Origin of the sequence: Mucilaginibacter sp. AK015, from assembly GCF_014200785.1 — a bacterium.
In the GTDB taxonomy this organism is placed as follows: Bacteria; Bacteroidota; Bacteroidia; order Sphingobacteriales; family Sphingobacteriaceae; genus Mucilaginibacter.
In genome coordinates this window covers 57,672-519,044 of sequence record NZ_JACHCV010000001.1, presented here as the reverse complement: position 1 = coordinate 519,044, position 461,373 = coordinate 57,672, and the positions used below count along the sequence as shown (strand labels likewise).

The 461,373-nt window shown below is 44.7% G+C and carries 378 protein-coding genes, 3 tRNA genes, 1 other RNA gene and 1 riboswitch (2 of these 383 running past the window's edge); of the genes, 178 read left to right on the top strand and 204 right to left on the bottom strand.

Annotation, left to right across the window (positions count from 1 at the left end; genetic code table 11):
- Positions 1-1,097 carry the 5' portion of a polyphosphate kinase 1 gene (ppk1, locus tag HDC91_RS02170; RefSeq protein WP_183548056.1) on the bottom strand. 955 nt of this gene lie to the left of the window's left edge, so 1,097 of the gene's 2,052 nt are visible here — the first part of the coding sequence; it begins with the start codon at positions 1,095-1,097; its stop codon lies beyond the left edge, outside the window.
- A 151-nt stretch (positions 1,098-1,248) separates the two neighbouring features.
- On the opposite strand from ppk1, the gene HDC91_RS02165 reads away from it, so the two are divergent.
- Positions 1,249-1,740: a YajQ family cyclic di-GMP-binding protein gene (locus HDC91_RS02165; RefSeq protein ID WP_162432440.1), complete on the top strand. Its 492-nt coding sequence runs from the start codon at positions 1,249-1,251 to the stop codon at positions 1,738-1,740.
- Between the two features lie 12 nt (positions 1,741-1,752).
- Positions 1,753-2,199 (top strand): DinB family protein, encoded by a 447-nt coding sequence (locus HDC91_RS02160; protein WP_183548054.1) that lies wholly within the window; start codon positions 1,753-1,755, stop codon positions 2,197-2,199.
- A 110-nt stretch (positions 2,200-2,309) separates the two neighbouring features.
- Here the strand turns inward: HDC91_RS02160 and HDC91_RS02155 are convergent, their stop codons facing one another.
- On the bottom strand, positions 2,310-2,747 hold the full coding sequence (locus HDC91_RS02155; protein ID WP_183548052.1) for an Hsp20/alpha crystallin family protein: 438 nt from the start codon (positions 2,745-2,747) through the stop codon (positions 2,310-2,312).
- 135 nt (positions 2,748-2,882) lie between these two features.
- On the opposite strand from HDC91_RS02155, the gene HDC91_RS02150 reads away from it, so the two are divergent.
- Positions 2,883-3,329, top strand: a complete 447-nt coding sequence (locus HDC91_RS02150) for a thioesterase family protein (RefSeq protein ID WP_183548050.1) — start codon at positions 2,883-2,885, stop codon at positions 3,327-3,329.
- An 82-nt stretch (positions 3,330-3,411) separates the two neighbouring features.
- Here HDC91_RS02150 and HDC91_RS02145 read toward each other — a convergent pair whose 3' ends face one another.
- Together HDC91_RS02145 and folB are read right to left on the bottom strand one after the other, a co-directional pair.
- Positions 3,412-4,812 carry an FAD-binding oxidoreductase gene (locus tag HDC91_RS02145; RefSeq protein ID WP_183548048.1) on the bottom strand — a complete coding sequence of 467 codons (1,401 nt, stop codon included), beginning with the start codon at positions 4,810-4,812 and terminating at the stop codon, positions 3,412-3,414.
- A gap of 7 nt (positions 4,813-4,819) precedes the next feature.
- Entirely contained in the window at positions 4,820-5,176 is a 357-nt protein-coding gene (gene folB, locus HDC91_RS02140; RefSeq protein WP_183548046.1) for a dihydroneopterin aldolase, read from the bottom strand.
- A gap of 368 nt (positions 5,177-5,544) precedes the next feature.
- On the opposite strand from folB, the gene HDC91_RS02135 reads away from it, so the two are divergent.
- On the top strand, positions 5,545-6,726 hold the full coding sequence (locus tag HDC91_RS02135; RefSeq protein WP_183548044.1) for an acyl-CoA dehydrogenase family protein: 1,182 nt from the start codon (positions 5,545-5,547) through the stop codon (positions 6,724-6,726).
- Positions 6,727-6,811: 85 nt separating this feature from the next.
- Positions 6,812-8,944, top strand: a complete 2,133-nt coding sequence (locus tag HDC91_RS02130; protein WP_183548042.1) for a HAMP domain-containing sensor histidine kinase — start codon at positions 6,812-6,814, stop codon at positions 8,942-8,944.
- Here HDC91_RS02130 and HDC91_RS02125 read toward each other — a convergent pair.
- Entirely contained in the window at positions 8,912-10,270 is a 1,359-nt protein-coding gene (locus HDC91_RS02125) for a GH1 family beta-glucosidase (RefSeq protein ID WP_255476639.1), read from the bottom strand. The two genes, HDC91_RS02130 and HDC91_RS02125, sit on opposite strands and share 33 nt — an antisense overlap.
- A gap of 355 nt (positions 10,271-10,625) precedes the next feature.
- Between HDC91_RS02125 and HDC91_RS02120 the strand changes: the two genes are divergently transcribed.
- The 6 genes from HDC91_RS02120 to HDC91_RS02095 all read left to right on the top strand — a co-directional run bounded on the left by HDC91_RS02120 (position 10,626) and on the right by HDC91_RS02095 (position 14,634).
- Positions 10,626-11,099, top strand: a complete 474-nt coding sequence (locus HDC91_RS02120) for a DinB family protein (protein ID WP_183548040.1) — start codon at positions 10,626-10,628, stop codon at positions 11,097-11,099.
- Position 11,100: 1 nt separating this feature from the next.
- Positions 11,101-11,511 (top strand): hypothetical protein, encoded by a 411-nt coding sequence (locus HDC91_RS02115; protein WP_183548038.1) that lies wholly within the window; start codon positions 11,101-11,103, stop codon positions 11,509-11,511.
- A complete protein-coding gene (locus HDC91_RS02110; protein WP_183548036.1) occupies positions 11,508-12,161 on the top strand; it encodes an SCO family protein in 654 nt (217 codons plus the stop codon). The genes HDC91_RS02115 and HDC91_RS02110 overlap by 4 nt, the downstream gene beginning before the upstream one ends.
- Positions 12,161-12,583 carry a cytochrome c gene (locus tag HDC91_RS02105; protein WP_183548034.1) on the top strand — a complete coding sequence of 141 codons (423 nt, stop codon included), beginning with the start codon at positions 12,161-12,163 and terminating at the stop codon, positions 12,581-12,583. Before HDC91_RS02110 ends, HDC91_RS02105 begins: the two co-directional genes overlap by 1 nt.
- 68 nt (positions 12,584-12,651) lie before the next feature.
- An RNA gene (gene rnpB, locus HDC91_RS02100) (RNase P RNA component class A) lies at positions 12,652-13,040 on the top strand.
- A gap of 217 nt (positions 13,041-13,257) precedes the next feature.
- Complete coding sequence (locus HDC91_RS02095) at positions 13,258-14,634, top strand: sigma-54 dependent transcriptional regulator (RefSeq protein ID WP_183548032.1); 1,377 nt, start codon at positions 13,258-13,260, stop codon at positions 14,632-14,634.
- Positions 14,635-14,758: 124 nt separating this feature from the next.
- On the opposite strand, the gene HDC91_RS02090 is transcribed toward HDC91_RS02095, so the two are convergent.
- Positions 14,759-15,178, bottom strand: coding sequence for a BLUF domain-containing protein (locus HDC91_RS02090; protein ID WP_183548030.1), 420 nt, complete (start codon positions 15,176-15,178; stop codon positions 14,759-14,761).
- A 130-nt stretch (positions 15,179-15,308) separates the two neighbouring features.
- Between HDC91_RS02090 and HDC91_RS02085 the strand changes: the two genes are divergently transcribed.
- Both HDC91_RS02085 and HDC91_RS02080 read left to right on the top strand, forming a co-directional pair.
- Entirely contained in the window at positions 15,309-16,598 is a 1,290-nt protein-coding gene (locus HDC91_RS02085) for a DUF5690 family protein (protein ID WP_183548028.1), read from the top strand.
- 44 nt (positions 16,599-16,642) lie between these two features.
- A complete protein-coding gene (locus HDC91_RS02080; protein ID WP_183548026.1) occupies positions 16,643-17,944 on the top strand; it encodes a DEAD/DEAH box helicase in 1,302 nt (433 codons plus the stop codon).
- Positions 17,945-18,052: 108 nt separating this feature from the next.
- On the opposite strand, the gene HDC91_RS02075 is transcribed toward HDC91_RS02080, so the two are convergent.
- On the bottom strand, positions 18,053-18,577 hold the full coding sequence (locus HDC91_RS02075) for a DinB family protein (protein WP_183548024.1): 525 nt from the start codon (positions 18,575-18,577) through the stop codon (positions 18,053-18,055).
- Positions 18,578-18,702: 125 nt separating this feature from the next.
- Between HDC91_RS02075 and HDC91_RS02070 the strand changes: the two genes are divergently transcribed.
- The 3 genes from HDC91_RS02070 to HDC91_RS02060 all read left to right on the top strand — a co-directional run bounded on the left by HDC91_RS02070 (position 18,703) and on the right by HDC91_RS02060 (position 23,179).
- Positions 18,703-20,325, top strand: a complete 1,623-nt coding sequence (locus HDC91_RS02070; protein ID WP_183548023.1) for a hypothetical protein — start codon at positions 18,703-18,705, stop codon at positions 20,323-20,325.
- A gap of 80 nt (positions 20,326-20,405) precedes the next feature.
- Positions 20,406-22,193, top strand: a complete 1,788-nt coding sequence (lepA, locus tag HDC91_RS02065) for a translation elongation factor 4 (protein ID WP_183548021.1) — start codon at positions 20,406-20,408, stop codon at positions 22,191-22,193.
- 101 nt (positions 22,194-22,294) lie between these two features.
- Positions 22,295-23,179 (top strand): bifunctional 5,10-methylenetetrahydrofolate dehydrogenase/5,10-methenyltetrahydrofolate cyclohydrolase, encoded by an 885-nt coding sequence (locus HDC91_RS02060; RefSeq protein ID WP_183548019.1) that lies wholly within the window; start codon positions 22,295-22,297, stop codon positions 23,177-23,179.
- A 137-nt stretch (positions 23,180-23,316) separates the two neighbouring features.
- Here HDC91_RS02060 and HDC91_RS02055 read toward each other — a convergent pair whose 3' ends face one another.
- Together HDC91_RS02055 and HDC91_RS02050 are read right to left on the bottom strand one after the other, a co-directional pair.
- The gene (locus HDC91_RS02055; protein WP_183548017.1) at positions 23,317-23,559 is read right to left on the bottom strand and encodes a DUF3820 family protein; all 243 of its coding nucleotides are present in this window, start codon (positions 23,557-23,559) and stop codon (positions 23,317-23,319) included.
- 25 nt (positions 23,560-23,584) lie between these two features.
- The gene (locus HDC91_RS02050; RefSeq protein WP_183548015.1) at positions 23,585-24,511 is read right to left on the bottom strand and encodes an MBL fold metallo-hydrolase; all 927 of its coding nucleotides are present in this window, start codon (positions 24,509-24,511) and stop codon (positions 23,585-23,587) included.
- 201 nt (positions 24,512-24,712) lie between these two features.
- On the opposite strand from HDC91_RS02050, the gene HDC91_RS02045 reads away from it, so the two are divergent.
- Both HDC91_RS02045 and HDC91_RS02040 read left to right on the top strand, forming a co-directional pair.
- Entirely contained in the window at positions 24,713-24,937 is a 225-nt protein-coding gene (locus HDC91_RS02045; protein ID WP_162432462.1) for a hypothetical protein, read from the top strand.
- 12 nt (positions 24,938-24,949) lie between these two features.
- A complete protein-coding gene (locus tag HDC91_RS02040; RefSeq protein ID WP_183548013.1) occupies positions 24,950-25,900 on the top strand; it encodes an aldo/keto reductase in 951 nt (316 codons plus the stop codon).
- 78 nt (positions 25,901-25,978) lie between these two features.
- Here the strand turns inward: HDC91_RS02040 and HDC91_RS02035 are convergent, their stop codons facing one another.
- Positions 25,979-26,776, bottom strand: a complete 798-nt coding sequence (locus HDC91_RS02035) for a hypothetical protein (protein WP_183548011.1) — start codon at positions 26,774-26,776, stop codon at positions 25,979-25,981.
- A gap of 230 nt (positions 26,777-27,006) precedes the next feature.
- On the opposite strand from HDC91_RS02035, the gene HDC91_RS02030 reads away from it, so the two are divergent.
- The gene (locus tag HDC91_RS02030; RefSeq protein ID WP_183548009.1) at positions 27,007-28,317 is read left to right on the top strand and encodes a sorbosone dehydrogenase family protein; all 1,311 of its coding nucleotides are present in this window, start codon (positions 27,007-27,009) and stop codon (positions 28,315-28,317) included.
- Between the two features lie 46 nt (positions 28,318-28,363).
- Here the strand turns inward: HDC91_RS02030 and HDC91_RS02025 are convergent, their stop codons facing one another.
- From HDC91_RS02025 to HDC91_RS02005, 5 genes are all read right to left on the bottom strand, one after another.
- Positions 28,364-28,885 (bottom strand): hypothetical protein, encoded by a 522-nt coding sequence (locus HDC91_RS02025; protein WP_183548007.1) that lies wholly within the window; start codon positions 28,883-28,885, stop codon positions 28,364-28,366.
- Positions 28,886-29,144: 259 nt separating this feature from the next.
- A complete protein-coding gene (locus HDC91_RS02020) occupies positions 29,145-29,393 on the bottom strand; it encodes a hypothetical protein (protein ID WP_183548005.1) in 249 nt (82 codons plus the stop codon).
- A 35-nt stretch (positions 29,394-29,428) separates the two neighbouring features.
- Positions 29,429-30,178: an ABC transporter ATP-binding protein gene (locus HDC91_RS02015; RefSeq protein ID WP_183548003.1), complete on the bottom strand. Its 750-nt coding sequence runs from the start codon at positions 30,176-30,178 to the stop codon at positions 29,429-29,431.
- The gene (locus HDC91_RS02010; protein WP_183548001.1) at positions 30,175-31,041 is read right to left on the bottom strand and encodes an ABC transporter permease; all 867 of its coding nucleotides are present in this window, start codon (positions 31,039-31,041) and stop codon (positions 30,175-30,177) included. The genes HDC91_RS02015 and HDC91_RS02010 overlap by 4 nt, the downstream gene beginning before the upstream one ends.
- Positions 31,041-32,009, bottom strand: a complete 969-nt coding sequence (locus HDC91_RS02005) for an ABC transporter substrate-binding protein (protein WP_183547999.1) — start codon at positions 32,007-32,009, stop codon at positions 31,041-31,043. The genes HDC91_RS02010 and HDC91_RS02005 overlap by 1 nt, the downstream gene beginning before the upstream one ends.
- Positions 32,010-32,381: 372 nt before the next feature.
- Here HDC91_RS02005 and HDC91_RS02000 point away from each other — a divergent pair, with 372 nt between their 5' ends.
- From HDC91_RS02000 to HDC91_RS01985, 4 genes are all read left to right on the top strand, one after another.
- Positions 32,382-33,527: a methionine aminotransferase gene (locus HDC91_RS02000; protein ID WP_183547998.1), complete on the top strand. Its 1,146-nt coding sequence runs from the start codon at positions 32,382-32,384 to the stop codon at positions 33,525-33,527.
- Positions 33,528-33,586: 59 nt separating this feature from the next.
- The gene (locus HDC91_RS01995) at positions 33,587-34,366 is read left to right on the top strand and encodes an amidohydrolase (protein WP_183547996.1); all 780 of its coding nucleotides are present in this window, start codon (positions 33,587-33,589) and stop codon (positions 34,364-34,366) included.
- Between the two features lie 197 nt (positions 34,367-34,563).
- Positions 34,564-37,599 carry a GH92 family glycosyl hydrolase gene (locus tag HDC91_RS01990; protein WP_183547994.1) on the top strand — a complete coding sequence of 1,012 codons (3,036 nt, stop codon included), beginning with the start codon at positions 34,564-34,566 and terminating at the stop codon, positions 37,597-37,599.
- Position 37,600: 1 nt separating this feature from the next.
- Positions 37,601-37,939, top strand: coding sequence for a TfoX/Sxy family protein (locus HDC91_RS01985; RefSeq protein ID WP_183547992.1), 339 nt, complete (start codon positions 37,601-37,603; stop codon positions 37,937-37,939).
- Positions 37,940-37,967: 28 nt separating this feature from the next.
- Here the strand turns inward: HDC91_RS01985 and HDC91_RS01980 are convergent, their stop codons facing one another.
- A complete protein-coding gene (locus tag HDC91_RS01980) occupies positions 37,968-38,810 on the bottom strand; it encodes a phytanoyl-CoA dioxygenase family protein (protein ID WP_183547990.1) in 843 nt (280 codons plus the stop codon).
- 94 nt (positions 38,811-38,904) lie between these two features.
- On the opposite strand from HDC91_RS01980, the gene HDC91_RS01975 reads away from it, so the two are divergent.
- A complete protein-coding gene (locus HDC91_RS01975) occupies positions 38,905-39,465 on the top strand; it encodes a helix-turn-helix domain-containing protein (protein ID WP_370576783.1) in 561 nt (186 codons plus the stop codon).
- A gap of 79 nt (positions 39,466-39,544) precedes the next feature.
- Entirely contained in the window at positions 39,545-40,279 is a 735-nt protein-coding gene (locus HDC91_RS01970; protein ID WP_183547988.1) for a heavy-metal-associated domain-containing protein, read from the top strand.
- On the opposite strand, the gene HDC91_RS01965 is transcribed toward HDC91_RS01970, so the two are convergent.
- The 7 genes from HDC91_RS01965 to HDC91_RS01935 form a co-directional block, all read right to left on the bottom strand.
- On the bottom strand, positions 40,276-41,574 hold the full coding sequence (locus HDC91_RS01965; RefSeq protein ID WP_183547986.1) for a PAS domain-containing sensor histidine kinase: 1,299 nt from the start codon (positions 41,572-41,574) through the stop codon (positions 40,276-40,278). The genes HDC91_RS01970 and HDC91_RS01965 overlap by 4 nt on opposite strands.
- Positions 41,558-42,931: a sigma-54 dependent transcriptional regulator gene (locus HDC91_RS01960; RefSeq protein ID WP_183547984.1), complete on the bottom strand. Its 1,374-nt coding sequence runs from the start codon at positions 42,929-42,931 to the stop codon at positions 41,558-41,560. Before HDC91_RS01960 ends, HDC91_RS01965 begins: the two co-directional genes overlap by 17 nt.
- 18 nt (positions 42,932-42,949) lie before the next feature.
- On the bottom strand, positions 42,950-44,131 hold the full coding sequence (locus HDC91_RS01955) for an ABC transporter permease (protein WP_183547982.1): 1,182 nt from the start codon (positions 44,129-44,131) through the stop codon (positions 42,950-42,952).
- Between the two features lie 29 nt (positions 44,132-44,160).
- On the bottom strand, positions 44,161-45,390 hold the full coding sequence (locus tag HDC91_RS01950) for an ABC transporter permease (RefSeq protein ID WP_183547981.1): 1,230 nt from the start codon (positions 45,388-45,390) through the stop codon (positions 44,161-44,163).
- Between the two features lie 24 nt (positions 45,391-45,414).
- Positions 45,415-46,080, bottom strand: a complete 666-nt coding sequence (locus HDC91_RS01945; RefSeq protein WP_183547980.1) for an ABC transporter ATP-binding protein — start codon at positions 46,078-46,080, stop codon at positions 45,415-45,417.
- A gap of 231 nt (positions 46,081-46,311) precedes the next feature.
- On the bottom strand, positions 46,312-47,769 hold the full coding sequence (locus HDC91_RS01940) for a TolC family protein (protein ID WP_183547979.1): 1,458 nt from the start codon (positions 47,767-47,769) through the stop codon (positions 46,312-46,314).
- Between the two features lie 4 nt (positions 47,770-47,773).
- The gene (locus HDC91_RS01935; protein ID WP_183547978.1) at positions 47,774-49,021 is read right to left on the bottom strand and encodes an efflux RND transporter periplasmic adaptor subunit; all 1,248 of its coding nucleotides are present in this window, start codon (positions 49,019-49,021) and stop codon (positions 47,774-47,776) included.
- A 247-nt stretch (positions 49,022-49,268) separates the two neighbouring features.
- Between HDC91_RS01935 and lepB the strand changes: the two genes are divergently transcribed.
- The 4 genes from lepB to HDC91_RS01920 all read left to right on the top strand — a co-directional run bounded on the left by lepB (position 49,269) and on the right by HDC91_RS01920 (position 51,396).
- On the top strand, positions 49,269-50,369 hold the full coding sequence (gene lepB / locus HDC91_RS01930; RefSeq protein ID WP_183547977.1) for a signal peptidase I: 1,101 nt from the start codon (positions 49,269-49,271) through the stop codon (positions 50,367-50,369).
- A 49-nt stretch (positions 50,370-50,418) separates the two neighbouring features.
- Positions 50,419-50,628, top strand: coding sequence for a DUF2683 family protein (locus HDC91_RS01925; RefSeq protein ID WP_183547976.1), 210 nt, complete (start codon positions 50,419-50,421; stop codon positions 50,626-50,628).
- Entirely contained in the window at positions 50,625-50,918 is a 294-nt protein-coding gene (locus HDC91_RS20125) for a type II toxin-antitoxin system RelE/ParE family toxin (RefSeq protein WP_370576782.1), read from the top strand. Before HDC91_RS01925 ends, HDC91_RS20125 begins: the two co-directional genes overlap by 4 nt.
- Positions 50,919-51,066: 148 nt before the next feature.
- Positions 51,067-51,396 (top strand): hypothetical protein, encoded by a 330-nt coding sequence (locus HDC91_RS01920; protein WP_183547974.1) that lies wholly within the window; start codon positions 51,067-51,069, stop codon positions 51,394-51,396.
- A gap of 45 nt (positions 51,397-51,441) precedes the next feature.
- Here the strand turns inward: HDC91_RS01920 and HDC91_RS01915 are convergent, their stop codons facing one another.
- On the bottom strand, positions 51,442-52,476 hold the full coding sequence (locus HDC91_RS01915) for a glycosyltransferase family 2 protein (protein WP_183550848.1): 1,035 nt from the start codon (positions 52,474-52,476) through the stop codon (positions 51,442-51,444).
- Positions 52,476-53,360 carry a lysophospholipid acyltransferase family protein gene (locus HDC91_RS01910; RefSeq protein ID WP_183547972.1) on the bottom strand — a complete coding sequence of 295 codons (885 nt, stop codon included), beginning with the start codon at positions 53,358-53,360 and terminating at the stop codon, positions 52,476-52,478. Before HDC91_RS01910 ends, HDC91_RS01915 begins: the two co-directional genes overlap by 1 nt.
- 35 nt (positions 53,361-53,395) lie before the next feature.
- On the opposite strand from HDC91_RS01910, the gene HDC91_RS01905 reads away from it, so the two are divergent.
- Entirely contained in the window at positions 53,396-54,007 is a 612-nt protein-coding gene (locus HDC91_RS01905) for a WbqC family protein (protein ID WP_183547971.1), read from the top strand.
- Positions 54,007-55,131, top strand: a complete 1,125-nt coding sequence (gene corA / locus HDC91_RS01900) for a magnesium/cobalt transporter CorA (RefSeq protein ID WP_183547969.1) — start codon at positions 54,007-54,009, stop codon at positions 55,129-55,131. The genes HDC91_RS01905 and corA overlap by 1 nt, the downstream gene beginning before the upstream one ends.
- Positions 55,132-55,166: 35 nt before the next feature.
- Here corA and HDC91_RS01895 read toward each other — a convergent pair whose 3' ends face one another.
- Positions 55,167-56,288 carry an acyltransferase gene (locus HDC91_RS01895; RefSeq protein WP_183547967.1) on the bottom strand — a complete coding sequence of 374 codons (1,122 nt, stop codon included), beginning with the start codon at positions 56,286-56,288 and terminating at the stop codon, positions 55,167-55,169.
- A 194-nt stretch (positions 56,289-56,482) separates the two neighbouring features.
- Entirely contained in the window at positions 56,483-56,722 is a 240-nt protein-coding gene (locus HDC91_RS01890; RefSeq protein WP_183547965.1) for a hypothetical protein, read from the bottom strand.
- 130 nt (positions 56,723-56,852) lie between these two features.
- Here HDC91_RS01890 and HDC91_RS01885 point away from each other — a divergent pair, with 130 nt between their 5' ends.
- The 8 genes from HDC91_RS01885 to HDC91_RS01850 all read left to right on the top strand — a co-directional run bounded on the left by HDC91_RS01885 (position 56,853) and on the right by HDC91_RS01850 (position 63,403).
- A complete protein-coding gene (locus tag HDC91_RS01885; RefSeq protein ID WP_183547963.1) occupies positions 56,853-57,506 on the top strand; it encodes a GNAT family N-acetyltransferase in 654 nt (217 codons plus the stop codon).
- Between the two features lie 84 nt (positions 57,507-57,590).
- On the top strand, positions 57,591-58,787 hold the full coding sequence (argG, locus tag HDC91_RS01880) for an argininosuccinate synthase (RefSeq protein WP_183547961.1): 1,197 nt from the start codon (positions 57,591-57,593) through the stop codon (positions 58,785-58,787).
- A gap of 2 nt (positions 58,788-58,789) precedes the next feature.
- Entirely contained in the window at positions 58,790-59,140 is a 351-nt protein-coding gene (locus tag HDC91_RS01875; protein WP_183547959.1) for a cupin domain-containing protein, read from the top strand.
- Positions 59,121-60,116: an N-acetyl-gamma-glutamyl-phosphate reductase gene (gene argC, locus HDC91_RS01870; protein ID WP_183547957.1), complete on the top strand. Its 996-nt coding sequence runs from the start codon at positions 59,121-59,123 to the stop codon at positions 60,114-60,116. Before HDC91_RS01875 ends, argC begins: the two co-directional genes overlap by 20 nt.
- Positions 60,117-60,151: 35 nt before the next feature.
- Positions 60,152-60,505 (top strand): four helix bundle protein, encoded by a 354-nt coding sequence (locus tag HDC91_RS01865; protein WP_183547955.1) that lies wholly within the window; start codon positions 60,152-60,154, stop codon positions 60,503-60,505.
- Positions 60,506-60,551: 46 nt separating this feature from the next.
- Positions 60,552-61,682: an aspartate aminotransferase family protein gene (locus HDC91_RS01860; RefSeq protein WP_183547953.1), complete on the top strand. Its 1,131-nt coding sequence runs from the start codon at positions 60,552-60,554 to the stop codon at positions 61,680-61,682.
- 69 nt (positions 61,683-61,751) lie between these two features.
- Positions 61,752-62,720 carry an acetylornithine carbamoyltransferase gene (locus tag HDC91_RS01855; RefSeq protein ID WP_183547951.1) on the top strand — a complete coding sequence of 323 codons (969 nt, stop codon included), beginning with the start codon at positions 61,752-61,754 and terminating at the stop codon, positions 62,718-62,720.
- A 65-nt stretch (positions 62,721-62,785) separates the two neighbouring features.
- Positions 62,786-63,403, top strand: coding sequence for an FMN-binding negative transcriptional regulator (locus HDC91_RS01850; RefSeq protein WP_183547949.1), 618 nt, complete (start codon positions 62,786-62,788; stop codon positions 63,401-63,403).
- Here the strand turns inward: HDC91_RS01850 and HDC91_RS01845 are convergent.
- Both HDC91_RS01845 and HDC91_RS01840 read right to left on the bottom strand, forming a co-directional pair.
- Positions 63,393-64,643: a sodium:proton antiporter gene (locus tag HDC91_RS01845; RefSeq protein ID WP_183547948.1), complete on the bottom strand. Its 1,251-nt coding sequence runs from the start codon at positions 64,641-64,643 to the stop codon at positions 63,393-63,395. The two genes, HDC91_RS01850 and HDC91_RS01845, sit on opposite strands and share 11 nt — an antisense overlap.
- Before the next feature lie 32 nt (positions 64,644-64,675).
- On the bottom strand, positions 64,676-65,974 hold the full coding sequence (locus HDC91_RS01840; protein ID WP_183547946.1) for an NAD(P)/FAD-dependent oxidoreductase: 1,299 nt from the start codon (positions 65,972-65,974) through the stop codon (positions 64,676-64,678).
- A 219-nt stretch (positions 65,975-66,193) separates the two neighbouring features.
- Between HDC91_RS01840 and argB the strand changes: the two genes are divergently transcribed.
- Genes argB through HDC91_RS01825 form a run of 3 tightly spaced genes read left to right on the top strand, consistent with a single transcriptional unit; the run spans position 66,194 to position 68,596 of the window.
- Complete coding sequence (gene argB / locus HDC91_RS01835; RefSeq protein WP_183547944.1) at positions 66,194-66,985, top strand: acetylglutamate kinase; 792 nt, start codon at positions 66,194-66,196, stop codon at positions 66,983-66,985.
- A gap of 5 nt (positions 66,986-66,990) precedes the next feature.
- Positions 66,991-67,806 carry a pyrroline-5-carboxylate reductase gene (proC, locus tag HDC91_RS01830; RefSeq protein ID WP_183547942.1) on the top strand — a complete coding sequence of 272 codons (816 nt, stop codon included), beginning with the start codon at positions 66,991-66,993 and terminating at the stop codon, positions 67,804-67,806.
- 25 nt (positions 67,807-67,831) lie between these two features.
- The gene (locus HDC91_RS01825; protein WP_183547940.1) at positions 67,832-68,596 is read left to right on the top strand and encodes a GDSL-type esterase/lipase family protein; all 765 of its coding nucleotides are present in this window, start codon (positions 67,832-67,834) and stop codon (positions 68,594-68,596) included.
- On the opposite strand, the gene HDC91_RS01820 is transcribed toward HDC91_RS01825, so the two are convergent.
- The gene (locus HDC91_RS01820; RefSeq protein ID WP_183547938.1) at positions 68,593-68,796 is read right to left on the bottom strand and encodes a hypothetical protein; all 204 of its coding nucleotides are present in this window, start codon (positions 68,794-68,796) and stop codon (positions 68,593-68,595) included. The two genes, HDC91_RS01825 and HDC91_RS01820, sit on opposite strands and share 4 nt — an antisense overlap.
- A gap of 339 nt (positions 68,797-69,135) precedes the next feature.
- Between HDC91_RS01820 and HDC91_RS19910 the strand changes: the two genes are divergently transcribed.
- Together HDC91_RS19910 and HDC91_RS01815 are read left to right on the top strand one after the other, a co-directional pair.
- Positions 69,136-69,261 carry a hypothetical protein gene (locus tag HDC91_RS19910; protein ID WP_255456699.1) on the top strand — a complete coding sequence of 42 codons (126 nt, stop codon included), beginning with the start codon at positions 69,136-69,138 and terminating at the stop codon, positions 69,259-69,261.
- A gap of 6 nt (positions 69,262-69,267) precedes the next feature.
- Positions 69,268-69,588 carry a hypothetical protein gene (locus tag HDC91_RS01815; RefSeq protein WP_183547936.1) on the top strand — a complete coding sequence of 107 codons (321 nt, stop codon included), beginning with the start codon at positions 69,268-69,270 and terminating at the stop codon, positions 69,586-69,588.
- Between the two features lie 80 nt (positions 69,589-69,668).
- Here HDC91_RS01815 and HDC91_RS01810 read toward each other — a convergent pair whose 3' ends face one another.
- The gene (locus HDC91_RS01810) at positions 69,669-71,039 is read right to left on the bottom strand and encodes a PhoH family protein (RefSeq protein ID WP_255476636.1); all 1,371 of its coding nucleotides are present in this window, start codon (positions 71,037-71,039) and stop codon (positions 69,669-69,671) included.
- Between the two features lie 183 nt (positions 71,040-71,222).
- Between HDC91_RS01810 and HDC91_RS01805 the strand changes: the two genes are divergently transcribed.
- Positions 71,223-71,825 carry a dihydrofolate reductase family protein gene (locus HDC91_RS01805; protein WP_183547934.1) on the top strand — a complete coding sequence of 201 codons (603 nt, stop codon included), beginning with the start codon at positions 71,223-71,225 and terminating at the stop codon, positions 71,823-71,825.
- Between the two features lie 868 nt (positions 71,826-72,693).
- On the opposite strand, the gene HDC91_RS01800 is transcribed toward HDC91_RS01805, so the two are convergent.
- Together HDC91_RS01800 and HDC91_RS01795 are read right to left on the bottom strand one after the other, a co-directional pair.
- Positions 72,694-73,452, bottom strand: a complete 759-nt coding sequence (locus tag HDC91_RS01800) for a TIGR03915 family putative DNA repair protein (RefSeq protein WP_183547932.1) — start codon at positions 73,450-73,452, stop codon at positions 72,694-72,696.
- A 4-nt stretch (positions 73,453-73,456) separates the two neighbouring features.
- Positions 73,457-74,713, bottom strand: coding sequence for a putative DNA modification/repair radical SAM protein (locus HDC91_RS01795; RefSeq protein ID WP_183547930.1), 1,257 nt, complete (start codon positions 74,711-74,713; stop codon positions 73,457-73,459).
- A 119-nt stretch (positions 74,714-74,832) separates the two neighbouring features.
- On the opposite strand from HDC91_RS01795, the gene HDC91_RS01790 reads away from it, so the two are divergent.
- Complete coding sequence (locus HDC91_RS01790; protein ID WP_183547928.1) at positions 74,833-75,111, top strand: UBP-type zinc finger domain-containing protein; 279 nt, start codon at positions 74,833-74,835, stop codon at positions 75,109-75,111.
- Here the strand turns inward: HDC91_RS01790 and HDC91_RS01785 are convergent.
- The 4 genes from HDC91_RS01785 to HDC91_RS01770 all read right to left on the bottom strand — a co-directional run bounded on the left by HDC91_RS01785 (position 75,105) and on the right by HDC91_RS01770 (position 79,594).
- A complete protein-coding gene (locus HDC91_RS01785) occupies positions 75,105-75,788 on the bottom strand; it encodes an NAD-dependent deacylase (RefSeq protein WP_183547926.1) in 684 nt (227 codons plus the stop codon). The two genes, HDC91_RS01790 and HDC91_RS01785, sit on opposite strands and share 7 nt — an antisense overlap.
- Positions 75,789-75,881: 93 nt before the next feature.
- A complete protein-coding gene (locus tag HDC91_RS01780; protein ID WP_183547924.1) occupies positions 75,882-76,457 on the bottom strand; it encodes a DUF6580 family putative transport protein in 576 nt (191 codons plus the stop codon).
- Positions 76,458-76,507: 50 nt separating this feature from the next.
- The gene (locus tag HDC91_RS01775) at positions 76,508-77,566 is read right to left on the bottom strand and encodes a YncE family protein (protein ID WP_183547922.1); all 1,059 of its coding nucleotides are present in this window, start codon (positions 77,564-77,566) and stop codon (positions 76,508-76,510) included.
- A gap of 9 nt (positions 77,567-77,575) precedes the next feature.
- A complete protein-coding gene (locus tag HDC91_RS01770) occupies positions 77,576-79,594 on the bottom strand; it encodes a TonB-dependent receptor (RefSeq protein WP_183547920.1) in 2,019 nt (672 codons plus the stop codon).
- A 98-nt stretch (positions 79,595-79,692) separates the two neighbouring features.
- A riboswitch (cobalamin riboswitch) is annotated at positions 79,693-79,895 on the bottom strand.
- A gap of 111 nt (positions 79,896-80,006) precedes the next feature.
- On the opposite strand from HDC91_RS01770, the gene HDC91_RS01765 reads away from it, so the two are divergent.
- Positions 80,007-80,891: an SRPBCC family protein gene (locus tag HDC91_RS01765; protein WP_183547918.1), complete on the top strand. Its 885-nt coding sequence runs from the start codon at positions 80,007-80,009 to the stop codon at positions 80,889-80,891.
- A gap of 147 nt (positions 80,892-81,038) precedes the next feature.
- Here the strand turns inward: HDC91_RS01765 and recQ are convergent, their stop codons facing one another.
- Positions 81,039-83,231, bottom strand: coding sequence for a DNA helicase RecQ (recQ, locus tag HDC91_RS01760; protein ID WP_183550842.1), 2,193 nt, complete (start codon positions 83,229-83,231; stop codon positions 81,039-81,041).
- 240 nt (positions 83,232-83,471) lie between these two features.
- On the opposite strand from recQ, the gene HDC91_RS01755 reads away from it, so the two are divergent.
- A complete protein-coding gene (locus tag HDC91_RS01755; RefSeq protein ID WP_162432517.1) occupies positions 83,472-84,557 on the top strand; it encodes a mannose-1-phosphate guanylyltransferase in 1,086 nt (361 codons plus the stop codon).
- A 95-nt stretch (positions 84,558-84,652) separates the two neighbouring features.
- Here the strand turns inward: HDC91_RS01755 and rlmB are convergent, their stop codons facing one another.
- Positions 84,653-85,426, bottom strand: a complete 774-nt coding sequence (rlmB, locus tag HDC91_RS01750) for a 23S rRNA (guanosine(2251)-2'-O)-methyltransferase RlmB (RefSeq protein ID WP_255476635.1) — start codon at positions 85,424-85,426, stop codon at positions 84,653-84,655.
- Positions 85,427-85,708: 282 nt separating this feature from the next.
- Here rlmB and dnaB point away from each other — a divergent pair, with 282 nt between their 5' ends.
- The gene (dnaB, locus tag HDC91_RS01745) at positions 85,709-87,268 is read left to right on the top strand and encodes a replicative DNA helicase (protein ID WP_162432518.1); all 1,560 of its coding nucleotides are present in this window, start codon (positions 85,709-85,711) and stop codon (positions 87,266-87,268) included.
- A 43-nt stretch (positions 87,269-87,311) separates the two neighbouring features.
- On the opposite strand, the gene HDC91_RS01740 is transcribed toward dnaB, so the two are convergent.
- The gene (locus HDC91_RS01740; RefSeq protein ID WP_183547916.1) at positions 87,312-87,653 is read right to left on the bottom strand and encodes a tetratricopeptide repeat protein; all 342 of its coding nucleotides are present in this window, start codon (positions 87,651-87,653) and stop codon (positions 87,312-87,314) included.
- A 76-nt stretch (positions 87,654-87,729) separates the two neighbouring features.
- On the opposite strand from HDC91_RS01740, the gene HDC91_RS01735 reads away from it, so the two are divergent.
- Genes HDC91_RS01735 through HDC91_RS01725 form a run of 3 tightly spaced genes read left to right on the top strand, consistent with a single transcriptional unit; the run spans position 87,730 to position 90,103 of the window.
- Positions 87,730-88,470 (top strand): electron transfer flavoprotein subunit beta/FixA family protein, encoded by a 741-nt coding sequence (locus HDC91_RS01735; RefSeq protein WP_183547914.1) that lies wholly within the window; start codon positions 87,730-87,732, stop codon positions 88,468-88,470.
- Between the two features lie 28 nt (positions 88,471-88,498).
- Positions 88,499-89,476, top strand: coding sequence for an electron transfer flavoprotein subunit alpha/FixB family protein (locus tag HDC91_RS01730; protein WP_183547912.1), 978 nt, complete (start codon positions 88,499-88,501; stop codon positions 89,474-89,476).
- A gap of 27 nt (positions 89,477-89,503) precedes the next feature.
- Positions 89,504-90,103, top strand: a complete 600-nt coding sequence (locus HDC91_RS01725) for a bifunctional nuclease family protein (protein WP_183547910.1) — start codon at positions 89,504-89,506, stop codon at positions 90,101-90,103.
- A 57-nt stretch (positions 90,104-90,160) separates the two neighbouring features.
- Here HDC91_RS01725 and HDC91_RS01720 read toward each other — a convergent pair whose 3' ends face one another.
- Positions 90,161-90,757 (bottom strand): porin family protein, encoded by a 597-nt coding sequence (locus HDC91_RS01720; protein WP_183547908.1) that lies wholly within the window; start codon positions 90,755-90,757, stop codon positions 90,161-90,163.
- 158 nt (positions 90,758-90,915) lie between these two features.
- Between HDC91_RS01720 and HDC91_RS01715 the strand changes: the two genes are divergently transcribed.
- Positions 90,916-92,175, top strand: coding sequence for a nucleoside permease (locus HDC91_RS01715; protein ID WP_183547906.1), 1,260 nt, complete (start codon positions 90,916-90,918; stop codon positions 92,173-92,175).
- A gap of 2 nt (positions 92,176-92,177) precedes the next feature.
- On the top strand, positions 92,178-93,257 hold the full coding sequence (locus HDC91_RS01710) for a DUF3667 domain-containing protein (protein WP_183547904.1): 1,080 nt from the start codon (positions 92,178-92,180) through the stop codon (positions 93,255-93,257).
- Between the two features lie 69 nt (positions 93,258-93,326).
- Here HDC91_RS01710 and HDC91_RS01705 read toward each other — a convergent pair whose 3' ends face one another.
- The 11 genes from HDC91_RS01705 to trpD all read right to left on the bottom strand — a co-directional run bounded on the left by HDC91_RS01705 (position 93,327) and on the right by trpD (position 111,814).
- Positions 93,327-93,929, bottom strand: coding sequence for a porin family protein (locus HDC91_RS01705; protein ID WP_183547902.1), 603 nt, complete (start codon positions 93,927-93,929; stop codon positions 93,327-93,329).
- A 113-nt stretch (positions 93,930-94,042) separates the two neighbouring features.
- Positions 94,043-95,380: a TolC family protein gene (locus tag HDC91_RS01700; protein WP_162432527.1), complete on the bottom strand. Its 1,338-nt coding sequence runs from the start codon at positions 95,378-95,380 to the stop codon at positions 94,043-94,045.
- Between the two features lie 13 nt (positions 95,381-95,393).
- Entirely contained in the window at positions 95,394-96,071 is a 678-nt protein-coding gene (locus tag HDC91_RS01695; protein WP_162432528.1) for an ABC transporter ATP-binding protein, read from the bottom strand.
- 291 nt (positions 96,072-96,362) lie between these two features.
- Positions 96,363-98,777 (bottom strand): ABC transporter permease, encoded by a 2,415-nt coding sequence (locus tag HDC91_RS01690; RefSeq protein ID WP_183547900.1) that lies wholly within the window; start codon positions 98,775-98,777, stop codon positions 96,363-96,365.
- Positions 98,778-98,846: 69 nt separating this feature from the next.
- Positions 98,847-101,300, bottom strand: a complete 2,454-nt coding sequence (locus HDC91_RS01685) for an ABC transporter permease (protein ID WP_183547898.1) — start codon at positions 101,298-101,300, stop codon at positions 98,847-98,849.
- Between the two features lie 117 nt (positions 101,301-101,417).
- A complete protein-coding gene (locus tag HDC91_RS01680; protein WP_183547896.1) occupies positions 101,418-103,814 on the bottom strand; it encodes an ABC transporter permease in 2,397 nt (798 codons plus the stop codon).
- 62 nt (positions 103,815-103,876) lie between these two features.
- Entirely contained in the window at positions 103,877-106,291 is a 2,415-nt protein-coding gene (locus HDC91_RS01675; RefSeq protein WP_183547894.1) for an ABC transporter permease, read from the bottom strand.
- A 108-nt stretch (positions 106,292-106,399) separates the two neighbouring features.
- Positions 106,400-108,802, bottom strand: a complete 2,403-nt coding sequence (locus HDC91_RS01670; RefSeq protein WP_183547892.1) for an ABC transporter permease — start codon at positions 108,800-108,802, stop codon at positions 106,400-106,402.
- A 214-nt stretch (positions 108,803-109,016) separates the two neighbouring features.
- Positions 109,017-110,198, bottom strand: a complete 1,182-nt coding sequence (gene trpB / locus HDC91_RS01665; protein WP_183547889.1) for a tryptophan synthase subunit beta — start codon at positions 110,196-110,198, stop codon at positions 109,017-109,019.
- Positions 110,182-110,823, bottom strand: coding sequence for a phosphoribosylanthranilate isomerase (locus HDC91_RS01660; protein WP_183547887.1), 642 nt, complete (start codon positions 110,821-110,823; stop codon positions 110,182-110,184). Before HDC91_RS01660 ends, trpB begins: the two co-directional genes overlap by 17 nt.
- A gap of 1 nt (position 110,824) precedes the next feature.
- On the bottom strand, positions 110,825-111,814 hold the full coding sequence (gene trpD / locus HDC91_RS01655) for an anthranilate phosphoribosyltransferase (protein WP_183547885.1): 990 nt from the start codon (positions 111,812-111,814) through the stop codon (positions 110,825-110,827).
- A gap of 278 nt (positions 111,815-112,092) precedes the next feature.
- Here trpD and HDC91_RS01650 point away from each other — a divergent pair, with 278 nt between their 5' ends.
- Positions 112,093-113,037, top strand: coding sequence for an ion channel (locus HDC91_RS01650; RefSeq protein WP_183547884.1), 945 nt, complete (start codon positions 112,093-112,095; stop codon positions 113,035-113,037).
- Positions 113,038-113,171: 134 nt separating this feature from the next.
- Here HDC91_RS01650 and HDC91_RS01645 read toward each other — a convergent pair whose 3' ends face one another.
- From HDC91_RS01645 to HDC91_RS01570, 16 genes are all read right to left on the bottom strand, one after another.
- The gene (locus HDC91_RS01645; RefSeq protein ID WP_183547882.1) at positions 113,172-113,987 is read right to left on the bottom strand and encodes an SDR family oxidoreductase; all 816 of its coding nucleotides are present in this window, start codon (positions 113,985-113,987) and stop codon (positions 113,172-113,174) included.
- Positions 113,971-114,810 (bottom strand): glycosyltransferase family 2 protein, encoded by an 840-nt coding sequence (locus HDC91_RS01640; RefSeq protein WP_183547880.1) that lies wholly within the window; start codon positions 114,808-114,810, stop codon positions 113,971-113,973. The genes HDC91_RS01645 and HDC91_RS01640 overlap by 17 nt, the downstream gene beginning before the upstream one ends.
- 6 nt (positions 114,811-114,816) lie before the next feature.
- Complete coding sequence (recR, locus tag HDC91_RS01635) at positions 114,817-115,431, bottom strand: recombination mediator RecR (RefSeq protein ID WP_183547878.1); 615 nt, start codon at positions 115,429-115,431, stop codon at positions 114,817-114,819.
- Between the two features lie 120 nt (positions 115,432-115,551).
- A complete protein-coding gene (locus HDC91_RS01630) occupies positions 115,552-117,918 on the bottom strand; it encodes an ABC transporter permease (RefSeq protein ID WP_183547876.1) in 2,367 nt (788 codons plus the stop codon).
- A gap of 206 nt (positions 117,919-118,124) precedes the next feature.
- Positions 118,125-120,548, bottom strand: coding sequence for an ABC transporter permease (locus tag HDC91_RS01625; protein ID WP_183547874.1), 2,424 nt, complete (start codon positions 120,546-120,548; stop codon positions 118,125-118,127).
- Positions 120,549-120,690: 142 nt separating this feature from the next.
- The gene (locus tag HDC91_RS01620) at positions 120,691-123,096 is read right to left on the bottom strand and encodes an ABC transporter permease (protein ID WP_183547872.1); all 2,406 of its coding nucleotides are present in this window, start codon (positions 123,094-123,096) and stop codon (positions 120,691-120,693) included.
- A gap of 130 nt (positions 123,097-123,226) precedes the next feature.
- On the bottom strand, positions 123,227-125,596 hold the full coding sequence (locus tag HDC91_RS01615) for an ABC transporter permease (protein ID WP_183547871.1): 2,370 nt from the start codon (positions 125,594-125,596) through the stop codon (positions 123,227-123,229).
- 24 nt (positions 125,597-125,620) lie between these two features.
- Positions 125,621-126,649 carry a DUF4097 family beta strand repeat-containing protein gene (locus HDC91_RS01610; protein ID WP_183547870.1) on the bottom strand — a complete coding sequence of 343 codons (1,029 nt, stop codon included), beginning with the start codon at positions 126,647-126,649 and terminating at the stop codon, positions 125,621-125,623.
- A 103-nt stretch (positions 126,650-126,752) separates the two neighbouring features.
- Entirely contained in the window at positions 126,753-129,152 is a 2,400-nt protein-coding gene (locus HDC91_RS01605; RefSeq protein ID WP_183547869.1) for an ABC transporter permease, read from the bottom strand.
- Between the two features lie 220 nt (positions 129,153-129,372).
- Positions 129,373-131,778 carry an ABC transporter permease gene (locus HDC91_RS01600; RefSeq protein WP_183547868.1) on the bottom strand — a complete coding sequence of 802 codons (2,406 nt, stop codon included), beginning with the start codon at positions 131,776-131,778 and terminating at the stop codon, positions 129,373-129,375.
- An 87-nt stretch (positions 131,779-131,865) separates the two neighbouring features.
- On the bottom strand, positions 131,866-134,220 hold the full coding sequence (locus HDC91_RS01595; RefSeq protein ID WP_183547867.1) for an ABC transporter permease: 2,355 nt from the start codon (positions 134,218-134,220) through the stop codon (positions 131,866-131,868).
- A 122-nt stretch (positions 134,221-134,342) separates the two neighbouring features.
- Positions 134,343-136,733, bottom strand: a complete 2,391-nt coding sequence (locus HDC91_RS01590) for an ABC transporter permease (RefSeq protein ID WP_183547866.1) — start codon at positions 136,731-136,733, stop codon at positions 134,343-134,345.
- 100 nt (positions 136,734-136,833) lie between these two features.
- Positions 136,834-139,209 carry an ABC transporter permease gene (locus tag HDC91_RS01585; RefSeq protein WP_183547865.1) on the bottom strand — a complete coding sequence of 792 codons (2,376 nt, stop codon included), beginning with the start codon at positions 139,207-139,209 and terminating at the stop codon, positions 136,834-136,836.
- A 111-nt stretch (positions 139,210-139,320) separates the two neighbouring features.
- Entirely contained in the window at positions 139,321-141,678 is a 2,358-nt protein-coding gene (locus HDC91_RS01580; RefSeq protein WP_183547863.1) for an ABC transporter permease, read from the bottom strand.
- 142 nt (positions 141,679-141,820) lie between these two features.
- A complete protein-coding gene (locus HDC91_RS01575) occupies positions 141,821-142,498 on the bottom strand; it encodes an ABC transporter ATP-binding protein (protein WP_162432554.1) in 678 nt (225 codons plus the stop codon).
- Positions 142,499-142,631: 133 nt separating this feature from the next.
- Positions 142,632-143,885 carry an efflux RND transporter periplasmic adaptor subunit gene (locus HDC91_RS01570; protein ID WP_162432555.1) on the bottom strand — a complete coding sequence of 418 codons (1,254 nt, stop codon included), beginning with the start codon at positions 143,883-143,885 and terminating at the stop codon, positions 142,632-142,634.
- A gap of 301 nt (positions 143,886-144,186) precedes the next feature.
- On the opposite strand from HDC91_RS01570, the gene HDC91_RS01565 reads away from it, so the two are divergent.
- The 7 genes from HDC91_RS01565 to HDC91_RS01535 all read left to right on the top strand — a co-directional run bounded on the left by HDC91_RS01565 (position 144,187) and on the right by HDC91_RS01535 (position 151,718).
- The gene (locus HDC91_RS01565; RefSeq protein WP_183547861.1) at positions 144,187-145,545 is read left to right on the top strand and encodes a sigma-54 dependent transcriptional regulator; all 1,359 of its coding nucleotides are present in this window, start codon (positions 144,187-144,189) and stop codon (positions 145,543-145,545) included.
- Entirely contained in the window at positions 145,535-146,890 is a 1,356-nt protein-coding gene (locus tag HDC91_RS01560) for a PAS domain-containing sensor histidine kinase (RefSeq protein ID WP_183547859.1), read from the top strand. Before HDC91_RS01565 ends, HDC91_RS01560 begins: the two co-directional genes overlap by 11 nt.
- A gap of 122 nt (positions 146,891-147,012) precedes the next feature.
- A complete protein-coding gene (locus HDC91_RS01555; RefSeq protein WP_183547857.1) occupies positions 147,013-147,546 on the top strand; it encodes an NADPH-dependent FMN reductase in 534 nt (177 codons plus the stop codon).
- A gap of 208 nt (positions 147,547-147,754) precedes the next feature.
- Complete coding sequence (locus HDC91_RS01550; RefSeq protein WP_183547856.1) at positions 147,755-148,369, top strand: thioredoxin family protein; 615 nt, start codon at positions 147,755-147,757, stop codon at positions 148,367-148,369.
- Positions 148,370-148,758: 389 nt separating this feature from the next.
- The gene (gene htpG / locus HDC91_RS01545; RefSeq protein ID WP_183547855.1) at positions 148,759-150,642 is read left to right on the top strand and encodes a molecular chaperone HtpG; all 1,884 of its coding nucleotides are present in this window, start codon (positions 148,759-148,761) and stop codon (positions 150,640-150,642) included.
- A gap of 299 nt (positions 150,643-150,941) precedes the next feature.
- Positions 150,942-151,445, top strand: coding sequence for a DUF4251 domain-containing protein (locus HDC91_RS01540; RefSeq protein ID WP_183547854.1), 504 nt, complete (start codon positions 150,942-150,944; stop codon positions 151,443-151,445).
- Positions 151,446-151,451: 6 nt separating this feature from the next.
- Positions 151,452-151,718 (top strand): hypothetical protein, encoded by a 267-nt coding sequence (locus HDC91_RS01535; protein ID WP_183547853.1) that lies wholly within the window; start codon positions 151,452-151,454, stop codon positions 151,716-151,718.
- A gap of 49 nt (positions 151,719-151,767) precedes the next feature.
- Here the strand turns inward: HDC91_RS01535 and HDC91_RS01530 are convergent, their stop codons facing one another.
- Positions 151,768-152,697, bottom strand: a complete 930-nt coding sequence (locus HDC91_RS01530) for a sugar phosphate isomerase/epimerase (protein WP_183547852.1) — start codon at positions 152,695-152,697, stop codon at positions 151,768-151,770.
- A 394-nt stretch (positions 152,698-153,091) separates the two neighbouring features.
- On the opposite strand from HDC91_RS01530, the gene HDC91_RS01525 reads away from it, so the two are divergent.
- Complete coding sequence (locus HDC91_RS01525) at positions 153,092-153,460, top strand: hypothetical protein (protein ID WP_183547851.1); 369 nt, start codon at positions 153,092-153,094, stop codon at positions 153,458-153,460.
- Positions 153,461-153,462: 2 nt separating this feature from the next.
- Here HDC91_RS01525 and HDC91_RS01520 read toward each other — a convergent pair whose 3' ends face one another.
- From HDC91_RS01520 to HDC91_RS01470, 11 genes are all read right to left on the bottom strand, one after another.
- Positions 153,463-156,057 (bottom strand): glucosidase, encoded by a 2,595-nt coding sequence (locus HDC91_RS01520; RefSeq protein WP_183547850.1) that lies wholly within the window; start codon positions 156,055-156,057, stop codon positions 153,463-153,465.
- Positions 156,058-156,069: 12 nt separating this feature from the next.
- The gene (locus HDC91_RS01515; RefSeq protein ID WP_183547849.1) at positions 156,070-157,140 is read right to left on the bottom strand and encodes a dipeptidase; all 1,071 of its coding nucleotides are present in this window, start codon (positions 157,138-157,140) and stop codon (positions 156,070-156,072) included.
- 31 nt (positions 157,141-157,171) lie between these two features.
- On the bottom strand, positions 157,172-158,284 hold the full coding sequence (locus HDC91_RS01510) for a D-TA family PLP-dependent enzyme (protein ID WP_183547847.1): 1,113 nt from the start codon (positions 158,282-158,284) through the stop codon (positions 157,172-157,174).
- Between the two features lie 4 nt (positions 158,285-158,288).
- On the bottom strand, positions 158,289-158,753 hold the full coding sequence (locus tag HDC91_RS01505; protein WP_183547845.1) for a RidA family protein: 465 nt from the start codon (positions 158,751-158,753) through the stop codon (positions 158,289-158,291).
- A gap of 94 nt (positions 158,754-158,847) precedes the next feature.
- Entirely contained in the window at positions 158,848-159,948 is a 1,101-nt protein-coding gene (locus HDC91_RS01500; protein WP_221262083.1) for a hypothetical protein, read from the bottom strand.
- Between the two features lie 86 nt (positions 159,949-160,034).
- Entirely contained in the window at positions 160,035-160,829 is a 795-nt protein-coding gene (locus tag HDC91_RS01495; RefSeq protein ID WP_183547844.1) for a hypothetical protein, read from the bottom strand.
- Positions 160,830-160,840: 11 nt separating this feature from the next.
- Positions 160,841-162,391 carry a phosphatase PAP2 family protein gene (locus HDC91_RS01490; protein WP_183547843.1) on the bottom strand — a complete coding sequence of 517 codons (1,551 nt, stop codon included), beginning with the start codon at positions 162,389-162,391 and terminating at the stop codon, positions 160,841-160,843.
- A gap of 8 nt (positions 162,392-162,399) precedes the next feature.
- Positions 162,400-163,239 (bottom strand): hypothetical protein, encoded by an 840-nt coding sequence (locus tag HDC91_RS01485; protein ID WP_183547842.1) that lies wholly within the window; start codon positions 163,237-163,239, stop codon positions 162,400-162,402.
- Positions 163,240-163,525: 286 nt separating this feature from the next.
- Positions 163,526-164,080, bottom strand: coding sequence for a hypothetical protein (locus tag HDC91_RS01480; RefSeq protein ID WP_183547841.1), 555 nt, complete (start codon positions 164,078-164,080; stop codon positions 163,526-163,528).
- A 104-nt stretch (positions 164,081-164,184) separates the two neighbouring features.
- Positions 164,185-165,309 (bottom strand): glycoside hydrolase family 130 protein, encoded by a 1,125-nt coding sequence (locus HDC91_RS01475; protein WP_183547840.1) that lies wholly within the window; start codon positions 165,307-165,309, stop codon positions 164,185-164,187.
- A 3-nt stretch (positions 165,310-165,312) separates the two neighbouring features.
- Positions 165,313-166,002 (bottom strand): bifunctional 2-polyprenyl-6-hydroxyphenol methylase/3-demethylubiquinol 3-O-methyltransferase UbiG, encoded by a 690-nt coding sequence (locus HDC91_RS01470; protein ID WP_183547839.1) that lies wholly within the window; start codon positions 166,000-166,002, stop codon positions 165,313-165,315.
- Positions 166,003-166,157: 155 nt separating this feature from the next.
- Here HDC91_RS01470 and HDC91_RS01465 point away from each other — a divergent pair, with 155 nt between their 5' ends.
- The 5 genes from HDC91_RS01465 to HDC91_RS01445 all read left to right on the top strand — a co-directional run bounded on the left by HDC91_RS01465 (position 166,158) and on the right by HDC91_RS01445 (position 170,487).
- Positions 166,158-166,592: a LexA family transcriptional regulator gene (locus HDC91_RS01465; protein WP_183547838.1), complete on the top strand. Its 435-nt coding sequence runs from the start codon at positions 166,158-166,160 to the stop codon at positions 166,590-166,592.
- Positions 166,576-167,829: a Y-family DNA polymerase gene (locus HDC91_RS20120; protein ID WP_183547836.1), complete on the top strand. Its 1,254-nt coding sequence runs from the start codon at positions 166,576-166,578 to the stop codon at positions 167,827-167,829. The genes HDC91_RS01465 and HDC91_RS20120 overlap by 17 nt, the downstream gene beginning before the upstream one ends.
- Before the next feature lie 59 nt (positions 167,830-167,888).
- Positions 167,889-168,506 (top strand): SOS response-associated peptidase, encoded by a 618-nt coding sequence (locus tag HDC91_RS01455; protein WP_183547834.1) that lies wholly within the window; start codon positions 167,889-167,891, stop codon positions 168,504-168,506.
- Positions 168,507-168,584: 78 nt separating this feature from the next.
- A complete protein-coding gene (locus tag HDC91_RS01450) occupies positions 168,585-169,424 on the top strand; it encodes an MBL fold metallo-hydrolase (protein WP_183547832.1) in 840 nt (279 codons plus the stop codon).
- 202 nt (positions 169,425-169,626) lie between these two features.
- Complete coding sequence (locus tag HDC91_RS01445) at positions 169,627-170,487, top strand: RNA polymerase sigma factor RpoD/SigA (protein ID WP_129875191.1); 861 nt, start codon at positions 169,627-169,629, stop codon at positions 170,485-170,487.
- Positions 170,488-170,642: 155 nt separating this feature from the next.
- On the opposite strand, the gene HDC91_RS01440 is transcribed toward HDC91_RS01445, so the two are convergent.
- The 5 genes from HDC91_RS01440 to HDC91_RS01420 all read right to left on the bottom strand — a co-directional run bounded on the left by HDC91_RS01440 (position 170,643) and on the right by HDC91_RS01420 (position 174,784).
- Positions 170,643-171,107 carry an N-acetyltransferase gene (locus tag HDC91_RS01440; protein ID WP_183547830.1) on the bottom strand — a complete coding sequence of 155 codons (465 nt, stop codon included), beginning with the start codon at positions 171,105-171,107 and terminating at the stop codon, positions 170,643-170,645.
- A gap of 127 nt (positions 171,108-171,234) precedes the next feature.
- Entirely contained in the window at positions 171,235-171,684 is a 450-nt protein-coding gene (locus tag HDC91_RS01435; RefSeq protein ID WP_183547828.1) for a DUF305 domain-containing protein, read from the bottom strand.
- Between the two features lie 169 nt (positions 171,685-171,853).
- Positions 171,854-171,927, bottom strand: a tRNA-Pro gene (locus HDC91_RS01430).
- Between the two features lie 377 nt (positions 171,928-172,304).
- Positions 172,305-173,033, bottom strand: coding sequence for a ThuA domain-containing protein (locus tag HDC91_RS01425; RefSeq protein WP_183547826.1), 729 nt, complete (start codon positions 173,031-173,033; stop codon positions 172,305-172,307).
- A gap of 41 nt (positions 173,034-173,074) precedes the next feature.
- On the bottom strand, positions 173,075-174,784 hold the full coding sequence (locus tag HDC91_RS01420; protein ID WP_183547824.1) for a GMC oxidoreductase: 1,710 nt from the start codon (positions 174,782-174,784) through the stop codon (positions 173,075-173,077).
- Between the two features lie 140 nt (positions 174,785-174,924).
- On the opposite strand from HDC91_RS01420, the gene HDC91_RS01415 reads away from it, so the two are divergent.
- The 11 genes from HDC91_RS01415 to HDC91_RS01365 all read left to right on the top strand — a co-directional run bounded on the left by HDC91_RS01415 (position 174,925) and on the right by HDC91_RS01365 (position 187,647).
- On the top strand, positions 174,925-175,767 hold the full coding sequence (locus HDC91_RS01415; protein WP_183547822.1) for an MOSC domain-containing protein: 843 nt from the start codon (positions 174,925-174,927) through the stop codon (positions 175,765-175,767).
- Positions 175,768-175,993: 226 nt separating this feature from the next.
- On the top strand, positions 175,994-178,327 hold the full coding sequence (locus HDC91_RS01410; RefSeq protein ID WP_183547820.1) for a penicillin-binding protein 1A: 2,334 nt from the start codon (positions 175,994-175,996) through the stop codon (positions 178,325-178,327).
- A 64-nt stretch (positions 178,328-178,391) separates the two neighbouring features.
- A complete protein-coding gene (locus tag HDC91_RS01405; protein WP_183547818.1) occupies positions 178,392-181,583 on the top strand; it encodes a basic secretory protein-like protein in 3,192 nt (1,063 codons plus the stop codon).
- Positions 181,584-181,738: 155 nt separating this feature from the next.
- Positions 181,739-182,227, top strand: a complete 489-nt coding sequence (gene msrB, locus HDC91_RS01400) for a peptide-methionine (R)-S-oxide reductase MsrB (RefSeq protein WP_183547816.1) — start codon at positions 181,739-181,741, stop codon at positions 182,225-182,227.
- Positions 182,228-182,662: 435 nt separating this feature from the next.
- Positions 182,663-183,442: a LexA family transcriptional regulator gene (locus tag HDC91_RS01395; protein WP_183547814.1), complete on the top strand. Its 780-nt coding sequence runs from the start codon at positions 182,663-182,665 to the stop codon at positions 183,440-183,442.
- Between the two features lie 95 nt (positions 183,443-183,537).
- Positions 183,538-183,885: a Spy/CpxP family protein refolding chaperone gene (locus tag HDC91_RS01390; RefSeq protein WP_183547812.1), complete on the top strand. Its 348-nt coding sequence runs from the start codon at positions 183,538-183,540 to the stop codon at positions 183,883-183,885.
- Between the two features lie 71 nt (positions 183,886-183,956).
- Positions 183,957-185,087 (top strand): 8-amino-7-oxononanoate synthase, encoded by a 1,131-nt coding sequence (locus HDC91_RS01385; protein WP_183547810.1) that lies wholly within the window; start codon positions 183,957-183,959, stop codon positions 185,085-185,087.
- On the top strand, positions 185,077-185,691 hold the full coding sequence (gene bioD, locus HDC91_RS01380) for a dethiobiotin synthase (RefSeq protein WP_183547808.1): 615 nt from the start codon (positions 185,077-185,079) through the stop codon (positions 185,689-185,691). The genes HDC91_RS01385 and bioD overlap by 11 nt, the downstream gene beginning before the upstream one ends.
- A gap of 47 nt (positions 185,692-185,738) precedes the next feature.
- Positions 185,739-186,638 carry a 3-hydroxybutyryl-CoA dehydrogenase gene (locus HDC91_RS01375; protein ID WP_183547806.1) on the top strand — a complete coding sequence of 300 codons (900 nt, stop codon included), beginning with the start codon at positions 185,739-185,741 and terminating at the stop codon, positions 186,636-186,638.
- Between the two features lie 142 nt (positions 186,639-186,780).
- A complete protein-coding gene (locus HDC91_RS01370; protein WP_183547804.1) occupies positions 186,781-187,218 on the top strand; it encodes an SRPBCC domain-containing protein in 438 nt (145 codons plus the stop codon).
- Positions 187,219-187,350: 132 nt separating this feature from the next.
- A complete protein-coding gene (locus HDC91_RS01365; RefSeq protein ID WP_183547802.1) occupies positions 187,351-187,647 on the top strand; it encodes a hypothetical protein in 297 nt (98 codons plus the stop codon).
- A gap of 108 nt (positions 187,648-187,755) precedes the next feature.
- On the opposite strand, the gene argS is transcribed toward HDC91_RS01365, so the two are convergent.
- Positions 187,756-189,525, bottom strand: coding sequence for an arginine--tRNA ligase (argS, locus tag HDC91_RS01360; protein ID WP_183547800.1), 1,770 nt, complete (start codon positions 189,523-189,525; stop codon positions 187,756-187,758).
- Positions 189,526-189,805: 280 nt separating this feature from the next.
- Here argS and HDC91_RS01355 point away from each other — a divergent pair, with 280 nt between their 5' ends.
- The 9 genes from HDC91_RS01355 to HDC91_RS01315 all read left to right on the top strand — a co-directional run bounded on the left by HDC91_RS01355 (position 189,806) and on the right by HDC91_RS01315 (position 201,864).
- A complete protein-coding gene (locus HDC91_RS01355; protein ID WP_183547798.1) occupies positions 189,806-191,251 on the top strand; it encodes an arginine deiminase family protein in 1,446 nt (481 codons plus the stop codon).
- Between the two features lie 56 nt (positions 191,252-191,307).
- Positions 191,308-192,255: a citrulline utilization hydrolase CtlX gene (ctlX, locus tag HDC91_RS01350; RefSeq protein ID WP_255476631.1), complete on the top strand. Its 948-nt coding sequence runs from the start codon at positions 191,308-191,310 to the stop codon at positions 192,253-192,255.
- Positions 192,256-192,463: 208 nt separating this feature from the next.
- Positions 192,464-193,858 (top strand): arginine decarboxylase, encoded by a 1,395-nt coding sequence (locus tag HDC91_RS01345; protein ID WP_162432613.1) that lies wholly within the window; start codon positions 192,464-192,466, stop codon positions 193,856-193,858.
- 556 nt (positions 193,859-194,414) lie between these two features.
- Entirely contained in the window at positions 194,415-196,508 is a 2,094-nt protein-coding gene (locus tag HDC91_RS01340; protein WP_183547795.1) for a HEPN domain-containing protein, read from the top strand.
- Complete coding sequence (gene cobA, locus HDC91_RS01335) at positions 196,505-197,293, top strand: uroporphyrinogen-III C-methyltransferase (RefSeq protein WP_183547794.1); 789 nt, start codon at positions 196,505-196,507, stop codon at positions 197,291-197,293. Before HDC91_RS01340 ends, cobA begins: the two co-directional genes overlap by 4 nt.
- Positions 197,271-198,782: a TSUP family transporter gene (locus HDC91_RS01330; RefSeq protein ID WP_183547792.1), complete on the top strand. Its 1,512-nt coding sequence runs from the start codon at positions 197,271-197,273 to the stop codon at positions 198,780-198,782. Before cobA ends, HDC91_RS01330 begins: the two co-directional genes overlap by 23 nt.
- Complete coding sequence (locus HDC91_RS01325) at positions 198,779-199,492, top strand: phosphoadenylyl-sulfate reductase (RefSeq protein WP_183547789.1); 714 nt, start codon at positions 198,779-198,781, stop codon at positions 199,490-199,492. The genes HDC91_RS01330 and HDC91_RS01325 overlap by 4 nt, the downstream gene beginning before the upstream one ends.
- A 94-nt stretch (positions 199,493-199,586) precedes the next feature.
- The gene (cysD, locus tag HDC91_RS01320; protein ID WP_183547787.1) at positions 199,587-200,492 is read left to right on the top strand and encodes a sulfate adenylyltransferase subunit CysD; all 906 of its coding nucleotides are present in this window, start codon (positions 199,587-199,589) and stop codon (positions 200,490-200,492) included.
- A 121-nt stretch (positions 200,493-200,613) separates the two neighbouring features.
- Positions 200,614-201,864: a sulfate adenylyltransferase subunit 1 gene (locus tag HDC91_RS01315; RefSeq protein WP_183547786.1), complete on the top strand. Its 1,251-nt coding sequence runs from the start codon at positions 200,614-200,616 to the stop codon at positions 201,862-201,864.
- Positions 201,865-202,031: 167 nt separating this feature from the next.
- Here the strand turns inward: HDC91_RS01315 and HDC91_RS01310 are convergent, their stop codons facing one another.
- On the bottom strand, positions 202,032-202,370 hold the full coding sequence (locus HDC91_RS01310; RefSeq protein ID WP_183547784.1) for a zinc ribbon domain-containing protein YjdM: 339 nt from the start codon (positions 202,368-202,370) through the stop codon (positions 202,032-202,034).
- Between the two features lie 254 nt (positions 202,371-202,624).
- Positions 202,625-205,576, bottom strand: coding sequence for a TonB-dependent receptor (locus HDC91_RS01305; RefSeq protein ID WP_183547782.1), 2,952 nt, complete (start codon positions 205,574-205,576; stop codon positions 202,625-202,627).
- 351 nt (positions 205,577-205,927) lie between these two features.
- On the opposite strand from HDC91_RS01305, the gene proB reads away from it, so the two are divergent.
- The 3 genes from proB to HDC91_RS01290 all read left to right on the top strand — a co-directional run bounded on the left by proB (position 205,928) and on the right by HDC91_RS01290 (position 209,097).
- Positions 205,928-207,007 (top strand): glutamate 5-kinase, encoded by a 1,080-nt coding sequence (proB, locus tag HDC91_RS01300; RefSeq protein ID WP_183547779.1) that lies wholly within the window; start codon positions 205,928-205,930, stop codon positions 207,005-207,007.
- Position 207,008: 1 nt separating this feature from the next.
- Positions 207,009-208,256 (top strand): glutamate-5-semialdehyde dehydrogenase, encoded by a 1,248-nt coding sequence (locus HDC91_RS01295; RefSeq protein WP_183547777.1) that lies wholly within the window; start codon positions 207,009-207,011, stop codon positions 208,254-208,256.
- A gap of 61 nt (positions 208,257-208,317) precedes the next feature.
- Positions 208,318-209,097 (top strand): DUF2231 domain-containing protein, encoded by a 780-nt coding sequence (locus HDC91_RS01290; RefSeq protein ID WP_183547776.1) that lies wholly within the window; start codon positions 208,318-208,320, stop codon positions 209,095-209,097.
- Between the two features lie 146 nt (positions 209,098-209,243).
- Here the strand turns inward: HDC91_RS01290 and HDC91_RS01285 are convergent, their stop codons facing one another.
- Complete coding sequence (locus tag HDC91_RS01285; RefSeq protein WP_183547775.1) at positions 209,244-209,702, bottom strand: hypothetical protein; 459 nt, start codon at positions 209,700-209,702, stop codon at positions 209,244-209,246.
- A 218-nt stretch (positions 209,703-209,920) separates the two neighbouring features.
- On the opposite strand from HDC91_RS01285, the gene mnmA reads away from it, so the two are divergent.
- The 3 genes from mnmA (at position 209,921) to HDC91_RS01270 (ending at position 214,151) form a co-directional block, all read left to right on the top strand.
- Positions 209,921-211,009: a tRNA 2-thiouridine(34) synthase MnmA gene (mnmA, locus tag HDC91_RS01280; protein ID WP_183547774.1), complete on the top strand. Its 1,089-nt coding sequence runs from the start codon at positions 209,921-209,923 to the stop codon at positions 211,007-211,009.
- Between the two features lie 226 nt (positions 211,010-211,235).
- On the top strand, positions 211,236-213,635 hold the full coding sequence (topA, locus tag HDC91_RS01275) for a type I DNA topoisomerase (protein WP_183547773.1): 2,400 nt from the start codon (positions 211,236-211,238) through the stop codon (positions 213,633-213,635).
- 111 nt (positions 213,636-213,746) lie between these two features.
- Complete coding sequence (locus HDC91_RS01270) at positions 213,747-214,151, top strand: hypothetical protein (protein WP_162432628.1); 405 nt, start codon at positions 213,747-213,749, stop codon at positions 214,149-214,151.
- Here the strand turns inward: HDC91_RS01270 and HDC91_RS01265 are convergent.
- Positions 214,148-215,641: a gluconokinase gene (locus HDC91_RS01265; protein WP_183547772.1), complete on the bottom strand. Its 1,494-nt coding sequence runs from the start codon at positions 215,639-215,641 to the stop codon at positions 214,148-214,150. The genes HDC91_RS01270 and HDC91_RS01265 overlap by 4 nt on opposite strands.
- Before the next feature lie 296 nt (positions 215,642-215,937).
- On the opposite strand from HDC91_RS01265, the gene HDC91_RS01260 reads away from it, so the two are divergent.
- From HDC91_RS01260 to HDC91_RS01215, 10 genes are all read left to right on the top strand, one after another.
- The gene (locus tag HDC91_RS01260; RefSeq protein WP_162432630.1) at positions 215,938-216,327 is read left to right on the top strand and encodes a response regulator; all 390 of its coding nucleotides are present in this window, start codon (positions 215,938-215,940) and stop codon (positions 216,325-216,327) included.
- Positions 216,305-217,399 (top strand): sugar transferase, encoded by a 1,095-nt coding sequence (locus tag HDC91_RS01255; protein WP_183547770.1) that lies wholly within the window; start codon positions 216,305-216,307, stop codon positions 217,397-217,399. Before HDC91_RS01260 ends, HDC91_RS01255 begins: the two co-directional genes overlap by 23 nt.
- A 4-nt stretch (positions 217,400-217,403) precedes the next feature.
- The gene (locus HDC91_RS01250; RefSeq protein ID WP_162432632.1) at positions 217,404-218,087 is read left to right on the top strand and encodes a TolC family protein; all 684 of its coding nucleotides are present in this window, start codon (positions 217,404-217,406) and stop codon (positions 218,085-218,087) included.
- 3 nt (positions 218,088-218,090) lie between these two features.
- Positions 218,091-220,241 carry an exopolysaccharide transport family protein gene (locus tag HDC91_RS01245; RefSeq protein WP_183547768.1) on the top strand — a complete coding sequence of 717 codons (2,151 nt, stop codon included), beginning with the start codon at positions 218,091-218,093 and terminating at the stop codon, positions 220,239-220,241.
- 45 nt (positions 220,242-220,286) lie between these two features.
- The gene (locus tag HDC91_RS01240; protein WP_183547765.1) at positions 220,287-220,424 is read left to right on the top strand and encodes a hypothetical protein; all 138 of its coding nucleotides are present in this window, start codon (positions 220,287-220,289) and stop codon (positions 220,422-220,424) included.
- A gap of 11 nt (positions 220,425-220,435) precedes the next feature.
- Complete coding sequence (locus HDC91_RS01235; protein WP_183547762.1) at positions 220,436-221,941, top strand: O-antigen ligase; 1,506 nt, start codon at positions 220,436-220,438, stop codon at positions 221,939-221,941.
- Positions 221,942-221,955: 14 nt separating this feature from the next.
- Complete coding sequence (locus HDC91_RS20085; protein WP_183547760.1) at positions 221,956-222,570, top strand: DapH/DapD/GlmU-related protein; 615 nt, start codon at positions 221,956-221,958, stop codon at positions 222,568-222,570.
- Between the two features lie 13 nt (positions 222,571-222,583).
- Entirely contained in the window at positions 222,584-223,930 is a 1,347-nt protein-coding gene (locus HDC91_RS01225; RefSeq protein ID WP_183547757.1) for a lipopolysaccharide biosynthesis protein, read from the top strand.
- An 11-nt stretch (positions 223,931-223,941) separates the two neighbouring features.
- Positions 223,942-225,129, top strand: a complete 1,188-nt coding sequence (locus tag HDC91_RS01220) for a glycosyltransferase family 2 protein (protein ID WP_183547754.1) — start codon at positions 223,942-223,944, stop codon at positions 225,127-225,129.
- A 98-nt stretch (positions 225,130-225,227) separates the two neighbouring features.
- Positions 225,228-227,870, top strand: coding sequence for an amino acid adenylation domain-containing protein (locus tag HDC91_RS01215; protein WP_183547751.1), 2,643 nt, complete (start codon positions 225,228-225,230; stop codon positions 227,868-227,870).
- Positions 227,871-228,219: 349 nt separating this feature from the next.
- Here the strand turns inward: HDC91_RS01215 and HDC91_RS01210 are convergent, their stop codons facing one another.
- Positions 228,220-228,612, bottom strand: a complete 393-nt coding sequence (locus tag HDC91_RS01210; protein ID WP_183547748.1) for a VOC family protein — start codon at positions 228,610-228,612, stop codon at positions 228,220-228,222.
- Positions 228,613-228,737: 125 nt separating this feature from the next.
- On the opposite strand from HDC91_RS01210, the gene HDC91_RS01205 reads away from it, so the two are divergent.
- Positions 228,738-234,347 carry an alpha-2-macroglobulin gene (locus tag HDC91_RS01205; RefSeq protein WP_183547745.1) on the top strand — a complete coding sequence of 1,870 codons (5,610 nt, stop codon included), beginning with the start codon at positions 228,738-228,740 and terminating at the stop codon, positions 234,345-234,347.
- Positions 234,348-234,375: 28 nt separating this feature from the next.
- Here HDC91_RS01205 and HDC91_RS01200 read toward each other — a convergent pair whose 3' ends face one another.
- The 5 genes from HDC91_RS01200 to HDC91_RS01180 all read right to left on the bottom strand — a co-directional run bounded on the left by HDC91_RS01200 (position 234,376) and on the right by HDC91_RS01180 (position 240,022).
- Positions 234,376-234,780: a VOC family protein gene (locus HDC91_RS01200; RefSeq protein ID WP_183547742.1), complete on the bottom strand. Its 405-nt coding sequence runs from the start codon at positions 234,778-234,780 to the stop codon at positions 234,376-234,378.
- The gene (gene purL, locus HDC91_RS01195) at positions 234,780-237,008 is read right to left on the bottom strand and encodes a phosphoribosylformylglycinamidine synthase subunit PurL (protein ID WP_183547739.1); all 2,229 of its coding nucleotides are present in this window, start codon (positions 237,006-237,008) and stop codon (positions 234,780-234,782) included. Before purL ends, HDC91_RS01200 begins: the two co-directional genes overlap by 1 nt.
- A 319-nt stretch (positions 237,009-237,327) precedes the next feature.
- The gene (locus tag HDC91_RS01190; RefSeq protein WP_183547736.1) at positions 237,328-238,155 is read right to left on the bottom strand and encodes an energy transducer TonB; all 828 of its coding nucleotides are present in this window, start codon (positions 238,153-238,155) and stop codon (positions 237,328-237,330) included.
- Between the two features lie 173 nt (positions 238,156-238,328).
- On the bottom strand, positions 238,329-238,910 hold the full coding sequence (locus HDC91_RS01185; RefSeq protein ID WP_183547733.1) for a DUF4468 domain-containing protein: 582 nt from the start codon (positions 238,908-238,910) through the stop codon (positions 238,329-238,331).
- A gap of 71 nt (positions 238,911-238,981) precedes the next feature.
- Complete coding sequence (locus HDC91_RS01180; RefSeq protein ID WP_183547731.1) at positions 238,982-240,022, bottom strand: outer membrane beta-barrel protein; 1,041 nt, start codon at positions 240,020-240,022, stop codon at positions 238,982-238,984.
- Between the two features lie 573 nt (positions 240,023-240,595).
- Between HDC91_RS01180 and HDC91_RS01175 the strand changes: the two genes are divergently transcribed.
- Positions 240,596-242,770 carry a glutamine synthetase III gene (locus HDC91_RS01175; protein WP_162432646.1) on the top strand — a complete coding sequence of 725 codons (2,175 nt, stop codon included), beginning with the start codon at positions 240,596-240,598 and terminating at the stop codon, positions 242,768-242,770.
- Positions 242,771-242,803: 33 nt separating this feature from the next.
- On the opposite strand, the gene HDC91_RS01170 is transcribed toward HDC91_RS01175, so the two are convergent.
- The gene (locus HDC91_RS01170) at positions 242,804-244,222 is read right to left on the bottom strand and encodes a chloride channel protein (protein WP_183547728.1); all 1,419 of its coding nucleotides are present in this window, start codon (positions 244,220-244,222) and stop codon (positions 242,804-242,806) included.
- Positions 244,223-244,335: 113 nt separating this feature from the next.
- On the opposite strand from HDC91_RS01170, the gene HDC91_RS01165 reads away from it, so the two are divergent.
- The gene (locus HDC91_RS01165; protein ID WP_183547725.1) at positions 244,336-245,517 is read left to right on the top strand and encodes an AIR synthase related protein; all 1,182 of its coding nucleotides are present in this window, start codon (positions 244,336-244,338) and stop codon (positions 245,515-245,517) included.
- Positions 245,518-245,586: 69 nt separating this feature from the next.
- On the opposite strand, the gene HDC91_RS01160 is transcribed toward HDC91_RS01165, so the two are convergent.
- Positions 245,587-248,871, bottom strand: coding sequence for a carboxypeptidase regulatory-like domain-containing protein (locus HDC91_RS01160; protein WP_183547722.1), 3,285 nt, complete (start codon positions 248,869-248,871; stop codon positions 245,587-245,589).
- Between the two features lie 332 nt (positions 248,872-249,203).
- Between HDC91_RS01160 and lpdA the strand changes: the two genes are divergently transcribed.
- Positions 249,204-250,592 (top strand): dihydrolipoyl dehydrogenase, encoded by a 1,389-nt coding sequence (gene lpdA / locus HDC91_RS01155; protein ID WP_183547719.1) that lies wholly within the window; start codon positions 249,204-249,206, stop codon positions 250,590-250,592.
- Positions 250,593-250,647: 55 nt separating this feature from the next.
- On the opposite strand, the gene HDC91_RS01150 is transcribed toward lpdA, so the two are convergent.
- Positions 250,648-252,285, bottom strand: a complete 1,638-nt coding sequence (locus tag HDC91_RS01150) for a carboxylesterase/lipase family protein (RefSeq protein WP_183547716.1) — start codon at positions 252,283-252,285, stop codon at positions 250,648-250,650.
- A gap of 118 nt (positions 252,286-252,403) precedes the next feature.
- On the opposite strand from HDC91_RS01150, the gene HDC91_RS01145 reads away from it, so the two are divergent.
- Together HDC91_RS01145 and HDC91_RS01140 are read left to right on the top strand one after the other, a co-directional pair.
- Positions 252,404-252,688, top strand: coding sequence for a SelT/SelW/SelH family protein (locus HDC91_RS01145; RefSeq protein ID WP_183547714.1), 285 nt, complete (start codon positions 252,404-252,406; stop codon positions 252,686-252,688).
- A 63-nt stretch (positions 252,689-252,751) separates the two neighbouring features.
- The gene (locus HDC91_RS01140; protein WP_162432653.1) at positions 252,752-253,189 is read left to right on the top strand and encodes an Rrf2 family transcriptional regulator; all 438 of its coding nucleotides are present in this window, start codon (positions 252,752-252,754) and stop codon (positions 253,187-253,189) included.
- A 135-nt stretch (positions 253,190-253,324) separates the two neighbouring features.
- Here the strand turns inward: HDC91_RS01140 and HDC91_RS01135 are convergent, their stop codons facing one another.
- Entirely contained in the window at positions 253,325-254,836 is a 1,512-nt protein-coding gene (locus tag HDC91_RS01135; RefSeq protein WP_183547711.1) for a lipopolysaccharide assembly protein LapB, read from the bottom strand.
- Between the two features lie 166 nt (positions 254,837-255,002).
- On the opposite strand from HDC91_RS01135, the gene HDC91_RS01130 reads away from it, so the two are divergent.
- Entirely contained in the window at positions 255,003-255,239 is a 237-nt protein-coding gene (locus HDC91_RS01130; RefSeq protein ID WP_183547708.1) for a hypothetical protein, read from the top strand.
- Positions 255,240-255,282: 43 nt separating this feature from the next.
- Here HDC91_RS01130 and HDC91_RS01125 read toward each other — a convergent pair whose 3' ends face one another.
- Positions 255,283-256,002, bottom strand: coding sequence for an RluA family pseudouridine synthase (locus HDC91_RS01125; protein ID WP_183547706.1), 720 nt, complete (start codon positions 256,000-256,002; stop codon positions 255,283-255,285).
- A 148-nt stretch (positions 256,003-256,150) separates the two neighbouring features.
- Here HDC91_RS01125 and HDC91_RS01120 point away from each other — a divergent pair, with 148 nt between their 5' ends.
- Entirely contained in the window at positions 256,151-256,708 is a 558-nt protein-coding gene (locus tag HDC91_RS01120) for a YtxH domain-containing protein (protein WP_183547703.1), read from the top strand.
- A gap of 41 nt (positions 256,709-256,749) precedes the next feature.
- On the opposite strand, the gene HDC91_RS01115 is transcribed toward HDC91_RS01120, so the two are convergent.
- The 3 genes from HDC91_RS01115 to gatB form a co-directional block, all read right to left on the bottom strand.
- Entirely contained in the window at positions 256,750-257,436 is a 687-nt protein-coding gene (locus tag HDC91_RS01115) for a response regulator transcription factor (RefSeq protein ID WP_162432658.1), read from the bottom strand.
- 103 nt (positions 257,437-257,539) lie between these two features.
- Entirely contained in the window at positions 257,540-258,655 is a 1,116-nt protein-coding gene (locus HDC91_RS01110; RefSeq protein WP_183547700.1) for a TlpA disulfide reductase family protein, read from the bottom strand.
- A 1-nt stretch (position 258,656) separates the two neighbouring features.
- On the bottom strand, positions 258,657-260,126 hold the full coding sequence (gatB, locus tag HDC91_RS01105) for an Asp-tRNA(Asn)/Glu-tRNA(Gln) amidotransferase subunit GatB (protein ID WP_183547697.1): 1,470 nt from the start codon (positions 260,124-260,126) through the stop codon (positions 258,657-258,659).
- A 302-nt stretch (positions 260,127-260,428) separates the two neighbouring features.
- Between gatB and HDC91_RS01100 the strand changes: the two genes are divergently transcribed.
- Positions 260,429-261,055, top strand: a complete 627-nt coding sequence (locus tag HDC91_RS01100; RefSeq protein ID WP_183547694.1) for a hypothetical protein — start codon at positions 260,429-260,431, stop codon at positions 261,053-261,055.
- 69 nt (positions 261,056-261,124) lie between these two features.
- Here HDC91_RS01100 and alaS read toward each other — a convergent pair whose 3' ends face one another.
- The gene (gene alaS / locus HDC91_RS01095) at positions 261,125-263,818 is read right to left on the bottom strand and encodes an alanine--tRNA ligase (RefSeq protein ID WP_183547691.1); all 2,694 of its coding nucleotides are present in this window, start codon (positions 263,816-263,818) and stop codon (positions 261,125-261,127) included.
- A 137-nt stretch (positions 263,819-263,955) separates the two neighbouring features.
- On the opposite strand from alaS, the gene HDC91_RS01090 reads away from it, so the two are divergent.
- The 3 genes from HDC91_RS01090 (at position 263,956) to HDC91_RS01080 (ending at position 267,151) form a co-directional block, all read left to right on the top strand.
- A complete protein-coding gene (locus tag HDC91_RS01090) occupies positions 263,956-264,291 on the top strand; it encodes a MerR family transcriptional regulator (RefSeq protein ID WP_162432663.1) in 336 nt (111 codons plus the stop codon).
- 59 nt (positions 264,292-264,350) lie between these two features.
- Positions 264,351-266,435, top strand: a complete 2,085-nt coding sequence (locus HDC91_RS01085) for a ComEC/Rec2 family competence protein (RefSeq protein WP_183547688.1) — start codon at positions 264,351-264,353, stop codon at positions 266,433-266,435.
- Between the two features lie 68 nt (positions 266,436-266,503).
- A complete protein-coding gene (locus HDC91_RS01080; protein ID WP_183547685.1) occupies positions 266,504-267,151 on the top strand; it encodes a DUF4412 domain-containing protein in 648 nt (215 codons plus the stop codon).
- A 46-nt stretch (positions 267,152-267,197) separates the two neighbouring features.
- Here HDC91_RS01080 and HDC91_RS01075 read toward each other — a convergent pair whose 3' ends face one another.
- The 4 genes from HDC91_RS01075 to HDC91_RS01060 are packed head-to-tail and all read right to left on the bottom strand — an operon-like array spanning position 267,198 to position 270,480.
- The gene (locus tag HDC91_RS01075) at positions 267,198-267,803 is read right to left on the bottom strand and encodes a hypothetical protein (protein ID WP_183547682.1); all 606 of its coding nucleotides are present in this window, start codon (positions 267,801-267,803) and stop codon (positions 267,198-267,200) included.
- A 1-nt stretch (position 267,804) separates the two neighbouring features.
- A complete protein-coding gene (gene bioA / locus HDC91_RS01070; RefSeq protein WP_183547680.1) occupies positions 267,805-269,070 on the bottom strand; it encodes an adenosylmethionine--8-amino-7-oxononanoate transaminase in 1,266 nt (421 codons plus the stop codon).
- Positions 269,067-269,513 carry an NUDIX domain-containing protein gene (locus HDC91_RS01065; protein WP_183547677.1) on the bottom strand — a complete coding sequence of 149 codons (447 nt, stop codon included), beginning with the start codon at positions 269,511-269,513 and terminating at the stop codon, positions 269,067-269,069. Before HDC91_RS01065 ends, bioA begins: the two co-directional genes overlap by 4 nt.
- On the bottom strand, positions 269,506-270,480 hold the full coding sequence (locus tag HDC91_RS01060) for a cation diffusion facilitator family transporter (protein WP_183547674.1): 975 nt from the start codon (positions 270,478-270,480) through the stop codon (positions 269,506-269,508). The genes HDC91_RS01065 and HDC91_RS01060 overlap by 8 nt, the downstream gene beginning before the upstream one ends.
- A 178-nt stretch (positions 270,481-270,658) precedes the next feature.
- Here HDC91_RS01060 and HDC91_RS01055 point away from each other — a divergent pair, with 178 nt between their 5' ends.
- Positions 270,659-271,852 carry a pyridoxal phosphate-dependent aminotransferase gene (locus HDC91_RS01055; protein ID WP_183547671.1) on the top strand — a complete coding sequence of 398 codons (1,194 nt, stop codon included), beginning with the start codon at positions 270,659-270,661 and terminating at the stop codon, positions 271,850-271,852.
- A 129-nt stretch (positions 271,853-271,981) separates the two neighbouring features.
- On the opposite strand, the gene HDC91_RS01050 is transcribed toward HDC91_RS01055, so the two are convergent.
- The 4 genes from HDC91_RS01050 to HDC91_RS01035 all read right to left on the bottom strand — a co-directional run bounded on the left by HDC91_RS01050 (position 271,982) and on the right by HDC91_RS01035 (position 278,681).
- Positions 271,982-272,536 carry a hypothetical protein gene (locus HDC91_RS01050; RefSeq protein WP_183547668.1) on the bottom strand — a complete coding sequence of 185 codons (555 nt, stop codon included), beginning with the start codon at positions 272,534-272,536 and terminating at the stop codon, positions 271,982-271,984.
- Between the two features lie 342 nt (positions 272,537-272,878).
- A complete protein-coding gene (locus HDC91_RS01045; RefSeq protein WP_183547666.1) occupies positions 272,879-276,058 on the bottom strand; it encodes an efflux RND transporter permease subunit in 3,180 nt (1,059 codons plus the stop codon).
- A gap of 68 nt (positions 276,059-276,126) precedes the next feature.
- Positions 276,127-277,254 carry an efflux RND transporter periplasmic adaptor subunit gene (locus HDC91_RS01040; protein ID WP_183547663.1) on the bottom strand — a complete coding sequence of 376 codons (1,128 nt, stop codon included), beginning with the start codon at positions 277,252-277,254 and terminating at the stop codon, positions 276,127-276,129.
- Between the two features lie 62 nt (positions 277,255-277,316).
- The gene (locus tag HDC91_RS01035; protein ID WP_183547661.1) at positions 277,317-278,681 is read right to left on the bottom strand and encodes a TolC family protein; all 1,365 of its coding nucleotides are present in this window, start codon (positions 278,679-278,681) and stop codon (positions 277,317-277,319) included.
- Between the two features lie 340 nt (positions 278,682-279,021).
- On the opposite strand from HDC91_RS01035, the gene HDC91_RS01030 reads away from it, so the two are divergent.
- From HDC91_RS01030 to HDC91_RS00980, 11 genes are all read left to right on the top strand, one after another.
- Positions 279,022-280,233 carry a pyridoxal phosphate-dependent aminotransferase family protein gene (locus HDC91_RS01030; protein WP_183547658.1) on the top strand — a complete coding sequence of 404 codons (1,212 nt, stop codon included), beginning with the start codon at positions 279,022-279,024 and terminating at the stop codon, positions 280,231-280,233.
- A 61-nt stretch (positions 280,234-280,294) separates the two neighbouring features.
- A complete protein-coding gene (locus HDC91_RS01025) occupies positions 280,295-281,413 on the top strand; it encodes a hypothetical protein (RefSeq protein ID WP_183547654.1) in 1,119 nt (372 codons plus the stop codon).
- Between the two features lie 223 nt (positions 281,414-281,636).
- Positions 281,637-282,959 carry an inositol-3-phosphate synthase gene (locus HDC91_RS01020; RefSeq protein ID WP_183547651.1) on the top strand — a complete coding sequence of 441 codons (1,323 nt, stop codon included), beginning with the start codon at positions 281,637-281,639 and terminating at the stop codon, positions 282,957-282,959.
- A gap of 281 nt (positions 282,960-283,240) precedes the next feature.
- Positions 283,241-283,615: a GtrA family protein gene (locus HDC91_RS01015; protein WP_162432677.1), complete on the top strand. Its 375-nt coding sequence runs from the start codon at positions 283,241-283,243 to the stop codon at positions 283,613-283,615.
- 13 nt (positions 283,616-283,628) lie between these two features.
- Positions 283,629-286,175 carry a DUF5686 and carboxypeptidase-like regulatory domain-containing protein gene (locus tag HDC91_RS01010; protein ID WP_183547648.1) on the top strand — a complete coding sequence of 849 codons (2,547 nt, stop codon included), beginning with the start codon at positions 283,629-283,631 and terminating at the stop codon, positions 286,173-286,175.
- Positions 286,176-286,206: 31 nt separating this feature from the next.
- Positions 286,207-286,920 carry a CDP-alcohol phosphatidyltransferase family protein gene (locus HDC91_RS01005; protein ID WP_162432679.1) on the top strand — a complete coding sequence of 238 codons (714 nt, stop codon included), beginning with the start codon at positions 286,207-286,209 and terminating at the stop codon, positions 286,918-286,920.
- Positions 286,917-287,510, top strand: a complete 594-nt coding sequence (locus HDC91_RS01000) for a DUF4833 domain-containing protein (RefSeq protein WP_183547645.1) — start codon at positions 286,917-286,919, stop codon at positions 287,508-287,510. The genes HDC91_RS01005 and HDC91_RS01000 overlap by 4 nt, the downstream gene beginning before the upstream one ends.
- A gap of 5 nt (positions 287,511-287,515) precedes the next feature.
- Positions 287,516-288,142 (top strand): sterol desaturase family protein, encoded by a 627-nt coding sequence (locus HDC91_RS00995; protein ID WP_183547642.1) that lies wholly within the window; start codon positions 287,516-287,518, stop codon positions 288,140-288,142.
- Positions 288,135-289,073, top strand: coding sequence for a phosphatase PAP2 family protein (locus tag HDC91_RS00990; protein ID WP_162432682.1), 939 nt, complete (start codon positions 288,135-288,137; stop codon positions 289,071-289,073). The genes HDC91_RS00995 and HDC91_RS00990 overlap by 8 nt, the downstream gene beginning before the upstream one ends.
- Positions 289,074-289,302: 229 nt before the next feature.
- Positions 289,303-290,088, top strand: a complete 786-nt coding sequence (locus HDC91_RS00985) for a hypothetical protein (protein WP_183547639.1) — start codon at positions 289,303-289,305, stop codon at positions 290,086-290,088.
- Positions 290,089-290,171: 83 nt separating this feature from the next.
- Positions 290,172-290,735 (top strand): CAP domain-containing protein, encoded by a 564-nt coding sequence (locus HDC91_RS00980; protein ID WP_183547636.1) that lies wholly within the window; start codon positions 290,172-290,174, stop codon positions 290,733-290,735.
- A gap of 78 nt (positions 290,736-290,813) precedes the next feature.
- On the opposite strand, the gene HDC91_RS00975 is transcribed toward HDC91_RS00980, so the two are convergent.
- The 3 genes from HDC91_RS00975 to HDC91_RS00965 all read right to left on the bottom strand — a co-directional run bounded on the left by HDC91_RS00975 (position 290,814) and on the right by HDC91_RS00965 (position 292,807).
- Complete coding sequence (locus tag HDC91_RS00975) at positions 290,814-291,056, bottom strand: DUF1456 family protein (RefSeq protein WP_183547633.1); 243 nt, start codon at positions 291,054-291,056, stop codon at positions 290,814-290,816.
- A 23-nt stretch (positions 291,057-291,079) separates the two neighbouring features.
- The gene (locus HDC91_RS00970) at positions 291,080-291,766 is read right to left on the bottom strand and encodes a pseudouridine synthase (RefSeq protein ID WP_183547630.1); all 687 of its coding nucleotides are present in this window, start codon (positions 291,764-291,766) and stop codon (positions 291,080-291,082) included.
- A gap of 207 nt (positions 291,767-291,973) precedes the next feature.
- A complete protein-coding gene (locus tag HDC91_RS00965; protein WP_183547627.1) occupies positions 291,974-292,807 on the bottom strand; it encodes an MBL fold metallo-hydrolase in 834 nt (277 codons plus the stop codon).
- A gap of 173 nt (positions 292,808-292,980) precedes the next feature.
- Between HDC91_RS00965 and HDC91_RS00960 the strand changes: the two genes are divergently transcribed.
- The gene (locus HDC91_RS00960) at positions 292,981-294,123 is read left to right on the top strand and encodes a putative sensor domain DACNV-containing protein (RefSeq protein ID WP_183547624.1); all 1,143 of its coding nucleotides are present in this window, start codon (positions 292,981-292,983) and stop codon (positions 294,121-294,123) included.
- On the opposite strand, the gene HDC91_RS00955 is transcribed toward HDC91_RS00960, so the two are convergent.
- Together HDC91_RS00955 and fabF are read right to left on the bottom strand one after the other, a co-directional pair.
- Positions 294,124-294,408: a GNAT family N-acetyltransferase gene (locus tag HDC91_RS00955; protein ID WP_183547621.1), complete on the bottom strand. Its 285-nt coding sequence runs from the start codon at positions 294,406-294,408 to the stop codon at positions 294,124-294,126.
- A 29-nt stretch (positions 294,409-294,437) separates the two neighbouring features.
- Complete coding sequence (gene fabF / locus HDC91_RS00950) at positions 294,438-295,676, bottom strand: beta-ketoacyl-ACP synthase II (RefSeq protein ID WP_183547618.1); 1,239 nt, start codon at positions 295,674-295,676, stop codon at positions 294,438-294,440.
- Between the two features lie 178 nt (positions 295,677-295,854).
- Here fabF and HDC91_RS00945 point away from each other — a divergent pair, with 178 nt between their 5' ends.
- Together HDC91_RS00945 and HDC91_RS00940 are read left to right on the top strand one after the other, a co-directional pair.
- Positions 295,855-296,109, top strand: a complete 255-nt coding sequence (locus HDC91_RS00945) for a hypothetical protein (RefSeq protein ID WP_183547616.1) — start codon at positions 295,855-295,857, stop codon at positions 296,107-296,109.
- Positions 296,110-296,147: 38 nt separating this feature from the next.
- Positions 296,148-296,951: an NIPSNAP family protein gene (locus HDC91_RS00940; protein ID WP_183547613.1), complete on the top strand. Its 804-nt coding sequence runs from the start codon at positions 296,148-296,150 to the stop codon at positions 296,949-296,951.
- A gap of 5 nt (positions 296,952-296,956) precedes the next feature.
- Here HDC91_RS00940 and HDC91_RS00935 read toward each other — a convergent pair whose 3' ends face one another.
- The 5 genes from HDC91_RS00935 to HDC91_RS00915 all read right to left on the bottom strand — a co-directional run bounded on the left by HDC91_RS00935 (position 296,957) and on the right by HDC91_RS00915 (position 305,014).
- Entirely contained in the window at positions 296,957-297,640 is a 684-nt protein-coding gene (locus tag HDC91_RS00935; protein WP_183547611.1) for a GNAT family N-acetyltransferase, read from the bottom strand.
- A 106-nt stretch (positions 297,641-297,746) separates the two neighbouring features.
- Positions 297,747-298,634: a hypothetical protein gene (locus HDC91_RS00930; RefSeq protein ID WP_183547609.1), complete on the bottom strand. Its 888-nt coding sequence runs from the start codon at positions 298,632-298,634 to the stop codon at positions 297,747-297,749.
- A 140-nt stretch (positions 298,635-298,774) separates the two neighbouring features.
- Positions 298,775-300,646, bottom strand: coding sequence for a RagB/SusD family nutrient uptake outer membrane protein (locus tag HDC91_RS00925; RefSeq protein WP_162432695.1), 1,872 nt, complete (start codon positions 300,644-300,646; stop codon positions 298,775-298,777).
- Positions 300,647-300,665: 19 nt separating this feature from the next.
- Positions 300,666-303,815, bottom strand: a complete 3,150-nt coding sequence (locus HDC91_RS00920) for a SusC/RagA family TonB-linked outer membrane protein (protein WP_183547607.1) — start codon at positions 303,813-303,815, stop codon at positions 300,666-300,668.
- Positions 303,816-304,687: 872 nt separating this feature from the next.
- Positions 304,688-305,014 (bottom strand): RNA-binding protein, encoded by a 327-nt coding sequence (locus tag HDC91_RS00915; RefSeq protein ID WP_183547604.1) that lies wholly within the window; start codon positions 305,012-305,014, stop codon positions 304,688-304,690.
- A 270-nt stretch (positions 305,015-305,284) separates the two neighbouring features.
- Here HDC91_RS00915 and HDC91_RS00910 point away from each other — a divergent pair, with 270 nt between their 5' ends.
- Positions 305,285-306,199, top strand: coding sequence for a DUF1080 domain-containing protein (locus tag HDC91_RS00910; protein ID WP_183547601.1), 915 nt, complete (start codon positions 305,285-305,287; stop codon positions 306,197-306,199).
- On the opposite strand, the gene HDC91_RS00905 is transcribed toward HDC91_RS00910, so the two are convergent.
- Positions 306,200-307,480 (bottom strand): hypothetical protein, encoded by a 1,281-nt coding sequence (locus HDC91_RS00905; RefSeq protein WP_183547598.1) that lies wholly within the window; start codon positions 307,478-307,480, stop codon positions 306,200-306,202.
- Between the two features lie 164 nt (positions 307,481-307,644).
- Between HDC91_RS00905 and HDC91_RS00900 the strand changes: the two genes are divergently transcribed.
- The 4 genes from HDC91_RS00900 to HDC91_RS00885 all read left to right on the top strand — a co-directional run bounded on the left by HDC91_RS00900 (position 307,645) and on the right by HDC91_RS00885 (position 311,587).
- The gene (locus HDC91_RS00900; protein ID WP_183547595.1) at positions 307,645-308,664 is read left to right on the top strand and encodes a sensor histidine kinase; all 1,020 of its coding nucleotides are present in this window, start codon (positions 307,645-307,647) and stop codon (positions 308,662-308,664) included.
- Positions 308,664-309,368, top strand: a complete 705-nt coding sequence (locus HDC91_RS00895) for a LytTR family DNA-binding domain-containing protein (RefSeq protein WP_183547592.1) — start codon at positions 308,664-308,666, stop codon at positions 309,366-309,368. Before HDC91_RS00900 ends, HDC91_RS00895 begins: the two co-directional genes overlap by 1 nt.
- Positions 309,369-309,484: 116 nt before the next feature.
- Positions 309,485-310,177, top strand: a complete 693-nt coding sequence (locus tag HDC91_RS00890) for an adenylate/guanylate cyclase domain-containing protein (RefSeq protein WP_183547588.1) — start codon at positions 309,485-309,487, stop codon at positions 310,175-310,177.
- A 138-nt stretch (positions 310,178-310,315) separates the two neighbouring features.
- The gene (locus HDC91_RS00885) at positions 310,316-311,587 is read left to right on the top strand and encodes a hypothetical protein (protein WP_183547585.1); all 1,272 of its coding nucleotides are present in this window, start codon (positions 310,316-310,318) and stop codon (positions 311,585-311,587) included.
- A 3-nt stretch (positions 311,588-311,590) separates the two neighbouring features.
- Here the strand turns inward: HDC91_RS00885 and HDC91_RS00880 are convergent, their stop codons facing one another.
- On the bottom strand, positions 311,591-312,100 hold the full coding sequence (locus tag HDC91_RS00880) for a hypothetical protein (protein WP_183547582.1): 510 nt from the start codon (positions 312,098-312,100) through the stop codon (positions 311,591-311,593).
- Positions 312,101-312,111: 11 nt separating this feature from the next.
- Positions 312,112-313,260, bottom strand: coding sequence for a hypothetical protein (locus HDC91_RS00875; RefSeq protein WP_183547579.1), 1,149 nt, complete (start codon positions 313,258-313,260; stop codon positions 312,112-312,114).
- 278 nt (positions 313,261-313,538) lie between these two features.
- On the opposite strand from HDC91_RS00875, the gene HDC91_RS00870 reads away from it, so the two are divergent.
- Positions 313,539-315,959: an ABC transporter permease gene (locus tag HDC91_RS00870; protein WP_183547576.1), complete on the top strand. Its 2,421-nt coding sequence runs from the start codon at positions 313,539-313,541 to the stop codon at positions 315,957-315,959.
- A gap of 29 nt (positions 315,960-315,988) precedes the next feature.
- Here HDC91_RS00870 and mnmE read toward each other — a convergent pair whose 3' ends face one another.
- Complete coding sequence (mnmE, locus tag HDC91_RS00865; RefSeq protein ID WP_183547573.1) at positions 315,989-317,353, bottom strand: tRNA uridine-5-carboxymethylaminomethyl(34) synthesis GTPase MnmE; 1,365 nt, start codon at positions 317,351-317,353, stop codon at positions 315,989-315,991.
- 169 nt (positions 317,354-317,522) lie between these two features.
- Between mnmE and HDC91_RS00860 the strand changes: the two genes are divergently transcribed.
- A complete protein-coding gene (locus HDC91_RS00860) occupies positions 317,523-318,581 on the top strand; it encodes a nucleoid-associated protein (protein WP_183547571.1) in 1,059 nt (352 codons plus the stop codon).
- A gap of 19 nt (positions 318,582-318,600) precedes the next feature.
- On the top strand, positions 318,601-319,461 hold the full coding sequence (locus HDC91_RS00855) for a GIY-YIG nuclease family protein (RefSeq protein WP_183547569.1): 861 nt from the start codon (positions 318,601-318,603) through the stop codon (positions 319,459-319,461).
- Here the strand turns inward: HDC91_RS00855 and HDC91_RS00850 are convergent.
- The 5 genes from HDC91_RS00850 to proS form a co-directional block, all read right to left on the bottom strand.
- Entirely contained in the window at positions 319,458-319,826 is a 369-nt protein-coding gene (locus tag HDC91_RS00850) for a DUF5655 domain-containing protein (protein ID WP_183547566.1), read from the bottom strand. The genes HDC91_RS00855 and HDC91_RS00850 overlap by 4 nt on opposite strands.
- A 172-nt stretch (positions 319,827-319,998) precedes the next feature.
- Complete coding sequence (locus HDC91_RS00845; protein ID WP_183547563.1) at positions 319,999-320,853, bottom strand: TIGR02757 family protein; 855 nt, start codon at positions 320,851-320,853, stop codon at positions 319,999-320,001.
- 120 nt (positions 320,854-320,973) lie between these two features.
- Positions 320,974-322,179 carry a cystathionine gamma-synthase gene (locus HDC91_RS00840; RefSeq protein WP_255476624.1) on the bottom strand — a complete coding sequence of 402 codons (1,206 nt, stop codon included), beginning with the start codon at positions 322,177-322,179 and terminating at the stop codon, positions 320,974-320,976.
- Between the two features lie 24 nt (positions 322,180-322,203).
- On the bottom strand, positions 322,204-322,572 hold the full coding sequence (locus HDC91_RS00835) for a four helix bundle protein (protein ID WP_183547557.1): 369 nt from the start codon (positions 322,570-322,572) through the stop codon (positions 322,204-322,206).
- An 85-nt stretch (positions 322,573-322,657) separates the two neighbouring features.
- Positions 322,658-324,130, bottom strand: a complete 1,473-nt coding sequence (proS, locus tag HDC91_RS00830) for a proline--tRNA ligase (RefSeq protein ID WP_183547554.1) — start codon at positions 324,128-324,130, stop codon at positions 322,658-322,660.
- A gap of 109 nt (positions 324,131-324,239) precedes the next feature.
- Here proS and HDC91_RS00825 point away from each other — a divergent pair, with 109 nt between their 5' ends.
- Positions 324,240-325,127 carry a hypothetical protein gene (locus HDC91_RS00825; RefSeq protein WP_183547551.1) on the top strand — a complete coding sequence of 296 codons (888 nt, stop codon included), beginning with the start codon at positions 324,240-324,242 and terminating at the stop codon, positions 325,125-325,127.
- 20 nt (positions 325,128-325,147) lie between these two features.
- The gene (locus tag HDC91_RS00820; RefSeq protein WP_183547548.1) at positions 325,148-326,626 is read left to right on the top strand and encodes a hypothetical protein; all 1,479 of its coding nucleotides are present in this window, start codon (positions 325,148-325,150) and stop codon (positions 326,624-326,626) included.
- A gap of 121 nt (positions 326,627-326,747) precedes the next feature.
- On the opposite strand, the gene HDC91_RS00815 is transcribed toward HDC91_RS00820, so the two are convergent.
- A complete protein-coding gene (locus HDC91_RS00815) occupies positions 326,748-327,227 on the bottom strand; it encodes a Dps family protein (protein WP_162432716.1) in 480 nt (159 codons plus the stop codon).
- Between the two features lie 100 nt (positions 327,228-327,327).
- On the opposite strand from HDC91_RS00815, the gene HDC91_RS00810 reads away from it, so the two are divergent.
- The 3 genes from HDC91_RS00810 to HDC91_RS00800 are packed head-to-tail and all read left to right on the top strand — an operon-like array spanning position 327,328 to position 329,692.
- On the top strand, positions 327,328-328,083 hold the full coding sequence (locus tag HDC91_RS00810) for a DUF4905 domain-containing protein (RefSeq protein WP_183547546.1): 756 nt from the start codon (positions 327,328-327,330) through the stop codon (positions 328,081-328,083).
- A 21-nt stretch (positions 328,084-328,104) separates the two neighbouring features.
- Complete coding sequence (locus HDC91_RS00805) at positions 328,105-329,064, top strand: LysM peptidoglycan-binding domain-containing protein (protein WP_183547543.1); 960 nt, start codon at positions 328,105-328,107, stop codon at positions 329,062-329,064.
- Entirely contained in the window at positions 329,057-329,692 is a 636-nt protein-coding gene (locus HDC91_RS00800) for a uridine kinase (protein WP_183547540.1), read from the top strand. Before HDC91_RS00805 ends, HDC91_RS00800 begins: the two co-directional genes overlap by 8 nt.
- Before the next feature lie 76 nt (positions 329,693-329,768).
- Here HDC91_RS00800 and HDC91_RS00795 read toward each other — a convergent pair whose 3' ends face one another.
- From HDC91_RS00795 to rpsO, 3 genes are all read right to left on the bottom strand, one after another.
- Positions 329,769-330,038, bottom strand: coding sequence for a hypothetical protein (locus HDC91_RS00795; RefSeq protein WP_162432720.1), 270 nt, complete (start codon positions 330,036-330,038; stop codon positions 329,769-329,771).
- 152 nt (positions 330,039-330,190) lie between these two features.
- A complete protein-coding gene (gene pnp, locus HDC91_RS00790; RefSeq protein WP_183547537.1) occupies positions 330,191-332,332 on the bottom strand; it encodes a polyribonucleotide nucleotidyltransferase in 2,142 nt (713 codons plus the stop codon).
- Between the two features lie 130 nt (positions 332,333-332,462).
- Positions 332,463-332,741 (bottom strand): 30S ribosomal protein S15, encoded by a 279-nt coding sequence (rpsO, locus tag HDC91_RS00785; protein ID WP_162432722.1) that lies wholly within the window; start codon positions 332,739-332,741, stop codon positions 332,463-332,465.
- A gap of 275 nt (positions 332,742-333,016) precedes the next feature.
- Here rpsO and HDC91_RS00780 point away from each other — a divergent pair, with 275 nt between their 5' ends.
- The gene (locus HDC91_RS00780; protein ID WP_183547534.1) at positions 333,017-334,441 is read left to right on the top strand and encodes an MATE family efflux transporter; all 1,425 of its coding nucleotides are present in this window, start codon (positions 333,017-333,019) and stop codon (positions 334,439-334,441) included.
- A 167-nt stretch (positions 334,442-334,608) separates the two neighbouring features.
- The gene (locus HDC91_RS00775) at positions 334,609-335,019 is read left to right on the top strand and encodes a thioesterase family protein (RefSeq protein ID WP_183547531.1); all 411 of its coding nucleotides are present in this window, start codon (positions 334,609-334,611) and stop codon (positions 335,017-335,019) included.
- Positions 335,020-335,042: 23 nt separating this feature from the next.
- Here the strand turns inward: HDC91_RS00775 and HDC91_RS00770 are convergent, their stop codons facing one another.
- Together HDC91_RS00770 and HDC91_RS00765 are read right to left on the bottom strand one after the other, a co-directional pair.
- Positions 335,043-335,495: a YciI family protein gene (locus HDC91_RS00770; protein WP_183547528.1), complete on the bottom strand. Its 453-nt coding sequence runs from the start codon at positions 335,493-335,495 to the stop codon at positions 335,043-335,045.
- A gap of 64 nt (positions 335,496-335,559) precedes the next feature.
- The gene (locus HDC91_RS00765) at positions 335,560-336,999 is read right to left on the bottom strand and encodes a DUF3943 domain-containing protein (RefSeq protein ID WP_183547525.1); all 1,440 of its coding nucleotides are present in this window, start codon (positions 336,997-336,999) and stop codon (positions 335,560-335,562) included.
- 248 nt (positions 337,000-337,247) lie between these two features.
- Here HDC91_RS00765 and HDC91_RS00760 point away from each other — a divergent pair, with 248 nt between their 5' ends.
- The 3 genes from HDC91_RS00760 (at position 337,248) to HDC91_RS00750 (ending at position 340,499) form a co-directional block, all read left to right on the top strand.
- The gene (locus HDC91_RS00760) at positions 337,248-339,065 is read left to right on the top strand and encodes an ATP-binding protein (RefSeq protein WP_183547522.1); all 1,818 of its coding nucleotides are present in this window, start codon (positions 337,248-337,250) and stop codon (positions 339,063-339,065) included.
- Between the two features lie 257 nt (positions 339,066-339,322).
- The gene (locus HDC91_RS00755) at positions 339,323-339,772 is read left to right on the top strand and encodes a KTSC domain-containing protein (protein WP_183547519.1); all 450 of its coding nucleotides are present in this window, start codon (positions 339,323-339,325) and stop codon (positions 339,770-339,772) included.
- Between the two features lie 76 nt (positions 339,773-339,848).
- A complete protein-coding gene (locus HDC91_RS00750; RefSeq protein WP_183547516.1) occupies positions 339,849-340,499 on the top strand; it encodes an START domain-containing protein in 651 nt (216 codons plus the stop codon).
- Positions 340,500-340,578: 79 nt separating this feature from the next.
- Here the strand turns inward: HDC91_RS00750 and HDC91_RS00745 are convergent, their stop codons facing one another.
- Positions 340,579-343,437, bottom strand: coding sequence for a pitrilysin family protein (locus HDC91_RS00745; protein WP_183547513.1), 2,859 nt, complete (start codon positions 343,435-343,437; stop codon positions 340,579-340,581).
- Between the two features lie 329 nt (positions 343,438-343,766).
- Between HDC91_RS00745 and HDC91_RS00740 the strand changes: the two genes are divergently transcribed.
- A complete protein-coding gene (locus HDC91_RS00740; protein WP_183547510.1) occupies positions 343,767-344,186 on the top strand; it encodes a hypothetical protein in 420 nt (139 codons plus the stop codon).
- A gap of 122 nt (positions 344,187-344,308) precedes the next feature.
- Here the strand turns inward: HDC91_RS00740 and HDC91_RS00735 are convergent, their stop codons facing one another.
- The 5 genes from HDC91_RS00735 to HDC91_RS00715 form a co-directional block, all read right to left on the bottom strand.
- Entirely contained in the window at positions 344,309-345,352 is a 1,044-nt protein-coding gene (locus tag HDC91_RS00735; protein ID WP_183547507.1) for an NAD(P)-dependent alcohol dehydrogenase, read from the bottom strand.
- An 89-nt stretch (positions 345,353-345,441) separates the two neighbouring features.
- Positions 345,442-346,077, bottom strand: a complete 636-nt coding sequence (locus tag HDC91_RS19885) for an MgtC/SapB family protein (protein WP_183547504.1) — start codon at positions 346,075-346,077, stop codon at positions 345,442-345,444.
- A gap of 53 nt (positions 346,078-346,130) precedes the next feature.
- Positions 346,131-346,985, bottom strand: a complete 855-nt coding sequence (locus tag HDC91_RS00725; protein ID WP_183547501.1) for an SDR family NAD(P)-dependent oxidoreductase — start codon at positions 346,983-346,985, stop codon at positions 346,131-346,133.
- A gap of 64 nt (positions 346,986-347,049) precedes the next feature.
- Positions 347,050-347,952, bottom strand: a complete 903-nt coding sequence (locus HDC91_RS00720; protein WP_183547498.1) for an AraC family transcriptional regulator — start codon at positions 347,950-347,952, stop codon at positions 347,050-347,052.
- 91 nt (positions 347,953-348,043) lie between these two features.
- A complete protein-coding gene (locus HDC91_RS00715) occupies positions 348,044-349,027 on the bottom strand; it encodes a D-alanine--D-alanine ligase (protein ID WP_183547496.1) in 984 nt (327 codons plus the stop codon).
- A 179-nt stretch (positions 349,028-349,206) separates the two neighbouring features.
- On the opposite strand from HDC91_RS00715, the gene HDC91_RS00710 reads away from it, so the two are divergent.
- The 7 genes from HDC91_RS00710 (at position 349,207) to HDC91_RS00680 (ending at position 354,234) form a co-directional block, all read left to right on the top strand.
- The gene (locus HDC91_RS00710) at positions 349,207-349,500 is read left to right on the top strand and encodes a hypothetical protein (RefSeq protein ID WP_183547494.1); all 294 of its coding nucleotides are present in this window, start codon (positions 349,207-349,209) and stop codon (positions 349,498-349,500) included.
- 1,026 nt (positions 349,501-350,526) lie between these two features.
- Entirely contained in the window at positions 350,527-351,324 is a 798-nt protein-coding gene (locus tag HDC91_RS00705) for a PASTA domain-containing protein (RefSeq protein ID WP_162432740.1), read from the top strand.
- Positions 351,308-351,619 (top strand): rhodanese-like domain-containing protein, encoded by a 312-nt coding sequence (locus tag HDC91_RS00700; protein ID WP_183547492.1) that lies wholly within the window; start codon positions 351,308-351,310, stop codon positions 351,617-351,619. Before HDC91_RS00705 ends, HDC91_RS00700 begins: the two co-directional genes overlap by 17 nt.
- 21 nt (positions 351,620-351,640) lie before the next feature.
- Positions 351,641-352,660, top strand: coding sequence for an endolytic transglycosylase MltG (gene mltG / locus HDC91_RS00695; protein ID WP_183547490.1), 1,020 nt, complete (start codon positions 351,641-351,643; stop codon positions 352,658-352,660).
- Positions 352,660-353,067, top strand: coding sequence for a thioesterase family protein (locus tag HDC91_RS00690; protein ID WP_162432743.1), 408 nt, complete (start codon positions 352,660-352,662; stop codon positions 353,065-353,067). Before mltG ends, HDC91_RS00690 begins: the two co-directional genes overlap by 1 nt.
- Positions 353,068-353,078: 11 nt before the next feature.
- Complete coding sequence (locus HDC91_RS00685; RefSeq protein ID WP_183547488.1) at positions 353,079-354,059, top strand: YihY/virulence factor BrkB family protein; 981 nt, start codon at positions 353,079-353,081, stop codon at positions 354,057-354,059.
- Positions 354,060-354,146: 87 nt separating this feature from the next.
- Positions 354,147-354,234, top strand: a tRNA-Ser gene (locus HDC91_RS00680).
- 231 nt (positions 354,235-354,465) lie between these two features.
- Here the strand turns inward: HDC91_RS00680 and HDC91_RS00675 are convergent.
- Positions 354,466-356,817, bottom strand: coding sequence for an alpha-L-rhamnosidase C-terminal domain-containing protein (locus HDC91_RS00675; protein WP_183547486.1), 2,352 nt, complete (start codon positions 356,815-356,817; stop codon positions 354,466-354,468).
- A 96-nt stretch (positions 356,818-356,913) separates the two neighbouring features.
- Here HDC91_RS00675 and HDC91_RS00670 point away from each other — a divergent pair, with 96 nt between their 5' ends.
- Complete coding sequence (locus HDC91_RS00670; RefSeq protein WP_183547483.1) at positions 356,914-359,577, top strand: glycoside hydrolase family 2 TIM barrel-domain containing protein; 2,664 nt, start codon at positions 356,914-356,916, stop codon at positions 359,575-359,577.
- 8 nt (positions 359,578-359,585) lie between these two features.
- Here HDC91_RS00670 and HDC91_RS00665 read toward each other — a convergent pair whose 3' ends face one another.
- From HDC91_RS00665 to HDC91_RS00585, 17 genes are all read right to left on the bottom strand, one after another.
- Entirely contained in the window at positions 359,586-360,626 is a 1,041-nt protein-coding gene (locus tag HDC91_RS00665) for a LacI family DNA-binding transcriptional regulator (protein WP_370576781.1), read from the bottom strand.
- Positions 360,627-360,744: 118 nt separating this feature from the next.
- Positions 360,745-361,968, bottom strand: coding sequence for a sugar MFS transporter (locus HDC91_RS00660; protein WP_183547480.1), 1,224 nt, complete (start codon positions 361,966-361,968; stop codon positions 360,745-360,747).
- A gap of 85 nt (positions 361,969-362,053) precedes the next feature.
- On the bottom strand, positions 362,054-364,336 hold the full coding sequence (locus tag HDC91_RS00655) for a GH92 family glycosyl hydrolase (RefSeq protein WP_183547477.1): 2,283 nt from the start codon (positions 364,334-364,336) through the stop codon (positions 362,054-362,056).
- 96 nt (positions 364,337-364,432) lie between these two features.
- A complete protein-coding gene (locus tag HDC91_RS00650; RefSeq protein WP_183547474.1) occupies positions 364,433-365,095 on the bottom strand; it encodes an SGNH/GDSL hydrolase family protein in 663 nt (220 codons plus the stop codon).
- Positions 365,096-365,176: 81 nt separating this feature from the next.
- On the bottom strand, positions 365,177-366,355 hold the full coding sequence (locus tag HDC91_RS00645) for a DUF4185 domain-containing protein (protein ID WP_183547471.1): 1,179 nt from the start codon (positions 366,353-366,355) through the stop codon (positions 365,177-365,179).
- 26 nt (positions 366,356-366,381) lie between these two features.
- Entirely contained in the window at positions 366,382-367,548 is a 1,167-nt protein-coding gene (locus HDC91_RS00640; protein ID WP_183547467.1) for a prolipoprotein diacylglyceryl transferase, read from the bottom strand.
- 119 nt (positions 367,549-367,667) lie between these two features.
- The gene (locus HDC91_RS00635) at positions 367,668-370,787 is read right to left on the bottom strand and encodes a TonB-dependent receptor (RefSeq protein WP_183547464.1); all 3,120 of its coding nucleotides are present in this window, start codon (positions 370,785-370,787) and stop codon (positions 367,668-367,670) included.
- 40 nt (positions 370,788-370,827) lie between these two features.
- Positions 370,828-372,534, bottom strand: coding sequence for a RagB/SusD family nutrient uptake outer membrane protein (locus tag HDC91_RS00630; RefSeq protein WP_183547461.1), 1,707 nt, complete (start codon positions 372,532-372,534; stop codon positions 370,828-370,830).
- A 27-nt stretch (positions 372,535-372,561) separates the two neighbouring features.
- Positions 372,562-375,537 carry a SusC/RagA family TonB-linked outer membrane protein gene (locus HDC91_RS00625; RefSeq protein WP_370576803.1) on the bottom strand — a complete coding sequence of 992 codons (2,976 nt, stop codon included), beginning with the start codon at positions 375,535-375,537 and terminating at the stop codon, positions 372,562-372,564.
- 213 nt (positions 375,538-375,750) lie between these two features.
- Positions 375,751-376,752, bottom strand: coding sequence for a DUF4961 domain-containing protein (locus tag HDC91_RS00620; protein WP_183547455.1), 1,002 nt, complete (start codon positions 376,750-376,752; stop codon positions 375,751-375,753).
- 22 nt (positions 376,753-376,774) lie between these two features.
- A complete protein-coding gene (locus HDC91_RS00615) occupies positions 376,775-377,212 on the bottom strand; it encodes a DUF5004 domain-containing protein (protein ID WP_183547453.1) in 438 nt (145 codons plus the stop codon).
- Positions 377,213-377,229: 17 nt separating this feature from the next.
- Positions 377,230-378,981, bottom strand: coding sequence for a RagB/SusD family nutrient uptake outer membrane protein (locus tag HDC91_RS00610; protein ID WP_183547450.1), 1,752 nt, complete (start codon positions 378,979-378,981; stop codon positions 377,230-377,232).
- A 284-nt stretch (positions 378,982-379,265) separates the two neighbouring features.
- Positions 379,266-380,093, bottom strand: coding sequence for an alpha/beta hydrolase family protein (locus tag HDC91_RS00605; RefSeq protein ID WP_183547447.1), 828 nt, complete (start codon positions 380,091-380,093; stop codon positions 379,266-379,268).
- A 14-nt stretch (positions 380,094-380,107) separates the two neighbouring features.
- Entirely contained in the window at positions 380,108-381,493 is a 1,386-nt protein-coding gene (locus HDC91_RS00600; protein ID WP_183547444.1) for an SGNH/GDSL hydrolase family protein, read from the bottom strand.
- 5 nt (positions 381,494-381,498) lie between these two features.
- On the bottom strand, positions 381,499-383,823 hold the full coding sequence (locus tag HDC91_RS00595; RefSeq protein ID WP_183547441.1) for a GH92 family glycosyl hydrolase: 2,325 nt from the start codon (positions 383,821-383,823) through the stop codon (positions 381,499-381,501).
- 155 nt (positions 383,824-383,978) lie between these two features.
- The gene (locus tag HDC91_RS00590) at positions 383,979-386,546 is read right to left on the bottom strand and encodes a glycoside hydrolase family 38 C-terminal domain-containing protein (RefSeq protein ID WP_183547438.1); all 2,568 of its coding nucleotides are present in this window, start codon (positions 386,544-386,546) and stop codon (positions 383,979-383,981) included.
- 5 nt (positions 386,547-386,551) lie between these two features.
- Positions 386,552-387,940: an SGNH/GDSL hydrolase family protein gene (locus tag HDC91_RS00585; protein ID WP_183547435.1), complete on the bottom strand. Its 1,389-nt coding sequence runs from the start codon at positions 387,938-387,940 to the stop codon at positions 386,552-386,554.
- A gap of 302 nt (positions 387,941-388,242) precedes the next feature.
- Here HDC91_RS00585 and HDC91_RS00580 point away from each other — a divergent pair, with 302 nt between their 5' ends.
- Together HDC91_RS00580 and HDC91_RS00575 are read left to right on the top strand one after the other, a co-directional pair.
- Complete coding sequence (locus tag HDC91_RS00580) at positions 388,243-389,763, top strand: family 43 glycosylhydrolase (protein ID WP_255476622.1); 1,521 nt, start codon at positions 388,243-388,245, stop codon at positions 389,761-389,763.
- A 253-nt stretch (positions 389,764-390,016) separates the two neighbouring features.
- Entirely contained in the window at positions 390,017-391,042 is a 1,026-nt protein-coding gene (locus tag HDC91_RS00575; protein ID WP_183547429.1) for a GntR family transcriptional regulator, read from the top strand.
- A gap of 71 nt (positions 391,043-391,113) precedes the next feature.
- Here HDC91_RS00575 and HDC91_RS00570 read toward each other — a convergent pair whose 3' ends face one another.
- A complete protein-coding gene (locus HDC91_RS00570; RefSeq protein WP_183547426.1) occupies positions 391,114-394,377 on the bottom strand; it encodes a glycosyl hydrolase in 3,264 nt (1,087 codons plus the stop codon).
- Positions 394,378-394,574: 197 nt separating this feature from the next.
- Between HDC91_RS00570 and rhaT the strand changes: the two genes are divergently transcribed.
- From rhaT to HDC91_RS00545, 5 genes are all read left to right on the top strand, one after another.
- Positions 394,575-395,657 carry an L-rhamnose/proton symporter RhaT gene (rhaT, locus tag HDC91_RS00565; RefSeq protein WP_183547423.1) on the top strand — a complete coding sequence of 361 codons (1,083 nt, stop codon included), beginning with the start codon at positions 394,575-394,577 and terminating at the stop codon, positions 395,655-395,657.
- A gap of 48 nt (positions 395,658-395,705) precedes the next feature.
- Positions 395,706-397,823 carry a bifunctional aldolase/short-chain dehydrogenase gene (locus tag HDC91_RS00560; protein WP_183547420.1) on the top strand — a complete coding sequence of 706 codons (2,118 nt, stop codon included), beginning with the start codon at positions 395,706-395,708 and terminating at the stop codon, positions 397,821-397,823.
- A gap of 69 nt (positions 397,824-397,892) precedes the next feature.
- Entirely contained in the window at positions 397,893-399,167 is a 1,275-nt protein-coding gene (locus HDC91_RS00555) for a TIM barrel protein (RefSeq protein WP_183547418.1), read from the top strand.
- A gap of 10 nt (positions 399,168-399,177) precedes the next feature.
- Complete coding sequence (locus tag HDC91_RS00550; RefSeq protein ID WP_183547415.1) at positions 399,178-400,560, top strand: FGGY-family carbohydrate kinase; 1,383 nt, start codon at positions 399,178-399,180, stop codon at positions 400,558-400,560.
- 58 nt (positions 400,561-400,618) lie between these two features.
- Positions 400,619-403,294, top strand: a complete 2,676-nt coding sequence (locus tag HDC91_RS00545; RefSeq protein WP_183547412.1) for a glycoside hydrolase family 78 protein — start codon at positions 400,619-400,621, stop codon at positions 403,292-403,294.
- Between the two features lie 306 nt (positions 403,295-403,600).
- Here HDC91_RS00545 and HDC91_RS00540 read toward each other — a convergent pair whose 3' ends face one another.
- The gene (locus HDC91_RS00540) at positions 403,601-404,494 is read right to left on the bottom strand and encodes a cation diffusion facilitator family transporter (protein WP_183547409.1); all 894 of its coding nucleotides are present in this window, start codon (positions 404,492-404,494) and stop codon (positions 403,601-403,603) included.
- Positions 404,495-404,679: 185 nt separating this feature from the next.
- On the opposite strand from HDC91_RS00540, the gene HDC91_RS00535 reads away from it, so the two are divergent.
- Positions 404,680-404,769: transfer RNA gene (locus tag HDC91_RS00535), tRNA-Ser, on the top strand.
- Between the two features lie 56 nt (positions 404,770-404,825).
- On the opposite strand, the gene HDC91_RS00530 is transcribed toward HDC91_RS00535, so the two are convergent.
- The 6 genes from HDC91_RS00530 to HDC91_RS00505 form a co-directional block, all read right to left on the bottom strand.
- Complete coding sequence (locus HDC91_RS00530) at positions 404,826-405,359, bottom strand: DUF4199 domain-containing protein (RefSeq protein ID WP_183547406.1); 534 nt, start codon at positions 405,357-405,359, stop codon at positions 404,826-404,828.
- 100 nt (positions 405,360-405,459) lie between these two features.
- Positions 405,460-405,927 carry a response regulator transcription factor gene (locus tag HDC91_RS00525; RefSeq protein WP_183547403.1) on the bottom strand — a complete coding sequence of 156 codons (468 nt, stop codon included), beginning with the start codon at positions 405,925-405,927 and terminating at the stop codon, positions 405,460-405,462.
- Positions 405,928-406,040: 113 nt separating this feature from the next.
- A complete protein-coding gene (gene ssb / locus HDC91_RS00520; protein ID WP_183547400.1) occupies positions 406,041-406,421 on the bottom strand; it encodes a single-stranded DNA-binding protein in 381 nt (126 codons plus the stop codon).
- Positions 406,422-406,441: 20 nt separating this feature from the next.
- The gene (locus tag HDC91_RS00515; RefSeq protein WP_183547397.1) at positions 406,442-406,837 is read right to left on the bottom strand and encodes a response regulator; all 396 of its coding nucleotides are present in this window, start codon (positions 406,835-406,837) and stop codon (positions 406,442-406,444) included.
- A 4-nt stretch (positions 406,838-406,841) separates the two neighbouring features.
- Positions 406,842-407,105: a hypothetical protein gene (locus HDC91_RS00510; protein WP_183547394.1), complete on the bottom strand. Its 264-nt coding sequence runs from the start codon at positions 407,103-407,105 to the stop codon at positions 406,842-406,844.
- Between the two features lie 136 nt (positions 407,106-407,241).
- Positions 407,242-407,892: a response regulator transcription factor gene (locus HDC91_RS00505; RefSeq protein WP_183547391.1), complete on the bottom strand. Its 651-nt coding sequence runs from the start codon at positions 407,890-407,892 to the stop codon at positions 407,242-407,244.
- 425 nt (positions 407,893-408,317) lie between these two features.
- Between HDC91_RS00505 and HDC91_RS00500 the strand changes: the two genes are divergently transcribed.
- Positions 408,318-408,980, top strand: a complete 663-nt coding sequence (locus tag HDC91_RS00500; protein WP_183547388.1) for a DUF6766 family protein — start codon at positions 408,318-408,320, stop codon at positions 408,978-408,980.
- A gap of 5 nt (positions 408,981-408,985) precedes the next feature.
- Here the strand turns inward: HDC91_RS00500 and HDC91_RS00495 are convergent, their stop codons facing one another.
- Positions 408,986-410,215, bottom strand: a complete 1,230-nt coding sequence (locus HDC91_RS00495; protein ID WP_183547385.1) for a DUF1015 family protein — start codon at positions 410,213-410,215, stop codon at positions 408,986-408,988.
- Between the two features lie 573 nt (positions 410,216-410,788).
- Here HDC91_RS00495 and HDC91_RS00490 point away from each other — a divergent pair.
- The gene (locus HDC91_RS00490; RefSeq protein ID WP_183547382.1) at positions 410,789-411,922 is read left to right on the top strand and encodes a hypothetical protein; all 1,134 of its coding nucleotides are present in this window, start codon (positions 410,789-410,791) and stop codon (positions 411,920-411,922) included.
- A 12-nt stretch (positions 411,923-411,934) separates the two neighbouring features.
- Here the strand turns inward: HDC91_RS00490 and HDC91_RS00485 are convergent, their stop codons facing one another.
- The 8 genes from HDC91_RS00485 to HDC91_RS00450 form a co-directional block, all read right to left on the bottom strand.
- Entirely contained in the window at positions 411,935-412,720 is a 786-nt protein-coding gene (locus HDC91_RS00485) for a ThuA domain-containing protein (RefSeq protein WP_183547379.1), read from the bottom strand.
- 143 nt (positions 412,721-412,863) lie between these two features.
- Positions 412,864-414,261, bottom strand: coding sequence for a serine/threonine-protein kinase (locus tag HDC91_RS00480; protein WP_183547376.1), 1,398 nt, complete (start codon positions 414,259-414,261; stop codon positions 412,864-412,866).
- Positions 414,254-415,045, bottom strand: a complete 792-nt coding sequence (locus tag HDC91_RS00475) for an FHA domain-containing protein (protein WP_183547373.1) — start codon at positions 415,043-415,045, stop codon at positions 414,254-414,256. The genes HDC91_RS00480 and HDC91_RS00475 overlap by 8 nt, the downstream gene beginning before the upstream one ends.
- A gap of 63 nt (positions 415,046-415,108) precedes the next feature.
- Positions 415,109-419,179, bottom strand: a complete 4,071-nt coding sequence (locus HDC91_RS00470) for an FtsW/RodA/SpoVE family cell cycle protein (RefSeq protein WP_183547371.1) — start codon at positions 419,177-419,179, stop codon at positions 415,109-415,111.
- A complete protein-coding gene (locus HDC91_RS00465) occupies positions 419,166-420,629 on the bottom strand; it encodes a PP2C family serine/threonine-protein phosphatase (RefSeq protein WP_183547368.1) in 1,464 nt (487 codons plus the stop codon). The genes HDC91_RS00470 and HDC91_RS00465 overlap by 14 nt, the downstream gene beginning before the upstream one ends.
- A gap of 97 nt (positions 420,630-420,726) precedes the next feature.
- Positions 420,727-421,671, bottom strand: coding sequence for a hypothetical protein (locus tag HDC91_RS00460; protein ID WP_183547364.1), 945 nt, complete (start codon positions 421,669-421,671; stop codon positions 420,727-420,729).
- A gap of 66 nt (positions 421,672-421,737) precedes the next feature.
- Entirely contained in the window at positions 421,738-423,144 is a 1,407-nt protein-coding gene (locus HDC91_RS00455; protein WP_183547361.1) for a serine/threonine-protein kinase, read from the bottom strand.
- A gap of 150 nt (positions 423,145-423,294) precedes the next feature.
- Complete coding sequence (locus tag HDC91_RS00450; RefSeq protein ID WP_183547358.1) at positions 423,295-424,323, bottom strand: LLM class flavin-dependent oxidoreductase; 1,029 nt, start codon at positions 424,321-424,323, stop codon at positions 423,295-423,297.
- Between the two features lie 393 nt (positions 424,324-424,716).
- Between HDC91_RS00450 and HDC91_RS00445 the strand changes: the two genes are divergently transcribed.
- Complete coding sequence (locus tag HDC91_RS00445) at positions 424,717-426,174, top strand: YitT family protein (RefSeq protein WP_183547356.1); 1,458 nt, start codon at positions 424,717-424,719, stop codon at positions 426,172-426,174.
- Between the two features lie 77 nt (positions 426,175-426,251).
- Here the strand turns inward: HDC91_RS00445 and HDC91_RS00440 are convergent, their stop codons facing one another.
- From HDC91_RS00440 to HDC91_RS00360, 17 genes are all read right to left on the bottom strand, one after another.
- Positions 426,252-427,298, bottom strand: a complete 1,047-nt coding sequence (locus tag HDC91_RS00440) for an adenylate/guanylate cyclase domain-containing protein (protein WP_183547353.1) — start codon at positions 427,296-427,298, stop codon at positions 426,252-426,254.
- 51 nt (positions 427,299-427,349) lie between these two features.
- Positions 427,350-427,724 carry a response regulator gene (locus HDC91_RS00435; protein WP_183547350.1) on the bottom strand — a complete coding sequence of 125 codons (375 nt, stop codon included), beginning with the start codon at positions 427,722-427,724 and terminating at the stop codon, positions 427,350-427,352.
- Positions 427,725-427,792: 68 nt separating this feature from the next.
- Positions 427,793-429,121: a sensor histidine kinase gene (locus HDC91_RS00430; protein WP_183547347.1), complete on the bottom strand. Its 1,329-nt coding sequence runs from the start codon at positions 429,119-429,121 to the stop codon at positions 427,793-427,795.
- A gap of 66 nt (positions 429,122-429,187) precedes the next feature.
- Complete coding sequence (locus tag HDC91_RS00425; RefSeq protein WP_183547344.1) at positions 429,188-429,634, bottom strand: phosphatidylglycerophosphatase A; 447 nt, start codon at positions 429,632-429,634, stop codon at positions 429,188-429,190.
- A gap of 51 nt (positions 429,635-429,685) precedes the next feature.
- Positions 429,686-430,507 (bottom strand): DUF475 domain-containing protein, encoded by an 822-nt coding sequence (locus tag HDC91_RS00420; RefSeq protein ID WP_183547341.1) that lies wholly within the window; start codon positions 430,505-430,507, stop codon positions 429,686-429,688.
- A gap of 13 nt (positions 430,508-430,520) precedes the next feature.
- Complete coding sequence (locus tag HDC91_RS00415) at positions 430,521-431,483, bottom strand: hypothetical protein (RefSeq protein ID WP_183547338.1); 963 nt, start codon at positions 431,481-431,483, stop codon at positions 430,521-430,523.
- 7 nt (positions 431,484-431,490) lie between these two features.
- Positions 431,491-432,630 (bottom strand): toxic anion resistance protein, encoded by a 1,140-nt coding sequence (locus HDC91_RS00410; RefSeq protein WP_183547335.1) that lies wholly within the window; start codon positions 432,628-432,630, stop codon positions 431,491-431,493.
- 117 nt (positions 432,631-432,747) lie between these two features.
- Positions 432,748-433,362 (bottom strand): TerD family protein, encoded by a 615-nt coding sequence (locus tag HDC91_RS00405; protein WP_183547333.1) that lies wholly within the window; start codon positions 433,360-433,362, stop codon positions 432,748-432,750.
- A 97-nt stretch (positions 433,363-433,459) separates the two neighbouring features.
- Entirely contained in the window at positions 433,460-434,014 is a 555-nt protein-coding gene (locus HDC91_RS00400) for a TerD family protein (protein ID WP_183547331.1), read from the bottom strand.
- Complete coding sequence (locus HDC91_RS00395) at positions 434,004-434,852, bottom strand: phosphoribosyltransferase family protein (RefSeq protein WP_183547327.1); 849 nt, start codon at positions 434,850-434,852, stop codon at positions 434,004-434,006. Before HDC91_RS00395 ends, HDC91_RS00400 begins: the two co-directional genes overlap by 11 nt.
- Positions 434,852-435,550 carry an HAD family hydrolase gene (locus HDC91_RS00390; protein WP_183547324.1) on the bottom strand — a complete coding sequence of 233 codons (699 nt, stop codon included), beginning with the start codon at positions 435,548-435,550 and terminating at the stop codon, positions 434,852-434,854. The genes HDC91_RS00395 and HDC91_RS00390 overlap by 1 nt, the downstream gene beginning before the upstream one ends.
- 106 nt (positions 435,551-435,656) lie before the next feature.
- Positions 435,657-436,475 carry an N-acetylmuramoyl-L-alanine amidase gene (locus HDC91_RS00385; RefSeq protein WP_183547321.1) on the bottom strand — a complete coding sequence of 273 codons (819 nt, stop codon included), beginning with the start codon at positions 436,473-436,475 and terminating at the stop codon, positions 435,657-435,659.
- 154 nt (positions 436,476-436,629) lie between these two features.
- A complete protein-coding gene (locus tag HDC91_RS00380; protein WP_183547318.1) occupies positions 436,630-437,949 on the bottom strand; it encodes a TIGR00341 family protein in 1,320 nt (439 codons plus the stop codon).
- Between the two features lie 2 nt (positions 437,950-437,951).
- Positions 437,952-439,199 (bottom strand): sodium:proton antiporter, encoded by a 1,248-nt coding sequence (locus HDC91_RS00375; protein WP_183547315.1) that lies wholly within the window; start codon positions 439,197-439,199, stop codon positions 437,952-437,954.
- Positions 439,200-439,261: 62 nt separating this feature from the next.
- Complete coding sequence (locus HDC91_RS00370) at positions 439,262-439,714, bottom strand: Fur family transcriptional regulator (protein ID WP_162432810.1); 453 nt, start codon at positions 439,712-439,714, stop codon at positions 439,262-439,264.
- A 25-nt stretch (positions 439,715-439,739) separates the two neighbouring features.
- A complete protein-coding gene (locus HDC91_RS00365; RefSeq protein ID WP_183547313.1) occupies positions 439,740-440,180 on the bottom strand; it encodes a MerC domain-containing protein in 441 nt (146 codons plus the stop codon).
- Positions 440,181-440,244: 64 nt separating this feature from the next.
- Positions 440,245-440,718 (bottom strand): inorganic diphosphatase, encoded by a 474-nt coding sequence (locus tag HDC91_RS00360; protein WP_183547310.1) that lies wholly within the window; start codon positions 440,716-440,718, stop codon positions 440,245-440,247.
- Between the two features lie 179 nt (positions 440,719-440,897).
- Here HDC91_RS00360 and HDC91_RS00355 point away from each other — a divergent pair, with 179 nt between their 5' ends.
- The 8 genes from HDC91_RS00355 to HDC91_RS00320 all read left to right on the top strand — a co-directional run bounded on the left by HDC91_RS00355 (position 440,898) and on the right by HDC91_RS00320 (position 450,203).
- On the top strand, positions 440,898-441,584 hold the full coding sequence (locus HDC91_RS00355; RefSeq protein ID WP_183547307.1) for a GDSL-type esterase/lipase family protein: 687 nt from the start codon (positions 440,898-440,900) through the stop codon (positions 441,582-441,584).
- Positions 441,585-441,588: 4 nt separating this feature from the next.
- Positions 441,589-443,820: a glycoside hydrolase family 3 N-terminal domain-containing protein gene (locus tag HDC91_RS00350; protein ID WP_183547304.1), complete on the top strand. Its 2,232-nt coding sequence runs from the start codon at positions 441,589-441,591 to the stop codon at positions 443,818-443,820.
- Positions 443,821-443,835: 15 nt separating this feature from the next.
- Positions 443,836-444,927 carry a Gfo/Idh/MocA family protein gene (locus HDC91_RS00345; RefSeq protein ID WP_183547301.1) on the top strand — a complete coding sequence of 364 codons (1,092 nt, stop codon included), beginning with the start codon at positions 443,836-443,838 and terminating at the stop codon, positions 444,925-444,927.
- A 1-nt stretch (position 444,928) separates the two neighbouring features.
- Positions 444,929-445,660, top strand: a complete 732-nt coding sequence (locus HDC91_RS00340; RefSeq protein ID WP_183547298.1) for a glucosamine-6-phosphate deaminase — start codon at positions 444,929-444,931, stop codon at positions 445,658-445,660.
- Positions 445,661-445,664: 4 nt separating this feature from the next.
- A complete protein-coding gene (locus tag HDC91_RS00335; RefSeq protein WP_183547295.1) occupies positions 445,665-446,762 on the top strand; it encodes a PfkB family carbohydrate kinase in 1,098 nt (365 codons plus the stop codon).
- A gap of 345 nt (positions 446,763-447,107) precedes the next feature.
- Complete coding sequence (locus HDC91_RS00330; RefSeq protein ID WP_183550827.1) at positions 447,108-448,835, top strand: GMC oxidoreductase; 1,728 nt, start codon at positions 447,108-447,110, stop codon at positions 448,833-448,835.
- A 17-nt stretch (positions 448,836-448,852) separates the two neighbouring features.
- A complete protein-coding gene (locus HDC91_RS00325) occupies positions 448,853-449,602 on the top strand; it encodes a DUF1080 domain-containing protein (RefSeq protein ID WP_183547292.1) in 750 nt (249 codons plus the stop codon).
- Between the two features lie 208 nt (positions 449,603-449,810).
- Positions 449,811-450,203, top strand: a complete 393-nt coding sequence (locus HDC91_RS00320) for a group III truncated hemoglobin (RefSeq protein WP_183547289.1) — start codon at positions 449,811-449,813, stop codon at positions 450,201-450,203.
- A gap of 182 nt (positions 450,204-450,385) precedes the next feature.
- Here HDC91_RS00320 and HDC91_RS00315 read toward each other — a convergent pair whose 3' ends face one another.
- Together HDC91_RS00315 and HDC91_RS00310 are read right to left on the bottom strand one after the other, a co-directional pair.
- Positions 450,386-450,775 (bottom strand): hypothetical protein, encoded by a 390-nt coding sequence (locus tag HDC91_RS00315; protein ID WP_221262082.1) that lies wholly within the window; start codon positions 450,773-450,775, stop codon positions 450,386-450,388.
- Between the two features lie 39 nt (positions 450,776-450,814).
- The gene (locus HDC91_RS00310) at positions 450,815-451,621 is read right to left on the bottom strand and encodes an SDR family oxidoreductase (RefSeq protein WP_183547286.1); all 807 of its coding nucleotides are present in this window, start codon (positions 451,619-451,621) and stop codon (positions 450,815-450,817) included.
- A 57-nt stretch (positions 451,622-451,678) separates the two neighbouring features.
- Between HDC91_RS00310 and HDC91_RS00305 the strand changes: the two genes are divergently transcribed.
- Positions 451,679-452,326 carry a YceH family protein gene (locus tag HDC91_RS00305; protein WP_183547283.1) on the top strand — a complete coding sequence of 216 codons (648 nt, stop codon included), beginning with the start codon at positions 451,679-451,681 and terminating at the stop codon, positions 452,324-452,326.
- Here HDC91_RS00305 and HDC91_RS00300 read toward each other — a convergent pair.
- From HDC91_RS00300 to HDC91_RS00275, 6 genes are all read right to left on the bottom strand, one after another.
- Positions 452,319-452,918 carry a TMEM175 family protein gene (locus HDC91_RS00300; protein WP_183547280.1) on the bottom strand — a complete coding sequence of 200 codons (600 nt, stop codon included), beginning with the start codon at positions 452,916-452,918 and terminating at the stop codon, positions 452,319-452,321. The two genes, HDC91_RS00305 and HDC91_RS00300, sit on opposite strands and share 8 nt — an antisense overlap.
- A 34-nt stretch (positions 452,919-452,952) precedes the next feature.
- A complete protein-coding gene (locus tag HDC91_RS00295; protein ID WP_183547276.1) occupies positions 452,953-454,161 on the bottom strand; it encodes a glycoside hydrolase family 88 protein in 1,209 nt (402 codons plus the stop codon).
- Positions 454,162-454,183: 22 nt separating this feature from the next.
- Positions 454,184-455,632: an NAD(P)/FAD-dependent oxidoreductase gene (locus HDC91_RS00290; RefSeq protein WP_183547273.1), complete on the bottom strand. Its 1,449-nt coding sequence runs from the start codon at positions 455,630-455,632 to the stop codon at positions 454,184-454,186.
- Positions 455,633-455,641: 9 nt separating this feature from the next.
- Positions 455,642-456,427, bottom strand: coding sequence for an NIPSNAP family protein (locus HDC91_RS00285; RefSeq protein WP_183547270.1), 786 nt, complete (start codon positions 456,425-456,427; stop codon positions 455,642-455,644).
- Positions 456,428-456,482: 55 nt separating this feature from the next.
- The gene (locus HDC91_RS00280; protein ID WP_183547267.1) at positions 456,483-460,637 is read right to left on the bottom strand and encodes a hybrid sensor histidine kinase/response regulator; all 4,155 of its coding nucleotides are present in this window, start codon (positions 460,635-460,637) and stop codon (positions 456,483-456,485) included.
- Between the two features lie 152 nt (positions 460,638-460,789).
- A protein-coding gene (locus HDC91_RS00275) for a DUF1080 domain-containing protein (protein WP_162432828.1) crosses the window boundary here: on the bottom strand, positions 460,790-461,373 show its 3' portion. The gene runs 184 nt beyond the window's last position; the window shows 584 of its 768 coding nt (coding positions 185-768); the start codon falls outside the window, past its right edge — the gene reads right to left on this strand; the stop codon is at positions 460,790-460,792.

Here is a 461,373-nt window from a genome sequence, read left to right as displayed (position 1 = left end):
TTTATTTCTTTAACCCGTGGGTCTATCGCGGCCTCGCGTAAAAAGTGAATGATATAATCAAAAGATTGGTAAGGCGTACTGATCAGAAAATCCTTTTTAGCTATCGTCCCCATTAAGCTTTTGCCAAACGAAAGACCGGCAACAGGCAAGGGCATGTTCTTTTTATATTCCAGATCGGGCCGGCCCACGTTAGGGAACGATATAAAATTTTTAAAGCTATGGTACCTGTTGCCGGGAATTAAGCTACCCCGCGATACCTTCATTTTTTTAACCAGGTAGCTTATCATTTCGAGCGGCATTTCGCTATCATATAATAAACGCATTGGCTTGCCTTTGCGGCGTTTTTGCAGGCTTTTTGCAAGCGCGTCAACAAACTTTACGCTCACCTCTTTATCCAGATCAAGTTCCGCGTCGCGCGTTAGCTGCAGCGAATAAGCTTCTATCGAATCGTGATCGAAAATGAAGAAGATATCTTCCAGACAGTACCTGATGATATCGTCAAGCAGGATGATAAATTTCAGGTCATTTGTTTCGGGCAATACCAAAAATCGCGAAAGATTATCGGGAAATTCGATAAGCGCGTAACGTGATTTTTTATTTTTAGTAAGTTTTACAAAAAAGTAGATCGCCCGGTCGCGCAGTTCGGGCAGCGGCAGTGCGTCATCAAGCATAATGGGCACCAGGGTAGATAGCAGCCGCTCCCTGAAGAAACTTTTAACAAACTCACCCCGAGTTACGTTAAGTTGCTTATCATTCAGGATGAATATCTTTTCTTCGGCCAGTTGCTTAACAATGATGTTCTCGTACAGGTTATGAAACTTCTTTTCCTGTTTTACAACAATGGTTTTTATCTGGCTAAGTATCTTTTTAGGATTGTAACCTAAAATTTCTTTGGCTTTTTCGTTCAGGTTGGCCAGCCGGCTAAGCGTAGCTACACGAACGCGGTAAAATTCGTCGAGGTTTGAGGAAAATATGGCCATGAATTTTATTCTTTCAATAAGGGGCACGGTTGGGTCGGCGGCTTCCTGTAAAACCCTGTCGTTAAAGTACAACCAGCTTATCTCCCTGTTTATTAAAGGAATATTTTTAGTATCCATATAGCTATAGTGGCAAAACTGCTTATTTATTTGTTAAGTTAATATTAACTTATTGCCATTTTAAGATGTTTTAAATATTAAATTTAATATTGCGCTATATACGGGGTAACAAAAGTTACCTTAGCTTTGCATTAACCACAAAAACTACATTATGCCTTCATTTGATATCGTAAGCAAGATAGACGGCCAAACGCTCGACAATGCTATCAACACTGCAAAAAAAGAAATTTTGAACCGTTACGATTTTAACGGGTCTAAAAGCTCCATCGATCTTGATAAAAAAACGAACGAGGTTACCATTGTTACCGAAAACGAAATGCGGCTTAAAGCTATTACCGATGCTATTATCAGCCGCATGGTAAAGCAAGGCCTTGACCCCAAGGCCCTTGATTTTGGCAAGGAGGAATACGCATCGGGCAATATGATACGTAAGGAAATTAAAATAAAAGAGGGCCTTGATAAAGAAGCCGCTAAAAAGGTGGTAAAAAAAATTAAGGATAGCGGTATGAAGGTGGAAGCGTCTATAATGAACGACCAGGTGCGTGTTACCGCCAAAAAAATAGACGACCTGCAGGCGGTTATCAGCCTTTGCCGTACTCAGGACTTTGGCCAGCCACTACAGTATATTAATATGCGCAATTAAGGTAAACCGTATATGATTACAGATACGCTTAGAAAACTTATCATCCGCGATCTTGAAACTTTAAAACTTGAGATACAAGCTTACCAAAACGAAGAAAAGCTTTGGTATATCGAAAAAGGCATACTTAATTCGACGGGCAACCTTTGTTTACATTTGGTTGGCAACCTTAATACCTATTTTGGCGCCGATTTTGGCAAATCAGGCTATATACGAAACCGTCCTGATGAATTTTCGCTTAAAAATATTCCACGCGCAGAATTGGTAGATAAAATAGACCAGGCGATTGTTATGATCGGAAATACTTTAAATGCCATAACTGAAGAACAACTGTCCGAAATCTCAACAGCAGGGAATTTTTCAACAGATGTTACGAACGAATACTTCTTTGTTCACCTTGCCACGCATTTAAGTTACCATTTGGGCCAGGTGAATTATCACCGCCGGCTGCTGGATAATTAGTTGTTTTTCTGAGGTTATAGAGCACAAAAGGCCGCTTCCAACTATAGAAGCGGCCTTTTTAACTAAACCAACTTATGAAAACACTTTTATTTTTTCTTCCAGCTATAAACTTATTTTACAGCTATTTCTCTTGATTGAAATTTAGCTTCTTCACGTTTTGCTACGGTTAACGTTAAGATACCATCGGTGTAATCCGCTTCAATTTTTGAGTGGTCAACACTATCAGGTAAGGTAAATGATCTTACAAAAGAGTTGTAGCTATACTCGCGTTTGCTGTATTTTTTTGTATCGGCAGTTTCGCCTGTTTTCTTTTCGGCGGCAACTGTCAAAATATTTTTGTCCAGGTTTATTTTAAAGTCTTCTTTCTTTAAGCCGGGTACAGCCAATTCAATATGAAACTCGTTATCGTTTTCGGCAATGTTTACGGCGGGTATACGGGCAACCAATTTATCACCGATGAACGAATCATTCAGTAACGAATCGAAAACATCGTTAAAAAAAGGATGAGCGTTGTTTTTAAGGCCGTTGTTAAATTTTACTAATGTCATGGTTTTATATCTCCTTTAAATTTTGTTTTTGTTAATTTGCATAAAGATGGTCAACTGTTGTACCAACAGATCGAATCCTAATTTTGCAAGACAAAATGTCGGCAATATCATTTTCTTACAGACAAATTGTCGCTAATGGCTGAAAAACTATCCGATTATAAATACAAAACAGATATCGCTATCCGCTTTTCGGATATCGATGCGCGCGGGCACGTCAACAACGCGGTGTATTTAACTTATTTTGAAATAGGCCGGTTTAATTATTGGCGCGACGTTGCCAGGTGGGACTTAAAGGATATCGGCATTGTTATCGGCCGGTCGGAAATAAATTACTTAAAGCCCGTTACCATTGATGATACGCTTGTTTGTTACGTGCGGGTAACCCGCATAGGCAACAGCAGTTTTGATATTATGCACCTGTTAGTTAAAACAAATGATAAAGGCAGCGAGATTTGCACCACCTGCAAAACGGTGTGCATAAGTTATGATTATGCTAATAACAGATCTATCCCTATCCCCAGAGAGGGCCGTAGTAACATGATCAATTATGACGAGCCGGGATTGATTTTGAATACGAATTAGTCGCCCTGTTATCAAATAGCAAAAGTTCTGTCTGACAAATGCTTATCGGCGATGCTTCACGCCCCGCGGCAGATCATTTATTTTAATTAAATATCTTTCCCGGGTTTAATATCCCATTAGGATCAAACACCTGTTTAATACCCCTCCATATGGCGAAATGCAGTGGCGTATATTTAAGGTGCATAAAATTCTTTTGCACCAGCCCGATGCCGTGCTCGCCGGATAAAGTCCCGCCTAAACCCACGGTAAGTTCAAATATTTCGGTGATCCCGTCTTTTAACTTGTTGTTCCAATCATCATCGCTCATGCCGGCTTTAATAATATTTACATGGAGGTTGCCATCGCCGGCATGGCCGTAACAAACCGATTCAAAGCCGTATTTGCTGCCTATTTCTTTGATACCCTTTATTAGCTGCGGCAACGCAGCGCGTGGCACCACGGTATCTTCCTCCTTGTAAATCGAGTTGGATTTCACCGACACGGCCATCGTTCGCCTGATGCGCCAAAGCTCCTCCTTCTGTGCCGATGTGTCTGCAAAAAGCACATCCTGGCAATTGTGCTGCTCCAAAACCTGGTTTATCTTTTCGCAATCAGCAAATATCACGTCCTGGTTGCTGCCATCCGCCTCAATGAGTAGAAACGCCCCTATCCCATCCTTCAGGTCGAAAGCAATGCCATCATGCTCTATTACCCATTCAATACCCTTACGCTCCATAAATTCCAGGCCCGATGGTACCACCCCTGCCGTGAATATGGCGGATACCGCCGCGCACGCGTCCTCGTTGGTAGGAAATGACGCCAGCATCAGCGCGTCCATAGTTGGCCGGGGTATCAGCTTGGTTACAATTTTGGTAACAATACCCAAAGTACCTTCGCTGCCTATCAGCAATTGTGTTAGGTTATACCCCGACGCATATTTCAGGGTATTGGCTCCTGTCCATATCACCTCGCCGGTGGGCAATACTACTTCCAGGTTCAGCACATACTCGCGTATCGTACCATATTTTACAACGCGCGGCCCGCCGCTGCAATTAGCTACGTTTCCACCAATATAACAGCTGCCCTTACTAGCCGGGTCAACCGGGTAAAGCAGGCCTTTCTCGGCAACGGCATTCATAAATATTTCAGTAATTACACCCGGTTCTACAGTGGCCTGCAGGTTTTGCTCGTCTATATCCAATATACGGTTAAAGCGCTCAGTAGAAATCAGTACGCCCCCATTTATAGGTAAAGCGCCTCCGGCCAAACCCGTTCCGGCACCACGCGGCGTAACCGGGATCAGGTTTGTATTACAAAGCTTCATCAGTGCAGAAACCTGCGCCGTTGTTTGCGGCTTCACCACCACTTCGGGGTAGTAAACCAGATCTTCTGTTTCGTCGTGGCTATAATTTTCAATGTCGGCGGTCGATGTCAGGACAGCATCTGCGCCAACTATGTTTTTAAGTTGTATAAGTATATCCCCGGTAATTTTATTATAGGTCATGATGACTTTACTTTTGGTAGCTGAGCGTAATAACTGATTGTTTGATAGGGCCGGTAAAAGGCGGGTTCTGCTTTTTAATGGTCACCTCGGCCATTGTTATAAAAGTAAACTCCGTTTTAACCCGGTTAAGTATGGCCTGGGCAACAGTTTCTATAACTTTGCGGGTTTCCTTCATTTCCTGGTCAATTATCGCATATAATACCTCGTAATTTACCGTATTGCTCAGGTTGTCTTGCGCTACATCAATATCGGCCATAAAGCCAACCTGCACATCTACCAAAAACTGTGTGCCTGTCAGTTGCTCTTCGCGGTAAAAACCATGGTAAGCGTAAAATTCGGCACCCTCTAACGCTACTTTTATCATGTTTCAAAAGTAAGGGAATATTTGAAGGTTTAAAATTGACCGCAGGCTATTTTACTCACTCCGACTACGCTGCGCTGGTCGGCTCTCTCTGCTGCGCAAAGAGGGTAAAGTAGCCATCTTATTTTTCACCTTCTTTACACAGCAGAGATGGTCGCGCGCTGTATTACTCAGTGTGAGTTTTATCAACCAGCCGATTATTTACTCTCTCAGTCAAGATTATTAAAAAAAGTTTCACCACAAAAATCGGCTTTAAACCGTTTAAACCTATTTTTTGACATAAAGTGCCTTGCGGTATTCAAAAACAACGATTTGGGCTTCGTTTAACTGGCATTTAATGCTCTATATTTGACCAACCAATTTATAACGATATGGCTAAGACCGACCTTTACGAAGCACCGGATTACTATCTTTTAGACGAACTTTTAAGCGAAGAACATAAACTGATTCGTGCCAGCGTGCGCGATTGGGTAAAGAAAGAAATAAGCCCGGTTATTGAGGATTATGCCCAAAGGGCCGAATTCCCCAGGCACCTTTTAAAAGGCCTGGCCGAAATAGGCGCTTTTGGTCCAACCATCCCGGTGGAGTATGGCGGCGCGGGGCTTGATTATATGGCCTATGGCATTATTATGCAGGAAATTGAGCGTGGCGATTCGGGTATACGCTCAACTGCCTCGGTTCAGGGATCGCTGGTAATGTACCCTATTTTTGCTTATGGCAGCGAAGAACAAAAACATAAATACCTGCCTAAACTTGCTGCCGGCGAACTAATGGGCTGCTTTGGGTTGACCGAGCCTGATCATGGATCGAACCCGGGCGGAATGGTTACCAATATAAAGGATGCCGGCGACCATTACGTGCTTAACGGCGCTAAAATGTGGATCTCCAACTCGCCCTTTGCAGACATTGCCATTGTTTGGGCTAAGGACGAAAGCGGCAAGATACGCGGGCTGATAGTTGAGCGCGGCATGGAGGGTTTTTCGACCCCCGAAACCCATAACAAATGGTCGTTACGCGCGTCGGCAACCGGCGAATTGGTTTTTGACAACGTAAAGGTGCCTAAAGAGAATATATTGCCGAACGTATCGGGATTAAAGGGTCCGCTGGGTTGCCTTAACCAGGCGCGCTATGGCATAGCCTGGGGGGCGTTAGGCGCTGCGATGGATTGCTATGATACTGCCCTGCGTTATGCAAAAGAGCGTGTGCAGTTTGGCCGACCTATAGGCGGGTTTCAGCTTCAACAAAAAAAAATTGCTGAAATGATAACCGAAATAACAAAGGGACAATTGTTGGTTTGGCGCCTGGCTACCCTTAAAAATGAAGGCCGGGCTACAGCGGCGCAAATATCTATGGCAAAACGCAACAGTGTTGAAGTAGCCATAACTATAGCGCGAGAGGCCCGCCAGATGCTGGGCGGAATGGGTATCACCGGCGAATATCCTATAATGCGACATATGATGAACCTTGAGTCGGTAATTACGTATGAGGGTACACATGACATTCACCTGTTAATCACTGGGATGGATGTAACCGGCGAAAATGCTTTTAAGTAACACTTACAGAAAAAAAATATACGGTAAGTAGCAAAGAAGTACTTCGTGCTTATTATATTTGTTGTACCTGTTAATACTTACCGCGTTGATTAGTTTTAAAGACCATTTTGCCCAAACTTTGACAAGGCACCTTTGGCTTTATGCTTTTCTGTTCATTCTTTTTTCGTGCGAAAAAAAGAATACCGATAACGGCAACTACTCCGACGAATATTTGGCTATACAGGCCCAGGCCGATAAAATATGGGCACAAAATGACGCGGACCGTAGCCTGCATTTTATGGATTCGGCATTCCATCGTTTACCAAATCCTACTATTAACGATAGATTTAGATATTACGCATTTAATTACATCCATTACCAAAAACTAAAAAACGATTACAATAAAGGACTGGTATATGCCGATAGCATGCTGGCAATGGCTAACAGGAGTGTTAACCCCAAACAGTACTCTATGAATTATGCTGAAGCCAACTTTGCCCGCGGCGATGCGTTTTTTGAGTTAAAGCAATATACTGATGCCTATCAGTCATATTATCAGGGGTACCTTACGGGTAAAAATTATGTAAACCTGCGCGCCCTTGCGGATTACACCTATCGTATGGGTATGATCATGTATAAAAAAGGCCATTATAAGCTTGCCGCCAATTACTTTAAAGATAGCTATAAAACCGCCGGAGCCGAAGCGGGCAGCAAGCCTGATTTTGTAAGCTTTTACCGCAGACAGGAACTTTTAGACAATATAGGGTTGAGCTATAAACATAATAACGAAAACGACAGCGCTATTATTTATTTTAACAAGGCCCTTAAACTGATCAACGACAACGCTAAATACTTCCCCGACCGCAAGCTTCACCTGGATATGGCACGGGGTGTAGTGTTTGGTAACAAAGCCGAAACTTATGTACAAAAGGGCCTGAACAACGAAGCTATAGACCTGCTTAAAAAAAGCATAGCTATAAACCTTCAAAAAGGCTATGATAACCGCGATGCCCAACTGTCAGAGGTAAAGCTGGGCCAATTATACCTTAACACCAACCAAACCGATCTGCTATATAACTTGCTGCAAAACTTGCACAACCAGTTAGATTCGGTTAAGAACCCCGATGCCCAGGCCGATTATCATCGGTTATTAGGCAATTACTACGTTAAAAAGAATAACCTTAAAGATGCTATTCAGCATATCCAGCGGTACAATGTGCTAAAAGACTCGATCGCCCAAAGGGCCAGTTTGCTGATGGAAACCGATGTGAACCAGCAATTAGCCAATTATGAAAAACAGCACGAAATTGAAGCGTTAAGTAACGATAATAAACTACAGGTTATTTATTTGTATGTAACCATATTTTTTGCGGCGATGGCGCTGGTGATCATCTTACTTGTGTATCGCAACTGGAAACGCTCTAAAAAAGATGTTCAAACTGTACATATACTTAATGGCCAGATAAACCAGCAAAATGCTATTTTAGAAAAAGCGCTTGCCGAACTGGAAAAAAGCAGCCAGGAAAAAGACCGTATTTTACGCACCGTAGCGCATGACCTGCGCAACCCTATCGGAGGCATAGCGTCATTAACATCAATGATGGCCGATGATGAATACACCGAAGAACAAAAAGAATTGATAAACCTGGTCAAAGAAACATCTATCAACTCGCTTGAATTAATAAACGAGATACTGGAAGCTACCAATATGGCCTCGGTTGAGCTAAACCTGCAAAACGTTGAGATTAATTCGCTGGTTAGCAACAGTGTAGAGTTATTGAGGTTTAAGGCTGCAGAAAAAGGACAAACCATTTTGCTGGAAACCATGGAAAAGCAGCAGGACCTTTACATAAGCAGGGAGAAAATATGGCGGGTTATCAGCAACCTTATCAGCAATGCCATTAAATTTAGTCCAACCGGCGGCACCATCCATGTAAAGGTTGCAGAGCATAGCGGTAAAATTATAATAGCGGTTAAAGATAATGGTATTGGCATACCAGATAAACTTAAAGATCAGGTTTTCAACATGTTCACCAGCGCACAAAGGCCTGGCACTTCGGGCGAAAAGTCATTTGGCCTGGGCCTTTCGATATGCCGGCAGATCATGGAAAAACATAACGGCAAAATATGGTTTGAGAGTAATGCCAATGTAGGCACAACCTTTTTTATCAGCCTGCGGGTTACGCCAATTAACGCCCCCGCAAACCTACCCCAGCAATTGAGCGAACCAACGGCCTGATGCTTTGATAATACGCCGTTGCGTTTCAAAATCAACGTGTACAAGTCCAAAACGGGGGTGGTAGCCTTCGGCCCACTCAAAGTTGTCGGTCAATGTCCACACAAAGTATCCATATACCTTACATCCTTCCTGCTTTGCTTTCAAAACCTGCTGTAAGTGAGTTTGCAAATACTTTGTCCGCTTAGGGTCGTCTACCCTGCCATCCACAACAGCATCCGGGAAAGCTGCGCCATTTTCGGTTACAATGATTTTTTTTATCTGCGGATAAGCGTCAAACTTTTTTAGCATGTGGTAAATTGCGGGCGGGTGCACCTCCCATTTCATATCGGTTAGCTCAACATTGCGCTTTTCGGCCTTTACCAGGCTGGCACCTATATAGGGCGTAAAAAAGGAATACTTAACAATTTCGCGAGTGTAATTCTGTATACCAATAAAATCAAAATCAAAGCGCATATCGGCGGCATCGCCAGGTTGTATATATTTATCAATTCCTTTTAACGCGGAAATTTCTTCTGTAGGATAACCCAGGCCCAAAATTGGCTCTATGAAAAGGCGGTTTATTAAAACATCAGCACGTTTGGCTGCATCAATATGCCGGGGTTTATCGGCATAGGGCTCGATATGCGAGCAGGAAAACGTGTTGCCGATGTGGGCGCCTGGGCATATCTTTCGCAAAGCCCTTGCACCCGCAACTATACTTAAAACCACATGATGAACTGCCGGCAAAAAATTACGCAACCCACGCCTGCCGGGGGCGTGTATACCTAAAAAATAACCGGCGCCGGTAAATACGGCGGGCTCGTTCATAACCATCCAGTTTTTTACACGGTCGCCAAAGTTTTTAGCGCATATTTCGGCGAAGTTGCTAAACCACCCTACTATATCGCGGTTTGTCCAGCCGCCTTTGTCTTCAAGGGCCTGCGGCAGGTCCCAATGGTAAATGGTTATCCAGGGTTCAACACCCTGCGTAAGGCAATAATTAATTACGTTGTTGTAATAATCTATCCCCGCCTGGTTAACCTCTCCGGTACCATTTGGCAAAATACGGCTCCAACTGATAGAAAAACGAAAATTAGGGATGTTAAGCGTTTTAACCAGGTCGATATCCTCGGTATATCGATTATAAAAATCGCAGGCGATAGTTGGGTTATGGCCATTTAAGACACGGCCCCTTTTGCGGGTAAAAGTGTCCCATATCGAAGGGCCTTTTCCATCGGCATCGCACGATCCTTCTATCTGCAGGGCAGCTGTGGATACCCCCCAGGCAAAATCATCGCCAAAAAGTTGTTTAGTGAGTACTATATCCGGATTAACTACGTCCATCATTTTGAGCTGATACAACGCCCAAAATGTGCATTATTATTGTATAAAGAAAGCATTACAATAAAAAACTTAATGCATAAAAGACGAACGCATGCTTTTTAAAAACATCCATTCGCGCAGGTCGCTTATTATGGCGGCCAGTTTTTTGATGATATTCATGGGTGTTTGGTTAATGTTTATTCAAATATAGCGCGGGTGTGTTTAGTTATAATAATTGCGAGGTTATGTAATTGTTAACATTGCCCGGGTTTTTAAGTTTGTGCCTTTACAATGTAAATTTTTCCAATCGCCTGCACATTTGCGCTATATAGCGCAAATGTATTATGAAATAAATGCAGTATGCGTATTTTTACTGCCGATGAAAAGCTATTTTATCCGCCTGCTTAACTACGACCATGTTGCCAGCAGCAAAATAAGCCACCTGATATTGCAAAGCGGCCAAACCGGCAAGCCTTTACAACTGATGGCCCACATGCTTGCGGCGCAGCAAATCTGGCTTAAGCGTTGCAAAGGGTTGCCCGCTCCCGGAGGGCCGTTGTGGCCTGCTTGGGCTGCCAGCGAGCTTGGGGCTATCATCGATGAAAACCATACGGAGTGGATAAGCTATCTGGAAACATTGCAACCACCGGATTTTGATGCCGTTGTTACCTATCAAAATTTAAAAGGTATAACCTACCATGATAAATTGAGTGATATATTGGCACATTTAATAAACCATGGCACCCACCACAGGGCGCAGGCCGGTGTATATCTTAAATTGGCCGGTGCCGATTTACCGGTAACCGATTATATTTTTTACGCGCGTGATTTAAATCAAACACCATCATCATAAAATGAAAAAAATTATTGCCGCTTTATGCGTAAGCTTTGTGCTGTTTAGCTGCACAGATAAAAAGAAACAGGAAACAGACCTGTTTAACGAAGTAATAAAAGTGCACGACCGGGTGATGGAAAAGGAAAACCTGATCATGATCAACAAAATGCAGCTTGATACTTTGATAAAGGCGAATATATCGGCACCGGTAACGGATAGCGCAAAACTCCACATCACCGAATTGGATAGTGCCGATTCACGCATGGAAAACTGGATGCACAGTTTCGACGCGGAAAATAAAGGTAAAAGCCATGACGAGATAATGACCTACCTTACCGCCGAAAAGAAAAAAATTGATGCTATTGACAGTAATTTCAACATTGTTGTGGCAAATGCAAGTAAGTTTATCAAACAAAATAAAACCAAATGAAAAAAATAGCTGCGGCGCTATTGGTAGCCATTGCCTTAGCCGGTTGTAAATTTAACGATGCGGGTAAACCCAAGTTGCCGATATTGGGCAACCGCGATGCAGTAAGCAAAACCGTTAATGGTAAACAGGTTACAGATACCATATACCACACCATTCCCGACTTTAAATTTGTGAACCAGTACGGAGATACCATAACACAAAACAGTCTTAAAGGGGACATTTACGTGGCCGACTTTTTTTTCACTACCTGCCCTTCTATATGCCCTATTATGCATCGCAATATGCTAAAGGTATATAGTGGATTTAAGAACGTGCCTGACTTTAAGATCATATCCCACACCATCGACCCTAAACACGACACCGTTGCCGTTCTGAAAAAATATGCCGATAAATTGGGTATCAGCGGCAACAACTGGTGGCTGCTTCAGGGCGATAAAGATAAAACCTACAATATATCGCAGGATTACCTGGTTAAACGCCCCGGCCCCGACGCTAAACAAATTTTTGTGCACGATGGCTACTTTGTACTTGTAGATAAACAAAAGCGTATCCGCGGCATGTACGATGGCACCAGCGAAAAGGAAGTAAGCGCGATGATAGCCGACATCAAGACGTTGCGCGCAGAGGTTAACACCGAGATAGCCCAATAATGAAATTAAAGGTAATTGTGTTTATATCCCTTATAATTGGCGTAATAACTGCGTCGTGCCAAAGCGAGGCCGAACTGGATTTTAAGCGGTACTATACCGGCGGCGCTTTAATTTATAAAGAAAAATGCCAGAATTGCCACGGTGCCAACGGCGAAGGGCTGTCAAACCTGATACCGCCCCTTACTGATACCGCTTACCTGAAAAAGAATAAACCTCAACTGGGTTGTTTTGTAAAATATGGCATAAAAGAAACCATTTTAACCGTGAACGGCAGGGCTTATGAAGGTGCTATGCCTGCCAATATTGATATGCCATCTATAGACATCGCCAAAGTGCTCACTTTTATGGGTAACTCGTTCGGCAACAAAATGGGTACTATTACCGGCGAGGATGTCGATGCCGGTTTGTCAGCATGCAAATAGTTGATAGTTTATAGTCAAGCTACGATAAACTATTATCTGTCAACTCCCGGGAAATACTTACCTTTATGCCCGCAAAACGTTCTATCGCTTCAGGCTTGTACTGAAGAGGAAAGTCCGGGCAACGCAGAGCATCCTGCTTCCTAACAGGAAGGCGCCCGCAGCGGGCGACAGCCAGTGCCACAGAGAATATACCGCTCATATCCCGATAGCTATCGGGGCATGAGTAAGGGTGAAAACGTGAGGTAAGAGCTCACGGCTTTTCCGGGCGACCGGAATTGCGGTAAACCTCAGGAGTTGAAAAACCAAATAGGTTCTGAAAGCGGTGCTGCTCGCATCCGTGTCCTTCGGGATCGTCAGAATGGGTAGGTTGATAGATCCTGCCGGCAACGGCAGGACCAGATTAATGATAGAAGCTCTTACAAGAGTACAAAACCCGGCTTACAGATTTGCTGCTGTGAAAACCCCCGTAAAGGGGGTTTTTTGTTAATAAAAACACGCGAAAAAGTGCGAAGCGATCTGCGAGGGATAATAATGCATGGCCGGTTGTTTATTGGTCTTGGTATTTAATTCTTACCGCCGCTACGACGTGGCAGTGAAAAAAGTGTGCGTAATACTATACAATTTTATATATTAGCCGCTCAAACATTCTACCCTTTTTTCAGTTTAAGAAACACATGGCAAAAATTTTAATAATTGATGACGAGCGGGCAATACGCAACACCCTGCGTGAGATATTAGAGTATGAAGATTACATTGTTGAAGATGTTGACAACGGTGTAGACGGCCTTGAACTTATAGGTAAAAACGACTACGACCTGGTGCTATGCGATATTAAAATGAACCGCATGGATGGTATGGAGGTGCTTACCGAAGGCCTTGCCCTAAGGCCCGACCTGCCGTTCATCATGATCTCCGGACACGGTACGGTTGAAACCGCTGTTGAGGCCAGCAAAAAAGGCGCGTTCGATTTTATATCCAAACCGCCTGATCTAAACCGCCTGCTGATAACCGTTCGTAACGCCCTTGACAGGGGAAGCCTGGTTGTTGAAGCCAAGGTACTGAAGCGTAAAGTTTCAAAGGTGCGCCCTATATTAGGGGAATCGCAGGCTATTGTTAAGATCAAGGAAACTATCGACCGCGTGGGGCCCACCGACGCCCGGGTATTGATTACCGGGGCCAATGGCAGCGGTAAAGAGCTTGTAGCACGCTGGCTGCACGAAAAGTCAAACCGGTCAAACGGCCCTATCATCGAGGTTAACTGCGCGGCGATTCCATCAGAGTTGATCGAAAGTGAACTTTTTGGGCACGAAAAGGGATCGTTCACCTCTGCCATAAAACAACGTATCGGTAAGTTTGAAAGTGCCAATGGCGGCACACTTTTCCTGGATGAGATCGGCGACATGAGCCAGTCGGCACAGGCTAAAGTTTTGCGCGCCCTGCAGGAAAGCAAAATTACCCGTGTAGGCGGCGAAAAGGAAATTGACGTGGATGTTCGGGTAGTTGCTGCAACCAATAAAGATCTGCTAAAAGAGATTGAGGCGGGTAATTTCCGTATGGACTTATACCATCGTCTGAGCGTTATCCTGATACATGTACCGCCGCTTATAGAGCGCCGTGATGATATTGGTTTGCTTACGCAAAGCTTTTTAGAAGAGATATGCAGCGAATACGGCATGCCGCCTAAAAAGATATCAGATGCCGCTGTTGAGGCACTTAAGGCACTGCCGTGGACGGGTAATATCCGCGAGCTGCGTAATATGGTTGAGCGTTTAATAATACTGAGCGATAAGATCATTACCGATAGTGATGTTAAAGCCTTTGCAAATCCATCCGCACCAGCAGTAGCTACTGCCACCGCAGCCGCGCCGCAAACAGATTTTGACCAGTTTACCAATTTCCAGGAATATAAAGATTATGCCGAACGCGAATACATCAAATTCAAGTTGGAAAAAAACAACTGGAACGTTTCTAAAACCGCCGACGATATTGACATCCAGCGAAGCCACTTATACAGTAAGATAGAGAAATTCGGTTTAAAAAGAGGCGAATAAAAAACTGTGCAGATACAGTACATCGTATCTTTTTAACCAAGATAAATATGATGCCTTCCTGAATGTCAGGGAGGCATTTTTATATGATAAGTGGTCAGGTTAAAACCACACCGTTATGGCAGCTTTATTCTACATTAAGCCGGTTATTTTCAATAAAGTTTTTGATAGCGGCCACCACGCTGCTGTTGCGCTTGTTTAAATCAAGATCGGCAACGGATCTTAAGTATCCGAGTAACTTTTCAGCTTTGGTAATATCCGTTACCGCGAAACCCATAAGCCATTCAGAAAAGTTCTTTTCGGCAATGGGCTCATCAATCAGCTTAATAATATTGGTATGGCGTTGGTCGGCCTGTATCCTGGCGTACAGCGCGTCAATCACGCTATCCTTTCCCTCAATAACTTGTATGAAATTTCCATCAGCATACAGTAAAACACCCGAAATACCAACTGCCGCATTATGCTGCCTGGAATTATGTAAAATATCAAACAGTTGATTTTCGTGCATTAATTTAACGGCTGTACTTAAATAAACAATATTTTTCATCAATTGGGTAAAATGCTGTTTTATAAAATTATTTAGCAAAACTGCGCACAATTCAAATATTAAGCAAATAATTATGCCCAAGGGTTTTCAGGTAAGTAAAAATGATTTATTTTAACCGATAAACTTAATCATGTTTTTAAAACCCGCCAAAATCAACGGTTCTCCATTGCAGGTAAACATTTATGCAGCAATAACGGTATTCTTGGCCTATACCATGATATTCGGGTTTCGTAAATCATTTACAGTGGCCACATTTGATGGTATAACGGTGGCCGGCTACAGTTACAAAACCCTGTTGGTGATCAGTCAGCTGCTGGGTTATATGCTGGCCAAATTTTTTGGTGTAAAGTACATTGCCGAACTAAAACGCAGCGGCCGTGGTGCAGTCATTATGCTGCTTACGGGCATTGCCTGGTTTAGCTGGTTATTTTTTGCATGGGTGCCGGTACCTTATAATATTGTGTTTTTATTTATCAATGGCTTTCCGCTTGGAATGCTGTGGGGAGTGGTTTTTTCTTATATAGAGGGCAGGCGCGGTACCGATTTTATTGGCGCTGCACTGGCTGTAAGTTTTATTTTCGCTTCGGGGTTTGTGCGGTCGGTTGGTGGCTGGCTAATGCTGGCGTTTAATATCACTGAATTTTGGGTGCCTTTTTTCACGGGCCTTGTGTTTGCGACGCCCCTGCTGTTGTTTATTTACCTGATGGAAAAGATCCCTGATCCGGACGCAAGCGACATCACCCACCGAATGGAACGAACCCCCATGAGCAAGGCACAACGGAAAAACTTCGTCCGTGCCTTTTTACCCGGTTTAACGGCTTGCATAGTCATCTATACATTTGCCACCATTTTCAGAGATATCCGCGATAACTTCGGTGCGGAAATGTGGAAAGAAATTGGATTTTTTAATCAGCCGGCAATATTTTCTAAAACAGAAACACCTATTACACTGGTGATACTGGCGCTTATTGGCAGCATGGTGATGATCAGGAACAGCTACCGCGCGTTGATTACCGCGCATATATTTATCGCCTTGGGTTTTTTAATAGCGGGCACCTCCACCCTTATATTTATAAATGGCGCCCTTGCACCCATCTGGTGGATGACCACCGTAGGCCTGGGCCTTTACATGGTTTATATCCCCTTTAACGCTGTTTTTTTTGAAAGGCTTATCGCTACATTCAGGTACGCGGGCAATGTAGGTTTCCTGATTTACCTTGCCGATTCATTTGGCTATATCGGCAGTGTGGGCGTATTGTTCTCAAAAGAAGTATTTAGCGTAAAACTTAATTGGGTTACCTTTTTCAGCAACAGCGTGGTAGCACTATCGGCAGCCGGCTTATTGCTTACCTTGTTTTCTGCGTGGTATTTTGCACGTAAATATCATAAACGGGACATCGCCACTCCCATTGATAATTAAGTACCGCCTTTAGCCTATCTTTGTCTCTTCTTCATCCATACCGCATGATACAGCAAGCCCTCCGCAATCTTAAAATAAGTAATCTTAACCCTATGCAGGAGGCTGCCATTAATGCTGCAGAAAAAGGCGATGTGGTGCTGCTTGCGCCTACCGGTTCGGGCAAAACGCTGGGCTTTTTAATGCCGTTGCTAAACCGGCTAAATGCTGATATTCCAACTGTACAGGTAATGATAATGGTTCCTTCGCGTGAACTTGCCTTGCAGATAGAACAGCTTTTTCGCGGAATGGGCAGCGGCTTTAAGATAAGTTGTTTTTACGGCGGGCACCCGCTTAAAACAGAGTTGAATAGTCTTACGCAGCCACCTTCTGTGATTGTTGGTACACCGGGCCGGATCGCGCATCACATCCGTCGCCAAACCTTTGAGACCGCGGCAATTACAACGTTGATACTGGACGAATTTGACAAGGCGTTAGAGTTTGGTTTTCAGGCAGACATGGCATACATTATCGGCGAGTTACCCATGATAAAAAAACGCATACTTACATCGGCCACAGCAATGGACGAGATACCGTCGTTCGCCGGTGTTAATAACCCGATCAGGCTGAATTACCTGGTCAATGCGGTAACTACTTCAACCCTTAAACAAAAGGTAGTGATATGCGAACCTGCCGACAGGCTCGACGCGCTCTTTGCTCTTATATGCAAAATAGCTGATAAACCAACTTTGATATTTTGCAACCACCGCGAGGCGGTTGACCGCATCAGCGACTTGCTTTACGATAGGGGCCTGCCGCACGATATTTTTCACGGCGGCATGGAGCAGGATGACCGCGAGCGGGCGCTGTTAAAATTCAGGAATGGCAGTCACCATGTATTAATCACCACCGACCTGGCATCTCGCGGGCTGGATATCCCCGAAATAGAGCATGTGGTACATTACCAATTGCCTCATAACCAAGAGGCATTTACGCATCGTAATGGCCGCACGGCGCGGATGCATGCTACCGGTACTTCGTATTTATTGCTTGCCCCCGGCGAAAAACCCGCTTATCTGGATGAAATGCCCGAAGAGGAGGCTTTACCGGTTAAAACAACACTTCCCCCGCTTTCGCCATGGGCCACGGTTTACGTCGCCGCAGGTAAAAAAGATAAAATTAACAAAGTAGATATTGTAGGCCTGCTGCTAAAAAAAGGTGAGCTAGCTAAGGAGGACCTCGGCTTGATCGAAGTGCTGGATCATTCTTCGTACGCAGCCGTTAAGCGAAATCTGATAGAACGGACTGTCGCGTTAGTAAAGAACGAAAAGATAAAAGGCCGCAAGATCAGGATAGATATTTCGAGATAGGAAGCCCCTTGCGATCGTGTGAGTAAATAGCTGAAGGATGGTAAACAATGCGATAAAAAAAATGCCATCCCCGTAAGCAGGATGGCATTTTCAATTAAAGTTCTTTTTTTAAAAAAGCATCTCGGGCGGTGGGGTTACACCTTTTAAGCGCAGGTAAATAGTTGCCTGCCCGCGGTGGTGCGTTTGGTGCTCAAACGCCTTAGCCAATAATACACCACGGGTTGCTTTTCTGGTACCCATGGCAATTTCTTCCTGAAATTGTGCATCAGTCATACCCTGTAAGGTGCTGATGGCAAAATCATAGCTGTCCATTACAGCTTTTGTGGTCGCCTCCTTGGTTTGCGCTACCGTTTTTTCAACCGATACCCCTTTACCCATTGGGCTCTCTTTTCCGCTTGCGGTGGCAATAAAAAAGTAGTTGGCATCCGCTAAGTGTAAAAATTGCTGGGCAAATGTGCGCACTTCGGGTGTTGCTTTAAAACTGAAGCCGTCGGCAGGCATAGCATCAAGATAGGCTTTGGTATAAGCTTTAGCGCGCGTCCACTCGGCAACGGTTTGGTCTTTGGTGATCTGTGCAAAAGCCGAACTCCCGGCCATGATCAATAAGGCAATAACAAATGATAATTTTTTCATAATAAGGTTATTTAAAAGAGTACTAAAGGTAGTGGTTTGCTTTAAATAATCCCCTTTAAAACAATTATTATAATTACAGTTACAAAGCAGATATATTTGAACAAAAGCTTAAGTGCTGATACTGAATGAAGACACGTATATTGTTTGGCACCGTATTGGCAGCAATGCTTGGATTTTCGCGTTGCGATGTACAAAGTAATAAACAAACGGTTAAAGATACTGTCGCAATTATCAATTCGCAAAAACCCAACGGTATCGATAGCAACAAAACTCCCCTTAAAAATATGTTCGGGGTGAATGGCTATGAATGGAATTTTTTGGAAAATCCGGCCGCTCCCAACGACCGAAGCCATATTTATGAGGCAAACATGGCGCTCATTAAAAGCTTCAGCGCCGTAAGGCACTATCTTAACTGGAACAAACTGGAAAACACCCCGGGTAATTATACCTATAACCCCACCAATAATGGCAGCTGGTACTACGATGTAATTTACAGTCGCTGCAAGCAGGAGGGCATAATGGTTTTGGCCGACATCAAAAACCTGCCTGTTTGGATGATGAACACCTACCCTGCCGATGAACGCGACGACGAGAATGTACCTGCAAATTATGGGGGTGACCGTTCGCTGCCTGCATCGTATGTTGTACAAGCGCGTACCGCTTTTCAGTTTGCTGCACGGTACGGTTCAAATGCCAACGTAAACCCTTCGCTGGTAAAGGTTGACAATCGGGCCCGTTGGACCAACGACGCTGTAAACAATGTTAAAATTGGCCTGGGACTTATAAAATATATAGAATGCGGCAACGAGCCTGACCGCTGGTGGAAAGGCGATAAAGCAACCCAAACCCCCGAGGAGTATGCGGCCAATATGTCGGCCTTTTACGACGGGCATAAAGGTACGCTGGGCAATAACGCCGGGGTAAAAACAGCTGACCCGAATATGATCGTAGTAATGGGCGGGCTGGCTACCGCCGATGTTAGCTACGTGCAGCGGATGATAAAATGGTGCAAAGTTAATCGCGGCCTTAAAGCAGACGGTAGCATAAACCTATGTTTCGATGTTATCAATTACCACCTTTATGCAAACGACGGCGATATTTTTACCCATCAGCGCGCATCCACTGGTGTTGCGCCCGAGCTTACCATTTCGGGAAAGGTAGCAGATGATTTTGTAAGATTGGCAAACGGGCTAAAGAATAAACCAGAGGTTTGGGTAACCGAAACAGGCTACGATATAAATCAGCAAAGTTATCAGCACGCGCCACCAATAGGTAATAAAAGCCCATTGATAACCCAGGCTGACTGGGTTCTGCGTTCATCGTTAATGTATGCCCGCCATGGTATTAAACGACTGTTCTTTTACCAGTTGTTTGATGCCACACCCAATGATCCTGAGCAATATGCTACATCCGGTCTGGCCGAAGGTACAAAACGCCGCCCCGCTGCCGATTATATAGTGCAAACAACAACGTTGATGGGAAATTATATTTATAAAGGCACCATTAATGCCGACCCGCTGGTAGACAAATATCAACAGGGTAATAACATAATATATGTGCTTACCGTGCCTGAGCAGAAAGGGCGTACCGCTGATTATATTTTAGACCTTGGCAATGCTAAACACGCCACAATTTATACCCTTAAACCCGGCGCCGATACCATGCACAGCAATCGCGTGAGCACGGTAAAGGGCAAGGTAACTGTTAAAGCTACCGAAACGCCGGTTTTTGTGCAGGCGGCCCCGTAAGTAAACTTGTTTAGTATCCTTATACCTAATTGATAAGTAGATACCAATTTATCCGCTTAAAAAGTTATTTTTGCGCTTGAATGAAGCACATACGTAATTTTTGTATCATAGCACACATTGACCACGGCAAAAGCACCCTTGCCGATAGGTTATTAGAATATACCAATACCATTACCCAGCGCGAAAGTCAGGCGCAATTGCTTGACGATATGGACCTGGAGCGCGAACGCGGCATTACCATTAAAAGCCACGCTATACAAATGGATTATGAGTTGGACGGGCAAAAGTATATCCTGAACCTGATAGACACCCCCGGTCACGTCGACTTTTCGTACGAGGTATCGCGCTCAATAGCAGCCTGCGAGGGTGCATTGCTTATTGTGGATGCCGCACAGGGCATACAGGCGCAAACTATATCCAACCTGTACCTGGCGTTAGAGAATGACCTGGAAATTATCCCGGTACTCAACAAAATGGACCTGCCTGGTGCCATGCCCGAAGAAGTTAAAGACCAGATTGTTGACCTGATAGGCTGCAAACGTGAAGAGATTTTAGCTGCATCGGGCAAAACGGGCTTGGGCGTGCATGATATTTTGCGCGCCATTGTAGAGCGTGTACCCGCCCCTGTCGGCGATCCCGCCGCACCGCTGCAGGCATTAATATTCGACTCGGTATTTAATTCTTTCCGCGGCATCATCGCTTATTTTAAAGTGGTTAACGGCGAGATCAAAAAAGGCGACAAGGTAAAATTTGTAGCTACCGAAAAGGAATACATCGCCGATGAAGTGGGTACGCTAAAGCTTAAACAATTACCAAAAGATGTTATAAAGACCGGCGATGTGGGTTACATCATTTCTGGTATAAAAGAAGCGCGTGAAGTAAAGGTTGGCGACACCATCACCACTATCGACCGCCCTTGCGAGCAGGGCATACAAGGCTTTGAAGAGGTAAAGCCGATGGTGTTTGCAGGCATCTACCCGGTTGATACCGAGGATTACGAAGAGCTGCGCGAATCAATGGCAAAGTTGCAGCTAAACGACGCATCACTGGTATTTGAACCGGAATCATCTGCAGCGTTAGGCTTCGGCTTTCGCTGCGGTTTCCTGGGAATGCTGCACATGGAGATCATTCAGGAGCGTTTGGAGCGCGAGTTTAACATGACGGTGATCACCACCGTGCCAAACGTATCATACATAGCGCACGATACCAAAGGCAAGGAACTGCTGGTGAACAACCCCTCGGACCTGCCCGATCCAAGCAAGATCGATTTTGTAGAGGAGCCCTTTATTAAAGCTACTATTATTACAAAGTCCGACTTCGTAGGCCCGGTAATGTCACTTTGTATACAAAAGCGGGGTATGATCGTCAATCAATCGTACCTTACCTCCGACCGTGTGGAACTGGTTTTTGAAATGCCGATGGGCGAGATCGTATTCGATTTTTATGATAAGCTGAAAACCATTTCAAAAGGTTATGCCTCGTTTGATTATCACCAGATAGGCTATCGCCAGAGCGACCTGGTAAAGCTGGATATACGCTTAAATGCCGAACCTGTGGATGCGCTTTCATCCCTTATCCACCGCAGTAATTCTTACGATTTTGGCAAAAAGATCTGCGAAAAACTGAAAGAGCTTTTACCACGCCAGCAATTCGAGATCATTATACAAGCATCTATCGGCGCCAAGATCATTGCCCGCGAAACGGTTAAGGCAATGCGTAAGGATGTTACCGCCAAATGTTATGGTGGTGATATATCGCGTAAGCGTAAACTATTAGAGAAACAAAAAGCCGGTAAAAAACGCATGCGCCAGGTGGGTAACGTGGAGATACCGCAGAGTGCGTTTATGGCGGTATTGAAGTTAGATTAAGCCGCCCAGCCCCTAAAGGGGGAGCTTTTGAAAAGCATTCGGGATTGGGTATTATATAAACATACAAACTATTGTTCCCCCTTCAGGGGGTTAGGGGTCATATGAAGTTACTCGACGGAAAATACGTATCAGAAAACTTAAAGGTAGAAATAGCTGATGAAGCAGCTAAAATACTGGAGCGCACGGGCCGTAAACCGCACCTTGTCGCTGTATTGGTTGGCCATGATGGCGGCAGCGAAACTTACGTTGCCAGCAAGATGAAGAATTGCGAAAAAGTGGGCTTTAAATCAACGCTGGTGCGTTATGAGGATGATGTTACCGAGGAAGAATTGCTTGCTAAGGTAGCCGAATTAAACGCTGATAAAGATATCGATGGTATTATCGTTCAGCTTCCCCTGCCTAAACACATCGATCCTGAAAAAGTAACCGAACGAATTGATTACCGTAAGGATGTGGATGGTTTTCACCCGGTAAACCTGGGCCGTATGCAGCGCAACCTGCCGTCGTTTATACCTGCAACCCCTTACGGAATTACGCTGATGCTTAAGGAATACGGTATTGATACTGTGGGAAAGCATTGTGTAGTGGTGGGTCGCAGCAATATTGTGGGTTCGCCCATGAGTATACTGATGGCACGTAACACAACGCCAGGTAACTGCACAGTTACCATTTGCCACAGCCGCACACCGGATATAAAAAAATTCACACTTGACGCCGATATCCTCATTGTAGCCATTGGCAAGAAGAACTTTATTACCGCTGATATGGTTAAGGATGGCGTTGTAGTGGTTGACGTGGGCATGAACCGGGAAACCTCGACCCTAACCAAATCGGGCTTTAAACTGTACGGAGATGTGGATTTTGAAGGCGTTGCCCCTAAAGCCTCATGGATAACCCCTGTGCCCGGCGGCGTGGGCTTGATGACCATTATCGGTTTACTGAAAAACACGCTGGCTTCGGCTAATAAAGAGGTTTACCAGCAGTAAATGTTTAAATTGCTTTCCCGGGAGAATTAAGCAGTGGTTGAACGGAGATTATTATGCTCCTACCCTCACTTCTTAAGCCGTGACTTCACCAGCCGCTCCTTAACAGGCCTAAATTGAATAAATGCTATAGGCCATCCCTATCTACGGCCACCGTACCGCTGTTTTATCTGCCATAGTATCTGGTCTACACCGTTGGTTTTTATCTCAAAAACAGTGCTCAGCATCATGCCCAGCTTACCCGGCGGGAAGCCCTTTTTGTACAGCCACTCCAGGTAACTGATAGGCATATCACAAAGCAGGGTATTTTTATACTTGCCGAAGGGCATGCGGGTGTTTACAATGTCAATTAATATCTGCGGGTCGGGCACTATATTTTCCACACGGTAAAGTTAGGATAATATATGCTTACCCCCACACCTTTGCCGCTTTACGCACCAGTAAAAAACCAAGTATGGTAGCCGCGGCGGCAACGGCCGCATTACGTTTTAAAGTACCCGTATAAGGTGGTATGTAACGTACGCCATTTTCGTCGGCTACGGCGCCATGCCCAACGTACCGGCCACTTTGCGGCACTGCAATACTTTCAAAACGGTTAGCCAGGAGGTTTAAGCCGGCAGATAGTTCTTTACCGCGCATTACGCCGCCGTGGCCGGTTGCCGCGATACGGGGCTGCAGGGCGGCCAGCTTCCGTACAGATTTTGCCGCCGCTATCCAATCGGTGGTAAAATACTTTGGCGGGCCGCTTACCTTTTTATGATAAGTTAGTACCGATAGGGCTGATTCTGCCTCGGTAGTGGTAAACGCGTCGCCGGCTATCAGGGTGGTGTTCAACGGGAAAAATAGCGAGATATGCCCCGGCGTGTGCCCGGGCGTATGTATCACCTTCCATTCGGGCAACTCGGGGATGCCGTCGTACAGGTCAATTTCGCGAATGTTGCGACTAATGTTCAGTGGTTTTGTACGCCATATCCACGACATTAACGACATCAGCCCCCCGCCTACTTCCGGGTCGGCCGGCGGGTATGCCGATCTCCCTGTTAAATAAGGCAGCTCCATGTGATGGGCATATACCGGCACATCCCAATATTTTAATAACTCAGACAGCGCGCCGGTATGATCGGGGTGGCCGTGAGTGAGTATTATGGCGGCTGGCTTTGTACCCGGTCCAAACAAAGCTTCGGCCATAGCAATTATCTTGCTGGCAGCGCCCTTAATGCCGGCGTCAACCAAAACCCATCCCCTGGCGGCGCCACGCCTGTTGGCTATCATAAAAACGTTTACTAAATAAATGCGCATCCCCCATACACCTTGTGCTACCTGGAAATATTTCATATTATAGTTATTTTAATACTAATTGTTTATTATATCAACAGTTAGGCAATACCAATAGTTTCAGTTATTCATTAAATAAAAAAGCGTGGCTGCGGGGCTATACCCTTGCAATTCCTTCACGCAAATGGTCGGTGATCTATAATTAAAACCTGTCCAAACACAAAGCGTAAAGCAGTGTTAAAAATATAAACAGCTTACATTATGGAACAACAATTTGAAGCGGTGCTTACCGGTTCTGACACCCCTGTTAACGGGATAGTTACACAAATTAATAATGGTATATACCAATTTAACGCTCTTGACGGAAGCCTGCAGCTTACCATTGCCCGCAACGAACATGGCAACTGGGAACGCATAGGAGGATCGGAACCATTCTTTTCGGGATGGGTGGACGAACTGGCGGAGCAGGTAAAAGGTTCTTTATAATTACTTAAGGATATGGAAAAGCGTGAATTAGGAGGGTCGGGCATACAGGTAGCGCCTTTTTGTTTTGGCGGAAATGTATTTGGATGGACAGTTGACCAAAAGGTCTCTTTCTCTTTGCTTGATGCCTTTATTGATGCCGGTTTCGACTTTGTTGATACGGCAGACGTTTACTCAAAATGGGTGCCGGGGAATACCGGCGGCGAATCTGAAGTCATCATTGGCAACTGGCTAAAACAGGGTGGCAAGCGTGATAAAATAATCCTGGCCACGAAGGTGGGTAAACCAATGGGCGATGGAAAAAAAGGCCTGTCGAAAAATTACATTACCCGTGCCGTAGAAGATTCATTGAGGCGGTTGCAAACAGATTATATCGACCTTTATCAATCTCACGAGGATGACCCGGGCACACCACTGGCCGAAACGATGGCGACTTTTGATAACCTCATAAAGCAAGGAAAAGTACGAACAATCGGCGCATCAAATTACGGTGCAGACAGGTTTCGCGAGGCTTTACAGGTAAGCAAGGATAACGGTTTGGCCCGTTACGAGACCTTACAGCCCGAGTATAATTTATACGACCGGGAGGACTACGAGCGGCAATACGAATCGTTATGCAGGGAAAATACCGTTGGCGTAATCACCTACTACTCGCTGGCCAGCGGTTTCCTTACAGGAAAGTATCGCTCAGAAGATGATCTGAGTAAAAGCAAACGCGGCGCTGGTGTAAAAAAATACCTTGATGGCCGTGGTTATAAAATTTTAGCAGCTTTAGATAAAGTAGCAGAAGAATACAATACCACGCCTGCAAGCGTTGCGTTGGCCTGGGTTATGGCAAGGCCGGGGATAACTGCCCCTATTGCAAGCGCCACCAGTATACAGCAACTGAACGACCTGGCTAAAGCAGCCCGGCTTGATCTGGGCGCCGAGGCTATTGAACTGTTAACCACGGCGAGCAGTTACTGATAACATGCCGGGGTATAACAAACAAAAAGCCATCCACAAGTTACCGGGATGGCTTTTATATATATTGAGGCGGTTATTTTAAAACCTGGTTTGGCGATGGCCCTGGCCAAAACCGCCTTTGCTTGATGCAAATTTGAAATTATCATTACCGCCGCGGCTGTCTCTGTCGCGGTCGTGGTTACCGTTTCTGGTCGGCTGTTGCTGATCCCTGCCCCAACTGCCACGTCCGCCACCATTATTGCGATCAGGTTGCGATGGCTGGTTATAGCCTCCCTGGCCACCGGGATTTCGATTGGGCTGGCTAAATCCGCCTTGCGGCCTGTCGTTACGGTTGTTATTTCTATTCCAGTCGTTACGCTCATTATGCCTGTTCCAATCGTTACGGTTGTTATCCCTGTTCCAGTCATTACGGTTGTTATCGTATCTTCTGCCTGCGTAATTGTTATTATCCCTGTTATCCCTGCGGTTCCAGCTCCAATTGCCGCGGTCGTAGTTACCACCCCATTTACTGCGGTATTGCTCGTGGCGCATGTATGGCCTGCGCGCCCTTATTTCATATCGCCGGGCGGTACGCCAGTCATAATTACGGTAAGCGCCGGGTAAATAGGCTGCAGATATCCACCTGCCGCCATCCTGGTAGTAGTAGCAATGCCTTGGCACACTGTAATACGCCTCTACTTCGGGCAGGTAGTAATAATCGTCGCTATCGTCAAACTCATCGGTATCATACACCATAACGGGTTGGGGCGGCGGGGCCGGTACATACACCCGGCGTACGGGGATATTCAATCCGATATGCACCGAAATTTGTGCCTGGGCGCTGTTGTAAAATAAGCCCCCAAATAATATTGCTGATAGTAAAACTGACTTTTTCATATCCTTAAAATTTATACCTCTATGACGGCAGGGGTAACCGATAGTTTAACAGGGAATGTTATAATATTATTGACGTAGCTTAAAGGGATGGTTACATGTTTACTTAATAATGCGCTGTAACGATATTTCTACAAAACAGATTGCCGCATACGTTGTATACTAAAATAGTTAATAACCATATTCGGGCAATTGCCCATACCTTTAAACACCTACTGTTAACACTTATACTAATGAAAAACATATCATTTAAATTTGTACTTACAGCCGCGCTGACTGGCACTGTATTGTTTAATGCTTGTACCGACAATAGCTCGAAAACGCAATCAGACAGTGCTGCACCCGCAGCAGATACTGCAGCTACCACATCAGCCGGTTTAACGCTCCCTTCGGGGTTTAACGCAACAATACTTGCTGAAAACCTTGGCGGTACACGCCACATTGCGGTATCGCCCCAGGGCGATATTTTTGTAAAGCTTGGCAAGCCTAAAAATGGTAAGGGGATTTTAATGCTGCATGAAAATAATGGTAAAGCGGAAGTAAAAACAAGCTTCGGCGACTTTGAAGGTACCGGCATTTACATAAAAAATGGTTACTTGTATGCCTCATCAAACGAAGATGTATACCGTTATAAATTAAACGATAAAAACCAGGTTGCTGAAGGCGCTAAGCCCGAAACCGTTGTTAAAGGCCTTTTAAACCGCGGCGAGCACGAGGCGAAAGCCATTTTGCTGGACGATGCCGGTAATCTGTATGTTAACATCGGCGCTTACTCTAACTCGTGCCAGGTTAAAGACCGTGAGAAAGGCTCGATGGGCCAGCCGGGCTGCCCTATACTTGATTCGGCCGGCGGTATATGGCAGTTTAAAGCCGACAGATTGAACCAGACCTATAAAGATGGTGTACGCTACGCTACAGGCTTGCGTAATGTGGTTGGAATGGACTGGAACAAACAGAATAACCAGCTTTTTGTAATGCAGCATGGCCGTGACGCGTTGCACGATATCTTCCCAGCTATGTTTACTACTAAACAATCGGCCGATTTACCTGCCGAATGTATGTATGCCATTAACAAAGGTGATAACGCGGGATGGCCTTATATTTACTATGATCAAAACCAAAAGAAAAAGATATTAGCGCCGGAGTATGGCGGCGATGGTAAAAAAGACGGCGACCCTAATAACAAATACATAAACCCCGCTGCCGCATACCCTGCTCACCTTGCGCCCGACGGTTTGTTGTTTTATACCGGCAGCCAATTTCCTGAAAGGTACAAGAACGGCGCTTTCATAGCCTTCCACGGTTCGTGGAATCGCGCGCCTGAGCCGCAAGCGGGTTACTATGTAGTTTTTCAGCCGTTTAAAAATGGCAAGCCTGATGGAAAATGGGAAGTATTTGCCGACGGCTTTTCAGGGTCGGCTGAGAACACTGCTAAAGGTAATGCAGAACGCCGCCCCTGCGGTTTGGCACAAGGCCCGGATGGTTCTATCTATGTAACCGATGACTCTAAGGGCACGATTTATAAGATCAGCTACAAAAAATAGCGGATCATTATAGCATAACAGAGGCCTCTATGCGAGGCCTTTGTTATTATCCGGTGAGCGTATATTGGTAGGCAATACCCTGCCGCATTTTTAGTTTAACGCGGCCTATGCTCTCCTCGGTGCTTTCGAGCTGCTCTTTTGTGGTCGCTTCCATATAAGCCTGGTGATACGACTTCAAAGCTTTATCCCAGTCTTTGTTTTTTTCTGCATATAAACCCAGCAGTTCATGGATATCTGACGGGTTAACACCCGGCGTACGCAATGCGGCTAACGCAATATGTTTCACGTGTTTGTCCATCTTTAAAAATACAACCAGGCTCAGGTAGTGGCAATAATTATCAGAAAACGCAGGGTCAATTTCCATGCAGGTTTTAAAGTGGTAACCTGCGGTTTGATAGTCCTTTAAGTCGTAATAATATATTTTACCGATCTGGAAATGCGCACGCGCATAAAACGGATCGTTAGCGATCAGCTCGTTAAGTAAATTCAAGGCTTTGGGTGTCTCTCCGTACGACAGCTCTTCCACAGCCTGTAAATATTTCTCTTCAATAGTATAATATGTGTCCATAAAATTCAAATAAGTAGCCTATAGGCATTCGCCTTAGGTGTTTGTTCAGTAAAAATAAATTGTTGTTGTCCTGTGTTACCAGGTATACTAAGAGAAGAGTTGGATCCTTGATGCAAAGCTCTTCTGCAGCATGCCAAAGGGCCGCTTAGGGGTGTTGCAGGTTGAGTTGTTTAATAGCATCGTTTTTATTATTTGTGGCGAAAGTACTAATATTGAGAGAAATATCAAAATCGCGCAAGCGCAAAAGCTTCCAGCTTAATTAGGCTGCTATTGCTTGGTTACCCTTACCCTTTTCTATCAGGTAATTGTTCATCAGTTCGTTTTCTGAAATTATGACACTGAAATCGTCAAAGCGTACGCCATCTTCGTAGGCATACAGGGTGTAGCCGCGTTTGTTGCCATCATACTGGCCCAACTCGTATACTTCGTCGTAGTTTTTAGATTTTATTTTCGCGCCGCTTACTAACTGGTAAGCGTCAAATATATTTTCAAATGTTGTGTTCTTCATAGTATAAATGGCAATGCAATTACTTTGCCATTTATTTATCCAAACCAATCGTATAACTCATTTTGCTTTAAATTTTGCTTATCGGCACCTGCTACGTCCTTTAAAATCATCCCCTCGCCCATTTGTATAATACGCGACCCGTAGCTGCCCGCGTCCTTTAAATTATGCGTAACCAGTATGGCAGTAAGCCGGTATTCTTTGATCAGGTTATCAGCTATCCGCAGCACATTTTCCGCAGATCGCGGATCAAGCGCGGCGGTAGGTTCATCAAGCAACAATATCTTGCAGGTATCCATTACGCTCATCAATAAAGTAAGTGCCTGCCGTTGCCCGCCTGATAACGTGCCAATGGGCTGTTCTATTTTATTTTCGAGCCCCATGCCCAGCGTGGCAATTTTATCGCGCACCAAGGTTTTAAACTGTTCATTTTTACCTATCGATAAACGTTTTGGCTGCGTGCGCAGTGCAGCCAAACGAAAGTTATCTATAATGCTAAGGTCGGCGGCAGTACCTGTTAGCGGGTTTTGAAAAATACGGGCTATCCACTTACTGCGCTTATATTCGGGCAGGCGGGTAACATTTTGACCATCAATGGTAATTGTTCCGCTATCCGGCAGGATATTACCTGCTAACAGGTTTAGCAACGTTGTTTTGCCCGAACCATTTGCCCCCACTATCACCACAAATTCTCCGGCGTTGATATCAAGGTCAATGTTTTTTACCGCTGTTACCTGGTTAGGTTTGCCGGTGTTAAATGTTTTACGAACGTTGCTTAACTGTATCATATCCGCCTCCCCGTTAAACGCGGTAAGCCCACTATCAACAACACAAATACGGCGGTGACAAGTTTAAGCAAGTTGGCATCTACCCCAATCTCAAGTGTAAACGCCAGCACAAACTGAAATATCACCGCGCCTGCCATCACTAATACAAGGCTAAGCCATACCGATGTTGTTTGCAGCCAGTTGATAACAGTTTCCGCAATAATAACCGAACCTAACCCTAATATTACAATGCCTATACCCATATTGATATCCGCAAAGCCCTGCAGCTGAACCACCAGGTAACCGCTTAAAGCTGTAAGGGCATTTGCAAGCGCCAACCCGGTAATTTTCATACGGTCGGTATTAACACCAAGGGCGCGTATCATGGGTTCGCTGCTGCCTGTGGCACGCATGGCAATGCCGAAATCTGTTTTTAACAGCCAACCCATCAGCAGGGCCACTATCAAAACAAATCCTGTTAAAATAAAGAGTGAATTTTGATTGACATCGGTAACCAACTTTACCGCCGAAAATACGGTTGGCAGGCTTAGCAAAGGTAAATTTGAGCGGCCAAGTATGGTTAGGTTAACAGAGTAAAGCGCATACATCACCAAAATACCAGCAAGCAGGGCGTTTATTTTTAGCTTGGTATGAATAATGCCTGTAGCCGCACCAGCTAATGCCCCGGCCAAAAGCACAGCGGGCAAAATAATATAACCCGGTTGGTTATGCGTAAGCATAGCCCCTGTTACCACCCCGCCAAGTGTATAGCTGCCATCGGTGGTAATATCCGGGATGTTAAATATCTTCATGGAAATATAAATACCGAACGCAATGCCGGCGAAACACAGCCCCTGTAATAAAGCGGTTAAGTAAAAATCCATTATTTTACGGCTTCAAAATCAGCGGGAATATTAATGTTATATTTTTTGGCGGCAGCCGGGTTATACACACGTTTTCTTATTTTGACCATCTCTAATTTCAGTCCATCAGTGCTATGTTTTTTTAAATACTGCGCGGCCTGTACGCCCGATTGATACCCCCATTGGTAAATATCGGCGCCAAAAGCAGCTACCGCGCCGCGCTGCACCAAACCTGCCTCGCTCGTAAATATGGGAACGTTATGCTCGTTGCAGCTTTTAAGAATGGTTTCAAACGCCGCGAATACGGTGTTATCGGGATTGGCAAAAAAAGCGTCTATATTCTTATTTAACAGTGATTGCGTTACCAGCAGCGCATCTGCAGACGAATTTAACGGCAGCGCGATGATCTTTACCTTAAGTTTGGCCGCAAGGCCCTGTATACGCTGCAGAGCATCGGTTGATTGCGGCTCCGACTGATTATAGATCATGCCTATGGTTAACTGTGTGCCTTTGGGCTTTAGCAGTTTTGGAATAATAGCGAACGAAGTATCAATATAATTCAGCTCTTCCATAGTGCCGAACAGGTTTGCCGGTGCTTTTCCGTCGGCTATCACCTTCATTCTCTCCGGCGTTGGCGACACCATCTGGAAGATAGGTATGGTTTTGGTTTTTTGTATGGCAGCAACGGTTGATAGGGTGGTTGATGTTGCCAGGAGGTCTACCCTTTCGGCTATAAAATAATTTACTATCTGGGTAAGCGTTGGTATGCTTCCCTGCGCGTTGCGGTATTCAATTTTTACGTTCTTTTTATCTTCGCTGAAACCGTTTTGCTTTAAAGCATCAATAAAACCATTTTTTGCCTGCGATATGGTGGCATCCTCAAAAGCATCAATAAAACCCACAACCGGCACATTGTTTTTGTTGGATGATGAGCAGGAAGCTATTACAACAACTGCTACAAATAAGGACAGGCCACGCAGAAATTTCATGCTACTAAGTTATGTAATCAACACAAAAAAGAAAAACGATAAGTAGTAACGTCGTCTTGAGCAGATTAAATAAATATGGCATTCACCATCTACATGGCGAAAACCTTTAACGGAGTACAGCCCCCTGCGTAACGAATACAATTACGAAACCAGGGATAAGGATAAAACCATCAGCTACATCAGCCTTTTACCGGTGGAATACTTTAAGCTAACCCGCACAGATCTGAAGATAAAAACAAGGATAATAACCTGGTTATTGGGCGGTAGCGTCCCAATAAATGCCGACGCCTTTGGAAAATTAATTAAGTACAAACTAATTCATTTTATAAACAATTAGTCCTTGCAGCCTTTTTTGGTTAATTTAGCCCCTGCATGATACCCGTTATTTCTAAACTACCCCAAACCGGCACCAACATATTTACTACCATGTCGGCCCTGGCTGCCGAGTACGGCGCTATAAATCTATCGCAGGGTTTCCCTGATTATTCCTGTTCACCGCAATTAATAGAACTGGTACACAAAGCCATGGACGACGGGCATAACCAGTATGCCCCAATGGCCGGCGTTATGGCCCTGCGCGAGCAGGTCGCCGTGAAAACCGAAAAGCTTTATGGTGCGCAATATAACCCCGATACCGAGATAACCATAACCGCCGGCGGTACCCAGGCCGTATTTACGGCTATTAGCGCGCTAATACACCCTAATGATGAGGTGATCATGTTTGAGCCGGCATACGATTGTTATGCGCCCGCTATTAAATTGATGGGTGGCGTTGTGAAGTCCCTTGAGCTTGAACCGCCCGATTATCGCATTGCCTGGGATATGGTGAAACGACTGGTGAGCAATAAAACAAAAATGATCATCCTGAATTCGCCGCATAACCCAACCGCTACTATTTTAAGCCGCGAGGATATTGACGAATTAAGCGCTTTGGTTAAGAACCAGGATATACTGATCTTAAGCGACGAGGTTTACGAGCACCTGGTGTTTGACGGGCAGGAGCATCATAGTATGGCCCGGTACGCCGAGTTGCAACAACGAAGCCTTATTGTGGCATCGTTCGGGAAAACATTTCATGCAACAGGCTGGAAAGTGGGTTATTGCCTTGCCCCGGCTTACCTGATGCAGGAATTTAGAAAAATACATCAGTTTTTGGTGTTCAGCGTAAACACGCCGTTGCAATATGCCATTGCCGAATATATAAAGGATGAGAACACTTATCTTGACCTGCCGGGCTTTTTTCAGCAAAAGCGCGATCACTTTCGCCGCGGATTGGAGCAAAGTCGTTTTCAGTTGCTGCCTTGTTCAGGATCGTACTTCCAATCGGTAACTTATGACGCCATTACCGACGAAAAGGATACCGATTTTGCTATTCGTTTAACAAAAGAGATTGGCGTGGCGGCCATACCTGTGTCGGCATTTTACCGAAAAGGGCTCGACAGGCATGTTTTACGATTTTGTTTCGCTAAAAGGCAAGAAACACTTGATAAAGCCGTTGATAGATTGATAAAGGTTTAACCTTATAGAAATATTTACGTATAAATTTATTTGCCTGCACGTTAAAACGCACGTTATATATGGATAATCTGAAAATTACGGTATACCAGGGGTATTTGTTTTGGGAAAACACCGATAAAAACCTGCAAAATATTTCGTTGCGATTATCCAACATACGCGAAAAGACAAATCTTATCATCCTGCCTGAAATGTTCAATACCGGCTTTACCATGAATGCCGACACGTTGGGCGAACCTATGGGTGGCAAAACCATGCAATGGATGCAGAAGACGGCGCAAAAGTTTGATTGCGTAGTTACAGGCAGCCTTATCATCAAAGAAGACGGGAATTTTTATAACCGCTTGCTTTGGGTGCGCCCCGACGGCACTTACGAGCAATATGATAAGCGCCACCTTTTTGCTTTAGGTAAAGAACATACCGTTTATACGCCGGGCAGCAAAAAATTAATAGTTGAACTGAACGGCTGGAAGATATGTCCGATGATATGTTACGACCTGCGTTTCCCGGTGTGGCTGCGCAATGTTGATGAAGAGTACGACCTGCTGCTAATAGTAGCCAACTGGCCCGAAAAACGCGCCCTGCATTGGCGCACGCTTATCCCTGCCCGCGCTGTTGAGAACCAGGCCTATGTGATAGGCGTGAACCGCGTAGGCCACGATGGCAACGAGGTGTACCATTCCGGCGACTCAACCTGTATAGACCCGAACGGTAATGTGGTTTACTACAAACGCGATGAAGAAGACGTATACACCTTTACTATCATTGGTGACGAGGTGAAAAAAGCCCGCCGCGCCCTGCCTTTTTTAAAGGATGCGGAGAGGTTTACAATAAAGGATTAGGCCATCTTTCGTATCCGCGTCATTGCGAGTTACGAAGCAATCTCTTTAGGACCGTTTTATATCTTCCATAAAGAGATTGCCTTGTAGCTTTGCTACGCGTAATGACGGCTGGTGACCATGCCTCGGAGTTAATCAATCTCCCCTTTCCTTCCTCAATAAATCTTGCTATTTTGCGTTAGCTAAAAAATGTTTTGTAAATGAGATCGATCGTTCGTGGTGTTGTTATTGTACTGTGCGTGTTTGTGGCTTTTAATGCATCGGCACAAAAGAAAAAGAAGGATGTTACCCAGTTTGTCGACCCTTTTATCGGCACCGGTGGGCACGGTCATACTTATCCCGGGGCGGTTGCCCCTTTTGGGATGGTACAGTTAAGTCCTGATACCCGTTTGGAAGGCTGGGACAGCGTTTCCGGATACCATTATACCGACAGCCTGGTTTACGGTTTTTCGCACACGCACCTAAGCGGTACCGGTATAGCCGACTTGTGTGATGTATTATTTATGCCGACCACCGGCCAACCACAGCTAAAAAACACTGACTACCGCTCGGGCTTTAAAAAAAAGAACGAGGACGCTTCCCCGGGCTACTACGCTACCAAACTTGATAAATACAATATAGATGTTGAGCTAACCGCCACAACCCGCGTAGGTGTTCATAAATATGATTATAACGGCGCCCCGAACGGTAATATCATCATCGACCTGCAACACCGCGACGAGGTGCTCGATTCGTGGATAGAGGTTGTTAACGACCACGAGATACGGGGTTTCCGCCGATCAAAATCATGGGCTACCGACCAGCACCTGTACTTTTACGCCAAGTTCTCCAAGCCATTTAAAACCTATGGTATAGCGCTGAACGATCAGGTGCAGCAGGGCCAGAACAAGGTGCTAGGCAAAAACATAAAAATGTACATCACCTTTGACGATCCGGGTACGGTTATTTCAAAGGTTGGCATCTCGTCAGTAAGCGCTGAGGGTGCATTGAAAAATCTCGATACTGAAATGCCCGATTTCGACTTTAAAAAGGTATTAAAGGCGACAAAATTCGCCTGGAACGAGGAACTTTCAAAAATACAGGTTGAAGGGGGTGCGCCACCCCTCGCGCAGCAAAAACAGGCTAATTCCATATATAATCCTTACGGTTATCGCGTTCCTGTGCCTAAAAAGAAACAGATGGAAGTGCCTGATATGGGTAAGTTAAAGCAGATCATGTTTTATACTGCACTGTACCATTGCATGGTTGCGCCAAGTATTTACAACGATGTGGATGGGCAGTATCGCGGGCTGGATCAAAAGATCCACACCGCAAACGGGTTCAACTACTATACAGCATTTTCGTTGTGGGATACCTACCGCGCCGAAAACCCGCTGCTAAACCTGATTGACCGAAAACGTACTTCCGACTTTATAAAAACCTTTTTAGCGGTTTATGAACAAGGCGGGTTGCTGCCTATCTGGCCCCTGGCAACTACCGAAACCTATTGCATGGTGGGCAACCACTCTATACCGGTTATTGTAGACGCCTATGCAAAGGGCATACGCGATTTTAACGCCGAAGAAGCCTTTACCGCCATGAAAGCCGCTGTAAACCGCAACCAGTTTGGGCTGGATAACTACCGCGAAACGGGCGCTGTAAACGCCGATGTGGAGCACGAGTCGGTTTCTAAAACGCTGGATTATGCTTTTGACGACTGGTGTATAGCCCAGATGGCCAAAATGCTGAACAAACCGCAGGATTACGCCGAATACATAAAACGCGCGCAATACTGGAAAAACGTGCATAATAACCAAAACGGTTTTATGCAGGCCAGGGATAACGGCGGCTGGTACACACCATTCGAACCCACCGAGATCAATAACAATTACACCGAGGGTAACGCGTGGCAATACAGCTTTTTAGTACCGCAGGATCTTGAGGGGTTAATAAAAAGCCTGGGCGGTAAGGCTGGTTTTGAAACTAAACTGGACGAGTTGTTCAGCACCAACGCTCCTTTAAGCGGTCGCCAGCAGGATGATGTGACCGGTTTAGTTGGCCAGTACGCCCACGGTAACGAGCCAAGCCACCATATTGCGTACCTATATAACTTTACCGATGCCCCGGATAAAACGCAGTATTATGTAAACAAAATATTGCGCGAACAGTACAGCGCCAAACCCGACGGATTATCCGGCAATGAGGATTGCGGACAAATGTCGGCGTGGTATGTAATGAGTTCGCTGGGGATATATAATATTGCCCCCGGGCAGCAGCAATACCAGATAGGTACACCGCAGTTCGAGAAAATGGTTATCAATCTGGAGAATGGCAAGAAATTTACCATCAGCAACCCGGGTGCTACGGTTGGTCGAGGTAATTTTTATGTACAAGGCATGAACCTTAATAAAAAGCCGTACAACAAGTTGTACATCAACTACGAAGATGTTGAAAAAGGCGGTGATTTTGAGGTGTTTACAGGCAGGCTTGCCAATAAACTGTTTATGCAGGAACTGGAGAAACCAACCTCGAAAATAACGGATGACCTGATCGTGCCTAACCCATATATCATATCGGGTACGAAAACTTTTAAACAGTCTATTACAGTTGAAATAGCCTGCGCAGACAGCCTCGCTAAGATCTATTATACGCTGGATGGTACCACCCCGACCGAAAACTCCACCCCATACACCAAACCTATCGCAATAATGGTTAATACTACTGTTAAGGCGATAGCTGTTAAAGACGGCAAAAGCAGTTTTGTAGACAAGGCAGAGTTCACCAAAATACGCGGCGACATCAAGCTTACGCTGATCAATAAATACCTGCCGAACTATTCCGCGCAGGGCGATGAAACCCTGATAAACGGCATACATGGCACTGCTAACTGGCGCTTAGGCAACTGGCAGGGTTACCAGAATAAAGACCTGGAAGCTATTATCGATATGGGCCAGGTAAAACCGGTTAAGCAGGTAAGCATCGGTACCTTACAGGACGCACGGTCGTGGATAATTTTCCCGCCAAAAGTTGAGTACTGGATATCTGACGATGGCAAAAACTACAAGCTTGCCGCAACCGTAAATACTAAGGTTGACGTAAAAGACCTTACCGTGCAAACCCAGGAATTTACCGCGCAGATAAACAAAAAAGCAAGGTATATAAAACTGATAGCCAAGCAGTACGGAGCTTTACCTGAATGGCACGAAAGCAAAGGCAGCCCATCATATATCTTTGCAGACGAGATAACGGTAGAGTAATATGGGCTATGATGAAAAGCAAGCAAACCGGGTTCGCCAAGCCTTAATAGATGCTGGCGACGTAACTGAAAAGCACATGTTTGGCGGCTTGTGTTTTATGGTTGATGATAAGATGTGCATCTGCGTACGCAACGCCAACCTGCTGTGCCGGGTAGGCCCGGATGAATTTGAAACAGCCTTAGAAAAACCAGGCGCAAGTACCATGAAGATGGGCGCCCGGACTATGAAAGGTTACGTGTATGTTGAGGAAGAATTTTTGCGAAAAAGTGGAGATTTCGACTACTGGATAAATGCTTCGCTGAGATATAATAAAGTAGCGAAAAAACTTAAAAAAATTTGACTTTTTTCCGGGTTTTTCTGGCGAAATTTTACTTTTCCCAGCCGGTTTCTTTAAGCGCCGGATCATTCTCTTTTGCCAGGAAATCGTTATTGGAAAGTGAACCGGCCTCCCACTCCAAAATGGCTTCGTCGGGCACAATATCTACGGGTGTTTTCCACGAGGTGGAGGTTTCGTTGTAAGCAAGGTTCGACTGCCGTGAATAACAGGAAATTACTGACCAGCGAGGCCCGTCAGATAAGTTTGCTTCTGACCGGTGCAAAAGGTTACTATGGAACAGCAGCGCATCGCCGGGTTGCAGTTCGCAATATACCAGTGGCATGGTTTGCAGGGCGTTGTTTACCATCACCATATCGGCCCCTACCTGCTCACCGGCAAAACCGTGGTTTACCCGCCCTAACTTGTGCGACCCTTTTATTACCTGCAGGCAGCCATTCTCTTTATTTGCTTTGGTAAGCGCTACCATAACGCTCATCAACTGGTCGGGAAACATAAACTGGTTCTTGTACCAGTAGCCATAATCCTGGTGCCACTCCCAGGCCCCGCCTACCCTCGGCTCCTTCTGCATCAGCTTTGAATGGAAATGGCAAACCGGTGCATCGCCATCCAGCAGCTGGTTAACGGGTGTTATCATCTTTTGGCTGCGGGTTAAATAGCCAAACACATCATTACCGGGTGTAAACCATAGCGATAAGCGGGTTTTTTTGCCGCTCTGGTCGTTCAGGTCGAGCGCATTCTTGCGCATGGCATCGTCATTTAGGGCGGTGCTGTACAGCTTTTCGACCTCGGCAGCCGAACAAAAGTCCTTCACTATGAGGTAGCCATCGCGGTGATAATCGCTTATTTGCTGCGCGGATAACGGTTTATTTGCCATAATTTGTATTAACTGGTCAGGTAAATTTAAGCAAGTATTTGTCAAATTACCATACCGCATTAGGGGGCAATTGCTAAATAACTAAATTAGCGCGGTGAAACTCTACATCAAAAATATGGTGTGCAGCCGTTGCAAAATGGTAGTGAAGGCCGAACTTGAAAAAGCCGGTCTGCACCCTGTATCGGTAGAATTGGGCGAAGTAGACCTAAGCGACGAGCCGGATAAAACAGCTGTAGCGCATTTGAATGATAACCTGAAGTTACTGGGTTTCGAGATCATAGACGATCGCAAAAGCCGGATCATAGCGCAAATAAAAAACGCGATAGTTACCCTGATCCACCATACTGATGAATTTTTGAACCTGAATTTGTCTGAATATCTCTCCACGCAGTTAAACTACGATTACGGATACCTCAGCAACCTGTTCTCGGAAGTGGAAGGTACCACTATCGAGAAATACTTTATCGCCCAAAAAATTGAGAAGGTTAAAGAGCTGATGATGTACGACGAACTCACCTTATCGCAAATTGCAAACCAGCTTGGTTATAGCAGCGTGGCTTATCTCTCTTCTCAATTTAAAAAACAAACCGGCCTTACGCCTACGTTTTACCGCGCTTTAAAAGAAAATAAGCGCCGCAACATCGAAGACCTGTAAATGTTATAAGTCTTTCCAGTAATTATGTAACGTCTCCGCGCAGCCCTGTTGGTACCTTTGTGTTATAAATTTAAATATCATGACACATACGTATAATATAACCGGCATGACCTGCACAGGTTGCCAGGCAAAAGTACAATCATTGTTATCAGGCGTTCCGGAAGTAACCGGGGTGAATATCAACCTGGCAGAAGGCAAAGCCGACATTAGCATGAGCCGGCATGTAGATACGCAAACCCTGCAAGCGGCACTGGCACCATACCCTAAATATACCCTAACGGAAGCGCAGCACCATGCCCCTGTACCGTCATTTAGTTTGGATGATGAGGACAAGCGTTCGTTTTGGGAAACTTATAAGCCTGTACTGCTCATATTCGGCTATATATCGCTGCTTTCGGTGTTGGTTTCAGCTACTTTTGGCATTGGCTGGATGGCAGGCATGCGCATATTTATGAGCGGTTTCTTCCTGGTGTTCTCATTCTTTAAAATGCTTGATATCGCCGGTTTCGCGGAGAGTTATGCCATGTACGATCTTGTAGCAAAAAAGATAAGGGCATGGGGCTACATCTATGTATTTATCGAACTGGCATTGGGTGTAGCCTACGCTATAAACTTTAACCCACTTATTACCAACATTATAACACTCGTAGTAATGAGCGTAAGTATAATTGGTGTGCTGCAAAGCGTACTAAACAAACGCAAGATAAAATGTGCCTGCCTGGGCGCGGTTTTTAACCTTCCTATGAGCACCGTTACCATTATTGAAGACGCTTTAATGATAGCCATGAGTGCGGTTATGCTTGCAATGCTTTAAAAATGGATGGTAAAATCAGTGTGGCCTTCAGCGATGGTCTTCAGCGAAAATTTGAAGCCGTGATTAAGCATTATCTCGCGCACCAAGGTTAACCCTATGCCCTGCCCATCTCTTTTGGTGCTGTAAAATGGCGTAAAAAGCTGCGTGCTTTGCTCGTTGCTGATGCCCTTCCCTGTATCGGTTATGGTTAGTTTACGGCCGCGGGCATCAACCGTAAAAGTTACAACGCCATCATTTTCAATAGCTTCGATAGCGTTTTTTACGATATTGATCAGCGCTTGTTCCATCTGTTGCACATCGGCCATAATTATAAGCGGTTGTTCAGTGGGATGGTATACCAACGATATCTGCCGTTCATGCGCCTTTATCTGCATCAGCTCTATAACCGAGTTTAGCAGGTGGTTCAGGTCGGTTTGTTTTTTATTAGCATCCGGCAGCTTCACCAGGTCGGCGAAGTTTCGCATAAAGTGGTTAAGGTTCTGGTTTCTGTCAAAAGCAACCTGCAAAGCGTTGTTCAGCTGGCTGTCGGGTTCGTGCTGCCATAATTCACCGCTTTTTAATGCCGACTGGATAATAGAATTAACCGGGCCAATGGTATTGTTTACCTCGTGCGCCATCATGCGTATCACCTTGCCATAAGTATTCTTCTCTGCGGCCAGTATTTCGGCGGTGAGTTCTTCCATCATTATAAAATTTCGCTGAAAGCCCCTGTCTATAAAGTGCGATTTTTGAAGTTTATAAGTGGTTACGCCGCTTAGCTTTGCAGTTATGGTTTCGCCGGCTTTAAGCAGCTTTGCCTGTTTAAACAGCGGGTGCTGCAGCTCATTGATGTTATTGCCTATAAGCTCTTTTTCATCAAGCCCCAATATTGCCAGCGCCTTTGGGTTTAACTGTTGTATACGCTCGTCGTGATCCAGAATGATGATACCGGTTGGCGACGTATAGATAAGCTTCTCCAGGAAAAAGTGCTGTTCTTCCTGTTGTGTTCGCTCGGTTCTTAATTCGTCTATCATTTGGTTATATACGTTTATCAGCTGGTCTACTTCGTGCTTGCCCGTAGGTAAAAATTTCACATTAAAATCGCGGTCCTTCAGTGCCTCTATGCCCTGCAACAGCATTTTTATAGGGCGTATCAGCTGTCCATATAAATTAACAGCTATTACTAAGGATACAATTATAAATACCTCGGATATGATAAAGAAAACCCTGTCCTTGTCAAAAATGTAAAAGGTAAGCCCCAGCGTTAGCAGGTGTAATATGGTAACAAACAGGATGTACTTAGTCCTCAGCTTCATCGTAAGGTATCTCAAACTTATCTAACCGGCGGTACAACGCGCTGCGGGTAAGGCCCAGGGCCGTAGCTGCCTTAGCCACCTTATTTTTATGATAAAGCATAGCTTTTTTTATCATCTCAATTTCCATTTCTTCTAACGTAATGGTACCTACGGCCGGTACCCTTGCATCGCCTTTTTTGGCGGGCGCTTGTTCCAGTTGCGATCTAAAATCATCAATATCCAGTTCGTTGCCCTTACTTACCAGGATAGAGCGCTCTACCAGGTTCTTTAACTGGCGTATGTTACCGGGCAAAGGCAGCTGCTGCAGCCACTTCATGGCGCTTTTTGATACCGTTAGCGCAGGGCGGTTGTATATCTGTTTAAGATTGTTAATAAAAAAGTTAACCAGCAGCGGTATATCTCCCGGTCGTTCGCGCAGCGATGGCAGTGTAATAGTGATCAGGTTTATGCGGTACAGCAGGTCCTCGCGGAAACCGCCGCTGCTCACCATTTGGTTCAGGTTTTTATTGGTGGCGCAAACTACCCTTACATCAACTGTTTTGGTGCGACTGCTGCCCAATACCTCGTATGTCCTATCCTGCAATACGCGCAGTAATTTTACCTGGCTGCCCGCATCCAGATCGCCTATTTCGTCTAAAAAAATAGTGCCCTTGTTAGCCAGTTCAAAACGGCCAACCCTGTCAAAGCGGGCGTCGGTAAAGGCACCGCGTATATGGCCAAACATTTCGCTCTCGAAAAGTGAGGTGGAAATACCCCCCAGGTTAACCTTAATAAAAGGCTTATTGGCGCGCAGGCTGTTTTGGTGCACCGCTTCGGCAATCAGCTCCTTACCCGTACCGCTTTCGCCCATTATCAATATGGAGGCGTCAGTACCGGCAACACGGCCAATGGTTTCCAATATCTGCAGCATCCGCGGGTCTTCACCAATAATGTGCTGAAAGTTATATTCTTTATCCAGCTGTTTGCGGGTACGGCTCACCTCCGTTTTATCCTGCAGGTCTATCAGCGTTTTTACCGATTGCAGCAGGTGGCCGTTATCCCAGGGTTTATTTATAAAATCGTTGGCGCCCAGTTTCATGCCCTGTACGGCCAGGGCTATGCTGCCCCAGCCGGTAATTAATATAACGGGTATTGCCGGTTCTGTCTTTTTGATCTGCGCCAGCAAAGCCATACCCTCCTCGCCTGATGTGCTGATCGAAAAGTTAAGGTCGAGGATGATCAGCTCGGGCTTGTGATCACTAACCAACCTTAACGCTTCGGCGGGTGTTTCGGCACCAGCTACTTCATACTTCTGGCTTTTCAGCAGCAGCAGCAGCGAGGTGCGTACAGCAATGTCATCATCAATAACCAGGATCATATGGTCAAATCTAAAATATTATTCTTCATGTAAAGCAACTGCCGGTAAAATTGCCGAAGCTTGTTTGCCGGGGTATAACGAGCATATTAAAACCAGCAGATAAATAAATATTACAGCTAAAAGCATTGCCACCAGGTAAACGCTTGCAGGCAAGTCAAATACATTTAGTAACGGGAACTGTACCGCGAAGAATGCCCCGATGATAAGGGATAGCGTTGCCAGTATTATCGCCTCGCTTACCAGCTGGGCCGAAACCGAACTGCCGGGCGCACCAACAGCTCTGCGCAGCCCGATCTCGCCGCGGCGTTTATTAATATTATACCATAACACCCCAAAAATACCCAAAGCCACATTAATGATGAGGAACGCCGCTACGATAGAGAGTATGATAAGCGGCACCAGCGTAAACTTGTTGTAGGCTACCAGTTTATTATCCAGGTGCTCTATCTCGATGTTTGATTTTTTTAACCGGCCGGCCATCAACTTATACAGTTTTCCTTCAAAGGCCGCATCAGCCTGCGGGGCAACCTTTACCAGTATCTTACCCATCCACTTGTAAGCGGCTGTATCCTGCAAATTATAAAGACCATAGGTTGGCGACTGGTAATCGCCGTCGGTTTTAATATCGTCTATCACGCCGATGATCTTTCTTTTGTCTTCGGCTTTATCGCCAAACGTTTTGCCAACAGCCTCGGCTTTGCCAAAAATCTTTTCTTTGAGCATTTTATTGATAACAAGTATCTTGGTGTTAGATACCCTGTCGGCCTTATTATACCAACGGCCTGCAAGCATTTTAGCGCCCATTACATCCAGGTAATTTTCGTCCATAAAAAAATTGTTAACGTTATGTACCTCAATGCCATTGCTGGTTAAGCCGGTGCTCATGTGGTTATTGGAGAACGGAATATTTGAGCTGGCGTAACCGGCATCAACCACCAGCGGCATCGATTTTATATCGCGCAGCAGGTTTTGATACACCATAGTTACCGAATCGGGGTTGTTGGTTTCCAGCGTGTGGTTGTAGCTAATGGCCCAAACATGGTTATAATTAAAACCCATTGGCTTAGCATAGTTATTGTACGAGTTAAGCGCAAAGCTAAACACCGCGAATATGACAAGGAACGATAGCAGGATCTCGACAATAAGCAGCGAGTTTTGCTTCTTTTTGTTCCAGATCATTTTAAATAAATGCTTAAACATAATATTGTTGATTTAAGGTTGATAAATTTTTAGGCCTTTAAAGCCGTAACTACATTTAGTTTTGACATGCGCCAGGCGGGATAAACGCCAGAGAGCAAACCAAAAATGATACAAGTAAGTATGGTGTAGCCCAGCACCGTAAGGTTTAAACTTAGGTTAAGGTTGGCTATAAGCCTTGCATCATTAATGAAATACATAACCGCTACGGATAACACCACCCCTATCATCCCACCTAAAAAAGTAAGGATCAGATTTTCGACAAGAAACTGGTACACTAATGTTTTGGACGACGCCCCAAAGGCCTTGCGCACTCCAATTTCTGACGACCGCTCCATGATACGGGTAATGTTAACATTCACCAGGTTTAAGGTAGGCAGCAGCATAATAAACAGCGCAAACAGGGTTATGGCTGTTATTGCATAAACCATACCTGATCGGGTTTCGTTGCCGGTGCGCACGTAGCCCTCTACGTATGAATCCGCGTGACTATAAACATGATCCCACTCTTTACCCGGGCTTTTTAATTTTGCAACAATGCCATCATATTCTTTTTTCATTTTAGATACATCGCCTGAGTTTTTTGCCAGTACTATGGCGGAGTAATTGCCCAGATAACCTTTATCAGCATCAAGCCTGGTCTTAGATGTGGTGATAGGCAGGAATATATCTGCATACAGCAGATATGATGTTATTGGCAGGCTTTTTACCACTCCACAAACCCGGTACTTGATATCATCGGCTTCGATATATTTGCCAACCGCAGGGGTGTCATCATCACCGAAATACTCCTTCTTCATATCCTCAGATATAACAGTAACGCGTTCGGCATTATCTTCCTGCTGCTTGCTGAAGGGCTTACCCTCTATGAAATCAAAATCGAGCACTTCCCAAAAAGCAGCGTTGGCATATTTATAGTTGATTACGATCTTACGGTTATTTACGTAAGTATTGGTAGAACCAAACCCCGATGAAATGGCCACCTTTACAGGTGTTTTCATTTTACTAATGTAATGGTCGATGTAATAATAGCTTAACCCGCTCGAGTTCATTGATTCTTTTCCGCGTAGCTCCATCCTGCTGATATACAGTGAGCGGTCGCGTTTTTTATCGGGGTAATTATCGTTCACCACCTTATCAATAAAGGCGGTCATAACCATCAAAATGGTTATGGTAAAGCTAATGCCGAACAGGCTCAGAAAAGTAAAGAACTTTCTGCGCATTAATACCGCAATGGCTATTTTAAAGTAATTTTTTAACATGATCTTTTTGTTTAGGCTGATAAATTATTGAACCTGCGAGCCATCAAACAACCTTACCAAACGGTGTGTTTTTTGGGCCATATTCTCGTCGTGGGTAACCATTACTATGGTGGTGCCTTCGTTGCGGTTAAGCTGTAACAGGATATCCATTATCTCGTTTCCCATGGCGCTGTCCAGGTTACCGGTAGGCTCATCGGCCAGTATAATTTCAGGCCGGCCCACAATGGCGCGGGCTATGGCCACACGCTGGCGCTGCCCGCCCGATAACTGTTTGGGGAAATGCTTTAAGCGGTTACTTAGCCCTACTTTTTCTAACGCTTCGGTAGCCAGCTGCCTGCGCTCTTTAGCGGTGGTATCGCGATACAATAAAGGCAGTTCTACGTTGTCTATCACTTGCAGGTCGCCTATCAGGTGGTAGCTCTGGAATATAAAGCCCAGCTTTTGGTTGCGAAACTTAGCCAGCTGTTTGTCTTTAAGATTATCAGTGGTTTGGTCGGCTATGTTAATGCTGCCTTTTGAGGGCATATCCAATAAGCCCATAATGTTCAGCAAAGTACTTTTGCCGCAGCCCGAAGGGCCCATTATAGATAAAAATTCGCCTTTTGCAACATCGAGGTTTATGCCGTTAAGGGCCAGTGTTTCAATAGTATCTGTACGATATACTTTTTGAATGTTTTGTAGTTTTATCATGTGAGTTAAGTTATAATGTTTTTGTTAATATTTATTGGTTAATCGGCCTCACCCTGCCCTCTCCTTTGGAGAGGGGTTGGGGTGAGGCTATTCATAGGTTATTTTTTACTTTTTTAATTCTTGAGTTTACTCACCCCGACTGCGCTTCGCTGGTCGACCCTCTCTGCTGCGCAAAGAGGGTGAAGAACTTGCGCGGCGGTTAGGGTTGGTGGTGAGTAATTTTTACGCATTTTATTTATAGGTTATTTTCTGATTTTTCTCAAAGTCGTAAAGGGACAGATAGCGCAACTGGTAGTAAGCGCCCCAAAAGTCGCGCAGGGCGGCCACGTAGTCGCGTTTGGCGCGGTCATTCTCTTCAAAGGCTATGCTCAGGTCGGTTATGCTCAGGTCGCCCAAAACATATCTTTCGCGGGCTATCTGGTATTTTTCCGAGGCAATACTATCTGCCTGGGCGGTAAACACCAGCTGGTCCTTCATCATGTTAAACAGTGTTACCTGCGTTACTATCTGTTGCTTAAAGGTCTGCTTATCCTGCTCAACCGCGTATTCGGTGAACTGCTCGTTGGCCTGTGCCGTTTTCACCCGCGATTTTGAGCGCCCCCAGTCCATTACCGGTATCGAGAACTTAAGCTCGAGCAGCTGCTGGTTTTGGGGCGATTTATAAACATCAAATACATTTTGAGCGCTGTTTGAAAAGCCCAGGTTTGCGGTAAGTGTGGCAACCAGCCCGCTTTGCCCTTTGGCTTTGGCCACATCGCGTTTTGCCTCGGCCAGCCGGCGCACAAAGGCAATAGCATCTGACCGGTTAGCGAAGGCTTCTGTTAAAACCTTATCTGCCGATACATTCATATTAATGGATGAGCCGGGTATTTCGAGCGCTATTTTATCGTCGCCCTCTACCCCTGTGTAACTACGCAGGTTCAAAGTGGCAATTTCCATATCGCGCTTGGCGGTACCAACTGCCTTCTGAGCATTAAGCTGCTCCAGTTGCAGTTGCAGTATCTCGTTCTTTGATACCTTGCCCAGGTCAAACTTCAGTTTGGCTATCTTCAATATCTTTTGGGTGTTGGTGTAGTTGGTTTCGGCTATCTGCAGGTTAACCTGGGCCAGCAGCAGGTCAAAAAAGTACCCGCTAACGGTGTAGGCTATCTGTTCCTGCGATTCGATATACGCCTGCTTACTTTCGTTATACTTAAGGGGCTCTATTTTTTTATCCCACTTTAATGAGTTGAACTGAAACAGCGGCTGGCTGTACCCTATGGCATAAGGTACACCGTTGTACAACACGTTATCCCTGTCAAAATCGTAAAAGCGCTGCATTTGGGTGGTGCCGTAAACGGTACCGCCGGTAGCGGTAATGGTTTGGCTAAAATCAAGCTGTAAGGATGAGTTATCGTTATGTATCGGCTGGAACAGGATGCTGCCATTTGGCTGCAGTACCTGGGTATAAGTTTTACTGTAGCCCGGTAAAGTGCCCGAAAGCGATAGCTGAGGCTGATAGTTCGACCTAAAGGTACGCCATTGCCAGTACTTGGTTTCGCGCACGGTAACGGCCTGCTTGGCCGCTATCGAATTCTTTTTAGCCAGTTCTACCACCTGCTGCAGGCTTAGCCGCAGGGTATCAGCACCGCTGCTGCAAAAAGCAGTGGTGCTAAAGCAAATAAATATGATGAAGTATAGGTATTTCATTGTATTAGTTATTGATAGTGAGCTCGTTTGAGTTTTTAAAACTGCTCATGTCTGATGTTATCACCACATCGCCGGGTTTTACGCCGTCCTTTATCTCTACGAAATCAAAGTTGGTAAGCCCGATGTGTACCCTTCGTTTGACAGCCTTGTTGCCGCTTATCACAAATATGTCCTGCACCTCGGGGCCTTTAAATGCCGGTCCATTTGCCACACGCATGGTGTTCGTATGCATATCCGTAACCAGGAACACATCCACTTTCATATTGGGGCGCAGCTGTTTGCTGTTGCGCTCGTCAAGCTGTACATCAAAGCTTACAATACCATTTTGCACCGATGGATATACATTAGCTACATGCCCTTTTAGCTGTGTTTCGTTTATGCGGATGACAACCGGCATGCCGTTACGCAGCTGGTCCATATAGTTATCAGAGATATTGCCGTTTACCTTAAAGCTTCTCAGATCTGCTATGCGTGCCAGCGATTCGCCCGGGGCAATGGTAGCACCAATGTTTTTATTTACCCAGGTAACAACCCCGCTGCGTGTAGCAATAATATTGGCAAGGTTAAGCTTACGCTGAAGTTCGCGCAGGTCGTTTTCCTGAATGGCAAGGGCTATCTCCGCTTCCTTTATTTCGATCTGCATGGTTTGCTGCTTGCTTTTTATTTCGTTCTCCAGCTGTTTCTTTTCCAGTTGCGCAACTTTCAGGTTAAGCTCGGCTTGCTCAATGCCCTCGCGGGTGCCGCCGCCTGCTTTAAAAAGGCGCTTGGCATTCTCAACTGCATCGGCCAGGTTGCTTATGCGTAGTTGTTTGATGTCGTTATTAGAGCGGATATCATAGAAGCTTTTGTTAAGGTCCAGCTTTAGCTTGCTTATCTCATTCCGTTTGCTTTGCAGTTGAAAGTTCAGTTTCTCAAACTCAGTTTGCGAGGCCGATTTATCAAGCGTGAGGATAGATTGCCCGGCTTTAACCTTGTTGCCGGCATCCATCAGTACTTTTTTTATGGATGCGTTTATAGGGCTGGTTAATATCTCTTCAAACTCGGGTAATACTTCGCCGGTGGCATTAAGGGTGTTTTCAACGCTACCTTTTTCCACCACGGCTGTGTTTATTTCAGACTTGCTTATTGTCGATCTTAATGTAGTGCGCAAAAGCCAAATACCTGCAACAAGCGCTAATACCGTAATGCTTATGATAACAATAGCCTTCTTTTTTTTGCGTGCGGTTACTTCCTGTTCAATTACCGTGTCCATTTTTAATTATGATAATGTTTACACAGGGTTTGCAAGAGGTGTACCAATATTAAATTATTGATATACAACTATTTATAAAATTGACACGATGATTTTTTGTTCGATATCGGACAAACCTTTTCAGTAACGGGCAAGGCGTATGCCGGGGTTAAACGATAAGATCTCGGGGCTAAATAATTGCTTGTAACAAATCGGCAACAACGCGGTCTAATATCAACGCATCGTTATACTAATAAATCCCAATCACATGAACTGGAAATTTTTCTCGCGCAGGAAGCAAGCAGCCAACAAACCCAAGAAAAGCAAAACCCGCGAGTGGGTTGATGCCATACTTTTCGCGCTGATCGCATCTACCATTATCAGGGGGTTGCTGTTTTCGGCTTACGCGATACCTTCAGCATCTATGGAAGGCAGCCTGCTAACCGGCGATTACCTGTTTGTAAGTAAGATAGCTTATGGCGCGCGCATGCCAATGACGCCAATATCCATTCCTTTCCTGGAATCGACCATATTGGGCGGAAAAGTTAAAACCTATTTTGAAGGGGTTCAATTGCCTTACTTCCGTTTACCAGGTTTAGGCGAAGTGAAAAAGGGCGATGCGGTTGTATTTAACTATCCTGACGAAACTGTTGAGCGCCCGGTTGATATGCGTGCCCACTTCATCAAGCGCTGCGTAGGCACCCCTGGCGATATTATTACCATTGTTAATACACAGGTTTATGCCAACGGAAAATTAGTACCTAATGCACCTAAAAGTCAAAAATCGTATATTGTAACCACTACCGGCACCGACCTCAATCCGCAAATGATACAAAACCTGAAAATCGACGTGCGTTACCAGTACAGCCCCACCACTTACGAAATGATCATCCCGCCGGATAGTTTCAACGAGTTTAAAGGCTTTTCAAACATCATATCGGTAAAAGAGGTTATCGAACCAAAGGGAGAATACAGTCCGCAGATATTTCCGCATAACGAAAAATTCAAATGGAATGAGGATAACTTTGGCCCGCTGCTTATACCAAAAAGGGGCACTACCATCCCGCTTAACGATTCGACCATGGCACTTTATGGCCGCTCGATAGAAAAATACGAGCACAATAAAGTAACACGCGATGGTACCGCCGTAATGATAAACGGCAAGAAAGCAGATAGCTACACTTTTAAAATGAACTACTACTGGATGATGGGCGATAACCGCCATAACTCTGAAGACTCACGCTTTTGGGGTTTTGTACCCGAAGATCATATTGTTGGTAAAGCCATGATCACCTGGATGAGCCTTGATAGTACCCAAACCTCCTTTAACAAGGTACGCTGGAACAGGGTGTTAAGAGCGATACATTGAGGCTTAGTTTTTATGTAGTTTATAATCCGGACGATTTGTATATTTGGATATGGAAAGCATCGTTATACATCCGGAAAATTCCCATCAGATGAAGGCGGTCAAAGCCGTCTTAAAGGCGTTAAAGGTGCCGTTCGAAAATCAGCCTGCCACGCTTCCTTTGCATATTAGCGATAGTATAGCCAAAAGCATGAAACAATATGATGAAGGGCAAACAATATCGATAGAGAACTTTGCCGCGAAGCATTTTTCAAAGAAATGAACCTTGAAATAAGGTTTACGTCGGAAGCTGAAGACACATATGAAGCGCTCGTATCTCAATTAAAAGGTAGGTGGGGCGATAGATTTGTGGCCAAATTAGAATCCAGGATCACAGAAAGCCTCAACATAATTTCATCTTCACCATACCTATATCCTGTAATAGACGAAACAAATGATATCAGAAGGTGTAATCTTCATAAAAACTGCTCAATGCTATATAGGGTTAATGATCATGATATATTGATAGTTTGTTTTTGGGATAATCGCCAAGAGCCATTATTTATGCCGTGATTAGTTTCCATCTTACTGCACATAACCGGACACTTACTGTAATAAAATCGCGCGGGATTTATTTAAGCGATATTATTTAAATACCTGAAATACAATTATTTATAACCATGGCATTTTGTTTGAGGTAAATTTATACAACAACAAGGTTATGAATAAACACAACCCATATATCATCAGGCGCACCATTTCGCAGGAACGGTTTGAAGTGCTTTGGAAAAAACGGCGGGACGGTGAGGCAACCCTGAGAGACCTTACCGAAATGGATGAGATTATTAACCGTGACCCATCAGTGCGCCAATTCGTTTTAGAGGAGATGGAAAACGATACGTTCATGACAGATAATAACGACCCATCCGAAATGTCGCAACCAAAATCAGTTAAGCCGGTTAATGGTTTTATTAACAGGATAAAAGCTTTTTTTAATCGTGCGTTTAACAGCTTTGCTACTGCCCGCCTTGTATCAACGGCTACTTACTGATCAAATACAAGTGGCGTGTTCTACGGGATTGCTAAATTTTGCCCGCTAATGCAGCTGCTCTTTTTTCAGATCGGTAAATTTGGTTTTTTTGCCAACAAAAAAATCCCATACCAAACTGCGCGAATAAGCACCTGTAAGCGGCACTCTGCCGCTTTTCACGTGCGGCCTTTTACCCTCTACTTTGCTGAATAGCTTTCTTACAAAGTTTTGGTGCGCACGGCTTATGGCCCATGCATCTTTACGTTTACCTTCCATCAGGAAGCGGATAAGCGCAAGCAGATCCATCCAAAAGCGCAGGCCAATAATCCAAAGCGCCCTCCAGAACGGAAGGTTATTTTTTAACAGCAGCAGGTTGTTACGAAAGTTGAGGTAAGTTTTAAACGGGTTTTCGGTGTTAAGCGTGCCGCCGCCCACATGGTATACCTGCGATTGCGGGCAGTACATCACTTTATAGCCCATATTTTTTAAGCGCCAGCAAAGATCTATCTCTTCCATATGCGCAAAAAAGGTTTCATCAAAACCACCAGCCTGGTCCCAACAACGTTTTTTGATGAACATTGCCGCACCCGATGCCCAAAAGATCTCGCCGGGCTGCTCGTACTGGCCTTTATCTTCCTCTATCTCGTAAAATATCCGGCCCCGGCAAAAAGGGTATCCAAATTTATCAATAAAGCCACCGGCAGCGCCCGCGTGCTCAAAAAAATTCTTTTGATGGAACGACCTTATTTTAGGCGCGGCAGCAGCTATCTTTTCATCGCTCTCCATTAGCTCAATAACCGGCTGTATCCAGTTTGGTTCAACCTCAACGTCCGAGTTTAGCAAAATATAGTAGTCCGCATCAACCTGTGCCAGCACACGGTTGTAACCACCTGTAAAGCCGTAGTTCTGTTTGTTTTCGATAATGCGTACCGAGGGATACCTTGCCCGCAAAAACTCGAGCGAATCGTCGGTCGATCCGTTATCACCAACCACAATATCCAGGTTGGGATAAGCAGAAGCTAATACCGAGGGCAAAAAATCGCGAAGGTACTTTACGCCATTCCAGTTTAGTATCACTATGGCCACTTTGGGCATATTCATCATTTTTTCAAATCCTCCGGCGTAAATTTCCACCTTCTGTGGCTCCACAGCCAATATTGCGGTTTTTCCTGTATCAGTTTTTCAAGGTACCGTACATGGGCCTCTGTTATTTCGTGCTCTGCAGCTTGTTTGGGCTCGTCTATCAATGGCACCAGCGTATAGGTATAATACCCCCGGCTTACCCTATCTATCCTGTAAAATATAACGGCGGCATCAATCAGTTTGGCCAGCTTTTCTATCCCCAAAAATACAGCGGTCGGTTGGTTTAAAAACCGCGTAAAATAATTTATTTCGTGCATGTTGGGCGTTTGGTCGCTTACCAGTACGCTAAAGGTGAGCTGGTTTTTCAAAGCTACCATGGTGCGCAGGGTTTGTCGCATGGCAACCAGCATGGCACCAAAACGTGCCCTCACCCTGTTAAACATCGCATCGAACACCTCGTTTGTTAAAGGCTTGTAAACAATAATGCGTTTTTCGGTAGTTAACAAGCCAAAGGCAAGCGCCGCCATCTCCCAGTTGCAGTAGTGCCCGGCCGCGGCTATAATGCTTTTATGTCGCTTAAAATAATGCTCAACAAGCTCGGGATTGGTGGGTTTCATCCGCTTACGTAACGACCGCTCTGAAACGGTTATCATTTTAATGGTCTCTACTATCAGGTCGGCCATGTAACGATAATATCTGCGCTCTATTTTAAGCCGCTCCGCTTCGCTTCTTTCCGGGAAAGAATTTGCCAGGTTTACCTTTACCACCTGCCTGCGATAACCTATTATGTAGTACAATACCAGGAAGATAACATCGGCAACAACGTATAAAAACCAAAACGGCAGTAACGATACCAGGTACAAAAAAAATATACCCGCATTTAAAGCCGCTTTTCTTAACATTTTTACCAATTTTGCCACAAACATAAAAAATATATATGATTGAGAACGGTGCTGTTTTACCTATGTTTTACCTGCCCCCGGTTGAATATTTTACAAAGCTGATAGCTTTTACACCGGATGTTGTGTTTGAACGGGAAGAGCATTTTCCAAAACAAACTTACCGTAACCGGGCAATTATATACTCGCCGGATGGGCGGCAGGCGCTTACCGTGCCCGTTGTTAAAGGTTCGAAGAATCACACAAAAATAAAGGACGTAAAGATAAGCTACGATTTTAGGTGGCAGCGCGCACACTGGATGAGCCTGCAGGCTTGTTATCGGCGATCGGCTTATTTTGAATATTACGAAGATGATTTTGCACCATTCTATGAAAAGCAAACTACTTTTTTAATAGATTATAACCGCGAGCTGCTTGAGTTATTGCTGCGGTTATTAAAAATAAAACTGGAAATAAAGTTCACGGAGAGTTATGAACCCGCCTATCCTAACCTTACGGACATGCGCGCCATTTTAAACGGTAAAAATGAGTTGGATATTGAACAAAAGGCTTACTTCCAGGTTTTTGAAGAGCGACATGGGTTTTTGAAAAACCTGAGCATCATCGACCTTTTATTCAACCAAGGCCCGCAGGCTTTAAACTATTTGTAATGGCAAGCTACACCAGGCGCGTACGCTATAAAAACCGCAAACGAAATGTAAATGTTGGCGCACGCCCGGGCAGTATCATTATACCTGACGATGCCCTTCCGCCGCAGATAGCCATGTACTCTTTTAACGAGGGCGACCTGCAGATAAGTAAGGGCAGCGATATAAAAACCATTACCCAACAAATAGCAAAATGCAGCGACCACACCCATTGGATAAAGATTAACGGCCTTGGCGATGCCAGGCTGATGGAAGACATTGGCACATTGCTGGGCATAAATCAGCTGGTTTTAGAGGATATTGTGAACACCCACCAGCGCCCCAAGTTTGATGAGTACGACGGGTATGTGTTTGGCACCAGCCGCATTATTTATTTTAATAAGGATAATGAGCTGGTTAACTGCCAGTTTAGCGGCATTGTTAAAGATAATATAGTAATAAGCTTTGAAGAAAGCCACCTGGATTACTTTGAAGTGGTAACCACGCGTTTAAAGGCCGGCAAAGGCACTATCCGCACGGGCGGGCCCGGGTATATTTTTTACGCCTTAACAGATACCATCCTTGATAATTATTTTGTTATCCTATCGCAAATTGGCGATATGATAGATCAAACTGAAGATAAGTTATACCAAAGTGCCGATAAAAGCATCATGTTTGACGCGCAGCAGCTGAAGCGTACGCTTATTATTATACGCCGCGCCTGCTGGCCCGAACGTGATAAGATAAACGACATGATACGCAGCGAAAGCCCCGAGATAACCAAAGAAACCAAACTATACCTGCGCGACGCCTATGATCATTGCATACAAGCCATGGACATGGTTGAGAGTTATAAGGAAGTTACCAGCAGTATTATTGACCTGTACCTGAGTATGGTGAGCAACCGCATGAACGAGATCATGAAAGTGTTGACCATTATATCAGTGATATTTATACCATTAACCTTTATTGCAGGTGTTTATGGTATGAATTTTAGTCGCGAAGATACCCATGGACATGTGATAAAAGATAATATGCCCGAGTTGTACGTACAGCACGGCTATGTTTACGCGCTTATAGGTATGTTTTTGATAGGCGCTATACAGGTGTTCATATTCTGGCGTAAGGGCTGGTTCAATAAACTCTAATATCGGATGTTCGATTTCGGATTTTATTGCATAGGTTACGATCTAACAACCCTGCTCAGAAAACGTTTTTTCAGCTTTTCCCTTACCGGTTCGTCATATAATTTAAGTGCCGCGTAAGCCAGCAGTATAAAAAAGATAAATAAACTGCAAGCAACGGCTATAATGGTTGATGGCGCAGGTTTCTGTTTAATGATCCAGAAGGTATAAACATAAATGAACGGGTAATGAGTAATGTATATCGGGTATGATATGTCACCGGAAAACTTACAAAGTTTAGCCCAGCGCCCGCTGATGTGCCCGCCTGCGCCTGCTGATATCAATAGCGGGAATACCAGGATGATGATACCGGCCTCGTAAAAGCCGTTCCAGCTGTACCAGGGGAAAAAGAACAGCGCTATCAGTAGAAGCGAGCATACAGTATACGCCATTGGGATGCGTATAAGCTTGCCGGTACGGAACAATAGCAGCCCCGCAAAGAACGGAAACATCATGCGCACCGGCGCTACCCAAATATTTGGATAGCCCTCTGCCCCGGGCCCGTAAAACCAGTTGGCTATAAAAGCTGATTTTATTTTGGCAAAACCCCAGCCGGTACCCAAGTCGCCGTGGTCAACGGCTACTACGGTTAATACAATGCCACTTAAGATAACAACTACCCACAACACCTTTTTAGTCATGCTGCGACCAAATAAGGCGTATATGATATTCGCAATATATTCCTGCAGCAAACTCCAGCAAGGCCCGTCCAACGGGTGGGTTTCGCTCCAGCCGCGTACATCAATTGGCGTGGGCAGCATGGTAAAGCCTATCAACATGGCGATTACCAGTTTCCAAACATCAAACTGCAGATTATCCTTAAACGGATCGAACCAAAAAACAACGGCGCCTATAATAGTGCCCAAAATAACCAGCGGGTGCAGGCGAACAAGGCGGATCTTCAGGAACTGTTTAATGGTCATGCCCTTTGCCCAACGATCGTCGTAAGCATAACCCACCACAAAACCTGATAGCATGTAAAAGAAATCTACCGCCAGGTACCCGTGGTGCATGGGGTGTTTAGATAAATCTGGAAAGTAGGCTTCGAACAAATGGAATATTACTACTAACAAGGCGGCGGTGCCACGTAATCCGTCTAAAATTGGGTAGTGCGGTTTCATTATAAGGCTTATCGGTTTTTGAGATATAAGGCTTTTAAAGGTAACGGATGGCGTTGAATTGTGCAAATAACCGGCAAATGTTAAATAAGGTAATTTTATTGCAGATATGGTAAAATCACGGCGTTTTATGAGGGGGAAATTAAAAAGATCAAATAATTTACCGCTTTAATTGTCAATCTGAATTTTGCTACCTGTTATGCTAATATTTCCGGATTGTAATGTTTTACGTATGCACGGAAATTATAACAGTTTTTTCTTGCATAAATAAAATTTAATGCAATAATTTGCACAAAATTAAAAAGTACATATACTTTATTGAAAATGATTAAACAAAACATAAACAGAACGGAAATCAGCGCTTTTTTTGCGCCGGTTGCCGCTGCTTTAGTTTCTTTTGTTTTGTTGTTCCCTCCCAGCCGACGAAGGGTGTTCATCCCACGGGTTTGAATTAGGTTTTGATCTCCACCCGAATGAAGGGGTTTCTTTTAAACTTCTTTAAACAATGTCCCTCTAATAATTATGGCTATACAACGCCAATAATTTAACGGTAATTTTTCTACTATAATGACCATACAAGATTTTGACATAACCGTAGCAACTGCACAACACGCAGACTTTGCCCCTATAATATGCGACGAAATGGCGGAGTCGGCAAAGGCGCGTGGTACGGGTATTGCACAGCGGTCGCCCGAGTATGTAGCCAACAAAATGCTGGAAGGAAAAGCAGTTATAGCGCTGCATAAAGATGGCACCTGGGCAGGATTTTGCTACATTGAGACCTGGAGCCACGGCGATTTTGTTGCAAACTCGGGCCTTATTGTAAACCCTAACTATCGTAAAGCAGGTTTGGCCAAAGCTATCAAGCACAAAATATTTGAATTATCGCGCAGCAAATATCCAAAAGCAAAACTTTTTGGCTTAACTACCGGCTTGGCCGTGATGAAAATAAACTCTGAGATAGGTTACGAACCAGTCACTTATTCAGAACTTACACAGGACGAGGAGTTTTGGAAAGGCTGCCGCAGCTGCGTTAATTACGATATTTTGATGAGCAAAGACCGCAAGAACTGTATGTGCACGGCCATGCTTTTCGACCCGGAAGCCATCCAAAAACAGTACGAGGAAAAGATGAAGAAAATAACGCACAAGGCAACATTGCTTGAGCGGATAGAAGCAGCGTTTAAGAAGCGGTTGGAGAAATTCGTAGTTTTTAATTAACATAATTGTAGAGACACGATACTTCGCGTCTTCAAGGAATAATATATCAAGACGCGAAGTATCGCGTCTCTACGAGAAGAAAAAATGGATAAGAAAAAAGTAGTACTGGCATACAGCGGTGGATTAGACACCTCGTTTTGCTGCATTTATTTAACACGCGACCTGGGTTACGAGGTTCACTCGGTAATTGTAAATACGGGCGGTTTTAGTGATGAAGAGCTTAAGGGCGTTGAAGAACGCGCTTACCAGATGGGTGTAACATCGCACCACGTGGTAGACGAGACTAAAAACTTTTACGATACCTGCGTACGCTTTTTAATATATGGGAATGTATTAAAAAACAATACCTACCCCCTTTCGGTAAGCGCCGAACGGGTTAGTCAGGCCACTGCCATTGCCAATTACGCCAAAGAGATTGGTGCCGAATTTGTTGCCCATGGCAGCACGGGTGCCGGTAACGACCAGGTACGTTTTGATATGATATTTAACATCCTGGTGCCCGATGTACAGATCATTACCCCTATCCGCGATTTAAAACTCAGCCGCGAAGAAGAAATTGAGTACCTTAAAAAGAACGGTGTTGAAATGAACTTTGAAAAAGCAAAGTACTCTATCAACAAAGGTATATGGGGAACATCGGTTGGTGGTAAAGAAACCCTTACTTCAAACCTGGGCTTACCTGAGGAGGCATGGCCGACGCAAGTTACCGAGTCGCAAGTCAGAAGCCTGGAGTTAGTTTTTGAGCAGGGCGAACTGGTTGGCATTGATAACGAAAAGTACGATCATCCAACCAAAGCCATACAAGCGTTGCAAGCTATTGCGCAACCATACGGTATTGGCCGCGATATACATGTGGGCGATACAATTATCGGCATTAAAGGCCGTGTAGGTTTTGAAGCTGCCGCGCCAATGGTGATCATTAAAGCGCATCATACCTTAGAAAAACACGTGTTAACCAAATGGCAGCTGTCGTGGAAAGACCAGCTATCTGCTTTTTACGGCAATTGGCTGCACGAGGGGCAGTTTCATGACCCCATCATGCGTAATATCGAGGCTTTTTTAACAGACACGCAGAAGAACGTAAGCGGCAAGGTGTTTGTCGAACTACATCCGTACCGTTTCCAGGTGATTGGTATCGAATCAGCGCACGACCTGATGAGCAACAAGTTTGGCAGCTACGGCGAGATGAATAATTCGTGGAGCGGCGAGGATGTAAAAGGTTTCAGCAAAATATTTGGTAACCAGGTAATGATCTACCATAAAGTAAACGGTCAGGATTAATTATGGAGAACCCCATATTTTCGCGGAGCGAATGCCTAAGTACCTATAAGTGGGGCGATGATTGCTATGGATGGAATTATGTTGACACCGATGCGTTATCTATAAAACAGGAACTGATGCCGCCCGATACCGCGGAGGCTTTACACTACCACGAAAAAGCCTCACAATTCTTTTTTATATTAAAAGGCAGGGCTACTTTTACAATTGATGGTGTTATAAGCGTTTTAAAGCCTGAACAAGGTATCGAAATTAAGCCCGGCCAACAGCACTTTATCAGCAATAAAGAAAGCAGCGATCTGGAATTCATCTTATACTCATCACCATCTACAAAAAATGACAGAATCAACCTTTAAAATAAAAGCAGGTATTGTTGGGGGCGCGGGTTATACCGGCGGCGAAATGCTGCGGATACTGATCAACCACCCCGATGTAGAGATTGTATTTGTACACAGCAAAAGCAACGCCGGAAACCACGTTTACGACGTGCATACCGATTTGTTTGGCGATACCGACCTTAAGTTTGCGGCCGAACTGGCTTTTAACATCGATGTGTTGTTCCTGTGCGTGGGCCACGGTGATGCACGTAAGTTTTTAGAGGCGAACGAGATACCGGATCATATTAAAGTAATTGACCTTAGTCAGGATTTCAGGTTAAGTCAAAATTCTAAATTCAACAATAAAAACTTTATTTACGGCCTGCCCGAGTTAAACCGCGAAGCCATAAAAGCTGCAGATAACATTGCCAACCCGGGTTGTTTTGCAACATGTCTGCAATTGGGTTTGTTGCCAATGGCAGCCAATGAATTGTTGACCAACGAGGTGCATATAACCGCAACCACGGGCTCTACAGGCGCCGGGCAAAGCCTTTCGCCTACCTCCCATTTTACGTGGCGTAATGATAACTTGTCGGTTTACAAGGTATTTAACCACCAGCATTTAAACGAGATTGGCCAATCGTTAAAGCAATTACAAGGCAGCTTTAACAAGGCTATTAACTTTGTGCCTTATCGTGGAGGCTTCACCCGTGGTATCATCGCTTCTATGTACACTGAAAGTGAATTAAGCGAAGCAGACGCACTAAAGCTTTACCATGACTATTATGCCGGCCATCCGTTTACGCATGTAACCAGTAAGGATATCGACCTAAAACAAATTGTAAATACCAATAAATGTTTTTTACAGGTTAAGAAATACGACAATAAGATATTTATTATCAGCATAATGGATAATTTACTTAAAGGCGCGAGCGGACAAGCAGTGCAGAACATGAACCTCATGTTCGGACTGGACGAACGCGCAGGATTACGACTTAAGGCGACCGGTTTTTAATAGAGTTGAAGGTTGAAAGTGTAAAGTTTTAAGAAATGCAGGATTACAGAGAGTTGATAGTTTGGCAAAAGTCACATGCTTTTGTACTTAGTATTTATAGCTCTTTGCTTACTTTTCCAAAAGACGAAGTATTCAATTTAATAAGCCAGCTTAAAAGAGCATCAACTTCTATTCCTACAAATATTGCAGAAGGAACAGGCAGATTTACCCAAAAGGATTTTGCCAGCTATCTACAGGTCGCCTTAGGATCATCTCATGAAGTGGAATATTTGATTTTATTATCAAAAGATCTGGGTTTTTTGAATCCCGAGCTTTACCAACTCCATGCGCAACATATCAATGAGATTAAAGCGATGTTGATCTCGTTAATTAAAAAAGTAAGGGCCTAAATGTGGTTTCTCACTTTCTACTTTTAACTTTTTACTTTTAACTGTTATGAAATTATTCGACGTATATCCAATCAATCCAATCAATATAGTTAAGGGCGCAGGCAGCCTTGTTTATGACGATAAGGGTACCGAGTACCTTGACCTTTATGGCGGGCACGCCGTTATATCAATCGGCCATACTCACCCGCATTACGTAAAACGTATAGAAGACCAACTTCACCAGATAGGTTTTTACTCTAACTCTGTCGAGATCCCGTTACAAAAACAACTGGCCGAAAAAATGGGTCACGTATCCGGGAAGGAAGATTATCAGCTGTTCCTGTGCAACTCAGGTGCCGAAGCCAACGAGAACGCCCTGAAGCTGGCATCGTTTTACAATGGCGGGAAAAAGATCATCGCTTTTAAAAAAGCTTTTCATGGTCGTACATCGTTAGCGGTTGCTGCAACAGATAACCCCAAAATTGTTGCCCCGGTCAATGAAACGGATAATATAATATTCCTGCCCTGGAATGACGAAGCAGCCCTTGAACAGGCGTTTAAGGATAATGAAGTATCGTCGGTGATCATTGAAAGCATACAGGGTGTTGGCGGCATACAGATTGCAGCATTGAGCTTTTTACAAAAAATACGCTCGCTTTGCGATCAAAACAACGCTGTTTTTATTGCCGATGAGGTGCAGTGCGGTTATGCGCGTACAGGCAGGTTTTACGCGGCAGACCACGCCGGCGTAAATGCCGATATTTATACCATGGCAAAAGGTATGGGCAATGGCTTCCCTATAGGGGGGATAAGCATTTCGCCAAAAATAAAACCTGCTTATGGTATGCTGGGCACTACGTTTGGCGGCAATCACCTGGCCTGCGCCGCTGGCTTAGCCGTACTGGAAATAATCGAGCGTGATAACCTAATGCAAAATGCTGCCGAAGTGGGTGGCTACCTGATAGAAGAATTGAAAAAATTTGATAAAGTTAAAGAGGTACGCGGTAAAGGCCTGATAATAGGTATCGATTTGCCCGAAGAATTGGGTAATGTAAAAAAAGACCTGCTGTTTAAGCACCATATCTTTACCGGCGAAGCAAAACCAAACGTAGTAAGGTTGCTGCCTGCGCTGAATTTAACTAAGTCACATGCCGACAGGTTTCTGGAAGCATTTACAACAACATTAAAAAATTCTTAATCACAAATATTGCTTTTTAAGCCCCTTTCCTTTGGTGAGGGACTTAGGGTGAAGCTAAACAGGTAAATAATGAAACTTTTCTCTTCGGTAAATGATGTGAAAGATGTACCGGCGCTGGTTGCCGAGGCATTGCAATTGAAACAAAACCCATATGCGCACCAGCATTTAGGTAAAAATAAAACCTTGAGCCTTGTTTTCCTGAACCCAAGCCTGCGTACCCGCATGAGCACCCAAAAGGCCGGCGTGAATCTGGGCATGAATGTAATTGTGTTGAATATAGACAAAGAAGGCTGGGCGCTTGAACTGCGCGATAACGTGATCATGAACGGCACCACTGTTGAGCACATCCGCGAGGCTGCCGGGGTTATGGGCGAGTATTCGGATATCATAGGGGTACGCTCGTTCCCGGGGTTAAAAGACCGTGAAGAAGACTATAGCGAAACTATTTTCAATAAATTTGTAGAGTTTTGCAAAGTGCCTGTGATAAGCCTGGAATCCGCTACCCGTCACCCCTTGCAAAGTCTGGCCGACCTGATAACTATTGAAGAACTAAAAACAAAAACACGCCCCAAGGTAGTATTAATCTGGGCGCCGCATATAAAGGCCCTGCCGCAGGCCGTACCAAACTCTTTTGCAGAATGGATGTGCAAGGCCGATGTAGATTTTACCATCGCCCACCCGGCCGGATACGAGCTTTGTACGGATTTTACCAATGGCGCAACCATCACCCATAACCAGGATGAGGCGATACAGGACGCGGATTTTATCTATGTAAAAAACTGGTCGGCTTACGAACCTTATGGTGCCGTAACCGGCGGCAATGAGAACTGGATGCTAAGCAACGCCAAACTGGACCAGATGGCCCCCAATGCCCAAATAATGCACTGCTTACCTGTAAGGCGCGACCTGGAACTATCTTCCGAAATATTGGATGGGCCAAAGTCTGTTGTGATACATGAAGCGGGTAATCGTGTTTGGGCGGCGCAGGCTGTGTTGAAGCAGATGTTGGAAACGATGGTTGTAAATTTTAAATCCTAAACGCTAAATTCTAAATATCTATTCGAAATCTTACGTTGCGCTTCTAATCCCTTGACGCTATCACCATGTACGTACCAAAGCATTTTCAACTATCTGATCAACAAGAAGCTATTAGCTTTATGCAGCAATATAGCTTTGCTACGATAGTTACGATGATGAACGGTATACCCGAGGCCACTCACTTGCCGTTTTTGGTAGAGCAGCGGGGAGAACATGTGGTTTTGGTTTCACACTTCGCCAGGGCTAACCCACAGTCGCGGGCGGTTTTCAATGAAAAATCGCTGGTAATATTCACAGAGCCCCATGCGTACATTTCGCCATCCAACTACGAAAAGGAACTGAGCGTACCAACCTGGAATTACCTGGCGGTGCATGCTTATGGCAAGGCAACTCTGATAGATGATGAGGCACAGGTGGCGCAATTACTCGAAAAGATGATAGGCTTCTACGAGGCCGGTTACCGTGCGCAATGGGACAAATTGCCAGAAGATTATAAGTTGAAAATGATGAATGGCATTACGGCTTTTGAGATAGTTGTTGAAGACCTGCAAGGTAAAAAGAAGTTGAGCCAAAACCGCACCGAAACAGAGCGACAAAACATTATAGACAGTTTAAGCGTATCGCCTAACAAAAATGAAACTGATATAGTGGCGTTTATGCAGGGGCAAGGGCTTAGTCTTTAGCGTGGCTTTTATAAGTGGCGTTTATTACTTTATTTAACGTAAGCCCCTGCACTATGATAGAGAATATAACGATAAAATAAGTGCCGGCCAGTATAAAATGCCGGTAGTTGGAGGCGGGAAGCGATAGCGCCAACGCTATGGATATTCCTCCGCGCAGCCCGGCCCAAGTAAGTATATTAATACTGCCGTAATTTACATTAAGGGTTCGGCGCAAAAAGGTAAGCGGCAGCATGATACTGCTCCATCGGGCCACCAAAATCACTATAATACCAATCGCTCCCGAAAGCCAATAGTGCTGCAAAAATGGGAAGTTGATCATCTGCAGGCCTATCATCACAAAAAGCATCGTATTCAGCATTTCATCAATCAGCGTCCAGAACTTTTCAAGCGCCTGGTGCGAGTGGTCGTTATTATCTACATTGATAGAGCGGCCACCTGCGAACAACCCCGCTGTAACAACCGAAAGCGGGATGGAGAGATGCAGGTAAGTGGCTATGAGCGAGTTGGTCATTACCAGGGCAAGGGACACCAGCACAATGGTCTGAAAATCGTTTATCGATTTCATTAGCCGGTGGGCCAAAAAGCCGGTTATAGCCCCCAAGGCAATTCCGCCGAAAACCTCCTGTATAAATAATACTATTGCTTTCGAAAAATCGATACTATCGGTGCCCGATTGGGTTATCTCCAGCAAACTGATAAAAAGTACCAGGCCAATACCGTCATTGAATAGCGATTCGCCTGAAATGATGGTTTCAAGGCTGTTAGGTAGCTTAGATCCGGTCACAATAGCGCTGACGGCCACAGGGTCGGTCGGCGAGATAAGGGCGCCGAACAAAAGGCAGTAGATATATGGTATTTTTATATCCAGCAAGCCGGTAACCCAGTAAAGTAAACTGCCAAATACGATGGTAGATAGGATAACGCCAAGGGTACTCAACAAAAACACCGGACGCATCTCTTTTTTCAAACGCCTGGTGTTAAGGTTAAAAGCACTGGCAAAGAGCAGGAAGCCCAACATAATATTGAGCACCATGGTAGAAAAATTGATATTTGTAGCCAGGATGGTAAGATATTTGGCGCTATTAGGATCTAACTTATCAACCACAATGGTGACCACAGAACCGAGTATCGCCAGCGTCATAATGCCGATGGTTCCGGGAAGCTTTAACCAGCGGGCGTTTATATATGAATAAAGCGCGCTAACAATTACAAGAAGCGCGATAATTAAAAATAAGTGCATTTTTTTTGCTAATAATTTAACTTCACCGTCAGCTACCTCGCTACCGGATCGGTCATCATCGTATCTGTTCTAAAATAATGTATAATAAGGCGGTTATCACTGTTTCGGGTAAAATAATTAACGGCCCAGTTAAAAAACACAATAGCCTTATTACTAAACCCCGCCAATGATATTAAATGCACGAACATCCACAACAACCATGCAAAGAAACCCTGGAAACGTAATTTGTGCAAATCGGCCACAGCCATATTACGCCCAAGGGTGGCCATAGTTCCCAGATCTTTATACACAAAGGGCTTGGTGGGCTTACCCTGTATCAGGCTGGTAAGGTTTTTTGCCAAATGCCTTCCCTGCTGCAAGGCCACCTGCGCCACACCAGGGAAGCCCAGCGGGTTGGCTTCGGTAACAACGGCCGATACATCACCTATGGCAAACACGTTTGTAAATCCCTTTACCCGGTTTATTTCGTCGGTTAAAATCCGCCTGCCTTTCATTACCGCCGCGTCGGGCATCCCATCGGGTACTTCGCCCCTAACGCCTGCCGCCCAAAATACATTGCGGGAGTTGATGGTGGTACCGTCGTCTATTTTCAGTATGGTGCCGTTGTAGCTTTCAACGTGCACGCTGTTGTAAATAGTGATGTCCATATCGGTTAAAAATTTTTTGGCCTTAGCTGATGCCTGCGGTGACATAGCCGCCAATAGTTCGGCTTTACCTTCCACCAAAAACACTTTCATATCGGCATCGCAAAGCCCGGGGTAATCTCTGCATAAAATAAATCGACGCAGTTCGGATATGGCGCCTGCCAGTTCAACTCCTGTTGGCCCCCCGCCTACTATCACAAATGTGAGCAATGCGTCGCGCTCGGCTTTATCAGCCGTTACCAGTGCTTTTTCCAGGTTCTGTAATAACAAGCTGCGGATGTTCAGCGCTTCGGCAATATTTTTCATGGGCATGGTATTGCGTTCGAGTTCCTTATTCCCGAAAAAATTGGTGTTGGCACCCGTGGCTATCACCAGGTAATCATAACTTATATCGCCTATATTGGCCGTAATGGTGTTGCTTTCGGTATTGATATTTTGTACCTCAGCCAGGTGAAAAGTAAAATTCTTTTGCCTGCTGAATATCCTTCTGATCGGGAAACCTATCGAGTCGCCTTCTATGGCACCGGTAGCTACCTGGTATAGCAGCGGCTGAAAAGTATGATAATTATGTTTATCCAGCAGTAAAACCTCTACCGGTGCGTTTTTTAATTTTTTTGCCAGTTGTACCCCGCCAAAGCCACCGCCAATAATAACTACGCGGGGCCGCGCGTTCCTTTTTGCATCCATATGATATATAACCGGCTGCGAGTTAAGGTGTAAACAACCGCTGATGTTATCCCTTTAACAGGTTAAGGATATATGTGTTTTAACAATGAATATTTTTGTGTTAATGTAAAGCGGGTGTGGCTGCATTTTGGAAGCAAAAAAAACTCTGCATCGGTGGTTAAAATCCACATCATCAATAAAAATAGCTATAATTGCCATCGAACTTATATATAATCTAACATGCAAGCCCTGCACATCATTAAAATAGGCGGTAACGTTATTGATAACTCCGAGAACCTGCACCGTTTCCTGAAGGACTTTACGGCGCTTGAGGGTTACAAGATATTGGTGCATGGCGGCGGAAAGGTGGCTACTCAGGTATCTGAAAGTATGGGTATCGAAGCAAAGCTGATTGATGGCAGACGCATAACCGATATTGATACACTGCGTATTGTCACTATGGTTTACGGCGGATTGATCAATAAAAACATTGTGGCCCAATTGCAGCGCTATGGAAGTAATGCCATTGGCCTTACCGGGGCAGACGGCGATCTGATCCGTGCTAAAAAACGCACGGTTAAAACTATCGATTACGGTTTTGCAGGCGATCTTTTCGAACGTTCGGTTAAAGCTGACAGCATTGCAAAGCTGCTTGAAGGCGGCTTTATCCCCGTATTTTGCGCGCTGACACACGATGGTGAAGGCCAGCTGTTAAACACCAATGCCGATACCATAGCCTCTGCGCTGGCAGTAGCTATGTCAGGATCATATGAAACCACGCTTGTTTATTGCTTCGAGAAAAAAGGTGTATTACAGGATATTAACGATGAGGATTCGCTGATAAGGGACATTGACCCGGAACGGTACGATAAACTAAAGACAGAACAAATCATTCACAGCGGTATGCTCCCCAAAATGGATAATGCTTTTACGGCCATTAGCTGCGGCGTTAAGGCGGTTATAATCGGACACTCGGATGATTTGGGACAATTAAAAAATAAAGCGGGCTTTGGTACCCGCTTAAGTAAGTAAGAATAATGGAAACACAGCAACATATAGCCATTTTAGGCAGTGGTAATATTGGCCTTGCATTGGCAAAAGGATTAGTTAAGGCAGGTATTTTTACCCCGCAGCAAATTACCCTTACCCGCCGTAACGTAGCGGCACTGGCCGGCCTGGCAGCCGAGGGTTATAATGTTACGGCCAATAACGCCGAGGCGGTTACTAAAGCGGATATCGTGGTATTGGCAATTTTGCCCCAGCAATTAAACAAATTGCTTGATGAGATAAAGCCTGCCGCCAGCCAAAGTAAGCATTTGCTGATATCGGTGGTATCGGGTGTGAGTTGCCATGACATTCGCAGCCAGCTCAGTTTAGATGTGCAGGTGATCCGCGCCATGCCGAACACGGCCATAGCTATTGGCCACAGCATGACGTGTATTGCTACCGATAATGCGTCGGCGGCTAACATCAGCCTGGTTTTGTCGTTATTTGATACAGTGGGCGTAAGCATCCAGATAAATGAAGAACTGATGACATCAGCAACGGCGTTGTGCGCATGTGGTATCGCATTTTTTTTGCGATCTATCCGCGCGGCATCACAAGGCGGCACCGAAATAGGCTTCCACGCGCACGACGCCCTTAAAATGGCGGCCCAAACGGCCAAAGGGGCCGCGGACCTGCTATTGCAGCTGGCATCGCATCCCGAGCAGGAAATTGATAAGGTGACATCGCCTAAAGGCTGTACTATTGCGGGCCTTAACGAAATGGAACACAACGGATTTAGCTCGGCCATGATAAAAGGAATAAAACTGTCGGCAGAGAAAGCCGGCGCACTTTATAAAAGCGAATAAATAAACATCACACCAACAAATGCATATGAAGTCAGGCAGTATTTTAAAAAGCGTATTTTTAATTGGGGCTTTTTTACTTTGTGCGTTTAAACTTTTGCCACCCCAAAAGGCAAACATCGTATTTATTGGCGATAGCATAACCTTTGGCTCAAACACCGCCGAACTGCAGCCATCTGTATATGCTTTGGATTACCTGGTGAAAAAAAAGGGCCTCATGGTAACGCAAAGCAACCAGGGTGTGAGCGGACATACTACACTTGATTTTTTGCCCGGGGAGCAGGATTTTGATAATACCATTAAGGCTGCCGATGTATTTTACAGAGATACGGAAGCGCAGCTGATATTTTCAATAATGCTCGGGACTAACGACAGTGCCATGCAAGGTACCCACGGGGCGCCGGTATCGCCTGTACAATACGCTGCCAACCTTAAAACTACTGCCGATAGCTTGTTAAAACGTTACCCCAGCAGCAAGATCGTTCTTAATAATCCAATTTATTACAGCCCCAATACTTATAATGGTGCCATGTACCTGCAAGAAGGGCTGGACAGGCTGCAAAGCTATTTCCCGCAAATTGCCGCTTTAGTTAAGGGATATGCTGTTACCAATCCCAACCATGTATACACAGGTTACACTAGCGGGTTTGTTGACTTCAGGAAAAACTATCAATTTACCTTACAGCCTGAGCAGGGTAAGCAAGGGACTTTTTACCTGCACCCCAATAAATCAGGGGCAGGTTACCTGGGTAAAAAATGGGGCGAGGCTATTTACCACGCTTTAACAAATTAATCTTCGGAAGTATCCTTTTTAACGGTTGGCGGGGTTGAAACTATTTCGCCAAACTCGTTTACGTAGGCCATCATATCCTCCAGGCCGCCGCCGGCCGAGTTTTCCTGGCGTTCTTGTTTGCGTAATGCCTTTTCTTCTTTTTTCTTTTGCTTGTTTTTTTCAAGCTGTTTCTTCATAAATGTTGCTTGTGATTTAGCCATATATTATCGGGAATTAGTGAATAAAAAAAGCATCCGCTTTAAAAGCGGATGCTTTGTAGGTGTACAATATAGTCATTTTATACGGATTTGCGTTAAATTAATTTAACTAAACGGGCAGTGGGCTGTAAATCAGCATTAAAGTATATCTTACGCTACCGCTTTAAAAGCTTATTTAAAATGCAAAACCTGCCGCTATTTAAAAAATAAAGGTTAGCTTTAAGAAATTCCTTCTCAACGCAAGCAATTTCAATACAGGCATTGCCAATAAGTAATACGGCGCATCAGCTAAGCTGATGGTTGCCGGCAATAATTCTATTATAATACATTAAAATAAACACCATGAGCAAAGACAGAAAAACGGTTAAAGAAACCAAAAAAGCCCCCGCAGTAAACGGGACCAAAAAGCAATCAGCATATCAATCAGGAAAAGGTTCGACTTCTTCCGATCTGTCAAGCAAAAAATAAAGGATTATGAGCGAACAAACGATAGACATCCAAACTAAATTATACTTGTACGATCTTGCTAACCTTGCTAAAGAGCATGGTTTTAAAGCCGATGATAACTGGGAGTTTAGTATGGCAAACAATGCCGAAAGGATAAGTATACAAAAGAACTACTTCCCTACTAACGTAACCAAAATTCTACCCGAAATATTACTGCAGGTATTAAACTCCGTTAGGACGGCGCTTAAGCAATCACTCGCCGTTAACGACGCGCCGGATGCCCGAAGCATTATTGCTGATGAATTGAATTACCTGGTTGCATTTAACCCTAAACGACCAAGGACGTAACAGGTTAACATCTTGTCAGGCTGAACATCGTGGAGTATTTATCGCCGGGTAGTTCCTTAGCTCCGCTCAGGATGACAAATTTACAACAGTTCAGTGGCTAAATTGGCCAGTTCGCTCCTTTCACCCTTTTGCAGGGTGATATGGGCGTAAAGCGGATGCCCTTTGGCCTTATCAATAAGATACGACAGACCGTTGCTTTCAGCATCGAGGTATGGTGTATCTATCTGGTAAATATCGCCGGTAAATACAAATTTACTGTTTTCCCCGGCCCGCGATATAATGGTTTTTACCTCATGGGGCGTAAGGTTTTGGGCCTCGTCTACAATAAAAAATATTTTGCTTAAGGTACGGCCGCGTATAAACGCCAGCGGCGTTATTGATATCTTGTCGTTTGCCACCAGTTCATCAAGTTTGGCCTGCATCTTCTCATCCTCGGCAAACTGATCTTTAATAAACTTCAGGTTATCCCATATGGGGGCCATGTATGGGTCTATTTTTGATTTAACATCCCCCGGCAAAAAGCCAATATCCTTATTACTAAGCGGTATTATGGGGCGTGTTACAAATATCTGGCGATAGTGCTTGCGCTGCTCTAAAGCGCTGGCCAATGCAAGCAGCGTTTTACCGGTACCGGCGTTACCTTGTATGGTAACCAGCTTTATATCGGGGTGCAGCAGCGCGTGTATGGCAAAGGCCTGTTCAATATTGCGCGGATGAATATTTAGGACCGGCTGTTCTGTCACTCTTTCCAGTTGCCCGTTTTGACTATTGAAAAATCCCGACGCCGAACCGTTTTTACTGTTTAGTATGTAAAACCGGTTGCCTGCATCAACAGGAATACCCAGGCTATCGGCCGGCAGGCTGTCATTTTTGCTAAGCTTGCCAAGCAACTTGTCGGTCACCTTATCCAGAGTGGTTTTGCCGGTATAAAGTTCTTCCAGATTTTTAACCTTGCCTGTTTCATAATCTTCAGCATACAGGTTTAGCGCCTTCGCCTTTAAACGCAAACAAATATCTTTAGACACCAGTATAACCTTTTTATCCGGATTTTCGAACTGAAGCCCCAGTGCGGCATTTAGTATGCGGTGATCTATCTTATCCGATCCAAAAACAACTTCTGCGTTAGCGCTGGTATTAGTGGCATCCATAATAACCTTAAAAGATCCTTTGCCTTTACCGTGCAGCGGCACCCATTGGTTAATAAGCCTGCTCTTAGACAGGTCGTCCATGAGCCTGATAAAGCTGCGCGCCTCAAAATTGCGGGTATCGTTACCGCTCTTCATGTTGTCAAGCTCTTCCAGTACCTGTATGGGTATGGCTACGTCATGTTCATGAAAATTTTCAAAGGCGTTGTGGTCATATAGTATAACCGAGGTATCCAGTACAAATATTTTCTTCTTCCCGTCGGGCTTGTCTGTAGCGTCGTTGTTCATTAATGCTAAATTAGGCATTTTGATTGGGGAGCGGCTGCAGTTGTTGAAAATGTTTTATTATCGGCAATGAAGCTGTAAACCATACTTCAACTGGGTTGCCTAAAGGATAGTCGTAAAGTACCCTTATATTGGCGTGTTTGCACCGCATGCATATAACCTGCTCCCCTTAACTTTGACGTATATTAACTAATTTAATAAAATATGAGAAAGATAAAGATCTTAGCACATATCTCGCTGGACGGCGTGGTACAAGCACCCGGCGGCCGCGAGGATAACAGTGATTTTGCGCACAGCGGATGGTCTATGCGGTATTCCAATAAGGCAACGGGCGAAGGCATTGTTGCGGCCCATGGCAGTAAGTACGACCTGCTGCTTGGCCGCCGCACTTATGATGTTTTTGCGAATTACTGGCCTAAGGCCCCGAGCGGCGCCATTGCTGATGGTTTTAATGCAGCCAAAAAGTACGTCGCCACTCATAGGCCCGATAGCCTTGATTGGGGCCCGGTTGAAGATTTGGGAACAGATGTTGTTGCAGGCATCAGGGCATTGCGTGCACAGGACGGCCCCGATCTTATTGTTTGGGGAAGTGTGACGGTGACATCGTTATTGTTTGCGCACGGGATGGTTGACGAGGTAGTGTTATTTGTTTATCCGGTTTTACTGGGGAGCGGTAAACGCTTTTTCACAGACAGTGCCGAAGCATGGAAACTTGAGCTTGTAAACAGTACAGCCGGTTCATCTGGCGTAGTTACCAATATTTATAAATACGCAGGGGCTTTACAGATCGAAAACGCTGCCCGTTAAATTTCGAAGCGGCCATAACTTAATCGAAAATGCCTTAAAATAGGAAAACGGAAGCCTCTTCTTTCGAAATGACCTCCGTTTTTCCCGACCCCATGAATAGCCGTGGCTATCATGAAGCATCAAGTTTTGTGTAAATTAACCGACCTGATCTCCTCTTTGTATAATGCGAACGCCGATGTCTCTTTATTCGCTGTGAATGCCGATGTTTCAATTGTTGACACGTATGCAAACTTTGTCTGACTCCTTGCGGATGGTGACGCTTCCAAATTCGTTCCGCATGTGTCCTTCGTTACTCTCGCGAGTGCGGATGGGTCATGGCTTCTGCGAATATTGATGTTGTCACTTCTCCCGAGGGGAAGTCGACTCCGTTGTTATTCGTGCAACGCTGATACTTCTTTATTCCGTTGAATGCCGATGTCTCTTTGTTACGCTACGCCGATTGCTTCAAGGTCATTATTTTGTTTGCCGCCCTCCGTAGAATCTTGCAAAACCCATAATACCTCATTAATCATCTGCCAGACAAATTGCTTTCGCAATTTAATCCTTTACATGATTCAGGCACTTCCCTTATCTTTAGTTCGCCCGAGGGTCCACCCGATTAAGTTTCTGTATTCCTGTAAGGCTGTCAAAGTACGTCGTTCTTGATGATTACAATATAGGAACATAAAGTATCATTTGTCAAGGCCTTTTTTTATTTTCTTTTTAACATGTTATTAACATAAAACAGCTGGTTATCCACATTACAGAAGCCGTGATATATAAGCGCTTTAAACCTTTTGGCCGGGTTTATAAACAACGCGGTTACTAACAATAAACTAAAAATAGGTACACATACTGCCACATATAAAACGCGCGCATCGACCAGATTTCAAATTTTTTCTGTTAAATGCTTCCAATATCTTTTAGGGATATGGCGCACATGAAGCCTGGTGTTTTTTCGTGACGGAATATTTACGCTGGTGAAATAGTTCTTCCACAAGTGCTGATAAATGGTCTCCTCCTCCGTAAATGCGGCTATAATATTGGCGGCTTTGCCAATGTTTGCAAAGTCAAGTGAAATATATTGGGTATCGTGCAGGTCGTAATAGATGCCGTATTTACGCTTCAGGTCATAAATTATCCATTTTTGATCAGCGTAGCGGCCTTTAAAATGGCGAATAAGCAAAGGCAACACATTAAAATCCGGTTCGATTGCGGCGTAAAAAATATCGTCCTTTAATTTCTGGAAACGCACAAAGGCCTCCATCCTGTGTTTTTCGCGCCTAACCATGCGTACCATTTCTGATACGCGCAGCACAAAACGGTTGCCATAGTCCTCTTCAATGTTTTGCGCCGAATCAAAAGCATACCTGATGTATCCCACCAGGTTATTATCCTCCCCTTCCATTTCGGCTAAATGAGCGGCGTACAACCTTTGTATGCCCATTGCTGACACCCTTTGTGTCAGGCCTTTTAAAACGCGGTTAGCGCGTATCTCATCCGTTGTTACCTGCAACTTATTTTCAAACAAAGCAGCAGTATCCGGTTGATTGCGTTGCAGGTTTACGCGGTCGAGCCGGCGATCGTAAATTTCGAATACAACGGTAAGAAGCCCTTCAAAAGTGCCATCGTAAATAAGTGTGGTCATGGTTTTAAAACAAGTTTAATTGTACCTGTGTATTCTTTAAAAATTTGCTTTGCGATGTCGCCAGTATAAACTGCTTAATGCTACTACCTGTAAGGTCGCGCCGTTCAAATTGGCTGCTGTTGCAAGTGATAAAAAATTTTGCCCGGTTAAGGGCCACGCCTATTTTTTTTAGCTGATCCCAATTAAGCCTGCCAAACCTGCGGGCAGCCACAATTTTTTGTGCCGATTGCAAGCCTATGCCGGGTACGCGCAATATCATTTGCAGGTCGGCTTTGTTAATATCGATTGGGAATACCTGCATATTTCGGATAGCCCAGCTTAGTTTAGGGTCGATATCCAAATCAAGATGCGGCTGGCTGTCGTTCACAATCTCGTTCACCTTAAAGCCGTAAAAGCGCATCAGCCAATCCGCCTGGTACAGGCGATTCTCGCGCACCATTGGCACTGTGGTGTTTAAGGCAGGCAGGCGGCTATCGGCCAGCACCGGTACATATCCCGAATAATAAACCCGCTTTAAATTAAAGTTCTTATAAAAATAGTTAGCCGATTGCAGCACCTGGCTATCGTTCTCTGGGGTTGCGCCAATAATAACCTGCGTGCTTTGGCCTGCCGGCGCAAATATGGGTGCTTTTTTGAAGAGCTTTTTTTCTTCAGTGCGCTGGATAATGGCACTTTTAAGATATCCCATAGGCTTGATCATATCCGCTTGATTTTTATCAGGCGCTAATAATTTCAATCCTGCTTCGGTGGGCATTTCCAGGTTAACGCTCAATCGGTCGGCATACAAGCCCGCTTCATTCATCAGTTCGTCGCTGGCACCCGGGATAGATTTGAGGTGAATATAGCCGTTAAAATTATGCTCGGTACGTAATTTTTTGGCCACCCGTACAAGCCGCTCCATGGTAAAATCAGCATCCTTGAAAATGCCCGAGCTGAGGAATAAACCTTCGATATAATTACGACGGTAAAAGTTAATGGTAAGGTCTACCACCTCCTGCACTGTAAAGGCCGCCCGTTGAATATCGTTGCTTTTGCGCGATACACAATAAGCGCAATCAAATATGCAATGGTTAGTTAATAGTATCTTTAATAACGACACGCACCTGCCATCCTCGGTGTAGGAGTGGCATATGCCGTTACTGGCATTGCCAAGGCCTTTGTTCTCGTTCTTACGCTTACTTCCGCTACTGGCGCAAGATACATCATACTTAGCTGCATCAGCCAAAATATTCAACTTCTCTGTTATCCTGTCTACATTCATACCGTCTCAAAAATACTAATATTATTAGCAATTTTTATAGCTAATATCAGAACTGTTAAGATGTTTTAGGAATACATGGTATTTTTAACGGGCTTCCTTATCTTTATACAAAAACAACTATGCCAGATTTAGATGCGGGATTTTGCAGTCACTTGCAAGCCATTAAAGAAGTTAAACTGAACGACAACCAAGTTTGCGAAGAATGCATAAAACAAGGCACCGAATGGTTCCATTTGCGCACCTGTCAAACTTGCGGGGTCACTTTGTGTTGCGATCAATCTGATGAACAGCACATGACCAAACATTACCACGCTACGCATCACCCGGTAATAGCGTCGGCTCAGCCCGGCGAACGCTGGCTATGGTGTTATCCCGACGAGCAATTTGCAGATTATTGAGCAAGTAGCTCATCTACCAGTTTAGGTACCCCTATTGTAGCTTTGTAAGGCATTTCAATGATGCTTCTGTTACTAGCAGTAGGTATGTTTGGATCAATGATGTATTTTTTTACCTCTCTGGGCACATAATTGATCAATCCAGCGGCAGGATAAACGGCCAGCGAAGTACCGATCAAAATAAACAGGTCGGCCTGGCTGCAAATTTGCGCCGCGGTTTCTATCATGGGCACCGCTTCGCCAAACCATACCACATGTGCGCGCAGCTGCGATCCTAATTCGCACTTCTCGCCCATTTTTATCTCCCAGCCATTAATTGGGTAAGTAAGACTCGCCTTGACGCTCGACTGCGACCGCGTAATGATGCCATGCAGGTGCACTACATTGGTTGAGCCGCCCCGCTCGTGCAGGTCGTCGATGTTTTGGGTGATGATGGTCACCTCGTATTTATCTTCAAGTTTGGTCAGCGCGTAATGAGCGGCATTAGGCTTAGCCTCCAGGACCGATTTGCGGCGCTGATTATAAAAATCCTGCACCATTTCGGGATTGCGCTGCCAGGCTTCGGGTGTGGCTACATCTTCAATATTATATCCTTCCCACAAGCCGTCGGTATCCCTGAAGGTTTTTAGGCCACTTTCAGCGCTTATCCCCGCGCCGGTAAGCACTACTATTTTTTTCATAATTTTAAGATTCGAGGAAAAGCATCACATTTTCGCCTCACAAAAAAAGCGGTTAACCCTGGCTAACCGCTTTTTTTGTGTATTTTATTTAATTTATAAAGCCAGTTGCCTTTGTGTTTGCAGCGAGGTATACTTTCTTTTAGCCAGTTCAAATCCGCCAAACAGGATGGCGCCGTATAAGGCATCGGCTATAAGCATGTTTGTTTCAAACGGGTAAATAGCCGCGGTTAACGATTGGCCATAGCCTGCAAGCGTATGCGGATAAAAAGTTCCGTATAAAAATGGAAGATCCATAATTAGCCAGTGTATCATTACCGACACTACCGATGCTGCTGCAACGCTTACTATATTCACCTTTTTTATAAAGGTGCCAACCAATACCATTAGCATAAAGCAACCGTACACCCATAACGAGCTGCCGGTAAACACAATCAACTTATACGTGTAAATATAATTTACAAAAATATCGCTCACAAAAAGCGATAGCATTGGTATAAGGTAAGCCTTCCACTTATCATTAAAATAGGCACCTGCAAACAGTGCTATGGCACCCACCGGGGTAAAATTACTAAGCAGGGGCACCTGTGTGTTTACAAGGCGCATTGCAGTTGCAGCAAGTATTATTAGTATAAGTACGCTATTGCGGGTGTTGATCTTGTGTAATGACATGGTTTTAATTAAAGTTCAAATTTATTGATAATACACTGCAATTTAAAATGCTATTTATTAACCAAAACTATTTTACCGGGGCTTATGCCGGTTTCAATGGTGTATTCTTTTTTGCCGGTCTTGTCAAACGCCGTTACAGATCCGTTTGACGAATAATCTTTGGCGTCGGCAATAAACACTTCGCCGGTAATGCTGTCAATCGTAATAGCATATGGCGAAGTAATAGTTACATCGCCGGTTATAAAGTTTGCACGCTCGGGCTGCTGGGTTTTGGCGTTGTACATTGCTATCTTATTATCAGCTGTGGGATAATAAACATAATCGCCGGTGGCAGCAATGGGCAGGTTATATCCAAGGGTTAGGTCACTTTGCGACGTAACGGCATCAGTAGTTGTATTTATAATAGTGATACCGGCCGATACATCGTTATAGTTACCTGCAGATAGCACATATACGTTGCCGTAAGTATCAGCAGCGATGGTGATTGGGTTAACCGTTACCGTTATCTTTTTGGTTTCGCTTAAAGTGGCAAGGTCAATTACCGACACTGTTTTATCCAGGTCGGGATAATCTAAGCCACCCGAATTGGCTACATATAATTTACCATTTGATACCGCCATTTGCTCGGGATTTCGGCCAACTTTTATGGTTTTAACTATCGCAAGCGAGGCAGTATCGATCACTGATACTGTACCATTGTAAGATGTTACAAAGGCATTGCTTTTGTAAAAAACCACGCTGCGTGGTTGTGTAATACTGATCTTTTTGATCAGCTTAACCGTTTTTGCTTCGGCTACATCTACCAGGTCTGAATTGTTTACCACAATGAACATTTTTGAGCCATAGATCCCCAGGTCATTACCGGTATCGCCTAATTTTTCGGTATTGGCGGCGGTAAAAATGTCCGGCGTAAGCTTTTTAGCGGCGTAATCATAATAAGTAAGCGTACTGTTATTGTGGCCAATGCCGCCCTGGTTTAAAATGTACAGCCCGGCCCTTTCGGCATCGGGCTTATCAGGGGTAGGTTGTACCTTATCTTTACTGCACGATGTAAGTAAAGTGGCAAAAGCAAGCGAAATAAACAGGTACTTTGGTTTAAAGTGTTTCATGTGATGATGTTATATAGTTATTTGAAATGTAATTCGTACAGAGCGGCCGGGCATAGGGTAACTTTGCACCACCATATAGCCTTTGTTGAACAGATTATTAACCTCCGCGGATACCACCAAAGGCAGACCTTTGCAAGCGCCTTTATAAACCAACGTCGCATCACTTACCGTATATTTTGGCAGGCGATCGTCGTCATTGTTATTATTGTTGTAGTATCGTGGGGAAAGTTGTTGTTGATTATAATAAACCCCCATCGGCCCGGTGGTTACGCCGATATTAAATGCAAAGGTGTTTTTTGGGATATAAGGCAACTGATTAAGGTAAATAGAGGATGTTGGATCGGTTAGGTTTCGTGCCTGCTGATGCGAGTAGTTAGCTGATAGCACAATGTTATACCCCGCCCCTAACATGGCCTGTGTCTTTAGGCCGGCGTCCAGCCCTTTTATGTCAACTTTACCAAAATTTTCTACTGAGCCGTTGTATAAATTAGGTGTATATACAATCTTGTTTTTTACGTTGTTATAGTAAGCATCCGTAGTAAGACTGACGTATTGAAAAAAGCCGTTAAGGTTTCTGCTATACGTGAAGCCAAGGTTATACTGGTTGGTAAACTCTGGTTTAAGTTTAGTATTAGTAATGAAATTATAATACAATTCGTTGAAAGTTGGCGCCCGGAAAATATACTTATAAAAGCCCCTTACCTGGAAGCCCTGGTCATCAAACGGTTTTATGGTAGCCATTATCGTTGGCGAAAATATATTGCGATGCGGAATGGTAGTGCCCGTAGCAACCGACTCCGAGATATCTGTATTAAGCAGGCTTGCTTGCAATATGGTTTTTCCCAGCACCAGTGTGCTTGCCAACACATTTAACAACGCAAACCGTGTTGGGTAGCGAAACCCCGGCAAATTAGCGCTCATATTATTTACAGAAATATCTGTTGCGTAGGAAACGTCCCAATTTGGTAGAAGGTGATAAGACAACGCCGCCGACTGGTAGTATTCATGCTGCTTAAACTGCTGATCCAGAAAACCGGCAGAACTCGGAAACTGGGGGTTAAAATAATGCAGGTAATTTTGGGAAAACTTGCTGTTAATTAGCAAATGGATACCCTGGCTAAACACATGTTCGTAACCGGTTTGCAAAAATAGGTCTTTGTTCCATAAGCGCTGGCCTGCCGGCGGTGGTTTGTTGATAATAACAGGGCCGGGAAGCCCTCTATCCGAATTATAATAGTTAGCATGAAGGTTAAACTTACTGCTGTCGTTTTTCGTCCAATAAAGCGCGCCATCAACCTGTTGGGCATTAATGGCCGAACCTAACCGTGTTTGCTTGCTTTTAAGCAGTCCGTCGTCGTTGATGTAAGTATAGCGACCATTAGCCTTTTGCAAATAGCCATTTACAATAAACGACCAGCTATTGCTTAAACGCTGCTGCCATTGTACATAAGGGTTAAACAAACCGAACGAACCGGTTTTAACTCCTGCGGTTATAAGGTATGGTTTATCAGTATTTAACCGAGGCTTAATAGTTGTGATGGAAAGGATACTGGCGGATGCAAATGACCGTGCAGGCTGCAGAATATTGGGAGGCTGCCCGTTATATAAGGCTATGTACTGTATATTGTTAAGATTGAGCCTGCCCAGGTCGACCTGCCCGTTCTCCGCATCATTAATTTGCACGCCATCGTACAATACTGCTAAATGGTTGGCACCTAAACCCCGTACCGAGACCGTTTTGAGACCGCCTACCCCACCATAGTCCTTAATATTGACACCCGCAAAATTGCGTATGGCATCTGCAACGTTGGCGGCGCTATACCGGGTAAAATCTGCCGCGGTTACCTGTTGTGATGGGGTTATGGTTTGGATATAGGGGGCCTTTGCAGATGATATCAAGACCTCTTTTAGTTTTTTGCTTGTGTCCTGCTGTGCAATTACCTTAAAAGTTGGCAAAAGAAGTATCCATACAAAGCACACGTATTTAACGCGTTTATAAGTAAAAATGCAGGATAATTTTTTTTTCATGTTGCAAGCAAAAAACTTACAGCATACAGGAACTACACAGAATGAAAAACGCTGGTATAAAAGAGCATCCACACTCAAGCTTCAATCCCCGAAAGCTGTGAATAATATAATGCTGAGGCAGGTATTCTGACTTACTCCCCTTTGCCTGCCTTCCCACCCGCAACTAACGGACAGTGACATTTTTGATGGGCATTGGTTAACAGAGCTTACAGCTGCGGGACAGTTGCGGATTTACACCGTATTCCCTTTTAATTCTCCCGGGAACGTTCTCCCGGCAGAAACCTAAAGCATGGCAAATGTACTATTACAATTGTTAAACCGAAAGATTAATATTGGCGGCGGTTAAATTAATTTCAATAAAAGAAAACCTGCTGTTTATTAGCGTGTTTAACAGGTATAGAATAATTATATTATGACAACATCAACATTAGAAAATAGATGGCGTGCTACTTCTGCCTCAGAGGCGCGCAACAGCTCATTAAGCACCAATTTATCGCAAACAGAACGCACCCTGTCAATTGCAGGTGGTTTAAAACTGGCTCTTTCGGGCTTTAAAGGTTTATTTAAAAGCCCGTTCTCCAGTATCATTAAAATAGGTGCGGGCGGCTACCTGCTCACCCGGGGGGTTACCGGCCATTGCGAACTCTACTCGCGTATGGGCCGCAACACTACCGAGCCTGTTAACGTTAATATCCGTTCGTCTTACCTTATTAACAAACCACGACAAGAGGTATACGATTTTTGGCGTAAACTGGACAACCTGCCGCTGTTTATGAAACATCTGGAAAGTGTTGAGCAGATAGACGACAAGCGGTCGCACTGGGTGTTAAAGCTGCCCACAGGCGTTGCTAAAGTGAGCTGGGATGCCGAAATTGTAAATGATGAGCCGGGTTATGCTATTGGTTGGAGCTCGCTGCCCGGTTCGCTGATAGATAATGCAGGTAAAGTACGTTTTCAGGACAGCCCGGATGGCGAAGGCACTTTAATAGACATCGTTATATCTTACCGACCGCCGGCAGGTGGCTTTGGAGGCAGTATCGCACATATATTAAACCCTGTATTTAAAAACATGGTTGATAATGATGTACGCAACTTTAAACAATATATGGACATTGATGGAGGCGAAGCTTCGTCATCGGCATATGAAGAACCTGTTGCTATAGTAATTGAAGAAACTGTAGTTGAGCGTACATCATCAGAAGATACAGTTGCTGATGACCAGTCATCCCGTTATCAATCTCATTTAGAACCCATAGAAGAGAGGCCATCTCCGGGTAATGAACACCAGGCGATGTAAGCAACGCTTGTTATTTACAGGTATCGCTGTACAGTTAAATCACAGTTTTATGGTTACCAACTTTAGCAACTTAAATAAATAACATCAGGATAATAAAAGAGCCCCGAATTCGGGGCTCTTTTATTATCCTGGTATGGATAGATATAATTAGTTACCTACTTCTGACAAGAATTTAATGCGCATTAACTGAACTTCCTCACGGGTATAGTCGTCTGAGCCAAGTTCGGCTAAAGCGGTATCGATAGAATCAACTTCAGCCGATTTAAAGTAATCGTAAACTTCTTCCTGCTTATCCTCATCAATCATTTCATCAATGTAATAGTTAAGGTTTAGCTTAGTGCCCGAGTTAACTATAGTTTCCACTTCTTTCAGGATATCTTCATACGTAAGCCCTTTTGAAGCAGCTATATCATCAAGGTTTAAATGCCTGTCTATGTTCTGAATAATGAATACTTTTAACGCCGATTTATTTGCGGCGCTTTTTATGACCATATCTACCGGGCGGTCAATATCATTGTCCTCAACATATTTGCTGATCAGATCTACAAACGGAGCACCGAATTTGAGCGCCTTACCCGCCCCTACGCCTGATATTTGTTTCAGTTCCTCGGTATTTACCGGGTAGTGGGTGCACATTTCCTCTAACGACGGGTCCTGGAAAATGACAAACGGAGGCAGCCCTTTTTGTTTAGCCAGTTTTTTACGCAGGTCCTTAAGCATTTGCAGCAATTGGGTATCTAAAGCCCCCCCGCCTTGTTTTGGCCCTTCGTCAGTATCGTCATCATCAGTTGGTCCCATTTCCCGGTTCAGCAGAAAACGGATACTGTAAGGATTGTCAATAAATGCGTTACCAGTTTTTGTTAAGTGCAATACGCCGTATTGGTCGATGTCTTTATAGAGGAAATTATTTAGCAATGCCTGGCGCATCAGGGAGTTCCAAAGGTTTTCGCCCTGCTCAATACCCGACCCAAAATAATCCAGTTTATCGTGTTTATAGTTTTTTACCTGCGCATCATCCTTACCCATTAATATATTGATAATGTGGCAATCATCAAACTTTTCGCCTATCAGCCTGATCAGGCTTAGCACCCTGTGCAGGTGTTCTTCGCCATCAAAATGCACTTTAGGGCCGCAGCAATTATCGCACATATTGTTGCAGCCTGCTTCGTTAAAGTTCTCGCCAAAGTAATGCAATAATTGTTTACGGCGGCAAACAGACGATTCGGCGTAGTCAATAACCTCCTTCAATATCTGGGTACCTATCTCGCGCTCGGCTACAGGTTTATCCTTCATAAACTTCTGCAGCTTATCAATATCCTTACCCGAGTAAAACGCAACGCAAACCCCTTCGCCCCCATCACGGCCGGCGCGTCCGGTTTCCTGGTAATAGCCCTCCATGCTTTTCGGCATATCGTGGTGTATAACATACCTTACATCGGGCTTGTCTATACCCATGCCAAAAGCTATAGTGGCTACAATTACATCAACGTCTTCCATCAGGAATTTGTCCTGTGTATCGGCGCGCACTTTCGGGTCTAAACCGGCATGGTAAGGCAAAGCCTTTACACCGTTAAGATTAAGTGCTTCTGCAACTTCTTCAACCTTTTTACGACTAAGGCAGTATATAATACCCGATTTGCCCTGGTTTTGCTTAACAAACTTTACAATCTCCTTTATAGCGTTACGTTTGGCCCTAACCTCATAAAAAAGATTACTGCGGTTAAACGACGATTTAAAAACAGTGGCATTGTTCATTTGCAGGTTCTTTTGAATATCCTGCTGTACCTTCGGCGTAGCGGTAGCGGTAAGGGCTATAATGGGTATATCATCGCCTATGTTACTTATTACCTGGCGTATTTTGCGATATTCGGGCCTAAAATCATGCCCCCATTCAGAAATACAGTGCGCTTCGTCAACCGCAACGAACGACACCTGATTTAATCTTAAAAAATCAACGTTTTCCTGTTTCGTCAATGATTCGGGCGCTACGTACAGCAGTTTGGTTTTCCCGCTTAATACATCGTCCTTAACCTTTAATATATCTGCTTTGGTGAGTGATGAATTCAAAAAATGGGCTATGCTGTCTGAGCCGCCAAAAGCCCTTAACTGGTCTACCTGATTTTTCATTAAAGCAATAAGCGGGGATATCACAATCGCTGTGCCTTCGCTCATTAATGCCGGTAACTGGTAACACATTGATTTACCTCCGCCTGTAGGCATTATCACAAAAGTATCGTTACCGGCTAAAATATTAGTTATGATCGCTTCTTGTTCACCCTTAAAGTTATCAAACCCGAAAAAATTTTGCAGGTTATCAAAAAGCGACTTTTTAGTCTCTATCATTATTTACTTGTACGTTTGGAATTATGGTTCAAAATAACAAAAATTTATAAATAAACGGTTGGTTTTGTTAAAAATTTTATACTAAAATGATTATTTGATTAAAAACAATTTGTTTATTTATCGCTTTTACAAATGGTAAAATTTGTACTGAAATATTTAGTTTTATCGCGTAATGAATTTACAAATTAATGCACATATTTAGCATTGATTTGCCAAATTAAAATCTACAATTATACAATGAATAAAAACTATTATGCCATTATAATGGCTGGCGGTATCGGCAGTCGTTTTTGGCCTATCAGCAGAACATCGCACCCAAAGCAATTTATAGATATACTGGGTACCGGCAAAACGCTTATACAAAACACTTACGAGCGTTTTTTGAAGGTATGCCCCAAAGAAAACATTTACGTTGTTACTAACGAAAACTATACCAGCCTGGTAAAAAAGCAATTACCAGATATGGCCGACCAGCAAATATTAACCGAGCCGGTTATGCGCAATACGGCGCCATGCGTTGCATACGGTTGTTTTAAGATAGAAAGCTTGAACCCCGATGCTGCTATTGTTGTGGCCCCATCAGACCATCTGATACTTGACGAGGCTGCATTTATTGATACGATACAAAAATCGTTAGAAACCGCATCTCAAAACGACTGTTTGATAACCCTGGGCATTAAGCCTTCGAGACCGGATACCGGTTACGGCTATATACAGTATACCGATCAAATACTGAACGATGATTTTCATAAGGTGAAAACCTTTACCGAAAAGCCCACTGTTGATATTGCCAAAACCTTTATTCAAAGCGGCGATTTCTTATGGAACGCGGGAATATTTGTATGGTCGGCAAAAGCCATCGTCGATTCGTTTAACAGCCACCTGCCCGAAATGCATGAGATATTTGCCGAGGCGCGCTCGGTTTATAACACTGATGAAGAGAAGGAGTTTGTACACAAGGTATATCAACGGTGCATAAACATATCCATCGACTACGGTATTATGGAAAAGGCACCTAATGTTTACGTGCTGCCGTCTGAGTTTGGCTGGAGCGACCTGGGCACCTGGGCATCTATATACCAGCTGGCCGAGAAGGATTATGTAGGCAATGCCGTAATACCATCAGAAAAGGTTATTATGTATGACAGCAGCAATTGTATGGTAAATGTACCCGGCGAAAAGCTGGTAATACTACAAGGCCTGCACGATTACATCGTGGTAGAATCTAATAACACCCTGCTTATTTGTCCCCGCGACCAGGAGCAAAATGTCAAACAAATAGTTGCTGATGTGAAGAACAAGTTCGGGACAAAATATATTTAATAAAAGACGTTAGAGTCAAGATATAAGAATTAAGACAAGACATAAGAAAGCCCGGCTATACGTTAGCCGGGCTTTCTTATGTCTTGATTCTTGCATCATGATTCTATAAGGCCGCGCTGCCTTATCGCCTCATACAATATTACAGCTGTAGATACCGAAACATTAAGCGATTCGATCTCGCCAAACATGGGTATCTTAGCAAGATGATCGCTTATACGAATGATGTCGTTACGAATACCGTCTTCTTCTGATCCCATTATAATTGCTGTTGGCGCGGTATAATCAGGCTTGTAGATATAATCGTTTGTTTTTTCGGTGCAGCAAACCAGTTGTAATCCCGATTCCTGCAAAAATTTTACGGTTTGCATAAAGTTATCATGGCGGCATACGGGGATCTTGTATAGCGCACCAGCAGATGTTTTAATAGCGTCCGGGTTTATCTGTGCTGAGCCCTTTGCCGGGATAACTATGGCATGTACACCAGCGCACTCGGCCGTACGTGCAATAGCGCCCATATTGCGCACGTCGGTAATGCTATCCAGCACCAATATCAGGGGCACTTCACCCCTTTCAAATATATCGGGTATTATATTCTCTATTTTTTGATAAATAATAGGCGATATAAAGGCGATAACACCCTGGTGGTTTTTCATGGTGATGCGGTTCAGCTTTTCAACCGGTACCTGCTGACCTGTTACCTGGTATTCGTTCATCACCTCTTTAAGCTCATTGAGCAACCCGCCGCCCAGGCCGCGCTGCAGGTACAAAGCTTCTATTTCCTTGCCTGCCAATATCGCCTCAATCACCGCCCGAATTCCGAAAACCATCTGGTTGCCTTCGCGCGGCGGAGGTTTAGAATTATATGCCATTTTATTAAAATTATTTTCGCCAAAAGTACCTAAATTAACTCATTTAACAGTTATTGAACTTACCCGCTTAACAGTATTGTTGATAATACTTAACAATAGCAGAGACTTATAAACATCAATAGTAATCAGGTACTTATGTCGTTATTAACACGTTATAAACACTTAGTGTTAATTATTAGCGTTAAAATTTATAGTGCTGATAATGTTTTTATTATGTGGAAAACTTTGTTGTTAGCGATTTAAAAACAGCTATGAACATTTTTTATATATTTTTGTTTCATCATGACATTTGAGAACGATACTCCTAATTATAAGCCCAATTCAACCGATAGAAGAAGCAGGATAACCAACCCTACACCATATGCCGGCTTGGGCAAATTGCCACCCCAGGCAGTTGACCTTGAAGAGGCTGTTTTAGGAGCCCTGATGCTCGAAAAAGATGCCCTTTCATCCGTAATTGATGTACTAAAACCCGAGGTATTTTATAAGGATAATCACCAGAAAATATTTAACGCCATCCGCATCCTGTTCGAAAAAACATCGCCGGTAGATATCCTTACTGTTACAGCGCAGCTGCGCCAGCAGGGCGAACTGGAAATGATTGGCGGCGCGTATTACATTACCGAGTTGACTAACCGCGTAGCATCGGCAGCTAACATTGAGTATCACTCACGTATCATCATCCAGAAATTTATACAACGTGAGCTGATCAGGATATCTACTGAGGTGATCAATACCGCTTATGAAGATACCAGCGATGTATTAGACCTTTTAGATAAAGCTGAGAAGAACCTTTTTGAGATCGCGCAGAACAACCTTCGCCGGGACTCGCGCAAGATGGACGACCTGATGCACGAAGCTTTAAAGGATATTGAGGCGCTTAAAGACAAAAAAGACGGCTTAACCGGTGTTGCATCGGGTTTTACAGACCTGGATAGGATGACCTCTGGCTGGCAACGGTCTGACCTGGTTATTATAGCTGCCCGCCCGGCGATGGGTAAAACCGCCTTTGTATTAAGCTGCGCCCGCAACGCCGCGGTTGATTTTGACAAGCCCGTAGTGGTGTTCTCGCTCGAGATGTCATCCGTTCAGTTGGTTAACCGCCTAATATCCGGCGAAACCGAAATTGAACAGGAGAAGATTAGAAAAGGCACACTGGAAGAATGGGAATGGCAGCAGATCCACTCCAAAATTGGTCGCCTGGAGGCAGCGCCTTTGATCATTGATGATACCCCTTCACTAAATATATTTGAGTTTCGTGCCAAGTGCCGCCGTTTAAAATCGCAGCATGATATCCAACTGATCATTATCGATTACCTGCAGCTGATGCAGGGCAAGGCCGACGGCAAAGGCGGCAACCGCGAGCAGGAAATTGGTAGTATTTCGCGTGCGCTCAAAACCGTAGCCAAGGAACTGAATGTGCCGGTAATTGCGCTGTCGCAGTTAAGCCGTGCGGTAGAGAACAGGCCGGGTGGCTCAAAAAGGCCCATGCTGTCAGACTTGCGTGAATCCGGCTCTATTGAGCAGGATGCGGATATGGTGCTTTTTCTTTATCGTCCTGAATACTACGGGTTAGATGTGGATGAGGATAATAACCCTACACAAGGTGTTGGCGAGGTTATCATAGCCAAGCACCGTAACGGCGAAACAGGCCGTGTGCGATTAAAATTTGTGGGTAAATATGTTAAATTCACCGATCTTGACCAGGGTATGGATAGTTTTCCGCCGGCAGGTAACGCTTTTGCAGGTTTAAACCCGTCAACAGATTTTGATAGTAAACCAAGCAATTTCATTATCCGTCCATCAAGAATGGATGATATGGAGGATGAGCCCCCGTTTTAAATGACCTTAGAGCCGTGACGCTTGATCCTTGTATCTTGGCTTCTTAATAATCTTCATCATCTTCCTCAAAACCCATAGCCGAACGGTAAACAGCCTGCAATTCTGAGAACGCATGCATATCCCGTTTGGCTTTTGTTATTTCCATCCCTTTCTCGTAAGTGCTAATGGCGTCGTCTTTTCGGTTAAGGGCTTCATATAATTTACCCAGATGGTAATAAGTGCCTGTATAATTTGGGTGATTGTTTACCAGGTCTTCGTAATATCCCAGGGCGTTTCTGGTATCGTTAAGTCGCAGATATTCAGTTGCCAGCGCATATTTTAAAAATTCGTCTTCGGGTTCGTTCTGTATAAATGCCAACAGCTTTTCTAATCTGCTTATCTCCATTTTAAACTCTCTGTTTTTTAAACTAAATTTGCAGCACCCTAATTACCAATACCTGTAAATATATAAACCAATTATAATGAGTAAAATACTGGTATGTATCAGCAATGTTCCGGATACCACTACAAAAATAACCTTTACAGATAACAACACCCAATTTAATACAAACGGGGTTCAGTTTATCCTTAACCCATATGACGAAATAGCGCTTGCCCGCGCAATTGAATTAACTGATGGCGGCAAAGGCAGCGTAACTGTAATTAATGTTGGCGAAGCAAACACCGAAGCTACCATACGTAAGGCACTGGCTATTGGCGCTGCTGACGCGGTACGTATAAATGCCAAACCGCAGGATGCCTGGTACGTTGCATATCAAATTGCAGAGTATGTTAAAGCAAACCCCTTTGACTTGATACTTACCGGCCGCGAATCTATTGATTACAATGGCTCCAAAGTTGCCGGTATGCTGGGCGAATTGCTCGACATCCCTTCTGTATCTATCATCAAAAAGCTGGACGCAACCGACAGCGAAGCAACCGTTGAGCGCGAAATTGAAGGCGGAAAAGAAGTACTTACAATTCCCTTCCCCTTTGTGGCGGGTTGCGCCGAAGGTGTTGCCGAACCTAAAATACCAAACATGCGTGGTATAATGGGCGCACGTACCAAACCATTAACTGTTGTTGAAGCTGTTGAGGTACAAACGCTATCGCAGATTATCAGTTACGAAACGCCCGCGCCGCGCGGCCAGGTTAATTTGGTTCCGGCAGATGACCCGGCAAAACTGGTTGACTTGCTGCACACACAAGCAAGGGTTATATAATTTAGGTTTTAACGATCAATATTCAAATATGTCAGTTTTAATATACGCGGAAAATGCAGCCGGAAAGTTCAAGAAATCAACTTTCGAAGCGGTATCATACGCCAAAGCAATTGCTGCTCAAAATAACACCAACCTTATAGCCATTTCAATTGGTGATGTTGCTAACGAGGAATTAGCCGCCCTAGGCAAATACGGCGCCGAAAAAGTTTTAAACGTATCTAATGAGAAATTAAAGAATTTTATAAACCAGGCCTATGCCTCGGTTATTGCCGAAGCAGCAAAAACTAATGGTGCTGATATCGTAGTGTTATCAAATTCCTTCAGCGGGCGTGGCCTTGCTCCTCGCCTGGGCGTTAAACTGCAAGCCGGCGTAGCCGATGGCGCGGTTGCACTGCCCGAACAGAACGGCGGAAAATTCACCGTTAAAAAAACGGCGTTCTCGGGCAAGGCGTTTGCCACCGTCGAGTTAACATCGGCTAACAAGGTTATAGCGCTTACCCCAAATTCATATAAAGTTGTTGAAGGTGGTTCTGCAGCACCGGTGGAAGATTTCAATGCAGAAGCAAAGGCATCCGACTTTAAGGAAATGATCAAAGACATCGTACGGTCGACAGATAAGGTATCGCTGCCTGATGCAGAGATAGTAGTATCGGCCGGTCGTGGTATGAAAGGCCCCGAAAATTGGGGTATGATAGAAGAACTGGCCAACCTGTTGGGAGCAGCTACCGCCTGCTCTAAACCTGTATCAGACGCCGGCTGGCGCCCGCACGAAGAGCACGTTGGGCAAACCGGTATCGCTGTTAGCCCAAATTTGTATATTGCTATAGGTATTTCGGGCGCTATACAACATCTTGCAGGTATAAGTTCGTCAAAAGTTATCGTTGTTATCAACAAAGATGCCGAGGCGCCGTTCTTTAAGGTAGCTGATTATGGCATTGTTGGCGACGCCTTTGAGGTATTACCAAAATTAATTGCCGCTGTTAAGGAATATAAAGCATCAGCTTAAAAAGAAATCGCTGTGATGGGTAACGACATGAAAAAGATCAAGCTGGATATTGTAGGGTTATCTTACAGTCAAACACAGTCAGGCGCTTATGCTTTGGTTCTGGGCGAAGTAAGCGGCCGACGCAGGCTGCCAATCATTATTGGCAGCTTTGAGGCGCAAGCTATTGCAATAGAGATAGAAAAGATGACACCCAGCCGGCCATTAACGCACGATTTGTTCAAGAGCCTTGGCCAGGCGTTCAATATCACCGTTCAGGAAATTATAATTTATAACCTGGTTGATGGTATCTTTTATTCAAAGCTTATTTGTAGCGACGGAAAAAAAACGATAGAGATAGACGCCCGTACATCTGATGCCATTGCGATATCCGTAAGGTTTGAATGTCCTATTTATACTTATGAGTTTATTCTTTCAACAGCAGGTATAGTTATCGAAGGTAACGATTTTGTTTACCTGGAGAACATAAATGAAACTCCTGAAGAAAAAACTCATACTTCAGCAACAGGCACTTATACGTCGTTGAGCGACGATGAACTAAAAACCCGCCTGCAGCAAGCACTGGCCGAAGAGGCTTATGAAAAGGCAGCTAAGATACGCGATGAACTAAATAAGCGTAAATCATCGTAAAAGGTACAAACAAAAAGAGCGGGTAAATTACCCGCTCTTTTTGTTTGATATATCAGCTTAAAAGTTTACACCAATATTAATAGCCGATACGCTATTCCTTAGCGTAGAGCCAGTGTTATTTTTCGCAATATCGTTAATCCCTGCCTGGCCATTAAGCTCTATAAACAATTTAGCTTTCTCTGCAAGCGGGAACTTAACACCAATACCCAGGTCGGCACCAAAATCGGTAGAGTTGAAAATTGGTTTCAAATCTGTACCACCTGCGGTTTCTGTTGCGTTAAGCAGAATGCCAACATACGGGCCAAAGTTTAAATACCAGTTTTTGGTACCGCCAAAGTGCCAGTTAGCCATTACGGGGATGGTGATGTAGTTAACCTGGTAATTTGTTGTAAAATTGTTGAGGTAACCATTGTTCCAGCCTTTTTGATCGTAACTTACCTTCGCTTTAAAGCTCCATGTTTCAGAAAAGTAATGATCGGCAGATACCCCAAGGTTAAAGCCAATGCGGGGGTCATCATTGTTAACACCGCTGGCCGACACATTGGCTATGTTTAAGCCTACGTTTAAACCTAATTCGGTTTTGCCTTTTGATTGAGAGAACGCTGCCGTAGATGCAGCCAGAATAATAAGTACTGAAGTAAAAAATTTGTTCATAAATTGTGATTAAAGTTGGCGCGAAGATAATTAATTTATCAAACCGTTTACTATATACCCCGTTGTTAAACGTTGCTTTTATAGCTTTCTCATATCGCTTAATTTCGCTATTTTCCGCCTTTATTTTCAAAACTATTAATTGTTTAAACCAGTGCTGTATGAATATTAAGTTACGCTTAATACTGATGAATTTTATGCAATTTTTTATATGGGGAGCGTGGCTGCTAACCATTGGTGCATACTGGTTTCAAAACAAAAATTGGTCGGGCGCGCAGTTTGGGGCCATCTTTTCAACTATGGGCATAGCTTCTATTTTTATGCCAACCCTTACCGGTATCCTGTCAGACAGGTTCATCAACGCCGAAAAACTTTATGGAATAATGCACTTGCTGGGGGCTGCAACACTGTGCGCGCTACCAATGGTAACCAACCCGGCAACTTTTTTTTGGGTAATGCTGTTAAATATGGCTTTTTATATGCCTACCTTATCATTATCTATCACTGTAGCTTACTCTGCCTTAAAAAGCCAAAAGATAGATGTAGTGAAAGCTTACCCGCCTATACGCACATGGGGCACGGTGGGCTTTATCGCTGCATTATGGGCTGTAAGTTTAACAGACAACGAAACGTCCGCCAATCAATTTTACATAGCGGCCGCAGTTGCCGCTACCTTGGGTATTTATTCGTTTACATTGCCTAAATGTTTACCCATGTTAAAAAAGGCAGCAACCAGGTCGTTTGCAAACAGCTTCGGTTTAAATGCGTTCGCATTGTTCAAATCGTCAAGGTTTGCCATTTTCTTTGCGTTCTCGTTGTTATTGGGCGCTGCCTTGCAGCTAACAAATGCTTACGGCGATACCTACCTGCATGATTTTAAAAATGTAGCGGCTTATAAAGATACTATTGCGGTTAAAGTGCCTGCAATCATCATGTCGATATCGCAGATATCCGAAACATTATTCATCCTGGCTATACCGTTCTTTCTGCGTAAATTTGGTATAAAGTACGTTATGCTGTTCAGCATGATAGCCTGGGTGCTGCGGTTCGGCCTTTTTGCGTTTGGCAACCCTGCCGATGGTTTATGGATGATCATCCTATCGTGCATTGTGTACGGTATGGCGTTCGATTTCTTTAATATCTCAGGTTCGTTGTTTGTAGAAACGCAGGCTGCACCCGAGATCCGCGGAAGCGCGCAAGGCTTGTTTATGATGATGGTTAACGGTTTTGGCGCCTTCTTCGGCAGCAATATCAGCGGTTGGCTTATTGATAAATATTTTATACTGGCCAATGGCCAAAAAGACTGGCATGGCATCTGGCTAAGCTTTGCCGGTTATGCTTTAGCTATTGCCATAATTTTTCCGTTTGTGTTTAAATATAAGCACAATGCGGCCCTTAAACATGCTATAGAAAACGCCTGACGATGAAAAAGCACTACCGGCAGGGAAATGACTGCCTTAACTGCGGTACCAACTTACAAGGTAAATTTTGCCATAACTGCGGGCAGGAAAACCTGGAAATGAAAGAAAGTTTTGGGCATATGATAACTCATGCGGTGAGTGATTACTTTCATTTTGACGACCAGTTTTTTCACACGCTTAATCCATTATTGTTTAAACCCGGCAAACTCACTAACGAATACCTGGCCGGCCGCAGGGCGCAATACCTGCACCCCGTTAAAATGTACATTTTTATAAGTCTGGTATTTTTTTTATTCTTCTTTCAGAACAAAAAACATAACATTTTAACTGTAAGAGACAGTAAACAAAGCGAGTCTGTACTTTCTGACAGTTTAAAAAAGGCGGTGAAAAAAGACATTAACAATGACAAGCACCTGACCCCGCAGCAAAAGGACGCCATTTCTGAAAAACTGACGACAAAAAACGATAGCTCAGATAATGCTGCCGCGAAAAAAATTAAAAAGAAATCAGACGGTGACGGCAATTTTACGGTATTTGGAAGCAACGCTAATGAAAAGACTTATGAGGAGTATCTGGCTAATCAAAGTAAGCTTGCCCCGGGCGAACGAGATAACTTTATAGAGCGCTATTTTATCAAAAAAAGCTACGACTGGAAAAACCAGGGAAAGAATGCGACTGAAATTTTTATCGAGGGGTTTAAACACAATATCCCTAAAATGATGTTCCTGCTGTTGCCGTTATTTGCTTTAATACTGAAAATAGCTTTTTGGAAAAATCGAAAACTATATGTAGAACATTTGATCTATTCCATCCATCTGCACTGCTTTTTATTCCTGTTTCTTACTGTCGTATTGATCATTAGCATGATATTACCTGCCAGTTGGGATACCGTGATGGATTGGGTAGGAATTGCGGCTTATATCATAATACTTTGGTACGTGTACCGGTCTTTCAGAACCGTTTACAACCGCAGCAGATGGCGCACGGTAAGCAAACTGATAGGCGTTTCATTAATGTATTTGTTTGTGTTTTGCATGTGCTCTTTGATCCTGGTAGGAATCACCGCTCTAACATCGATATAAACCGGCTACTATAAAAAAGGCTTGCGCAAAATATCTGTACAAGCCTTTTTTGAAATCAATTAGATGATATTATAAAAACGCGTAGCCTAAGCTCAGGTTAAATAGGCTTACACGGGTTTTGTAATTAGTAGAGCCGTCGAAATAATTTTGCTTGGTTAAGCCAGCTTCATAACGCAGGTCTATAGATATCTTCCTGATATCAATACCTGCACCTGCTGTTATAGCAAAGTTAGAGCTTTTGTAATCAAACCTGGCGGCGTTGCCAACAGCGGATCCAAAGTTATTGTCCTTGTTTATAGCGAACGACAATAGCGGTCCGGCGTAAAACCTGCCGCCCAAACCAAATGCGCCAATTTTGCCGCCCAAAAGTAAAGGCACATCAATGCTGGTAAATTTTGCATTACGGGCGGGGCCGTTGCTGTTATTGATATCTACATTTTTGCTGGTTATATAAAGTTCGGGCTGAAAGTTAAAGCCTAACGCACCAAACCTTGCCCATAGCCCACCGAGGTAGCCGGCGCGATTCTCGCTGCTGAATGTACTGCCCGAATTTGACAGGCTTGATAGGTTTACACCGCCTTTTATACCAACCTGCACTTTTGGCAATATTTGCGCGTTTGATATTGTTGTAACAGCTAAAGCTATCCCAAGGGTAAGTATTAATTTTTTCATGGTTTTTGTTGATTTTATTAGTTAACAGGATAAATATACGTTTTGTTTGAAAATGAAATATCCGGCTACTGTTAAGCAGACCGGATATTTTAACCGTGATATATAATTAGGCGTTATAATGATAGGCGACCCTGGTAGTAATCTAATATTTTGTTGTAAATGTAACAGTCGTAACGGGCGTTGATCAGGTTCAGGTTGGCCCTGTCGAGGTAGTTTTTGGCTAATACATAATCAACAGACGTTAATACACCCGCGTTAAAGCGTATCTCGGCAATCCTGAACGATTCGGCGTAAGCTTTAACCTGTTCTTGCAGCGCCTTGTATCTTTCAAGGGCGTTACTCATATTCAAATAAGCCTGCTCAACGTCCTGACGCAACTTTATCTTGGTATTTTCCTCAACATACTTGTAGTTCTGTAAGTCAATTTTTGCCAACGTTACCTTATTGCGATTTTGAAAATAGTTTAAGATGGGTATCCGTACGCTTACACCAAACTGGTTATAAAAGTTGTTTTTGAACTGGTCGCCGTACGGGATGGCCACATCATTTATTTTGGCAGCGCTCGAATAATTAGTATTCAATCCTCCAAATAATGATATTGTTGGATACAAAGCCCCTTTGGCAGCGGCAACACCTTTTTCGGCGCTTTGGCGCCTTAATGTTGCTGCTTTTACGTAAGCCAGCTGCGCTAAAGCTGTTTGGTAAATCTCGTCGGATGTGCCGTTTTGTCTTAATATTTCCGCCCCGGTTAACTTTTCAAATTTAATATCGGGTCGGTATGGTATGTTTAGTATCTGTAACAAGTTTAGTTTTGATGTTTGGAGCACAGCTTTGGCATTTACGTAAGTTACCTGGTTATCGGCGTATGTACCTTTCAGATCATAAAAGTCATTGGGCTGTTTATTCGCACCCTGCTTTTCTAAAATGTCCAATCTGTCAAGTTGTTTTTTGGAAACCTCTACCTGGTTTTGTACCTGGGCAAGCGCCTCGGTATTATTAAGCACTTGCAAATAAGCGGTTATGGTATTAATGGTTATCGCATCTTTTGCTTGCTGCAGGTCCATCTCTCCTGCCTTGTACGCAAGCGACGTTTGTTTTATCCTGTTTAAATTTTGCAATCCGCTAAACAAGGTTAAGTCGGCATTGGCACTGTAACTCGCAAATTTTGTAGATGCATTAACATAAGTATAATCAACCTGGTTAAGGCTGCGGCCATTACTAATACCATGATCAACCTGCGCGCTAATTGCCGGCAGCAGGTTTTCCTTAGCCTGGTTCTTATCAACTTTTGCAACTTGTAGCTGCAGTTCACTTTTCTTTACATCAAGGTTGTTTTTTACAGCTATATCAATGCATTGCTGCAGGGTTAGTACGCTATCAACCGCCTGACTGTGTGCCAGTGCCGGTGCTATTGTAATTAAGCTAAAAAGTAAAAATTTAAAGTATCGCATTTTGTGTTATAGTTCAGAATTTTTTCGAAGATTCTACCCTTCCATCCAACAGGTTGATAATACGCGTGCCATATTCGGCGTTTTTTTCGGAGTGGGTTACCTGGATGATGGTAACGCCATCCTCTTTGTTCAGCTTACTGAATAGTTCCATAATTTCCTCACCCTGTTTAGAGTTAAGGTTACCTGTAGGCTCATCCGCTAATAATAATTTGGGTTTGGCAATAAGTGCGCGGGCTATACCAACAAGCTGCTGTTGCCCGCCTGATAGCTGCGCCGGGAAAAGGTCCTTTTTACCGACGATATTAAAACGATCCAACATATCGGCTACCATAGCTTTACGCTCTGATCCTTTTACATCCTGATATATCAAAGGGGTTTCGATGTTCTCATATACTGTAAGCTCATCTATCAGATGATAAGCCTGGAAAACAAACCCGATGTATTGTTTATACAGGGCCGAGCGTTGGCGCTCTTTAAGCTGGTGCACCGCCTGATCTACAAAGTAGTGATAACCATCTGTTGGCTCGTCAAGCATTCCTATTATATTCAGCAGGGTTGACTTGCCCGAACCCGAAGGACCCATAATGGATACAAACTCGCCTTCGTCAACATCCAGACTGATGTCGTTTATAACGAAGTTTTTGTTGCCGCCTACCTGGTAATACTTTGAAATATGCTGGAGTGATAACATTTTTTATAATTTTGTTTAATGAATTATTGAGTTATTTATTGCAATTTCTTAAACTGATTTTGGTATTGACGTATCAATAACATACCAAAGTTATAAATACTTTATTTTCAGCTAATTATATTACAACTTAAAAACTAATACTGTACGCTTCTGTACAGCCTGCGTTCGGTTATGATACAGTTGGTTTTAAAGGTTAGTGGCAGGAGATTAGAGATTAGGTATCCCACATACAAATAGAGGTCAGGCTTTTCAGCCTAACCTCTAATCTCTAATCGTTGATCTCTAATTGATCTATTCGCTCCTCAAACTTTTCACCGGGTTTGAAAGCGCCGCTTTTACAGATTGATAGCTTACTGTTAAAAAAGCTATGAGCGCCGCCATGCCGCCCGCAAGCGCGAATATCCACCATTGTATGCTTACACGGAAGGCGAAATCTTGTAACCAAGTATGCATAGCGTACCAGGCCAATGGCGATGATATAACGATGGCTATAAGTACCAGTTTTATAAAATCGAAGGATATCAGGCCAACTATGCCGGCCACGCTGGCCCCTAAAACTTTGCGGATACCTATTTCTTTTACACGCTGGCGGGTCGAGAACACCGCCAGGCCGAATAAGCCCAGGCAGGATATAAAAATGGTAACAATGGTAAAGGCTGTTAATATCGAACCTGTACGCTGATCGCTTTTATATAACTCTTCAAATTCCTGGTCAAGAAAATGATATTCAAAGGGTTTGTTAGGATAAAAGTTTTTCCATTTGGTTTGTATAGCGGCAATGGTGTTGGCCATATTTTTTCCCGATGTTTTGATAAGCAGCTTACCAAACCACTCATACTCCGGAAATAGCGCTATAGGCGTTATTTCCTGGTGAAGCGACGTAAAATTAAAATCCTTCGCTACGGCTTTTATTTCGCCCATGCGCCCGTTCATCCCAATCTTTTTACCTACAGCTTCGGCAGGTTTCCAGCCCAGTGCTTTTACCGCTGTTTCGTTTAAAATAAAGCTGTAATGGCGCTTTTCGTAATTTTTATCTAACACCTGCTGTTCGTCTCCAAGGTCAAGGTCGTTTCCAGCAACCAATTTTATACCTAAGGTTTTTACAAAGTTCCTTTCGATGGGTATTGCGGTAACCGATAAACTAAAATCGGCGGGCTTACCGTCCGCGCTGTTAATAGAATACCCGCCGCGGACATTCACAGGCGAATCGTAACTGGCGGTAGAAGCCAAAATGCCGCTTTGCTGTTTCAGCTCATTCTTAAATGCTTCGATGTCATTAAACGATATTCCGCCTATATCAAGTACCATTACCTGGTCGCGGTTTATACCGGTGTTTAGATTTTGCATGTACCGTAACTGATTGCTTGCAATTAATGTACTGATGATAAAGAACACCGATACCACAAACTGAAACACTACCAACGACTTGCGCAGCATGTTGCCGCCCGATTGAGTGGACGAATTTCCTTTAAGCGTAACGATAGGTTTAAAAGCCGACAGATATAACGACGGGTAGGTACCGGCCATAAAGGTAACTACTACAAACAACACGACCAAAGCACCAATTAACCAGGAAGTATTCCATGTTTCGATGCTTAATTGCTGGCCGGTAAATACGCTAAACGCAGGCAGGCAAACCATAAGGAGCAGCATACCCACGGCTAACGAAAAAAGCGTGATTATACCGGCTTCAATGATAAACTGGGTAAACAGCTGCCCACGCACAGCGCCCATAACCTTGCGTACCCCGATTTCGCGACCTCGTTCCGCGGAGCGGGCGGTTACCAGGTTAAGGAAGTTTACGCAGGCTAACAACAGCAACACTACTGCCACAACGCCTAAAATGTAAATGTATTTGATGTCTCCGGGTACCTCTAAGCTGTAAAGCGCTTTAGATTTTAAGTGTATACTGGTAAGTGGTTCTAAAGTATAAGTAGTTGTAACGCCGGGCCTGTTTTGTTCCTTTAAGACATTCGCGATATATGCGTCCATCTTTTTTTCTAAAGCTTTGAGATCGGTACCTGGCTTTAATAGCAGATATGAGTAATTACTAGCAGCATTCCACTTTAAATTTTTTGTTCCCGGGTCAAGCGCCGAATTCGCTATCAGGTCGAACTTGATCTGCGAATAAGCAGGCACATCTTGTATAACACCGGTTACCATAAGGTTATTATTGTCATCAACCTTTAGTATTTTACCCATAGGATTTTCAGTGCCAAAATATTTTTTTGCTGTCGACTCGGTTATAATAACTGATGATGGGTCTGATAGTGCCTTAAGCGCACTGCCTTGCAGAAATTTGAACGTAAAGATCTTAAAGAACGATTCATCCGCCAAAAGCATATTTTTCTCAGCAAAAAGCTTATCGCCGTACTTCACCGTTACGGGTCTCTGTCCTGATAAATTAAACACCCGCACCCCATCCTCTATTTCAGAGAACTGCTGCTTGTAAACGGGCACAACCGCCGTTTGTGTAACAGCTAAGTATCGTGCCTCTTTATCATCCGGCGATTTATAGCTGTAAGCTACACGCGCTATCCTATCGGCATTAACGTTGAACCTATCGTACCTTAACTCGTTGATCAGATAGGTAGTTAATAACAGGAAACAACAGATACCCACTGCCAGCCCCGCCATGCTGATGAGCGATGTGGTTTTGTTTTGCAGCAGGTTACGCCATGCGGTTTTTAAATAATTCTTTATCATGATATGGAAATTCTAAAACTCTAAATTCTAAATACTGATTAAACCGGTTAACTCAATATTCGCTATAAACTATTCGCTGCGTAAGCTTTTTACCGGGTTTGCCAGAGCAGCTTTTAGCGCTTGCGACCCTATTGTAATAAGACCAATTATGACAGCGATCGTTGCAGTATATGCAAATATCGTCCAGTCGATGTCTTTACGATAGGCAAATTCCTGAAGCCATTTGTTCATTATCCACCATGCAATTGGGGATGCGATAATAACGGAAACAATTATCAGCTTTAAAAAATCAACGGATAATAAAGAAACAATTGTTTTTACGCTTGCGCCTAATACCTTGCGCACGCCAATTTCTTTGGTGCGCTGCTCGGCACTAAAGGCAGCTAAACCAAACAGCCCAAGGCACGATATCAGGATAGCCACAACAGTAAAATAGCCTACTATACCCGCCAATCTGGTATCGGCCTGATAATTTTTTTGAAAGTCGTCATCAAGAAAGGTATAATCAAACGGATCGTTAGGATCATATTTTTTCCAGCTGGCCTCAATGGTTTTTAACATGTTGCTCATGTTACCTGGCTTGGCATGTATCACCATATAATTATAGCCGCCGGTATTCAGGAAAAAGCCATAAGGCGTTACAGGCAGGTGCAGGTCTTCGTAATGAAAATCTTTAACCACGCCCACAATGGTAAACGCGGTTGTGTTCCCCTGAAAATTGTTCATCACCTTTCTATTAACCGCATCCTTAACATCTGTAAAGCCAAATTCTTTAGCGGCCTTTTCGTTAATAATGATGCTATTAGCAGTATCCGAACCAAACTCCGCTGAGAAAAGTCGCCCTGCAACCGGTTTGATATCCAGCGTTTGTAAAAAATTATTATCTACATAGTTTAAACGTGTGCGCCTTCCTTCGGCAGTGGTTTTTCCCTCGGGGTATAAAAGGTTATCACTTGGATTAAAAACACCCGGGTAGTACGCCGATGCACCGATAGATGCTACCTGGGTGTTTTGCTGTAAGTCGGCCTTAAGGGCGGTGTAAGCAGCTTTAGCGGCTGAAGTGCGTAAAGGCAACACTATTTGCTGATCTTTTGCAAAGCCAAGGTCCGCACTGCGCATGTAACTCATTTGCCTTGCAATAACAACCGATGCCACAATAAGCACCACCGAAATAATAAACTGGAAAACAACCAGTCCTTTTCGCACAGCCACAACGGCAAGAGAGTTGGTTAGCTTGCCTTTTAACACCTTTACCGGGTTAAACGACGACAGGTAAAATGCCGGGTAACTTCCCGCAAGCACGCCTGTAATAAGCGCCATCAATAGAAATTCCAGAAACAATGTGCTGTCTTTACTAAAAGATAATGTAATGTGCTTATCAGCTAAATTATTGAAGAAAGGCAGCAATATTAAGGTAATAGCAATGGCAAATATAAACGCTATCAAGGTCATTAAAACCGATTCGCCCAGGAACTGACGGATCAGCGTAGATTTTTCGGCACCCAAAACCTTCCGTACCCCCACCTCTGATGATCGTTTGGATGAGCGGGCGGTAGAAAGGTTCATGAAGTTGATACAAGCGATGATAAGCGTGAACACGGCTATTGAAAACAGCACGTACAAATAGGTTTTGCTTGCAGGCGGAGTTACATTACTTTCAACCTCGCTGCTCAAATGTATATCATGCAGCGAGATTAGGGATTGTACCTTTTGAAAGCCCATAGCCTTTAGATCTTTGCCCGCGTACTTATCAATAAAGGCTGGCAGTTTGGCCTCAAGGCTGGCAGCATCCGTGCCAGGCCTTAGCAACAGGTATGTATAAAACATATTGTTACTGGCAAAATCATTCCCATTCCGTTTTATAAATCCTTCCATAGCACCACCATTTATCGACAGGAAGAAATTGGCGTTTATGTGCGATGGAACCTTACCCTCGTCGAACACACCGGTTATGGTATAATCCTGTTCGCCGTTAGTGTTGCTGTTAACATGGATAACTTTGCCAAGCGCGGGTTGATCAGCGAAAAGCTTCCGGGCAAGTGTTTTTGAGAGCACAATAGTACGTGGGTTGGTCAAGGCGTTAGCAGGGCTGCCCTCAATAAAGTTATAAGTGAATATTTTGAAAAACGACTGATCGGCAAGGAAACCATTTTGTTCGAGCAAAGATTTACGCTCACCGCTTGCAGGGTTATACTGCAAAATGGTTTTGTCGTCAATAAAAAGCTTTAGCAAGCGCGCAGATTCCAGTACTTCGGGGTACTCCTGCTTTAAAGCGCCCGCCATTGGCGCTGGCGTATTTGGCATTTTCATTCGCTTGTTGCCATTTTGCACAAAAGCGGTTACCACCTGGTAAATATTGGGCCCATTTGTATGTTGGGTATCGTAACTGGTTTCGTATTTAAGATACAGTGCTATCAGCATACAACATGCCAGCCCTACCGATAAACCAAATATGTTGATGAACGAGAAGAACTTGTTCTTCATCATGTTACGCCACCCTATTTTAAAATAATTTTTGATCATGATTGATAAACTTAATTTCTAATCTTAAACTTTACGCCTTAATTTTTGACAACAGTTAAATAAAGCAGGTTACATCTCGCCGCGCCGATGCTCTCTTCTCTGATTAACCAATCCCTATTACTCGCTCCTCAAACTTTTCACCGGGTTGGCTATCGCAGCTTTGATGGATTGAAAACTAATGGTTGCCAAAGCGATAAATACCGATACCAACGCAACAAATACAAACGTTCCCCAGGTTACATTGATACGATAGGCAAAATCCTGCAACCAGCGGTTCATTACGTACCATGCCAGCGGCCAGGCTATCAGGTTTGATATTAGTACGAGTTTTATAAAATGACCCGACAGCAACATCACAATGTTTTGCACCGATGCGCCTAAAACTTTGCGTACGCCTATCTCTTTAATCCGTTTTTCGGCAGAGAATGATGCAAGCCCGAACAAGCCAAGGCACGATATCAGGATGGCCAAACCGGCAAGTATGCCCACTATTTTGCTCACCTGGTCGTCTGCACGGTAAACCTCTGCAAAGTGGTCGTCTAAAAATTGGTATTCAAACGGATAACCCGGTATCAGGCTCTCCCAGGTAGATTTGATATACGCTATAGCCTCTTTTGATTTCCCCGGCTTTATTTTTACCGAAACCGTGCTGAAGCCCCATTCATCCTGATTTACAATAAACAGGTTTTCAACCTTATAGTGCATCGAGTTAAAGTTGAAATTTTTAGCTATACCGGTTATAACCCCAAGCGAATCGTAACCGAACCGCTGACCGATCAACGATTCTTCTGTAGCCTTTGGATGATCTTTCAAAAGCTCTTTGGCCATCGCCTCGTTTATGATATACTCGCGGCCGTTTGCTGACTTTTCGGGAGAGAAATTCTTCCCTAACGCCATTTTAATATTGTACACCTTCAGGTAATCATCATCAACTACAAGCTGTGTAGCAGCCATTTCCCGCGCAGGCGAATTGTTATACTTAAAAGTAACGCCCGATTGGTCTAAGTGGCTGCCCAACTGATCCTGAGATGCGGTAACGCCCGTAACCAAGGTATTGCTTAACAGCGCCTGTTTAAAGACCTGGTACTTTTGCCCCGAGATCCTGTCGAGCGGAATGGTAACCACCTGCTCGCGGGTAAAACCAGGATCTTTTTGCTGCATAAACCTTAACTGTTTTACCACGAAAGCGGTAGCGATCATCAAAAATACGGCGCTTGTAAACTGGCCGATAACCAGCACATTGCGCAGCGTGCCTTTATTTTTGCCGGTATTTACTGATCCCTTTAAAACCTTTACAGGTTGAAAAGACGACAGGAACAATGCCGGGTAAATGCCCGAGATAATACCAACCATTATAGTGCTCAGCAAAATAACCAGCAGGAACGAAGGTTTGCTGAATACCGGCAGCGTTATATCCCGCAGGCTCAGGTGATTTACATACGGCAGAGCCAGTTCTACCAAAATAATGGCCAGCACCAATGCCAGTAACGAAAGCAATATGGTTTCGCTTAAAAATTGCAGGGCCAGCTGCAGCCGGTGCGCGCCAATTGATTTGCGGATACCTACTTCTTTAGCCCTATCTGCCGAACGGGCGGTAGATAAGTTCATGAAGTTGATACACGCTATAATGAGCACAATGAAAGCTATAATAGCAAACAGGTTGGTTGATTTTTGGTCGAATTTTTGGAAGTTCAGGTAATCCAGGCCTATATCCGCAGCTTTAGAATGTACATCTTTCAACGGCAGGTAAAACAACTCGTAATATTTCCAGCCCTCGCCGTTCATGTGTTTTTTTAAGAAGGCAGGCATTTTTGCTTCAAAGGCCCTCAGATCAGTGCCGGGTGTAACTTTAAGATAGGTGTTTAGCCAGTTGCCGCCCCACCTGTCCATCCATTTTTGTTGAATGCCTGGTAACGAATACAAAGCATCAAATTGCAGCTGCGAGTTTTTGGGGCAGTTTTCCATAACGGCAGTTACCGTAAACTTTACCGTATCGCCACCATAATGATTTATAACTTTACCTATCGGGTCTTCCTTACCGAATAACTTTTCGGCGGTTTCCTGTGTAAGGGCTATGCTGTTGGGTTTTTCGATAGCATCTTTTGCGTTACCCTTTATAACCTTAAAATTGAAGATATCCAGAAAGGCCGAGTCGACCGCGAAAACCTGTGGCAAAAACACCCTCGTTTCGCCATTGGTCATCTGGTACTTGCGGTCCCATTTTACGCGAGTGTAGCTTTTTACTTCAGGGAATTCCGCTTTAAGCGCGGGCGCCATCGGAAACATGGATAAGCCTACCTTTTGCGATGCCGCCATCCCCGGGAACTTCTGCACCTCGTTTAACCTGATGATGTTATCGCCATGAAAGTTGTCGAAACTTCTCTCGTACGATACAAACAACAGGATAACTATGCACGCGGCCATTCCAATGGCAAGGCCAACAGTGTTAATAGTTGATGAAACCTTGTTTTTCCAAAGGTTGCGCCAGGCGATCTTAAAATAATTTTTTATCATGATGGTTTAAATTCCAAACGCTAAATGCTAATTATTCACCTCTCTGTACTCACCATTCCACCTTACTCGCTTTTCAAACTTTTTACGGGGTTTACCAGGGCGGCCTTTATAGCCTTGTACCCTACTGTTACCCATGCAATAATGATGGATAAGGCAATAGCCATGGCAAATATGCCCGCACCCGGATGTATTCGATACGTAAAGCCTTGCAGCCATTGCTGCATAAAATACCATGCAACGGGCGCCGAAATAACGAATGATATTAAAATGAGTATGGTAAACTCCCTGGAGAACAGGTATACGATATTTGCTACCGATGCACCCAACGTTTTACGGATGCCTACCTCTTTGGTGCGTTGTACCGCCATAAACGATACCATGCCATACAAGCCCAGGCAGGATATGAAAATGGCTATCCCCGCAAAAATCTTGTAGAGCTGTGACAGCTGACTTTCCTTTCTGTAAAAATTCTCTATTTTCTGATCAAGAAATTTGTGTTCATAGATATTTTCGGGGAATGTTTTTGTCCACAGTTTTTCTATGATGGCGAGTGTGGGCTGCATATTCGTTGGCGAAAGCTTAATGTTTGCTATGCCGTACTGGCCTGTCCAGGCCCCCATAACTACCGGTGGTATCTGTTCCCGTAATGATGTTACGTTGAAATCTTTTACCACGCCAACAATTTTTTGGGTTAAATTTTTATCCCCCCAAATGTTTATGGTTTTGCCAATGGCATCCTTAGGGTTGGTTACGCCAAGGTTCTTTAGAAGAGTCTCGTTAACTACATAGGCGTTTACCGTATCGCTTTGGCTGTACGGGCCGCCGGCAACAAACTTAAGGTTGTACAGTTTAAAATAATCGGCATCGGCCCATTTTAAGTTTACCCTAAATTCGGTTTCTGTGGCGGCATTGTCGTATGTAATAGGTGTGCCCCAATTGGTGTTATCAGACGGGCTGGTAAAGCTATAGCTAAAGCTTTTAACATTTGGTTGTTGTAGTATCTCGTTCCGCAAGGCGGCCATTCTCAGGCGGCTAATGCTGTCGCCGGGCAGGCTTACTGTTACTACCGCGTCTTTATCGAAACCCAAGGGCGAGTTTTTAAAATGGTTTAACTGGCTAATGATGACTAAAGTACCTATTACAAGCACTTGTGCTATGCCAAACTGCACTACCACAAGCGCGCGCCTAAGGGTAATGCCATTGCTCCTTACACCGGTTATTTTGTTTTTTAAGGCGGCTATGGGGTTAAAGCCCGATAGTACCATTGATGGATAAACCCCGGAAAGTAACGTAACCGCAATAAGTACCGCCACTAAAAATGAAATGATAACCGGGTCGTTAACAAAACCGGCGCTTAATCCTATCTCGAGCAGGCCGTTCAAGGCAGGCAAAGCAGCTTCGCTTAACGCTATGGCAAGCAACACAGAAAACAAGGTAATGATGAAAGTTTCGCTTAAAAATTGTAATATGAGCTGTCTGCGCTTGCTTCCCAAGACTTTCCTTATACCTACTTCTTTCGATCGGTTAACGGCCTGTGCTGTGGCCAGGTTAATAAAGTTAACGCAGGCTATCACCAGTAAAAACACCCCGATAAGGCTTAATGTCCTGATCATATCCTTGCTAAATACCTGGCCGTTGAATAGCCCTGTACGGGTATCAAAATGCATCTCGGTTAAAGGCTGTAATAAAAACGCTTCGCGTTTTGCTTCGTCAGGGCGGTGTTTTTTTATAAACGGTACCAGTTGTTTGTTAAACTGCGCTTCGCTAACGTTAGCGGGCAGCACAACAAAACAATTATGCGATCCAAAATTACTGCCCCAATCCTCCAGGTTGTTCTTATAGTCGGTTTGTTTAATGGTTGCGTACGATATAGCTATATTAACAGGCAAATCGGTATTTACAGGCAAGTCCTGCAGTATCCCCGTAACTTTAAGGTCTATCTTATTTTCATAAGTGATGGTTTTACCCATCGCGTTTTCCCAATTACCAAAAAATTTCCTGGCCATGCGTTGGGTAAGGACGACAGTGTTGGGCTCGGTTAACGCTGTTTTTTTGTTTCCGGTAACCCAGGTAAAATCAAACACGTTAAAAAATTCGGCGTCGGTAATATAAAGATCGTCCTCTTTAAACCTTTTTATCTGTCCGGCGGCATCTTTAACACTTAGTTGCTTGCCGTCATCATTAATAACCGATGTCACCAGCGGCAATTGTGGAAAATCGATCCGGAGGTCCTTTTCTATGGGGAAAGGCAAACCAGACCTAAACTTAACACCTTCGGACGATGTGCGCTTATTCAACACCCGGTAAATACGGTCCTTTTTAGTGTGATAGGTATCAAAGCCGGTTTCAAAATGTATCACTAAAAATATAAGCAAACAGGCAGCTATGCCAATGGCCAGGCCTGTAATGTTTATAATAGTATAGCTTTTGTTACGAAGCAAACTGCGCCAGGCGGTCTTAAAATAATTTTTGATCATAATTGTTGAAATTCGAAATCGTATACGCTAAATCCTAAATTCTAAACGCTAAATCCTAAACCCTAATTCAGGCTATCACTTCTACTGCTAACTACTCACCACTCACCATTATTCGCTTCGTAAGCTCTTAACCGGGTTTACCATAGCTGCCCTTAATGCTTTGTAACCAACAGTTAACCATGCTATAGCTATTGACGAAACAATAGCCAGCACAAATACGCCGGCCGTAAGCGGTATGCGGTAAGCAAAGTTTTGTAACCAGCCCGACATGATATACCATGCCAATGGCATAGCTATTAAGAATGCTACAGAAATTAGTATCATAAATTCTTTGGAGAACAGCAACACGATATTGAATACCGAAGCCCCTAATACTTTGCGTACACCTACTTCTTTGGTGCGTTGTACTGCCATAAAGGATACCAGGCCATATAAGCCAAGGCATGAAATAAATATGGCTATAGCCGCAAATATTTTGTAAACCAAAGCCAGTTGGTTTTCCTGCCTGTAAAACTGCGCTATATTCTCATCAAGGAAATAACCATTATAGGCATATTCAGGGTAAGTTTTTTCCCAAAGCTGCTGTATGTCCTTAACAGTTTTGCTTAAGTTTTTTGTCTGGATCTTGACCGCCACCTGCGACCAATTTGATTTTGCAGAGGTGATAAAAGTTGGTTTAACAGCGTCGCGTAACGAGTTGGTTTTAAAATCTTTCACAACGCCGGTTATAGGCATCCAGCGGCCGCTGCCTATTTTTATGGTTTTACCTATTGCCTCTTCTGCATTACGGATGCCTAATTTGTGCACCAGCGTTTCGTTAACTACTGCCTGGCGGGCCGTGTCGCTTTCGTCATAGCCTTTACCCGCAGCAAACTTCAGTCCGAACGTTTTGAAATAATCCGCATCGGCGAATTTTAAAAAAACGGTAAACGATACATCTTTTGGAGAGCCGTCAAAGTAAAAATTTGATCCCCAGTTATTTTCGGATGATGGCGCATCCGAGGCGAAACTCGTAGCCTTTACATTGGGGTTTTGCAGTATTTGCTGTTTAAATGAATTTACTTTGCTTAGGCTAACGCTATCGGTATAGCCTGGGATAACCAATACGGCGTTTTTATTAAAGCCAAGGTCGGCTTCGTTTACAAAGTTCATTTGGTTTACCGCTACAATGGTCCCGATGATAAGTAACTGGGCAATGGCAAACTGGGCTACCACCAGGGCGCGGCGTAAGGGTATGCCGCCAATTGATGCAGCGGTTATTTTATTTTTTAATGCAGCCACGGGTTTAAAGCCCGAGATTACCAACGCCGGATAAATACCCGATAGCACTATTACTGCCAGCATGGTACATACCAAAAATATAGCCGTATCTGTATTTATCAGACCAATATCATCAGGTACGCTTGAGATATTTTTAAGATAGGGTAAAGCTATTTTTGCTATAACCACTGCCAATATCACCGAAAATGCAATAACCAGCGTAGTTTCGCCAATTACCTGCGCCACCAGTTGTTTGCGCGTGCTACCCAAGACCTTACGGATGCCAACCTCTTTTGAGCGCCCAACCGATTGCGCTGTTGAAAGGTTGATGAAGTTGATAGACGCCATTAGGATGATCAAAATAGCGATAAAGGTTAGCGTACTGATGGTTGCCTTACTGGTAGAATGGTCGCCAAGTGTATTGCCTATCAGCGTATCAAAGTGCATTTCGGCAAGTGGCTGCGCCAGATGCGTACGCGCAGCACGTTTATCAGTCAGGTTCTTTTTGGTGAAGCCCACCAGCTGCGCCTCGAATTTTTGGCGGCTTAGGTTTCGGGGTAGTTGTAAAAATATCTGGTGATTACTGCTGATAGATCCCCAGTCGTTATTGTAGCTGTATGTTTTACCGCTTTGTTTCCAGGTGATGTACGATACCATTATTTTTAAGGGTATATCGCTGTTACTTGGCGCATCTTCAACTATACCGGCAACCCGTAAGGTTAAGGTGTTATCCATTTTAATGGTTTTACCCATTGCCGTATTCCAATCGCCGAAATATTTTGTGGCAATAGCTTTGGTAATAACAACCATATTGGGCTGCGAAAGCACTTCTTTAGAACCGTTGAGCCACCTGGTTTGAAAAATATCGAAGAACTGCGGTTCCATAAAGAAAACCCCGATAGGCTCAATAAACTTCTTATCGTCCGTGCCGGATACGGTCATCTGGCTCCCGTAGCTTGATGTTAAAGCGGCAAATTTTACCTGCGGAAAATCAATCCTTAAGGCATCAAGCGCCGGCACAGATACGCCCGGGTTATAGTTTATGCCATCTTCAGCCGTTTGTTTGGTAACCAGGTGGTAGATGTCATCAAAGTTTTTATTGAATTTATTAAAGCTAAGTTCAAATTTGAGGATAACAAATATGAGCAGACAGGCGCCAATGCCTACGCTTAAGCCCGAAATGTTGATTATAGAGTGCGCCTTATGACGGACGATATTCCTCCAGGCAATTTTGAAGTAATTTTTTAACATAATTATGGCAATATGTTTTATAACAGTTAAAACATATACCAAATTAGTAAGTATCTAATAACCAGATTATTATAAAGATATACAAGCGTACTATATGTACGTAAGCGTAACAGTACCTGTTCGGTTATGATACAGTCTGACAAGTTAAAAGTCGAAAGTCTTAGTCCAAAGTATAAATAGCGACTTTAGACTAAGGCTTTCGACTATAGACTTTTTAAAACCCAAAATGCCTGATATAAGTATCCAGGTCCTTATCCCCCCTGCCCGACAGGCATATTACCACGGTATCGTTTTTTTGGAAGGTCATTTTTTCGAGATAAGCAAGCGCGTGCGCAGTTTCAATAGCCGGAATAATGCCCTCCATTTGCGAGCATAACAGGCCGGCATTCAGGGCTTCGTCATCGGTGATGCTTACATATTTGGCGCGGTTTATTTTGTACAGGTGCGCGTGCTGGGGGCCTATGCCCGGGTAATCCAGCCCGGCAGATATCGAATAAGGTTCTTCTACCTGCCCGTCGGCCGTTTGCATCAATATGGTGCGGCTGCCGTGTAATACGCCTTCTTTTCCCAAAAATGTGGTTGCAGCCGAGTGTCCGCTGTTAACCCCTTTGCCTGCTGCCTCAACCGCCACCAGTTTTACATCTTCGTCGTCTAAAAAATGATAGAACATGCCCATGGCATTACTGCCGCCGCCCACACAAGCCAGGGCGTATTGAGGCAATTCGCTGCCGGTTTGATCCAATAGCTGTTTTTTTGTTTCGGCAGAAATTACCGACTGGAACCTTGCCACCATATCAGGGTATGGATACGGCCCTACTACCGAACCGATAATGTAGTGGGTATCAACCGGGTTCCCTATCCAATCGCGCAGGGCCTCGTTGGTGGCATCCTTCAACGTTTTGCTACCCGACGTTGCAGGTACTACCCTGGCGCCCAGCATTTTCATACGTGCCACATTCGGGGCCTGGCGCTCCATGTCAATCTCGCCCATGTAAACAATGCATTCAATACCTTTCAGGGCGCAAACCGTAGCCGTTGCTACCCCGTGCTGACCGGCGCCTGTTTCGGCGATGATGCGCTTTTTGCCCAAACGCTGTGCAAGCAATATCTGCCCTATGGCATTGTTTATTTTGTGCGAACCGGTGTGGTTCAGGTCTTCGCGCTTAAAAAAAACGTTGGCCCCATATTTCTCAGAATATCTTTTAGCATGATACAACGGGGATGGCCTGCCCACATAGTCTTTTAACAACTGGTCAAACTCTGCGATAAAGCCGGGGTCGCTTATTATTTTGATGTATTCCTGCCTTAACTCTTCAACATTAGGATACAGCATTTCGGGGATATATGCACCGCCAAAATCCCCGTAATAGCCTTGTTCGTTAACTCCGTACTTCATTGTTGTTAAATGTATTTATCGTAGTAAATGCTTGTGTTAGTTTATTTATATCTTTTAATGCTGGCGATACCTCGAATTTGCTGTTCAGGTCTACCCCATAAAATGCGGGGTGTTTTATCTGCTTTACTTCTTCCAGGTTGTCTAAACTTAATCCTCCCGATAAAAGGAAAGGCACATCCAGTGTATATTTATCGAGAATAGTCCAGTCAAACGTTTCCCCCGAACCGCCATACGCAACCGTTTTGGTATCGAACAGGAAATAATTCACATTGTTCTGATATGCCCTTAATTGTGTAAAGTCAAAATTTTCGTCTACACCAAATGCTTTTATCACCTCTACCTCGTGTTTAAACATCCCGCAAAATTCCGGGCTTTCACTGCCGTGGAGCTGTATAGCGTCGAACTTATACTTATATATCAATTTACTGATGCTGTCTGCATCCTCATTTACAAAGACGCCAACTTTAGCAATATCTGTAGAAATATTTACCAGTTCATCATCCTCCATTGCGCCAATAAAACGCGCCGACCTATCATAGCAAATAAAGCCCATATAATCAGGCCTTATACCGGCAACAGCCTTAATGTTATCACTATCCCTTAATCCGCAAACTTTAATTTTCATTTTAATTAGCTATTAACGCTTTAAAGCTGCCCAGTGCTTTTTTGCTTATCAGCGATTCTTCGGCTTCGTAAAAGCAATCGGCAAAGCTTTTTTGCGGATGAATGGTTTTAATTGCCATAGCGGCGTTGCTTAAAACCACGCTGGCGTGGGCAATCGTAGCGTCATCATTCAATACCTTCATAAATATATCCGCTGAATCGCTTACCGTATGCCCGCCGGTTATTTCATCTTCGTTTAGTTTGCCAAAACCAAGGCTTTCAATGCTATTTATTTTCTCGCCTTCGGCCGAAAATGTTTTGAAATCGCAGGTGAGCGATATTTCATCATAACCGTCCAGCGCGTTCAGTATGGTATATTTTACCTCTGACTTTTGATACAGGTAAGCATATACCCTTGCCAGTTCAAGGTTAAACACCCCCACCATTTGGTTTTGCGGCTTAGCAGGGTTTACCAACGGGCCAAGCATATTAAAAAATGTTTTTACGCCAAGCTCGCGGCGTATTGGCGCCACGGTTTTCATGGCCGGATGAAACATGGGCGCGTGCAGAAAGCAGATATTAGCCTTATCGATGCTGCGTTTCAATGCATCGGTGTTGTTGGTGAACACGTAACCCAGGTGCTCCATTACGTTTGACGATCCGCAGCCCGAAGAAACGCCATAATTGCCGTGCTTGGCAACCTTATATCCTGCACCGGCTACCACAAATGATGCAAGTGTTGATATATTAAAAGTATCCTTACCATCACCACCGGTGCCGCAAAGGTCTATCAGTTCGCCGGTTTGCAGGTCAACCGGCAGGCAAAGTTCCAGCATTGCATCGCGGAAACCCTCCAGCTCGTTAACCGTAATGCTGCGCATGCAATACGCCGTCATAAAAGCGGCCATTTGCGAGTTATTGTATTTACCCAGCGCTATATTCATCAAAATTTCTTTCGACTGTTCGCGGGTAAATGTCTTATGTTCAAAAAGGTGGTTAAGTATCTGTTTCATAATAGGCCATAAAAAAAGGGTCGCCGTATTGGCAACCCTTCTGTATATTTATCAAAAACAAAAAATGAGGCTGCCTTACGAATTCTCGTTAAGCCACCACCAATTGTTGTTTAATATCTGCACTTTCATATTGTTAAGGCAAATATGGAAATTGTTTTCGCCAAAAGCAAGCATAATAATATTTTTACGCAGCAATTAGTGAATATTGAATTATCGGTTACAATCCAAAATATCAGGCTGTTCATAAATCAATAAGCCAGTCTAATCACTAAATAACCATGGCTATACGCAAACAACATATCAACCCCGAGAACGATCTTGGCTTCGGACCTCAGCCGGTGATCAAAAACCAGCCGCTTATTAATAAAGATGGTTCCGTAAATGTAAAGCGCAGGGGCTTATCGAGGTTTAATACTGCGGATACCTATCACACGCTCATTAAGATGAGCTGGGCAAGGTTTTGGGTAGTGGTACTCAGCGGATATTTGATCGCTAACCTGTTTTTTGCATCTATTTATGTATTGATAGGGATGGATAGCCTGGATGGCGCATCAGCGCATAACCAGATGAGCCATATGCTTGACGCATTCTTTTTTTCGGCGCAAACCATATCTACGGTGGGTTATGGGCATATCAGCCCGCGCGGCGTGATAGCCAACAGCGTGGCCGCCTTCGAGTCGATGATTGGTTTGCTGGCCTTTGCGCTGGCTACCGGCTTGCTTTACGGGCGTTTTTCAAAACCATCAGCAAAAATAGTTTACAGCGAAAATATGGTGGTTGCCCCATACGGCGACAATGGCCGGGGATTGATGTTCAGGTTGGCCAATATCCGTAAAAACGTGCTGATAGATCTGGATATACAGGTCATTTTCTCGTATAACGAAGTTGTTGACGGCAAACCCATACGCCGTTTTTTCCCTTTAGAACTTGAGCGTAAATATGTGAGCCTGCTTACCCTCAACTGGACCATTGTGCATCCGCTTGATGCCAACAGCCCGCTGATTGATATGATATATGAGGATCTGGAAACTTACCAGGCGAGCTTTTCGGTATTGCTGAAAGCGTTTGATGATACTTTTTCGCAAACGGTGCATTCGCGTACATCCTACATAGCGCAGGATATGGTTTGGAACGCCAAATTTGTGCCTATGTTTACCCGCGATGAAGATGGCAGGATAGAACTGGATATGGGTAAAATAAGTGAATTTGATATGGTTGAATAACATTGTCATTTCGAACGAGCATCGCGAAGAGAATTTTTACAGGCGATAAAAATTGCAATTAAAGCTGGGCGTAGAAGATTTCCGTCGCTCCACCGCGCTAAGCCGACCTCGTGCTCCCTCGAAATGACAGTTGGCTATTTTAACAACGCGTTCTTCTCCCTCGCGAAAATTTTGAACACCTGCTTATCTAAAAAGGCAGGCCAAAATTTGCTCAGGAAAACGGTTAGCTTGCCTTGTAAGGTCATGATCAAAGTACGGTCGCGATTCTCTACACCGTCGGCTATTATTCGGGCGACCTCTTCAGCGGTCATCATTTTAGCTTCTTCTAATGTGCTTTCGCCCTGTTGTACACCATTTTTATCAAGGGCAGTGTTGCGGATATTTGACGAGGTAAAGCCGGGGCATGCCAGCATAATATGTACGCCCGTCCTCAAATTTTCAACTCTCAAGGCATCCATGAAACCATTTAAAGCAAATTTTGAAGCCGAGTAACCCGAGCGTCCGGGTAAGCCTTTATAGCCGGCTATCGACGATACGCCTACAATGCTGCCTTTAGTTGCCGTAATAGCCGGCAGGGCGTATTTGGTGCAATACACGGCACCCCAAAAATTAACGTCCATTACGGTTTTTAAAACGGCCAGGTCTACATCGTTAAATAGCGCTCGCATGGATATGCCCGCGTTGTTAACCAGCACATCTATTTTTCCAAAAGTAAATTGAGCCTGTTTAATAAGTGCAGCGCACTCCTCCTCCACAGTTACATCGCATTGTACGGCAATGGCCTTAATGGCATAATCTGTTTGCAGCGTTTGGGCTATATGGCAAAGGGTAACATACTGGCGGGAAGCTAATACCAGATTGGCGCCGCGCCGGGCAAACTCTATGGCAAGGGCTTTGCCTATACCCGAAGACGCGCCTGTGATGATTACAACCTTATCTTTCAATTTCATATTTCGGTGCGAACATCTGCGGGATAGCCGGAATTTTTATTTCGGGCATGTGGAGCAAATATTTGGCAGCGAATATAATCATAGCACCATAAAAATGCCTGATATAGCTCCAGGTAAATTTAGAGCGTAACCTGGTATTAAAGCTGAGTATGTAGGTTTTGGGGAAATAATAATTTTTGTACCCCGCCAGGCGGATACGGAATGAAAGATCGATATCATGACCAAACTTTACAAACCGCTCGTCAAAGTCGCCAACATGGTTCACTACCGACCGGCGCAACAACATAAATGCACCATTTATCACGTCAACTTCCGTAGTTGCAAACTCCTCATCTTCTACCCAATCATCATCGTTTTTATACAAGCGCGATTTTGGGAAGTGTTTGGCCAGGCCAGTTAATTTCAGCAAACCACCCCAGGCACGCGAAAACCCGGTTCTGGATTCGGAAATAAATTTGCCGCGCGGACTTAACATACGCACACCTACACCACCCGCATCGTTATGGGCGTCCATAAACTTAAGCACGTGCTCTACGGTTTTTTTGCCGCTAATAGTATCCGCATTGACCAGTAAAACATACTCGCCCTTGGCTTCTTCAATCCCCTGGTTACGGGCTTTTGCCACGCCGGCATGATGCTGATTAACAATTAATTTGGCGTGGGGAAACTCATTACCAAGCATCGCCACCGACTTGTCTGCAGATGCATCGTCAACCACAATCAGCTCATAATCAATATCACGGCAAGCTCTATTTAAAGTAAATAATGCTTGCCTTAATTTGTTGCACATATTGTGATTAACAACTATAACAGAAAGTTTCATAAGCTATCAGGATAATGAATTCTCGTACGGTACACGGGTTACGATAGATCGTCCTAACGTAATCTCGTCCACGTACTCTAATTCACCTCCAAAAGCTATGCCACGGGCAATAGTTGAGATATTTATTTCAAAAAGCTTTAAGCGTTTATGCAGGTAGAAAATGGTGGTATCGCCTTCCATGGTTGCGCTAAGGGCAAAAATAACTTCTTTCACTTCGCCGCCCTTTAGCCGCTCTACCAGGGTATCCACCTCCAGGTCGGCGGGGCCAATGCCATCCATAGGCGATATTAAGCCGCCCAAAACATGGTAAACACCATTATACTGGCTGGTATTTTCAATAGCCATTACATCGCGGGTGTCTTCTACCACGCATATCAGGCTATGGTCGCGTTTGTATGACGAACATATCTCGCATACCTGCTGGTCGGATATGTTATGACAGGTTTGGCAAAACTGTATCTCGTTGCGTAATTTACTGATGGCGGTGCTGAATTTTTGCACTTCTTCCTTATCGCGGTTAAGCAAATGCAATACTAACCGCAATGCGGTTTTTTGACCGACGCCCGGCAGCTTCGCAAATTCGGCAACAGCATCCTCCAGCAATTTAGATGAAAAATTCATTAGGCGAATTTACGGATTTTTGTAGGAATTTGTTATGCTGAACCGTAGTGAAGCATTTGATTGAACAACTTAGGCATTTGTATGTACCCTGCTGTCCGTGGGAGGTTCCGTCGTTAATATCTATTCGCTTCGCAGGCTTTTCACCGGATTAACTAATGCCGCTTTAATGGCTTGCCAACTTACGGCAACCAGGCATAAAGCAATACTTAAAAACAGCGTTGCCGCAAATACCCAGATAGTGACATTGGTATGGTAAGTATATGTGTTTAGCCAGCGGTTTACATTATACCAGCTTATTGCCGCTCCAATTACAAAAGATATCAATACCAATTTAATAAACTCCTGCGAGAGTTTTAGCCAAAGCCCGGCAGTTCCTGCACCCAGTATTTTCCGGATGCTTATTTCTTTCCCCCGCCGTTCGGCCGAGAACGATGCCAGGCCAAACAGGCCGAGACCCGATATAATGATGGCCAGACAGGTAAAGATTACCGCCATTGCCCCCAACTGCTGCTCGGTTTTAAATTTCTGATTAAAGCTTTCGTCTGTAAATGTATAATCGAACGGGTAAGTTGGGTTGTATTTTTTATAGATATCCTGCAAAAGTTGTATGTTTTTTGAAACGGAGTTGGATGGGTTTAACCGCATGCCGATATTCCCGACCCAGCCTTTGGTAAACCCTATTATAGTGGGCCGTACAGCATCGTACGGCGAGCCCCAAACAAAGTTTTTTGCTACGCCGATAATTGTACGCCCGGCATTCATCCACGTAATTTTTTGCCCCACGGGGTCTTTCAGTTTCATTAGTTTTACCGCGGCCTCATTTAAGATAACCGCTGTTGAATCGGAAAGCCTGTCAGTAGCAAAATCGCGGCCTTCAATAATCTTTATCTGGTAAGTGTTCAACATATGATAGGTAACAGCTATGCAATCTATCGGCGTCTTTTCCTCCCCCGGTAGCTGGCCCGGCCATCTGTTTTGCCATGTGGCGCTGGTTATTTTGGTAATAGGCTCTGATATGCTGGCAGCGTCGGTAATGGCGCCTGCACTGAGAGCCTCCTGCCTGAAACTATCAAACTTATCGAACATAGCGCCATCTGCAGGCAATTCAATAAGGCCGTTGCGGTTATAACCAATGGGTAGCTCTTTTATATAGTTGATTTGCCTGTGAACAAAAAAACTGAATACCACCAGGCATATGGCAAATGTAAATTGTATAATAACCAACACCTGGCGCGGCCTTACGGTTGTTTCTGTACTAAAAAACCGGCCTTTTAATACCCTAACCGGGTTAAAAGATGAAAGAAAGAGCGCCGGATAGCTACCAGCAAACAGGCCGGTAACCGCCGTCGCCGTTAGTGCTGTTAACCATACCCATACATTGCCATACGGGATATTTAACATGATACCGGTTAAATCAGCAAACACAGGGGTTAAAACCAATATCAATATTAATGATAGGATAAACGCTGCAAATGCCAGTAACAGGGATTCGCCCATAAACTGTTTGATAAGCGCTGTACGCCTGGCGCCTATTGCCTTACGAATCCCTACCTCCCTGGCCCGCTTTTCGGACCGGGCGGTAGATAAGTTCATGAAATTTATACAGGCGATAACCAGTATACCTATGGCCAGAAACAGGAACAAACGTAAATAGCTGATACGACCGCCCACGTTAACACCATTTTTAAAATCGCCGTGTAAATGCAATTGGGTAAATGGGTACATAAATAGCTTAACCTCTTTATCGGGCGGGAAATACCTGCCGATAAGGTCTTTTATCTTTATGTTAACAGCTGCAGCTGATGCATTAGGTTTTAGAAGAACATAAGTGGCGTATCCATAATTATCCCAATTTTCGCCTTTTAACCATGGCTGCTGCGACAGGAACGCATCCCATGAAATAATAGCCTTAAAAGTGAAGCTCGAATTTCCTGGGTTATCTTTGATTATCGCGCTAACCTTCATCGGAAACTGGTTATTGTATTTTACAGTCTGGCCCAGCGGGTTCGTGTTTCCAAATATTGCTTTAGCGGCCGACTCGGTAAGTATCACAGACGAAACATCAGACAAGGCGCTGCGTTTGTTCCCTTGCATAAAGTCAAAGCTGAACATATTCAGTATACCCGCATCCATAGCCACCGCATTAAATTTTAACCCTTTACTATTGTAGGCTATCAAAACGTTTTTGGGCTCGTTTATGCGGCCTGCGTTTGCTATCTCGGGAATGTCTTTCTTTAATGCACCGGCAAGTAATTGTGGTGTGAACCACTTGGTGCGTATCTCGCCGTTAGTTGGCTGGTTTTTAAAAACCTGGTACAGCCTATCGCCGTTTACGTGAAATTTATCAAAGCTGTATTCGTTGTATACATAAACCAGCAGCATAAAGCTTACCGCCATACCAATAGCCAACCCGCCAATATTTATCAATGATGATATTTTGTTTCGGGCAAGGTTTCTCCAGGCTATTTTCAGGTAGTTTTTTATCATAGATCAGGTTACGCGGTTTACTTCTACAATATCAGCACTGTAGATGTTAAATTATAATTTTTAACATCTATTAACTAAACAAAAATAGCGATGGATTTACCTATCGCTATTTTTGTGTAAAGACAAAGATTTTTGTCAATTTTATAAAGTTTACAACCCAAAATTCGCCCCAACTACTCACCCCTCACTATTCACCTCCCACTAATTTACTCGCTTTTTAAGCTTTTTACGGGGTTAGCCACAGCTGCTTTTATCGACTGGAAGCTAATGGTTATGAACGCTATACCCATTGCCCCTGCGCCGGCAGACGCTATTATCCACCATTTAATGCCATCGCGATAAGCAAAGCCCTGCAGCCAGTACCGGCCAGCCAGCCAGGCCAGCGGCGAGGCCAGTAAAATGGCTATAATAACCAGCTTGATAAAATCTTTTGAAAGCATAGCTACAATGACAGATACATTTGCGCCCAATACTTTGCGTATGCCAATTTCTTTAGTGCGCTGTTCGGCAGCGTAAGCTGCAAGACCAAATAAACCGAGGCAGGCAATAATGATGGCCATGCTGGTAAAAGCCACAAAAATACCGCCCATCCGTTGCTCGGTACGATAACTCCTTTCAAAGTCCTCGTCCATAAAGGTGTAATTTAACTGTTGGTTTAGCGAAACTGAGCGCCATTTTTCCTTTACCTGCGCTATAAGAGCGGTTGTGTTTGTCGCTTTTAAGCGTAGGGCAAGGCTTCCACGGTTCTCGTTCAGAAAGAATACCACCGGCGTTATATTTTCGCGAAGCGAATTAAAGTTAAAATCCTTAACCACGCCTACTATACGGAATACCTTAAATTTTTGCGCCATATTGTCTAACGAGTAATACAACTCTTTGTTAATTGGGTTTTTAACCCCAAGGCGCTTTGCTGCGGCTTCGTTTATCACCAACGAGGACGAATCGGCCTTAAATGCTTTTGAAAAGTTACGGCCCTGTACCACTTTCATACCCATCGTACCTATATAATCTTCGTCAATATCCCATACCTGGGTTGATAAGGCAGTTTTGGTATCCCTGGTTGCGTCCTGGAAAAAAGTGCTGCTATTGCGCCATCCGCTGGTGGGTACGTAGCCTGTCATGGTGGTGCTTACCACACCGGGTAATTGGCTAAGTTCTTCCTTTAATACCTTGGCCTGGTTGCCTAATACATCAACATTATTAATAACCATTACCTGATCGCGGTTAAAGCCCAGGTCTTTGTTTTGTATAAATTTAAGCTGATGATAGATTACCAGGGTGCCGATGATGAGGAAAATGGATATAGAAAATTGGAAAACCACTAAAAAACTGCGCAGGAAACCACCTTTGAAACCGCCGGATAGCTTACCCTTTAATACATCAACCGGCTGAAATGCCGACAGGAAAAAGGCCGGGTATGACCCTGCAAGACAGCCAATTACTAACGTGGTAACCAGCAGCGCCGGTAACAGCCAAGCCAGAGTAGTTGCCGTAAATGCAAGCTGTTTGTCGGCCATTTGGTTAAAGTAGGGTAACAGCAGCCATGCGCCTACTATAGCTACCACAGTAGCTATAAAGGTTACTATAACAGATTCTGAAAGGAACTGCGCGATAAGATATTTGCGCGGCGACCCCAATACTTTGCGTACGCCAACCTCGCGCGCCCGGTTTGATGAGCGCGCGGTGCTCAGGTTCATGAAATTTACGCAGGCTATCAGCAATATAAATATGGCGATAGCCGAAAATATATAAACGTATTGTATGTTCCCGTTTCCGCGCAATTCAGCTACGCGGTTTGATGTCAGGTGGATATCCCGCAATGGTGTTAAACTTACCCGAAAATAATTACCGCCTTTTTCAAGCTGCTCATAACTCATGTGTACAGCGGCTTGCAATTGTCCGCCAACATATTTGCTTACCATAGCCGGGAATTTGGCACTAAGGCGGTTAACATCCGACCCTTTTTTTAGCAAGATATAGGTATTAAAATTATTACTTAACCAGGCATCCTCTTTACTTTCGGGCAGGTCTGTCATACAGATAAAGAAATCGGCTGTAAAGTGCGATTGCTTGGGCATATCTTTTATAACGCCTGTTACTTTGTAAAATAAGCTATCGTTCAATGTTAACGATTTACCAACCGCATCGTCGGTGTTAAAATACTTTTTGGCGGTAGTTTCGTTGATCACCACGCTCCTGGGGTTTTTTAGCGCCGTATTTGGGTCGCCGTGCAGCATGGGCAAAGTAAACACATCAAATAATTGCGGGTCGGCATATAAAACGTTAGGCTCCTGAACGTTTTCGTCGCCTTTACGCACTTTAAAACCGCCGCGATCCCGGAACCTTACTGTTTGCTCTACCTCGGGGAAATCGCTTAAAAAAGTATGCGCCAGCGGTGCGGGTACAACGGCATAACTGTTGGTGTTGCCGCCAAACTTAATATCGTTGTTTACGCGGTATATGCGGTCGGCCTTCGTATTAAAAGCGTCGTATCCTACCTCGTCTACCACATAAAATACTATAAGCATGCACACGCATAAGCCCAAGGCAAGGCCCAACACATTGATAATGGTAAATCCTTTGTTCTTTTTAAGGCTTCTGAAAGCTGTTTTAATGTAGTTTTTAAACATATTTTTAAAATTCTAACCTCTAAATCCTAAACGTTAAATCCTAATCGTCCCCGCCCCTTTTTTATTTTGGGGTTTAGAAGTTAGCGTTTAGGATTTATTGTTTACCGTTCACAACTTTATGACTACATGTAAACAGAAAAGGTTACTCGTTTCGAAGACTTTTTACGGGGTTGGCCAACGCTGCTTTTATGGTTTGAAAGCTAACCGTTATAAATGCTACGCCAAGGGCCATTGCCCCTGCTGCCGCAAACACCCACCATTGTATTTCAACCCGGTAGGCAAACTCCTGCAGCCACTTGTGCATGGCAAACCATGTAAAGGGCACCGCGATAACAATTGACAGAGCCACCAACTTTAAAAATTGCGCCGATAACATCCCGGTGATAGTGCCCGAAGAAGCGCCAAGCACCTTGCGTATGCCTATTTCTTTAACGCGCTGCCGTATGCTGAACGCCGACAAGCCAAACAAGCCAAGACTTGCGATAATTACGGCCAGTATCGCAAACGAGGTAAATATTTTGCCGGTACGAACCTCGGCTACGTATAACTGGGCGTACTGATCGTCCAGAAAAGTATAGCTAAAAGGGCTATCGGCATGGTAGTCATCCCACTGGGCTTTAATACTGGCAATTAAACCACTCATGTCAGCGGTATTAACCTTTAATATCACCGAACCATTACTGTAGCCGTAAAGCATCATTAAAGGCGCTATTTTTTCTTTAGCCGACGAATAATGAAAATCCTTTACCACGCCAATGATCGTAAACTCGCGCTGGCCCGAGCGTACAATGGTTTTGCCTATTGGGTCGGCGTTGCCGATGCCGAGTTCTTTTACGGCCGTTTGGTTAACAATAACACCCGATGAATCGCCGGGCGAAGACGCAGAAAAGTTACGCCCAAGCGCCATTTTCATACCCATTGTTGCCAGATAGTTCTCGTCGATATGGTAAATACTGGTATGTATCTCGCTGTGCGCAGCGTTGGTGTTTGAAGATTTAAGGTATATCTGCGTTCCATCGCCCGACCGGGTGGGCAGATCGCCTGATATAGTAGCATTCGCCACCTGCTTATTTTGCATCAGCTGATTTTTGAAGGGCACCAGGTTATTCTTTAAGGTATAGGTATCGTTTATTACCAATATCTGGTTTTTATCGTAACCCAGCTTTTGATTTTGCATAAAATGCAACTGCTGGTACACTATAAAGGTTGCTATTATAAACGCCGTTGAAATACCAAACTGAAATACAATTAAACCGCTGCGCAACACACTGCGGCTGTTTTGGCTATTGCTGTTGCCCTTTAATACGCTGAGGATCCTGAATGATGAAATAAAGAAGGCTGGGTAAACACCCGCGGCGATGCCAACCAGCAGGGCAACTAACAATTCGATAACCACGGCTTTGTAACCCAGGTAAAATTGCATGGTGATGTTTTTGCCGGCCACATCATTAAAATAAGGCAATAAAAAGTAAACAAGCACCAGGGCAAAAACCATCGCGAGTGTGGTGAGCAACACCGACTCGGTCAGGAACTGCGTTACAAGGTTGTTTTTTAAAGAGCCGAGCACCTTACGTATGCCCACTTCTTTTGAACGCCTTGCAGATGCTGCTGTGGACAGGTTGGTGAAATTTATACACGCCAGCAGTAATATAAATATGGCCAGCGCGCCAAATATGTAAACATAATTGATATCGCCGTTTGCCTCGCGCTCAAATTTAGTATGCGAGTGCAGGTGTATATCCGTTAACGGCTGTAAACTAAAGATGAATGTATTTACCGATTTTTGAGCTTCGGCCAGGCTTACACCCATATCATGCTGAATTTCGGGCACCACATATTTTGCTACCAATTGCGGAAACTGCGCCTCCAGCTTTTTAGGGTCGGCATGCTTATCCAGCAGCAGGTACGTGTAAAACCCTAAGTTGCTCCAGGTTTGGTGCCATGCCTTTGTATCAAGGCTCATAAATGCGTCTGCATGGAAGTGCGAGTTATCCGGCACCTTATTGATAATGCCGGTAATTTTTTGCGGCTGGTTACCAACTATCAGTGTTTTACCAAGCGCAGCCTCTTCGCCGAAATACTTTTTAGCAAGATCCTTTGTAACCACAATACTGCCGGGCTCAACCAAAGCGGTCCTGCTGTCGCCCTCTATAACCGGGATGGAAAACAACTGCAGGAAGTTTGAATCGGCACGTACGATGTTTGTTTCTTTAAACTGTTTGTCCTGGTATTTAACGAATATGGGCTGCATACCCCCCAACCGGGTTGAAGCTTTAATTTCGGGGAACGCGTTTTTCATGCCCTCGCCTACGGCAACGTCAACAACCGGGTAAACATCGGTTCCGCCGTTGCCAATGGTCGACAGGTTTACCCTGTAAAGCTGTTTTGCATTTTCCGAGTAAGTATCGTAAGTAAGTTCCTGGTACAGGTAACCGCTGATAAGCATACAGCAAGCAAGCCCTATGGCCAGGCCAAACGTATTGATGAACGAGAACACCTTGTTTTTACTAAGACTGCGCCAGGCAATTGTTAAATAATTTTTTATCATAATCGTGGGAATGCTAAATCCTAAGCTCTAAATACTAAACTCTAAATCCTAAATCCTAAACGCTAATTTTAAAATGTAAACTATAAATCGTGACGGTTATGACTGATCTCCAGTCACTAACATCCAACGCTTACTCCGACCTCAAACTCTTAACAGGGTTGGCCAGCGCGGCTTTAATGGCCTGGTAGCTTACCGTTGCTATTGCGATAATAACCGTTAATAAACCGGCTAATGCCAACATCCACCAACTTAGGTCAATGCGGTATTCAAACTTTTGCAGCCATTTGTTCAACAGCCAAATTGAAAATGGTATAGCCAGCAGAATAGCAATACCCACGAGTTTTAAGAAGTCTTTTGAAAGCAGGGTGGTAAGGTTTAATACCGTTGCGCCTAATACTTTGCGCACCCCAATCTCTTTAACACGCTGCTCGGCCGCGTAAGCTGCCAGGCCAAATAAGCCAAGGCAAGATATAATGATGGCCAGGCCGCCAAACAAGTTTGACAAGGTAGCCAGCAGCTTCTCATTCTGAAATTTCTTCTCAAAATCGCTGTCGACAAATTTGATGGTTGGCGGATACGCCGGGTTTAGTGATTTAAGTGCTTTATTTATGGTTTCAATATTGGCGCTGACACTTTTAGTTTGATTTAAGCGCAAATCAATGGTAGCACCGTTATTACCGCCATACTGTGTTAACATGGGGCGGGTTTTTTCGTAAGGCGAACCCCAAACAAAATCCTTATATACACCAACAATGGTAAGCTCGGTATCGCCCCATTTTATAAGGGTTCCAACCGGGTTTTTTAATTTCATCACCTTAGCTGCCGATTCGTTTACCAGCACGGTTTTGCCTGCAGTATCGGCCTGGTTAGCAGACGAGAACTCGCGCCCGTCCAGCAATTTAACCCCTGCGGTTTTAATAAAATCGTTACCGGCCCTAAATACATCAAACAAAACGGTCTCATCATCCCGTTTGCCGGGCCAGCTTACCCCCCACGTATTGTTGCCATTTTCGGTGATGCTTTGCGAAAACACCGAGGCGTTGGTAACCGCGCCGGAACTTTTGAGTTGGTTTATAAGCACCTCTACATTTTTTTGCAAATCACCCTCGATAGGTATCTCCACCAGGTTATTCTTATCAAACCCGGCCGACTTTTCCTGCACAAATTTTATCTGCCGGTAAATGCAAATGGTAGCGGTTATTAAAAATACCGCGAAACCAAACTGCACAACTACCAGTACTTTACGTACCGGCAGTGCCGAAGTGCCACCTTTAAATATTCCTTTCAATACTTTAATAGGCTCGAAAGATGAGAGGTAAAAAGCCGGATAGCTGCCGGCAAGTACCCCGGTTAATAACCCAATGCCCAAAATGGCCACCCATGTTACCCAACTGGTGTAGGGCAGTGCTAACTGGATACCCAATAAATTGTTGAAATAGGGCAGCGAAACAATTACTATACCCATAGCTACCGCCGTGGATAACATTGACAGGATAACCGACTCGATAATGAACTGACTGACAAGCGATGACCTGTTTGAGCCTATAGCCTTGCGGATGCCTACCTCTTTAGCGCGTTCTTCTGACCGGGCGGTGCTCAGGTTCATAAAGTTTACGCAGGCAACCAGTAAAATACATATAGCCAGGGTGATGAAAAGTTTTATTTGATCGATCATGCCTCCTACAGACTTTCCTTCCACAAATTCCGAATACAGGTGCAGCCTGCTGAACGGGTAAAGGAACAACTGGTTCTTGTTACCATCGTTATGCCGCTCTACCATGTTTTTCATGATACTGTTGGCACGCGTTAGCGACGAGGGATCTTTAAGTTGCACCACCGTACGCGCAAAATTGCTTCCCCAGCCGGAGTCTTTTGCCCACGGATTTGAATCTTCGAACATCACCCAGGGTAAAACAAATTCGAACTGAAACGTGGCGTTTACCGGTACATCATCAATAACACCGGTAACTTTTAAAGGTAGCTGGTTATTACGCTTTACAACCTTGTTCATCGGGTCTTCGTCGCCAAAAAGCGTCCTGGCGAGCTTTTGGGTAATAACGATAGAATTTGGCGATTTTAGAGCATTTGCCGCCGAGCCTTTTATAAAATGATATGAAAAAATATCAAAGAAGCCATCATCTGCAAACAAGCCCGATTTTTTAAAACTATTGTTTTTATAAGTAAGCAAGCCTTCGGCGGTGTAGTTTATTGTCCTTACCGCGCGCACAGCATCCGGCACTTCGGTTTTAATAGTTGCTGCTGCAAGGCGTGGCGTGGCCGCAAACGTGTATATTTTGCCATCGCCGGGCTGATTATTTTCAACAAGGTATATGTTATCGATATTATTAAACTGCTTATCATAATTTAAGTGATAGGAAACGTAAAGCAGTAAAAGCAGGCAGCTTGCCATGCCTAATGCCAACCCGCCCGCGTTAATTAACGAAAAGCCCTTATGCTTGACGATATTACGCCAGGCAATTTTGAAATAATTTTTTATCATATACCTTGTTGTTATTAAAGATGATTATCTGGACGATACGTTTACGTGGCCATCGCCGCGTACCTCAACCAGCGACCCACCGCCATTTAGCTTACCGGTTACCCGCTCTTTTTCTTTGTGGCCTTCAAATTTGCCGTTAATGTTAAAATTCACATCATCGCCTCTCAGGTCTACATCTACGCCCTGGTTTGCCGGTAGTTGCAGGTCTACATGCCCCGAGTTAGCGTCAATTTTTACATAATTGCCCACGCGCAGCATTTGCACATGCATGCTGCCGGCGCTTGTTGAGGCATCAACACTGCCGGCCATCGCCATCAGGTTTACACTCCCGCCGGATGTGCCCGTTATCAGTTCGCCATCAATGTTATTGCCTTTTACGCTGCCGCCGCTGGTGGTGGCCTTAACAGTGCCTTTAAGATTTGTTAAGTTTAGCGAACCGCCGCTGGTTTCTAAACGTATTTTGCCGCTGCAGTTATCGGCGGTAACGCTGCCCCCGCTGGTTTCCAGATCAATATCCGGCTTGCAGTTTGAAACGTGAATACTGCCCCCACTGGTCTCGCCCTTTATAATACCCGTTAAACCATTGGCGTGGATACTGCCGCCGCTGGTCTCGAAATTTTGGCTACCGGTTAAATTATCCAAATGCAGGCTGCCGCCGCTGGTATTTAAGTTGGTAGTAGTTTGTTTGTTAACATATATTTTAAAGCCAATGCTTAACGCCCGTCTCCAGTTCATGTTATTGCGGCGGCTTTTAGCCGTGGCGTGGAGCTCGCCGTTTTGGATATCTATATTAAGGATATAGTCCTCCTCAAGGCGCTTTTTTATTTCGTCTTTGGTTAACTTTTGATTGTTATTACCCACCACATACACATCAATATGCGGCTGCTCGGTACCTGCGCCGCTTACCGCTATACTACCGCCGCTGGTGTTTACAAAAACGGCTTTGATACCGTCATTTGCCAGCGAACGTGTGTAATAAGGCACCTTGTCGTCCTGCGCGGAAGCAAAGAGAACCGGCGATGCCATTAAAAATAAAAGGAAATACTTTTTCATAATTATTTGAGTTTACAATAAGACTATTTTTTAATGTTATAGGTTGCATGCTTTTTATTTTAGTTCATGGCAGAGCTGCAATTACCATGAACAATACCATCATCTATTCGCTTCGCAAGCTCTTTACCGGGTTTGTTAATGCCGCCTTTATTGATTGCACACTTACGGTAGCAAGTGCTATAAGCGCCGCACCGCCGCCCGCGAGCAAAAACACCCACCAGTTGATGTCAATTTTATAGGCAAAATCCTGCAGCCATTTGTCCATAGCAAACCAGGCTATGGGGCTTGCAATGATTATAGCGATAAGTACCAGTTTCATCAGATCGGTTGACAGCAGGCTTACAATATTGGTAATGCTTGCGCCTAACACTTTACGGATGCCAATTTCCTTCACCCGTTGCTCGGCGGTAAAGGTTACCAGGCCAAACAAGCCTAAGCAAGCTATACTTATTGCCAGTATAGTAAATATCAACAGGATATTGCCCTGTTTTTGCTCGGTTTGGTATTGTGCTGCAAAGTTCTGGTCAAGAAAATGGAATTCGGGCTTATTCTCGATATCAAATTCGCTGTAAACTTTAGTGATGTAATCAAGCGATGCCTGGGTGTTACCCTTGCCAATACGCACATATAAATTGTCTTTATCCTTAGCTTCCGAAGGGAGGTACAAAACCATCGGGCTTATCTTATGCTGTAACGAATAAGTGTTAAAATCTTTCACCACACCAACAATGGTTTGCGTTATAACCTTGCCGTCACTATCAACTCCTGTACGTACCCGCCGGCCAACAGCATCTTTCCAGCCCAACTCTTTAACAAGCGTTTCGTTTACAATAATGGCATCTTTAGCGTCGCTGCTAACATCCTTCGAAAAATTGCGCCCGCCCGCCATTTTTATCTGCAGCGTAGGGATAAAATCTTCATCTATCTGCAGGCTTTGCACTATTTTAGATTCGGGTGTGGCCTTGCCGTCAGGCCCAAGGTTAAAATCACCGCCGCCTATATTGTTGTTCCCTATCGGGTTGCCCGCTATGCCAACAGCTTCAATAGCCGAGTTTAACAGCAGCTGTTGTTTAATAGCATCAATTTTCGAACGCACCTCGCGGTTGTTGATGTGGAAAGTAAGCGTTTGTGCTTTATTGAAACCCAGGTCTCGTTTTTGAAAATAGTTTAGCTGCTGATAAATGATAAAAGAGCCGGCTATCATTACAATGGTAATAACAAACTGAAACACCACCAGCGATTTCCTGAAAAGAATGGTTGAATGCTGGTTGCCCAACTGGCCCTTCATGGCGGGTATGGTTTTAAAACCCGACAGGAATAATGCAGGATAAATGCCGCTTAAAATGCCTGCTATAAGGCAAAAGCTTATAAACGCGGCAATGGTTTTGGCGGTGCCGAATTGTAGCAGCACCAGGCTTTTACCCGATAGTTGGTTAAAGTACGGCAAGGTGAACTGAATGACGATGGCCGCCAAAACCGTTGAGATAAAAGTTAGCAGGATGCATTCTGCGAAGAACATGATCATCAATTGCTTCCTGCCAGACCCTATTACCTTGCGTACACCAATTTCTTTAACACGTATGGACGAGCGCGCGGTGGTAAGATTTACGTAATTTATTATGGCAATAAAAAGTATCAGCAAGGCAGTAATACTAAAAACATACACATAGGTGATGTTGCCGTTCGAGCCGATCTCGTAACTAAGAGCAGAGTGCAGATGGATGTTAGTAAGGGGCTGCAGTTCCATCGTAAATTTCATTGCCCCCATATCCTTTTTGAGATACTTGTTAAAGAAAGTACCTCCCGCCGCTTCTATCTGTTTGTAGCTATCATGATCTTTAAGCAGTACGTAAGTGTAGATGCTTACGTTTCCCCATTGGCTATCATCTGATTTATAATCGGCAGGGAACGCGCGCAACGCTTTAAAAGAAAAGTGTGAGTTTACAGGCACATCCGCAATTACGCCGGTAACGGTTGCAGGCTGGTCGCCAAGTATTATGGTTTTATTTACTGCCAGTGCGGCATCACGAAAAATACTTTCGGCAAGTGTTTTGGTAAGTACAATAGATTGTGGTTTGGCAAGCGCGTCTTTGGCATCACCATACAAAAATTGATAACTGAATATGTTGAAGATGCTGTTATCCGTAAACAGCATGCTTCCCTCTTCCAATGCTTTATCACCATATTTGATCTTGCTGCCGCCTTCCGGATCTATCCGGCAGGCATCAACTACCTGCGGAAACGCTGATTTTAAAGTGGGTGCATAAGGGGGCGAGGTAATTGCGAGGTCGAATTTGCCGCCGTTCCACAGGCCGTGCTGTGCAACACGGAAAATACGATCGGCTTTGGTATTGTACCTGTCATAACTTAATTCATCAGCAACATACAAGCTAATAAGCCAAAAGGCCGCTATGCCCATTGCTAAACCAAAAATGTTTATGAAGGAGAAAGCCTTATGTTTTTGCAGGTTTCTCCACCCTATTTTTAAATAGTTACTGATCATGGTAAAGTTATTTGATTATGGTAAGTTAAAAAAAATGCCAAACAATCAAAAAACTGATAATCAGCAAGTTACATTTCTTTTACATTTGCCGATACGTTCGCAAGCGTAACAGTATATGTTCGGTTACGATACAGTTTCGGTTAGTGAATCAAGATGCAGGAAATCAAGAAACAAGACCGAATCAATTGTGTCCTGTCTCTTGCTTCTTGATCTCCTACTTCTACTCCGAACGTAAACTCTTAACAGGGTTGGCCACAGCCGCTTTTATAGCCTGGAAGCTTACGGTTATAAAGGCTATAAGTACCGAAATTATACCAGCGAGTATAAATACCCACCATTGCATATCAATACGGTAAGCAAAATTTTGCAGCCACTTACCCATCAGCCACCAGGCTAAAGGTGATGCTATAAGCAGGGCTACTACTACCAGCACAATAAAATCAATTGATAAGAGCGATACAATGCCCGGTACGCTTGCGCCGAGGACCTTGCGTATGCCTATTTCTTTACCACGCTGCTCGGCAGTAAAGGCTGCCAGGCCAAATAAGCCAAGGCACGATATGATAATGGCCACTATGGCAAATACCGACATCAGACCTGATGATTTGGCATCGTTGCGATACATTTTATCGAATTCCTGGTCAACAAACCGGTATGAGAAAGGCTCGCCGGGGAAGTTTTCCTTCCAAATAGCCTCTACCGCCTTTATAGCATCACCTTGTTTATGCGCTGCCACTTTTATCTGGAAGCTACTGCAATACTCATCAGTATTTTTCATCACCAGAGGCGTTATTTTTTCGTGAAAGCTGCGGAAGTTAAAATCCTTAACAATCCCTATTACGCGCCCTGTATCGCCCTGCGCGGTAAAACGCTGCCCAATATATGGTTTATGCAGGTTAAATTCGCGGGCGGCGGTTTCATTGAGTATAACATTGTGCTTATCTTCAGTACCCGGCAAAAACCACCTGCCCATCGTCATTTTAAGATTAACCACTTTAGTGTAATCGCGATCAACGCCAACAAAAGTAATAGGAGGCACAAAATCCTTCGGACGGCCATCCCAATCGTTACTATCGCCGGATGATGAGCCATCATTATTCAGCACCGATTGCACGTCGGTAAGCGAGGCTGCTTCGATGGATGATTGTGATAACAGCTTTTGTTTTATGGTAGACATTAACGCTGCCCCTTGCTTCGCATCATATTTTTTAAGCAGTTTGTAGGAAACATTAAACGACATCACCTGCTCGCGGTTATAACCCGGATTTTGGTTGCGGATGAATGCTAATTGCCGGTATATAGTTATTACGCCAACAATCAAAAATATCGAAAAAGTAAACTGTACCACAACCAGCCCTTTACGCAGCGAAGTATCTTTTAAACGTAATATGCTGGCTCCCCTAAACGTATTTAAAGGTTTAAAAGATGATAACAGTAGCGCGGGATAAATGCTGTTTAAAACAATGGTGGCAAGCAAAGTTATCAGCAGCGTGCCCCATAAATACCTTGAATCTGCCGTAAGGGTAAAATTGCGTTCGGTGAAGCTGTTAAACGCGGGTAAACATGCAGCTACAATAACAATGGTTAAAACCAGCGCCATCAGGCTTACCAATGCCGATTCGGCTACAAACTGCATAAAAAGCTGTGATCGCCCGGCGCCAACTATCTTTTTAATACTCACCTCTTTTGCTCTTAAGCTCGCCCGTGCTGTGGTTAAGTTAACGTAGTTAATACAGGCTATCAGCAGTAACAGCACCCCAAGCACAATAAATATTACTACCACCTTTTTATCGCCGTGTATAATGCTCGAATTTTGCAGGTCGTTCTCAAAATGTATTTCGCTAAGCGGAGTTAAACCTATCTCCAGATTTTTTTGCTTGCGGTTTTCTTCGAGTATGCTTTTTATTTTCGAGGTAACCTTTTTAATGTTTGTGCCGGGGCGTAATTTCAGGAAAGTGAGGTAATAAAAATTGCCCCACTGCATTTCGTTTTGCTGCTGCTTTACATCGGCATGCCTGGCAGCAACCGGGATATAAGCATCATACCTAAAGCTTGAATTTGCCGGTGCGTCTTTCATAACGGCTTGCACCTGGTAGTTGTTCGAGTCTATTTTTATGGTTTTGCCAATAGCATCCTGGTTGGCAAAATACTTTTTAGCGCTGCTTTCTGAAAGTATTATACTAAACGGGTGCTGATTGAATGCCGTGGCGTTACCACTTACAAAATCAACCTTAAAAACATTAAACCACTCGCTATCCACATACGCAGCTTTTTCTTCGGGGAAGAATTCGCCATTGATGTTAAAGTACACCGGCATGTAATTAACGGGCCTTAAGCGAGTTACTGCTTCTATTTCGGGCAACTGTTTTTTAGCTGCGTCGCCTATCTGATAGGGCGAGTTTTCCCACACCCAGGTGGTGGTTTTATCTAACGAAAGATAATTTTTAATACGGAAGATATTAGCAGCATCAGGTTCCTGCTTATCAAAACTGAGTTCGTTTTGTACCCATATAAATATGAGGACGGCAGAGGCCATACCAACAGATAAACCGGCAATATTAATAAAGCCGGTTCCCCTGTGTTTCCAAAAATTTCTCCACGCGGTTTTAAAGTGATTTTTTAGCATGATTCAATTTATTTAGTCGATAGTCCATAGACCATAGTCGATAGATGAAATAACAATGGACTATCATCTATCTGACTATGGACTTCTTTATTCGCTGCGCAAGCTTTTTACCGGGTTAGCCAGGGCCGCCTTCATGGTGTTAAGGCTCACTACCACCATGGTCAAAAGCAATATTAATACGCCCACAACGGCAAACAGCCAAATACTGATGCCTACGTGATAAGTGTACTTTTGCAGCCAGTTATTCATGAGGTACCAGGTTAGCGGCACCGCTATTACAAAAGCTACCAAAACAAGTTTCAAAAACTCGGTAGAGATAAGCATTAACAATTGCTGTACAGATGCGCCCATAACCTTACGTATCCCTATCTCGCGGAAACGCTTCTCGATGGTGAACGATGCCAGGCCGGCCAAACCAATACAACAAATAAATATAGCCAACCCGGCGAAGATGTTGGTAATGCGGCTTATCAATTCTTCCGTTACGAATTTTTTACCAAATTCCTGGTCTACAAACTGGTATTCGAACAGGTTTTGCGGGTTGTATTGCTTAAATATGGGTTCCATGGCCTTGATACCGGCCTGCGGGCTTACCCCATTTTTAAGTCGGATATCTATCATACTTGAACTGTTGGGGTCGTAGTATATCATCAGCGGCTCTACCGGGTCGTAAGGCGATGCCATTACTACGTTATCTATAACACCGGCTACTGTAAATTTACGGCCGTAGCGCATTTCCATCCCCACAGGGTTCTTCAGTTTCATGGCTTCAACAGCAGCTTTGTTTATCAGCATCACGGCCGTGTCGCCCGGTGTTTTTGTAAAATCGCGGCCCTGCAATACTTTTATGCCCATGGTTTTGGTAAAATCCACATCAGCGTTTAAGCCCGAAAAAATAATGTCTCCGTTGGCTGCTTTCCCCGCATAATCCGGCGAGCCGGATTTCCACCAGATCTCAGTTATTGGTGAAGATGTACGGGTTACGGCGCTTATCAAACCAGTGTTAAGCAAGTCCTGTTTAATAGCTGCATAACTCTTGTCGATATCGCTTGAAGAGGGCACCATAACCAGGTTGTTAGGGTTGTAGCCAATGCTGCGGTCTTTGATATGCTGTATTTGCTGGTAAACAATTATAGTAGCCGATATGAGCAATATCGACATTACAAATTGCCCCACTACCAGTACCCGCCTCGGCAGCACCGCACTTTTACCTGCCGCAAATGTTCCCTTAAGCACCTTAACCGGGTTAAATGACGAAAGATACAAAGCCGGGTAACTGCCTGCCACTACCCCTGTGAACAATATGATTATCAGCGAGCCCAGCAGGAAGAATGGTTCGAAGATAGTAAGGTGCAGGTTTTTACTCACCAGTGTGTTAAAGAATGGCATCAACAGGTAAACCGAACCTATTGCCAGTACAAAGGCTATTAAGGCAAGAATTATAGACTCGAAAAAGAACTGGGTAATAAGCTGTTTTTTATCAGATCCTAATGTTTTGCGGATGCCCACTTCTTTAGCGCGTTTTTCTGAGCGGGCGGTGCTTAGGTTCATGAAGTTTACACAGGCTATCAGCAGTATAATGATGGCTATAACCGTAAACATCCGCACATACTCTATCATACCACCCACGTTTTTGCCGTCTTTCCACTCGCTATACAGGTGCCATTTATTCATCGGGAAGGTATAGTACGTGCTTATCTTATCACCCTTTGAGTTATCGTGTTTTATCTTATCAATAAATTTATCTACAGCAGCCATATTGGCGTTTGGCGTGGTTTGCACGAATACATTATGCGACGAATTGGTCCACTCCTTCATCCGGTTCTTTACGTAATCAGATGTGTAATCAAACGGCTCGATGAAATCGAACTTAAAGGTAGAGTTACCCGGCGGATCGGCGATCACAGCGGCTATTTTATAGCTTTGCTGGTTATCGATCTTTACCATTTTGTTCATTGGGTCGGCATCACCAAAAAACGCTTTAGCGGCAGATTGGGTTATAATGATAGATTTCGGGTCTCTTAGTGCTTCAGATGGGTTGCCCTTGATGGTTTTCCAGGTGAACATGTTAAAGAACTCCTCGCTGGCCACATAGAGGTCTTTTTTAAGTTTGGTGTTATTGTACTCAACCAGGTGCGATTCCTGATGCGAGGTAACAACCGCTCTTACTATCTGCGGGTTATTGCCTTCCAAAGCTTTTGCCAGGGGCAGCACCATGTTGGGATCGGTAAAAATGGTGGGCTTAAAATCGCGCGTAGCCATTACCTGGTAAATAGTATCATGGTTCTTATGGAACTTATCAAAACTTATCTCATCGCGCACCCATAAAAAAATAAAGATGGTGCATATCATCCCGATTGTTAACCCCAAAATGTTGGTGATAGCGAAGCCCTTGTTCCTGACAAGGTTTCGCCAGGCGATTTTTACGTAATTTTTTATCATGATAACGTTTTTAAATACTGATTTTTAAACCCAAATACTAAACTCTAAAACATACATGCCCAAGTTGTAACCTAAGGGGCCAATCGAATCACTAATTCATCATTCACTGATCACCAGATGATCTACTCAGACCTCAGGCTTTTTACCGGGTTGGCCAACGCCGCCTTAATAGATTGTATACTAATGGTAGCCAGGGCAATTAATGTAGCGCCGCCGCCCGCAAACAGGAATACCGCCCACCCGATGTTCACTTTATAAGCAAAATCCTTCAGCCAGTTATCCATGGCAAACCAGGCTACGGGTATGGCAATTACAATGGCTATTATTATAAGCACCATAAATTCGGCTGCCAGCAGGCTTATAATTCTGGCTACGCTTGCACCCAGCACTTTTCGGATGCCAATCTCCCTGGTTTTAACCTGCGCCGAATAAGTTGCCAGACCAAAAAGGCCGAGGCACGATATTACGATGGCAATAGTTGCAAACAGGTTGAACAGTGCGCCTTGCTTTTGCTCTGTGGTGTACAGTTTGTTGTATGCTTCATCTAAAAAAGCATAATTAACAGGTACATCATTATTGTATCGCTTCCATAAAACCTGCAGGGCTGCAATAGCTTTTTGCGCATCGCGGCCGGTGGTTTTAATATAAACGCGCCAGCAATCATCCGGGCTGTATTGAAAAACGGCTGGTTCTATTTTTTTATGAATAGTGGTAAAATGAAAGTCTTTTACCACCCCTATTATGGTTCCGTTTATAGTTTGTATGCGCAGCCTTTTACCTATCGGGTTTTTTAAGCCCATTTCTTTAACGGCCGTTTCGTTTATAATAAAGTGGGCCGAATCGGCAACAACGCCTTCAAAGTTAGCCCCTTCTATAATTTTCATTTTAAAAAATGGTATCAGGTGTTTATCGGCATAGATCTGGTTAAACCACATGTTTGAGTTGAGCGGTTTACCGTCCCAGTCGTTATCGCCGGTTGAGCTGCCGCCTGTAATGATATTACGACCTGCACGGGTAACATCGAGCACGGCCGGGCTTTTCAACAGTTCGGCTTGCACCACATCAAAATGCTTTTGCATATCATTGCGCATGCCGAAAGACAGTACATTCTCTTTGTCGTACCCCAGGTTTTTGTTGTGGATATATTTTAACTGACTGCCGATTACTAATGTGCCGGCTATAAGAATAATCGACACCGCAAACTGCAAGACAACCAATATCCTGCGAAATGCGACATTACCTATGCTAACAGACACCTTGCCTTTAAGGGCTTTTAACGGTTCAAAAGATGACAACAGCAGCGCCGGATATATGCTTGATGCAGCAAGGGTGCCTACCAGTGTGAGCACAATACATAGCCAAATGTTGTAATTAGAAAGATTTAACGTTATCTGCTTACCCGAGAACTGGTTAAAGTGGGGCAGCAATACAATCATCAGTACAAAAGCAAATACAGCGGCTATGATAAACAGCAGCGCGGTTTCTACCATAAATTGTATAAAAAGCTGCAATTTACCCGCGCCTATTATCTTGCGCATACTTACTTCTTTAGCCCGGAGCATTGAACGCGCTGTGGAAAGGTTTACATAATTGATACAGGCAATTATCAATATCATTAAGGCAACAATAGCGAAGGTCCTGACGGTTGACATGCCGCCGTCGGTACCGTCTGCCTGGTACAGGTGCATTTTCAATAAGGGCTGTGTAAGATAAGGCACCGGCGCATCTTCGGGCTTGTTGCGCTCATGTATGGCCTGTAATTTTTTCTCTAATAGCTGGGCGCTTACATTGTTGTTCTTAAGCAATAAATAGGTCTGAAAGCCAAAGTTCGACCAATCGGCATCCATTGACGGTATTATGGTTTTATTATCGTAGCTTTTTTTGTTTTGCACATAAGCCAGATCATTAAAACGCGATATAGGCAGCAATACATGATACTGAAAGCTGGAATTAGCAGGGTAATCGGGTATTACGCCGGTTACCTTGCATTGCTCATTCTGCCCCATGATCACCACTTTACCGATGGGGTCTTCGTCGCCAAAATACCTTTTAGCAGTGCTTTCAGTTATCACTAACGAATTATTATCCGGGAAAGGGTTGCGTTTGTCGCCTTTAATGAGGTTAAAATCAAATACGGTAAAGTATGAAGGATCGGTAAAGGCAAAATCGCTTTCGTAAAATACCTTGTCTTTATACTTGAAAGGCGCATCGCCGATAGACATGATACGCACAGCATCTTTTACTTCGGGTATCTCGTTTTTGGCAAAAGTTGCCACGGGTGCTATAATATTATTAAATATCTGCTTGCTGATGCCTGTACCGCCAACTATGCCAACCTTGTATATGTTTTTTGCATTAGAATTAGCTTTATCATAACTCAGCTCGTCCTGAACCCAAAGCAGCATAAACAATCCAACAACCAGGCCAACAGTTAAGCCGGCAACATTAATGGTAGCATAAAACTTATTTTGCAGTATGTTACGCCAGGCCGTTTTTAAATAATTTTTTATCATGATATTTAAATTAATCCTAATTCTATATTTGAAATGCTAATCCCCAGATCTTAAACTCCGCTTCTAAATTGAAGCTTGAAACGTCCATAATTAACCCAGGCTATTCGCTCCTTAGGCTTCTCACCGGATTTGCTAAAGCAGCTTTTATTGATTGAAAACTGATGGTAACAACTGCTATAACAATTGCCGAAAAACCCGCAGCGGCAAATACCCACCATTGAATATCGATATGGTACTGATACGTTTTGAGCCAGTTTTGCATTCCCCAATATGCCAGCGGGAAGGCTATTGCACAGGATATGATAACCAACTGTAAAAAATCTTTTGATAAAAGGCTTGCTATACCCGATACGCTTGCCCCAAGCACCTTGCGGATACCAATTTCCTTAATCCTGCGCTCGGCGGTGTAAGCGGCCAGGCCAAACAAGCCAAGGCATGATATAATGATGGCCAGCGCGGCAAACACTCTTGATAACTTACCAACCAGCATCTCGCTTAAAAACATCTGGTTAAACTGGTCGTCAACAAAGCGATAGTCAAAGGGGTATGCAGGGTTATCTTTTTTGAGCACAGCTTGTATAGCTGCAACAGAAGCTTCTACCGGTTGCTGCGCTTTAATTTTAACATACATCCTATCTGTGTGTACGGGGCTTGCGCTAAAAAACATAACCGGATCGGGTTTGCCGTACATGTTGCCGTACACATAATCGTTAACAACTCCCACAACAACAGCCGATGTTGTATCTCCCTGGTAATGTATGCGTTTACCAAGTGCGCTGCCTTTGCCCATTAGTTGTTGCAGGCTTTGGGTAATTACCGTTGCTACAGGTTTTGATGTTGTATCGGTTTCGCTTAGGTTGCGGCCATCTAAAAGCTTAAGGCCCGATGTTTCAAAAAATTCGGGGGTAACATACCGTTGCGATATCAGTACCTCTGAGCCTGGCGCTTTACCGTCCCAGATCAGGCCTGATGTGTTGTTGCCGCCGTAAATAGTTGAATGATCTGATAATGCTACATTTTGTATAAAGCCGGTATTAAGCAAATCTTGTTTTATAGGAGCATAGTTTTTGGCCATGTCGCCCTGCAAGCCTATCTCCATTAATTTATCTTTATCAAAGCCAAGGTTCCTGCTTTTTACATGCTGTATTTGCTGATACACGATAACGGTACTGATGATGAGCACCACCGATACCGTAAACTGCATTACCACCAAACCTTTACGGATGTAAGCTGCTCCGCTGTCTTTTATCTTCAGGCCCTTTAGTACCGCTACCGGATTAAATGACGACAGGTATAACGATGGGTAGCTGCCAGCGATTAAGCCGCACGCAACAGTAAGGCCTAACAGGGCAAGTATGTGGTTATAGTTATTAAAACCGATGCTAAGCTGCTTTTGCACGAGCATGTTAAACGCGGGCAATACTAAAGCCATTAAAACAATTGAAAGCAGGGCGGCTATAAACGACATAAACAGCGCCTCGCCTATAAACTGCAGCGAAAGCGACCTTTTACCGGCTCCCAGTACTTTACGCACACCAACTTCGCGGGCTCGTTTTTCGCTGCGGGCTGTGGCAAGGTTCATGAAATTAATGCAGGCAATGAAAATAATTATCCAGGCAATAATGGTAAACAGGCGCACATACTCTATCTGGCCGCCGCCGGTTTGTATGCCGTCTTTAAACTCATCATACAGGTGCCAGTCGGCCATGCCGAATAAAAACACGTGACCAAGATTCTGAGGCTCGCGTTTTTGTATAAACCCGTAAAGCTGTTTATCTACCGTTTTTGGATTAACACCGGGTTTTAGTTCGATATATGTATTTAATGAATTATTGCCCCAGCTTTTTAACCAGGGGCTCTTATCCCAAAATACCTGAAAAGGCATAACACACTCAAACCTGATGCTGGTATTTAAGGGAATATCTTTTAAAACACCTGTAACGGTATAATCCTGTTTATTGTCAACCCGGATATTTTTGCCCACGACATTTTTATCCGTACCAAAAAATTTAATAGCAGCTTTTTGCGTGATAACTACCGAGTGCAATTGTTTAAACGCCGATGCAGCATCACCATCAACAAAGGGCAGTGTAAACATGTTAAACACCGATGGTTCGGCATACCAGGTATCGGCAAATACAGGCTTATCGTTATAAGAATATAATAACGAACTGTTACCTTCACTTGTGCGGCAAACGTTGGCGATGCCGGGTATTTCGGCTTGTATGGCCGGCCCCATTACACCGGGGGTACTCTGGTGAGTAAATACGTAAGTGTCGTATTTCTGATTTTCGCGCGCTATGTAAAGCCTGTCTTTTTTTACTTGCCCGGCATCATAGTTAACCTCGTTCTCCACCCATAAAAAAATCAGGGCGGCACAGGTAATACCAATAGCCAAACCGAATATATTTAAAAAGCTGTACGCCTTATTTTTACTAAGGCCACGAAACATCACTTTTACAAAATTTTTAAACATAATGGTTGGCTTTGGTTAAATACTAAATCCTGAACTTTAAGTTCTAAATCATAAAAAATGAATACGAAAAGCCAAATTCCAATCATTTTCGATCAATCATTCACTAAATTATTATTCGCTCCGTAAACTCTTTACCGGGTTTGCCAAAGCGGCCTTTACCGCCTGGAAACTTACGGTCACAATCGATATCAGTGTTGTTAAAAAGGCCGCTACAGCAAACACCCAAACGCTTATCTCGACCCGGTACGAATACCCCTGGAGCCACGTGTGCATGCCGTACCAGGCAACGGGTATAGCAAATATGAACGCTATTCCAACCAGCTTCAGGAAATCTTTTGAAAGCATTGAGGTTACGCCAAACACCGATGCCCCTAATACCTTACGTACACCAATTTCCTTGATGCGGTTTTGGGCCATATAGGTTGCCAGGCCAAATAAGCCAAGGCATGATATAAATATGGTAAGCCCGGCAAAAAGCGACGCTAATGTGCCCGTACGCTGCTCGTCCTGAAATTTTTGGTTGTACTCCTCGTCAACAAAGTGGTAATCAAACGGGTAGTCGGGGTTAAACTTTTTAAACACTGCCTCGGCCAGCTTTAGGTTTTGGGCCGTGGTGTTTTTTTCGTTAAGTTTATAATGCATAACGTTGAACCACGCGCTTGGCCCTTGTATGATCATTTGCTTAACCGGCTCATACGGCGATTGCAGGATAAAATCTTTTACAACGCCAACAATAACAAGCTTATGATTATCGCGCAGTACTATCTGGCCAATGGGGTTTTTAAACTTCATCAGCTTAAGCGCGGCCTCGTTGATCAAAATGGCCGATGAATCTGATGGATAAGTTTTGATGTCGATATCGCGGCCTTCAACAATTTTAAGGCCCATGGTTTTACTAAAATCGCCGTCGACATTAAACATATTGAAATCGATTTTAGAGCCCTGGTCTTTTCCATCCCAGTTAAAATCCCACGAGTCGCTCCAGCCCTGTGTCATCGGAGCGCTGGTTTTGGTTACTGATGTAACCGCGCCGCTTGTCAGCAGTTCGTTACGTATCAGCGCATAATTTTTGTCGATATTACCCTGCAAAAAGGTGTAAACAAGGTTGGTCTTCTTATAGCCGGTATCCCGGCTTTGTGCATAGTCAAGCTGTTCTTTAACAATAATGGTTGATATGATAAGTACAATTGCAAACCAAAATTGCGTTACCACCAAAATTTTGCGCGGCGATAATGCCGCGTTAGCAGCTCTGAATGTACCTTTTAAAACCTTTACCGGGGCAAATGATGACAGGTACAAAGCCGGGTAACTGCCCGATACTACACCGGTAAAAAGTATAAACACAACCACAATAACCCAAAATGTTGCACTTGCAAACGGTATAAACAAGTTCTTTTCAGTCAGGATGTTAAATGATGGCAGCGATATGTGAACGATGATCAGGGCAAGCGCACCGGCAAGTAAGGCAATCAAAATAGATTCGCCCATGAACTGTGCTATCAGGCTGCCTTTACCGGCGCCAACTACTTTACGTATCCCTACCTCTTTCGCCCTTTTTTCGCTGCGGGCGGTACTCAGGTTCATAAAGTTTATGCAGGCGATAAGCAGTATAAATACCGCAATTATACTAAACAGCTTTATAGTGGTTATGCGCCCCCCTACGATTTGTCCGTTTTCAAACTTAGAGTACAACCTCCATTTGGTTGCGGGATGCACAAACACATCAATATCTTTTACTTCGGAGTGCGAGCGGGTTATATTTTTTACCTGACCGTCAAAATACGCTTCCGTTACATTCGGCTTTAAAACTATGTAAGTAGCTACTGAGTTATTACCCCAATTCTTGTCAGGGCCGCCATTTATTTTTTCCCAGTATTTCCACGGCATTATGTATTCAAAGGTGAAACGGGTGTTATTCGGCAGGTCCTTCATTACGCCGGTTACCGTAAAGTAATCAACGCTATCAATTTTAACCGTTTTACCCAATACATCAGTGTTACCAAACAGTTTTACAGCTGTTTTTTCGGTAAGCACAATGTTCTTCATGTCATTTAAGGCTGTTTTAGGGTTTCCCTGTATCAGCGGGAAGCTAAACATGGTCAGGAAATCAGGATCGGTAAAAGAACCGGTGAGGTTTAAATGTTTATCGTTTATGGTAAAAAGGAAATTGGCGTTGGTTGTACGTGTAGCCTGTTCAACTTGCGGATAATCCTGCTTAAGGGTTGCCATCATAGGTTTTGGAGTGGTACCCCATGCCCATACTTCTCCCTCAATTTTCGACCGGTTATACATTTGGTACAGGCGGTCCTTCTTTTCGTGGAACTGGTCGTAGCTTACCTCGTTTTGTACCCAAAATAATATAAGCGCGGCGCTGGCCATACCTACCGCCAGCCCGACAATGTTAATGGCGGTAAACCCTTTGTTCTTCATTAGGTTACGCCAGGTTATTTTTATGTAGTTTTTTAACATGATCTATCGGTTTACCGGTCAAATTTTGAGCATGACGATCCTGATTATAAGCCAATTCTCAAGCAAACCCCTCCGCCTTTACAGGCAGAGAGGCAGGCAGGAGGCACACTTAACTATATTAATTAAACTAAAAGTAGCGGTATTATACCATGATGTTTTCCATCACAGTCTGGCCATCCAGTAAGCGGATAATGCGGTGGCTGTAACGGGCGTCATGCTCAGAGTGGGTAACCATTACTATGGTAGTACCCTGTTCGTTCAAATCTGTTAGTAATTCCATCACGTCGTTACCGTTGCTGCTATCCAGGTTACCGGTAGGCTCATCCGCAAGTATCAGTTTTGGTTTGTTAACAACCGCGCGGGCAATAGCCACACGCTGCTGCTGGCCACCCGATAGCTGCTGCGGATAGTGGTTGCGGCGATGCATGATCTGCATTTTATCCAACACCTCTTCCACCCTTTTTACACGTTCAGAAGAAGCTACGCCGGTGTATATAAGTGGTAATTCCACGTTTTCAAATACAGTTAACTCATCTATCAGGTTAAAGCTTTGAAACACGAAACCGATATTGTGTTTGCGCAGATCGGCACGTTTGCGCTCATTAAAGTGAGCTACCTCGATTCCGTTGAACACATAGCTGCCTTCATCCGGATCATCCAGCATACCAAGGATGTTGAGCAGGGTTGATTTACCGCAACCTGACGGCCCCATTATGGCCACAAATTCGCCTGTGTTAACTTCCATCGTAAGCTTGTTCAATGCAATGGTTTCTACCTCTTCGGTGCGGTAAAATTTTTCCAGATTTGTAATTTTGATCATTTGGCCTCCCCCGCCCCGGCGCTTTGGCCGGGGTCTTTTTTTGTTAATTGTGATTTATATTTTTATTGTGTTTATAATCTCTTCCGACCTTTTATACAAGACGCATAGTTTATAATAACGTTACAACACCTGGCTATTTCTTTAACACCAGTTCCTGTATATCGCCATAATTTTCGTAACTCGAAGTAATCACCTTATCGCCAGGTTTTAACCCTTTTAATAACTCGTAATTATCGGTGTTGTAACGGCCTATCTGTATATCTACCTTGTAAGCCGTTTTACCATCGTCGCTCACTTTAAATATCCAGTTGCCACCTGTTTGCTGGTAAAAACCACCTTTAGGTAAAAGTAGCGCGGTTGTTTCGTCGCTAAGCGCTAAACGTATTTGTAAGGTTTGGCCCTTGCGGATGCCCTTCGGCACTTCGCCATCAAATACCATATCAACTTTAAAACGGCTTCCAACAATTTGGGTGTAAACCTTTTTGATAACCAGTTTATACGTTTTATCGGCAAAGGTAAAATCGCCTTTCAAGCCGGCGTACACCCGCGACAGGTAATGCTCCTCTACATCAACCTGTACCTTAAAGCCATTCTGTACATCCAGCTGGCCCAGGTGCTCGCCTTTGTTCTTGTTTTGACCAACTTCGGCATCAAGCGCAGTTAACTGGCCATCTACAGGTGCCCTTAAAATTAAGCTGGCCACTTTTTTACGCATCAGCGTTAATGCCGCTTTCATTTGCGCGTAGTGCTCTTTAGCCTGTTGCTCCTGCTGTATGGTAAGCGCGGTATCCTGTTTTAATATCTGTGTAGTGAGTTTTTTACGGCGTAAGGCATAATCGTAAGCGTTTTTTGCCGACTGGTATTCCTGTAAGCCAATGGCTTTTTGCTCGTAAAGTTTTTTATCAAGCAACCACACGCGTTCGGCCTCTTTAAAGGCGTTGTCAACTTCGGCCATTTGGTTAAGTTTACTTACCGTGTTTTGCTGCGCGTTGTTATGGGCTATCTGCATTTGGGTTTGTTCGCCAAACACCGCCGATTCCTGAGCCGCAAGGCTAAGCTCCTCGTCAACGTTGCTTAACTTTAATATCGGGTCGCCCTTTTTAAGCATAGCGCCGTCTTCAACATATTTTTCTTCTACCTGGCCGCCTTCAACAGCGTCAAGAAATATCGTGTTAAAAGGCATAACCACGCCATTAACCGGAATAAACTCCTGGAAGGCGCCTTTTTTTACCTCACTTATCGTGATGCGTTCGGTATCAACGTTCAATTTACTTTTGCCCGATGTAAAAAATATACTACCCGCAACTAAAATTACCACACCTGCAATACCGGCAATGGTCATCAGGCGCTTAGTACTCCATTTCTTTTTTTGTATAACTCTATCCACTGTATTTATTAATATTTTGTAACTGAGTACAAAAACACATGCCACAAATTAAATTACTGTATTTCAACATATTATACTCAAAACTCAATAGTGCACCGTTCGCTTCTGTTACAGCAAGTGTTCGGTTATGATACAGTGCCTTTTTAAGGTCGCAGCTGGCGGTTAACGGTTCGTGGTTGATTATCAATATAATAGTTATTGTAAGCTTAATGGTACGATATTTCGTGTCAAAATATTAAATTGCAGGGGTTAGTAGTATGCTAATAAATGCTATAGACCACCAACTAATCACATACTGTAAATGATACTAAAAAAAGCAACTGTTTTAATTGTTGACGATGACCCCGATGTACTAACGGCAGTTAAGTTATTGCTTAAAACAGAGACACACGAAATTATCACCGAAAAAAACCCCGAGAACCTGAACTGGCTTTTACAGCGTAACCAGGTTGACCTGGTGCTTTTAGACATGAACTTTAACAGCGCTATTAACACCGGTAACGAGGGTATATACTGGCTGCGTAAAATAAAGGAGTGGAAACCCAACGTTTGCGTAATTATGATAACGGCGTACGGCGATATTGATCTGGCCGTGAGATCGTTAAAAGAAGGGGCTAACGATTTTGTGGTGAAGCCGTGGCATAACGAAAAGCTGATTGATACCATAAAAGACCTGCTCGATAAAAAAGAAGGCGGAAGTAAAAGTGCCAAGGCATCTGTTAAAGGGGGGGCGGGCCAAACATCCATCCTGGGCGATTCGGAAATAATGGAGGATATATTTCACAAAGTGAATAAGATAGCCCCTACCGATGCCAATATACTTATACTGGGCGAGAACGGCACCGGTAAGGACCTGATGGCAAAGGCTATACACGAACGGTCTTTGCGTGCCGACAAGCCATTTGTAAAGGTGGATGTGGGCGCCCTAACCGACTCGTTGTTTGAAAGCGAATTGTTCGGTCATAAAAAAGGCGCGTATACCGATGCCCGCGAAGATCGCATGGGGAGGTTTGAAGAGGCTGAAGGCGGCACCTTGTTTCTTGACGAAATTGGAAACATTAGCTTACAGCAGCAGGCCAAGCTTTTAACCGTACTGCAAAACAGGCAGGTAACACGTTTGGGTACCAACAAGCCGGTTGATATAGATATCAGGCTGATATGTGCTACTAACGTTCCGTTACAGGAGCTGGCCAACGAGAATAAGTTTCGGAAAGATTTGATTTACCGCATCAATACTGTTGAAATAAATATGCCGCCGTTGCGCAAGCGTGCCGAAGATATTGTGTTACTGGCCAGGCATTTTGCAAAGCTATACAGCAGCAAATACCTTAAACCGGCGATAGATTTTGAACCCGCCGCCCTGCAAAAGCTGCGCAGCTACAACTACCCGGGTAACGTACGCGAACTGCAATACACCATTGAACGTGCGGTGATCATGGCCGACGAAAGCATATTAAAACCCGACGACCTGATATTTTCAATCCTGGAAACACCCGGCGAAAGCATGATTGACGATGATAACATTCAGTTAAGCACTTTGGAAAAGAATGCCATACTGCGCGTTATAGAAAAGCACAACGGCAATATTACCCGCGCCGCTAAAGAGCTGGGGTTAACACGTACCGCATTATACCGCAGATTGAGCAAATATGATATTTAACCGTTACGAATGGCGGCTGGTGCTGCGTGTACTATTTTTATTTGCGGCTGTTACAGCAACGGCGTTTTTACTATTGGGTGGCGGCAACTTTTTATATAATGTGATAACCGTGCCCCTGGTTATATATTCCGTACTCGACCTGATACGCTTTAACAAAAAGGCGCAGGACGAGGTTAACCAGTTTGTTGAGTCTATCCACTACCGCGATTTTTCGCGCCATTTTGATGTCCGCAAGGCGCCGAATGAGCTGAAGCCCCTGCGCAAGGGCTTTAATGACATCAATACCACTTTCAAACTCATCAGCCGCGAACGCGAAACGCAATACCATTACCTGCAAAAGATATTAGAACTGGTTGATACCGGTATTTTAAGCTATGAACAGGAAACCGGCGAGATCAGCTGGATAAACGAAGCTTTTAAAACACTGATCAGCATCCCTTATCTGAAAACCATACACTCATTGGAAAAGCGCGAGCCTACCCTTTATAAGGATGTGGTAAAGCTTAAACCAGGCGATTCGAAGGTATTGACCATTACACGCGATCAGCAGCAGGTAAAAATGCTGGTAACCGCAAGTATAATGCGCAGCGACGAAAAAATGTACAAGCTTATTGCTTTTCAGAACGTAAGCGAGGCGCTGGACGAAACGGAGTCAAAGGCATGGTCTAAGCTGCTGAATGTGATGACGCACGAGATCATGAACTCGGTGGCTCCTATCTCGTCACTGGCCGATACGCTAAAAAACCGCCTGCAAAGCCCCGATATTACCGAAAATTTGGATGGGGTTGACCTGGAAGACATATCGTTGGGTATAGACACCATTAAGCGCCGTAGCGAGGGCCTGCTAAAATTTACCGAAAGCTACCGCAACCTGAATAAGATAACCAAGCTTGATCTGAACAAGATACTGGTGCGTAATATGTTCGAGAACCTGGCCAGCTTGATGCGCCCTACGCTCGAGAAAAAGAATATCGAACTGGAGATCATCCTGCGCGACCCGGCATTGGCAATTGAGGCCGATATAAACCTGCTGGACCAGGTAATGATAAACCTGCTGGTAAACGCTATCGAGGCGGTTAAAGACCGTGGGGAGCCCCGCATTACCCTGTCTGCCGAGATGCAAAGCAACAACCGTACGCTGGTAAAAGTTGCAGATAACGGGCTTGGCATGCCGCCCGAACTGCTGGATAAGATTTTTATCCCCTTTTTTAGCACCCGAAAAACCGGCAGCGGCATCGGCTTAAGCCTTTGTAAGCAAATAATGCTGCTACATAAGGGCAATATACAGGTGCAATCTACCGAGGGTAAAGGTTCGGTATTTATATTGCAGTTTGCAAATAATTAAATAATAAATATCGTTATTACGAGGTACGAAGAAATCTCAAAACTTTGTATGAACACTTTGCATGTGGCCCTGAAAATCGGGAGATTGCTTCGTACCTCGCAATGACGGTTGAGAAATATCCGATGCTAAATAAATCCGTTTTCGCTATTTCCGGCAGCCTGCGGGCAGGCTCATCAAACCATAAGATCTTAACCTATATCGGCGAGCTGATGCCCGCGGATATCAGCTATCATATATACGACGAACTGGCTGCCATCCCCCCTTTCGATCCGGGTTTGGATAACGATACACCACCCGAAGCCATCATCAGATTAAGGGAGGCTATTACAAAAGCCGATGCCGTTATCATTTGCACGCCCGAATATGCTTACGGCATCCCCGGGCAATTAAAGAACGCGTTGGATTGGATGGTATCAAGCGGCTCGTTCTCGGGAAAGCCCACAGCCCTGGTAACCGCATCAACAGGCGGCGAAAACGCGCACGCAGCCCTGCTTAAGGTATTAGGGGCTATCGATTGTGATGTTATTGAAGGCGGCACCCTGCTTATCTCGTACATCCGCTCAAAAATGGACAGTGAGCGCAATATCACCGACCTGCAAACCGCAACTGCTTTAAGATCTTTGGCAGATAAGGTATTGAAGGCTATAGCACAATAGTAATCAAAAGCTCATGGTAACATGGTTAACATGGTTAACACAATTTAAGATTTATTTTTTATAAATTACTTATAATCAAACAATTACAATAAATATCGCATAATAAGTGTTAACCATGATCACCACAGCCGGATATCCTATTATTAATGGCGGGTTTTGCTTATGCTAACTCATCTAATTTTACTAAATTGCTTTAAAAATTACCCCCATGAAAAAATCATTGATAATACTGCTTGTTTTATTTACCGTCAAATCGGGGTTTGCCCAAACCGCAGCTATGCCTGCAAGCGAAATTGTATTGAAGGATGCTTACGCTAAAGCTTTCAAAGAGAACAAAAAAGTGATGCTGATATTTCATGCCTCGTGGTGTGGCTGGTGTAAAAAGATGGAAGCCTCGTTGAACGACCCTTCGGTGAAGAAAATGTTTGATGATAACTACGTGATAACCACGCTTGATGTGATGGAACAACCCGCCAAAAAGGATTTGGAGAATCCTGGCTCAATGGATGTGATGACCAGATTTCATGGCGAAAAATCGGGCCTGCCGTTTTGGGTAGTGCTTGATGCTAAAGGCAAGGTACTGGCTGATAGCCAGATCAGGCCGGCGGGCGCGTCCATGGATACTTACGGCGATAATATTGGCTGCCCTGCCAGTGCTGATGAAGTAGCAAAATTTACGGCGATACTAAAAGCCACCTCCAAATTAAACGACGCGCAATTAGCTGTTATAGCCAAACGCTTTGCACAAAACGCCCCCGCACCTGCTACAAAACCGGCTACGCCTGCAACACCTGCTTCACCGGCATCGGTAGGTTCAATGTGATCCCGACTTAAAAATACGCGTCATTAAAATACACGTCATTAGTCGAAGCAATCCCTTTAATCAAGTCTTTATGCAAGGTGTATAATCGTCCTGAAGAGATTGCTTCGTACCTCGCAATGACGTGGTGGAACCTTTTTCGCCCTTGTTGGTGTTGTCACCAACAAGCCGCCACGCATACTAATATCCATGCTGCCGGTAACAACACAACAGCGGCGGAATAATCCAACGACGGGCGGATTCAATTCTCATCTGCAATTTGCACATCTGGAATCTGCATATCTGCACATCCGCACATTCACCCCTCTGCCAATTTGGCAATTCTCTTCATTTGGAACGGGCATTGATTAGCTGTATCCGTAAATCATTCAAACTTTCAAAAAAGTACTACTATGCAAGAAAAAGGAACAATTTCGATTCACACCGAAAACATTTTTCCCATCATCAAAAAGTTCTTATACTCTGATACCGAGATATTTCTGCGCGAACTGGTATCAAATGCTGTTGATGCTACCCAGAAAATAAAACGACTTGCCGCTTTAGGCCAGTACAATGGCAACCTGGGCGATCTGCGCGTTGAGGTTGCGTTTGATGCCGACAAAAAGACCATTACCATATCTGATAACGGTATTGGTATGACGGCCGAAGAAATTAAAAAGTACATCAACCAGATAGCATTTAGCGGTGCTACCGAGTTTATGGAGAAATTTAAGGAAGCCAAGGATGCCAACGAAATTATAGGCCGTTTTGGCCTGGGCTTTTACTCGGCATTTATGGTGGCCGACAAGGTAGAGATTGAAACCCTAAGCTACCAGGACGGCGCTACCCCTGCCCATTGGGTTTGCGATGGCAGCACAGAGTTTGAAATTACCGAAGGCAGCCTGGAAGAACGCGGCACCGAAATTACACTGCATATTAACGCGGAATCTGAAGAGTATTTAAGTAAATACAAACTGCAGGAAATATTGGATAAATACTGCAAATTTTTACCGGTGCCTATTAAGTTTGGAACTAAGGAAGAAAGCGTTGAAGATGGCACAGACGAGGAAGGGAAACCAAAATATAAAACCGTTGAAGTTGATAACATTATAAACGACACCAACCCGATATGGACAAAGGCGCCGAACGAACTGAAGGATGAAGATTACCTGAAGTTTTATAAAGAACTTTACCCTTTTAGCGAAGACCCGTTATTTTGGATACACCTGAATGTTGACTATCCGTTTAACCTTACCGGCGTATTGTACTTCCCTAAACTGAAGAACGATTTTGAGTTCCAGAAAAACAAGATCAAGTTATTCTCGCGCCAGGTATTCATTACCGAAGAGGTTAAGGATATTGTGCCGGAGTTTTTAATGCTGCTGCATGGTGTTATCGATTCGCCCGATATCCCGCTGAACGTATCACGTAGTTTCCTGCAAGCCGATAGCAATGTTAAAAAGATAAACAGCTACATCACCAAAAAAGTGGCCGATAAGCTGGCCGATCTATTTAAGAACGACCGTAAAGGTTTTGAAGAAAAATGGAACGACATTGGCCTGTTTGTGAAATACGGCATGGTGAGCGAAGATAAATTTTATGACAAGGCAAAAGACTTTGTTTTGGTGACCAACACCGCTAAAGAAAACTTCACCTTAAGCGAATACAAAGAAAAGGTTGAAGGACTGCAAACCGATAAGGATGGCCAGTTGGTGTACATTTATACCAACGATGCCGAAAAACAGGACGCATTCATCCAATCGGCCAATAAAAAAGGCTATGATGTTTTGGTAATGAACTCTCCTATCGATAACCACTTTATCAGCCAGTTAGAGCAGAAATTAGAGAAAACATCCCTAAAACGTGTGGACGCCGATGTTGCCGATAAGTTGATCAAAAAAGAAGATGCCCCCGAGCATGTATTAACCGAAGAGCAGTCGACCAGGATCAAAGAAATATTTGATAAAGCTATAAACAAACCGGCCTATAAAGTACAGTTAGAAAGCCTTAGCCCTGATGAACTGCCCGTAACCGTTACCATGGATGAATTTATGCGCCGTATGAAAGATATGGCTGCCATGGGCGGCGGCATGGGCTTTTATGGCAACATGCCTGATAATTACAAGGTAATTGTAAACGGCAACCATAAACTGATCAGCCGGATTTTAGAAGGCGAAGACGAAGGTGTACAGGCTCAGCTGGCCAAACAAGCGTTTGACCTGGCCCTGCTATCGCAAGGCCTGTTAACCGGCGCCGAGCTTACCGAGTTTGTTAACCGCAGCGTTAGCCTGATATAAGCGCCCCCTACCCCCTAAAAGGGAATAGAATTTAAGCCATCCTTACCGGGATGGCTTTTTTGTTGACTCATTTTTTATCCGTTTATGGAAAATTGATACGGCGTGCATCTTTATTAAAAACAGAATAAAAACATAGATGCATACATTTAAATATACCGGCATTTTAATCCGCATTAAGCCAAACAGTACCGGGCCGCCAGTTGTGTTTAATACAGGTTAATAGTGATATATTTAATTAAACTTTTTGCAGTACATAACGTCTAATAAAAAATAACGTTTATATATATAAAACATTAAAAATGAAAACCTTAATAAAAATAATATTTGCCTTGTTCATTACGGTTACCGTATTGGACCCTGCGGCTGCGCAAACCAAAAAAAGTGATAAGCAGGCTGCTAAAGCCGCCGCTATAAAACAAATGGTCGAATCTAAAAACTTCACGTTCGAAGCTAACTATGCCCACCCGTCGTATGGTAATATGCGCTATTTAACACCGGGTTATGATGTGCGTGTAGTTAAGGATACAGTTGTTTCCTATTTACCTTTTTTTGGTGTTTCCTATTCAGGCGCCGGTTATAGCAGCGGCGATGAAGGTATAAAGTTTACATCAACCGATTTTACCTATTCAGAAGAGTTGAAAAAAAACGGTTTGTATTATGTACTAATTAAACCAAAGGATAGTAAAAACGCCAGTCAGTTAATATTCAACATTTCGCCAAGCGGTACTGCCGACCTAACCGTTTTAAGCAACAACCGGGAGCGGATGCGCTTTTCGGGGAATATAATTGAGAAAAAGAAATAATAAATTATGTTGCGAATTACCATACCGTCACCCGAAATATCCGCCAAAGTATTTGAGCGGCATAACTTACCTTTAACGCCTAACGGAACAGACACCGAAGTTAGCGGCAAACTGGTATTGCTTTTTGAAGATGAGCAGGAAGCCGTGGCATATTTAGACGAGTTGGAAGACCATGCCACCAAACTGGATAGCGGGTCGCCTCAAAAACCGGTGATAAATGCTTTGGTTAGTGCAATATACAACGACCAATTTGTGCAGGCCTATTTAAAATAGCACCTGTACAAATTGATCGGTAATATTTCTGCAATTGTAATATACTTTTCTATACGTTCAAGTTTTTATTGATGTACTGAATGCTGCTGTGTATGCTTGCAAAAGCATCCTTCGGCATATCGTGTTCTACAAAAAAACTGCGCATGCCTGCTGTTGACGCAGCCGCAAAGATCGGTTTAAAGTCGATGGTGCCACTGCCTACCGGCAAAATGTTTTCGCGGCTTGCATCCAGATCCTTTACGTGCCATAACGGGAAACGGCCGGGGTGCTGTTTAAACATCTCAACCGGATCTTTACCGCCTTTTATCGCCCAGGCCAGGTCAAGCTCCATTTTTACATGGGCCGGAGCGGTTTCTGATAAAAGCAGGTCGTAAGGCACCGTACCATCGTCAAGCGCTTTAAATTCCATATCGTGGTTATGGTAGGCAAATATCAGCCCCGCCTTAGAAGCTGCCTCCCCTGTTTTGTTTAATACCGCTATTGTGGATTTTAGCTCGGCAGCTGTTCCCGTCGGCGAATTAGCACAAACCAGGTACCTTACGCCACCTTCGGCGGCCTCATCTACCAGTTGCTGCATGTTATCCTGCAGGTTCAGCATGGGTGGTATCACCATAGGCTTACCGTCGGGCATGGTTGGCATTTTAGCACCGGCGGGCAGTTTGAACGGCGCGCCCAGAACATGGTGCGATTTCCACGACAGGCCGGCATCATTCGCAAGCGCTTTAAATGCTTTGGGTTTTAACCCATAGTAGCCGCCCTTTTTACTGAATGCCGATTCGATTTCGCTGTAGCCTTCGCCCGCCACCCTGGTTAAGGTACCTTTAACATCATCATCTATTACGTTAAAAAAGGTGAACAACTGCACGCCAACAGGGTGCTTAATAACCTTAAACAGCGATGCCGCTTTGCCCGATAAAACAGCACTGCTAAGCGCAAGCGCGCCCGTGCTTTGTAAAAACTTACGCCTGTTAAAATCCATATAAATAGTGTTTAGTTTTACTTGGTTAGTAAATCTAAATCAAATAGTTTGAACAAAAAAATTTATTGTGTCAAAATAACGCATTGAATACGAATAAAACTATCGGCCTTCAAACAGGTTATTATTGATGTTATGGAAAACAAAATTATACCCCTTGTCCTGCTGCTTGCATTAGCATCATGCGGCAATCCTGAGCAGAAAGTTCCAAAAACCCGACACGACTCGTACAACAGAACACGTAAACCCAAATGCCCCACCTGAGCCGGGTTCTGATGAAGACCTGCGAATCAGTACCGATACAAGCAGTTTAGTTAAAGAATATTCCACCAAACACTATTTCTCGGATCTAAAGGAAAAAGACGCTTTTACGCTTAAGCTATATGGTAAAGATCTGTTGACATCCAAAGGGCTGCTTGAAGTTAAGAACGCCCGCAACGAATTGCTTTACCAGTATCGTTTTTCAACCATCGACTTACTGATAGACCCCGAATCGATGTCAGCAAGTCAGCAGGTCGCAAAGATCAACGAAATTTTTAAGCATTATTTTGATGAGGACAAATTCAGATCGCCGGCCATAAGACGCGAACAAGCTTTCGAAGAAGCGTTTGGAAACCCAAATGCAGCTGACAAGGCCGACTGGGAGAAAATTAAAGCCAATAAGCAATCCATCCTGTTTCGCCACCGCGAAGGGTACGAAGGTATGATGGGCATAGCTTATTCCAAAGAAAGAAAAAAAGCAATGACGGTATCTTACAGCGATTGATTTTAATGATACAAGCAACTGGCTATTAGCCCGGTCCAACCGGTTTGATGGGCAGCGCCTAAACCTTTGCCCGTGTCGCCGTCGAAGTACTCATAAAAAAGTATGTGATCTTTAAAGTTAGGATCGGTTTGCGCTTTTTCGTCCTGACCGTTTATTGGCCTGCGGCCCTGCCCGTCGGGCAAAAAAAGTTTTGATATCCGCCGGTAAAGTTCATTAGCCACTTCTTTAAGGTTCATCATTTTGCCTGATCCGGTTGGGCATTCCACTTGTAGTTCATCACCATAATACAAATAATAATCATTCAGGCTTTCGATGATCAGGTAGTTAATCGGTATCCACACCGGGCCGCGCCAGTTGCTGTTGCCGCCAAACATATTGCTATCGCTTTCGGCAGGCAGGTACTTTATACTAAACAGCGTGCCGTTAATATCCGCGCTAAAGGGGTTATTGAGGTGATATTTGGAGAGCGACCGTATGCCGAAAGGACTTAAAAACTCCTGTTCATCAAGCATGTAGCCGAGTATTGCCTTCATACGGTGGCCGCGAAGCAGGCTTATCAAATGTTTACCGCCGCTGCTTTTTTCGTCCCAATGCGATACCAGCGCGGTAAGGTCCGGGCGGTTTGCCGTAAACCAGTCCATCCGCGCCCTAAAGATGGGGTTGTCGGCAATATCCGTGTCATTCAGCACTTCCGCTGCAAATAAGGGTATAAGGCCTACAATACTGCGTACCTTCATCTTTTCTGCAGATCCGTCAGGCATGCGCAGCTGATCATAAAAAAAGCCGTCCTCTTCGTCCCACAAACCGCTTACACCGCCCACGCCCAAACTTGACATAGCCGCCGAAATGTAAATAAAGTGTTCAAAAAACTTTGATGCTATATCCGCGTATGCCTTATTTGCGACAGCCAGCTCGGCCGCTATGCGCAGCAGGTTAAGCGAATACATGGCCATCCAACTTGTACCGTCTACCTGCTCTAAATGGGCGCCGTTTGCAAAACGGGTATTGCGGTCAAAAACGCCTATGTTGTCCAGTCCTAAAAAGCCGCCTTCAAAAATATTGTTGCCCGCCTCATCCTTACGGTTTACCCACCAGGTAAAATTGAGCATCAGCTTATGAAAGATACGCTCAAGAAAATAAGTGTCGCCTTTTCCGTCATTGGCGCTCTTATCCAATTGATATATTTTCCAGGTTGCCATGGCATGAACCGGCGGGTTGGCATCGCTAAAATCCCATTCGTAGGCCGGCAACTGCCCATTGGGATGCATATACCAGTCGCGCACCAAAAGGTTAAGCTGCCTTTTTGCAAATCCGATATCAATATCAGCCAGCGCAACACAGTGGAAGGCCAGGTCCCACGCGGCAAACCATGGGTACTCCCATTTATCAGGCATCGAAATAACATCCATGGCGTTAAAATGCTGCCATTTGCTGTTGCGCTGGTGTTCGCGCTGCACGGGCGGCCCGGGCTCTGCCGGGTCACCTTTCAGCCACTGGTGGATGTCATAGTAATAAAATTGTTTGTTCCAAAGCATACCGGCATACGCCTGTCGTTGTATTTGTGCTTTAGCATCGCTTTCGCCGCCGGGGGTAAGCGTTCTATAAAATTCATCCGCTTCCTGCTGCCGCAACGCAAATACACTATCAAAGTCGTCAAAGCCACTCCCCGCCTTATCAGACAATCTTAAGCGAATAACAGCACGCTCGCCCGCCGGTATGGTAATATCATAATTAAGGGCTGCCTTAGTGCCCGTATTATCCGGGTTTATTGTGTTAGCCCCGTTTACGATATGGTCGTTTATACCATCCTTGCAGTACGACCGGCCATTGGTTATGTTAAACAGTTTGGGGTTAGTTTCGTTATCGCAAAACAGCATCGGGGGGTTGCCCTCTGCGGTTAACCAAAGCGGGCCTAACTCCTTGTGCTTTATTTTAACACCATTTTTATATGCAGATAACTGAGGTTTGTAGTTATCATAGCCCCAATCCCAGGTGTTGCGGAACCAAACGGTGGGCAGTACATTTAAGCTTGCATCAGCCTTGCCCCTGTTATGCACAGTTATTTTGATCAGCACCTCATCTGCCGAATGCTTGGCATATTCAACAAAAACATCAAAATAGTCGTCGTTATTGAATATCCCCGTGTCCATCAACTCATATTCGGGTTGTGCACGGTCGCGTTTTTTGTTTTCGGCAACCAGATGGTCGTATGGGAATGGCTGCTGGGGATATTTGTACAGCATTTTCATATAGGAATGCGTAGGTGTATTATCCAAATAATAATACAGTTCCTTTACATCTTCGCCGTGGTTGCCTTCGGCGTTACTAAGGCCAAAATAGCGTTCTTTGATAATGGGATCTTTTTTATTCCAGAATGCGACGGCAAAACATAATAGCTGCCCGCGATCGCAAATGCCTGCTATACCGTCCTCGCCCCACCTGTAGGCTTTACTGCGGGCCACCTCATGGGTAAGATAGCTCCACGCGTCGCCGCTGGCGCTGTAGTCCTCGCGTACCGTTCCCCATTGGCGGTCGCTTACATAAGGCCCCCATTTTTTCCACCCGGTGTTCTTTAATCTTTTGTGCTCTGCAACCATCTATCATTTTTTTTATTTCCAGGCGTTCCGCAAAAACCTCAGCCAGTTACCGTGCATCATATTTTCAATGTCGGCGTCGCTATAGCCACGTTTTTTTAACAGTGATGGCACTTTCTGCATGTCGGCGATGGTTTCCAGGTCGTAGGGGCATTGTTCACGCCCGAAGGCCCCGTCCAGATCGGTACCCATACCCACATGCAGGGCGTTACCGGCTATCTGGCAAATATGGTCTATGTGATCTGCCATTACCTCAAGGCTGCAATTCATCCCACTCGGGGTCGATTGCCCCCTAACCCAGTTAGGTACCATCATCCAGGCATCAAGGGCCGCGCCTATCACCGCCCCGCGATCGATCAGCGCTTTGATCATCTCATCGCTGTACTGGCGGTTATGGTTTACCAACGCGCGGCAGTTGTTATGACTGGCCCAAACATGGCCGTTAAAATTATCAAGGGCCTGCCAAAAGGCATCATCGCAAAGGTGCGTAGCATCAAGGATGATGTTGAGGCGCTCCATTTCTTTTAGCAGGTCTAAACCGTTTTGGCCCATTTTGCCGGTAGCATCCGTACCATTGGCATACCTGCCCGGGCCATAGTGCGCAGGGCCCAGCGCACGAAGGCCGCTTTTGTATGCTCCTTCCAAATAGCTGATATTTACTATAGAATCTGCCCCTTCCAAACTAAGGATATAACCAATTGGTTTTTTGCTGTTATCGGTACCGTCACTCCATAAAGCTAAATGCTTATCGAGGCTTTGCAGGTTGTTTACCTGCACCATTTCGCCTGCATCTTCCATTGCTTTATACCAGGCAAGCTGCCCCTGCGTTTGCGCCCAGGCCTGCTGCGGCGAATGCCAACCGGGCAATGGATTGTCCGGTGCTACGTAACGTGCTATCTGCGTTGCTACCACCAGGCCCATGTTGCCTTTTCGTAATTCGGGCAGACACACCACCGCCTTTGCACGGTCGGGCCTGTCGGTTAAACCTTCTTCGCGTTGGTTTATTTCCGCAATGGGGCGGGTAAGGTCGCGGTTCCATTCCAGCGCGTTCATGCTAAGGTCTAAATGGGCATCTATAATAAACATGGGTTTGTTAAGCAGTTGATTAGGTGAGTAGTTAAATCGTTATTTTTCTATCCCTCGCTATATTTTTCCATTCCTCTGTAACAAGCTTATTTTCAACGGTAATTGCCCGTTCATATAAAGCGATAGTTGGGCAGATATGATACGGCAAGCCGTATAAAATATCACCTACTTTATACTGATGACCCTTGCCTGCATCGGCTACCAGATGCTCTTCGGATTGACTGTTAAAAACAAGGTTGGGCGCGTTTAAAAAGTAAATCCGTTTTGATAATTCGTTTTCTGCGGATACCGATTTGTGGCCCACATCTATACAGATCTTCCCTTCGTAAGGCAACGAAATTACCCTTGCAATTATCAGCGCCGCTGTTTGAAATTGCTGTTCGGGAAACGCCAACTGGTAGCCCCTGTCCCAATAAGCAAATGTGCCCGGGCTGCACTCCAACCCGGGTCTCTTCGCCAGTATCGGAAAGGTTGGCGATCCACCTGCAATAATAACCGGCTTGCTGTACCCTGTAGCCGCTATATCATCCGCCAGTTTTAACACAGGTTTGATGCTATCGTCAGATCGTTGCTGCCGGGCATTGTAATCGGCATCGTGAATATGGCCATCGTAAGCATGTAACCCTAATACCTGTATGCCTACCAAACCAGCACAAGCTTCATATAACGCAAGTGCTTGTGCCGGCACAATACCGGTACGGTTCATGCCAATATTCAGGTCGATATAAACCGGTATGGTGATATTTTGCTCTGTGGCCTGGTCGGCTATGGCTTTAGCGGTTTTTTCATTATCAACCAGGCACGAAAACGCCGTTTGCGGATATGCTTTTATCAGCTGTACAAAGCGGCTAAGTTTTGGCCCGGTGGCCTGGTAAGCCAACAGCACATCAGGCGCTTTAGCCATGCCCAGCATTTCTGCTTCGGCAATGGTGGCACACTTAAATTTGGTGATACCGGCTTTTATCATCAGCAAACTAACGTCAGGGCTTTTATGCGTTTTAACGTGCGGGCGCAGGCGCAATACATCATCTATCATGGTTTTAACCAGGCCGATGTTGTATTTTACCCTATCGGGATATACCACCAGCGCGGGCGTATCCAGTTCGTCAACATTGTTGATGGTGTACCAGTCGGGTGCTGCCATAGGTTTAAACCAATTCAAATAAAGCTTCTATCTCTACCGGGATATTATCGGGTAACGAGCCCATCCCTACCGCGCTGCGTACACCAACGCCATTTTCTTCGCCCCATACTTTCGCAAACAGCTCGCTGGCACCGTTGATGATGTAGGGGTGTCTTTCAAAATCGGGCGTACAGTTTACCATGCCTAATACTTTTATAACACGCTTAACCCTATCCAGGCTGCCCAAGTTGGCCTTAATGGTAGCCAGCATAGCCAGGCCCACCTGCCGTGCCGCAAGTTTGCCATCTTCCATATTAATGGTATCGCCAATGCGACCAATAATCAGGCTGCCATCGTCCTGCACAGTGCCGTGGCCCGACAGGTACAGGTATTTGCCATCAATTAAACAGGGTTTATAAACACCAAGCGGTTTTGGTGCCGGGGGCAGGTTTAAGCCCAGGTCTTTAAAGTTCTGTTCGGCTGAGTTCATTTTGTAAATCTATTATTTTTAAACAAAAAGCGCAGTTGTAAACAAAAAAAGGCCGGGAACCACCCCGGCCTGACTTACATAACCATTATATTAATTAAAGCTTAAAAGATACACCCACGTTTACTGCGTAATCTGCAAAGGCGGCATCGCCCTGTGTATAAACGCCGGTTAATTGTGTACTAATTTTATCAGGTACGCTTTGTATACGATCGCGCACCATGGCAATAGGCACATAAGTGTAAACCGAGAACCGTTTTAAACGGTAGGTTATCCCCGGCTCGGCTGATACGATATAACCCGGCCTGCGGAAACCATTATTACCGCCTACCAGGTCTTTGGCAGGCAGGCATTCTTCACGAAGGCCCGCCGAAAAGTTAAATTTACCCACACCATAATTGGCACCTATCCTGATCATGAACTGATCGGGCACACTCATGACGTCGCTACCGTTCGCTACAGCTTTTGCACTTGGTGCGCCACCCCGTGCAGATGATACCCCGTTTTGCTCGCGCGGGCTTATCAGGTAATAAAATGTACCGTACAAACCAAAATTGTGAGAAAAGTTGTAGTAGGTGTTTATCTCGGTAGTAATACCCGTACCACCATCGCCCAATTGTATCGATTGATCAACAGGACCTAATAGTTTTGTGCCGCCCGGGCCTGTGTTTTGGAAATAATCCTGGTAAGTATAGCTGCCTGTGGCTAATTTTAAACCTAAACTTGCCTGAATATTCCCTTTACGTGCTTTGGCCGGGTCTAATAACCAGGCATAAGCCTTTATGGTGATATCACCAAGGCCAAATGAGCGGGTTTCGTGCCTTTCTTTGCCGCCGTGCTCGTATAACGACGACCTGGTGTTATTAAGCACGGGCACATCTATCGAAAACGACCAGCGATTGTTAAAAATACGGGTAAGCGTAAAATCCTGCGCGAATGAATGGTTGATAACATTAGTACCCATTTCTATACGTTGTTTTTGTTCTTGCTTGCCCACAAAATGTTTGTAGGACCGGTAATACCTGCTATTAGCATTAAAAAGCCACGCACCCCCCGAGGTGGTGCTGTCCGGATGTTCATCCATAGCACACAGCCCGCCTGTGCTGCGGATAGCAACGCACCCTTGCGCCCTGGCGGCAGTATTGTTAAGAAGTAAGATTATCGCGATCCCCGTGAGGAATTTAAAAGTAAGTTTCATGTTGTGATTATTTGATTTAAGTAAGTACGGTTTCCGTAAAACCAATAAGGTTAGCGGTACTTTGTACAGGTTTTTAAATTGGTTGATTAATTAGTATGTTTTTGTAACGGTTTACTGTAAAATTTAAGGGGTACCTGTTTAGTTGCAAACCATAGCGCTATAAGGGTGCCGTAGCTTCCGCCGCGCTCAATCCATTCAAAAAGTTCATAACGTGGATAAAGCAGTTCGCTGGAAATTTTCCATAGGATGAATATAAGCAGCACGTTGCGGATAGGTTTCACCAATACGACAAAAGCCGCGGTTACTTCAAAAACCCCAACAAACTGGGCAATCCTGGCCGGATTGGCAAAACCTAAGGAGGCGTACTGACCAAGCAACCCTTGCTTTTGTATAAGATTTAACCAGCCATGGCCTGTTAGCAGTAAAAAGCCAACAACCTTTAAACAATTAAATACGCTTTTAAGGGTTTTATCATCAACCACGGCATTTGCATCGATACGCACAAATAACTGGCGAAAGCCGCTTACACCACCCGAAAGGATAAGGAGCGCGAGCGGGGCGCCAAAGTTACCCGCGCGCTCAATAAATTCAGCAAATGGCTCGCCGGATGCCGGACGCAAAAATGCGGTAACGCCCCCCCACATAACCAGCCATAAGGCTATTGCCCGCATAGGGTATACCAGCATTACCAGGCCCAAAGCTATATCGCAAATACCAACCCACGGCATCAGGGCATATGCTGTATGAGTATCTATACCGAATACGGCAAAATAATTACACCATATTTGTTTGGTAAGTATACCAAAACAACCGTGGCCTATAAAACACATGGCAACCGCAATACGTAAGGCGTAATGTATCTTTTGTTCTGTTCTAAGCATAATCCTTAACCCTATTTCCCCGCTCCGTCTGTTTTCGCCCTGTTTACCGCATACTCGCCAACTTTAATACCTGTTTGCAAACCAACTTCGCAATCGCTGCGATAATGAATTGCCCCATATAAGCGCGACATTGCCGCCTCGTTTGCCATGGCCATGAAAGCGTTAGCTTTTTCGGGTACTAAATATCCCAAAACCGTAGCAGCAGCCCCGCTGAAGTTTGAATGGCCCGAAGTGTACGATGGGAAATTGGGTATACCAGTTAGGGTTTTTATATTAAACATCATTTGTGTAGGGCGTGGGTTAAAGTAAAAATATTTGGCGTCCCAGCAAACAATAGCGGCATCCATCTCGGCCATATTCAGTAAGGCCAGGTTGCGTGCCCATCGTACTTCGCTATAATTGTGTTTAACAAACTCGTCAGCGGCAATAACATTCCAGTGGCCCGGAGGGGTTACTGTACCTACGCCGTCAGCCCAGAAATTTACGATCCGTTCATGTTCGCGACTCTGATTCCTGCTCATGGCCAACACCTCGTCTGATTCCTTTTTAAACTCGGGAGTGTTAGTTCCATAAGGTGGCGCGGGGCGTAACGCCGCTACCGTTGCTGTTGAAAATAAAAATGGCTGCACCTTGGTGAACAATGGCAACATTGGCGGGCGCTTAGGCGATTCCAAACTTATCCATGGCACTTCACCTTTGGCTGCGGTTGTTGTTTCAAACGCTTTCCATATCTCGGGGTTGCCGCCCGCTGCGCCTGCGCCATCAGTACGGGCGCGCGCTGCAAATACGGCTGCTACCTGTTTGCCCAAGGCTTCGCCCGCGTCCATATCCGACCGTGTGTTAGCACCGGCCATAATGCGATATAACTTTTCTTCGGCCACTTTCTTTTGTATAAAATCAAGGTCGCCCGGGAAAAGTAACTCCATCAGCTTTGCGGTAACGCCGGCAACAACAGCGTCTTCGCTTGGATATGCCGGTAAAGTTGATTTTGGCACTAGCGCCTGTATTGCCGGATCATTGGTGTATGGAGCGGCACGGTTAAATTGTTTTTTAAACTTCCAGGCCTGTACCAAAGCGTCGTACTGTGCGGCACTTACATAAGCATAAGCACGCGCGGCATACGGCGGGTTCGAGAATGGGAATAAAGGGTACGCCAGCGGGTTTGCAGCGCTCGGGGCCGGATAAGTGCCATCCTCATTCTGGTATGGCGGCACATTGTGTTTGGCAACCAGTTCGCGTAATATCTCGTTCCAGCGCAAAACCGATCCGGCGCTCCAGTATTTGATTATCTCTCTTTGTTCGTTAGTAAGGTTACGCTGATAGCTTTTTATCTCGTTCAGATCGGCAAGATAATTAGGCGAGGTTACAGCATCAGGCGTTGCAACCGTAAAAGTTGATGAAGCTGTTAATACGGGCGTCCAGGTGTCAGCGTCAAGGTCTAAGTTAGACGGTGCAAGCGCAGGATATAGCTGGTTACGTTCCTGTATTTCCTTTTTACATGATGATTGAAATACCGTTAAGGCTATCATCACGGGTAATATATAAAGTATGTTCTTTTTCATGACTGTACTTATTTTTCAGATTTATCTTTCTTAACCGCAAATACGTAATATACGCCGCCAAAAAGCGAGGTATTTTGGCCGTAATTCCGGCCTTTTAGTACGTAGTTGCCTCCGGCAGTCAGCTCCAGGCCTTCCAGCTTGCTAAAGCTGTATTTAAATACTGCGCCAGCCATTGTAGCATTCATTTTATTGCTTGGGAACGGCATATTATTTTTGGTGATATCAAAGCCGCCAATAGTGGTCATCTGAGATAGAACGGCCTCGGCATTGAACCTTAGGCTGCGGTAGCCCGTACTAACCAAAAAGTTTGTAACGTTGGGCATAGCTACCTGGTTAGTGTAGTGCATTTCGGTAGTGTAGTACGAGTCGCGGTCAATAGTAATATTGTCCTTGCGTACATACTGGCCGGCCCCGGCTAAAAAAAAGCGGCCTACCTGGTAGTTAAGCAACCCGCGCAGGGCTATGCTTTTACTTTGCATACCCAGCGAAAGCGGCAGATAATCGGCCTCGTAGTTGTTTAAAGGGATGCTTCCTGATAAAATAGCGTGCAAACTTAGCAGGCCGGTGCCCACTTCCTGCTTTACGGCCATCCACTTAACAGCAAGGTTAATATCCTGTACACCGCGCTGGCCCCTTAAGGTACCTGCAGTTGCATTGGTTTTTATATAGGGTATCATAAATAACAGGTTTACCCTGTTGCTTAAACCGTAATTGCCCCCAACCGCAAAAATGTTGCTGCTAACGGTGCCCAGGTTACCATTATCGCGTTTAAAGGTTCCTTCCCAGTAATGGTCCCAGTTGTTGTGAGTGTAAACGCCTGCGGCGCAGAAGTAATTTTTAGGTATCATTAGCGCATCCGTTTCGGTTTGTGCACTAACAGTATTTGTTAAGGCAACACAAACTAAAACAGCCAAACAATACCTGTTTATATAATGTAAACAGTGTTTCATATTAGCTTTTTAAGTAAGTATGGATAAAGTATTACAAGCATCAGCCGCTAAAAATCTCACAAATTAGAAGCTGATGCCGTATTTTTCATCTCAAATACAGCTAATTCAAATAACAGTTACGCCACGACAAGACGCAACTACCCTGAATTACAGGAATTGAGAAATAATAAGTTTGATATATTAATCAACCGATGTGGTTAGGCGGCTTGCCCGGAGACTCGATGTAAGGATGGGATAATTTGTATGAAACAGAAGCGTTGCTTCTTTCAAAGGCATGGGCAAATCTTAAAAACGTGTAACTTGTTTCGGGGGCGTCATAATCAGAAACTCCGGATTGCGCCTTTTTAAGCGGCGCATCCTGCCCCTTCTTGCTTAGCGGAACATCGCTGAAGTTTTTTGCAACAATAATATTGGCATTAAACAGCTTGGTTTTTACACTATTGGCAACGCACACCAAAAACATGGTATCGCGCGTCATTTTAACACCCACGTAGTTATAAAAACCATCCTTTAACTGTATTTGCCCCTGTATACGCTCGTAATCGGGCCAGTCTACTATCCCCGGACTTTTTAGCGGTACTTTTATCTGTACAAGCTGGGTGGCATCAACCTTGTTTTCGTATATCTGCTTTACAATCTGTTCTTCGGAACGGTGGATGAAATATTGGAAGATAAGGCTGTACCCACCCGTGTTAAACAGATGTATGCTAAGCAGGAATAAAGCAAAAAACCTTTTCACCAATCGTAGTATTAGGGATAATACGGTTGTAAATATATGTATTTATTTAATTATCACAAAAATATTACAAAAAAGTATTTTTTGGTTAAAAAACTATAAAACAGCTATTTATGAGGATCAAATACCGCTACCCCCACCCGCGAATCGGCACAGCCATAGTATAAAAACCATTTGCTTTTAAAATAAACCAGGCCTTCCATAAATACGGTACCTGCCGGGTATTGCCCGCTTTTTTCAAAAGCTTCCTGCGGTACAAAAAAAGGCTTATCAAGCCTGCTAATGGCCCGCGTAGGATCAGTGACCGAAAAAAGTACCTGACCGCCGCAATAGGAGTTTGCGGTGTAATGCTTGTCGCCGTAATTGATGTTATTTTTACCATTATACAGCAGTAAAATGCCCTTTGGGGTAATAACAGCCGGCGGGCCGCATTCGGTAAGGTCGCTGTCGAAATAGTTTTTGCGAGGCGATATCAATGCCTTAAGACTGCCGTCGGCATTCATCAACGGCGCCCAGTTCACCAGGTCGGTAGATGTGGCGGCATAAACGCCGGTTTCGCCCCAGTACATCCAGTACTTACCATTAATTTTGGCTATTACCTGTTTTCCGCCGGTTAGTTTCGTAATTATAGAGGCCGATTTACTGGCGATATTAAAAAATTTACCATTATAGGCCTTACGGAATATAGGCCCGTGCTTGGTCCATTTCTTCAGGTCTTTTGAGGTGGCTACGCCCAGGCGGGGCATATCGTGGTTCCATTGTGTGTAAAAAACCACATAAGTGCCGTTGGCGGTCATGGCCACGCGCGGGTCTTCGCAGCCGCCTGTCCATTCAAATTCTTTCTGGCTGTCGTTATCGGGGTATAACACCGGTACCGGCGATCGCTTTACGGAAATGCCATTGGCGCTTTCCGCCAGGCCGAGTCTTGACGTACGCCCCCCTATGCCGGTGCCCGATTTATCTTCGGCGCGGTAAAGAATATATATCTTGCCGTTTTTTATGGTAGCCGCCGGGTTAAAGGTATCGTTAGATTCCCAGTCGGTTTGCTTTTTTCGCATAGGGTCATAAAAGCGGGTGGTAGTATCCGGGCTGATAAGCGGGTTAACATTTGCCGGCCTGATGAACGGCCCGAAAGCCCAGGCCGGCAGTTTATCCGTTTGTGCCGATACTGCGCCGGCCGATAGCACGATATACGCGAGTACACTAATAAATTTGTAAACTTTTTTCATCATAGTTTAGTTAACGGGTGTAAGCCTGGCCAGGTATTGGTCCATGCCATCGTCAAATAAAAACGCTGTAACCCAACCCTCCTGTGCGGCCACTTGTTGTAACGTTTGCTGGTCGATATACAGCCACTTAAACCAATCGGTTTTTTGCCCTTTATACACATACTGGTAAGACAACTCGCCGTAGTAACCTGCTGCAGGTAAATTGCCTTCATACAGGTAAGCAATATCCGACGAGTCGAACATTAACGTTCCCCCCTCGTTCAATATAACTTTGGCATGTTGTAAAAATAAACGTAATTTTTGAATAGTACCGCATAGGCCGATACCGTTCATCAGCAATAATAAGGTATCAAATTTTTCGTCCCGGTAGTCAAAAATATTTCCTGGTACGGCCTGCTTAACGCCGCGCTGCAGCATAATGGTAACTGCCAGTTCGGATATGTCAAGCGCGGTAACCGCTAAGCCGCGTTCCTGTAACAACAGCGTATGGCTGCCTGCACCTGCCCCGATATCCAAAACTTTGCCGCTGCACCGGCTTAAGGCAAGCAACTCCAGGTCGGGCATTTCATTTTCGGTACGGAAATATACGTCCACGGGCATTTCCTCTTTTGCGCCGTAGGTGTTATTTATCCACAGCTTACTCCGGCCGTTACCCTTAAAATGATCAAATAATGCCTGGCCGAATATGTCTTTCAATGTAATTTAATTGTGTTAGCCAAATTAAAGCAATGTAAGGTAAAGCATCAATATCCCACGTTCATTTTTAATATACAGCTACAGGTTGTAAGGATTTTTAAACGCTGTTAAAATACTAATATTTTTAGTATTACTTTTGCTGGCATATTGTAATTATGCTGCACATCAGGAAACAAATTACTAAGAGAGACGTGCTGGGATTTCGCCTGCCGATGCTGACTCATGAAGAGCCCACGCTTGATATTACTGACATTACGGTTATTGACCCGGATAACACCTATTACATGCGTATGGGCAGCGAAGCCATGACGGGATATCAGATAGGCGCCGACCATATCTTGGTGGTCGACCGCTCGTTAAAGCCGGTGCCGGGCAGCATAGTGGTTTTTTTTCATGAAGGAGGATTTTATACCAGGGCGTATCTGCCTGAAAAAAACCGGCTGGTGTTAAAAGGGAACACCGCTGCCGATACGTTCATTATTAGCGATATTGACCAATGGGAATGCTGGGGAGTGGTGTTGTTAACCTTAAACCCCTTATTACAGCCACAACAACGTACAGGGAGGTACATACGTGTTTGCGCATGTTGATATAAATAATTGCTATGTAAGTTGCGAAACGCTATTTCAGCCCCAATTAAAAGGGAAGGTTATTGTTGTATTATCAAACAACGATGGTTGTGTTATAGCACGCAGCAACGAGGCTAAGGCCATAGGGCTAAAAATGGGCGATGCCGAATTTATTGTGCGTAAAACGCTGAAAGATCACGACGCTGTTGTTTTTAGCAGCAATTACCCGCTTTATGCCGATATGAGCGCACGCCTGATGAATAACCTTGCGCGGTATACCTACATGTTGATGGTTTACAGTATAGACGAAGCATTTATGGCCTTTGATAATGTACGCGGCCTTGATTTAGAGCTGCATGCACAAACCATCAGCGAGAACGTGATGCGCAATACGGGCTTATCTATTACCATTGGCGTTGGCCCTACCCTTTCGCTGGCTAAGCTGGCTAATAAAGCCGCTAAAAAGCAGGGTAAAAATTTTCTGGTCTTAAAGGATGAGAAACACATCGGCAAAATTGTAAAGGATTTCCCGATAGAGGATGTGTGGGGTATTGGCAGGGCCTATTATGATAAATTAAAGGAGTTTGGTATAAACACTGCCGAAGACTTCAGGCAACTGAAACCCGATTTTGTGCGTAAGCAAATGACCGTGCAAGGATGGCGTTTGCACCAGGAATTATGGGGCAAACCACGTAATGTGATACGCGACGTGGCCGACCGGTCTAAAGGTATCGAATCGAGCCAAAGCTTTAACACTTACCAAACCATGCTCGAAAAAATAGAAGAAGCGGTGGCCATGCACGCTGCTACCATAGCGCTTAAACTGCGGCAGCAAAAAAGCATGGCGCTTACCTTAACCGTTTATCTGCGTACCAACAAGCATAACGTTAAGCACGATCAGCATTACCCCAGCATTACTGTTAAAGTACCGTTTGCAACTAATAGTACACACGAGCTTACCAAGATTTGTGTACAGGCTATGCGCACCATTTGGCAGCCAAACTATAACTATCTTAAAACAGGCATAAGGGCTACAGGCATTATTCCCGCAGGCGAGGTGCAATACAACATGTTCACCGGGTACGATAATAGCAAAAAGCAGAAACTAAGCGGTATTATAGACGATATCAACGGCCGGTACGGCCGTGGCAGTTTGCGTATAGCTGCCGAAGGTTACGACAAAACATGGAAAATGAAACAAGAGTTTCTGAGCAAGCAATATACCACCAGGTGGCAGGATATTATTGTAACCCGTTAAGTTGTACGAAACATTTTTAATTACTAAAATAATTAGTAAATTTGTCCGTTTTAAATTATATGTGCGGAAGAGTTTTAGTAAGCGAGAATAAAGATATTTTAATTACCGGCCGCGATGGGCGCCAGTTTACGCCTAAGGCTAATAGTACAGGCAATCCGGGCTCTATGCTGCCTGTTGTAACTGATGCTATGCCCGATAAGGTACAGCCGTTCAGGTGGGGATTGCTTACTTTGGATGATGATAAGATCCACAGTAAAAACAAGCATGCGCGTATAGAAACGCTGCATTCTGTTGGCCTGTGGCGGCAGCTACTGGGTAAAAAACACTGTGTTATACGTATACAGGCCTTTTTTGAATATAACAAATCTCACGAAAAACTATACAGGATAGAACGTGCGGATGGAAAACCTTTTTACATAGCCGGGCTTTGGGATATATGGATAGATATACAAACCAATGTGCTTATCCCCACGTTTGCCATGATCACCATGCCGCCCAACCGCGCTATGGCAGCCATACACGACCGTATGCCGGCCATCCTGGAGCGAACCGATATAAAAACCTGGCTTAATAAAAATTACAGCGGCGTTGAGCGGAGCGCTTTTTTGCAAAACAGGCCCTGCCTTGCGGAAACGCTTAAGATCACGGTTGAAAAAGACCATAGCCAGGGCAGCTAAAGTTTAGGGGCCCCTGCCCTGTCTACCTGTTCCGGTTAAAGATATTTGTTAACTTGCCTTAAATTTGCTTAGTTTAACATGAAGCTACACACCATTGATACCGGTTTTTTTAAGCTGGATGGCGGGGCGATGTTTGGGGTTGTACCAAAATCGTTATGGAACAAAACCAACCCCGCCGATGAGAATAACCTTTGCACATGGGCCATGCGCTGCCTGCTGATAGAGGATGGCAACCACCTGATACTGGTTGACACAGGCATCGGCAACAAACAGGATGAAAAGTTTTTCAGTCATTATTACCTGCATGGCGACGCCACAATAGATAGCTCGTTAGCCGCAAAAGGCTTTCATCGCGATGATATAACCGATGTATTCTTAACCCATCTGCATTTCGACCATGTGGGCGGCGCTGTTGTACGTGAGGGCGAAAAGTTATTACCTGCTTTTAAAAACGCTACCTACTGGAGCAACCCGCAGCATTGGGACTGGGCGGTAAATCCAAACGACCGCGAAAAGGCTTCCTTTTTAAAAGAGAACATCCTACCCATACAACAAAGCGGCCAACTGCAATTTATTGATCCGGTAAATGGTATTGCTTTTACAGACGAGATCAGCATACGTTTTGCCTACGGGCACACAGACGCCATGATGCTGCCGCTTATTAACTATAATGGTAAACACATTTTATATATGGCCGACCTGCTGCCTTCTGTCGGGCATTTGCCCCTGCCCTATATCATGGCTTACGACATGTTCCCGCTGAAGACACTTGCAGAACGAAAAGCCTACTGGAACGAAGCTGTTGAAAAAGACTATATCCTATACCTGGAACACGACCCGGTGAACGAGTGCTGCACACTGCAACAAACCGAAAAAGGTATCAGGGTAAAAAACATGTTTAAACTCGATGAAATTTAGCGATTTAACGTTTAGGTAATTTTATTAGTTTGTTATTTGGTAATATTTCCTCACAAAAATTATTCCAAATACCGTTGCTTAAAACTTCTTTCATTTTATAGTAAAATACTGGCATTATTAGCTATAAAATATTATTTTTAGAAACAAATTTGTAACTTTGCACGTTCAATTCTAAATTCAAGAATCGAGGTTAATTAAATAAATGAGACAACTCAAAATAACTCAATCAATTACCAACCGTGAGTCACAGTCCCTCGACAAATATCTACACGAAATTGGTAAAGTTGACCTAATAACTGCCGAAGAAGAAGTAATCTTAGCACAGAAAATTAGAGAAGGCGACCAGGCTGCATTAGAACGCCTGACAAAAACAAACCTTCGTTTTGTGGTATCTGTAGCCAAGCAATATCAAAACCAGGGCCTTACCCTCGGCGACCTTATTAACGAAGGTAACTTAGGCCTTATTAAGGCTGCGAAGCGTTTCGACGAAACTAAAGGTTTCAAATTTATATCATATGCCGTTTGGTGGATCCGCCAATCTATACTACAAGCTATTGCCGAACAAAGCCGTATTGTACGTTTGCCTTTGAACCAGGTAGGGTCGTTAAGCAAGATAAGCAAGGCGTTTTCAAAATTGGAACAGGAGTACGAACGCGAGCCATCGCCGGAGGAACTTGCCGACATGCTGGAAACTACCGTTGATAAAATATCTGATACGCTAAGCAACAGCGGCCGCCACGTGTCTATGGATGCGCCGTTTGTACAGGGCGAAGAAAACACTTTATTAGATGTACTGGAAAACCAGGAACCGAATACCGATTCGATCCTGATCAACGAATCGCTTTCGGAAGAGATCAAACGTTCATTATCGACCTTAACCGAGCGCGAGCGCGAAATTATTGTGCTGTTCTTTGGTTTGGGCAGCAACCATCCTCTATCGCTGGAGGAAATTGGCGAAAAGTTCAATTTAACCCGCGAACGCGTACGACAGATAAAAGATAAAGCCTTACAACGCTTACGCCATACATCGCGCAGCAAGATCCTGAAATCGTATTTAGGATAACAACCATTGCTTGTCAACAAAAATCCCGGTAACATATAGTCACCGGGATTTTTTTATTGGTACCGGGCTACGGATATGGTGTTAATATGTTAGCGTGATAACGTATGAGTTAATTTCAGCCAAAGCCGCAACACATTAAATAGTCTGCGTAAAGCTTACTTTTCAATATCCGGCCACACCAGCCAATGGTCATTCAATTGCTGCGCACCATTCTTTCTATAAAAAGCAAGCGCTGCATTGTTATCGGGCGCGCAATTTACACAAATGCGCGCAGCCCCGTTTTGCTGAAACCATAACATAAGTTGAGTTAATAGCGCCGAGGCTACGCCGGCAAACCGGAATTCCGGCTGTACATCTAACCATTGCAATTCGCCCTGGCAATCGTAACGGCGGGTTAAGTGACCGGCAATCCAGCCGATCAAACTATCCTTATACTCCGACGCAAAAATAACCCGTTTGGGCAGTGCTTGTTGCGGATGATACGTTGCATTAAGGTAGCCGCCAATCCGTTGCAACCAAAAGTACTGGTCGTCAGCAGTATTACCACGAAAGGCAGACAAGGCAGACAAATCATTTACGTCAGCTGTACGTATCTTGATATCTGCCAGATCTATTTCCATAACGATAAATTTAAGGGAACTGACGGTCTTTAAAATGACAAGATTTGCGCTTCGCGATTTTTCCTGAAGCCGCGCCGCTCGGCTGTATAGTAATCTCAAATTTTCGCTTTTTCAAATCGTTATTGATTTACTGTAAACTGTCGATCAAAGCTTTCATCTCTTTGATCTCCTTTTCCTGCGTCGCAATGATACCATCAGCCAGCTTGCGCACCCGCGGGTCGGTGATATGTGCATTCTCGCTGGTCATGATCGCGATGGAATGGTGAGGGATCATGCCTTTCATATATTGCACATCACTGATACCCACCTGCCGGTGCACCCCGGCAAAAGCCAGCCCGAACACTACGATGCCAACAATTATCAATGCCCGGTTTTTCCTTTTATCCGGATACATCATGGGCATCATTACCAGCATGAGTACCGCCATGGCGGCGATCATCATCAGTGTCATATAAAATCGGGTCATATTGATATAGATATGATCCGGCTCGTTCACATTCAAAAACATGATTGCATACATCAGCACGAAAGAAGCGGCCAGCATACGCGCAAACTTTCCGTAATTTCCGTTTTTCATCAGCGTAGTGTTTTAAAAAGAACAGTTGTAAAGGCGTTTTGTTTACAATGGCTATGCCGTTCGCACCACCCTGATTAACGTCAGTGTCCCCGTAATATACCTGATTAGCAAAGAGTTGGATAAAATAAAAAAGGACAAGCCAAAAATAAATTTGACTTGTCCTGTACCGTCGGGATGGCAGGATTCGAACCTGCGGCCTCCACATCCCAAATGTGGCGCGATACCGGGCTACGCTACATCCCGATTGGGATTGCAAAGGTAGCTTTTTTGTGTAGCTGTGCAAACTTTTTTTAAAAGAATTTCGGGGTGATTGTTTAACCAATTCATTTGCATAAACTTATGATTTAAAATATTTGGTTATCTGCCTAAAATGGTGCCGTTAACGCTTAAAATACTACATATGTAGTATTGCTGCGCAATTAAAATGGTTGTTACTTTATTGCAGGCAATGTATTGGTACAAGGTACAATTGCAAAAAAACTTACAGCCCGAAAACTGGCGGGCCGTAAGCGTCAATATCAAAGGTTATACTATTAAAAATAGGGGGAATATAATCGTTTGATAAAAAGCCCTGCATCAGCAAGTGAAGCAGGGCTTTACTATTTTACTTATGTAAATGACTACTTGTTGTTTATCGCGTACTGTATACCACCCAATAAATGTTTTAAATAAAGCGGTTCTGCGTACGATGCATCGGTATGGCCAAGCGCGGTGTAAAACGCCCTGCCACCGTCGTATTGGTGATACCAGCTCATGGGATGATTAGCGCCGTTTTCCCCGCCGGTGTAACTTCCTTCATCTATTTTGATCAGCACTTGCAGGTCGGGAGCTATCCATTTGTAATTGTACCATTCATCTAACCGTTGCCAGGTTGCGGGCAGGTGTTTTGTCGCCGCGAAATCTCGGTTTACTACGTCGAGCTTTGCTTCCTGTTGCTTTGCGGGGTGGCTTTTAAAATAAGCCCCCACCAGGCCCCCATACCACGGCCAATCGTACTCGGTATCGGTAGCGGCGTGCACGCCAACAAAACCGTGCCCGGCCCGTATGTATTGTTCAAAAGCGGCTTGCTGCTCGTTATTCAGCACATCTCCGGTAGTACTCAGGAATATCACGGCAGCATATTGTTTTAGATTATCGGCATTGAACTTTGAGGAATTGGTGGTAGTATCCACATCAAAGTTATTCTCTTTGCCAAGTTTAATGATCGCCGGTATCCCAACCGCTATGGATTCGTGATGAAAACCAGCTGTTTTGCAAAATATAAGCACTTTTGGTTTTGGCCTGGCAATACAGCTGATATTCATTACCATCAGCACTGCTACTAATAAAAAACTATTTCTAAAATTCATATTTCGATAATTAACTAATCGCTGATCACTAACCTTTATTTCTATATATTACCCTTTTTCAGCTCGTCGGCTGCAAAATTCGCCGCCCTTGCGGTTATGGCCATATAAGTTAATGACGGGTTCTGGCATGCCGACGAGGTCATGCAGGCACCATCGGTAACAAATACGTTCTTGGCGTCCCATACCTGGTTATGCTTGTTCAATACCGATGTTTTAGGGTCCCGGCCCATCCGTGCCGTACCCATTTCATGGATGCCATCGCCTACGTTATGCCCGCTGTCGTAGGTGTTTACGTTTTTTACACCGGCTGCCTCCAGCATGGCTTTGGCTTCTTTTACAATATCTATGCGCATCTTCTTTTCATTATCCTTTATCTCGGCATCCATAGCTAATATTGGTAGGCCCCATTTATCCTTCCGGGTTTTATCAAGCGTTATCTTGTTATCGTGATATGGCAGCAACTCGCCAAAACCGCCAATACCTATCCTCCACCCTCCGGGTTCCGATAATTCATCCTTGTATGCACCGCCAATATTCATTTCGGCTATTTCGCGGCTCCAGCCATTGCGGCTTGCCCCACCCTGGTAGCCGAAGCCACGCAGATAGTCGCGCTTATCGTCGCCCACATTGGCAAACCTAACCAGGTAAGGGCCATTAGGCCTGCGGCCAAAGTAGTATTTATCTTCATACCCCTCTACATCACCGCTGGCACCCAGGTTATAATGGTGATCCATGATGTTGTGGCCTAGTTCGCCGCTGCTGCTTCCCAACCCTTCAGGCCATATATCTGTCGCCGAGTTCATGAGCACCCAGGCACTGTTTAGTGCCGAGGCATTAACAAATACAACTTTAGCATAATACTCATAGGTTTTATTGGTTTCGGCATCCAATACCTCAACGCCTTTAGCTTTTTGCGTGTCCTTATCGTACAATATTTTGGTAACGATGGATTGAGGCCTAACCGTTAAGTTACCGGTTTTTAAAGCCGCCGGCAGCGTTGACGATTGCGTGCTGAAATATCCGCCGAACGGGCACCCCTCCCAGCACCTGTTCCTGAACTGGCAGCCTGTACGGTAAGGTATGGCCTTTGTAAGGTTGGCTATACGCCCTATGATCATATGGCGTCCAAACTCTTTTTTTATCCTGGCCGCTACATCACGTTCCACACAATTCAGGTCCATAGGGGGCAAAAACTGTCCATCAGGCAGGTTGGGTATACCTTCAATTGAGCCGCTTATGCCGGCAAATTTTTCAACATGATCATACCATGGTGCAATATCTTTATAGCGTATGGGCCAGTCTATCGCCCAGCCATCTTTCGCGTTTGCTTCAAAGTCAAGGTCGCTCCAGCGGTAGCTTTGGCGCCCCCAAAGGATTGATCGGCCGCCTAACCGGTACGATCGCCACCAGTTAAAAGGCTTTACCTCGGTATAGGGTGCTGCCTGCTCATCGGCCCAGGCATCTATAATAGGTTCGTATGCGCCCCACCCGCGCGATATTACCGGCCGTTCTTTACGCTGCTTTTGCGTAGCGCTCCCGCGATGCTCAAAATCCCAGGGGTTGTATTGCGCGGTTTTATAATCTTTAACATGTTCGTAATTAGCGCCGCGCTCCAGCATAATGGTTTTCAGGCCACGCTCGGTAAGCTCTTTTGCCGCCCATCCCCCGCTTATGCCCGATCCTATTACAATTGCATCGTATGTGTTATCGGCCGTAGCCTTGCCATTAATGTTGGGTACGCTTATTGACATATTTGTAGGTTTATACCGGCTCAGGGCACCGGTTATTGTAATTGGTTTAACAATACTATTAATTAATACCCAATAAATCAATTGTAAATTAAACAATTATATTTCCCTAAAAATGATATTTCAATGCTTTACTTTTGTGTATGCTTCGTATCAGCCAGTTGAATATATACCCGATAAAATCTCTTGGCGGTATAGCCCTCAATAAGGCACAACTTACCGACCGCAGTTTACTGCACGACCGCCGCTGGATGCTGATAGATGATAATAACCGTTTCCTGTCGCAGCGCGAACACGCACAAATGGCCTTATTTACGCCGGAACTGGAAGATGACGGATTAAAGGTTACTTACCTGCCGGATGGGTCATCGCTGCATATTCCCTTTGAACCCTTAAAAACTGACCGTTTGGATGTTACCATTTGGGACGATACCTGCGCCGGACAACTGGTTAGCGACGAAGCCGATGCCTGGTTTTCGGCTAAATTAGATATGGCCGCACGCCTGGTTTATATGCCCGATGAAACACATCGCTCTACCGACCCGAAGTACACCCGACCCGGCTACATCGCAGCGTTTGCCGACGCTTACCCGGCGCTGATCATCGGCCAGGCATCGCTTGACGATCTGAACAGCAGGCTTGCAGAAAAGGTGCCAATGAACCGCTTCAGGCCGAATATAGTATTTGAAGGCGGGGAACCTTACTGCGAGGACCTGATGAACCATATCAGGATCAACGACGTTGATATGTACGGCGTAAAGCTGTGCGCACGCTGTATCATGACCACTATTGACCAGCAAACAGCTATAAAATACAAAGAACCATTAAAAACGCTCGCCGGTTATCGGCGTAAAGGCAACAAAATACTGTTTGGACAAAACCTGGTGTTTAACAGTACGGGCCTTTTACATGTAGGCGACGTAATAAATGTTTTATCGCAACACACGGAAGAACGTTTTTTGCTGGGCAATGCACCTGTGGCGTAGCATCATCCTTGCACCCGCGTATTATTATTAACGATATCTCGCAACGCATTCCCATTAACTCTGGTAGTAATTATGCTTTCTGAGCAGATTTAGCTGTTTTTGACATTTGCATTTAAAATATTTTTCGCTCAAACAGGTTAACTTAAAATTTACTTATTAAAATTGCGTTTTTAACTTTTGTTGGCGCCTGTTATGATTTAGGCGCTTAATTTTACATCTTTACCCAATGTTCAGAGAAATAAAGAACCGGTACCTAAGATACTTTACTATACTTATTTATTTCATTATCATCTTTTTTTGCGCCATCGAATTAAACTTTCTGTGGCTGTTTGGCTATTCGCCCGATATGAGCGATATCAAAACGCCTACCATGTCGCTTTCATCAGAAGTTTACACCGCGGATGGTAAGCTCATCGGTCGTTTTTACAAAGAGAACCGTTCGCCTGTTGAATATAAAAGCATTTCCCCTAACCTGATAAACGCCCTTGTTTATACCGAAGACGCGCGTTTTTATAAACATGGGGGCGTAGATTTTGTGGGCTTTATGGGTAGCCTGGTATCAACCGCAAAAGGCGACAGGCGCGGCGGCAGTACCATTACGCAGCAACTGGCGAAAAACCTTTTCAATACACGCAAGCGTAAATCACAGGGGATTATAAGGCACATCCCATTAATACGCACCATAGTTTTTAAGTGTAAAGAGTGGCTTACCGCTTTTAAAATTGAGCACCTGTACAACAAGCAACAAATACTTACGCTGTATCTTAATACCGTTCCGTTTGGCAATAACTCGTTCGGGATAAAAACGGCTACCTTAAAATATTTTAACAAAACGCCCGATGCGGTTAACCCCGCCGAAGCGGCTACGCTCATAGGGATGTTAAAGGCCACATCAACCTATAATCCGCGTGTTTACCCGCAGCGCTCGTTAGAACGCCGCAACGTGGTACTTGGCCAGATGGAGAAATACGGTTACCTGAAAAAGGCCGATTACGATAAATACAGCCGGATGCCGTTGAACCTGGATCTGAGCTATGTAGACCGTACCGGGCAAAGCGACTCGTACATCCGCCGCGCCGTAGAAAAATGGCTCGACAAATGGTGCAAGGATAATGATTATGACCTGTACGAAGACGGGCTAAAAATATACACCACAATCGACTCGAAACTGCAGCAATATGCCGAGGAAGCCGTTGCTCAGAAAATGAAGATGCTGCAAAAACGCTTTAATAACCTTTGGGGCAACAAAAATCCGTGGAGGGACAGTAAAGGCGTTGAGATCAAAGACTTTTTATTGAAAGCCGAGCAAAGGCTCCCTATTTATAAGCTTCTTAGTAAAAAATACAACGGCGACACCACAGAGATAAAAAAATACTTCGAGAAAAAGAAACACATGACCGTTTTTACCTGGAACGGCGACAAGGACACCACTTTTTCAAGTATCGACTCTATAAAATATTATGCAAAACTATTAAATACAGGCATGATGACCATGGAGCCATCTACCGGTAAAATAAAAGTTTGGGTTGGAGGCATCGATTATAAATACTTTAATTACGACCACGTAAACCAGGCAAAACGCCAGGCAGGTTCAACGTTTAAACCGTTTGCTTACGTTACCGCTTTAGATAACGGTTTTACCCCTTGTGATAAGTTTACCGATAAGCCGGTAACCATTAAATATAAAGATAATGGCAAGGATGATGTGTGGCAGCCAAATAACGCCGATTTTCATTTTTCGTACCGCGATATGTCGTTACGCTGGGCGATGGGAAAATCTGTAAACTCGATAACCGCCCAACTTACAGAACATGTGGGATGGGACAAAATTGTGGACTATGCGCACAAAATAGGCATCGAAAGTCCGTTAAAATCGGTGCCATCGGTATCGTTGGGCTCAAACGACGTATCGGTTTTTGAGATGGTGAGGGCTTACAGCACTTTCCTGAACAAGGGCGAAAAAGTAGACCCATTGCTGGTAACAAAAATAACGGATCAGAAAGGCGACGTTTTACAAGAGTTTAAACTAAAGGCCGAACGCGTTCTGAGCGAAGAGACAGCGTGGTTAATGTTATATATGTTCCGTGGCGGTATGGAAGAACCGGGTGGCACATCGCAGGCACTATGGGAATACCCCGACCTTTGGAAAAAGAACAACCAGATTGGGGGTAAAACCGGCACATCAAGCGATTATGTTGATGGCTGGTATATGGGCATCACCAAAGACCTGGTAACCGGCGTTTGGGTAGGCTGCGATGACCGGAGCGTACATTTTACCACATCAGAAACAGGCGAAGGCTCGCACACCGCATTGCCTATTTTTGGCGCTTTTATGGAAAAGGTTTACACAGACCCTAAATCCGGTTATACATACGGGCCTTTCCCGAAGCCGTGGGTTAAGATAACTAAGGAATATATTTGCCCGTCGCCGGTGATAAGGGAGGACACAACCAGTACCGATAGCCTGATGGAAACCCCGATGGATACTACAAGCGCGCCGGCAACTGTACCGCCCCCCGCCGAAAACCCTGAGGGCGCCCCGCCGGCAACAAATAATTAGGCAACCGGCCTTGTTTAAGGCACGTATTTAGTATAAATTAGCACTATTGCATAATACGCTGTATATGAATAAACGCTTACCTTATAAGTTATCTATAAAGTACCCTTTTATATTATTGTGCCTTACCGTTGCCCTGCTGTTTAGCCAGCAGGCAAAAGCCCAGTACTTCGGCCAAAACAAGGTGCGTTATAAAAACCTTAAATTCAAGGTTTATAAAACTCCGCACTTCGAGATCTATTATTACCTGAAAAACGACAGCCTGATAAAGCGCTTTGCACAGGAAAGCGAGTTATGGTATACGCTGCACCAGCAAGTGTTCCGCGATACGTTTAACAAGCCTAATCCCATAATATTATATGCCAATCACCCCGATTTCCAGCAAACTACCGCTATCGACGGGGAAATTAGTGTTGGTACAGGCGGTATTACCGAAGGTTTAAAGAACCGCGTGGTAATGCCCATAATGGAAACAAACCAAACAACCCGGCATGTACTGGGGCACGAGTTGGTGCATGCCTTTCAATACCACACATTGCTCGGTCACGATTCGTCGAACTTTGAAAATATAGGTAACCTGCCGCTATGGATGATAGAGGGTATGGCGGAATACCTGTCGTTAGGTAAAAAAGATGCGTATACAGCTATGTGGATGCGCGATGCGTATCTGAACCACGATATCCCCACCGTACGCGCGCTTACCGAGAGCAATAAATACTTTCCATACCGGTATGGCGAAGCCTTTTGGTCATTTTTAGGTTCTACTTATGGCGATACCATTATTGTGCCTTTCTTTAAAAACACGGCGCGGTTTGGCCTGGAGTACGGTATAAGGCGAACCTTTGGTTATGACGACAAAACCCTTTCAAGGCTATGGCAAAATTCTATCGAAAATACCTATAAGCCTTTTTTAAAAGATACCGTACAAACGCCGGTGGGTAACCGTATTATTGATGCCAAAACAGGCGGCGATCTTACCGTTGCCCCATCCGTAAGTCCCGATGGCAAATACCTTGCGTTCCTGTCATCAAAAAGCCTTTTCAGTATTGATCTTTATTTATCTGACGCTAAAACCGGCAGGATCATAAAACGCCTGACCAGTAAGGTATCCAACACACACATTGATGAATTTAACTTTATAGAGTCGGCGGGCACGTGGTCGCCCGATAGTAAAAAATTCGCGTTCAGCGTGTTCAGCAAAGGGCGCAACCGCATGTTGGTTGTTAATGTACCGGATGGCAGTATTGCAAACGATGTTTCTATGGGCAAGGCAGGCCAATTCAGTAACTTGTCGTGGTCTCCGGATGGCAAAAACGTGGCTTTTCAGGGATTATCTGAAGGGCAGTCGGATCTGTACATGTATAATTTCGACTCAAAGAAAGTTACTCAACTTACCAACGATAAATATTCTGATTACCAGCCAAATTTTTCAAGGGACGGTAAACGTATCATTTTCTCGAGCGACAGGGCCACTTATGATACAAAACTCTCGCAGGATATTACTTTTGATTTAGCCGAGCTGGATATAGCTACCGGCAAAGTAACCGATATCAAGGTATTCGACGGGGCTAATAACCTAAACCCGCAGTACTCTTCAGATGGCACACAGGTTTACTTCCTGTCAAACAAAGATGGTTTCAGAAACATGTACCGCTATACCTTGGCAAGCGGTAAGGTTGAGCAGTTAACAGATCTGTTCACGGGCATTTGCGGTATCACGGAATATTCGCCGGCGTTGAGTCTTTCTGCTAACGACGATGTGGTTTACTCGTATTACCGTGCCCAAAAGTATGCCATTTATAACGCTAAGGTATCTGATTTTAAACCCGTTGTGGTTAATGGCGGCAATACAGATTTTACAGCAGCAATGCTCCCCCCTATTCGTGCGGTTGGCGTCGACCTAATCAACAGCAACCTGAATAATTACCTGGCGTATAGTAAAATACCGCTCGATTCCATACGCGCCATACCATACAAACCCAAGTTTAAGTTAGATTATCTGGCCAGTAACGGCATCGGGGCTTCGGTAGGTTCATACGGCACCGGGCTGTCAAGCGGGATCCAAGGCGTATTCAGCGATATACTGGGGCGTAACCAAATTTATGCGGGGCTTGCGGTAAACGGTGAAATATATGATTTTGGCGGGCAGGTGGTTTATATCAACCAGCAGGGCCGGTGGAATTTTGGCGTGGGGTTATCGCATATTCCGTACCAGTCGGGTACATACGGATATGGCTTTACTACTATCGACTTTGGCGGCCAGCCCACGCCGGTTTATGAAGAGAAAACAGATATCATCCGTACGTTTGAAGATCAGCTGCAGGCGTTTGCTTCGTACCCCATGTCCAGAACATTACGTGCGGAGATTGGCACTTCGGCCTCGCGCTATTCATACCGTGTAGACCGGTACAGCACCTATTACAGCTATGCCACTCTTGAGGATGAATTTGGGAATCAGCAGCTTTACCTGGGCAATGCTATCGACTTTAAAAAACATAAGATATCGCGTGAGCAATTCCGCAGCGAATACGGCCAGGACCTGAAGCCCTTTGCTATATATGGCCTGAGCACCGCGCTGGTGGGCGACGATTCGTACTTCGGCATAGCCGCGCCGCTTAACGGGCATCGTTTTCGTATAGAAGCCGAGTACAATTTTGGTACTTATCACTTTTTTGCCCCTACAATTGACCTGAGAAAATACGTAAGGACCGCGCCGGTAACATTTGCTGCAAGGTTGTATGGCTATGGCAGGCTGGGCGGGGATGCAAGCGCGCTATATCCACTATATGTGGGCTATCCATTTCTTATCCGCGGGTACGAAGCCCAAACATTTTACAACTCGCAAACGGCTACTACCAACAACTTTACCATCGACCAATTGTCAGGCAGCCGTATAGCGGTGGCCAACTTCGAGGTGCGCCTGCCATTTACCGGGCCCGAAAAGTTGGCAGTGATCAAGTCGAAGTTTTTATTTACCGACCTTAACCTGTTTTTTGATGCCGGACTTGCGTGGAACCAGGGCGACCAGGTGAAGTTTAAACTAAACCCGGATATTGTAGGTTATAACAATTTTACAGATCAGGCAGGTAATGCTGTTCAATACCCGGTATATAACCGTGTGCCGGCGTTAAGCGCAGGCATATCGTTAAGGGTAAATGTTTTTGGCGCGTTTGTACTTGAGCCCTATTACGCTTTTCCGTTCAACCGATCGGATGTTAAAAAGCCTGTATTTGGCTTAACCTTTGCACCGGGCTGGTAGGATTCCTTCAGTTGGCAATATACGGTTTGCAGTTCTGAGTTTACCGTTTGCATTAAAGGATAGCAACAGCTAACTGCCTGCTGCAAACTGGCAACTATCTACTGCAAAGCGGCGACCGCAAACCGCTAACTGTTTATATTCGTAATTAAAGTATTATGAAAAGATCGATATTGGCGATACTGATAATTAGCCTGGTTACAGCTTTTGGTTGCGATAACTTAAACGGACAAAACAAAACCGTGGCCGAAAAGGGACGGCTTAGCAAACCGGCCGCAGAGTGGAAAAAGAAACTAACGGCAAATCAATACGAAATAATGGTAAATCGTGGCACCGAGCCACCTTTTAATAACGCATATTATAACAACCATCAAAAAGGTGTGTATGTAAGTGCAGCTACTGGCGAAGTGCTGTTTACCTCGGCCGATAAATTTGACAGTGGCACCGGCTGGCCAAGTTTTGTAAAACCGGCAGATACCGGCAAGATAGCAATAGTGCATGATAGCAGCTTCGGCATGAGCCGCGATGAGGTTGTCGAAAAAAGTACAGGCCTGCACCTGGGACACGTGTTTAACGACGGCCCTGCCGACAGAGGCGGCAAACGATACTGTATGAATTCGGGCGCCTTGATATTTATTAAAAAGTAACCGCCCTGCGCGCCCCTTGTATTGATGGCCTGCCATAAGTGGGCCTTAACCCTCACACCACATTCGTAATTTAACCCTGCGGTTAGGTCAACCCAATCCGGGTTTACCGGGCGTATCATTTTTTCTTTTTGAGGACGGGTGTAAGTGCTCACCATTTTAAAGCGCTCCATGGCCTGCTCTTCGGTATTTATCTCTTCAAAATAAACCAAACGGTTAAGTTGCTGGGCGCTATCAAAAAATAACGTCGGCATTTCGCTGTAAAACTTTAAAGTTTTAAGCAGATCGGTACACATACCAACATGTAAATTCTTCCTGTTTCTGTCTGTGATTATATAAACGAACCTCTTCATTTGATAAAAAAATTTGCTGTTTAAAAAATAATTACTAATTTTATGAGCATAAAAATACTAACTATTTTAGCAATTCCAAATTTTTATGTCGAAAATTTCACAAAATATTAAGTTCCTTAGAAAAAAGAAAGGGCTAACCCAGCAGCAATTTGCCGACCAGGTTGGCATAAAGCGTTCATTAGTAGGCGCATACGAGGAAGAGCGGGCCGAACCCAAATATGAACTACTAAAACAATTAGCAATATTTTTTGACGTATCAATTGACGACTTTATCAACGAAACCATCGATGAAAAGTGGGCGCCAAAGCCAAAAGGTAATCCCGCGAACCTGAGGATATTAAGTATATCGGTAGATAAGGACGATAACGAGAACATAGAAATGGTGCCGCTAAAGGCAAGCGCCGGCTACCTAAATGGGTATGCTGACCCTGAATACGTATCGCAATTGCCAAAACTATACCTGCCTATGTTTAAGCAGGGCACTTATCGGGGTTTCGAGATAAAAGGCGATTCGATGTTACCGCTGCAATCGGGCACTATTATAATAGGCGAATATCAGGAGAACTGGGCCGATGTAAAAGTGGGCGAAACGTATGTTTTTATTACAAAAAACGATGGCGTAGTTTATAAACGCGCGGGTAATAAATATAAAGAGAACCGGAACCTGAAACTGATATCAGATAACCCGGTTTATGAGCCATACGAAGTAAGCGCTGAAGATGTGCTTGAAGTTTGGAAGGCCAAAGCCTATATATCTACCCACATGCCAATGCCATCGCCCGAGCCTACTATGGAAAGCCTTACCAGCATGATGGCGCAGATGCAACGATCAATAGCTAACCTTAACAATAAGGATGTTAATTAATTACGGCAACAATTAAGTTACATAGTATGGGGTTAAACTATTCACCGTTATCTTTATCATAACAACATTAAATTAAAAAACTAAAAAACCAGACTATGAAAAAGATCATGATGATCTGCTTGTTCCTTGTGGGGATATCAGCAGTTAGCTTCGCGCAGGGCCGCCAAAGAATGAGCACTGCCGACAGGGTTAAAGCAATGAAGGAAAGCCTGAAACTTACAGACGACCAGGCGGCAAAGATCACCGTTATTTACGATGCGCAAATGAAATCGATAGACAGCTTGCGTAACGCCGGTGGTGATATGAGGACACAAATGCGCCCTATGATGCAGGCTACCATGGATAAAGTTAAAGCCGTTTTAACTACCGAGCAGGCAGCTGCATGGCAGAAAGAAATGGACGAAAGACGCGCCCAAAGACAAAATGGCGGCGGTGGCCGGTAATCAAAAACATTATTGATAATAAAAGGAGCGGCTATAAGCCGCTTTTTTTATTTTAGCAGAAAATTGTAAGCGTGGCATCATCCGAAAAATATATACAAAGTAAGCTTGATGAACGCAAATTGCAGGGCAACTACCGCGCACTGAGCCCCGAAAGTGGTCTTATTGATTTTTGCTCGAACGATTATCTTGGTTTTGCCCGGTCAACTGTTTTAAAAGATAATATCCGGCGAGAAACAGCAAGCCATCCGCAAAGCTTAAATGGAGCAACGGGCTCGCGCCTTATCTCGGGCAATTCTGCTTATACCGAAGAACTGGAAACGCAAATAGCCGCTTTTCATCAGGCGGAAACCGGGTTAATGTTTAATTCGGGTTATGATGCTAATGTGGGTTTGTTCTCATCGTTACCGCAAAAAGGCGACACCATTATATGCGATGAATTGGTACATGCATCTATCATAGATGGTGCGCGGCTAAGTTATGCCAACCGCTACATCTTTCGCCATAATGATCTGGAAAGCCTGGAGGGGAAATTAAAGAACGCAAAAGGCATTTGTTACGTGGTGATAGAAAGCGTTTACTCGATGGATGGCGACACCCCTCCTATTGCAGAAATTTTGCAGCTTACACAACAATATGGCGGGCATTTAATTGTAGATGAAGCACACGCGGTCGGCTTATATGCCGCCGGTTTGGTAAGTCATTTAAATTTACAGGATAAGGTTTTTGCCCGTTTGGTAACGTTTGGTAAAGCTTTGGGCTGCCACGGGGCTATTGTTTTAGGTAGTGATATGCTGCGCGAATATCTGATCAATTTTGCCCGGTCGTTCATTTATACTACCGCAGCGCCGTTTCACCAGCTTGCAGCCATAAAAGCGGCTTACAGTTTATTAAAAACCTCGTCGGCAGATATTGCGCAGCTTCACGCAAACATCGGCTTGTTTAAAATGAACCTCTGCGTAAACAATGCCTACCCGCTGTTACACAGCGATAGCGCTATACAATGCCTGATTTTAGGTGACAACCACAAAGCCAAATACGCGGCAATTCAATTGCAAAACGCAGGTTTAGATGTACGCGCGATATTAAGTCCTACCGTAGCGCAGGGCAGCGAGAGGATAAGGATCTGCATCCACGCGTATAACACCTCAGAAGAAATCAGTCTGCTCACATCCACTATCAACAACATCATCCATGAAATATAAACCCTTATTTGTAACCGGTATCGGCACAGATATAGGCAAAACGCTGATATCGGCCATATTGGTTGAAAAATTAAAATGCGACTACTGGAAGCCCATACAATCCGGCGATCTGGACAATTCCGACTCGATGAAGGTGCAGCGGTTGATATCAAACAGCGTATCGGTATTTCACCCGGAAGCATACCGGCTTACCCAACCTTATTCGCCGCATAAATCGGCCGCGCTGGATGGAATTGAGATAGATGAAAAAACAATAATACCTCCAAAAACCGATAACCAATTATTAATAGAAGGCGCAGGCGGACTGATGGTGCCACTCAACGACCATTTCCTGATCATCGACCTGATACAACAGCTACAAGCCGAGGTAATACTGGTGTCTAAAAACTACCTGGGCAGCATTAACCATACCATGTTATCTGTTGAGGCGTTAAAACAGCGTGGCATCCCCATTAAAGGCATCATTTTCAATGGAGAAGAAAATGCATCTACCGAGGATTATATTACGGCATATACACAAATAAAGCATTTAGGCCGGGTGCCGCCGCTGGCAAGCGTTAATAAAAGTACAATTGCTGATGCGGGTAAATATATTTCGTTGTAATTTGCAGCCGATTTCCAATCCAACGGAACGCCAACCAATTATATCAAATGAAGAATATCACCGTAATAGGCTCGGGTACTATGGGCAATGGCATTGCGCATACATTTGCGCAAAATGGATTTAATGTATCGCTTGTAGATATCAGCGAAAACGCGCTGCAAAAAGCCCTGCAAACTATAGCAGGCAACCTGGATCGCCAGATAAAAAAGGGCAGCATTGACGAGGCCGTCAAAACATCGACCTTAAATAATATAAAAACCTACACAAATGTAAAGGATGGCGCCGCCGATGCCGACCTGGTTGTGGAAGCTGCTACAGAGAACCGCGAGATAAAGCTGAACCTTTTTAAGCAGCTCAGCGAGGTTTGCAAAACCGATGTGATACTGGCATCAAATACATCTTCTATTTCCATTACCGAAATTGCATCGGTAACCGCTAAACCGGCCAATGTAATAGGTATGCATTTTATGAACCCTGTGCCGGTTATGAAACTGGTTGAGGTGATCAGGGGTTATGCTACTACGGATGAAGTAACCAATACCATAATGGAACTGTCGCGCAAACTGGGTAAAGACCCGGTTGAAGTGAACGATTACCCGGGTTTTGTGGCCAACCGCATATTAATGCCGATGATAAACGAAGCCATTTATACCTTGTTTGAAGGTGTTGCCGGCGTACACGAAATAGATACCGTAATGAAACTGGGTATGGCCCACCCTATGGGGCCGCTGCAACTGGCAGATTTTATAGGGTTGGATGTTTGCCTGGCAATATTAAAAGTACTGCATACCGGTTTCGGCAACCCTAAGTATGCGCCTTGCCCGTTATTGGTAAATATGGTAACTGCGGGCCACCTGGGCGTAAAAAGCGGTAGCGGGTTTTATAAATATACACCGGGAAGTAAAGATTTGGTGGTGGCAGATAAATTTGGCCCCCCTGCCCCCTGAAGGGGAGTTTTTGACAAGCTTAAACGGTTTGTTATGCCGAACGTAGTGAAGCATCCAATCGCCGACATGCATATCGGTGATGTACAATTCGATAATAGATCTTTCATTATCGTTCAGGATGAGAAGATATAAATGAACTAATATGGAAAACAACGCTAACGACCGCACAGTAACATCTATAAGGCTATTTGATACAACTGCTGAAAAGATGTTTGATGCGTGGACGGATCCTGAAAAGCTGGCTAAATGGTGGGGACCAAAAGGATTCAGCAATACGTTTCACGAATTTAACCCTGTACCGGGCGGTAACTGGAAATTTACCATGCATAGCCCTAACGGTGCCGACTACCCAAATGAAAGCGTATTTGTAGAAGTCGGCCCCAACAGGATCATTTTAAACCATGTGAACGCACCGATTTTTAAGCTCACTGCCACGTTTGAGCCTGTGGACAACCAAACCAGCCTTATTTTTGAACAGGAGTTTGAAACAACAGATCTTTTTGAAAAGGTAAAACATATTTGTATCCCCGCCAACGAAGAGAATTTTGACAGGCTGGAAGCTGTGTTGGGGTTGAGATAATATTCTTTTTTGTCGTGCTGAAATTAATGTGGCATCTATCAGTTTGACAGAACCGCTCCCCGCTCCCTACTTACCACCTTAAACCTTTCTTTTTTGCGTCTGTCATATAAGTATCTACTAAAAAATGTACAGATGAAAACATTATCAAAATTCGGGGTGATAGCTGCAATAGCGGGTTCGCTGTTCCTGTCATCATGTGCAAGTGATTATTATGTGGCCGATCAACCTGTAGAACCGGTTTATGTAAGGCCGGTTGCACCATACCCGCGCGCCTATTGGGTGCCCGGCGAATGGGTTTACCGCGGCCACAGATATGTTTACAGAAACGGCTATTACACCCGCCCGCGTGGCAACCGCGTTTACGTAAAAGGCAATTGGGTGCACACGCCGAGGGGATACGCCTGGCGTAAAGGCCACTGGAGAAGGTAATTTTTTGATGTGCAGATATGCGGATGTGCAAATATGCGGATGATCAAGTATGTGTTAAAGGTTTAAACGAAGTTCATCTGCACATCTGTAATTTGCATATCTGCACATCTACATCCTCTCCGGTACCTCTATCCCCAGCAGGCCCATGGCATTGCTGATAACCTTTGCTGATGCGGCGGAAAGCTGCAGCCTGAATTGTTTTAAGCGTTCTTCTTCGGCTTGCAGGATAGGTTTTTCGTGGTAAAATTTATTGTAGGTTTTTGCCAGTTCGTACACGTAGTTGGCGATTACCGCCGGACTATGTGCCGACGCGGCTTCTGCAATTGTTTCCGGGAATTTGGTCAGGGTAACGATCAGGTCCCGTTCTATGCCATCCAGGTTGGCAACATCGTTTGTGCTGCCTGCTGCGGTATAACCCGCTCTGCTAAGTACCGATTTGATACGTGCGTGTGTGTACTGGATAAACGGCCCCGTATGTCCCTGAAAATCTATTGATTCCTTAGGATCGAACAGCAGGCGTTTTTTGGGATCAACCTTAAGCAGAAAATATTTTAACGCGCCCATACCAATGGTGCGGTATAGTTTATCCTTGTCCTCTTCGCTAAAGCTGTCTACTTTGCCCATAGCCTCGGTAGTTTCTTTAGCGGTGCTAAACATATCTGCCATCAGGTCGTCGGCGTCAACCACAGTTCCCTCGCGGCTTTTCATTTTACCCGATGGCAGGTCGACCATACCATAAGATAAGTGATATAAACCCTGCGCCCAGCTTTTGCCCAGTTTTTGCAGGATCAGGAAAAGCACCTTAAAGTGGTAATCCTGCTCGTTACCCACCACATAAATGGATTCGTCCATCTTAAAATCGTCGTACTTTAACTGCGCGGTACCCAGATCCTGGGTGATATAAACCGATGTTCCATCTGCACGCAATACAAGTTTCTGGTCGAGGCCTTCGGCAGTAAGATCTATCCAAACCGAACCGTCGTCCTTTTTAAAAAAAACGCCCTTTGCAAGGCCCTCTTCAACTATATCTTTACCTAATAAGTAGGTATTGCTTTCGTAATAATATTTATCAAAGCTTACGCCAAGGGTTTTATAGGTAACATCAAAACCATCGTACACCCAGCCGTTCATGGTTTTCCAAAGATTGATAACCGCCTCATCGCCCGCCTCCCATTGTAAAAGCATTTGCTGCGCTTCCTTGATCAATGGGGCGTTTTTTTTGGCTTCATCTTCAGTTTGGCCTTCTTCAATTAGTTCTTGTATCTGCTGTTTGTAGGCCTTATCAAACCAAACATAATATTTACCGGCAAGGTGGTCGCCTTTTAAGCCGCTGCTTTGGGGAGTTTCGCCCTGGCCAAACTCGCGCCAGGCCACCATACTTTTGCATATGTGGATGCCCCTGTCGTTTACCAGATTGGCTTTTACCACATCGTAACCCGCAGCCGCCAGTATTTCTGCCAGCGAAAACCCTAACAGGTTGTTACGGATATGCCCAAGGTGAAGCGGTTTATTGGTATTTGGCGATGAATATTCCACCATTACCTTTTTGCCGTTTGGTTTTGCTGCCGCGAATTCATCATTTAAAATCTCGGTATGGAGTTTATCCAGCCAGAAGCTGTCAGACAAAGAAATATTTAAAAATCCTTTAACTACATTAAAAGCTGCAATTTGAGGCAACGCTTTTTGCAGGTATTCGCCAATTTCGGCGCCTGTTTGCTCAGGTCCTTTACGTGAAACTTTAGTATATGGAAAAGTAACCAGTGTAACCTGCCCCTCAAACTCCTTACGGGTTTCCTGCAGGTTTACATCTTTGGCTGTAATATCGGTTTGGTATAAATCTTTAACGGCCTTAACAACAGCCTCAATAATAAAATCCATCGCGCAAAATTAATAAATAAGTTTATGGTTAATGGTTCATAGTTTATAGTCTTTTTCAAAAACATAACAAGCGGTATCTATCGCCTCGTTTGTCGCCGGGCGATCGACCCACCCCGACTGTGCTGCGCTGGTCGACCCTCTCTACTGCGCAAAGAGGGTGAGAAGGAAGGAACCAAAACCCTCTTTCCGCGCAGCGAAGAGAGGGTCGCGCACGTAGTGCCGCGGGGTGAGTAAACTTCCGCTAAAAAACAATAGCTTTGCTGCTTCTTTACAACCATTTATGACACTTACTAACCGGGATTTTAAGATAGATGTAACATCTGAGATTGGCAACCTGCGCGTACTTTTGGTACACAGCCCCGATAGCGGATTGGGCAAAGTGGTACCCTCAAAGGCCCAGGATTGGTTGTTTGAGGATATTGTGCATTTGGACACCATGCGCCGCAAGGAATACGATTATTACATTAAACTGCTGATGTATTTTCTTGATCCTGATAAGATAAAGGGCAAGCTGAGCGAGATAGACAGCCCGGAAAGCAACCGCGATTTTTTTAAACCGGATAATCCGGCTTTCCATAATTCTGCAAAGGTCATTGAGATACAAACACTGCTGAGCGATATTTTGCAAAAAGATGATATCCGCAAAAAACTGGTTGCTTCCGTGTGCGCTATTGAAAGCTGCAACTACCGCCTGCAGTTACAATTGATAGACACCGATCCGGTGGAGCTGGCCAAAATATTTATCTCGGGTTCGTTGGACGATGACACCATGATCTTCGCGCCTATCCCAAACCTGATATTCTCCCGAGACCTGGGTATTGCCATCAATAATCATATTTTATTGAACAAACCCGCTAAAAAAGCCCGTTCGCGCGAGACCTTGCTGATGCGGTACATCTTTTTTAATCACCCCATGTTTGAGGCCTATCGCAATAACATTATTGAGATATCTGAAAACAAGCAGCATTTTTTACGCCCTGGCGAAGCCAATGAAGAAAAAACAACGCTGGAAGGCGGTGATGTGATGATGGTTAGTCCGCAGCACCTGATCATTGGATGCAGCGAGCGTACCTCTATAAGCGGTGCCAACGAAGCCATAAAGTTATTATTTGAGAATGATGTGGTGAATAAGATAACCATTGTAAAAATCCCCCACAAACGCGATTATATGCACATAGATACCGTTTTTACGCAGGTAAAACGAAACGTGTGGGTATTGCTAAGGTCGTTAACTATTACCGAAACCGAGCAATCGCAGCGCGAACCGATTGCCTGGTTTGCCGATAAAAAAAATAAGGATAAGCCGGAGATAGTACAGTTTAGGAAAGATAAAAAGCCGAAAACATTTGACACCCTCGAAGACCTGTTAGATAACATCAGCCAAAAGGACCTGGACTGTGCCGAGCCTACCAAATTTATTTACTCCGGTAACGACAAGTTTCCATTTGATGCACGCGAGCAGTGGACCGACAGCTGCAACCTGCTGGCCCTCAAAGATGGCGTAGTGCTGGGTTATGACCGTAACGACAAAACCGTTGAAGCTTTTAAGCAAAGCGGCTTCAACGTCGTTCACGTTACAGATCTGCTGCCTGAGTTTGAAAGCGGCTCAATAAATCCACAGGATTTGAAGGATACGTTGATATTAATGCCATCAGCCGAGCTTTCACGAGCCCGCGGGGGGTTCCATTGTATGAGCATGCCGCTCAAACGTGATTCAATTCTGTAGTGTTCGCGGTTCGTAGATGATAGTTCATAGTATCTCTATCTGAACCATACACTGCCATGACCTATGAAACATTAACTATTGAACAAATGCAAAGCACAAATAACCTATTAATGATACGCCCGGTGGCATTTGGCTTTAACGCACAAACTGCCCAAAGTAACGCCTTTCAGAAACAGGATGCCGATCAGCAAGCTGTACAGCAAAAAGCGCAGCGGGAGTTTGACGGTTTTGTTAAGGTGCTGCGCCATAACGGGGTAATGGTAACCGTTATAGATGATACGCCTGATCCGCACACTCCCGACTCTATCTTCCCAAATAACTGGATATCATTTCACAGCACAGGCGATATCTTCCTGTACCCCATGCAGGCCCAGAACCGCAGACTGGAGCGTAGGGAAGATATCATCCGGCAGCTGGAGGAAAACTTCGAAGCCAATCACGTAATTGATTTGAGCTGGTTTGAAGAAAAAAATCAGTTTTTAGAAGGGACAGGCAGTATGGTGCTGGACAGGGAGAATAAGATAGCCTATGCATGCCTGTCGCCCCGTACCAATGCGGAAGTATTGAAAGCTTTTTGCGACTATACCGGTTATAAAGCCGTAACCTTTGACGCCTTTGACCAAAACGGGCAAGCTATTTACCATACCAATGTGTTGATGGCCATTGGCAGCGGGTTTGCAGTGATTTGTCTGGAGAGCATAGTGAATGCGCAGGAAAAAAATGCCGTTATCTCTTCACTAAAATCGACAGGCAAAGAGGTGATCGATATCACTTTCGATCAGATGAACCATTTCGCAGGCAATATGCTCGAGGTTAAAAATGCGGATGGCGATATCCTGGTGGTAATGTCGCAGGCGGCCTTTCAGTCGTTAACCGCTGAGCAAAAAACGGCTTTAGGAAGATATGGCAAGTTGGTATATGCCGATATCAGTACCATTGAGACCAACGGCGGCGGCAGTGCACGGTGTATGATGGCCGAAGTGCATTTGGAGGTTAGAGATTAGTTTTCGGATGATACGGCAAGTGTACTGCTTGTGGCTGCACGACTGGATAACAAATCCCAGTGCTCCTACCATCCTGCAAATCACGGCTCAGACAAATAGCGCTGCAATCCCACCCTCCCAAATAAATTACATTCCTACTATAAAAATTCCGTCCAACAAATAGCAAATAAATCCGTTTAAAATATACATTTGCACCAAATTTTAAAGAATGCAGAGTTACCAGGAATTTCTTGACCTGAGCGTTGGTTTCCCACAGGATGGTTTTGAGATAATAGAGGACGAACTTTATTTTAACGACCTCAATTTAATGGAGATGATTGAAACGTACGGCACCCCCCTGCGCTTTACTTATCTGCCTATAATCAGCAAGAAGATACAGCAGGCAAAGCTGCTTTTTCAGCAGGCTATCATCAAAAATAATTACCGCGGTACGTATAAGTATTGCTATTGCACCAAAAGTTCGCACTTTAAGCATATTGTAGAAGAAGCCCTGCGTAACGATATCCACCTGGAAACATCGTCGGCTTTTGATATGCCAATGATTGACGCGCTGGAGAAAAAAGGCGCTTTAAGCAAGGATATGACCGTTATTTGCAACGGCTTTAAAACCTTCCAATACAAGCAGTACATTATTGATATGCTGCACGATGGGTTCAAGAACATCATCCCGGTACTGGACAATAAAGAAGAATTTAACCTATACGATGACGAGGTTGAACTGGATACACCCTGCAACCTGGGCATACGTATAGCGGCTGAAGAGCAGCCCGACTCGCAGTTTTACACCTCGCGCCTGGGTGTGCGTATGGAGGACGTGATAGATTTTTATCACAACAAGATCGAGAATAACCCAAATTTCCAGGTAAAATTGTTGCACTTCTTCATTAATTCCGGTATTTCTGATACGCCGTATTACTGGAACGAGTTGGAGAAATATGTAACCCTTTACTGCAAGTTCAAAAAAATAAACCCGCATTTAGATACGCTGGATATCGGCGGGGGAATGCCTTTTAAAGATTCGCTGGTGTTTGATTTCGATTACGAGTACATGATCAACGAGATCGTGAGCCGTATAAAGGAGATCTGCGCCGAGCATGATACAATGGAACCAGATATTATTACCGAGTTTGGTAAATACACCGTTGCCGAGGCTTCGGGTATATTATATAAGGTATTGGGCCGTAAGCAGCAGAATGACCGCGAAAAATGGCTGATGCTTGATGGTTCGTTCATAACCAACCTGCCCGATGTGTGGGCACTAAACCAGAAATACATCCTTTTGCCAATTAACAACTGGGATAGCGAATACGAGCGTGTTAACCTGGGCGGCATCACCTGCGACGGACAGGATTATTACAACCAGGAAGCCCACATGAACAGCGTGTACATGCCAAAAACCCGCAAGGTGCAGTACCTGGGCTTTTTTAATACCGGTGCGTACCAGGAAGTATTAAGCGGTTATGGCGGCATACACCACTGCCTGCTGCCCTCGCCAAAGCATGTCATCATCCGCCGCAACAGGGATGAAACCTTCAACTTTGAAGTGTTTGGCGAAGAACAGAACAGCAAACAAGTATTAAAGATACTGGGCTACACTACTTAGGATGTTGTCCTGTCAGATATTAAAGCACCGCTTTGGCGGTGCTTTTTTGTTTTAAGGGACCTGACAACTCGCCTTGCCGCGTAAAAGTGTTCACGTTCGGCACACGTGAACACCGTGAACACACGTGAACACCTGGTAATCAATTGTTTAATATTTATGGTGACAATATATTGTCACCATACCAACAGCTCATTGCAAGGTACTAAGCAATCTCTTTAGGCTGGCTGCCTACATTTCTATCGGGAGATTGTTCGTCCCTCGCAATGACGGCTCTTTTTTATGTTACCTCTGTGTTTCTCACTCTGTGCATGTTGTAGTTAAACCTGATCCCTCTTTTCGTAAACTTTTTTTAAATAAATTCTACTAATTCCGTATACTATATATATATTTGGGGAATTAAAATGAAGAAAATACAAATTACATATCATAACAACCTGATTAACTGCTGTATGTGGGCGGATAAATCATGGCTGTAAATGTGTAGATAGATAATATTCGCCTCTTCAGCCACAGCCGAAGGGGCTTTTTTTTGAGTTAACTAAATCAAGTACCGAATATGCAAAGCTTCAGAACAGAACTGGAGAACCCTATAGTGGAACAGGACATCATAGACCTGGAAAGAAAGATCCGTGCGTTCCGCGAGGGCAAAATACACGACGAAAAGTTCAGGAGCCTCCGCCTGGCCCGCGGGGTTTATGGCCAAAGGCAACCCGGTGTACAAATGGTGCGTATCAAACTACCGTTTGGCAAGGTCACTTTTAAACAGCTTTTAAAAATTGCCGATATAGCCGACGAATATGGCAGCGGCAACCTGCACCTTACCACCCGCCAGGATATCCAGATACATTATGTTAGCCTGGACCGTACACCGCAGTTATGGGCCGAACTGGAGCAGGACGATATTACCCTGCGCGAAGCTTGCGGCAATACCGTGCGTAACGTAACATCGTCCCCCACCTCCGGGATCGATCCGCTGGAACCTTTTGATGTGTCGCCATATGCACAGGCAACTTTCGAATATTTTCTACGCAACCCCATCTGCCAGGAAATGGGCCGCAAGTTTAAGATCTCCTTCTCATCAAGCGATGCTGATACTGCGTTCTCCTACATCCATGATATCGGCGCGATACCTACAGTAAACGAAGCAGGGGAACGCGGGTTTAAAATACTGTTAGGCGGTGGCCTCGGCGCCCAGCCACTATTGGCCAGCCCCGTAGAAGAATTTTTACCCGAAGATCAGCTGATACCGTATATCGAGGCGATCATCCGGGTGTTCGACCGCCACGGCGAGCGCAATAACCGCAACAAGGCACGTTTAAAATATCTTATCCAAAAAATAGGTTTAAATGAAGTGTTGCGCCTGGCCCGGGAAGAGCGCACCGCCCTGAAAGTAAAAAGCTTTAAAATTAACCGCGACGCTGTACCGCAGCCTGCGTTGCCGGAAGATAACGTTTTCAGTGATGTAGAAACTACCAACCCGTTCCGGTACGAGCAATGGCTGGCAACCAACGTGTTTGAACAAAAGCAGGCCGGTTTTTACGGCGTGTATATTAAAGTAACCGTGGGCGATATCCCCACTGATGTTGCACGTAAACTGGTAGCGGCTATACAGCCATATGCCGCAGATGAGATCCGTATCACGCAAAACCAGGGGCTCCTGCTAAAATATGTGCGAAAAGAAGCGTTGCCTGCCTTATATGAGGGTTTAAATGCGCTCAATTTTGCTACTCCGGGATTCGACAGTGTTGCCGATGTTACTACGTGCCCGGGCACCGATACCTGTAACTTGGGCATCAGCAACAGCATGACCATGGCGCGCGTGCTGGAAGATCTGATCTACAACGAATACGACGAGTTTGTTACCAACCGCGATATCAAAATAAAAATAAGCGGTTGTATGAACAGTTGCGGTCAGCATGGCCTGGCGCATATAGGCTTTCACGGCAGTTCGTTAAAGGCAGGCACAAAGGTGCTGCCATCGGTACAGGTAATGCTTGGGGGCGGCACTGTTGGTAACGGTGTTGGCCGCATAGCGGAAAGGGTAATAAAAGTGCCATCAAAAAGGGCAACGCATGTTTTAAGGACAGTTTTGGATGATTATAAACTCAATTCAATTTCAGAAGAAACCTTCCACGCTTATTACGACAGGCAGGGCAAAGATTATTTCTATCGCCTGTTAAAACCCCTTGCCGACCTGACCACCCTAACCGACGACGAGTTTATTGACTGGGGCCACCAGGAAAACTATGTTTCGGCCATTGGCGTGGGCGAATGCGCAGGGGTGATCATAGACCTGGTAGCGACCCTGTTGTATGAGTCGGAGGAGAAACTGGGCTGGGCAAACGGCGCCTTCGATAACGGGGCCTGGTCTGATGCTATTTACCACGCTTACAATACCTTCATCAGTGCCGCAAAAGCGCTATTGCTCGATAAAGGCATTAACAGCAGCACACAGGCGGGCATTATCCGCGAGTTTGATAACCATTACGTTTCAACCGGGGAGATCAATTTAGACAGCACGTTTAACGACCTGGTGCTACAAATAAATAAAAACGAACCTTCGCAAGAGTTTGCCGCTGCTTACAAACAGCAGGCTGCAGATTTTTTAGAAGCAACAAAATTAAAAAGAGAGGCAGTGTTGCAGCTATGATAAACAACGATACCAATACAATAAAACAAGCACGCATCACCCTTGTTGGCGCCGGCCCCGGCGATGCAGAACTGATCACGTTAAAAGGCATTAAAGCTTTGCAAACCGCAGATGTGGTTTTATACGATGCCCTGGTGAATGACGAACTGCTGGAAATTGCCCCTGCAAACTCCACTAAGATATATGTAGGCAAACGCTCGGGCGACCATACCTTTTCGCAGGATAACATTAACCGTTTGATGGTTGATTACGCGCTGAACTATGGCCATGTGGTACGCTTAAAAGGCGGCGACCCTTTTGTATTTGGCCGTGGGCACGAGGAACTGGATTTTGCAGCCGAATATAACCTTCCTACAAAGGTAGTTCCGGGAATTTCAAGTTCGATAGGTGTACCCGGATTACAGGGCATTCCTGTTACCCACCGGGGGCTAAGCGAAAGTTTTTGGGTGGTTACCGGTACTACTAGTGATGGTAAAATATCCGCCGACCTTTACGATGCCGCTAAAACCAACGCTACCATTGTAGTGCTGATGGGTATACACAAGCTTGCCAACATCGTAGAAATATTTAAGAATGAAGGCAAAGGCCAGTTGCCTGTTGCCGTGATACAAAGCGGCACCACCGTTAACGAAAAGGTAGTTATTGGCGTAGCCGAAAACATTGCAGACCTGGCTGCCCAACAGGGTATCACTTCTCCTGCCCTTATTGTATTGGGCGAAGTAGTATCGTTACATCCGCAGTTTAAATTGGTAAAAGAAGTTTATGACGTTGTTGCCGCAAGATAATAGTTTAACAGCTGTAGAGCCGCAACAAACACCGGGCAACCAATTGTTCCCGGTGTTTTTAAAGCTTAATAACCTGCATGTGGCGCTGGTTGGCGGTGGCAAGGTTGGTTTGGAAAAGCTTACGGCGCTGTTGCAAAACAGTCCTGGGGCTGCCGTTACCATTATTTCTAAAGATTTTTTACCTGCCGTGCATGTACTGGTTGCACAATACCCGATGGTAAAGATCGTGCAAAAATCATTTACCGATAACGACCTTGATAACGCCGACATTGTGATAGCCGCTACAAATGACAGCGAACTGAACAAATACATCCGCCAGGCGGCGCATGACCGCAAACTGCTGATAAACGTAGCGGACAAGCCCGAACTGTGCGATTTTTATTTAGGTTCCATCGTACAAAAAGGCGACCTAAAAATAGGTATCTCTACCAACGGGAAATCACCAACCATAGCCAAACGCCTTAAAGAAGTTTTAGGCGACGCCCTGCCCGCCGACCTGGATATTACCCTGCAGCAAATGAACGAGGTGCGCAACACCCTGGCAGGCGATTTTACCCATAAGGTAAAGGAGCTGAACCGGGTAACCGCCGTGCTGATAGGCGGGCAAAAACCACCCAGCAATAAAAATCTTAAGCTATTGGTTTGGGGTGCATCTATCGCCTTTTTGTTGATCGCCATTGCAGCCTTATGGTTTAAAGACCCCGCGTTCAGGGGTTACGTAGAAACCATTTCGCCGGTGTTTTATTACTTCCTGGGGGCAGGTTTTTTGTTTGCCCTGATAGATGGCGCCATCGGCATGTCGTACGGGGTAACATCAACCACTTTTTCGCTCTCAATGGGCATCCCTCCTGCTTCAGCAAGTATGGGGGTACACTTGTCCGAGATCATGAGCAACGGCATAGCAGGCTGGATGCACTACCGCATGGGCAACGTAAACTGGAAACTGTTTAAGTTATTATTGATACCCGGTATCGTGGGCGCGGTAGCCGGGGCGTATTTATTATCCTCATTAGAGCATTACGCGCAATACACCAAACCTGCAGTATCACTTTATACCCTGATACTGGGTACCGTTATCCTGAAAAAAGCTATCAACCTTAACCGTAAACACAAAACCGAAAAAATAAAGAAAATATCGCTTTTGGGTTTAGGGGGCGGCTTTATTGATGCTGTTGGCGGCGGCGGCTGGGGTTCTATTGTTTTATCTACACTTATAGCCGGCGGCCGCCATCCCCGTTTTTCGCTGGGTACCGTAAAGCTTTCGCGATTCTTTATCGCGCTCATGAGCTCGCTTACCTTTATCACTATGCTCAACAGCTCGCACTGGGATGCTGTGGCAGGTTTGGTAATTGGCAGCGCGCTGGCATCGCCGGTAGCTGCACGCATCTCTAACAGGATCTCGGCAAAAGCCATTATGCTGTCGGTAGCGGTTATTGTAATCCTTATCAGCATCCGTAGTATCATTAACTTTTTAATCAGGGTAATATGATGGTGGCTACCGATTACATATCGCGATTGGTGAACGGCAAACACCCGGTGGATGCCCTGCATGCTTTGGCAGAGTTGTTTACCGGCGAGATCGTTTTTTCGACCAGTTTTGGATGGGAAGACCAGGCGATATCGCACATGATATTTGCCAATAATATCCCCATAAAAGTTTTCACGCTCGAAACCGGTCGCCTGTTCCCCGAAACTTATTACGTATGGAACCGCACCATGGAGATCTACGGCAAGCCTATCCATGCTTACTATCCGGATAATAACAAGCTGGAGCAAATGGTGAACGCCAAAGGCCCAAACAGCTTTTACGAGTCGGTGGATAACCGTAAGGAGTGCTGTGCCATCCGTAAGATAGAGCCGTTGCACCGCGCACTGGCAGGCAACCAGTGCTGGATCACCGGCATCCGTGCCGAGCAATCGCCCAACCGCGAGGATATGCACAATGTGGAATGGGATGCAGGCAACCTGCTTATCAAGTTCCATCCCATTTTCCGCTGGACATTAGAGGATGTAAAAGCTTACATCAAACAATATAATATCCCCTACAATACTTTGCATGACAGGGGTTTCCCAAGTATTGGCTGCCTGCCCTGTACCAGGGCGGTACAGCCCGGCGAGGATTTCAGGGCCGGGCGCTGGTGGTGGGAAGACCAAAGCAAAAAAGAGTGTGGTTTACACGTTACGCAAGCTGAAAGCTGAAAGAATAAAGCCGAAAGCTGGAAGACTGAAGATGCATGGCAAAAAGCCTTTTGCTTTCTGCTTTAAGCTTTAGACTATAAAAAATAAGTATAAAATGAGCAAATACCGGTTAGATTACCTGGACGAATTAGAGGCAGAGGCCATATATATTCTGCGCGAAGTAGCGGGGCAGTTTGAAAAACCTGCGCTGTTATTTAGCGGGGGTAAAGATTCTATCACCCTGGTGCATTTGGCTTTAAAAGCCTTTCGCCCGGGTAAGTTGCCTTTCCCGCTGGTTCATATAGATACAGGGCACAATTTTGAAGAAACCATTACTTACCGTGATGAAATGATAGCCCGTATAGGCGAAAAGCTGATCATAGGCCATGTACAGGACACTATTGACGAAGGAAAGGTAGTGGAACAAAAGGGGAAAAACGCCAGCCGTAACCCTTTGCAAACCGTTACCCTGCTGGATACCATTGCCAAACACGGTTTTGACGCCTGTATTGGCGGCGCCCGCCGCGACGAGGAGAAGGCCCGCGCCAAAGAGCGTATCTTTTCGGTACGGGACGAGTTTGGCCAGTGGGACCCCAAACGCCAGCGCCCCGAGCTTTGGGATATTTACAACGGTAAGATCCACAAGGGCGAAAACGTGCGCGTGTTCCCGATAAGCAACTGGACGGAGCTTGACGTATGGAACTACATCCGTCGCGAAAACATACCGTTGCCTACCATCTACTTTGCACATCAGCGCGATTGTATCACCCGCAACGGTCAGCTAATGGCAGCCTCGCCATTTTTAAATATGGATGAGGATGATGTGATAGAGCGCCGTAACGTGCGTTTCCGCACCGTTGGCGACATGACCTGTACCGCTGCTGTTGAATCGTACGCGTTTGAGATAGATGATATCATCGATGAGATAGCCTCATCAAAAATAAGTGAGCGCGGCGCCCGCATGGATGATAAAGTAAGCGAAGCCGCCATGGAAGACAGGAAAAAGGGAGGATATTTTTGATTTCGGATTTACGATTTTCGATTTCGGATTTGTGCATAGGCACATCCTCAATTGGAAATCCTACCAAAAATCAAAATGTAAATAAATCCGAAATCGTAATTCTAAAATCTAAAATCCAACAATGGATATATTAAAATTTATAACCGCAGGCAGTGTAGACGATGGCAAAAGCACCTTGATAGGTCGCCTGTTATACGATAGTGAAGCTATCCTGGCCGATCAGCTGGAGGCCCTGCATGCATCCAACCGCAAGAACGACGATGGCAGCATTGACCTTGCCATTTTAACCGACGGCCTTAAAGCCGAGCGCGAGCAGGGCATTACCATTGATGTAGCCTACAAATATTTTGAGACCGATAAGCGCAAATTCATTATTGCCGATGCGCCCGGGCACATCCAGTATACCCGTAATATGGTTACCGGGGCGAGCAACGCGGCTTTGGCCATTATCCTGATAGATGCCCGTAAGGGTGTTGTGGAGCAAACTACGCGGCATTCGTTTTTGGTATCGTTGTTGCAGATCCCGCAGGTGGTGGTTGCCATCAACAAGATGGATATGGTTGATTACAGTGAAGAGGTTTTTAAACAAATTGTAACTGACTATAAGAAACTTGCCGCTAAAGTTAACCTGGAGAATGTTACCTACATACCGGTAAGCGCGCTAAAAGGCGATAACATTGTTTACCCGTCATCAAAAATGACCTGGTACCTGGGCGACAGCCTTTTGCAGCATTTAGAGAACGTGGAACTGAAAATAGACGATGCATCGGCACATGCCCGTCTGCCTGTGCAATGGGTGGTGCGCCCGCAAACAGATGCCTTGCACGATTACCGCGGCTATGCCGGCAGGGTGTCAAGCGGGTCGTTCAAGGTAAACGACAAGGTTACGGTACTCCCTTCTGGTTTTAGCTCCACTATTTCAAAAATTGAAGTATACGATAAGCAGCCCGAAGAAGCTTTAGCGGGCATGTCGGTAACGGTACACCTGCAGGACGATATCGATATCAGCCGTGGCGATATCATTGTTAACAGCGCGGGGCAGCCACAACTAAGCAACGTTATTGAGGCCGACCTGTGCTGGATGGATACCCGCCCGCTGGATACCTCGCTTACCTATTTGGTGCAGCACAATACCAAAACCATTCGCTGCAAAATACAGGAGATAATATACAAAGTGAATATTAACACACTCGAAAGGGACTTTGATGATGAGTTTAAGCTGAATGATATTGGCCGTATCGTAATAAAAACCGCTGAGCCCTTAGCTTTCGACCCCTACCAGGTAAACAAGGCCAACGGCGGTGCTATTATAATCGATAGCCGCACCAATGTAACCGTAGGCGCGCTGATGCTGCGCCAGTCGGTAGAGTAACCGGAATAATTTCCAATTATTATATAAACCGTTAAGTGAAGTAAGAAGACCCTGTGCGAGGTGCAACTCGTGCGGGGTTATTCGTTTTAAATGCCCCCTGATCATCCTAACTGGTTTCAGTATTGCTCTTCAAAAGTCAGCAAAGTGATTCACCCAGATAAACCGGCTCAGGCTTTTTTAACAAACACCGATTTAAGCGCCATTGCACCAAAACCATCTATTTTGCAATCGATGTTATGATCGCTGTTCACCAAACGGATGTTTTTAACCTTTGTGCCGGCCTTGATGGTTTGCGAAGTACCTTTTACGGGGAGGTTTTTGATGGTTACTACGGTGTCGCCATCCTGCAGAATATTGCCGTTACTATCTTTAACCACAAAACCGTCCTCAGCTCCTTGTTCTTCTATGGCGGGCCATTCGTGTCCGCATTCCGGGCAAACCAGCATGCTTTCAAGTTCATAAGTATAGGGAGATTTGCAGACCGGGCAAGGGGCTAATTCGCTCATAGTTTTTGAATTTATTAAGGGCGCAAAGTTAACAATTCCGCCTACAACGCGAATAGGTATCAAAGTAACGGGTTCGTCCCCCACGATAATTATTTCCACAAAAAAACGGGCAGCTCGCCCGCCCGCTTTTCGAAAAACTAAATTATACCTAAAAAACAAATAGGATCTTTGTAAAGTCCGAAGTCCGGGGTCTTTAGTCCGAAGTAGCTCCACATCTAACTTCAGACTTTGGACTTGAAACTTAAGACTTAGAACTACTTACCACTCAAGAGCCCGTCCAGCGTAACTGATGCGTAGTATATGCCGCCTATTGTCGGGCCGCCAGCGTATTGGATGTAGCGTTTGTTGAATATATCTGTAGCGCCGATCTTGAACGTGGCATGGTACATCGGTACGTTTAAGGTAACCTGTGCATCAAGCGTGTGGATGGCTGGCACAGCGCCTGTAACCAGCGGACTTTCCCACAGGTAGGCCTGCTGCCATTTGTACACCACGTTAAAGCCCAGGTTTTTGACTACCTCGCGGTTGCCGAACGAAAAATTACCGCTCCACTCGGGTGTATTAAAGCCTGTAACAAAAATATCTGAGGTTTGCTGCGCTTTCAGTTTATTGAAGCTAACGTTGCCCGATACGGTATATTTTTGATAAAAATTATAGCTTAATCCGGCCGAGGACCCGTAGTTGTTATAACTGTTTTTAGCATTGGTATAAACCCGGTAACGGCTCTGGCCCGCGCTCGCGGCGTTATTAGCAGTGGCGGTTGTAGGGTCGCGGTTAATATCCAGCATGGCTAATACGGCTGCGTCTGAGCCAACAGTGGCAGCGTTCGGCACAAATACTTGTACCTGGCCTAAAAAGCCGTTATAGCGGTTAGCATAGGCATCTATGTCCACAAAAACTTTGTTATCTAAGAAGATCCCTTTATATCCAACCTCAAACGAAGTGATCTGTTCGGGCCGGGCCTTCGGCAGGTCGGCTACTTTTAACAAGCCACGGTTAGCCAGGGCGGTGGCATCGTCGCCGGTGGTCGACTGCGCCTTTACAGCGGCATTAAAGGCGGTTACCGATTGCTGCGTATAGCTGTTGTTGAGATAGCCCAAACCTTCATTAATAAACTCCAGGCTGCCCACACGTTTAACACGGCCGTTATTTACGTATGATAATGCCTCGAACAACGACGGAAAGCGATACCCGTTCTGGAACGTAAACCTGAAATTATGGTTTTGCGTTGGCGAATAAACCGCTGCCAGCCTCGGTGTAAATTTTGGATCGAAGTACGGGTTACGGTCCCACCGGATAGAGCCGAAAAGCTTTAATTTATCGCCAAAGAAGGTTTTGGTAACCTGGGTAAAAGCGCCATACTTTTTATAGGTTACATTATCGCCGAAGCTGCCATCAGCTAAAGGGGTGTTCCTGTCGGCAATGGGGCGGTTAAAGTCCACAAAATTATTCCCATCGGGAATGATGTTGTAAACGCGTACGTCGGCACCAATCAGCAGGTCAACAAACTTTACTTTTTTGGTAACGTCCCACTGGGCTTCGGCGTTAAATAAATGGCTTTTTTGCACCAAAGCGGCCCCACCGGTAACCGGCGCGTTAGGTATCAAACTCGATTTAATATCCCAATTGTTAATGCCAATAATGGTTTTGCGCAGATCATTAAAGGCCTGTGTGCCAGGCTCTACCCTGCCCGCATCTGCAGCGGCTCGGGCCGCATCACTCGCAGCAGCCAGGTTAGCGGATGTTAAAGCACCGCCGTGCGCGTTTGCATAAGCGGTTAACGCGTTTTTATAAGCCGTTCCCCATGCCGAGTTGCTGGCGTGGTTTAGGTCCAGGTTATCGGCCAGGGGCTTAACGTTAAAAGAATTACCCGTGTTTTCGATAGATTCATACGCCCGTACCAAAAAGTCGGACCCCTTTAGTTCTATCTTATGATTTTGTACCGATGCGCCATTCAAAGATATTTTATTTCCGCGCTGAAAAACCCCGTCCATAGTGCCATACCGGTACGTGTACGACAGTTGGATGGTTGGCGCGATCTTATAGGCCAGCGTGCCATCCAGCTTTAAATTGGTAACTTTGGGATCAACCAGGTCTACCTCGTTGTAACCCGTACGGGCAACGGTGAGGTTTGGCCTGGCCACGCCATCAACCACAATGCCCTTTATAGATACGGTATTGCTTCCGGCAAGCGCGTCGTCGCCATATTTGTTCCAGCCATCATAGGCTGCGTTGCTGGCACCTGTAAGCTCGGGATACGCTGGGTTAACGGTCTTCAGGTTGCCCGGGTTTTGGTCGCGCCGGGTGTTCGATTGCCAGTCGGTCCCGGTTAAGTAGCTGGCGTTAACTTTAAAGGCAAACTTATCGTTCCAGGCTTTTGCAAAGCGTATGGCTGTTTCGTTAATGGTACTGGGCTTAATGCCGATACCATCCACATGGTTAATGCCGGTACGATGGTAAAAGCTAAGCCCCTGTGTTTTAAATGGGTCTTTGGTAAACAAATTTGATAACCCGTTAATAGCATTTGTACCATACAAGGCAGCAGCAGCGCCGGGGGTAATTTCGATGCTGGCTATATCCAGTTCAGTAGGGCCAATGGCGTTGCCAAGGGGTACGCCAAGCGTAGCCGACTGCATATCTACCCCATCAGCTAACTGCATGAACCTAAAGTTGTTAGGGCTGTTAAAGCCACGCGTATTGGGCACCTTCATGGTGATGCTTGTGGTGGTCATTTGCACTCCTTTCACGTTTTCCAGCGCGTCGTAAAAGCTTGGGCCGGGCGATTGTTTAAGGGCGGTGATGCTCAGTTTTTCGATAGCCACCGGCGAGCGCAAAAGCTTTTCTTCCCTTCGGGATGCGGTAACCACTACCTCGTTAATTAATAAAGCCTGGGTGTTAAGCTGCACATTTAAAGCGCTTTGCGCGTTCTTTATCTCAAACTCCTGCGTTTGAAAACCTACCGCGCTAAATACCAGCGTAAACGGAAGTTTAGCATTAGTTTGTAGCGTAAACCTGCCTGCGGTGTCGGTGGCGGTGCGGTTATCGGTACCTTTTATAGATACCGTTGTACCTGTTAGCGGCTGGCCGTGGTCGTCGTTTACCTTTCCGCTCAGGGCGTAGTTACCATTTAGCTGGGCCAGTGCCACGCCCGGCAAAAGGGTTAAAAAAAGCACAATGATCTTATAGAAATTCGTAAAGGATCTCATGGAATAAGGTTGAAAAAAATTGAAAAAATTGAAGAAAATTCGGTTGTTTTCGGGGTGTATTTAACAACAACAGCACGCAGTTGGGCACTGCATTCGGGATATGGAAACTAACAAGGATGTAGATAAATAATACATTGTCTATAGAATAAGTAGACAAAAGTAAAAAATGTTCCCTGCCATCCAAATATTTTTATAAAAAATAATATTTTAATCTTACGTAATGTCTGGTATTTATTACAACTGCGCAATAAAAAGGGATAAGTAACCCACCTACCCCCGTTGGTATTATATATTTCCCATCCGAATCCAACGGCAAATTGTTATTATTGTCGACTAAATCGCTATACATTAATGTCATTCAACTACCGGCGCATTATTATCAAAATAGGTTCGAACGTTATTACCCGTGCAGATGGCCTGCCCGATGCAGAGCGTATTGCCCATTTGGTAAACCAGATAGCCGAAATTAAAAGGCAGGGTATCGAAGTGATACTGGTATCGTCGGGCGCGGTAGCATCCGGCAGGAGTTTGATATCGGTTTCCGAAAAATCAGATGCAGTGGCCGTGCGCCAGCTCCTGGCCTCTATCGGGCAGGTAAAACTGATTAATACCTATTCACAGCTATTCGAAAAATTTAAGCTGCTTTGCTCGCAGGTGTTGGTTACCAAAGAAGATTTCCGCGACAGGCTTCATTACCTGAATATGCGTAACTGCCTGGAAATATTGTTGCAGCATAATGTTATCCCGGTAATAAACGAGAACGATGTGGTATCGGTAACCGAACTGATGTTTACCGATAATGATGAACTTGCCGGGCTGATAGCGGCCATGCTGAACGCACAGGCCCTTATTGTGCTGACCAATGTAGACGGCGTTTACACCGGCGACCCCAAACTGGCCACATCCTCAGTGATTACCGAAGTAAACGATGCGGGAATAGATTTTTCTTCCTTCGTAAGTTCGGGGCGCTCGCAGTTTGGCCGCGGTGGAATGATCACCAAATCAACCATCGCCCAAAAAACAGCCAAGCTCGGCATTGCGGTACACATCGCCAACGGCACAAAAGAGAATATCCTGACAGATGTATTGGCTAACAAGGCGGTACATACATGCTTTACCCCTACTAAAAAAGCATCGGGCAAAAAGAAATGGATAGCCCATTCTGAGAACTCGGCAACCGGTGTGGTACAGGTAAACGAGGGCGCTAAAACAGTACTTGTTTCAAATAAGGCTTCCAGCCTGCTGCCGGTGGGGATAATTAAAGTAATATCGGATTTTAAGAAGGGCGAGATCATTAAGATAACCGACGAGCACAACAAAACCATAGGCCTGGGGTTGGCTGAATACGGGGCTGACAAAGCCCGGGAACTAACCGGTAAAAAAAACCAGAAGGCACTGGTACACTACGATTACCTTTATTTGCAGGGATAATATGGATTACAAACACTATTTTGAAAATGCGTTAATTGCCGGCCGTAATGCCGCCCCATCCCCTGCTCTTATAAATAAGGTATTGCTTGATGTGGCCAAGGCCGCTATTGAACAAACGGATTACCTGTTGCAGGAGAACAGAAAAGACCTGGAACGCATGGACCCTGCCGACCCCAAGTACGACCGCCTTACACTGACTGCCGAAAGAATAAAAGCAATAGCCGCGGATATAGAGAATGTGGCCGGGCTGGATAGTCCGCTGGGTAAAGTGTTATCAGAAACAACCCTTCCTAATGGCTTGCATATCAAAAAGGTACGCGTACCCCTGGGTGTAGTTGGCGTAATTTACGAAGCACGGCCAAATGTTACTTTTGATGTTTTTGCGCTGTGTTTTAAAACCGGCAATATCAGCATATTAAAGGGCGGCAGCGATGCTCATAATTCTAACCACGCTATCATGAAGATCATTCATGAGGTTCTGTCGGCGCATAACATTAATGTTAATTTTGCTACGCTGCTGCCTGTTGAACGCGAAGCTACCGAGGCTTTGTTGAACGCCGTTGGCTTTGTAGATGTGCTGATACCACGAGGCAGTCAAAACCTTATTAATTACGTGCGCGATAACAGCAAGGTGCCCGTTATTGAAACTGGTGCGGGCATTGTGCACACCTATTTTGATGAAACCGGCGACCTGGAGAAAGCCATCGCCATTGTGGATAACGCCAAAACCCGCCGGGTAAGTGTTTGTAACGCGCTGGATTGCCTTATTATAAACAGCAAACGGCTGGGCGACCTGCTGCATATAGCCGAGCCACTGGGCCAAAAAGGTGTAGCAGTTTATGCCGATAAAAGGGCTTACGAAGTGCTTGATGGCATATACCCGGCCGTTCTTTTGGAAGAAGCTAAGCCTGAACATTTTGGTACCGAGTTTTTATCAATGAAGCTGTCTATAAAAACAGTAGATGATTTAGATCAGGCATTGCATCATATCGCCATAAACAGTTCTAAACACAGCGAGGCTATCATATCTGAGGATGAGCTGAATATCGAGTCTTTCCTGAACCGTGTTGATGCCGCGGCGGTTTATGTAAACACCTCAACCGCCTTTACCGATGGTGCGCAGTTTGGGCTTGGCGCCGAAATAGGCATCAGTACCCAAAAACTGCACGCACGCGGCCCAATGGGGCTCGAAGAACTGACCAGCTATAAATGGATAGTAAAGGGTAGCGGGCAGATACGTACACCTTAATCGCGCTTTCGTAAAAACAAAGCATGGCCTTATGTTTTATATAGTTAGCAACTATATAACCATGAGAAGCAAGGCAAACATCAAAGGGCACCCTATTCATCCTATTCTTATACCCTTCCCCATCGCATTTTTGATCGGAACATTGATTTTCGATATTTTAAGGGTAACCACCGGGAACACCAGTTACTGGCAAACAGGCAGCTACCTGGAAATTGCCGGGATAATCACTGCGCTTATAGCTGCGATACCGGGCGTTATAGATTATTTCGGGACGGTGCCGCCGGAAAGTTCGGGTAAAAAGCGCGCGGCAACACACGGGCTGGTTAACCTTACACTGGTAGTTGTTTTTGCCATAGCATACACGCTTCGCGATGATTCGTCTGTTGGTTTGATCATAGCGCTTGAAAGCGTGGGCACTATTATGCTCTTCATTTCGGGATGGCTTGGCGGAACACTGGCATACCGCAATCAGATAGGTGTAGATATAAGGTATGCCGGCGCCGGCAAGTGGAACGAGGCGCATATAGCCGACAGCAGCGGTTTAATAGAAGTTGCTGCCGCCGATGAGTTAAAAACCGACCAGATGAAGCTTGTACATGTAGGTGAGAAACGAATAGTGCTGGGTAACACCGGTAAAGGGTATGTGGCCTTTGAAGACCGATGCTGCCACAAAGGCGGCTCGTTGGCGGGTGGGGCAATGATTTGCGGCACCGTTCAATGCCCCTGGCATGGGTCGCAGTTTGATTGTAAAACGGGGGCCCTTAAGGCGGGGCCTGCAAAGGATAATATAGCTGTTTACCCCGTTCAGGAAAAGGATGGTGTTGTTTATATAAGTGTTTAGTTAAACCTCGCACCCCGCGCGCTCTTCTGCAACGAGCGCGTACGCAGGTTTGCGTTTATCTCGTCACAGACATGTAGAGTTTAAGCACTTCTTTACAGGCGCAAGACGATAATTTGAATTAGTTCTTCGTTAGGAATGTGTTTGTGTTATATCACCGTCAGTGGATGTACTTTTTCTTTTCTCTCAAAAGAAAAAGTACCAAAAAGAAAAGTCGCGGCTGCGTCCTGCTCTGTGAATGGGTGTGCTGAGGCAAGGTCTGTGCTATCCGAACAGGCCAATGCCGCATTTGGCGGTGACGTTAGGACTGTACTGTTTTTCTTTTCAGCGGCTTTTCTATCGAAGATTGCAACGCTACGCTCGCAATGACGTTCCGTTTTGTCAGGCTTTAAGAGCGGGGGGCTTCCTGTCAGAGTGAGCGGGCCGGGTGTATGGCGGGAATGACGGTTTAGCTTTTTTCGATGGATTGGAGCGAAGCGAACAATCGAGAAAAAAGCGTTAAGAACCGGCAGGGCGGGCTGAAGCATCGCTCTGACTTGATCTTTTGCTTCTTTTCTATCAAGAGAAAACGGCGAAGCCCTCTTGAGCACCTTAAAAAAAACAAACAACAGCGAAAAACAAGTAGCCCTCCGCGGCAATGAGCGGACCGGCGTTCATAACAAGACAAACTCGACCAATTACCTTTATACATGCGGTTGCTAACAGGTCTATCGAAGATTGCCACGCTATCGCTCGGAATGACGGTTTACAAGCAAACACCATTTTACCCTCCCCTGACCCAAGCCATCATCACCTTAAACAGTAAAACCTTATCTTTGCAGCCATTATGAGTAAGCACGGCAGGATATTAATGGCAATGAGCGGCGGGGTTGATAGTTCTGTAGCAGCAGTAATGCTGCACGAACAGGGCTATGAGGTTATCGGCCTTACCATGAAAACCTGGGACTACGCCGCAAGCGGCGGCAGTTCAAAAGAAACCGGCTGCTGCAGTCTGGACAGCATTAACGATGCGCGTGCTTTGGCCGTTGGTTATGGTTTCCCGCATTACATACTGGATATACGCAACGAGTTTGGCGATTTTGTTATCGATAACTTTGTTGACGAATACCTTGCAGGCCGCACCCCCAATCCATGCGTGCTGTGCAACACCCACATTAAATGGGAAGCCCTTTTAAAACGTGCCGATAAGCTGGATTGCGAATATATAGCGACAGGGCATTATGCCAACATCCGCCTGCAGGATAACGGCCGGTATGTAATATCAAAAGGCAAAGACGAAAATAAAGACCAGTCGTACGTGCTTTGGGGCGTATCGCAGCAAAACCTGGCGCGTACCAAATTCCCGTTAGGCAGTTTCTCAAAACCTGAGATCAGACAGATGGCCGTGGATATGGGTCAACTGGAACTGGCAGGTAAAAGCGAAAGCTACGAGATCTGCTTTGTGCCTGATAACGACTACAGGGCGTTTCTGCGTCATAAAGTTGAAGACCTTGACGAACGTGTTGGCGCGGGTAATTTTGTATTAACAGACGGCACCGTAGTAGGCAAGCACCTTGGCTACCCTTACTATACCATTGGCCAACGCAAAGGTCTGGGCATTGCTTTAGGCAAACCTATGTTTGTAACCAAAATTCAACCGGAGAATAATACCGTTGTTTTAGGTACTATTGAAGAGCTTGAAAAGAAAGAAGCATGGGTACGCAACCTTAACCTGGTTAAATACGAAAGTATTAAAGAACCTATTGAAGCCGTAACCAAAATACGGTACAAGGATGCAGGTACCGAAAGCAAGATAGTGCAGATAGGCGACCACATGAAGGTATCGTTCGATCATATGGTATCAGGCATCGCGCCAGGCCAGTCGGCCGTATTCTACGAAGGCAGCGACCTGCTGGGCGGCGGATTTTTGATTTAATCGCCCTCCGCGCGTCGTTGCGAGGTACAAAGCAATCTCCTTGAGCTAATTGCTATGAAAGATGTACTTCCTAAAGAGATTGCTTCGTACCCGGCAATGACGGTTTTAAAAGGCCAAAAAAGCCTCAAAACTTTCCAGCTTTAAAACATTACTACCCTTTAACAGTATAATTAATTTGCGTTTCTAACGCATTTTATGTTTTCTTTGCAAAAAAACACCCGCTTAAATGGCTAAAAATTTACTCATAGTTGAATCGCCGGCGAAAGCCAAAACCATTGAAGGATACCTCGGAAAGGACTTTACCGTAAAATCAAGCTACGGCCATATCCGCGACCTGGTGAAGTCTGAAGATGCTATCGATATCAACAATAACTTCAATCAAAAATATGAGGTACCTGCCGATAAAAAGCAGGTTGTGAGCGAGTTAAAGAAATTAGCTAAAGAAGCAGACATTGTATGGCTCGCATCCGATGAGGACCGCGAGGGAGAGGCCATATCATGGCACTTATTTGAGACTTTGGGATTAAAAGAACCTGATACCCGCCGGATCGTTTTCCATGAGATAACCAAGCCGGCCATTATGAAGGCAATAGAAAATCCCCGTAAAATAGATTACAACCTTGTAAATGCACAGCAAGCCCGCCGCGTTTTAGACAGGCTGGTTGGTTTTGAGCTATCGCCCGTTTTATGGAAAAAAGTTAAACCATCGCTGTCGGCAGGCCGTGTGCAGTCGGTTGCCGTTAGGTTGATCGTTGACCGCGAGCGCGAGGTGAATAAATTTAAAGCCGAGGCCGCATTTAAAATTGTGGCGATATTCGGCAAAGGCCGCGATGCTTTTAAAGCTGAATTGCCCGAGCGTTTCAGCAAGCAGGAAGATGCTGAAAAATTTCTGCAGGATTGCATTAACGCCATATTTGAGATCAAATCGCTGGAGACGAGGCCAACCAAACGCTCGCCCGCCGCGCCCTTTACCACTTCCACCCTGCAGCAGGAAGCGAGCCGGAAACTCGGCTACTCGGTTGCGCGTACCATGCAGGTAGCCCAGCGTTTGTACGAATCAGGATATATCACCTACATGCGTACCGACTCGGTAAACCTGAGCGATACGGCGCTTAATGCCGCCGCCGCCGAAATTGTATCGGCCTACGGCGATAAATACCATCAGCAACGTAAATATAAAACCAAGAGCGCAGGCGCGCAGGAAGCACACGAGGCCATACGCCCCACCTACTTTAACAACCATACCATTAACGGCGAAAGCAATGAGAAACGCCTTTACGAACTGATATGGAAACGCGCTATTGCTTCGCAAATGAGCGAAGCGCAGTTTGAGAAAACCGTTGCAAAGATCAGTATATCAACCCGAAAGGAAGACCTGGTGGCCAATGGCGAGGTGATGAAATTTGACGGTTTCCTGAAAGTTTACCTGGAGAGCAGCGACGACGATGATGAAAACCAAACCGCTGATGGCGAGAACGCTATATTGCCGCCTTTAACAAAAGGCCAGGTTTTAAATCTGCAGGAACTAACCGCTACCGAGCGCTTTTCGCGCCCGCCGGCACGGTATACCGAGGCAAGTTTGGTGAAGAAACTAGAAGAGCTTGGTATCGGCCGCCCCTCTACCTACGCTCCTACTATATCTACCATACAAAACCGCGGTTATGTGGTTAAAGAGGAGCGCGAAGGCCGCCAGCGTAACTTTAGGGTGATGACACTTAAGGGCGACAACATCACAAAGGAAACCAAAACAGAGAATACGGGTGCCGAACGCGGGAAACTGTTCCCAACTGATATCGGCGCGGTGGTGAACGATTTTTTGGTGCAGCATTTTCATGGCATCGTTGATTTTAACTTTACCGCCAGCGTTGAAAAACAATTTGATGAGATAGCCCAGGGCTTGCAGGAGTGGACGAAGATGATCCGCACGTTTTACAACCCATTTCATAAAGATGTGCAAAGTACCATTGAAACCGCCGACAAAGCAACCGGCGAACGCGAGTTGGGTGTACACCCCGAGAGCGGCAAAAAGGTTTCGGTACGTATAGGTCGTTACGGTCCTTTTGTTCAGATTGGCGAGAACCCCAGCGACGAAAATGAGGAGAAACCATTGTACGCCAGCCTGCGAACGGGCCAAAGTATAGAAACCATTAGCTTGGAGGAAGCACTTGAACTGTTTAAACTGCCAAAAGTGGTTGGCGAGTACGAGGGTAAGGTGATGAAGGTAGCAATTGGCCGTTTTGGCCCGTACATAAGCCATAACAGCGCTTTTGTATCACTGCCAAAAGAGATAGATCCGCTTGATGTTACCGAAGAACAGGCCATTGAACTGATTGAGGCTAAACGTAAAAAAGACGCCGAAAGGCTTATTAAGTCGTTTCCGGAAGATGAAACTGTTAAAGTTTTAAATGGCCGTTGGGGGCCTTACATTGAATTTGGCAAGCTGAACGTTAAAATACCAAAGGATATTACCGACCCAACTACACTAACTTACGAACAGTGCAAAGCGTTAGCTGATGCCATGCCTAAAGACGCGAAAAAAGGCCGTTTTGGTAAAACCGTGGCCGCCGCCAAACCCGCGGCAAAAAAAGCGCCCGCCAAAAAGAAGACGGTCGCGAAAAAGAAGTAATTGTTGAAACGTTTTAAGGTTGAAATGTTGTAAGGTTTAATTTAATTGTCAGCAACCAACTTTTTAACCTTACAACATTCCAACTTTACAACATATACAACAGCAAAAACAATGATAAAAGACCTTCCACCAAATGTGGTAAAAGATATAGCGGTAGCGGTTGCGTTGGAGGGCGAGAACCCCGAAAGCAAAGTTTGGTACGTGTACCTTATCAACCTTAAGAACCAACCTTTAGAGAATGTGCTGGTAACCTCAAAAGGCTATGGCGAAAAGGATGGTGAACAAGTTAAAACTTCCATCCTGCGCCACTCCTTCCCTGTTGTTGAGGCCAACTCTTACAAGCTTATCGAGCCCATTGACGAGCAAACCTTTGGTTTGAACAACGAGTACTGGCTTAGCTATTACATCGGCAAAGAAATTTTCGATAAAAAATTCATCTTTTTACCGGAAAGCATTGTAGAGGAAAACTTTATAAAACTGCCGGTAGTTAATAAGCCAGGCGTAATGATCCGTTAATTATTCAGATCGTAAAGTTGATGTACCGATAACCTGATATCGCTATACAGCTTTTTATATATCGGATATATTTTACCGTAAAGTGCATGAGCCGCTGCATTAGGTTCTATTACATCTTTATGGGCGGCTTCGTTGTTTACAATTTGTTTTATATCCAGCCCAAGTGCCTGCATAGCCAGGTAAATTGCCCCTATGGCGGATGCATCTTCTGATTGCAGCAGCACCAGCTTTTTGCCGGTGATATCTGCCAATAGCTGTACCCATATTGGCGATGATATAAACCCGCCGCTGATCACCAGTTCGGTTACCCGGCTTTCTGCAGATTCAACCGCGAGCAGCACATCGTTCAGCGCAAAACAGATGCCCTCTAAAGCAGCCCTTAAAAAATGCTGCTGTTGATGTTTAAAATTTATATTTATAAAAGCGCCCGAACTTTTGGCGTCCCAAACAGGCGCCCGCTCGCCGTACAGGTAAGGTAAAAATACCAATCCTTCGCTACCGGGCCTTACGGTCGATAGCTGGTTAAAAAGGGTTTGATATGCTTCTTCAGTAATATTGTCAATCTTCAGAAAATCTTTTAAAAGCCAGTTTACGGCTGCGCCGCCATTGTTTACGGCCCCGCCGCTGATAAACGTATCGGCGTTTAACAGGTAATTGAATGTCATGGCGCCATAATTATAAACGGGGGCGCTGCCCCCAACCCTTACAGCGCCGCTGGTGCCAATGGTAAGCGCCCCTACTCCCGGCCTTACCGCATTGCCGCCAAGATTAGCACAGCAGCCATCACTGGCGCCTATAATAAAAGCTGTAGGGGTGTTAACACCAGGCAAAATACCTGTAGATGCCAGGTATCGCGTATGATCGGTATTAACCGGCGCGGAAAGCTTGGCACTATTTATACCGGCCAAATCGAGCGCTTTGTTATACCATTTTAGTTCCAGTATATCAAACATACCCGTGGCAGAAGCAATTGAATAATCCACCTCGAAAACGCCGAACAGCTTAAACCAGATATACTCTTTAACCGAAATGAATTTATGCGCTTGTTTAAACAGGGCACCGGTGTTTTCGCGCATCCATACCAGCTTACACAATGGCGACATGGCATAAATTGCGGTGCCTGTGTGCCGGTATAGGTCTTCGCCGTCTGTAGATGCTTTTATCCGGAGCGCGATATCCGCGCTCCGCGAATCAGACCATAGCATGGCATCGGCCATGGCGCTGCCATGCTCGTCAACCGGCATTATACTATGCATAGCGCTGCTAAAGCTTATGGCGGCCGGGGCTGCTTTTAACTGCGCGGTGATCTGGGCTATACATTTTACAAAGGCCTGCCATATCCGTTCGGCATCCTGCTCGCTATAACCGGGTTTAGGATTGTTTGTAGGATAATGGTGCTGCGCAACAGCAACTGTTTTGCCATCGGCATTAACAGCCACCGCCTTGGCACTACCCGTACCTAAATCAACACCAACAAAGTAATTTTGCATAACCCGAAACTAATTTTAACGATGTGCGTAAACATAGCAGAAGATATTTAAAAAAAAATCCACAATGGCAATATTTGTCAACAAATGCGTCCCGATATGCGGAATTTAATTCACTATCGAAATAAATTACTCTACTTTTAAAATAAAAATCGAATTCGAAATTTTGCGTAGGTAGCTGGGAGATAAATATTTGATGTTTTCCACGCACGGTCTGGAAGTATTTGGCATGATATTTTTTAGGCGATTACATATAAAAATATCATATTTATAACCAGAAACTACAAATTAGAGTCGGCATGAAAAAAACTTTACTGATTGTTGATGACGATTTGAGTATTTTAAAACTACTCAATTTTATATTATCAAAAGATTACGAGATAGTAGTAAAAAACAACGGTATTGAAGCATTTAGCTGGCTGGAGGATGGTAACATGCCCAAGCTAATTATCTCCGATTTGCAGATGCCTTACTTTGACGGGCAATCGTTTGTTAAAAATGTAAAGATCAGCGGCTTTTATCGGGATATACCTGTCATCCTGCTTTCGGCGGCACATGATCTTGATGAGCAGGTAGCCAGGATGCCTTTTAAAGTTGAGGCCCACATAGCTAAGCCATTTAACCCAACAACCCTAAAAACAGCCATTAACCAGGCCCTGAAAGTTTATGACGAACAAGACAGCAACTGATTGGAACGAAAACTCGAACTCCCAGATCAGGATTGCATACGCAGGCTTGGAACTGAAGGACCTGATAGCTAATGACCTGGCTAACTATTTCCGTATCGCTTTTAACAATACGCTTAAAGACCTTGAGGACTACCTGGGCGATCAGTCGATATTAACCATTCCGGACATTATTTTGATTGAAGTTGATAAGGACGAAGAATGCTTTGCATTAGTTGACCGGTTAAAGCATAATTTTTTATTGAACGGGGTGATTATTGTAATGCTGTCAACCCATAAAGACAAGCGCCTGGTACAAAAGGCCATGCAGCTTAAACTTCACGATTTTTACTCGTACCCCTTCTCTACGTCCGACCTTCGCGAAAGGCTTAACTTCCTGGTAAAATTTAAGCTGATAAAGCCAAAGCTGTTAGAACTTTCAAAAGAAGTTGATATTACTTATAAAATGCCTTTTGGCAAGCGGTTTCTTGACCTGTTAATAGCCGGCACTATGTTTATTTGTTTGCTGCCGGTAATGCTTATTGTGGCCATCGCCATAAAGTTAGACTCGCGCGGGCCTATACTTTATAAAAGCAAACGTGTGGGAACGGGCTACAAAGTATTTGATTTTTACAAATTCAGGAGCATGCGCACCGATGCCGATCAGCTGCTGGCGCAAATGGCTGTGGAGAATAACCAATATGCCGCGCAAGAGCAGGGCTCTGGAAAAGCAGCCTTTGTTAAAATAAAGAACGACCCGCGTATTACCAGGCTGGGTAATTTTTTGCGCAGTTCAAGCCTTGATGAGTTGCCGCAGTTGTTTAACATCCTTAAGGGTGATATGTCTGTGGTAGGGAACCGGCCACTGCCGGTTTACGAGGCCGAAATGCTTACCTCGAACGAGTGGTCGATGCGCTTTCTGGGCCCGGCAGGCCTAACCGGTTTATGGCAGATAAGCAAGCGCGGCAAAGAGGATATGAGCGAAAGGGAGCGTAAAAAACTGGATAACTTTTACGCTCAAAAATACTCGATATGGCTTGATCTGAAGATAATTATTGGTACAGTGCCCGCTTTATTTCAAAAAGAGAAGGTTTAAAAAAATGAACAGTAAACTGAAGATATTTTTCGTTTTGATGATTGTGGTGTTCAGCGCTACGGCTGCAAGCGCCCAACAGGAGTCGTTTATTACCGATGTTTCGTACCCCTACCTTGAAAAACTGATAGCTACAGCGAAAAAGAACTACCCCGAAGTAAAAGTACGCCAGGCGCAGGTAAATGCCGCCAAGGCCGCGCTCACGCAATCAAAGGTAATGTGGCTTGATGCTTTCACCGGTTCGTATATTTATAGCCCGCGTAATTCATTAAACCTGGCCAACCCAACGTTTTTCAATGGTTATCAAATAAGTATTTCGGTAAATTTAGGCACATTGTTTTCAAAACCTTTTGCCACCCGCACTGCTAAGGAAACAGTGAACATTGCGCAATACCAGCAGCAACAGTACAACCTTTCAATAGAGGCGCAGGTAAAACGCCTGTATTTTGCTTACCTGGAAGCCCAGGCCGACCTGCGTAACCGTGCAAGGGCCGTTGTTGACGGCGAAATTGCGGTTAAGCAACTGAAGTACACCTTTCAAAAAGGAGAAACTTCGTTTCATGATTATAACGAGTCTTTAACGAGCTTATACAATCAAAATTCTTTCAAAGTACAAAGCGAACTGGCCACACTAACGGCGAAGGCTAATCTCGAAGAAATTTTGGGTGTTAAATTAGAAGAGGTTAAATAGGGCATGGAGTTAGGGAATTTTTTTAAACTTTTATGGAAACATAAGAACCTGCTGATCATTATTCCGCTGGTTACAATTATCGTATCGTATTTCCTTGTAAAAAATCTTGCCGATAAATACATTTCAAGCGCCCAAATAGCTACGGGTATTGTTGATGAATCGCGCCACTTATTAGATGCGGACCCTACCGGCGCCGCTAAAGAACAGTCTATCAACCACGAGTTTAGTAACCTGATAGAAATCATGAAGCTTAAGACGCTGGTAAACCAGGTATCGTACCAGTTGATACTGCACGATCTTACCGACAGCGTTCCGTTTAAGCCGCAGAGCAAATTGTTTGCCAGCATGAACCCCGCCGCCCGCAAGCACGCTATAGAGGTTTTTACAAATAAGTTTAAAACTATGCAGCCGCTATCGTACTATAACAAAGACGAGAACGGGTTAAACGAACTGCTTAGATCAATGAAATATGATGAAAGATCGTTACGTAAAGACTTATATATAAACCGGGATGAAGACAGCGATTTTATATCCGTAAGTTATGAATCGGGCAACCCGCAGCTATCGGCTTTTGTAGTAAACGTGCTTTGCAAGCAGTTTATTGATTATTACACACATACGGTTAGACAAAATGAAACCGACGCCGTAAACTACCTGGCCACCCTGCTGGAAGAGAAACGCAACGCCTTAAATGCCAAAACCAACAAACTGCAGCAATACAAAATAAAAAATGGGGTGATCAATCTTGATGAACAGTCGAAAGCAATTTTTGACCAGATCATGATCTACAACGACCGCAAGCAGCAGGCCGAAAAGGATGTGGCATCGTATAACGGGGCCATCAAAAAAATTGACGACAAATTTGACCCAAGCGAACGCAAATATATTGAGGCAAGCATAAGCAAATATAACCAGGCGGTAATAAACTCGCAGGACCAGCTACATATACTTACTGATAAATATGTAAGAAGCGGATTTAACCCCAGGCTGAAACCGTCTATCGATTCGTTATCAAATAAGCTTGCCGCGCAAATAAACCAAACGTCTGATAAATACATTACTAACCCCTTAACCGGTAAAGATGACCTGGTAAAGCAGAAACTTACGCTTGAGGTAAGCCGCGACCTGGCTAAATACAGCCTCCAGTCAATAAACAACGCTGTAAACACGTTAAACGATAAGTTTAACCGACTGGTACCTTTTGACGCTACTGTAAAAACCTACAATTTTGATATTGACATTGCCAGTAAAGAGTATCTTGATGTATTAAACAAATACAATCAAACCAACCTGCAATCTACCTTCTCGATCAAATTGCGCCAGGTAGAACTTGCGACGCCCGATGCTGCCGAGCCTTCTAAAAAAATGCTGCTGATCATTTTAGGCGGTATAGTAAGCTTTGCGTTCTGCGTCATCGTATTATTCGGCATATTCTTTTTTGATGATACCATTAAAGAACCTGCCGACCTGGTAAACCGTACACATTTGCCATTAGTTGGGCACCTGAATACGGTAACGGGCTCGCTTGATCTTAAAAAGTTGTGGGATGTTGAGCATCGCGACAAAATGAAGTTATTTAAAGAACTTATCCGTTCAATAAGGTTTGAGATAGACCAGGAATTACGCGGCGAAAAAGTTTTAGGCATAACCAGTTTGGCCAACCACGAGGGTAAAACGGTTTTAGCCATCAGCCTGGCCTACTCCTACTCCATGATAAACAAAAAAGTGCTGCTGATAGACGGTAACTTTATTAACCCTACCATCAGCAATACGGTGCAGCCTAAGGTTTATGTTGAGGATTACTTCAAAAACAATCCCGACAATTATGAAACCTTCAGTAACACCACTAACGTAATGGGTAATCATGGCGGCGACGTTACCCTGCTGGAAGTTAGCGACGAAAACTTTATCCGCAGCAGGTTTAACGAGCTAAAAACAAAATACGACATTATTATTATAGAAACGCCTCCCCTTTCGTCGCTTAATAAATCGAAAGAATGGCTGTTATTTGCCAATAAAACAATTGCTGTATACGAGGCTAACAAGGGCATCTCAAAATGGCAGAAAGACGATATCAACTATTTAAGAAGTTTGGACAGCAAGTTTGCCGGCTGGATATTAAATAAAACCGACCCGAAAAAAGAAAGGTTTTAATTACCGCCAGGCAGCCTGTTATAACCCTTAAATCTCTTTTTTACTATGAGGATAAAACCTGAAGAGACCGGTGAAGATGTTTTTAAAGATCTGACTCCGCTTGAACAAAAAACACGTGTGGCGGCTATTGCATTAGCGTTTGTTGGCGTATTTGTTTGGGCAGCCAAAATTTTATTTTTCTAACAAAGCATAACATGCTTAATAACCAGGTACAAAAGGCAGGCTTTATAACAAATTTCTTCCGGAAACTTATTTCGGGCGGGATACCTACCTATAAAATGGTATTGCTGCTTTTGCCAGTGGCCCTGTTTATTGCCGTAGCGATAGCTGTGGGCGGCCTTGTGGCGGCGGGCGGCTTACTGGTGGTATTTGTAGGCATACCTGTAGTATTGGGCATTGTTGCGTACCCCAAATTTGGCATAGCGGTTTTAATGGTGGTTTCGTTCTTTCTTAACTATGTGTCGGAGTTTGTACCGCCCGAAACCCCAACTGGTATCATACTTGATGCCATCACCTACCTGCTCATCTTCGGCTTTTTGCTAAAGTTTAAATACGACAAGGATTGGAGTTATTTTAAAAACCCGATAAGTTATTTAGTGCTTGCCTGGCTGGCATATAATTTCCTGGAGGTAATAAACCCCGTATCGCCGTCTATACTGGCGTGGGTTTACACGGTACGTACAGTGGGCTTTATTATGCTGATGTACTTTATTTTTGTTTACCAGATACGCTCGGTTGAAACCATCAGGTTCTTATTAAAACTCTGGCTTGTATTAGCCTTTCTATCGGCATTATCGGGCTTTCAGCAGGAAAATTTTGGTTTGTTCGGTTTCGAAAAAACCTGGTATTACTCAGACCCGCTGCGTTTAAGCTTTTTATATATCAACGGGCATTTACGCAAAGTGGCCATTTTTCCTGACCCGGTTACGTTCTCGTACAACATGGTTGTTGCGGCCATATTATGCTTGTGTATCATGTTTCGCAAAATAAAAACATATAAAAAGGTGATATTGGGCTGCATGATACCCTTCTTTTTCCTGGTGATGCTATACTCAGGCACCAGGGGGGCGTATGTATTGCCGCCTGCAGCTTTAGCAATGCTGGCCGTTATGAATTTTAATAAAAGGATATTGATGTTTGTGGTAGGAGCCGGTTTTGTTTTAGGTGTCCTGATTTTTATGCCCACATCCAACCAATTCATAAAACGTTTTCAAACAGCGTTTCGCCCGTCAGACGATGCATCATTTAACGTTAGGGCCGAAAACCAAAAACGTATACAGCCGTATATATTATCACACCCTATAGGCGGCGGGCTTGGTTCGGTTGGTATTTGGGGCAGGCGGTTCGCGCCAAACTCATTCCTGGCAAAGTTTCCGCCCGATAGTGGTTATGTACGCGTTGCTGTGGAAATGGGCTATATAGGGCTGATATTGTTTTGTATCTTAATGTTTGTGATCTTAAAAACCGGTATCAATAATTATTATCTCATAAAAAATCCCGAACTTAAAATTTATTGCCTGGCAATGGTATTGATAATATTTGTGTTTAATATTGGTAACTATCCGCAGCAGGCGCTGGTGCAATATCCGTCGAACATATTGTTTTACCTTGCATGCGCATTATTAAACGTAACATTAAGGTTGGATAAGCAGGAACGTGAAACAGCAAACGGCAATAATGCCGAACAGCTAACCGCCTGATAATTAATTTACAAATGTCACTACTCACCATAGTAAAATCAAATCCGCGTTTAAAAAAGTTTGTCCACTGGCTTATTGTGCAAACGGGCAAATCGGCGCCAAGGTTATGGGTTCGGTGGTTTGTAAACCCGTTTATACATAAGCGTGGCCGGGGTTCGGTGGTAAGATTTTACTCGCGTATGGATTTATTCCCCTTCAATAATTTCGAACTGGGGGCGTATAGCGTGATCGAAGATTTTTCGGCCATAAATAATGGCGTAGGCGACGTTATGATTGGCCACCATACGGGCGTTGGCTTAAGCAATACCATAATTGGGCCGGTAACCATAGGCAACTACGTTACCATGGCGCAGCATATCGTGTTATCGGGTCTTAACCACGGTTTCGAGGATGTTACTGTGTCAACCCGGCTACAAAAAGTAGTTACCAAACAAATCACCGTTTGCGACGACGTTTGGATAGGCGCTAACAGTGTTATCACTGCCGGTGTTACTATCGGCAGGCACTCTGTTATCGGCGCAGGCAGCGTGGTAACAAAGGACATACCTGAGTATTGTGTTGCGGTTGGCAACCCCGCTAAGGTTATAAAAAAATACAATTTTGAAACCGCCGCCTGGGACAGGGTTTAGCCGATAACATTATATGCCCTTTTTTAAAAAGATAATAAACAAACATACCATAGCGCTGGCTACTAACGCGGCCATGCCTGTAATAGGTATGCTGGTGTTATCATTAATGGCGCATAACCTGCCCAAAGCCGACTTTGGTAACTATATCTTTTTCCTGATGATCTTTATCCTGGGCGACCTGTTCAGGACCGGGTTCCTGCAAACCTCGCTGGTTAAATATTACTCAGGCGCACATCCCGAGCGTGCGCTCAATATGGCCGGTTCTGCCTGGGCTGTGGGATTTATTTTAACCGCCATCATCGTACTGCTCGATGTTTTGCTCTACATCTTCTACAAAAGCAGCAACGCAGATATGGAAGCTACGCTAAAGTGGTTTGGCATCATATACCTTACTACGCTCCCATCGGCCATATCATCCTGGATATTGCAGGCCGAAGAACGTTTCGACCGGCTGCTGATACTACAGATACTTAACCAGGGGGGCTTCCTGGTGTGCATTCTGCTTTTTATCTGGTTTGATAACATCAGTTTCCAAACGGCTATCTACAGCTATTTTGCAACCAATTTGTTTACCAGCTTGTTCTGTATGGTTTCGGGCTGGGCCAAATCGCACACTATAAAGCACCGCAGCATACAGTCAATGAAAGAGCTCGCCAACTTCGGCAAGTATAGTGTGGGCACTTCCATCAGCGCCTATTTGCTGCGTGGGTCAGATACCTTTATCATCAAACTAATGTTTGTGCCCGAACTGATAGCAGTTTACTACATACCGCAGCGGCTGATGGAAATATTTGAGATACCCATGCGCAGTTTTGTATCAACCGCCCTACCCGAACTATCGGCCGCCCAGCAGCGTAATGACCCGGCAGAAGTAGCCACCATTATGAAAAGGTATGCGGGGATGCTTACAGTAGCCCTTGTCCCGGTGGCAGTGGTAGCTTTTTTACTGGCCGGCATCGCTATCAGGTTGTTGTTTGGCGTAAAGTACCAGGAATCTGAAGCGGTAAACATATTCCGGTTATTTATGTGTTATGTTATGCTGATGCCTGTAGACAGGTTTTTTGGTATAACGCTGGATATTATAGGCAAGCCGCAGCTAAACATGATCAAGGTATTTTTAATGCTGGCCATCAATATCATTGGCGATTTTGTAGGTATCTGGCTATTTCACAGCCTGTATGCTGTAGCGGTCGCCTCGTTATTTACATTTTTTTCGGGTGTTATATTTGGTTATTGGGCGCTAAAAAAACACCTGCATTTTACCATAAGGGATATACTTACTTTAGGATACAGCCAATTAAAAGATGTGCTCATGCACCTATTTAAAAAAGGACGGACCGAAAACGCTGAACAGTTATAAGCAGAACAGACATGGATATTATAAAATTTATATTCTCAATAATTTTCACCCTTATCTTTATTTATCTGGGTATTTACAGCCTGTACCTGTTTATATTCTCGGTATTGGGTAAGCTTATAAAACAAAAGACCCCGCCCGCCGCAACGGCTTACAGCAAATTTGTGATCTATATATGCGCTTATAAAGAAGATGCCATTATCCTTAGCTCGGCTGCGCAGGCGCTTACTATCGATTATCCAAAAGATAAGTTCCACATTTGCGTAATAGCCGATTCAATGCAGCCCGAAACCATCGAAAAACTAAAGGCCATGCCCCTGCAGGTGGTTGAAGTAGTGTTCGAGAGCAGCACAAAATCAAAAGCGTTGCACGCCGCCATTGCTGCCACTCACCAGGACTTTGATGCCGCCGTGGTATTTGATATAGATAACATTGCCGCGCCCGATTACCTGCACCAGATAAATAATTACCTGCACGATGGTAACCGGGTTATACAGGGTCACCGCGTAGCCAAAAATACCGAAACACCCGTGGCCATTTTAGATGCCATCAGCGAAGAAATAAACAATCACATATTCCGCAAGGCACAACAAGTTTTCAAACTATCCGCGGCCATTATCGGTTCGGGCATGGTTCTGGAGTTTAAGCTTTTTAAAGATACTATGGCTCAAATTGACGCCGTAGGAGGTTTTGACAAAGAAATGGGACTGGTACTTACCCGCCAGAAAATTCACGTGGCGTATGCCGACAAAGCTTATATATACGACGAAAAGGTTAGCAACCCCGAAGTGTTTAAAAAACAGCGTCGCAGGTGGTTATCAGCGCAGTTTAACTTACTGAAAACCTACGGCTTAACCGGCTTTAAAGAACTTTTTGTGCATGGTAATTTCGATTATTTTAACGAGATATATCAAACCGCTATATTGCCGCGTATTTTGATGCTGGGGCTGATGCCGCTAATGCTGTTAATATCACTGCTTACCCCGGGCATTGGCCCGAACTGGCAGTGGTGGCTTGTTGCTACGGCTTGCTGCTACATTGGTATATTAGTTGCTGTACCAGCGGGATTTTTTAATAGTAAACTATTAGGTGCCGTATTAAAAATACCACTGATATTTTTTACCATGCTGGCCTTGCTGTTTAAATTAAAGGGCGCCAACAAAAAATTTATTCATACACCGCATAACCCGGGTGCAAACTAATTACGTAAATACGGGTACAACATTTAAAATGGGTAATTTGCTACCCTTAAGTATAAAAAGCAATAACATTACAATTATAGTGCGGGGCTAATTAACCTATGGAAGCAGTGCTAAATAACACAACAGTAGATTATCCAAAAAACAAACCGCTTCACAGTCTTATAAACGAAAGCGCGGCGAAGTACCCGGATAAGATAGCGCTGAGGTTTCACCACACGGCGCTTACTTATACCGAATTAAACAATACGGCAAACCGGCTTGCTAAGGAGTTGCTTAAATTGGGCGCAAAAACCGGCCAAATAATAGGTTTGGCGCTCGACAGGTCGCCCGAGATGGTGATATCGCTGCTGGCCATACTTAAAACCGGCGCCGCTTATGTGCCGTTGGACCCCGACTATCCAAAAGATCGCATAGAGTTTATGCTGGATGATTCGGCGGCCGCTATACTTCTTACATCGACAAAATATAAAGGCCATTTTGCCTCAAATACCACCGAGGTTTTGATAGAGGAAGCGCTGTCAAATTCGGCCAGCTACTCAAACGATGAGCCTGACACCAATGTAACCGGACAAGATCTGGCTTATGTACTGTATACCTCAGGATCTACGGGCAAACCAAAAGGCGTGCAAATTGCGCATAATAGCCTGGTTAACTTAATGTACAGCCTGCAAAAAGCCCCCGGCATTAATTCGGAAGATAAAATGCTGGCTGTAGCAACCATATCGTTTGATATAGCGGGCGTTGATCTTTACCTGCCCTTGAGCTGCGGTGCCGAGATCATTTTGGCCGACTCTATTACCGCCAAAGACGGCCGCGCCCTGCTGGATATCATCCGCGAACAAAACATTACCATTTTACAGGCTACCCCGTATACGTGGCGCATGATGCTGGAAGTTGGTTGGGACGAATACCTGCCTATAAAAGTATTTTGCGGCGGCGAAGCAATGGCTAAGGACCTGGCCGAAAGATTATTATCGCGCGCTAAAGTGGTATGGAATATGTATGGCCCTACCGAAACCACCATATACTCAATTATTAAACAGGTAACCGATGCCAACGATATTACCATTGGCTGGCCGGTTGATAACACGCAGGTGTATATTTTGGATGAGGAACGAAACAACCTTACCAACGGCGAGATAGGTGAAATTTATATTGGCGGCGCCGGCATGGCGTGGGGGTACCTGAACCGCCCCGACCTTACTGCCGAACGATTTATAGACAGCCCCTTCGCCCCGGGCGAAAAGATTTACCGCACCGGCGATTTGGCGAAACTAAAGCCAGATGGCGATATTGTTTACCTGGGCCGTATAGATCACCAGGTAAAAGTACGGGGCTACCGCATAGAACTTGGCGAAATTGAACATAACCTGGGCAAGCAGGAAGGCATTAAACAGGCGGTGGTTATCGCCCGCGAAGATATACCCGGCATTCCGCGCTTAGTGGCCTATGTGGTGCTGGAATCGGGCCAGACAGGCATACCCGATAAAAGCATGCTCGACAGTTGGGATAAGGCATTACTTGAAGTATTGCCCGAATACATGATGCCCGACGATTATGTGCTGATGGATGTTATCCCCTCCACGCCAAACGGAAAGATAGATCGCAAGGCCTTACCCAAGCCCGATTACAGCCACATTAACCGGTCAGAAGAATATGTGGCGCCACGCACCAGCAACGAAAAGCTGGTTGCCGATATATGGGAGGAAATGATGGGGCTGAACAAGATCAGCATATTTGACAATTTCTTTCAGTTGGGAGGGCGTTCGCTTGTGGCGGTTAAAATAATGGCACGTTTAGAACAGGAAACGGGTAAACGCCTGCCGCTGGCCACTTTATTTGAATATTCTACCGTTGAAAAGCTTGCCGCAAGATTGGAGATAGATGCCGAGGCGATCACCTGGGAGTCGCTGGTGCCCATTAAGCCCAAAGGCAGTAAAATGCCGCTTTATATTGTGCACGGCGCGGGACTGAATGTGCTGCTGTTTAACGCCCTTGCCATGAACATGGACGAAGAGCAGCCTGTTTACGGCCTGCAGGCAAAAGGCTTAAATGGCATTGATGAGCCACTGGATGTAATGGAAGAGATCGCCGCCAACTACGTAGACGAAATAATTAACCACGACCCGGTTGGGCCTTATGCCGTTGCCGGTTACTCCCTCGGCGGATTGATAGCTTACGAAATGGCCAAACAAATGCTGGCCCTCGGTAAGGACGTTAAAATGCTGGCCATGTTTGACACGTATGCCGACCAAACGCAGAAGTATGACCCCTGGCTCAAGAAAAAGCTTTCAAATGCCTGGTTCTTCATCAAGCAGCTGGCCTACACACCCGTACTTTTTATACAGGACCCCAAACGTACAATTGAATACAAAAGCCGCGAAGTTGGCCGCCGTTTCCAAAAGATATATAAAAACATCTTCCCGGGTAAGGTGAAGAAAAAGGAAGGTTTTTCGGCCTATACCGACGAGATACACGAACGGAGCCTGGCAGCGCAGCGCAATTACCTGTTAACCCCGGTAAACATCGCTATCGAGCTTTTCCGTGCCAAAAAGAAAACATTTTACATGGATGATTTCGAGTTCCTGGGATGGAAACCTTTCGCGCTTAAAGGTGTAAATGTTCATGATATCCCCGGCGAGCACAATACCATCTTCGCCCCGCCAAACGATAAGCAATTTGCCAAAGTATTGCAGGAATGTTTAGATAAGGCAGCGAAGCAGGATTACAACGGAATTTAACGGATAGTTACAATTTAACGATTCTCGTAAACTATTTCTTTAACTCAAGAGCCTGATGAACGGAACGTAAGCTTTGAATGCGGCATTGGCCTGTTCGGGTAGTACAAGCATTGCCTCAGCACACCCTTTAAAGAACAGGACGCAGCCGCGACTTTTCTTTGGTTACTTTCTTTTGAGAGAAAAGAAAGTAACATCCACAGGCTTTACAATTCAAAGGTGCCATTCCTAACGAAGAACTAAAAACGGGGTTGTTTCGCCGCACAACCCTTCACTCCACCCGGCTCGCAATTACATGCTTGTTATGTATAATCGGGAGATTGCTTCGTACCTCGCAATGACGAGAGTTTTATTACAGCGGCTTCCCTATCTCCCAATGATGCCCGTACGGATCTATAAAATGCCCTAAGCGGTAGCCGTATGGTTGATCGGCAACGGGGTAAACAGTTTCTATACCTTCCGCTACCGCGCGCGCCGCGAATGTGTCGGGGTCGGCCACCATCAGTCCAATGCGTACACTTATTCCGCCCAGCGCCTCCGGCGTAAAATTCCCATGCGCGGGCGAAGCATCAGCTACAACAATATGCGCGCCTTCAATAGAAAGTTCAGCCACAGTAGCGCCATCCGGATCGGTATTGCCGCCCAAAACCCGGGCACCAAAAGCCCGTTTATAAAAATCAATAGCGCCAATGGCATTACTAACACTTAATGTAGGAATGATAAAGGCTGAACGATCTTTTCCCATAACGAGTTGATTTGTTACCGTAAATTTACCGAATAATATTGCATTGCGGCAAGCGGATAAATTGTGCCCGATGTAATAATGTGCTAAATGTTTTCTAAATTCATAGCAATTTACCCAACCTTGCTATGAATTACATTTCAAACCTTTTCCGTTCACGAAGAGGGCAAATTATTGTATCGGTATCGCTCTTCCTTATCGCGCTGGTAATTTACTTTGCCCGGCAGCACCACCGAAACAATTTAAAAGTAGATGCGGCATTCGGCAAATACATAGAGTCGTACACTACAGGTGTTATTTCCAAAAAGAGCACCATCCGTATAAAGCTCGCCGGCGAGGTGCAGGTTGCCCATGCGCAAAACGAACAGCTAAAAGATGATATATTCGATTTTTCGCCATCGATAGAAGGTAAGGCTTATTGGGTAGATGACCGCACCATCGAGTTCAGGCCCGAGGCAGCGATGGATGCGGACAAAAAATACACAGCCGAATTTAAACTGGGTAAGATCATTAAGGTAGATAAGGGGTTTGATAACTTTAAATTTGGCTTTCAAACCATTAAGCCAGACTTCAGCGTAACATTCGCCGGCCTGCGAAGCGAGAGTGCCACGTCCGGCGAAAAAATGAAGCTTACCGGCACCATACAAACCGCCGATGCCGAAGACCAGGCAGGTGTAGAAAAGCTATTGAATGTTAGTTACACCACGCCGGTAAGCGTAACCTGGATACATAACCCTATCGCCAAATCGCACCTGTTTACCATTACAAAGATCACTCGCACCAACATTGCTAACTCACTCACGGTTGATTGGGACGGCGACAAGCTGGACATCGATAAAAAGGGGACCCAGGAATTCAGGGTACCGGCACTGGGCGAATTTAAAGTACTGGATATAAAGGCCGTAATGGATAACGACCAGTATGTGGCGGTTCAATTCTCTGACCCTATCATGGTGGGCCAGGAACTCGGCGGCCTTATCGGTATAAACAATTCATCAGACCTGGCGTACACCATTGATGGCAGCGTTGTAAAAGTTTATGCGCCCGAACGCCTGCAGGGTAATTTCAGCGTTTTTGTGAACGAGGGTGTTGAAGATATTTATCATCGCAAAATAAAAAAGGCATATACGGCCAATGTATTTTTTGAGAACCGCGAACCTGCTGTAACCATCCCCGGCAAGGGTGTGATTCTTCCCGATTCGGGTAAGCTGATGATGCCTTTTGAGGCCGTGAACCTAAGCGCGGTGGATGTGAGTATCATTAAGATATATGAGAACAACGTGCCACAGTATTTTCAAAACAATGGCTTTGATGGTGGTTACGAACTGCGGCATGTAGGTAAGCCCATTGTTCAAAAAACTATCAGGCTGGATACAGACAAAGGCCTGAACCTGAACAAAAAGAACCGCTTTATGCTGGATGTTGACCAGCTGATGCGCGCCGAGCCGGGTGCCATTTACCGGGTGATCATAGGCTTCCGTAAAGAATACTCGTTATACAACTGCAGCGCGGGAAAATTAGCAGCCAAAAACAACGACGATGATTATGATGAAAATGAATATGCAGGCGATAACATCAGCAAGGTAAATGACGAGGACGACGAGTTTTGGCAGCGTTACGATAATTATTATCCCGAAAACTTTAACTGGCGTGACCGTAACGACCCATGTACCGAATCGTATTTCAGCAAGCAGCGCTGGGCAACACGCAATATCATCGCATCCAACATTGGCCTCATTGCCAAACGGGGCAACGATAACAACATGACCATTGCTGTAACCAACATATTGAGCGCCGAGCCTATGGCCGGCGTTGAACTTGAATTGCTGGATTACCAGAAACAGGTGATGTTTAAAACCACATCTGATGGGGACGGTATGGCTACTTTTAACTTAAAGCGCAAGCCTTACCTGCTGGTAGCCAAAAAAGGAAACGAACGCGGCTACCTTAAACTTGATGACGGCAGTTCCCTCCCGTTATCGCGCTTTAACGTAGGGGGCGATCAGGTGCAAAATGGACTTAAAGGTTTCCTGTATGGCGAGCGCGGCGTTTGGCGGCCAGGCGATTCAATATTCCTGACCTTTATTTTAGAGGATAAGTTAAAGACCCTGCCGGCAGACCACCCGGTAGAATTTGAGCTGTATAACCCCAACGGGCAGCTTTATCGCCGCATTACCAGGACAAGTTCTTTCGACGGCTTCTATAGTTTCCATACGGCTACCGAAACATCTTCGCCTACCGGCAACTGGAACGCGAAGGTTAAAGTAGGCGGCGCGGTGTTTGAAAAGAAGATAAAGGTAGAAACCATTATGCCAAACCGCCTGAAGCTGAAACTTGATTTTGGCGGCGTTACAGAATTGACCAAAGGCAGCGGTGCAAATGGCACGCTAAACGCGCAATGGCTGTTCGGCGGGATAGCGCAAAATCTAAAAGCTAAGGTCGATGCTTTCCTGTCGTCGCAAAAAACGACCTTTAAAGGCTACGAGGATTATAATTTTGACGACCCTACCCTCGCCTTTAATACACAAGCCCAAACGGTTTTTGATGGCAAATTAAACGAGAACGGCACCGCAGCCATTAATACCGACATTAACGTAGAAAAACAAGCGCCGGGACAGCTGCGTGCCAACTTTGTGGTAAAGGTATTTGAGCCGGGCGGTAACTTTAGCCTGCAGCAGGCCAGCATGCCTTACAACGTTTACAGCGGTTACGTTGGTATTAAAACACCAAAAGGCAGCGACCTGAGCGGCATGCTGGTAACCGATAAAACCCATGAGATAGCGATTGCCGATGTTGATACCAAGGGTAACCCCATGCCGGGCAGCCGCACGGTTGAGGTGGAACTTTACAAAATACAATGGCGCTGGTGGTGGGACGACACCGGGAACGAGTTAAGCAACTTTACACAGGACCGTTATAACAATCTGATCAAGACCGAAACGGTACAACTGGCAAACGGCAAGGGTAAATGGAACCTGAAAATAAACCAGGCAGATTGGGGACGCTATTTGATTAGGATTAAAGATCCCGAAACCGGCCACTCAACCGGTAAGATAATTTATGTTGACTGGCCAAACTGGTCGGAACGTTTGCAGAACACCGACCCTACCGAGGCGGCGATGCTATCATTCACGTCTGATAAGCCAAATTACAAAGTTGGCGAGGAAGCAACACTTACTATCCCGACAGGTGGCGATGGCCGCGCTTTGATAAGCTTTGAAAATGGCAGCAAGGTTTTAAAAACCGTTTGGATAGATACCAAAAAAGGCGAAACCCGCTACAGCTTTAAGGTTGATGAAACTATGGCGCCAAATGTTTTTGTGAACGTTACGCTGTTGCAGCGCCACGCCCAAACCGTTAACGATCTGCCGATACGCATGTACGGTGCTATCCCTTTAGTGGTCGACAATCCTGAAACGATACTGAAACCGATGATCAGTATGCAGGATAAGATACGGCCCGAAACACAGTCGGCTATTGCCGTATCTGAGGCATCGGGCAAGGAAATGACCTATACCATTGCCATTGTTGACGAAGGTTTGCTGGATATCACCAACTTTAAAACGCCCGATCCGCATGAGGCTTTCTACGCCCGCGAAGCGTTGGGCGTAAAAACCTGGGATCTGTTCGATTACGTAATAGGCGCGTTTGGCGGCGGCCTGGAACGTATCCTGAGTATTGGCGGCGACGGCACAAACGGCACCAATAAAAACGTAACCATAAACCGTTTTAAACCTGTGGTGAAATTTATGGGTCCCTACCACCTAAACAGCGGCGATAAGCAAACCCATAAGTTTACTTTGCCGCAATATGTAGGTTCGGTCAAGGCCGTAGTTATTGCAGGGCATAATGGCGCCTACGGCACCGCCGAAAAAGTAGTAGCCGTTAAAAAACCGTTAATGATATTAGCCACCTTGCCGCGTGTGCTCGGCCCGTCTGAAAAGATCCAGTTGCCGGTAACTGTATTTGCGATGGAGAACAACATCAAGTCGGTTAGCGTGCATGTACAGTCGAATATGTTCAGCAATTTGGGGGGTAACGATTCAAAAACGGTGACATTTGCCAAACCGGGCGATCAACTGGTAACCTTTGACCTGGATGTTAAAGATTTCGTGGGTGTGGGTAAGGTAAAGATAATAGCAAAAAGCGGCGGCGAAACCGCGGCCTATGATGTTGAGCTGAACGTACGCAACCCTAACCCGCCGGTAACCCGCATATTTGAAAAAGAACTGAAACCGGGTGAAACCTACGCGGCAGCTTATAATGCTATCGGCATTAACGGCACCAACAAGGCCACACTCGAGGTTTCCAGCATACCGCCCATGAATCTTACCAAGCGGTTAAATTACCTGATAACTTACCCCCATGGCTGTGTGGAGCAAATTACTTCGGCAGGGTTCCCACAATTGTACCTTGACCAGTTATTTGACCTGTCGCCAAGGCAAAAAGCAGAAACTGAGCGTAATATTAAACTAAGCATTAACCGCTTGAACGGTTTCAGGGCGCAGGGCGGCGGGCTAAGCTACTGGCCTGGCGAAGGCACTGCCGACGAATGGGGTACCAATTACGCAGGGCATTTCTTAATAGCCGCACAGGCTAAAGGCTATAGCCTGCCGTCGGGCTTTTTGGATGAATGGAAACGTTATCAAAAACAAAAAGCGGTTAACTGGTCGCCCGATCCGCGCACCAATATCCACGGCTACTATTATTATACCGACCTGGTGCAGGCATACCGTTTATACCTGCTGGCATTAGCCGGCTCGCCTGAGCTTGGCGCCATGAACCGCCTGCGCGAGTACCAGTACATCAGTGTTGAGGCGCGATGGCGCTTAGCTGCCGCTTATAAACTGGCGGGTCAGCCCGAGGTTGATTTACGCATGATAGCCGGCTTGCCAACCACCATTAAACCATATAGCAGCATGTACGGAACCTACGGCTCCGACCTGCGCGACGAGGCCATGATACTGGAAACCCTTACCCTGCTGGGCCAACAGCAAAAGGCAGCGGGCTTGGTGCGCACAGTAGCGGCAAAGCTATCGCAAGATAGCTGGTACAGTACGCAAACCACCGCATACTCGCTAATCGCGATAGCAAAATATTGCGGCGCGAATAAATCGGGCAGTAAATTATCGTTCAACTACAATGCAGGTACTGCAAAGGGCAATGTCAATTCGGCATCGTACTTGTGGCAGCAGGAATTAGCCCCTAACAGCGGTAAGGTTACCATGAAAAACACAGGCAATAATAAGCTTTACGTTCGCATGGTACAGCAAGGCCAGCCATCCGCGGGGCAGGATATAAAAACCTACGTTAACCCCGATATAATGCAGATGCGTGTGGCTTACTTTACGCTGGGCGGCAAGGCAATCGACCCAACATCGCTAAAACAAGGCAGCGATTTTGTGGCGCAGGTAACCATAAAAAACCCGGGTAAACGCGGGCGTTATGATAATTTGGCACTAACGCAGATCTTCCCATCAGGTTGGGAAATACTGAACAGCCGGATGCTGAACAACGATGAAGCATTTAAATCATCACCATCTGATTACCGTGATATCCGTGATGACCGGGTGAACACTTATTTCAGCCTGGCCGAGGGCCGGGAGGTTACCTATTACGTAATGCTTAATGCGGCCTACGCGGGCAAGTACTACCTGCCTGCCGCCTGGTGCGAAGCAATGTATAACCATGACATCAACGCGCTGATAAAAGGGCAATGGGTTGAGGTTGTGAAGTAGATGTCTTTCACGCGTTTATTTAATTGCTTCAATGTGGATGTATCGAAGACTCATAAAGCTCCAGCGGCAAACCATCGGGGTCGGTGAAAAAGGTGAAACGTTTGCCGGTGGTTTCGTCCGTGCGGATCGGTTCGGTAGCCACATCATATTCGTTCAGGTGAAATATGGCCTCTTCCAGGTTATTTATTTCAAAAGCCAGGTGGCGCAGTCCCAGCGCCTCGGGCTGCGATGGCCGGGCGGGTGGTCCGGGAAACGAAAAAAGCTCGATCTGGTATAGTCCGTTGACTTCCAGATCGAGCTTGTATGATCTTCTCGCTTCGCGGTAAACTTCGCGTACTATTTTAAATCCAAGTACTTGTGTATAAAACCGTTTAGAGCGTTCGTAATCTGAACAGATGATAGCGATATGGTGTATCCTGTTCAGCTTTAGCATTATTCGTCGCCTAAAATAACATGCAGTACATTATCGTGCACCATTTTTATATCGGTGATATTCCCAAAGAGTTCGCCATCTATGGTAGTGTTACCTATGCCGTTAACCGTACCTAACAGGCTAAACTCAACTTCGCTGGTGGCCATCATCTCAATAAAACGTTCCTGATCGTCAGGTGCAATACTAACCACTACCCTGCCCTGCGCCTCGCCAAACAGGAAGGCATCCTTACGGATGCTGCTGTCGCTTTCGATATCAAAGCCGAGGCCGTTTGGCATGGCCGATTCAACCAGCGCCATATACAATCCGCCATCGGCTACATCATGTGCAGATTGTATAACTTTATGCTTAACAAGCTCTTTAACTACCTGGTGCATAGCGTATTCCTTTTCCAGATCGAAATATGGTGCAGGCGCCTTTAGTATTTTGTGGTATGATGCCAGGTATTGCGATGATGCAATATCGTTTTGCGATTCGCCTATAAGATAGATCAGATCGCCCGGTTGTTTAAAATCAAGCGTCATCATGTTAGTCCGGTCGTCCATTACACCCAGCATACCAATGGTTGGTGTTGGGAAAACAGGGCCTTCATCTGATGATTGATTATAAAAGCTGACGTTACCACCTGTTACCGGCGTCTCGAATTTTGTACAGGCTTCGCCCATGCCTTTGATGGCGCCAACAAACTGCCAGTAAACTTCCGGCTTGTAAGGGTTACCAAAATTAAGGCAGTTGGTTATGGCAACAGGCTCGCCACCTGCGCAGGTAATGTTACGCGCGGCCTCGGCAACGGCAATGGCCGTACCTTTTTGCGGGTCGGCATATACGTAGCGCGAATTACAATCACAGGTTAAGACAATGGCCTTATCGGTTTCCTTAACGGCTACCACTGCCGCATCGCTCGGGCGGTTAGTTGTCATGGTCGATGTTCCTATCATCGAGTCGTACTGGTCAGTAACCCAACGTTTTGATGCAAGGTTCGCATGTCCTATCAGGTGTTCGGCTACGTCAACCAGGTCGGCAGGCTCGGCAACATCCTCTATTCTAAATTTCTGGTTTTCGGCAAAGTAAGCGGGTTCGCGGTATTCGCGCTGGTAAACCGGGGCGCCGCCGCCTAAAACCAGGTCATCGGCAGGAACATCGGCAACCTTTACACCGTTCATAAAATACTCCAGGCGCTTGGTATCGGTAACTTCACCAATGATGGCACAGTTCAGATCCCATTTATCAAATACGGCCTCAACCAAAGCTTCCTTGCCTTTTTCAACCACGATCAGCATACGCTCCTGCGATTCAGAAAGCAATATCTCGTATGGCTTCATATTTTCCTGGCGCATAGGCACACGGTCAAGGTGAATGATCATGCCGTGCTCACCTTTGGCGCTCATTTCGGAGTTTGAGCAGATAATACCTGCCGCGCCCATATCCTGCATACCAATTACGGCGCCGGTTTTGATCACCTCAAGTGTAGCTTCCAATAATAACTTTTCCTGGAAAGGATCACCTACCTGTACCGCCGGCAGGTCGTTCACCGAATCTTCGGTGATATCTTTTGACGCGAAAGCCGCGCCGTGGATGCCATCCTTACCCGTAGCAGAGCCAACTATATAAACCGGGTTACCCACACCATATGAGGTGGCCGAAACGGTTTCGCCGGCTTTAACAATACCTGCCGAAAACGCGTTTACCAATGGGTTAATGTTATAACATTCGTCAAAGAAAAGCTCGCCGCCAACGGTTGGTATACCAAATGCGTTACCGTAATGACTAATGCCTTTTACCACACCTTTAACCAGCCATTTGGTTTTATCCACGCTAAGATCACCGAAGCGCAGCGAGTTCATTTGGGCGATGGGCCTTGCACCCATCGTAAATATATCGCGGTTTATACCGCCAACCCCTGTTGCAGCGCCCTGGTAAGGCTCAAGTGCCGACGGGTGATTATGTGATTCGATTTTAAAGGCGCATCCAATACCATCGCCAAGGTCAACCAGCCCGGCATTTTCCTCCCCTGCCTTAGCCAGCATGCGCGGGCCGTCTTTTGGCAGGGTTTTAAGCCAGGTGATAGAGTTTTTATAGGAACAGTGCTCGCTCCACATTACCGCGAAAATAGAAAGTTCGGTAAAGTTGGGCACACGGCCTAATATCTCTTTTATACGTTCAAATTCTTCGGGTAAAAGCCCCAGATCGCGGGCGGTTTCAACGGTGGTTAGTTCCTGGTTCTCCAATGTAATGTTGTTTTTGTTGAAAGGATGCGCAAAATTAGCAAAAAAGGCTTAAAAGGCGAAAGGTAAAAGCCGAAAGGTTAAAGCTATAAGCAAAAAGATAAAAGGCGCGCAGGCAAAGCCATTTACACAGTTACTGCGCAAAAAAATGGCGATGGAAGTTACTACATCGCCATAACACATCTACCACAAATCACTAATGGTTCATCCCTTTGGTTCTCGTTACTGCTCGCTTAATGCGCAAAAAAATGGCGATGGAAGTTACTCCATCGCCATAACACATCTACCACAAATCACTAATCGTTCATCCCTTTGGTTCTCGTTACTGCTCGCTTAACTGGAAGTTGAGTGGTATAACATACCTTACACGCACCGGCTGGCCATTTTGCATACCGGGTTTCCAGGGCTTGGCAAGGCGTAACACCCTCAACGCTTCTTCGTCCATGCCATAACCTGCTCCGTTTTGAACTGTAATATCAGATAAACGGCCATCCTTTTCAATAACGAAGCTAACCAGCACACGGCCACCTTTGCCCGCATCCTGTGCCTGGGCCGGGAAGCGTAAATTTTTACTCAAAAATTTTGACCATGCCGCAGCTCCTCCAACAGGCTCGGGCATAAATTCTAACCCGCCGGTGCCATGAATAGTGTTGTCAACAACAGGCTCAACGCCCCCGCCGCCATTAGTTGCCGGTGGTTCAACAATGGGCGCTACTGTACCTGTGCCTTTTGCGGTAATCGGCCCTACTTCGCCGTTAATATCAATATTTCGTGGCGGGTCTTCTTTTGCAAGTGCATCTGGTGCAACCACGGGTGGTAATGCCTTGGTGGTAGATACCGCAGGCATTTGTTTGGCCGGAGGTGTAGCTTTTACAGGCTGTTCAGGCTTTTTGGGGATATCTATTTTCGGCGGCTGAATAGGCGGAAGTTCAACTACTATTGTTTTTACAATATCTGTAGGCGTTTTACCTACAATGTAGGTGTACATTGTAGCGGCTGTAATAATGGTCGTAAAGGCGATAATCATCGCTTTAACCGTATTGTCGCCATAATGCCGCCTCAGGTCAAAGGCACCATAACTCTTGTTGCGGTTGGCAAATACAAGCTCGATCCAATCGGGATTGTATAAATTAAGTTTTGTGTTAAGCATAGTGTTTGAAATTATATTTTACTAATTAACGTATTTTCAAAACAAAATGTTGCACAAAATATCATTATTACGAAATAATGAATTGAATATCCAAATTAATACAATTTTTATATTGCATATAAGGGTTTATTGCAAATTATATTTGGCTTATTCTACCTGGATCTAAGCGATGCTTACCAGTTTTGGGTTGAGATTTTTTTAACCGCTTCCGTTTTCGCAGCTAAGGGCTGCTTATCCATGGCCTGCCCTAACTTTGTGGCGGTGACTATGCAGAATTGACCAACCTGGTCAAGGTAACTGCCAACATCCTTTTTATTGTATTTATCAGCCATTTTTTCTAAAGGTACTTCTATCCCGGGGATGGGCACCATGTTGCCAAAGCGATCGCGCTGGTAAGGGGTAAACACAAAATTGCTTATACGGTAGCGGTACCGCTGATCTTTTGTCTGTATATTGATAGTATAGGTTATTTGCCCGGCTTCTTTTCTTACCAACGACGAACCGCTGTACACGATAAACTTACCAGAGGTATTAAGCGTATTTTCCGCCTGACCTTTTGCCGGACTAATCGCGCGATTAAAACCCGCTGCAAAATCCCAGGCACGCTGACACAGCGTATCTGCGGTTACGCCCGGTTTATCTGCAATACGGTAATAAACATAATTATTGCCTTCGTCAAACGCCAACGAGTCCCGTTGTGCTGATGCCGTGTGTATGCATAATAAACAAAGCAGGCCTAAAATTATCTTTCTCATATACTTTATAAAGATAAGCCATCCGAGCAATACGGATGGCTTATGCAGATCAAATGTTTAGGTTAAGTAACTTAAAACGCGTACACAGCGGCAAGTACAAATTGAGATGCCGACTTGGTAGCTGTAAGATCGCTTTTTACAAATTGCTCGTTGCTTGCCTTATCAAGCCTAACTTCCGGTATGATAGTTAAAGGGCCCGCTTTTATGTTCGAAGTAAGGGTAAAAGCTTTAACGTCCGGGCCGCCGTTTTTCAATTTAAAGTACTCGCCCCTTAAACCAAATGCTACTGATTTAGATGCTGCAACCTGCGGATATAAGGCAATTCCGCTAAAGCCGTTACCACCGTGGGCGGTTTTATAATCAGCCGCGTTTAGCCCCAGCTTAAACATATCAGTTATCTGATAAGCCGTTGTCAAATCAAACTCCGTACCCGACACCGGGCCTGTTATTACGTTCAAGTAAGCTGTCCAGCCTGTTACCGGGCTTATAAACAGCTGAGCGCCAAAATTTGACACGTCAACATTGGATATATAAGAGTTCCACGAATCATTAAAGATACCAGCCATCAAACTTACTTTATCTGTGAAAGCGTAGGTTGCCTTTAGCCCCGCATTCTGGAACGGGCCGTTTGTGAAAAGGTATGATGTTGAGTAGTTAAAGTTGCCAACCGGCGATATAACTTCGTAACCTATAAAGGTAGCCATAAACCCACCTGTCAAATTAAACTTATCGGTAACATCATACGAAACATATAAATTCTGAATGTTAAAGGTTTCGCCGGCCGATCCGGGTACAAGTGATTGGTAAGATCCCCGCGGACCAAAGCTAAGCTCGCCTACAAACGCCGCTTTGCCAACTTTCTTTTTTAAGGCCAGGTCGATCATACCTATTGATACAGAATTTTGCTCGTTTGCAAAGCTGGTTTGAATATTGGACGAACCCGGGGCGATAGATCCGCCGGCAGGCGCTTTAAAACCGGAAAAATCATATTTAAAATACGTATCTACCGAACCCGAAATGGTTAAAGGGGGATCTGTCTTTGTTGTGTCTTGCGCACTCGCTGCAAATACTGAAAAAGCAAAAAATGATAAGAGTAAAAATCTTTTTTTCATGATAATGGATTTAAAGTTTGATTATTTAACTATTTAATTGATTATTTTTTATTCTAATTCACAAAAATTGACTTTATGTGCAAAAACTCTTTTATTTAAGTAGGTTTAATTATAAAATTCAATTAAAATTTGAAATATTATTAATATTTGTGACAAATACCTAAGATAAATGATATAAAATCCATCTACTTAGCAATTATTTACTAAATAATCTATAATAACTCACAAAAACAAATATAAATTTCATTAAATAGTACATTTTATTAAAATTTTATCAACAAATAAACTAGTTTGTCTCGCAAATCGTAATAAAAATGATAATAAAGCGAATTATTTGACACAATACCCAACAAAAAATGTTTATAATGCCGAATAATTATAATTTAATTGGAAATTTAACTACAGGCAGTGGGGAACCATCTTAAAACAGACGACTTGTATAAGAAATATTTAATTAGTGAGCGAATATCCGTCGAAGTTGAGCATTCAATGCCTATGAAACTTAAATAACTCAAAAGGGCATACTATTTTAAAGGATTTTATAAATTTGGGCGAAACCAATTATTTATTATCATGCCTAATATCCGTTTTCAGGCCCTTAGCGCTGTATTAAACCGCGAAACTCCCGAAATAAAGCTCCCGTCTTCGAAAATATCCGACTACTTTGGTGTAAATGTGTTTGACAAGCAGAAAATGAAAGAATTTCTTTCAAAAGACGCATATAGTGTTATTGTTGATTCAATTGACAATGGCGTGCCTATCCCACGCGATATGGCTGAGCAGGTGGCATCATCAATGCGATCGTGGGCTATGGGTAAAGGAGCAACGCATTACACCCACTGGTTTCAGCCACTAACGGGCACCACTGCCGAAAAACACGACGCTTTTTTTGAACCTACAGCAGATGGCGGTTCGATTGAACGTTTTAGCGGCGACGCGCTTGCCCAACAGGAGCCCGATGCATCCAGTTTCCCGAGCGGTGGCATACGCAATACTTTTGAAGCCCGCGGTTATACCGCATGGGATCCATCTTCCCCTGCCTTTATAATAGGCCGCACGCTATGTATCCCAACAGTATTTGTATCGTACACGGGCGAGGCGCTGGATTATAAAGTGCCTTTACTAAAAGCTTTAAGCGTTTTGGATAAGGCCGCGGTAGATGTTTGCCACTATTTTGATAAAAGCATAGAAAAGGTAAACGCATCCTTAGGTATTGAGCAGGAATATTTTCTGGTGGATACAGCGCTGTTTAACGCCCGCCCGGATCTGTCGCTTACCGGCCGTACGTTGTTTGGCCACATGTCTGCCAAGAACCAGCAACTGGAAGACCACTATTTTGGGTCGATACCAAGCAGGGCGTATGCCTTTATGCAGGATATGGAGACCGAAGCGCTGCAATTAGGCATCCCCCTAAAAACACGCCATAATGAGGTAGCACCCTCGCAATTTGAGTGCGCCCCGGTATACGAAGAGATCAACCTGGCCATTGACCATAACCAACTGTTAATGGATATCATGGACAGGGTTGCCAAGCGCCACCACTTTAAAGTGCTGCTGCACGAAAAGCCCTACGCCGGCATCAACGGTTCGGGCAAGCACAACAACTGGTCGTTAATAACCAATACGGGCAAAAACCTGTTGTCGCCGGGCAAAACGCCCAAAAACAACCTGATGTTCCTTACATTTTTTGTGAACACCATTAAAGCCGTACATGAGCACGCCGACCTGCTGAGGGCATCAATTGCATCAGTAAATAATGACCACCGTTTAGGCGCTAATGAAGCCCCTCCTGCGATTATATCCATCTTTTTGGGCAGTCAGCTTTCGGAAGTCTTAGACGAGATAGATACATCGCGCCTGAGCAAAAAGATCAAAGAAGAGAACTCGCTTTGGCAGGGCATCCCTAAAATACCGCAGATATTAAAAGACAACACAGACCGCAACCGCACCTCTCCTTTCGCGTTCACCGGAAACAAGTTCGAACTGCGCGCGGTAGGTTCGTCGGCCAATTCGGCCAGCCCCATGACGGTGCTGAACCTGATCATGGCCGATCAGCTTAAAAAATTCAAGACCGATGTTGATAAGCTGATCAAAAAAGGCGAGAAAAAGGATGTAGCGCTCATGACCATTATCAAACGCTATATTAAAGAATCGAGAAATATTCGTTTTGAGGGTAACGGCTACAGCGAAGAATGGGAAAAAGAGGCCGAAAGCCGCGGTCTGGCCAACATTAAGACCACGCCGAAAGCGCTTGACGCCTTTATATCCGAAAAGTCGCAGGAACTTTTTGCCGAAACCGGTGTGTTCACCAAACGCGAAGCCCACGCCCGTCATGAAATACTGCTGGACAGCTATTATAAGAAATTGCAGATAGAGGCCCGTGTAATGGGCGAACTGGTAATGAACATTATTATCCCTGCCGCCATTGAATATCAATCGAAACTAATTGAGAATGTTAAGGGTTTAAAAGAACTTGGCCTGGATAAGAGCACCTATGCCGCGCAGCTTGACATTATAAACCAAATTGCCGAGCACGTAAACTTTATTAAGGATAATGTGCAGGAAATGATCAACGAACGCAAAAAGGCAAACGTTATTGACGACTTGCGCGAACGGGCCATTAGCTATGATGAAAAAGTAAAAAGCTATTTTCAGCCGATACGCTACCGGGTAGATAAACTGGAGCAGCTGGTTGACGACTCGCTGTGGCCGCTGCCAAAGTTTAGAGAACTGTTATTCATAAAATAACCTACAATTAAAGGCCCGTTAGTTCGGGCTTTTTTATTGGTATTGTGTGGGTTTTGCTTTTGCGTCACCCTGTACCGGCCCTTCCGTAACGTTTTCGGTTAATGGCTCCGGGCGATACTCCAGATCTTTTATATATTGTGTTTTGAGATGATCGTAAAGCGAATGTTTATCTATTATGATAGAAACCAGGCTGGCTATCATACCGGCCAATATCAGATGGAAAATAACACTGTGCCTGTCGGTCATTTCCAGAACCAATATAACCGAGGTGAACGGCGAACGGGTTACGCCGGTTAAAAAACCCACCATTCCTGATAATATCAGCAAATTTGAATTGGTTTCTGATAAATGAAGCCAACCTGAAACCAATGACCCTACGCTAGCACCTGCCCCAAGTGCCGGCGCAAATATGCCACCTGCCGCCCCAGTAGTGAATGAAAGTAACGGCCCAGTGATCCGCAGTATGGGCATATACCAAACCGAGTATTTTTGGGACGTGAAAAGCGTTGTCTGCATTAGCTCTTTACCCGACCCCAATATACCCTTATCTACAAAGAACGCCAGCACAACCATGATGGCAGAGCAGCCAAGCACATAAAACACATGATCGCGTTTAAACTGAAACCTGGCTTTCCAGGCAAAAAGCATTAAAATGACTTTCGACATGCCACTGCCTAATAACCCCGATATTATGGCTACAAGCGCTACGCCTAAAAATATATATGGCGACAGGCCGTCGATCTTTGGGTAACCTAAATACAAATAAGGGCCCAGCAACGCCTGCGCCGATAGTCCGGCTATGATTACTGACGAAAATATCGCTGTTTTAAAATAGCTGAAATGTGTTTTGGTAAGCTCTTCAATTGCAAATACAATACCGCCCAATGGAGTGTTAAACGCCGCTGCAAGGCCAGCTGCTGCTCCCGTAACAATCATATTACGCTTGGCAATTTTGGGCCACCATTTAGGTAGTACGCTGTAAACTATTTTAAATACCGATGCCGCAATTTGTATAGTAGGGCCTTCCCTGCCTATAGCGCCGCCACCTAATGCCATCACCAGGCTCGACATCACCTTTACAACAATAACCTTTATACTCAAAAACCGGTTAATCTTTTCTTCATTTTTCGGGCCCATAATTTGTATGGATGCCATAACCTGGGGGATACCACTCCCTTTTGAGTACGGCGAGAATTTTTGTACCAGCCACCATGCCACTAAAAAGCATACGGGTACCAAAATAAATATCAACCAGGTGTGTAAGCCTATAACGTAGGCGGTGAGGTTCTCGGCCGCTAAAAACAATTTGGTATACAAAACTGCTACCAACCCAGTAATTATCGACGCTATCCAGAAAGGAATAGCCGTAAGTGCGTTCTTTTTTAAATTTTCGTTACGAATCCTGTCAAAAGCTTTTTTCAGATGCAAACGGAGCCAATAGATAAATGCCATGCGTGTAATAATATGCCGCGATACAAAAGGGACCTTGTATATTACGGTCAAAGATTTCGACCAAAGATAACAATCAAATTGCTAACAAAAGTGTTTAAGCGCTATATTTGCCCATGACTTCTCCGCAAAGATATGATCAACGGGGCGTGTCGGCATCAAAAGACGATGTACACAACGCCATTAAAAACATTGATAAAGGGATATTTCCGAAAGCATTCTGCAAAATCGTTCCGGATATTTTAACCAACGACCCCGAATATTGCAACATTATGCATGCCGACGGCGCGGGTACAAAATCATCGTTAGCCTACACTTACTGGAAGGAGACCGGTGACATTTCTGTATGGCGTGGCATAGCACAGGACGCTATTATCATGAACCTTGACGACCTGCTTTGTGTGGGCGCAACCGATAACATCCTGCTATCGTCAACCATTGGCAGGAACAAGAACCTGATACCTGGCGAGGTGATAGCCGCAATTATTAACGGCACCGAAGAAATATTGGCCGAACTGCGGGATGCCGGCATTGGCATTTACAGCACAGGCGGCGAAACTGCTGATGTGGGCGATTTGGTGCGTACCATTATTGTGGATAGTACCGTAACCTGCCGCATGAAACGCGACGACGTAATATCAAACCACCGCATACAACCCGGTGATGTTATTGTTGGTATGGCATCATACGGGCAGGCCACTTACGAAAAAGAATATAACGGCGGCATGGGCTCTAATGGTCTTACATCCGCCCGCCACGATGTATTCAATAAAACCATTGCCGATAAATACAGCGAAAGCTATGACCCGGCGGTACCTCATGACCTGGTATTCAGCGGCAGTAAAACGCTTACTGATAAAATTGATATTGGCGGCGGCCAAAGCATTACCGCGGGCAAACTGGTATTATCGGCCACGCGTACTTACGCCCCTATTATCAAGGCTATTTTAGACAAGTACCGCAGCCAGATAAATGGGATGGTGCATTGCAGCGGCGGCGCGCAAACCAAGGTGCTGCACTTTATCGATAACCTGCACATCATTAAAAACAACCTGTTCCATACCCCGCCGTTATTCAAGTTGATACAGGAAGAATCGAACACCAGCTGGCAGGAAATGTATAAAGTATTCAATATGGGTCACCGTATGGAGCTGTATGTGCCGCGGGAAATAGCCGAAGATATTATTGCCATATCAAATAGCTTTAATGTTGAAGCGCAGATCATAGGCCGTGTAGAAGCCGCTGATAAAAAACAGGTAACGGTAACATCACCTTACGGCGAGTTTGTGTATAATTAAAATATCAAACCTTTAAACGAAGAAAGCCTCCCGAATTGGGAGGCTTTCTTCGTTATTAACAACATCTGCTTAGTTAAATATATAACGTAAGCCAAATTGCATGTAATAAGTTGAGTTGATGCTAACATCATCTCTGAAAGTAGTTGACACAGGTAAGCCCCTGTCTGTTGCTATACGGAAGGTTGGCACTGTTGTACCGTCGGCCGCGATAGCGGTGTTGTTTGTTGGTACAAGTAAACCACGTGTGTTAACCAGTTGGTGTAAGCCCCAGTTTTTATTTAACAAGTTACCTAAGTTGAATATATCAAAGCTAAACTGGATGGTGTTGCGTTTACCGCCTACGTTAACAAACAGATCCTGCAGGAATTTGAAGTCGACCTGGTTGCGCCAAGGTAAGTTTGCGCCGTTACGTTGCGCATACTGGCCTTTATGGTTTTTAAGGTAAGCATCCTGATCTACATAACGGAAGAACATATCGCTTTGCTGTTGAGCTGTATAAGTAACAGCATTAGCGCCCGAACCTACAGTTAACGGTACAAATGTGATCTCGGAAGGATTTTTAGGAATATAGATCAAATCGGCATTGGCACCATCACGGTTAAAGTCTGACGAATAAACGTAAGAGAACCTGCCATCAATTGAACCCTGATAGAAGAACGTAAATGTTGATTTAGCGTGTTTCAGAAACTCTTTGGCATAAGAGAAAGATGCAACCACACGGTTTGGAGCAATATAGTTTGCATAGCTAAGCTCCTGTGAGTTTGAACCATTGATGGTTTGTGTTCCCTGCCATGCAGAACCTGCCTGGTCACCACTTCCGTCGTAAAGGTTTTTAGCTTCAGATTTGATGTAGGCAAGCGATGCTGAGAAGTTTCTGCTGAACTGTTTATCTAACTTAGCAGTTACCGACCAGTAGTAACCTTTATTTGCATTATCAAGCACATAAGTATTAAACGCGCCTGTAGCGGTAGGTGTAACCTGGCCACCGGCAAGATTATTTATGTATTTATCTGCATTAGCGCTTGGATAAAAAGCCCTGTGATCAGGATATCCGGTAATACTTAGATCTGTAGGATCACTTAAGTTAGCATTTCTCCAGAAAGCCGTTTGCAAATCTTTATTATAAATACCCTCTAATGTACCCACAAAGCCAAATGGCAACTTGGTATCAACAGCTAAACTGGTTTTCCATGTCTGCGGCATTTTTAAGTCAGGCGAGATGAATGTCATAGCCGACGGTAAAGTTGTACCCGCTTTTGGTTGAGTAGTAGGGCGGTAAGCGTTAGGATCAGGGTTAAATATCCCGGGTACTTCGTTACCTGCGGTACCATCGTTTATCTGGGTAATTTGCAATAAACCTGCATCGCTGGCCTGGCTAACTATCCATACAAATGGCAAGCGGCCGGTAAATATACCCGATCCACCGCGTACCTGCAGGCTACGGTCGCCGTTAACATCCCAGTTAAAGCCAACACGAGGAGAGAACATTATTTTAGCGGTTGGCAATGTAGCTGTGTTTAACTTCTCGTTGTTTGCAAAGGTTAAAGGGGTAACAAGCGGATGCTGGCCCAATACTTTCGGATAAGTAGGTCGGTCTAATCTTAAACCGGCTGTTATACGGAAGTTATCATTTACGCGGTAATCATCCTGGCCGTAAATTGAATACTGTGCAAATTTAAAGCTTGGGAACGATTGCGCGTATCCGGGCGCTAATGAATATGTTAAGGCATAAGTTGCCGGATTTGCTTTATTCAGGAAATCATCTACTGAGTTATACCTGTAGTAGCTGGTACCGTAACGTTGGAAACCGTTTTTGGTTGTACTGAAATCGGCCTGGGCACCAACGGTAAAGTTATGCTTGCCTGCAGTCCATTTCAGGTTATCTACAAACGAATAAGTAGACACATCCCTTAAGTTACCGTAACTGAAAAGCTCGGTACCAAATGATGTATAAGGCTGGCCGCCTTCTAATATGTCAACAAACGGGAATAATGGTCCGTCTGTTGTACGGGGGTCATTCTGCCTTGTGCGTGATGCGCGTAATGTATTTGAGAATCTCCCGAATGTACCGTTCCACTCAGCTGATAACGAGTAGAAGTTAGCTTCCTGGTAATAGTTAGCGCTGTTAAAGTTTAACGAGTTCACATCTGTACGGCCGGCACCTGATGTAAAGCTCGATGGCGCAGCCGATGTACCGTTCACAAAGTTAGGGTCACGGCTTTCTACCTGGCTGTAACGCACGTTGAATTTGTGGTTATCGCTGATATTCCAGTCTAAACGGCCTAACAAATTGGTCCGCTCAAACTGAAAACCATAGCCCTGGTAAACACCCGGGTCGTAGTTATATTCAGATTTCAAGAAATCCCTTATCTCATTTAACCTGGTATCGGTTGGGCGGGCAACGTTACCGCCGGTTGGGTTTGCTGCTGTAGCTGCAACGCGCGACTGGCCAGGCCTTGTAGTAGTTTGCCTTTCAGCATTCACAAATAAAAATAATTTGTTTTTTACGATAGGGCCGCCTACTCTTGCGCCCCAAGTCCTATCGTTCAACGGCTGGCGTTGTAACATGTTAGGACCTACGTTTATACCTTGTTGCTCCTGGTTTCTCCAATAAGTGTAGACCGAACCGCTAATGTCGTTGGTACCAGAACGGGTAACAGCGTTTAATGCGCTACCAATAAAACCTGATTGTGTAACGTCATAAGGGGTTACGTTTACCGATATCTCTTCTAACGCGTCCAATGATATTGGAGAGCCGCCGGCAGGCAGGTTACCACCAATACCAAAGCTGTTGTTAAAGTCAGATCCGTCTACGGTAATGTAGTTTTGCCTGAAGTTACCACCGCCAATTGATGTACCGTTAGCTTGCGGGGTTAAACGGGTTAAATCGTTAATGTTACGCGTAATAGTTGGTAAGGTTAAGATCTCGCGGGTACCGATGTTAGTAATAGCGCCGTTACGTTCACCGTTCATGATAGAGCGGGGGTTGGTGGCAACTATGTTAACTTCGCTAAGTACCGCAGCGCCTTGCGACAGGGTTTCGTTTAGTACAAAACCCTCACCTAATTTTAAGTACACATCAGTTACTGTTTTAGCGTCGTAACCGATGTAAGAAACAACTACAGTGTAAGGACCACCTACACGCATGTTGTTGATAGTGAAACGTCCGTCGGCGTTTGTTGTAGTAGCATAAGTGCTACCGCTTGGCTGGTGGATGGCTTTGATGGTTGCACCAATCAAGGTTTCGCCTTTCCCGTCCTTGATAAGGCCTGTCATACTACTTGTTGTTACCTGTGCAAAGGCAGCAACGGCAGCAAACAGAAAAATAATAGAGAGAAGTAAATGTTTTCTCATGTTTGTTTTTTTTTGTTAACTGATAAGTGAATTAATCATTAAGTGATTTAATGCCGCAAAGATAAGTATTACAGTCGTTGGGTATATTAAGTTAATGTTATAATAATTATATACTTTTCAACATTTAATAGCATAAATAACTAAAAATGAAATTTTGATGAATAATAAGTGTAATATTTACAATACCAGTGTCAAATTTTAAAATAAACCTTTTGATTATTAGTTAATTACCTTAAATTTCTGGCCTCGATTCTAAATCACTCCCTATTTTTCATTTACACCGCTTTTTAGTTAGCTTTGCATTCCAAAAAATCATAAAAGATACATACTATATGGATTACGATTTAATTGTTATTGGTTCGGGCCCGGGCGGTTATGTTGCCGCTATACGCGCATCGCAGCTGGGTTTAAAAACCGCCATTGTTGAAAAAGAATCGCTTGGGGGCATTTGCCTTAACTGGGGTTGTATCCCTACAAAAGCTTTATTAAAAAGCGCCCAGGTTTTTGAATATTTGAATCACGCGGCTGATTATGGTATAAAAACCAACGGCGGCGAAGTTGACTTTGAGGCCGTTGTTAAGCGTAGCCGCGGCGTGGCCGATGGCATGAGCAAAGGTGTTCAGTTTTTGATGAAGAAGAATAAGATCGATGTAATTATCGGTTATGGCTCTTTAAAATCAAAGGGAACGGTATCGGTTAAAATAGCCGACGGCACCACTAAAGATTTTACCGCCAAAAATATCATCCTGGCTACGGGAGGCCGCTCGCGCGAATTGCCTAACCTTAAACAGGATGGCAAAAAGGTAATTGGTTATCGCCAGGCTATGGTATTGCCAAAACAGCCAAAATCAATGGTTGTGGTAGGCTCAGGCGCCATCGGTATTGAGTTTGCTTATTTCTACAACGCTATTGGCACCCAGGTAACCGTAGTTGAGTTTTTAGATAACATTGTACCGCTTGAGGATGAGGAGATATCAAAAGGGCTTTTACGCATCCTTAAAAAGCAGGGTATCAACATCATGACCGGTTCCACCGTGGAATCCGTTGATACCAATGGCGAAGGCTGCAGGGTGAACGTTAAAACTGCCACCGGCAACCAGGTGCTTGAGGCCGATATTGTTTTATCAGCGATTGGCATATCAACCAATATTGAAGGGATAGGCCTTGAAGAAAATGGTGTAAAAACAGATAAAGGCAAGGTTTTGGTTGATGATTTTTACCAAACAAATGTTGAGGGCGTATACGCCATAGGCGATATTGTTAAGGGCCAGGCATTAGCGCATGTTGCATCTGCCGAAGGCATCATCTGCGTAGAAAAGATAGCCGGGCAAAACCCCGAACCCTTAAACTATAACAATATCCCCGGCTGTACTTATTGCATGCCCGAAGTTGCATCTGTTGGTTACACTGAAAAGGCGGCGAAAGAAGCCGGTTACGAACTCAAGATCGGAAAATTCCCGTTCTCGGCATCGGGTAAGGCAAGCGCTGCCGGTGCAAAGGATGGCTTTGTTAAAGTGATATTTGATGCTAAATACGGCGAGTTTTTAGGCGCGCACATGCTGGGTCATAACGTAACCGAGATGATAGCTGAAGTGGTTACAGCACGCAAGCTGGAAACAACCGGGCACGAGATCATCAAATCGGTACACCCCCATCCTACCATGAGCGAGGCAGTTATGGAAGCCGCTGCTGACGCCTATGGCGAAGTAATACATTTATAAATCGTTGATATAAAAAAAGCCGCTCCGGAAATTCCGGAGCGGCTTTTTTATGCCGTTACTTTTTCATATATTCTGTATCTAAAAACAGGTACCTGTTCCGTAGTTGGGTGCTTTCCTTTTCCAACACGGTTTTTACATCAATATTCATGAAGGTTACCGGGCTGTCTTTTACATTGGCATTCCACTTGGGTAAAACACCATCGTTAGGGTTACCAGTTTTTATAAAATTGGCGAAGTAACCTTCCATAGTTGCCGATACTTGGTAATCAGCTGGTGTCCATGCGTAATTCGTGTTAGTTGCCAGGTTTCCCATTGCATATTCAATTTCTGACGCGTGTGCCGCGCCTGCGTAAGGTTGGGGTCCCTTTTTAGTTTCGGGTTTTGCTGCATCGCCTTTAATAACGCCGCCCGCAAGGCCGGCTTTGGCGTTAGCCATTTTGGCTGTCATCGGCGGCAGCGGTTTCGAAAACAGGTAGCGGTAAACAGGCTTGCCGCTCGTTAATGCATGTGCGTCGGCCCATTTCCATGTACTATATGATATGAAGCGGTCGCTGGCCAGCTCAGTTGCCGATTTTATCACTTCCGTTTGCGTTGTGCCGGGATAAAGTTTTAACACTTTGTCGGCCTTTTCGCCGTACAGCATTTTAACCTGCTTTGCATAATTTTCGGGCGTAGGCGCATTTCCATACATTAAGGCCTGGTAGGGTATCTCGGCGGAATTCCAACCCGCTAATAATGGCACTTTGGCCTGTTCGCCTGCTAAAAAACTTTCAACGGGCTTTTTTAGTAAAAAATAGCCGTCAACAGTGGGCGACATAGGCGGAGTGCCCGGCATCGATGCATCATCCAGCAGCTTATCGGCAGGTATAGCACGCAGCGCTTCCAGGGTTGTAGCGCCTATCTTCTCGCCAAATTTAACACCATTCTTCTCGCCCTCGGCTAAGGATATGGCAGGTAACGTTGGATTTATCATCGCGCCGCTTTCGCCTATAGCGCCGGCAAACATATTTTTTGACAATGGAGACACCATTTGTGCTGATACCGCTATAGAGCCGGCTGATTCGCCTGCTATGGTCACACGTTTTGGGTCGCCGCCAAAGGCCGCGATGTTTTGCCGTACCCAGCGCAGAGCTGCGGCCTGGTCAAGCAAGCCATAGTTGCCCGACGCGTGATGTACTGACTCTTTGGTAAGCTCGGGATGCGACATAAAGCCGAATACCCCCAGGCGGTAGTTCACCGTAAGTGTAATAATGCCCCGTTTTGCCATGCTCTCGCCGTCGTAGCGTCTTTCAGAACCGTCACCGCAAACAAAACCGCCGCCGTAAAAATATACCAGTACGGGTAGTTTGGTTTTTGAGCGTTTCGCGGGCATCCATACATTCAGATACAAACAGTCTTCACTCATACCCGGCGTGCGGAAGCCCATATCGCCAAATACCTGTTTTTGCATGGCGTTATATCCAAAGGCATCACACTTGCGCACACCGGTCCAACTGTTTACCGGTTGTGGTTCTCTCCAGCGCAATTCGCCAATAGGTGGCTGCGCAAAAGGTATCCCCTTGAAGCTGATAACTCCTGATTTTTCGGTTACCCCTTCAACAATGCCATCGGCAATCTTTATTTGTTTGCCGGTTTGCGCAATCAGGCCTGTAAAGGCAAACTGCAGCAGCAATAAGAATGATATTCTTTTCATGAATTATATTTACTGTTGATTAGTGTTCAATTGATGAATGTAAGAAAAAAATCGCCCGTAAAACAAATATTATGTCATAACGACACATTGAATATAAATATACCTACATTTATGTTCAATGAAACCAACCATCACCATTGAATATTGCCCAAAATGCAACTGGCTTATGCGGGCAGCTTATATGGCACAGGAGCTGCTAACAACATTTAGCGGCGAGGTTTACGGTGTAACCCTGCAACCCAGCGAAACACCGGGTAAATATAGTATCCGGGCGAACGACACCCTCATTTTTGACAGGAAGGAACAAGGACGCTTCCCCGAAATAAAAGAACTGAAACAACTGGTTCGTGATTCGACCTGCCCCGCAAAGCACCTTGGCCATTCTGACAGCAACACAGCATAATACTATGTGTGCATATTATGTTGTACAAATTTGTTTATGTAACTTTGTAAATTATATTTATAGATGCTATCTAAAAAAACCAAATACGCCATAAAGGCGCTGGTGGTCATGGGTAAAAACATGGACAAGCCACCCATGCAGATATCAAGGATCGCCGAGCTGGAAAGAATCCCAAAAAAATTCCTGGAGCAAATATTGCTTGATCTGCGCAACGCGGGCTTCCTGTATAGCAAAAAAGGCGCGGGAGGCGGCTATAGCCTTAACAAAGACCCAAAGGATATTTTCCTGGTAAACATTATGCGCATCACCGATGGCCCTATTGCTATGGTACCATGCGCCAGCTTGAATTTTTATCACCGGTGCGACGAGTGCCACCAGGAACATACCTGCGGCATACGCGACGTGTTCATCGAGGTACGCGATGCATCGCTAAAAATACTATCAGAAACCAGCATTGCCGATATTATTTCCCGCGAAACCACGCTGATCAGTCATGAATAAGAGGGTAATGTTAAACGCTAAATCTTAAACGCTAAATGCTAAACTTTAAATCCTGAAGTCAGATCCCAGGCTTTAAAAACTGACAATGTACGGGTTTAGACCAACTTCTGATCCCCAATCTCTAATCACTACGCTCTAATCTTCGTTCAATTTTTCCGAGATATTCTTGATCGATTCGTCGAGCAGGGAAGCCGACTGATATAAAAAGGATTCTATCTGATCATATTCTTCCACCCGATTCTCGCTGTTCTTCAGGATATCTATCATGCCCAGTATATTGGTAAGGTGCTTGCGTATTTCGTGGGAGTTGATAAATGCGAGCTCTTCTTTTTTCGCTTCAAATAAAAGTCTTTCGTAATGCCTTTTTTGTTTAACGTTACGGTAAAACAGTCCTATGGCGATAATACTCAGTGCCGCTATCAATACAATAAACAATAGCCATAAGCGCTCGCGCTTATACACCTCGGCTTTTTGTTGATACAAGCTTTCGGTTTCGTCAATTTTTATTTGCGATGAAATATTTCCCACCTGTGTTAACCGGATGTTGTTCTCTTGCGATTGCTTAAGCGCAAGCATAAAATTGTATGACGAAGTTTTATAATCACCCTTTTTGCCGGCAATCCATGCCAGGGTTTCATACAGATGGTATTTTATTTCGGGGTGGTTGTTCTCCGTATCGGCTATCAGCAATTTTTCTATAATATGTTTGGCGGAATCCAATTGTCCGCTCATGTAATAAGCATCGGCCAGGTGCTGGTTTTCCAGGCTGCTGACCACATAATCTTTGCTTTTTTGCAGGTCTTTGATCTGTGTTATAGCCAAATCATAATTATGCTGCAACAGCGTAATATAATAACCAACACGTTTGCGGTAAGTAAACAGCTTATAGTTTTCGTTCTCGGACCCGTTAAGCCTTTTGTAGTATTCTTTTAACGAGTCTAACTTATTCATCCTAAAGAAATTTTCAGACTTATTATAAAATATTACGCTCGATAAAAGACGCTTGCTGGTACTATCATTCAATAACAACTTCCAGGCACGGTCAAGATAATTCAAGGATTGTGAATAAAATCCCGATTTATAAAAAAGGTCGGAGATGTTTATATTCAGGGATGCCTCGCGGCGGTTATCTTTAAAGTTGTCCTTCAGTTTCTTCACCTCGATAGTTGCAAGGCGATAGTTATAAATAGCGCCTATATAATCGCCTTTATCGGTAAGTATAAACCCTAAATGGCTTAACATCAAAAAAGACAGGTAATTCCGGCTGTTTTTTTGCGCTATCTGCAGCGCCCGGGTAAGATAGGTTTCTGCGCTTTTATAATCCCGCAGTTTGTTGTAGGATACTCCTTTTACAAACAACGAAAATATCTCTCTATTGGGCAGGTTATACTTTAGAAAATAGCTGTCGAAAGTATCCTGCAAGGCCACAAGCTGGCTGCTATCTGCCCCCTGAACGCAGTTTTTTGTAAATGTGATCAACCTTTTTTGGCGCAGAAAGGTATCCTGCAGGGTAAGTATCTCCTTTAGCGTATCTTTATTGATGATCTGTTTTTTTGGCTGTACCCCAACCACTTGCCATGCGTTTGCATGTACAAATTGGCCCGAAAATACTATTAAAATCAGAGCGATGATAAGCCTTTTAAGCATACACGTTTTAATGATTAAATTTACAGTTGCCTGCGTTAAAAACAAATTTATATTGATGCAACTTGAAAAGTTTTTTTGCGTATAAAAGAACAATTAATTTATAGATTTGTAATACATATAATTATCTATATATTTGTAAAATATCACAAGGACTATTTATATCATCATGAAAAAGATTATTTACATATTACTGGCCTTTTTAATTGTAAGCGTTTACGCTTGCCAAAAGGACAATACGGCTCCGGGCACGAATGCAAATAAAGGCCTTAATGCTACAATGAAGCTTAAAAAAGACACTACACCTCCTGAATTTTTTAAGACAACGGTGAAAAAGGACACCACTCCTCCTGAGTTCAAAAAAAGCACGGTAAGGGATACTACTCCTCCCGAGTTTTTAAAATAAATAATAAAAAAGAAGCGCCTTTATAAACAAAGGCGCTTCTTTTTTAGCTGTCAAATTTCTCCAGCAGCTTTAGCAGGGTTTCAAAATCCTTTGGATACGGCGCATGCACGGTAATATCCTGGCCAGACGGCAGCTTAAAACTTACCTCGTAGGCATGCAGGGCAAAGCGTTTCATAATAGGTAACTCTTCCTGGTCCTTCCCCAAAATATATTTACGCTTGATTTTAGAAAGAAACACCGGCTGGCCCTTATACATCTCGTCGCCGGTAATTGAGGCACGTTGCGTGGCCAGGTGTATGCGTATCTGGTGCATACGGCCCGTAACCGGGCGGCACTCTACCAACGTGTAGTGCTTGAAATACTTTAGCGATTGGAACCAAGTTTCGGCACGCTTGCCTTCCTGGCGGCTAATGGTTACGTTTCCCTTTCCTACATTCAGTATAGGCAGATCTATCAGCAAGCTTTCAAAAACGTGTGTGCCGTCTATAACTGCGTGATAAACCTTTTTTACTCTGCGTTTTTCAAACTGGATTGAAACATCGCGGTACGCTTCAGGATTTTTAGCGATAATTAGCGCGCCCGATGTTTCTTTATCAAGGCGGTGGCATATTTGCGCATCGGCGGTGTATTGCTTTGCCAGGCGCAGCATGTTTATTTCGCCACCTTCGCGCTCATCAAGCGAACTAATGAACGGCGGTTTATTAACCACAATTATATCGTCATCCTCAAATAATATCAGGTCGGCAAACTTTGGAAATTTCATAGCCCGCAAAAATACGGTTAATTAAATTAATTGTGCTATATACCGCATTATCAGCGTCTGGTGCATTTTTAGCCCCCGGGCAGGCTAAAAACAATTCTGATAGTGCAATGTTAAACACCTAATAATCATCCACCTAAAACAAAGCATCATGAGCACAAAAAAAACACAGCCCGAACAAAAGGGTTTTTTTGAAAAGATAAAAGAAACCATCGAAGAATTTTGGGATGGCACTAAGGAGACCGCCGAAGACCTGAAAGAAAAAACCGAAGATAAATTTGACAATTTAAAGGATAAGGCTGAAGATAAAATTGCCGACCTGAAAGAGAAAGTTACTGCTAAAAAAACAAGCACTACCAAAAAAGCCGCTGCTGCTAAAACAGTTGTTGAACGGGCTACGGCTGCAAAGAAAGTAGTAGTAGCCAAAAAAGCCGGCGTGGCGGCAAATAAAGCAAAAAAAGAAGCCGCTGACATTAAGGCATCTGCAGAGGCGAAAGCTAAGGCAGTGACCGATAAAGCTAAAACTACTGCGGCCGCCGCCAAAAAAACCGCTACGGAAGTTAAAGCAAAGGCCGCAACAAAAGCTAAAACAATAACTGATAAGGCTAAAACAGAAACCGCGGCCGCGAAAAAAGCAGCAAAGCCAAAAGCTGCACCAAAAACGGCGCCTGCAGCAAAAGGTAAAGCCGCTGCAGCTAATAAACTTTAGCTTATAATAAAAATGCCTCCTGATTTCGGGAGGCATTTTTATTATGCTTCAAACTTGTAACCTACGCCTTTTACTGTAGATACGCAGTCGTCGCCGAGCTTTTCGCGCAGCTTGCGTACATGCACATCTATGGTTCGGTTGGTGACTACTACCGAATCTTCCCAAATGTTTTTAAGTATCACCTCGCGGGTGTAAACTTTACCGGGTTTTGAAGCCAGCAGGTAAAGCAGTTCAAATTCCTTTTTGGCTAAAACCACCTTTACCCCTTTTTTATAAACCAGATATGCTTCGCGGTCTATAACCAGGTCGCCTATTTCAAGTTTGTTATCTATAACTTCCTCGGGCGGCGCATTACGACGAAGGATGGCGTTGATACGGCTAACCAGCGCGCGCGGCTTAATGGGTTTTGCTATGTAGTCGTCGGCGCCAACATTAAAGCCTGCAATTTCTGAATACTCTTCGCTTCGGGCGGTTAAAAACACCATAAAGGTATTTTTAAACTCAGGCATAGTACGCATAATGCGGCATGCTTCTATACCGTCCATTTTAGGCATCATTATATCTAATACAATAAGGTCAGGTTGTGTACGTTTTGCTTCGGCAACGGCTTCCTGTCCGTTCCGGGCCGAATATACCTGGTAACCTTCTTTTTTAAGGTTATACTCTATCAGCTCTAAAATATCCGGCTCATCGTCAACAATTAATATCTTTTGTTTACTGGTGCTCATGTATATTTAATTTTGCATAAAAGTATAAGCTTAATAGAAGCTTATGGTTAACCCAGTATTAACAAATTGTTAAATACTACCTTAAGTTAACTTTTAATTGAGACTATTTAAATGTTTTCTTTAAAAAATCTTCAAGATCGGCACCAGTAACATTTTTGGCAACGATTACACCCTGCGGGTCAATTATAAAGTTCGACGGGATCGCTTCAATGTGATACAGCCTTTCGGTAGGACCTTCGAACCTTTGCAGATCTGATACGTGTGTCCAGGTAAGCCTGTCGGCGTTAACCGCCTGTTGCCAATCTTTTTTTTCGGTATCGAGTGATACCCCCAAAATGTTAAAGCCCTTATCCTTGTACATCGCGTATTGCTTAACCACATTGGGGTTTTCCTGTCTGCAAGGCGCGCACCACGACGCCCAAAAATCAAGCATCACATACTTACCTTTATAATCAGATAATTTTACCGGCTTGCCATCAATACTGTTTATTGTAAATTCGGGCGCTTTGTGGCCAACTGATATTGGCTTTATAGCGGCCATTTGGCGCAAAAAGGTTTGCACAGCCGGATTGTCTTTAAAATCATCCTTAATATCATCGGCATAAGCCACCAACTGTTGTTCGTATTTGTATTGATCCAGCGATGTTGCGGCGTAAAATCCGGCAAGCGATTTCTTATTCTGATCAACAAATTTTAAAACTTCGGCGCTGTAATCGTTCATATTTTTTTGAAACATGGGGATATACACCTTCAGCAACGAGTCGGATTCTTTGCCCAGCGCAGCTGCCTTTGCGGTGTACTCGTCAGATAGCTTCGTGCTCCTGTCGCCATAAATATTGCTGATCTTGTTGAATTCCTTGATTTTTTCCGAGGTTTCTGATCCGTTTACCTCGTATGAGTGATTTACATCGGCAAGGTCAGTTTTAAAAGTTATGGCATCGCCATTCTGTGCTACTACATCGTACACGTTGCCCGCAATACGCAGTTTATATAAATTGGCGTATGGAGTAGCGTGCTTAAACTGAAATTCGTTATTCGCACCTAAGGTTGTTGAATCAACAACGTTTACCTGGGTACTATCCGCGGCAAGCAGGTATATCTTTTTTAACGCGCCGGGATTCTCTAATTTGCCGGAAATGGTAAATGTGGTTGATTCTTTGCACGAAACTATAAAAAACAGTGCCGCAATGGCAATGCCGGTGATCAAACGGTTCTTCATATTATTTAGATTCTAATTCTTTTATTAATAGCTGGTTGGTTTTCTGAGGGTCTATCTTTCCCTTAGAAAGCTTCATAACTTCACCCATAAACAAGCCTAAAACGCCCTTTTTACCCTTTTGGTATTCTTTTACCTTCTCGGGATATTTAGCCAGCGCGGCGCGTATAAAGCCATCCAACTGGCCGGTATCCTCGCTGATAATCAGGTTTAGTTCTTTGGCTAATTGGTCGGCGCTTTTGTCATTTCCTTTCACCAAAGCCGGGAAAAGTTTTTGCGCGGCGATTGAATTGTTGACCTTCCCGTCGTCCACCAGTTTTATTAACTCCGCAAGGGCAACCGGTTTTATGCCAATATCAGCTATACTGATATTATTGTCGTTGATGTAAGAGCGCACGGCACCCATAACCCAGTTTGCCGCCGACTTATAATTTGTGGTATGCTTTATCAAATCCTCAAAATAAGCCGCGAAATCTTTATCGGCTATGATAACACCCGCGTCGTAATCTGATAAACCCAGCTTAGTGGTATACTTTTCGAGGAGGTGGTTTGGCAGTGCGGGCATACTATCGCGTACTTGCTGTACGTAAGCTTCGGTCAACTGTACCGGCAACAGGTCGGGCTCGGGGAAATAGCGGTAATCATTTGCCATCTCTTTTGAACGTAATACGGATGTTTCGCCGGTATCGGCGTTAAAGTTAAGCGTATTTTGGTCTATATGGCCGCCCCCTTCTATAACGGCTACCTGGCGTTCAAACTCGTGCTCAATGGCACGCTGAACGTTACGTATAGAATTAAGATTCTTTACCTCACAACGGTTACCAAAGGACGTGGCTCCTTTCAGGCGTATTGATATATTGGCATCGCAGCGCACGCTTCCTTCTTCCATATTGCCATCGCAAATATCCAGGTAGCGCAGCAAGCGTCGTATCTCGGTCAGGAACTGCCCGGCCTCTTCGGCGCTGCGCAGATCGGGTTCTGAAACGATCTCTATAAGTGGAACCCCTGCCCTGTTCAGATCAATAAGCGAATAATGATCGTGCTGGTCGTGCGCGCTTTTACCGGCATCATCTTCCATGTGGATGTGATGAATGGCGATTGTTTTTGAACTGCCATCGGCCAGTTTTACGGTTACGCTGCCACCCAGGCATATCGGTTGCTGATCCTGCGTGGTTTGATATCCTTTTGGCAAATCGGCATAGAAGTAATTTTTACGGGCAAAAGTGTTTTGCAGGTTGATGGTACAATTGCAGGCTAAGCCCATTTTTACCGCATACTCCACCATTTTTTTGTTAATACGCGGCAATGTACCCGGATGGCCTAACGAAACGGGGCTAACATGCTCGTTTGCCCCGGCGCCAAACGCCGCCGAATCTGATGAAAATGCCTTACTTAAAGTAGATAATTGGGCGTGTACCTCTAAACCAACAACTAACTCGTACTTGTCACTCGCGCCGCTTTGTAGAACTGTCATATTTATATTCAGCTGTAATCAGCATTGATCAAACCTGCCAAATATAGTGTTATTTATGTTTTTACGGGCATTATTTAAAACGACCGGTCTATACTCTCTTACTAATTTAAAAGCATCAGTGTATACACGCTGCTTTATGTGGTTCTGCGGTTAGGTTTACTTAAAAACGTCTTTGTTTATACAGAAATGCATGGGGCTATTTACCTATTTGTAAATCTTTTTATTAAACCTTGTGTTAATGTATTGGTCTGTTAAAATAGGGCATGCAATTTGCCTGTGCAGAAACATAATATCAAGATACCATGAAAAAAATTATTTTAGGGATGCTGGCAAGCTGTTTTTTACTTACCGCATCCGTTACCCAAACAAAAGCCCAGGTAAATGTTAGCCTTAATATTGGCACATGGACCCCACCCGCAGAATACGCAGATGCTAATTATTACTATTTGCCGGATGTGAACAGTTATTACTACGTACCTACGCATCAATACGTTTATTTAAGCGGCGGTAATTGGGTTTGGCGCAACACGTTGCTAGCACGCTATAGCTATTACAATATCAACGACGGTTACAAGGTTGCCGTTTATCGCCCGAACCCCTACCGGTACTACCGTTACGACAGGGTAAAGTACGCGCGTTACCGGGGAGTAAAAAATGTCATTATACGCGACAGGTATTACCGCCCGCGAACAAAAGTGATTACCCATACCCGATATGTTAACCGGCCAACAAGGGTTATCAACCGCACCAGATATGTGAACAGGCCCGCGAAGGTGGTTCGTCATACCAAATATGTAAACAGACCTTCAAGGGTTGTAAACCGCACACGTATAGTGAACAGGCCTTCGCATACTAAAATAAGAACGGTTACACATGTGAACCGCCCGGCGCACCATGGCGGTAAAAGCCACGGAAAAGGCCATCATTAATAATAGCGTATTAAACAAAAAAAGACCGCTTATCGGCGGTCTTTTTTTGTTTGGATTGTCGAAGCTTGATTATTGAACGAAACTTTTGGCTTTGGCCAGCACATTATCAATGCCGTTTACATCGCTGCCGCCCGCTGTAGCAAAAAACGGCTGACCGCCGCCGCCGCCCTTCACTTCTTTAGCCAGTTCTCTCACAATATTACCTGCATGCAGGCCTTTGTCTTTTACAAGCGTCTCGTCTATCATCACCGTAATACTTGGCTTGCCGTTGATATTTGCAGCCAGTACTAGGAATAAATTTGGTACTATATCTTTTAAGTTATAAGCTAAATTTTTAATAGCATCGGCCGTGGGCAACTCCACCCTTTGGGCGATGAAGTTGACACCGTTGATATTCTCGGCGGTTTTAGCCAGCTGGTCCTTTAAACCCGATGCCCTTAGCATAACGGCTTTCTCCAGTTCTTTTTTCATACGGTTGTTTTCCTCGATGAGGTTTTCAACGCTTTTTGATAAGTCGGCAGGGTTTCTAAGCAGTTCTTTCAGGTTTTTAACCAAACGACCCTCTTCCTGAATGTAGTTCAACGAATGATAGCTGGTAATAGCCTCTATACGCCGTACTCCGGCTGCTACCGCGCTTTCGCCCGTTATTTTAAAGAAACCTATTTCGGCGGTGTTTTTTACATGCGTACCGCCGCAAAGCTCCTTGCTAAAGTTATCGTCAAAGGTTACCATGCGCACATAATCACCGTATTTTTCGCCGAAAAGGGCTGTAACCCCTCTTTCAATAGCCTCGGCATAGCGTACACGGCGCTCATCTTTAATTGGGATACCTTCACGAACCTTTTGGTTAACAATTCGTTCCAGTGTTTCTATCTCATCATCGGTCACCTTTTGAAAGTGTGAAAAGTCGAAACGCAGCTGCTCCGAATTCACCAGCGATCCTTTTTGGTTCACATGTTCGCCCAATGTTTCTTTAAGGGCAGCATGCAGCAGGTGCGTTGCCGAGTGGTTGGCGTTGGTCATGATGCGTTTACCCATATCTACATACGCTGTGAACCTTGTTGGCATTGGGTTTGGCAATATCCACTCGGCCGGACCATCCTGTGTATAATATGGCTGCAGGTTTGCGTAATGAATGATCAGGCCGTTCTCTTTTTTGGTATCGGTTACCTCAAACGTTAACGGGCCTTTTTGTTCGTCGTACCATTCGCTGGTCAGGTTGCCGGTATCACCTACCTGGCCGCCACCCTCCGCGTAAAATGGTGTACGGTTTAGTACTAATTGGTATTGCTCTTTACCCTGCGCGGTTACCTTGCGGTATTTCAGTATATCACACTCGGTGTACAATTCATCGTAGCCCACAAACTCCGTATTGTCGCCACCACGTAACACCACCCAATCGCCGGCGCTAACGGCTGTTGCGGCGCGGGAACGAAGTTTTTGGGTCTGAAGAGCTTCTTCATATCCTTTGATATCAACAGATGCACCAATTTCACGGGCCATCAACTCAGTCAGATCTATCGGAAAACCATAGGTATCGGATAATTCGAAGGCAATGGAGCCCGAAATTATTTTATCTCCTTCAGCAGTAACTTCTTTGAACTTTTTTATGCCTGCAGATAGTGTTCTTAAAAAGGATACTTCTTCCTCCAATATCACCTTCTGCACAAAATCCTTTTGTTCCCACAATTCATCAAATACACCTTTAAATTGCTGTGCCAACAGGGGGACCAGTTCATTAAAAAATGGCTCTTTAAAACCGAGAGTTTGATAGCTGTAACGTACCGCCCGGCGCAAGATCCTGCGGATAACGTAACCGGCCCTATTGCTTGCAGGCAGTTGCCCATCCGCAATGGCAAAGCTAATGGCGCGGATATGATCTGCCAGTACGCGCATGGCTACGGCGTCGTTCCAATCGGCATCTCCGGGTTTCGAAGCGCTGTTATATTTTTTACCAGATTTATCCGCGATAAATTGGATCATCGGCTGAAAAACGTCGGTATCGTAGTTTGATGTCTTGCCCTGCAGCACACGCACCAGGCGTTCAAAGCCCATCCCGGTATCTACATGTTTGTTTGGCAATGGCTGCAACGAGCCATCCTTAAGCCTGTTAAACTGCATAAACACATTGTTCCAGATCTCAATAACCTGGTCGTGGTCGGCGTTTACAAGGCTTGCACCACTAACCTGGTTGCGCTCGTTATCCGGGCGGCTATCAAAATGGATCTCCGAACACGGTCCGCAGGGGCCGGTTTCGCCCATTTCCCAAAAATTATCCTTTTTATTGCCGGGCAGTATCCGGTCTTCGGGTACATATTGCTTCCAGAGGTTGTAAGTTTCGGTATCCTTTTCCAGGCCTTCCTTTTCGTCACCCTCAAAATAAGTTACATAAAGGCGGCTGGTATCAAGTTTGTAAACTTGGGTAAGCAATTCCCAGCTCCAGGCAATGGCTTCTTTTTTAAAGTAATCTCCAAAGCTCCAGTTGCCCAGCATCTCGAACATGGTATGGTGATACGTGTCGATACCTACCTCTTCCAGGTCGTTATGCTTGCCGCTAACACGCAGGCAGCGCTGGGTATCGGCTACCCGAGGGGCTTTCGCGGGGGCCTCGCCTAAAAACACATCCTTAAACTGGTTCATTCCCGCGTTGGTGAACATCAGCGTTGGGTCGTTTTTTACAACAATTGGTGCGCTTGGCACAATCATGTGGCCTTTAGAAGCAAAAAAATTAAGAAAAGCCTGGCGTATTTCTTTAGCGGTCATAGTGTGCAAAGGTAATTATAAGTCCGAAAGACGGAAAGTCCGAATGACCGTAAGTTAAAAATCTTTTTAACCATGATCTTCCACACTTTCCGTCTTTCTGACTTGCGGACTTGCCTGCTAAAATCTTACATTTGTGTATGCCTTATAAAGAACGCGAGATCAGCAAAATGTACTACACCATGGGCGAGGTTTCGACCATGTTCGGCGTTAATCAATCGTTGATACGTTTTTACGAGAAAGAGTTTGACGTACTGCAGCCTAAAAAGAATAAAAAAGGCAACAGGTACTTCACCCCCGAAGACCTGGAAAATTTTAAGATCATCTTTCACCTGATACGCGACAAAGGATATACACTGCAAGGTGCCAAAGACCATCTGAAAAACAATATGGGCGATACCCGCGATAACCAACGCGTGATAGATTCGCTCGAAAACCTCAAGAAATTCCTGCTTGAAGTGCGCGACGAGTTGTAATTAGCCGCAGATATTCTATTTTTATCTGCCGGATTGCCTTATCACCGGGCACGAATAATATGATTGCCAACCACAAAGGCGAAATACCTGTTGTTGTACTTTTACTGCCTTTTTTAGCAGGTATAAGCAGTGGGCTTTTCTGGCCCGGCAGCAACATATATTTCGTGCTGTCCGCGCTTGTTTTATGCAGCGTGCTGTTTATCGGTTTAAACCTGGCTTATGCTCCGTTAAGCGTTTATAAAGCACGCTGGCTTGGCGGTGTGCTCATTTATCCCATACTGTTTTTATCAGGATGGCTTGCTGCGTTACAGCATAATGAGTTAAACAAGGTCAATCATTTTTCGAAATTACCGGCACAATACCTCATTGCCAACATCACATCCGAGCCCAAAGTAAAGGATGACCTTGTTAGGTTTACCGCGCAGATCAAACAAACCATTAATAACGGGCAAGCAAAAGCCACAAGCGGCACGCTGCTGATTGCCATAAAAGACGAACTGGCTAAAAACCTTTATTACGGCGAACAACTGTTGATACCGGCCAAATACAACACCATCGACCCCCCATTTAACCCGGGTGAGTTTAACTATAAGCAATACCTCGCAAACAAAAATGTATACTACCAGGCTTTTCTTTACCCCGGGCATTATAAAATAGCGGGTAGCGGTAAGGGAAATGCTATTGTTGCTTATGCATTGCAGTTGCGGCAAAATCTGGTTGAAAAGCTAAAAATCAACATGCATGATACCACTGCTATTGCCATAGCATCAACGCTGATATTGGGTTATAAAGCCGACTTGAGTAACGATGTTTTGCAGGCCTATTCCAAAACGGGCACCATCCACATCCTGTCGGTCTCTGGCGGGCATGTGGCTATCGTTTATTTATTGCTGAACTGGGCGCTGAGCTTTTTAAACGGCTATAAAAAAGGCAAGGTACTTAAGGCTGTCCTCATCATCGCGCTGATATGGGGTTATGCGCTGCTCACGGGCTTTTCGGCGCCTGTGTGCCGGGCAGCATTAATGATCAGCCTGGTTATAAGCGGCAAAACCTTTAGCAGATATATCAACAGCCTGAATTTGCTGGCAGTATCTGCATTCGCCCTGCTTATTTATGACCCTTTTTTAATAACTGATGTGGGCTTTCAGCTTTCGTACCTTGCTGTTGGCGGACTCGTTATATTCCAGCCCATAGTTTATAGTTGGCTTAGCTTTAAAAACAGGTTGGCAAGTAAGCTATGGATGGCATGCTCGGTATCTATCGCCGCGCAGGTTATTACATTCCCACTAAGCGCTTATTATTTTCACCAATTCCCGGTTTATTTTTTGCTAAGCAACCTTGTTATTATCATCCCGGTTAGTATAATCATGTACACCGGTTTGGCCCTTTTGGCATTGCCGCAAATGGCGGTTATTTCAAAGGCATTGGGCTACCTGTTAGAGCATTCCATCCTGCTAATGAACAAATTACTGGCGTTTATAGAACATTCGCCATACGCCGCTGTCGATAAAATATGGTTAAGCAAGATCGAATACCTGTTGCTTTACGCAATTATCATTCTCATCTTTTATTTTCTGCATGCAAAAAAGGCATGGCTTATCAGGGCTGCACTTAGCTGCCTGTTGCTTTTCTGCATCAGCGTAAGCATTAAAAAAATTGAGGCTGACACTACCCGATCTGTAACATTCCTGAACCTGCGGAAACACACCGGCATAGTATTTAAAAACGGCGCTAACGGCGTTGTATTAAGCGATTTGCCCGAGAACGATAAAAGCTTCAAGTATTCGGTGCAGCCTGCATTGGATAGCAACAGGATATATCATTATACGGTATATCCTTTAAATCAAAATATACAGCTCCCCTATCTTTTAAAGAACGGTAACTTTATACAGTTTCTGAATAAAAAAATGCTGGTGTTAAACGATGCACCACTTTACAAGTCTATCCCCCGGCAAATAACCATTGATTATTTATTCATAAACAATAATGCTTTTGTTGATACAGGATTTATTAAAAATAAAACACTTATTATAGCCGGGGATAACACAGATAGCTATATAAAAGCTTTAACGCAAATAAACGTAGATTACAAGGTACTAAAACGTAACAAAGCCTTCATAATATCATCTAAAACGTACAAATAATTAAAAATATCTCAAAATATTTGCACACCAGTTAATTACATATTAAATTGTATCATTAAATTAAAACTATGAAAGTTAAATTATTTACTGTTGCCATGGGTATGACCCTTACCGCAACAGCCCTTAGCGCAAGCGCACAAAAAGCTTATAACGAAGGCGTTATGACGATCAGCACAAGTATGCAAGGCCAGCCTGTTGAAGCTAAAAGTTACTTTAGGGCCGATTCTGCCAAAATGGAATTTTCTGCAGGGCCCGCAAATATTGGCATTTTAACCGACGCCAAAGCCAGCTACATGGCAATTTTAGTGGATGTTGCCGTCGCTTCCATTAAAAAAGCGGCCATCGCTTCGCCTGCCGAGATAGAAGAAGCCATGTCTAAATTACCTGTACTTACTTTTACCCCGGGCACCGAAACCAAGGTGATATCCGGCTTTAACTGTAAAAAAGTAGTTGCCAAAGACACTAAGACCGGTAAAACTTATGATATCTGGGTAACTAACGATATTTCCGTACCATCAACAGGTATTGCAAAATATTATGCAAATGCAGGTGGTGTTCCAATTCAATACTCAGCCTTCCAGGACGGAAGAACTACCGATGTAACTGTTAAAAGTATTGTTGAGCAAAAATTACCAGCAGGTACCTTTGGTATTCCATCTGACTTCGAGAAGATCACGATGGACGACCTGAAAGCGTTAGGCGGCGGCGGTAACTAAGCTAAGCCTTTTAAAAAAAAGCCCGGTAAAATTACCGGGCTTTTTTTTAATTCAGTTCTGTCCCTAAGCTGTTTACCCATTGTTTGAATAGCTTGGTCTCCATATCTACAGCCTTTTGAGCGTGTACCTGCCAATCGGGCGAAAATTTTTGCAGTTGGTTTATCATTTCTTCCAGGTGCCCCTCCTCTTCTAATATGATAGATTTAACGTTCACCTTACTACCGGCCTGATCAAGCGCATCCTGATAAATAGGGTACAATTCATCAGCGCGCACCTCAATAGCATAGGTAACCAGCAGGTAGGCGGCAAAACGCAGTTCGGCACCTGTTAAATGCAACTCTTTTTTCAGGTAGCGGCATACATCAATATCCAGTTGGTTCAAATAACGTTTGCTGAATGCAGGGGCTATCAGGTATTCGGCGGAGTAAGTGGGCAACGCGCTCCCGGTTTTTTCGATCTGTTTTTTAAGATAAAAAGCATGGCGATGCTCTTCCGCGGCATGTTTTAGTATAATATAGGTAACCGTAGCGGGATCCTCGCTTGCCGATATTTTGCGGGCACCGGTATTCTCCATCAGCGACAGCGTATTTAACCAGCGGGCGTGTAAATGGTTATCGGCAATTATTTCTGGCAGTATCGTATTTAGTTCCATGTTATATCTCATCAAGTGCTTGCGCAATGGTGGCGTAAATGTAATCGAGTTCGTTATCAGTTATGCAATATGGCGGTAAAATGTAAATGATGTTACCCAACGGCCTTAGTATGATACCCGCATTTAAAAAGTAATTGTACAATTTATCGCGCAGGCCACTAAAGTACGATGTATTATCGCCCGTTTGCCATTCAAGCGCCAATATAGTACCCGTTTGCCGGGTTGTTTTTAACGACTTATGCCCCCTAACTTTTTCGGCAAAGGCAGCGTGTTTATTAACAATGCGGTTAATATTTTGTTGTGTCGACGGTTCCAAAAACAGATCAAGGCTGGCAAGCGCGGCAGCGCAGGCTACCGGGTTGGCTGTATAAGAGTGCCCGTGAAACAGCGTCTTCATTTTATCGTCCGACAAAAACGCATCATAAATTTGCTGTGTGCAGGTGGTTAGCCCAAAAGCCATGGTGCCGCCCGTTAAGCCCTTAGAAAAGCACATGATGTCCGGCTGGGTTTGTACATGGTCGCAGGCGAAGGGCTTACCTGTACGCCCGAAACCCGTAAATACTTCGTCAGCTATCAGCATAATGCCTTCCTTACGGCAATGCGCCATCAGTTCGTCCAGGTATTTGGCTTCGTACATCACCATACCGGCCGAACCTTGCACCAACGGTTCGAATATGAAACTGGAAACCTGAGACCTGAGATTTGAGATTTGAGACTTTAGGGCGTCTATATTCTCCGGGCCGGGCAGGCCGATAAATTCTACCTCGAACAAAAGGGTATCGTACGCTGCTGTAAAGGCACTGCGGCCGCTAACCGACATAGCGCCAAACGTATCGCCGTGATACGCGTTTTTAAACGCGATGATCTTCGTTCGCTCTTCGCCCCTGTTATACCAGTATTGCAGGCACATTTTTATGGCTACTTCAACCGCGGTAGAGCCGTTATCAGAATAAAAAGCCTTTTTTTGATTGGATGGTAGTATGGCCAGCACGCGTTCGGCCAGTTCAACCGCGCCAGAATGCGTAAAGCCCGCGAAAATGACGTGTTCTAACTGCAGCAGTTGTTTTGCTATCATTTCGGCGATATACGGGTGCGCGTGCCCATGTATATTTACCCACCACGACGATATAGCATCGATATACTTTTTGCCATCCTCGGCATATAAACAAGCGCCTTTGCCACTAACAATAGGTATAGGCGGCTGCGCCGTTTTCATTTGCGTATATGGGTGCCAGATGCTTTGCAGATCGCGTTCAACTAAATTCATATCGTTTTCAGTAACAGGTTGGCAACATACTGGTCGGCGGGGAAGGTAAAATCCTCTGCCCGTAGTTCGCTAAGACTTACCCAGCGGAAAGATTGCAAGGTATCGCCCTCGCCATCAAAATCAAAAACGATGGTTTTGGTGGCAAATTTAATATCAGACAATGGCTTAACAAGATAATAAATGCTGATGATCTGCGAATCGTTAAAAGCCGATTTTACAAAGAAATCGGTGGTATAAAAATGGCTGATCACTTCAACCTCGGTGTTGCATTCTTCTACAAATTCGCGCCTAAGCCCGTCTGCTAAGCCTTCACCGTACTCTAAGCCGCCGCCCGGGAACTTGGTAAACCTTACACCATACTCCTGCTCATCGCTTATAAGCACCTGGTTATCGGCATTGATAAGTATGCCATACACACGTACATTAAAAAACTTATTACTCATAATGTTTTTTGTTGCGCATCACTTTGTCCATCGTCCAGGGGATATCTTCTGTTTTGGCCTCGCTCCTTATAGGGCAGTTTGGCATACTGCAATAGTGGCAGCAATATGGCAGGCATGGGTCCGTATGGATGAAAAACTCTGTGGTGATACCGGCATTATTATTCACCATCTTATCAACCAGTTTAACTTCTTCGTGCACCCGGTTAAGATCAAAGTAATTAGGCAGTGTTAAGTGGCAATCTATGTGCAGCTCGTTACCATACTTTTGGGCGCGCAGGTTATGTATATCTATCCACTCGTCGCGCCGCTGCTCGCTCAACACCTTCACTACATTGCTTACAATATTAAAATCAGTTTCGTCCATCAATCCGGCTACAGAACGGCGGATAAGTTTATAGCCTGTAAACAAAATATATAAACCAACTAAAATGGATAGTGCGCTATCCAGCCATAATATATTTGTAAAATATATAAGCAGAAGCCCAAGAACAAGCCCTCCGCTGGTGATCATATCGGTAAGTAAATGCCTGCCGTCGGCCTCGATGGTAATCGATGGCAGCGATTTGCCTTTCTTGATCATATAAAAGCCAAGTGATCCATTTACAACGCCGGTAACACCGATAATTGCGGCACCCAGCATAAGGTCATGTATAGCCTCGGGGTAAAATATGCTGTAAGTTGATTTAATGACAATGACCAGCCCGGCTATGCCTATCAGTGCACCCTCTATAAAAACCGAAAAGTACTCAACCTTGCCATGCCCGTAAGGGTGATTCTCATCTCGTGGCTGCGAAGCCAGGTAAATACTAAAAAACGCGAAAGAACTGGCTACCACGTTTACAATGCTTTCGGCAGCATCGGTTAATACAAAGTTTGAATTTGTTAAAAAGTAAGCGCTGAATTTCATTACCATGAGTACGGCCCCTGTAATCAGCGATATCAGAATTATTCTCTTTTGTTCTTTCAAAACTCAATTTTACAAAGGCCAAACTTACGGAAAATTTCGCCCGCGACTTTTTCAGATAAGGGAATATTTATTACAATTTTTTTAAATAAACCCGCATTTTTTAATGAATTTTTATAAATCGCAGCACAACCATCAGTAAACTAATTTTTTATATTTGCCGCAATAACATATCTTTTATATGAGCGCATTAAGTAACAGGATAAACAACCTGTCAGAATCCCAGACCATTAAAATGGCAAAAATGGGCCGCGAATTGGCTGCCAAAGGAGTAGATGTAATAAGCCTGAGTTTCGGTGAACCCGATTTTCATACGCCTGAACATATAAAGGAAGCCGCAAAAACGGCTATGGATAAAAACTTTACCTATTACACCCCTGTTGCCGGTTATCCCGACCTTCGCAAGGCGATTGTAAATAAGTTAAAAACAGAAAATAATCTTGATTACACCGATAGTCAGATAGTAGTATCCACAGGCGCCAAACAGGCGATAGCCAATGCGGTACTTTGCCTGGTAAACCCGGGCGAAGAGGTTATAATACCCACCCCTTACTGGGTATCGTATTCAGAGGTAGTTAAACTGGCCGAAGGTGTAAGTGTTTTTATTGATACTACTGTTGAAAGTAATTTTAAAATAACCGCTGAGCAGCTTGAAGCGGCCATTACACCAAAAACAAAACTTTTTATGTTTTCGTCGCCATGCAACCCAACCGGCAGCGTTTACAGCAAAGATGAGTTGGCGAGTCTGGCAAAAGTATTTGAGAAATATCCAAACATTTACATACTGAGCGATGAGATCTACGAGCATATCAATTTCATTGGGGGGCATGAGTCTATCGCTCAGTTCAACAGTATAAAAGACCGCGTTGTAATTATAAACGGTTTTAGCAAAGCCTTTGCAATGACGGGGTGGAGAATTGGTTACACCGCATCCAACAGCGAGATTGCGGCCGCATGCGATAAAATGCAGGGTCAGATCACATCAGGTACTTGTTCTATCACCCAAAAAGCCGGTGTTGCTGCTTATAACGGCGGCCTGGAAAGTGTCCATAAAATGCGCGAGCAGTTTCAGAAACGCCGCGACCTGGTTTACGGCCTGTTAAAAGATATACCGGGCATACAGGTAAACCTGCCCGATGGCGCTTTTTATTTCTTTCCTAACGTTACCTCTTTCTTTGGCAAAAGCTACAACGGCAAAACTATAAACGACGCCGACGAACTAAGCATTTACTTACTGGAAGAAGGGCATGTAGCTACTGTTGGGGGCGATTCCTTCGGCGATAAAAAATCTATCCGCATATCCTACGCAGCGGCAGAGGATAAATTGATAGAAGCTATGAAAAGGATAAAAACGGCGCTTGCCAAATTAGCATAGCCGCCTTAACTATTACTTACATGATTGCCCCGGTAAGCATTGGCTATGTGGGCAATCAGGCATATCAATACCAAAAAAAAGTCCCTTGCCAGTTGGCAAGGGACTTTTTTTTGGTATGTTTCGCTATTATTACAATGCAAAACCGTAAGCTATACGTAATCCAACCGCTCCAAAGTTATTGCTTTGGCCCGAATAGTTTTCGTAACGCACACCAACGTCCCAAGTTTGATTAGCCCAACCAATACCCGGAGATGCTAATAATTTGGTGTTGGTGTCGTATTCCGGACCACCTTTGACTTCACCAAATCCCGAAGTTTCAAAAGCGGCACCTACTTCACCACTTAAATAGATGTTTTGGCTTACAAACGCTTTGATACCTGCTTTAACAGGAACCATTCCGTAAGATTTGGTTTTTACCCCGGTATTACCAAGTTCTTTCCCGAAATAATTCAGATAACCTGATGTTAATGTTAAACCAAGATTATCTGCTACGCCGAATTGCAAGCGAGGGGTAATACCCACACCTACGTTTGATACGTCGTGTAAGTTACCTGTAGGCAATAAGCCTTCTACACCGATACCTAAGCGTACACCTGTACCTATGGTTTGTGCTTTAACATTAGTACCTAAAAATATAGCGGCGGCGGTAAAACCTACGGCTATTAATTTTGTCATCTTTTTCATTGTTGTGTCTTTAGTTATAAAATATTAATTGTGATACACCCCCTATAATCAAATACTTTGCCATTTTGCTGCCGGTGATTGTTATATGATTGTTTAATGACGGATGAAAAACAGCACTTTTCGGCGCGTTCAAGACCTTAACGCCTGATAATCAAAAGATTTTTTGACTTTTAATGCGCTACGGTCAGCCGTTGACTAAAAACAATTTATTCGAGGAGTTATCATTTGAAATTATGTCAGGATTTGGTGAAAAAGTGTAGCTTTTACAGGCAATCTTGCAATGGGATTACCCTATACATCGCAAGTAACGCAATAAAAAAAGCCCCTATCAGGGGCTTAGCTTTATACTTCCGGATCGATTTCCGGATCGGGTTTATATGTTTTTTCCAGTTCGGCAAGCTTGTCTTTGCCATAGGCGTACTTAGTAATGATGTAGTAAAGTACCGGCACTATGAATATAGCAAGCGATGTTGCTGCAAGCATACCGCCAAAAACTGTCCACCCGATGGTTTGCCTGGCCTGAGCCCCGGCACCCGATGCTATCACCAATGGCAACACGCCTAATATAAAGGCCATTGATGTCATGATGATCGGCCTTAACCTTAAGCGCACAGCCTCTAATGTAGCTTTTTCCAGGTTCATTCCGCGGTCCACACGCTCTTTGGCAAATTCCACTATCAGGATGGCGTTCTTGGCAGCCAAACCTATTAATGTTATTAAACCTATCTGGGCATAAACGTTATTTGTTAACCCCGGTTTAAGCGTAAGGAACAATATTGCCCCAAAGGCGCCAAGCGGAACGGCCAATAAAACCGAGAACGGTACAGACCAGCTTTCGTACAAAGCTGCCAGGAATAAGAACACAAAACCGATGGACAGGGCAAATATGTACACCGTTTTTGAACCGGATAACAATTCCTCCCGGCTTAAGCCCGAAAATTCGTAACCATAGCCTGCCGGCAAATTCTGCGCTGCAACCTCACGTAAGGCTGTAATAGCATCGCCGCTGCTGTAGCCGGGGTTGGTGCTGCCATTGATTTCGGCCGACCGGAATAGGTTATAATGCGATATCAATGGCGCGTTCTCAATGAGTTTATAGGTTGTGAGCGTACTTAAAGGCACCATAGCACCCGATTCGTTACGGACAAAGTACTGTCCTATATTTTGAATATTGGTGCGGTAGTTAGTATCGGCCTGGGCCACTACCCTGAAGTTACGCCCGTAAACGGTAAAATCGTTTACATAAGCGCTACCCATATAGGTTTGCAGCGCGTTGTTTACATCAGATATCTTTACGCCCAATTTTTTTGCCTTTTCGCGATCGATGGTCAACTGATAAGCGGGGGTATGCGCCGTAAAGAACGAAAAAGCCTTTGCTATTTCGGGGCGTTTGTTTACCGCTGCGGTGAAGTTTTGCAAAACCTTTTCAAAGTTCTTGATATCGCCACCAGCTTGTTTTTCTTGCAATATGAACGAGAAACCGCCCGTGTTACCTAAACCGGGTATTGCAGGCGGAGAGATGACCACCACACTGGCCTCTTTGAATCTGGCCAGCTTTTTCTGCAGCGTTGCAATAACACCCGCAAGCTGGTCTTCATTGGCTTTGCGTTTGTCCCAGGGCTTTAATTGTATAAATATGGTAGCGCTGTTTGATTTTGTTGCAAAGTTAACCGCGTTCAGTCCGCCCAGGGCGGCATAGTGGTTAATTGCCGGTACATCTTTAAGCACACCCATCATTTCGTACAAAACAGAAACAGTACGCTCGGTGGAAGAACCTTCAGGCAGATCATAGGTTACGTAAACACGGCCCTCATCCTCCAGCGGGATAAAGCCCGACGGCTTACCATTAAATAACAGTACGGTTCCGATGATGATACAAACCAATATGATCACAACAAATTTGGAGTGTTTGATACCCCTATCCACGGTGCTGCGGTAACGGCCGGTAACCTTATCAAACCACCGGTTGAATTTAAAGAAGAACCTGTTTAACCCGGTCGACTTGTCGTCAATTTTATGCGGACGTAATAATATAGTACATAATGCCGGTGTTAACGATAGCGCTACAAAAGCCGATATCAATACCGATATAGCAATAGTAATGGCAAACTGCTGGTACAAACGCCCAACAATGCCGGGCACAAAACCAACAGGCACAAACACCGCCGCCAGGATCAATGCAATGGCGATAACCGGCGCGGATATATCGCGCATGGCGTGTTCGGTCGCTTCCTTCGGCGACATGCCCTTTTCATCCATATAATGCTGCACGGCCTCAACCACCACAATGGCGTCATCCACCACGATACCTATGGCCAGTACAAAACCAAACAATGTCAGCGTGTTTATGGTAAAATGCAGCGGAATAAAGAAAATGAAAGTACCTATGATAGAAACCGGGATGGCCAGCACAGGTATAAGCGTAGTGCGCCAGTTTTGCAGGAATAAAAATACCACTATGATTACCAACGCCAACGCAATAACCAGCGTTTCGATAACCTCATGCAGGGAAACCTTCACTACCGTAACCGACTCGAACGGAACAACAAAATCAATATCCTTAGGGAATGATTTTTTTAGCTGGTTCATGGTTGCGATAACATTATCGGCGGTTTCGATAGCGTTACTGCCCGGCGCCTGGTATATCAGCAGGTACGAAGCCCTTTTACCATCAACAAACGAGTTACCCGAATAGTTAAACTTACCCAGTTCTACACGCGCAACATCTTTTAAATGTACCACCGCGCCGTTATTAGGCTGCGTTTTAACAACAATATTCTCAAACTCTGATTTATCAGTAAGACGGCCTTTTACCAATACGGTATATTCAAAGGTTTGCCCTTTCATTTGTGGGGTGGCCCCTACTGTACCTGCCGCAACCTGCGCATTTTGCTCCTGCAGGGCCGCGGTAATATCGGCCGCGGTCATATTCAGGGCTGCCAGTTTATCAGGCTTTAACCATATACGCATACTAAAATCATCAGCGCGGGTAAACACATCACCCACACCTTTGGTACGCAGTAACGCGTCCTTGATAAATACGTTGGTATAGTTATCTGTAAAGGTTACATCGTGTGTGCCGTTTGGCGAAAACATGGCAACCAACATTAATATGCTTGGGTTACGCTTACGCACTATCAGGCCTAAACGCTGTACCTCCTGCGGCAGCGTTGGCTGGGCTATACCCACGCGGTTCTGCACATCAAGCGCAGCATTATTAATATCGGTACCAACCTCGAAGTTAACGGTCATGCTCATTTGGCCGTTACTCGTGCTGTTACTTTGCAGGTAAGTCATGCCCGGGGTACCGTTTACCTGTACCTCTACAGGGGTGGCCACGGTTTGCTCGACCGTTAAAGCATCGGCACCGGTATAGTTACCGGTTACCTGTACGGTGGGCGGCGTAATTTCCGGGTATTGCCCAATAGGCAGGCTGGTTATGGACAGCACACCAACTATGAGTATAACCAGCGATATTACAATAGCGGTTACCGGGCGGCGTATAAAAGTATCTGCGATCATTCTTTAGTTCTTTTGCTTAATTACTGGGCTGATAACCCATCAATAATTTTAACGAAACACCTTTTACATTATTTGGCAGGCGCGGCACCCGCGGCCGCTGGCGGCGGGCCAAGGGTTATTTTACCGCCATCGCGCAGGCGCTGAAAGCCTTCCGTTATCACTTTTTCACCGGGCTTTATGCCATCCATCACAACCACATTGCTTTGAATGCGCGGGCCTAAAACTACCTTACGCTGCTCGGCAATAGTATCCTGAGAAATGAAGACGAAAAATTCGCCCATCTGCTCTGTAACCGCCTTGTAAGGTATCTGCACACGGTTACCCGAATTATCATTAAGCACCTGTAAAACACAGCTCATGCCGTCCTTTAACTCGTCATCGGCATTAGGGAACTGCACCCTTACCTTTATGGTACCGGTTTGGTCGCTTACGCCCCGGTCAATAGCAAATATCTTTCCGTGCTTGCTGTATTCAGTGCCATCGGGCAATATCAGCTTAAACGTAGTATCGCTGCTCGCCTTTTGCAGTTTGTAAAAGCGGTTGATATCCTGCTCGTTTACTACCACGTCAACACCTATTGGGTTGCCTGTTGATATGGTATTTAGCAAAGTGGTGCCGGGCGACACCTGCGCACCCAGCTTTACCTGCGATATACCAATACGGCCGGTAAACGGCGCACGTATTGTCGCGTACGATAAGTCGGTAGCAGCCGAAGCTACACCCGCCTGTGCAACAGCTACCTGGCTTTGGCTGGTTTGAAAGTTAGCGGTGGCCTGGTCAACTGTCTGACGGGCTACCGCGTCGTTCTTTAACAGCATATTATAACGGTCTATATCTTTCTGTGCCTTGCTTAAGTTAGCTTTTGCGCTAAGCAAATTTGCTTTTGCCTGCTCGTACGCTGCCACGTATTTACGGCGGTCAATTTCATAAAGCGGGGCTCCCTTTTTTACCACATCCCCTTCTTTAAAAAATATACCGGTTATAAAGCCGCCTACCTGGCTGCGCAGTTCAACGGCATTTAAAGCTACTACAGTGCCCTGGTACTTGTCGTAATATAAGGCGTCGGCTTTTTTTGCTTCTATAACATTTACCGGGGTTGGCGGCAAAGCTGCGTCTTGTTTTGGCGCTTTGTTGCCGCATGACGTGGCTGTTAATAAAGCCAAAGCGGCAATACAGCAGGCGTATGTGTTTTTCATTATTATAAGTTGTCGTGTTTTCAATGTCGATAAAGTTTTTGGGTGTATCCCTTAATTAATTTTTATTCGGGTTGCAGGGTCCCTAATGCCCTTTGCAAATCAATCTTGCTCGATAGCAGTTCAAACAAGGCGTTGTAGTAGTTAAGTTCGGCAGTGCGCAGATCGGTCTGCGATACAATAACATCCAGGTAAGTTTTTATACCCTCGCGATACTGCAGGTCAACTACCTTATATACATCCTTAGCCAGCGCAACGTTTTCGCTAAGGGTTTGCCAGTTAAAATAGCTGCTTTTATAATTTGCCAGCGCCTGCGTATATTCTGTATTTATTGCGTTACGACTATTGATCAGGTCAAGGTCGTTACGTTCTACCTGCAAACGTGCTTTGGCTAAGTTTTGCAAACGTTTACCGCCTGTAAAAATCGGTATAGATAATGACAGGCCTGCAAATGATGTTGGGTACGAGTTATTATAAAGTTTAGAAAAATTATCGTTAAAATATGCCAGACTGTACCCGCCAACTGCTGATAATGATGGCAAGAAATTCCATTTGTAATAGGATACATTAAGGTTAAGCAGGTTTTTTTGAGTTTGAAGTTGCCTGTACTCAACGCGGTTGGTATAATTTAAAACCTGGTTGGTATCTATAACCGCTTCGCTCGCCAATCGTGTAGAGTCGTACGACAGCACCAGCGCCTTACCAGGATCAAGGCCCATTACCTGTTTTAAATAAGCCGATTTACTTTTTATCGCTTCCTGTATCTGCTTTTGCGATGCAAGCGAATTGTTCAGGGCGATAGTTGCCTGTTTGTAATCGGTTTTATCTACTACCCCAGCCTGGTAACGCGAATAAGCATCTTTTAAGCTGCGGCGCAGCCTCACGATATCCTCTTTAATAATATCAAGCTGACGTTGTGATAGCAGAACATCATAAAAGGCCCTGCTTACATCGGCCACTACGTCTATCTTACTGCTCTCGGTGTTCTGTTTATAGTACTGCCTTGAATATTTTGATGCACGCGATGCCTGGAGCACATCGTTATTGTAAATAACCTGGCTGGCCTGCAGCCCCACGGTAGATACATTGTGCGCAATTGCCAAATTTTGCTGTGCACCTGTCCCGGTACCTGTACCGGTGCCGGTAGTTGTTGTGGCAGCGCCCTGCGCCGGTCGCTGAAAGTAATGCTGGTACTGCCCGGTGGTACCAATTTGGGGTAACCAGTTTGAAAGGCTTATCTTTATATCGCGCTCGTTTATTTGCTCGTCTATACTGGCTTGTTTTACCAGCGGCTGGTTACGCAAGGCATAATCAATGCTTTGTTTTAAGGTAACAACGGTAACCGCCGAGTCGGGGGTGGTTTGAGCCAGCAATGCAGCCGGAGAAAAAAACAGTATATTAGATAAAAGTAAACAGCGTAGATTTTTCATAAAGACTTAAGTGCAACTAAAACGAAAATAAGCAGAAAGGTTCACTTAATTCCGGTGTTTTTTATAGGGAGCACGAATATGAACTTATTCTATTTTAATAAAAAATCGACAACAAAAATTTTACCTAATTAGGAGATTTCAATGATAATTGGCACGGTTTTTCAACTTTTTAAAACAAAATGTAAAATAGTGGTAGTGATTAAATAAAAAATTTAATTAATTTGCCTGATGTAAGTATGTTAACATACTATTAAGGTAGTGTGCAAAAAATTTACACTCTCCATGCAAGTTATAAGCTTATTCATGGTACTTTTACAAAAAATTTAAGCAGCGTTTATAAATGGTTAAAAAATTACACGAGAAGATTGCTCAGTTCCAGGATGCAAATATGATCAGGGCACAGGGCCTGTATCCTTTTTTCAGGCCTATAGAGTCAGGTCAGGATACTGAGGTTATCATAAACGGCAAGCGTGTGTTAATGTTTGGTTCAAACTCTTACTTAGGGCTTACCAATCATCCCAAAATAAAAGAAGCTACAAAAAAAGCAATTGATACGTACGGATCTGGCTGCGCCGGTTCAAGGTTTTTGAACGGCACGCTTGATATCCATATCGAACTTGAGAACCGCCTTGCCAAATATGTTGGTAAAGAGGCGGCGGTATTATTCAGTACCGGTTTCCAGGTTAACCTGGGCGTTCTGTCGTGTATTACCGGCCGCAACGATTACCTGATACTTGACGAGTACGACCACGCTTCTATTATTGACGGTACACGTTTATCGTTTTCAAAAGTTATTAAATACGCCCATAACGATATGGTCGACCTTGAGCGCAAGCTAAGCATGCTGCCCGAGGAAGCGGTAAAGGTTATTGTTGTTGACGGTATATTCAGCATGGAAGGCGATATTGTTAAGCTGCCCGCAATTGTTGAGCTTGCCGATAAATACGGTGTTAATATTATGGTTGACGATGCACACAGTTTGGGTGTAATTGGCGAAAATGGATCGGGTACGGCATCACACTTTGGCTTGACTGATCAGGTTGACCTTATTATGAGCACCTTCAGTAAATCGCTGGCATCGCTGGGCGGGTTTATTGCAAGCGATTACGATACCATTGACTATATCAAGCACCGCGCCCGTTCGTTAATGTTCAGCGCCAGCATGACCCCCGGATCTGTAGCCAGCGTTATTGCTGCACTTGATATTATCGAGGCAGAACCAGAACGTATACAGAAGCTTTGGGATAATACAAACTACGCCGTAAAATTATTAACCGACGAAGGTTTTGATATCGGCGCATCAGAAAGCCCTATCCTACCTATATATATACGTGATAACGCCAAAACTTTCCAGGTAACTAATTATCTGCAAAACGCGGGCGTATTTGTTAACCCGGTTGTATCGCCGGCCGTTCCGTCAGATTCATCTTTATTAAGGTTCTCGTTAATGGCAACCCATACTTTTGAACAGATAGACGAAGCCGTTGAAAAACTGATACAGGCGTTTAAACATGTAGGCGTAACCAATAGTACTATTAAAGAAAATATATAAGCTCTTTTGAATATACAGGTGCCGCGCCTGCATGGCACCTGTATTAACCTTAACATCCCAAATGAAAAAAATTGTACCGGTACAGTCAAAAAAAGAGCTCGCAGCTTTTATTGACTTCCCGCATGACCTGTATAAGAACGACCCCAACTACGTACCCGAATTATTTATAGCCCAAAAGGACTTGCTAACCACACATCCTTTTCATAAGCACTCGGCGCTGCAAACCTTTTTGGCGTACGATGGCGATAAAATAGTTGGGCGTATTGCAGCAATTTATAATAACAACCACAATAATTTCAACCAGGTTAAGGATGGTTTTTTTGGCTTTTTTGATTGTGAGAACAACCAGGAAACCGCCAATTTACTTTTTGATACCGCCGCTAAGTGGGTTAAGGAAAAAGGCGCTGATAAAATTGTTGGGCCGGTAAACCCATCAACCAACGAAACCTGCGGGCTGCTTATAAAGGGTTTTGACAGGCCGCCGGTGGTGATGATGACCTACAACCCTGAGTATTACATTACCTTGCTTGAAAACGCCGGTTTTAAAAAACAAACTGATTTACTTGCCTGGTATTGGGATGGGCCAAATTACAACGACAAATCGTTAAAAATGCTTGATATGCTGCAGGAGCGTTTAAAACGCAACAGCAATATCACCATACGCAAAATAAACCTGAAAAATTTTAAGCAGGAGGCGGATGCCCTGCGCGACGTATATAACAAGGCTTGGGATAAAAACCTGGGCTTTTTCCCGATGACCAACGAGGAATTTGACTATACCGCCAAGGACCTTAAGATGATACTTGACCCTGATTTTGCACTGGTTGCAGAGCAGGATGGTAAAATTGTTGGTTTTGGCGTAGCCATCCCCGATATTAACCAGATACTTAAAACCATAAAAAAAGGCCGTTTGTTGCCCACAGGTATCTTTAAGCTGTTGTTAAACAAGAAGAAGATCACCGGTATACGTATTATGCTTTTGGGTGTAATTGATGGTTACCGCAAGTTAGGTATCGAGGCCAGCCTGTATGGCAGCATTATAAAGGAGTACAGGCGCAAAGGCCTAAAATATGCCGAAGCATCGTGGACGCTTGAAAACAACGACATGGTGAACCGCGCTATTGAAGCCATTGGCGGCGATCAGTACAAAACTTACAGGATATACGAAAAGCCTTTATAACACAGTCAATATTCATCTGCCTGTAAACTTTATAGAATTATTAATTTTCAACCAAAAATTATATTCTATTTGTCGCGCAATTGAGCGGTATCCTGCTGCTTGATTGTATTAATTAAAATAGTACAGCGCCTGGCGCTACTATATACAAAACAGTGAACTAAACAGCCTAACCATATTATATTGGTTTAAGAGTTGTATTATCCTTTAAAAACAAACACAAGTAATGAAAATTAACATTAAACCTGCTGAAGGTAAGCTTGGTATATTAATTCCGGGCTTAGGCGCAGTAGCTACAACATTAATTGCCGGCGTTGAAGCCGTAAAAAAAGGCATATCGCAGCCTATTGGTTCGTTAACTCAAATGGGTAGCATCCGTTTAGGCAAACGTACCGAAGCCCGTCATCCAAAAATCAAAGATTTTGTACCATTGGCTAACCTTAACGATGTTGTTTTTGGTGGCTGGGATGTGTACTCTGATAACGTTTACCAGGCTGCTGTAAACGCAAAAGTGCTTGAACGCGACCTGTTAGATTCAGTTAAAGAAGGTTTGGAAGCCATTGTGCCGATGAAAGCCGCTTTTGACAAAAACTACGCAAAAAACCTTGACGGTACTCACATTAAAACCGGTACCCGTTACGAGCTTGCCCAGCAGGTTATGGAAGATATTCAAAACTTCCAGAAAGATAACGGCCTTAACCGCGTGGTATTGGTATGGTGCGGATCTACCGAAGTATATTTTGAGGGATCGGAGATACACCAATCGCTTGCTGCATTTGAGCAGGCTCTAAAAGACGATGATAAGCGCATTGCCCCAAGCATGATTTACGCTTACGCGGCTTTAAAACTTGGCGTACCATTCGCTAACGGCGCCCCTAACTTAACGGTTGATATCCCGGCTATGATAGAGCTGGCTAAACAAACCAACACCCCAATTGCAGGTAAAGACTTTAAAACCGGCCAAACTTTAATGAAAACTGTACTTGCCCCCGGCCTTGCAGCACGTTCATTAGGTGTACACGGTTGGTTCTCGACCAATATTTTGGGTAACCGCGATGGTTTGGTACTTGACGACCCGGATAATTTTAAAACTAAAGAGGTATCTAAACTTGGCGTATTAGAAGATATTTTGCGCCCAGAAGATAACCCGGAGCTGTATGGCGATATCTTCCACAAGATACGTATCAACTACTACCCTCCGCATGGCGATAACAAAGAGAGCTGGGATAACATCGACATTTTTGGCTGGTTAGGCTATAAAATGCAGATCAAGATCAACTTCCTGTGCCGCGATTCTATCCTGGCAGCGCCTATCGCGTTAGACCTTGCTTTATTCTGCGATATGGCAAAACGCGCTAACATGAGCGGTATCCAGGAGTGGTTATCATTCTATCTTAAATCGCCGCAAACCGCGCCGGGTTTACACGCCGAGAATGATATCTTTAAACAGCTTATTAAATTGGAGAACACCTTGCGTTACCTAATGGGCGAAGACCTGATAACACATCTGGGCCTCGACTATTACGACGATATGTTTGCAGGTAATTAATCGTATCATATTACCCATAAAAACTGGTTATTGCCTAAATGGCGGTAACCAGTTTTTTATTTTACAGAGATTTAAGTTTAAAATGCCGATATTCGCGACCGAAACTTAAACCTTCCCCCAAGGTTTTATTGTTTTAGTTAAACTAATTGTTGTGTTTTTTACGTAGATGGTAACAAACTATTCCTTACATCGTCTACTAACAAAGATTGTGCATAGTTAAACTAAGACCTTACGGCTGGGTCAAACCGAAAACATTTTTAAGCCGGATAATTATTGTATAAATGGCAACATTTGTTAAGGCGCAGGCGTCTTCTTTTATAGCATCCCTATTTGACTTTTTGACCACAATAGTCTGTAAGGAATTTTTTTACCTTTGGTATGTTACGGCAAGCTTAATCGGAACCATTGCGGGGGGCGTAACAAATTTTGCTTTAGGCAGGGTTTGGGTATTTAAAAAACGCAAAGAAAAAACCATCCCCGTACAAGCCGTAAAATATGTACTTGTTTGGGGCGGCAATGTTGCCCTTAATACAGGAGGTGTATTTTTGGTAACACACTACGCAGGGTTAGATTACAAAATATCCAAGGTGGTAGTTTCGTTTTCTGTAGGGATAACTTACAATTATTTCTTACAAAAAAAGTTTGTTTTTGCATAATTGGATAAGGTTAATGAATTTAAAATACACTTTAAGGTATCTTTTTCTTGTACTTTTCCTATTGATAAGCGCCGCTGTAACGGCGCAAATCACCGTTGTAACCGGTAAGGTTACTGATGGCGGCAATAAAGAAGGCCTTCCTTTTGTATCTGTTGCGTTTGTAGGCAGTACTACCGGTGTTGTTACCGATACGCATGGCATGTACACGCTGCGCACCAATCAGCCGTACACTAAAATAAAGGTAAGTTACGTAGGCTTTAAAGAGGCTACTTACAACGTATTACCCGGAAAAGAACAGGTGCTCAACATCCGGATGATCCCCTCGTCTACGCAGTTGAACGAGGTAAGCATCAAATCAACAAAAAAAACAAAGTATGTAAACGATAACCCTGCAGTAGCTTTAATACGTAAGGTTATTGAAAACAAACCCCGTAACCGCCCTGAAGCTTACGATTTTGTGGAATACAAAGAGTACGACAAAATTCAGTTTTCGCTGAGTAACATCTCTGATAAAATAAAAGAGAAAAAGCTTTTCAGAAAATACAAGTTCATATTTGAAAATAAAGACAGCACTACCTATCCCGGTAAAACATTGCTGCCCATTTACTTAAAAGAGCAATTGGCTCAGGTATACCACCGTAAAAACCCGGAAGCCACCCGCAGCGTGATATTGGGAGAAAAGTCGGTTGATTTTGGGCCTGGCTTTGACACCGAGGGTGTAGGGCAATATTTTAAGCACCTGTACGAAAAGGTTGATATTTACGATAATAGCATTATGTTATTAGGCAGGCAATTTTTAAGCCCTATAGCCAATACAGCCCCTACTTACTACAAGTTTTTTATTACCGATACGCTTACCCTGGATAACGGCAAAAAGCTGGTACAGCTAAGCTTTACGCCGCGCAACACCAACGACATACTTTTTGAGGGCGAGATATACATTACACTCGACGGTAACTACGCCGTGCAAAAAGCCGGGTTGGTTATCAATAAAAACATCAACGTTAACTTTGTGCGCAGCATGAATGTAGACCTTGATTTTGAGCCTAACGCCGACGGCCGTTATCATTTAAGCCGAAGCAACACCTTCGCCGATTTTGGCATAACCGCCAAGCGCAAAAGCGGCTTGTTTGGTACGCGCACGGTAACGGTTAAAAATTATGCTATAAATATCCCTCATAACGATACGCTTTACCAGGCAAGCGCGGAACTGGTGGACGAAGAGCTAAAAAACCGGCCCGAAAGCTTTTGGGCCCAAAACAGGTTGGATACCCTTACCACGGCCGAATCAAAGGTGTATAAAAACATTGATAGCCTGGTACATATGCCATCGTTTAGGCGCACCGCCGATATCATTAACCTGTTATTTGCCGGTTACAAAAATTTTGGCAAGTTTGAAGTTGGCCCCGCCAGTACTTTTTACAGTTTTAACCCGGTTGAAGGTTTGCGGCTTAGGCTGGGCGGCCGCACAACTGCCGACTTTAGCAAACGCATTTATTTTGAAGGATATGGTGCTTATGGCTTTCGCGACAAAAAATGGAAAGGTTATTTCGCCACCTCCTACTCATTAAATAACAAAAGCATTTACCGGTTTCCGCAGCATTATATCCGCGCGAGCGTTCAGCGCGACACCAAGGTGCCGGGGCAGGAATTAGGTTTTATACAGGAAGATAACGTGCTGCTGTCGTTTAAGCGGGGCCGAAACGACAAGTACTACTACAACGATTCGTATCGTATTGATTATGTAAGCGAATTTGAGAACCACCTGTCGTATAAACTTGGCTTCCGCAAACTGATGCAAACCCCCGCGGGCAGTTTGTATCCGTTTCAAAATACCTTCAATCAAACTTTTAACACGTTAACGGTAACCGAACTTTCGGCGGGCATCCGTTACGCCCCCAACGAGCAATACTACCAGGGCAAGCTGCACCGTTCGCCTATTATTAACCAATATCCAAAGTTTTCGTTAGATTATACCGCCGGCCTGAAAGGCCCGTTAGATGGCGACTATAGTTACCATAAACTAAACTTCAGAGCCGAAAAGCGTTTTTATGTAGCCCCCGCCGGTTTCTCTGATGTGGTTGGTGAAAGCTCAAGAACATTTGGCCAGGTGCCTTATCCATTGCTCAATATGCATAGGGCAAACCAAAGTTTTGCTTATGTAATTGATGCATATAACCTCATGAATTTTTTAGAATTTGTGAGCGATAAATCCGTAAACATCATTATCGATCATCATTTTGGCGGATTCTTTTTCAATAAGGTCCCGTTGTTAAAAAAACTCAAACTTCGCGAAACCGCATCCTTCAAATCGTTATGGAGCGGCTTAAGCAGTAATAATAATCCATCTTTACACCCCAACCTTTACCAGTTCCCGGCCGACGAAAATGGCGTTCCGATTACTTACACCATGAATGGTACCCCATACGTTGAGGCCAGCGTGGGCATCGAAAACATTTTTAAGTTTATACGGGTTGACTACGTTAAACGGTTCACATACCTGGATCACCCGGACATAGCCAAGTGGGGAATACGGGTAAAGGTTAAGTTTGATTTTTGATATATTTTATTTTTAATTATTTTTATAGCTAATGGAGCCACAAACATCGGTACGTACAAGTTTACAATTAGGAATATATAAGATTATCGACCCATTTGTAAAACTCCTGATTAAGGTGGGGTTAACGCCAAACGCGGTAACCTCTATCGGTTTTATTTTAAATGTGGGGGTTGCAGCAATATTTATTATAGGTGCCGAAGACGGCAACCGGGGCGATTTAAGTTATGTTGGCTGGGCAGGCGGTTTAATACTATTTGCAGGCTTATTTGATATGCTGGATGGGCAGGTAGCCCGCCTGGGTAACATGAAATCTATTTTCGGTGCCTTATACGATTCGGTATTAGACCGCTACAGCGAGTTGATCATGTTCCTGGGGATTTGCTATTACCTTGTTGCTCACCATTACTTTCTAAGCTCGATATTTGCCTTTATAGCGCTTATCGGCTCAATGATGGTAAGTTACGTTCGCGCCCGTGCCGAAGGCTTGGGGGTAGAGTCAAAAGGCGGCCTGATGCAACGCCCCGAGCGGGTAGTAACCATCGGCCTATGTGCTATTGCCTGCGGCGTGGCATCGTCATACCTGGGCGGCGATTATAAATTATATATCCCCGGCTTCAGGTTCCACGTATTCGAAACCATGTCTATCTTTACTTTTCCTATAGCGATATTGGCCGTACTAACAAATTTAACGGCGGCTAAAAGGCTTGTAAACGCCCGCAAGGCATTGGCTGAAAGAGGGGAATGATAAAAAACAGCATAAAGCTTTTTATTATATACTTTATGCTCACGGGGGCGCTGCAGGCAGTGGCGGCCTCACACAGTGTCAACTCACCGCTTATATCCCCTACCGATACGTTAAAAAAGCTGGTTTATCCGGTACCTCCGCCAAATCCGCTGCGCTTGTTCTATATCCAGCGGTCGCCCAATATCAACGCCCTGTCGTACGATCTCAATATCGATCAAAAAACCGGTAAGCCTGATGAAAATGCGCCCGTACACGGCTACTGGTTAAGGTATGCCGAAGGCCACGGCGAACCAGCCGAGTTTACCTATATGCAACGCAAATTTGCTTACGGAATAATTTCTAAAGCACTGGGTAACGACAGGTATGATATCAGATTAGTGTCATACAAAAAAATTCCGCTTACTTTAATGAAGGGTGCCGACGGAAAATATCATATCTTCGCAACAATAGCCCAAAAGCAGGTATTGCTTCAAAAAATATTTATTCAGATTGATGGGGGGACTTTTTGGTTACCAAATGTTATTTTTGTAGAAATGAAGGGTACAGACCCTGGTACAGGAAAAGAGGTTACCGAACGTTTTAAACCTTAAGTGTTATGGCGAAAAATTTTGTTTCAAATTCACAGGAATCTGTGAGGATGTTTAAGAGCAGTTTTTTAGAAAGCTTATCAAAAGTGCACTATTTTGTGCCTATTATAATTTTTTTACCTGTTATTTTAGTTACCAGCTATTTTGCTTACGATAAACAAATTGGCCTTGCAAACTACATCTGGCTTTTTTTAGCAGGCCTTTTTGTGTGGACGCTTACCGAATATGTAATGCACCGCTTTGTTTTCCATTTTGTACCAAAACAACAATGGGCGCTGCGCCTGCACTTTATATTTCATGGTGTACATCACGATTACCCCAGCGATGCAAAGCGCCTGGTGATGCCGCCATCGGCAAGTATACCATTGGCAACAGGTTTTTACTTTTTATTTAACGCCCTGTTGCCTGCTAATTATATATTCGGCTTTTTCCCCGGCTTTATACTTGGTTACCTTATTTATGATATATCGCACTACGCCATTCATCATTTCAACTTCAAGGGCAAATTCTGGAAAACTATAAAGCAGCACCACATGCTTCATCACTACCAGGATCCCACCAAAGGCTATGGCGTAAGCTCTCCGCTTTGGGACAAGATATTCAATTCAGATTTCATTAAAAAGCAGAATGGCTAACGCTATTGGCGATGATATGCGGATCAATGCAAAAAACATCAGCATTGTTACCGGCATATCCATCGCATACTTAATTTTATCATACTTTCTGGTTGGCTTTAAAACCGATCAGCTTATTTTGATGGGCATATTTAACATATTGTTTTATGCCACGGCAACTACCCGCAAGTTTATACTTGGCTTTTCTATCTTCATCGTTTATTGGATCATTTTTGATTATATGAAGGCGTTCCCCAATTATAATTATAATGATGTAGCCATAGGCAGCCTTTACCATGCCGAAAAAAGCCTTTTTGGTATAACCCTAAACGGCAGCACCCTTACCCCAAACGAATATCTGCGCCTTAAAAGCACCAACATTGTAGATGTAGCTGCCGGTCTGTTCTATCTGTGCTGGATCCCCGTGCCCCTCGCGTTTGCGGCGTTCCTTTTCTTCAAAAACAAACGGCAGTTCCTGTACTTTTCGTTAACGTTTGTACTGGTTAATATGCTGGGTTTTATAGTTTATTATGCCTATCCCGCCGCGCCACCCTGGTATATTCAGTTTCATGGCTTTACTTTCCACCCGCTAACGCAGGGTAATACGGCAGGCCTGGCGCGTTTCGACAGGTTTTTTAATATCAACCTCTTCAAATCCATCTACTCAAAGGGGTCAAACGTTTTTGCAGCAATGCCGTCGCTGCACTCATCCTACCCGGTTATTGTACTTTATTATGGCATCAAAAACAAGCTTGGCCTTGTTAACTGGTTTTTTGGCGTGGTAATGCTGGGTATTTGGTTTACCGCCGTTTACGCCAGCCACCATTACGTGCTCGACGTACTGGCGGGTATTGTTTGCGCCTCGCTGGGCATAATGCTTTTCAACTGGATGCAAGCGGCATCAGGTAATTTTAACCGCTTTTTAAGCCGCTACGAAGGCGTGATACAATAACTGTAACATTTTACTTATTGTGTACACTATTATATACTGCTTTTTTAAGTAGTTGACGGGCTTTATTATAATTAAAACTCATCCGCATAAGCGTAAGTATCTATAAATCAATATTATTATGGCTATTAATGGCATTTGTTGTAACTTGCAAGCCCCCGCGATAAAGTATTAATAATTACGGGCATAAGATTTGAATAGGTAATATAACTTATTTGATATCTGCAACCAGATGAAAAAACTTGTTATACTTTTCACATTTATATTAGCCGCTACAACATTTGCCGCTCACGCTCACATTGGCGATGATAACCGCAATTACATAGATAGCCTTAAACAAAAACTGCAGCTTACTACCAACGATACGCTTAAGGGGGCCATCTATACCCAAATTGCGACAGAATATTTAAAGTTTGATAAACAACCCAATCGCAATTTAAAGGCCTACTACCAAACCGAGGCCATACACTACACCCTGCTTGCCCTGCACAATTATAGTTATTATGAAGATACCACCGGCATAAGGTCGAGTTTTGACGACCTTGCCAGGGTTTATGTAGCTCAAAAAAAATACAGCGAGGCAAAGTGGTTCACACTTCAATCAAACAAAATTTCGCGTCAGAAAAAAGATATCGCCAACATCGTAAGTTCGCTGGTAAGGTTATCGGCCATAAAAATGGAACTGAAGGAATACAAAATGGCTATGCGCGATCTAAACGAAGCGTTAAAATGGAGCACTGTTAACAAAATGCCTGCTTTAGAAGCCGTTGTACAGCAAAACTATGCCTACCTGTACAATCGCTTAAAGGATTATGAAAAAGGGGATATAGCCGAAAAAAGGGCCTCAGAAATAGCCGCGCAGTTGCAGCATGATGACGAATTAAAAGCTGTTACCATTACTTTTGATAACAGCCCTGTAAAAGATACCAAGCCCGCTGCAACTAAAAAGAAAAAGGCAAATATTGTTGTTAAAAAATCTCCAAAGGTAGTTTCTGCCAAAAAACTGGCATCGTTATAACCTCCCGTCGCATATCTCCATAAAATTGACATAGGGTATATGTATTTAAACCATAATGCGTTAATACTGTCAAAATCAGCGTTATGAAGAAATATGTATCAGGTATTTTTATCGCGTTATCAGCTATGGCACTCAGTTCGTTTATATTAATAAACCGTACTGACGAACATTCATTATTTAAACAGGAATTTTTAGATCTGATCAATCAAACCCGCGCTAAGGGCTGCAAATGTGGCGATACTTATTTCCCCCCTGCCCCGCCTATGGTTTGGAACAATGACCTGGAAGAAGCCGCCAAAGGCCACGCTAAAGATATGGCCAGGCAAAATTACTTTAGCCACGAAAGTAAGGATGGCCGCACCATGAACACCCGTATTATTAATGCCGGGTATGTTTTTAAAGGCTGGAAAAGCTTTATGATCGGCGAAAACATCGCGTTTGGGCAAAACAGCATCCCCGAAGTAATGGCCGGCTGGTTTAAAAGTGAAGGCCATTGCCGTAACCTGATGAACCCCGGCTTTAAGGAAGTTGGCGTGGCCGAATATAACAAATACTGGGTGCAGGATTTTGGCGGCCGCGAAGCGTTTACCAAACAACAACAGGAGCTTATAAAAAGCGGAAAATATCGTTTAATAGAAAAGAATTGAGTCTGGAATCTAAAGTCTTTAGTTCTAAGTCGTGGTATGATTTTCCCAACTTTGAACTTTCAACTTTCAACTTAAGGCTTAAGACTTAGAACTATCTTTCTCAGGCTTTGGCCCGCGCAGGTGTAATACCAATCCGTTCAAAAAATTGCGCAATAGCTGATCTTTACAGGGCTGAAAATTTGGGTGGTCTTCGCTGCGGAAGATGGCGCTCAATTCGGTTTTGGTGGTCCGGAAGTTGGCCAGTTTTAATATCTCGATGATCTCATCATCACGCAGCTGCAAAGCCACGCGAAGCTTTTTCATGATATCGTTATTGCTCATACTGCAAATATAAATATAGTTTGTTAGTTATCCGCCCAACCCATTAGCTGCATTACCCTTTTAAATTCGTTTTGAACGGGTGCCTGTATAGTTATTTCCTTCCCGGTAACCGGATGATCAAACGTTAATTGCCAGGCGTGCAGCAGCATGGTTTCCATCTCCCAGGTCTCCTTAAAAAATTTATTTTGCTTATTACAGCCATGGGTGCGGTCGCCGATGATGGGGTGAAATATATGCGCAAAGTGTTTACGCAGCTGGTGCATACGCCCTGTTTCCGGCGATGCTTCTATGATTGAATATCTTGAGGTGGGGTGCGCGCCAAACGGTACATCCAGTTCGGCCCTGTTCAGGGTAACATAACGGGTCAACGCATCCTGTAGCGTACCGTTCTCTTTACGCAGGGGATAGTCTATCTCTGCGGCATCCGGGGTATAGCCCCGCAATATCGCCAGGTATTTCTTCTTTACCCGGTTTTCCATAAACGCCTGCTGCATGGCTATCTCGGTAGGCTTATCAAACGCGAATAGCAACACCCCGCCTGTTTTCCTGTCTATCCTGTGCACGGGGTTTACCTTTCTGCCGGTCTGGTCGCGCAGCAACTGCAACGCAAACTCTTCGGCATCTGCAGCTATTGATGAGCGATGTACCAGCAAACCATGAGGCTTGTTTATGGCTATAAGATGTTCGTCCTGGTGAATAATTTCAAGCATGTAAAGGGCTATTTTCCGTGTTCATTTCTTCAAATTTACGTGAACATCGGTGTATTTTATTGATTGCTGCCTACCAGTCAATTACATCTATTACTATAAAGTTTTTCTTTAGCTATTATCAAAATATTACAATTTGCAATACCCTGATTATCAAATGTTCATGAATGTTCACGGTGTTCACGTGCGCCGAACGTGAACACTTGCATTTCAGCTTATAGCAAACTGAAATTGCCCGGTGATTTGGTTAAGTATGTTACTTTCCTCGGCTGCAACTGGCAGGGGATCAATCACAAAAACAGGACTTTCCTCGTATCGCGAAGCAACGCTTACATGTGTGTCGCCGGCATGGGCTGCAAACATTTGCTGCGCCAATACGGGGCAGTTGTTATCTTTTGACAAATGCGCCAGCAAAACATGGCTCATATACGGGGGCTTATGTTCCCTGAACACATCCAGCGCCTGCTTATTTGATAAGTGCCCCTTACCCCCGCGGATGCGCCTTTTCAGGAAAAACGGGTACCTGCCCTGCTCCATCATGTCCTCGTCATAATTAGCTTCCAGGAACACCGCATGGCATTGCGCAAAATGGCGGATCAAATGCTCGCATGGGGCGCCGATATCGGTAAATACGCCTATACGGGTATCGCCATCGCTTATCATAAAGCTGTGCGGTTCGGCAGCGTCATGATGTTTGGGAAAAGGCATTACCTCCAGGCTGCCCACCCTAACCGGCTGGTACGATCGCAGGCTGATGCAAAGCTCTTTAGGCACATCGCCGCAATGATGTACCGTGCCATCGGTAACATAAACGGGCAGGCGGTATTTCTTAGCCAGTACAGCCAAGCCCTTGATATGGTCGCTATGTTCGTGCGAAATGAAAATGGCTTTAACTTTTTGAATGGAAAGCCCCAGGCGGGCCATGCGCCTTTCAGTCTCGCGGCAGGATATGCCCGCGTCAACCAGTACAGCTTCGCGCTGGTTACCAACGTAATAGCAATTGCCGTTACTCCCCGAATTCAATGACGCTATAAAAACCGGCATACCTTACAAAGTAAAACATTTAAGGCTAATACTAAAAGCTTTAGCGAGGATAATTTTCAACATCCAATTACCGTGATGGTAAGCCTGCCGGACCGCACCGCAACAACTTACAAAACCATAACACTAATGCCCGCGGATATTAACTATTATTGTATTGAAAAACGCTTGTACGTATGCTATCAGAACCCACCTACCTGCCGGCCCGAATGGTTGCACCCGAAATTGAGGCCCATTTTAAAAAGCACCAGTTAGCGGCGCAAAGTTTACAGAATACCAATATCGCAACGGCGCCTCAGGCGCATATTATTGAGGCGGTAATAGACTCGGCGTTTTGGGCCAGCATGCGCCGCGAGGAAGGGCGGTCGCCTATCATCTCGCTGGCATTGCTGCAGCCTTCACAATCGCAAAAACCATTAATATTTGGGCAAAAGCTTAGGCTTACCACCCAGAATCTTATAAAGCTTGCCCCCGCGGTTGAACAGCCAGGGATACATTTAGGGGTTTGGCCCGATGGCGACGACCTTTTTATTTGGGGCACTACACACAGCATACCGGCGATATGTTTTGTTTTAGAAGTGGTTGAACCGGGCCTGCTGGTAATAAAACACCGCCGGGTTGACGGCTTCGGCAAATTTGTGAACGTAGCCGTTTTACAAGGCGACCAGATCAAAGTTTTGGACGAGGCAACTATGGGGGTGGCTGATTGCCCTGCACTGATCACTTCACTTGAAAATATGCCCCTGCCAACCTACATGGGCGAATCATTTAACGTGTTGGTGCAGTTGGCGGCATCCATGCGCCTGCACAAGCGGGGCGGCCTGGTACTTATTGTACCCGCAGGTACAACGGCATGGAAAGATTCGATTGTGCAACCCGTTAAATACCCTGTGAAACCGCCTTACAGTGCTATTGCCGAATTGCTGAAACTGACCGAGCATGAACAAAAAAAACTGGAATGGCAGGAATCGTTGCTGGAAGCTATTGACCTGATAGGCGGTTTTACCGCTGTTGACGGTGCTACCATCATTACCGACAAATATGATCTGCTGGCTTTCGGCGCCAAAGCTGCACGCTCGGTAAAAAGCACACCAGTAGGCGAAATTGTGATGACCGAACCCGTGGCCGGAGGCAAGGCTATGAAGATACACCCCGCTCAAAATGGTGGCAGCCGCCATTTAGCCGCAGCACAGTTTGTTAACGATCAGCATGATGCAGTAGCCCTGGTGGCATCACAGGATGGCCAATTTACGGTGTTTGCATGGTCGGTAGAAGTAAACATGGTGCACGCCCACCGTATAGATGTTTTATTGTTGTAATTAAGCCAAAAGCCTGTTCCACTCGGGGTGGCGCTTTAAAAACGCCTTGACATAAGCGCATAAAGGCACCAGTTTCATATCTTTTTGCTCGACGTAGGTCAGCACCTTTTCTACCATAATCCCTGCAATGCCACGGCCCTCTAGTTCTTCAGGCACTTCCGTGTGTATCAGGTATATCCTGTTATCCCTGGTTTTGTAATCGATAAATGAACGATGACCATCTACAAAAAACTCAAAGTTGTGTATGGCTTCGTTATCGATGATATCGTTATCGGCATAGTTCATATTCCTGCATTTTTTATTTCAAGGTAGCCTTACACCTTTTTAAAAACGGCGATACCATTATGCCCGCCAAAGCCAAACGTGTTGCTTAACGAAGCATTAACTTTTTTGTTGATGGCATCCTTTATCACAATGTGCAAATTATCGGGTACTGCGGGGTCGATAGTATGCGTGTTGATGGTGGGCGGAATAACACCATCTGTAATGGTTTTTATAGCAATGATAGATTCTACGGCACCCGCCGCGCCCAGTAAGTGACCTGTCATGGATTTGGTGGCGCTCACCGACAGATCTTTATTATTACCAAAAACCGCGTTTATGGCTGTGGCTTCGCTCAGGTCGCCTACTGATGTTGAGGTGGCGTGAGCGTTTACGTAAGTTACATCTTCGGCGTTTAAACCGCCGTCCTGTAAGGCCAGTTTCATTCCTTGTATGGCGCCTTTGCCTTCGGGGTGTGTGGCAGTGATGTGATAAGCGTCAGATGTCATGGCAGCGCCTGCAATTTCAGCATAGATATGCGCGCCACGGGCAACAGCGTGCTCGTATTCCTCAAATACCAAAATGCCTGCCCCCTCACCCATTACAAATCCGTCGCGCTCCACATCAAATGGCCGCGAAGCAGTTTCGGGCGACTGATTACGGGTTGAAAGCGCTTTTAAAGCATTATACCCGCCTATAGAAGCCTCGCTGATCGGCGCATCTGCTCCGCCGGTTATAATAATTTTGGCCTTTCCCCAACGAATGTAATTCAGCGCGTCCATAATAGCTGTATTAGATGACGCACAGGCCGAAACGGCGGAGAAATTCACGCCCATAAAACCATATTTAATGGATATGATACCCGCGGCCATGTTGATCAGCGTTTTTGGTATAAAAAATGGGTTAAAGTGCGGCGTAAAGCCATTTGCAGCATATTCCCTTACCTGCTGTTCAAAGGTTTCGAACCCGCCCTGTGCTGATCCTAAAATAACCCCCACGTCAAACGGCGACATCTTATCCAACTCAAAACCAGAATCTTCTATTGCTTCCCTGGCTGCTATCAGCGCATATTGCGTGTATAGGTCGCTGCGTTTTATTTCATTACGGTCCAGATGGTCGGCAGGGTTAAAATCCTTAATTTCGGCAGCAAAATGGGTTTTAAAGTTTTCGGCGTTAAAACGGGTTATGTTAGCAGCATTACTGCGGCCGTTTACAATATTCGCCCAAAAGCTTTTAAGATCATTTCCGGCCGGCGATAAAACCCCCATGCCTGTAATAACAACTCTTTTCATGTTTTATACACTGCTAAAAACCGGCCAAAGTTTATAATGCCCCGGGTTGCTGCAATTGTGGCCGCAAATGTAAACAAGTATGTGCTTAAAAAAGCAACTGACGCGTAAACTTTTAAGCGCTGTTTAAACCTGTATTTGTAAAATAGTAAATTGCGCCTTTATTAATAAACACAGCAACATGCAAGACCCGTTTGACATATTAGTAAATGGAATAGTTTACTCTGTTTTCCCCGAAGAAGATAACGTTTACACCATATTTAAAGCCGGTAACGAGTTTGGTAAAATTGAAAAAGATACCGACAACGTTTGGCTTATGCTACACCCGGAGACTGAAACACCGATGTTTAATAACAATACCGAGGTTGATGCCATTGGCCAGGCTATAAATAATTATGTGCCCGAGGAAGAGGACAACGACGATGATTTTGAATAAATAATATCCCTATATTTAGGAACATCAATTTTTAAATAATGAAAAGACGCTCATTCGTAAAAGGTTCGTTAATAAGTGGCGCGGCTGCGGCAATCGCCCCTGTAGCCGCCGTGTCACAATCAAAACCCTTAAAGGACAAGATACCGTACATAGAACATTATGAGCTAAGGGTTTATACCTTTAAAGACGAGCGCCAGCAAAAAATAACGGAAGACTTTTACCGGGAGGTTTTTGTGCCGATGATGCAACAGAAACGATACGAGACCGTAGGTGTTTTTACCGAGCTGGATCCGGCAGGCCAAACAAAGCTTTACGTGCTGATTCCTTTTAACACGTATGTACACGCCGAAGGGCTGTATTATTTTTTGGAAGATAATAAAGATTATTGGGCACGCGGCGCTGCTTATTTGAATGCCCCTGCCGATAACCCTGCCTTTGAGCACCTGGAAACATCGATGCTGAAAGCGTTCAAACATATGCCGTCAAAACAGATCCCTGCGCGCGAGAAACGTATTTTTGAACTTCGCCAGTATAAAAGCGCCAGCGAAGCAGCAGGTAAAAAGAAAATTGAAATGTTTAACGATAAAGGCGAGATAGATATTTTTAAGCGCCTGGGCTTTAAACCGGTGTTTTTTGGCGAAACGATTATTGGCAACGACAGGCCCAACCTAACCTACATGGTTACTTTTAAAGATATGGAAGATAAAGGCGCTCACTGGAAAGCTTTTGGCGGTGACCCTGAATGGAAAAAAATAAGCGCCGTGCCTGAATATGCCGATGCCTTACTGGTATCAAAAATAACATCGACCATGTTAGTACCTACCGATTACTCAGGAATATAAAAGCCTTACTTTCTAATATTAAGTACATATCCAAACATAGGGCTGCGGGTTTCAAAGCCAACCCGTTCGTAAACGCTTATGGCCGCTTTATTACTTGCCAACACATGCAAAAATGGCGTACCGCTTACTTGTAAAACCTTTTTCACCTGCTCATTCAATAACATGCCGGCGTAACCCCTGCCCAGGTAATCGGGATGGGTGCACACAGCGCTAAGTTCGATGTAGGGTGTAGGCTGCAGTCGCTGCCCCGCCATTGATACCAGCTTTCCATCTTCAAAAATACCGGTGTAGTTTCCAAACTCGATGGTACGCTCCAAAAATGGGCCGGGTTTGGTAAGTTCTGTCAGTTCCAACATTTGCGGTATGTGGCTTTCATTCAACTCAGTTACCGGTTTGGGTGCGGTGGCTATCGGCATGCCCCCTTTATATACCATTTGCTGCATTTCAAACTCGTGTATAACCTCAAATTTTTTGGGAATATCTAATTTTACGGGTGTAAATATTACCAAAGGGCTTACCTGCGGATCAAACGCACTAAGTGCCTTAAAATCGGCTGAGCTATTATTCTCCATCCCGGCAAACGGTGCCACATCACGTCGAAAATGAACTGCCCGGGCTCCATCTGCTGAAAGTTTTTTGTTGCCTGTTTTAAGTGCGTTGTAAATAGGGTTGTCTAAAATATGTGCCATGTGGTAGTACTGAGCAGGCAAACTTAAATGATTAGCCGTTACTCGTTATCATTTTTCAGTAATCTTAAAAAAATTCCCGCAAACATAAGGCCGCTATATTACAGGCCTACCACCGGATCATCACCCCTGCCGATAAGCGGTAGCCCTCTCGTTCTGCTTTATTTAATTGTGTTTTGTTACTGCCGCCTGCGCTTAAAAACAACTCATCGATACCGTTACCTGTTTGCCAGTTGTAATAACCTCCGCCGGCCTGTATGGCCAGTTTATCACACAGCTTGTAAACCAGTTTCAAATCTCCGTCTATACCAAAACCGTTTGCCGCATGGCGGTAACTAACCGGGTGTTGAAAGGTTTGGATCAAATTCCAGTCGGCAGCTGCACTGTAGTTAGCCTGGTTATATTGTAAGCCGGCATTTACGTTTAACTTACTGCTAATAGTCAAAGAACCAATTGCTCTTACAAACGGGCCCTTCCAGCTTGCTTTGTAAGTACTGTTCAGATCAGAAATATTACCTGTACGATCTAATATATACAGCGATTGGGTGCTTACATTATAACCAGCATAACCATTTAAGGTAAATCTGCTCTTGTTGATCAGCACATATCCTGCACCTATGCTCCAATCGCGCAGGTAGCCTTTATCGGCATCAAAAAGATCATCGTAAACCATGTTGGTGCGGTTATCACCATTATAATCGTTATCCCTAACCGTGCCCGATGTGGTAAATACATTAGCGTAACCGGCGGTAAGCATAAACCGCTTCCATACATTCCATTCTCCCGTCGCAGTTAACAATACGCCTCCAACTTTTTTCCATTGCAGTTCTGAGTAGATGTTAGGGTTTTGGCCCGCTAAATTACCGGCGATAGACCATTTTAGGTCCTGCTGCCCATAACCCGTAGTAACATTTAACGAAAGCTTACGGGGGGCGGTTTGTGCATATCCGCCAATTGCTGCAAAGGTTAAAAAACAAGTGAATAATATTTTTTTCATCAGGTAATTAAAAAGCCTGCCCATTTAAGGCAGGCTAATTTATGAATTAATTGACCGTTAGTACCTGCAGCAGGCAAACGGTTTATACAAAAGCCGGGCTTAGTGTAGTAAGCCCGGCTTAATAAGGTTTAGGGAATTGATTACTCTACCACTTTATCAAGCGGCGGAACGTTGTTTTCTGAACCGGAATACCCTTTATTTTGATTGATATGCCCGTTTATGTTCAAATCGATATCACTTTGTGGTATGGGCCATAGCACGTGATATGGCGATATAGTAAAATGGTTACCCGAGTTTGTAACAACGTTTGGGTTCTTATAAAAATCGTTTTTCTCCATTATCCGGTCGTAAAAGAAGTTATCGGTAGAGAAACTGGCTATGTTATAAGTTTTGCCATTGTAGGCTGCCTTGCCTGTTTGGGCAAATATATAGGCCATGCGGGTAAGTTCATCTTTACGCGGCTCTTCCCAGAAAAGTTCGCGGGCTCGTTCGTCAAGTATTGTGCCGATGTTAACCTTACTGGGATCTGTAAGCAATTCGGCGTTGGCACGTGCACGAACCTTGTTTATATCGGCCATTGCGAGGGCGTTTTGGCCTTTCCACCAGTAAGCTTCGGCACGCAGCAAGTAAGTTTCGGCCAAACGGAATACATACCAGTCGGTATTAGTACCGCGTGGCGGGCTCCACCACTTATCAGAGGCTGTTGTCCCCGACCCGATAAACACTTTGTAGTGCGGCCAGCCAAACCATGCGCGAATAGTATCCTTGGCACCGTTCAGGAAACGCTGGTTTACGTTTGCGGCGGTATATTGCTCCAAATGTTTGCCGTACCATGCAGGGTCGGATGTTTTTAGGCCAGGGTGATTATAAACCAGGTCGGTCATATCCATCCACATGCCTTTGGCATGGCGGTAATCGGTATTGTCTGTCCAAATGTACTTGGTAGCATAAGGCGTACCACGCAGGCGGCCAATACCGCGGCCATACCATAAAGTAAGCGGAAACTCTTCTGTTACCTTATCAGATATGCCCGGCTTTAACGCACCCGGCGTAAGTATGGTTCCGTTGTGCCACATGGGTACGCAGTTGCGCATTAGCTGCGATCCTAAATTGGTGGCGCCTTCCAGGTTTTCGCGGTCTATCACCACATAAAGCGCTTCGGTATTTGCCGCTATTGATTTATTCTCGGGGCGGTGCAAATCCCATACAACGTTTTTGGTAGCATCGCCGGCAACAATACCAAACCGGTTGGTCATCAAAGCATATGGGCCGTTAATGGCAATATTTGCTGATGCTATGGCGTCGTCAAATAAACCAAGTGCCAGGTTAATTTTAGTTAAAAGGTGTGCCGCCGCTCCTTTTGAAGGCTCGCCCTTGGCGCCGTCGTCTGTAAGTTTAGTTACAGCAAACTCAAGGTCTTCCTTCATCTTTTTCAGGATAACCATACGCTGTGTGCTTACATACGAAGTATTTACAATGGTTTCTTCTTTTAACAGCAACGGAACATCGCCAAACTCGTGCACCAGGCGGTAATACCTGTACGCTCTGTGAAAGTACGCTCCCGCCAACACTTTATTCTTATCATCGTCAGATGGCCACTGGATATCGTTGATCCTGGTAATAATAACGTTGGCATCGTGCACACCCTGCCACCACACCTGCCAGTAGCGGCCTATTTTGTTATAGTCGTCGCTATTTAGGTTAGCGGTAGGTGTAATCCTGATGTTAAGGTCCTGCGCCGGTGTGGTTTTATCGGTAGTGCCCTCAACAGCCGCGTCTGTAAAAATAGATTCGGTTAACATTGGGGCTGAGTCGCCAAAAAATTCGAACCTAACGCTTAAGTTTAAGTTGAGCAATAACGAGCGGAAGGCGGCCGGTGTGGTTAACGTATTGCCCGGTGTATATTTAGATGGCGCCTCAGGGAAAAGGTCGCTGCGCTTTGTACATCCTCCGGCTGCAAATACAGCTCCTATTGCCAGCGCGGCTATTATATTTTTATTTATCTTTTTCATATTCAAGTTGCTTTATACTTTAAAAAGTGACGTTAAATCCTGCTGCCAGAAACCGTGGGGTTGGGCCGTTATTCTGCGGATCCCAAAGCGGCCAGTCAGAGATAACGGCGGCGTTTGTAGCATTCACAAACAGTTTGGCGCTCGACATCCCCAGGCGTTTTATTAAAGCGGGGCTAAAGGTGTAACCTAACGACACCGTTTGCAGCCTGATGAAAGAGGCTTTGCGCCATATATTAATTGTAGTACCAGACGAACCTGAGTTTAACCTGGCGTAGTCGTTTATGGGGTTATCGGGGGTCCAGTATGGCAGGTCGTAAGCATTCATACGGCCGTTGCCCACGCTGCCCGGGTTGTTAACCGCGTTGTTAAACTGCCTTAATTGCCCGATGCTTGATACCAGCATGAACGAGAAATCGAAGTTTTTCAGGAAATTGAAATCGTTACGCAACGACCAGCTGAACTTTGGTGCTGTTGATCCTTTAAAGACCTTATCGTCGTTGGTAAACTTGAAATCGCCGGTGCGGTCTTCCAGTTTAAAATCGCCGGGTACAGCGCCATATTTCTTGGCTTCGTCAAGCTCATCTGTTTGCCATACGCCTTTTACGTTGTAATCCCATACGGCATCAATATCGTGGCCAATAAACCAGCCGTTACCTATATCGTCTTTTTCGGGAATGGTAATTGTATTGCCCCCGGCATCGGTTGTTGTTGACGAACCATACAGGTGCACCAGTTTGTTACGGTTTAAATAAAAGGTACCCGTTGCACTCCAGTTAAAGTTTTTGTGCTGCATGATCTTACCTTCCAGTAAAACTTCGATACCCTTGTTGTTTACCTCGCCAATGTTTGTATACACATCAGGGATGGTATAACCCATTATCTGTGGCAAAGTGCGTTTAACAATTAAGCCGGTGGTTTTACGGTTGTAAACATCTACCGAACCGCTAAGGCGATTATTAAGGACAGCAAAATCTAAACCTAAGTTAGGGCCGGTTGTACGCTCCCAGGTGAGCAGGTTATTTTGCATGGATGCTACCAGGATGCTGTTGTTATTTGTAACGCTTCCGTTAGATACGGTTGGATATTTAGCACCGTTGATAATTGCCAGGGCCAGGCTCGGGTCGGCCGTGCCGCTTGCCAAACGGTTACCGTTAGACCCGTAGCCGAAGCGCAGCTTACCATAGTTTAACCACTTAAAGAAATCGGTTTTAAAGAACTTCTCGTCGCTAAAGGTCCAGGCTACGGCACCATCAAAATAATTTTGGCGTGGCTGTGTTAAGCCAAACGGCGAAAAGCCGTCGCGGCGTGCGGTGAAAGTGAAGTTGTATTTACCTGATAAGGTGTAGTTGATACGCCCCATCAAACCGTCGGCATTGTAAACACGATCATCGCTGCTTTCAACCGGCAGGGTACCCGCGCCAATATTATGATAGCCCAAAACATCGCTGGGGCTAAATTGCGAGTTGTTTGTACGCGTGTACCATGTTTGGTACTTCTCTTTGTTTAACAGGAAGGTTGCATCAAAGGTATGTATACCAAATGTTTTGTTCCAGGTTAGGATATTATCGATATTATACCTGTAACGTTCTTCCATCGAGCGATAAGCCGTACCGGTAAGGCCGTTCACCGCAATTTCGTTGGGGTTTGCCCCCGGCCTGGCAAAAAAGTTACGATAGGCTTCTATCTGCGGCGAAAAATTAAGGGTGTATTTAAACCCGAATGGAAGGTCGATCCTTGTAAATAATGTCGAAAACAGTACGTTTTGCCTGTAAACATTACTGTTGTACCTATTACCCAAAAAAGGGTTACGTTGGTTTAAGCCGCTATCGTCAGTATCTATACGCGTTAATGTGCCGTCGGGCTTATATACATCGCCATAAGGGGACGAGTTGATGATCTGCCCCCAATCGGCCTGGTTAAGGTCGTATCCCGAAAGGCCGAAGGGATTAGCCGAGTGACTTTCATCGCGCATAGAAAATTGCGCGTTTACACCTACGGTTAAAAATTTGGCTGCCTTACCCTCCAGGTTTACGCGGAAACGGGTGTTGTTGTAATCGCCCCCCTGTATCAGGTTTTCGTTATTGGTGAAGTTGCCCGAAAAATAATAGCTAACCGTTTCGCTCCGGCCCGACAGGCTGGCGGTATAATCCTGCCTTAAGCCGTTTCTGAAGATCAGTTTAGACCAATCGGTAACCTTACCGGCCTTGTAATTGGCAATTTCATTGGCAAACAGGCCCAGGCGCTGTAAATAAACGTCAACAGGGTCGCCGGTAGCACCCGACAAAAATTGGTCTAATGTAACACCTTCGGGCAAATCGCGCGGATCGCTGTAATAGTAATATGGTTTAGAGGTATTGGCGCTTCGCTGCACGTCTGATCGCCAGTGAAGAAAATCCTCGCCCTGGTGATATGGCTGGTTTTGAAGTAATTGTGCAACACCCACATTGGCGTTCAGCGTAACTACCGAAGCGCCCTTTTTACCTTTTTTTGTTGTTATGGCAACTACACCGCCCGCAGACTGCGCACCGTAAACAGCCAAAGCGCTTGGGTCGCGCAATACGTCAACCCTGTCTATATCGTTCGGGTTGATGTCGGCCAGGTCGCCAAAGTAAATAACGCCATCTAATACTATCAGCGGACTTACGTTGCCGGATAAGCTGGCTTTACCACGCACCTGAAAATCGCCGGCGCCCGCGCCTTTAGCAGATGTGTTAAGCGCTACAGATATCCCCGGTACGGCGCCACGCAATACATCGGCTACGCTGGTAGGATTATCGTTTTCAAACTTATCTGCCTTAACGCTGGTAATGGCTCCGGTAACATCTTTAACTGCGCGTGTACCGTAACCTATAACCACAACTTCGGCAAGCTGTTTATTGTTATCGGCCAGCGTAATGTTAATTAAGGCTCGGCCATCAACCTGCTGCTCCTGGGTGGTGTAGCCCATAAAACTATAGGTGAGCGTTGCGTTGCCGGCAGCGGTGATAGTGTAGCTGCCGTTGACGTCGGTTATTGTGCCGGTACCCGTTGTTTTGTTTCGTACGGTCACACCCGGCAAAGGCAATCCCTGGCTGTCTTTAACAACGCCTTTCACCGTAATATCCTGAGCAAAGGACACGGTTAGCATTGCTATAAGGAAAGCAAAAATTAGAGTAATTCTTTTTTTCATAATTTATGATTATTGTTAATAATTGATTAAGCAGCATGGCTGCCGGAATCCGCGCAAAATGCAAACCTGGTTTGCTCAAATGCTTATGCAAATACGTCTGCAATAAAAGCGATTATCTCATCGTGAGTTCCTCCGGAATTAAGTTGGTTAATTAGTAATTATTTGAGCACCGCCGTTTAACACAACCAGCAATGTCAACGCGCTTAGTATAGTTTTAATGGATGATCTGTTGAAATTTGAACATACCGGCCCTTCCCTCTTAAAAAAATTAAAGACGATTTTTAGCAAGCTGCTGAAGGGCATTACTTTCATAATTGGCTTAGTTTATATTGGTAATTGGTGCCTGTAATTGGTTGGCCAGGTACATTAAGCTCAATTATACGACGTAATTGACCTAAGTTTACGTAAACCGCGACTATATTTCTACGAAAACGTTTGAGTAGACGGGGTAATTGGTTACGATAACGTTTTCGTAAAAAAACCCGTTTTTGAATAGAAAAACAAGATGCTTTGTCGTAAAATTGTCATGCTGAAATATAGTGATCGACTAATAACGCTGAGGATAGTTGGGAAAATATGCCTACAATGCCATTCGGCATTATCAATAACGCAACATACACTTAAACTGTAATTGCTTACTGCAGCCGGTAAAAAATATAAGCAGCAAGCGCGCTGAACGGCCCTTACGTAAACCCAACAAACAGAACGAAAATGCTAATACAAAAAACCTGGCGGGCTTAAATCCCTTTTCATCAATTGTCAAAACGGTTTGCGCCCGCGCCGAAAACGCGGTAAAGCATCTATACCATATAAATAGTATCGTTCTCAACAGTGTAAAATAGCTCGCTGCCAGGTACGGTTAAAGCAAAGCGTTAAACACGGCGGGGCCGCCTGGCCTTAACCGGTTCGTCGGGGCGCCTTAGCCTGGTATAAACCCGTGGTTTTACCACAACCGGTTCATCTTCCTTAATACTGATAGACAACTGCCGGCCGCCAAGCATAGTGCCGTTCAGCGCCGCTATTATTTGTTCGGCCCCGTGCCGGTCTGCCACTTCTAAAAAAGCGTACCCCTTGCATATTTTCGTCTTTTTATCACGCACTATCTTGATGGTGCAAACATCGCCATACGGCGCAACCATCTGGACGAGTTCTAATTCCGTCATTTCCAGCGGGAAACCGCCAACAAATATTTTAACCATGTTTTCCATCGTACCGAGCAAAGGTAAGCAATCGCCCTATAAAAGTATATATAATCTTAACGCGGCACAGGCCGCACTAAAAAACACAATTATAGCATTATTTATCAAATGCTATAAGCTTAAACCCCCGATCATTCAGAAGCATGGTTGTTTATGTTTTTTGTATTGTTAATTTAGTTTGTAGATTTAGCATCTCATTAGCAGCATATGAAAAATTTACCGGTTTTAAATCACAATCGCATCTTGCGTTTTTTTGGCGTGCAAATAATAATGGCACTTATCATTTTTTCTGCGGTTAAGGCTTCGGCGCCGATAGATAAAGATCCCGCCGTTATTGGCCGCTGGGATATCACGATAGAGAAAGACGGCAAAACCCTGCCATCGTGGTTAGAGGTGCAAAAATCGGGTACGCATACGCTGATCGGGCGCTTTACTTATGCATTTGGCAGCGCAAGGCCTATTGCGCAGGTAATGACAAACGCGGGTAAATACAGCTTTTCTATACCACCGCAATGGGAAGAAGGAAGCCGCAATATGGATTTTGAATTTGAGGTAAGCGGCGATGCGCTGAAAGGCACCATGGTTTATACCGACGGAAAATCGTACAACTTTACAGGCGTACGCGCACCATTGATGATCAGGGCTAAAGCGCCTGTTTGGGGGAAACCCATCAGGTTATTTAACGGCAAAGACACCAAAGGCTGGCATACCGACGGCAAAAACCAATGGACGGTAGAGAATGGCATTTTACGAAGCACACACTCGGGCGCCAACCTGATCACCGATAGGAAATTCAGCGATTTTAAACTGCATATCGAGTTCCGTTACAAGCATGGCAGCAACAGCGGCGTTTACCTGCGCGGCCGTTACGAGGTTCAGGTTATTGATACTAAAAGCGGCGAACCGGAGCCTATAGCCAACCAGTTCAGTTCGGTATATGGATTCCTCCCTCCAAATAAAATGATGGCAAAAAACCCTGGCGAGTGGCAATCGTACGACATTACCCTGGTGGGCCGCCTGGTAACTATTGTTGCAAACGGCACCATGGTAATATGCAGGCAGGAAATACCCGGTATAACCGGCGGCGCTATAGACAGCAGGGAAGGTGAGCCCGGGCCGCTATTGATACAAGGCGACCACGGCCCTATCGACTATCGCAACATTATTATCACCCCGGCTAAATAGCTATTGGGTAAGCCGGTAGTGCAACTCATCGGTTTTAAGTATCTTCCATCCCGGGTTAAGCGTAATGGTCCAGCCTTTGCCTTCAACGGCCTGGCCGTTTATACTGATGCCGCCTGCGGGAAGGGTGACTACCTGCCAGTTTTTCATCAGCATACCTCCTGCTGTTACAGTTAGCTTACCCCAAACATCATTAATTTCGGATGTGGGATAAACTGTACCATGATCGCCCAGGTCGAACACCGTGTTTGGGTTAAAAACGATATTCATTTTCATAAGGTTGATGGTAAGTACGGGTTGGCGCGTAAAAATATCTACATAACGGGATACATCTTGCAGGCGCTTATCTTCCTTCAATTTTTCTGACCGGATAATAGCAGCGGCATTGTACTTCGCACCCAGCCTTTCCAATCCCCCATGCCACCCCTGCTTTGGCAAGTTAAGGTGATAATACTTCGCCAGCAACACGGGGAAGTCTGAACCGGAATCGATTTGCATGGTCCAGCGCGGATACTTTTGATACAACAGGTAACCATATACCGCACCGGTGATATATGCCGATGACCGTATCAACGACCTGCGGTTACCGGCCGTATCAATCTGATGGTACAAATGCTGCATTATACTATCTTTTTGCCGACCCAATATCATCCCGGTATATTCTGCAAGGCCCTCGCTCATCTCCAGTATCCGTTCGTTTGCAAAGGTAGCGGCGAAAAGTTCCTGCCGCTTTTTCCTGAATAGCAGGGCGTTGGCCAGGTCGGCCCGGCGTTGGCTTACAGGCTTCCCTAAAGCCGCCTTTAAGGCATTCAGTTCCAGCAAAAAATATATACGGCCGTTAAGGCTGCTAAGATGATTGACCGTTGGGCTGCGTTCAGGAAATCCAAGTTTGGTTTGGATGCGATGAAAGGACTCGTGCAGCACCAGGTTTACCCGTTCATCGCGACCGTGGGGCAACGGCCATAATATTACCGACCAATCTTTGCCCTGCCAGTGGATGGATGTATTGGCAATCATTACCTCCTTTGGCAAAACGCCTTTAAAAATATCGTCCTGTGGTTTTAATATCCCTGCACTATCGGGCTCATTTGCATAAGTTATCCGCGACTGCGGGTCTACGAACATCGTTGGGCCATAAACATCAGCTTTCCATATCTGTTGATGGTAAGCGGCGCGTTCGGCCTCTTTAAAGTACGTGGCGGCAAGTTTATCGGTACTATCAGTGTTCTGGGCGTTGCCCGTCAGCACAGACAGGGAAAGTATAAGCACTATTAACTTTTTCATCGCGGTTTTTGTTCAATTATCGGCAACAAACCGCTACTGCACTATCTTTATTATACAAGTGCACAAAATATTATATAAGCGGGTACCCGGCTGTCGTTCGTCCGGCAAATACAACCGTTGATATAAAAATTATTTGGTTGCGTTTGATTTGCATAAATTGCCTTATGCGCAAAACGTTGCTCCATCTTATCTTTTGGGCGGTGTTCTTCCTGATGTGGAACAGGATCATGTATTTCTACGTGGATAACCGGATGAACAGGTTGTATTTTACAGGAGTAGATGTGGCGCTGGTGGCTTCGGCATTCTATATCGTTTACCTGTATATTATGCCCGATTATTTACGACGCAAAAGCATGGTTAAGCTGGTATTGTTTTCCGCTGTGCTTATTGCCGTGTTGTCAGGCATCTACTCGTTGATAATGCTGTTGTTTTTACGCGAGCAGCTTGTGCCCATCCATTTTGATTTTACGTGGAACTACGAAGACCTGCAGTACAATCGTTTCTTTATCGCCCTGGTTGGCGTGCTTGCCGGTTGTTCTGTTAAGATCATAAAAGACCGTCAGGACGTAAGCAGGCGACTGTTTTTAATGGAAAAGGAAAAATCGATAGCAGAGCTCTCGTACCTGAAAGCGCAGATCAACCCGCATTTCCTTTTTAACTCGTTAAACAACCTGCACGCCCAGATAGAGCTTGATGCCGCTGACGCTAAAAGCACATTGGTATCGCTGTCAGAACTTCTTCGTTATCAGCTTTACGATTGCAATGCCGACCTCATAGCCCTGAATAAAGAACTGGCCTACCTGAAAAACTATTTTAACCTGCAAAGCATCCGCAAGGATAATTGCAGTGCGCGCCTTTCCGTTTCGGGCAATTACGATGGCTTGCGGATAGCCCCTCTGCTGCTTATTCCATTTGTAGAGAACGCCTTTAAATACGTATCTGACCATGATGGCCGGGATAACTTTATCAAAGCGGATATCAGCCTGCAAAATAAACAGCTGCTATTCTGGTGCAGCAATACCTTTAATGTTGAAAGCCAAAGCGAGGCTGACCGTTCAAACAAAGGTATAGGCCTTATAAATGTGCGCAAACGGCTACAACTGATATACGGCAACAATCATTCGCTTACGCAGGAAATTGCCAACGGAGTTTACACCGTTAAACTAACCTTAAAATTAATGTAATGCTTAACTGTTTAATAGTGGATGACGAGCCGCTTGCACGCCGGCAAATTGAAAGCTATGTAAGCCGCATACCTTTTTTAAAACTGGTTGGCAGCGTACGAAACACCGCCGCTGCTATGCAGGTTTTACACTCAGATCCCGTAGACCTTATCTTCCTTGATATTAAAATGCAGGGGATAACCGGTATCGACTTCCTAAAAAATAATGACGTTTTTCAACAGGTCATTTTCATCACCGCTTTCCCGGAGTATGCCATTGAGGGTTTTGAGCTGGAGGTAACCGATTACCTGATGAAGCCCGTAACCTTCGAACGTTTTTTGAAAGCATGCGAAAAAGCATTTGACAGGGTTGGCGGCTCAGACACCATCCGGTCAATTCAGACACGGCCCGGTTTTTTGTACGTAAAGTGCAACCAGCGCTTTCAAAAGATACTGGTAGGCGATATCCTGTTCATCGAGGCTATGCTTAACTATGTTACCATTGTAACTACATCGGGTAAATACATCGTTTACTCCAGTTTAAAAGCCATCTGGGGCAGCCTGCCGCCGCAACAATTTATCAGGATACATAAATCGTACCTGGCGGGTGTGGCGCACATTACTGCTATCAGTTCCGGCCATGTTCATATCCGGGAGCATGCTTTGCCCGTAAGCCGCGCAAATAAACAGTCGGTTTTAAAAATGGCCTTAACGTTATCCACTTAATGTCATCCAAGTTTCTAAATCCCGTCACCCCCGCATCACGAATCAATAATTCGTATTTTATTTAAAATGTTTTGGTGAGCTTCGCGTCTACATAGGTATATAAGCAACATAACCATATGAAAAACGACTACTTAACCATAAATGGCGACTGCCTTTCTATAAATACTCCACCTGATACCGAAAAAGAACTGGCTATTTTATTTCTTGATATCCGCAATTTTACCGGGCTGATGGAGTCACAGCCGGGTCACTCGGTTATACAAGTGGTGCGACGCTTGTTCACTGCATTTAACCAGATCATCAAAAATTTTCAGGGCAAGGTTGTGGAGATCGCGGGTGATAACCTGTACGCGGTTTTTGGCCTGCAAACTAACATACGCGAGGCGGCAAACAACGCGTACCATGCTGCCAGGATGATGTTTGAAACGGTTAGCCTTTTTAACAGGGCGCATGGTGGCCCTTTTGAAGGCGGCCCGCTCGAAATAGGCGTAGGCCTGCATACGGGGAAAGTGTTTGTCGGCGAATTTGGACTTGACAAGCCGGCCGCCCTCTCGGTAATGGGCCTGCCCGTTAATATCGCCGCCCGTTTACAAGCTAAAACCAAAGAACTTAATAACGACATGCTTATTTCTGAAGACGCCTATCGGCTTTTAGAACCAGAGGACACATCATTTGGCTATAAAACCGTGGGCTTGCAGGGAATATCGCAAAGCCAGCAAGTACGTTTGGCAGGTAAACCCTACAATAACCAACACTCGCTTTCAGCATCGCAGCAGCATATAGATTATTTGCTGGCTATTTCGGGCTAAGTGATCAGCAAATACCTGAGCTATCGGTGCAAATAAATGTTTATATTATGTTTGCACATATCAACATATAATGTAATTTCGGCATAATCAATCACCGGTTATTATATTTATATGATACGATATTTACTAATCCTCTGTTTGCTAACGTCAGGGGGTTACGGCAGTTTGTATGCACAGCAAACCAATAATAAAGTAATTGCTGCCGAAATACTTGGCAACAGCAAGCTTGATACAATACAAAGCCGTGCGCTTGTTTTGCTGAATGGCTTTTCGGCGGGCACCTCGTATAACGAGGTTTGGATCCGCGATTTTAACACCTTTATAAAGGGTTCGCTTAAAGTGCATCCGAAAGCAACCGTAAAACAAATGCTGTTGCTATTTTTTAAGATACAGGGCACAGACGGTAACATTGTTGACGGATTGGTTGATACCTCGAAAGCACACGGTGGCTACGCGTACAGGTATTCTAAATTGCTGCCAACCTGGGCGGGCCATAAAAACACTGTGGAAACAGACCAGGAGTCGTCGCTGATCCAGGCTGTACGTAAATACATCGATGTAACCGGCGATACATCCATCCTGCAGGAAAAAATAGATGGCAAAACGGTAACTGCCCGTATGGAAAATGCGCTGAAATATGTATTAAAGGATCGCTGGTCAGCAAAATATGGCCTGGTTACCGGTGCGACCACTATTGACTGGGGCGACGTGCAACCCGAAACAGGCTGGGGTGTGGCCATCAACAAAAAAACAAAATGGGCCATTGATATATACGATAATGCCATGTATGTGATTGCCCTGCACGATTTTTTAGCTATAAAGCCAAAGCAATACAAAACCGCTACAGACTGGGCAGGCATAGCCGGCAGGATAAAAACAAATGTGCGCAAACATTTGTGGTCGGCGGCTGATCAAAAATATATTCCGCACATTTATCTTAACGGCAGCCCGTTCAGTAAGGGTTTTGATGAAAAAAACATTTTATATACCGGCGGATCGATATGCGCTATTATGGCCGGGTTCAACACGCCAGCCGAGGTAAAAGCGATAAACAGGCAAATGCGCGGGGCCGCGACCAAAGAAAAGTTTGCCACCATAGGCATTACGGTTTACCCGCCCTATCCCGAAAAAGAATTTCCGAACATGAAGCCATATCTATACCAAAACGCCGGCGACTGGACCTGGTTTGGCGGCCGCATCACATCGGCGCTGTTACCGTACAATATGGCACCCGAGGCTTATGAAGATCTGAAACCGATGGTAGACCGCGCGATACAGCATAAGGGCTTTTATGAATGGTACGATGTGCAAACCGGCCAACCAAAAGGCTCCGGTGATTTCAGGGGCGAGGCTGGCGTATTGTATGACGCCATCACACAGCTGAAAGATTGGGCCGCAAAGCACCAATAAGTATCAAAAAGCCCATTTTATGATCAGGCTTTTTATAAATGATATCATAAATATGAGCACCGCTACCGCAATAAATATAAACTTTAAACCTGTCAGCCAGCAGGTACCCCAATAGGATGCTGCATCATTAACATGATGAAAGTTGTGCAACAGCCTAAAGTTTTCGACAACATCCAAACCGCCCGCCGCTACCACAAGCAGGAAGTTAAACCTCAGCAACTCGTTAAGCGGCAGCCAGTTCTCGCGCTGCATTTGCCAGTTAGACAGGGTGATCAACAGCGTTACGTAGCTTGCAATAAAAAAGAAATCCCAATGCGTATTTTGCCGGGCAACTTCCAGTAAGTTGCTATCGCCATAAAAACAATTGAGCCAATTGCCCATAATAACCAACCCATGCGTTTTGCCCGCGAATTCGAGCGAGAAAACATCGTAACCGCTGGCGCCGATCAGGTAGTTTTGATACCCTGTAACAGCCAGCAGGGCGATAAATATTATCCACAGAATGAGTTTCATACGCTTAAAGATTATACTTTATAAACCAAACCGCTGGTTGGCGGCAAACCATTAATGCAATTAATAAAGGCCCTGCCCGTGTTACGAAATTTCGCCGGCAAGGGGTGCAGTTCATCCGTCCAGCCGTCATCCCCTACGCTCCCGCGCGAATCGATATGAAACACGCAATCATAGCCCGCGATATTTTTGAAAAGTTGTCCGGTTTCTATCATCATTTCATTAAAAAGATAGATCATGGCGTAAACTACATCGCGCTGTACGTTTTCGTCGCTTATGCCCCGCAGATCAAGCGGGGTTTTTAGCCAACTGCCGTGCCCCAAAAAAATGCGCGCAAATGGTTTATACCACCGCCAGGGTTTTATACCAAAGCCGCGCCTTCGGCTGGGTTGTGCATAGTCATAACCCTGGGTAATTATTTTAATACCAGGAAATTTCCCTTTCTTAGGATCGCCCGACCCTGAAGTAAGGATGCCGTTGAAGATGTTATAATACTGCAGCTGAAAGAACATTAGCAAGGCGAAAAAATCTTTCGACAAGTAGGCCAACCCGTTTTCAAACCGGTCCATATTAATCGGGGCGCCGCCGGGCTTCATCAGGCGTTGCGCCCACTCGCTATGGCTAAGTTCATTCATTTTACCCGATGGATCTACCATTGCAGCTATGCGGTTGCTGCCCACAAGGTCGTTACCGCCGCCGCTTAAGATAAATACGTCGGGATGCATGGTCGAAAGTTGTTCTACGTATTTCCTGGCGCTAAGCATGTTCAGCAGCCAGTCGCCGCCCGAAGCCAGGCTGTAAACTGCCATGTTGCTTTCCATCCCTATCCAGTCTATCACATCACTGAGCAGTATGGGATAATTGAACCATGAATCGCCCTCAACAAGGATAACCTTATTTCCGGGTTTCCCCCGAAAACCGTTTTTTATTTTCGCGATGAATTTGCCATTACGCTGTTGATTTTTAATGGCATCAACTTTAGCCATTAGCGGGGCTAAAGCGGCAATTTTTTTTACCTGTTCGTCATTAAGGTCGTAGATACGCTGTATGATATTTGACAGGTCGCGCTCATCAACTTCCGCCCTCAGGGATATAAAGTTTGGCAATGATATGCGGTTTGCCAGCAGTTCACTGATCAGTTCGTCCTTTTGCGAAGTAGTCATGCGATTAAAGTTTGGTTGTACTAATTTACTCATTAATCAGCCAGAAAAAAGTATAATTTTTTCAAGAAAATTCGGAAATTTTCAGGTGTTTACACGCTTGACGGTATCAAAGCGTATGTGCATAATCGTGCTTCAAAACTGTATCATTACCGAACACTCCCGTTTCGTCACCGAACAGTGTAAGCGATGCGATTTTATTTTAATTTATTAAAAATCAGGTATTTATATAACAGGCATGCATTTTAACAGTACTTATTATATTAAAACCGCTTACCGCCATGATCAAAAATTATCTGCGCAGCGCCTTTCGCAATTTCGGCAGGCATAAATTTATAGCCTTCATCAATATCTCGGGCTTAACCATTGGGTTAACCTGTTGCCTGCTGATACTTTGCTACATAATTAATGAGCTGAGCTACGATAAGTTCAATACCAACGTAGCGGATATTTACCGCGTTACCCGCAGCTTTAACAATACCGATGGTGTTGTTAATTTGCACCTGGGCGCGGTGGCCCCGCCCTTTGGCCCGCTATTAAAAAACGAATTCCCTGATATAAAGCAGGTAACCCGGGTTTACCCGAATAGCGGCGTCACCTTACGCTATAAAGACAAGTTATTTAACGAAAAGGAATCGGCTTTCGCCGATGAAAACTTCTTTAACTTTTTCACGGTTAAAACCATTGCAGGCAACCCGAAAACGGCCCTTACGGAGCCTTACAGCGTTATGTTGACCGAAGAACTGGCGCATAAATATTTCGGTAACGAAAACCCGATAAATAAAGAGATAAGGTTTGCCAACCAGTTTAATTTTAAAGTGACGGGCGTTTACAAGGCATTTCCGGCTAATTCGCACCTGCGCCCTAAAATGCTGATGTCGTTTAATACTTTAAATGACACCGCTGTGTACGGCCGAAAGGGGTTGGAAACCAACTGGGGAAATAACTCTTTTTACACTTACCTGCTGTTGCCCCCTAAATACAATGTAGCCGGTATGACGGCCCGCTTCCCTGCATTCTTAGACAAATACATGCCCCACGATGGCACCAACAAACCATCGGCAGGTACAAAGTTGTTTTTACAGCGGCTGGCTGATATCCACCTATATTCTCATCTGGATAGCGAGATAGATCAGAACGGCGATATTAAGCGTGTCTATATATTTTCGGCCATTGCCTTGTTTATTTTGCTGATAGCCTGCATTAACTACATGAACCTTTCTACCGCCCGTTCAACCTTAAGAGCGAAAGAAATTGGTATCAGAAAAGTAATTGGCGCACAGCAAAAGCAAATAATCAGTCAATTTTTAGGAGAATCGGTCCTGATCACTTATGTATCGCTCACTTTGGCGTTCGTTATCACGGCCTTATCCATCCCAGCGATCAACAAGGCTTCGGAATTAGGTTTATCCATACATACCGTCCTACAGCCTGCTATATTGGCGCCGGTGCTTATTGTGCCTTTTATAATAGGGATACTCAGCGGCATTTATCCCGCTATCTTTATGTCGTCGTTCAACCCGTCAAAAGTGCTTAAAGGGATCATGAAGGTAGGAAACGGCGGCTTGTCATTCCGTAAAGTGCTGGTAATTACCCAATTTTCAATATCTATCGTGCTTATTGTAGCTACTATTGTTGTATTTAAGCAGCTACAATTTATGCAGGGTAAATCGCTCGGATTAAACAAAGATCATATAGTAACGTTAGGGAGTGGTGTACCGGCAGAGCAATTTGAAAGTTTTAAGGCAGATTTGATGCGCTCGCCTCTGATAAGTTCTATCAGCCGTTCGTCGCGCCTCCCCTCCGGCCGCTTACTTGACGATCAGGGCATCTCTGTTTTTGACGATAACACCCAAAAAAGCACGAACGCCGACGTAAAATATGTGAATACCGACTATGGCTTTATACCTACCTACGGTATCAAGATTGCAGCCGGCCGCAACTTTAGCCGCGACTATCCTACTGACACTACAAACTATATTTTAAATCAGGCAGCGGTGAGTGCGCTTGGTTGGAAAAGCGCTGAAAACGCAATTGGCAAAGACATTAGCTATGGCGGCGTTAAAGGCAAAATTATCGGGGTGGTAAACGATTTCCATTTCGAATCGTTGCACCAGAGCATTGTGCCGATGATTATGCGTATGCCCGCTTTCGCTAATAGCAACTACGGGCGTGTAGCCATTAAAATCGATGGCCGTAACATTAATGCAGCGTTGAGTAACATTGAACAAACGTGGAAAAAATATCAACCGGAAACCCCTTTTGACTATACCTTTCTGGATGAGCGCTTTCAAAAACTGTACACGGCCGAGCAGCAGCAGGGCAAATTGTTTACTATTTTCTCGTGTATAGCCATATTTATCGCTTGCCTGGGGTTATTTGGCTTATCTGCCTTTACCATTTCGCAGCGGGTGAAAGAGATAGGTGTGCGTAAAGTATTAGGCGCCAGCATACAGCAAATTGTTGTGGAGCTTTCTAAAGATTTTTTAAAGCTTGTTATTATTGCTTCAGTTATTGCGCTCCCTGTAGCCTGGTACGCTATGAACAGGTGGCTGCTTGATTTTGCGTTCCGTATCCATATACAGTGGTGGGTGCTTGCTATTGCCGGTATTACAGCTACGCTTATTGCCTTAGTCACAATAGGCTATCAAGCTATAAAAGCAGCGCTTGCCAACCCAACCAAAAGTTTACGAAGCGAATGATGGTCATTAAAGCACCGTTATGGTTGGGGCTATTTACCGATACAGAATTTACTAAATATATTCTCCAATAAATCGTCCGTTGTAACAGCGCCCGTTATTTCACCGAGATAGTGCAGGGCTTGTTTGATATCCATCGACAGGAAGTCGGAGGTAACGTTGTCTATACCGTTAAGTACCCGCAATAAGGCTTCTTCTGTTTTTTGCAGGGCTTCCAGGTGTCGTATGTTGGTTACCAGTGTTTCGTGGCCCGTCAATTGTTCTTTTACCGCGGCATTGTATATCTTATGCTTCAACTCATCAATGTGCTGCTTTTCTTTGGCAGATATGATAATGGCCTTATCAGTATGCGGCAGCACCGACAATTGTTCGGCGTTGAGCAGATCGGCTTTGTTGGCTACTATCAGCATGGTAATACCGGGCTTTTGCAGGCTTTCTATATCGGCGTTCAGATCGGCAAGGCTTATCTCCCCGGCATCATAAACGTACAATAACAAAGCCGACTGGCTTATTTTCTCCATGGTGCGCTGTACGCCTATTTGCTCAATTGTATCGGTAGCTTCGCGGATGCCTGCGGTATCTATCATGCGGAAGTTTATGCCTTTGATATTCAAAACCTCCTCAATGGTGTCGCGCGTGGTGCCCGGGATGTGACTTACTATGGCACGCTCCTCATTCAGTAAAGCGTTTAGCAAGGTTGACTTACCTGCATTTGGCCTACCCGCGATAACTGTATTTACGCCGTTCTTGATCGCATTGCCCAGCTCAAATGATTTTATCAGGCTGCCAATAATCCGGGTAATATCATGTGTAAGCTTTTTCAGCTGGTCGCGGTTGGCAAATTCAACGTCCTCCTCGGCAAAGTCAAGTTCAAGTTCTATCAGCGATGCAAACTGCACCAATTGATCGCGCAGTTGCTGTAGCTGGTTGCTAAAGCCACCGCGCAACTGCTGTAAGGCTACCTGTTGCGATGCTTTAGAGTTTGATGCGATAAGATCGGCAACGGCCTCGGCTTGCGAAAGGTCGAGCTGACCATTGAGGAATGCCCTCAGCGTAAATTCACCTGCCTTGGCGGCGCGTGCACCATTCTTTATCAGCAGCCTGATAATGGATTCGATGATGTAATTAGAGCCGTGACAGGATATCTCTACCACATTCTCGCGCGTGTAAGACCTCGGGCTAACAAATAATGAAGCCACAACCTCATCAAGCTCCATATCGCCGTCAACAATACGCCCGAAATGCAGCGTATGCGAAGCTTGTTGGGTGAGGTCTTTCCCCCTCCAAACCTTTTGCGCGATGGTGATGGCATCCGGCCCCGAAAGACGGATCACGCCTATTGCCCCTGCACCATTCGGGGTTGCCAACGCTACTATGGTATCTTGTTGTTGGATCATTTGATCGTTATCTAACTTAATTTTCCCCAAATTTTCCTGAGTTTTTTAGACTTTTTTAGCGGTTTTTTGAGCGCTAAAATTGCTTTTCCAGGCTCTTTAATTTAATAAATCCGGGTTGACACAAAAGTCGCAAATTACCATGAACTAAAAATCTTAATTTAGCCACATTATGGTAACTTTTTTTGAAGCCTCGCTCAATACTATTTCCGTACATCACGTCGGTAACCAGTCGGCCAGTGAAATGTATGCCCTGTCTGAAAACCCGCTCGAGTTAAAGGATGAGATCATCCCTACCCTGCTCATGCAGTATTTTTTAAAGCCCTTTGAAAAAGCTAACGAGGTTTACCACCTGATGCACAGTAGCGGCGACCTGGCGCTGAACGAGTTGCATAATTTTGCTACAAAAGTATTTGAGGACAAGGAAAAGTTCCATGAAATGAGCGAACAGATCGCCAAACACCTATACAAGGTTAGTACCCACCCTAACATTAAAGGCGGTGAACTTTACGTGGTATATTTTAACAATGTGCAGATAGAAGGTGATCTGCTGGATGCCATCGGCATTTTTAAATCAGAAAATAAGGAGACCTACATAAGAGTTTACCCCGACAACGGGGGTTTTGCGGTCGATTACGAGCAGGATGCCATTAACATAAACAAACTGGATAAAGGTGTGCTGCTATTCAATATCGAAAAAGAGAACGGCTATAAAGTGGTAGTGGTTGACAAAGTTAGCGGCGGGCAGGACGCCGCTGTTTACTGGAAGGATGAGTTTTTACAGCTCAAGATCCGCAACGATAGCTTTAACCAAACCAGCAATACGCTGGGCATCTACAAAAACTTTGTTACCCAAAAGCTTGATGATGAGTTTGAAATGAGCAAGGCTGATAAAATAGACCTGCTTAACCGCTCAATGAAATACTTTAAGGAGAAGGAAACCTTTGACCTTGATGAATTTAGCGAGGAAGTGATCAGCAACCCCGAAGCCATAACCTCGTTTAAAAACTTTAAAAACCAGTACGAGGAGGAGTTTGACACCAAAATAGCGGATAGCTTCGAGATATCAGGCAACGCCGTAAAAAAGCAAGCCCGCGTTTACAAAAGTGTTTTAAAGTTGGATAAGAACTTCCATATCTATATTCATGGTGATAATAAGCTGATCGAGAAAGGTTTTGATGATGATAAAGCGATGAATTACTATAAGGTTTATTTTAAGGAAGAAGCATAAAATTTTCTAAATTCGTTATATGTCAAATTCATTTGGTAAAACTATACGTCTTTTTTTAGTTGAGGGTAATGTAAATGGGCTTATTTCTGCGGAATTATCAAACTGGACAGGAAAAGCTTTTAAAATCCCGCGTATAAAAGTAAAAGAATATGCTTCAAGAGAAGAATTTAGGAGTCCTGGTGTTTACATCCTTTTCGGTAAAAATGAAAAAAATGAAAGCGCTGCGTATATTGGCGAGGGTGAGCCTGTTATTGATAGGATCAAGGAACATCTTATAAAAAAGGATTTTTGGAATGAAGTGATAATATTTGTAAGTAAAGACAAATATTTAAATAAGGCTAGCATAAAATTTCTTGAGAACAAGATGCATAGTATTGGAAATCTTGCCAATAGATTTTACATATTTAATACTAACACCCCAACTTTATCGGGCGTTTCAGAAGCAGAGCAAGCTGAGTTAGAAGAGTTCTTATCTAATATTAAGCTTTTGACTTCCACTTTGGGTCATAATATATTTGAAAATATACAAGAGACATTAGAAGTCAATAAACACACGGAAATTACTTTTATATGTAAGAATAATGCAGGTGCATTGGCGTATGGTAGTCCGTCAACTGAAGGATTTATAGTTTTTGACAATAGCACTTTTATTAAAGATGGGCAACCTTCGCTATCAGAAAGTATAAGAAACGAAAAGGCCAAAATGATTATTGATGGAATTTTGTTGGACAATGGTGATACATTGATTTCAACAAAGCCGTACACTTTTAATTCTTCTTCTCGCGCTGCAGCGATGATATTAGGAAGGTCCGCAACCGGGCCCGGTGAATGGACGACAGACGAGGGGATTACATTGAAAAAATTTGAAGCACAAATTTAATTCTCACCCTCAAAAGCCATTTCCATAAACCCAAGCACCTCTTCGTTCACGTCGTCTAAGTTCAGCATCCTAAAGTGATGATTAAACTGCTGCTGCCCGGGTACCTGCGCTATTTTCTGGAAGCACAGGTTATCGGGGTACTCCTGTTTGAACGGAAATACCACATGAATGAAGTTTTTGCCCAACTGGGTGATGTAAGCAATGCGTTTATGACCGTTATCCAGCCCTATCATACTTTTCAGCGGCACTACCTCAACATGCCCGATAGTGTTAAACTGGTTGATAAATTGATTGAACAGGGCAAGCGTATGTTCGCTTTTACCATGCAAGAAATCGGATAGGTGGTATTCTTCTGTGGCTGCCATATTAACCGCAATTTAGCTGTAAAAATTGTCATTTCGAACGAGGTATGAGGAGAAATCTTATACAAGAATAAGCAATGAACATTTCTAAACGAAGTATGGCGTATAAGATTTCTCTTCGCGCTATCCCACAAACTTGCCCGACTTATCGAAATGAGACAGCGGTAAAATAAATCTAAAACTCCGGCAGTATTCCCTCTATCCCCCAGCGCTGTTCTATACCCAGCCCAAACAAAGCGAAATCGTATTTAACAGGGTCTATCGGGTCAAGTTCGCGCAGGTTTTCGGTAAGCTCAACCGCGGTTTGCCAGTCGGTTTGTTTACGGGTGATGAGTTTAAGATGGCGGGCAACACGGTCTACATGCAGATCGCAGGGGCACACCAGGTCGGCTGGTTTTATTTTGTTCCAGATGCCGAAATCAACGCCGTTATTATCTTTCCGTACCATCCACCGTAAAAACATATTTAATCGCTTGCAGGTAGATTTTTGCGAGGGCGACGATACATGCTTTTTAGTACGATGCGGAAAATAGGGCAGCAAAAAAAAGTAAGAGCGAAAGTGATTGAGAGCTGCCTCTACTATTTTGTTATTCTGAGCACCACGAAGAATCTGACCGCCGATAGATCCTTCATTATCGTTCAGGATGACAAATTTATTTGGGGGGATGAATGCATCCTCTAATGACTGGTGGTTTGTGTAATGCCATCTAAAAAATGCTATAAAATATAGCGTATCGATGTCGTTAAAGGTTCGGTGTTTAAAGTGCAGCAGTTTCTTTAGGTCGGGTTCCTGGTGGTTGATGATAAAATCATATGGCGCGCCGTCCATCAGGATTATCAATTCCTTACATTTATTGATGATGGTTACCCGTTGCCCCCATGCCAGTGTAGCTGCCCAAAAGCCCATGATCTCGATATCCTGTTTCCTGGTAAACATGTGCGGGATGCTCACCGGGTCATTAGCAATAAACTCGGGGCGGTTGTATTGGCTAACTTTTTGGTCGAGGAAGGCTTTGAGGTTATCGTTCATAATAAAAAGCGTCATTGCGAGCGATAGCGTGGCAATCTTCGACACGCAAGTTAGCTACCTGAACATCGACGATTGCTTCGTACCTCCCAATGACGCGCGGTTATGTTTACGCGTTCAGCTTTAAGCCAGCGCCTGTTTCAAATCTTTCAGCAGATCTTCTATATCCTCTACCCCTACGCTTAGGCGCAGCAGGTTATCTACCACTCCGGCCTTTTCGCGTTCGGATTTGGGGATGCTGCCATGCGTCATGCTTACCGGGTGGTTGATCAGCGATTCTACACCGCCTAACGACTCGGCCAAAGAGAATACTTTAAAAGAACCGGCAATGCGGTAGGTATCCTCAAGCGTGGCATCTTTTAAAACGATCGAGATCATGCCGCCAAAATCGCGCATTTGTTTTTTAGCGATGTCGTGGTTCTTTGAATCGGGGAAGCCCGGCCAGTAGATCTTCTCTACCCGCGGGTGGTCTTTTAAAAACTCGGCAACCTGGCGGCCGTTCTCGCAATGGGCTTTCATTCGCAGGTGCAGCGTTTTTATGCCGCGCAGCACCAAAAAGCTATCCATAGGGCCGGGTGTAGCGCCGCAGGCGTTGTAAATAAACCAAAGCCTCTTGTAAAGCTCTTCGTCGTTCAGCATCAGGGCACCCATCACTACGTCGCTGTGGCCGCCAATGTATTTGGTGACCGAATGCATTACCACATCGGCACCTAAGTCGATAGGGTTTTGCAGGTATGGCGAGGCAAAAGTATTGTCTACTACAAACAGTAAATTATTTGCTTTCGCTATCTTGCCCACCGCTTCGATATCTACCACCTGCATGGTTGGATTGGTTGGCGTTTCAATCCAGATCAACTTTGTTTTATCATTAACATATTGGTTGATGATATCCGGGTTGCTCAGATCCAAAAAATGGAACTTAATACCATAGTTAGCGTAGATCTTAGTAAAAATACGGTACGATCCTCCGTAAAGATCGTTGCCGGTTATCACCTCGTCGCCGGGGGCAAGCAGTTTCATTACCGCATCCGTAGCGCCCATACCGCTCGAAAAAGCAAGTCCGTACTTAGCGTTCTCTAAAGCTGCCAGGCAATCCTCCAGCGCCTTACGGGTTGGGTTTGTACCGCGCGAGTACTCATACCCCTTATTATCGCCCGGCGTTTTTTGCCAGTAGGTCGAGGTTTGGTATATCGGCGTCATGATAGCGCCGGTAGTTGGGTCGGGCTCCTGCCCTGCGTGTATTGCTTTGGTTCCGAATTTCATAGGATGGTGAGTGGTTGATTGGGTTAAGTGGTGAGTGGTTGTATATCGGCAAGTGGCACAATTCAACCACTCTAATAATATACTATCGCACTACTCGCCCGTTTTCTTACTTTTTAAATATTGAATATATCCATTTATTAATTTCAAACAACTTTCATACTCTGGTTGAAACGATTGCAAAGTTTCCTCAGTAATAATCTTCTCATCCAATGCGATGATTAAATGGTCAAATGTTTCCGTTAGCGACCCCCTTGCCATAATACAAAAACGGATATTATCCTGATAATGAAACCGGCCATGCCCTTCTGCCAAATTATTCCCAATTGAACGTGAAGAACGAATAATCTGGTCTGCTAACCTAAACTTTTCGTCAACCGGGAATCTCTTAACAAGATCAGAAACTATATTTCTGATCTTCCTTGATTGCTTCCAAGTTTCCAGTTCAGTAAATGAGGCCACTTTGTTTAATTTAGTTTATTAGTTTTTTATCAATAGCATGTGCAGCTAACCACTCACCATTCAACTCAATCAACCACTCACTAAATTAATACGCCCTTGCAAACAACACCCGCTGTGTCGACGGTTTACCCGTCAGGATGCATTTGCCCTGTTCCTGCTTATTGTTCAAAGGTATACAACGAATTGTTGCCTTAGTTTCATCTTTTATTCTTTGTTCCGTTTCGGCGGTGCCGTCCCAATGGGCCGATATAAAGCCAGGTTGTTCGTCAAGCATGCGCTTAAACTCGTCGTAATTATCTACCTCGGTGGTGTTTTCCGCTCGGAAATCAGCCGCCTTTTTGTAGATGTTTGCCTGTATCTCCTCCAGCAGCGCTTCAATGTGCGCGGCAAGGCCCTCCTGGTTTACCGTTTCCTTGGTTTTGGTATCCCGGCGGGCAAGTTCAACAGTACCGTTCTGCATATCGCGGCTGCCAATAGCAACGCGCAAAGGCACACCTTTCAATTCGTACTCGGCAAATTTTGCGCCCGGGCGATGGGTATCGCGCTTATCAAATTTTACGCTGATATCTTTAGCCCTAAGCTCTTTTGCTAAAGCGTTCACGTATGTAGTGATATTTTCCAATTCTTCGGCGTGCTTGTAGATTGGAACTACAACAACCTGTATAGGCGCCAATTTTGGCGGCAGTACCAAACCCGCGTCATCAGAGTGGGCCATGATCAGCGCGCCTATTAAACGGGTTGATACCCCCCACGAGGTTGCCCACACAAAATCCTGCACGTTATCTTTAGTGGTGAACTTTACATCAAATGCCTTGGCAAAATTTTGCCCTAAAAAATGCGATGTTCCTGCCTGCAAGGCCTTGCCATCCTGCATCAGGGCTTCAATACAATAAGTATCCAAAGCGCCGGCAAAACGTTCGTTTGGCGTTTTACGGCCTTTTACCACCGGCAATGCCATCCAGTTTTCTGCAAAGTCGGCATAAACATCCAGCATCTGTTCTGTTTCGGCTACAGCTTCTTCAGATGTTGCGTGAGCGGTGTGTCCTTCCTGCCATAAAAATTCGCTGGTGCGTAAAAACAAACGGGTTCGCATTTCCCAGCGCATCACGTTGGCCCATTGGTTAACCAGTATGGGCAGGTCGCGGTAGCTTTGTATCCAGCCCCGGTAGGTATTCCAGATGATGGTTTCCGATGTTGGGCGGATAATTAATTCTTCCTCTAATTTTGCGTCTTCATCCACAACAATATTACCATCGCCGTCGTTCTTTAGCCTGTAGTGGGTAACCACGGCACATTCTTTAGCAAAGCCCTCCACATGACTGGCTTCTTTAGAAAAAAAAGATTTTGGTATAAGCAACGGAAAGTAAGCGTTTTGGTGCCCTGTTTCTTTAAACATTTTATCGAGCACCGCCTGTATTTTTTCCCAGATAGAGTACCCATACGGTTTAATGATCATACACCCCCTGACAGGCGAATATTCGGCCATGTCAGATTTAATTATTAAGTCGTTAAACCATTGCGAATAATCTTCGTCTTTACTAATAACACCTTTGCTCATATATTGATCTTTGGAATAGAAATTGACTTTGTTATTAAATTAAATAGCGCCCAAATTTATAAATTTATACGTTTATTTGACCTTGAACTTTACATCCTTACAAAACAAAATGAAAAGGAACCTTATTAAAGGAATTATTTTGATTGGCGCGGTAGCGCTGAGTTCCTGCTCCGTTAACAAAACCGCATTCACCTCTAAGAACGACGACGATGTGTATTTTTCGCATGCTTCGGCTGCCGAAGAACCTGTTTATATCACCAGAAATGAAGAGTACAACCAGGACACCGACGACCAGTACAGCGATGAGGATGATTATTTTTATTATGATGATTATGCTTCGCGTATAAACCGTTTCAGCTATTACTCTCCTTTCGGATATTATGATAATTTATATTACGGCTATTCTCCTTATGGCTACGGCTATGGCGGGTTTGGTATAGGCCTTGGCTTCGGTTATGGTTACTCGCCGTATTCATACTGGGGTTTAGGCGGCGGTTTTGGCTATCCTTGGGGATATGGCTACGGCAATTTTGGTTACGGCGCCCCATGGGGTGGTTACGGCTATGGTTATCCATGGGGTGGTTACGGCTACTCGCCTTACTCATACTGGGGGACCGGTTATGGCGGCTCAGGGTATTGGGGCGTATATTCGGCATACAACCGCGGTAATGCGCGCCCTTATAGGGGCAACGGCAGCCCGGGCAGTTCATTCGGCAATACACACCGTACCGCTTATGGCGATAGAAACACTGGTATTGGTTATATTCCAAACAGGGGCTCGCGCGGGGGCAACAGTGGCCAAACAAGCGGCAGGCCTGTATATGGCGATACACGTGCTACCCGCGGCGTACGTAATGATGTGCCAACTTATCAGCCAAGCGTAGATCGTTCTTCACCTTCAAGCAATAGTAGTGGTGGCGGCCGAAGCAGTGGTGGCGGTTCCAGCTCGGGCAGCAGCGGCGGTGGCGGTGGCGGCGGCAGGCCGGTAAGGAACTAATTATAAAATACCTAAAGTTTATGAAAATAAAATATATACTAAGTGTAATTGCTATAGTAGCACTTACCCAAAATAGCTTTGCCCAGTACTCGCAGGATGCCATCCGGTTCTCGCAAACTACAACGGGATCTACCTCGCGCATAAAAGCAGTAGGTAATGCCGGTACCGCAGTTGGCGGCGACCTGAGCAACATAACCGGTAACCCGGCCGGCTTAGGCTTTTTTACCAGATCGGAGTTTAGCATTACGCCCGAGTATGATGGAGCCAAATCAAACTCCACCTACCTGGGGCAAACGGGTACCGCTTCGCGTAACACCGGTAATTTAAACCATGCCGGGTTGGTTATTTATAACCAGTTAACCAAACCTGCCGGCGCCGATAAAAATAAAGGTTGGTTAAGCGTAAATTATGGCGTGGCCTTTAATCGCACCAACGATTTTAACCAAAATATCCACTACAGCGGCGCAAACGGATCAAACTCCATTAACACTTATTTTGCATCGCAGGCAAACGAGTTTGGCATCGGTGAGGGTACATTGGCCGGCTGGGCGTATGATCATCAGTTAATAGACCAGTACGCTTTAACCCCAACCACCGCCGAGTACAGGGCTAACAATGTGGGCTCAACCGCGCAGGAAGCCGTCATTAATCGCAGCGGCGGTCAATCGGGCGTCGACCTTTCCTTCGGCGCCAATTACAGCAATAAATTTTACTTGGGTTTGGGCCTTAGTTTTACAGATGTCAACTACAAATCGTTCGGTACTTTTTATGAAGACGGTACCGTGTCGGTACTTGAAAGCGGCGCGCCCGTTAACCGCGATTTTTCTTCGGCTTACTCGCAAAACCAAATTACAAAAGGAACCGGATTTAGCGCCAGGCTGGGTGTTATTTACAAACCTACCGAAGCGGTACGTTTAGGCGCGGTGTTCACCTCTCCTACTTTTTACAATATTGACGATGTTTATTACGAAGGGCTCAGTTCCAAGATCGGCAACAACGCGCAAAACAATAATCAATCCGGCGATTACACGCTAAACTATAACATGCGCACCCCGCTAAGATTGGCAGGCGGCGCAGCAGTATTTATAAAACATTTTGGCTTTATTACCGGCGATGTGGAATACGTTGATTACAGCGCCGCCCACCTGAGCAGCAGTTCTGACTATAATGCAGATTTTATTGATAACGGCGATATAAAAAGCCTGTACAAATCTGCCATTAACGCGCATGTTGGCGCCGAAGCGCGCCTTACAAACTTCTTTATGCTGCGCGGCGGTTATGGCATTCAGGGCGATGCCCGTAAAGACAACGGCAGCGACATAAAAACAGTAAGCGGCGGTGTTGGCCTGCGTTTTGGCAGCTATTATGTAGATGCTACCTATGCTCACTCAAGCGGCAGTCAAAATATATTCCCTTATGATATTGGCAGCGCAAGCCCGGCGGCCATGTTGAAGAACAGCAATGATAATGCATATTTAACACTTGGTTACCGGTTCTAAGTTTGCAGTAAAAAGTTTGCAGTTTGCAATCATAAAAAAAGCGATGAGGCTACTCATCGCTTTTTTGTTTTTAGATTTAACTAAGGCCTAACCTCTAATCGCAAATCTCTGTTCAATCCCCTCAATCTTCATTCACAAAAGACCGCAGCATCCAGGTATTCTTTTCTTTAAACTGCATAAAACGATTGATCATGTCGTTGGTGCCGTCATCACCGGCATCGGCGGTTATATCCAGTATCTGGCGCTCCATTTCTATCAGGGTGGCCATATCTTCTATTAAAGCCTTAACCATATCGGTATCTTTCATACCGATTGTGTTAACTTCTTTTAAGGTTGATGTACCAATATAGTCCTTAAACGTACTGTATGGTGGTTTACCCAGGGTAAGTATGCGTTCGGCCAGCTCGTCAATAGTAGTAAGGGCTTCGGTATACAGCTCCTCAAACTTTACGTGTAGCGTAAAAAAGCTTTTGCCCTTAACATTCCAGTGGCAGCCGCGCAATTTTTGATAATGAATATGATAATTTGCCAGCAGATCGTTCAGGTGATCAACAACCGGTTTTACTTTCTTTTCTTCGAGGCTAATTTTTTCAGCGTCCATGATATATGATTTTTTTGGTGATAACAGCCGCTCTCGGGCTTTGTTTATCAAATTTAAGCACTTTTAATATTAATACCCATATTTGCACACTCAAATGACAATGCTACAACCCTTCATATCCCATACCGTTGACGGCAACGTGTGGCGCCTGCAAATTGACGGCGAAACGGATATAATCGGCATTGAAGTACGTAATAGCAACAATAAGCAAACCAGCTTTACATCTATAAGTCTTTTAACAGGCGCGGTATATTTTGATTCGTTTACGCTCCCCGAGCGGTGGTTAACGGGCATCGAGGCCCTTTATAAGGGAGTGATGTTACTGCACTACTATAAACATGAAACAAGCCCCGAGCATAGCGCCATTATTGCTGTTGATGCAACTGACCCGAAAGAAGTGTGGAGTAATTACAGCCTCGCGTTTGACCATTTAACGGTAAATGGCCCGGGGGTATACAATACCGCTCTTCAGCCAAAAAAATTATTTGTGGTTGATGTGGCCACGGGTAAAACCGTTAGGACTTATGATGCAAACCTGGATAAACCTTTTGAGAATTTTATCGTCATACCCGATATGGTGCCCGCCGACCAGGTACTTATAGATGTTTTACCCGAAGAACCTTACAGAAACATGGTGCATTTCCTAAACCATAATAGTTACAGAATTGTATCTTTGCACACTTTAAAAAACGGCGCTCTGCAACAGCATCTGTATATCATGAACGGCGGTAACATAGTTTACCACGATTTATTGAACCAGGGTATACAAAAATTACAACCAGAGGCGTTTGTATTACATAAAAGCGCTTTAATTTATATTAAAAACCGTACCGAAATAAAGGTTTTAAAACTATAAATTATTGAATAAGAATTTATTATGAAATTTAAAATACTACTGTTATCTACTATTTTGCTCGGCTTAACTTCTGCTTTATATGCAACTGCCCTTCCTGATTCTATTGGGGTAGAAAACCTTAACGGCAAAAAAGTGATACTGCATAAACTGGACCCGAAAGACAATTATTATTCTATAGGTCGCCGTTATGGTGTTAGTCCAAAAATCATTCAAAAATTTAATAACAACGCCCCTTTACAAATTGGCCATGTTATAAAGGTACCTACTGATAGATCGATTGTAGAGCCTACGCCCGTGGTTCAACCGCCCGTAACGCCAGCTAAACCCGATAACCAGGCATCTGTAAAAACTCAACCAAACAAACAGCAGCAGCCTCAAAGCGCAGATCAGAAAGCTGCGCCTGATACCGAAAAAAATAATACTGCCGGCGCAACGTCCCAGCAATATAAGGTTTCGGCACACGAAACGCTGTACGCTATTGCCAAACGGTTTAACACAACGGTTGAGGCCTTAACCGCTTTAAACAAGCTTAAATCAAACAGCTTAGCTACAGGCCAGGTTTTATTGGTACCTAACGGGGTTGCCGCTACCCCGCCGCCCCCGGCTGCAGACGCAAATGCCGATACGGCTAATCGCGATTCGACCTATGTTGCCCCCGACAGCCTGGACCGGCATATTCCTACAAACCGTTATGGCCTGTTCGAAAAAAATGAAAAAGGCGTAGCTACCTGGATAGATGACACCAGCCTTGATCCTAATAAGAAACTGATACTGCACCGTACTGCCCCTATTGGCACAGTTATGCGCATTACCAACCCTATGAATAACCGAACTACTTTTGCTAAGGTTGTTGGCCGGTTTACCGACAGCCAGTCGACCCGCGACGCTATCATTGTAATGACCAAAAACGTGGCCGAAGCATTGGGCGCACTGGATAAACGTTTTCAAGTAAACATCAGCTACGGTACACCTAATGAATAAACCTTATGTTATTGGTGTTGCCGGAGGGAGTGGCTCGGGCAAAACTTTCTTTTTAAAATGCTTTTTGGAACACTTTAGAGATGACGAAGTGTGTTTGGTATCGCAGGATGATTATTACTTTCCGGTGGGGCATACCATGACCAAGGAGGAGAACAAAGAGTATAACTTTGACCTCCCTTCTACCATAGACTACGACCATTTTGAGAGCGACATTTTTAAGTTGTTGAACAACGAGTCGTTCATTAAACAGGAATATACCTTTAATAACCCGGATGTTATTCCTAAAATGCTTGAAATAAAGCCGGCACCTATTATTATTGTGGAGGGCCTTTTTATTATGCACTTCGGCAGAATTAAGGACATACTTGACATGACCATATTTATTGAGGCCGACGAAGAAGTAGCCCTGCAGCGCCGCTTAAAGCGCGATCTGCACGAACGCGGCTACTCTAACGAAGACGCCTACTATAAATGGATAAACCACGTGGTACCGGCTTATAAAGAGTATTTGCTGCCCTACCGGGATGTGTGCGACAAGATCGTTATCAATAACACACAGGAAGCAGCTGATATTATCAAAGTAACGGAAGCAATTTCGCAGGAGCTGCGCGAGAAAGTTTTAGTGTAAATATCACCCCACAGACCTATTTTGCATTGGGAATAAGGTATTGTATTATGCGATTTCACTACTGAAAATTCAGGTATCAATCACAGTTAAGCAGCAGATCGTAGTATTTTTTCATTAAAATGGTATCGTAGTTAACCAAAGAGTTATAAGCTTCGGTAACAAGCTCTGTTAAAATAGACGAGCCGAGCTGCCCTGCACCATTAGGGATGGAATCGTAATAAGTAATTAACTCTTTTACCCTTATAATTTCGTACAATAATTTCTGGATCAGATCGGTTTGCGCACCGCTTTGCACCCCGGGTGAATTATTGAGAAAGTCTAAAGGATCGTTAGTAGTAGATGTCATTTGCAATAAAGGGATCGGCTTTAATGTCCGCTGATATAACTATACTTAACTAAAATTAACAACTAAGACTTACGTTTGGTTTTAATTAAAAAAACTTTTTTTGTTAAAAAGTAAAACCCTCTAACTTAGAGGGTTTTACTTTGATAGGCCGGTTATTTATTTTCGGCCGGCTTGTTATTTTCGGGGCGGGGCAGTAAAGCTTTACGCGACAGCTTCAATTTGCCTTGTTTGTCAACATCAAGCAGTTTAACACGCACTTCGTCGCCTACATTAAAGATACCGTCCATGGTCTCAATTCTGCGGTGGTCAATTTCAGATATGTGTAATAGACCGTCTTTACCGGGCATAATTTCAACAAATGCACCAAACGGCATAATTGATTTTACTTTGCCTTCGTATATCTCGCCAACTTCAGGTTTAGAAGCAATAGCGCGAATGCGGCTTAAGGCTGCATCAATAGCCGCTTTGTTATCGGCAAATACCTGTACAAAGCCTTGGTTGTCTTTTTCCTCGATAGAAATGGTAGCACCGGTTTCGCGCTGCATTTCCTGGATGATTTTACCGCCGGGCCCAATAACGGCGCCAATAAATTCTTTATCAATTTTTATCATTACGATACGCGGTGCATGTGGTTTGTAATCCTCACGCGGCGCGCTGATGGTTTTAGCCATTTCGCCTAAGATGTGTAACCTGCCTTCTTTAGCCTGGTTTAACGCGTTGGTTAACACCTCGTATGAAAGACCATTTATTTTCAGGTCCATTTGTACCGCAACAATACCCTTTGAGGTACCGGTTACCTTAAAGTCCATATCGCCCAAGTGGTCTTCATCACCAAGAATATCAGAAAGGATAGCATATTTTGTACCCATTTCATTAGTGATCAGTCCCATCGCGATACCAGATACCGGCGCTGTAATTTTAACACCGGCATCCATCAAAGCCAGTGTGCCCGCACAAACGGTAGCCATTGATGATGAACCGTTTGACTCTAAAATATCAGATACGACACGGATAGTGTAAGGATTCTGATCTTCGGCTGGTAAAACACGTTTTAAAGAACGCATTGCCAGGTTACCGTGACCGATCTCGCGACGGCCTGCACCCCTGTTAGGACGGACTTCGCCGGTTGAAAAACCGGGGAAATTGTAGTGTAATAAGAATTTTTGATAACCATTGATGAACGCGCCGTCTATCATTTGCTCATCGTCTTTAGCACCTAGTGTTACGGTGGTTAACGATTGCGTTTCGCCGCGTGTAAATACAGCCGAACCGTGGGCAGATGGCAGGTAGCCAATTTCGCTCCATATCGGGCGTATCTGGGTAGTGGTGCGGCCATCTAAACGTTTGCCTTCGTCTAATACCAGGTTACGTATAGCGTCGTACTCAACATCGTGGTAGTATTTTTTAGCAAGAGATTTGGTGATGTCGTCAATCTCGCCTAAAGTTTCGATATACTCATCGCGGATGGCTTTGAATTTAGCAGCACGCTCATCTTTTGCAGATGCTTCGGCCGCGGTAGCGTAAACTTTATCGTAAGTAGCAGCGTAGATGGCTTTTTTCAACTCCTCGTTGCTGTGCTCGTGGTTGTAAACGCGTTTTTGGGTTTTGCCAACTTCAACCGTTAATTCCTTCTGAATTAAACATTGCACTTTAATAGCAGTGTGGGCAAATTTTATAGCCTCAACCAATTCTTCTTCCTGTATCTCGGCGCTTTCGCCTTCAACCATATTTATATCGTGCTCGCTGCCGGCAACAATAAATTCTAAGGTTGCATTTTGCAATTGGCTTAAAGTTGGGTTGATAACCAACTGTCCATCAATTTTAGCGACTCGTACTTCAGATATCGGCCCGTTAAAAGGGATATCAGAAACCGATAAAGCCGCTGATGCAGCTAAACCAGCAAGGCAATCAGGCATGATATCTTTATCAGCAGATATCAATGATATCATCACTTGTGTATCAGCATGATAGTCTTCAGGGAACATCGGGCGCAGTGCACGGTCAACCAAACGCGAGATCAATACCTCGTAGTCTGACAAACGCGCCTCGCGACGTAAAAATCCACCGGGGATACGGCCGGTAGCAGCATATTTTTCCTGATAGTCAACAGAAAGTGGTAAAAAATCAACTCCCTCTTTTGCTTCGGGCGATGACACCACTGTAGCCAATAACATGGTGTCGCCCATTTTAATTACTACCGAGCCATCGGCTTGTTTGGCCAGTTTACCGGTTTCGATCTCAATGGTGCGGCCGTCACCTAAATCAATAACCTTTTTAATTACATTTAAACTCATCTTTTTTGTGTTGTAGTGCGCTTTTCATCTTTTGGGAGCGCACCGGTTTTTTATGTGTGTGTATATTGTTTCAAAAGTAAAAAAGCCACCCTGCATATGCGGACGGCTTTTTTTAAAAAAATAAGAAAAGTTATTTGATAATATCCCTAAGCTGTAAAGCTTTGATAATAGCACGATATCTTTCAATGTCTTTTTTGTATAGGTATGCCAGCAATCCGCGGCGTTTACCTACTAATTTTTGCAGTGATAACTGGGTCGAAAAATCGTGTTTGTTCTTTTTCAGGTGCCCGGTTAAGTGTGCGATACGTGTGGTAAATAATGCTACCTGTGCTTCGGTCGAACCTGTGTCGGTTGCGCTTTTACCGTGTTTTGCAAAGATCTCTGCCTTTGCTTCTTTACTTAAATACATTACGTGAATAATACTAAAGCGTGAATACTTAATTAATTGTGTGCAAAGGTAAGTATTAAAGTCGGTAGTTTAAAGTCTTTGGTCAAAGATTTCAAACGCTTTCTACTTCCGATTTTTAACTTTAACTATTATTTGTCGCAATATACCCCTCATTATGTCATTTATGCACAGCACAGGCAAATATATTTCAGTATAGATTTGTAAAGTTACATTTTATCATATAAAACCGTAAAGAGTGTATATTTAGCAAAGCACCAGTTAATTTAACCTATAGTATGTCGCAAACCGTAAAGCCCCGGGGCAAAGTAATATCATTTTTAAGCGTTTTAAAACAATCATTAAAAGGCGAGCAGGTTGACCTTACCGCCATCAGCATAAAAAGGGCCATAGTGCTGTTAGCCATACCCATGATGCTTGAAATGGCTATGGAGTCGGTATTTGCTTTGGTCGATCTATATTTTGTGGGGCATCTTAAAAACAGTAGCCACGCCATTCAAACCGTTGGGTTAACCGAATCTGTGCTGACCGTGATATACTCGTTAGCCATAGGTTTAAGCATGGCTGCCACAGCTGTTGTAGCCCGCCGCATTGGCGAAAAAAACCCTGAGGCGGCGTCAAAAGCGGGGATGCAAACCGTTGTTATAGCGGTAGCTGTAAATTTATTGATCAGCATTTTTGGATGGTTACACGCCCGCGATCTGCTGCTTTTGATGGGCGCGTCGGCCGAAACAGCCGATCATGGCACGCCGTTCGTGCGTATCATGATGGCCGGCAGTATCATTATCGTATTATTATTTTTAATAAACGGCATTTTCAGGGGCGCCGGTAATGCGGCTATTGCCATGCGCAGCCTGTGGATAGCCAATATAGCCAACATCATATTGTGCCCTGTGTTTATCAGGGGCCTTGGTCCTATTCCCGCATTTGGCTTAACCGGCGCGGCTATTGCAACCACTATTGGCCGCAGCCTGGGCGTATTGTACCAGGTTTATAACTTGTTCAATAATAAAAACGCTTTAAGGGTACGCCTGAATTATTTTATCCCCGACTGGCACCAAATTAAAGCTATTGTAAAAGTGGCCGCCCCGGGTATTTTGCAATTTGTGATCGCGAGCTGCAGCTGGATATTTTTGGCGCAGCTGGTTGCCACCACCGGCGGCGACCAAGGCTCGGCGGGCTATCAAACGTCGTTACGGTTAATGATGTTCTTTTTGCTGCCAGCATGGGGCCTTAGCAACGCGGCCGCCACGCTGGTTGGCCAAAACCTTGGCGCAGGCCGGGTAGACAGGGCCGAACAATCGGTGTTCCAAACTATAAAATACACGGTGGTTTTTCTGGGAATAGTTAGTGTGTTGTTTTTAACATGCGGGCAATTCTTTTCTTCGTTCTTCACCAATGACGATGTGGTAAAAAAAGTAGCCACCCGGTCGCTGCAAATTTTAAGCGGCGGCTTCATCATTTTTGGTATGGGCATGGTATTAACAAGTGCTTTTAACGGCGCCGGCGATACCTGGACACCCACCAAAATAAATTTCTTCACGTTTTGGCTGTTCCAGATACCTTTTGCTTACTTGCTGGCTAAGTATTTTGATATGGGGCCAACCGGTGTATTTATTGCTATCCCGGTTGCCGAGATCGGGTTAACTATAGCAGCCTATATACTGTTTAAGAAAGGTAAATGGAAGAAAACGATGGTGTAGGAATGTGCAGATGTGCAGATGTGCAGATGTGCAGATGTGCAGATGTGCAGATAAAATGAACTCATGTCATGCCGAACTTGTTTCGGCATCTCATTACAACTGTAAAAAGAGTATTAAAATAACAATTCCCATTTTAACTTTTTACTTTTGACTTCTAACTTCGAACCATGCCCTACTCCACCTTTGAGACCGAACTGCGTGTACGCCCCGATGATATAGATATGTTTCAGCATGTGCATAACAGCAAGTATTTTGATTATGTACTTGCCGCCCGTTACGACCAGATGGAACGTTGCTACGGCATGGCTATGGAGAAATTTATGGAGCGCGGCTTTGGCTGGGTGGTGCGCACCGCACACGTCGACTATAAACGCGCACTTACCATGGGCGATCACTTCATCGTTAAAACCGGCATCGAAACGATAAACGACAAAGGCTGCCGGGTTGCCTTCACCCTAACCAACAAAGCCACCAATAAGGTTTGCTGCGATGGTTATTTTGATTATGTGATGATAGATATGGCCACCGGCCGTGGCGTTAAAGTGCCCGAGGATGTTATTGAACATTACACGATATAACGCGCCGCCTCGCGCTATATGGCTTAATGACTATTCTTCTCTATCCTTTTATGAGTTTCCAGGTAAACCGGTAACGCTGCCGATCCATACCAGGGATAAAATTCGGCATCAAGTAGCTTGCTGTTAACGGCAGGATCTGTCGCTACCAGGTGTTTGGCTTCTTCAACGGTTTTGGCGTTAAAAATAAATATGCCCCGGTAGTTCTTATCGTTTTTGCCCATTGGCCCGGCAACCACCAATTTGCCATTTGCAGCCAGGCGGCCAATATTGGCCATATGCCCCTTAAATAAACTATCAATAGTGGTTTTATCGGGGGTTTTATTTTCGCCCGTTTTCAATATCACCAGTACATACATTTTCATGCCGTACTCATCGGCGCCAAGCGAGTCGGCCAGGGCTTTGTTATATTGGGTGTTTTGGGCTTTTGTGCCAAAGGCAAAAATGCATAGCAGGGTAAGCAGGAGTAGCTTTTTCATTGCGGGGTTGGTTAGTACAACTAAAATAGTTAAACATCCTCGTTTTGCAGTATATTTCGATATGTTAAAAATCTACACTGTACCGGGTAGATACCCGCACATAAGGGTATCGTTTATTAACATCAGGATGTTCATCATATTTCCCCCGCAAGAAGAAATACCCCGACTCGGCCGCCAGTGATAGTTTTTTTGACCAGGCATAGCGCAGCTCAGTGGTAGCGGTATGCAGAAAATAGTGCGATTTATTACCATTAACGGTAAAAAGCCACCCCCCGCGGTAATCAAAACCCGCAAAAAACTTTTCATTTACATTTATTCCCGCGCCGCCGTTTACGCTAAAGCCCGATGTATAGTCGTAATTACGGCCATTAGAGTTGTAGGTGTTAGGCACAGCAGCCAATAACACCGGGCCTGTGCCCACATTGGTGTTAAACTTTATTTTTTTTGCTGCGTCGTAGCGCGAAAACAGGTTTAGCTTTACGCTCTGCGCGCCGTAAAAAAAAGCTTCGTTACTGATGTAATCATAGTTGGCACTTAGTATCGCTAAATGTTTAAGATCGCGGTTAGATCGTATTTCCCAACCCGCCAAAGATCCGTACACACTAACCAGGTTCACCACCGAACTATCATCTTTACCCGCTTCAATATTGATATAGATATTACTGAACGGGGTGCTGTAATCTTTATAACGGTTACCATATATCAATTTAGCCCGGCCGAATATACCGATCTTAGCATGGCCGCCAACGGTACCGGTAATGCTGTTAAACGTACGTGCGCCCAGATCAAACTCCCCTGACACCTGCGTCGAATCCCTATCGCGCGGGTTACCGTAAACCTTGCCCCATTTACCGTCAAGCAAGCGGTTAAGGCCGTTCATAGGGTTGGTTAAAAACGCTGCTATCTCTTCCATTTGGCGTCCAAAACCGCGGTGGCGGTTGTTCACTATTTTATTAGAGAGGCGGTAACTCATCTCGCCCAGCACAATTCCGCCAAAGCTGGTATTTACAAAATCGTTAGGCGACGGGTGTTCATTCTCGCCAAAGGTTTCCCAAAAGTAACTGCCCGCGACAGCAGCCGGGGCCGATTGCCAGAAGCTATACCCGTTACTGCGAAACGCGCTGAAATATAAACTGCCCTGGTACGGATGCCCAAACTGGTTAGTACGAAATATATCCTTATCCCATTGCCAGCTGCCGGGGTTTAAGTTGCGCCAAATAGTTGCGCCGGTAACATTTGAGTATGGGGCGTGGGCTATAAACTTACCATAACTAAAAGGGATTGCCTGTGCCAGGCCCCACTCGGCCGCTGCGCGCCCAAAGCGTTTGGTCTCTGGTGGCACAGTACCAAAAAAAGGCACTTTTGACCGCCTGGGCTTAGGCTTGGGCACGGTATCCACAATTAGCCTCTCGGCATCCTGGGCGGTTTGGGCAAACAGGCTGGCAGGAGCCGCAAACCAAAACATTAAAAATACTACTATAAAAAGGCGCGGCAAAAATTTCAATGTATTATGCTTTGATAAAGGTTTTAGTTATCGTCAGCAAGTGCTGTAAAATAACATTTAACTATAAAGCGTTTCGCTGAAAAATGTTTTAAAAAATAATATTATTTATGTTTCTGCGCTGCCTTAAACAATAAATCTAATATCTAATAAATAGAAGAATTTTAACGCACCTGTTATAGTTTACCTGTGGTAAAGTTTTTTATTTTTGACGAAGGTAAATTATTTAATTAGTACAACACTTTAATCACTTGGAGCCAACAGAAAGCCTATTTAGAGACATTGTTGAAATATCACCCTTTCCGGTATATGTGTGCACGGGTAACAACATGATCATCTCGGTAGCTAACAATGCAACTTTAAAGGCGTGGGACAGGGATGCCTCGGTAATTGGGAAACCTTTTTTTGAAGCGTTGCCCGAACTGGAAGACCAACCATTTTTGGGTTACCTGCAAGGTGTGTACCGTGCCGGTAAACCGTTTCATAGCGATGCTGAACGGGCAGATCTTTTAGTAGGCGGCAAGATGCAAACCTTTTACTATAAGTTTACCTACCAGCCCATGTTTGATGCCGAGGGCAAGGTTTATGGTGTTGCAGCCTTTAACACAGATGTTACGGAATTAGAGCGGGCCAGGCAAGCTGTGGAAGAAAGCGAAATGACCCTTTATAACCTGGTAAGGCAGGCACCCGTTGGGATATGCATTATCCGGGCTGAAGATTTAATGATAGAGGTGGTGAACGATTCGTACCTGAAACTGGTGGGTAAACGCCGGAAAGACATGGAGAACCACTCTATTTGGGAAGCCATACCCGAAGCCGCCCAGTTGTATGCCCCTATCATGAACAATGTTATTAGTTCGGGCGTGGCGTTTTCGGCACGGGAGCATGAGGTGTTCCTGATACGCAACGGTGAGCCGGAAATAGTATTTATCGATTTTGTTTACGAGCCCGTACTGCACTTCGACGGCACTATAAATACCATTATGATTATTGCTATTGAGGTTACCGATAAGGTAGTGGCACGCCGAAACATTGAAGATGTTGAAGAACGTGGCAGGCTGGCTATTGAGGCTGCCGAAATTGGCACCTTTGACCTGGATATGAATACCGATACACTGGTAACGTCAGACAGGTTTAACAGCATATTTGGATTTACCACCGCTGTATCAAGAAAAAAGCTGGCCGCCACTTTTCATGTTGACGACCAGGACCTGCGTATACGGGCCCATGAGGCAGCGCTGAAAAGCGGCTACCTGTTTTATGAAGCAAGAGTTATACATCCTGACGACTCGGTGCACTGGATACGATCGCAAGCCAAGGTTTATTACGATAACGAAGATAAACCCAAACGCATGCTGGGCACGGTACTGGATATTACTGAATTTAAACGCCTGCAGCAACAAAAAGACGATTTTATAAGTGTGGCGAGCCACGAACTTAAAACCCCCATGACATCGTTAAAGGCATCTATACAGATACTGGATAAGCTTATAAAAAACAACAGCAACCCCGAAAAAGTGTCGGTGTTTATCGAAAAGGCCAACACCAGTTTAACAAAGATGCACCATCTTATAGAAAGCCTGCTGAATGTATCAAAAATAACAGCGGGCCAGCTGGCGCTTAACAAAACACACTTTAAAGCAGATGAAATGATCAGCGAAAGCTGCGACCACATACTCTTAAACGGCGACCATTCGCTTGAGCTGACGGGCGATACTAACGTTGAGCTTTTTGCCGACAGGAGCAAAATAGAGCAGGTTGTTATTAACCTGGTGAACAACGCCATTAAGTATGCACCCCTTTCCTACAAAATAATTATCGATGTAAGAAGGCAACGCCGGTCGGTCAAGATATCCGTGCAGGATTTTGGTGAAGGTATCGCCTATGATAAAATCCCGCACCTGTTTGAGCGCTATTACCGGGTAGACTCTACCGGGCTGCAATACTCCGGGCTGGGCCTGGGGCTGTACATATCTGCCGAAATAATAGAACGTCACAATGGTAAAATTGGCGTTAACAGCGAATCAGGCAAGGGTAGTACTTTTTGGTTTACGCTCCCTGTTGGCTGATAACTAAGCATTCATGCACAGGATTTTAAAGCACACGATGTTAACCGGATCGATAGCTAACCGGCTATATATAATCCACATTTGCCCGGTTAACCGCCGTGTTTGACGGTGGATAACTGCAGCTTTACAGCGGCCAATGTCGCCGATATAGCGTTTTATTTATCATAATGGGTACACACGTTGGTAATTAAACTTACCTTTGCAAAATTATTTTCTTTGAACAGGTTTTCTGAGACAATAACAACAGGATAAACAGAATGAAAAAAATTGTCGATTACCGAAAACTTTTAGGTGTTACCGAAGCTGCCGAGTTGCAGGAATTAAAAAGTACTTACCGAAGCCTGATGAAATCATGGCACCCTGATAAATTTCAGGATAGCGAAGAAAGCAAACTTAACGCCGAAGAAAAAAGCAAGACCATTATTGAAGCTTATCATTTTTTGGTAAGCATAGCCCCCGAAACCCGCAACCAATCGTTCGCCGAATATACGCTTACTACCACTACATCGGCCATTACCGATTTTGAGTACAAAGCGCAGGTGTTACGGGTAGAGTTTGCAGACGGCAACGCTTATGAATATTTTGACGTGCCGCGCGCCGTTTATATTAAACTTGTAAATGCCGACTCGCCGGGGAGGTTTGCACGCCGGCATATTTATAATGAATATGTTTACCGTAGCCTTAGCAAACTGGTAGCCAGCGCATAATTTAGTTTTGTGTTGAATGTATGACACATAATATTTATCTGCTTATTATTTTTGGCGGGTAAATTCCCCGATTTTTATGCTGAAACGGTTATTGTTTATTGTACTGCTGCTGTGCTTCGCGTTCGCCGGATCTTTTGCCCAATCCAACTGGACGCTTAAAAGCGAAAATGATGGCATCAAGATATATACAAGCCCGGTTCCAAACTCTAAGATAAAGGCATTGCGGATAGAATGTAACTTTCAATCTACCTTGATGCAAATGGTGGCTGCCTTGCTGGACTTGAAGACGCGCACAGAATGGGTGTATCATACTAAATCAATCCACCTGGTTAAACAGGTATCGCCTGCCGATCTGTATTATTACTCGGAAATAAGCTTGCCGTGGCCTGCTCAAAACCGCGATTTTATTGCGCACCTCATCACCACCCAAAACCCCGACACAAAAGTAGTAACCATGGATGGCCCTGTTGAACCGGCCATGTTGCCCGTAAAAGATGGCATAGTACGGGTAAAAAGCTCGATAAGTAAATGGCTGATCTTTCCGTTGAATAAGAACGAGGTAAAAGTAGAATACACCATCCAGCTCGATCCAGGCGGAAGCATCCCTGCATGGTTGGTAAATATGTTTGCATCCGAAGGGCCAACGCAAAGCTTTAAAAAATTAAAACTCCAGCTAAATAAACCTGCGTATAAAAACGCGCATGTACCGTTCATTAAAAATTACTAAACAAGATTCAATACAGTAAAAAGTAAAAAGCCCTCTCATTTAATTTGAGAGGGCTTTTTAATTCTATGATGTTATACAATTACATTTTCGGTTTACCGTCGCTGTCCAGTTCAACAATTGGATAGCCTAGTTTTTGTAATCCCGGCAATATTCTCGCTTTATCGCCTACAACCAAAATAACCATGTTATCGGTATTCAGGTATTTAGCCGATAACGCGTTAAGCTCGGCCGGGGTAATGGTTGATAATATTTTATTTTGCTCATCAACATAAGTAGGCTTCAGGTCGTACTCCTGTATGCGCGAAAGGAACGCCGCTTTTTGTCCGTTGGTCTCGTATTTACGTGCGTCACTCTGGCCTATTGATGTTTGCGTAAATTTCAACTCATCAGGTGTGATACCTGTTTTTTGATAGTCGCGTATCTCTTTGATAAATTCATATACCGAACTATCGGTGGCGGTTGCCAATACACCTGCCGAAGCAGTGAAATCGCCGCCGTACCTGCCGGAGCTAAAGCCCGAACGGGCGCCGTAGGTCCAGCCTTTTTTCTCGCGCAGGTTAAGGTTAATGTGGCTGTTGAACGCGCCGCCTAAAATATAGTTAGCTATCCCCAATTTATAATAATCGCCGGTAGCGTCATAGTTCAGCTTGTCAAGGTAACCAATCCGGATCTCTGATTGCGCCGCGCCCGGTATATCAACCAGGTAAAGCGTTGTTTTATCAAACGATTTTCCTTCGGCCGGGGTAGGTATCGTTACTTTCTTATCTGCCCATGCGTTCAGGAAGGCAAGGTTACCCCTTGCGGTGCCCTGGTTAACATCGCCCACAACAACAATTTCTGTTTGCGAGGGCGTGAAATACTTATCGTAATAATCCTGAACATCCTGCAGGGTAATACCCGCCACTGTTTCTTCGTTACCGGTTGTTGAGTAGGTGCGTACATTATCTGTTCCGTAAAGTATTTTACTATAAACAGTTGATGCCACACCAGCAGGTTGTGTTTTGGCTTGTTTAAGCCCTTCAATGGTTTGCTTTTTAATCCGGTCTAAGGCGTCTTGTGTAAATTTAGGGTTAAACAATCTCTCCTGCAGCAGGGTCATTGTTTTAGGCAAATTTTTTGTCAGCGAAGAAACGTTAATATACATGGCTTCGCTGCCTGCAAACACGCTGATGTTGCTGCCCAGCTTATCTAATTCCGAATTGAATTGTTCGGCGGTGTAATTTTTTGTTTCCTCGTTCATCATACGGGCTACAATACCTGCCAAACCTGCCTTTTCGGGATTGTTTATAGCATACAAACCACCACCCTTAATAGACATAGATATGGAAACGGTTGGTATCTCTTTATTTTGAGTGCCGATCATTTTAATACCGTTTGGGGTGGTAGCCATCCAAATAGCCGGAACTTTAATAGCCGGATTTGGCCCAATGCCCGGTTTAGCGGCGCGGTCAAAGTTATCAGCAGGCTTTTTGTAGGTTAGGCCATTATAGCCGTAATCGGGCGCCTTGTAGCCTGCCGTGCTTACGGTATAATTATCGGGTGCTACTGGGGCAACAGTGCCTCCTTTTGGCAATACGCTCAAAATAACCGCAGGTTTACCTTTAATATACTTGTTGTAAACCCGCATTACATCTTCTTTGGTTACGGCCTGTATATCCGCCAGTTCGCGGCCTATCTGGTTAGGGTTGCCTGTTAAATACTGTGCCTGCGCCAGCTCTGATACTTTTCCGGCAACACTTGATAAACCGTTGATGGCGTTTGCTTCGGCGCTTGCCTTAAAGCGCACAAGTGCATCATCGGTTACGCCGGTTTTTTCAAATTCAATTAACGATTCGTCTACCAGTTTCTTAGCATCAGCTAAAGTTTGCCCCGGGAATGGGATAACGCGCATGCTTATTTCGCCGGCCAGTTCGGTGTTCGATGAGTTCATTGATGCCTGCGCCGCCTTGCGGGTTTTTACAAAGTTTTTGTAAAAAATAGAGTTACGACCCTGACCAATGATCTCTGACAAAGCATCTAAAGCCGACATATCCTTGTCGTATATCTTAACACCGGGGTAAGTAATAGATAGTAGCGGAAGCTTTGCGTAGTTATCGGTGTACGATACATACCTGTCGGCAGTTAAAACCGGCGTTGGGAATGATGCATTCTTTACCATTGGGCCCCGGGGGATGCTGCCAAAATATTTGCTTACCCACGCAAGGGTTTGTTTGGGGTTAAGGTCGCCGCCAATGGTAATGGTGGCGTTATTGGGGCCATACCATCTTAAAAAGAAATTCTTCAGATCGTTTACCCCTACTTTGTTTAGTTCTTCGATATAGCCAATGGTTAACCACGAGTACGGATGACCATAAGGATACAAGTTTTTTGATGTATACTCGCCGGCAAGGCCATAAGGGCGGTTATCATAGTTCTGGCCGCGCTCGTTCTTTACCGTAGCGCGCTGCACTTCAAATTTTTGCTGGGTAACGGCATCAAGCAAAAAGCCCATACGGTCGCTTTCCAGCCAAAGCATTTTTTCCAGCTGATTTGCCGGTACAGTTTCGTAGTAGTTGGTACGATCGCGGTTGGTCGACCCGTTAAGCGTACCACCGGATTCGGTGATGATCTTAAAGTGGTCGCCATTTGCAACATGGTCGCTTCCCTGGAACATCATGTGTTCAAAAAAGTGGGCGAAGCCCGATTTACCGATCTCCTCGCGGGCCGACCCCACATGGTAAGTTACATCAACATGTACAAGGGGATCTGAGTGGTCTTCGGCCAAAATTACTGTTAACCCGTTCGGAAGCACATACTTCTCGTAAGGTATAACCAGCTCGGTACCCTTCCTGGTTACCTTCTCAACCAGTTTAGGCTGCGCAGCCGTTTGCGCGTTAGCCGTAAGGGCCATTACCAGCACAGATTGCGCTAATAATGCACATTTAAAAGTCTTGTTCATTTTGTTAATGTTTGTCAATAGTTATTCACGATAGCTGATATTAAATACCCCAGCAAAATATAATATTAAGAAAATAACCTTTGAGTTAAATATCATAAGGCATATTTAGTAACAGTGTAACAGATTTGTGACTATTAATACATATTAAACAATACCTGCCAGATAATGTAACAGGTAGCGGGCAAAATGCGTACTGTTAGCAATACAACATTTAAATGTAATAAATGTGGCTTAACGTTATCCCGGGGCACTATTTACTATAAGGCACCGTTGTATCAGAACTATTGGCGTATAATTTGTATTAGCTAATACACTTGCAACGTAACACTATGAAAAAGAATACATTAATACTCGCGATATTTGCTTTGTTAAGCACACCTTTTACCGGCCTGGCGCAAAAGCGGGCCTGGGCAATGGTTAGTGCCGATAACCAACCTACACTTGAGTTGGCAAAACCGGCAGCTGATGGTAAGTCGCCTTATTGGATCATCGTCTCAAACGATAAGGAGTTTCAGATGGATACCTTAAGTGCCATCAAATACCTCGACCCGCATTGGATGGCGGCGGTAGAGTTTCCGGACCTGGATGTTGCTAAAGCCAAATATGGTAAATATACTATGGATGGCTTAGTGATTGTTACCATCGACGATAAGAAATACCCCAATGCTTTTGAAGTACTAAAAGACCATATGGCTTTTATTGACGATTACGAAGCACTACCCTTTTACGATTTTACGACACTGCCGTAAATGGAGAATTCACTCCCTACGCGTGTAGATTAAAGCGGATAGCCCTGGTGGATATCCGCTGCTTTCATGATAAAAGGCGGCTAACCTGTAGGTTAGCCGCCTTTTATCAATTACAGAAATACCTACAGGGTTGCTATATCTATCACAAACCGGTAACGCACATCGCCTTTAAGCATACGATCGTACGATTTGGTAATATCTTTGATATCGATCATCTCTATCTCTGAAACAATGCCGTGCTCGGCGCAAAAGTCAAGCATTTCCTGAGTTTCCTTTATGCCGCCAATGCCTGACCCGGCAAGGCTTTTACGGCCGCCCAACAAACTAAAAGCGGCAACTTCTGCCGGTTTCGACGGTACGCCCACGCATATCATGGTGCCATCAGTGCGTAGCAGGCTTAGGTACATATTAAAATCGTGTTCGGCGGATACCGTATCCAATATAAAATCGAATGTACCTGTAGCTGCCTTAACCTGTTCAGGATCGGTAGTTACCACAAAGTGGTGCGCGCCTAATTTTTTGGCGTCCGCCTCTTTACCGGGCGAGGTGCTTAATACGGTAACATCGGCACCAAAGGCAACACCAAACTTAACCGCCATGTGGCCCAGGCCGCCAAGGCCCAGTACAGCCAGTTTGTGCCCCTTGCCAACCTTCCAGTGCCTAAGCGGCGAATAAGTGGTAATGCCCGCGCACAACAGCGGTGCGGTGGCGGCAAGGTCCAGCTTATCTGAAATTCGTAATACAAACTCTTCCCTAACCACTATACTGTTACTGTAACCTCCGTAAGTTGGCGTTTTACCGTCGCGCTCGTAGCTGTTATAGGTTTGGGTGCTGCCTTCCAGGCAATATTGCTCCAGGTCCTGTTGGCAGTTTTCGCACACCTGGCATGAGTCTACCATACAGCCGGTTCCGGCAAGGTCGCCTACTTTAAAGTTTTTTACGTGATCGCCCACCTTTACTACGCGGCCGACAATTTCGTGCCCCGGCACCATCGGGAAGATCCCCGGGAACCAGTCGTTTTTGATCTGGTGCAGGTCCGAGTGGCAAACGCCGCAAAATAATATATCAAATTGCACATCGTGCGGGCCCACTTCGCGGCGTTCAAAACTCCAAGGGGCAAGGTCGGTTTGCGGGTGTTGTGCCGCATATCCTTTTACTGGTATCATATTTTTTTTATTTTGTTGTTTAGTTTTCGATTTTCAAATATCAGCAGCTATCTAACTAATCTTGTAGCATCGCTGTAATATCATCAATATTAATGGAAGTTTTTTATTGCAGGCATATTAACCATTTCTTCGCTTAAAAGGTCAACATTCTTTTTAATGCCTGTTACGTGCATTACCGCGCAAAGCACCTCTTCGTTTTTAAACACTTCTATGCGTTTGCTTTTTAGCCGGTGCTTTTTTATCACTTCTTCAAGCACTTGTAAATCAGCAATATCAGCACTGCTAAAGCTGATATTAAACACTTTATTCTTATTCATGTTTCCTATCAGCAACTCCACTTTATCTACCAATACCAATATGATCATGGTGATAATCGTGAAAACAAACGCCAGGGAGTGATAGCCAATTCCGGTGGTCATCCCTATTGCTGCGGCGGTCCATATTACCGCTGCGGTAGTTAACCCCATTACCGACATCCTGTCCTTAAAGATCACCCCAGCCCCGATAAAGCCTATACCGGTAATGATGTTGGCAGCTATCCGGTCGTCGGTACCCGCCCCGTGCCTTGATACGATAGTGAATATGGTTGAGCCAAGGGTGATCAAAACAATTGTTCTAAAGCCCGTCGATTTGTTTTTATACTCCCGCTCGAAACCTATAATCCCCCCGCATATTACCGACATCACCATGCTGATGATATCTTCCAGTTCAATTGTAAAGTCCATATCACAGCAACAGAAAACCTGGCGGGTTGTTCAGCTATTTCTGTTAAACAACATTAAGCGCTGTAAGCCATCGATTTGCTTAACTCTTCGTTAAAGCGAAACTCCTTGTCCAGTTTTTCTAACTGCGCCATAGCACGATCGTAGGCATCTGCACCGAGTAATAAATGTAAGGGCGGGTTGTCCTGGTAAGCAACGTTGATTATGGCTGCTGCAGCTTTTTCCGGATCGCCGGCCTGCTGACCGTGGTAGCCAAGATATCTTTCTAACGAGGCCCCCACCGCTTGATAATCATCAATACGGCTTTTGGCTATCACTATAGACTCGGGCGTTAAAAAGCTTGTCCGGAAAGCCCCAGGCGCAACCACCGTTACTTTAACTCCAAACTCACGAACATCTTCGGCCAGCACTGTTGAAAGGCCCTCAACGGCAAATTTTGTAGCCGCGTAAACCGACCAGCCCACCCCGGGCGCAAAACCCGCTATTGAGGAAATATTGATAATATGGCCAGATTTCTGGTAGCGCATATAAGGCATTACCATGCGTATAACATTTAAGGTGCCGAACACGTTTACGTCAAAACTATCCCGGCTCTCTTTGTCGGTTAATTCCTCAATGCTACCACCAATTCCATAACCGGCATTGTTAATTACAACATCTATGCGGCCAAAGGCTTTTTTTGTTTGATGAAGCGCGCAGCCAACACTATCTTCATTTGCCAGATCAACTTCAATAGGTAAGAAATTGTCTGCGGTTGATCCTACGGCTATCACAAGTTGAGCAAGATTGCGTGATGTTGCCGCTACATTTTGCCCCGATGCAAGTAACTGTTTTACCAGGCTAAGGCCCAAACCTTTAGACGCCCCTGTGATAAACCATGTTTTTGTGTTTTCTGTATTATTGTTTTGCATGATACAAAATTAAGGCGGCAAAACGCCTGACAGTTTACATCTTTCAAACCAATAATTACAAAATTCAAACAGTACGGTAAGAAGAAGGTGTTGCGTTAGTTAATTTTTTGAAGAAATTATTAAAATGAGCCGGCTCTTCAAAACCAAGGCAGTAGCTTATTTCCGATACATTCCAGGTGGTGTGTTTTAGGAGGGCCTTTGCTTCGCTGGCTAAGCGCTGCGAAATATGGTGCGTGGTTGTTTTACCCGTGGTTTGACGGATAGCCCTGTTCAGGTGGTTAACATGCACCGACAGCTTATCGGCAAAATCCTTGGCCGAGCGCAGGTTAAACCGCTGCGACGGCGTTTCAATAGGGAACTGCCTCTCCAGCAGTTCGGTAAATATGGCAGTGATGCGCGAATTAGCGTCGGGGTGCTGATACAGCACTTCCTGCGGCTGGATCTTTAACGCGTAGTGGATAAGCTCGGTAAGGTAGTTGCGCAGCAGGTCGTACTTGAAACGGTACTCCGAATTTATTTCACCAAGCATTTTATCAAAAACCTGGGCTACATCTGCTTCCTGTTGGGCATTTAAGCTGTAGGTGAAGGTGCCGTTGGGCATAAACATAGGCAGATCGTGCATGTTGCGGCGCAGCATTTCAGTAAAGAAAGACTCCCTGAAGATGCAGAACGCACCCGAGCGTATGTTATCGTGGTGCTCAAAGGTATACGGAACCGTTGGGTTAAAAAAAACAAGCGTGCAGCCTTCTATTTCAATGCTTTTATCAGCATAATGGACGATGTTTTTGCCACGTACCATGCTGATCTTGTAAAAGTCGCGGCGCGCGTAAACTATTGGTTTTGCTTCCGGGCGGTAGCAATCCTCTAACCTGAAAACGTTGAAGTGACCAATATCCTGGCTCAGGTTATCGGGTAACCAGTTAAACTTCTGTTTATAAAAATCTTCTATCGTTTCGGTAACTGCCATAAGGCAAAGTTACGTAATTCAAACATACGCCATTAAAATTTTCGAAAAAAACCGAGAAAATTTGGTAAAATTCCAGAAAAATTGCGGTCAGTTACATGGCTCCTTCTATAAGCTGACCGTAAAAATCGGTAACGCTCATACCAGCCGCCCTCACCTGCTGGGGGATCAGGCTATTGGCCGATTGCCCCGGGGTGGTGTTCACTTCTATAAAGTAAAACTCCTGGCTGCCCTCCAATAAAATAAAGTCGATACGCACCATACCCCGGCAATTCAGTCGCAGGTAAATTTGGGTAACAATATCAGCTATTTCGCGATTTTTTGCTTCCGGCAAGTCGGCCGGCGTAATTTCTTTAGAAACGCCGGGAGTGTACTTCGCCTCATAGTCGAAAAAGTCCTTCGAGCTGATGATCTCGGTGGCAGGCAGTACCGTCACCTTACCGTTAAGGCGGGCTATGCCAATACTAAACTCGCGGCCCTCTATAAACTCTTCTATCAGTACCTGGGTATCTTCTTTAAAGGCTTTTTCAATGGCCTCATGCAAGCCGCTAACGTTATAAACCTTGCTCATGCCTACGCTGCTGCCGCCATTGTTTGGTTTGATGAACAGCGGGAACTTTAGCGTTGATGAGATAGTAGCGATGTCATGTTCGTCATGTTGGTGCAACTGAATGGACCGGGCGGTATGCAACCCATGTATGCCCTGTACAATAGCCTTGGTGTAAGCCTTGTTCATGGTAATGGCAGATGTGGTAGAATCGCAGGTGTTATACGGGATGCCTATCATATCCAGGTAACCCTGCAGTTTACCATCTTCGCCGGGGGTGCCGTGTACGGTGATGAACGCAAATTCAAATTTTATCTTTTCGCCGTTCAGGGTTAGGCTGAAGTCGTTTTTATCTATATCGATACTCCCCTGACCGGTTTCGTAAACCCAATTATCGCGGTTTATCAGTATGGTATAAACCGTATATTTTGATGCATCCAAACTGGCTGCAATATTTTTAGCGCTGTTGATAGATACTTCATACTCGCCGGTAAAGCCACCGGCTAAAAGGGCCACGTTTAAGGTTTTCATGATAGCCAAAGATAGTTTTTTTTGGTTTTGTTGAGTGGGATTTGTAAAACAGCAATTTATTTAAAATGGCATTGTGGGCCAGAGCCGGGCGGATGTCTGCGTGGCTAAGCAATCCTGTGATGGTTGTGCTTCAACGAACGTTAGTCCGCTCAATTGCCGCGGAAGGCTGTTACTTTGTCTTGATACAAAGTAACCAAAAATCAAGTCAGCAAAAAGGCTTCTTTGCGCACAAGGCCTTTACCCCGCAAAGCAGGCAGAACCACGGGCTGCAAAATCTTGCCCCAACTTCGTTCGCACCTCGCCCCTGCGCTTCGGGCAAGTATTGCTATGCCCTGCCGCCCGCAGCCCACATCGTTCTGCCCGCTTTCGTCCGAAGCTGCTTTGCTGACGAACGAAAAAATAAACCGTCATTGCGAGCGATAGCGTGGCAATCTTCGATAGAAACGTCAGCCGCCAGGAAAGCACTACCCTAACGTCACCGCAAAATGCGGCATTGGCTGTTCGGGTAGTGCAGGCATTGATAAAGCACTAACTTTCACAGAACAGGACGCAGCCGCGACTTTTCTTTTTGGTACTTTTTCTTTTGAGAGAAAAGAAAAAGTACATCCACTAAGGACCCGTTGTAACACTGCCATTCCTAACGAAGATAGATAAAGTGTCGTGCTTTCATGAACGGTAGTCCGCTCATTGCCGCGGAGGGCTACTTCTTTTGTCTTGATACAAAAGAAGCAAAAGATCAAGTCAGCAAAGAGGCTTCTTTGCGCACACGGCCTTTGCCCCGCAAACCGGACAGAACCACGGGCTGCAAAATCTTGCCCCCACTTCATTCGCTCATCCTCACGCTTCAGGCAAGTATTGCTATGCCCCTGCCGCGCTTAAGGCCATCATCGTTCTGCCCGCTTTCGCCCGAAGCTGTTTTGCTGACGCATCATCACAACTCCTCACCGACACGTCCTTGCGAGCGTAGCGTGGCAATCCTCGAGCGATAGGCCCGAAGCTGTTTTGCTGACGCATAATCACAACTCCCCACCGACACGTCATTGCGAGCGATAGCGTGGCAATCCTCGATAGGTCACCCACTGCCTTAACGCAACCTCACAATGCGGCATTGGCCTGTTCGGATAGCACAGGCATTTCCTTAGCAAACCCTTTGACAGAACAGGACGCAGCCGCGACTTTTCTTTTTGGTACTTTTTCTTTTGAGAGAAAAGAAAAAGTACATCCACTGACGGTCATATTAACACTGCCATTCCTAACGTAGAAGAGATAAGTGCTGTGCCTTCATAATGATAGCCCGCTCATTGCCACGGGTCTACTCACTGGTATTCCAACCGAAAACCAAAGTGACAAGATCGCTTATCCGCACACTTGTTGGTACAACGCTGGCCGGCAATGATATAACAGAACTACCCCAGCCTGCTCAAGCCAAAATCCGAAATTGAAAATCCGAAATCCGAAATCAATTCACTATGTTTGAACTTAATTTCCAACAAAAACGCATGAGTAATTTTTGGGCTTATTTAAAAACCAGGCAATTCCGCAACACTGTTTTATTGGTTATAGCCACGGTTATCAGCATTGTTTTAATAGCGTTTTTTAGCCTTAGCTCGTACACACGCCACGGGCAGGGCATACCCGTGCCGTCGCTTAAGGGCCTTAATGTTGACAGGGCAATGGACCGCCTTAAAGAACAAGGGTTTAACTTCAAGATAGATTCGGTTTATGTACCCGACCAGGCCCCCGGGACCATTGTAGAGCAGGACCCTGACGCCGGTACCAACGTAAAAGAAAACCGCACCATATACCTTACCATGGTTACGCAGCAGGCGCCGCCGGTATCGCTGCCCGACCTGATCACCGAGCAAAGCATTTACCGCGAAGCTGTGGCTACTTTATCAAATTATGGCCTTAAAGTTGGCGACACCACATACCGGTCGGACATTGCGCGCGACCGCGTGCTGGAAGTGCGATTTGGCGGGCTGGTAATAAAGCCCGGCACAAAGATACCGAAAGGCTCAAAGCTTGACCTGGTGCTGGGCAATGGCGCTGGCGCAAGCGAAGTAGATATCCCCGACCTGGTGAACCTTGACCTTGATGCCGCCAGATTTGCTGTTAAGGGGGCCGGATTAACCATGGGCACTATTACTTACCAGGGTACTATCACCGATTCTACAAACGTTGTGGTGGTATCGCAAATACCTGCACGTACCGATTCGTTGAGCAAAACCAGCATAGGTACACGTGTTAATTTAACGGTATCACAAAGCAAGCCGATAAGCGATGCACCAGCAAATTGATGCCGAAGCATTAAGCCGGCGCATACAAAAACGCGAACCGCTAAACCTGCTCGATGTAAGGGAAGTTATTGAATATCATACCTTTAATATTGGCGGGCAAAATATTCCGGCAGGTAAGCTTATACACAACTTTAGCAACATTAAATACAACAAAACCGACGAGATAATCGTTATTTGCAGTGCCGGTATCAGGAGCGCGGCGGCGCAGGCACTACTGGCCGAAAGCGGGTTTACCAATGTGCTAAACCTTACGGGTGGCCTTAAAGCGCTGCAAAAACATAACAGTAAACAATAACAATCTTTCCGTTATATATATATGAAAAAATTTTGGATAGCGCTGGTGGTTGTCATCATCATATCACTGGCCGGTACAGGCATATTTTACTACCTGCGCTTTTTTGGGCCAAACGTTACTGATAAGCAAGAATACCTTTATATTAAAACCGGTTCAAACCTTGACGATGTATATCAATCTATTACACAACAAGGCATAGTAAAAGATACTACTTCGTTTTTACAGGCCGCCCATAGCATGAAATACATGAAAGTTAAGCCGGGCAAATACCGTTTAAAAGCGGGCATGAGCAATCGCAGCCTTATAAATATGCTTAAAGCGGGCAACCAGGAGCCGGTGAACCTTGCCTTCCACAATATACGCCTCAAAGATCAGTTTGCAGGGTTTATATCGAAAAAGATCGAGGCTGATTCGGTTTCGATTCTACGATTGCTCGACTCGGCTAAATTTGCCGAACAATATGGTTTTACTACCGATAATATTTATACGGTTTTTATCCCCAACTCGTACCAGGTGTACTGGAACACATCCGCCGAGAAATTTTTTAAGCGCATGTATGCCAACTACGAAAAATTCTGGACGCCCGAGCGCAGGCAAAAAGCTGCGGCCATTAACTTAACGCCGCAGGAAGTATCTGTATTAGCGTCAATTGTGGATGCCGAAGCCTTGCACGACGATGAGATGCCGGCCATTGCAGGCCTTTACCTGAACCGCCTAAAAAAAGGCATGAAACTGCAGGCCGACCCTACCGTTATTTTCGCGGTGAATGATTTTACCATAAAACGTGTACTTAACCGCTACCTGGTTACCAACTCGCCTTATAACACCTATCTGCATACCGGTTTACCCCCGGGGCCTATCATGATGCCCTCGGTAAATGCTATTAACGCTGTGCTGAATTATAAAAAGAGCGATTACCTGTACATGTGCGCCAAAGAAGATTTTAGCGGTTATCATAATTTTGCGGATAACGAAGCCGAGCACCGTGTAAATGCCCGCAAATTTCAGCAGGCGCTTAACGACAGGAATATAAAACGCTGATGTTTGAGAACGCTACAAAACTGAGGGTTAGGTACGGCGAAACCGACCAGATGGGTTATATGTACTACGGCAACTACGCCGAGTTTTTTGAGGTGGGCCGTGTAGAAATGCTGCGCAGCCTGGGCCTTACTTACAGCGGCATGGAAGCATCGGGTGTTATGATGCCCGTGCTGGAGCTAAAATGCAAATACCTTAAACCCGCGCGCTACGACGAGGAAATTACCATAAACGTAATTATGGATAAGATGCCGGGCGTGAAGATCCATTTCAGGTACGAGTTGTTTAACGAAAAAAACGAACTGATACACATTGGCGAAACGCTGCTGGCTTTTATTAACATGAAAACCAACCGCCCCTGCCTGCCACCTGCCGATTTTATTGAAAAATTAAAGCCGTTTTTTGAGTAATTTTAACTGCGATGAGATGGGTGCACAGATTTTTATTGAACTTTAAGTTTTACCAATACATTACCGATTGGACAAAAACGGTTTACATACCTGGTTTCAGGCCCCTGCCCCTTTATACCGTTGTTGTTTTTTTTATTCAGGAGATCTATAAAACATCGCTGGCTAACCGCGCCGCCGCGCTGGCCTACAACTTTATGCTGGCGCTTTTCCCGGCCATTATATTTTTATTTACGTTAATTGCCTACATACCCGTTAAAGGCTTTCAGTCAGATCTGTTAAGCCTTTTTGCAATGATAATGCCTGCCAACGCTTATACGGCGTTTCACGATACCATATTTGATATTATTGCGCGGCAAAACGGTAAATTACTTTCGGTAGGCTTTATAACCGCTTTATATTTTGCCACAAACGGCGTTAGCAATTTAATGCAGGCCTTTAACAAATCATCCCTGATACTGGAAACCCGTACCTGGCTAAAAAGGCGGCTTATCGCCCTTGTGCTTACTGTAGTGATAAGCATCGCTTTACTTATAGCTATTATTATTATGATAGCCGGACAAGCGGTTATACATTTTATACAACACAAGCTGCATAGCCAGGCCGAGGTTTGGTTCTGGTTAATAGCATTCTCGCGCTGGTTGATCATTTTGGTGATATTCTTCACCAGCATTTGCATATTGTACCGCTACGGCCCGTCAAATAAGCGTAAATGGAAGTTTATTAACCCGGGCTCTATACTGGCAACATCGCTTGCCATTGTAACATCGGTAGGTTTTACTTATTACACCAACAACTTCTCATCGTACAATACGGTGTACGGTGCAATAGGTACGCTGATAGTGGTAATGGTTTACATGTATTTAAACTCCATGATACTGCTTATCGGGTTTGAACTAAACGCGAGTGTAGACCTTTCCAAGCGTACTGTACGCATTGCAAAACCGCGCTATAACACCTTCCGTACCAAAAAACCGAGCGAAGACGGTAAGTAATGCAATGATTGCCAACCTTTTATAAATACTTTAAAAAAAGTATAAATGAGGTTTGGCAATTCGGCCCGGATTTGTACTTTTGTCCCCGGAGAGTTGGCAGAGTGGTCGATTGCGGCAGTCTTGAAAACTGTTGACTGTAACAGGTCCTGGGGTTCGAATCCCTAACTCTCCGCCAAAACATTTAAAAGTGTAAAAGCCCTTTAATCTATCAATTAAAGGGCTTTTTCTTTGTCATTGCTTGCCAAAACTCGCATCTTATCGCAAAACGCTGTTGCGTCTTTCGTCTGCAGGCTATGCTGTACGCGAATATTGCTTAAAAGGAAGGCTACAGACAATTACCCGCATTAAATTGCACTTATAGCGTCGGCCGGTATCAACTCCTTTAACAGCAATTTTTATTTACAGCTTAAATTAAAAAAGAATTGCTCCCTGCTTTTAGTGGATATTGCCTGGCTTTCCAAATTAATACACCTGTAGTTTGCCGAGGAAGATTGATATTTATTTTCCACTTACCCTTATTGAAGGTATAAGCAGCAGTAATTTTCCCGTTTGGATGGGGTATTTCGCCACTAATGGTTGTGAGTTTCCCCAAGTGGGGTTCAATTTCTACCTTGCCGAATCCCGGTGCATTGCTGTTTATTCCTAAAACAGTTCTAAAAAACTCAATGTTAGGACTCGCGCCCCAGGCATGGCAATCAGACCGGGAGGTGTTAACATCCGAATATTCGGCCCATGTAGTAAGGCCCATTGCTATATTTTTACGGTAAATATCTAACCAGTTCATATAATCATTTCCCAAACCCGCTTTTACAAGTGCCTGGTTCAAATAATATTTAAAGTAAATTGAGCATTGGGTTAAGCTTGTATCGCTAAGCATCCTGTTAGCTACAGCCGCCATATCCGCCTTGCTTACCACACCAGACAGTATGGCCAGTGCGTTAGTATGCTGCGAGTAACCGTTCTTTTCTTTAGTATCGGCGTATAATTTTTTAACCCGGTCCCAGTACTTTCGCTTTATGGTAGCCTTTAATTGCGCTGCTTTAGCGGCATAAATCACGGCATAATCGTGCAGGCCAATTTTCCCTTCCATATCAGCCGCCCATTGGTAAGCCATAAGTAACTGCAGGTCGTAAATAGCGGCGCTGCCGTCTTTACCCTTAACCTCACCCCACATATTACCTTCCCAGTCAACAAACGCCCAGTACGGCGTATCTTTTAATGAGCCATCAGCCTGTTGGTATTTACTAAAAAAATCCAGCACGCCCCTTTCCCCCAGTAGCTTGTCTTTAACAAATGCATTATCGCCACGGTACATCCAGTAATCATGCAGCATGCCAATATACCATAACGAGAATGTTGATATAACCTGTGTGCCTTTGGAAGGATAACAGCTGCTGGTTACGCCTTCGGGCAAACGCGAATGGTCGATCTGAGTAAGGGCGTTACGCGCCAGCCGGTCATCATTGGTATTATAGTATGATATCATGGCCTGTATGCGGGTATCGCCAATGTATTGCAACTGCTCGTAATATGGGCAGTCCATATACGTTTCCCAGGCGTTAAGCCTTACGGTACGCCAACCAATGTCAAGCATTTGTTTTATTTCGGCATTATCCGTGTTAAGTACTGCCGTTCGCTTAAATGGGTAACCCGTGAAAGTACCATACAAATCATTAATAGTTAGCGGCTCATCTTTGGTTTGTACTATAAGCCTTAAATAACGGTAGGTACGAAAGTTTAATGTGGTGAACGATTGCCCGTCGCTGCCATCAGCTATCAGGCTGTCTATTCTTCCTACAAACTCCTTTCCTTCTACTTCATCACGGTTACCTTTTATAACGCCCTTACTGCCTTTTTTGTAAAGCGATTCCGCGTACCCAATTGATAGCCCCGCATTTTTACCGCCGCTAAAATTTAGCGTTACATAGGCATTTGTTTCAAAGGTTTGATCGAGCAATATGACAGCGGTTGTATTGGCGGGCACAGTTACAGGCGCCTTACGCTCAGGAAACCCCGCAGGAATGCTTACGCCGGAAGCACGGCGCAATTTAAGCAGGCGCTGATAGGTCATTTCCCTTGCAGGCAATGTAGAAGGTACCAAAGCCCAATTTATACCCCAGGCCATACCTTTTAATTTTCCATCAGCCAGTTTGGCCGCCTCTGGCCAGGGTTTGTCATTATAATCGATAGCTGTCCAGTCGCCTTTAACAGCTTCGTTCATATCAACCATTTCGCCTTTGCTGGCCGCAAAAAAATAAACCGGCACAGGCTGATGGCCTATATCGCGAATGCCCTTCCAGGTGTTATTGGTATTTAATATCTCTTCGGCTGAAGTATTTCCCTGTAAAATAAACCCGGTACGTACGCTTATCTGCGCGGCAGGGCTATATTGGGCTTCGTTCCAAACCAGTGCTGCTACTATATTTTTTCCGGCAGAGAGATAGGGTGCAATATCAACCGTTTCATAGTTCCAGTAATAGGTATCGCCCCGTGCAGGTCCTAACGATACCAACGTACCATTAACATATAATTTATAGCGGTTATCTGCCGATACATGAACAATGAACGACGAAGGCTTAACCCCTACACTAAAACTTTTACGAAAGTAGAAAACGCCATAGCTGCTGCCATTATCTCCCTGTGCACCTATCCATTGGGCATTCCAGCCGCTTTTGGCAATTTTCGTATCGGCAGTTTGGGCATCGGTATAGTCAACCAAACTTAAAAGTAGAAGCAGTACGGTAAAAAAGCATTTCATGGCTGTTCTTTAAAATTAGGCGGCAATATAATAAAATAGTTATTAAATCGATTTAGCAAATTTTTCATAAATTGCGTGCCGATAATAATTAGCTCTATGCGATATATTTTAAAGTTTACTTTAAACACTCTCTTTTTACTGTTGCTGCAGGCCACAACACAGGCCCAATCTGTTAAATTAAACTGGAAACTGTTCCCGCAGGACGACAGGTTGTATACGCTGGAACAAATTTCGGTGCCGGGTTTCTATACAAATAACTGGATAGATGGTGTTGTGCCAGGAACTGTATTTTACGCTTATGTTAAAGCCGGCAAGGAGAAAGATCCGGATTATGCGGATAATATTTACCAGGTTGATAAATCGAAATATAACAGGCCTTTTTGGTATCGTTCTGAGTTTTTGTCGTCAGCCTTTAAACCTGGCAAAACCGTTTGGCTCAATTTTAATGGTATACACAAACGCGGCGAGATCTATGTAAACGGGCAGCACATAGGCAGCATAAAAGGGCTTGTAGAAAGGGGAAGGTATAACATTACCAATATACTTAACACTAAAGCGCCAAACGTTATTTTGGTTTTAACCGTGCCGCCTCGAAATGACCCGGAACACAATCATCCACTTGCCAACTGGGAAAGCCCAACTTACATTAGTAGTGGTAGCTGGGACTGGATGCCCGAAGTGCCGGGCTTAAACAGCGGTATTACCGATACGGTTAGCTTAACAACTACCGGGCCTGTGGCCGTGACCGACCCATGGGTGCATACCCAATTAAAGGATCTAAACGCCGCTGATGTGACGGTGGGGGCAAATCTCCAAAATACATCGTCGCGGGCTGTAAGCGGTACGTTGAAGTTTGTTATCAATCCGGGCAATATTACCGTTAACGGCCCCCAAATAAAATTAAGGCCAAACAGCTTCGAAAATGTGACCTATAACGAAGGGCAGTTTGCGCAGCTGCATATTAAATCGCCAAAATTATGGTGGCCAAATGGCTACGGAGGTAACGCAGATGGGACACAGCATCTTTATACCTGCAGTGTTAGCTTTGAAGTTGATGGCGCAGGGGTATCAGACAGGGTGGTTAAAACCTTCGGGATAAGAAAAATAAGCGCAGACACCACTTCGGTAAACGGCCCGTTACGGGTTTACATCAACAACGTGCCTGTACTTTTAAAAGGTGGTAATTGGGGAATGAGTGATTATATGCTTAAGGCACGTGGCAAGGATTACGAAACACGGATACGGTTTCATCAGGATATGAATTTCAATATCATCCGCAACTGGACGGGTGAAGTTACAGACGAAGCTTTTTATAATTATTGTGATAAATACGGCATAATGGTATGGGATGATTTTTGGCTGAACAACTTTGGCCAGATTGACAGCCTGGGCATTTTTAAAACCAACGCCATCGAAAAAGTTAAAAAGTTAAGGCACCACCCATCAATTGTAATTTGGTGCGGCGCTAACGAGGGCGTACCCGGTGGCGATCCTAACGGCCCGTTAAATAATACCATTAAAGCAGCCATTAAAAACAACGACAGCGACGACAGGATTTACCTTGCCCGTTCAAATGCGGGTGAAACAAACCCTAATTTTTCCATTCATGGTGGCAGCCGCATACTGTCAGGCAGCGGGCTTTGGAGCAATACCGACCCCAAAACTTACTTTACCGACCCTCATAACGGCTACCTTTTTTCAAAGGACTCTTATGGTATGCGGAGCGAACTGGGCACCGCCACGTTTGTGAATGTAGAAAGCTTTAAAAAATTTATGCCTCAAGAATATTGGGTTGCCCCTACCCCAAAAGCAGTTGATAGCAAAACCAATATGTGGGCCAGGCATTACTTCAGCACCGACGGCAGCCTTGGCGGTGGGGCCGATCCGGTTAAATATATTAACACTATAAATAACAGTTATGGCAAGGCGACGTCTTTAGAGGATTTTTGCAAAAAAGCCCAGATGCTGAACGTAGAAACCATGAAGGCCATGTATGAATCATGGAACGATCATATGTGGAAGGACGCTACGGGGATGCTGATATGGATGAGCCAGTCTGCTTATCCATCTATGATATGGCAAACCTACGACTATTACTACGACCTTACCGGGGCTTACTTCGGCGCAAAAAAAGCATGCGAACCTGTACACATTCAATGGAACGCGGCCACTAATTCTGTTAAGGTAATTAACAATAAAGCTTACAGCATAGAAGGATTGCGGGCAGCCGCGTTTGTTTACGATATGAATGGCAAGATTGTGCCTGCTTATACCATAACCAAAAGTTTAAATGTAGCACCGGCATCGGCCACAGAGGCATTTGTGGCATTTAGTAATGCCGGTAGCAGCCCGGCATTATCTGCTGTACATTTTTTAAAGCTCAGGCTTACCAATAAAGCAGGAAAGCTTGTGTCCGAAAACTTTTACTGGATAGGTAACGCTTATCTTGATTATACTGCCTTAAATAAAATGCCTCGGGTGGGCCCAAGCTTATTGCACAGCAAGGTTAAAGTATCCACGGCAAAAAATGGCATTAACAGGTTGCTTACGTACCGCATAATTAATACTTCAAAAAACACGGCGGCGTTCGGTATCAGGGCGCAATTGGTTGATAAGGCGGGCAAACAGCTTTTGCCCGCCTTGTATAATGATGGCTACTTCTCGTTGATGCAGGGAGAGGCAAAAACGCTTGAAGTAGAAATAGACCCCAAACTGCTTACGCAGGGATACAACCTGCAAATAAAGGCATACAACAATTAATCAGGAAATTATTGAGTTACAGCTACCGGCTTCTCCGCTTTTTTTGACGACCCCCGGATATGAAAATCCGTTTTCAGAATAATAGATTGAGAGCTGATGTGCTGAGATAATGTATTTAATTTATTGAGCAAAACGGTTATTACACTATCTGCTATCGCTTCAATAGGCTGGGCTATGGCACTAACAGGGGGCGAAAAAAGTTTAAAAACGTCATAGTCGTCAAAAGAAACAACCGCCAGATCATCCGGTACATTTAAGCCCAGGCTGTTAATTACCTTTAAGCCGCAGGTACCTACGTGGTTGGTACCAAAAAATACGGCGTCGAGGTTTTTGTGTTTTTTCAGGAAAGTATTTAGCGGACCCATAATAAGTTCTTCATCCCGGCTAAATACAATTTCCTTTATAAAGGGTTTTAAGTTATTCTCTTCTAATGCATCTTTATAACCCTTTAAACGGGCCTGCATTTGCGTTTGGTTTGACGCAAATGTGATATATCCAATATTTTTGTAGCCTTGCTGTATCAAATGCATCGTAGCATTATAGGCGCTAAAAAGGTTATCTATCTCCACAAAATCGGTATTTACCTTTGGCAAATGCCTGTCAAACAGTACTACCGGCATCCCGTCTTTAATTAGCGAGCTAATATCATCCTCAATACCTTCGGGTGGGGCAATAATATAACCGTCTACGTGCCTGTCGCGAAACATGTTGATCAGTTCGCGCGTTTTTTCGGTATCATTATCGGTACTGCAGTAAATAATCTTGTAGCCATTTTTGTACGCACGGTCCTCAATTAAGCGGGCTATAGATGCAAAAAAAGGATTGGAAATATCTTCGACCATTAGCCCTATAATGTTTGATTTACCGGTACGCAGGCTTTTAGCCAACGAGTTTGGCTTATAGCCTACTTCATCAACAAATTTTTGTACACGCTCAACCAGTTCCTTTCCAATCCTTTTCTCTTGTGCACGGCCATTCAAAATAAACGAAATGGTAGTTTTTGATACGTTTAAGTGGTTGGCAATATCGACTATGGAGAGTTTTTTCACGGCTATATCAGTAAGATCAAAATATAATTATAGATAAAAATAGCATTTATATATCATTAAATCGATTTATTGCTACTTCGGCTAAATCAGCGTGAGCGGTTTAATATATCAGCATGCCTTAAACACTGTTTTTGTTAAGGCGCTTATAACTAAATCCAAACAAGAAGATAACAGCATAACAAACTATTGGCAGGTAGTAGGCAGTAGCTACATTATGGTTAGCTATCTGCCCCATTAGTAACGGAAACAGCCCGCCGCCTACCACCCCCATCACTATAAATGATGAGGCCTGTTGTGTTTGCCTGCCCATATTTTTTAAGCCAAGGCTAAATATTGTTGGGAACATGATGCTGAAAAAGAAATTGATAAATAACAACGCAATAAACGAGGGCCAGCCAAAACCCTGTGCTACAATAAGGCACATCAGAATATTACATAAAGCAAATGACGCTAATAGTTTGCTGGGGGCTATGTAACGCATTAGCAAAGTGCCGGCGAAACGCCCTATCATCATCATGATCATACTAAGCGAAAAAAAGTATCCCGCCTTGCTATCGCTGAAGTGCATAATATCGTGACCGTAATTGATAAAGAAGGCCCAGGTACCGCCTTGCGCCGCTACATTAAACAACTGCGCTATTACGGCAAAAACAAAATGCTTATGTTGGAAAAGTTTTTTATTGGCATGGGGCACTTCTGTTGGCGAATAAGAATCTGTTGAGATACTATGTGGGTCTACCAGGGAAGGTACTTTCACAAAGGAAAACGCCACTGCTATTACGGCTATAACCGCGCCAATAACAATGTAAAGATGTTTTACCGAAACGAGGTCCTGCTCCTGGCCGAAAATAAAATAGCTGCCTATTATTGGGCCGATAATGCCGCCGACGCCGTTAAACGCCTGCGAAAAATTAATACGCTGGTCGCTGGTGCGCTGGTCGCCCAGAGAGGCTACAAAAGGATGCGCTACAGTTTCTAATGTTGCCATACCGCAGGCCAGTATAAATAATGCTATCCTGAAAAAAGTGAACGACTCGGCATTGGCAGCAGGTATAAATAAAAATGCACCCGCAGAATAAAGCAGCAGCCCAAGTAAAACACCGCTTTTATACCCAAATCTTTTCATGAAAAGGCCGGCCGGTATCCCCATAACAAAGTAGGCGCCGAATATAGAGAACTGTACATAAGCCGAACGGGCTTTGCTTATATTCAGCACATTTTGAAAATGCCTGTTCAATACATCACCAAGCGTCATGGATATGCCCCACATTAAAAACAACGAGGTTACAAATATGAGCACTAACAGATATTTGCGTTCGGTAAACTTTGGTTTGGTATCCATAGTTTCGGTAATTGGTGCCGTAAATTAACTCAAATATTCACACTACCAAAAGCTTATTGTTAACTTTTGATTCGAAAGCTTTTACTTAATATTGCCCGTTAGCCTTTGATAGCGAAAATGGTTTATCCTCAATTGCCAGGCCGCGCGTAAGGTTAGGTTTATCACCCATTTCTAAATGCAGCGTGCCGCCGTTCATGATATCGGCATGGCTTATCCAATTGTGTGTGTACGGTTTACCGTTGAGCGTGGCCGACTGGATATAAACATTTTGCTTGCTGTTATTATTGGCCTCGACAATGAATTTATTACCATTTTCGAGCGTGATGGTCATCTTATTAAATAGCGGGCTGCCTATCACATATTGGTCGGTACCGGGGCAAACACTGTAAAACCCGGCGGCACTCAACACAAACCATGATGACATCTGGCCCTCATCTTCATCACCTGGGTACCCGTTCTCGGTGGCGTTATACATTTTGTCCATTACCTCGCGCAGGTGCTGCTGGGCTTTCCAGGGCTGGCCCGCATAGTTATACATATAAAGCATGTGGTGAATAGGTTCGTTACCCTGGGCGAACTGGCCCATTTTAAAGGCTGCCATTTCCGTCATCTCATGTATAACCGTGCCGTAGCCGCCCACTTTTATAGTTCCAGGCTCAGTAAATAACGAATCCATTTTAGCTGTGAAGTTTTTATCGCCTCCCATCAAGTTGATAAGCCCCTGCGTATCCTGAAAAACTGACCATGTCCAATGCCAGGCATTACCTTCGGTATACGGCCCGCCCCAGTCCATCGGGTCAAAAGGTTCTATCCAATTCCCCTTGGCGTCTTTAGCGCGCATAAACCGCGTTTTGGGGTCAAACAGATTCTTATAATTATACATTTGTCGGGCAAACACGTCTTCGTAATATTTATTGCCGGTTGCTTTTGCCAACTGGTAGGCGCAAAAATCGTCGTAAGCAAATTCTAAGGTCCATGCGGTTGCACCTTCTGTTTGGTTAGTATACGGCACATAACCATCGATAAAGTATTCCTTCCAGCCGGGGCGACCGTTGGCGCTGCCCCAGGGGCCTTTGTTTGTAGCTTCGTGATAATAGGCTTCCAGCGCCTGTTTGGGGTCAAAGGTGTGGATACCTTTAATCCATGCATCTGCCAGCAGCGATATCGAATGGTTGCCCAGCATGCCCCCGGTTTCGGCCGGGAACGACCACGCAGGCAGCCAGCCGCACTGTTTTTGCGCATCCAGCAGCGCCTGTACCAGTTGGCCCTCCATTTTGGGATGCATAATGGTATTTAGCGGGAACTGCGCCCTGAAAGTATCCCAAAAACCGTTATCGGTGTACATATAACCATCATGCAGCTTACCATCATACGGGCTGTAGTAATACGGTTTACCATCTTTACCATACTCAAAAAACCGGTGCGAGAAAAGATTGGCGTGATAAAGGCATGAGTAAAATGTGGCCTTTTCTTTTTCGGTTCCGCCTTCCACCGCCATACGGCCCAGCAGGGTATTCCAAACCTTATCGGCCGCTTTGCGGGTATCATTAAACGAATGGTATTTACCCAGTTCGGTTTGCAGCGTAAGCTCAGCCTGTTCCGGACTGATGTATGACGAGGCTACCTTAGCCTCCACTTTTTCCCCATCCTTAAATTTAATGTATGCCCCCGCACCTTCACCTTCGGCTTCTTTATTTTTAGCTTTTAAAGTATTTTTTTTATTCTCCCAGGTGCCATAACCGGTGAATGGCTTATCAAAAGTAATAACAAAATAATTTTTGAAATTTTGCGGTGCCCAGCGGCAATTGTTTACGTAGCCGGTTATGGTACGCCTAACCGGGTCTATACTTACCATGCTCATTTTTGTATAGCCATCTAAAACCAGGTAAGAGCCTTTACCTTTCGGGAAAGTAAACCGCAGGTGGGCGCCACGCTCGGTCGGGGTCATTTCTGTGGTGATACCGTTGTCCAGTTTAACACTGTAATAGCTTGGCTGGGCCGTCTCGTTATCATGACTGAACGATGCCGCTCGTTCATCCTCGTTCACAACCAGTTTACCTGTTACGGCCATTAACGAAAATACAGCGTAATCGTTTACCCACGAGCTGCACTGATGCGACTGCTGAAAACCTCTGATCGTTTTTTCGAAATATTGATATTTCCAGCCATCGCCATTTTTTCCTGTTTGTGGTGTCCAGGTGTTCATGCCAAAAGGCAGCGAGGTAGCCGGATAGGTGTTACCGTACGAGAACTCGTATTTAGTATTGGTACCCTGCCGCGTGTTTACATATTTAACCAGGTTAGCTTGCTGCGCCTGTAAGGCGCTTACCATAAATAATGCAGCGCAAAAAATAAAAGGCTTTTTCATTAAGTATAAAAATAAATACAATGCGGTTAGCTATATTCCAAAAAAGGGGGCGCTCCCACCCCCTTTAATCAAAATATAAAACCAACTAAAATTATGCTATTTAATAAGCGTTTTATAAAGCACATCGGCTACAAGCTTATTACCTGTAGCGTTAAGGTGCACCCCATCAACTGTAAGAATATCTCTATCCTTATTCTGCGGATTATTTTTTACTGCATATTCATGAAACAGCTTCCTAAAATCAACAAGGCCGCAATTATTTTGTGCAGCAACGTCGCGGATGATCTGCGAATACCTGTTCAGGTCTCCATCCAGTTCATTGCTATAATCCGTTTTTTCGCCGATGCTGGCGGGTGTGCAAATGGTAACCTTAATGCCTTTGGCCTGTATTTTTTTTATTAGCGCTGTATAAAACCTGGCAAATTTGTCCCAATCGGTGCCGGTACCAAACAACCGTTTGTGCCAAACATCATTAACGCCTACCCAAATTACTACCATATCGGGGTTTTTGGTCAATACATCATCTTCGTAACGCAGGTAAAGGTCGTATATCTTGTTACCGCCTATTCCTGCTCCGGCTGTTTCATAGTTGCCATCCTGCTTATTATCCTTCAGCATTTGCTGAAAAAGGGTGATAAAGCCATCGGGCTTTACGCCGTATTCGGTAATAGAATCGCCAAAGAACACTATCTTAACAGGCTTTACCGGCTGAAAACTGCACATAACAACTACTATGGCAAGCATTAAACATTTTTTCATAAGGGAGCTAAACGGTTTTGCTAAATTGATTTAGCTAATGTAAACAACATTTTTAACAGCAGCAAATTATACTTTACAAAATTAGCGGAATTTAACCCTGATAAAACGCGGCCGGTATAGATTGGGATCGGCTTCAAGGTCTTTTATAAACTCAACCGAGTTGATGTTATAGCTTATAAGCAGCTCGCCGGGCTTAGATAAAGTAGGATGTGCCTTGGCATTATAAACTACATAAGTTTTTTGCGCCAGATCGGGTTTACAATCCCACAATTTTATAACCGGGCCAAACGGGCCAACGGGGCTTGCCCCTATTCGCATCCCAACCGTAGTGCTCATGCCGCCATGCTGAAAAACCAGCGCGTACCGTCCATCGGGCAAAGCAGAAACACTAAGCTCGTTGGATACGCTGTTGGTAACAGGTGCGGCTTTATCAATATCACCAACCCAGGCAGTGCCATCCCAGTAATCCCACTTTTTAAAGTCCTCAAAATTAGCGGGGAGTACGCGGGCTACGAGCAGGTTTTTGGCCATACCCCGTACGCCGTATATGTAAATATAACCATCGGGCTTTGGTGCGCCTGCGGCTTTGGTGTTTACATAAACGCCCGCACCAAATGAGCCTATATCATCTTTTCCATCAGTTAAATAAAAAGGGGTATCCATTTGTTTAACTTCCTTAAAAGACAGCGGTGCCCCTCCCTGTATTTTAATAAGTGTATTACCTACTTCCCTAAAGCCAAAGGCCCCTGTGCTTACATTCCTAACGCGGTAGCCAAAAATATAGGTTACATTATTTACCTGGTTTACAAAGCCATCTCCAAGCCAGTAATAATCAGAAGGGGCTGTTTGAGGTGTTGCCGGTATAAACAATGATTCGGGCTTGCCATCTGCATCGGTGCCCCAGTAAAACTTCATTTTATCTTTAACCGGCTTGTCGCCCTCCAGTATCGCCGCCGAATTATGAATCATTTTATAACCCGGCACCATAGCGTTATCCCGGATTTCGCCGATCATGCTATCGCTAAATATGAAAAGCGTTTTACCGTTTAACCCGGCATGCCTGTTTTCTACGCCGTTTAGCGGTATGGTATAGATACCATCGCCGCCAAACCAACCTGTATTGCGCTTTAATAAAGCCGACCACTCGGGGGCTTCTTCCACAGTGAATTGCAGGTGGGTAAGATCTACAGATTTAGTTTGCGCATGGGCTTGCAGCAAGGCCGTGCAGATATATATACAAACCAACGTAATCCTTCTCATGGGTTCAATCAATTTAAATTATAGGTTTATACAGGTTGGCGATACGGCCTAAAGCGTTTATAAGCAATTATGGCTAAGCCCACAACCCCGCCAAGCAACATCAGGCTACCAATCAATTCTGCTTGTGTAAAGGTAATACCTAAATAACTGTAATTAAAATTTATGCGGATGTGTTCAATTAAAAAACGCTCGCCGCCGTTAAGTATAAGGTAAATACAAAACATTAGCCCGGGTACTTTTATTTTTTTTCGGAATGCCCACATCAGCAAAAACATTCCTATACATAAAGCGGCCTCATAAAACGGCGTTGGGTAAACACCTTTTACAAGCTGGTTACAATAATTACCGTTGCAGCCGGGTATAGGTATGCCCGCGTTAATGGCATTGTGCGGATACTTGAAACTCCACATCCAATTGGGCAGCCAATTAAGCCATTGCGGCTTAACATGCATATTTATTATCCCCCAATCGCCGTCGCCGGCCAATTGGCAGCCAATACGGCCAATACCGTAAGCCAGCATCATACCGGGCGAGCCTATATCTGCCAGGTGTACCTGTTTCATACCATGCCGATACCCGATATACAGGTACGTGAGCGCGCCAAATATCAAACCGCCATAATAAGCAAAACCGTTTGATGAGAACAACACCGCCAAGGGGTTATACCTAAACTGAGCAATATGCTCCGCTGCATCAAACAGCTTGGCCCCAATAAACCCGAAAAAGCCGACACTGAAAACAATAAGCCCCATTAACTGGTAAGGGTGCCGCGTTTCCTCGATCATCGTTGGTTTTTGTAATTGATCGCGCTTTTTATCAAGGTAAACCCACACCGCAAATGCGGTTCCGGCCAATAGGCCCGCTAATGTGCTGCCATGTATTGAAAGTAGGTATCTACGCGGATCTGCTACAAAGCTTTGGTAATAAAAAATCGCCCCTAAAAATTTAAATCCTAAAATAAATCCCAATAAAAAATTTACCAGCAGATCTAACACAGAGGCGGGCTTGCCAACTACAACCGTGCGTTTAAAGGCGTGTATCTTACCGTTAGCCTCGTATCTTTTAAATTCGGATGTAAATACTACATAGGCCAATAAGAACGACAAGGCTACAAAAAACCCCAGCGTTTGTATAGGGAACGAGAGCCGGGTATTAAACACGTATTCAAAGAGGTGGCCTATAGTTGGAAACATATCGCTAATGTAAAAAATACCGTTAAATTCCCTGTGCCCAACTGTATATGACCAATGGTGTAAAAGCAAACAGGGATCAACCACTTTCGTGTGATGACCCCTGCCCGTTTATTTATTACTTAAAAACCCAACTGTACACCCAGGTTAATTACACGCTGGTTAATATAAGCATCGCCGGCGGTGTTGGTTGATATCTCCGGGTCCTGCTGATATTTGTTATAGTTATCCCACGTAAACAGGTTATATGCACTCATGTATACCCTCGCGTTATTGATCTTGAATGGTAACAATTTGTTTGGCAACTGGTAGCCAATATCAATAGTTTTTAAACGGATGTAGTAAGCGTTGATAAGCCAGTAGTCGCTAAAATACGAAGTGGGGCTGTTTACCGATGTAGGGTTTAAGCCCAGCCTTGGGAAGTTTGCTGTAGAGGCTGTTTCTGGCGTCCACCGTTCCTGATGTATAGGTTGAAACTGGCTCTGGAATGGCTCGATACCGGTGCCGATTACAGCGAAGCTATAATTAAAGGAACCCTGGAACAATACACTTACACTAAAACCTTTGTAAGCCGCCTGCAGCGAAAGGCCCAGGGTTGTATTAGGCAGGTTTGGGTTACCAATGGCCCGTTTATCAAATACGTTTATAACACCATCGCCATTTAAGTCCTGGTAGCGCAGATCGCCGGGTTGCAGTGCTATGCCATTATCTGGCAAGGCGATAGGATTACCCGCATTTGAGCCCTGGTGGGCGTTTTTATAAGTGGTGATGGCCGCAATATCATCAGCCGTGTAATACCCCAGGTAATGATAACCATATTGCTGGCCAATAGAGTAACCTGTTTGTGCCAACCAGGGGTAAGCAGGTGCGGCCTCGTCTTGAAATAGTATTTTATTTTTAGCATACGAAAAAACAAAACCGGTGTTGTACTGGAACTGACCAATATTGCCATGATAGCTTATCTGCCCATCGAAACCCTGATTTTGGGTTTTACCTATATTAACAGCAGGCAAGCCTACACCCAATATTAAAGGCACACTTCCCGGTGTAATCAACTGGTCGTCGCGTATATCATGAAAATAATCAAAGGTTACCGATATTTTATCACGAAACAGGTTCATATCCACACCTATATCCAGTTTGCGGGCACGTTCCCAAACTACTGTTGGGTTGCCCAACGCGCCCTCGTAAATGGTAACATAGTTTTGCTGCGATTGGCCAAAGTTATACCCGCCCCCGTTGTTATAAACCTGGTTGTACACATACCGGTTACCGGGCGCGGCATCAGAGCCTACCAAACCGTAACTGGCGCGTAATTTAAACAGGCTGAAGACAGGCAGTGCCTCAGAAAAGAAATCCTCTTTTATGATATTGTAACCAACACTAACCGCGGGGAATAAACCAAAGCGATGGTTGGCGGCAAAACGGTCGGTACCGTTATATGCCAGGTCAAAGTCTATCAGATATTTCTGTTTATAATCATACGATACTTTGCCCGACACCCCCCTGAACTTTTGCGGTACACCTACTAAATCTCCTGATAAAAGATTTTGGGCAAATAGTGTATTTGACCGTTGATTAAAAAGCACCAGGCCCGAAAAATGGTGGGTGTTGCTAAACGTACGGTCGTAATTAAGAAATAGCTGCAGGTTATAATTGTTGGTATTAATATCTGTATTACCTGTTAAGCCATAGTTTTGATAAACATACGTTCCGCCGGGGCGAAGGGAGTATTGGTCCATAACAGGATTGTAATGGTATGACGGAATCCCCTCGTTAAATATCTGCTTGGTATACTGCTCTACACTGGAGTAAGCAACACGGCCCGACAATGATAACCCATCCGTAATGGCATCCAGCTTTTGTGTGGCCCCAAACAGGAAGTTAAAATCGGTTCTGCGCGAGTGCTGATATCCCCCGGTTGCCAACCTTGCGTTTAGTGTAGGCAGGTGGTCGGGGTTAAAGTTTGAATAAGCATAGCTATAGGAACCGTTAGGGTTTAAATAAGGCGATGTAAAGGGCGTTTCTTTGGTAAAGTTGTAAACCTCGCCTACCGCGTTTTGATTGTAGGGCTGGTTAAGATCAGAAAAACGTGTTGTTACATCTAAACGCAGATCGAGGGTTTTATTAACCTTCAGATCAAGGTTTGAACGGAAGTTATATCTGCGGAAGTAATAGTTAGTGTTCACCAAACTTTGCGGATCGGCAAAATCGCGTACCAAACCGTTTTGGTTTAATGCCCCGCCGGATATAAAGTATTTAAGCGCTTGTGTACCGCCCGAAATATCTAAATTAGTATTAGCCTGATAACTTTGTTTTTTAAATATCTTATCGTACCAGTTTACATTCGGGTGGCCGTATGGGTCGTCGTTATTTTTAAAATGAGCAAGATCTTCCGGTGTGAAGCTTTGCGGGAGGCCATCGTTCAATTGCGCTTCGTTTATCAGCAAAGCCGAATTGTAAGAATCCAAAAACTTTGGCGTTTTAGTTGGCTGCTGCACGCCGCCCTCTACCCTTAAATTCACTTTTGGGGTACCGCTTTTACCACGCCGTGTAGTTACCACCAACACGCCGTTTGCGCCCTTTATACCATATACAGCGGTTGTAGATGCATCTTTTAAGATAGAGATGCTTTCAATTTCGTTTACGTTTATTTGTTGCAACTGGTCGTAACTGTACTCAATATCATCTACAATAATAAGCGGTTGGTTGCCCGCAGGGTTTAACGAGCTTATCCCGCGGATAAAGAAGTCTGACGCATCTTTACCCGGCTGGCCCGATCCCTGCTGCGAGAAAAACCCGGGCAGCTTACCTGTCAGCGCGTTTTGCACATTGGCTGTGGGCACGGTACGTATATCGCCGGCAGATATAGAGCTTACCGCACCTGTATTGGTAATACGCTTGCGCGTTCCGTACGCCACTACCGATACCTCGTCAAGGCCGTTTGTACTTGTTTGCAAAATAATGTCAAGTGGTTTGTTGGCCTCTACCTTTAGTTCCCGGTTTATGTAGCCAATAAATCGCACTATAATGGTATTGGTTTGCCCTTTTAAGGTAAGCGTAAAACGGCCGTTCACATCGGTTATCGTGCCGTTGGTAGGTATACCTTTTTCTACAACCGATACCCCCGGCAAAACCCCTGCTATATCGCGCACCTTGCCCGTAACTGTTGTATTTTGCGCATACAAAGCCATCGGCAGCAACGTAAATATTATTTGAAAGAAAAGTATTATTTTTCTCATAATTGCTTAATTAATTTAGTTTAATTGATCGTTAGGGTAATTACCATCCGGGGTTTTGTTTCATATTCGGGTTTTTTTGCACCTCATCGTATGGTATAGGGTATAAATACATTTTTGGCGCATTAAACCTGGTTGTAAGCACATCAATAGGGTTATAGTTAAGCGTATTACCCACACGCACAATACTAACGCCTTCGCGGGGCTGGTTCATGGTGTTTTCAGCCAGCTTCCACCGGCGTATGTCCCAGTAACGGCTCTCTTCAAAAGCAAGTTCAATACGGCGTTCATTTTGCACTATTGTACGCATTTCGTCTTTGGTCATGCCGGTCTTTAAGCCATACAGATTGTCGGCGCCTGCTGCAATGCCTGCGCGTTTGCGTATACTTATAACAGTGTTATAAACATCGGTAGTTGGCCCCGCAGATTCATTCAGGGCTTCGGCATAACCTAATAAAAGGTCGGCATAACGCATTATCAACCAATCGGTATTATGCGCACTGTATGAGTTGGTGTTCTCAAAGTTGCCCATGAACTTACGCATGTAATAGCCCGTTTTAGTTTGCTGTAACGAACCGTTAGGTTTACTTTGCCCGCCTTCAAACGTTTGTATTGGTGTGTTTAGCCACTGCGCCCCGTTATAAAGTATGGTATAAGTTAACCGCGGGTCGCGGTTGTTATACGGGTTATTGATGTCGTATTGCGAAGCCGGGTCGTCTATAGGCAAACCATTTGCCATAGGAAAGGCATCAACCAGGCCCTGTGTGGGGCTGGTTTGGCCTTTACCGGTAGCAGCGGTAAAACCTATAGGGCCGTTGCTGGTTTCTACATTAGTATTATTGCCGCCCTGGCGCATAAATAAAATTTCGGGATTGTTTTGAGTTAAAAACACATCCTTAAAATTTGGCAGCAGCGAGTAGGTACCTAAATCAATCACATCTTTTGCTGCGGTGGCAGCAGCTGTCCACCTGCCGGCATCATAACTGGTATAACCTGTTAAATTATTTGCAGGATCAATATTTCCGCCATTAAACAGCGGGCTTGCCGCATACAATAGCACCCTTGCCTTTAACGCCAGCGCCGATCCTTTGGTTGGGCGATGGCTATCCGCATTCGGGTCGCTTATAGGGTATACCAGCAACGAATCCTTTATAGCGTCGCATTCGCTGACGATGTACTTTATACACTCATCAAAAGAGTTACGCGGGAGCGATATATCGTCAGATATAGTATATACGTGGTTGCCCATTAAAGGTACGCCGCCATAACGCTTTACCAGTTCAAAGTAAAACATTGCCCTTAAAAACCTGGCTTCACTTTTCCAAACATACTTCATCGAAAAACCGTTGTATTTGGCCAATACCGGTACCACATCAATGTTATTCACAAACTCGTTAGCCTGGCGTATGCCGGCATAATAGGTGCCCCACAAATTTTCATCGGCGGGCAGCGTATAGGAGTTATAAGACCCCGTAGATAATATAGTAACAACGTTTGAAGGGCCGGATGCCGAAGAAATAGCGTCATCTGATGCGGCATCAAGGTAATCGCCGCCAACCCGGTTATGGCCGTTACGCAAAACGGAGTATACACCGTAAAGGTAATGCTGCGCGTTTGTACCAGCCGAGTCCCGCGGGTCGAAAATGTGCGTGATATCCACCTTGTCTACGGGTGTCTGTTCGTATTTTTTGCAACCTGCTATTGCCAGTATCAGTGCTATGGCTGCTATAATTTTTTTGTGATTTTTCATGATCGTATTTTTTATAATGGCCAAAATTTAAAGTTTAACGGTTACACCAACATTTACTACCCGTTGTATGGGGTATGCACCGTTGCTAACTTCAGGGTCGATACCTTTATAACCATAAAGGGTTACCAGGTTTTCGCCATTAGCAAATAACCTCATGCCCGATAACTTGAATTTATGTATCCACTGATAAGGTAGATTGTAGCCTATCTCTGCATTTTTTAACCTTAGATAATCGCCGGAGCGAACATACAGGGTTGAATTGGCTGTGTTGTTAGCATTACCAAGCGAAAGGCGGGGAAGCGTTGCCGTAGACGCGGTTTCGGGCGTCCACCTGCCGGTTAGGTTATCGTAACCCTGGCCTGCGTAGGTAAGGCCCAAAAAGCCCACCCCTGCAAAGCTGTTTACCATTGCTTTGTTAAACATAAACTCGTTGTTTTTAACGCCTTGTATGATCATGCTGAAGCTAAACCCTTTATAATTGAACCCTAACGACGTGCCGTAGAACAACAATGGTTTTTTGTTGGCGATTGCCGAAATGTCAAACTGATTGATCACACCGTCGTTATTCAGGTCCGCATATTTTACGTCACCCGCTTGCGCGGTATAACCGGTAGTTGTAGCACTGTTTGCAGCCTCCTGGTCATCTTTAAAGAAACCTAACGCTGTGTAAGCGTAAACAGCGCGTGTAGACTGGCCCGTGTGGCGCAGCCACGGGTACGGCGAAGGTGTTTCATCGCTGAATACATTTTTTGAGTATTGTAAAGAGGCGTTACCTGATATAAAGTAATTGAAATTGCCAATGTTGTTTTGATAGGTTAAGGTAAGCTCTTCTCCCTGGTTAAGCACTACTCCAATATTTTCTGCTGAGTAAGGGGTACCCAATAACAGACTATTGCGCCCGCGTATCTGCAACAGGTCTTTGTACCTGTCATGATAATAATCGGCGGTTATTTTGAAATGATTGTTGAACAAGGCAATGTCTGCGCCAATATCAATCTTATCAGCTTTTTCCCAACTGATGTAGGGGTTGGCTAACTGGTTTTGGAAAATACCCTGTACATCGCTGCGGCTTGTACCTGTGCTGTATTGGTAGCCATTAGGCGAACCGTAAGTTTGAATAAAGTTATAGTATCCAAAATTATCTACGTTGGCATTACCGGTACGGCCATAGGTGGCGCGCCATTTCCATGAAGTTATAAAGTTTAGGTTATCCTTAATAAAATCTTCTTTAGCCATTTGCCAGCCTACACCGCCGGCGTAAAATATACCAAACTGTTTGCCAGGAGGGTACCTGCTGTAGCCGCTGCGGTTTACAGCGCCTTCTATAAAGTATTTTCCATCGTAATTATAACCGGCTTTAAAAGCCTCGTTGGTGGTTGTGCTTGTTAAATCGAAATTAAGGTTAACTGAGCGGGTATCATATAGCAGCATACCTGTAACATTGTGCTTGCCAAATTGCCTGTCGTAATCCAGTGCCACCTGCGCAAATGCATAGCGGGCGCTGGATATGCTGGTAAAATTATTTACTTGCGCAACAGGGCTGCCTACCCCGGCGTAGGTGTCGTCGGGCTTTATTAAAAAGGTATTGTTTTGCAACGACCTGTTAAGCAATCCCTGTGATGACAGCGCCAGGTTACCTTTAGCTTTTGCAGACAAGCCCTTGGTAACGCTGCTCATATCATAGGTAAGATCTAAATTGGCCAGTACATCGTTACTGTTTGTACGCTGGTAACCAGAAAATTGCGATTGCGACAAAAGGTTGTTGGTAAATGTGGTGGTCCCGCCAAAAGAGCCATCCGGGTTGGTAGCCGGGTAAGCGTTATTTGGTGTGGAATATAAACCGCTAAGAATGTTGTTATAACCCGCACCTGGCTGCGTGCCCGACTGGATACGGCCAAACAACTGCAAATCGACAACAAATTTTTTAGTTACGTTAACCGTCAGGTCTGAGTTGATGATGTAACGGCTTAGGTTATTATTGGTATTGTATGGTACCGAAGATGCTGTTTTAAACATGCCATCCTGGTTAAGGTAGTTTAATGATACACTGTACCTTGCTATTGCCGAGCCACCATTTACATTAAGTTTATAACTGGTAATAGCCGAATTATCGCGTAGTAGCAGATTATACCAGTTCACATCAGGATGCCGCACCGGGTCGCTGTGGTCGCGGTAAGCGTTAAAATCGGCACTGCTGTAAATAGGTAGTTTGCCGTCATTCTGTAATGCCTCGTTATACAGGTAAGCATACTGATAAGCAGGTAACGGTGTAGGCAAACCCAGCGGGGATTGTAAACCTGTTTGCGCCGTAAACGATATGCGCGGCGGGCCGGCCTGTGCACGCTTGGTGGTAATAAGCAGAACGCCCCTTGAACCGTTTATACCTAATAATATATTAGAAAATCCGTCCTTTAAAACCGAAACTGATTCAATGCTTTCCGGGTCAAGCGAAGCTATCTCCCGTTGTACACCATCAATAATAGTTATCGGCACCTGGCCACGCAGGTATAGGTTAAACTCGGTATTGTCATTAGCCGAGTAGTTGTTGTGCAACACTACATTACCAATAAAATCGCCCTGAGTTTGCGGGGTAGTTTGGGGGGTTGCAAAGCCGCTGTACTGTTGCGTATATAAACCCGAAAGCTGGCCCGGTAACGCATAAGTGTAAAGCGTTGCAGGTGTAGTTGTAAGCTGGTTGGTGTATACCGTTGATATAGCACCCAGGTATTTATCTGCATCGGCTTTGCCGTACAGCACGTCGATTTTTGCAGGCGTTTTAATGTAGGTATCAATCAACCTGACGGTTATTGCCCGGTTATCTTTTACGGTGGCCTGGCGTACATTGTAATTAGGGTGTATAAATACCAGGGTTGTATTGTTAGCAGCATTAATTTCAAAACTGCCATTTTTATCAGTGCTCACCGTATCTGCTTTGCCCTTAACACTTACCTTAACCCCTTTTAAAGGATTGCCGTATTCATCAAGCACAACACCAACGGCCATGCCGGGGCGGGCATTAACTTTCGCGGTGGTATCCTGCTGCATAGCGCGGCCTGTTGTGCACAGCGCCAGCATCAGTATAACCAAAGCCGTAAAATATTTATTTAAGTAGCATTTAGCCATTGTATAAAGTTTAAATTGTTGGCAAAAATTAAAATATCGTTTTAGCAGGGCAAGCATAGGTTATTGCATATGCCACTGTTATATAAAAGCTTATTATTCGCACTTAAAGGTGTAAACAAACGGTTCGAGTGTGTTACCGTAACCCACTTTAGTTGTTCCCGCTTTGTTGGTTACGAAGTACTCCATCTTTGTGATGGTTTGCGCATCGGTTATATTAAAAAACGCCCTGGGCCAAAAAGTTACGCGATACCTTTTGCTGGTTGCCGTTGTTTGCACCATCCGTGTTTTATCCGTCTGTTCGCACACCTGTATGGTTTTACCATCGTTGGTATACGCGGTTGCACATAAATATAATTCGTTCTCGCCGCTAAGCGGAGTTGCTACCACGGTACCATCAAAAGTCAGGGTAACAAAATCATTGTCCAGTGATTTAGGCGGATCTACAATGGTAAGCTGTGGGTTACAAAAATCTACTACATCGCCGGTACCCCCGGTTAGCTCAAAGCAAGGGGTTACCACTTCACTATAATAGGTGCCGTTACCATCACTGGTGAAACCGTTGCCGCTATCGGTAATCACATAGCCCAGCTTTACAAGCGTGTTGTTATTATCGGCGCCAACTTTTATATTTATTGATATATCACCCGTAAAAGTGTTGCCGTTGTGAGTGAAGGATTTATCTGATTGATAGGCCACCCACTCCATATCATCAATAAGGTTACCACCTATCCCAAATGTTTTTTTCATGTATGCCGGCCAGGTTAAACCCCCGCCATTTTTAGGCAACGTAGCATCGGTAAGCAGCGTCATGGTGCCGCCGCCCAATGCAGGGCTGTTATAGGTTACTTTAGTGTTTTGAGCAGCTTTCCATCCTTTCGGCACCAAAAAGCCAAAAATCAGGTAGTCAGGACCACCGTCGCCTACAGTAGGGATTGAAATATGTACGGTGATAGGCACAGTTGCCCCTACTGTTGCTGTGGCTGGTTGGTCTACTCCGGTAATTACTTCGCCACAGCAAGCCAATACTATACCTAGTATTATGCATGTGCACGCCCGCCATAAAATTTTACCTTTTATATGTAAATATGATCTCATAATCTGTTTTTGTTTTGTGGCCTTAGTTAACCTTTTGCAGTACGTACACGTAAGAATTGTTAGCGCAGCCCGGACTAAAAGTGAGGCTAAGCTGGCGTTTACCATTTACTATTGGATAGGTAAATGCAGTAGAAACCGGTGTGCCGCCAGCCGCTGTAAACGTTATTTTATACGGATACTCTGGGTCGTCAAGCGCGAACATGCCATCCTGGTTAACAATAAAGGGCAACCTGTTGGTAAGTTTGTAACCGCTCCCGTCAAAGTTTATCCTAAACTGGCCAAAATCTACAAGGCCTGCTAAATCGGTGCCGTTACGGGTTGCTTTTATTACCTGCCAGCTTCCGCTTATATCTTTCAATGCTTCCTGTTTAGGCAGTACTTTTTCTGTTTTGCATGCTGCGGCCATCAGCGTCACCAACAGCAATAACATCATGCCTTTTATATTGTAAAACTTTTTCATTTAATAATTTTTCAATGTTAATATCCTGGGTTTTGGAACAGTTCAGGCGATTTAGCAACCTCGGTTTGAGGTAGTGGCCATAGGTACATTGCCGGGCGGAAATTACGCTTACGTACATTAAAAATAGTATAGGTAGCGGCATTACCATTTCGATTGATCTCGAGCCCTTTTGTTTGAATGTTATCGGTTTGTTCCGCAATCTTCCAGCGGCGCACATCCCAGAAACGGTGAGCTTCAAAAGCAAGTTCTATACGTCGCTCGTTTTGGATTGCCAAACGCATGCCTGCCTGGTCAAGGCCTGCCGGTAACTGATACGGCATTAAACCCGCCCTCTGCCTTATAGCCTCAACAGCAGCATACACTTGCGTTGTCGGCCCTTCGTATTCGTTGGCCGCTTCGGCATAGTTAAGCAAAACCTCGGCATAACGCATCAAAGGGAGTACCCTTTCGGTATTATGCATAAAATCTTGTGATACCGCATTAGGCGAAAGCATTTTGTTGGTATAATAACCTGTCGATGTTCCTACATGCACGGCATCCGGGCCAGTAGATATTCCCTTGTAATTACCCTGGAAAATATTAACCGGTGTGAAGCCAGGAACAAGCCTGTTCTGCAACAATGTTTGGTCGCGGATAACGGTAAAATCTAAACGCGGGTCGCGGCCATTAAAAGGGTCCTGCGGATCATAACCTGATGTAGGATCTGTAATTGCCTTACCATTTGCCATCGGAAATGCATCAACCAGTCCCTGTAAGGGGAATGCACCATTTTTTCCTGTACGCGATGGCGGCTGAAACAGTTCTTCCAGATCCGAGTTATCTGAAGGGCGCATCAGCTCAAATATATATTCGGTATTATACCGCTGGGTAAACAAATTTTGAAATCCTATACCCGGCTTGGAGTTATCTACATTTAATTGATATACACCGAGGCCAATAACAGCTGCCGCCGCATCCCGCGCTATTCTCCACCTCTCCTTATCAAAACCCGGATATCCTAAAACCGCGTCGTTTTTTGTGCCTGTGAGCGATTGCCCATTAAACAGCGGACTTGCTGCATACAACAGCACCCTGGCTTTAAGCGCAAGGCAAGCCCCTTTTGAAGCCCTGCCATAATTTAAACCTGTTTGCGTATTTGGCAGGTCAGTTGCGGCAGCATCACACTCGGCCACAATATAGTTCACACACTCCTCGTAAGTGTTGCGGCCTGCGGGGATTTTATCCGTATAGGTATAAATACTATCGCCCAGTAAATGTATACCGCCATAATGTTTAAGCAAAATAGCATAATACCAGGCGCGTAAAAACCGGGCTTCGGCTTTCATTTGCGCCTTCGCAAAAGCATTAATAGGCACATTGGGCAGGTTTTTCAGCAACTGATTAACCGACCTGATATTGGTATATGATATTCTGTACGCGTCATCGGTAACCACAGCGGCATTAATGGTACCTGTTTCCCACGCCAGCGCAGTAGAACCGCCAGAGTTGTAAACTTCAGCCTCGTCAGACGACGCATCTAAGCCTCCATTGGGTGTTTGATTAAAGGGAGAAGGCCCATAAGTGAACCGCTTTGCCGAAGCGCTGAACCCAACATTTTCGTAGATACCGGCTAAGAAGCGCACTGTATTAGCACTATCTTTAAACACGGTTTCTTCTGTTAAGTTAGATGTGGTAGTTTGCCCCAGGAAACCGTCTTTTTTACACGATGCAAAAAGAAACAGCGCCAAAAAAAGGGAATAAGCAACCAGCTTAAAGTAAATTTTTCTCATATTTTAGAATTATAATAATAAAGCTATTAATTCCGGGCGTTTTGTATGCTGAAGTATAAAAAATCGTTTTAGCAAGCTGTACAGGATTGCACGATATAGGTACTTCTTAAATTAAATAATTGGTTTATAATTATGTGCTAATATATATTGTAAAAACGATTTAGCAAAGTTTTTTTAACAATTTTTTACTTTTGATAATTTGAGATTTAGCAACAGCTATATTTAGCATTTTAATAAGTTTTACAGTTAAAACAACAAATGTTTTCAAAAGATAGTAGCGAGTTTTACCTTTTATTATTAAAATACCTGCTAAAAAATAGCGCCTGGTAGTTTACAGCGTTGGCCCAATACTCCCATGAGTGCCCTCCCGGCCGCACGGTATAGTCGTGGGGTATTTTCCGTTCCAAAAGTTTTTCGTGCAACTCCTGGTTGCCGCTATACATACCATCGTCGTAACCGCAATCAAAGGTTAAGGCCAGCGAATCAGGTTTTAATAAATAAATCAAACTAACCACACAATGTTGTTCCCATACATCGGGGTGCTCGCTATATTTCCCTAACACCTGCTCTATACCATAGCTATCAGCAAACTGGCGTATATCTACTACCCCACTCATACTGCCTGCTGCCCCAAATATATCCTGATGTTTAAATGCCAAAAAAAAAGCACCATGCCCCCCCATACTTAAACCGGTAATAGCCCTCCCCTTACGATTGGTTATAGTGGCATAGTGTTTATCAATATAGCTTACCAACTCATTGGCTATGTAAGTTTCATACATCCATTCCTTATTCATCGGGCTATCAAAATACCACCCTGCAAAGTTGCCGTCGGGGCAAACTATCAGCATATGATAGTTATCGGCCAGTTGTGAAATAGTGGGCACCTTTTTTATCCAATCGCTATACTTGCCGCTAAAGCCATGCAGCAGGTACAAAACAGGATATTTTTTTTCTGCCGAATAATCTGCCGGCTTTATAACTACTGCTTTCAGGTCCTTATTCATGGCGGCACTGTGGGTAAGCGCCGTATCAATTGTTGCTGCGTTTGCTTTAAGCACAAACGTCGTTGCACAAAGCAGCAATAGCGCAATGGTTTTTTTGGTATTCATATAATAAGGTGGTATTATTTGGTAGCGATGATTTGTATGTGATGGGTTGTAGGTTTATTAATAGCGTATATCTGATTGATCAATACATCTATTTCTTTTTGCCAGGCATCGCGCACGCTTTTATAACGGGCACGCGAGTAGTTATCTTTATTGCCATTCACAAAAATATTTTTCACAGCTGCTTTTTTAACGCTATCCATAGCGGCATTACTGTCGTTATACAGCATACCTTTATCTTTCAAAAAATCATACTCCATCCACATGTAATTACGCAGGCGGCGTTCAATGTCCCAGCGCTCTTCATTCAACTCGCGTATTTGTATAGCTTGCTGATACTGTGGCGTGGTAGTAATTTCTGCAAGATTAACCCCTTTGTCAAATGCTGACGCTTCCCATGTACCCATTTTTTCGCCATCAATCAACAGGTGGTAGCTGCCTTTTTTAAGGTTTTTAACAGTTAATACTTCCTGGTTAAACTCATCGTTAAATGGAACCACCTTTAATGCATCCGACTGCTTCATATGATTGCCCCATGCGCGTGAAATGGTATCGAGCGGATATGGCAACGACTTGGCTAAATAATTAAATGATAAAGATTTAGCTGTGGATGATAAATTTAATACTGAGCAATTCACAGCTTTTACTAATTTTTTACCGGCGGCGTTAATGCTTACATCTGCTACCGGCAGGTTATTTAACCCCTGTGCTTTCAAAAACAGATAGGCCATCACCAAATGCCCGTCGTTATCGGGATGTATACGGTCGTTTGGCGTTAAGCTAAAAGCGCTGTCGGTGAGCTGCATATGTTTATTAATAGCATCCATCGGGTGATAAAAATCTACAAAGCCCCAGTGATTATCCTTCGCCGACTGTTTTTGGTAGTTTATCACTTTTTCAAGCGCTTCGCTTTTGTGGGGATAGATATTTTTTGTAGTGAATTTGGTTGTTTCATCATATGGCGAACTGCCTATAAGTATAGTACGGATATCCGGGCGCTTTTTTAGTTTATCTACAACGGTTGCGTATGTTGCAAAACTACCTTGCAATCGTTTATCAATAAAATCCTGCGCATCTTTTTGGTACCACTCAAAATACCCTGTATCATTCATTCCCCAGGTTAAGGTTAATACAGTTGGCTTTTTAGCAAGCACATCGGCATCAAAACGCGTGGCTATTTGCCCAATAACATCACCGCCTATACCTGCATTATAACAGGTGATACGCCTGTCGGGAAAATGCGTCATGTAATAAAGCCATATATAAGAATGGTAATGGCCGCCATCGGTTATGCTGTTACCTACAAAAACCACCCTGTCGCCGGTTTTAAACGGCGCCACCTGTTGGGCCCTGGCACCCGCACACAAACTTATAGCAATGAGTAATGAATAGAGTTTCTTCATGTTTTTTAATTTATTCCCCAATTTTTGTTAGGCTGGGCGCCCATAGTAAGTTCCAGCATCCCGCCGGTGGCTATATCTTTATAGTCGAGGTAACATTTATTGTACTTGCGGCCGTTTAACTTGGCGCTTTGTATATAGATATTAGCAGGCGAATTGTTTTTAGCTACTATGGTGAAGGCTTTGCCTTTTGCATACCTGGGGTCGAGTTTAAAGGTTACTTTGTCAAATACCGGGCTGGTTATTTCCTGGCGGGTATCACCGGGGCAAACCGGATGTAAGCCCGTAGCAGCCAATACATACCATGCAGACATTTGGCCAACGTCCTCGTTTCCGACAAGGCCTTCTACTGAATTTTTATAAGCCCGCCGGCAAATCTCACGCGTCCACTTTTGCGTGAGCCATGGCTGCCCTAAGCGGTTATACAGAAACGGCACATGGTGCACCGGCTCGTTAGCGTGGTTATAATAATCGTTCCACATCATATTTTCCGGTGTTTTGGCAAAAAGATTATCAAGGTCGGCAAGTACTTTCTGTTTACCGCCCATCAACTGCACCATGCCACCCACGTCATGCGGTACAAACCACCCCTGTTGGTAAGGGTTGGTCTCAAAAGTGCCGTACCACTGCGTCATTCTGCCCGAATCAGGCCATGCCACCCAGTTGCCACTATCGTCTTTCGGGCGAAACCATCCCTTCTCGTTGTCATAAATATTTTTGTACGACATGCTGCGGGCTGCGTACTTATGCTCATCCACCGGGTGGTTCAACCAGCCTGCCAATTGCGCTACGCACCATTCGTTGTAAGCGTACTCCAGTGTTTGGGCAATACCTATTGAGCCCGGAGCATAACCTTTATCGCCGTTACCAAACTTCTCTACAGACCCTACCGATAACGCATAGGCCTTGTTTATATCGTAGTTTCGGATGCCCTTGGCGTAAGCATCGGCCAAAATAGACGTCATGGGGTTGCCCAGCATACAGCCTGTATAAGCGTTTAATAGCTCCCAGCGCTCAAAATAATCCTTATTTTTTTGGCCGGCCAGCGTTACCATAGAGTTCACCAGGTCGTTAACCAGCGAGGGGTTAATAATAGTTTGCAAAGGCATCTGGCTGCGGAAAACATCCCATCCGCTAAAAATAGTGCGCTTTTTAAACCCCTCGTTTTGATGTGCAGCACCATCGCCGCCGGGGTATCTACCGTCAACATCGCTGATGATGCGCGGATCTATCATGGTATGATAAAGCGCGGTATAAAAAACTTTTTTTTGATCGGCGGTACCCCCCTGAATATTTATTTTAGATAAAGCCTTATTCCAAAGGGCAACCGCACGATGAAGCGCGGTATCGAAATCCCAATCCTTTATTTCTGTTAGCAGGTTGTTTTTCGCCCCGCCTATGCTAACAAAAGAAAGGCCCGCTTTCATCAGCACCTGCTCATTGGTGTTAGTGGCAAATTCGGTGTAAAAACCCAGGTGTTTACCCTGTTTTTCCCTCACCCCTTTTAAGATAGTCGCGTTCGATATTCGCTCCTGGTATTTAGCACTTTCTACTTCTTCGCGCTTGCGCACCCAGCCGTCAGGAATATCAGCACTCCAAACACCAAAGTTTTTTAACGGTTTACTAAATTTTGCATAAAAATAAACTGTATAATCAGCATGTCCATCGCCATTGCCCCAACCGCCGCCATCCGGTGTGCACTTCATCCAGCCCTCGATAGTGTAGTTATCAACTACTTTTACATATTGCAGCGTTGACGTGCCACCCACCCTGCGGGCGAGATCTATTTGTATACGCGATAATTTGTTTTGGGGAAAGGTAAAACGCAGTATGCCACTGTGCGGAGCCGCGGTCATCTCAGCCTTTACATTATAGTCTGTTAATAAGGTGCTGTAATATCCGGCGGATGCTTTTTCGCTTTGCTTGGAATAAAGCGAACGATAGCCGCCCTGGGGCTGCGCTATAGTACCGGCTTTTGTTTTTAGCTTACCTGTAGTTGGCATCACTAAAAAATTGCCAAGATCGCCATACCAGCCTATGCCGCTCATTTGCGTAAAGGCAAAACCCTCTATGCTGGTTTGTTCATAACTATAACCCGAACCGTTATCACCGCCGGTAATAGTGTTTGGACTTACCTGCACCATGCCATAAGGCGTTGTTGCACCCGGAAATGTTTTACCGAGCCCATGATAAACACCTGCATCGGCAGTACTTGTGCTTGCACCAATAAATGGGTTAACATACGAAGCCGGGGCTTGCGCGTGCAACGTTTGCGCTGTAACAAAACAAACACAGGCTGCGGCAGCAACACGTTTTTTGAAACGATATAACATTGATATGAGCAATAATTACTGTGCCGGTTATCAGTGCGTATAAACATTACTGAAGTTATAGTTTACCTTAAATCCGGGCGGCGATTTTTATTAATTGGTATTAACGGCCAAATTATATAAGAAAAAACGATTTAGCAAATTTTAAAAAAAATATTTTAAATCCCTTTTGCATTAACCAGCCTGATTGTACGGATACCGAATTTTGGCATGGAAACGTTGGTTACCAACAACCCGTTTTTTAGTTTTGCTGATGGAAGCCTTTCTTTAAACCTGCCGTCCAACTCACATAAACTAACTTTAGCGGCAGTACAGTTAAATATAACTTTGCTTTTAACATTACCTGCCCCGGTGTTAAACAGGCGTACCAGCATATCGTTGCCTTCAAAAGTAACCGAAGATATCTCGTAGCCTTCTGGTACGCTGATGAGCGATTTGCCCTTTAACTGCCGCGCTGTAGCTGCCATTACTATAAGCGGTTCGTTCCAGTTGTCGCTTAATTGTTGAATGCGCGCCTTATCCCATTTGCCGGCGTGTGGCACAAGCGCATAGTTTATCGTAGTAGGCGCGGTTATTTTATGATCACGCCCCCATAAGCCCAGTCCTGAATATTGAATATCCAGCCCTAACGGAAATTGCTGCCCATGAGTATAATTGGTTGTATGGTCTGTAAAAAGTGCCATGCCGTACCGGTTATCCTTATCGGTTACATCTACCCAGTTTAACAGTACGTTGTTTTTGATGCTGTCCCAGCGCGTAAAAAAAGTATTGGTTAATTTACTCTCAGTAACATCAAACGGGGCGTTTTTGTAAACCCGTTGCTGTGTAAGGTTAAGCGGAAAGTAAGCCAATAATTTTTCCCTGTCATTATAAAAAGCTTTCCGGGGTTCATTAAGTTTATAGGTGTTTGGCGGGGTAGCACTGCCTATGCCGGGGTTGCCATTCCAGTTTATAGTTAACTGCAGGCCGATGAGCGGCTGCCCTTGTGCTACTGTCAGGGTTTGCGTATAATCGCTGCCGTTTATAGTGCCCTTTATAGCCAGCTTAATTTGCAGCGGGCCTTTCTCTAACACCTCTATGACCGCGGAGTTATCAGCGGTGGATTTAAAGCCACCATCGTTATAAAAATTGCCGCGTAATTCGTTAAAGCCACGTGCATCCCTTTGGTCGACGAATTGTTTATTGTTTAAAGTTTTGGCAATGATGCTTTTAATAATACCACCGTGTGCCGCGTCAATAATTATTTTATACAGGTCTGTTTCTAACAAATAAGTCCCGTTTGCCAAAACCGCTATTGTAGCACCTTTTATTACACCGGCCTCATTTGTTTTTATCTGATAACCGGCGTATCCCATTGATGGTACCTGAGCCCTGAAAAGGACATGTGTTTTATCAGAAGTTAGTTGTGCGGGCACCTGTACTCCTTTATTATTTAAAACCACAAAATGACCTATATCAACACCTGTCGGCGCCTTTACGCTCACAATTTCTTCACGGTCGCTCCCTGCGGTATTGTAAACGCCTATGTAATTGCCGGTACCGGCAGTATTATTTAAGCTGCTTTGCGACGCGCTAATAATGCTATCGCAAATTAAATTAGTGTTTGTTGTCCACCGGCTTACTTTATCTGCCCAGGTATCACCTTTTTTACCATTGTAAGGTACTATCCAGCAATCGTGATGCTGTGATAAAAGCAGCGTTCGCCACGCCGAATCCAATTGGGCCCCTGGCCATTTGATGCCCGAATAAATTTTGGCCATAGCGGCCATTTTTTCGGCCATTACCAGCTTATTTTCTGACACACGTACCTTCTGTGCTATCCGCTGCATAACCTGCGAACCCCAAACCAGGCTCACCAGCATATCTTCCTGCGATACTTTCCAATTTTGCCGCGCATCATTTTTTGCTATGTTGCCAAAATAATTACGCCAGGTGGTGTAAACGCTCTTTATACCATTTTTTACCCCGGTGCCTATAAACGGGCCGTTTTTCCAACCCGCGTCCTGTAAGGTCATGCCCACGGGATGTGGCATACCCGCAGCAAAAGCAGCATTGATGTAGCCGCGGGAATTATTCCACGCTATAGTTTGCCAGGTCGAATTTGGGGCTAATTTTTCTCCTGCGTATCGCGGCGAAGTTGTAATGGCCGTGCCATCGGGGCCAATCCAGTTAACCAGTTCGCCGGCATGGCTGCGGGTATATCCACCCCAGCAGGTATTGGGGTTTTTAAGCGATGCATACTTATAGCCGAATGATTTGAGTATTTGGGGCAGCGCGGTTGTAAAACACGGTTCTTCGGAAGAATAGCTTGTAAAAACAGCTTCGGGGAAGTGCGCCCGGACCATTTTTATTCCATAACTAAATTGCCGGATAATGCTTTCGCCGGAGATATTATAGTTATAACTCTGTGCGTATTGCGGGTTTACATACTCTATACGACCGTTTAACGACTGATCTGCAAACAACGCCTTAAAATCGGCATATGCGGCAGGGTCTACGTTCATTGCCCTATCCCAGGTTTCGGGCTCCAACTCCAAATTTATCTTCCACGTGGGATTTTTCTTAAGCATGTCTGCCATAAAGCGGGTGTTCCAATCCGGGTAATGGCCCCAGATACCGCCGTGATAACCATCAATATAATAGGCAGTTTGGGCAGATGCATACCCCCCGAAAGCAACAGTAAACAGCAAGGCGGTAAAAAGCCTTTTGTATAATTTGAACTTCATCAGCATCAGTTAACTAAAGTGATATCGAAACGGTGCGGAACAGGTTTATTAATGGTGTAAAGCTGATCTGTTAACAGGTCGATCTCCTTTTGCCAGGCATCACGTACAGCTTTAAAGCGGGCCTTTTGATAAGTGGGGAAAGTAGCCGCAACGAAGAAATCTTTCTTACCATATTTTTGCAGAGAATCCACCGTGGCATCGCCATCATTAAACAACAAACCTTTTGGCTTAAGTATGGAGTAATGGATCCAGTAATATTCGCGCAGGCGGCGTTCTACTGCCCAGCGTTCTTCATTTAAATGCATTACTGCCAGGGCCTGCTGATACTGAGGCGTTGTAGTAATTGCTGCCAGGTTTATCCCATGCGCGTATTCCTGGGCGCTATAGGTTCCAATCGCCTTTCCATCTATCTTTAATAATAGTTGCTTTGCCTTTAAGCCTTTTACCTGCAGCAGTTCCTGATTAAATTCCTCGTTAAACGGAATCAGCTTTAAGCTGGCGGCCTGTGCCTTTTGCGGACGGCCAAAACCACTTGGGATAGTATCCATTGGATATGGCAGTGATTTAGCGAGGTAAGTAAAACTAATTTTATTGGCTGATATAACGGGGTTGGTGATGGTGCAATTCCCGGCCAGGTCTATCTTCTTACTTTGGGCGTTTACCGCAATATCCGCGATTTTCCTTCCGGCGAGGCCTTGCGCTTTAAGAAAAATCCAGGCCATTATCATTTGCGCATCATTTGTGGGGTGTATGCGATCACTGCCCTCAAGGGTAAAAACCGAGTCGCGTTGCTGTTCACGCAGGTTAATGGCGGTCATGGGTGCGCCAAAATCTATATATCCCCAGCCGTTGGCTTGAGCAACCCGTTGCTGCTCGGCTGCGATCTGCCGCATAGCGGCATTTTTATTAATCAGTTTTATAAATTTATTTTTCGAACTTTCATCATATGGCGACGAGCCGATCATAACCATCCTCACACCCGGATGCTGCTTTAGCTTTTCGGCTATCAATTTAAAACTTTTTACCGAAGCTGCTACTTTCTCACCATATACAGAATCTGCCTCCTCAGCTTTTAAACGCTGGTAACCGGTATCATTCATACCGAAGGTGAGTGTCACCACCGTGGGTTTTTTGGAAAATACGTCGGTATCCAGCCTTTCGTACATCTGTTGGGCGATGTCGCCTCCAATGCCCGCGTTAAAAATTTTGATACGGCTATTTGGAAAATGCGTTAAATAATATAGCCATATATAGGAATGATAATGTCCGCCATCTGTAATGCTGTTTCCTGTAAACACCACCCTATCGCCCGGTTTAAAAGGCCTAATGTTTTGTGCATGAAGATGCGTTGTTAAAAACTGTATAAATAAAAAAGCAAGTAACCTTAGTTTCATACGCCAAAGTTATAAAAAGCTAAATTGATTTAGCATAAAATGAATTTATTTTTCATGTAATGCAACACCCCCGAAGATTTTTTGAAAAGCACCGATATGTTAAGGATTTTTTTGATGAGCGCGCAAGATGTCAGAAAACGCACCACTTTTATCAACGATGTAAAAAGGAATTAATAACTTGCCGAGATTAGCAGGAACAAAAACCATTTACAAACGCAACGCCCTGCCATATTAAACTTTAAGCGATGAAAGTGAACCGGACAAATTTGTTCCCGATATTGGTGTGTCTAATATTCCTTCTGATGCACGGATTTATCCCATGTACGGCATTTGGACAGCGCAAACACCAATCTTCCGACCTGGTTATTACCAATTTTGATAAGCAGGGTAATCAGATCATCCGCTACAGTAATGTGGGCGATGCCATTGATGCCCACGATGGCGAAATAGCTTTATTTAACAATATTTATTACCTGTACGGCACCAGCTACGATTGCGGTTTTGAGTGGGGCAACAAAAACGCGCCGTTTTGTGGCTTTAAAGTTTACTCTTCAAAAGATATGCTAAACTGGACAGACAGGGGCTTTCTGTTTGATGCAAAAACAGATGTTTGGCAAACCCGATGCAATGGTAATACTTATGGATGCTTTCGCCCGCATGTGGTTTTTAACAGCAAAACCAAATTGTATGTATTATGGATTAATGTCTACGACAATGTATCCGGCTACCGGGTTTTTACAGGTAAAACACCTGTTGGCCCTTTCACAGAAGTTGCCGAACCGAAGCTGGCTGTAAATGCCCACATGCCTGCCGCAGGTTTAAATAACGGCGATCATGATACTTTTATTGATGACGATGGCACCGCCTACCTTGCTTATACCGACTGGCGCACAAATGGAACTATTGTGATTGAAAAACTAAGCAGCGACTACTTAACCGGAACGGGCGAGGCTGTGAAATCAGTTACCGATGGGCAAACCGAGGCGCCGGGCATGTTTAAAAGGAACGGCATTTACTACATTGTTTACTCCGACCCTAATTGCGGTTACTGTTCGGGTACCGGGACGTCCTATAAAACAGCCAAATCGCCGTTGGGGCCGTGGTCTGCGGGGAAAAAGATCAGTGATAATTCATGCGGCGGGCAGCCATCATTTGTATCAACTATAAAACTTGGTTCTGGAAATGTTTACCTTTTTGGCAGCGACCTGTGGAACAACGCCGCCAAAAACGAAGCCCTGGCAAATTATTACTGGGCCCCGCTTACCTTTAATCCCGATGGCTCCATCATTCCCCTTACCTGCAACCAGCCTTTTAAAGTTACAGGTAGCAAAGTATTAATAATACCTGCTGCGGATAGCAAAAAAAGCAGTGTTAAAGGCGTAGCTGATATAGCCAGGGACACAAAACGATCGCAAACTTTTTTTGCAGAACGAAGCGGTGTTTTAAAAACGATTTACTTACCTGCATATAAAACCGGCACGCCTGATGCAGACCTGCAAATAGATGTTTACCATGCCGGTGCGCAGGGCAACCCGGTGGGCAAAGCACTGGTAAGTAAAGCTATTCCGGCAAATGCAATAGGCTGGTCGGTTAAGCGGCAGGTTATTCATCCGGCTACTAACGTAACAAAGGGTACGGCTTATTGCATTGTGCTGTCTTCGGCCACAAACACAGGCAGCTATGGGTTTACTTATGATAATGGCGGGCATCAAAACCCGCAATTGTTATTCGGTAAACTACAAGCGGGTTCTCTGTTACCCGAAAGTGGTAAACAATTAAATTTCAGCCTCGTCGTTACCCCAATATTACCTATGGGCAAATAATTCGCTTCCTGATATTTTATTTTTTACTATTTAATTTAGCCTTGTTTACCGCGAATTATGCACTTGATGGGAATTTCAATTTTATTTTTAAGCAAGATGCGGTTGAATCGCCTACGATTTAAGGTTCGACAGCTACTTTCATTTTTCAAAATGTTTAAAGAAAAAACCGGCATCCCTCCTACAAATTATGTAAAAGGGCATTAGGGTTATATAGCGTTCAAAAGCCAAAACTACTGGTATATTTACCTTGTTGATGAAAAATTACTTAAAAATATTAAGGATAGACGAATATTCTATAACGCCGTATTACGCGCAGATTTATAATTCCATTTTGCGGGCTATTGAAGAAAGGGTTATCGATAAAGATGATATCCTGCCTTCCATAAACGACTTGAGCATAGCGCTTGATATTTCAAGAAACACCATCACCCGAGCTTATAATGATCTTAAAAAGATCGGCGTTATCAGCTCTATTCCTGGTAAGGGCTATTTTATATCCAATACGCGCGTAGATCAGTCGGTTAAGGTACTACTGTTGTTCAATAAGCTAAGCAGTCACAAAAAATTACTGTATGATGCCTTTGCCGAAGCGCTCGCCCAAAAAGCATCTATCGATTTTTATATTTATAACAGCAATTTTAATTTCTTTAAAAAGCTTTTGCTTGAAAAAGTAGATAAATACGATAAGGTGGTTATTGTGCCGCATTTTAGGGACAAAGCCGATAATGCATTTGAAGTAATAAACAAGGTACCAAAGAATAAACTGATTTTGCTGGGGAAACTGGTAGATGGCGTTACGGGCGAATTCGGAGCGGTTTACGAAGATTTTGAGAATGATATTTTTAACGCCCTTACCGGTCTGATCGAAAAGATTCGCCAGTACACCACGCTAACAATCATTTTTCCTAAGCAAAGCTATTTCTCTACCGATATATTGATCGGGTTTCTTAACTTTTGCAAAACCTACAACTGCTACTACGATATCATATCCGACCTGAAAACCGAGACCATACTTAAAAACACCCTGTACATTACCCTCACAGAAGACGACCTGGTGCAACTGATAGACAATACACTTAGCCTTGGGTACACAGTTGGGGAGGACGTGGGCATCATTTCGTATAATGAAACGGCATTAAAAAGACTGATGCTAAATGGCATCACTACCATATCAACCGATTTTAGATATATGGGAGAAAAAGCTGCCGGGTTGGTGTTGGATAACTCGACACAACATTTAAAAGTGCCGTTTAATACAGTTATCAGGAATTCGCTGTAAATAACACCGCTACGTAGTCGCCAGGCTCCAACCCATGACAATTACCCGGCGGCTGTTCACACCACGTTACCTTATTTTTGGTTTACAACCTCAACACGCACCGGCCCTAATAAACCCGACGATTCTAACTTATCCGTTGGGTGAAACCGTTGATTACTCAACCATGTTTTTCGCGCAGATGCTGGTAGTTTACTATCACCTATCAAACGGTTTACCCACGTATTTACCACTTTAATCTCCAGCTTATTTTCGCCGGACTTTACGGCGGCAGTTACATCAACTTTGTAGGGGGCTGTCCAGGCGCCGCCAACGGTAACGCCGTTTACCTTTACTTTGGCAATCGCCTTTGCCACTCCCAGGTCTATAAATACCTTTTGGTCTTTTTTTATAGCAGTCAATGTAAATGTATTATTATAAAATGCCGTACCCGAATAATATCGGATGCTATCATTAGGGTTAACCGACCAATCACTCAGCGTATTGGATATAACGGGGTTGACGGGGCCGCGCATTTTACTGTCGAACTTTACCGCCCATGGTTTATTGATAGCTTTTATTTGCACAGGTACAGGGTAATTTGGCGTGGTCGAGACTGAAGTTTGCGCATCCTGCCTGAAAATAATAAAGGCGCTTTCCGACGGGGCAAGTTCAAGCGGAACGGTAGTAACACCGGCTGTTTGTGTGTACTGCGGCAATTCACGTACGCTTCCGCTAACGGCATCCCATAGCTCGGGGCGTTTACCGGTGACGCGGAACTGCGGCGCTATTTTAACCGTTTTGTTTTCCTGGTTAGATATGAAATAGATCGAGCCATCAACTACTTTGCGGTGAATAAACAACGTGGATTTATTTTCCGTGATCCTGGCATCCGGAATAACTTTGATTAGGTCCAGCGCTTCCTGCAGCTGCATGTTGCTGATTACCATACCCTTGCCTACCCTGTTTGTTTTAATAGATGTGCCGTTAATATTGCCCCATAATTCGTTAGCCAGTTTGCTAAGCTGCGCATCAGCCGCCGGATAATTCTGCAAACTTGGCGAGGTTACAGGCTTAGGGCCCAAAACAACTGCGCCTTGCCGCACCAGTTCTTTTATTTTTAAAAGCAATTCGGGGCGCATAGTGGTTAACTGCGGCAATACCAGGATGCTATATTGCATACCATCCGGCAAAACCAATTTACCGTTTTTTACACTTAACCTGGTTTTTATCACCTCACCGTTAATATAATCAAACGAATACCCCTGTGGTAGTTCAGGATCTTGAGTGCCGGTCATTTTTGGCGCGTCCTCGCTTATAAAGTAAGCTACATCTGCAACATATTTACCTTGCTGCAGCATCATGTTACAACGCTTGATATATTTCAGGAAGATATCCATATCATAAAACCAGGTGTTTAACCGGTTAAATTCGGTACCAAAAAACGCGCTGATGCCGGGTGCTTTATCTTCGTAAGGCTGGCTGATGTATACGTGCATCAGCGTATTGTTAATACCTTCTGTAAAAAAGCGATCTGCGCGTTGCTTCAGCAATGCGGGATAGCGTGCATACGGGCCCCCAGCGCATGTAAATGACTCGGCCGACACCTTGGTTTTCCCGTAAATATGCGCTGCCGATGAGGCTGCCCGGTTCTCAATATCGCCCAGCATGCCTTCGTTCCAAAATTCACCACCTACCTCATCCGACTGGCCGCCATACTGCAAAAACTCGCCCGGGAAGCCCCAGTGCCCATAGTTTTCCAGCCAGGTGGTAAGCCCATGCTGGTGGCTGATATCGCGCAAGCCGCCAACATAATCATAAGCTATCCTATCGGCAACAAAACGGCGTAAGTCCCAAAGGAAACGGTCTGATTGATCCTCACTTCCCACTACTTTTCCCTGTAAAGCCGGGATATATGGCGTTGGGTTATAACCGTAAATGCTTTCAAACTTTTGTATCATGCCATCTGTCCAGTTTTGGCCACCGGTTTCATAGCTGTCTGCTACGGTTACCTTCCAGGTTCTACGGTCGGCAGCGGGGATGCGTTTAATAATTTCTCCTAAATAAGCATCAAAATGCGCGGCGATATGCTCTTTGCTCATTTTATCGGTTTCCAGGCCGGTGCCCTGGGCCGAGGCCGGCCCATTGGTCACATTAGTGGGCGACATCCCGGTACGTTCAATGATCCAGTTTCCGGCCGGCACTTGCCATGTTAGTGCGCCATCGGCCATCATGAATTTTGATATATCAATCACTTTTGCGGGGTCTATTATGTATTTGCTGTCGTCAATAACAGGCTGCGCCGTCCATTGGTAAGCATTCCAGTACGGAAAGGGTGTTTGCCACATCTTGGCAAGCGTTTTTTCTACATAATTTTCCAACACCGGGGTTGATGACAGTTTTATTTCTGCGATACCGCCATTATCGGTCTTTGTAAACAGTAACCGAAAATTATTAGATGTGGTAGCAGGAATGGAGATTGCAGCCGGCCCGTAAGGATCAAAGCCAACGTTAGTAGCGTCGTTACTGCGGTCTATCATAAAATGCTTTACGGTTATGTAGGCACCATTCTTTTTAACTTGTATATCCCCTTCCATCGTCATACGCCTGCGGGCGGGGACTATAACCAGGCTGCGTGCGGTATATACCTTTTTAATGGTGATATTTATTGTATAAGGCTTATTCGCTTCAAAATCTACGGCTGTGGAGTCGCTATGATCTGTGATCTTAGCAAGGTCGTTAATAAATGGGGCTGAACTTAAAACGGGTTTCAGATCTCTGATATCTATTCCATAGTCTGCGTTAACAGGATAAGCCAGCACCTTAACATCCTGGAAATTCTTCCGCGGCTTTTCCAGTTTGGTGTTAAATTTATAAGGCCCCTTTACCGCTATTTGAGATGATGTTAAATAGCGCATTGCCTGCTCCGGCTTAACCCATGGCCCGCCGGATTGGCTCCAACCCGGGCTGTTAAATATCCCTATCTCAATATTTAGCTCGGTAGCCCTTTTTAGCGCGGCATGCAAAATATCCCACCACTCACTGGTAAATATTTTCACTTTGCCGGCAGGCACGTCGTCTTGCCATATATTACCTATAAAAGCACGGTTAATGCCCACTTTCTTCATCGATTCCAGATCGTGGATCACACCTTCTTTAGATATATTATCCGATATCCAGTACCAATAAACACTGGTTTGGATAGAATCTGGAGCGGTTATAAAGCCCGTTTCAAGCTGGGCCATCGGCTTAATTTTATTTACCTGTGCTATTTGCTTTTTTGTGCTGCAGGCATATAAAAATAAACTGGCAAGCGATATGTAAATAAACGCAGGGCGTAGCTTTTTAATAATAAACATTCGTGGTTCAGTTGGTTAATGGGCTTAAAGGTTAAGCGTTTTCGAAAGTATCTTAAATTATCAATTTAACTATACCCAGCTATACCATCACTGATTACGGCCTTTAAAATTCCGGAAGGTAACAGATAGGGATGGTTAAACAAACTGTTACCTTTATTATTGCCTTAACCATTTATAATAAACCCAAATCCTGAATTATGCAAGCAATCTTTGGTGTCATCTTTCACTTTATCGGTGGCTTTGCCTCCGGTAGCTTTTACATCCCCTATAAAAAAGTAAAGGGCTGGGCCTGGGAAAGTTTCTGGATAGTGGGCGGCATCTTCTCCTGGCTTATCATCCCTCCCCTGGCTGCCTGGTTAACCATACCAAACTTTATGGATATCATCAGCCAAACTAACGGCCAGATATTGCTGCTTACCTATTTTTTTGGTTTACTTTGGGGTATCGGCGGCTTAACCTACGGGCTTGGCGTACGGTACCTTGGGGTATCATTAGGCAGCACCATTATATTGGGCCTATGTGCAGTGTTTGGCTCCATCATACCGTCGGTTTACTATAACTTTTTCCCTAAAGAAGGCAAAGACAGTTTTAGCATGATGCTGCACAGCCAATGGGGGCAAATGGTTTTGCTGGGTATTGTTATCTGTGCAATTGGTATTATCATCTGCGGTAAAGCAGGTACATTAAAAGAAAACGAGTTAGCCAAAAACCAAACCGTAGCCGAAGAAAATAAAGAGTACCGATTTGGCCTTGGTATTTTTGTAGCCATTGTGTCGGGGGTGCTAAGCGCCTGTTTTAATTTCGGAATCGAGGCGGGCAAATCAATGGCCGATGCGGCTAATGTGGCCTGGAAGTCATTACACCCTAACGCAGGTAATTTTCTGTTTCAAAACAATGTTATTTATATAGTGATATTATGGGGCGGCCTTACCACCAACTTTGTCTGGTGTATGATTTTGAATGCGAGGAATAAGACTTTCAGTAATTATACCGACGGGAAAAAACCACTATTAAAAAACTACATTTTTTCGGCTCTTGCAGGCACCACCTGGTTCCTGCAGTTCTTTTTTTACGGCATGGGCGAAAGTAAGTTGGGCAACGGTGCAAGCTCGTGGATCCTGCACATGGCATTCATCATCCTGATAGCAAATGCCTGGGGGCTATTATTAAAGGAATGGAAAGGGGTTAGTAAAAAAGCAATATACACCGTTGTAGCCGGCATCGCTACCATTATCGCATCGGTATTGGTGGTTGGTTATGGTAATTCAATAAAACCCTGAATAAAGCATTAAATAAATTCAACAATCATACAAATCAACGATTAACATATGTCTGCTACAACTCAATTTAAACATGTAAGTTACTTATGGGACGATGCTAAGGCTGCGGCCCTGGCGGGAGACGAGGTAGCATTACTGATATACCGTTCAAACCTGCTTGGCGCCGATCTGCGCCTTACCAACTACGGCGGGGGCAACACTTCATGCAAGGTAACTGATAAAGACCCTTTGACGGGGAAAGAGGTAGAAGTAATGTGGATAAAAGGGTCCGGAGGCGATATCGGCACGCTTAAAAAGAGCGGCCTGGCGGCTTTATACGTTGACAGACTGAGAAGCCTGAAAAACGTTTATCGCGGTATAGAGCATGAGGACGAAATGGTGGAGCTGTTTAACCATAGTATCTTCGACCTTAATTCAAAAGCGCCATCTATTGATACACCGCTGCACGGCTTTTTACCTTTTAAACACATCGACCACCTGCACCCCGATGCTGCAATTGCCATAGCCGCAGCAAAAGAGGGTGAAAAGATTACACAGGAATTGTTTGGAGGTACCATTGGCTGGGTGGGCTGGCAGCGCCCCGGTTTTGACCTCGGTCTGCAATTAAAAGAGTGCCTGGATAATAACCCTGGCATCCGTGGCATTATGTTAGGTTCGCACGGGTTGTTTACCTGGGGTGATACCGCTTACGAAAGCTACATAAACACCCTGGAAGTAATTGAAAAATGCGCTGAATACCTGGAAGAAAACTACGGTAAAAAAGGCCCTGTATTTGGGGGCCAAAAGCTCGAAAGCCTGCCAGCGGAGGATCGAAAAAGGCAAGCCGCGGCGCTTGCACCTGTTCTGCGTGGTTTCTGCTCGTCAAAAACCAGGATGATAGGCCATTTTACGGATGATGCCCGTGTACTGGAATTTATCAACTCAAACGACCTGGACAGGCTGGCCCCGTTAGGCACCAGTTGCCCCGACCATTTTTTACGTACAAAGATCAGCCCGCTGGTATTAAACTTGAACGCTGCCGATGACCTGAGCGATTTAGCCGCTTTAAAAGAGAAACTAACTCCTGCATTTGAGGCCTATCGCCAAATGTATACTGATTATTACAACACCTGTAAACACCCTAACAGCCCTGCTGTACGCGATGCGAACCCCGTAGTGACACTTTACCCCGGTGTGGGTATGTTCACCTTTGCTAAGGATAAACAAACCGCACGCGTTGCCGCCGAGTTTTATACCAACGCCATCAACGTAATGAAAGGCGCCGAAGCCATATCTGAATACACTTCCCTACCGCGACAGGAAGCTTTTAATATTGAGTATTGGTTACTGGAAGAAGCTAAACTGCAACGCATGCCAAAACCTAAGGCGCTTTCGGGCCGTGTTGCTTTGGTAACAGGCAGTGCGGGCGGTATTGGTAAAGCTATTGCCAAAAAATTTGCGCAGGAAGGTGCAGTTGTTGTTTTAAACGATATGAACGCAGAGCGCTTAGCCGGTGCGGGAGAAGAATTTAAAGGCCTTTTTGGTAAGGATGCCTACGATTTAGCAGTAATGGACGTTACTAATACCGACCAGATCCAGGCTACGATGGATATTGCGGCACTGCAATTTGGAGGTGTTGACCTGATAGTAAATAACGCGGGGTTATCTATCTCTAAAACTATTGGCGATACGACAGCGAAAGATTGGGACTTGCTGTATGATGTTTTAGTAAAAGGTCAGTTTTTTGTTACTCAGGCAGCAGTATCTGTTATGAAAAAACAGGATATTGGTGGCGATGTGATTAATATTGTGAGCAAGAACGCGCTGGTAAGCGGCCCTAATAACGCCGGTTATGGTAGCGCGAAAGCAGCGCAATTACACCTGAGCAGGCTAAATGCGGCCGAGTTGGGTAGCGATAAAATAAGGGTGAACGTAGTAAACCCGGATGCCGTTATAAGCGATAGTAATATTTGGGCGGGCGGCTGGGCCGAAGGCCGCGCCAAAGCTTACGGTATTACTGTTGAGGAGTTACCCGCCTACTACGCCAGGCGTACTTTGCTGAACGAAACCATTTTACCTGATGATATAGCCAACGCGTGCTTTGCATTTGCGGGTGGTTTGCTTAACAAATCAACCGGTAATGTGCTTAATGTTGATGGCGGCGTTGCCACAGCATTTGTACGATAAGTAATAGTATATCAGTTCCCCGGCAAACCAATGGCCGGGGGACTTTACACCTCAATAAACCAGAGAAAGATGCAGATAGAGAAACATTTAATTGATGAGTATAACCATCCGTTAGCCAAAAAACATCAACGCAATTTTGAGCACATAGCTGCGGACATAAATAATCTCGACAGTATTTTAAAAAAACTTGTCGCTTTTAATGTGGCCATCCCGAGCTGGGCTTTAGGCACCGGCGGTACACGTTTCGGCAGGTTTAGCGGTGGCGGCGAGCCACGCAGCCTGGAAGAAAAAATTGAAGATGTTGGCATTATCCATGCACTGAACAGATCAAGCAATTCCATCTCGTTACATATTCCGTGGGATATCCCTGACAATGCCACATCTATAAAACAACTGGCTTCGCAATTAGGCCTGCACTTTGATGCGGTAAATTCAAACACCTTTCAGGACCAGGCCAACGCAGCGCATAGCTATAAATACGGCTCGCTGCACCATGTGGATAAGCTCGTGAGATCACAAGCCATTGAGCATAATATCCAGGTGATCGATTATGGTAAGGAACTTGGTTCGAAGGCGTTATCGGTTTGGTTATCTGACGGCTCAAACTTTCCTGGTCAATTGAATTTCAGGCAGGCATTTCAACGGACGCATGAGAGCTTACAGGAAATATACAACGCGCTGCCAAACGACTGGAAGCTGTGGATAGAATATAAGCCATTCGAACCTAATTTTTATTCTACCACAATCGGCGATTGGGGGCAATCCCTGCTGCTGGCTAACAAACTTGGTGATAAAGCTGCTACCCTGGTTGATCTTGGTCACCATTTACAAGGCACCAACATCGAGCAAATAGTTTCCCTGTTATTGATGGAAGGTAAACTTGCAGGGTTCCATTTTAACGACTCTAAATATGGCGATGACGACCTTACCGTTGGCAGTATTAACCCCTACCAGTTGTTTTTAATATTTAATGAACTGGTAGAAGGTATGGACGCCCGCGGCATGGCTCACGCTACAGCTATTGGGTGGATGATAGATGCATCGCACAATGTTAAAGACCCTATGGAAGATCTTTTACAATCTGTACAGGCTCTTAAAATAGCTTACGCGCAGGCTTTACTGATAGACACAAAGGCTTTAAAGGCCGCGCAGCAAGATAACGACGTAACGCTTGCCCAGGAGATTTTGCAACAGGCCTATCGTACAGATGTACGGCCGCTGATAGCCGAAGCCGGCCTGCAGGCAGGCGGCTCGCTGGACCCCATCGGTGCTTACCGGAAACTTGAGGTGAGGAATAACTTAATAAAAGAACGCGGCTTAAAAACAATAGCCACCGGTTTATAAACGACGCGATATGAGTGCGATACCCGTTATAGCCATATTTGATGTTGGGAAGACGAATAAAAAGCTGTTTCTGTTTGATGAGAACTACCAGATAGTTTTTGAAAAAACAGCCCGCTTTTTAGAGACAGTGGATGAGGATGGCTACCCATGCGAAAATACTGAGAGCTTAAGGCTTTCGGTGTTCGATTCGCTGAGCGAGGTTTTCCGCATGAATGAGTTTAAGGTAAAGGCAGTGAATTTTTCGGCCTATGGTGCAAGCTTTATTTATGTTGGCGAGGATGGCAAACCACTTACGCCCCTGTACAACTATCTAAAAAGTTACCCGGAGGAATTGAGCGAGCAATTTTATGCAAAATATGGCGGTAAAGACAAAGTAAGCGTGCAAACCGCATCGCCGGTGCTGGGCAGCTTAAATTCCGGGCTGCAGCTATACCGTCTGAAGTGCGAACAACCTGAGGTTTTTAAAAAGATAAAATACGCACTGCATTTACCCCAATATCTGAGCTATTTGCTTACCGGAAAAGCTTGTTCTGACCTCACCAGTATTGGCTGCCACACATGCCTTTGGGATTTCGAACAAAACCGCTATCATGAATGGACTCAACATGAGGGCATCGCACTAAAGTTGCCCCCTATATTACCTGCTAACAAGGTGATGCCTGCGTTATTCCCCGGCAATAACTACAAGGTGGGAATAGGCCTGCATGATAGTTCCGCGGCGCTTATCCCGTACCTGGTTAATTTTCATGAGCCGTTTATACTCATTAGTACCGGTACTTGGTGCATCAGCTTAAATCCTTTTAACCAGCAGCCCTTAACAGCCAATGAATTGAAAGACGACTGTTTGAGCTACCTGCAATACCAGGGCCAGCCGGTAAAGGCATCAAGGTTGTTTTCGGGGTACGAGCACGAGCAGCAGGTTAAAAAAATTGCAGCACATTTCAATACCGATATTATCAAATACCGGAACGTTATATTTGAGCCGGAAGTTATCAGTCACCTGAAAGCCAAAAAAAATTCGGTTACACAAAATGCCAATGCCAAAACATTCGCGTTTGAGAAAAGGGACCTTTCTGAATTTCATAATGATATAGAAGCTTATCATCAACTTGTGCTCGACCTTATAGACCAACAGGTTTACGCCACGCAACTGGTATTAAAAGGCACCCCGGTAAAACGCATATTTGTTGACGGCGGCTTTAGCAAAAACAGTGTGTTTATGCATTTGCTTGCTTCAGCTTTCCCGGCAATTGAAGTATTCTCGGCCTCTATGGCGCAAGCTACTGCAGTAGGCGCGGCATTGGCTATTCATAAAGAATGGAACCGGAAACCTATACCGAACGATATTATCCAATTGAAATATTATTCTTCCAGTCAAACCATTAGTATATGAATGTTGGCTTGTTTTGCAGCCTATATTTTTAATCAGTTCACCCTTAGATTAATTTAAAATGATCAGAAACCTACTTACTTTATCGCTATGCCTTGTTTTAGGATCAAAGTGTTTTGCGCAATTAAGCGCGGAGCGGCTGCTTACCGAAAACCAGGCCGATCCAATCAGCATTGATGCTAAAACACCGCGCTTTAGTTGGCAAATGGAGGCAGGGAATACAAAAAATGTATTGCAATCTGCTTATCAGATCAGGGTGTATACAGCGGATGATTATAAACTGATCTGGAATAGCAATAAGGTTGCTGATAGTCAATCGATATACGTGCCGTATAAAGGCCCTGCGTTAGCATCGCGAACAGCTTATGTATGGCAGGTTATGATCTGGGATAATAAAGGTCATGCTTCGCCCTGGAGCAAAAAAGCTACGTGGCGCATGGGAATGTTATCTCCTGCCGATTGGAAAGCAATGTGGATAGGTCCCGGTTATGCAGGCGATATGGTAAATAAACCCAGCCCCATGTTTCGCAAAGGCATCACCCTTAAAAAAACTGTAAAGAGCGCTTTTGCATATATAACCGCCCACGGCTTATACGAAGCGCAAATAAACGGCGCCAAAATTGGCGATGCCTACTTAACCCCCGGCTGGACAAGCTATCACAAACGCCTGCAATATCAGGTTTATGATGTTACAAAAATGCTGGTCAAAGGTCAAAATGCCATTGGTGCAAAGGTAGGCAGTGGTTGGTACCGGAGCACACTGGTATCAAGCTCAAACCACTACGGGAAAGATGTGGGCTTGTTGTTCCAACTGGAAGTCGCCTATGCCGACGGCACACATGAAACTATCGTATCTGACGGGAGCTGGAAATCTGCAACGGGCGAGCTCAGGTACGCCGAGATATATAACGGCGCCACAATAGATGCCCGCATGGAACAAAAAGATTGGGCAAAGCCCGGTTTTAATGACAGCAGGTGGACTGCCGTAAAGGTGCAGGATTATGGTAAAGAGAACTTGATAGCAACTTATAACGAGCCGGTAAAAAAACACGAAACTTTCAGAGCCCTTAAAGTAATAACAACCCCCAAAGGAGAAAAAGTTATAGACTTTGGGCAAAACCTGGTGGGGTGGGTACAGTTAAAAGCTAACGGCAAAACCGGCGATTCGATAAAAATATCCCACACGGAAGTGTTGGATAAGGCGGGGAACTTCTACACGGAAAATCTCAGAGGCGCAAAAGCGCAAAACGTATATATCCTTAAAGGCGGCGGCAATGAATATTTTGAACCTCAGTTTACCTGGCAGGGATTCAGGTACATTAAGGTTGAAGGCGTTACGGGCGATTTAAACCTTGATAACTTTACCGCTGTTGCCGTTTATTCGGATATGGAACCTACAGGGGTGTTTACCACATCAAACCCGATGCTGAACCAGTTGCAGCACAATATACAATGGGGGCAAAAGGGGAATTTCCTGGATGTGCCTACAGATTGCCCGCAACGTGACGAACGCCTGGGCTGGACAGGCGACGCGCAGGTATTTTCGCGCACGGCATCGTTTAACATGAACGTGCACAACTTTTTTACTAAATGGTTAAAAGATGTAGCTGCCGACCAAAACAGCGATGGCAGTGTGCCGCATATTATTCCTGATGTATTTGATGGCCAAAACGGAGGTGCTACGGGCTGGAGCGATGTTGCAACAGTTGTGCCATGGAACATGTACCTGGCTTATGGGGATAAAGAGTTATTACAAAACCAATACCCAAACATGAAAGCATGGGTTGATTACATGCAGAAACATTCGAAAAACAACCTTTGGAACACTGGCTGGCACTTTGGCGACTGGCTGTTTTATAGCGTAGAGAATGATCTTGATGGCATGTCGGCCATAACCAGCAAGTATTTAATAGCACAGTGCTTTTACGCATACTCAACCCAGTTACTTATAAATGCGGCCACTGCATTAGGCAATAAAGCGGATGCAGACCACTACACCCTTTTATTACAACAAATAAAAGCAGCGTATTTAAACGAGTACGTAACGCCAAATGGCCTTATCTCCTCGGATACGCAAACCGCTTATACGCTCGCCTTAGCGTTTGATATGCTGCCCGATAAATTACGTGAGCAGGCCGCCGGAAGGCTGGCGGCTAACATTGCCCGGTATGATAACCATTTAACCACCGGCTTTTTGGGTACCCCCTATCTATGCCACGCCTTAAGCCGCTTTGGCTATGTCGATGTTGCTTATAAACTATTGCTGCAGGATACTTACCCATCGTGGTTATACCCTATAAAAATGGGCGCTACTACTATTTGGGAAAGATGGGACGGCATAAAACCTGATGGTAGTTTCGAAACCCCAACCATGAATTCCTACAATCATTACGCTTATGGCGCCATTGGCGATTGGATGTACCGGGTTACATCGGGCATTGATACGGACCCATATGCCCCCGGCTATAAAAAGATAATTGTCAAGCCAACCGTTGGCGGTAAATTAACCTACGCTAATGCAAGTTACCAAACACCTTATGGCAAACTAATATCTAACTGGAAAATAGAGGGCGATACGTTTAACCTTGATGTTGAAATACCGGCCAATACCACTGCTACCGTCTATGTGCCCGATTACAACGAAAAAGAAGGTTTTAAAACAGAACACATCGGTTCGGGCAGTTACCATTTTACCAGTAAATCATTTATTAATCCGGTTAAGCACACTAAACCATAATTATCTGGTTCTTTTGTAACCTGTTATATGGCTTGCAGCCATTAACCGCTAAGTATTACTTACGGTTACCTGTGTTTATCTTTGCTTTCGGAATCCGTAACCTTATTTTTATCGCTAAACATTAAAATACGGGGAAGCGATTCTTCCCCCAACGCTACAATTTATGGAAGCGGTTACCGGCCACATTGTGCTTATGATAACTACTCGGAACTAAATGATAATTAACTAAAAATTAAATATCTAAAAGCAATAAGATAAAAGAGTTGGCGGCAAAAATAAGGCCGGGAAAAGCAGCGTAAAAAGGAATTACACCGGTTCTACCAACAAGTGCCTGAAATGAGGATAACGCTGCTGAATTTCAGTTCGCAACCGGTCTATAACGATCACCATTTGCTGGCTGGGTACATCCGGTTTAAACTTAACCCGTAACTGAACGATCACCTCTTCGGGCGCCAGGTACATGGATTGGTTGCTCACTACGCTGAGGGTGGCATCGTCCGATTCGATGATCATGATCATTTCGCTAATTTCAGCTTTACCGGCACTCTCGCCCATCAAAAGGCTCCGGCTCTCGCGCACCAGGAACACCGCTACCATTGTAAGCAGCAAACCGATCAGGATAGAGGCCACACCATCCAGGTACGGATTGTTTAATACCTGGCTTAAAACAATACCCGTAAATGCCAAAAGGATACCTATTACATCTGCCGAATCTTCAAAAAGCACAACAAATGTAGATGGGTCTTTACTTTGTTTTACCGCTTTCCAAAAAGGGGTTTCGCCCCGTTGCCGGTTAAATTCGCGCAGGGCGGTAATAAGCGAAATGCCGTCAAAAACAAAGGCGATGCCGAGCACAATATAGTTCCATATTGGGTTATTAATTGGTTCGGGGTGCAGCAAATGATGGATACCCTCGTAAATTGAGAACCCGCCTCCTAATGCAAAAAACAGCAAGGATACCACAAACGCCCAAAAATAAAGTTCTTTTCCATATCCAAAAGGGCGCTTTTCATCAGGCGGGCGCTGGCTTTTGCGCAAGCCCAGCAGCAGCAGTACCTCGTTGCTGGTATCAACCAACGAGTGAATGCCTTCGGATGCCATGGCCGAGCTGCCGGTGACAAATGCAGCTGTCAGCTTTGTAGCAGCTATTAACAGGTTTGCGGCCAGGGCGGTATAGATAGGAGTTTTGGAACCGGGCATAAATGTTTTACAAAGTAACATTTGTTACCGGCTGAGGTTTGCGCACACCGGCCACAAAACCATCAATAATTTAAATTGATAACACTTGCCCTATATTCTTATAACTTTTTATATTTGCCGCCGCAAGCCTTTACCGGGTATATTTATCCCGCAACGACCGAACTTTTTGTTCAGGTAATGCATCCGGAGAGGTGTCAGAGTGATCGAATGTGCCTGATTCGAAATCAGGTGTACTGTAACAGGTACCGGGGGTTTGAATCCCTCCCTCTCCGCCAAACAAATAAGCCTTCGGGAGTTTCTGAAGGCTTATTTATTTTAATTATTTGCCTGGTCAGGCAGCTTCAACCGGTTTTTGCTTTCTTTTCAGGATCAGCGAGGCAATTATCGAGATCACCAAACCCACCGGCACTATTTCCATGTAGGTAAACATTATATTAACAAGCGGGTTGCGATACATTTCTATATAATTGTCAGTTTCAGCCATCTTAGCTTGTATCTCGGCGGCGCCCGCTCCCTGCGCTTTCATATCCGCCAGCATCAGCGCTTTGTATTTTTCAAAAAAGTCGGGCACAAAAAATGTGTAATCTATCATCCATACAATAACATATATTGTTGAGGCAACTAATGTTATCAACAGCCCTATCTTTAATCCCCTGCCAAAGCTGATAACGCCGTTGTTATAATTATCGCGGTAGTTTTTGATGCCAGCAAAAATCACCGATAAACCCACTATCATGGTTGCATACCCAAAAAACATCCGGGCGTTCATGCTTATATTAAGCGTAAGCAATTGCTCGCTAAGCAGAAACCAGCCAACGCTTATTAAACCGCCAATTAAACCACAGATCAAAATTATCCTTTTCATTTTTTTAAAGTTTTAAGTTTGGTTCAAAAGTGGGTTAACAGTTTGTTTTCAAGGTCATACTTTTGGGTGATTTTTTAAAAAAAGGGTATATCCTGCAGGTTCAGGGTATCAGGTGCAACCGCTTTGCCTTTTCAATAGCCTGGGTACGGCGTTCAACTTCAAGTTTTAAAAACAGGTTTGATGTATGGGTTTTAATAGTGTTTAACGATACAAACAGGCGATCGGCAATTTGCCGGTTACTTAACCCGTTCGCTATTAATTGCAACACCTCCAGTTCGCGGTTACTTAGGCGAAGCTTATCGGCTACATCGCGGTTAAATGTAAAATTCGGATCGGCAAAAACTTCTTTTTCAACCACCACGGTTTTTAGCTTTGGCCCCGTAAGTTTGGTCGCAAGCCAGATACCCAAAGCCGTAAAAACTATAGCTATCCCCCCGGTATACAGTTCAACCGCGTTATTGATAATAACAAAATGCCACTCCAGCCATTTAAGCAATAACAACAGACCGGCTAACGATACGCCGTAAATTATGCTCTGCTTGTTTCTTTGAAGTAGGTTAAAGGTCATTATAAAAGCTGTTGCCGCTTAAAAATAGTCAATTAAAACATAATGGCAATATCCGCTTCTGAAAAGTCGGTGGCGATAGCTTAAATGATGGCAGATGGCCTTATCAGTATTGCTTAATAAAACTCGGACCTGTAGCTGTGTTGCGGCATTTCACCTTTTTCGGGGAGCTTCATTATATTAAGCCGGCCGGCTACAATAAAAGTATCGTAGCGTTTTATACCTAATTGATCGATGCTTGCCTGGGTGGTCACTTTCCCCTCCAGGTAAACTTCGGCTCCTTCTTTTAAATTATCTATCTCGATACCTGCCAAACTTTCGACCACGCGGATGCTGTGATATTCGGCATGCTGCTGACTTATGTTTTGCCGGTAAAATACTTCGTCAGTTACAAGCTGAAAGCACAGCCATTTTTGTTTTTCCATTATTCTCCATGCTGGTTTATTAGCGATTACACCGAGCAGAATGACTTTGTTAATTCCTGAATTTTGAAACATTATAGTTGAGCAAGTTGCTATTAATAAATGGCCGGCTTAGTAGATCTGAATCCGGCGGATAGTATAGTTTTAATATTTCCAACCAGATCGGTTAGGTCAAAAGGCTTGGGTATAAATTTATCGCACCCATAATTACCAAGGGATAAAAGCACCCTTGGGTATGCCGAAAATATAATTACAGGCAGCTGACTTGTTTGGGGGGTTACTTTCACCTGGTGACATATATCGCCCCCATTTATGCCCTTAAGTAAATAATCTATCAATAAAATATCAGGTTTATAATTATTAATAAGAGTCACCAAATCATCGGCAGTATTGGATGTCATTACAGAAAAACCTTCGTACTTTAATGCCTCTTCCATAATATCCAAAACGTCGGCATCATCATCAATTACAAGCACTTTCTTCTTTTTCATGTTGTTATGTGGTTATAATGCTTTTTATCCAGATCAAAGTAAGGGTCCTGTATACCCCTGCGGCCATTTGCACAGGTTCTTTAAGCATATTAAAAAAAGTATAATAGGCTTTTGGCAGCCTGCGGATGCGGGGAGATTTTGCTATCGGGGTTAGCGTTATACATACGTCGGCTTCTGCCGAATCAATGCAGGTTGTACGTGAGTAGCAATATCTGAAGCCTTTTGAAATCACCAGTTTCAGAACGGCGGGTATAGCGGGAACTTTCATAACGGCAGTATTTAAAACAAATGTACCGGCTATGATTTTTTACAGTTCCGTATTTATACAACTTATAGTGATAAATAAATACGGTATTTAATTATTAATATATTTAATAATTAAAACGCTTACCTTAAAGCGTAGATTAACTTACAATACCGTTTATTATGGCAAAGCGTACTAAAGCTGCGGTATTTCGCGAGGCCGTTTTATCAATAAGGGCTTGCCTTTGGCTTTCTACGGTTCGCTTACTGGTAAACAGCTTATCGGCTATCTCCTGGTTGGTATATCCTTCGGTAATGAGGCCTAATACCTCTACTTCTTTTGCAGAAAATTCTACATCCCGCAATTTTGGCAGGACAGACGGATCGGGAATGGTCAGCAGTCGTTTTAAAAACTTTGAACTGAGGTCAGAACAGATATACAGATTATTGAGTTGTGTATGCTTTATCGCAAACACCAGTTCGGCAGGATTTACGCTTTTTAATAAATAACCACTCGCCCCTGCCTGGAAAGCCTTTATTACATCTTTCTCGTTATCCAGCGCACTCAAAATAATTACTTTACACTGGGGATAAAGCTTTTTTACATTTTCAACAAGTTCTATCCCACCCATATGGGGCATGTTCATATCTGCAAGTATCGCGTCGGCGTGTACGCCATTTTCAAGCAGCGATAAAACTTCGTTGCCATTGGTAGCCGAGCCCGCCACATGAATGTCGGGCTCTTTTTCTAATAACGATATAACGCCGTTCCGCACTATGTTGTGATCTTCCGCCAGTATAATATCTATCATCAGGTTAATTTAAAAGTTTATAGCCTTATCTAAACAATAATATTCAACACGCAACTACGGTATAGGTTTAGGATCGATGTTTTACTACGGCACCTGGCCCGGCACCGAGTTAATATTTAACTGCCCGCTAAATAACTTATACGATTACTGTGCAAGCCCGAGCCCGTTGCCAACCCTCGCTGTTCGTCGTAATCCTTTTCGAAGTTCAGGACTGCTATGCATATGCAGCATATCATCCGTACCTGTTTTAGGCACCTGGTTTCAAAAATCCGCTTATTCCGGAAAGTGGTATAAAGTAAAACAAATTTTGCGTTATAAGGGTATTAATTACATCAGAGTTAATTACTTACCTGTGCCTTGTAATTAAATTAAGGCACACTAAAATTTTGCCAATAAGTCAATGTAAACATCTGATAATAAATTAAATGAAGAATAAAAGTTTCCTTTATCGTAACAGCCTCAGCATTGTTTTTTTAACATTGTTTATAGTTACACTATGCGCACAGGCGCTCACTGGCTGGAAGGAACATAACCAGGAACTTGCCGACGATCATGCTAGCGAGATACCCTTTTTAACCTACCTGCATACCGGGCACTTTGTATCGTCAACTTTTGAAAACTTTCAAAGCGAGTTTTTGCAAATGGCGCTTTACGTGGTAATGACGGTCGGGCTGCGTCAGCAAGGTTCGGCAGAGTCTAAGAGCCTTGATAAAAAGGAAGAGGTTGACCGCGAACCCAACCCCAATAAAAAGGATGCGCCGTGGCCGGTGCGCAGAGGCGGTATCTGGCTTAAGCTATACAGCCATTCGCTATCCATCGCATTTTTTACGCTTTTCTTTTTTAGCTGGGGAATGCATCTTTACGGCAGTTGGATGGACAACAATGCCGAGCAGGCCGTAAAAGGCAAAGCTTTTCAAATAATTACCCAATACATAGCCGGGCCACGTTTTTGGTTCGAAACGTTCCAAAACTGGCAAAGCGAGTTTTTATCGGTGTTATCTATCGTGGTGTTGACCATCTTCCTGAGGCAGAAGGGCTCGTCGGAATCAAAACCTGTTGACGCGCCGCACATGGAAACCGGTAAATAATACTTTTAACCGATATGGCGGTTTATCAACAATCCATAAGGCACTTTGGGCACTATCCAGGTAGATTTGGGCGGCAATACCTCCCGGGCATCAGCGACATCCATCAGTTCGGTTACGCTGAGCGGACCAAGCATAAAGGCTATGGCATGCGGATAGTGCTGCACTATAGTCAATATATCCTTTATCGATCCCTCGCCACCAGCGCACTTTAACCGGCTGTCTGTTTTAGGGTCTATAATCCCAAATATGGGTTTAAATACAACGCGCTGTAAAATAGCGGCGTCAAGCGCGTTTGCACCGGTTACATGCTGATAGGTATGCGCCCTGGCCTGTAAAAGAAACCAGCGCCCGCTCACCAGCATCCCTACGGAATGTTTATCCTTTGGTTTTACGGGCGCATTTTCCGGCGACTCACTAATATAAAAATCTGCTTCTATCTTTTTCAAAAGTTCGCCGGTATGCATACGTTCGTCCGGAATCACGACGCGGTTATACTCCTCTATTCTCAACTGGTCGGTGCACATATAAAGCGATGAGATACAGTCGAAGGGTTTTACACCCTGTTCCCTTTGCTCATCGGCCAATTGCAAGGCAGACTCCAGGCGATGATGACCATCGGAAAGATAAACCGGTGAGATCTGCGTAAACGCTGCTGTTAGCTGCGCTATCAACGTCTCGTCCTCAATTTTCCATAACTTGTGCAGCCAATCCTTATCGCCCATTAATATATCATGATCCCGCTTTCGAACATCGGCAATCATGCGATTTATAACACGGTTGGGCGTATAAGTAAGTAATACGGGGCTGCCCTCAATACCGGTATCGCCCCGGTAAATTTTTTGCCGTCTTACATTGTCATTAAAGGTGTGCTCATGTGTAAGTATGTGTTTGTTGCGGTAATCATCAAGATGGGTTAAAGCCCATATACCTGTTTGACGGTAACTTTTTGTGATAACCTCATAAACGTATATGGCAGGCTGCTGCTCCTGCCAGAGTTTTCCTTGAGACAGCAGCTGCTGCAGGTTAAACCTGATGTTTTCGAAGGCTTTTTGCTGGTTCCCAGGTATCTCGGGCCTCACACGGGCGCCGGCTTCCAGTGTTTGCTTCAGGGGCAGCAGCTTTTCCTCGGGCTTGCCGTGGTCGAGTACAACTATGGGGTCGGCGCCGGGAAAAACCAGTTGGTCGGCGTAAAACGGGTTTGGCCTGATGGCACAGAACGGTGAGATTGATGCCATGCCCTGCTATAATATTGAGGAATTTAAAATACACCGCTTAAAGCGCCCTGAAACTTTTATGTGCTGATTGTGAAGATCAAATGTTTTAGCGTCCATTATGTAAATTTGAAAGTACTGGCAACGTACTTCACGGTTTTTTTAAATTAAATACTTGCTAAACTTGTTATCCAACAACCGTTTAAATACACTTTGCTTATAAAACGACCTAAGTTATAAAATGTTTATATCTATCCAAAATGGGTATAAATGGAGTTTATAAGCAATATATCTTCTACAAACAGCGATGAGTTATAATGTATTAATTACACTAAGCAATACACATCACAACAATGCTGCTTAAAAAATAAGCATTTAATTAATAGCTATAAAACTTACTTTGCAAACAAAAAAACTGGCTGGTTTATGCTTTTTAATGTAAAAACCTTGTGCATGCTTTGCATGGTATATATTAGTTACTATATTTAGCGGATATGCATAAATCTTTAATGTTTTAGGCATTAAACGTTCATATTATTGTTGCTGATAGGAGTCCCCCCGTCTTAACGCGTTGCCTTATCAATTCACAATGTTAAAATGAAAAACCCTAATCGATCTGTTTTTTTAAAGCCGATATTATTAGTGCTGTTAATTCATGGCGCGCTTTCCGCCCATGCACAATTGTCTGCATCAATGCCGTTCAGGCCCGAAAGATCCGACACCTCCCTTATACTTAATGATATTAAAGAAGCCGTTGATTATGCAGTGCCACCGGTAAGCAGCATCTTTGAAGACGACGACGATAATTCGCTACAAAAAACAATAGCCCTCAATTTAAGCAAGTCCCAGGAGCGTAAACAATTGATGAGCTACCTTAAACAGCTCGAGCTTAACAATACTATAGCCGAAAACGAGAAAAACAGCAAAGCCCTGTACCGTTTTGCTAACCTTTTTGCGAGGTTAAAACTGTATCCGCTGGCAATGAAGTGCTTTTTTAAATCCATTGACAGGGCCAATAAGAAAGCTAAACAAAGTGGCGAAGCTGCAGAGGCAGATGATTATACACCGGAGGCCTTGCCTATCAACGCTAAAGACGATTCGTTGCTTAACCTGCAGGCCCGGCAGGTTGCTAAAAACCAGAAAAGTAAATACACCAATTACAGGCGTATAGCCGCTACCTTTAACGATCATAAGCCTACGGTTGCTTACGCCCTGTTGTTTCATGTAAAACAGCCGGTATCGGGTAAACCCAAAGTGTTTGTTTTTAGCAATACCGGCCACACCTTTATTACGCTTATTAAATACAATGCCGACTCTACATACGTGTCGTGTTCGTTCGGGTTCTATCCAAAAAAGGAAAAAATACTATTTGCCACCCCATGGGACCCTTCGTCCGAATCGCAATTTAAAACTGATGCCGGCCACCAATGGGATGAGGTAGTGGGTAAGTTTATCTCAAAGAAGAGCTTTGAAAAAATACTTTCGCTCACCAAAAAATACAACGATCTGGAATATCACCTTAGCAATAACAATTGTACCGATTTTTGCCTGCAGGCTGCTTCATTGGCGGGCTTGAACATATCAAATACCAAGGCAAGCTGGCCGCTTGGCTACGGCAATAATCCGGGTGTGACGGGACAAAGCCTGCTAAACGGAAAATACCACAATACCGACCAGCAGCCGGATGCCGATCTGTTCAGGAGCCTGAACATAAACGCTGCCGAAGAATAGCCATTTTACCCGTTATTTCCGGGGAGGAGGCGAATAAGGCTGTTTTTCTGCGGCCCAAAAAATGGCGTTGCTAAATAACCTTGTATAAGCCGTATTATCAAACAGGTTTGGGGAGTGCCCCATAAATATGTAAACGTTACGCGCCCGGTAATTAGGGTTTGACCACACTACAGGGTGGTCTCCCATTTTTACTTTCGGCTGCCGTGGATCGTATGTCGACTCGTCAACACTCGCCAGCACATGTACATTGGGCCGCGGGCTTTTATCCCAGGTGTACCATTCTTCCTGCTTTATAATGAATGATGCGGGCACGCCTTTCATTACCGGGTGCAGCTTGTCTTCAACATTTACCTTACCGTTTGCAAAAGCGGCTATATAATCCTTCCACCTGATGCCACCCATAAATGCCGAGAACCAATTCCACATCGGGTAACCATCAAATTCGCCCAAAAGCGTAGCATGATGAAAGCCTATCCAGCCTCCCCTACCCTCGTTTATATACTTTTCGAAAGCTTTTGCAGCCTTATCCTTCCAGGCGTAGGGTGCATAATCTAATTGTATAAAAAGCTGGTATTGTTTCAAAAAAGCACTGTCAATTTTGTCAGTGTTTTGAATGTAATCAATGGTAAAACCCTTTTGTGCAGCAAGTTTGTCCAGCCAAAGTTTTGCGCGGCGGGAGTATTCTATATGGTGTCCGCCATTTTCATACAACGCCAGTACTTTAAAAGGTTTATGGGATTGCGCGCTAACGGCAAGGCTGATGCACACAACCATCATCAACAGCAGGATTCTTTTCATATGTTATGTTATGTTTACGCCCTATTCACTTATAACGTTTTAAAGATGCAGCAGCAAGGAGCTGTTTTATCAAGGCCCTCATAAAGGAGCTCGTCTCCCAGGCTACGCCTCTGCCAAAAATAGTTAGGAATACGTTGTAGAAATTAAAATATTCCGAGAAATTTCTTGCGTTTTTTCTTTTTTTCCTGTGTCACAGGCGGCGTAACTATCGTCGGCTTCTTAGCTTTTAAAGCGGCCTTTTTGACGGCGGCAGCTTTTGCTGCAGCGGCTTTCATAACGCTATCCTGATTATAATATCGGGTAACAAACGGGGGTTTAAGGTAATCGGTTTTCTCGATATACACCACCTCTTTAGCGTTGTCTTTTTTGAAAAAGGAATAGCAGAAAGCAGCCGAAAGTATAATTGCCAGTGTCACTAATCCTGCTAACGCCGGTTTAGAAACCAATATCAGCGCCTTATTGCGCTCAAAAACACCCTTTTGATTATTAAAGCGTGCTCCGGATTGTGCTGCCAATGTTTTTAACGATTCCAACTGTTTATCCTTTTCGGCCTCGGTTTGCTGATAATGCGCGATAAGGTGCTGCAACCGGTCGTTTTCGGCTTGTATGGCATTTGTGCTCAGCTTACCATCCGCCGAAAGGCTGCCATTTATAATTGCCTCGTGCAGTTCTACCCCGCTTGCATATCGCGCTTCGGGTTGTTTTTGCAGGCATTTACTGATCACGTCTAAAAGCCATCGCGGTACTTGCATTTCCTGCGTTTGCTTCAGCGTGCTCCAATCGTCAGGAAGGTTTTTCCTCCGCAATTCAAGAAGATCAGGTACGGGGGCTTCTATATGCGCCAGCATAATAGCGTTGCGGCCGGTTTCACCGTTACCCTTAAGCGGAAACGGCACCTGCCCGGTAAGTAACTCGTAAAGTATAATACCATAGCTGTATACATCTGTTTGCAATAGCATCGAACCGTCATGCTGTTCGGGTGCCATAAACTCTATGGCGCCGGCATGGCGTATACTGCTGCGGCGCTCTTCCTCGGTCATTACCGCAAGGCCAAAATCAAGCAAAACGTAATTGCCGGTATGTACATTATATTTTACATTATTACTTTTTACATCGCCGTGCTTTACACCTACACTATGACAGTGGGCAAGCGCATTCGCAAGTTGATCGGCCACGCGGATAACCTCTTTAAGCATGAATACCTTTGGATGGGGCGGCTGCAGCAGTTCGCACAGGTCCGGCCCCTCAATGTATTCCATCTCGATAAACGGCAGCGAGCCGCTATCGGTAATGCCCGAGCTTAATATTTTTACTACGTTTGGGTTGGGCTCTTCGTTGACCTTTTGCAGCTTGGCCACTTCGTTACTAAAGTTGCGAAAATTGCGGTCGTCGTCGCTCTCGGAGTGTATGGGTGTAGGCAGCAATTTAATAGCGGTAAGCACAGGCCCCATACGGCGGCCTTTATACACCGATCCCTGTCCACCCGTTCGCAGGGCTCCAAGGTTCTCAAGTCCATCTGTTATGGTAAAAACTTTACTCATTCGTTGCCGGTTGATAACTAAACTCTAAAACTGCCGATTCGCCCAGGATGATCTGGTCGCCTTCAAGCAATTGGTGCCCAATGTGGGTCGAGCTTAGCTTTATTACGTCCTCGCTTTTTTCCGAACGGATCTTAATTTTATTACGTGGTGGCACACCGCCCTCGTCGGCAAATATCATAAACCTGCCGGCGTCATTATTCCACTCGATATGAGCATGCTGCCGGCTTACATACTTGTTGCTTTCGTTAGCACTGTCGCTGGGGAAAGCGATGTGGTTAGTACGGAAAAAACCATCATCGGCCTGCGCTTTTTTATCCCTGCCAATGTTTATTTTCTCATCTTCCGAAGTGATACTGTACTCAGGCTTATCTGTTTCGCCGCTCAAAGCCCTTACATAAGCCACCGCGCTTTGTTTAATAAAGTTCTTGCTTGTTTTAATAAAAAAGGCGGCATCCAACTTCGTGGCGCGTACAGCCTCAGGCGGAAAGCCTTCGTTCAATATCACATCCATTTGCCAGCTTTCGGGCAGGTTAACGGCGTAATCATCAGCAATGCGCTGTATTTCGTCTTTAAAAACCTCGGGGGTTTCAGCGTAAACAGCGGCCTCGTAAACCGCGCATTCTGATGCCGGGCAGCAAATGTAAAGATTAAGCCCTTTAATATTTCCGCCCTCGCCGCCCTCGGCCTTTTGCAATTCATGCTTAATAAACTGAAGCAATTCGTAGCGGATACTTTTTACGTCCGCCGGTTTATTTTCCTTATCACTTTTAAACAAATTGAACATACTGATGCTTCGTACTTTATTTATTCAACAAAAATTTAGTTTTATATTATGCTAACCACAGCCTTATTCACTTGTTTGCTCTTTAATGCTTTTAATGTAGCCTTTTTCGCGCAGGAAGGGGATTACATGCTTCCCCGCCAGTTTTACCGCGTCCGACGATCCCTTTGTAGATTCTATACGGATACAAACCACCATATTGCCTACACCATTAGCCTTTGGTGCAAAGAAAACGTACCAGCCGTCGTTTATCTGTTGTTTTTTCCAGATACGCTCCGGCGTACCGGTTTTTCCGGCAACGGCAATACCAAGCGTCCATTCCTTTGGCGCGCTTTGCTCTATCATATACTGGCGCAGCAGTGCAGCATACTTAGGGTCGTTGGTTAGTTTAACGCCTGGCTTTACGGATATTGCCGAATCGGCTACCTTAAGCACGTAACGGTTTTGCAAAATAACACCGTGATTGGCTATACCCGCAACCATCCGCGCAACCGATGCAGGCGTAGCGATCAGCTCGCCCTGCCCCCATGCCATACCCGAAATGCCCTTGGCCCGTGTTTTTCGGATATTGTTAGGATCGTAACGCGGCCTGGTATTAAACTCGGTTTTGCGCCAAAGCTCACGCCATTTTTCCTCCTGGGCGGCGTTCTGTTTATCGCGACCGTAATAGTAACCGCCCACACCATGTAAAAACATACCGGTTTTAAGGTAAACGGTAGCCATATCTTCCTGCAAATGCTCCTGGTTGGCCAGCTTTATAAAATAAACGTTGTTTGATTTTGCTACAGCACGTTCCAAGGTTATCAGGCCCGTTTCATCGGGTTCCAAACCTTTGGTACGGATGCGTTCATAACTGGCTACATTGTATTTTTTATTAGCGGCGGCCAAACCCAATTTATTGAACGACGCTATGGAGGTAGCCAACTTTGCTGTTGAGCCTGGCTGGGTAGCCAGGGTAAAGCCAAGGTCCTGCGTGGTTGTCCACCCGGCTAACTGGTTCTGGTCGTAGTAGCTCATGGTCAGCTTTTCCCAATCGTGTACCGGGGGTAAGGGGTAAACCGCCGAACTGAGCACATCCCCGGTATTAGACTCCATCACCACTACCGATACCCGGTTATCCAGCAGCGATGTATCCTGGGCTATAGAGTTTTGGATACTGGTTTGCAAGCCTGCGTCCATGGTTAGCTTAACATCCCGGTTACGGTTCTTAAAAGCTTCCACCTCCTTACTGTTTATGCCGGCGATAAGCAGCGGCGCTATAGCGCTGTAATCTTTCTTAACCACCGTCATTTCCTTTACACCACGGGCCAAAAAGCGGTCTTCCTGGTAGCGGTTGGCCGTAACGTTGAATTTTTCGGTCGGCATTTTAAAGCCGCGCAGTTCGGCAGCGTGTTCATATTCCGCAAAGTACCCGTTGGGGCTGCCGTTAAACACGCCTGTATTGGCATCGCCCGTCCAAAAAAACATTTGCTCGTCAAAAGGGTAATACCTGTCAAGTCGCTTATGCATAGCCGAATCGATGTTGTAACCAATAGCGCCCGCCTTTACCAGTTCACGGTGTTGCTTTTTAATAAGTTCGGGCTTGCTGGTTGCCAGCACTACGCCCTCCCTGTCGTAAAGATTACCTGCTTGCAGCCGGTTCATCAATATGGCAATACGTGGGTTATAACTAAACATGCGCATACCGCTTTTATCGGCCACCAGCGCTGGTTGCACTACCCATTTTTTATTGTTGAAAAGATAGCGCGATACATTAACCGTTAACAGGGCGATAGCCACGCAGGCTGCAATAAGCGCGGGCACCAGGTTCTTATCCTGCTGGCGCGATATGTAACTCATTTGCACAGGCGTACCTTGTACCAGCGATGCGGAAAGCAAAAAACCAGATGCAAGCAAATTGGCCACCAGCGACGACCCGCCATAACTCTGAAACGGCAGCGATACTCCCGACAGTGGCAACGCCCCCGTAGAGCCGCCGGCTATCAGCATGAATTGAACGAATGTTGATATGCCTATCCCCGCGCAAAGGTAGAACAGAAAGGGCGTCCCCGTTCGCCGGCCTATAATGATGGCGCGGTGCAGGTACACCAAAAAAAGCAGGAAAATACAGACGATGCCCGTCCATCCAAACTCCTCTCCCATTGAGGGCAATATCATATCGGTATGTGCTTCGGGAATGGTTTTCGCAAAGCCCTCGCCTACTCCCTGGCCGCTTACGCCTCCGCTGCTCATGGCCCAAAGGCCGTTAGCTACCTGATCGCCGCCGTAAACCTCGTTGTTCCAGGCATCCTGCCAAATAGCCTTACGGTCTACCAATCGTTGCACGGGACCGGGAAACAGCTTTCCTAAATAGGGTATCTGGTCGATAGTTAAAAAGGCTGCCATGATAACCAGCACCATGATAGCCGACTCGCTTAACGACCGGCGTTTGAGCAACATGAACAGGGCGGTTATACCGGCAGTTATCAATGCGGATAACCAAACGTTTTTTACCACCCACGATACGATGACATATAGTACTACCGCGCCCGCCATGAACATAAAATCGCCCCGCGAGAACGAGAACAGCACAATAAAGGTGAAGCACACTACCATAGCGGGGCCCAAATCCCCCAGCAGCAGGAACAGCAGCAAGGTTACCAATATGGCTATCAGCGCGAAGGAGAAGAATTGCCAGCGTTTGCTCCAGCTGCTGTATTCGCTGATCAACTTTTCGTTGGCGGCAAAAAATCCCGCCAGGAAAAGAATAATAAGGTATTTTACAATTTCGCTGGGCTGAAAACCGAACAAATTTACCTTTACGCCGCTGCCTTCGGGGCCGGTACCAAACTTTATGGTCATGGCCAGCAGTGTAGCCGCCAACACTACCCAGGGCCAGCCGTTTGCCGCGTTGCGGTTATGTTTAAACACCAGCATACGGTATATCCACGAGTCGGGCGTAAAGCGGCGCATCTTAAATTGCAGCATCACCAGCATGGCTACCAGGCCAATGCCCAGGTAAACCAGCATGTCCTTTGCTAAAAACCTGTCCCGTAAAGGGTCCTGCAGGCTCAATAGCGTCAGGAACGAAAGTCCGGCAAGTATCATTACCACCGGCAGTATCAATTGGTCTGTCGCCCGGTACTTCCACGATAGCAGCAAATGCACGAATAAAAATGCACCTATAAAGCTTCCTGCTATGATCAGGAACCATTGGTTAAATTCTACCGGCGTTCTAACGATCAACGATCTTTCCTTTTTCAGAATATTGAAATCCCTGGTAGAAAACAGTCTGATGGTATGCGGTTGGCGGCTAAACGTCAGGCTTACATCCTCATCTAAATTCTGCACCCCCTGCGATCTGCCAAACTGGTAACCGGGCTGCAATGGCAACAGCTTAAAAGCTTTTCCTGCGGGCAGGTTTTTAAATTCGGCTATCCCCTGCTGATTGGTGCGGGCATAAGCGGTTAATTCCTGCAAATGTCGTTTCCCAGCACTATCGGGCAGATAGACCGCTTTAAAGCCTTTACCGTTTTGCCTTACAAGTTTAACATCCTCAACCTCTTCGTCGTTAAAGATACTATCCTGCGGCAATACCATCTCCAGCCGTATCAATACGCCTGCCACGGGCTGTTTTTTATCGGTTATAGCACCGGCAATGCTATACCCACCCATACCTATATCTGTAGACGAGGGCACTTGCATCGGGCCCTTTCTTTCCTGTACAAATGTTACCGAATCATCACCGGTATAACCCAACAAGGCCCTGGAAGCATTTACCCTGCTTTTAAATGATTCGCCCCCTTTTTCAAAAGCATCATCGGCTATAATAAAGTACTTACGTTTATTCAGTTCGCCTATATTATCAATTTTTTGGCCGGTACCTATGTTATTGGCAACGGTGGCTGTTATCAGGTCTATATCCCGCTTATCCTCAAAATAATAGCCTTTGGTAAGTAATTTTTTTAGCTGCCCGGCAGGGTCTTTAGCGTTCAGGTTTATCATGGTGCCGTCCTGCAGGCGGGTATCCACATCGGCAAAACGCAGCTGCAGCACCGTATACAGCCTGAAAAAAAGGAACAGGAACAGCACGCTTATCAACAGCAAAAATATGCGTTCTTTCCACCTGCCGGCAGTTTGTATTTTATCGGGTTCCATTAGGCTTGGCAGTGGTTTGGGTTTTAGTAGTTTCCGGGGTTAGTTTGGTATCCGGGAAATTTGCCGTAACCGGCTTACTATCCATTAGTTTATATTTACGCTGAATATGCAGCTTGCAATTAATAAACTGCACATTTTTAAGCATCAGGTCGCTATTGCCCAACTCGGCCCCGATATTGAAATCCTTAAATTTCAGGTTTTCGAGCATCACAACTTTGTTATCCGTTGATATAGACAAAGCAGGCCCGTTAAATGCAGTATCGCGCTGCAGGGTAATATTACCTTTTACCTTAATGTATAGCGTATCCTGATCGATATGCAACGTATCAGTTATAACAATGGGTTGTTTAAATGAGGTGTCAGAAAGTACCAGGGTATCACCTTTAAAGGCGTCAATGGCATCCTGGAGTTTAATTTCATCAGCATTGCGCATCTTTTGGGCAGCCGGGGCTGCGCTTTCAAGCGGGGTTGTCTGTCGTTGTTTGGTTAAGTATAGCCAAATGGTTGACGCCAGAAAAAGCAGACACAAAAAGCTCAATATTAAAATTAAGCCTGTATTTTTATTAGGGCCCATTTTTTGTTTAGTTGATATTCCTTCTTCTATATATTGCCGTTGCGGGGTTGGTTTAATACCATCTGTACCGTCATCTGCCTGTTTTACTTGCGATGGTGCAGGCATAGTGGCCTGCGCGCGTTGCTGCGGCTTATCATTTAGCGCCAGCGCCACGGTCACGTTATCGTTGCCTCCGTTGGCATTGGCAGCGGCTATTAATTCGGTGGCTTTGTGCTGTAATGATGCACTTTGAGTGATGATATTTAATATGCCGGCCTTATCTACCATATCTGTAAGGCCATCACTGCAAAGCAGCAGCATATCGCCGGGTAAAAAAGGCGATTGTCCAGTCTCTATAAAACTTTCGTCGGTATCTATCTGGTTGGTAAAGCCCAGGGCCTTATTTATTTCGTTGCGTTTGGGATGGTTCATGGCAGCCGTTTCGGTAAGCCGGCCGCTATCTTCCAGAAAACCTACAAAGGAGTGGTCTTTAGATATTTTAACCAATGAGTTATCGCGCAGCAAATACAAGCGGGTATCACCTACGTGGGCATAAAAAAACTGGTTGTTCTCTATATCCACCAAAGCCATAGTGGCTACACAGGCCATGCTCTCCAAGTCTTTATCCTGTAGCTTTTTATCAGCTATTTGCTGGCTGGCCAGCTTAAAAGCGTCAATCATGGCGGGGATTATCTCTCCCTGCAATCCGTTCAAACGGTCAATAAACACCTCTTTGGCTATAGCGGCAGCCACTTCGCCCCCGTTATAGCCGCCAACACCATCAATTACGGCAACAAGCACCATGCGGTTACCCATAACTGGCTGGGCAATAAAAGCATCCTCGTTATTGCTGCGCACCTTACCGGTATCGGTTAATCCAAAATAGTTTTCAGCCATTGCGTTTACCTGAATTTTTAATATCAATAAAATGGGTTGCCAGCAGGCAGAACCCAATTACTAATAAGCTTATGGATAATATTTGTGACATGAATAGCTATGCTTTAAACAGGTTTAACCCGATGATACCATTGAGCAGCATGCGCGAATTTACCGGCAACTCTACCCACTGGGGCGAGTTTACATCACTGCGCTGAATGGTTACTTCATTTAGTGTGGTTATTTCGCCAAAGGATGCCAGGTAAAACTTACCATCTGCTTTGTTGTAGCGTATTTGCAGATGCGGCGCGTTCACCCAGTCGCTCGGAATGGTGAATATGTTTGAAGCCTCGCGCGTTTCCTCACTGCCCGATACAATGATATCGTCGTCCTTCATCAGGTATTCTACCTTTTTACCCGCAAACTGCTGGTCGGGGATGATGGTTTCCAGGCGGGCAATAACACTTTGGGCTTTGGCTGCCTTTTGTTCTTCGGGCTCCAGTTCTTCCTCGTATGGTATCTCAAAATAACCTTCGCTGTAATAAGTAAAGCCCTTTAAGGCCTCCTGGCTTACATCAAAGGTTTGGGCAATGCCGGTTTGCCGTGGGATAAAGGTTACCCGCAGATTTTGTTCTTTTTGATTATTATCCGGCAGTAATTTGCCAATAAAGCCCTTATCGCCTCTGGCATAGTCAGGGTGCGATACCAGGCGAAACACCCACTTTGAACCGGACGGCTTTACCGTTTTGCCCGATGCACGGTATTCCTTTAGTATCTCGTAAAACTTGGCTACCGTTTCCTGTACTATCAGCCCGAAGATCCCTTGCTTATCTGCAACAAACTCTTTGTAATCGTCGGCATTAAAGCTGATGATAAACTCGTGATAAAACACTACCCTGTCCGCAAAGGAAAGGTCTTTTATCGAATCTTTAAATTTTTCTACGATGTAACTGTAAACTGTATCGGGCGTAAGTGCTTTGGCTTTTGCCTTCTCGGTGCTTTCGTTGGTTAAAAACCAGTCTTGTATGCCAATGCGCTGCCAAAAATTTGGTGTTGATGCCATTTAATTTTTTCTAAAGCTGCCACAATTATGTATAAGTGAACACAATTTTATTGCAGATGTTTGATATTATTGATCCGTATCCTGCTGGGGATAATTAGTGTACTGGTCAGATTTTAACACGGTATCCGCTTCGCTGGCGCCGCTGCTGTCGGGTGCCGGGTTGGGCGGGGTTACTACCGGTTTTTTAACTACCGAATCGCGCTTTACAGGCGTTGTATCCTGCTCAGCAGCGTTGTCAGCGGGGAACCTTGAACCGTAATCTGGCGCACCGGAGCTTGTATCCGGCTTTGTTTCGGTGGAATCTTGTTTAACCTGGCCGGTAGGATTACTTTGCCGCTTTAAAAAAGTGGCGTAAACCGAAAAACCCATAAATACTACAAGCAATATCATTATTGTATAGTAATACGGCTTTGATAAAGAAACCCGCGATCTGTCTTCTATTGGCTCTGCCGGCACAGGTGGCGGGCCGGCCTGCTGGTATTGCATCAGTTGATTATGCAGGCGTTCATTCTCGCTGCGCAATGCGGCATTGCTTAAGCCGCCTGCAATATCAAAACTGTCGCTTCCTATCAAACTGCCTGTTACAATAGCCTCGTGCAGTTTGGTACCGTCGGTAAACCTCTTTTCAGGGTCTTTTTCCAAACATTTCTCTATCAGTTTTAGCAACCACTGAGGCACTTGCATCTCGCGGGCTTTTTTCTCGTCATTCCAGTTATCGGGCAAAGCGGCCCGCCTGGCATCAAGCAGATCGGGCACCGGCGATTCAATATGCGCCAGCATCACCGCGTTACGACCTGCATCGCCACCGCCCCGCAGCGGGAATGGGACGCTGCCGGTAAGCAGTTCGTATAAAATAATGCCGTAACTGTAAATATCGGTCTGCGGCAGCATTTTCCCTTCGTGCTGTTCAGGGGCCATAAATTCAATTGCCCCGGCATGGCGTATGCTGGTGCGGCGCTGTTCGTCCGTCAGGATAGCGAGGCCAAAATCCAGCAGTACATAATTACCTGTATGAATGTTATACTTTACGTTATTACTTTTGATATCACCATGCTTTACGCCTACCTTATGGCAATGAGCCAGCGCACTTGCCAATTGGTCGGCCACACGGATAGCCTCTTTAAGCATAAATATCTTATCGTGCGGGGCTTTCAGCAGCTCGCAAAGATCAGGCCCTTCAATATATTCCATTTCGATATAAGGGAACGATCCGCTATCGGTAATGCCCGAGCTTAATATCTTCACAACATTGGGGTTAGGCTGCTCGTTAACCTTTTGCAGCTTACTTACCTCGTTACGGAAACTGCGGAAATTTCTATCGTCTTCGCTTTCGGTGTGGATAGGTGTCGGCAGCAGCTTTATGGCCGTGTAAACAGGCCCCATACGCCGGCCTTTATATACCGAACCCTGGCCGCCAGTGCTCATGGCTCCTAAGTTTTCCAGTCCCTCTGTTATTGTAAATACTTTACTCATTTGTAGATATTGTGCCGAAAATCATATATTACAGACTAAATTACATTTAATACGCCTGTTTGTTGTAGGTATTATAAGAATAATAACAATAATCCACAAAAAAGCCCGCTATACCGGGGATGGAAAGCGGGCCTTATATATATAAGCCTGTTAAGATAAGGGAGCATATGCGGATGTGCGTATCACATCGGCAAAAACCTTGTATGAGTACATCCTGGATTGATGATCAAAGATATGCGTTGTAGCCATTACTTCGTCAATTTCCGTTTGCTCTGTAAAGGCGCTTAGTTCGGCCCTGATCTTGTCGGGGCCGCCAATAAACGAATAGGCAAGCATTTGCATTACGGCCTCTTCTTCAAATACATTCCAAACCGCATCCATACTTTTTACAGGCGGGGGCAACAATTGCCTTTTGCCCGTTACCACCCCCATAAAAAATTGCTTCACAGATGTTGCAAGGTATTCGGCCTCGCCATCAGTGTCGGCGGCAACCACATTAACGCAGGCCATTACATAGGGCTTTTGCAAATGTTGCGAGGGTTTAAAATTGTCGCGGTAAATTTTGATGGCCTCTAAAAAGTAGGTCGGCGCAAAATGGCTTGCAAAAGCATAAGGCAAGCCCATAGCCGCCGCCACCCTGGCGCTATCAGTACTGGAGCCTAATACCCATATAGGTATATCCAATCCTTCGCCGGGGATGGCCCTCACTTTACTATTAACGTTGTCGGCAGAGAAATAGGTTTGAAGCTTCACAATATCCCTCGGAAAATTATGTGCAGCGTTAAAATTTTCGCCACGGATGGCTAAGGCGGTTGTCTGGTCGGTACCGGGGGCGCGGCCAAGGCCAAGATCGATCCTGCCCGGATAAAGAGACTCCAGCGTACCAAATTGTTCGGCCACTATGAGCGGCGAATGGTTTGGCAGCATGATACCGCCCGACCCCACCCTAATTTTTGAGGTCCCGCCTGCTATATGGCCTATCAGTATAGCAGTGGCAGAGCTGGCCACGTTCATCATGTTGTGATGCTCAGCAAACCAATAGCGGGTGTAGCCTACTTTTTCGGCAAGCTGGGCCACCTCCATACTTTTTTTAAAACTGTCGGCCGGGGTGCTGCCTGCTACAACGGTGGCCAGGTCTAACACAGAATATTTTATAGATGATAATTTACTTGCGCTCATAATTCTTAATCCAATTATAACAATCCGCTTTTTCAAAGCTTTCAATCAAAATTAATGCTAAATAACGTCGATTACGCCAACGTGCTTGTTATATGACGCGGCGGGTACATTAATCAGAGAATGGTGACAAAAGGCTTCACTAAGTCCCTTCTGTGATGGCGAGGAACAATAGGTTACAAAGCGGTGAGTTACTCACCTGCGGCCCTTCGTGCGCGACCCTCTCTCTTCGCCTGCGGCGGAAAGAGGGTTTTCCTTTTTCCTCCTACCCTCTTTGCGCAGCAGAGAGGGTCGACAAGCGTAAGCGAGGTCGGGGTGAGTAAAATTGCTAAGAGGGGTTAATACCACTATTCTCTTCAAATTGATATCTTAGCGGTACCAAACTCAGCGTTTATTATGCTTGACAGCCCCGAAGGCAAATACATATTAGAGAGGTTGCAGCGCGAATTGCCTGTGCAGTTCAGCTATCACAATACCTATCACACCCTTGATGTTTACCACTCGGCAAACGCTATTGCCGCTCAGGAAGGTATCGGCGAAGCTGACACCAAAATACTACTAATCTCTGCGCTTTACCACGATTGCGGCTACCTGCAGCAAATACATGAGCATGAACAGGCATCGTGTAACATTGCACGCCAGGCGCTGCCCCAATTTGGTTACAACGCGGGTGATATAGAAAAGATATGTACGCTGATTATGGCTACGCAGTTACCCCAGCAACCAACCACCCTGCTGGAAAAGATCATTTGCGACGCCGATCTGGATTACCTGGGAAGGGAAGACTTTATTTCAACCGGCAGCAGGTTGTTTAGCGAAATGCAGGCGTTCGGCATCATAAACACCGCGGAAGAGTGGGATAAAATGCAGGTAAGGTTCCTGCAAGGTCACCACTACTTCACCAGTACATCTGTGAATAACCGGGAACCAAAAAAACGCGAAAATTTACGAACTTTGCAAAACAAAACTTCAACCTTAATGACCAGTAACAACGCTATAAAAATAAGCCTTTTAGATACCGTTTATACCCTTGCGGGCATTTTGTTTTGTGGGTTTGCTTTAAAAAGCTTTTTGGTACCAAACGCTTTTTTTGATGGCGGGGTAACCGGCATCTCACTGCTGATACATGAGCTTTATCACATAAACATTGCATACGTTATTATCCTGGCGAATATCCCCTTTATTATCATGGGGGCTTTCCAGGTGAATAAATCCTTCGCGGTAAAAACTTTCCTGGCTATAGTGGGTGTGGCGCTGTGCCTGCTTTATATCCCTTATCCCGAAAAAATAACATCTGATAAATTGCTGGTATCCATATTCGGCGGCGTGTTCATGGGCACGGGCATAGGCCTGGCCATACGTGGCGGCTGCGCGCTTGACGGCATCGAAGTACTGGCCCTTTACACCGGCAAACGCATCAGCTTCACCATCAGCGAGATCATCCTGGGTATCAACATCGTTATTTTCCTGATAGCAGCTGTAAAAGTAGGGTTACCTACGTCGTTATATTCTATTATAACCTATTATACCGCCTCGCGCACTATTAATTTTGTAATAGAAGGTTTAGAAGAGTACACCGGTGTAACTATCATATCCGGCCAAAATGCAGCAATTAAAGAGATGCTGGTGAAACAGCTTAGTCGAGGCATTACCGTTTATAAAGGCGAACGCGGTTTTCTGAAAGAAAGTTTTGACGTAAGCCACCCTGTGGATATAGTATTTACCGTGGTTACCCGCTTAGAGCTTAGGCGATTGAGAAACATGGTACACGAAATAGACCCGAAGGCTTTCATCTTTACCAGCATTATTAAAGAAGCCGCCGGCGGGGTTCTAAAACGCAGGGCAAGGCACTAAGATAAGTCTTAAGTTAAAAGTGGGTAGCCTTGAGTCTTTTCACTTCCGACTTAAGACTTTCGACTTAAGACTCAATACTATTCAATCACCTCGTAAGTAATAACCGGCTTTAGCTTGTTTTTTAGGGTAAACTCGCCGTTTTCGCGGCATTTGAACGACTCTTTGGTTTTATGGTAAACCTCCTCGGTGATGATGATCTGTCCGGCTTTTGCGATGCCTTGCAAGCGTTGCGCCAGGTTAACAGAATCGCCTATGACGGTGTAGTCTAATCGTTTTAACGATGCTGAGCCGATATTGCCGGACACCATTTCGCCACTATTGATACCCACAGATATCTGGGGCTTGAACTTTTTGCCGTTGCCGGCGTCGATTTCAGGTTCGTTTGATAGCTGCGCCTTAATAGAAAGGGCGGCATCAATGGCCCTGTCAAGGTGAAACTGGCCGCGGAATACAGCCATAATAGCATCGCCCATAAATTTATCAACATGGCCCCCCTGTGTTATAATTTCTTTAACTATCCTATCAAACAAGCCATTAAGCAGGGTAACAACAGTATTAGCCGCAACATGCTCGGTAATGGCCGTAAAACCGCAAACATCCACAAACATAACGGTGGCTTCCAGCAATTCGTTCTTCATCAGGCTGCCTTCAAACTCCTTATGCGTCATAAAATTCAGCACGTTCTCGTCCACATACATCTTCAGGATGTTGTTTTCCTTAATCGCCCTTAAGGTTTCCTGAAGTTGCCTTACATACGATATGGTTTTTTGCATGGTAACATCAAGGTCGTCAAAATCCACCGGCTTCATGATAAAGTCGAAAGCCCCGCGGTTCATGGCGGTGCGGATGTTTTGCATATCGCCGTAGGCCGATACAACAACGGCTTTAAGTGTAGGGTTGGCTTCGGGGAGATGAGTGAGCAGCGTAAGGCCGTCCATCACCGGCATGTTTATATCAGACAGGATGATATCCAGATCGGGGTTTTCCTTAACACGCGCTAAAGCTTCTTCGCCGTTTTGCGCGAAGATAAATTCATATTCGCCCTCCCTGATCTTACGGCGAAACTTTTGTTTTACCAGTATCTCCAGGTCAGCCTCGTCATCCACAACCAGTATCTTAGCCATTTTTATTTGTCAGTTAATTGATTTATTGTTCAGCAATTTAAATCTGCAACACTATAACGTTTTTAATTTTTCCTTTAATAGATTAAAGTCCAAAGGCTTGGTCAAAAAGTCATCCGCCCCTTTATCCATCGCCTGTTTGTAATTTTCCTCGTCGCCATAGGCGGTTATCATCATCACCACGGGCGGCGGCGGCGTTGGGAAATCCTCGCGAATGTGTGTAAGCAGTTCGATACCGCTCATGCCCGGCATATTAATATCCGACAGGATGAGCACTACTTCGGAGTGTTTATCTTTAAGGTAATCAAGCGCTTCCTCGCCCGATTGCGCAAAGTCAAACTCCACCTCGTGGTTTTTGATCTCTTTCCGAAAACGCTGTAAAAAAAGCGGCTGAACGTCTGCTTCGTCGTCTACGACTAATATTTTCATGCGAAAATAGTTATTGATTTAGTGTCCCGATAGCTATCAGGATTGTGATTTATTTATTTACATATTCATCAGGCAATAGGCAAAGTTATAATAAACTCCGACCCTTCGCCTACTTTGCTATTAATGTTGATATGACCTTTATGCGCCTTTACGATGATATCATAGCTCAAAGAAAGGCCAAGCCCTGTACCCTCGCCCGCCGGTTTGGTGGTAAAGAATGGCTGCATGATTTTGTCTTTAATGGCATCGGGGATACCGCTGCCGTTATCTTTTATCATGATCTCGGCCTCCTGCCCTTTAGGGGTTACTATGGTACGGGTTGAAACCTCTACGCGTGGTTTAAAATCGCCGCCAATGATTTTTTGTTTTTGATGCACGGCATAAAACGCGTTGGTGAACATATTCAGCAGCACACGGCCCACATCCTGCGATACCATATTAATAGATGGCAAATTGGGGTCCAGATTTGATACAAGCTCGGCATTAAACGATTTATCTTTGGCACGCAAGCCATGATAGGCCAGGCGGAAATATTCGTCGGCTATGGTATTCAGGTTGGTTGGCTCTTTCACGTTGCTGCTGGCGCGGCTGTGCTGCAACATGCCTTTAACAATACCGTCGGCACGCTTGCCGTGATGACGGATCTTTTCGAGGTTTTGCTTAATATCAGCCGCGATGGCATTGGCCTCTTCTATATCGCCTTTTGCCATTTCTTCTTCCATCTCCTCTATCAGCTCCATACTCACCTCCGAAAAATTGTTTACAAAGTTCAACGGGTTCTGTATCTCGTGGGCTATACCGGCGGTAAGCTCCCCTAATGATGCCAGCTTTTCCTGTTGTATCAGCTGGGCCTGCGTAGCCTGTAATTCTTTAACGGTTTCCTGCAGTTCGTTACGCTGCTGCGTTATCTCTGCGGTGCGTGCGGCTACCAGTATCTCCAGCTCATCTTTACGCTCGCTGATGCGCTTGAGCTCGCTTTGTTGCTTTTTGGACGTTGCGACACGCAGAAATATCCATCCGAAAGCGACTAATTGCGCGGTTTGCCAATAGTTATCGTAGGTATGCGAAAACTCAAAATTTTGGGTTGCCAGTTCAACTGCATTGGCTACAACGGCTACTACAATTAAAGGGTAGTGTGCATTTATTAAAACCCTGAAGCGCTCAAAATCCGGTTCCCGTTTCAGGAACTGCACTACCCCTAACAATACAAGGGCAATTACAATTCCGTTAACTTCATCGCTTGGTATAAAGTCGTCAAGTAAAAAGAACAAGCCTACAGTACCCAAAGCCACACCATATAACGGCATGTTCCATTTTGCAGCGGCTGGGGTTAACTTTATTGACTTGCGCAGGCGCATTGCAAGCAAGAAGAGCGCGAGATAGGTAAAAAAATGCATACCCTGATAAAAGTTTTAAGTTTAAACTAAGGTAATAATTATACTTAATAAGTAGTTGTAAAGCGCTTAAAACTTAATAAAATGCGCTATTATCTGCAGCACAATATTGCCATACACGCCTGCCAGTACGTCGTCCATCATTACGCCGGTGCCGCCGGGCAGGGCTTCCATTTTGCGGATGCCGAGCGGCTTTACAATATCAAAAAAGCGGAACAATACCAGGCCCATAAGCAGATAATATAAATTAGGCGGTATAAAAAGCATGGTTACCAGCATGCCGGCAACTTCGTCTATCACCACGCGATAGCTGTCTTTTCCCCAAAAAGGCTCAACCTTATCGCCCACATAAATGCCTAACAAGGTTATCATTACGGTTATCGCCGCCAGGTACCAGGGGCTTTGTAAACCCCGCTGCTGCCATAAAAGCCAAATAAACGGACAGGTAACAATAGCGGCCAGCGTGCCGCCCCCCTTTACATACCCTATCCCGAAAATTGATGCGATAAGTTTCAATTAATTATTGATTTGAATTAGTGATCTGCACATCCGAAATTTGCACATTAGTTAGCTTTTATCCAGTACGCCTTCGGCATCTTCTGCTACCTCGGGTTTGATGATATTCTTTTTAGGGAAGTTAAAAAAGATAGAGGTAAGCACCGGGACAATAAATACCGCAACGGTAAATACCGATACAGCTATATCCGCGGTTTCGCCTTCCATAAATTTGGAGAAACCTGCTTCCGGGAAGAAATGCACGTATAAGGATGCTGTCAGCTTAACACCCAAAACGCCGATCACCAAAAAGGCAACGGTTTCCAAAAAGGTGAATTTCTCCATTAGCTTAACAAACGCCTGCGCCACAAAGCGCATAGCCAATATACCGATAAACACCCCGGTATAGATCAGGAACACATGATCGGTAAAGGCCACGGCAGCAAATACGTTATCTATGGAAAAGGCAAGGTCCATCAGCTCAACCAGGGCTACAGTTGCCCAAAAGGTACCTATAAGCCCAACGGTTGATTTATATAGCCAGTTTTTGCTTTTATCAACGCTTTCTTCTCCGTTGTCATCATTTTTAGCCGCTAATTTCTTTTTAAAATAATCGAAAGCGAGGTATAGCAGGTACAAACCGCCCAATGGTTTCAGCCACCATATTTTTACCAGCCACGCCGCCAAAAACAAGCATACGCCACGCAAAACATATGCGCCTATTATACCGTAACGTAACGCGCGGCTGCGCTGATGCTTTGGCAGATCGAGCACCATAGTAGCCAGTACAGCTGCATTATCAACCGATAAAAGGCTTTCAATAACAATAAGGTTGAGCACAACCAACAGGCCGGCCTTTATATCTTCACCAAGCAGTGTATGTAATAGGTCCATTTGTAATCAGTGTTTAAATTATATCTGTATTTAACATGGTTTTTAAAATATTCGCCTGCACGTCAAACGCATTCATATGCGCTAAAAAGTTCACATCTGCTATTTTCTTATAGTCTTCGGCCAGCAGGGCCATAATATTTTCGGGCAGATGGGTTTTTAATAAACCGGCCTTGCCGGTTAACTGCACATTCTTATCGCGCAATTCCCGCATCATGCGCTCGCGTTTGCTAACGGTATTTTTGAGGTCAAGATCGCCCAGTTTGGCTACATCGCAAAATAAGAGCACGTTGTTAAGCGGCGAAAACAGGAAGTATTTATTTACATCCTTAAACCGGTAAACTTCAAGCACAATATCGTTGGCACGTACACCGCAGTAAAAATCTATCTTAAAATCATATTTACAAAGGCTGCCCATCAGCTTGCGCTGTATAGTGGCATACTCGTTTGTATAAACATCGGCCGGGCTGTACTGCAGCAGATCGTAAACCAGTTCGGTGGAGATACTAAAAAAGTAATCGCCCGAAAAATGCGAGCTGAACTTGTTGATATTGCCCACAAACGGGTAATCTGCCGAATTATCTGACAGTACCTGGAACAGCTTACGTAACGACTGGCTCATTTTAAGCGCCTGCCGCTGCTTATCGTTCTCAAAATTTTGCTCGGTGTAAACCGGATCGTCCATTTGGTCTATCAGCTGATTGTTCAACGCAACCTCGTCGAGCAGCAGGTCGGCCTGGGCCTCGTTGTTCTTCTTGATCTTTTTGAGCAGATCGATAAGGGTTTGTGTAAACTGGAGATGAAACATCTCCAGTTGGTTAATATCAAGCTCGGGATTGGTTTGAAAAAGCTGGTGCAGCACTTGGGTGCGCAGGTAAATCTTATAAATTACATCGTTATTAAAAAACACCGATAACAGCTGCAATTTGCTGATAACCCGTGTTGATGCATTTAATATGTTTAACCTGTTTTCATCCATATGCCGGTTAACGTGTATTGGTTACATTCTTTTTGAGTTCGGTCTCTAAAGTTTGCAACTCCGTATTAAGCGTTTTCCTGTTTTGTGTGCCCTCGTCGTGTATCCGCTTAACTTCGGTTAAGGTTTCAATTAACGATTGTGTGGTACGTTTTAAAGTGTCCAAAGATACCACAGTTTTTTCATTCTCGCGGGCTACATCAATACTGTTTTGCTTAAGCAACTCGGCATTTTTTTGCAGTATGGTGTTGGTAGTGTCCGATATCTTCTTCTGCATCTCCACATTGGCCTTTTGCCTGTTCAGTGCCACGGCAATGGTCAATTGGTTTTTCCAAACCGGGATGGTGGTTGATACTATCGACTGTGCCTTTTCGGCAATGGTGGTGTTGTTGTTTTGCACTACGCGGATCTGTGCCAGCGATTGCAGCATAATGAAGCGTACCACTTTCAGGTCGGCAAGGCGTTTATCCAGGCGGTTAACGTAGTCGCGCAAGTCGGCAATTTCGTAATCCTGGTAGGCTGATGGGTTGCCGTCCATAACGGCCAACTGCTCGTTCAACTCTTTATATTTTAACTGACCCGCTATGATCAGTTCTTCCATCTGGTGGATAAAGTCCACATTGCTGTCGAACATGGTTTGCAGCGATGCATTATCCTTGATGGAGTTTACGCGGCCGGCCTTTATTTTGTTTACTATCTTATCTACATTGCTCACCACCAGGTCGTACTTGGCAAACATTTTTTTAGTATCCATTACCAGGCTGCGGATAATCGGGATACGCGATAACACCCTCATAAAGGCGTTTTGCTCCAGTTCATCTACATCAATGTAGTTCAACTCGTGCAGCAGGTCGGTTATCAGGGTACCCACCTCGCCCGCATCAAACGTACGTACGGATGACAGGAAGGTGTTACTGTAACGCTCCATCCCCTGCTGCAGGTCGGCGCCATAGTTTAGTATGGAGTTTACATCGGCCGGGTTCAGGTCTTTAGCTTTTTCGCTGTATTTCTGTACCTCGGCAGGGGTAATGTTGGTTAAATCAACATTGCCTTCTTTATCAAGTTTAACCGGGGCGTTAGCGTTTGGCGCTGCTGCAGGCGGCGTAAAATCAGGCAGACCTGCACCCTCGTTGGTTAGGTTGGTTTCCATTGTTTTTTATTTTTTTATTTTATGTAGAGACGCGATACCTCGCGTCTCCATTAGGACGGTAATAAACCGTTCATTAAAGCACATTCATCAGAGACGCGAAGTATCGCGTCTCTACGTCTATAAATAATTCCTCATCACCGTGTTCACGGTTTCTTCCAGTTTGCGGTCTTTGGTGGGTTCGCCAATGGCGTTAAATTTCCATTCGTCGTTTTTTACGTAAAATATTCCCATCACCATTGATACGTGGCCTCTGAAATTCGATCCGTTAGCGATATCATAGGTGGCAAATATCTCGTTCACCCGCTTTGGCGTGCCCTCATAAATACGGATAGATGCAAAAGGGATAGTACCAAAATCCTGCCCCCTGAAACTGTTCAGCACAAAAGCTACATGTTTTACCGCAGGGTTTAGCTGCGCAAAGTCGAGTGTGATCACCTCGTTGTCCAGGCCGTCGTCGCCGCCCATATCGCCGGTAAGGTCATCGCCGCTGTGGCGTACTGCCTGATCCTTTGATTTAAGGTTACCAAAATAAACCACATCTATCAGTTTCTTGTTCTCGTCGAACAAAGCGCAGCTGGCATCAAGGTCAACCGCTTCTTTTGAGCCGCCGAAACCAAACAGACCTTTCTTTTCGATAGCGCCCCAGTTTATACCTACACAAACGTTTTGCAGCTTGCTACCGTTACTTTTTTCGAGGCTTATGCGTTGCCCCTTTTGAAGATTTATTGCCATTCCTTTTTAATTTAGTTAAGAGCTGAAAGCAGAAAGTCTAAAGCTAAAAGCCCTTTTTGTTCCTTCCGTTTTTAGCTTTCTGCTTTAGCCTTTCTGCTTAATTGTATTTATTTAAATAATCCTGCAGGCCGCCTTTCATGCCCACGCCCACCGCTTCAAACTTCCATTTGTTATCGCGTTTGTAAATGCGACCAAACTCAACGGCAGTCTCAATCGAAAAATCTTCCTCCAACTCATACTTTAGGATATCGGTATTGGTAGCGGCATCAAATATGCGCACAAACGAGTTGCGTACCTGGCCAAAGTTTTGGCGGCGGCTTTCGGCTTCGTGTATGGTTACTACCACGCATATTTCGGTTACGCGCGGGTCAATTTTGGTCAGGTCTATCTTGATCTGCTCATCATCGCCGTCGCCAGCGCCGGTAAGATTATCGCCGGTATGTTCAACCGCTCCATCAGGCGATTTCAAATTGTTATAAAACACAAAATGCTCGTCGCTCAATATCTTTTTATTATCGCCCATCACAAAAACTGATGCGTCCAGGTCAAAGCTCGCCCCGGTTGATGATGTGTTGGTATCCCAGCCTAAACCTATTGTAAATTTAGGAGCGTCGATAGCTTCGCGCTGCCCCTTTTGAAGATTAATTGCCATATTGTATTAGTTTATAATTATCTAAAAGTAAAAGTTTTTTAATAAAATTAAGGTTGTGCTCATAGGCTTCAATGGTATGGTAACCGTTGCCGAGTGCCATATTGTAAAGTTGCTCTGTAAACTGCACCGACTGGTTTTGGATAAACACGCAAAAGCTATCAAAACTATAGTTCAATATATACTTTACTATACGGGTGTTGATCCGGAAATCGCTGCTTTTAATAATCCCTTCCAGGTCAAAAATCGTTTTCACCTGGTGGTAGTTCAGGTAGTTCTCTACATTGGGGTGAATATCCGTATTAATCAGTTCAGCAAAGTACAGCATATGGATATCATTATCCAAACCATAAGCCTTAGCCATTTTCATAATCATGCGCTCGTGGCTGCCGGTAATGCGTATATCATCCAAAAATATCAGCGTTTTACCTTGTAAAAAATCTTTATCGATATGAAACTGATCATTACCTATCAGGTTCATCCTTTGCTCGGCATTCAGTTCGCCATAGTCTTCTTTATAAGTAATGGTACGATGCACCTTGGTTTCCTGCACAACGGGCAGGCCCTGCCCGGCCAGCCAGTGGTTAAGGCTGTAAACAAACCAATCCTTCATGGCAAAGGTCGCCGTCGGGATAAACGAATAGGGGCTTGAAATCACCACTACCTGCTGCGATATCGGGTTATCAGCAAGGTAATCGTTGATAAACCCCTCGGCCAGTGCGGTACCAAAATCTTTTGATACTGCGCCGTCGCCAAATTTAAAGCGACTATAATCGTCGGCATTAAAGCCAAAAGTAGTGTCGTGGTGTATGTGATGTAAAGAGTATGTATTAGTAGTCATTAGCTTATAAGGCTTAAAATAGTGGCGCTGTTTACATTAACAAGCATTGAGCTTATTCCTATTTCCTGAGCAGGTTTTACATCATTTTTAGCATTATCGCCTATATGAATAATATTGGTTAAGGGGATATTTTTGCCGGCATTACATATATCAATATTATTTAGCATCAGCTTAAAAAAATCGTAATTGGGTTTTGACATGCCAGCCTCATCAGAATAAAGCTGAAAATCGAAATAGTTATCAAGCCCGTAAAGTGCTAATACCTTTCGTAAAGTTTTCCCGGTGATGTATCCTGTATTGCTCAACAAACTAAAAGTTGCCCCGCTTTTTTGTTTTAGATGCTGCAACACCTCAATTGTTACATCCGAGTAGAGCTGCGGCGGGTAGGCAAACAGCAATTCTTCCATTTGCAGGTGCAGCTGTGCATAGTCGATATCATCAATATTTAACCGATTGCCATTGATAAGGCTGATCACCATCAGGTACATTTCGTCGGCATCAATGTTCTTGCCGGTTTTCTCGTTCACGGCATTGCACATCAGGTCAACCTGCCGAAAGATCAGGGCGATATCGTCAACAGACTTACCGGTATTATTAAAGTTTTGATGAAAAAAATGCGCGCGTTGTATCTTAAACTGCGGGTTTGATTTGATAAGTGTTAACCAAAGATCAAATGAATAGTGCTGATAGTAAGGCATTAGCAGGTATATACGGTTTATAAAGCCGGCAAGCCGGCCGTTAACTAATATATGCCTTTTATGCTTATTTATTTACTAAACGGCATAAAGTTTATGTTAACAACCTTTATTGAATGGTAAGTGCGGCACGATAGGCCATTATAGCGCGGATAATGCTTTGCACGATCTGTTGCTGCCCTTCTTCCGAATTCAAGTACGTTTCTTCTTCAGGGTTATTGATAAAACCGGTTTCAATAAGTACGGCGGGCATAGCGCTGTTGGCCAGCACGTAAAGGCTTTGCTCGCGCACACCTATTGAAGGGCGGCCGTCTGTTTCGGTAAACTCCTGATTTAAAAATTCGCCGAAGTGGATACTTTGTTTGCGGTATTTTTTGGTAAAGGCATCCAGGATAATAGCGTTAGCAGGGTCGGTGGCGTCAAGCGCCTCATATTTCTGCTGGTCCTGCTCTATCAGGATAGACGCGTTCTCGCGCATCGCCTCCAACTGCTCGCCGGCGCGCTTTAAACCATAAACCAATAACATTACACCGCTTTGTTTACGCGCGCGGTAAGCCGTGCCTTCGGCAGATGAGTTACAGTGAATTGATATGAATAAATTGCCCTGCGATTTGTTGGCGATATCCGAGCGGCGCCTTAACTCGATAAAAGTATCGTCAGAACGTGTCATTACTGTAGCTACATCGGGTATTTGCGCCTGTATAGCCGCTTGTAGTTTCCTGGCGATGGCCAGGGCTACGTTTTTTTCTAACGATGACAACCCCTTTGCACCGGCATCTTTGCCGCCGTGGCCGGCGTCAATAATTATTTTTTTTAGCTTAAAGCCGCTACTTTTCAGAGTGTCTGCCGCAGGCGTAAACGAACAAAGCAGCATATAGAAACCTAAAATGCCAACAATAAATACCGGGCCGAAATATTTTTTATTCATTTATATAATCAGGGAACGCTAATTTAACTACCTACGTATTAGCCTGCAAAAATAATAAGCTAATACTTTATAGTGACTAAAATATCTCACTAAAGCTTAACAGCAACAATATTTTATTTTCTTAACAGTAAGCAAAGTTACCCCCATAACCGCGCTATTGCGAAATTAGTTTTAGTTGTGGCGACTGGTAACGCTTTTGCAACCACGTTTGCAACTTCACTACATCCGGTTTGTTTAGCGGTTTTGCAAAACGCACCAGGGCAACCTTCTGCGTATCTACCAATGTTGTATCCGGGCGTAATACAGCAATTTTACTTACGCCAAAAGATAGTACCGCCGGGTAAAGCGCTTTTATTTCTGTAAGTACCGAACTATCTAAATTGATTTTTCTTTGTGGTACTTTAACAGTATCGGTTGTTAACTTTGTACTGTAAACATCTTCAAGTATGCTTGCTTTGATCTGCGAAAGATCAAGCTCCTGTTTTGCATTTAGCCCCTGCCTGATATTTAACTGCACATTTTGCAGGCGATACTTTTTCATCAGGTGCCTCAGAGAATCTGTAACAGGTTTTTTAAGCACGGCACCTATCAGCAGCAGGTCGATTTTTTGTTGCTTGGCTGTATAGGTAAATGACTTAGAAACCACCTGGGTATTTTTGAAATTAAACGCCTGCTCTACAAATGTGCGCGCGTTATTTTCAAATATGCTCTTATTCACAATGCGGTAAGCCATATAAATACTCGGTAATAACGTTACCAAAACTATTATCACAACGTATCTTGTTACCCTCTTTTCCGCCCCGGGGTCGTCAAACGCTTTTTTGCGCATTTTTAGATACCTGGTCATTAAAAAAGTGGCAATAGCGATAAACACGCTGTTAATAAAGTAAAGATAGATAGCCCCCAGAAAGAAATACCAGTTGCCCATGGCAAGCCCAAATCCTGCTGTACATAAAGGTGGCATTAAGGCTGTAGCAATTGCAACACCTGGTATAACGTTGTTTTTTTCTTTCCTTGAAGCAGCTACCATTCCGGCCATACCACCAAATAGTGCGATAAATACGTCCCAAATAGACGGCGAGGTGCGGGCAAGCAATTCAGATTGCGCGTCGTGAAGCGGGGTTATAGAAAAGTAAATAGTGGAAGTAATAATACTGATGACGGTTGCTACCAACAGGTTTTTCCCGCCCTTTTTAACCATTTCAAGATCATTGATACCCACACCCAGGCCAATGGCCATTACCGGCCCCATTATGGGCGAAATTAACATGGCGCCAATAATGACAGCGGTAGAATTTACATTTAGCCCTATAGAAGCGATAAATATGGCAAAGATCAACGCCCAAAGGTTTGCACCGCGAAAATCTATATTCTTACGTATAGATGAAATAATATCCTGCTCCTCAGCCTTATCCTCCTGCAGGTTAAACCTATGGGTAAGAAAATATCTGATGCGGTGTAAAAAATCACTCATAATTATTTCACGCTTTTAGCCTGTAGCTTTTGTGCCAGCTTGCCTATTGTTAGCCCTTGAACCAATATCGAAAACACTACAATAATATAGGTTATAAGTACAAATTCGTCTCGGTACATGTTACTGCCGAGAGAGAGCGCCAGCGCAACGGAAATACCGCCCCTTAAGCCGCCCCATGTTAAAATAGCGATGGCGTTATTCTCGAATTTGATCTTATACCGAAGCAGCATTACCGGGAAAACAACCGAAAGCCAGCGTGCTAACAGCACGATCAAAATGGTGATCCCCCCGATGATCATCACTGTTGAATTGATCTTTATGATAAGCATTTCCAGGCCGATAAACAGAAACAGCACCGCATTTAATATTTCATCTATCATGTGCCAAAATTTATCGAGGTAATCACGCGTTTCATCAGACATGCCTTCCTCTTTTGCTTTGTTACCCGTAATAATACCTGCTACTACCATCGCCAATGGCCCTGAAACATGCAGGTGAGACGCCAGGGTATATCCGCCCATAACAAGGGCGAGCGTAAGCAACACCTCTACTTTATAATCATCAATAGACCGTAGCGCCAAAAAACCCAGATAACCGAGCAATGCGCCAAACGCTAATCCACCAACAGCCTCCTGTAAAAAAAGTTTGCCAACGTCGGCCGCTGAAAAATCACCGCCCACAGAGCGGGCTATTTGCGCAATGCTGATAAAGATCACTACGGCAACCCCATCGTTAAAAAGCGATTCTCCGGCTATCTTTATTTCCAATGAGGATGGTATCCTGGCTTGCTTCAATATCCCCATTACGGCTATCGGGTCGGTTGGAGATATTAAAGCGCCAAACAGCAGGCAATAAATAAACGGAATGGGCAGGGCAAACAGCTGAAACAAGCCCCATGTCATCACGCCTACTAAGGCAGTCGATATCAAAATCCCGATGGTTGCCAGCAGCAGTACCGGCCAGCGTTCTTTTTTCAACTTACCGGCATCTATATGAATAGCTCCCGCAAAAAGTAAAAAGCTCAGCATAAAGTTCATCAGTACATCCTGAAAATCTACCGAGTTGGCCAATTGTATTGCTTTTTCTGAAAGCAGGGACCTGGAATTTCCTAATAAAACAAGTAATACCGATGATATAAGCGATAAGGCCATTATTCCAATGGTAGGGGGCCACTTAATAAATCGGTGATTGATGTAGGCAAATAAGGCGGCTAATACAATGGTGATGGTAATTATTTCGCGGGTTTCCATAGAATATCGGATTAAAAAAGCCGCTTGGTGGAGCAGCAAAAAAGCAATATAGTTGCAATAAGTTAATTTATTTTAACCGCGCCCTTTTTACTGCACTTAGGGCATAGCCCCGATGCATAAAGGGTAAAGCCCTGCGCCTGAAAACCCGCAGGCAGGGTTAAATGCGGCATGTTCAGCTCGTTTATACAGTACACATTTTTGCATAGGGTACAATTAAAGTGCAGGTGCTCGTCATGGTGGTGGTTCTCCTGGCAATCTGAGTGGCACACAGCATAGTTTGCCGTTCCGTTCAGATCGAACACTTTATGAATAATGCCCTTTTCTTCAAACACGTTTAATATACGGTAAAGCGTTACGCGGTCAATATCGTTCATCACGCTTTCCAGATCAGGCTGCGAGGTGGCCGTATTTTTTGAATACATCATAGACAACACCCTTAACCTTGGCGCGGTTTTTTTTAGGTTATGCTTTTGCAGCATATCCTCAAACTGGTAATTATTTTTTACTTGTGCCATTTTGTTTCAAATTTATAAAAAACCACTAAACAGTTTTGTTTTTGCCATGATCGTGACCGTGCTTCAGGTGGAAAAAGCTATCGCCGGCATTGCAGGTGCCCGCGTATTTGTAATTGACAAAATGCGCCGCCGCTATGGTAAATCCGCCCGCCGGAACCACAATAGCCTCTACCCAGCCGGTGATAAACAAATGGCCGATAATAATGGTGACAAAACCCGCAAGCATGAGCAACAGCGGCAAAACGCGGTGATGCTCTTTAAAATAAGATGTACCAATGGATGATATACCTACCACCAAAGCAATAATTATCATGATCCACTCCACCCATGCGTTGGCTAAAAACCCCAGGCCAATTAAAGGCAGGCTGGTAAAAAATACAGGCACCGCCGCGCAATGTATAGCACAAAGCGTAGAGGCCGTCATGCCAACATTATCCAGCTTTATTGCTTTTAACCGTGATATCATGCTGCAAATATAATCACAAATGCAACATTATTGTATTTAAGATTGTTTATTATTTGTAAAGAGTTTAGCCCTTTATCGTTTGATAAGCTTCCTCTGCCCCCACCCTTTCTATCACTTCAAACTTTTTGCCAGCCAGTTCATTATAGTTTGCGAAGAAGCTTTCCAGCTGCTTTAGAATAGCATCAGGCAATAGTATCATCGAGCTAACATCCTTAAACAGGTTTGATACCTCCGGCACGGCCAGGTAGCGGTCGTTACGCATAGTGCTGCCATCACGTTCAGTTTGGCTGGCTTTTATAGCGCCAATAATGCGACAGTCTACATAACAACCGGTAAATGTACCCTGCTCAGCTATAACCACCACATCCAGCGGATCGCCATCGTCCCCCGTGGTATCCGGGATAAACCCAAAGTCAAAAGGGAATACCATACCTGCCGGCAACACCTTTTTTAGCTTAAAGGCTTTTAACTTCGGCTCATAATCATATTTAAGGCCGCTGCCCTTAGGCGTTTCTACAATTACGGTTATTGGTTCCATATTAGTGCTGTTAAACGAATAACATTTAGCAATTGGATTGTGTTTTTACCCGGATTGACAGATTTGAGGATTTGTGAATATTGAAGCGCGTGCCACAGTTAAAAAATCTTATTAATCGCGTCAATCCGTTTTGCCCAGGTTCACACAATTATTGTATTTTTAACCGCCAACATAAACTAATGAAGAAGTACCTATTGCTGCTTTTATTGCTGCCCGCCTTTGCCCACGCGCAGATCCGGCCATCAAACCAAAACTTGTTTGATACTATTCCATTTATCCCCGACCATACCACCGAGCGGCTGGAGTTTTTTAAAAAACAACCAATCACAAAGGGCGGCACCATATTTTTGGGCAACAGTATTACCGAAATGGGTAACTGGGCAAAGCTGCTTAACGATACCACTATACTAAACCGCGGTATTGGCGGCGATATCACCTACGGGGTACTTAAACGCCTGGACGATATTATTGCGCGCCAGCCCAAAAAGCTGTTCATCCTTTTGGGTATAAATGATATTGGTAAAGATATCCCCGATTCGGTTATCGCCTATAACTATTTTAAGATCATAAAACAGGTGAAGGCTAAAAGCCCGGTTACCCAAATATATGTGCAAAGCATTTTACCTATAAACCCTACCATTAAAAACTTCCCGCAGCATTACGATAAGGGCGAGCACATCCCGCGGGTAAATGCCATGCTTAAGGCACAAGCGGCAAGTTTGGGATATACTTATATTAATTTGCAGCCGCTGTTTACAGATGCGCAAAACCGGCTGGATGCCAAATACACCTTTGAAGGACTGCACCTTAAACCCGAGGCTTACGTGGTTTGGGTGGCATACCTCAAAAAGATGAAATATCTTTAAAAATATGAAGAAATTTAAAGCATTTTCTATTGGTTTTGTTGTGCTTTTCAGCATCGTGCCTTGCTTCGCGCAGCAAAAAACAATTGCCGCAAAGGTTGAGGCATTGCTGGCCAAAATGACCCTTGAGGAAAAAGTTGGCCAGATGAACCAGCTAAATGGCGACTGGGAAGCAACAGGGCCGATCACCAAAGATGTGGGCAACAAGTTAGAAGAGATAAAACAGGGTAAAGTAGGCTCGGTACTTAATATTATGGGCACCAACCATACCCGCGCTTTCCAGGAAGCGGCTATGCAGTCGAGGCTTAAAATACCGTTGCTTTTTGGCCAGGATGTGATCCATGGGTACAGCATTACCTTCCCTATCCCGCTGGCCGAAGCAGCGAGCTGGGATCTGGCCGCCATGGAGCGCTCGGCGCGTGTTGCCGCTACAGAAGCCGCCGCGGCAGGCATCCACTGGACGTTTGCGCCTATGGTGGATATTGCCCGCGACCCGCGGTGGGGCCGTGTAATGGAAGGCGCCGGCGAGGATACCTACTTAGGGTCGCTGATAGCAAAGGCACGTGTAAAAGGATTCCAGGGAAAAGGATTGGGTAATATTGATGCCGTGATGGCTTGCGTAAAACACTTCGCGGCGTATGGCGCTGCCATTGGCGGCAGGGATTATAACAGCGTTGACATGAGCAGGCGCACGCTTTGGGAAACTTACCTGCCCCCGTTTAAAGCGGCTTTAGATGCGGGTGCCGCTACTTTCATGAACTCGTTTAACGACCTGAACGGCACACCCGCCACCGGCAGCAGCTACCTTCAGCGCGATATACTAAAAGGCAAATGGGGCTTTAAGGGCTTTGTAGTAAGCGATTGGAACTCAGTTGGCGAGATGATACCGCATGGCTTTGTAAAGGATAATTACGAGGCCGCCGAGGTAGCCATAAAGGCAGGCAACGATATGGATATGGAAAGCCGGGCTTACATTGGCAACCTGGCCAAGCTGGTTAGGGATGGCAGGGTGAGCATCAGCCTGGTTAACGAGGCCGTTAAGCGCATCCTTACCACAAAGTTTGAGATGGGTTTGTTTGATGATCCGTATAAATATATTAACCCGACCCGCGAAAAGGCTACCATGAACCGGCCGGAAAACATCGAAGCTGCAAGGGATATGGGACGCAAAAGTATCGTCCTGTTAAAGAACGAAAAAAACATCTTACCACTATCTAAAAACATACAGAGCATTGCCCTGATAGGCCCCCTGGTTAAAGAGAAATGGTACCTGAAAGGCGCGTGGTCTACCGATGTTGACCCTAACGACAACGTGGTTAGCATATACGAGGGCATCCAAAAACAAGCACCCGGTGCCAAAATTTATTACGCCGAAGGCTGCAAGATAAAGGATAGCATAGCTACCGATTTTAAAGAGGCTGTTGAAGCCGCCAAAAAAGCAGATGTGGTAGTGATGGCCGTGGGCGAAGATATTTTTATGACCGGCGAGGCGCGCAGCAAGGCTGATATCCACATCCCGGGGGTGCAGGAAGATTTGATAAAGGCCGTGGTGGCTACCGGCAAACCTGTTGTGGTGCTGTTAATGGCAGGCAGGCCCATGATATTTAACTGGACGGCCGACCACGCCCCCGCCATTGTTTATACCTGGTGGCTGGGCAGCCAGATGGGTAACGCGGTAGCCGATGTGCTGTTTGGCAACTACAACCCGGCAGGCAAGCTGCCTATCACCTTTCCGCGCAGCGAGGGCCAGATCCCTATTTATTATAACCATCTTAATACCGGCAGGCCAGCGCAGGGCGATAACGATAGGTTCTATCGCTCGTCGTATATCGATCTGCCTAACACGCCGCAATATGCTTTTGGTTACGGCTTAAGCTATACTACCTTCGCATACAGTAATATCAGCATCAGCAAAACCGCCATCAAAAAAAACGAAAGCCTGACAGTATCGTTTGATTTGCAAAACACCGGTACGGTGGCCGGCGAAGAGATAGCGCAGCTTTATATACGCGATATGGTGGCCCGCCCTTTAAGGCCGGTAAAAGAGTTAAAGGGTTTTAAAAAAGTGATGCTTGCCCCCGGCGAAACAAAACATATCAGCTTTACTATCAACAAAGAAAAACTGGCCTTTTACAACAACAACCTGGAACGTATCACCCAGCCGGGCGAGTTTAAACTGATGATAGGCGCGGCATCAAACAATATCAAATTAGAAAAATCTTTTCAGCTGACCAACTAAATATCATTATAAACCATGACCAAAACTAAAGTGGCCATCCTGGGTGCCGGATTTATATCAGACATCCACGTAGAATCGTATCATCGTTTTATACCCGAGGCCGAGATCGTGGCTGTATATGCCCGTAACCTTGATAAGGCAAAGGTATTTGCCGAAAAACACCACATCCCCGCATATTTTGATGATGTGGATAAACTGCTTGCTGAAACAGATTGCCAGGTGGTAGATATTTGCGTACCTAATTACCTTCATGCCGTTAACACCATTAAAGCCGCTAACGCGGGCAAGCACGTTATTATTGAAAAGCCGCTGGCCGTTACTTTAGAAGAGGCCGACGAAATGATAGCCGCCTGCAAAGCCAATAACGTAAAACTGATGTATGCCGAAGAGCTTTGCTTCGCGCCAAAATACGAGCGCGCCCGTCAGGTAGTTAAGGAAGGCGCCGTTGGCGAAGTATACATGCTTAAGCAAGCCGAAAAACACTCGGGCCCGCATACCGATTGGTTTTACGATATAAACCTGGCGGGTGGCGGCGTGCTGATGGATATGGGCTGCCACGCTATGGGCTGGTTTCGCTGGATGCTTGGCAACGCAAAAGTGAAAGACGTTTATGCAACCATGAACACCGTTTACCATACCGGCCGCACCAAAGGCGAAGATAACGCGGTGGTGATAGTAGAATTTGAGAACGGCGTTACCTGCGTTGCCGAGGATAGCTGGGCAAAACATGGCGGCATGGACGACCGCTGCGAGATATACGGTAAGGGCGGTGTTATTTATGCCGACCTGTTTATGGGCAATTCCGCGCTTACTTATAGTCGCGAAGGTTATGGCTACGCGATGGAAAAAGCCGATACTTCTGCCGGGTGGAGCTTTACTATTTTTGAGGAAGTTTATAACCAGGGCTACCCGCACGAATTGAAACACTTTATAGAATGTGTACGCGAAGATAAAACCCCGCTGGTAACCGGCGAGGATGGCCGTGCAGTGTTAGAGATACTATATGCCGCTTATGCATCTGCCGGACAGGGCAAAAAGATAAGCCTGCCTTTTACCCCAAAAGTTGACCGCCCTATTGACCTTTGGCTTAATACCCAACAAGAATAATATGAAAATTTCAGTATACGAGACTTACGACGACATGTCGAGAGCAGCAGCCGAACTGGTTGCGCAGCAATTAGCAGAAAAACCTGCATCCGTATTGTGCTTCCCTTCGGGCGATTCGCCTACCGGTACGTTAAAATATCTGGTTGAATGGGCTAACGAAGGTAAAATAGATCTGAGCCAATGCTTTTTCATAGGGCTTGACGAGTGGGTTGGGATGGACGAGAACGATCAGGGCAGCTGTAAATACTACCTTAAAACAAACTTTTTTGATAAGCTGAATACCAAACTAACCAATGTTACTTTGTTTGATGCCAGGGCGGCTGACCTGGATGGCGAATGCGAGCGCATCAACAATTTCATCAGCAACAAGGGCGGGCTGGATATTATGATGGTAGGCATTGGCATGAACGGCCATTTAGGTTTGAACGAGCCCGGCACCCCCTTTGACTTGTATGCCCACCGCTCGGTACTTGATCCGGTAACCGTGCAAGTTGGACAAAAGTATTTTGATAAAGAAACAGTGTTGACCGAAGGGATAACGCTGGGTTTAAAACATTTAGCAGAAGCAGGCAAGGCGGTACTGATCGCATCGGGCGCGAAAAAGGCTGGCATTATTGCCGAAAGCTTGCAGGGAACCGTAAGCACTGAAGTACCGGCATCTATCCTGCAAAAACTGCCCAATGCCATAGTGCTGCTTGATAAAGATGCTGCATCCCGACTGGAACACGCGTAGTAGTATGAGTGAAAAGGTAAGGCAAATACAAGAGGCGCTGCAAAATGCACCCGAATTACTGGCCGGCAAAAAGGTAGCCGCAGGCTTTGATGGCTTTGTAGATTCGATCGTCAAGGTGGTTAATTATAAAACCGAGAGTGCCGGCACCGTATTTTTTCGCACAATTGGCGAGTTTGGTAGTTACATAAGCAGTAAAAGCGGTTCGGGCTTTAGCCTGGAAAGCGAGGAACTGGTGCAAAAACTGGGCGGCAATATGCCTATTATGGCCAATGCCATGGCTGGTATGGGGACAAGTGTAAATTGTGTAGGCGCCTTTGGCGTGCCGCATGTGGCGCCAGCCTTTGCAGGCATGCATGGTAATTGCATGTTATATAGCTATACCAATCCTGGTTTTACTACAGCTATGGAATTTGCCGACGGCAAGATCATGCTGGCGCAAATGACCGACCTGAACCACGCCGATTGGCTTATCATTAAACAAACTATTGGGCTGGCAAACCTTAAGGCGATATTCGGCACTGCTGATCTTGTTTGCCTGGTTAACTGGAGCGAGTTGGACCACAGCAACAGTATGTGGCAGGGTCTGCTTACGGATATTTTACCGGGCATATTATCCGGTCAGAAACAATTCTTTTTTGATCTTTCAGATTGCTCCAAACGAAGCCACGAGGCTATATTATCGGCCATAAAACTCATCGAACAATTTGGCACATACGGTAAAGCTACACTAAGCTTAAACCGCAACGAAGCAAATATCCTTTATAAAACGCTGATAACCGATACCCCTCCTGCCGACCTGCAGGCCATTGGCAATAAGCTTTTTACGACGCTTGCTATCGATACGCTCATCATTCATAACGCCAAAATTTCTATAGCCTGGGATAGCAATGGCACACATGTAAGTGAGCCTGCTTTTATAGCTGATCCAAAAATATCTACCGGCGCGGGGGATAACTTTAACGCCGGGTATTGCATGGGTAAGTTACTTGGCTTAGCTACCGGTGAATGCCTGATACTGGCCAATGCTACCTCAAACATTTACATGAACACTGGCGACAGTCCGGGGATAGCGGCTTTAACCAATTATTTTTCTGCGCAATAGCCTAATTCTACCCCGCCGTTGTTGGGTGTTGTCGCCAACGACAATCAGAACAGTTAATGATAGATATCGGATGCTGGCGCTTTGTTGGTGACAACACCCACAAGGGCAAAAAAGGGACGGCAAAAAAACAAATCCCTCCCTGGGGAGGGGTGCGGCTGGCGGTGTAGTGGCATGGAGGGGTTTAGTACGCTTTATTAAACCCCTCCATGCACCCTCCCGTTGGGAGGGATCGCACAACACTTTTTTATTTCGCCGTTGTTTGTAACAACTCCAACACCAACAATGGAAAGCTTTTCTTTCCCCAATAATTTTCGCATCTTTAAGCTACCAATTATTATAAACTTCATGTCGGTAAATTCTGAAAATTCTAATCCGGGCAATACTGCCGCGAACACTTTTGATGCTATTGTTATTGGTTCGGGTATCAGCGGCGGCTGGGCTGCCAAAGAGCTTTGCGAGCAGGGGATGAAAACCCTTGTTTTAGAGCGTGGCCGCGATGTAAAACACCTTAAAGATTACCCTACCGCCACTACCCCGCCCTGGGGGTTCCCCTACCGGGGGCGTGTCAACCTTAAACAATACAAAGAAAATCCGCTCATCACCAAGGCAGCGGGCTACGGCGACGATTGCGACCACTTTTTTGTAAAGGATGCGGACCACCCATACGTGCAGGAAAAACCTTTCGACTGGATCCGCGGCTACCAGGTTGGGGGCAAATCGCTTACCTGGGGGCGTGCCACACAGCGCTGGAGCGAATTTGAATTTACAGCTCCAGAGCGTTTTGGTTATGGCATCGGCTGGCCCATTGGCTATAAAGATGTTGCGCCCTGGTATTCGCACGTCGAAAAATTTATCGGCATTTGCGGTAACAAAGATGGCCTGGAGGCTATGCCCGATGGCGAGTTTCAAACGCCGTTTGAAATGAACGTACCGCTACAGCACATTAAACAAACCCTGAAAGATAACTACACCGACCGCCACCTGGTACATGCCCGCTGGGCGCACTTAACCGACCCTAAGCAAGTACACCTTGACCAGGGCCGGGGCAAATGCCAGGCGCGTAATATGTGTATGCGGGGTTGCCCGTTCGGTGGGTATTTCAGTTCCAACTCGTCTACCCTGCCCTGGGCCGAAAAAACCGGGAACCTCACCATCCGGCCGCACTCGGTAGTGCACTCGGTTATTTATGATGAAAAACTTGGGAAGGCCACCGGCGTGCGCATCATCGATGCCAATACCAAGGAAACCATCGATTTTCACGCAAAAGTTATCTTCCTGAATGCATCAGCCTTAAATACCAACCTGATACTGCTCAACTCAAAATCAAAGCGTTTCCCTAATGGGTTGGGTAACGATAGCGGCGTGCTTGGTAAATACATCGCATTTCACAATTACCGGGCATCAGTTTCGGGCACTTTAGATGGGTACCTGGATAAATATTACTATGGCCGTAACCCCACCGACCTGATACTGGTTAATTTCCGCAATTTGCATAAACGCGATACCAACTTTTATGGCGGTTACACTACATTCATGAACGCCTACCGCGATCAACACCCTAACGATACCGATGCAGGACAGGTAGGGGGCCAATATAAAGACGACCTGTGCGAACCGGGCGGCTGGCACGTATTTGCTTACCTGCAGGGGGAAACCGTACCGGTTGAAAGCAACCACGTGCGCCTTAGCGAAACAGAAAAAGACCAATGGGGTATACCGTTGCTGGTTACTTCGGTAGAATATCACCCTAACGACGAGTTGATGATAGAAGACTTTTTAACGCAAACCGCCGAAATGCTGGAAAAAGCGGGCGTTAAAAACATCAGCAAATATAACAACAAACAAGCACCGGGACTTGACATACACGAGATGGGGGGCGTACGCATGGGTAAGGATCCAAAAACGTCCATGTTAAACGCCAACAATCAATTGCATGCCTGTAAAAATGTATTTGTTACCGATGGCGCCTGCATGACCAGCACCGGCAACCAAAGCCCATCGATATTGTACATGGCGCTAACTGCCAGGGCTGCAACTTTTGCCGCGAACGAAATAAAACAAGGAAATTTATAATCGATATCAACTTATATATGAAAAAAATAAGCATTTTGCTGCTTGCCGGCGCTGTAACCATAGCCGCCTGTAATTCATCGGTGAAAAAGGCCGATAACGCTGCCGATACCGCCACCATACGCAACGACAGCACTGCAACCGATAACACCTCCTTGCTGCAGGATTCGACTATGAGCAACTGGCATGCTTACGGGAAGACTACCGTAGGTAAGGCATGGAAATTAAAGGACGGCGTGTTGCACCTTGATGCGTCTAAAAAAGCCGACTGGCAAAGCGCCGATGGCGGCGACATTGTGACTAACGAAGAGTACGAAAACTTTGACCTGAAGGTGGAGTGGAAGATATCGCGCGCGGGCAATAGCGGCATTATGTTCTATGTGCATGAAGATACCGCCAAATACCAGTACCCGTGGCAAACCGGCCCCGAAACCCAGATTGCCGATAACAAGGAAAACGAAGACGGCAAACTGATCAAACATCGCGCAGGCGACCTGTACGACCTGATATCAATATCAAAAGATGTGGTTAAACCAGCCGGCGAGTGGAATAAAACCGAGGTGATCGCTAACAACGGTAAACTGGATATCCTGGTGAACGATGAAAAAGTACTTTCGACCACCCTATGGGATGATAACTGGAAAAAACTGGTGGCCGGCAGCAAATTTAAAGAATGGCCCGGCTTTGGCACTTACAAAAAAGGCCGTATAGCTTTACAGGACCATGGCGCCGATGTGTGGTTCAGGAATGTGGAGATAAAGAAGCTGTAGATATTTTGCCGTTCACCGCAGTCGCTCGGCTCCGGCCGAGTGACGAATATTTGGCGGCATCTTGCCGCCGATCATAACTTTATGCGGCCGGAGGCCTTATAATAAGGGTCACTCGGCTGAAGCCGAGCGACTGCATAGGATAGTAAACTTTACTTTTTCCGGACTTTTTGGCCACGCAGCGCTTTAAGTTATTACTTAACTTTACATTATGCAAGCCCAAACAGAAATATTGACCATCGACGACATTAAGCTGCTTGTTGATACCTTTTATCAACGCGTACAGGCAGATGATTTGATAGGGCCAATATTTAACGAGCGTATTGAAGGCAGATGGCCTGAACACCTCGAAAAAATGTACCGCTTTTGGCAAACTGTATTATTGGGCGAGCACACTTATTTTGGGAGCCCTTTTCCGCCTCATGCAAAATTACCGGTAGATCATCAGCACTTTGCTCATTGGCTGGCACTGTTCTCAAACACTGTTGACGAACTGTTTACCGGTGAAAAGGCGGAGGAAGCAAAATGGCGCGCCGGCAAAATGGCCGAAATGTTTGAGTTTAAAATAGATTACGCCAAAAAAAATCCGCTGAATATTCTTTAACAGGCGGACATCCAAAATCTCTCAAGTGAGGGAAGTGTTCACGTTCGGCGCACGTGAACACCGTGAACACACGTGAACACTTGATAATCAGGTGTTTGATTATTTAGGTGACAAAACTGCGTCACCACGCCCAAAACTCACCTTACGATATCACGAGGCTATATTATCCTCATAAACCAAAACTACATCGTCTCTAGTTCATTAGGATGCCTTGGGTGCCAAATAGCGTAATAATAGGCCAGGCAAAGCACACCCATTAAAAAAGGTATCAAAGCCAGATGCTTATAGGTTACCCAGTCGTAAACCTGCATGGCATCAAACTTCATAAACTCGCTGATCATCCAGTAAGAATTGGCGCTTATCCAAAAAGTAATGGCCAGGTTGTGGCATAGTTCAGACACCATTTCTTTGGTTCGATAGGCAATGACGATGGAGATGATCAACGTAGGGAATATCATCACGATGCCCAGCGGTTTCCAGATAAGGCACCAGCCTATATCTTTAAAAAGCCAGAAGACAATGTGCAGGTTCTCCATCCTGCGGTATTTTAGTGGGATGCTGTATTGTGACATGGTACCGCTAAAATATAAAATATGTAAGTATTTTAACGGTTAAGCCAGCCAGTCGAACCAGTTTTTTATCTCAAAATTATATTCCAGTATCTTGCTTGTATTTGACCCTTTAATGATCTTCCACTCTTTCAGCTCGGGTACAAATACGGGCTGTTCCAACCCCGATTTAGCAGCCGCTTGCGTATAAAAAGCGAATTTTGGCGGATGGTGCGGTGTACAGCCATTTAGCGTGTACCCAAACGCATCCTTATCAATAACCGCAAGCGTTAGCCCCACGCAATCGTCCTGGTGTATCATGTTTACGGGTGCCAGTCCGTTGGGGATATCCTTTTTCCCCGCGAAGAACCTGCCCGGGTCGCGGCCGGGTCCAACAAGTCCGCCAAAACGGATGATGGTGGTTTTAAAGGCCGTTTGGTGCCTGAAAAGCTCCTCTGCATCAAAAAGTATCTTCGCCGACGGCGTGTTGGGCTTGGGATCGGCAGATTCATCCAGTTCTGTATTTTGCTCGGAATACATCCCTGTTGAGCTGATAAGTATCACCTTTTTAACTTGATTTTGATGAATAGCATTAATAACACGCTGTAATTTAGGTATGTACTCCGCCCCTTCGCCCGAACGGCTTTTTGGCGGGATAGCGATGATCAAAACATCACAGTTAAAAAATTCAGGGTTGAAGCTCGTATTATCTGCCGACAGATCGATAATAAATGGCATAATGCCTTCGGCTTTTAGCGTTGCCAGTTTACCAGACGATGTGGTAGAGCCATTAACTGCAACGCCTTTGGCCACAAGCGATTTTGCCAGCGCCATACCATACCATCCGCAACCTAAAATGCTAATTGTCATACTACGGCGAAGATAAACACTATACCCACAGTTTAAAACCACTTGTTATATTTGTGCATGGATACGCCGCAAACTTTGCCTGTTTTAAACGATATTGAATTGAGGGTGCTTGGGTCGCTGATGGAAAAAAGCAAAACCACGCCCGATTATTACCCCATGACGCTTAATGGCCTAACCGCCGCCTGCAACCAAAAAACCGCCCGCAAACCTGTGGTTGATTATGACGAGAACACCGTAATGCTGGCGCTGGATACCTTAAAACGCAAGGGGCTGATATCAACCGCTACCGGCGGCAGCAGCAGGGCTACCAAGTATAAGCATAACTTCGGCATCGTTTTCCCGGTAGTGCCTTCAGAAGTGGCGGTAATATGCCTGCTGATACTGCGCGGACCGCAAACCCCGGGCGAGATCAATACCAACTCGGGCAGGCTGTACGAGTTTGAGGACCTTGACGAAGTAACCGCTATGTTAGATAAACTTGCCGGCGGCGATATGCCGTATGTGTTGCAGTTACCAAAGCGCCCGGGTCAAAAAGAAGCGCGCTATCGTCACCTGCTGGGCGGTACTGTTATTGAGGATGATACACCTGACGAGCCATCGCGCCGGGCATCAACATCAGAGCTTGAAGGACGACTGGCGAAGGTAGAAACCGAACTGGCCGAACTGAAAGAAGCCTTTGATAAGCTGATGAAAGAGCTTAGTTAACTTGTTGATCGCCGCTACCTTCTGCTAATCTACGCTCGATGCGCGTATCCGGAATAAGCCAGATTAGGGCGACGATAAAGTACATGCCAAACGCTATCCACGAGTGGATGAATGAAACAACTATGGCTGCTGCATATATTCCGGTTGAAATTTTCCCCTTGGTATCGCTGCCTACAGCCCGGGCCAATACTGAGTTTTCTCCGTGAAGTTTTATCAGCAATTTCATCAATATCAAATATGCTATTGAATTCATCACCAGCACCACCCCGTAACAAATAACCGGCACCTGAGCAAAATGGTTTTCGCCCATCCATGCGGTTACAAACGGTATTAACGACAACCAGAACAGCAGAAACATATTAGCCCATAACACCGCGCCATTAACAGATTTAGCAGCGTGCAGCATATGATGGTGGTTATTCCAGTAAATGCCAACATAAACAAAGCTGAGCACGTAACTCAAAAAAACCGGGGCAAGGTGACTTAAGGCCTCCCAGCTGGCTTCATGGGGCACTTTAAGCTCCAATACCATTATGGTGATTATAATTGCCAAAACCCCGTCGCTAAATGCTTCTAAACGCCCTTTACCCATATTGCTATTTAAGTTTAGTTATAACTGAAGATAATTATTTCCGGGCAAATGCCTTATACCTTTTCATGGCTTCTACAAAATAGTAATCGGCATAAGTGAGCGGTACATCTATTTCTGTACTGGCCGGGAAATGCCCAACGCTATGCTTTAATATAAAGCCGCCGTTGGTGCCAATAGCGGCGCGGTAGTGCGATGATGATAACGTTTTAATAACCGATTCCGCCGTATTAAAATATCGCCGCCCATCGGCTTTATTGGCGTATTTGCAAAGCTCTAACAAAGCCGAAGCCATAATTGCCCCAGCAGATGCATCACGCAGCGCATTTGGGATATTGGGCGCGTTAAAATCCCAGTACGGAATTTTATCTGCAGGGAGGTTAGGGTTATCCAGTATAAATTTGGCAATGTTATTAGCTTGGTTAAGGTACTTTTTGTCGCCGGTTTCGCGGTACATTACGGTAAAGCCATACAAGCCCCACACCTGCCCCCTTGCCCATGCCGATTCGTTTGCAAAGCCCTGTGCGGTTTTCTTTTCCTGCACGGCGCCTGTTTCGGGGTTGTAATTGATCACGTGGTACGAGCTGTAATCCGGCCGATAATGGTTTTTGATGGTGGTATTGGCATGCGTTACCGCAATTTTGTAATAGCTGGAATCGCCGGTTACCCTGGTAGCCCAAAACAACAGTTCGAGGTTCATCATATTATCTATGATCACCAAAAAATCAGACGGCTTGCTATCCCACGATTTAATGGCCCCCACCTTAGGGTTAAAGCGGGTTGACAGGGATTTGGCGCTATTTATCAATTTCTGTTTATACTGCGGCGTTGGATTTAACCTATTTGCCGTACCAAAGCTGCAATACATCATAAAACCCAGGTCGTGCGTGTGGGTGTTATATTGCTCTTTTGCCAATAGTGCCAGCATGCGGTCTGCCTCGTCTATAAGAAACTTGTCGGGTATCTCTTCGTAGAGGTTTAAAAGTGTGCCGGGATAAAAACCGCTGCACCACCACCCCGAACCGCTGTTTTCCTGTTTACCCGTTTCCGGGTGATAGGTTTTGGGGAACTCCTCTGCATTTAACTTGCCGGCCAGCACTTTATATTGGGCATCGGCATCAGCTAAGTCCTTTTTAATAATTGCCAACACAGCGGGCTGTGGTGTAAATTTATTTTGTTGCTGGGCTACACCCGGCAGGCAAAAAAGCAAACAAGCGGCTGCAAAGGCAAGGTTTTTAAGTTTCATTTATCTTAGGTTCGGTTAAAGGCTATAAACCAGGCACATTAATATCAAATATATCTTTTAAAGCCTTTTTGGCGGCATAGTATCCGCACATGCCATGCACCCCGCCACCCGGGGGCGTTGAAGCCGAACAAATATAAAGCCCCTTTTGCGATGTTTGATAAGGTGAATAACGTAAGGCCGGGCGGGTAAAAAGCTGTCCGATATCTATTACCCCGCCATTAATGTCGCCGCCAATATAATTGGGGTTGTATTCCTCCATCTGCACGGTATCCATGGTGTGTTTAGCTAAAATAATATCCCTGAAGCCGGGCGCATAGCGCTCAACCTGTTTTTCGATCGCAGCAGTCATATCTTTGGTCGACCCGCCGGGCACATGGCAATACGCCCATGCGGTGTGCTTTCCTTGTGGAGCCCGCGTATCATCAAACAAACTTTGCTGTGCCAGCAACACAAATGGCTTATCCGGGTGTTTGCCCGACCAGGTTTGTTTTTCGGCATCACGTATCTCATTCAGCGTATTACCAATATGTACCGTGCCCGCTTTTCTGCAGGTTTCAGAACTAAAAGGTATAGGGTCGCTAAGGGCCCAGTCAACTTTGTAAACGCCTACACCATAGCGGTAGCGCTCCAGCTGCCATTTATAGAGGGCCGAAAATTTGTGACCCGCTATTTGCAGTAATTGCTTTGGGGTGATATCAAACAAAACAGCATGGGCAGATGGCAGCTGATCTAACGACTTGATATAGGTATCCGTTTGTATATGGCCGCCCAATGATGTGAAATGAGCCGCCAGCGCATTTGCAATGCTGTTTGAGCCGCCTTGCGGAACGGGCCAACCCTGCAGGTGCCCGGCGGCCAGTAATACCAGCGCGATAGCCGATGTTGCTATATTGGTTAAAGGCTGCATGCTGTGTGCTGCCATACCTGCCAGTAACGCTTTTGCCTGTTTGGTTTTAAATTTATTGGCCATTAATGTTGCCGGCTTAATCGCGTTAAAACCAAAGCTTGCCATAGCCAGCGGGTGTTTCGGAAAATGCAGCGGGCCTAATACATCAGTATCAATCAACGACCAGTTTTTGGTTACCGAGAGCATGAGGCTTTTATACGCTTCTTCATCTGCGCCAAGCTGGTGCGCTGTCGCATCAATACTGCGGCATAAAACAGCCGGATTGCCGTGCTCAAGCGGATGAGCGGCATCAACTTCGGGGTATATGTAGTTAAGGCCATGTGCGGCCAGCGGGAGTGTTTTAAAAAAAGGGGAAGCTGCCGCAAGCGGGTGGATAGCCGAGCATATATCATGCTTAAAGCCAGGCAGCGTCAGTTCGGCCGTACGCAGACCTCCTCCTATTTGGCTTTTACCTTCTATTAACAAAACCGAAAGACCGTTTTGCTGCATTAATATAGCTGCCGCCAGCCCGTTTGGACCCGAACCAACTACGATAGCATCAAAATCTCTTTTCTCGCGGGGCATTATGGCATTTTAAAAATCCGAATAAGGTGTTGGGTATAAAAAGATTATGTCTGCTTTAGACACATTGTTCTGAAATTCTTTCCGCCCCGACAGATCTTGCCATTGCGCATCTTTTCCAAAAGCGTCCCAATGTTTATCCCTGTCGGCCCTATCATTGAAAGTGGTCAAATACATCAGGTTAGGCATATGGCTACCGGCAATTACGCTGCCATAAAATACGGGGTTAAAGCCAAGCCTATCGAAAAGATCAGTTTCGCCGCTGTTAAACATCCGGACTTTATTGTTATGAAGCGCTTCGGTAGGGCTTTCGTAACTGCGCAATTCATAAACACGCTTAGCCCTGTCGCCCGTTAGTTTTATAGCCAGCGGCCGGGGGCGTGTAACAAAAGCGCTGAGGATAATGGTTTCGATGCGGCTGTAAGCTGGTTTATTGTACGCCGCATTGGTATAACCCTGATGGTTAACCGCCATTGTGTTGGGCGCCTCCGCGTTAAAAGTTTCGATGCTTTTCCAGTTCTTAAAAGGGATAAAGAGATATATTTTTCGGTCTGCGGTATCCGTTTCAATGGGCTTAAATACCCCGACATTGCTAAATCCCTTTTGATGAAGCATAGGCAAATAACTGGTTTTTAAGTAGCTATCCAATATACTTTCCTGCTCCGGGGTTTTAAAGTGATATATTTTTATCTGGTAATAATACCCGGATGGCGAGGGGCCGGCGCTTAACACCGCCGGAATAAAAAGAAGTGTTAGCGCCACTGCCGCGCGGTGCAAATGCTTTTTATATAATAACATGGCAGATTTTATTTGTGATGGCTAATATATCAAATAATACATAGCTAACATACCGTTAAACACCTTTGTTTGCATCCCAACCGGCAAGGGTGTCCATCAGTTCCTGTAGCTTAAGCGGTTTGCTGAGGTATCCGTTCATACCAGCTTTCAGGCACACTTCCTTATCTTCTGTCATGGCATTAGCTGTCATGGCTATTATCGCGGGCTGGTGCTCCATGTTCTGGCGGACAAAACGGGTTGCCTCCAGGCCATCCATTTCGGGCATTTGTACATCCATCAATACCAGGTTATACTTCTTGCTTATCATTGCGTTTATGGCCTCGTGCCCGTTCTCAACAATATCGGGCTTATAACCCATTTTATTCAGTATATATTTTGCCAGCTTTTGATTGATAGCGTTATCCTCCGCTATCAATATGCTCATGGGGTGATGTTTGGCAAAATCTTCAGAAAACGGCGTTTTAATTGCCTGTACTTCTGTGTTTACATTGCTGTTTAATTTTAATTGTTCTATAATATGCTTGTACAGCGCCTGATGCTTGGTAGGTTTTGTTAAGGCTACGTTAAACAGGTGCGCGTTTTTGCGGCTCTGCTCGTTACCCATTGAGGTAAGCAGGATTATTGGCACCTGGCTTTGTTCGCGTATTTTACGCGCAAGTTCCACGCCATCTATACCGGGCATATTCATATCTGATATCACCAGGTGAACAGGTTTGTTGTTTTCCAGTTGTTGTAAAGCATCCATACCCGATGATGCCATTACGGGGATAAAATTCCATTGCTTCAGCTGCTCCTCAAGGATATCACGATTGGTACTGTTATCGTCAACAACCAGTATACGCTTATTTTGCACTTCGGCGGCATTAAGGTGTACATAGTTGCGCTGTGCTTTTACACCCGCTTTAGCCGCTATATTGAACGAAAAGGTTGTACCCTTACCCACCTGGCTTTTTACGCTGATATCTCCGCCCATCAGGTTAACCAGTTTCTCACTGATAGCAAGCCCCAGCCCCGTGCCGCCATACTTACGGGTAGTACTGGAGTCGACCTGCGAAAACGCCTTAAACAGCTTACCGATCTTATTCGGCGGGATACCTATGCCCGTATCGCGTATCTCGAAAAGCAGATCAAAGTGTTTATCCTGATTGCCTTTTAACTTTACGCAAATAAAAACCTCCCCTTTAGATGTAAATTTAATGGCGTTACCAACCAGGTTGATCAATACCTGCCTCAGGCGAAAGGCATCTGCAATGATCTGCGATGGCACATTATGCTCTACCTGGTAAACCAGGTCGAGGTTTGCGCGGGCGGCCTTTTCGGCAAATACATCAAGTACGGCCTCAATACAATCGCGCAGGTCAAAGTCCTGTTCGTCCAGCTCCATATTGCCCGATTCGATCTTCGAAAAATCAAGTATATCGTTTATAACGTTCAGCAAAGTGTCGCCGCAGGTTTTTATAGTTTCGGTGTACTCCTGCTGCTCGCTGCTCAGTGGTGTGTTGGCCAATAACGTGGCCATACCCATAACACCATTCATAGGGGTGCGTATCTCGTGGCTCATGGTGGCCAGGAATATACTTTTCGCTTTATTGGCCTTTTCGGCATCTTCGCGGGCCTTTTCGGCATCCTCGCGCAAAACACGTTCGTCGTTCGTCATTTGGGCAAGCCGCACGGTGCGTTCTTCTACCTGTTTCTCCAGGATGGCCTTTTGCGCTTTAATGGCCCGTAAGCGAATAATAAATATGGCGTATATAAGCAATCCGACAAATAGCAGCGCGAGCGTTTTAAACCACCAGGTTAGCCAGAACGGTGGTTTGCTAATAATTTCGAGCCCGGTGGTAACGGGCGACCATGCGCCGGTGGTGTTTTGATATTTTAGTTTGAAAACATACGTGCCCGCGGGCAAATTGGTATAAGTTGCCGTATTGCGCGCGCCTACAAAGTTCCATTCCTTATCAAAGCCCTCAAGTATGTAGGCGTATCGTTTTTTATCGGTAGATGTAAAATCGAGCGCGGCAAATTCAAGTGATATAACCGACTGCTTATGATTAAGCGTTATCGACCTGGTATCGGATATATCCTGCTTAAGCGGCGAGGGGTCTTTTGCATCTTTGGCGGGCGCCACGTTTTTATTGAACAGCCTGAATGCTGTTATCACCAGCGGGGCAAAGCCCTGCGGTTTTAGTATTTGGCCGGGTGTAAACGCGTTAAAGCCATTTATACCGCCAAAATACAATCTGTCGTCCTTCCCTTTAAACGCCGAGTGCGATTTAAACTCGTTGTCCTGCAGGCCATCCTCAATGGTATAATTTTTAAAAATGCGCCTTACCGGGTCAAATGACGACAGCCCGTTGTTGGTACTGATCCATAACTTCCCCTCGTCATCTTCCCTTGCCGCGTAAATGATATCACTGGGCAAACCATCCTTTTTTGTAAAAACAGTAAAGTGTTTGGTAACTGGGTTAAACAGGTTAAGGCCCGAAAATGTACTAAGCCACAGGTTACCCTTGCTATCCTCGAAGATATCAGGGATGTTATCATTGCTTATGCTGTTTTTTTTACTGTCAAAAACAAATCTTGTAAATTTACCTGTCTTCCTGTCCAGCAGATTGAGGCCGCCATCAAAGGTACCCACCCAAAGGTTGTCATTGCTGTCTTCCAGCAGCGAATAAACCCTGTCGCTGCTTAAGCTGTGAGGGTCATTCCGATCATTTTTATAATTAATAAACCTTCCTGTTTTTTTATTGTAATGACTTAAGCCCGTATTATAAGTGCCTATCCAGGCGGTGTGGTCTTTTGATTGTATAAGCGCGTAAATATTATTGCCGCTTAAGCTGTTAGGGTTATTGGGGTTATTTTTAAGGTTTGTAAAAACATTTGTTTTCGGATTAAAAATACTGAGGCCGTCTGCCCAGGTGCCTATCCAAAAGTCGCCTTCAAAATCCTGGTTAACCGTAAGTACATAATTGCCGGCAATGCTGTTGCTGGTGTTATTTTTTTTGTAGTGGATGATAGTGCCGTTTTTATTATCAAATTTATTAAGGCCACCGCCATCGGTACCTACCCATAAATTCCGTTCATTATCTTCATACAGTGCCAGCACGAAATCGTTTGACAGGCTGTTGCTTAACGAACTGTGCCTGTAATGTGCAAAGCTTTCGGTGCTGCGCTTAAAAACATTAATGCCCCCGCTGTATGCGCCAAGCCACATGTTGCCCAACCTGTCTTTACAAATGCTGTAAAGCGTATTACCGTTAATGCTGTTCTTATCAATATCATCATGTTGGTAATAGCTGATAACGCCTGTTTCGGGGTTTAAAATGCAAAGGCCGCCGTTATCACTACCTATCCATAAGTTACCATTCTCGTCGGAATTTAAGCAATAGATATTGTTGCTGGATATGGTGTTTTTAACGTTCTCTGTATGCTGATACCGAACAAAAGTATTGCTCTTTGCATCATACATGTTGAGGCCGGCGTTTTGCGTGCCTACCCATAAACGCTGTTTTTTATCTTCAAAAATACAGCTGATATTATTGCTCGAGATGCTTTTGGGGCTTTGCAGATCGTACTGAAACTTTTTGAACGTGCCCGTTTTTTTATTTAGCAGGTGCAGGCCGCCTGCAAAAGTGCCTGCCCAAATATTCAACGCGGCATCTTGGTACACAAAGCTCACCTTGTTATCACTAAGGCTGCCGGGGTCGTTATCAATATGCTTATAGTGTTTTACGGTGTTGGCGCGGGTATCCAAGTAGTCAAGCCCACCCTGGCCCGCTATCCAGATGTTGTTTTTTTCGTCAACAACCAGCTTATTTAAAATGTTATTAGCGAGGGTATTGCTGTTTTTATCGTCGTGTTTGTATTGAATGATGCGGCCGCTTTTGCGCTCCAGCTTATTTAGGCCTATGATGGTAGCAACCCATATATTGCCCTCCTTATCTTCGGCTATATCGGCCACCATACTGCTTGATAATGATTGCGGGCTCTGAGCATCATGCCTGTAGGTGGTAAACGTGTAACCGTCGTACTTATTGAGCCCGTCGCGGGTGCCTATCCACATAAAGCCGCGGCTATCCTGTATAATTGAGGCTACGTTTATTTGCGACAATCCCTCACCTGTACCAATATGCTCGAACTTTAAGCTTTGATTTTGACCAAAGCCACTTAAAGTGCAAAGCAATAAAATGAAAAAAATAAGATGTTTATACATTAATTCAGGTTGTGCAGCAGTGAAAACAGCACGACTAATTGGCTTACAGTGGTTATACGGCAAACCCTACAATAAGTTTAAGATAAATAAGATACAAAAACAAAAAAAGCTTACCGGGATGGTAAGCTTTTTATAAAGTTTTAATTAGGTGCTTAAAGTTCCCTAACCCATATGTTACGGAAGCTAAGCGGCTCGCTTTTATCGCCGTGCGCCTGTAATTTTATAGGTGCGGGGCCATGTGCCTGCCTGTAACCCGGCTTGCCGATATATTGTGTAGGGCCTAAAAGTTCAACATTGTTCTCAACCAGTACGCCGTTAAATAAAACGGTTACGCGGGCCGGTGTTTTAACCTTATCGCCATCAAATGTTGGGGCGGTCCAGATCACATCGTAGGTGTTCCAAACGCCTGGTGGCTTTGTAGGGTTTGCTAAGGGGATGAATTGTTTATAAATACTGCCCGCCATGCCGTTAACATAAGTTTTGTTATTGTACGAATCTAAAACCTGCAGTTCGTACCCGGCATCGCCTTTGCCAATAGAGGCTAAAAAAACACCGCTGTTACCGCGGCCCTGGCCTGTTCCTGTAATGTTTGCGGGCACCTTCCACTCAATGTGTAACTGGTAGCTACCAAAACTTTTTTTGGTTTCGATATTACCTGATGATTTATTCACCGTCAACACGTCGCCTTTTACGTCCCATTTGGCATCGCCGCCGCTGGCAACATCTTTCCATTGGC

What these genes read in the sequence shown, in the direction of transcription:
- HDC91_RS02165 (WP_162432440.1), top strand. Translation starts at nt 1,249, where the DNA reads ATGCCTTCATTTGATATCGTAAGCAAGATAGACGGCCAAACGCTCGAC.
- HDC91_RS02160 (WP_183548054.1), top strand. Translation starts at nt 1,753, where the DNA reads ATGATTACAGATACGCTTAGAAAACTTATCATCCGCGATCTTGAAACT.
- HDC91_RS02155 (WP_183548052.1), bottom strand. Translation starts at nt 2,747, where the DNA reads ATGACATTAGTAAAATTTAACAACGGCCTTAAAAACAACGCTCATCCT.
- HDC91_RS02150 (WP_183548050.1), top strand. Translation starts at nt 2,883, where the DNA reads ATGGCTGAAAAACTATCCGATTATAAATACAAAACAGATATCGCTATC.
- HDC91_RS02145 (WP_183548048.1), bottom strand. Translation starts at nt 4,812, where the DNA reads ATGACCTATAATAAAATTACCGGGGATATACTTATACAACTTAAAAAC.
- folB (WP_183548046.1), bottom strand. Translation starts at nt 5,176, where the DNA reads ATGATAAAAGTAGCGTTAGAGGGTGCCGAATTTTACGCTTACCATGGT.
- HDC91_RS02135 (WP_183548044.1), top strand. Translation starts at nt 5,545, where the DNA reads ATGGCTAAGACCGACCTTTACGAAGCACCGGATTACTATCTTTTAGAC.
- HDC91_RS02125 (WP_255476639.1), bottom strand. Translation starts at nt 10,270, where the DNA reads ATGATGGACGTAGTTAATCCGGATATAGTACTCACTAAACAACTTTTT.
- HDC91_RS02120 (WP_183548040.1), top strand. Translation starts at nt 10,626, where the DNA reads ATGAAAAGCTATTTTATCCGCCTGCTTAACTACGACCATGTTGCCAGC.
- HDC91_RS02115 (WP_183548038.1), top strand. Translation starts at nt 11,101, where the DNA reads ATGAAAAAAATTATTGCCGCTTTATGCGTAAGCTTTGTGCTGTTTAGC.
- HDC91_RS02110 (WP_183548036.1), top strand. Translation starts at nt 11,508, where the DNA reads ATGAAAAAAATAGCTGCGGCGCTATTGGTAGCCATTGCCTTAGCCGGT.
- HDC91_RS02105 (WP_183548034.1), top strand. Translation starts at nt 12,161, where the DNA reads ATGAAATTAAAGGTAATTGTGTTTATATCCCTTATAATTGGCGTAATA.
- HDC91_RS02095 (WP_183548032.1), top strand. Translation starts at nt 13,258, where the DNA reads ATGGCAAAAATTTTAATAATTGATGACGAGCGGGCAATACGCAACACC.
- HDC91_RS02090 (WP_183548030.1), bottom strand. Translation starts at nt 15,178, where the DNA reads ATGAAAAATATTGTTTATTTAAGTACAGCCGTTAAATTAATGCACGAA.
- HDC91_RS02085 (WP_183548028.1), top strand. Translation starts at nt 15,309, where the DNA reads ATGTTTTTAAAACCCGCCAAAATCAACGGTTCTCCATTGCAGGTAAAC.
- HDC91_RS02080 (WP_183548026.1), top strand. Translation starts at nt 16,643, where the DNA reads ATGATACAGCAAGCCCTCCGCAATCTTAAAATAAGTAATCTTAACCCT.
- HDC91_RS02075 (WP_183548024.1), bottom strand. Translation starts at nt 18,577, where the DNA reads ATGAAAAAATTATCATTTGTTATTGCCTTATTGATCATGGCCGGGAGT.
- HDC91_RS02070 (WP_183548023.1), top strand. Translation starts at nt 18,703, where the DNA reads ATGAAGACACGTATATTGTTTGGCACCGTATTGGCAGCAATGCTTGGA.
- lepA (WP_183548021.1), top strand. Translation starts at nt 20,406, where the DNA reads ATGAAGCACATACGTAATTTTTGTATCATAGCACACATTGACCACGGC.
- HDC91_RS02060 (WP_183548019.1), top strand. Translation starts at nt 22,295, where the DNA reads ATGAAGTTACTCGACGGAAAATACGTATCAGAAAACTTAAAGGTAGAA.
- HDC91_RS02050 (WP_183548015.1), bottom strand. Translation starts at nt 24,511, where the DNA reads ATGAAATATTTCCAGGTAGCACAAGGTGTATGGGGGATGCGCATTTAT.
- HDC91_RS02045 (WP_162432462.1), top strand. Translation starts at nt 24,713, where the DNA reads ATGGAACAACAATTTGAAGCGGTGCTTACCGGTTCTGACACCCCTGTT.
- HDC91_RS02040 (WP_183548013.1), top strand. Translation starts at nt 24,950, where the DNA reads ATGGAAAAGCGTGAATTAGGAGGGTCGGGCATACAGGTAGCGCCTTTT.
- HDC91_RS02035 (WP_183548011.1), bottom strand. Translation starts at nt 26,776, where the DNA reads ATGAAAAAGTCAGTTTTACTATCAGCAATATTATTTGGGGGCTTATTT.
- HDC91_RS02030 (WP_183548009.1), top strand. Translation starts at nt 27,007, where the DNA reads ATGAAAAACATATCATTTAAATTTGTACTTACAGCCGCGCTGACTGGC.
- HDC91_RS02025 (WP_183548007.1), bottom strand. Translation starts at nt 28,885, where the DNA reads ATGGACACATATTATACTATTGAAGAGAAATATTTACAGGCTGTGGAA.
- HDC91_RS02020 (WP_183548005.1), bottom strand. Translation starts at nt 29,393, where the DNA reads ATGAAGAACACAACATTTGAAAATATATTTGACGCTTACCAGTTAGTA.
- HDC91_RS02015 (WP_183548003.1), bottom strand. Translation starts at nt 30,178, where the DNA reads ATGATACAGTTAAGCAACGTTCGTAAAACATTTAACACCGGCAAACCT.
- HDC91_RS02010 (WP_183548001.1), bottom strand. Translation starts at nt 31,041, where the DNA reads ATGGATTTTTACTTAACCGCTTTATTACAGGGGCTGTGTTTCGCCGGC.
- HDC91_RS02005 (WP_183547999.1), bottom strand. Translation starts at nt 32,009, where the DNA reads ATGAAATTTCTGCGTGGCCTGTCCTTATTTGTAGCAGTTGTTGTAATA.
- HDC91_RS02000 (WP_183547998.1), top strand. Translation starts at nt 32,382, where the DNA reads ATGATACCCGTTATTTCTAAACTACCCCAAACCGGCACCAACATATTT.
- HDC91_RS01995 (WP_183547996.1), top strand. Translation starts at nt 33,587, where the DNA reads ATGGATAATCTGAAAATTACGGTATACCAGGGGTATTTGTTTTGGGAA.
- HDC91_RS01990 (WP_183547994.1), top strand. Translation starts at nt 34,564, where the DNA reads ATGAGATCGATCGTTCGTGGTGTTGTTATTGTACTGTGCGTGTTTGTG.
- HDC91_RS01985 (WP_183547992.1), top strand. Translation starts at nt 37,601, where the DNA reads ATGGGCTATGATGAAAAGCAAGCAAACCGGGTTCGCCAAGCCTTAATA.
- HDC91_RS01980 (WP_183547990.1), bottom strand. Translation starts at nt 38,810, where the DNA reads ATGGCAAATAAACCGTTATCCGCGCAGCAAATAAGCGATTATCACCGC.
- HDC91_RS01970 (WP_183547988.1), top strand. Translation starts at nt 39,545, where the DNA reads ATGACACATACGTATAATATAACCGGCATGACCTGCACAGGTTGCCAG.
- HDC91_RS01965 (WP_183547986.1), bottom strand. Translation starts at nt 41,574, where the DNA reads ATGAAGCTGAGGACTAAGTACATCCTGTTTGTTACCATATTACACCTG.
- HDC91_RS01960 (WP_183547984.1), bottom strand. Translation starts at nt 42,931, where the DNA reads ATGATCCTGGTTATTGATGATGACATTGCTGTACGCACCTCGCTGCTG.
- HDC91_RS01955 (WP_183547982.1), bottom strand. Translation starts at nt 44,131, where the DNA reads ATGTTTAAGCATTTATTTAAAATGATCTGGAACAAAAAGAAGCAAAAC.
- HDC91_RS01950 (WP_183547981.1), bottom strand. Translation starts at nt 45,390, where the DNA reads ATGTTAAAAAATTACTTTAAAATAGCCATTGCGGTATTAATGCGCAGA.
- HDC91_RS01945 (WP_183547980.1), bottom strand. Translation starts at nt 46,080, where the DNA reads ATGATAAAACTACAAAACATTCAAAAAGTATATCGTACAGATACTATT.
- HDC91_RS01940 (WP_183547979.1), bottom strand. Translation starts at nt 47,769, where the DNA reads ATGAAATACCTATACTTCATCATATTTATTTGCTTTAGCACCACTGCT.
- HDC91_RS01935 (WP_183547978.1), bottom strand. Translation starts at nt 49,021, where the DNA reads ATGGACACGGTAATTGAACAGGAAGTAACCGCACGCAAAAAAAAGAAG.
- lepB (WP_183547977.1), top strand. Translation starts at nt 49,269, where the DNA reads ATGAACTGGAAATTTTTCTCGCGCAGGAAGCAAGCAGCCAACAAACCC.
- HDC91_RS01925 (WP_183547976.1), top strand. Translation starts at nt 50,419, where the DNA reads ATGGAAAGCATCGTTATACATCCGGAAAATTCCCATCAGATGAAGGCG.
- HDC91_RS20125 (WP_370576782.1), top strand. Translation starts at nt 50,625, where the DNA reads ATGAACCTTGAAATAAGGTTTACGTCGGAAGCTGAAGACACATATGAA.
- HDC91_RS01920 (WP_183547974.1), top strand. Translation starts at nt 51,067, where the DNA reads ATGAATAAACACAACCCATATATCATCAGGCGCACCATTTCGCAGGAA.
- HDC91_RS01915 (WP_183550848.1), bottom strand. Translation starts at nt 52,476, where the DNA reads ATGAATATGCCCAAAGTGGCCATAGTGATACTAAACTGGAATGGCGTA.
- HDC91_RS01910 (WP_183547972.1), bottom strand. Translation starts at nt 53,360, where the DNA reads ATGTTAAGAAAAGCGGCTTTAAATGCGGGTATATTTTTTTTGTACCTG.
- HDC91_RS01905 (WP_183547971.1), top strand. Translation starts at nt 53,396, where the DNA reads ATGATTGAGAACGGTGCTGTTTTACCTATGTTTTACCTGCCCCCGGTT.
- corA (WP_183547969.1), top strand. Translation starts at nt 54,007, where the DNA reads ATGGCAAGCTACACCAGGCGCGTACGCTATAAAAACCGCAAACGAAAT.
- HDC91_RS01895 (WP_183547967.1), bottom strand. Translation starts at nt 56,288, where the DNA reads ATGAAACCGCACTACCCAATTTTAGACGGATTACGTGGCACCGCCGCC.
- HDC91_RS01890 (WP_183547965.1), bottom strand. Translation starts at nt 56,722, where the DNA reads ATGAACACCCTTCGTCGGCTGGGAGGGAACAACAAAACAAAAGAAACT.
- HDC91_RS01885 (WP_183547963.1), top strand. Translation starts at nt 56,853, where the DNA reads ATGACCATACAAGATTTTGACATAACCGTAGCAACTGCACAACACGCA.
- argG (WP_183547961.1), top strand. Translation starts at nt 57,591, where the DNA reads ATGGATAAGAAAAAAGTAGTACTGGCATACAGCGGTGGATTAGACACC.
- HDC91_RS01875 (WP_183547959.1), top strand. Translation starts at nt 58,790, where the DNA reads ATGGAGAACCCCATATTTTCGCGGAGCGAATGCCTAAGTACCTATAAG.
- argC (WP_183547957.1), top strand. Translation starts at nt 59,121, where the DNA reads ATGACAGAATCAACCTTTAAAATAAAAGCAGGTATTGTTGGGGGCGCG.
- HDC91_RS01865 (WP_183547955.1), top strand. Translation starts at nt 60,152, where the DNA reads ATGCAGGATTACAGAGAGTTGATAGTTTGGCAAAAGTCACATGCTTTT.
- HDC91_RS01860 (WP_183547953.1), top strand. Translation starts at nt 60,552, where the DNA reads ATGAAATTATTCGACGTATATCCAATCAATCCAATCAATATAGTTAAG.
- HDC91_RS01855 (WP_183547951.1), top strand. Translation starts at nt 61,752, where the DNA reads ATGAAACTTTTCTCTTCGGTAAATGATGTGAAAGATGTACCGGCGCTG.
- HDC91_RS01850 (WP_183547949.1), top strand. Translation starts at nt 62,786, where the DNA reads ATGTACGTACCAAAGCATTTTCAACTATCTGATCAACAAGAAGCTATT.
- HDC91_RS01845 (WP_183547948.1), bottom strand. Translation starts at nt 64,643, where the DNA reads ATGCACTTATTTTTAATTATCGCGCTTCTTGTAATTGTTAGCGCGCTT.
- HDC91_RS01840 (WP_183547946.1), bottom strand. Translation starts at nt 65,974, where the DNA reads ATGGATGCAAAAAGGAACGCGCGGCCCCGCGTAGTTATTATTGGCGGT.
- argB (WP_183547944.1), top strand. Translation starts at nt 66,194, where the DNA reads ATGCAAGCCCTGCACATCATTAAAATAGGCGGTAACGTTATTGATAAC.
- proC (WP_183547942.1), top strand. Translation starts at nt 66,991, where the DNA reads ATGGAAACACAGCAACATATAGCCATTTTAGGCAGTGGTAATATTGGC.
- HDC91_RS01825 (WP_183547940.1), top strand. Translation starts at nt 67,832, where the DNA reads ATGAAGTCAGGCAGTATTTTAAAAAGCGTATTTTTAATTGGGGCTTTT.
- HDC91_RS01820 (WP_183547938.1), bottom strand. Translation starts at nt 68,796, where the DNA reads ATGGCTAAATCACAAGCAACATTTATGAAGAAACAGCTTGAAAAAAAC.
- HDC91_RS19910 (WP_255456699.1), top strand. Translation starts at nt 69,136, where the DNA reads ATGAGCAAAGACAGAAAAACGGTTAAAGAAACCAAAAAAGCCCCCGCA.
- HDC91_RS01815 (WP_183547936.1), top strand. Translation starts at nt 69,268, where the DNA reads ATGAGCGAACAAACGATAGACATCCAAACTAAATTATACTTGTACGAT.
- HDC91_RS01810 (WP_255476636.1), bottom strand. Translation starts at nt 71,039, where the DNA reads ATGCCTAATTTAGCATTAATGAACAACGACGCTACAGACAAGCCCGAC.
- HDC91_RS01805 (WP_183547934.1), top strand. Translation starts at nt 71,223, where the DNA reads ATGAGAAAGATAAAGATCTTAGCACATATCTCGCTGGACGGCGTGGTA.
- HDC91_RS01800 (WP_183547932.1), bottom strand. Translation starts at nt 73,452, where the DNA reads ATGACCACACTTATTTACGATGGCACTTTTGAAGGGCTTCTTACCGTT.
- HDC91_RS01795 (WP_183547930.1), bottom strand. Translation starts at nt 74,713, where the DNA reads ATGAATGTAGACAGGATAACAGAGAAGTTGAATATTTTGGCTGATGCA.
- HDC91_RS01790 (WP_183547928.1), top strand. Translation starts at nt 74,833, where the DNA reads ATGCCAGATTTAGATGCGGGATTTTGCAGTCACTTGCAAGCCATTAAA.
- HDC91_RS01785 (WP_183547926.1), bottom strand. Translation starts at nt 75,788, where the DNA reads ATGAAAAAAATAGTAGTGCTTACCGGCGCGGGGATAAGCGCTGAAAGT.
- HDC91_RS01780 (WP_183547924.1), bottom strand. Translation starts at nt 76,457, where the DNA reads ATGTCATTACACAAGATCAACACCCGCAATAGCGTACTTATACTAATA.
- HDC91_RS01775 (WP_183547922.1), bottom strand. Translation starts at nt 77,566, where the DNA reads ATGAAACACTTTAAACCAAAGTACCTGTTTATTTCGCTTGCTTTTGCC.
- HDC91_RS01770 (WP_183547920.1), bottom strand. Translation starts at nt 79,594, where the DNA reads ATGAAAAAAAAATTATCCTGCATTTTTACTTATAAACGCGTTAAATAC.
- HDC91_RS01765 (WP_183547918.1), top strand. Translation starts at nt 80,007, where the DNA reads ATGACAACATCAACATTAGAAAATAGATGGCGTGCTACTTCTGCCTCA.
- HDC91_RS01755 (WP_162432517.1), top strand. Translation starts at nt 83,472, where the DNA reads ATGAATAAAAACTATTATGCCATTATAATGGCTGGCGGTATCGGCAGT.
- rlmB (WP_255476635.1), bottom strand. Translation starts at nt 85,426, where the DNA reads ATGGCATATAATTCTAAACCTCCGCCGCGCGAAGGCAACCAGATGGTT.
- dnaB (WP_162432518.1), top strand. Translation starts at nt 85,709, where the DNA reads ATGACATTTGAGAACGATACTCCTAATTATAAGCCCAATTCAACCGAT.
- HDC91_RS01740 (WP_183547916.1), bottom strand. Translation starts at nt 87,653, where the DNA reads ATGGAGATAAGCAGATTAGAAAAGCTGTTGGCATTTATACAGAACGAA.
- HDC91_RS01735 (WP_183547914.1), top strand. Translation starts at nt 87,730, where the DNA reads ATGAGTAAAATACTGGTATGTATCAGCAATGTTCCGGATACCACTACA.
- HDC91_RS01730 (WP_183547912.1), top strand. Translation starts at nt 88,499, where the DNA reads ATGTCAGTTTTAATATACGCGGAAAATGCAGCCGGAAAGTTCAAGAAA.
- HDC91_RS01725 (WP_183547910.1), top strand. Translation starts at nt 89,504, where the DNA reads ATGAAAAAGATCAAGCTGGATATTGTAGGGTTATCTTACAGTCAAACA.
- HDC91_RS01720 (WP_183547908.1), bottom strand. Translation starts at nt 90,757, where the DNA reads ATGAACAAATTTTTTACTTCAGTACTTATTATTCTGGCTGCATCTACG.
- HDC91_RS01715 (WP_183547906.1), top strand. Translation starts at nt 90,916, where the DNA reads ATGAATATTAAGTTACGCTTAATACTGATGAATTTTATGCAATTTTTT.
- HDC91_RS01710 (WP_183547904.1), top strand. Translation starts at nt 92,178, where the DNA reads ATGAAAAAGCACTACCGGCAGGGAAATGACTGCCTTAACTGCGGTACC.
- HDC91_RS01705 (WP_183547902.1), bottom strand. Translation starts at nt 93,929, where the DNA reads ATGAAAAAATTAATACTTACCCTTGGGATAGCTTTAGCTGTTACAACA.
- HDC91_RS01700 (WP_162432527.1), bottom strand. Translation starts at nt 95,380, where the DNA reads ATGCGATACTTTAAATTTTTACTTTTTAGCTTAATTACAATAGCACCG.
- HDC91_RS01695 (WP_162432528.1), bottom strand. Translation starts at nt 96,071, where the DNA reads ATGTTATCACTCCAGCATATTTCAAAGTATTACCAGGTAGGCGGCAAC.
- HDC91_RS01690 (WP_183547900.1), bottom strand. Translation starts at nt 98,777, where the DNA reads ATGATAAAGAATTATTTAAAAACCGCATGGCGTAACCTGCTGCAAAAC.
- HDC91_RS01685 (WP_183547898.1), bottom strand. Translation starts at nt 101,300, where the DNA reads ATGATCAAAAATTATTTTAAAATAGGGTGGCGTAACATGATGAAGAAC.
- HDC91_RS01680 (WP_183547896.1), bottom strand. Translation starts at nt 103,814, where the DNA reads ATGATAAAAAATTATTTTAAGATCGCCTGGCGCAACCTTTGGAAAAAC.
- HDC91_RS01675 (WP_183547894.1), bottom strand. Translation starts at nt 106,291, where the DNA reads ATGATCAAAAATTATTTTAAGACCGCCTGGCGCAGTTTGCTTCGTAAC.
- HDC91_RS01670 (WP_183547892.1), bottom strand. Translation starts at nt 108,802, where the DNA reads ATGTTAAAAAATTACTTCAAAATTGCCTGGAGGAATATCGTCCGTCAT.
- trpB (WP_183547889.1), bottom strand. Translation starts at nt 110,198, where the DNA reads ATGAAGTACGGAGTTAACGAACAAGGCTATTACGGGGATTTTGGCGGT.
- HDC91_RS01660 (WP_183547887.1), bottom strand. Translation starts at nt 110,823, where the DNA reads ATGAAAATTAAAGTTTGCGGATTAAGGGATAGTGATAACATTAAGGCT.
- trpD (WP_183547885.1), bottom strand. Translation starts at nt 111,814, where the DNA reads ATGAAACAGATACTTAACCACCTTTTTGAACATAAGACATTTACCCGC.
- HDC91_RS01650 (WP_183547884.1), top strand. Translation starts at nt 112,093, where the DNA reads ATGGCTATACGCAAACAACATATCAACCCCGAGAACGATCTTGGCTTC.
- HDC91_RS01645 (WP_183547882.1), bottom strand. Translation starts at nt 113,987, where the DNA reads ATGAAATTGAAAGATAAGGTTGTAATCATCACAGGCGCGTCTTCGGGT.
- HDC91_RS01640 (WP_183547880.1), bottom strand. Translation starts at nt 114,810, where the DNA reads ATGAAACTTTCTGTTATAGTTGTTAATCACAATATGTGCAACAAATTA.
- recR (WP_183547878.1), bottom strand. Translation starts at nt 115,431, where the DNA reads ATGAATTTTTCATCTAAATTGCTGGAGGATGCTGTTGCCGAATTTGCG.
- HDC91_RS01630 (WP_183547876.1), bottom strand. Translation starts at nt 117,918, where the DNA reads ATGATAAAAAACTACCTGAAAATAGCCTGGAGAAACCTTGCCCGAAAC.
- HDC91_RS01625 (WP_183547874.1), bottom strand. Translation starts at nt 120,548, where the DNA reads ATGTTTAAAAACTACATTAAAACAGCTTTCAGAAGCCTTAAAAAGAAC.
- HDC91_RS01620 (WP_183547872.1), bottom strand. Translation starts at nt 123,096, where the DNA reads ATGATAAAAAATTATTTAACAATTGCCTGGCGCAGTCTTAGTAAAAAC.
- HDC91_RS01615 (WP_183547871.1), bottom strand. Translation starts at nt 125,596, where the DNA reads ATGATAAAAAATTATTTCAAAATTGCCTGGCGTAATATCGTCAAGCAT.
- HDC91_RS01610 (WP_183547870.1), bottom strand. Translation starts at nt 126,649, where the DNA reads ATGAAAAAGTATTTCCTTTTATTTTTAATGGCATCGCCGGTTCTCTTT.
- HDC91_RS01605 (WP_183547869.1), bottom strand. Translation starts at nt 129,152, where the DNA reads ATGATCAGTAACTATTTAAAAATAGGGTGGAGAAACCTGCAAAAACAT.
- HDC91_RS01600 (WP_183547868.1), bottom strand. Translation starts at nt 131,778, where the DNA reads ATGCTAAAAAATCACTTTAAAACCGCGTGGAGAAATTTTTGGAAACAC.
- HDC91_RS01595 (WP_183547867.1), bottom strand. Translation starts at nt 134,220, where the DNA reads ATGATAAAAAATTACGTAAAAATCGCCTGGCGAAACCTTGTCAGGAAC.
- HDC91_RS01590 (WP_183547866.1), bottom strand. Translation starts at nt 136,733, where the DNA reads ATGATAAAAAATTATTTAAAAACGGCCTGGCGTAACATACTGCAAAAT.
- HDC91_RS01585 (WP_183547865.1), bottom strand. Translation starts at nt 139,209, where the DNA reads ATGTTTAAAAATTTTGTAAAAGTGATGTTTCGTGGCCTTAGTAAAAAT.
- HDC91_RS01580 (WP_183547863.1), bottom strand. Translation starts at nt 141,678, where the DNA reads ATGTTAAAAAACTACATAAAAATAACCTGGCGTAACCTAATGAAGAAC.
- HDC91_RS01575 (WP_162432554.1), bottom strand. Translation starts at nt 142,498, where the DNA reads ATGATCAAAATTACAAATCTGGAAAAATTTTACCGCACCGAAGAGGTA.
- HDC91_RS01565 (WP_183547861.1), top strand. Translation starts at nt 144,187, where the DNA reads ATGATACTAAAAAAAGCAACTGTTTTAATTGTTGACGATGACCCCGAT.
- HDC91_RS01560 (WP_183547859.1), top strand. Translation starts at nt 145,535, where the DNA reads ATGATATTTAACCGTTACGAATGGCGGCTGGTGCTGCGTGTACTATTT.
- HDC91_RS01555 (WP_183547857.1), top strand. Translation starts at nt 147,013, where the DNA reads ATGCTAAATAAATCCGTTTTCGCTATTTCCGGCAGCCTGCGGGCAGGC.
- HDC91_RS01550 (WP_183547856.1), top strand. Translation starts at nt 147,755, where the DNA reads ATGAAAAAATCATTGATAATACTGCTTGTTTTATTTACCGTCAAATCG.
- htpG (WP_183547855.1), top strand. Translation starts at nt 148,759, where the DNA reads ATGCAAGAAAAAGGAACAATTTCGATTCACACCGAAAACATTTTTCCC.
- HDC91_RS01540 (WP_183547854.1), top strand. Translation starts at nt 150,942, where the DNA reads ATGAAAACCTTAATAAAAATAATATTTGCCTTGTTCATTACGGTTACC.
- HDC91_RS01535 (WP_183547853.1), top strand. Translation starts at nt 151,452, where the DNA reads ATGTTGCGAATTACCATACCGTCACCCGAAATATCCGCCAAAGTATTT.
- HDC91_RS01530 (WP_183547852.1), bottom strand. Translation starts at nt 152,697, where the DNA reads ATGGATTTTAACAGGCGTAAGTTTTTACAAAGCACGGGCGCGCTTGCG.
- HDC91_RS01520 (WP_183547850.1), bottom strand. Translation starts at nt 156,057, where the DNA reads ATGGTTGCAGAGCACAAAAGATTAAAGAACACCGGGTGGAAAAAATGG.
- HDC91_RS01515 (WP_183547849.1), bottom strand. Translation starts at nt 157,140, where the DNA reads ATGTTTATTATAGATGCCCATTTAGACCTTAGCATGAACGCGCTGGAA.
- HDC91_RS01510 (WP_183547847.1), bottom strand. Translation starts at nt 158,284, where the DNA reads ATGGCAGCACCCGACTGGTACACCATCAACAATGTTGACGAACTGGAT.
- HDC91_RS01505 (WP_183547845.1), bottom strand. Translation starts at nt 158,753, where the DNA reads ATGAACTCAGCCGAACAGAACTTTAAAGACCTGGGCTTAAACCTGCCC.
- HDC91_RS01500 (WP_221262083.1), bottom strand. Translation starts at nt 159,948, where the DNA reads ATGAAACTTACTTTTAAATTCCTCACGGGGATCGCGATAATCTTACTT.
- HDC91_RS01495 (WP_183547844.1), bottom strand. Translation starts at nt 160,829, where the DNA reads ATGCTTAGAACAGAACAAAAGATACATTACGCCTTACGTATTGCGGTT.
- HDC91_RS01490 (WP_183547843.1), bottom strand. Translation starts at nt 162,391, where the DNA reads ATGAAAAAGAACATACTTTATATATTACCCGTGATGATAGCCTTAACG.
- HDC91_RS01485 (WP_183547842.1), bottom strand. Translation starts at nt 163,239, where the DNA reads ATGATACCTAAAAATTACTTCTGCGCCGCAGGCGTTTACACTCACAAC.
- HDC91_RS01475 (WP_183547840.1), bottom strand. Translation starts at nt 165,309, where the DNA reads ATGATGAAAAAAGTTTACAAATTTATTAGTGTACTCGCGTATATCGTG.
- HDC91_RS01465 (WP_183547838.1), top strand. Translation starts at nt 166,158, where the DNA reads ATGCTGCACATCAGGAAACAAATTACTAAGAGAGACGTGCTGGGATTT.
- HDC91_RS01455 (WP_183547834.1), top strand. Translation starts at nt 167,889, where the DNA reads ATGTGCGGAAGAGTTTTAGTAAGCGAGAATAAAGATATTTTAATTACC.
- HDC91_RS01450 (WP_183547832.1), top strand. Translation starts at nt 168,585, where the DNA reads ATGAAGCTACACACCATTGATACCGGTTTTTTTAAGCTGGATGGCGGG.
- HDC91_RS01445 (WP_129875191.1), top strand. Translation starts at nt 169,627, where the DNA reads ATGAGACAACTCAAAATAACTCAATCAATTACCAACCGTGAGTCACAG.
- HDC91_RS01440 (WP_183547830.1), bottom strand. Translation starts at nt 171,107, where the DNA reads ATGGAAATAGATCTGGCAGATATCAAGATACGTACAGCTGACGTAAAT.
- HDC91_RS01435 (WP_183547828.1), bottom strand. Translation starts at nt 171,684, where the DNA reads ATGAAAAACGGAAATTACGGAAAGTTTGCGCGTATGCTGGCCGCTTCT.
- HDC91_RS01425 (WP_183547826.1), bottom strand. Translation starts at nt 173,033, where the DNA reads ATGAATTTTAGAAATAGTTTTTTATTAGTAGCAGTGCTGATGGTAATG.
- HDC91_RS01420 (WP_183547824.1), bottom strand. Translation starts at nt 174,784, where the DNA reads ATGTCAATAAGCGTACCCAACATTAATGGCAAGGCTACGGCCGATAAC.
- HDC91_RS01415 (WP_183547822.1), top strand. Translation starts at nt 174,925, where the DNA reads ATGCTTCGTATCAGCCAGTTGAATATATACCCGATAAAATCTCTTGGC.
- HDC91_RS01410 (WP_183547820.1), top strand. Translation starts at nt 175,994, where the DNA reads ATGTTCAGAGAAATAAAGAACCGGTACCTAAGATACTTTACTATACTT.
- HDC91_RS01405 (WP_183547818.1), top strand. Translation starts at nt 178,392, where the DNA reads ATGAATAAACGCTTACCTTATAAGTTATCTATAAAGTACCCTTTTATA.
- msrB (WP_183547816.1), top strand. Translation starts at nt 181,739, where the DNA reads ATGAAAAGATCGATATTGGCGATACTGATAATTAGCCTGGTTACAGCT.
- HDC91_RS01395 (WP_183547814.1), top strand. Translation starts at nt 182,663, where the DNA reads ATGTCGAAAATTTCACAAAATATTAAGTTCCTTAGAAAAAAGAAAGGG.
- HDC91_RS01390 (WP_183547812.1), top strand. Translation starts at nt 183,538, where the DNA reads ATGAAAAAGATCATGATGATCTGCTTGTTCCTTGTGGGGATATCAGCA.
- bioD (WP_183547808.1), top strand. Translation starts at nt 185,077, where the DNA reads ATGAAATATAAACCCTTATTTGTAACCGGTATCGGCACAGATATAGGC.
- HDC91_RS01375 (WP_183547806.1), top strand. Translation starts at nt 185,739, where the DNA reads ATGAAGAATATCACCGTAATAGGCTCGGGTACTATGGGCAATGGCATT.
- HDC91_RS01370 (WP_183547804.1), top strand. Translation starts at nt 186,781, where the DNA reads ATGGAAAACAACGCTAACGACCGCACAGTAACATCTATAAGGCTATTT.
- HDC91_RS01365 (WP_183547802.1), top strand. Translation starts at nt 187,351, where the DNA reads ATGAAAACATTATCAAAATTCGGGGTGATAGCTGCAATAGCGGGTTCG.
- argS (WP_183547800.1), bottom strand. Translation starts at nt 189,525, where the DNA reads ATGGATTTTATTATTGAGGCTGTTGTTAAGGCCGTTAAAGATTTATAC.
- HDC91_RS01355 (WP_183547798.1), top strand. Translation starts at nt 189,806, where the DNA reads ATGACACTTACTAACCGGGATTTTAAGATAGATGTAACATCTGAGATT.
- ctlX (WP_255476631.1), top strand. Translation starts at nt 191,308, where the DNA reads ATGACCTATGAAACATTAACTATTGAACAAATGCAAAGCACAAATAAC.
- HDC91_RS01345 (WP_162432613.1), top strand. Translation starts at nt 192,464, where the DNA reads ATGCAGAGTTACCAGGAATTTCTTGACCTGAGCGTTGGTTTCCCACAG.
- HDC91_RS01340 (WP_183547795.1), top strand. Translation starts at nt 194,415, where the DNA reads ATGCAAAGCTTCAGAACAGAACTGGAGAACCCTATAGTGGAACAGGAC.
- cobA (WP_183547794.1), top strand. Translation starts at nt 196,505, where the DNA reads ATGATAAACAACGATACCAATACAATAAAACAAGCACGCATCACCCTT.
- HDC91_RS01330 (WP_183547792.1), top strand. Translation starts at nt 197,271, where the DNA reads ATGACGTTGTTGCCGCAAGATAATAGTTTAACAGCTGTAGAGCCGCAA.
- HDC91_RS01325 (WP_183547789.1), top strand. Translation starts at nt 198,779, where the DNA reads ATGATGGTGGCTACCGATTACATATCGCGATTGGTGAACGGCAAACAC.
- cysD (WP_183547787.1), top strand. Translation starts at nt 199,587, where the DNA reads ATGAGCAAATACCGGTTAGATTACCTGGACGAATTAGAGGCAGAGGCC.
- HDC91_RS01315 (WP_183547786.1), top strand. Translation starts at nt 200,614, where the DNA reads ATGGATATATTAAAATTTATAACCGCAGGCAGTGTAGACGATGGCAAA.
- HDC91_RS01310 (WP_183547784.1), bottom strand. Translation starts at nt 202,370, where the DNA reads ATGAGCGAATTAGCCCCTTGCCCGGTCTGCAAATCTCCCTATACTTAT.
- HDC91_RS01305 (WP_183547782.1), bottom strand. Translation starts at nt 205,576, where the DNA reads ATGAGATCCTTTACGAATTTCTATAAGATCATTGTGCTTTTTTTAACC.
- proB (WP_183547779.1), top strand. Translation starts at nt 205,928, where the DNA reads ATGTCATTCAACTACCGGCGCATTATTATCAAAATAGGTTCGAACGTT.
- HDC91_RS01295 (WP_183547777.1), top strand. Translation starts at nt 207,009, where the DNA reads ATGGATTACAAACACTATTTTGAAAATGCGTTAATTGCCGGCCGTAAT.
- HDC91_RS01290 (WP_183547776.1), top strand. Translation starts at nt 208,318, where the DNA reads ATGAGAAGCAAGGCAAACATCAAAGGGCACCCTATTCATCCTATTCTT.
- mnmA (WP_183547774.1), top strand. Translation starts at nt 209,921, where the DNA reads ATGAGTAAGCACGGCAGGATATTAATGGCAATGAGCGGCGGGGTTGAT.
- topA (WP_183547773.1), top strand. Translation starts at nt 211,236, where the DNA reads ATGGCTAAAAATTTACTCATAGTTGAATCGCCGGCGAAAGCCAAAACC.
- HDC91_RS01270 (WP_162432628.1), top strand. Translation starts at nt 213,747, where the DNA reads ATGATAAAAGACCTTCCACCAAATGTGGTAAAAGATATAGCGGTAGCG.
- HDC91_RS01265 (WP_183547772.1), bottom strand. Translation starts at nt 215,641, where the DNA reads ATGCAAAATTACTTTGTTGGTGTTGATTTAGGTACGGGTAGTGCCAAG.
- HDC91_RS01260 (WP_162432630.1), top strand. Translation starts at nt 215,938, where the DNA reads ATGAAAAAAACTTTACTGATTGTTGATGACGATTTGAGTATTTTAAAA.
- HDC91_RS01255 (WP_183547770.1), top strand. Translation starts at nt 216,305, where the DNA reads ATGACGAACAAGACAGCAACTGATTGGAACGAAAACTCGAACTCCCAG.
- HDC91_RS01250 (WP_162432632.1), top strand. Translation starts at nt 217,404, where the DNA reads ATGAACAGTAAACTGAAGATATTTTTCGTTTTGATGATTGTGGTGTTC.
- HDC91_RS01245 (WP_183547768.1), top strand. Translation starts at nt 218,091, where the DNA reads ATGGAGTTAGGGAATTTTTTTAAACTTTTATGGAAACATAAGAACCTG.
- HDC91_RS01240 (WP_183547765.1), top strand. Translation starts at nt 220,287, where the DNA reads ATGAGGATAAAACCTGAAGAGACCGGTGAAGATGTTTTTAAAGATCTG.
- HDC91_RS01235 (WP_183547762.1), top strand. Translation starts at nt 220,436, where the DNA reads ATGCTTAATAACCAGGTACAAAAGGCAGGCTTTATAACAAATTTCTTC.
- HDC91_RS20085 (WP_183547760.1), top strand. Translation starts at nt 221,956, where the DNA reads ATGTCACTACTCACCATAGTAAAATCAAATCCGCGTTTAAAAAAGTTT.
- HDC91_RS01225 (WP_183547757.1), top strand. Translation starts at nt 222,584, where the DNA reads ATGCCCTTTTTTAAAAAGATAATAAACAAACATACCATAGCGCTGGCT.
- HDC91_RS01220 (WP_183547754.1), top strand. Translation starts at nt 223,942, where the DNA reads ATGGATATTATAAAATTTATATTCTCAATAATTTTCACCCTTATCTTT.
- HDC91_RS01215 (WP_183547751.1), top strand. Translation starts at nt 225,228, where the DNA reads ATGGAAGCAGTGCTAAATAACACAACAGTAGATTATCCAAAAAACAAA.
- HDC91_RS01210 (WP_183547748.1), bottom strand. Translation starts at nt 228,612, where the DNA reads ATGGGAAAAGATCGTTCAGCCTTTATCATTCCTACATTAAGTGTTAGT.
- HDC91_RS01205 (WP_183547745.1), top strand. Translation starts at nt 228,738, where the DNA reads ATGAATTACATTTCAAACCTTTTCCGTTCACGAAGAGGGCAAATTATT.
- HDC91_RS01200 (WP_183547742.1), bottom strand. Translation starts at nt 234,780, where the DNA reads ATGCTAAAGCTGAACAGGATACACCATATCGCTATCATCTGTTCAGAT.
- HDC91_RS01190 (WP_183547736.1), bottom strand. Translation starts at nt 238,155, where the DNA reads ATGCTTAACACAAAACTTAATTTATACAATCCCGATTGGATCGAGCTT.
- HDC91_RS01185 (WP_183547733.1), bottom strand. Translation starts at nt 238,910, where the DNA reads ATGAGAAAGATAATTTTAGGCCTGCTTTGTTTATTATGCATACACACG.
- HDC91_RS01180 (WP_183547731.1), bottom strand. Translation starts at nt 240,022, where the DNA reads ATGAAAAAAAGATTTTTACTCTTATCATTTTTTGCTTTTTCAGTATTT.
- HDC91_RS01175 (WP_162432646.1), top strand. Translation starts at nt 240,596, where the DNA reads ATGCCTAATATCCGTTTTCAGGCCCTTAGCGCTGTATTAAACCGCGAA.
- HDC91_RS01170 (WP_183547728.1), bottom strand. Translation starts at nt 244,222, where the DNA reads ATGGCATTTATCTATTGGCTCCGTTTGCATCTGAAAAAAGCTTTTGAC.
- HDC91_RS01165 (WP_183547725.1), top strand. Translation starts at nt 244,336, where the DNA reads ATGACTTCTCCGCAAAGATATGATCAACGGGGCGTGTCGGCATCAAAA.
- HDC91_RS01160 (WP_183547722.1), bottom strand. Translation starts at nt 248,871, where the DNA reads ATGAGAAAACATTTACTTCTCTCTATTATTTTTCTGTTTGCTGCCGTT.
- lpdA (WP_183547719.1), top strand. Translation starts at nt 249,204, where the DNA reads ATGGATTACGATTTAATTGTTATTGGTTCGGGCCCGGGCGGTTATGTT.
- HDC91_RS01150 (WP_183547716.1), bottom strand. Translation starts at nt 252,285, where the DNA reads ATGAAAAGAATATCATTCTTATTGCTGCTGCAGTTTGCCTTTACAGGC.
- HDC91_RS01145 (WP_183547714.1), top strand. Translation starts at nt 252,404, where the DNA reads ATGAAACCAACCATCACCATTGAATATTGCCCAAAATGCAACTGGCTT.
- HDC91_RS01140 (WP_162432653.1), top strand. Translation starts at nt 252,752, where the DNA reads ATGCTATCTAAAAAAACCAAATACGCCATAAAGGCGCTGGTGGTCATG.
- HDC91_RS01135 (WP_183547711.1), bottom strand. Translation starts at nt 254,836, where the DNA reads ATGCTTAAAAGGCTTATCATCGCTCTGATTTTAATAGTATTTTCGGGC.
- HDC91_RS01130 (WP_183547708.1), top strand. Translation starts at nt 255,003, where the DNA reads ATGAAAAAGATTATTTACATATTACTGGCCTTTTTAATTGTAAGCGTT.
- HDC91_RS01125 (WP_183547706.1), bottom strand. Translation starts at nt 256,002, where the DNA reads ATGAAATTTCCAAAGTTTGCCGACCTGATATTATTTGAGGATGACGAT.
- HDC91_RS01120 (WP_183547703.1), top strand. Translation starts at nt 256,151, where the DNA reads ATGAGCACAAAAAAAACACAGCCCGAACAAAAGGGTTTTTTTGAAAAG.
- HDC91_RS01115 (WP_162432658.1), bottom strand. Translation starts at nt 257,436, where the DNA reads ATGAGCACCAGTAAACAAAAGATATTAATTGTTGACGATGAGCCGGAT.
- HDC91_RS01110 (WP_183547700.1), bottom strand. Translation starts at nt 258,655, where the DNA reads ATGAAGAACCGTTTGATCACCGGCATTGCCATTGCGGCACTGTTTTTT.
- gatB (WP_183547697.1), bottom strand. Translation starts at nt 260,126, where the DNA reads ATGACAGTTCTACAAAGCGGCGCGAGTGACAAGTACGAGTTAGTTGTT.
- HDC91_RS01100 (WP_183547694.1), top strand. Translation starts at nt 260,429, where the DNA reads ATGAAAAAAATTATTTTAGGGATGCTGGCAAGCTGTTTTTTACTTACC.
- alaS (WP_183547691.1), bottom strand. Translation starts at nt 263,818, where the DNA reads ATGACCGCTAAAGAAATACGCCAGGCTTTTCTTAATTTTTTTGCTTCT.
- HDC91_RS01090 (WP_162432663.1), top strand. Translation starts at nt 263,956, where the DNA reads ATGCCTTATAAAGAACGCGAGATCAGCAAAATGTACTACACCATGGGC.
- HDC91_RS01085 (WP_183547688.1), top strand. Translation starts at nt 264,351, where the DNA reads ATGATTGCCAACCACAAAGGCGAAATACCTGTTGTTGTACTTTTACTG.
- HDC91_RS01080 (WP_183547685.1), top strand. Translation starts at nt 266,504, where the DNA reads ATGAAAGTTAAATTATTTACTGTTGCCATGGGTATGACCCTTACCGCA.
- HDC91_RS01075 (WP_183547682.1), bottom strand. Translation starts at nt 267,803, where the DNA reads ATGGAACTAAATACGATACTGCCAGAAATAATTGCCGATAACCATTTA.
- bioA (WP_183547680.1), bottom strand. Translation starts at nt 269,070, where the DNA reads ATGAATTTAGTTGAACGCGATCTGCAAAGCATCTGGCACCCATATACG.
- HDC91_RS01065 (WP_183547677.1), bottom strand. Translation starts at nt 269,513, where the DNA reads ATGAGTAATAAGTTTTTTAATGTACGTGTGTATGGCATACTTATCAAT.
- HDC91_RS01055 (WP_183547671.1), top strand. Translation starts at nt 270,659, where the DNA reads ATGAGCGCATTAAGTAACAGGATAAACAACCTGTCAGAATCCCAGACC.
- HDC91_RS01050 (WP_183547668.1), bottom strand. Translation starts at nt 272,536, where the DNA reads ATGAAAAAGATGACAAAATTAATAGCCGTAGGTTTTACCGCCGCCGCT.
- HDC91_RS01045 (WP_183547666.1), bottom strand. Translation starts at nt 276,058, where the DNA reads ATGATCGCAGATACTTTTATACGCCGCCCGGTAACCGCTATTGTAATA.
- HDC91_RS01040 (WP_183547663.1), bottom strand. Translation starts at nt 277,254, where the DNA reads ATGAAAAACACATACGCCTGCTGTATTGCCGCTTTGGCTTTATTAACA.
- HDC91_RS01035 (WP_183547661.1), bottom strand. Translation starts at nt 278,681, where the DNA reads ATGAAAAATCTACGCTGTTTACTTTTATCTAATATACTGTTTTTTTCT.
- HDC91_RS01030 (WP_183547658.1), top strand. Translation starts at nt 279,022, where the DNA reads ATGGTTAAAAAATTACACGAGAAGATTGCTCAGTTCCAGGATGCAAAT.
- HDC91_RS01025 (WP_183547654.1), top strand. Translation starts at nt 280,295, where the DNA reads ATGAAAAAAATTGTACCGGTACAGTCAAAAAAAGAGCTCGCAGCTTTT.
- HDC91_RS01020 (WP_183547651.1), top strand. Translation starts at nt 281,637, where the DNA reads ATGAAAATTAACATTAAACCTGCTGAAGGTAAGCTTGGTATATTAATT.
- HDC91_RS01015 (WP_162432677.1), top strand. Translation starts at nt 283,241, where the DNA reads ATGGCAACATTTGTTAAGGCGCAGGCGTCTTCTTTTATAGCATCCCTA.
- HDC91_RS01010 (WP_183547648.1), top strand. Translation starts at nt 283,629, where the DNA reads ATGAATTTAAAATACACTTTAAGGTATCTTTTTCTTGTACTTTTCCTA.
- HDC91_RS01005 (WP_162432679.1), top strand. Translation starts at nt 286,207, where the DNA reads ATGGAGCCACAAACATCGGTACGTACAAGTTTACAATTAGGAATATAT.
- HDC91_RS01000 (WP_183547645.1), top strand. Translation starts at nt 286,917, where the DNA reads ATGATAAAAAACAGCATAAAGCTTTTTATTATATACTTTATGCTCACG.
- HDC91_RS00995 (WP_183547642.1), top strand. Translation starts at nt 287,516, where the DNA reads ATGGCGAAAAATTTTGTTTCAAATTCACAGGAATCTGTGAGGATGTTT.
- HDC91_RS00990 (WP_162432682.1), top strand. Translation starts at nt 288,135, where the DNA reads ATGGCTAACGCTATTGGCGATGATATGCGGATCAATGCAAAAAACATC.
- HDC91_RS00985 (WP_183547639.1), top strand. Translation starts at nt 289,303, where the DNA reads ATGAAAAAACTTGTTATACTTTTCACATTTATATTAGCCGCTACAACA.
- HDC91_RS00980 (WP_183547636.1), top strand. Translation starts at nt 290,172, where the DNA reads ATGAAGAAATATGTATCAGGTATTTTTATCGCGTTATCAGCTATGGCA.
- HDC91_RS00975 (WP_183547633.1), bottom strand. Translation starts at nt 291,056, where the DNA reads ATGAGCAATAACGATATCATGAAAAAGCTTCGCGTGGCTTTGCAGCTG.
- HDC91_RS00970 (WP_183547630.1), bottom strand. Translation starts at nt 291,766, where the DNA reads ATGCTTGAAATTATTCACCAGGACGAACATCTTATAGCCATAAACAAG.
- HDC91_RS00965 (WP_183547627.1), bottom strand. Translation starts at nt 292,807, where the DNA reads ATGCCGGTTTTTATAGCGTCATTGAATTCGGGGAGTAACGGCAATTGC.
- HDC91_RS00960 (WP_183547624.1), top strand. Translation starts at nt 292,981, where the DNA reads ATGCTATCAGAACCCACCTACCTGCCGGCCCGAATGGTTGCACCCGAA.
- HDC91_RS00955 (WP_183547621.1), bottom strand. Translation starts at nt 294,408, where the DNA reads ATGAACTATGCCGATAACGATATCATCGATAACGAAGCCATACACAAC.
- fabF (WP_183547618.1), bottom strand. Translation starts at nt 295,676, where the DNA reads ATGAAAAGAGTTGTTATTACAGGCATGGGGGTTTTATCGCCGGCCGGA.
- HDC91_RS00945 (WP_183547616.1), top strand. Translation starts at nt 295,855, where the DNA reads ATGCAAGACCCGTTTGACATATTAGTAAATGGAATAGTTTACTCTGTT.
- HDC91_RS00940 (WP_183547613.1), top strand. Translation starts at nt 296,148, where the DNA reads ATGAAAAGACGCTCATTCGTAAAAGGTTCGTTAATAAGTGGCGCGGCT.
- HDC91_RS00935 (WP_183547611.1), bottom strand. Translation starts at nt 297,640, where the DNA reads ATGGCACATATTTTAGACAACCCTATTTACAACGCACTTAAAACAGGC.
- HDC91_RS00930 (WP_183547609.1), bottom strand. Translation starts at nt 298,634, where the DNA reads ATGAAAAAAATATTATTCACTTGTTTTTTAACCTTTGCAGCAATTGGC.
- HDC91_RS00925 (WP_162432695.1), bottom strand. Translation starts at nt 300,646, where the DNA reads ATGAAAAAGATAAATAAAAATATAATAGCCGCGCTGGCAATAGGAGCT.
- HDC91_RS00920 (WP_183547607.1), bottom strand. Translation starts at nt 303,815, where the DNA reads ATGAAAAAAAGAATTACTCTAATTTTTGCTTTCCTTATAGCAATGCTA.
- HDC91_RS00915 (WP_183547604.1), bottom strand. Translation starts at nt 305,014, where the DNA reads ATGGTTAAAATATTTGTTGGCGGTTTCCCGCTGGAAATGACGGAATTA.
- HDC91_RS00910 (WP_183547601.1), top strand. Translation starts at nt 305,285, where the DNA reads ATGGCACTTATCATTTTTTCTGCGGTTAAGGCTTCGGCGCCGATAGAT.
- HDC91_RS00905 (WP_183547598.1), bottom strand. Translation starts at nt 307,480, where the DNA reads ATGAAAAAGTTAATAGTGCTTATACTTTCCCTGTCTGTGCTGACGGGC.
- HDC91_RS00900 (WP_183547595.1), top strand. Translation starts at nt 307,645, where the DNA reads ATGCGCAAAACGTTGCTCCATCTTATCTTTTGGGCGGTGTTCTTCCTG.
- HDC91_RS00895 (WP_183547592.1), top strand. Translation starts at nt 308,664, where the DNA reads ATGCTTAACTGTTTAATAGTGGATGACGAGCCGCTTGCACGCCGGCAA.
- HDC91_RS00890 (WP_183547588.1), top strand. Translation starts at nt 309,485, where the DNA reads ATGAAAAACGACTACTTAACCATAAATGGCGACTGCCTTTCTATAAAT.
- HDC91_RS00880 (WP_183547582.1), bottom strand. Translation starts at nt 312,100, where the DNA reads ATGAAACTCATTCTGTGGATAATATTTATCGCCCTGCTGGCTGTTACA.
- HDC91_RS00875 (WP_183547579.1), bottom strand. Translation starts at nt 313,260, where the DNA reads ATGACTACTTCGCAAAAGGACGAACTGATCAGTGAACTGCTGGCAAAC.
- HDC91_RS00870 (WP_183547576.1), top strand. Translation starts at nt 313,539, where the DNA reads ATGATCAAAAATTATCTGCGCAGCGCCTTTCGCAATTTCGGCAGGCAT.
- mnmE (WP_183547573.1), bottom strand. Translation starts at nt 317,353, where the DNA reads ATGATCCAACAACAAGATACCATAGTAGCGTTGGCAACCCCGAATGGT.
- HDC91_RS00860 (WP_183547571.1), top strand. Translation starts at nt 317,523, where the DNA reads ATGGTAACTTTTTTTGAAGCCTCGCTCAATACTATTTCCGTACATCAC.
- HDC91_RS00855 (WP_183547569.1), top strand. Translation starts at nt 318,601, where the DNA reads ATGTCAAATTCATTTGGTAAAACTATACGTCTTTTTTTAGTTGAGGGT.
- HDC91_RS00850 (WP_183547566.1), bottom strand. Translation starts at nt 319,826, where the DNA reads ATGGCAGCCACAGAAGAATACCACCTATCCGATTTCTTGCATGGTAAA.
- HDC91_RS00845 (WP_183547563.1), bottom strand. Translation starts at nt 320,853, where the DNA reads ATGAACGATAACCTCAAAGCCTTCCTCGACCAAAAAGTTAGCCAATAC.
- proS (WP_183547554.1), bottom strand. Translation starts at nt 324,130, where the DNA reads ATGAGCAAAGGTGTTATTAGTAAAGACGAAGATTATTCGCAATGGTTT.
- HDC91_RS00825 (WP_183547551.1), top strand. Translation starts at nt 324,240, where the DNA reads ATGAAAAGGAACCTTATTAAAGGAATTATTTTGATTGGCGCGGTAGCG.
- HDC91_RS00820 (WP_183547548.1), top strand. Translation starts at nt 325,148, where the DNA reads ATGAAAATAAAATATATACTAAGTGTAATTGCTATAGTAGCACTTACC.
- HDC91_RS00815 (WP_162432716.1), bottom strand. Translation starts at nt 327,227, where the DNA reads ATGGACGCTGAAAAAATTAGCCTCGAAGAAAAGAAAGTAAAACCGGTT.
- HDC91_RS00810 (WP_183547546.1), top strand. Translation starts at nt 327,328, where the DNA reads ATGCTACAACCCTTCATATCCCATACCGTTGACGGCAACGTGTGGCGC.
- HDC91_RS00805 (WP_183547543.1), top strand. Translation starts at nt 328,105, where the DNA reads ATGAAATTTAAAATACTACTGTTATCTACTATTTTGCTCGGCTTAACT.
- HDC91_RS00800 (WP_183547540.1), top strand. Translation starts at nt 329,057, where the DNA reads ATGAATAAACCTTATGTTATTGGTGTTGCCGGAGGGAGTGGCTCGGGC.
- HDC91_RS00795 (WP_162432720.1), bottom strand. Translation starts at nt 330,038, where the DNA reads ATGACATCTACTACTAACGATCCTTTAGACTTTCTCAATAATTCACCC.
- pnp (WP_183547537.1), bottom strand. Translation starts at nt 332,332, where the DNA reads ATGAGTTTAAATGTAATTAAAAAGGTTATTGATTTAGGTGACGGCCGC.
- rpsO (WP_162432722.1), bottom strand. Translation starts at nt 332,741, where the DNA reads ATGTATTTAAGTAAAGAAGCAAAGGCAGAGATCTTTGCAAAACACGGT.
- HDC91_RS00780 (WP_183547534.1), top strand. Translation starts at nt 333,017, where the DNA reads ATGTCGCAAACCGTAAAGCCCCGGGGCAAAGTAATATCATTTTTAAGC.
- HDC91_RS00775 (WP_183547531.1), top strand. Translation starts at nt 334,609, where the DNA reads ATGCCCTACTCCACCTTTGAGACCGAACTGCGTGTACGCCCCGATGAT.
- HDC91_RS00770 (WP_183547528.1), bottom strand. Translation starts at nt 335,495, where the DNA reads ATGAAAAAGCTACTCCTGCTTACCCTGCTATGCATTTTTGCCTTTGGC.
- HDC91_RS00755 (WP_183547519.1), top strand. Translation starts at nt 339,323, where the DNA reads ATGAAAAAAATTGTCGATTACCGAAAACTTTTAGGTGTTACCGAAGCT.
- HDC91_RS00750 (WP_183547516.1), top strand. Translation starts at nt 339,849, where the DNA reads ATGCTGAAACGGTTATTGTTTATTGTACTGCTGCTGTGCTTCGCGTTC.
- HDC91_RS00745 (WP_183547513.1), bottom strand. Translation starts at nt 343,437, where the DNA reads ATGAACAAGACTTTTAAATGTGCATTATTAGCGCAATCTGTGCTGGTA.
- HDC91_RS00740 (WP_183547510.1), top strand. Translation starts at nt 343,767, where the DNA reads ATGAAAAAGAATACATTAATACTCGCGATATTTGCTTTGTTAAGCACA.
- HDC91_RS00735 (WP_183547507.1), bottom strand. Translation starts at nt 345,352, where the DNA reads ATGATACCAGTAAAAGGATATGCGGCACAACACCCGCAAACCGACCTT.
- HDC91_RS19885 (WP_183547504.1), bottom strand. Translation starts at nt 346,077, where the DNA reads ATGGACTTTACAATTGAACTGGAAGATATCATCAGCATGGTGATGTCG.
- HDC91_RS00725 (WP_183547501.1), bottom strand. Translation starts at nt 346,985, where the DNA reads ATGCAAAACAATAATACAGAAAACACAAAAACATGGTTTATCACAGGG.
- HDC91_RS00720 (WP_183547498.1), bottom strand. Translation starts at nt 347,952, where the DNA reads ATGGCAGTTACCGAAACGATAGAAGATTTTTATAAACAGAAGTTTAAC.
- HDC91_RS00715 (WP_183547496.1), bottom strand. Translation starts at nt 349,027, where the DNA reads ATGAAAACCTTAAACGTGGCCCTTTTAGCCGGTGGCTTTACCGGCGAG.
- HDC91_RS00705 (WP_162432740.1), top strand. Translation starts at nt 350,527, where the DNA reads ATGAGTAATTTTTGGGCTTATTTAAAAACCAGGCAATTCCGCAACACT.
- HDC91_RS00700 (WP_183547492.1), top strand. Translation starts at nt 351,308, where the DNA reads ATGCACCAGCAAATTGATGCCGAAGCATTAAGCCGGCGCATACAAAAA.
- mltG (WP_183547490.1), top strand. Translation starts at nt 351,641, where the DNA reads ATGAAAAAATTTTGGATAGCGCTGGTGGTTGTCATCATCATATCACTG.
- HDC91_RS00690 (WP_162432743.1), top strand. Translation starts at nt 352,660, where the DNA reads ATGTTTGAGAACGCTACAAAACTGAGGGTTAGGTACGGCGAAACCGAC.
- HDC91_RS00685 (WP_183547488.1), top strand. Translation starts at nt 353,079, where the DNA reads ATGAGATGGGTGCACAGATTTTTATTGAACTTTAAGTTTTACCAATAC.
- HDC91_RS00675 (WP_183547486.1), bottom strand. Translation starts at nt 356,817, where the DNA reads ATGAAATGCTTTTTTACCGTACTGCTTCTACTTTTAAGTTTGGTTGAC.
- HDC91_RS00670 (WP_183547483.1), top strand. Translation starts at nt 356,914, where the DNA reads ATGCGATATATTTTAAAGTTTACTTTAAACACTCTCTTTTTACTGTTG.
- HDC91_RS00660 (WP_183547480.1), bottom strand. Translation starts at nt 361,968, where the DNA reads ATGGATACCAAACCAAAGTTTACCGAACGCAAATATCTGTTAGTGCTC.
- HDC91_RS00655 (WP_183547477.1), bottom strand. Translation starts at nt 364,336, where the DNA reads ATGAAAAAGCCTTTTATTTTTTGCGCTGCATTATTTATGGTAAGCGCC.
- HDC91_RS00650 (WP_183547474.1), bottom strand. Translation starts at nt 365,095, where the DNA reads ATGAAAAAATGTTTAATGCTTGCCATAGTAGTTGTTATGTGCAGTTTT.
- HDC91_RS00645 (WP_183547471.1), bottom strand. Translation starts at nt 366,355, where the DNA reads ATGAGAAGGATTACGTTGGTTTGTATATATATCTGCACGGCCTTGCTG.
- HDC91_RS00640 (WP_183547467.1), bottom strand. Translation starts at nt 367,548, where the DNA reads ATGTTTCCAACTATAGGCCACCTCTTTGAATACGTGTTTAATACCCGG.
- HDC91_RS00635 (WP_183547464.1), bottom strand. Translation starts at nt 370,787, where the DNA reads ATGAGAAAAATAATACTTTTCTTTCAAATAATATTTACGTTGCTGCCG.
- HDC91_RS00630 (WP_183547461.1), bottom strand. Translation starts at nt 372,534, where the DNA reads ATGAAAAATCACAAAAAAATTATAGCAGCCATAGCACTGATACTGGCA.
- HDC91_RS00625 (WP_370576803.1), bottom strand. Translation starts at nt 375,537, where the DNA reads ATGGCCGTTGGTGTTGTGCTTGATGAATACGGCAATCCTTTAAAAGGG.
- HDC91_RS00620 (WP_183547455.1), bottom strand. Translation starts at nt 376,752, where the DNA reads ATGAGATCATATTTACATATAAAAGGTAAAATTTTATGGCGGGCGTGC.
- HDC91_RS00615 (WP_183547453.1), bottom strand. Translation starts at nt 377,212, where the DNA reads ATGAAAAAGTTTTACAATATAAAAGGCATGATGTTATTGCTGTTGGTG.
- HDC91_RS00610 (WP_183547450.1), bottom strand. Translation starts at nt 378,981, where the DNA reads ATGAGAAAAATTTACTTTAAGCTGGTTGCTTATTCCCTTTTTTTGGCG.
- HDC91_RS00605 (WP_183547447.1), bottom strand. Translation starts at nt 380,093, where the DNA reads ATGAATACCAAAAAAACCATTGCGCTATTGCTGCTTTGTGCAACGACG.
- HDC91_RS00600 (WP_183547444.1), bottom strand. Translation starts at nt 381,493, where the DNA reads ATGAAGAAACTCTATTCATTACTCATTGCTATAAGTTTGTGTGCGGGT.
- HDC91_RS00595 (WP_183547441.1), bottom strand. Translation starts at nt 383,823, where the DNA reads ATGTTATATCGTTTCAAAAAACGTGTTGCTGCCGCAGCCTGTGTTTGT.
- HDC91_RS00590 (WP_183547438.1), bottom strand. Translation starts at nt 386,546, where the DNA reads ATGAAGTTCAAATTATACAAAAGGCTTTTTACCGCCTTGCTGTTTACT.
- HDC91_RS00585 (WP_183547435.1), bottom strand. Translation starts at nt 387,940, where the DNA reads ATGAAACTAAGGTTACTTGCTTTTTTATTTATACAGTTTTTAACAACG.
- HDC91_RS00580 (WP_255476622.1), top strand. Translation starts at nt 388,243, where the DNA reads ATGCACGGATTTATCCCATGTACGGCATTTGGACAGCGCAAACACCAA.
- HDC91_RS00575 (WP_183547429.1), top strand. Translation starts at nt 390,017, where the DNA reads ATGAAAAATTACTTAAAAATATTAAGGATAGACGAATATTCTATAACG.
- HDC91_RS00570 (WP_183547426.1), bottom strand. Translation starts at nt 394,377, where the DNA reads ATGTTTATTATTAAAAAGCTACGCCCTGCGTTTATTTACATATCGCTT.
- rhaT (WP_183547423.1), top strand. Translation starts at nt 394,575, where the DNA reads ATGCAAGCAATCTTTGGTGTCATCTTTCACTTTATCGGTGGCTTTGCC.
- HDC91_RS00560 (WP_183547420.1), top strand. Translation starts at nt 395,706, where the DNA reads ATGTCTGCTACAACTCAATTTAAACATGTAAGTTACTTATGGGACGAT.
- HDC91_RS00555 (WP_183547418.1), top strand. Translation starts at nt 397,893, where the DNA reads ATGCAGATAGAGAAACATTTAATTGATGAGTATAACCATCCGTTAGCC.
- HDC91_RS00550 (WP_183547415.1), top strand. Translation starts at nt 399,178, where the DNA reads ATGAGTGCGATACCCGTTATAGCCATATTTGATGTTGGGAAGACGAAT.
- HDC91_RS00545 (WP_183547412.1), top strand. Translation starts at nt 400,619, where the DNA reads ATGATCAGAAACCTACTTACTTTATCGCTATGCCTTGTTTTAGGATCA.
- HDC91_RS00540 (WP_183547409.1), bottom strand. Translation starts at nt 404,494, where the DNA reads ATGCCCGGTTCCAAAACTCCTATCTATACCGCCCTGGCCGCAAACCTG.
- HDC91_RS00530 (WP_183547406.1), bottom strand. Translation starts at nt 405,359, where the DNA reads ATGAAAAGGATAATTTTGATCTGTGGTTTAATTGGCGGTTTAATAAGC.
- HDC91_RS00525 (WP_183547403.1), bottom strand. Translation starts at nt 405,927, where the DNA reads ATGACCTTTAACCTACTTCAAAGAAACAAGCAGAGCATAATTTACGGC.
- ssb (WP_183547400.1), bottom strand. Translation starts at nt 406,421, where the DNA reads ATGTTTCAAAATTCAGGAATTAACAAAGTCATTCTGCTCGGTGTAATC.
- HDC91_RS00515 (WP_183547397.1), bottom strand. Translation starts at nt 406,837, where the DNA reads ATGAAAAAGAAGAAAGTGCTTGTAATTGATGATGATGCCGACGTTTTG.
- HDC91_RS00510 (WP_183547394.1), bottom strand. Translation starts at nt 407,105, where the DNA reads ATGAAAGTTCCCGCTATACCCGCCGTTCTGAAACTGGTGATTTCAAAA.
- HDC91_RS00505 (WP_183547391.1), bottom strand. Translation starts at nt 407,892, where the DNA reads ATGATAGATATTATACTGGCGGAAGATCACAACATAGTGCGGAACGGC.
- HDC91_RS00500 (WP_183547388.1), top strand. Translation starts at nt 408,318, where the DNA reads ATGAAGAATAAAAGTTTCCTTTATCGTAACAGCCTCAGCATTGTTTTT.
- HDC91_RS00495 (WP_183547385.1), bottom strand. Translation starts at nt 410,215, where the DNA reads ATGGCATCAATCTCACCGTTCTGTGCCATCAGGCCAAACCCGTTTTAC.
- HDC91_RS00490 (WP_183547382.1), top strand. Translation starts at nt 410,789, where the DNA reads ATGAAAAACCCTAATCGATCTGTTTTTTTAAAGCCGATATTATTAGTG.
- HDC91_RS00485 (WP_183547379.1), bottom strand. Translation starts at nt 412,720, where the DNA reads ATGAAAAGAATCCTGCTGTTGATGATGGTTGTGTGCATCAGCCTTGCC.
- HDC91_RS00480 (WP_183547376.1), bottom strand. Translation starts at nt 414,261, where the DNA reads ATGAGTAAAGTTTTTACCATAACAGATGGACTTGAGAACCTTGGAGCC.
- HDC91_RS00475 (WP_183547373.1), bottom strand. Translation starts at nt 415,045, where the DNA reads ATGTTCAATTTGTTTAAAAGTGATAAGGAAAATAAACCGGCGGACGTA.
- HDC91_RS00470 (WP_183547371.1), bottom strand. Translation starts at nt 419,179, where the DNA reads ATGGAACCCGATAAAATACAAACTGCCGGCAGGTGGAAAGAACGCATA.
- HDC91_RS00465 (WP_183547368.1), bottom strand. Translation starts at nt 420,629, where the DNA reads ATGGCTGAAAACTATTTTGGATTAACCGATACCGGTAAGGTGCGCAGC.
- HDC91_RS00460 (WP_183547364.1), bottom strand. Translation starts at nt 421,671, where the DNA reads ATGGCATCAACACCAAATTTTTGGCAGCGCATTGGCATACAAGACTGG.
- HDC91_RS00455 (WP_183547361.1), bottom strand. Translation starts at nt 423,144, where the DNA reads ATGAGTAAAGTATTTACAATAACAGAGGGACTGGAAAACTTAGGAGCC.
- HDC91_RS00450 (WP_183547358.1), bottom strand. Translation starts at nt 424,323, where the DNA reads ATGAGCGCAAGTAAATTATCATCTATAAAATATTCTGTGTTAGACCTG.
- HDC91_RS00445 (WP_183547356.1), top strand. Translation starts at nt 424,717, where the DNA reads ATGCTTGACAGCCCCGAAGGCAAATACATATTAGAGAGGTTGCAGCGC.
- HDC91_RS00440 (WP_183547353.1), bottom strand. Translation starts at nt 427,298, where the DNA reads ATGGCTAAGATACTGGTTGTGGATGACGAGGCTGACCTGGAGATACTG.
- HDC91_RS00435 (WP_183547350.1), bottom strand. Translation starts at nt 427,724, where the DNA reads ATGAAAATATTAGTCGTAGACGACGAAGCAGACGTTCAGCCGCTTTTT.
- HDC91_RS00430 (WP_183547347.1), bottom strand. Translation starts at nt 429,121, where the DNA reads ATGCATTTTTTTACCTATCTCGCGCTCTTCTTGCTTGCAATGCGCCTG.
- HDC91_RS00420 (WP_183547341.1), bottom strand. Translation starts at nt 430,507, where the DNA reads ATGGACCTATTACATACACTGCTTGGTGAAGATATAAAGGCCGGCCTG.
- HDC91_RS00415 (WP_183547338.1), bottom strand. Translation starts at nt 431,483, where the DNA reads ATGGATGAAAACAGGTTAAACATATTAAATGCATCAACACGGGTTATC.
- HDC91_RS00410 (WP_183547335.1), bottom strand. Translation starts at nt 432,630, where the DNA reads ATGGAAACCAACCTAACCAACGAGGGTGCAGGTCTGCCTGATTTTACG.
- HDC91_RS00405 (WP_183547333.1), bottom strand. Translation starts at nt 433,362, where the DNA reads ATGGCAATAAATCTTCAAAAGGGGCAACGCATAAGCCTCGAAAAAAGT.
- HDC91_RS00400 (WP_183547331.1), bottom strand. Translation starts at nt 434,014, where the DNA reads ATGGCAATTAATCTTCAAAAGGGGCAGCGCGAAGCTATCGACGCTCCT.
- HDC91_RS00395 (WP_183547327.1), bottom strand. Translation starts at nt 434,852, where the DNA reads ATGACTACTAATACATACTCTTTACATCACATACACCACGACACTACT.
- HDC91_RS00390 (WP_183547324.1), bottom strand. Translation starts at nt 435,550, where the DNA reads ATGCCTTACTATCAGCACTATTCATTTGATCTTTGGTTAACACTTATC.
- HDC91_RS00385 (WP_183547321.1), bottom strand. Translation starts at nt 436,475, where the DNA reads ATGAATAAAAAATATTTCGGCCCGGTATTTATTGTTGGCATTTTAGGT.
- HDC91_RS00380 (WP_183547318.1), bottom strand. Translation starts at nt 437,949, where the DNA reads ATGAGTGATTTTTTACACCGCATCAGATATTTTCTTACCCATAGGTTT.
- HDC91_RS00375 (WP_183547315.1), bottom strand. Translation starts at nt 439,199, where the DNA reads ATGGAAACCCGCGAAATAATTACCATCACCATTGTATTAGCCGCCTTA.
- HDC91_RS00370 (WP_162432810.1), bottom strand. Translation starts at nt 439,714, where the DNA reads ATGGCACAAGTAAAAAATAATTACCAGTTTGAGGATATGCTGCAAAAG.
- HDC91_RS00365 (WP_183547313.1), bottom strand. Translation starts at nt 440,180, where the DNA reads ATGATATCACGGTTAAAAGCAATAAAGCTGGATAATGTTGGCATGACG.
- HDC91_RS00360 (WP_183547310.1), bottom strand. Translation starts at nt 440,718, where the DNA reads ATGGAACCAATAACCGTAATTGTAGAAACGCCTAAGGGCAGCGGCCTT.
- HDC91_RS00355 (WP_183547307.1), top strand. Translation starts at nt 440,898, where the DNA reads ATGAAGAAGTACCTATTGCTGCTTTTATTGCTGCCCGCCTTTGCCCAC.
- HDC91_RS00350 (WP_183547304.1), top strand. Translation starts at nt 441,589, where the DNA reads ATGAAGAAATTTAAAGCATTTTCTATTGGTTTTGTTGTGCTTTTCAGC.
- HDC91_RS00345 (WP_183547301.1), top strand. Translation starts at nt 443,836, where the DNA reads ATGACCAAAACTAAAGTGGCCATCCTGGGTGCCGGATTTATATCAGAC.
- HDC91_RS00340 (WP_183547298.1), top strand. Translation starts at nt 444,929, where the DNA reads ATGAAAATTTCAGTATACGAGACTTACGACGACATGTCGAGAGCAGCA.
- HDC91_RS00335 (WP_183547295.1), top strand. Translation starts at nt 445,665, where the DNA reads ATGAGTGAAAAGGTAAGGCAAATACAAGAGGCGCTGCAAAATGCACCC.
- HDC91_RS00330 (WP_183550827.1), top strand. Translation starts at nt 447,108, where the DNA reads ATGTCGGTAAATTCTGAAAATTCTAATCCGGGCAATACTGCCGCGAAC.
- HDC91_RS00325 (WP_183547292.1), top strand. Translation starts at nt 448,853, where the DNA reads ATGAAAAAAATAAGCATTTTGCTGCTTGCCGGCGCTGTAACCATAGCC.
- HDC91_RS00320 (WP_183547289.1), top strand. Translation starts at nt 449,811, where the DNA reads ATGCAAGCCCAAACAGAAATATTGACCATCGACGACATTAAGCTGCTT.
- HDC91_RS00315 (WP_221262082.1), bottom strand. Translation starts at nt 450,775, where the DNA reads ATGTCACAATACAGCATCCCACTAAAATACCGCAGGATGGAGAACCTG.
- HDC91_RS00310 (WP_183547286.1), bottom strand. Translation starts at nt 451,621, where the DNA reads ATGACAATTAGCATTTTAGGTTGCGGATGGTATGGTATGGCGCTGGCA.
- HDC91_RS00305 (WP_183547283.1), top strand. Translation starts at nt 451,679, where the DNA reads ATGGATACGCCGCAAACTTTGCCTGTTTTAAACGATATTGAATTGAGG.
- HDC91_RS00300 (WP_183547280.1), bottom strand. Translation starts at nt 452,918, where the DNA reads ATGGGTAAAGGGCGTTTAGAAGCATTTAGCGACGGGGTTTTGGCAATT.
- HDC91_RS00295 (WP_183547276.1), bottom strand. Translation starts at nt 454,161, where the DNA reads ATGAAACTTAAAAACCTTGCCTTTGCAGCCGCTTGTTTGCTTTTTTGC.
- HDC91_RS00290 (WP_183547273.1), bottom strand. Translation starts at nt 455,632, where the DNA reads ATGCCCCGCGAGAAAAGAGATTTTGATGCTATCGTAGTTGGTTCGGGT.
- HDC91_RS00285 (WP_183547270.1), bottom strand. Translation starts at nt 456,427, where the DNA reads ATGTTATTATATAAAAAGCATTTGCACCGCGCGGCAGTGGCGCTAACA.
- HDC91_RS00280 (WP_183547267.1), bottom strand. Translation starts at nt 460,637, where the DNA reads ATGTATAAACATCTTATTTTTTTCATTTTATTGCTTTGCACTTTAAGT.